Below are 461373 nucleotides of genomic sequence, written 5' to 3' on the forward strand. Positions count from 1 at the left end.
TATACAAAAAGCCCAAGAAACTCAAAACGAAAAAGACAGACTTAGCAAAGCAATGCAACTGCAACAGCAAACATATAGTGCATTGCACACACAAATTGTTGCTTTAGAAGAACAAGTTAAACATGCTAAAAAATCAATTTCAGCGCATAACGAAAAAGTTATTACCCAAACAAAACTTAGCAAAGAAATAGAAGAACGTTTAAAAATTTCTTTAGCCAAATATGCTTTAGAAATGCCTGCTATCGCTGCTATAAACCAATTTCTAAAAGATACAGAAAACAGCATCTTAACTTTTGATGCCAAAGAAAAGGAAATAGCCTCGTTTATATCTGAACAAAAGGTATTATCCGCTAAAATAGAAGCTATAGATAGTACTTTAAAGGTAAAACATCAAGATATGGAAACCTTGCAAAAAACCTTTAAAGAAAAAGATGCAATTGCGAATAAAATTCTAGCACAAAGAGTAGCCATATTACCAATAGAAACCTCTGTAGATTCTAAAAGAAAAACATTACAATCACTTATTGAAAAACAATCGAAAGAAGAACGAATTGGTAAAGAAGCACTGCAGCATTTACAAAATTTAAAAACCAAACAAGAAACGTCTTTAGCCAACACAACAATTGATTTAGAAAAGCTAAAAGATACCAAAATTAAACTAGAAAGCAACTTTAATAAAGAAGTTGAACTTAGTGAATTTTTAACCCGTACAGCTATAGAAATGGCTCTTTTATCTGACGAGCAAAGTGTAAATTATAAAAAGTTAAAAGAAAGAATACAAGAAAATTTAGTAAAGATTAAAACCTTAAAAGAAAATAATTTAAAGGAATTTAACGCTTTAAAGGCTGCGAAAAACTTTACAACTACCGAACAAGAAAGCAAACAGTTATTAGCCACTGAAAAAGCCAAAAAAGATGCTCTTTTAACTAAAAAAGGTAAAATTGAAGAAACTTTTAGAAAAGATTTAGAAATTAAAAACAGAAATAAAGAGGTTTATAAAAAAATAGATGCTCAATCCGAAATTTGCAACGTTTGGCGCGAGTTGTTTAAAATTATTGGTAACTCAAAAGATGCGTTTAATGTGTATGTACAACGTTTAACATTAAAACAATTGTTAGATTTAGCAAATGTGCATTTGTATAATTTGAACAAGCGTTATTCTTTAAAACTAGAAGACACTTATAAACCCAAAGAAGAACTGAACTTTAATTTAATAGACCATTATCAAACAGATAGAGCTAGATTGGTAGACACTTGTAGTGGAGGTGAAAAGTTTATTATAAGTTTGGCATTGGCATTGGGGCTGTCTGATTTGGCAAGTAAAAATGTAAAAATAGATTCTCTTTTTATAGATGAAGGTTTTGGTACTTTAGATGGCAATACTTTAGAGACGGTAATTGCTACATTAGAAACTTTACAATCTCAAGGGAAAACAATTGGTATTATTTCTCATGTAGAAAACTTAAAAGAGCGCATACCCACACAAATTCAAATTACCAAAAAAAGTAGCGGAGTAAGTACAGTAAAAATTGTGTAACGCAGTATGTGCCTTTATTAAAAACAAACAACGGCTTTAAAAAGATTAAAGCCGTTGATTGATTGAGAAAAAACTTCATTACGACCCTACTTATAATTTAGTAAAAACCCCCATTTCGACTAATCCATAGAAAAAAATTTCGTACGTGCAGGGTCAGTAATGCGTTTATTTATAAATTTTAGCTAATTATTTTCTTTAAAATGCTAAAACCTTTTTTTTCATGTTCATCTACAGTTCCATCTGCAAAAAACACTTGTTTTATATTCTTTAATAATTCTTCTTTTTCGATTTGAGTAAATTCATTATCTGAAACAAAAGATTGTATTTTATCTAAATTTTCTTCATCAGAATCTACAACAACCTCTGTATGCATTCTATGAAAAGTTACTTCATCTACTTTGGTTCGGATATAATCTTGCTCTGCAATATCTTCTACATGGTTACAATGAGCTGCATATAATAATACGTAGGCTTCAAAGTCTTTTTTAGTCCAATCTAAATTCATACTTCTTTTACAATTGGTAAATTACCATTACTAGCCCATTCCGTCCAAGAACCATCGTAAACAGCTGTATTTTTAATTTCTAAAACTGCTGCTGCTAAAGCTAAAATTGAAGCCGTTATACCTGATCCACAGGTAAATATGATTTCATTTTCGTTTTCAAATTTAGTAAAAATTTTAAATAAATCATCAAAAGATTTCATTTTTCTGCTTTCTAACACAAATTTGAATGGAATATTTATAGAATTAGGAATATGTCCACTAGATAATTCTGGTCTAGGTTCTGGCGCTGTTCCTAAAAATCTTTCTTCTGAACGAGCGTCTATAATAACACTGGTGTCGTTAGACATTGCTTTATAAACAGCTGCTGTATTTTTGAGTTTATTTGGCTTAAAATCGACTGTAAAGTTCCCTTTATCACTTTTAATAGAATAGTTAGCAACAGTTGGATAGTTGTTAGCATTCCATTCTGGCAAACCACCATCTAAAACCGCTATGTTTTTAAACCCCATTAGCTGAAACATCCACCAAACTCTTGGCGCACTATAAATGCCTAAATCATCATAACAAATTATTACAGAATTGTTATTTATACCTAATTCTTGAGCTTTCCTTTCAAATACTTCTGCCGTTAAAACTGTATTTGGTAACGTTGCATTTTGATCTGAAAAAGTCTTTTTTAAATCAAAAAACAGGGCACCTTTAATACATTTCTTTGCATTGTCTGTTGTAGCAACATCCGTCACTTTAGGGATTGTACAGTCTAAAACGACAAGATTTGTATCGTTTATATGCTTGTACAACCAATCTACAGTTACTAACGGTTTTGTTATTTTTAAAGACATTTTGTAGACGTATTATTTTACTTCGTCGTAATGATCGTCCCAGTTTTTTGGAGTTGGATTGTCGTGTAATTTACCAACAGATTTGGCAACTAAAGAGGCAACAGTTGCATCTCCGGTAACATTTATTACGGTTCTACACATATCTAAAGGCCTATCTACCGCAAAAATTAATGCCAAACCAATGGCTAATTTATCTGCCGGAAAATTAACCGATTCTAATACAATTACCAACATTACCATACCTGCACCAGGAACTGCAGCAGAACCAATAGAAGCTAATAAAGCTGTAATTATAATTGTTAATTGATCTACAAACGTTAAATCGAATCCAAGCGCTTGTGCAATAAAAACTGCTGCAACTGCTTGATATAAAGAGGTTCCATCCATATTAATGGTAGCACCAACCGGTAAAACAAAACTAGATACTTCTTTATCTACACCAATGTGCTCTTCTACACGCTCCATAGTTACAGGTAAAGTAGCTGCACTAGAACTTGTAGAAAACGCCAATAATTGCGCAGGACTTAATTGTTTTAAGAACCAAAAAGGATTCTTTTTTGTAAACACTTTTACCAAAATCATGTAAAAAACAACCAATAAAAATAAACCACCAACAACGGTTGCTGCATACTTTAAAAGTGCAATTAATAAATCTGGATCATTTGAAGAAACCACTACATTAGACAATAAAGCAAATACTGCAATTGGCGCAAATAACATAATTAAATCGACCATCTTTAAAACAACTTCATTCAAAGAATCGAAAAAGTCTTTTAAAGGCTTCGATCTTTTTTCACCTATTAAAAGCATAGAGATTCCTAAAAATATTGTGAAGAAAATTACTTGTAACATCGATTTGTTGTTACTCATAGCTTTCATGGCATTATCTGGCACCATGTCTACTAAAAACTGTAAAGGCCCGCTACTTTTTTGCTTTGAAGCTTCGGCAATTTTTGCTTGCACACCACCACTATTGGCATATGTTTCTGTTAATTTTGTAATAGTTTCTTCTGATATACCATCACCTGGCTTCACAACATTAACCAATAATAAACCAATGGTAATCGCTATAACTGTTGTAAAAATATAGATTCCGATTGTTTTTAAACCAATATTTTTAAACTTAGAAATGTCTTTTAAATCTGAAATACCCTTCACCAAAGAAGCTATAATTAAAGGAACCGCAATTAACTTTAATAATTTTACAAAAATGCTTCCAAAAGGATTTATCCAATTGGCAACAAAAGTAGAACCACCGTCTACTGTTGTCATTAACAATCCAAAAAGGATACCTACAACCATTCCTATTAAAATCTTCCAGTGTAATGCTAGTTTCTTCATCTATTTGTTTAAAATTATTTCAGTGGTGAAAGATAAAAAAATAATTAAAAATTTAAGTGACTTTATTTGTATATTGTGTCATATTTTTAGAAAACATTCATATTAATTATTAAAAACATAAAAATGTCAGGTATATTAGACTTATTAAACAGTGATTTAGGAAAACAAATTGTTTCTGGTGTAGCAAGTTCTACAGGTAACGATACAAGTAAAACAGGTAGTGCATTAACAATGGCTTTACCCGTTTTAATGAAAGCAATGGAAAGAAACGCTTCTTCTCCTGAGGGTGCAGCTGGTTTAATGGGAGCTTTAACAGGTAAACATGATGGTAGTATTTTAAATAACTTAGGTGGTTTATTTGAAGGTGGTGTTGATGAGTCTGTGAAACAAGATGGTGCTGGTATTTTAGGACATATTTTAGGTAGCAAACAACAAGGTGTAGAACAAGTAATTAGTCAGAAATCTGGTTTAGATGCTGGTTCTGTAGGAAATATCTTAAAAGTTGCTGCACCAATTTTAATGGGTGTTTTAGGTAAACAAAAACAAGAACAAAACATTAGCAATTCTGGAGATTTAACAGGTCTTTTAGGTGGTTTGTTAGGTGGTAGTTCTGCGAACAACGATCAAAGCTTTTTAGAGAAAATTTTAGATGCTGATGGTGACGGAAGTGTAATTGATGATGTTGCAGGAATGGTTTTAGGAGGAAATAAGAGTAAAGGTGGCCTTGGAGGAATGTTAGGTGGTCTTTTTGGAAAATAAGTTTTCTACATTTTTAGATATAAAAAAAGCTCAAACATATTGTTTGAGCTTTTTTTATAAAGTTTAAGTGTTACTTTTTATAACAAGACTTGTATATTTCTTCGTACACAGGTAAAATACTATCTAAAGAAAATTGTTTGGTATGTGCTTTTGCATTTTGTTTAAACTGCTCTAAAGTTGCATCGTCTTTAACAATTGAAATGGCGTTTTTAGCCATGTCTTCTACATCTCCTAAATTACTTAAGTATCCTGTTTGGCCGTGAATGTTTACTTCTGGCAATCCGCCTGTATTGGTAGAAATAACAGCTGTACCTGCTGCCATTGCTTCTAATGCTGCCAAACCAAAACTTTCTGTTTGTGATGGTAATAAAAACACATCTGTATAACATAAAATTTTAGCAACTTCTGTGCTATTTCCTAAAAAGAAGACATCATCAGTAATTTTTAAATCTTTTACTAATTTTTCTGCTTTTGCTCTTTCTGGCCCTTCACCAATCATCAATAATTTAGAAGGAATTTCCTTTCTTACTGCGGCAAAAACCTTAATTACATCTTCTACCCTTTTTACAGGTCTAAAATTACTAACATGCGTAAAGATTCTTTCGTTTGGTTGTGCCAAAGCAATTCTTTTACATTCTTCTTTATGTGCATTGTCGTACTTTTCTACATCAATAAAATTGTAAATTACTTTTATATCTTTTGTAATATTGAATAACTTATTGGTAGTATCTTTTAAATTGTTAGAAACAGAAGTAACTACATCAGAATTATTAATACTGAATTCTACGGCTGTTTTATAGGTTGGATGACTACCAACCAAAGTGATATCTGTACCATGTAATGTAGTAACTACACGCACATCTAAACCTTTTTCTTTTAACATTTGCTTTGCCATATATGCAGCGTAAGCATGCGGAATTGCATAATGTACATGTAAAACTTCTAAATCGTGTTTTCTTACGACTTCTACCATTTTACTTGACAACGCCAACTCATAAGGTTGATATTCGAAAAGAGGGTATTCTTCGATAACAACTTGATGAAAATGTAGATTGTGAGATAAAAAATCTAAACGAACTGGTTGATTATATGTTATAAAATGAACTTCATGTCCTTTATTAGCCAATGCCATACCTAATTCTGTAGCTACTACTCCACTTCCTCCGAAGGTTGGATAACAAACAATACCTATTTTCATGTAATTTCTAAAAAGGTTAAAAAATTAAATTCTTAGTTGTAAAGATACTTTTAATCTTACACTATTATTCTAAATAAAAATATAAAAGAGTTTTTCAAATGCATGAAAAACTCTTTTTGTGATTTATAGTAATAGTAAATGATTAGTAATCTCCTAAAGTTGCTGGATTTTGAGCTAATGCAGTTTCCAATTGCTCGTCACTTGGTGCTTTACCATGCCACGCATGAGTATGCATCATAAAGTCTACACCGTTCCCCATTTCTGTATGTAATAATATGCAAACTGGTTTTCCTTTACCGGTTAAAGCTTTTGCTTCTGCTAAACCTGCTAAAATTGCTTCGATATCATTACCTTCTTTAACATCTAACACGTCCCAACCAAAAGCTTCAAATTTAGCTCTAATACTTCCCATGTTTAAAACATCGTCTGTAGCACCATCAATTTGCTTTCCGTTTAAATCTATAGTTGCTATTAAATTGTCTACTTTTTTTGCTGATGCATACATAATTGCCTCCCAGTTCTGACCTTCTTGCAATTCACCATCACCGTGTAAAGTATATACAATTTTAGAATCGTTGTTTAGTTTTTTTGCTTCTGCAGCACCAATACCTACAGATAAACCTTGCCCTAAAGAACCAGATGCAATACGCACACCAGGTAAACCTTCGTGTGTTGTTGGATGCCCTTGTAATCTAGAATCTAGTAATCTAAAAGTATTTAACTCTTCTACAGGAAAGAAACCACTATGAGCCAAAACACTGTAAAATACAGGTGAAATATGACCGTTAGATAAAAAGAATAAATCTTCATTTTCACCGTCCATTTTAAAATCTGTAGAATAATCCATTACTTCTTGATATAAACAAGTAATAAACTCTGCACATCCTAAAGAACCTCCTGGATGACCAGAATTTACTTTGTGCACCATTCTTAATATATCTCTACGAACCTGTTGTGTAAAATCTTGTAATTGTTGTGTTGTTGGCATTCTGTTGTTTTTGTTTTAGCAAAAGTAATTTTTTTTAATACAATAGACAACTTAAAAGCGAAAGTAAAAGAAGGGTTCGAATATTTCTTTTTCACGTAAATTTTCCCTTTTAATTATCTAAGTTTGATAATAAACCCTTCTTCAATTACTCTTCGGTGTAAATGTATTTTTTTTTGAAAGGAAATTCTAATGAAGCTAGTCGGAATTCATGAATTACGGCATACTAGGTACAAATGGGAACTTTAATCACCTGATAGCTAACTGAATAAAATTTCATTAAAATTATGTGATAAATTAAGTATTTTTGCTAAAAAAAATTAAAATTGCACATTTCTAAGTTCGTATCACTTCTATTATTTGTTGTTAGCTTTAACACAATTTGCCAGAATTCTAAAAAAATTGAAAATTATACGTTTGATGAATTATCTGAAAAATACTATAAGTATAAATTTAAAGACTCTATAAAAGCTAAAAAGTTTGCCAATTTTTATTTTAATAAAGCTATCAAGGAAAAAGATACTGTAAACGCTATTGACGGGAAGTATTATTTAAGCGAAGTTTATAAGAACGATTCTATTTACCTTAATTATTTAGACTCTTTAATTAGTAAAACTAAGTTGAATCCAAATAAAATGTATCCTACTTATGCATTTTTAAAAAAAGGAAATTTATACTTTAATAATGAATTGTTCAATGTCTCTTTAAAAAATTATATTTTAGCATCATCTAATTTAAAAAAAAATAAAAATGATAGTTTAAATTATCTTCTTAAAATTAGAATAAGTACACTTAAAAACTTTGATCAAAAAAATTTAGAGTCTCTTAAAATCTTATTAGAGTGTAATCAATACTACATAAATAATAAAAATAAAGTTTCTGATAATAAACATAGTGCTGTATTAATGAATATATCCATATTATACGCTAAGTTAAAAAAAATTGATTCTAGTAATATTTTTATAAATAAAGCAATAGAGTTTGCTTATGAAAAAAATGACAATTTCTTAAAAGGTTATTGCTATTACCTAAAAGGAAGATGTTTTTTTGAAAATGGTGCTTACAAAAAAACAATTTTAAATATTAAAAAGTCAATTCCCTACTTAATAATTGATGAAAACTATAGGAATTTATCACTTTGTTATAGTTACATTGCGAAATCTTATGAAAAACTGAACAATGAGAAAAATGCTTTAAAATATCATTTTTTAGTAGACTCATTATATATTACAACTAAAATACCTTCTAAAAAGGTTAAAAATAGTTTTAACTATATTTCTCATCATTATAAGGATAAAGGAGATTTAAAAAACCAACTTAAATATATTGAAAAACAAATTTTTGTTGATAGTATTCAAGCGTCTGTTGGAAAAAACCTCTCTAAAACATTTACAGAAGAATACGATAGACCAAAATTAATTGCTGAAAAACAAAAAATTATTTCAGAATTAAATAATGAAGTTTCTTTTTACAAAAAATTACGAATTTATATTGCGATAATTTTAATTCTATCATTTATACTATTTCTATATCAATTTAGAAAACGAAAAAAACAAGAACAAAAATTTGATAACCTTACAATCAAATTAAAGAATAAAAAAGTAGTTGAAAATTCAGCAAACTCTAATACGAATGTTCAGAAAAACTTATCAGAAACTATTATTACAGAATTGCTTGCTAAGTTAGATTCTTTTGAACAACAGCCAGAAAACTTTACAAATAATAAGCTTACCCTGAGTATACTTGCTAAAGAATTAGAAACAAATTCTAATTATCTTTCTAAAGTTATCAATCAGAAAAAAGGTTGTAATTTTTCTACGTACTTACGAAAATTGAGAATTGATTATGCACTAGATTTATTAGAAAAAGATGCTACCATTCGTAAATTTAGTATTGATGCAATTGCGAAGGAGGTCGGTTTTAAAAATGCAGAAACATTTTCAAAAGCCTTCTTTAAAGAAACTGAATTGAATCCTTCTTTTTACATTAAACAACTAGAAAAAAAGAAGTAGTGTTTTTAAAATAAACTTAAAACTTAAGCACTTGTTTACGAAAATAAATAAAAATGTATTTTCGCATTGAAAAAAGAAAAAGCACTCCTTTGAAAATAGTTTTATACATAACATCATTCCTTTTGTTTCTTGGCAGTTTTAATACAATTGCACAGAATTCTAAAAAATTTGAAAATTATACGTTTGATGAATTAAGTGATAAATATTATGAATATAAATTTACAGACTCTATAAAGGCTAAAAAGTTTGCCAATTTTTATTTTAATAAAGCGGTCAAGGAAAAAGATATTGTAAATGCTATTAGTGGAAAATACTACTTAAGAGAGGTTCATAAAAATGATTCCATATATATTGATTATTTAGACTCCATAATTAATATTTCAAAAAGTAACCCTACAAAAATGTTTCCTGCGCTTGCTTATTATCAAAAGACTTTTTTTTATTATAACAATGAAAAAACCAATGAATGTTTAAAAAATTGTCTTTTAGGATTTAAATATTTAAAACAGAATAAGAATGATAGTTTAAAATATCTTTTTCAAATAAAACTGGCAAGTATTAAAACTCTAACACGTAAAATAAATGAGTCAAACAAAATATTATTAGAAATAATTGATGAAAATAATTTAAAGCATAATATTATTAATTCAGAGAACTATTTTATTACACTTTTTAATATATCTAGAAATTATCTAAAATTAAAAATCAATGATTCTAGTAGGTATTATAATAAAAAAGCTTTACAGTTTTCCAAATCAATAAAAGATAGTTTGTTAATTGGATATTCACTGAATAATCAAGGTTTAATTCACTACTACGAAAAAGAATATTTAAAATCTATAAAATATTATTCTAAATCTTTGCCATATTTAATAGAGGATGAAAATTATAGGGCAATTTTTGATGCTTATAATTTAATAGCAAAATCATACATAAAATTAAATAAAACTAAAAAAGCTTTAAAATATAATTTACTTATAGACTCACTGTATCAAAAACAAAAAATCACTTTTTATGCACAAAAAAATAGTTATTCTTTTCTAATTAAATACTATAAGAATAATCAAGACATAAAAAATCAACTCAAATACATTAATAAATATTTAAAAGTCGATAGTATATTAAATGTTAGAAATAAAAACCTCTCTAAAACATTTACAGAAGAATACGATAGACCAAAATTAATTGCTGAAAAACAAAAAATCATATCAGAATTAAACAACGAGGTTTCTTTTTACAAGAAATCACGAATTTATATTGCGATAGTTTTAATTCTATCATTTATATTGTTTCTGTATCAATTTAGAAAACGAAAAAAACAAGAACAAAAATTTGATAACCTTACAATCAAATTAAAAAATAAAAAAGTAGTTGAAAATTCAGTAAACTCTAATACAAATACTCAGAAAAACTTATCAGAAACTATTATTACAGAATTGCTTGCTAAGTTAGACTCTTTTGAACAACAGCCAGAAAACTTTACAAATAATAAGCTTACTCTGAGTATACTTGCTAAAGAATTAGAAACAAATTCTAATTATCTTTCTAAAGTTATCAATCAGAAAAAAGGTTGTAATTTTTCTACGTACTTAAGAAAATTGAGAATTGATTATGCCTTAGATTTATTAGAAAAAGATGCTACCATTCGTAAATTTAGTATTGATGCAATTGCGAAGGAAGTCGGTTTTAAAAATGCAGAAACATTTTCGAAAGCATTCTTTAAAGAAACTGAACTGAATCCTTCTTTTTATATCAAACAACTAGAAAAAAAAGGATAATTATGTTTTTTGCTTTTTCTTCTTGGCTGCCGGAAATAAAACATTGTTTAAAATTAATCGGTAACCAGGTGAAGTTGGGTGTAAATCTAATTCGGTTTTAGGGTCTCCTACTCTATGCGTGTAATCTTCAGGATCATGTCCGCCGTAGAAAGTAAACATTCCTTTACCTTTTGTTCCGTGAATATATCTTGCTTCTCTATTCACTTTATTTTCTCCTAAAACTAAGACATTACTTTTAATTGTATTTCTATCAAAAGAAGTAGTTTGTCCCATAAATCCTTTTACTAAAACTGTATGGTTTTGTGTTAACATCGTTGGCACAGGATCCCATTTTGCAGAAAACTCTACCAAAGAAAAATAATCTGAAGTTTTAGGTATTTTACGTTTTCTTGTCATATCAATAGAAGAAAACTCGTAAGTTGTTGGGTTTTTAATTAAATCGAAATTTTTAAATGCAAAAGTTTTGTTATAATTTATTTTCGATTGATAATTTGGCGTAGACGCATCTCCATCAAACATTGCTTCTGCAATATCAATTCCGTCTGCAGATAAAGCGATATCAAAGCTATCGGTAGCAGAACACATTGCAAACATAAATCCGCCACCAACTACATAATCTCTAATTTTCTTTGCTACAGCTAATTTTTCTTCAGAAACCTTATTAAAACCTAATTCGGTTGCTAGTTTTTCTGCTCTTTGCTTTCCTTCTATATACCATGGCGTCGTTCTAAAAGAACCATAAAATCGGCCATATTGCCCTGTAAAATCTTCGTGATGCAAATGCAACCATTCGTACAACAACAACTTATCGTTTAAAACTTCTTTGTCATAAATTACATCAAAAGGAATTTCTGCATAGGTTAAAACCATGGTTACAGCATCGTCCCAAGGCATTTTGTCTTTAGGAGAATATACCGCTATTTTTGGCGCTTTTTCTAAGGTAACAGCATCTTGATTTGAAGAAGGTGCAGCAATTTCCTGTAAAATTAATTGTGATTTTGCATCTGAAATTACTTGATAAGAAACACCTCTAATTTTGCATTCATTTTCTACAATCTTATTGTTTTCAATTAAAAATGCGCCACCATCATAATTTAAAAGCCATTTAGATTTTAAACCTGCCTCTAAAGAATAATAAACAATTCCGTATGCTTTTAAATGATTTTTTTGATTATCATCACTCATAGGAACATATATAAATGATGCCCAAATTGAGTTGGAAACGAATAGAAATATAAATATTGTTAGAAGTTTCTTCATATTAAAAACTAAAATACACAATTACTTTAGAAGCAATTGTGTATTTCTATAAATTTATAAATACTTTAATACTTAAAAAGGAACATCATCATCTCCAAAAGCATCTTTTGGATCTACACCACCTTCTCCGGCAAATGGATCTTCTGGGAAATCTGCATTCATAGAAGATTGAAATTCTGAACTAAATCCTTCTTCTAAATCTGAGAATTTTGCTAAATGACCTGTAAATTTTAAACGAATATTATCTAACCCACCATTTCTGTGTTTTGCTACAATAAATTCTCCTTGTCCTTCACACGGTGAATGGTCATCGTCATCCCATTCTGTCATTCCGTAATATTCTGGACGGAAAATAAAACTAACAATATCGGCATCTTGTTCAATTGCACCAGATTCACGTAAATCTGATAATAAAGGTCTTTTACTTCCACCACGAGTTTCTACCGCACGAGATAATTGAGAAAGAGCAATAACTGGTACAGAAAGTTCTTTTGCCAAAGCTTTTAAATTTCTTGAAATCATAGAGATTTCTTGTTCTCTATTTCCGCCTGCTTTTCCTCCTGCAGTCATCAATTGTAAATAATCAATTACTAAGATTCTAACATTGTGCTGCGACACCAAACGTCTTGCTTTTGCTCTTAAATCGAAAATAGATAAAGATGGCGTATCATCAATAAATATTGGGGCATCAGACAAACGTTTTACTTTTACATTTAACTGTTCCCACTCGTGTGGCTCTAAATTTCCTTTTCTTAATTTTTCTGAAGTCAATCCTGTTTCCGAAGAAATCATACGTGTAATTAACTGTACAGAAGACATCTCTAAAGAAAAAATAGCTACACCATGATTAAAATCTATCGCCATATTTTTAGCCATCGAAATTACAAATGCTGTTTTTCCCATACCGGGTCTTGCAGCAATAATAACTAAATCTGATGGTTGCCAACCAGAAGTTAACGCATCTAATTTTGTAAAACCTGTAGCCAAACCAGACATTCCTTCTTGGTTACCAATTTCTTGAATCTTTTTTAATGCTTGCTTAACAAGCGATCCTGCATCTTCTGAACTCTTTTTTAAATTTCCTTGTGTTACTTCAAATAACTTACCTTCGGCATCATCTAAAAGGTCAAAAACATCTGTACCTTCATCATAAGCATTTTCTATAATTTCACTTGATATAGAAATTAATTTTCTTTGGATGTATTTTTGAAGAATAATACGAGCATGGAACTCGATATGCGCAGAAGAAGCTACTTTTTGTGTTAAACGAATTAAATACAAATCTCCGCCAACAAAATCTAGTTTAGCATTCTTTCTAAGTAAGTTAGATACTGTTAATAAGTCGATTGGTTCTGAGTTTTGAAACAATTCGTAAATAGCAGCGTATACTTCTTGATGCTTTTGATCGTAAAATGCTTCTGCACTTAAAATATCAATTACATCATCAATTCCTTTTTTATCAATCATCATTGCACCAAGAACAGCTTCTTCTAATTCTACTGCCTGTGGCGGGATTTTCCCTTTTTCTAGACTAATAATTTTACTCTTGTCTATCTTTTTTCCTGCGATTGCACTCGTTTTTTCCATGATTGCAAATGTACTTTTTTACTTTGTTAGATGTTTGTAATATATAACATTTATTTGTTGACAAATATTGTAAACTAAATTGTTATTATCTTGTTAATAACCAGTCAACTTCTATTTTGAATTCTTATTTTTACACATATGAATTTTAATAAAAAACATTTATTTTTAGCCTTTTCTTTGCCAATAATGATTCTTTTAGTGCAGCTTTCGGCAAAGAATAATGCGTTTATAGAGCATTATTATTCAAACGGAATTTACCCTTACATTTCTAAATTTTTAAGAATATTTTTAGGTTGGATTCCTTTTTCTGTTGGCGATCTTTTAATTACCTTTTTACTTTTTATTTTCCTTCGTTTTTTATTTCGATTAATTAAAACTCGATTTAAAAATTTTATTCCGAAAATGATTCATTTTACTGCAATTATAGCAATAATTTACTTTTGTTTTTATCTTTTCTGGGGATTAAATTATTACAGAGAACCTTTGGCTAAAAACTTAAATTATCATCAAAATAAATATACAACTGCACAATTAATTTCTACCACAACATTAATTATTAATAAGTTAAATAAATATCAATTTGAGCTAACAAATAACGATTCTTTAAAAGTTAAAAATCCGTATAGTCAAAAAGAAATGTATAAAATGGCTATTAATGGGTACAAGAACTTAGAAACCGATTTTCCGCAATTAAAATATCAATATAAATCTGTAAAAAGTTCTTTAATGAGTTTGATACAAACCTACAACGGCACATCTGGTTATTTGAATCCGTTAACAGGTGAAGCGCAAGTAAATAGTAGAATTCCGAAAACAGGATACCCAACAACTATTTGTCATGAAATGGCGCATCAAATTGGTTTCGCAGCCGAAAATGAAGCGAATTTTATTGGTTTTTTAGCGGCAAATTATAATGACGATTTATACTTTAAATATGCCAGCTACAGAATGGCTTTTAGTTATTGTATATCAGAAATTAGAAAAAGAGATTTTAAACAATATAAGGAACTTTGGAAAACGGTTAACCCTGGAATTTCGAAAGATTTTAATGCGAGCTATCACTTTTGGCAAGAATACAAAAACCCATTTGAACCAATTATAAAAAAAGGCTATAACTCTTATTTAAAAGCAAATAATCAAACAAACGGAATTGAATCTTACAATTATGTTGTCGATTTATTAATCACCTATTTTGATGATATTGAGTAGATTTCATTTTCTTAAATTTATGTTAAATTAACCACATTTAACAGTTAACAAAATGCTACTAATTAAATTTAGGGCAATTAATTCAAATAACTATTTCAAACTCATGAGAAAATTACTCTTATTATTCTCGTGTATGTTGGCTTTTTCTATGCAAGCGCAAGATTATTTTCCAACAGACGCAGGAGTAAAAATTACAGACAACACATTAGTTGCATTTACCAATGCTACTATTTATGTGACACCAGAAAAGGTGATTAAAAAAGGAACTTTATTAATAGAAAATGGTAAAGTTACCAATGTTGGTAGATCTATTAATGTGCCAAAAGGTGCAAAAATTGTAGATTTATCTGGCAAAACAATTTATCCTTCTTTTATTGATTTATATTCAGATTTTGGTATTAAAAAACCAAATAGAGCATCTGGTAATTCTAGAGGAACGCAATATGCTGCTTCTAGAGAAGGTTATTATTGGAACGATCATATTAGACCAGATGTGAATCCTATTAAAGATTTTTCTTTCGATTCTAAAAAAGCCAAAGATTTAATTAACGCTGGTTTTGGTGTAGTTAATACGCACATGAATGATGGAATTATTCGTGGAAACGGTTTATTAATTGCTTTAAATCCTAATTCTTCTGATGCTTACAGAATTTTAGATACTAAATCTGCTCAATATTTATCTTTTAATAAAAGTGTAACTTCTAGACAAGCATATCCTGGTTCTAGAATGGGTGCAATGGCTTTGTTAAGACAAACTTATAATGATGCTAATTGGTACGCTAATGGTAACATGAAAAATAAAGATTTGGCTTTAGAAGCTTTAAATAGTAATAAAAATTTAGTACAAATTTTCGAAACTAGCAATTTACTAGATGCTTTAAGAGCAGACAAAGTTGGTGATGAGTTTGGGATACAATATACAATTGTAGGTTCTGGAGACGAATTTGAAAGAATAGCGGATATTAAGAATACAAATGCGAATTTTATAATTCCTATTAATTTTAGCAATGCATATGATGTTTCTAATCCTTTATTAGCGCAACAAATTTCTTTAAGAGATATGCGTAAATGGAATCAAGAACCTTCTAATTTAAAAGTATTATCAGAAAACGGAGTAAATTTTGCTTTAACAACGCGTTCTTTAAAATCTGTAAAATCTTTTCATAAGAACTTACAAAAAGCAATTAAATACGGTTTTGATTCTAAAAAAGCATTAGCTTCTTTAACTACAATTCCTGCAACTATCATTGGTAATAGCAATATTGGTAATTTAAATCAAGGTAGTTATGCAAACTTTATTATTACTTCTGGTGATATTTTTGATGCTAAAACAACAATTTACGAAAACTGGATTCAAGGAGATAAAAATGTAATAAACGATATCTCTATTAAAGATATAACAGGAAATTACATGCTTTCTGTTAATAATAAAAGTTACGATTTAACCATTTCTGGTAAAGGAGCGAAACAAACAGCAGTTATTAAATTAGGTGACAAAAAGATTAAATCTAAATTCTCATTTAAAGATAATTGGATTTCTATTACTTTAAATGAAGATAGCGGATATACAAGAATGATGGGTAAAATTATAAACCCAGCTAACGTAATGCAAGGTGCTGCTTTTGATACTTTAGGTAACGAAACAGCTTGGTCTGCAAGTAAAAAAGTAAAAAAAGATAGTAAAAAGAAAAGTAAAAAATCGAAAGAGCAACCTGTTGTTGTGCTTCCGGTAAGTTACCCAAACCTTGGTTTCGGAAATTATTCTTTACCAGAAACAAAAACGATTTTAATTAAAAATGTTACTGTTTGGACAAGTGAAGATGCTGGTATTTTAGAAAATACAGATGTATTATTAGAAAATGGAAAAATTGCAAAAATTGGTAAAAATTTAAAGGCAAGAAGAGCTACAGAAATTGATGGTACTGGTAAACATTTAACTGCAGGTATTGTAGATGAGCATTCTCATATTGCTGCATCTGCTGTAAATGAATGGGCACAAAATTCTTCTGCAGAAGTTACTATGGAAGATGTTATAGATCCTAATGATATTAATATTTACAGAAACCTTTCTGGAGGTACAACATCTTCTCAAATACTACATGGTTCTGCAAACCCAATTGGTGGTCGTTCGGCAATTATTAAATTGAAATGGGGAGAAAATGCAGAAAATATGATTTATGACAACTCGCCTAAATTTATAAAATTTGCTTTAGGTGAAAATGTAAAACAATCTAGAAGTCCTAACGGAACTCGTTTTCCTCAAACAAGAATGGGTGTAGAACAAATGTTTACAGATTATTTTACAAGAGCAAGAGAATATGAAGCTTTAAAGAAAACTGGTAAACCATACAGAAAAGATGACGAAATGGAAACATTAGTAGAAATCTTAAACGGAGAACGTTTTATTTCTTGTCACTCTTATGTTCAATCAGAAATTAATATGTTAATGAAGGTTGCAGAAAAATTCAACTTTAAAGTAAACACATTTACACATATTTTAGAAGGATATAAAGTAGCCGATAAAATGGCAGCGCATGGTGTAGGTGGTTCTACTTTTTCTGATTGGTGGGCTTACAAGTACGAAGTTAATGATGCTATACCATACAATGCGGCAATTATGCATAATGCTGGTGTAACTGTAGCAATTAATTCTGATGATAGAGAAATGTCTAGACGTTTAAATCAAGAAGCTGCAAAAACAATGAAGTATGGTGGAATGTCTGAATTAGAAGCTTGGAAAACCGTAACCATTAATCCTGCTAAATTATTACATATAGATGATAGAGTTGGTAGTATAAAAGAAGGTAAAGATGCTGATGTTGTTTTATGGAGCCATCACCCAATGTCTATTTACGCAAAAGCAGAAAAAACAATTGTAGATGGTAGAATTTTCTTTGATAGAAAAGAAGACATCAAAAAAAGAGCCGCTATAAAAGAAGAAAAAAGCAGATTAATTAATATGATGCTTAACGAAAAAATGAATGGTGGTAAGACAAAAGTACCAATGAAAAGAGCAGATAGAGATTTTCATTGTGATACTTTAGAAGAAATTTAAAACTAGAAAACATGAAAAAAATTATATATAGTTTACTATTCTTCTTTGTTATAGGAAATAGTATCGCACAACAAACACCCGCAGATAAGCAAACAAAAGCTTTTTCAATTGAAGGTGCAACGGCTCATATTGGTAACGGAAAAGTTATTGAAAATTCGTTAGTAATGTTTAACAATGGTAAAATTACTTTTGTTGGTAGTGCTAAAATGAAAATAGCTAGACAAGGAACTATCATAAACGCAACCGGAAAACATATTTACCCAGGTTTTATTGCTGCCAACGCAACTTTAGGTTTGGTTGAAATTGATGCTGTAAAAGCCAGTGATGACCAAAGAGAAATTGGTAGAATGAATCCGCATATTAGAAGTTTAATAGCCTACAATGCAGAAAGTAAAATTGTAGAATCTATGAGACCTAACGGAGTTTTAATGGCACAAATTACGCCAAGAGGCGGTACAATTTCTGGAACTTCTTCTATTGTACAATTGGATGCTTGGAATTGGGAAGACGCTTCTATTAAAACAGACGACGGAATTCACATGAACTGGCCTTCTAGTTTTACAACTGGTAGATGGTGGTTAGGCGAAGATCCTGCTTTAAAACCAGATTCTAGATATGCTGGTAAAGTAGATGAAATTAAATCTTATTTTAAAAATGCTAAAATCTATTTAGCTGGTAAAAAAGCTAAAACTCATTTGCCATATCAAGCTACAGAAGGTTTATTTAACGGTTCTAAAAAGCTTTTTATTCACGTAAACGGACAAAAAGAAATTACAGATGCAGTTACCATTGCTAAAAATTTAGGTATTAATAATATTACAATCGTAAATGCGGAACATGCAGATAAAGTAGCCGATTTGTTAGTAAAAAATAATGTGTCTGTAATTTTACAAAGACCACATAGAAACCCAGGTAACGAAGATGATTCTTACGATTCTACATACACTGTTGCAAAAACACTTTTAGATAAAGGTATTATTGTAAGTGTTGGTATGGAAGGACAAATGGAACGTATGAATACTAGAAACATACCGTTTTATGCAGGTACTTTTGCAGCTCATGGTTTAACTAAAGAAGAAGCTGTACAATTGATTACATTAAATACAGCTAAAATTTTAGGAATCGATTCTTTTGCAGGTTCTTTAGAAGTTGGTAAAGATGCTACTTTGTTTATTTCTGAAGGTGATGCTTTAGAAATGAGAGGAAACATTTTATCAAAAGCATTTATACAAGGTAGAGATATAAGTTTAGAAACGCACCAAACTAAACTTTGGAAACGTTATTCTAACAAATACAAAACCAAATAAAAATTTTCTACAAATAAAAAAAGGCTCGCAATTTGCGAGCCTTTTTAATCAAAAACAGTTAACAGTAATAAAACATACTTAAATTCTCCTTTTTCTTAGCAATCGGATCTTAAAACAATCTGTCTAACAATTTAAAGTAATTGTTTTATTACAACACAAATATTGTATAAAATCTTTATTACTACAATACCTATAAATAGGTATATTTGTATTGATGAAAGAAATTACAAGCATACAAAACACATACGTTAAAGACCTTTTAAAACTTCAAGAAAAGTCTAGAGAACGCAAAAAAAAAGGATTATTTATTATAGAAGGTAAAAGAGAAATTTCTTTAGCAATTGCTGCTAATTATAATTTTGACACTGTTTTGTTTGTAGAAGATATAATTACAGAAAAAGAAATCTTACATCTATTTAACGAAAACATTCACCGTATTAAAATCTCTACAGAAGTTTATCAAAAATTAGCTTACAGAGATAGTACAGAAGGCATTATTGCGGTTACAAAATCTAAAAACTTTTCTTTAGACGCTATTAAATTCTCTTCTAGTAATCCGTTAATTTTAGTAGCAGAAGGTGTAGAAAAACCTGGAAATATTGGTGCTATTTTAAGAACTGCGGATGCCGCAAATGCAGATGCCGTTTTTATCGCAAATCCTAAAAGCGATATGTACAATTCTAACATTATTCGTTCTAGTGTTGGTTGCGTATTTACAAATCAAATTGCTATAGGTTCATCCGAAGAAATTATTGCTTTTTTACTAGAGCATAACATTAAAATATTTGCGACTACTTTACAGAATTCTAATGAATATTATAAAGAAAATTATACAGAAGGAACTGCAATTGTTGTGGGTACAGAAGCTACAGGTTTAACCGAAGTTTTTAGAGAAAAAGCAACACAAAATATAAACATACCAATGCAAGGAAAAATAGATTCTATGAATGTTTCTGTAGCAGTTGCAATTGTTTTATTTGAAGCAAAAAGACAAAGAAATTTTAAATAAACTCATCAAATAACAATGCAACCTACAACTTTGTTTTACATATTAATTTCGATTCTAATTATTAGTTTTATAATCGATAAGGTTTTAGATTACTTAAACGCAAAACGTTTTGATGATACAATTCCGGTTGAATTAGCAGATGTTTACGAAGAAACTGCTTATAAAAAATCTCAAGCTTATAAAAAGACAAATTCAAAATTCTCTAATCTTACAAGTACATTTTCATTTGCTTTAACCTTACTTTTTTTTATTTTCGAAGGATTTAGCTATGTAGATAATTTTGCCCGTAGTTTTACAGATAATAACATTCTTGTAGCTCTAATTTTCTTTGGTGTAATTATGTTGGGTTCTGATATTTTAACTACGCCATTTTCTTACTATCAAACTTTTGTTATCGAAGAAAAATTTGGTTTTAATAAATCTTCTAAAAAAACTTTTTGGTTAGATAAATTAAAAGGTTGGCTAATGACAATTATTATTGGCGGACTTATTTTATCGATAATTATTTGGTTTTATCAGCAAACAAAAGAAAATTTTTGGCTGTATACTTGGCTCTTAGTTGCTGTCTTTTCTTTGTTTATGAATATGTTTTATGCAAAATTAATTGTGCCAATTTTTAATAAACAAACTCCGTTAGAAAACGGAGAATTAAAAACTGCTATCGAAAAATACGCAGAAAAAGTTGGCTTTAAACTCGATAATATTTTTGTTATTGATGGCTCTAAACGTTCTACAAAAGCAAATGCGTATTTTTCTGGTTTTGGTTCTCAAAAAAGAATTACACTTTTTGACACACTAATAAATGATTTAGAAACAGATGAAATTGTTGCCGTTTTAGCACACGAAGTTGGGCATTACAAGAAAAAACATATCATTTTTAATCTTGTTACGTCAATTTTAATAACAGGATTTACACTTTATTTATTATCGTTATTTATTAATTATCCGATATTTTCTGAAGCCTTAAGTGTTACAAAACCAAGTTTTCATATTGGTCTAATTGCTTTCGGAATTTTATATTCACCAATATCAGAAATAACTAATTTAATAATGAATTTTATCTCTAGAAAATTTGAATATCAAGCAGATGATTTCGCAAAAAAAACCTATGCAGCAAAACCATTAATAAGCTCTCTTAAAAAACTTTCTAAAAATAGTTTAAGTAATTTAACACCGCATCCTGCCTACGTTTTTATGCATTACTCGCATCCTACTCTATTAGAAAGGGTTTTAAATTTAAATAATAAAAGTTAGTTTTTCTTTAATACTGATTTTACAATATCCTTAATCATTTCTTTATCTGTTTTTAATGCATTTACAGGCAACATTGTGGTTAAGGATATACAGAAACTATCTTGCATACTAATAATATATTCTGATTTTACATACCGTTTATCAGATTTACTAATTTCGTAATTCGTAGTATATACTTTTTTACCATAAGCACTTTTTTCTGCCCAAACTTTATCGTTTTGTTTACTAGCTATTTTTAGCTTTTGATCTTCATAAGAATTCGGTAAATACAAAGCTATAACTACGGCATCTTTATTTTTAGATCCGTACATATTTGTTGCAAAATTTTCAAAAAGAGCTGTATCTATATCAATATTAATTTTCCTTTTTTGGATTTCGAAAATCGAATGCTTCTTATTATTTTCTTGCGCATAAAAATTAAAACTAAATAAAGTTAGTAAGGTTACGAGTAATAGATTTTTCATTTTTCAAAAATAATAAATAATACTGCTATTAATTTAGAAAACGAAATGCTTGTTTGTTAAAATTCTTATTCTTAAATTCACTTTAGAATAATTCATTATCTACAAAGTAATATATGCAGTACACAGCAACTATAGAAGAAGAAAATAAGGAAATTGCAAATAGATATAAAGATCTATTAAAAGGTACTTATGAAATTTTATCTGCAGATGATAAGAAGTTGATTAGAAAAGCTTTTGAGATTGCAGTAGATGCCCATTCGGAACAAAGAAGAAAAACAGGAGAGCCTTATATATTTCATCCTATTGCTGTAGCTAAAATTGTTGCTATGGAAATTGGTTTGGGTGCAACTTCTATCGCAGCTGCCTTATTACACGATGTTGTAGAAGATACTGACTATACTTTAGATGATATGGAGCAATTGTTCGGAGAAACAATTGCCAGAATTGTAAACGGTTTAACTAAAATTTCTCGATTGAATAAAGAGCAAGATGCTTCTATACAAGCAGAAAATTTTAGAAAAATGCTCTTAACTTTAAATGATGATGTTCGAGTTATTTTAATAAAAATTGCCGACAGATTGCACAATATGCAAACTATGGATGCAATGCCTGCACACAAACAGGTTAAAATAGCCTCTGAAACCTTATATATTTATGCGCCACTAGCACACAGATTAGGTTTGTATAACATTAAAACAGAACTAGAAGATTTAGGTTTAAAATATACCGAACCCGAAGTCTATACAGATATTGTTACTAAAATTAAAGAAAGTAAAGAAGAGCAACAAAAATACCTAGAAACATTTGCCGAAACGTTAAAAAAAGGTCTAGACAAAGAGAACTTTACGTATGAAATAAAAGGTAGGTTTAAATCCATTTATTCTATCCGTAGAAAAATGAGAAAGCAAAATGTTACTTTTGAAGAAGTTTACGACAAATATGCAATTCGTATTATTTATAAACCTACTTCTGATGATGATAAATTTGATGCTTGGAAAATTTACACAATTGTTACAGATTATTTTAAACCAAACCCAACAAGGCTAAGAGATTGGATTTCTCAGCCAAAATCTACAGGTTATGAAGCTTTACATATTACTGTAGTTGGGCCAGATGCACAATGGGTAGAAGTGCAAATTCGTTCTAACAGAATGAATGAAATTGCAGAAAAAGGTTATGCTGCACACTTTAAATACAAACAAGGTAATTCTAACGAAAGTGGTTTAGAAACTTGGTTAAATAGACTAAAAGAATCCTTAGAAAACCAAAGTTTAAATGCAGTAGATTTTGTAGAAGAGTTTAAACTGAATTTATATGCAAAAGAAATATACGTTTTTACACCAAAAGGAGAATTAAAATCGTTGCCAAAAGATGCGTCTGCTTTAGACTTTGCGTTTACAATACATACAGATGTTGGTTTAAAATGTAGAGGAGCAAAAGTAAATGGTAAATTGGTTCCTTTAAGTCATAAATTAAAAAGTGGCGATCAAATAGAAGTAATTACTTCTTCTAATAACAAACCAAATGCTAGATGGTTAGATTTTGTAATTACTGCAAGAGCAAAAACAAAAATTAGAGCGGCTTTAAAAGAAGAAGAAAAGAAAATTGCAGAAGAAGGTAAAGCAATTTTAACAAGAAAATTAAGACATTTAAAAATACCTTTTAACGAAAAAACAATAAACGAACTTGTAAACTTTTTTAAGATTAGAACTAGTTTCGATTTGTTTTTTAGAGTTGGTAATGGTGCTATAGACAATACTAGCTTAAAGGCATATGTTGCACAAAGAAACAGTACTATTTTAAACTTTTTCAAAACAAAGTTAAGAAGGTCTCCATCTAACAATAAAGAAACTGTAGACACAGAAGAAGTTACAAGCAAATACGATGCTTTAGTGTTTGGTAAAGAAGAAGAAAAATTAGATTATAAACTTTCTAAATGTTGTAACCCTATTCCTGGTGATAATGTTTTTGGCTTTTTAACAATTAACGAAGGTATAAAAGTCCACAAAAAGAATTGTCCTAATGCAATTTCTTTGCAATCTAATTATGCCTACAGAATTATGCTTGCCAAATGGATAGATTCTACAAAACAAGACTTTAAGGTTATTTTACACATTAGCGGTGTAGATAATAGAGGTATTATAAATGACCTAACAAAAATTATTTCTAGCAATATGGGTGTTTTTATTAACAGTATAAACATTGCGGGTAATGAAGGTATTTTTGATGGTAAAATTAGTTTAAGTGTTAAGAATAGCGGACAATTAAACAAACTAATTAACAGCATTCAGAAGGTAGAAGGTGTTAAAAAAGTAGACCGTGTTAATAGTTTATAAATATACTCTTCAAAAAAGAAGTTATTTATTCAGAAATAACTGTATTTTTGCTTTTTCGTAAAATTTTAAGATAATGAGTAATTCTCTTGAAAATCAAGAAGTAGTAAAAAAAGTATTTACAGCATATTTAGAAGAAAACAAGCACAGAAAAACACCTGAACGCTACGCTATTCTTCAAGAAATATATGACGCCGACGAACATTTTGATATAGAATCTCTCTATATTAAGATGAAAAACAAGAACTATAGAGTTAGTAGAGCCACACTTTACAACACTATAGAAATTCTGTTAAGTTGCGGTTTGGTAAGAAAACACCAATTCGATGGGCAATCTATGGCCCGTTATGAAAAAAGTTATTTCGACAAAAATCACGATCATGTTATTTTTACAGATACAGGTGATGTAAAAGAATTTTGTGATCCAAGAATTCAAATTATCAAAAAAACCATAGAAGATATTTTTGATATTGATATTCAAAATCACTCACTTTACTTTTACGGTACAAAAAAGAAAAAATCTTAATTAACAACAATACACAACACAAACAACAAATTACACAACTAATGGCTGTAGATTTATTACTAGGACTGCAATGGGGAGATGAAGGAAAAGGAAAAATCGTAGATGTTTTAACAACAAACTATGATATTATTGCTCGTTTTCAAGGAGGCCCAAACGCAGGACACACTTTAATTTTTGATGGACACAAACACGTTTTACATACAATTCCTTCAGGAATTTTTCATAAAACTGCATTAAATGTAGTTGGTAATGGTGTTGTAATAGATCCTGTAATTTTTAAAAAAGAACTAGAAAATTTAGATAAGCATAACATAGATTATACTTCTAAATTATTAATTTCTAGAAAAGCACACTTAATTTTACCAACACATAGATTGCTAGATGCTGCATCAGAAACATCTAAAGGTAAAGCTAAAATTGGTTCTACATTAAAAGGAATTGGCCCAACTTATATGGACAAGACTGGTAGAAACGGAATGCGTGTTGGTGATTTAGAATTAGACAACTGGAAAGAAAAATACGATGCTTTAACAGAAAAGCATATCAAAATGTTAGAATTCTTTGATGTTCAGATAGAATATGATTTAAAAGAATTAGAAGCAGAATTTATCAAAGGAATCGATAAATTAAAAACATTAGCTTTTATTGATAGCGAAGAGTTTTTAAACCAAGCTATTAAAGATAAAAAGACAATTTTAGCAGAAGGTGCTCAAGGATCTTTATTAGATATCGATTTTGGTACATATCCTTTTGTAACATCATCTAATACAACTGCCGCTGGTGCTTGTACAGGTTTAGGTGTTGCACCAAATAGAATTGGTGAAGTTTTCGGAATTTTTAAAGCCTACACTACTCGTGTTGGTTCAGGACCTTTCCCTACAGAACTTTTTGATAAAGATGGTGAAGAAATGGCTAGAGTTGGTCATGAATTTGGTGCTACAACTGGTAGACCAAGAAGATGTGGCTGGTTAGATTTAGTTGCTTTAAAATATGCTGTAGATGTAAACGGTGTTACGCAATTAATGATGATGAAAGGAGATGTTCTTTCTGGTTTTGATACTTTAAAAGTTTGTACATCTTACAATTATAAAGGTGAAGAAATTTCTCACTTACCATATAACATCGAACCAGAAAATGTTTCTGTAAATTATTCTGAATTTAAAGGTTGGGATGAAGATTTAACAAAAATGACTTCTGCAGATCAGTTACCAAAAAACTTAATGGATTATGTTGCTTTTATTGAAAAAGAAACCGGTGTACCTGTTAAGATTGTTTCTGTTGGTCCAGACAGAAAACAAACTATTATGAGATAGTTAATTTCTAAAACTATTTAATTTAAGCATCTTTTATTCATTTAAAAGATGCTTTTTTGATTTTTAAATCTGTTTAAATGCCTTAATTATTTTCACTTTTCTTTAGTAATCAACTACTATCTTTTCAGTATTTTTGCCTAAAACAGTAACTTTTGAAAAAAATACTATTATTTACTTTTCTTTTAATTAGTTTTTTAGGTTTCTCACAATCAAAAAAAATGATTTATTCTGCAGAACAACAATATGTAGATGAAAACAAATATCCTGGAGCAACCGTATTAATTGGTAATGTAAAAATGACGCATGAAGGCGCGATTCTTACATGTAAACAAGCTTTGTTTTATCAAAAAGAAAACTTTTTTAAAGCATTAGAAAATGTAACTATTAAACAAGGTGATACGATTACGCAAACTAGTGATTATCTAGATTATGATGCTAATTCTAAACAAGCTTTGTCTTGGGGAAATGTAGTTTTAAAAGATCCGGAAATGACTTTAACTACAGATACTTTGCAGTTTGATAGATTAAATCAGAAATTATATTACAGAAGTTATGCTACTATAAAAGACCAAACAAATACTTTAAATAGTAAAAACGGAAACTATTATTTAGAAACTAAAAAGTTTACAGCAACTACAAGAGTTACCGTTGTAAACCCAGAGCATAACCTAGAATCTAATCATTTAGATTATTATACAAACTCGGGTTTAACCTATTTATATGGTCCTTCAACAATTACAAATACTCAAAATGAAAATAAAATTTATTGTGAAAGAGGTTTTTACAATACAAAAACAGATATTTCTTATTTTGTAAAAAATGCAAAACTTTTTTTGAAAGAAAGAACTGTAGAAGGCGATAGTTTGTATTATGATAAAAAACAAGGTTTTGCCTCTGCTACAAACAATATTCAGGTAATAGATACAGTTAAAAACTTTGTTACTCGTGGTAATTATGCCGAAATTTTTGAAGAAAAAGATTCACTTTTTATCATTGAAAAAGCTGTGGCAATTTCTATTGTAGACAAAGATTCCACATTTATTCATGGTGATACACTTTTGATAACTGGTGCTCCAGAAAAAAGAATTGTAAGAACTTATCATGATGTCAAAATTTTCAAATCAGATTTGCAAGGTAAATGCGATTCTATACATACAGATCAAAAAACAGGTGTTACAAAAATGTTTAGAAACCCTGTGTTATGGTCTGATGGCAACCAAATAACAGGTGACACTATTCACTTAATATCTAATGTAGAAACTGAAAAATTAGATTCTTTAAAAGTATTAAATAACGCTTTTATAGTTTCTAAAGATTCTCTTTCTATAGATGAATATAACCAAATAAAAGGAAGAAATATGTTTGGTAAATTCAAAGAAAATAAACTTAAATTATTGTTGGTAAAAGGAAATGCCGAATCTGTGTATTATAACAGAAACGAAGAAACTGGTGTTATAGAAACAATTACCAAAGAAATATCTAGTAATATTGAGTTTACTCTAGAAAACGGACAAATTGCTACAATTAAATATTTAAAAAAATCAGAAGGAAAAACATATCCTCCTTCCCTATTTCCATCAGAAGATAAAAAATTACAAGGATTTATTTGGCGAGAAAGCGAGCAACCAAAAACAAAAGAAGATATTTTTAAAGATGATAAAAATCAAAAGTTACCTGTAAAAAGTGATAAAGATTTTATAAAACCTTTAATTATTGACGATCCTAAAAATAACACAAGAGAAAGTACTTCTAAAAATAAGTAAATGAAAGAAGATTTCTTTAAATATCAAGCGCAAACGTCTCCTCACCCATTTGCTTTAGAAATATCACATGCAAAAGGAAGTTATATTTTTGATACAGATCAAAAAAAATATTTAGATTTTGTTGCTGGTGTTTCTGCAAATAGCTTAGGCCATAATCATCCGAAGGTTACAAATGCTATTAAAAGTCAATTAGACGCTTATTCTCATGTTATGGTTTATGGTGAGTTTGTACAAAAACCGCAAGTAGACTTATGTAAAATCTTGGTAAAAAATTCTCCGGAAAAATTAAATTCAGTATATCTTACAAATTCTGGCACAGAAGCTACAGAAGGTGCTTTAAAATTGACAAAGAGAGTTACAAATAGATCTGAAATAATAGCAGCAAAGAAATCTTATCATGGCAATACTATGGGCGCAATGAGTGTTTCTGGAGTCGAAGAACAAATTCAGGCTTTTAGACCTTTAATTCCTGGTTCTAAATTTATTGAATTTAATAATGAACAAGATTTAGACAAAATTACAACCAAAACAGCTGCTGTAATTTTAGAAACAATACAAGGTGGCGCTGGTTTTATTGCACCAACAAACAATTATTTAGCTAAAGTAAAATCGAAATGTGAAAAAGTAGGTGCACTTTTAATTTTAGATGAAATACAAACAGGAATAGGTAGAACAGGAACCTTTTGGGGCTTCGAAAACTACAATATAATTCCAGATATTATTATCACGGGTAAAGGTTTGGGTGGCGGAATGCCAATAGGTGCTTTTATTGCTGACTTTAAAAATATGGTGCTTTTAAAAGAAAATCCAAAACTTGGTCATATTTCTACTTTTGCAGGAAACCCTGTTATAGCAGCTGCGGGTTATGCCACAGTGACAGAGATTTTAAATGAAAATTTACTTGAAGAAAGTTTACGTAAAGAAGATTTAATTAGAAAGCATTTAAAACATCCAACTATAAAAGAAATTAGAGGAAAAGGTTTAATGCTTGCTGTAATTTTAGAAAATCCTGATATTACAGCAAAAGTAGTTTTTGATTGTTTAGATAAAGGTCTTATTCTTTTCTTTTTACTTTTTGAAAATTGCGCACTTCGTGTTACTCCTCCTTTAAATATTTCTGATGAAGAAATTATTTTAGGTTGTAATATAATTTTAGATAGTTTAAATAATAACTCGAAATAACTTATTACCAATATTTATTTAATAAAAATAGTTATTTGAACTTTTAAAAACTTTAAAAAACCTCTTAATTTTCTTAAATTCAGTTAAATAGCGTTAATAAAATCATAAACTAGTACTTTGTGTGAAACCTTTTTAAGTTAGTGTAGTCTTTACAGTATAACATTAATCTCACACACACTTATTATGAAAAATTTTAAAACAATTATCGCAGTATTAGCAATTAGTTTATCAACAGTATTTACAGCCACTGCAACAGATCCAGTATTAAAAAAGACCAAAGAAAATTCTAACTTAAGAACAGAAATGTCTTCTTATTTAGGAAATAAGATTCCTGTTGTTTTAAAACAAACTACCTCTGCAGAAGTATCTTTTATAATTAATAATAAAAACGAAATAGTTGTTCTGTCTGTAGATTCTAAAGTATCAGAATTAAACACCTATTTAAAAAGTAAATTTAATTACAAGAAAGTTAATTTAAAAGGAATTAAAAAAGGTGAAATTTATTTGATGCCTTTAAAATTCGAAATAAAATAATACAACTTGGTTGGTTAGTTGGTGCTCATTTAAAATTTATTTTTACTTGAGCATTTTTTTTGATAAAAACTGAAAGAGCAACTCAAAAAAATTGAATTGCTCTTAATAATCTACCATTAACAAAATTAAATAGTAGATATATTTTTTCAGTTATCTAGTTACTGTTCCAGATAAATTTACAACAGGGCCTGCTCCCATTGTTAAAACTGTATGGTCTTTTGCGGTACTTGGCACTAAATGCGCTAATGGTTTTAATGTAAATGGAGCTGAACTATTATCTGGACTTGGCTCTACCGATATTACAATCGTTGCTCCTTTTAAATCTGTAGGAAAATCTACACCAGCTGCAGAACCCATTACATAATCTTCTCCAGGATATCCAGGACCATTATTTAAAGTTCCTTTAAAAGGAGATGTTGCAGCGTTATCATCGGCTCCTGAACCCGTTAAAAATGTTCCGGTACTAACAGGTGTGCCATTTATTACCACCCAACCTTCATATTTCCATCCATCTGTTAAAGCAGGTAAACCTAAACCAGCTGTAACTGTTGGAGCATCTGAATTGTCTAAAAACCAAACTCCGCTTGCTTCATTTGTATCATCGTCATCAGTTGGAGTAGCTAAAATATATTTTCCGTAAGATTCTCCTAAAGTTTTTAAATCTCCAGAAGCATCAACTACAATATTATCTGAATTTACACTTGCTGAATTTCCAGAAAAATCACCAGCTAAAATTTTAGTTGCTGCAGGTGCTGGGTCAGAATCTACTGCTGGCTCAATAGATAGCACAAACTTAGTAGCGTCTTGCAAATCTGCAAGGTCTACAGTGTAACTCTGCGGAAAATTAACACTAGTAAATGTACCAGTACTAACCGGAGATCCGTTTACAATTAACCAACCTTCATATACAAAATCTGCACCTAATTCTTCTAATCCTGATAAATTTACAGTTAAATTACCTGTGGTTGGTTCATTTTCATTGTCGCTACATGCAACAAATAGTGTTGTTAAAGCAAAAATAATTGCTAAGTTTAAAACTTTTTTCATCTTATTAAATGTTTATTGTTAATGTTGATGACAAAGTTAAAAGCTAAAGAAATATTTAAATGTTAGCTAGCGAACACTTAAGCCATTTTTTGTAAAATTCTAAGTTCTTTTCTATTAAAGTTTATAATATTTTCATCTTTAAGTTCGTTCATTAAAACATTTAAATTAGATCTAGATGTACCTATTAAAGATGCAATATCTTTTTGGGTATACGGATGAACTATTATTTTATCTCCAGTAGATTCGCAATCGTAGCCATATTCTTCACAAAGTTCTTTTGTAAATTCTAAAAAACGAGTTCTGGTATCCTTAAATAAAATTAATTGTAATCTTCTCTCTAACTTTTTAAATCTAAGTCCTAAGAATTTATAAATTTTTAAACTAAATGTTTTATTATCACGCATTAAATCATGCATTGTTTCTACACTTATTGGGCAAATAGACGTTTTCATATCTATAGATTGTGCAAATTCATTTCTTTTTTCTTCTCCCAAAATAGCCTTTTCGCCAAATAGCTCTCCTTTTGTTAAAATTGCATTGATAATTTCTTCACCAGCTCCTGTGTAATAACCTATTTTAACTTTTCCTTTTTCAATAAGAAAAACTTTATTTGCTGCATCTTCTGTAAAATAGATATAATCACTTTTTTGATAAGTATCAAAACTGTGGCATTTTTTGTAGTCTTTAAATTTATGTGGACATAAAAGATGAAACAAATTAACGTGATCAAAAAACCATATATTTTTCATAAGGGTAGTGTTTTAGACAATTATTATAAAAGTCTTAAAACAGCTTATATACTTACAAAAAGTATGAATTAATCGTTAATTTTTAATAATAAGTTAGGGTTTGGGCAGTTCTCTTTATAAAAATCTAAATCTTTACTAGAGGAAACACCTGGATAATCACCTTTATTACCTTGTAAATCTTTTATAATTTGAAAATGTAAATGTGGTGCATAATCTCCGTTTACTGTAGCATTTCCTAATTCTGCAATTACTTCTCCTTCATTAAATTTATCGCCAACTTTTAAATTTTGAATCGAATTTTCAGATAAATGTCCATATAAAGTATAAAAGTTATAATCTGCGATTTTATGTTCTAAAATAATTGTTGGTCCGTAATCACCGTGATTTTTATTAAAATTAAAACTATGTACTTTTCCTTTTAAAACGGCCAATACTTTGGTTTTTTCTTTACACCACAAATCAATACCTAAGTGTATATTTCTTTTATCTTCTTCACTTAAATTTTTAAAATACGCACTTCTGTCATATAAATTTCTTTTTTCTAAATAACCACCATAAGCTACATGCTTATTTTCTTTTTTTAAAAAAGCTTCAATATAATTTTCCCAATCTTTCGAAGAAGAAACATCAAAACTTAATAAGTCTTTATTTGTATTAGAAATGTTTATTGGTACATAACTAGATAGATGTATTTTTTTTTCTATAGCTAATAAAGGCGTTTCTGATATATTCTTTAAAAAAGATTCAAAAGGATTTAATTTCATAAATTAAAAGTAAAAAAAAACTCTCGAAATTCATCGAGAGTTTTATATTAAATTGACTTAAATATTAAGCATTTTCCTTTTTTATTAAGTTTAATGCAGAACCTTCATTATACCAATCTATTTGACTTTGGTTATAAGTATGATTTACAATAATAGTATCTTTAGATCCATCTGCATGTACTAATTCTATAGTTAAAGGTTTGTCTGGTGCAAACTCATTTAAATCTAAGAAATTAAATGTATCATCTTCTTGAATTAAATCATAATCAGCTTCGTTTGCAAAGGTTAAACCTAACATTCCTTGTTTTTTAAGGTTTGTTTCGTGAATTCTTGCAAAAGATTTTACAATTACAGCAACTACCCCCAAATGTCTAGGTTCCATTGCAGCGTGCTCTCTAGAAGAACCTTCACCATAGTTATGATCTCCTACAACCACTGTTTTTATTCCTGCTGCCTTATAAGCTCTGGCTGTATCTGGCACTCCACCAAATTCTCCTGTAATTTGATTTTTAACAAAATTTGTTTTTTTACCAAACGCATTTACTGCACCAATTAAACAATTGTTAGAAATATTGTCTAGATGCCCTCTAAAACGTAACCAAGGTCCTGCCATAGAAATATGGTCTGTTGTACATTTTCCGAAAGCTTTAATTAATAATTTTGCTCCAGAAATATCATTTCCAATTGGCGTAAATGGCTCTAATAATTGTAATCTTTCAGAATCTTCATTTACAGCAATTTTAACGTGACTTCCATCTTCTTCAGGCGCTAGATAACCATCATCTTTAACTTCAAAACCTTTTGGCGGCAATTCCCATCCTGTAGGTTCATCTAACATTACTTCTTCTCCGTTTTCGTTAATTAATTTATCTGTAATAGGATTAAAATCTAAACGACCAGCAATAGTTACAGCTGCAACCATCTCTGGCGAAGCAACAAATGCATGCGTATTAGGGTTACCATCTGCTCGTTTTGCAAAGTTTCTATTAAAGGAATGAATTATTGAGTTTTTAGGAGCATTTTTTGGATCTTCATAACGTGCCCATTGCCCTATACAAGGTCCACAAGCATTTGTAAAAATCTTAGCATCTAATTTTTCAAAGATTCCTAAAATACCATCTCTATCTGCAGTATATCTAACTTTTTCAGAACCAGGATTTATTCCAAAATCTGCTTTTGTCTTTAAACCTTTGTCTATAGCTTGTTGGGCTATTGAAGAAGCTCTTGATAAATCTTCGTAAGAAGAGTTTGTACAAGAACCAATCAATCCCCACTCTACTTTTAAAGGCCAATCGTTAGCATTGGCTGCTTCTGTCATATCTGCACCAGCTTTTGTAGATAAATCTGGAGTAAAAGGACCATTTAATAACGGACTTAGTTCTGATAAATTAATCTCTATTACTTGATCGAAATATTGCTCTGGATTCGCATATACTTCTTTATCTCCTGTTAGATAATCTTTAACTTCATTTGCAGCATCAGCTACATCACCTCTGTCTGTAGCACGTAAATAACGTTCCATAGATTCATCATAACCAAATGTAGAAGTTGTAGCTCCTATTTCTGCTCCCATGTTACAAATTGTACCTTTACCTGTACAAGACATAGAAGTAGCACCTTCTCCAAAATATTCTACAATAGCGCCAGTACCTCCTTTAGCAGAAACAATAGCAGCAACTTTTAAAATAACATCTTTTGGCGCTGTCCAACCAGATAATTTACCTGTTAATTTTACACCAATTAATTTCGGAAACTTTAACTCCCAAGGCATACCTGCCATAACATCTACTGCATCTGCACCACCAACTCCAATGGCAACCATACCTAATCCTCCAGCATTAACTGTGTGAGAATCTGTACCAATCATCATTCCTCCAGGAAATGCATAATTTTCTAAGACTACTTGGTGTATAATTCCTGCACCTGGCTTCCAAAAACCTAAACCATATTTATTAGAAACAGATTCTAAAAAATTAAATACTTCATTACTTGTATTTAATGCATTTTGCAAATCTGAACTTGCGCCATTTTTAGCTTGAATTAAGTGATCGCAATGGGTAGTGGTTGGTACCGCTACTTTAGATTTACCAGCTTGCATAAATTGTAACAATGCCATTTGTGCTGTTGCATCTTGCAAAGCAATTCTATCTGGAGCAAAATCTACATAGTCTATTCCTCTTACAAACGCCTTATCAGAATTACTATCCCATAAGTGAGAATATAAAATCTTTTCTGCTAAGGTTAGTGGTTTTCCTGTAAGTTCACGAGCAGCATCAACACGTTCAACAACGGTTGAATACACTTTTTTAATCATATCAATATCAAATGCCATAAGAATTATAAATAATTTAAAGGTTTTTGTTATAAGTTTTACTAATTCACAAGATACAAAATTTATAATTATTTGATAAATGATTTATTTATTAATAAAGATTTAAAACTTATACCTTAATAGAAAAATTTGATACACACTTTAGATGTAAACAAAAAAATCCTGAGTTTAAAAACTCAGGATTTTCTATTTATATAGATTTTTAATTATCTAACTAATTGTTTTTGTGAAGGCTTAAATTTAGTTAAAACAATACCATCAACAGCAGCTTCATATTCTGCCATAGTTGGTGTTCTTCCTAAAATTGTTGATAAAACAACTACGGGTGTAGATGATAATAAAGATTCTCCTTTTTTCTCTCCAGAATCTTTTACAACTCTTCCTTGAAACAAACGTGTAGATGTTGCCATTACAGTATCTCCTGGTTCTGCTTTTTCTTGGTTACCCATACATAGGTTACAACCTGGACGCTCTAGGTATAGCAGGTTTTCGTACTTTGTACGTGCTAATCCTTTTGGTGCGCTATCGTCAAATTCAAATCCTGAGTATTTTTGTAATACTTCCCAATCTCCTTCTTCTTTAAGCTCATCAACAATATTATATGTTGGTGGTGCTACAACCAAAGGTGCTTTAAATTCTACTTTCCCATTTTGAGCTTCGACATTTTTAAGCATTTGAGCTAAAATTTTCATGTCTCCTTTGTGAACCATACATGATCCTACGAAACCTAAATCTACTTTTTTAGTTCCTCCGTAATATGATAATGGTCTGATGTTATCGTGTGTGTAACGTTTTGAAACATCATCATTATTTACATCTGGATCTGCAATCATTGGTTCTGCAATTTCATCCAAATCAATAATAACTTCTGCATGATAAACAGCATCTGCATCTGGTCTTAAAGAAGGCTTAATACCTGTTTTAAGCTCAGTGATTCTAGTTTCGGCTTTTTCTACAAGACCTTTCAGCACTTGCTTATCATTATCCATTCCTTTATCAATCATAATCTGAATACGACCTTTAGCAATTTCTAATGACTCTATTAAAGTATCATCTTCTGAAATACAGATAGATGCTTTAGCTTTCATTTCTGCTGTCCAATCTGTAAATGTAAATGCTTCATCTGCCGTTAAAGTACCAATATGTACCTCAATTACACGACCTTGAAAAACGTTTTCACCTCCAAATTGTTTTAACATTTGTTGCTGTGTTGCGTGCACAACATCACGGAAATCCATATAAGATTTCATTTGTCCTTTAAAGGTTACTTTAACTGACTCTGGAATTGGCATTGATGCCTCACCTGTTGCCAATGCTAAAGCTACAGTACCTGAATCTGCTCCAAAAGCAACACCTTTAGACATACGTGTGTGCGAATCTCCACCAATAATGATGTCCCAATCACCTACAGTAATATCGTTCAATACTTTATGAATAACATCCGTCATTGGGAAATATTTTCCTTTAGGGTCACGACCAGTAATTAAACCAAAATCGTTCATAAAGCTCATTAATCTCGGTATGTTAGCTTTAGATTTATCATCCCAAACTGATGCTGTATGACAACCAGATTGGTAAGCACCGTCAACAATTGGAGAGATAACTGTTGCAGCCATCATTTCTAATTCTTGAGACGTCATTAAACCTGTAGTATCTTGCGAACCTACAATGTTTACCTCTGCACGAACATAAGAACCTGCGTGTAATGTAGCGCCTGATGTACCTACTGCATTTTTATTAAATATTTTCTCAACAGCTGTTAAACCTTGACCTTCTATAGATACTTCTTTTGAAGGTGCATATACTTGTGGCACTTCAATTCCTAAAGTTTTACAAGCAAATGTTTGTAATTTTTTACCGAAAACAACAGCGTAAGAACCACCTGCTTTCATAAACTCCATTTTTTGCGGAGTAAAGGCTGCAGAAATATCTTTTAATTCTGTTTTACCGTGGTATAATTTTTTTTCTTTTGTATTGATCGTTAAAACAGTACCTGTTTCTACAGAATACATTTGTTTTAAAACTGGTTCTCCATCTTCATCTACAATAGTATTACCTTTTTCATCTTTTTGAATTACCCAATTTTTAAGATCTAAACCGATACCTCCTGTTACTCCAACCGTTGTTAAAAAAATCGGAGCAATACCATTTGTACCAGCAATTACTGGTGCAATGTTTATAAAAGGTACATATGGACTTGAAGGAATACCTGTCCATAATGCAACGTTATTTACACCGGACATTCTAGAAGATCCAACTCCCATAGTTCCTTTTTCTGCAATTAACATTACACGTTTATCAGGATGCTGTTCCTTTAAAGCTAATAATTCATTTTGCATGTCTTTGTTATGTTCAAACATACATTGCCCATGTAACTCCCGATCAGAACGTGAATGTGCATCACCTCCCGGAGATAATAAATCTGTAGATATATCACCTACACCAGCTATGTAAGTAACTACCTCAATTTCTTCTTCTATTTCTGGCAGCTTTGTAAAGAATTCTGCTTGGGCATAACTTTCAATAATATCTTTAGCGATAGAACTTCCGTTATTGAAAGCTTCTTCTAAACGATCTGTGTCTGCTTCATATAAAAATACTTGAGTTTTTAAAACTTTTGCAGCTTTATTCGCTATTACTTCATCAGCTCCTAAAGCTAAATCAAGTAATACTTTAACCGATGGTCCACCTTTCATGTGCGATAATTGCTCGAAAGCGAAATCTGTAGAAATTTCTGGAACAATAGATTCACCTAAAATAATCTCTTTTAAAAACTTAGCTTTTACAACGGCTGCACTTGTTGTACCCGGTAAAACGTTATAGATAAAAAAGTTTAGAGATTGTTCTCTATACTCATTTTCTGTATCTTTAATTTGCTCAATAATTGCGCTTAATAAATCTGCACCATCAATTGGTTGTGGATGAAGTCCTTTCGTTTTTCGTTCTTCAATCTGTTTTAGGTAATCTTTATAAATACTCATGAAAGAAATCTTTTATTACTGTAAGTCTTTTGTTAAAAATTTTAAAAAATTAAGTTTTAAACTCTTTAAAATTTATTCTCGCAAACTTACATTTTTTATATTAATTTTAAAAGATAAATAACCGATTGCAATAATTAATAAATAAAAAAAGGCAAATTTCTAAATAGCTGAATATTATTCAATAAAAAAGAAGATAATCTGTTTTTTATTAAGGATATCGTAATCAATTAAAAAAAAGCAGGCTAATAAGCCGAATTCTGTTCCTTATAAATAAGGCTCTTATCATTTATCTAGTTCTAAAATTACTCTTAGAATCAATCTGTCTACCCTTTAGAATCGAGCGAGTAGCTCTCAAGTTCTAATATACATGACATTGCACCTCATAGAGTTTACCTGGTTTCACTACAGCCGAACTGTACTTGCTTTCTGTTGCACTTGTCCTCAACTTACGCTGGACGGATGTTATCCGCTATGATACTCTTTGGTGTCCGGACTTTCCTTCTTAATTAAATTAAGACGATAAGATAAGCCTGCTTTAAATTATATTGTACGATTTCTATTTGATAAAAAAAACCCACTCAATAAATTGAGTGGGAAAAATTGCTATGAAAAAGAAAAAGTGTTGTTGGCGAACCAACAACACTGCAAATATATATTAAATCTAGTAAAAAAAGTATCCTTTTTATTTAATATTCATTTTTTTACTGATTTTTTTAACATATGTCTACGAAAACATATCTTTAACTTTCTCAAAAAATGATTTATCAGATTTATTTGGCGCAGGAACAAAGTTATCATCGTTCATCATTTTATCGAAAAACTGCTTTTGTTCTTTGTTTAATTCTTGCGGTGTCCAAACATTAATATGGATTAAAAAATCTCCTGTGCCGTATCTTTCGATGCTAGGTAAACCTTTTCCTTTTAATCTTAAAATTTTTCCAGATTGTGTACCTGCATCAATTTTAATCTTTACTTTACCAGTTACAGTTTCTACCTCTTTACTAGTACCTAAGACTGCTTCAGAAAAGTTTACATACAAATCGTAATGAATATTTGTTCCTTCTCTTTTTAAAGAATCATGTTGTATTTCTTCGATTAAAACTAATAAATCTCCTGCGATAGAATTTTTACCAGGAGCTTCGTTTCCTTTACCTCCTACTTTTAATTGAACTCCTTCTGTAACACCTGCTGGTATATTTATAGAAACTGTTTCTTCTGCAACAATTAAACCTTGCGCGTCTGCTCCGTTTGGTTTGCTACTAATAATTTCTCCTGCACCAGAACAAGTACCACAAGTAGTTGCAGTTTGCATTCTACCTAATATTGTGTTCGTAACACGCATTTGTTGCCCAGAACCATTACAAGTTGTACAAGTTTTGTACTTAACACCGTCTGCTTGAACTTTACGTTTTACTTTTACTTTTTTCTCTACTCCTTTTGCAATTTCTTCTAAAGTTAGTTTTACACGAATTCTCATGTTACTTCCTTTAACTCTAGCTTGACGTTGACCACCGCCACCGCCAAAACCACCACCAAAGCCGCCGCCGAAACCGCCACCGCCAAAGATGTCTCCGAATTGACTAAATATGTCATCCATATTCATACCACCGCCACCAAAACCGCCTCCGCCTTGAGGACCATCAAAAGCAGCATGACCGTATTGATCGTATCTTGCTTTTTTGTTTTCGTCACTTAGAACTTCATAAGCTTCTGCAGCTTTTTTAAAATTTTCTTCTGCGGTTTTATCATCAGGGTTTTTATCTGGATGATATTTTATAGCCATTTTTCTATAAGCCTTCTTAATTTCTGCCTGAGTTGCAGATTTAGAAATACCTAATATTTCGTAAAAATCTTGTTTTGCCATTTTTATTTCAATTATCAATTAACAGTAATCAATGATCAATGGTAATTGTGCATTGTTAATTGTAATTATTTACTGTCCGATTACCACTTTTGGGTATCGAATAATTTTATCTCCTAATTTGTATCCTTTTTCTACACAATCAATTACTTTACCTTTTAAATCTTCTGATGGTGCAGGTATTTGAGTAATTGCTTCATGAATTTCAGCATCAAAAGTATCGCCAGCTTTTGTTTCTACTTTTGATAAACCTTTTTGCTCTAAAGTGTTGTAGAATTTTTGATAAATTAACAATACACCTTTTCTTAATTCTTCTGCTTCTTTATCTTCTTCAATATGTGTCAGTGCTCGCTCAAAATCATCAATAATTGGCAGTAAAGATGTCATTAATTCTTGTCCTGCAGTTTTAAATAACTCTATTCTTTCTCTCGATGTTCTTTTTTTGTAGTTTTCAAACTCTGCAAATAAGCGTAAAAACTTATCTTTTTCAGCTTGAATTAACTCTTCTGCTGTAGGCTCTTCTTTAGCAACATCTGCTTCAATCTCTTGATTTTCTTCAACTTGAGAAGTACTTTGTTCGTTTTTAAGTTCTTCTTCCTTTATATTTTCTTTCTTACTCATTTCTTTGTAATCATTTAATTGTCTATTAGTTAATGGCAAAAATGTTGCCAACAAAAAAAATAGTGTCAAACTGACACTATTTTCATTTTATATACTTAAAATTAATCTTCTATTCTTTCAATTTTCGCTCCAATAGATTTAAGTCTAGCTTCTATATTTTCATAACCTCGATCTATTTGTTCGATGTTATTAATTATTGATGTTCCTTTTGCAGAAAGTGCTGCAATTAATAAAGAAATACCTGCTCTAATATCTGGCGAAGTCATTTTTGTTGCTTTTAATTGACTCTCAAAATTGTGCCCAATTACTGTTGCTCTATGCGGATCACATAAAATAACTTTTGCGCCCATGTCTATCAATTTATCAACAAAAAACAAACGACTTTCGAACATCTTTTGATGTATTAAAACAGTTCCTTTTGCTTGTGTTGCAATAACTAAAACAATACTTAGTAAATCTGGCGTAAAACCAGGCCAAGGTGCATCTGCAACTGTTAACACAGAACCATCTATATAATTCTGAATTTCGTATGATTCTTGTTCTGGAATATAAATATCGTCTCCTTTTTTCTCTAGAGTGATTCCTAATTTTCTAAAAACGCTAGGTATTTGTCCTAAATCTTTCCAGCTAACATTTTTAATTGTTAATTCTGATCTTGTCATAACCGCAACACCAATCCAAGAACCAATTTCTATCATATCTGGTAAAACCGTATGCTCGCAACCTCCTAAAGACTCTACACCTTCAATTACTAACAAGTTAGAACCAACACCTGATATTTTTGCGCCCATCGCATTCAACATTTTAGATAATTGTTGAATATAAGGTTCACAAGCAGCGTTGTAAATTTTAGTTTCTCCTTTTGCTAATACTGCAGCCATCAAGATATTTGCTGTACCAGTTACAGAAGCTTCGTCTAACAACATTTCTGTTCCTTGAAGTTCATCGGCTTCTACTCCGTAAAAGTATTCTTCTTTATTATATCTAAATTTTGCGCCTAATCTAATAAAACCTTCAAAATGTGTATCTAATCTTCTTCTACCAATTTTATCGCCACCAGGTCTAGGAATATAACCTTTACCAAATCTAGCTAATAACGGTCCAACAATCATAATAGAACCTCTTAAAGAACTTCCGTCTCTTTTAAAGTCTGCCGATTCTAAATACTCTAAATTAATATCATCAGCTTGAAAAGCATAAGCATTACTACTTAACTTCTCTACCTTTACACCTAATTCTCCTAAAATAAAAATTAGTTTATTTACATCAATAATATCAGGAACGTTGTTTACTACTACTCTATCCGGAGTTAATAAAACAGCACAAAGTATTTGTAAAACTTCATTCTTTGCTCCTTGAGGTGTAATTGTTCCGTTTAATTTATGTCCGCCTTCAATTTTAAATGATGCCATAAACGTTTATCTTTTTCTATTTTTATGTTGATTATTGTGTTGCTTCTTGTAATTACTCTTCGAATTATTCTGACCTTGAGAGTTTCTTTTTCTAAGTAAGTTTTTACTTTCTGAAAGTGGTTCTGTTGTTTCTCTTAGATCTATTTTACCGTCTGATAAATCGAATAAATGTTTAAAAATAACTTTATCGTCTACCGTATCTTTGTTCCAGTTTAGATAACATTTTTTCATGTGATTGGCAATTGTATAAACTAATGCCTCCTTTTTTTCTCCTTCTTCCCAACTTAAAGCAACATCTATCATGGTTTGTATGTTATTACCATAATAACGATATCTAGATGCTGATTTTGGATATGCCAAACCTTCTGGTTTCTCTCTAAGTTCTTCTTTAGAAGGCTGCGGATAAGGAGATTCTACATCTAATTTAAAATCAGCCATAATATACAATTGATCCCAAAGTTTGTGCTTAAAATCTGGCACATCGCGTAAATGAGGTTGTAAATTACCCATTACATCTACAATTGCTTTGGCCATTTTGTCTCTTTCTTCTTTAGTTTCTAAAGCAACACAATGGTCTACTAATTTTTGTATATGTCTGCCGTATTCTGGTATAATCATTAACGGTCTTCCTGAATTGTACTCTAAATCGAATGTCATTTATATTTTTTTGAGAAGTGTTCTCGATACATTTTCCTTTATCATTTTATCAAAAGAAAACACTAGAACTGACAAGTTATATTTTGTAGTTTTTTAAAGTTGCAAAATAGCAATTTATTTTTAGTTATTTACCCAATCACTTTTAATTTAGCAAATTGTAATAGTAATTTCTTTTTACCTGCGGTAGCAAACTGAATTTCTGCTTTTTTATCGGGCCCTTTACCTTCTATACCTATAACTGTTCCTTTACCAAATCTATTGTGTTCTACAATATTTCCTTTTGATATTTCTCCATCAAAAAGATTCATTTTAGGAGAAACATTTGAAACTTTTTTTAAGTTTTTAGGTATTACTATTTCTTTTTTCTTCGCCAAATCTCGCTCCATTTTTTTTCTTTGAATTGGTTTCTGAAAACGAATTCCTTTTGGCGCATCATCAAAAATACTTTTGTCTAAAAAGTTATTTACTGCCGGACTCGGACTTTTTGGTGTTATGTAATTTAAATATTGATCGTCTATTTCTTCTAAAAACCTACTTGGTTCTGCATCTACTAACTTTCCCCATCTGTATCGAGTTTGAGCATACGTTAAGTACGCTACTTTTTCTGCTCTAGTTAATGCAACATAAAACAACCTGCGTTCTTCTTCTAACTCGCTTCTGGTATTCATGCTCATTGCAGACGGAAATAAATTTTCTTCTAATCCTACAACATAAACATACAAATATTCCAACCCTTTAGATTGGTGAATTGTCATTAAAGAAACGGTTGGTTTGTCATCATTCTTTTCTGAATCAAAATCTGTAGCCAACGCAACATCCTCTAAAAAAGTAGTTAAAGATGCATCTTGTCCTTCTTCAATTTTATCAGTAATAAAATCTTTAATTCCGTTTAAAAGTTCTTGTACATTTTCTACTTTACTTACAGCTTCTGGTGTACCATCTTTTTCTAAATCTTTAATTAATTGCGTCTGTTTTACAACAGTTTCTGCAATTTCAAAAGCATTTTTAGTTTTAGCTTCTATTTGAAAACGTAGCATCATGTTCATAAAATTCTGAAGCTTATTCTTTGTTCCAGAATTTATTTTAAGGTCTATTTTATCTATATATTTTATAATATCGAAAATAGATTTTTTATAATGATTTGCTGCGATTGTTAGTTTATCTATTGTTGTTGCACCAATACCTCTTGCAGGATAATTGATAATTCTTTTTAAGGCTTCTTCATCATTAGGGTTGATTAAAATACGTAAATAAGATAAAATATCTTTAATCTCTTTTCTTTGGTAAAAAGAGATTCCTCCGTAAATTTTATAATCAATATTTTTTTTACGTAAGGCGTCTTCTATTGCTCTCGATTGTGAGTTTGTTCTATATAAAACGCAAAAATCGCTAGGTTTAAGTTGATGATTCATTTGGTTTTCCCAAATAGATTGAGCTACAAACCTACCCTCTTCTCCGTCGGATATTGTACGCATTACGTTAATTGCGTCTCCGGCGTCGTTAGAGGTCCAAACTTCTTTATCTAACTTTGTTTTATTTTTTTCGATTACAGAATTTGCTGCATTTACAATATTGCTTGTAGAACGATAATTTTGCTCTAATTTAAATGTTTTAACTTCTGGATAATCTTTTTGAAAATTTAAGATATTCTGAATATTTGCTCCCCTAAAACTATAAATACTTTGCGAGTCGTCTCCTACCACACAAATATTACCGAATTTATCTGCCAAAGCACGAACAATAATGTATTGAGAATGGTTTGTATCTTGATACTCATCTACCATTATGTATCGAAATCTGTCTTGGTATTTTGCTAAAACTTCTGGAAAACGCGCTAACAACTCATTGGTTCTTAACAACAAATCATCAAAATCCATTGCGCCAGCTTTAAAACATCTATCTACATATGCTTTATAAATATCACCTACTTTTGGTCTGCTTGCATGCATATCTGCTTCTTGCAAATCAGAATTATTAAAATATGCTCTAACGGTTATTAAACTGTTTTTAAATGAAGAGATTCTTCCTAAAATCTGTTTCGCCTTATAACGCTCTTTGTCTAAGCCCATTTCTTTAATAATGGCACTTATTAACCTAACAGAATCTTGTGTATCGTAAATTGTAAAATTAGTTGGAAAACCAAGTTTATCTGCTTCGGAACGTAAAATTCTTGCAAAAACGGAGTGAAAAGTTCCCATCCAAAGGTTTTTTGCCTCACTTTGTCCTACTACAGAAGCAATTCTAGCTTTCATTTCTTTTGCAGCTTTATTGGTAAAGGTTAAAGACAAAATATTAAAAGAATCTACACCCTGCTTCATTAAATGAGCAATTCTATAGGTTAATACACGTGTTTTACCAGAACCGGCACCAGCAATAATTATCATTGGTCCATCCTTTTGTATAACAGCTTGCCTTTGCGGCTCATTTAAAGATTCTAAGTAATTATTCAAGAGATATTTTTTTGAAGTATTTAAGCGTTAAAATTAACGAAACTAATTGTGATTTTATGGAATGAACACTATTATTTATTCACAAATTATTCCACATTTATAATTTCTAATTTTTTATAATTTTAGCAAACAATTAAGTTTTATCAACTTTAATAACATGAAACAGATAAAGTAAAATATCTGTAAATAGACAGATAAAATACAATATCTGCTTTAAAACAGATAAAATTAATTTATTACTATTAAATTTTAGTATATTTACTTAAATTTATTTGCAAATATATGACTAGTATTTTAACCGGAGACATTATCAACTCTAGAAAAACAACCAATATCGATTGGCTAAAATCTCTAAAAGAAATTTTAGTCAATTTTGGCGAATCACCAAAATACTGGCAAATCTATAGAGGCGACAGTTTTCAAGTAGAAATTAAAAAACCCGAAGAAGCCTTTTTAGCTGCTTTAAAAATAAAATCGGCCCTAAAAAGTATAGCAAATATAGATGTTAGAATTGGTATAGGAATTGGTAAAAAGGAATACAATGCTGATAAGATTACAGAAGCAAACGGAGAAGCTTTTATAAATTCTGGTTTTGCTTTTGATAACTATTTAAAAAAACAAAGTTTAGCGATAAAAACACCATGGCAAGAAATAGATAAAACCTTTAATATTGCTTTTGATTTGGCATTATTAACTATAGATTCTTGGTCTGTAAATTCTGCTGAAGTATTTAAAATTGTTTTAGAAAACCCTGAAATAACTCAAAAAGAAATTGCAAAAATGCTTAGTATTACACAAGGCAGGGTTAGTGAAAGACAAAAAAGAGCTGGTTTAGAGCCTGTGTTAAAACTAAACAACCTTTTTAAGATTTTAATAGCACAAAAAATAAAGAATTAATATGCTTTTATTTTTAAAACTTTTATTGGCTCATATTTTAGGTGATTTTGTTTTGCAACCTAACAAATGGGTAAAAAACAAAGAAGAAAATAAATTAAAGTCTTCAAAGCTATATCTACATACTGGCATACACGCAATTTTACTATTAATTCTTCTTGAATTTAAATTGAATATATATTGGCTTGGTATTCTAGTAATTGTAACAACACATTTTTTAATTGATGTTATAAAACTATATTTTCAGAATGATAAAACTAAAAGAAATTGGTTTTTTATAGATCAATTACTGCATATAATTGTATTGATAATCACAACTTCTATCTACCAAGGTTTACATATAGAATTAGCAAATATATTTACACAACAAAATTTGCTATTAATAGTTGCATTACTGTTAGTCACAAATGTATCTGGCATCATTATTAAAGTTTTTATAACACAATGGAATCCAGAATCAAAAACAAATAATGATGATTCTTTGGCAAAAGCTGGTAGATATATTGGTATTTTAGAACGTCTTTTTGTTTTTACTTTTATTGTAACAAATCATTGGGAAGCTATTGGTTTTTTAGTAGCAGCTAAATCTGTTTTTAGATTTGGTGATCTAACCTCTTCTAAAGACAGAAAATTAACCGAATATATTTTAATTGGTACTTTATTAAGTTTTGGACTTGCTATTATAATAGGAATCTTATATTCGTACTTACTAAATACAACATAATTAATGGAAGATAAATTTATAGAAAGCGTTGCATATATATTGCCTGCAGTAGTTACAGGTTTTGTTGCTTATTATATGTTTAATGGCTTTATTGCAAATAGAATTTCTGAAAAAAAACTCGAACTTTTAGCGCAACAAAAAAAGGAGTCATTACCTATTAAACTACAAGCTTACGAACGTTTAATGCTGTTTTGCGATAGAATAAACCCTGTAAAAATGCTTATGAGGATTCCGCCAATATCTACAAACACAGAAGATTATTTACAATTATTGATAGCGAACATAGAGCAAGAATTTGACCATAATTTAGTGCAACAAATTTATGTGCAAAATGAAACTTGGACAGCTGTTTACGCTGCAAAAAATGCTGTAATAAACAAATATAAACAAGTTGCAGATCAAGCCAAATCTGCAAACGAACTTCGAGAAATTATTCTTACAGATTATAGCACTACTACTCCGCCAACAGAAACTGCCATCGAATTTATTAAGAAAGAAGTTAAAATTTTATTGTAAAAAAAAAACTCCGTTGATTACATGCGTAACAAACGGAGTTTTTACTTTTTCTTTTTTAGAAACCTTCTTCTTAGAATTGTAATCGAACTCCTAGTTTATAATTTCTTCCTCTGGTAGCATATCCAAATACATCATCATAATCTTCATTTAAAAGATTTGTTACTGCCGCAAAAAATGTAACTGTATCTCCTAAAACTTTATAATTTGTCATAAAATCTAATACTTGGTAGTTTTCTAATACAACATCTTTACCTGCTGTACCAAAAGAACCATATCTATCAAAAATTGTTCTTTCACCTACATTTCTATAAGTAAAGTTAAAAAATGCATTTTCAAACGGAGTAATATCTAAACCAGCAACCAACTTATTTTCTGGAATGTAATCATTAAAATCTTCGGTTACATCTCTATCTGTATACGTAAATGATGTATTTATTGCTAAAAATGAAGTTGGTACTACTTTAGCACTTACTTCAAATCCGTTTGCTTCAGAAGAACCATTACCATATTTAAACGTAGAAGCATCATAAATAATAGCATCTGTTTCTTTTCTATTAAAGTAAACTGTTTCTAATTGCAACCAATCTTTAAAGTTTAAATCGAAACCAGCTTCAAATGTTTTGTTAGACTCTGGGTTTAAATCAATATTACCAGAAAAACCATCGTATAATTGATACAAACTTGGTGCTATAAATGCAGTACTATAAGAAGTAAATAGCTTTAAAGCTGTATCATTAGTATTTAAAAGTGCGTAAGCTAAATTTGCGTCATAAACAAAATGGTTGCCATAAACATTATGTATATTTAAACGACCACCAACATTTACGCTTACACCAAAATCAGAAATATAAACTAAACTCGCATAAGGATCTACCGTATTAAAATTAGCCAATCCTTTTTCTATCTTACCAAAAGGAGTAATTGTATTGTTACTATGAATTTGATAATTTAAACCTGTAATTAATTGTAATTGCTCTGTAAACTCATATCTATTTACTAAATCTACATTTACACTTCTACCTACAAATTCATAATCTTGTAAAACACCCGCAAAAGAATTAAACTGGCTTAAATCTCTTTCTATCACATTTGCAGAAGCTAATAAATAAAGTTGTCCTTTATTATAAGTATATGTTGGCTTAAAACCAACTCTAAACTGCTCTTGACTACCAATATTAACTTTACTATCAGCAAAAGCACCAGCATCGAAATCATAATCAAATTCATCATAATTTAAAAAAGTCTCTAAAGTTAACTTCTCATTTACTTTATAACCTAACTTTACTAAAGCGTTTTTAGAATAAAATGCATCGGTTTCAAAAGCAGTATTTGTGTTACTTTTTGCTGATGAAATGCCGTTAACTCCTGTTAAACTAAAAGATCCTAAAAAATTAATTTTACCTAAAGTACCGTTAACATTTAGGTTTTGGTTTCTATCAGACAAACTTCCATTAGAAGAATTTGCAGTATTATTAGTACCTAAACTTGTTTCAAAAGAACCAGAAACTTTGTCTGTAGAAGCCTTTTTTAAGGTAATACTAATTACCGCCGTTGCAGCACCAGAACCATATAATGTAGATGATGCACCTTTTAAAACCTCGATACTTTCTATTTGATTAACCGCTAATAAACGTAAATCAAATTCTTGATTAATTGCAGATTGATCTGTAACTGGTACTCCGTCAATTAAAACTAAAACTTGTCTAGCTCTACCACCTCTAATATTAATACTTCTAGGTTCTGATGGATTTGTATTTACTCCCTTTACATCAATACCAGCTAGGTTATTTAAAATTTCTACAACCGTTTTTCCTGAATTCTGAAGCAACATTTCTTGGGTAATTTTATGAATTACCTTACCAGTATTTTCTTTTTTTAAATTAAATTTAGTTGCAGTAACTACAACCTCTTTTAAAGTTTCTACATTTTCTTTTTGTTTTTGAGCAAAAAGATTTGTGCTGACAAAACTACATGCCAACGCACCAACAATAATAAATTGTTTTTTCATTTCTAATAAATTTGATTTACAATAAATCAGGTAAATTTTGTGTACGAAAATAGATTAGTACATAAACTTTTATCCCGAAAGTTTTTTTAACTCGTGATAATGGCAGGTTTCCTGACTTGCGTCTTGTAACAAACCTTCCCAACAAAAAAATGTCAGTGGTAAAAGAATAGTTACAAGCTTTGTAGCTTACAGTTGCGGGAACAGTTCTAGATTTTAACTAGATTCCCTTTTAATTTGATGCAAACCAATTTTTACATCAAAACCAAAATCGGCACAAATGTAGACTATAAATTGATATTAGAAAACATTTTTGTAATCTTGTCTTAAAATTAATTTTCATGAATAATAATTTCTCAAAAATATTACTTGTCACTTTTTTATCAATAATTGTATCATGTCAAAAAAACAACAAAGAAGTTGATAAAAATTATAGCCTAAAAAGTAAGATTAAATACGCTAAAGGTTTTGACATTATTAATGAAAATGGGTCAAAAAAATTAATTATTAAAACAGCATATCAAAACTCTAATAACGTTTTTAAATATATTATAAGAAACAAGCAAAACAAAAAAACGATAACCACAAATGGAACTGTAATCTCTACACCAATTCGAAAAATTGTAGTTACCTCTACAACTCATATACCAATGGTTGAGTTATTAAATGAAGAAACATCTATTGTAGGCTTTCCTTATTCAAAATATATTTCTTCAAAAAAAACAAGAAAATTAATTGAAGAAAATAAAATTATAGAGATTGGAAAAGAAAGTTCTTTAAATACAGAAATACTCCTTAATCTTCAACCAGAACTAGTAGTTGGTTATAGTGTTTCTAGTGCTGATAAAAGCCTAACAACCATAAAAAAAGCAGGTATAAATGTTATTTACAATGGTGATTGGCTAGAAGAAACTCCGTTAGGAAGAGCAGAATGGATTAAATTTTTTGGGGTTTTATTTGATAAAGAAAAAGAGGCTGACAGTATTTTTAATAGCATCGAAAAAAATTATTTAAATGCAAAAAAAATTGCTTTATCAGCAAAAAGCAAACCTACTGTTTTGTCTGGTGCAATTATGAGTAAAGATATTTGGAATTTACCAGCTGGAGAAAGTTACGTTGCACAATTTTTAAGAGATGCAAATTTAAATTACTTATGGCAAGACACAAAAGGTAAAGGGAGTTTGTCCTTAAGTTTCGAGAGTGTTTTTGATAAAGGTCAAAGTGCAAATTATTGGATAGCTCCTGGTTATTTTACTTCGAAAGATCAACTTTTAAAAAGTAATAAACTTTATGCGAAGTTTAATGCTTATCAGCAAGGTAAAATTTTTACTCCAACAATAAAAAAAGGAAAAACAGGTGGTGTAATTTATTATGAACTTGCAGGTACAAGACCAGACTTGGTGTTAAAAGATCTTATAAAAATCTGTAATCCGGAATTGCTACCAGATTATAAATTAGCTTTTTTTGAAGAAATGCCATAAAAAATAAAGCCTTTAATTTAAAATTAAAGGCTTTATTAATAAAGACTGGGGGAATGCTTTTCTTATAGTTCAAATTTAGACAAAAAGTCAGTAATTATTAAAAAAAACAAGGGTGTTTTATGGGTAGTCGACGGGTAGTAAACGGGTAGTAAATCGATGTAAACCTTTGTTTTTACTGGTTTTTATCAATTGTCAGCACCTCTTTCCTACTTTTTATATTTAGTTTCCCGTAAATATTTTTTACATGAAACTTTACCGTATTAATAGATACATTTACCTCTAAAGCAATTTCTTTATTAGACTTACCAATTACAATTAAATCGAAAACCTCTCTTTCTCTAATACTTAAATTCTCTATATCTTTAATTTTAGATTCTTTGTCTATATTACTCGTTAATAAATCTATCTCTTTATTAAAATTAATTATTTCGTTCTTCATGTAAGAATTTCTTTTTCTTAATGTCTTTTCTCTATATACAACTGCAAAAGATAAAGTAACAACTTGCACAAGGCCTCCAATTTTCATATTGAAAGGGGCATTGTCAAAAAATGAAATTCCGAAATTCTTTAGGACTGTAAAATTAATTCCATTAAATAATATAATAACAAATGCAATTGTAAATAACTTAATGTGCGCACTCTTATTAATTAAAAGTACACTTACAATCCAATAGGTTAAAAACAAAAGAAAAGTTAATATATTTAAAATAACAAACAATTCTGATTTTCTAAAGAAATAGAATAGTACTACAAACAAAAATATATTGACTATAATAATATGTGAATATTTTTTTAACCCAGGATAATAATTATCAACTAATAAAAAGTTATGAGCAAACTTAAAAGAGAAAAAACCAAGAAAAAAATAATTGAATAAAATTAAATTATCAATAATAGTATTATTAAAATTAAAAAAGTTAAAAATACCATCTGATGCCAAAAAGGCAAATACTAAACTCATTAGTAAAAAACAGTGATGAATAAAAGAGTTATCTTTAAAGAAAAAATAATAAACAATACTAAAAACAATAATTAAAAAAGCAGCACCATAATAAAAACTGTTAATTAAAATTTGGACACTTTCATCAAAATGATACTCTTCTTCTAATTTTAACTCGACCGGATAATATGCACTATACTCTGAACTAACTTTTATAAAAACAGGATAATCTCTTTGTATTTTATATGAAGTAAATCTAGAATTTTTTATTTTTTCTAATGGCCTTCTATTTTGATATGCTATAGAGTTGTTAGCTCTGTAATTTTTTATTCTAAAAATATAATCCTCTTTAGAATTAGATGCTGGTATTTTAAACCAATAAATAGCGTCTGATTGTTTTTCTAAAATATTATACTCTAACAAATTAAAAGTTTTATCTTCTATATCTAAAACTTCTAAATTGGCTTCAAAATCTTTATAATAGTATATTTCTGACTGAGAAAGGGCAGTAAAAGTAAAAAAGATAAATACTAGTATAAGCTTATTTTTCATGGCTACTTTTCTAAATCTTTAAAAATTGAATGTAAAAGAAATTATTTTCCACAGAAAAACCTAAAAATGAATTTATTGAAATCTTTTACATTACCTAAGGTACAATTTTAAATTTATCTTAACATTATATAGTTAATATTTCATTTTTTTTAACTTAATATTAAGATATTGCCTTATTAAAATAATTTTGTTTGATTCTCATCATCTCTCTTCTTTTCTTCAGCCTTTTTTTTCGCTATCGATTTTTGCAAAGCTATTTTTGCTTTTTCTTCTGCAGAAAGTTCCTCTAAAATTGGCTTTTTTGTTTCAGGTACTGGTACATCAATTGGTAATTTGTCATCTACTGCCTCTTCATTTTCTTGATCTGAACCGCTACTTTCAACCTCTTCCTCTTCTACTTCATATGGTAAAGATTCTAAAAGATTTACATTTTTAATCTTATCTGTAGTTAACTGGTTTCCTTGCGCTTTGATTCCTTTTACAGCTATAAACTCTTCAAAATTAACTTCTTCATTATCTAAACTCCTTTTAGAAAACTGAATTTCTGCTACAGGTCTGTAATCTGTTGCTACAATTTCTAGTTGAGACTTTGCATGTTCTGAAATAAAAACCTCTTCCTTGTCAACTGATTCAATTAAAAATCGTTTTACATAATAACGTTCTTTTTCACCATCAAAATAAATAGCAGAAATTGGTTTTTTAGGTTGCCATTTTTCTAAAACGATCATATCGTCTTCAAAATGCATTGTTAAATCTGGCTTTACAGCTTTTGCTTTACCAGATTGTGTTATAATTAGCAATTTATCTTCTGCTCTAAACTCACCTAAAAGCTCTCCTCTTTCGTCGACATTTAAACGTTGCACTGTATCATCAAACCAAATTTTTCGTGGTTTTAGTGTAGAAACTCCTTCCGATTTAAAATCAATAGATTTAATTGAATACTTTGTAATTCTATTTCCTCTTACTGATCTACCTTTTACTGCTAAATCTGCAAAATCTATATCCCATTTTAATTTCTTAACACTTCCAACAGAACGCAAATTAACTGTTACAACTTCTGCTTCTCCGTTAGGATTTGCAGTAAAATAATGCACAATAGAACCTTTATTTCCGTTTGTTAAATCGTACTCTTTATCTCTTGTAACAGAAGTTACGTTAAAACGTTTCATGTAAGATGGTCCTCTTGCACCATCTCTGTACATAAAATTATAAACAGTTCTTTTATCTTTCTTTTTAAAGACAGCTACGTGTATAACATCTTTACCAACAAAGGTTTTAGAATCTACTTTTGTTACCATCATTTTACCATCTTTTCTAAAGATAATAATATCATCTATATCAGAACAATCTGTTACAAATTCGTCTCTTTTTAATGAAGTACCAATAAAACCTTCTGCTCTATTTACATAAAGTTTGGCATTATTCATTGCAACTTTAGAGGCCACAATATCATCAAATATTCTAATCTCTGTTTTTCGTTCTTTTCCTTTACCGTAAGTATCTTTTAAACGCTTAAAGTAAGTAACTGCAAACTCAATTAAATTATCTAAATGCCCTTTTACCTCTGCAATCTTTTCTTCTAAACTTTCTATAAATTGCTTCGCCTTGTCAATATCGAATTTTGATATTTTCTTAATACGAATTTCTGTTAAACGCGTAATATCTTCTACAGTAATTGCTCTTTTTAAATGTTTTATGTGTGGTTGTAAACCTTTATCAATTGCTTCTATTACACCGTCCCAAGTTTCTTCTTCTTCTATATCTCTATAAATTCTATTTTCAATAAAAATTCTTTCTAAAGATGAAAAATGCCACTGCTCTTCTAATTCGTTTAACTGAATTTCTAATTCTTTTTTAAGCAATTCTACCGTTAAATCTGTAGAGTGCTTTAACATTTCTGATACACCTGCAAATACTGGTTTATTATCTTGAATTGTACAAGCTAACGGAGAAATAGATGTTTCACAATTTGTAAAAGCGTACAACGCATCTATAGATTTATCTGGCGATACGTTGGGTGGTAAATGCACTAAAATTTCTACTTCTGCAGCTGTATTATCTTCTATCTTCTTTATCTTAATTTTACCTTTATCATTGGCTTTTAAAATACTATCAATTAAAGATGTTGTAGTTGTAGAAAAAGGTATTTCTGAAATTACCAAAGTCTTTTTATCTAACTGAGAAATTTTTGCTCTAACACGTACTTTTCCACCACGCTTACCATCATTATAATTGGTAAAATCTGCAATTCCGCCCGTTAAGAAATCTGGTACAATTTTAAAACTTCTTCCTTTTAAATATTTTATAGAAGCGTCTATTAACTCAATAAAATTATGTGGTAAAACTTTTGTTGATAATCCTACAGCAATTCCTTCTGCTCCTTGGGCTAGTAATAACGGAAATTTTACAGGTAAATCTATCGGTTCTTTTCTTCGTCCATCATAAGACAACTTCCATTCTGTTGTCTTCGGATTAAACACAACGTCTAACGCAAATTTAGATAAACGAGCTTCTATATAACGAGAAGCTGCTGCACGGTCGCCGGTTAAAATATTACCCCAGTTACCTTGCATATCGATTAGTAATTCTTTCTGACCAATTTGCACCATCGCATCTGCAATACTTGCGTCTCCATGCGGATGATACTGCATTGTATGACCAACAATATTTGCTACTTTATTGTAACGTCCATCGTCTAAATCTTTCATAGAATGCATAATTCTACGTTGCACTGGTTTTAAACCGTCTTCTAAAGAAGGTACGGCTCTTTCTAAAATTACATACGAAGCATAATCAAGAAACCATTCTTTGTACATTCCTGTAACCTTAGTTATGGTTTCTTCTTGAGGCGAATCTAATTGTTCTCCTTCATTTGTTAATTCTTCTTCGTGTTCGTTTTCGTTTATTTCTTCACTCATGTAAAAAACGTTTATTCGTTTAAGAGTCTATTTATTTATTCTTTGGACGTTTTAACAGGCTTTACGTTATATCTTTTTAGTTTTGTTCTCGATAAAAATTTGCTCATTCTTCACAAATTTACTCGAACTGACAACTAAAAAGGATGCCACTTCAATCCTTAACGCAAAAAATACATATTTACTAAATATCAGTTTTTTAAAAAAATAACATCTAATAAATTCTTTATTTCTTTTCTTTTACTCCTCTAATAATCAACTGCAACGCTAAAGACATCATAGCTGATGATAAAATTCCTAAATAGGCAGAAGCGTTTTCTTTGTAAGATAAATCATTATAATTAACCTGTGTTATCCAGAAAATTAAAATGATTAGAAAAATTATTGAAAATATATTAAAAACTGTCTTTACTTTTTTCATCTATGCTTCGTCTTCTACGTAATCTAATTCTACCTTTAAATTCTCAATAATAAATTTCTGTCTGTCTGGTGTATTTTTACCCATATAAAACTGCAACATTTGTTCTATAGACATTTCTTTATCTAACATCACAGGATCTAATCGAATATCATTACCAATAAAATGTACAAATTCGTTTGGTGAAATCTCACCCAAACCTTTAAATCGAGTTATTTCTGGTTTCCCTCTTAATTTTTCAATTGCCTCTCGTTTTTCTTCATCAGAATAACAATAAAAAGTTTGTTTTTTGTTTCTTACTCTAAATAACGGAGTTTCTAGAATGAACAAATGTCCTTCTTTTATCAATTCAGGAAAAAACTGCAAGAAAAAAGTGATCAATAATAAACGAATATGCATACCATCTACATCGGCATCGGTAGCAATTACAATATTATTATAACGCAAATCTTCTAAACCATCTTCTATATTTAAAGCTGCTTGTAACAGATTAAATTCTTCATTTTCGTACACAATCTTTTTACTTAATCCGTAAGAGTTTAAAGGTTTTCCTTTTAGACTAAATACGGCTTGAGTATTTACATTTCTAGATTTTGTGATAGAACCCGATGCAGAATCTCCCTCTGTAATAAATAGTGTTGTTTCTAGATAGTTCTCTTTTTTAACATCACCTAAATGTATTCTACAATCTCTTAATTTTTTATTATGTAAACTTGCCTTTTTAGCTCTATCTTTTGCTAATTTTCGAATACCAGATAATTCTTTACGCTCTTTTTCTGCCTGAATTATCTTTTTCTGCAGTGTTTCTGCTACATAGGCATTTTTGTGTAAAAAATTATCTAACTTGGTTTTTAGAAAATCATTAATATAAGTTCTAACGGTTGGTAAATCGCCTCCCATATCTGTAGAACCTAATTTGGTTTTTGTCTGACTTTCAAAAACAGGTTCCATTACTTTTATGGCAATCGCAGAGATAATAGATTTTCTAATATCAGAAGCTTCAAAACTTTTTCCGTAGAAGTCTCTAATAGTTTTTACAACTGCTTCTCTAAATGCCGCTTGGTGTGTACCACCTTGTGTTGTATGTTGACCGTTTACAAAAGAATGATATTCTTCTGAATATTGTGTTTTACTGTGTGTAATTGCAACCTCTATATCATCTCCTTTTAAATGAATTATTGGATACAACATGTCCTCTTTATTATTGTTGTCTTCTAATAAATCTTTCAATCCGTTTTTAGAAAAGAATTTTTCTCCATTAAAAATAATGGTTAAACCAGGATTTAGATATACGTAGTTCTTTAGCATTTTAGCTACATATTCATTTCTGAACTTGTAGTTTTTAAAGATCGTTTCATCGGGTACAAATGAAACTTTGGTACCTTTTCTACGCGAAGACTCTTCTAAAAACTCTTCATTTTCTAGATTACCTTGAGAAAATTCTGCTGAAGCAGATTTTCCTTCTCTAGAAGATTCTACTCTAAAATAAGAAGAAAGTGCATTTACAGCTTTTGTACCAACACCATTTAAACCTACAGATTTCTTAAAAGCTTTCGAATCGTATTTACCACCCGTATTCATTTTAGAAACTACATCGACTACTTTTCCTAAAGGAATACCTCTACCGTAATCTCTAACAGTAACTTTACTACCGTGAATAGAAATTTCAATGGTTTTTCCGGCACCCATTACATACTCGTCAATAGAGTTGTCTAACACTTCTTTTACAAGAATATAAATACCATCATCTGCAGAAGAACCGTCACCTAACTTACCAATGTACATTCCGGGACGCATTCTTATATGCTCTTTCCAGTCTAAAGATCTAATATTATCTTCTGTATATTTTGTTTCTTGACTCATATAATCTCTTGCTACTATTGGTTTGGCGTATCGTAAAAATAAGTTTTAAGCACTAAAAAATAAACATTTTTAGCAATTAGTTATCAACATCATTTTAACGAACTAAAACCTAAAAATAAGGGTAAAAATCACAATAAAAAACAATTTGTTGTATTTTTAAACAAAACATAATTTATTAAACAATTTATTTACTTTTGACACTCTAAAATTATTTAAAATTGGAAAGTACACAATTAACAGCGTTGGCAAATAAATACGGAAGTCCTTTATATGTTTACGATACAGACAAAATAGAATCTCAATACAACAGATTAATAAATGCTTTTAGCAGCGTAAAAAACTTAAAGTTAAATTATGCTGTAAAAGCACTATCTAACATTAATATTTTACAGTTTTTCAAAAACTTAGGTTCTGGGTTAGATACTGTTTCTTTTCAAGAAGTTCAGTTATGTTTAGCTACAGGTATAGATCCTAAAGATATTATTTACACACCAAACGGAGTTTCTTTATCTGAAATTGAAGAAGTAGCCAAATTAGGTGTTCAAATTAATATTGATAATCTTTCTATTTTAGAGCAATTTGGTCAAAAACATCCAAATATTCCGGTTTGTGTTCGTATAAATCCACATATTATGGCTGGTGGAAATTCTAAAATTTCGGTTGGTCATATCGATTCTAAATTCGGAATTTCAATACACCAAGTACCACACATTAAACGTGTTGTAGAAAATACCGGAATGAACATTAACGGAATTCACATGCACACAGGTTCTGATATTTTAGATATCGATACTTTTTTACGTGCTTCGGATATTTTATTTGATGTTGCAAGACAATTCGAAAATATAGATTTTATCGATTTTGGTAGCGGATTTAAAGTACCTTATAAAGAAGGTGATATTTCTACAGACATCGAGCAATTAGGTTTACAATTATCTGAAAGATTTAATGAGTTTTGTACAGAATACGGTAAAGATATTACTTTAATGTTCGAACCTGGTAAATTTTTAGTTTCAGAAGCTGGTGTATTTTTAGCAAAAGTTAACGTTGTAAAACAAACAACTTCTACCGTATTTGCACACGTAGATTCTGGTTTTAACCACTTAGTTAGACCAATGATGTACGATTCTTATCATCATATTACAAATATTTCGAATCCTACAGGTAGAGATCGTTATTATTCTGTGGTAGGTTATATTTGCGAAACAGATACTTTTGCATCTAATAGAAGAATTGCAGAAATTTCTGAAGAAGATATTTTATGTTTCCATAACGCTGGTGCTTATTGCTTTTCTATGGCTTCTAATTACAATTCTCGCTATTTACCTGCAGAAGTTATGGTGCATAAAGGGCAAGATTACCTTATCAGAAAAAGACAAACAATTAAAGACATTTTAAACAATCAAGAAACTATAGATTTCTCTAAAACAAAGGCTTCTAAAAAAGAAAAAGTAGAAGCTTAACAAAAATATAAACCATTAAAAATCCACCAAAGCAATTGTTTTTGGTGGATTTTTTTATATTTACTAATCCATAAACAAACAATAACCACAATGAAAATATTAGGAATAGGTAGTAATTATGTTACCGATTTAAAAGACATTGAAGAAAAGAAAAAAGGTAAAAAATTCATCTTTTCGAAACCAGAATCTAGTTTAGCTATAAATCGTGATGTAGCTTACCCAAGTGAAATTACAAACGAGTTAATTTACGAAGTAGAATTGGTTGTAAAAATTGGTAAAGAAGGTAAAAATATTACCAAAGAAGATGCAAACACTTACATTTCAGAAATTGCCGTTGGTATCGATTATACAGCTACGGATATCCTAAAAAACGCGAGAGAAACTAAGCATCCTTGGGAATTTGCAAAAGGTTTTGATGGTGCTGCTCCTATTTCTAGTTTTAAACCTGTTTCTAATTACAATTTAGCAGATATAGACTTCGATTTAAAAATTAACGGAGTAGAAAAACAAAAAAGTAATACAGCTTATATGATAAATGATTTTGCTGATATTATTGTGTTTATTTCTAAATATATGACCTTACAACCTGGTGATTTAATTTTTACTGGCACACCCTCTTTAGGTAAAGGAGAAATCTTTAAAGGAGATCATTTACAGTGTTCTGTAAACGGAGAATTACTATTAGATTTTAAAATGATTTAAGTAAATATTGATGAAGATTAGACTTTCTAAAATTGAAGACATTCCAGAAATTGCTATTATTATTGATGATGCAAAAGCGTATTTAAAATCACAAAAAATAGATCAATGGCAAAACGGATATCCAAATGCAGCACAAGTTGAAAACGATATCAAAAATAATGAAAGTTATGTGGTTGTAAATGATGAAAATAAAATTATGGCAACTTCTATGTTCACTTTAAGAAAAGAACCAACTTATAAGGACGTTATTGATGGTGAATGGATGGTTTCTGAAAATGAAAAATACGGTGTAATTCATAGAATGGCAATAAAAAAAGAATTTAGAAAATTTGGGCTAGCCACTTTTATGTTTCATGAGTTTCATTTACAATTATTAGAAAAAAAAGTTAGAAGTTTAAAAATTGATACACACGAAGATAACCTTAGCATGCAATCTTTATTAAAAAAACTAGGTTACAAATACTGCGGAATTATATACACCAATTACAATGCAAAAAGATTAGCTTTTGAAAAAGTAATTACTTAAAACACAAAATAAAACTATATTTACATCCTCATAAAATTTATTTTTATGAGGTTTTTTTTCGCTTAAACTCAATTTAAAAATGCAGTTACTTCAATATATAACACAACAAACACAATTTTCTTCTAAATCTGTAGAGAATACAATTTCTTTATTAAATGAAGATGCTACAATTCCTTTTATCAGTAGATATAGAAAGGAAATGACAGGTAATTTAGATGAAGTAGAAATAGGCGAAATTGTAAAATTTAAAGAAGCTTTCGAAACTTTAGAAAAACGTAAAAAAAGTATTTTAAAGGCGCTAGAAGAACAAGCTGTCTTAACACCAGCATTAACCGAAAAAGTAAATAATTCTACAGATTTAATTTCTTTGGAAGATTTGTATTTACCTTTTAAGAAAAAGCGAAAAACAAAAGCAGAAACTGCGAGATTACAAGGTTTAGAACCGTTGGCAAAAATGATAATGAGTCAACGTGTGAATGATTTAGAATTTACGGCTTCAAAATACATTAAAAATGATGTTGAAACTCTTGAAGCAGCTATAGAAGGCGCTCGTTATATTATTGCAGAATGGATTAATGAACGTACAGACATCAGAAATAATATTAGACTAGAATTAGAACGTTTTGCTACAATTTCATCCAAAGTAATAAAGTCTAAAAAAGACGATGAAAAAGCACAAAAGTTTAAAGATTATTTTGATTGGAATGAGTCTTTAAATAAAATTCCTTCTCACAGATTTTTAGCAATTTTAAGAGCCGAAAATGAAGGTTTTATCAGAATTAAAATTGAAGTTGATAGCGAAAGATTATTGCAAAGAATTGAAAATAGAATTATTAGAACGCAAAATGAATGTTCTGCACAAATAGAATTCGCTATTAAAGATGCCTTTAAACGATTACTATATCCTTCTTTATCTAACGAGAGACTTTCACTAGCAAAAGAAAGGGCAGATAATGATGCTATTTTAGTGTTTTCTAAAAACCTAAAACAATTACTTTTAGGAGCACCTTTAGGTGAAAAAAGAGTCTTAGCCATCGACCCGGGTTTTAGATCTGGATGTAAAATAGTATGCTTAAATGAATTAGGAGAATTAATGCATAACGAAACCGTTTTTCCGCATGAACCTCAAAATAAAAAAATTGAAGCCATTCAAAAAATTAGTTCGTTAGCAGAAGCATATAAAATTGATGCTATTGCTATTGGTAATGGTACTGCATCTCGTGAAACTGAACAATTGGTCAAGAAAATTCAATTTAAAAATACTGTTGATGTTTTTGTTGTTAGTGAAGCTGGTGCTTCTATTTATTCAGCATCAAAAATTGCAAGAGACGAATTTCCTAATTACGATGTAACCGTTCGTGGATCTGTTTCTATAGGTAGGCGTTTGCAAGATCCGTTGGCAGAATTGGTTAAAATTGATGCTAAATCGATTGGTGTTGGCCAATACCAACATGATGTCGATCAAACTAAATTAAAGAAATCTTTAGATGCAACTGTAGAAAGTTGTGTAAACACCATCGGAGTAAATATTAATACGGCAAGCGAATCTTTATTAAGTTATGTCTCTGGAATCGGGCCAAAGTTAGCTGAAAACATTGTAAATTACAGAAATAAAAATGGTTCTTTTTCTTCTAGAAACGACATAAAAAAAGTACCTCGTTTAGGAGGTAAAGCTTTTGAGCAAGCGGCAGGTTTTTTAAGAATTAAGAATGGTAAAAATCCGTTAGATGATTCTGCTGTGCATCCAGAAAGTTATGCTTTAGTAGATAAAATTGCAAAAGACAATAAGATAAAAGTTGCAGATCTTATTGGAAAATCTGATTTGATAAAGCAAATAAATCTAAAAAACTATATTACAGAAACCATTGGTTTGCCAACTTTAACAGATATTGTAAAAGAATTAGAAAAACCTGGTTTAGATCCAAGAGAAAAGGCCAAAGTTTTCTCTTTTGATGCAACTATTAAAACAATTTCAGATTTAAGAATCGGGCAATTATTACCCGGCATTGTAAATAACATTACCAATTTTGGTTGTTTTGTAGACATTGGTATTAAAGAAAGTGGTCTAATTCATGTTTCTAATCTATCGGATACTTTTGTAAAAGATGTAAATACTATTGTAAGTTTGCAACAACAAATTATAGCAAAAGTTTTAGAGGTTGATGTTGTGAGAAAACGAATTCAATTAGCTTTAATTAAATAACATTTTTATTCTTAAAATATGAGCAAAAAAGAAAAAACAGCGTTATGGGATGACTTAACGGATTCTCAAAAGAATGAAATACAACAAGAAGTTATTAATTCTAATAAAAAGAAAAAATCTACTTGGGAAGATCTTAAAAAAGAACTGTCTAAGCTGAAATAAAATTTAGATAATAGGTATGTAAAGTTTAAATTATATAAAACTTCAAATTTATTAACAATCGTAAAAAGAGCTTAATTAAATATATAATTATTTACTACTTTCGACCACACAAAAATAATTAATGAAAGTCTGCATCGCTGAAAAACCATCTGTAGCAAGAGAAATTGCTAACATTCTAGGAGCCAACACAAAACGTGACGGTTTTTATGAAGGAAATGGTTATGCGGTAACTTATACTTTCGGGCATTTGTGTACACTTTTAGAGCCTAAAGATTACAAACCACACTGGAAAAGTTGGGATTTGAACAACTTACCAATGTTACCAGATCGTTTTGATACAAAAGTTACTGGAGATTCCGGAATTAAAAAACAATTTAACATCGTAAAATCTTTATTCGAAAAAGCAGATGTTATTATAAATTGTGGGGATGCCGGTACAGAAGGAGAACTGATACAACGTTGGGTAATTAACCAATGTAATTATAAAGGTAAAGTAGAACGTTTATGGATCTCTTCTCTTACAGAAGAAGCTATAAAAGACGGATTTAAAAATTTAAAACCTGCAGAAGATTACGATAATTTATATTATGCAGGTTATTCTCGTGCTATCGGAGATTGGTTATTGGGTTTAAATGCAACTCGTTTATATACAGTAAAATTTGGCGGCTTTAAACAAGTTTTGTCAGTTGGTAGAGTGCAAACTCCTACGCTAGCCATGTTGGTAAACCGTTATTTCGAAATACAAAATTTTAAACCACAACCTTACTGGGAACTGCAAACTACCTACAGAAATACGCTGTTTAATTATGAAGATGGACGGTTTTTAAAGAAAGAAGATGGTGTAATTTTAGCAAATAAAGTTGCAGAATCAGATTTTGAAATTGTTTCTGTAACGAAGAAGAAAGGAAAAGAATATGCACCAAAATTATTCGATTTAACAGGTTTGCAAGTATATTGTAATAACAAGTTCGGTTTTTCTGCAGACGAAACTTTAAAAATCGTACAGAAATTATATGAAATGAAAGTAGTAACCTACCCAAGAGTAGATACTACTTTTTTACCAAACGATTTGTATCCAAAAATACACGGTATTTTATCTAAATTAACCAATTATAGCGAATTAACACAACCACTTTTAGGTCAGAAAATCAAAAAAACAAAGCGTGTTTTTGATGATAAAAAAGTTACAGATCACCATGCAATAATTCCTACAGGAATTCAAGGTAATTTGCAATACAACCAACAACAGGTTTACGATATTATTACAAGAAGATTTATTGCAGTATTTTATCCAGATTCTGATGTTTCTAACACATCTGTAATTGGTAAGGCAGCAGAAGTTCCTTTTAAAACAACCGGAAAAGAAATTTTAAATAAAGGTTGGCGTGTTGTTTTTGAAACTAAAGAAAGTAAGGTTAAAAAAGAAATGAATGAGAAAATGACGTTGCCTTCTTTTGTAAAAGGAGAAAAAGGAACTCATGAACCTTCTTTTTTAGAAAAAGAGACAAAACCACCAAGAAATTACACAGAAGCAAGTTTATTACGCGCCATGGAAACTGCAGGAAAGCAAGTTGATGATGACGAAATGCGCGAATTAATGAAAGAAAACGGAATTGGAAGACCGTCTACAAGAGCAAGTATTATAGAAACTTTATTTCGAAGAAAATATATTGAGCGTAAGAAAAAACTGGTATTACCAACACAAACTGGCATCGATTTAATTAATATTATTGACAACGAATTATTAAAATCTGCCGAATTAACCGGACTTTGGGAAAAACGTTTGAAAGAAATTGAACGAGGCGATTTTAACGCAGGAACGTTTATCAATAATATGAAAAAAATGGTTGATGAGTTGGTGTATGAAGTCCGTTCTAATAAATCTAAAAAAAGAATTTCTTCTGCAAACACAAATCAAGTAAAGCAAACAGAAGCTGCGAAACCAAAAGCTAAATCGAAAAAAGAAGTTACGGGTAAAACCTGCCCAAAATGTAAAAAAGGAAAGCTTTTAAAAGGTACTTCTGCTTATGGCTGTTCTGAATACAAAGCTGGTTGCGACTTAAAAATACCTTTTGAAATTTACGGTAAAAAAGTTTCTGAAAATCAAACTATTCGATTAATTGATAAAGGTTGTACAACAAACTTAAAAGGTTTTGTTTTAAATGATAATAAAGTTGATGGTTTAATAAGGTTTGATGAAAATTTCGCTTTAAAACTAGAACCTAAACAACAAGCTGTTAAAAAAGTTGCCACAAATTCTTCGGATACAATTAGCTGCCCGAAATGTAAAAAAGGAACAGTTTTAAAAGGAAAAACGGCTTACGGATGTTCTAATTACAAATCTGGTTGTGATTTTGTTTTTACATTCGAAAACATAAAAAAAATAGCCAATGGGCAACCTTTAACTAAAGAATTGGTTCTTAGTATTATTTCTAAGTAAAGTAAAATATCGTTTGCAGATATTTAATTTAATTACTTAAATGGTTAAAGTTCACAAATAATTCTAGCCCTGATTGTAGCATTTGTTTGAGCTCTTTTTTCTTTTTCTGAAAAAAAGCGAGTGCGAAAAGCAGGAAAAAGCTTCAAAAAAAAATTATAACATATTTCTTTCGTAAAACTTTTCTACTTTTTCTCTAGCCCAAGGTGTTGTTCTTAAAAACTTTAAAGAAGATTTATATGTTGGGTTATTTCTAAAAGCATTTATGTTTAATCGATCTCCTAATTCTTCCCAACCATATTCTTTAAACAATTGTTCTAAAATTGTTGCCAATTTTATACCGTGCATTGGGTTGTTTGGTTGTTCTTTACTCATTATTATTAGAATTTGCTATCGTTAAAATTAAGTCTGAATTTATAATTGATTTGTTATTAGAAGTATTTGCGACCGTTTTCATACAAGTTGCAATTTTATCTGGATGAATCATTTTGAACTTTTTTAAAGGCCCGATAAACAACGGATTTAAGAGTTTCATAATTCCTTTACCGATACTTTCTCCTAAACGAAACTCATCTCTTTTACCACCAATTAAAGAAGGTCTTAAAATATGTGTGTTTTTTATTTTTTGACCTAAAATATCTCTTTCCATTTCGCCTTTAATTCTGTTGTAAAATACAGAACTTTTTGCGTCTGCGCCCATAGAAGACATCACTACAAAAGTAGCAATATTGTTTGCTTTGGTTAATTTTGCGGCAGTAACAGGTATGCCATAATCTATAGATTTGTACTTTTCTTTGTCTTTTGTTTTTGCCGCTGTTGTGCCAATACAACAAAACACTTGATCTGCTGTAAAAAGTGTTTTTTGCGCTTCTAACGCAAACATATCTATTAAATGCTCTTCTATTTTACTTGATGATATATTTACAGCACTTCTAGAAAAAAGTTTGATTTTTGTATAAGAAGCATCTGCAATTAACTTTTGTAAAAGTAAATTACCCGTTAAACCTGTTGCACCTAATATGATTGCTGTTTTACTCATTTATTTATCTAAATCTGGTAAAACAAAATCGTCTAAGACAGACTTTTTAGCCATCATTTTTTCGATTTCTTCTACGGTTCTTGGTGCTTCGGCAGAAAGGTTTTTAGGCCCACTTTTAGTTATCAAAATATCATCTTCTATTCTAATACCAATTCCCCACCATTTTTTATCGCAGTTACTTCCTTCCGGAATGTATATTCCTGGTTCCATAGTAACCACCATATTTTCTTCAAAATTACCATAATTTCCTGGATCGTGCACGTCTAAACCAATATGATGTGAAGTTCCGTGAGGATAATATGGATGTTTTTCGTCAATAGATTTTATAATGCCCAATTTAAACAAACCTTCGTCTACAATTTTCTTAGAAATTAGATTTGGTTTCGCCATACTTTCTCCTATCTTATAAGCCGCAATACCTGCTTCTTGAGCCTTGTAAACTATTTCGTAAATGGCTTTTTGTTCTTCTGTAAACTTACCGTTTGCCGGAATTGTACGGGTTACATCTGCCGTATAACCTCGATACTCTGCGCCTAAATCCATTAAAACTAAATCGTTACCAACTTTTGTTTTATTATTTTCTATATAATGTAATATACAACCGTTATTTCCTGCACCAACAATAGAAGGATATCCTTCATATTCTGCACCATATTTTTTATAAACAAACTCGTGTATACCTTGTAATTCTGTTTCAGACATATGAGGTTTCATGGCTTTCATTACTTCTACTTGCCCAATTGCAGAGATTCTTACTGCCTTAGTTAATAAAACCAATTCTTCTTTTGTTTTAACCTCTCTTAAAGTTGCTAAATTTCTAGATAAAAAAGTTACATCAATATTTGTTTTAGCATTTAATTTTAAGGCTATCTTTTGCTGTAAATCTTTCTTTAAATTAACATCTGTAGCTTCTTTAAATTTCATTAAATCCTCATCATTTTTTAAAGATGCATCATAAGCAACTGCTCTACCAATTATCTGCGCAACATTTGCACTGTTTTCTATTGGTGTAGATTTTACCATTTCGTAAATCTGCTTTTTTAATGGTGACAAAAAGTTTTTTGGATTAAAATCTGCTTTTTCTTTAAAAGACAATACTAAATCATACACCTCTGCTTTTTCTCTGGCAGAATTTCTATAATCGTCATTAAATTTTTCGATAAAAACTCTATCAAATTTTTTAAAATCTAGTTTATCATTTATAAAATCTTCGCCATTTTTTGCTACTTTAAAACCTAATTCATTTATTGCTCCTTCGACTCCTAACCTTTTACCATTCCATTGTTCTGCTCTTTTATTTTTCTTTTGAACATATAAAACTTCGTTATAAACTAATCCGTTTTCATCGGTTTGATTTTCAGAAAACAAAACTAAAACTCCGTTTGGTTCTCTATAACCAGTTAAATAATAAAAGTTAGGATCTTGATGAAAAACATAATCAACATCATTAGCTCTGTTTCTTAAAGGGTTTGCAAATACTACGGCTACAGAATTTTTTGGCATTTTTGCACGTAAAGCATCTCTTTTACTTTTATGAAAATCTTTGGATAAAAAATCTGATGGTGTTTGTGAAAATCCGTTGCATGTAATTGCTAAAAAAGCAATTAAAATAAATTTGAATGGCTGCATTGTAGCTGATTTATAAGTTGTTTACCCAAATGTAACATTATTTATTTTTTAGTTAAAAATATTAACAAAATATTAGTGATTGATAATTGCGAATTTTTCAATAATTTAGCGCTAAATTTAAGAAATCTATACATGAAAAATATTGCATTACATTCAGTTCACGAAAAATTAGGCGCTAAAATGGTACCTTTTGCTGGTTACAATATGCCGGTTCAATACGAAGGCGTTACTGCAGAACATTTAACGGTAAGAGAATCTGTTGGTGTTTTTGACGTAAGCCATATGGGTGAGTTTTTAGTTTCTGGTGAAAATGCTTTGGCACTTATACAAAAAGTAACTTCTAATGATGCTTCTAAATTAGAAATTGGAGATGCACAATATAGCTGTTTACCGAATACTGAAAACGGTATTATAGATGATTTAATTTGTTACAGAATTAAAGAAAACGAATATCTTTTAGTGGTAAATGCATCTAACATAGAAAAAGACTGGAACTGGATTTCTTCTTACAATAAAGAATTTAATGCTGATTTAAGAGACTTATCAGAAGATTATTCTTTACTAGCTATTCAAGGTCCAAAGGCTGTTGATGCAATGCAATCTTTATCTTCTTTAGATTTATCTGAAATACCATTTTATAAATTTAAAATTGGTGATTTTGCAGGTATCGAAAATGTAATTATTTCTGCTACGGGTTATACCGGTTCTGGTGGTTTTGAAATCTATTGCAAAAATGAAGAAGTAGAACAAATTTGGAATAGAGTTTTCTTAGCTGGTGCAGAATTTGGTATAAAACCAATTGGTTTAGCTGCAAGAGATACTTTAAGAACAGAAATGGGTTATTGTTTATACGGTAATGATATAGACGATACTACTTCGCCAATAGAAGCAGGTTTAGGTTGGATTACAAAGTTTTCTAAAGATTTTGTAAATTCTGAAGCTTTGGCAAAACAAAAAGCAGAAAAACCAACAAAAAAATTAGTTGCTTTTGAATTAAATGAAAGAGGTATACCAAGACAAGGTTATGATATTGTTGATGTTGAAGGTAACGTAATTGGTAACGTAACTTCTGGTACCATGAGCCCTAGTTTAAATAAAGGTATTGGTTTAGGATATGTACCCACAAATATTGCAAAAAGTGGTACTCGAATTAATATTCAAATTCGAAAAAAAATAATACCAGCCACAATTGTAAAACTACCTTTTTATAAAGGATAAATATTTTAGAAAAACCTCACATATTTGTGAGGTTTTTTAGTTTAAAGAACTAATTTCACTTTTTAATTACTTCAAAAAAAAATTATATGAATTGTTTATTAACTGGCGGTACAGGAATTGTTGGTAGTCACATTATATTCGAATGGTTACGCAAAGCTATTGTAGATAAAACAGTTAATCATCTTTATGTAGTAATTCGAGCTCACGAAAAAACTGCAGAAGAAAGACTTTTAGCAATTCTTAAAGATAAATCTCGTCCTGAGTTTTTGAATAATTTTACAATAGAAGCTTGTTTAGAAAAAATCACCGTTATTTCTCATGATCTAGAATCTATAGATCAAACGGTTTTAAACAAATATAATTTCGATACTGTTATACATTGTGCAGGCTCTACAAGTTTATTACACACAACAGATTCTAAACAAATTGTTCATGCTCAAAATTATTTAGTAACTAAAAATCTTTTAGAAGAACTACCTAAAAATGTAAAACGATTTTTATACATAAGTACTGCATATTCATTTGGTATTCAAGATAAAAAAGTAAACGACACTATTGATAATTATAACGTCACAAATTTTAGAAATCCGTATGAGAAATCTAAATATGAAAGTGAATTTTATGTAAAAGAAACCTGCAAATTAAAAAATATAGACGCACAAATATTAAGACCAAGTATTATTTGCGGTAGATTATTAGATGCACCTTTTTTTGAAACTCCTAAATTTGATGTATTTTATTCTTGGGCAATCTTTTTAGACAAGTACGCTAAAAAATCTAAAAATAATTTTAGAATTTGGATTGATAAAGAAAGTGGTTTAAACATCGTTCCTGTAGATTTTGTTTCTAAAGCAATTTTACATGCTTTTTTAAATCCGACTATAAAAGAACTAAACATAGTAAACCCTAAACAAATTCTGCACAAAAATTATGTAGGTAGCGTTTTAGAATCTTTTAAAATAAATTCTTACGAATACGTTTCTGAAAAGCCAGAAAACCTTAATAGTTTTGAACAGCTTTACTACAAAAGTATTGGTAATCTTTTTGAAAAATATGTTTCTGTACCAGATTTGCAGTTTAAATCTACCTTAATTTTAAAGTTTATTGAAGAATTAAAATTAGACATAACACTTGGTGTGCATGAAAACTTTATGAACTTAATTGACTTTTCCGTCGAAAAAAAATTTAGAAAAAGTTATTACTAATTAAAACTCTAAACCTATGGATTCTTTAACTCAAATAGTCTTAGGCGCTGCTGTTGGTGAAGCCGTATTAGGCAAAAAAATTGGCAATAAAGCAATGTTGTATGGTGCTATTGCAGGCACAATACCAGATTTAGACGTAATTTCTAGCTTTTTTACAGATACCGTAACTGCTTTAGAAATCCATAGAGGTTTTACTCATTCTATTTTGTTCTCTGTAATATTTGCTCCAATTTTTGCTCTTGTAGTTTTAAAATTCGAGAAATATAAAAATTTTAAAGATTGGACTTTGCTCTTTTTTTGGGCCTTTATAACACATCCTATTTTAGATGCACAAACAACTTGGGGTACACAACTATTTTGGCCTTTAGATATAAGATTAGCATTTAAAAATGTTTTTGTTGTAGACCCACTATATACATTACCTTTTATCATTTTTGTGCTTTTAGCAATGTTTCAAAAAAGAACTTCTAAAAAGAGAAAAACTTATAATAATTTAGGGTTGATAATAAGTACTTCTTATTTAGCTATTACCTTAATTTTAAAAGGTCTTTCTTACAAGAAATTCACCAAAGAGCTAAATAATCAAAACATTATCTATTCTAAAATTGCAACCAAACCTGCGCCCTTAAATACCATATTATGGTCTGCAAACGTAGAAACTAAAAATACTTTTTTAATTGGGCATTCATCTTTTTTTGATAAAAACCCAATCAAATTTTCGCATTATCCCAAGAATCATCACTTATTAGGAAATTTAAAAAATAATAAAAAAGTAAAACGAATGATTTCAATTTCTAAAGGTTGGTACACTATTAACAAACAAAATTCTGATTTATATTTTAATGATTTAAGATTCGGAACTCTAAGCATGCGTCAAAATGCAGAAAATTTTGTTTTTAAGTATAAAATTAATGTTGATGAAAACGAGAACGTAACTTTTATAGAAGTAAAAAAAGATAAAAATGATGCTAAAAACCTAATGTCTGATCTTTGGATGAGAATTAAAGGAAATTAGTCTTAAAATTTTGTAAGGCTTTGAGCATAAAAACGATTAATCATTTTTAAATTAAATTTTCAATTAAACTAACATGAAGAAATTACTTTTTACAGCCATTATTGGTGCTGCAATTATTACAGGTTGCAAACAACAACCTAAAACCGAAAAAACAACAGAAATAGTTAAAAAAGAAACTGTTTCTAAAAATTTTGCTGAAGTTATAGAAACTGCACACAAAAAAGATATTTTCTTAGCAAAAGAAGCTATACAATACGATGCTGTTATAAATTTTGGAGGAAATGAAATTTTAAACGCTAACATTACCGTTTCTACTTCTTCTGATATTGCTAAAATAGCATATAAAAAAGGTGATGAAATCTATGTTAACAAACAAGATATTTTTGTTTCTGATGGATTAAAAGCAAATCCTGGAGTGCGTTTTCATGCCTATACTTGGAATTATTTTTTCCTATTTCCTTATAAGTTAAACGACAACGGTACAAAGTGGGATTTTAATCATAAAACAGAAGAAGCTAACAATAACTTAAAAACGGCTAAACTAAGTTTTGAGGCAAATACAGGTGATGCACCAGATGATTGGTATGTTGTTTATAAAAATAACGAAACTGATTTACTAGAACACGTTGCATATATTGTAACTGCTGGTAAAACTAAAGAAGCTGCAGAAGCAGATCCTCATGCTATAAAATATACAGATTATACAGAAATAGAAGGTATTTCTATTGCTACAAATTGGGATTTCTACGGATGGAATTCTAAAGATGGTTTAACAGATAAAATTGGAAATGCTAAAATTACAAACATAAAATTTGTTGAAGGTTTTAGAGATAGTTTTTCTATTCCAGAGAATTATATCAAGAAATAAATATCTATTTCCTATAATTTAAAAATCTCATTATCTATTTACAGATAATGAGATTTTTTATTTTTAATCTGTAAAATCATTTACTAATTATACCTTATTAATTTTAAATAGAAACTCCTTTATCAATCAACAAAATAAGTTTTTACATTAGATATTTATTTACAGATTAAAATGACTTAAATAGCGATTATTAAAATTCACGTATTTATACTCATTTTTATCTTTATTATAACCTCTATTTTCGAGTAGTAAATAATTTTAAGTATAAATTTATGGAGACTCAGAATAAAATTTTAGAAATAACTAAAGACAGAGTACAACTGCCTTTTAATTTTGATATTGAAAAACTATCGCAAGAAGCAAAAATTTTATGCCATGAAGATTTTGTTTATTATAATGTAATCCAATTACGAGGTCCTGCTCATATAGTAGATTCGTCTTTACCTTTTCCGCCACCTGCGAAAGATTATGCCGATGGTTCTTGGACAAAATGGCTAAATACAAAGTCTTTAGAAAAATCAGTATATCTAAAAAGTATTGTTGAAAAATTTCAAAAAAATACAACAGTAACTTTAGTTAGATTATTAAGGCTTGCACCATATTCTGAAGTAAAAGAACACACAGACCCAACTTTAGGACTAACGGTAGAAAAATCTGTAATTAGAATTACAATACCTATTTTAAATAATGATAAAATGGTTTTTAATCTAAACAAAACACCTGTAAATATGAAACCGGGCGAATGTTGGTATTTAGATTTAACAAAGCCTCATCAAATTACTAACAATTGTAATGAAGAACGCATAAACTTAACAATAGACATGATACCTAATGATTGGTTGAAAAACTTGATAAAAAAATCCCAATAATTTCTTATTGGGATTTTTAATAATTTTATTTAAAAAGTAATTATACGTTAAATCTAAAGTGCATTACATCACCATCTTTTACAATATAATCTTTACCTTCTACTCTCATTTTACCAGCTTCTTTCACTTTAGCTTCGCTACCAAAAGTAACATAATCTTCATAAGAAATTGTTTCTGCTCTAATAAAGCCTTTTTCAAAATCTGTATGAATTACTCCTGCTGCTTGTGGTGCAGTAGAACCAATAGGTATTGTCCAAGCTCTAACTTCTTTTACACCTGCTGTAAAGTACGTTTGTAAATTTAATAATTTATACGCAGAACGAACTAACCTAGAAACACCAGCTTCTTCTAAACCAATATCAGCTAAAAACATTTGTCTTTCTTCGTAATCGTCTAATTCTGTTATATCTGCCTCTGTACCAACAGCTAATACAATTACTTCTGCATCTTCTTCTTTTACAGCTTCTTTTACTTTTTCAACATATTCGTTACCAGAAACTGCAGAACCTTCATCTACATTACAAACATATAACACAGGTTTTGCCGTAATAAACTGCAAAGATTGTACAAATTCTATTTCTTTTTCAGAAAAATCTAAAGCTCTAACAGAAGTACCTTGTAATAAAGTTTCTTCAATTTTTAATAAAACAACCAATTCTGCTTGCGCTTCTTTATTACCAGTTTTAGCAGTTCTTTTTACTCTTTCTAGTCTTTTTTGAACTGTTTCTAAATCTTTTAATTGTAATTCGATGTCAATTGTTTCTTTATCTCTAACAGGATCAATAGAATTATCTACATGAATAATATTATCATTATCAAAACAACGCAAAACGTGTAAAATTGCATCTGTTTCTCTAATATTTGCTAAGAATTGATTTCCTAAACCCTCTCCTTTACTTGCTCCTTTTACCAAACCTGCAATATCTACTATTTCTACTGTAGCTGGTAAAACTCGCTCTGGATTCACAAGTTCTTCTAACTTTTCTATTCTTTTATCTGGCACATTTACTACACCTAAATTAGGTTCGATTGTACAAAAAGGAAAGTTGGCACTTTGCGCTTTTGCATTAGATAAACAATTAAATAAGGTTGATTTTCCTACGTTTGGTAATCCTACAATTCCGGCTTTCATGTGTAATAAATTTAATAAAAGAAAGATTTAACCTAATTTTTGTTAATCTTTCATAAATTTTTGAGAGTGCAAATATAATACTTTGTTAAACTTTTTAAGGTTTTATTTTACAATAATAAAAAATGATACTTTTAGAAATAAAAGCATCCTATGAAAATAAAATTACACCTATTTTTAACAGTTTTAATTGTTAATTTCTCTTTAAACGCCCAAAAAATTTCTGGTTACGTATTTTCGAAAACTTCTAATAAACCAATTGATCGTGTTGCAATTATAACAAACAATAAAACAGGTACAGTAAGCGATAAATTTGGCAATTATAATTTACAACTTAAAAATGCTACAAAAATCACTTTCTCTTCTTTGGGTTATCAATCTTTAACATTGACTATTAATGATTTAATCAACTAAAAATACAAAGTCTACTTATTAGAAAATATAAATCAATTAGCAGAGATAGAGCTAAAATTTGATAAAATATCCTTAGAAAATTTAATACAGAAAACTTTAGACAGTATGCGTAAAAATTATATTACTTTTAGTAATAAACAAGATATATATGTTTACGAAAATCAAAAAATAGATTTTAACAAACTAGAATTAGATTTAGAATCTAGCTCTCTACTTAATAAACAAAATAGAAAATTGGCACAAATAGACTTTGAAAATTTTTCTAAAAATTTAAAAAATATAAGCCCTGAGTTTTCTAAGGAATTTTATGCTAAGATTAATACACAAAGTATAAAACCAAAAAAGACTAATAAAAAAGTTTCTATTGTTAAGGTTGATAATGTCGAAGGATATCGAAAAAAAGAATTGTCTAATGGCATAACCTTAAATAATATTCAAAATAAAATTCAGAATATTGTTTTAACACATTTAGATAAAAATAAAACATATAAAGTAAAAACAGGATTGTTTAAAGTTGAAGACTCTTTATCTTTTAAAGAGGTTTCTAAAAAAACCGATTCTCTAAAAAACGACAATTCTTTTGGCAATTTTAGAATAACAAATAACAAAAGAACTATAGAAAATAAAGGTTCGTTTTTTTTAAATAATGACGAAAACAACTTTTTAAACCGCAAATTTTACAGTCAATATTTAGAAAAAAGCGAAATTATAAATGGTAGCAAAATGTACGTTATATCGTATAAACCTAAAAAATCTAAAGCAAAATATTCCGGAAAAATATATATTAATCCTGTTAATTTTAGCATACAAAAAATAATTTATCAATACGCAAAAGGAAAACGAGGTGAACATGTAAATTTAAAATGGCTTTTAGGTATTAAATATTCAGAAAACGAAGATGCCACTACTCTATTTTATGAAAAAGACAAAAATGGTAGCGTTTACGCTTCTTATCTAAAACAGGAAATAAAAAACTATGCGTACATAAATAGACCTATAAAATTTATTGAAAACTCAAAAAATAGAGAAAAAATAAAATTCAATATTAAAGTAGAAGTTAATCTAAATGATGTAACAGAAGTTTTATTAAACGAGCCGACAAAAACACTAAATAAAAATCTAATACCTTACACAAAAGAAGATTTCAAAAAAAAATCTACTTATATTTCTCATGAAAAACACAACGCATCGTCATGGAAAAACAGACAGCTAATAATAAATTATTTAGAAAAGAATTCATAAAAAAATCCTGAGTAAAAAACTCAGGATTTTAAAATTTTATACTTAAAAAAGATTAATCGTTGTGTAAAAACTTTTGTTTTGCTAACAATTCTTCTTCAGTTTCTACATTATCATCATCTGGTACACAACAATCTACAGGACAAACTGCTGCACATTGTGGCTCTTCATGAAAACCTTTACATTCTGTACATTTATCTGCTACAATATAGTAAACTTCATCAGAAATTGGTTCTTGATCTTCATCTGCATTTACTGTTTTACCATTTGGTAACACTGCGCTTCCCGATAAATCTGTTCCGTCAGAATATTTCCAATCGTCTGCGCCTTCATAAATTGCTGTGTTAGGACATTCTGGTTCACAAGCACCACAATTTATACATTCATCTGTTATTATAATTGCCATAATTTTCTTTTCTGTTTTGTACCTTTGCAATTGCAAAAATAACGCCAAAAATAGTTACAACCAAAATAAATGGATAGTATTCAAAATAGAATTACTGCTTTTGTAAAATTAGGAGCATTTTTAAGTCAGTTTTCTCAAGAAAAAATAGCAAAAAAAGAAAGTGTAGAATTTAACGATCTTTTTTTTGATGGATTTAAACATCAAATAAAATTAGCTCAAGAAAATAATACTTGGTTTACTAAAGATAATATTTTATTCTCTTTAGAAAGTTGGTCTAATGCATTAACAAAAAACAACTTAGAAGAATGGGTTTCTAAAAATTCGATAAACGATGCTACTGCTAAAACTGTGGCAATCGTAATGGCAGGTAATATTCCTTTGGTTGGTTTTCATGATTTTTTATCAGTATTAATATCAGGAAATGCAGTTTTGGTTAAACAATCTTCTAATGATAAACATTTGCTACCTTTTTTAGCCAAGTATTTAGAATATGTAAATTCTAGTTTTAAAGGAAACATCTCTTTTACAGAGCAGAAATTAGAAAATTTTGACGCAGTAATTGCTACTGGTAGCGACAACACGGCTCGTTACTTTGAATATTACTTTAAAAACAAACCAAATATCATCAGAAAAAGTAGAAATTCTGTAGCGGTTTTAACAGGTAAAGAAACTGAAGAAGATTTTGCGAAATTATCTAATGATGTTTTTCAATATTTTGGTTTAGGTTGTAGAAGTGTTTCTAAACTATATGTGCCAAAAGATTATAAATTTGATGCTTTTTTTACAGGAATGTATGCTAAAAAAGACATTATAGGCAATGCAAAATATGCCAATAATTACGATTATAACAAAGCTGTTTATTTAATGAGCGAGTTTGATTTATTAGAAAATGGTTTTTTAATGATTAAAGAAGATGAAAGCTACGCATCTCCTATTGCCACAATATTTTACGAATATTATGACAACGAAATAGATTTAAAAATTAAACTACATCAAGATAAAGAAAAAATTCAATGTATTGTTGCAAACAACTTTATAGAAAATGAAATTGCTTTTGGCGAAACTCAGAATCCTAAATTATGGGATTATGCAGACGGAATTAATACATTAGAATTCTTATCTAAAATATAAAACAACAACACAACCAACTATAAAAATGAAAAAGCATAATTTTAGCGCAGGACCTTGTATTTTACCAGATGAAGTTCTTAAAAAAGCATCTGAAGCAATTTTAAATTTTAATGATGATAATTTATCTTTAATCGAAATTTCTCACAGAAGCGAATCTTTTGTAAACGTTATAGAAAAAGCGAGATCTTTAGCTCTAGAATTATTAGGTTTAGAAAATAAAGGCTACAAAGCTTTGTTTTTACAAGGTGGCGCTAGTTTAGAGTTTTTAATGGTTGCTTATAATTTATTAAACAAAAAAGCTGCGTATTTAAATACGGGTACTTGGTCTAACAAAGCTATAACAGAAGCAAAAGCTTTTGGCGAGTTAATAGAAGTTGGTTCTTCTAAAGATAAAGGTTTTTCTTACATTCCTAAAGAATATAATATCCCAGAAGATGTAGATTATTTTCATTGCACAAGTAATAATACTGTTGCTGGTACACAAATGAAAACTTTTCCAGAAACAAATGTTCCTTTAGTTTGTGACATGAGCTCAGATATTTTTTCTAGGCAATTAGATTTCGAAAAGTTCGATTTAATTTATGCAGGTGCTCAAAAAAACATGGGTCCAGCGGGTGCAACTTTAGTTGTTATTAAAGAAGAAATTTTAGGAAAAGTAGAAAGACACATTCCTTCTATGTTAAATTATCAAGTACATATAGATAAAGATAGTATGTTTAATACACCTTCTGTATTTGCTGTTTATGTTTCTATGTTAACTTTGCAATGGCTTAAAGATTTAGGCGGAATTCCATTTATTGAAAAAGTAAATGCTAAAAAAGCCGATTTATTGTATTCAGAAATTGATAGAAATCCGTTTTTCGAAGGAATTGTAGCTAAAGAAGATAGAAGTATTATGAATGCAACTTTTAACATTACAGATGATTCTTTAAAAGAAGCTTTTGATAAAATGTGGAAAGAAGCTGGTATAAATGGCTTAAACGGACACAGAAGTGTTGGTGGTTATAGAGCAAGCATGTACAACGCATTACCTTTATATAGTGTACAGGTTTTGGTAGATGTAATGCAAGAATTTGAGAGAAATCAAAAATAAAATACAAACCGTTCTTATTTAATTACAAATTTGAACAGACTGAAATAAAAGAATGAAAATATTAGCAAATGACGGTATTTCTAACAGCGGAATAGACGCTTTAGAAAAAGGAGGTTTTGAAGTATTAACTACTAAAGTTGCACAAAATCAATTAGAAAACTTTATAAACGATAATAATATTGATGCAATATTGGTTAAAAATAATACGCAAGTAAGACAAGAGTTAATAGAAGCTTGCCCAAGTATTAAATTGATTGGTATTAGTGGTGTAAATACAGATAATGTAGATGTAGAATTTGCAGAAGATAATGGTTTACACGTTATAAATACACCAAACGCAACAGCAAATGCTGTAGCAGAATTGGTTTTTGCACATTTATTCGGAATGGCAAGGTTTTTACACTCTTCTAACAGAGAAATGCCTTTAGAAGGCGATACTCGCTTTAAAGATTTAAAGAAAGCTTATGCAAGCGGTTTAGAGTTGCGCGGAAAAACATTAGGTATTATCGGTTTTGAAAAAACAGGACAAGCTGTTGCTAAAATTGCATTAGCTTTGGGTATGAATGTAATTGCTTCGGATGATAGAATTACAGGAGCACCAATTTCTATAGATTTTTTTAACGGTCAAAAAGTTACTATTAATATAGAAACTATAGATAAAGATGATGTTCTAGAAGCATCTGATTTTATTACTTTACATGCACCAGCACAAGAAGAATACATTATTAGCGGTGTAGAAATTGAAAAAATGAAAGATGGTGTAGGAATCATCAATACTGCAAAAGGAGGTATTTTACACGAAGTAGATTTAGTAAAAGCTATAGAAAGTGGTAAAGTACAATTTGCTGGTTTAGATGTTTTTGAAACAGAGCCAACACCTGCGGTACAATTATTAATGAATCCGGAGATCTCTTTATCACCAAACATTGGTTCAGAAAGTATAGACGCACAAGAAAGAATTGGTGCAGAATTAGCATCTCAAATTATTGCACTTTTAAGATAAAATATGGCAATTGTTAAACCTTTTAAAGCGGTAAGAGCTAAAAGAGATAAAGCAGCTTTGGTTTCTTCTAAATCTTATGAAGTTTATACACCAGAAATGCTAAATTCTAAATTAGCTTTTAATCCGTATACATTTTTGCACGTTATAAATCCTGGTTATAAATATCACAAACAAGATATTACAGGAGAGTTACGCTTTAAATTGGTTCATAACAGATATTTAGAATTTAAAGAAGACGAAATTTTCTTTCAAGATGAATTACCTGGTTTTTACATTTATCAAAAAATTACTGCAACAAATTCTTTCTGCGGAATAATCTCTGCAACTTCTGTAGAAGATTATCATAACGATGTTATAAAAAAACACGAAGGTACTTTAAAAGAAAGAGAACTGTTGTTTGAAAATTATTTAAAAAACACTGGTTTTAATGCAGAACCAGTGCTTTTAACATATCCAGACAATGATGATATATCATCAATAATAAAAAAATACACTAAAGAAAGAGCAGAATACGAGTTTTCATCAACAGATAAAACTTCTCATCTTTTGTGGGTTGTTAATGATAAGACAGATGTTGCAAAGATAGAACAAGGTTTTAAAGAGGTTGATACGTTATATATTGCCGATGGTCATCATAGATCAACATCTTCTTGTTTGTTGGCAGATCGACTAGCAAAAGAAAACCCAAATCATACAGGTAAAGAAGCTTATAACTTTTTTATGAGTTATTTGTTACCAGAAAGTCAATTAAGTATTTACGAATTTAATCGATTTATCAAAGACTTAAACGGCCTTACTCCGCATGAATTTTTAATAGAATTAGACACTATTTTTAGAATAGAAAACAGAAAACAAGAGTTGTACAAACCAAAAGAGAAACACCATTTTAGCATGTATCTTAATGGAGAGTTTTATGCTTTATACTTGCGCAAATCTTTATATAATTTTACAGATTCTTTAAGTAAATTAGATGCCCAAATATTATATACAACGGTTTTAAAACCAATTTTGGGTATAGAAGACATCAGAAACGATTCTAAAATAGTATATTCACAAGATAAATCTGATAGTTTAGAATTGAAAACAAAAGTAGATTCTGGCGAGTTTAAAGTTTCTTTTGGCATGTTACCAACAACCATATCAGAATTAAAAGAAATAGTAGATGCTGGTTTGTTGATGCCTCCAAAAACTACCTATATAGAACCAAAATTAAGAAGTGCATTAACTATTTACGAATTTTAAAATGATTACAGAAAATCTAAATCAAATAAAAGAAAGTTTACCAAGTTCTGTAACTTTAGTTGCTGTTTCTAAAACAAAGCCAGTAGAAGACTTACAGGAAGCATATGATGCTGGTCAGCGTATTTTTGGTGAAAATAAAATTCAAGAAATGGTAAACAAATTCGAGGTTTTACCAAAAGACATTAAATGGCACATGATTGGCCATTTGCAAAGCAATAAAGTTAAATACATGGCTAGTTTTGTAGATTTAATTCATGGTGTAGATAAATTTAAGACACTTAAAGAAATAGATAAGCAAGCCAAAAAAAATAACAGAGTAATTAATTGTCTATTACAAGCCAAAATAGCAAAGGAAGAAACTAAATTTGGTTTATCTTTTGATGAAATTGAAAAAATATTAATTTCTGAAGAATTACAAAATTTAAAAAATATTAAAATTGTAGGTTTCATGGGAATGGCTACATTTACAGATAACAAGAAACAACTAGAAGAAGAGTTTTTATCATTAAAAGCCTTTTTTAACAAACATAAAACTGCTACAATTAAAGACAATTGCAAGTTAGAAACTCTTTCTATGGGAATGAGTGGCGATTATAACTTAGCTATCGATTGTGGTAGTACTATGATTAGAGTAGGAAGTTCTATCTTTGGTAATAGAAACTACAACTAATTAATTGCTTAAAAAGATATAGAATTTGTACGTTATACTAGACATTGAAACAACAGGAGGTAAATTTAATGAAGAAGGCATTACAGAAATTGCTATTTATAAATTTGACGGACACTCGGTTGTAGATCAATTTATTAGTCTTGTTAATCCTGAAAAAGAAATCCAAAAATTTGTTGTAAAACTTACCGGTATAAACAACAAAATGCTACAAAATGCACCTAAATTTTATGAGGTTGCTAAAAGGATTATAGAAATTACTACAGATTGTACTTTAGTTGCGCATAATGCTGCTTTTGATTATAGAATTTTAAGCACCGAGTTTGATAGATTAGGTTATGATTTTAATAGAAATACACTTTGTACTGTAGAATTAAGTCAGAAACTAATATTAGATCAACCTTCTTATAGCTTAGGTAAATTAACAAAAGCCTTAGGTATACCAATGACAGATAGACATAGAGCTTCTGGTGACGCATTGGCGACCGTGCAACTTTTTAAACTTCTGTTAGAGAAAGACATCGACAAATCTATTATTCAAAATTCTGTAAAATACCACGACAAAAGAGTTGAAAAAGAGAGGTTACAGAAACTTATCGATTCTGTACCAAAAGAACAAGGTTTATTTTACATTCATGATGCAAAAGGCAAAGTGATTTTTTTAGGTCGTGGCAAAAATGTAAAAGCAGAAGTAAATAAATTGTTTTTAAAACAAACACGTAGAGCGGTAAAAATTCAAGATAGAGCTGCTGCAATTTCTTTCGAAAAAACTGGCAACGATTTATTTACTAGACTTAAATATTATATAGAATTAGATATACTTTCACCAAAATTTAACTTCAGAAAAAAAAGAAAACCAAACTTACGCGAGTTTAACAACGAAGATTTTTTAATTTATGAAAAAGGAAGAGAAGTCGAAGAGCACGCTGTTATACTTGTAGAAAACAAAGAGGTTTTTGGTTATGGTTATACAAATTTAGCTTATCAAGAAAATCGTTTAGATATTTTAAAATCTGTATTAACACCAATAGAAGATAAAAACCTTGCAAAAACTATTGTTAAAAACTACTTAAATACAAGCTCTGTTAAAAAAATTGTTAGACTTTCAAATGAAAAAGATTAAAATTTTACTACTACTATTACTTACACACACATCTATTAACATTGCACAAGCAAAAAAATCTACTAAACTAGGTAAAACTACACTCAAAGAATTAAAAATGTCTATTTATGACAAAGATTCTACTGCCGCTGCTGTAGTTTTATATGAACATGCCAATGTTTATCTAGATCCAAATAACGATTATAATACTAGAACAGATTATTATTACAGAATTAAAATCTTTAATAAATCTGCCTTCGATTTAGCAAATATTAGCATCGATTTATACAAAAAAGAAAGATTAGTTGATTTAAAAGCAATTACATACAATATCAATGATGATTCTAGAATTGTAAAAAATAATCTTATGGATAAAGATGTTTTTACTATCGAAAATAGTGAAAGCTGGAAAACTAAAAAATTTACACTTTCTAAAATTAAAGAAGGTAGTGTTATCGAATATAAATACAGTGTTTTATCGCCATATTTAGGTTTAGACGATTGGACTTTTCAATCTGAAATACCAAAAATTAAAAGTGAATTTGACGCAGCTGTTTTGGGTAATTATAAATACCATGTTCGATTAATTGGCTATTTAAATTTAGACAAAGATAATCCATCTATAAAAAAGAAATGTGTTTATATAGATGGCGTTGGCGAAGGTGCATGTATTATATATTCTTATGGTATGAATAACGTACCGGCCTTTAAAAAAGAAGAATATATGCTAAGTAAGAAAAATTATTTGGCAAGAATTACTTTCGATTTAATCTCATACACAGATGTGAGAGGTGATAAAACAAGCTACACAACTACTTGGAAAAAAGCAGACAAAAAGTTAAAAGCTCAATTTTTTAACAATCAAACTTCAAAGAAGAGTTTTTTTAGAAAAAATTTACCAGAAAATTTATTCTCAATAGAAAATGAACTTAAAAAAGCAAAAGAAATTTACAAGTTTATTCAAAATCATTATACATGGAATGATAAAAATTGGACCAATGAAGACGCAAAAGTAAAAACAGCTTTTAATGAAAAATCTGGCAATGTTGGCGAAATAAACGTATCACTTTATAATAGTTTAACGGCTGCAAACATAAACACAAATTTAGTTGTATTATCAACAAGAAATAATGGTATCCCGACAAAACTACATCCTGTTATTTATGATTATAATTACGTAATCGTTAAAGTAAATATCGATGATAAAGATTATTATTTAGATGCTACTGATAAATTTTTACCCTTTGGCTTGGTTCCGATAAGAACTTTAAACGGAGAAGCAAGGGTTATAAATTATGAAAAAGAAGGAAACTGGACTTATTTAGAGCCAACGATAAATTCAAATAAAAATATAAATAGTAAACTTACTTTAAATGCAGAAGGTGTATTTACTGGAAACTTATTTATAAGAAAAACAGGATATTACGCACAAAAACAAAGAAAAAAACTAGCAAGTTTATCAAAAGATTCATACTTAGATGAAGTAGAATCTAAACATGTTGATCTAGAAGTAGAAGACTATAAAGTTGTTTCTAAAGATTTAATTGAGAAACCTATTACAGAAGTTTTTAAAGTTAAGATCTTTATGAATGAAGATTTAGGAAACACGGCTAGAATTAACCCTTTTATTTTTGAAAGAATAAATGTGAATCCTTTTAAATTAAAAGAAAGAAATTATCCGGTAGATTTCGCACACCCTTTTAAAAGTACTTTTTCATTAAGTTTAACAATTCCAAAAGAATATAAAGTATCTAAATTACCGAAAAACAAAGCAATTGCATTACCTAATAAAGGAGGTACGTTTATTATAAAGTCAGAACAAAAAGATAATACAATAAATTTATATGTTAGCTTTAGTATCAATAGAAAAACATATACGAGTGAAGAATATTTCGCTTTAAAAGAATATTTTAAACAAATAATTATTGCCGAAAACTCTTTTATTCTATTAGAAAAAAATAAAGTTTAACAGTTTAAGAAGATTAAAAATAAAAACTACTGACCCACAAACAGTTAAGCTTAAAAATTGATTTTAAAAATAGTAAACAGCTATTTTAAAAATGTTAATATTTGTTAAATTATCAATTATATTTAATAGATTAGCAATTAATAGAAATTATGAATTTAGATAAACTAGTTATAGATTTTCAACAAAAGGATGTAAAAGCCTATGAAAAACTTTACAATATGTATTGTAATAGTATTTCTGGTGTTGTTAATACTATCGTAAAAAATGACGATGTTGCCCAAGAAATAACACAAGATGTTTTTATAAAAGCTTGGAACAAATCTGATTCTTACTCCTCTAAAAAAGGTAGATTTTTTACTTGGATTTTAAATATAGCAAGAAATGCAGCTATAGATTACACTCGTTCTAAGAAGTTTAAGCAGTCGAAACAAAACCTTAACTCAGATTTTTTCGTAGATATATTAGAAACAAGTGATAATCTAAATAATTCTACAGATGCAATAGGCATTAAAGAGTTTGTAAAAAACCTTGGTGATAAATGTAAATCTGTAATAGAATTGTTATTCTTTAAAGGCTACACACAAAAAGAAGCATCAGAAGAATTAGACATACCACTTGGTACAGTAAAAACACGCAATAGAAATTGTATTGCAGAATTAAGAACAATGGTAGGCGTTTAATAATGGATATACAAAAATACATAGAATCAGGAATTTTAGAACTGTATGTAGCAGGCTCTCTCTCTGAAAAAGAGAATGAAGAAGTGTACAATGCAGTTAAAAAAAGCCCAGAACTTTTGGCCGAAGTTACCTCAATAGAAAATGCTATTGTAAAATTAACTGCTGCTGCAAAAAAAGATTCAACTTATTTATTTACAGATATTTTAAAGGGCATAAATAATAACGATACAAAAGTAATTAAAATTGCAGAACGCAAAACTAACTGGACTCAGTTTACTGGTTGGGCAGCTGCTGTACTTTTAGGAAGTACATTAATTTGGTCTATTTCTAAAAACAATAAATTACAAGAACAAGTTGCATCAGAAAAAGTACAACTTGAAGAACAAATAGAGAAAGCTTCTAATAGTTTAGCAGAAGCAGAAAAACTAATTACAGTTTTTAGAGATAAAGAAATTATATCAGTACCACTAGACGGACAGAAAGTTTCTCCGGATTCTTACGCTAAAGTTTATTGGGACAAGAAAACAAAAAGTATTTATTTAGATGCTAAAGGATTACCAGAACCACCAAAAGGTAAAGTTTACCAGGTTTGGTCTTTAAAAATGAGTCCTTTAACACCTACAAGTTTAGGTACAATCGATACTTTTACAGCAGATACTAATAAGATTTTCACTATTGAAAACGCAAATGAATCTGAAGCGTTTGGTATTACTTTAGAAGATGAAGGTGGTAGCGAGTCTCCAACTTTAGAGCAATTATATGCTTTAGGTGCTGTGGTAGCTTCTACTCCGTAAAAAATGAACTAAAAGTTTAACTTATATTTGACCAAATCTTAGATGATTTGGTCATTTTTATATATGCTTGTTTTATTGGTAAGTTTTCTTCTTTCGATAAATTACTATCATCTTGTAAAACAGAAATAGCTGTATTTCTAGCGGCAACCAAAATTTTAGAATCTTTGACTACATCTGCTATTTTAAGATTTAAAACACCACTTTGTTGCGTTCCCATAATATTTCCCGGACCTCTTAATTTTAAATCTACTTCAGCAATTTTAAATCCATCGGTGGTATCTACCATTGTTTTAAGACGTGTTTTAGCTTCTTCAGATAATTTATAACTAGATAGTAAAATACAATAACTTTGATCTGCACCTCTACCTACTCTTCCTCTTAGTTGATGCAATTGTGAAAGTCCAAATCTTTCGGAACTTTCAATAATCATTACACTCGCATTAGGCACATTAACCCCAACCTCTATAACAGTTGTGGCTACCATGATTTGTGTTTCGCCTTTTACAAAACGTTGCATTTCAAATTCTTTATCAGCAGGTTTCATTTTACCATGTACAATACTTATTTGGTATTTTGGTGATGGAAATTCTCTTGCAACACTTTCATAACCATCCATTAAATCTTTATAATCCATAGCTTCGGATTCTTCTATTAACGGATACACTAAATAAACCTGCCTGCCTTTATCTATTTCATCTTTCATAAATTTAAAAACAGACAATCTATTGCTATCAAACCTGTGTACAGTTTTAACTTCTTTTCTGCCAGGAGGCAACTCATCAATTACAGATATGTCTAAATCACCATAAACAGACATTGCTAAAGTTCTAGGAATTGGTGTAGCCGTCATTACTAAAATATGAGGTGGCAATGTATTTTTTGCCCATAATTTAGCTCTTTGCTTAACTCCGAATCTGTGTTGCTCATCAATAATTGCTATTCCTAAGTTTTTAAAAACAACTTTATCTTCTAACAAAGCATGTGTACCTACTAATATATGTAAAGTGCCATCTTCTAAATTTTGATGAATTTCTCTTCTTTTTTTTGTTTTTACAGAACCTGTTAATATATCTACCTTTACATTTAAGCCTTCTAATAATTCTGATACTGCTGTAAAATGTTGATTTGCTAAAATTTCTGTTGGCGCCATAATGGTTGCTTGATAGCCGTTATCGATAGCTAAAAGCATCGATAAAATTGCAACAATTGTTTTACCAGAACCAACATCGCCTTGTAAAAGTCTGTTCATGTGTGCTGCAGAGGCAACATCTTTTCTAATTTCTTTTAAAACTCTTTTTTGTGCATTTGTTAAGTCAAAAGGAAGTTTTTCTGAATAAAAATTATTAAAAATTGGTCCTACATTTTCAAATACAAAACCTTTAATTTTTGTTTTATTAATTAGCTTTTTTCTAACTAATTGTAATTGAATAAAAAATAATTCTTCAAATTTTAATCTGCTTTGTGCTTTGGCTAAACTTTCTTGATTTTTAGGGAAATGAGCATTTAAAAGTGCCTCTCTTTTGGGCATTAACTTGTATTCTTCTAAAATATCTTTAGATAAACTCTCTGTAATAATATCAAACGCCTGTTGAATTAGATTTTGCACATAACCTCGAATCATTTTATTAGAAACACCCGAATTTACTAATTTTTCTGTGGAATGATAAACAGGTTGCATTTTGCTTTGCAACTTTTTTTTATAATCTTTAACCAATTCTAAATCTGGGTGCGGAATACTAAAATTACCATTATAATGGTTTAATTTACCGTAAACCACGTATGGCTCGTTAATTTTTAAAGCATCTTTAATCCATTTTTGCCCTTTAAACCAAACTAGTTCCATGGTGCCAGTAGCGTCTTGAAATGTTGCCACTAACCTACTTCCTCTTTTTTGAGCCACAGATTTTACTCTAGTAATCTTACCAACAATTTGAACTTCTGCTGTACTTGGTTGTAAATCTTTTATTGCGTAAAAAGTAGTTTTATCTATGTATCTAAAAGGATAAAAATTAAGTAAATCATTACATGTTTTAATACCCAATTCTGTATACAAAAGAGCAGCTCTTTGCACACTTACACCTTTAATATATGTTATTGGATAATCTAAATTCAAAATTAATTTTTAGGAGTAACGAAAATACAGATTATCCTTTAAAACTAATATAGAATTTTTCGTATTATTTAATCATCAGAATTTGCAATGGAATCGAATTCATTTTGTGCATTGTTAAATGTAAAAACTTCTGTTTTATTTATCTTTAAAATACCTTTTTCTATAATGTTTGATGCTAATTTTAAGGTAAACGATTCGCCTTGTTTTATTTGAACCGTTCCAAAACTCCATAAGCCAGTTTCTGGATTGTATAATGTATTATTTGGAATAGAAGAAGAACTTTCATTATAGGTCAATCCTTCTGGTAAAACATCTTTTACAACAACATTATTCGCAATTAAACCTCCGTTATTTGTAATCGTAATATTAAAAATTACGGTCTCGCCAAGTTTAACAACAGGATTTTCTACAGTTTTAACAATAGATAAATCTATAAAACAAGAGTAATTATCTAAATTATCACGAACTGCTGGTGTTATTCTTTGAGAAGCCAAAACACCATTTAACAATGGAATGCCTAAACTTGTTCCTACAGATGTTTCTGCAATTGTTCCAAAATTATTATTTACCAAATCATCAAAAATAAAATTCCCTGCACCCTCAATAGCATCCGGACATCCATCACCATCGGCATCTGTATCATGTTGATCTATAATTCCGTCTAAATCTAAATCAAATCTATCATCTACTCCGTCTAAATTAGAATCTACAAAACCAGGAGTATCAGAATCTTTGTAATCTAAAATTGTGTCTCCGTCTGAATCTAAAATAGGATTTATACCTCCGTTTTCTTCAGCATCAATAATACCATCATTATCATCATCTAAATCATTAACATCAAGCACTGTATCTTTATCTGTGTCTAAACAAAACTCAAAACCAGCACCTGTTGCGCCTCGCGTGTCTACAAAAGCACCGTAAATATCTAAATCATTATTATCTGTTAGATCTAAATTTGTATTTACGTCTACCAATTTTGCAACAGTAATTTGAATTCCGTAATATTTCTGTGTGGTTTCAAAACCTAAATTATAAATTCCGTTAGGTGTTCCTCCTAAAAGATTAATTAAAACAGTTAAATCAATTAAGTCTGAACCAGAAGCAGATTCTAGTACATTACCATTTTGGTCTAAAGTTTCTATAGTTATACTATCAAACAAAGAAACTTCTACTATTGAAGAATTTGATTTAACTACAAAACCTGCAGTAGAATTTGCTGGATAAGCATTTGTAGCGTCTCTAACTGCCAAACTACCAGTTGCAGCAACACCTGCTGTAATATTTATTGATGCAAAATCTGAATTTGAAGCAGATAATATCGCGTCTGTATTAGAAACATTACAGCCTACACAAACTAAACCAGAAACGCCAGATTTTGAATAATCTACATAAGTAGAAAATTCTGGCGAATTCAAGTAATAGGTTTCGCTACAGGCTAATTCTTTAGTACACAATTTTTTTATCGTAGAATTATAAATTCTAAAAACACCTAAATTTGCACCTACCGTTGTATTAAACTCTAATCTTACTTCATCAAAAATATTAGAAGTAACCATACCAATTGTTTGCTTATTTAACCCCACTAAAAGTGGTGCACTTAAAAGTATATTAGCGCCGCTAACACTATCACCAGTTGCAACCCCATTTAAGTAGGTAGATAATGAAATGTTATTTAAAAGATTTACATCTAATAAAGTTGCTGTTTCAATTTCGAAACCTACAAATTGAGGCCCTGAATATTCTTGCAAAACATCATAAACACCAATTTCTAGACTAGAAATTACACCAACGCTTAAATCTATTTCGGCATAATCTGTAGTATCTGAATTTATAATATTATCGATATTATCTATGGTTCCGCCAGCAGCAACCAAACCATTGCTATTTACAGTAGAGATTTCTACCGGATGATTTGAATTAACCCAAGAAACTTGCTCATTACAGTTAAAAGGATTGCTAACGCAATATTTTTTTACAACAGGATAATTCACTTGAATTTCACCTAAATTTACACCAATTGGTTGTGAAACAGTTATTCTAATTTCATCATAAGGCTTTGTTGTAACAAAACCTACATTTTGAGTGTCTGAACTTAATAATGGTAGATTTACCAAAGCGTTGTAATTAGAATTATCTTCTTGAAAAACATTATCTAAATATGTAGAAATAGTGATGTTACCAATTACATCTGCGGTTAATAAATTAGCCGAAGTTATGTTAAAACCAGCATAAGTATTTGATGAGAAAGGAGTAACAACACCTGTTGAAAAATCTGCTTGTTTTGCTATTGAAATATATGAAGTTGCTAGAACACCTACCCCAACTAAACCTGCATTTAAAGTTGCATGATTTGTTAAATCTGAATCAATTAAAAATTCTTGATTTTGAATAACATCACCTAATAAAGACACATTAACACCTGTTACACCCACATCTACAACTTCTACTGGAAATTGTGGATTTGTAATTGTATTTACATCATTACAAGTTAAAGAAGTTGAATTTTCTTGATAGAGTTTTATAAATGGATAGAAAACATCTAAACTACCTGTTTTAAGCAAATCTCCGCCAAATACAATTTCTATTGTTCTAAAATTACCCGTAGTAACAAAACCTACATTAGTAGCATTACTAAAATCTAGTGCCGATATTAAACTGCCTTCTAAATTATAAGTATCTACAATATCTCCATTTACATCTCTTGTTCTAATAGCAGTATTATTACTTAACAAACTTAATAGTGAAGCATTTCTAATTCTAAAACCAGCATATGAACCTGCAGGAATATCTTCTGTAGGATATGTAATTGATAAAACCTCAGCATCACCACCTAATAAAATTGATGCTCTAGAAAAATTATCGGTATCGCCATCAATTACATTTGCTCCGTTTCCTGTCCAATCATCTATACAACTTCCAATGATTGGGCAAAATTCAGTGCCTGTAACGGTTAATGAAGTAAAATTTGTAGTATCATTTATTAAAGGTACAATCGTATTTTTAGGCAATAAACTAATATCGTTTACTGCAGGGTTTATTTTGTTGGTAGATATTTTTAAAGAAGCTAAATCTTTACTTAGTAAACTAGATTTTTCTGAAAAAGAAAAAAGAATCGTAGTTTTTAAAACTAAAAAAAATACCATCAAAATTTTAATAATCTCTTTTTTCATGTCGAGAGTTTTAGAATTAATTAGAATAATTTAAAGTAACAGGGAATTCATTTTATTGTTGGGGAAACAATAAGATGATCATATACAAGCCTTGAAAAAGCTAATATTTGGATCTAAAAAACTATTGAAGTACTAAATAAAATTTAGGAAGGAAACTCTTGTAAAGTTTTCGAAAACTCATTTATAACGATATTTTCGTTTTCTAAATTTAAAATCGAAGAATTCAACAAACTATATCTACAATTTGTTAAAATGTTACATGCTATGCTTTTCATCTATATGGAGGATTAAGAATTAAACAAATATAATACAAATTAAACAATAAACCAAGACTTCTTTATTATGTGTATTTTAATTTAAAATAATATTAATGTTAAAACTAGAATCTAGTAATAGATATTTGTAACTTTGCCCCTTGTACAAAATTATAAAATGAGATTACATAGAAATTTAACTTTTGCTGTAATAGACAGTATTAGAGATATATTTAACGAAGGTGTTTATGCTGATAAAGCTGTAGAAAAAGCCTTAAAAAGAGACAAACGTTGGGGCGCAAGAGACCGTAAATTTGTTGCAGAAACAATTTACGACATTGTAAGATGGAATAGACTTTATGCAGAAATTGCCGAAGTAAAAGTACCTTATGATAGAGATAATATTTGGAGACTCTTTTCTGTTTGGTGTATTCTAAGAGGAATTGCTTTACCAGACTGGAACCAAATTGGTGATGTACCAGAAAGAAGAATTAAAGGTCGTTTTGCAGAACTTTCTAAAACAAGAAAATTTAGAGAATCTATACCAGATTGGATGGATGAATTATGCGAAAAAGAATTAGGAAATGAAGTTTGGACCAAAGAAATTGCCGCTTTAAACGAGCAAGCAAAAGTTATTTTAAGAACTAATACTTTAAACATTTCTAAAGAATTACTTCAAAAAAAGTTACGAGCAGAAAACGTAATTACAGAATTTGTACCAAATCATCCAGATGCATTGGTATTACCAGAAAGAGCAAATGTGTTTAAAACAGAAGCTTTTCACAATGGTTTTTTTGAAGTTCAAGATGCTTCTTCTCAGTTGGTTGCTGCTTATTTAGATGTTAAACCCGGTATGAAAGTAGTAGATACTTGTGCAGGTGCTGGTGGTAAAACTTTACATTTATCTGCTTTAATGAAAAACAAAGGGCAAGTTATTGCTATGGATATTTACGAAAGCAAACTACGTAAACTAAAAGTAAGAGCAAAAAGAAACAAGGCCCACAATATAGATTTAAGAGTTATCGACTCTACAAAACCTATAAAAAAATTACACGGTAAAGCAGATAGAGTTTTAATAGATGCACCATGTTCTGGATTAGGTGTTATTAGAAGAAACCCAGATTCTAAATGGAAATTACAACCAGAATTTATAGATAATATTAAAAAAGTTCAACAAGACGTTTTACAACAATATTCTAAAATGGTTAAACCAGGCGGAAAAATGGTGTATGCTACTTGTTCTATACTTCCTTCAGAAAATCAAGATCAAGTTAATAATTTCTTAACATCAGAAGCAGGAAAAGACTTTACTTTTGTAAAAGATAAAAAAGTTTTAGCTCAAATTTCTGGTTTCGACGGATTTTATATGGCGCTTTTAGAAAAAAAACAAGCTTAATATATTGCTAGTATTAAGGTTTAATTGCAGAAAAAGAAATATCTATTTTTTAATTTTTAATAAATACATATGATGAAAAAATTACTTTTTAGTATTCTTACTTTAACCTCTTTAATTTCTTTCTGTCAAGAAGCTTATTATAGTGATGTTAATTTACAATTATCTGGTACAGATTTAAAAGATGCTTTAGCAACAAAAATTATTAGTACACACACAAATACATTAGATTATACTCCTGGGGTTTGGGAAGCGTCTAAAGTTACAGATGTTAATCCTACAAACTCTAGTGAAGTATTATTAATCTATGGATGGGAAAATGGGTCTGATAGCGGTATTACAAATGATCGTCAAAGAGGAATTAATAACAACGGTGGAGGAAGTACACAATGGAATAGAGAACATGTTTTTGCACGTTCTTTAGGAAACCCAAATTTAGGTTCAGTTGGTCCAGGTGCAGATGCACATCATTTAAGACCTGCTGATCCTTCAACAAATTCTTCTAGAAGCAATAGAAAATTTGGAAGAGGATCTGGAAATTCTGGATTTTCAACTGTAGATTTTCATCAAGGAAACGATGGACCAAACACAGCTGCTTGGTATCCTGGTGATGAATGGAAAGGAGATGTTGCAAGAATGATGATGTACATGTATGTTCGTTATGGCGATGTTTGTTTACCAACCGCAGTTGGTGTGGGTAGTACTGCTTCTACTCCAGATGATATGATTGATTTATTTTTAGTTTGGAATGTTGAAGATCCCGTATCAGATTTTGAAAAAGCTAGAAATACATTTCATGAAAATACAGCAAATACATATGCGCAAGGAAATAGAAATCCATTTATTGACAATCCATTTTTAGCTACAAGAATTTGGGGTGGAGATTCTGCTCAAGATTTATGGGGTATTTATACAACAAATGATACAGAAGCTCCCTCTATACCAACTAACGTAACAATTAGTAATGAAACTTTTACAACCCTAGATGTAAGCTGGAATGCTTCAACAGATAATGAAGCTGTAACAGGTTATAATATATATGTTAACGGAATTTTAACAAAGCAAACTACTTCTGCTACTTCTGTAACTTTAACAGATTTAGTTTCTAATACAACATATGCAATTACTGTATCTTCAAAAGATTTAGTAAATAATCATTCAGAACAAAGTGTCGCAGTAAACGGAACAACATTACAAGATACTGCAGCTCCTTCTGCTCCAACAAATATTTCTGCTAGTAATATTTCTGATAGTTCATTTGTGTTGACATGGAATGCTTCGACTGATAACAATGCAGTCGCTGAATATGATATTTATGTTGATGGAACATTAAATAGTACAGTTTCTGGACTAACAGAAACAATTACTGGTTTAACTTCTTCAACAGCTTACACTGTTTACGTTATTGCTGTTGATTCAGCTGGAAATGAATCTACTCAATCTAATACAGTAAATGTAACAACTACTGAAGCAGGAACTGGTACAGCAACTGAATTATTCTTTTCAGAATATGTAGAACCAAATGGCGGAAATAATAAAGCTTTAGAAATTGTTAACTTAACTGGTGGTACTGTTAATTTAGCAGGTTATTCAATAAAAAAACAATCTAATGGTGCTGGTGGTTGGATTGATGAATTTGATATCTCAACAGGAAATGTAAAAAGTATAATTCCTGGAGATGTATTTGTAATAATTCATGAAGGTTCTGATGATCCTACTTTGGTTGCCGAAGCAGATTTATTGCGAGTAAGTAATTCTTCTAGTAATAACGGATCTCCTATTAATTTTAATGGTAATGATCCTGTAGGTTTATTTAAAAATGGTGTATTAATTGACGTTATTGGTGAAAAAGGAAACGCTAGTAAACACATAGAAAATGTAACTTTAAGAAGAAACGGAGATATTACTGCACCTAACACTACTTTTGACAAAACAGGTGAATGGACTGCTTTTCCTGAAAACACATTTAACGGAATTGGAAGTCACACTGTAACTCTAAGTACAAATTCAGAGACTTTAAACGGTTTCAAAATGTATCCAAACCCTGTTACAGGTAACAAGTTATTTTTTAATATCAACGAAAAAGCAACTATAAATATTTATAATGTTTTAGGTAAATTGGTGCAATCAGAAACAATAGAAAACGCAAACAGTTCTATAAATGTTTCTAAGTTATCTAAAGGGATGTATTTATTAAAATTAAATACGCAAAACCAATCGATTACTAAAAAGTTTATCAAGCAATAAGAAATTACTTAATAGAATTTAAAAGACGACTATTTTTAGTCGTCTTTTTTTTTGTTAAAAACTATATAATTTCGCGTAAATAAATAGTTAAAATTAAGTTGAAAAAAAGTAAATTTGTCATTTACAACAAACGCTAACACAACACAATAATGATTCATTTCTTTGGAAACAAAAACAGTAAAGTATTCGCTGTTCAAACAACAAAAGAATTAACAACAGAAACAATTGCAAAATTGACTTGGCTTTTTGCCGATCAACCAAAAATAAATGAGGCATCAATAGATGCTTTTTTTGTTGGCCCTAGAGCTGCAATGATTACACCTTGGAGTACAAATGCAGTAGAAATCACTCAAAACATGGGTATTTCTGATATCATTAGAATTGAAGAATTTACAGCTATTTCAGAAGATTTTTCTGATTTTGATCCAATGATTTCAGAAAAATTTAAGAGCTTACATCAAGACTCATTTGCTATTGATATTCAACCAGAAGCAATTATAGAAATTGATGATATTGCTGCTTATAACAATCAAGAAGGTTTGTCTTTAAGCGAAGAAGAGGTTGAATACCTTGAAGGTGTAGCAAAAAAAATAGATAGAAAATTAACAGATTCTGAAGTATTTGGGTTTTCTCAAGTAAACTCGGAACACTGTCGTCATAAAATTTTTAACGGAACTTTTGTTATTGATGGAGAAGAAATGCCAACTTCTCTTTTTAAATTGATAAAAGAAACATCAAAGCAAAACCCTAATGACATTGTTTCTGCGTACAAAGACAATGTTGCTTTTATAAAAGGACCAAAAGTTGCACAGTTTGCTCCTAAAACAGCAGATAAACCCGATTTTTATCAAACACAGGATTTTGATTCTGTAATTTCATTAAAAGCAGAAACTCATAATTTCCCAACAACTGTAGAGCCTTTTAACGGTGCCGCTACTGGTTCTGGAGGAGAAATTAGAGATAGACTTGCCGGTGGTAAAGGTTCTTTACCTTTAGCAGGAACAGCAGTTTATATGACTTCTTACTCGCGATTGGAAGAAAAAAGACCTTGGGAGCAAAAATTTGAAGCCAGAGATTGGCTATACCAAACTCCGATGGATATTTTAATAAAAGCTTCTAACGGAGCTTCGGATTTTGGAAACAAATTTGGGCAACCATTAATTACAGGTTCTGTTTTAACTTTCGAACATAAAGAAAATGCAGCTTCTAGTGATGCTGAGGCAAGAAGATTAGGTTTCGATAAAGTAATTATGCAAGCTGGCGGAATTGGTTACGGTAAAGCAGAACAAGCTTTAAAAGATACACCAAAAGATGGTGATGAAATTGTTATTCTTGGTGGTGAAAACTACAGAATAGGTATGGGTGGTGCTGCAGTTTCGTCTGCAGATACTGGAGAATTTGCGTCAGGAATTGAATTAAATGCTGTACAAAGATCGAACCCAGAAATGCAAAAACGTGCTGCTAATGCAGTTAGAGGTATGGTAGAAAGTGATGAAAACTTTATTGTTTCAATTCACGATCATGGTGCTGGCGGACATTTAAATTGTTTATCAGAATTGGTAGAAGATACTGGTGGTAAAATCGATTTAGATAAATTACCTGTTGGTGACCCTACTTTATCTGCAAAAGAAATTATTGGTAACGAATCTCAAGAAAGAATGGGATTGGTAATTGCTAAAAAACATACAGAGACACTTCAAAAAATAGCAGAAAGAGAACGCTCGCCAATGTATACTGTTGGTGAAGTTACTGGTAATAATCGTTTTACTTTCGAATCTAAAACTACTGGCGAAAAACCAATGGATTTAGCTTTAGAAGATATGTTTGGTTCTTCGCCAAAAACCATAATGACAGACAAAACTGTTATCAGAAAATATAAAAATCCTCGCTATAAAACTAAGAATTTAAAAATCTATTTAGAGCAAGTTTTACAACTAGAAGCTGTTGCTTGTAAAGATTGGTTAACAAATAAAGTAGATAGATGTGTTGGAGGTAAAGTTGCCAAACAACAATGTGTTGGTCCGTTACAAATACCGTTAAACAACGTTGGTGTAATGGCTTTAGATTATAACGGTAAAGAAGGTGTAGCAACTTCTATTGGGCACGCTCCTATTTCTGCATTAATTAATCCTGAGGCAGGAAGTAGAAATGCAATAACAGAATCATTAACAAATATTATTTGGGCGCCTTTAAAAGATAATTTAAGTTCAATTTCTTTATCTGCAAATTGGATGTGGCCTTGCAAAAACGAAGGCGAAGATGCTCGTTTATATAAAGCAGTTAAAGCTGTTTCTGAGTTTTCTGTAGATTTAGGTATCAACGTGCCAACTGGTAAAGATTCTTTATCAATGAAACAAAAATATCCTGATGGGGATGTAATTTCTCCGGGAACTGTTATTATTTCTGCTGCCGGAAACTGTAATGAAATTTCTAAAGTTGTAGAGCCTGTTTTAAAAGTTGATGGTGGAAATATTTATTACATCAATATTTCTCAAGACGAATATAAATTAGGTGGAAGCTCTTTTAACCAAGCTTTAAATGCTATTGGTAACGAAACACCAGATGTTACAAATTCTTCTTATGTAAAAAAGACATTTAATGCAATTCAGAATTTAATTAAAGCTGATAAAATTAAGGCAGGACACGATATTGCTTCTGGCGGATTTATAACAACTTTATTAGAGATGTGTTTTGCTGATGTAAATTTAGGTGCAGACTTTGATATTTCTGTTTTAAACGAAGAAGATTCTATAAAAGTATTATTCTCTGAAAATGCCGGAATTGTATTTCAAGCAGATGTTTCAGTAGAAAAAGAATTAGAAGATAAAGGTATTGCGGTATTTAAAATTGGTACTGCAAATAACTCTGGTACTGTAAACATTAAAAATAATACAGATACATTTTCTTTTGATGTTGCAGAACTTAGAGATGTTTGGTACAAAACTTCTTTCTTATTAGATCAAAAACAAACTGCTAATAATTTAGCACAAGATAGATTTGATAATTATAAAAAACAGCCTTTAACATATAAATTTCCAAAAAACTTTACAGGTAAATTACCTAAAATTGAAACTGAGAAACCAAAAGCTGCAATTATTAGAGAAAAAGGATCTAACTCAGAACGTGAAATGGCGAATGCTATGTATTTAGCTGGTTTTGATGTAAAAGATGTACACATGACAGATTTAATTTCTGGTCGTGAAACTCTTGAAGACATTCAATTTATTGGTGCTGTTGGTGGTTTTTCTAATTCTGATGTTTTAGGATCTGCAAAAGGTTGGGCAGGTGCTTTTAAATATAACGAAAAAGCAAATACAGCTTTAAAAAACTTCTTTAAACGAGAAGATACTTTATCTGTTGGTATTTGTAATGGTGCACAATTATGGATGGAGTTAGACTTAATTAATCCAGAACATAAAGTTCATGGAAAATTGGTACACAACGATTCTAAAAAACACGAAAGCTCATTTACATCAGTAAAAGTTCAAGAAAACAATTCTGTAATGTTATCATCTTTAGCAGGTACAGAGTTAGGGGTTTGGATTTCTCATGGTGAAGGTAAATTTAGCTTACCAGAAACTGAAAATAATTATCATATTGTTGCTAAATATGGTTACGAGGGTTACCCAAATAACCCAAATGGTTCTGATTTTAATACAGCAATGATGTGTGATAAAACTGGTAGACATTTAGTAACAATGCCACATATAGAACGCTCTACTTTTCAATGGAATTGGGCAAATTATCCTGCGGATAGAAAAGATGAAGTTACACCTTGGCTACAAGCTTTTGTAAATGCAAAAGACTGGATAATCAATAAAAAATAAATTAAAAATAGCTTTATAGGATTTTTTTTTTATTTTTAAAATTATAATTAAAATTCTATGAAGCTAACTTATTTTGATGTTACAAAAACTTCTCATTTAATCCAGGAGTTTTTTTTAATTGATTATCAAAAAAAAGACGTACCGTTAGAAGCTATAATTCCGCCTTTAAACTTTTCTGGTTTAGCCTATTTTTATAGTAAAGGTCAAAGAATATCTCTTGCAAAAGAAGTTACAGATTTACATAAGCTTAGTGTTTATGGGCAATTTAGCAAATCTTATAAATTTAATTTATACAAAGAAGGTATTGTTTGCGGTATGAATTTTAAAGCAACATCTTTACACAAATTAACCAATATCGATGCTTCATCAATAACTAATAAATACAAGTGCTTTCATAAAATAAACCAAGTTATAACTTCAGAACTTGAAAACATTTTTTTAAAAGGAAAAGATGAATATCACCAAGTATTCGATAAACTAGAAGATTATATTCTAACCTTACCTTTAACAGAAAATAAAAATACTTTAATTATAGATGATCTTGTAAAAAAAATTCATCTTAAAGAAGGAATGATTTCTGTCAATGAAATTTTAGAAGACTTACCCTTTGGTCAAAAAACTTTAGAAACCAATTTTAAAAAAACAGTAGGCTTAACACCTTCTAAATATATTAGAATTCATAGATTTAAGAAATTAATGAAAGAATATGAAGGAAAAAAAATTGACCTGAAGGACCTAATTTATATGTATGATTATTACGATGAATCTCACTTTGCCAAAGATTTTAAATCGTTTACGTCAAAATCTTTAAAAGACTATTTTAAAGACGAATTCTTATTAATAAAAGAGATTTTTAGAAATACCAAGTACGATTATTTACATTAAATCCACAGTTACTCTTTGTATATTTATATTAGATTTTCATCAATGGATATTGGGGGGCTGATATTTATATATAATGATGTAAAATTTATTTTAGTATTTTAGTTTTAGGCAAAAGACCGAGATGTATTCTCGGTCTTTTAATTTTTAAAAAAGAAAGTGTCACAAATCAGGTTTTACAAAGTCATTATATAAAACACTAAAACTTTATAACATGAAAAAAATAATTACTCTATTAATCTTAACGATTTGTATAAACAATTCTATTTTTTCTCAAAAGAAAATAGAGGCATCAACTATTTTAAATGATATAAAAAATGGCAAAAATATCTCAATCGAAAATGCAACAATCATAGGAGTTCTAGATTTAACATTTATGGATGATGCTTTAAAAAATGTACCAAAAAAGAAAAAAAGCAGTTGGTTTAACTGGAGCTCTAATAACAACAGTAATACCAACGAAATCAAAAAACTAATTAGCGTAAAAATTTCTTTTAAAAACTGCACTTTTAAAAATGATGTTTTGGCTTACATACCTACAGAAGAATCTGGTTATACTTTTACAGCAAGTTTTGAAGAAGAAGTAATTTTTAAAAACTGTGAATTTACTAGAAAAGCAATGTTTAAATATTCTGATTTTTACAAAGATTCAGATTTTTCATACTCAACTTTTAATGATGATAACACTTTTAAATATGCTAAATTCCTTCAAAAAAGCAACTTTTATAAAACCAAGTTTAATGAAGTTGCAACATTTAAGTATGCTAAATTTAGTGAAAATGTAAGTTTTGCAAATGCAATATTTAAGGATACCGCTACATTTAAATATACACAATTTAAAAACGGAGTTTCATTTAGCAACACTCAATTTAAGGAGGATCTTAATATAAAATACATGAATGTTTCTGGTGGTTTTGATATTACAGGGATGGATGTTAATTATGAAATCGACTCTAAATACACCAAAATAAACGGTAAAAACTTCAATAAATATTTAATAAATAATAAATAGGTATTTATACGTATATGCAGTTTTTTAAATCTTTGTAAATTGCAGTATAATGGAAAAACGGTTAGATTAGGGGCTGACCAAAACCAATTAAACCTAGCTTTTTAATCAAAAAGCTAGGTTTTTCAATTTTAGAATAAATCATATATTTTAAGAATTTTTAATTTTATTAAAACGCAAACTTTTAAAAATTAAGCAGTTAAATGCAATAATAATTTAAACCTTAATTGTCAAAAAAAACGCATTAATTATATATTATCAAAAATAATAATAGACTAAAAATAAAGATTTAATAATTTATAATCTCTTAAAATAAGTATTTGCTAAATAGCTGTAATTTCCCTAATTTGCATTTTACAAAATAGAACTTATGCCGATAGAAATTACCAGGTTATTTGACATCCCTTATTATCAATTAGAAACGTATAATTTAAATAAATCGTTATCAACTAAATTGAATGATAAATGGGTAAGTACTTCGACCAAAGAATATGTAGAAAAAGCAAACCAATTAAGTAGAGGATTATTAAAATTAGGTGTTCAACCTAACGATAAAATTGCAGTTATATCATCAAACAATAGAACAGAATGGAATATTTGTGATATTGGTGTTTTACAAACTGGTGCACAAAATGTACCAATTTATCCAACAATTAGTAAAGAAGATTATGAATATGTTTTAAATCATTCTGAAGCTATTTATTGCTTTGTTTCTGATGAAGAAGTTTTAGAAAAGCTTAACCAGATTAAAGGAAATACAAAGTTAAAAGGTATTTTTACTTTTGATGATATTGCTTCAGAAAAATCTTGGAAAGATGTTTTAGAATTAGGAAAAGATACTGCAAATCAAGATGAAGTTGAACAAAGAAAAAAAGCTGTAAAACCAACAGATTTAGCAACACTTATTTATACATCTGGTACAACAGGTAGACCTAAAGGTGTAATGCTTTCTCATGACAATATTGTTTCTAATGTTTTGGCCGCTAAAGAGCGTGTTCCTTTAGACGATGGTAAAGATTTAGGGTTAAGCTTTTTACCTGTTTGTCATATTTTTGAAAGAATGATTTTGTATCTATACCAATATTGTGGTGTATCTATTTATTTTGCAGAATCAATAGAAAAATTATCTGAAAACGCTCAAGAAATTAAACCAAACGTAATGACTGCGGTGCCTCGTTTGTACGAGAAAATTTACGATAAAATTATTTTAAAAGGAGAAGCTCTTTCTGGAATTAAAAAAGGACTTTTCTTTTGGGCTGTTAACTTAGGGCTAAAGTTCGAGCCTAATGGTGCAAATGGCTGGTGGTACGAAAAACAACTAAGTTTAGCTAGAAAACTAATATTTTCTAAATGGCAAGAAGCTTTGGGTGGAAATTTAAAAATTATGGTTTCTGGTAGTGCAGCATTGCAACCAAGATTAACTAGAGTTTTTGCTGCTGCAGGCATGCCAATTATGGAGGGTTACGGGTTAACTGAAACTTCTCCTGTAATTTCTGTAAACGACCAAAAAAACGAAGGTTTTAAAATCGGCACTGTTGGTAAAACGATAAGTAAGGTTGAAGTTAAAATTGCTGAAAACGGAGAGATTTTAGTAAAAGGACCAAATGTAATGTTGGGTTATTACAAAGACCCTAAAAAAACATCTGAAGTTTTAAAAGATGGTTATTTTCATACAGGTGATAAAGGTGAATTTGATAAAGAAGGCTTCTTAAAAATTACCGGAAGAACTAAAGAAATGTTTAAAACCTCTGGTGGTAAATATGTAGTACCACCATTATTAGAAGGAGAATTAAAACAATCTTTATTTATAGAACAAATAATGGTTATTGGTGAAGGTGAGAAAATGCCGGCAGCAATTATTCAACCAAATTTTGAATTTATTAAAGATTGGATTGATAAAAAAGGTTTATCAATTGGAAAAACGAACGAAGAAATTATCAGTTCTGAAATAGTGATTAATAGAATTCAAAGAGAAGTAGATAAATGTAACGAACAATTTGGTAAATGGGAACGTATTAAACGTTTTGAACTTACTAAAGATGTTTGGTCTATTGATGGCGGTCATTTAACACCTACAATGAAAATGAAAAGAGCTATAATTAAAGATATTTACAAAGATTTATACGAAAAAATATATAGACCTTAAAAAAAGAAAACCGAGCTAATGCTCGGTTTTTTTATTTTAATTTTTTAAACTCCGAATTGAGTTAAATGATGATCTAAATGTTTGTAAAAGGAATTATTCCATTCTTGTGAAGTTAATGCACCAAAAGAATGAGATTCTTTACCCTCAAAATGTTTAGCGCCCAATTCTTGGGTTTGATTGATATAATTTATCAATCTTGTTTTTTCTAGCTCAAAATCTTTTTCTTCAACAATTATAAATTGAGGAGCTGTTTTTCCGTTTTTACTATAAGGTTTAGTAGAAACAACTGCATTTTTAACAAACAATTTCAGCATAAACTTCATAAAAGCATTTGGCTTAGGATGTTTATCGGTATACACCATTTCATAAGTAACATTGCAATGTGCCAACATTTGCGAAACAGACATTTTACCCCAATGTGGTTGGCTAGATGTTGTTAATTTATCGATTCTAGCAATAACCTGATTACTAACCTCTTTTTCAAAAATATTTTTCATTTTAATTTATATTTTAATGTAAAATTTTAAATAACAATTCTTTTAAAATATCATGACTTGGTTGATTTGCTCCTACTCCTTTACTTTTAACATCTGCCTCTCTTAACATAGCAATAACCTGTGCTACTTTTCGCATTGGATAATTTCTAGCTGCCAAAAAATACTCATCTACAAAATACGGATTAACGCCGATTGCTTTTGCCACAGAGTTTTTTGATTTATCTTTTAAACCATGAAAAGAAAGTAGTTGCGTAAAAAAACCGTTTAATAAAGATATAGTCATTATTAAAGGATTACTTTTTGGATTTTCTGCAAAATAATTAATAATTCGATTTGCTTTTACAATATTCTTCTCTCCTACTGCTTTCCTTAACTCAAAATTATTAAAGTCTTTAGAAATACCTATATTTTCTTCGATATGCTTATCGTTAATAATTGTTGCCTCTGGTAGTACAAGCATTAATTTTTCTAATTCATTAGAAATTTTACTTAAGTCAGTACCTAAAAACTCAACTAACATTAAAGCTGCTTTTGGTTCTATTTGGTATTTTTTACCGCTTAAAACTCTACGAATCCAATCTGAAACTTGATTTTCATACAATTTTTTACTCTCGAAAATAACACCTGTTTTGGCAATCGCTTTATGTAATTTTTTACGTTTATCTAACTTTTTATATTTATAATTTAAAACTAAAACTGTTGTTGGTTGCGGATTTTCGGCATAAGAAACTAACTTTTCTATATTTCTACTTAAGTCTTGTGCTTCTTTAACTATTAAAACCTGTCTTTCTGCCATCATTGGGTAACGTTTAGCTGCAGAAACAATATCTTCTATACTTGCATCTCTACCATACATTACTTGTTGATTAAAACCTTTTTCTGCTTCATCTAATACATGTTCTTCAATATAATCAGAAATCTTATCAATATAATATGGTTCTTCTCCCATTAAAAAATAAATGGGTTTTATAGTACCGCTTTTAATATCTGATACAATGGCTTTAACTTCGTTCATTTATTCTTTTATAATTATTGCATTTTGTAATTCCTCTTCTGTTGGCGTTTCAAACCAGTTTTCCATAAATTCAAAATTAGCCTCACTAACTTCAAATTCAAAAGTAAACCCTTTATTTAAGTTTCTTTTTAATACTCTTTCTTTTCTAATTTCTTTTGAAACATCTAAAAAATGAAGTTGAAGATTAATAGAATTATCGTTGGCGAATTTTCTATATTTTTCTCTGTGTAAAAACTTAGAAAGTCCTACATCTAAAATACTATCTACACCACTATTTTCTAACTGTAATATCAAATCTTCTATTATAATTTCTGCTCTGTCAATTCTTTCTAAAAACCAATCTAAACCATCTATATCTTTCTTATCAGGAAAAAATAAAACTTTATTCCATTTATCCAAAGTAAAAATAATACCAGAAGTTTCTTTTTTTAAATTACTTGCGTATGTAGATTTACCTGCGCCAGTATTACCAACTAATAAATGTATCATAACTGTTTTTTAATTACTTTTGACCGATGCAAAAACTGAACCTACCCAACTACAATTTCCGTCTCAAAAGTAACGAAAATAACATGCTTATTTTTGATATTTTAAGAAAAAAATTCTTGGTACTAACACCAGAAGAATGGGTAAGACAACATTTTGTTTTATATCTTTTAGAAGAAAAAAAATATCCAAAATCTCTTATTGCCTTAGAAAAACAATTAACGATAAACAATAGAAAAAAAAGGACAGATATTTTAATTTTTAATGCAAAAGGTGAACCAGATATTATTGTGGAATGTAAAGCGCCATCTATTAAAATTACGCAAGCTACTTTTGATCAAATTGCGAGATATAACTTAAAATTAAAAGCAAATTATTTAATTGTTACCAACGGTTTGCAACATTTTTATTGCAAAATGGACTTTGAAAATGAAACTTATATTTTCTTAAAAGACATACCAGATTATATTTAGTTATTATCTTATTAGAATTAACCATTTTCTAATAGTTTTAAATAAGATTTATAACGTAAATTTGCACCCTTGAAAACAGCAATCGTCATATTAAATTGGAATGGTCAAAAACTATTAGAACAGTTTTTACCATCGGTAGTTAATTTTAGCTTAAATGAAGCAGAAGTTTATGTAGCCGATAATGCTTCTACAGATAGTTCTATTTCTTATGTCAAAGAGAATTATCCGTCGGTAAAAATTATTGAAAACCCAACCAATGGCGGTTATGCAAAAGGTTATAACGATTCTTTACAAGCTATTGATGCAGATATTTATTGTTTATTAAATTCTGATGTTGAAGTAACTAAAAATTGGTTAAAACCGGTATTAGATGTTTTTAATAATGATGATAAAACAGCTATTATTCAACCTAAATTATTAGATTTTAAAAATAAAACTAAATTTGAGTATGCTGGTGCTGCTGGCGGATTTATAGATTTATACGGATACCCTTATTGTAGAGGAAGAATTTTTAATTCTCTAGAAATAGATCAAAATCAATTTGATGATACTTCAGAAATATTTTGGGCTTCTGGCGCTTGTTTGTTTATTCGAGCAAATGTTTATCACAAACTTGGTGGCTTTGATGAAGATTATTTTGCACATCAAGAAGAAATAGATTTATGTTGGCGAACTCAAAATATTGGTTATAAAGTAAAATATGTTGGCGAGTCTACTGTTTATCATGTTGGCGGAGCAACTTTACAAGAAACCAATCCGCATAAAACATTTTTAAACTTTAGAAATAGTTTACTAAATGTTGTAAAAAACGTGCCCAAAAAGTGGTTTTTATTTGTAATTTTTTCTAGATTAATTTTAGACGGAATTGCAGGATTAAAGTTTCTAATCGAATTAAGACCCGTACATACTTTTGCTGTTGTAAAAGCGCATTTTAGTTTCTATAAAAATTTTTATAAATATTTAAAGAAGAGAAAGTTATTACAAAAGAAACAACAATACAATTTACATACAAGTGTTGTTTGGCAACATTTTATTTTAGGTAGAAAAAAATTTGAAAACTTAAAATAAGAATTAAAGAATATCTAAACTTCCTTTTCCTTCTCTAATTACTTCTGGCTCTTCTGTTAAATCGATTACGGTAGACGCTTCATTACCGCCATAACCACCATCAATAACAACATCAACTAGATTTTGCCATTTTTCAAAAATTAACTCCGGATCTGTAGTATACTCTAACACATCATCATCATCTCTAATAGATGTAGATACAAGTGGGTTACCAAGTTCTTGCACTAAGGTTCTAATTATCGAATTATCAGGAATTCTAATACCAACCGTTTTTTTCTTTTTAAAGACTTTTGGTAAGTTTTTACTGCCTGGTAAAATAAAAGTATAAGGACCAGGCAAAGCTCTTTTAAGTATTTTAAAAGTAGCTGAATCTATTTGTTTAACGTAATCAGAAAGGTGGCTTAAATCGTTACAAATAAAAGACCAATTGGCTTTTTCTAACTTGATACCTTTTATTTGAGCAATTTTTTCTAAAGCTTTTGGTTTTGTGATATCGCAACCCAAACCATAAACCGTATCTGTAGGATAAATAACCAAACCACCAGCTTGTAAAACTTTTATAACCTTTGCAATTTCTTTTGGGTTTGGATTTTCGTTATAGATTCTTATAAATTCTGCCATAATATAAAAATACAAAAAACTCAGCTTGAAATACAAACTGAGTTATTTTATTTGGGAAGAATTTTAGAAATTAAGATTTATCTACTAATCTAAATCCTTCTCCGTGAATATTTAAAATTTCTACTTTTTCGTCTAATTTTAAGTACTTTCTTAGTTTAGCAATGTAAACATCCATACTTCTAGAAGTAAAATAGTTATCGTCTCTCCATATTTTAGTTAATGCTAACTCTCTAGGCATTAAATCGTTTTTATGAAGCGCTAACATACGCAACAATTTACTTTCTTTTGGCGATAATTTTACAGGCTCTCCATCTTTACCAATAGATAAATGACGTAATTTAGAATTGAAAAAGAAATTTCCAATTGTAAACTCAAACTGTTCGTTTTCTGTAGAATTATCTGTTTCTTTTCTTTGCAGAATAGCTTTAATTTTGTGTAATAAAACTTCTGAATCGAAAGGTTTATTTAAATAATCATCTGCACCAACTGCATAACCTTTTAAAACGTCTTCTTTAAGCGTTTTTGCAGTTAAGAAAATAATTGGTACTTCTTTATTTGTTACTCGAATATCTTGTGCTAAAGAAAAACCATCTTTACGAGGCATCATTACATCTAAAATACATAAATCGTAATCGCTGTTTTTAAACATAATTAAACCTTCTATTCCATCTTTTGCATGTGTAACGTTATAATCGTTTAATGCTAAATAATCTTTTAGAACTGTTCCAAAATTTGGATCATCTTCAACTAATAAAATCTTTTTACTTCCCATTATTATTTCTTTATTTTAAATTAAAGGTAATTTTACTGTAAATATGCTACCTTTTCCTTTCTCACTTTCCACAAAAACTGTTCCGTGGTGTTTTTCTACTATTTCTTTTACATAAGCCAAACCTAAACCATGGCCCTTAACATCGTGTATGTTTCCTTTTTGTTCTCTATAAAACTTTGTAAAAACCTGTTTCTGAACATTTTTACTCATCCCAATACCAGAATCTTTTATTTTAAACACAAAAAACTTACTTGTACTTTCTGTATAAACATCTATAATTGGTGCGCCTTCAGAATATTTAATTGCATTTTCTAACATGTTTACAACCACGTTGGTTAAATGAAATTGGTTTCCTGGTAATTCTGATACAATTGCTTTAAAATGAGTAGAAACTTTACCTTTTCTATCTTCTATTAACAAGCTAACATGTGTAATTGCGTCTTCTATAATGTCGTGTAAGTCTATGGTTTCCTTACTTAAATCTATCTGATTTTTTTCTAATCTAGATATTCTTAATACATTTTCTACTTGAGAATGCATTCTTTTATTTTCATCACGTATCATTTGCACATATCGCAAAACCTTAGAATCGTCACCCAAAATCTTAGGGTTTTTTATCGAATCTAATGCCAAATTTATTGTTGCTATTGGCGTTTTAAACTCATGCGTCATATTATTGATAAAATCAGTTTTAATCTCTGATATTTTTTTCTGACGAATTAATTGATATAATGAACTTGAAAAAGCAATAATTATAATGAATATAAAAAACAACGACAGCAATAATATATTTGAAATTCCTGCCAAAATATGATCATTTTTATCAGGAAAAGTAACATGTAAATTATAAGTTGTGTTTCCTAAAGGATCAAAAAACAACGGATATTTAAAACTATCTTTTGTATCGATTGTGTAATAACCAGATTTTAATTTTGTTGCCAAACCATCAGAACCATAAACACCATATTTAAAATCTAATACAATATTTCTTTTAACAAGTTCTTCTTTTATAATTGCATTTAAATCTTTGTTACTTAAACGCTGGTGAATTAATTTTCTATTATTAACAAAATTTAGAATCTCTATAGTCTGTAATCTATCAAACTCTGTGTATCTTCTTGTAAAAGAAAACCTTTGTTCGTCTAACTTCGGAAATAATTCATCTGGACTTTTAATTAAAGATAATTTAGAAAAATCTGTTCTACCTGTAACTCTCTTATAAATAATAGAATCGTGATTTAAAAAATCTGATGTTAACTTAAAATTTTCTTCTAAAAAAGTACCACCAACTGTAATTTTAGTGTTTGTTGATGTATCTATTTGCTGAATTAAATGTTGCTTCAATTCGGCTGTTCCAGCCAATCCTTCTTTAGAAATTATTTCGTTAATTTTTTTCTGAAAAGTAGAAATTTCTTTTTCGTTAATTCGCTCGGTTGCAGCACCCAAAGATTTTTGCACATCATTTTTAAATTGTGCTTGTTTACTTTCTAGCGCATTGTTAATCCAATAGAGTTGTACAGCAATAATTCCTATCAAGGAAATACTCATTAAAACAACAATAAGAATAAACATTTTTTTACGCATAAATCAAATTTACTACTTTCAAAAGTTGTAGTTATCGATTTTAACCTAAATTAACTGTTTTATTAGAACTTTAAGACTTATTTAACAGAACTGATAGGGTTCCTTAAATTGAGCATTGCTTTTTTGTTAAAATATTATGAATCTGTTTAACCAAAATCTCGGTGTTTTTAACACTATAATTATCAATAACATAGTTAGATAAAAGCATTTTTTTATTGTCTTTCCATTGACTATTTATTCTGTTTAATACTTCTTTTTTAGTAGTATTATCTCTTTTTATAATTCTATTGATTCTTTCTTCTAAATCAGTGTAAACAGTAATTATAAAATCGAATTGATTTTGAGTATTATTTTCGAATAAAATTGCACTTTCATACACAATGTAATCTTTATCAGAGTTATTTGCTACAAATTTTTTAAAATGATTTTTAACTTCTGGATGCACAATATTGTTAAGAACCTTTAACTTTTCTTTATCTTTAAATACAATATTTGCTAAAAATTCTCTATTTAAAACTGCATTTTTAAACACATCTTCACCAAAAGATTTAATAAGATTTTCTTTGATAACTTTTGATGTGTTCATTAACTGTTTTGCTTCTATATCTGCTATATATATTGCAACTGTAGAAAACTCATTAAACATTTTAGCCACTGTAGATTTTCCACTTCCTATACCTCCTGTTAAGCCAATTATCATCTTATTTCTGAATTAAAAAATCTATTTTATTTGGTGTTATCTTATAACCTTTAATTACTGATGGTTTATGCACTAATTTAGGAATTAGATATCCTAAATTACTTGCAGTTGTTTCGCTGTAGTCACATTCTATTTTAATTACGTTTTTATTAATTTTATTAAAACTAGAAAGACCAACGACATAAGTAAATTCTACTTCTTTAGAAAGCGTATTTATTACAACTCCTTCTGGTACATTTATAATTTTATATTCAATATTTAAAGACCCTTCAGTAAACTTTTCTACTTTTCCAGAAACAGTAATTTTATTGGTTTTAAATTTTAAATTTTTGTAATTTTCTTTGGGTTTTATTGATAGTTGTTTGGTGAAATCAACTTTTAAGTCTTGCAAAACTAAAGGTTCAAGTTCTACATTGTTCAATTTTGACAACAGCATTTCTGGACCAGAAACAGTAATACTATCTGGCGTAATTTTAACTTCTTCAGAAAGATCATATCCAACATGAAAATTTAATTTTAAATTGGGTTTTACGGCTATTTTCTTTGAAACTAAACTACCAACATCTAAAAACACTGTGTCTTTTACAATTTCTTGCAATTCTATACCAGAAGGTAATTGTTTCGCTATATTTTTTTGCTGCTTATTTAAAAGTAAAAAATGTTTGGTGCCTTGTTTTTTAATCAATGAGCTAGCATCAATAACAATTGTTTTTGCGTTAAACCTAGTTCTAAGAATCTTAAAACCATTTGCTTTTACTAAAACTTCTAACTCTTTGGTTGGTGTAGCTTGAAGTAATTTATTTTGAGAAATATTACTATAATCTACCGGAAAAATAATGGATGTATTGTACTCTTTAGAAAATGTAATTAAAAGCCAAATTAGTAAAGAAACTAAAAGGAAACTAATAAATGTTTTGGGTATTTTCTTTGTTGTTTTCAATAGAAATTTTTTGTTACTGCAATCTACACAAAAGCGTACAAACAAAAAAGTGAGTATTATCTAATTTAGACAATACTCACTTTAAATTATTTGTTAAGCAAAATTATTTTTTAGCAGGTGCTGCGTATTTTTTACTTAATTCCATAGAAATTGCAGAACGTTCGAATTTAATTTTTCCTGCTCCTGTTTCTATAGTTATTGTATTATCTGTATTATTTACATCTGTAATTTTACCGTGTATACCACTAGAAGTAATCACTTTTGTACCAGTTTTAATTTCTGCTTGAAAAGCTTTTTCTTTTTTCTGACGATTCATTTGTGGTCTTATCATAAAAAAATATAAGACTAAAATCATTGCAGCAAATGGCAACATACTTGCCAAACTACCAGAATCTAATTGTAATAAAATTGAGTTAAACATTATGATTATTTAGCTTTAGGTGTAACAGAACCTCTTAATGTTAAAACTTCTCTACCAGATTCTGTGTTTGTAGTTAAAGTTACAGTTTTCATTTGTCTGTTTGGTTTACCATTTGTGTTAAACTTAACAGCAACTTCACCAGTTTCTCCTGGCTTAATTGGTGCTTTTGGCCACACAGGAACCGTACAACCACAAGAACCAGTTGCGTTTGTAATAACTAAATCTGTTTTACCAGAGTTTGTTACTTTAAATACAGTTTCTACAATATCCCCTTCGTTTACAGTACCAAAATCGTACTCTTTTTTGTCTAAAGAAATTGTAGCTACTCCTTTTTTAATTTCTGCATCTCTAGATTTTGCATTATCTAAGTTAGCTTTGTTAATTTTTGTTGTTGCACTTCCGCTATCGCAAGAAACCATAAAAGTTGATGCTATTAAAAGTGCGAATAAGAATGATATTTTTTTCATTGTAAATCTATTTTTTGTAAAATTAATAAAATATTTTGTGTTTACATATTTTAAATAAGTCCTCTACCTATTTTAACAATTTTGTTATTTGCTATAAACTCTTTAGAAATCTTATCTAAAACTCCGTTTATAAAATAACTACTTTTAGTTGTAGAATAGTCTTTAGAAATTTCTATGTACTCGTTAATTGAAACTCTAGTTGGTATCGACGGAAAGTTAAAAAACTCTGCAATAGACATTTGTAAAAGAATCATATCTATTTCTGCAATTCTATCAGACTCCCAATTAGGTGTCTTATCCTCTATAATTTGCTTATACTCTGCTTGTTTTAAAACTGTTTTTCTAAAAAGCTTAGACACAAACTCTTCGTCATCTTTATCTTTATATAAAGAACCTAAAACAAACAATCCGTTTGCTTTTTGTTTGCTTAAAGTTTTAACAACCCAAGTATTTACAAAAGGAATATCATCTACCCAAGAAATCATTTCATCTTCGTAAAACTCTGCTAACTTCTCATTTGGTGCAATAATTTCTTTAAAGAAATCGATAACAAAAGCTTTGTCTATTTTAAAAGAATCTTCTTCTGTAGCAATGTATTTTTTATATAAATCGCTGTTTTGAAGTTCTTCGAAAATAATCTTTACATACTCATCGTTGTCTTCCCAATGTTTTAGGTTATTTAATTCTAAATATCCTTCTACACTTACACTTTCGGCAATAATATTAATTATCTTATTGTCTATAAATTTTGTGTTTGGTTTTAAATCTGCTTCTGTAGCAAGAATTTTCTTTTTAGAAAGTGCAATTTTCTTTGCAGCTAATTTTTGTACTTCTACTAATAGCTGCATGTTTAACACATATAAATCAAACATTTTTAAAACACTGTGTTTTAAGAATTTTTCTTCTCTAATAATGTCATCATTATGAGACTGCAACATTGCGTATACAGATTGCATTACTTTAACTCGAATATGTCTTCTGTTAATCATTTTTTCTAAAGAACTTTTATGAAATAAAACACGATGGTTTTGGTTTTTAACGAGCCACAAAAATAATATTATTTTACTTCTAAATACACATCTATTTTAATTTCTTTTTTCAATTTATTATATCAAGATTCCAAAGGCAAAAAAAGCAGTAAATTATTTATAAAAATGTATCTTCGTACTTCATTAAAAAGTACTTCTTATTTGTATTTCTTTTAACATTAATTAAATAAATACAATTGCAATAAGTAGTATTTTTATCTCTAAAACTTCAAATTAAAAATTGAAAGCTCTAAAATATATAAATAAGTACTTTATAAAGTATAAATGGCGTTTATTAATTGGTATTTTAATTACCATTTTATCTAAATTACTTGCACTTAAGGTTCCGCAAATTGTTGGTGATTCTTTAAATATTGTAGAAGATTATCAAAACGGAACAATTACCGATATCGAACTTGTAAAACATCAACTTTTAATTAATGTATTGATAATTATTGGTGTAGCAATTTTAGCTGGTTTTTTTACTTTTTTAATGAGACAAACCATTATTGTAACTTCTAGATTAATAGAGTTCGATTTAAAAAACGAAATCTATCAACAATACCAACGCTTATCTTTAAATTTTTACAAAAAAAATAGAACAGGAGATTTAATGAATAGAATTTCTGAAGATGTTTCTAAAGTAAGAATGTACGTTGGTCCTGCAGTAATGTATAGCATGAATATGATTGTTTTGCTTGTAGTTGGTTTTACTCAAATGATAAATATTGATGTAAAACTAACCATGTATACATTAATACCTTTCCCTGTTTTATCAATTTCTATTTTCGTTTTAAGTAAAGTAATTCACAAAAGAAGTAGTATCGTACAAGAATATTTATCAAAATTAACCACTTTTAATCAAGAGTTTTTCTCTGGAATTGGTGTGGTAAAATCTTACGGAATAGAAAAATCTATTATCAAAGATTTTGATGAAATTGCTGATAAAAGCAAAGAGAAAAACATTCATTTACAACAAGCAAATGCACTTTTTTTTCCTTTGATGGTACTTCTTATTGGTTTAAGCAATATTATTGTTATTTACATTGGTGGGCAACAATATATAAATGATGAAATTCAAATTGGTACAATTATAGAATTTATGCTCTATGTAAATATTTTAACTTGGCCTGTTGCAGTAATAGGTTGGGTAACTTCTATGATACAACAAGCAGAAGCTTCGCAAGTTCGAATTAACGAGTTTTTAGAACAAGTGCCAGATATTGAGAATAATAACACAAAACCAACAGTTTTAAACGGTAAAGTAGAATTTAAAGACGTAACCTTTACCTATGAAGACACAAATATTACGGCATTAAAAAATATTAATTTTACCGCAGAACCTGGTGAAACAATCGCTATTTTAGGTAAAACCGGTTCTGGAAAATCTACAATTATAGAGCTTATTGCAAGATTATACGACACAAAAGAAGGTTTAATTTTAATTGATAATAAACCAATTGAGCAAGCAAACCTAAATGATGTTAGAAATCAAATTGGTTTTGTGCCACAAGATCCGTTTTTGTTTTCTGAAAGTATTGGTAACAATATTAAATTCGGAAAAGAAGATGCAACAGAAGAACAAATTATACAAGCTGCAAAAGATGCGGATGTTCATAAAAATATTATCGATTTCCCGAACAAGTATGATACTGTTTTAGGAGAAAGAGGTGTAACATTATCCGGAGGACAAAAACAAAGAGTTTCAATTGCAAGAGCAATTATTAAGAATCCTAAAATTTTAATTTTTGATGATTGTTTGTCTGCAGTAGACACAGAAACTGAAGAAAAAATACTAACAAATTTAAAAAGAGTTTCTAAAAACAAAACCACTTTTATTATTAGTCATAGAGTTTCTTCTGCTAAAAATGCTGATAAAATAATTGTGTTAGACGATGGTAAAATTAGTCAACAAGGTACTCATAATCAATTAATAACAGAAAAAGGCTATTACAAAGATTTATATGAACAACAACTTTTAGAAAAAGAAAATTAATCTTTAACATTGCTAAGTAAAATATTTTATTAGATTTGTTACTAATAATAAACTACATAACTACTATTTAAAAGAACATGGCAGAGAGAGTTGAACAGGAAGAAATTTTTTCACAGGTATTAAGAGCAGGAAGAAGAACGTATTTTTTTGATGTAAGAGCAACAAAAGCAGACGATTATTATTTAACGGTAACAGAAAGTAAAAAGTTTACTCACGATGACGGAACTTTTCATTACCAAAAACATAAAATTTATTTATATAAAGAAGATTTTACAGATTTTCATGAAATGCTAAAAAAAGCAACAGATTATATAATAAATGAAAAAGGAGATGAAGTAATTAGTGAGCGTCATCAGAAAGATTTTAAGAAAGAAGAGCCTAAAACTACTACAGAAGAAACTGCTTCTACAGAAAGTTTTACAGACATTTCTTTCGATGATATATAAGTTTATTCAAAAAATTTGCTTAAATTTAACAACTCAAAAGAAATAGATAATAAATAAAGAGTAATTAATCTCTTATTACATTATATACAATTTCAATTCAAATTCAAATTTTACACAAAAATTAAAAAACCGCAAATTTACTATTTGCGGTTTTTTTATATTTATATTTTAGTTTAAAACACGTTTCATGGTTTTAGATTTCGAAACTGTTTCCTCCCACTCTTTTTCTGCGATACTATCTTTTGTAATTCCGCCACCAACATAAATATAAGCTGTATTTTCTTTAATTTTCATACATCTTAAGTTAACAAATAAAGCTGTTTCTCGAATTGCTGTTTTAGAAACATTAAAGTTTAACTCACCTAAAAAACCTGTATAAAATGTTCTGCTATAACCTTCATTAGAATCTATAAAATTACTAGCTAAATTTCGAGGTAAACCACAAACCGCAGGTGTTGGATGTAAAGCTCTAATCAATTCTTTTAAATTAGATTTTTCGCTTAGAATTCCAGATACTTTAGTTCTTAAATGCAAAAGACTTCCAGCGTTAATTGTTTCTGTTTTATCAATAATTAAATTATTAGAAATTGGTTGTAATTGTGTTTCTATAAAATTAGTTACCAATTGCTGCTCTTCTAATTCTTTAGACTTCCAAATTATGTCTTTTTTGTTGATATTTACTTGAGTGCCTGCTAAAGACATTGTTTTAAAATTAGTGCCTTTTAAGTTTAATAACGTTTCTGGTGTAGCACCGAACCACAAACCAATTTCTGGGTGAAACCAAACATAAACAAATGCATTTTTGTAGGTTGATAGCAATGTTTTGTAAATCTCTAAAATGTTTACAGGATTTAATTTCACAAGTTCTTCTCTAGAAATAACAACCTTTTGTAAATTACTAGTTTTTATAGTTTCTACAGCTTTATCTACAATATTTATGTGTTTGTCCCTAACAGAATCAACTAAACTAGTTGCTATATCATCTCTTAGAGATTTTTCTTGTGTATCTATGTTTTCAGAAATAATTAAAGCTTTTTTATCAGAAAATAAAATTGCCTTTTCTTCTTTTTTATAAGGCGCAAAAACAAAACCACTTTCTGTAAATTCTGATGTAAATTCTAAACTATTATCTTTTAGCAAAAAAGCAGTAACCAAACTTTTGTTCGGTTTTCTGTATGCAACAAAAGGCAAATTATTAGAAAAATGTTTAGCAATTGTATCGAGTAAATTATTCAAATTGAAATTATTTTTTACGAATATCTAGAACTATGTTTGTCATTTTAGCAACAGAAATTAAAGCATCGTTTTCATCAACAATTTTCACTTCCCAAAGATGTGTTGTTTTACCTTTGTGAATATTTTTAGCTGTTGCGTAAACCATACCTTCTCTTTTACTTTTTATATGATTTATAGACAATTGAATTCCGTTAATAAATTGAGTTTTATTATCAATAAAAAAGTTAGAAGCTGCACTACCAACACTTTCTGCTAACGCGGCAGTTGCACCACCATGAAGCTGCCCATAAGGTTGATGTACATTAGAATTTACTGGCATTTTGGCTGTTAAAAAATCGTCTCCAACAGCAACATATTCAATATCAAGAGTTTCCATTAACGTGTTTTTAGAACGCTCGTTAAATGATTTTAAAATACTTGTTTTATCCATAATCTATTATTAATTATGTAAAAATACGTATAAAAAATTGTATTTTTGCAACTGAAAAGTTAAACCATTCTATGTACAAAATACGCGTAATTTTAGACACTAAAGAAGACATTTTAAGAACAATAATTGTAAGTAATTCTTTTAATTTAGAAGATTTACATTTTACAATTGCAAAATCTTTTGGTTTTGAAGGGCAAGAAATGGCGTCTTTTTATAGAACGGATGACGAATGGAATCAAGGAGAAGAAATCCCGTTATTTAACATGGCAGAAGCCGGTGAAGGTATTTCGATGCAAACATGTGTTTTAAAAGAAACATTACCTAATGTTAATGACAAGCTTATTTATGTTTACGACTTTTTAAATATGTGGACTTTTTATGTTGATGTTGTAGATATTTCTTCGGATGAAAAACAAGATTTACCACAAACTATATTATCGGTAGGAGAAATTCCAAAAGAAGCACCAGAAAAAGAATTTGTGGCAGAAAAATTAGATTCAGAATTTGATGAAGATGAAGATGATTTTGATCCTTTTGATGATTTTGATTTCAACGAATATTAATATCCTATTATTCAAAAAAATCTCAAATCACTTAAAATAAGCAATTTAAATAAATACCTTTTTTTTAAGTAACAAAATTGTAAATTAGTCGTCTTACTATCATAACCGACTAAATTCAACTTTTTGGAAACTATCTTATCTTTAAAAAACCTCGATAAAAAATACGGAACCGTACATGCAGTAAACAATCTTTCTTTTGATATTAAAAAAGGAAATGTATACGGAATCTTAGGTCCCAACGGAAGTGGAAAATCTACCACTTTAGGAATTATTTTAAATGTAGTTAATAGAACTTCTGGAGAATTTTCTTGGTTCGACGGAAAATTATCTACGCACGAAGCCTTAAAAAAAGTTGGTGCAATTATAGAGAGACCTAATTTTTATCCTTACATGACGGCTGTACAAAACTTAAAATTGATTTGTACTATCAAAGGAATTTCAACAGATAAAATAGACGAAAAACTTAAAACTGTAAATCTTTTCGAGAGAAGAAATAGCAAGTTTAAAACATTTTCTTTAGGTATGAAACAACGTTTAGCAATTGCATCTGCTTTGCTAAATGATCCAGAAATTTTAATTTTAGACGAACCAACAAATGGTTTAGATCCACAAGGAATTCATGAAATTAGACAAATAATCAATAAAATTGCTAGTACAGGTACAACAATTTTATTAGCATCGCACTTACTTGACGAAGTAGAAAAAGTTTGCTCGCATGTTGTTGTAATAAGAAAAGGAGTAAAACTTTACAGCGGTAGAGTTGATGAAATGACCGCTTCTAACGGTTTATTTGAATTAAAAGTTGAAGAAGATGAAGCAAAATTACTTTTAGAATTAGAAAATCATCCTTCTATAAATAAGGTAACAAAAGAGCACGAAACTATTATCGCTACTTTAAACGATGCTATTTCTGCAACAACACTAAATACTTTTCTATTCGAAAAAGGAATAACTTTAAGTCATTTAGTGAAACGTAAGCCAAGTTTAGAACAGCAATTTTTAGATTTAACAAACAACAACTAATTCATTGTTTTAGCAGCGTTTTAAAACATTCATCAACTTTCAAAAAACACCAAACATCATGTTAAGATTATTAACTATAGAGTTTCATAAATTAAAACATAATAAAGCTAGTAAAGTACTTTCACTTATCTATTTTGGGCTTTTAACTTGTATTGCATTAATTGCTGCAATTAAGTTTGATATTGGCCCGATAAAATTTCATTTGGCAGAAATAGGAATTTTTAATTTCCCATACATTTGGCATTTTAACACCTACATTGCTGCAATTTTAAAGTTCTTTTTACTCTTAGTTATTGTATCTATGATGGCAAATGAGTACAGTTACAAAACTTTAAAACAAAACTTAATTGATGGTTTAAGTAAAAAAGAATTTATACTATCTAAATTTTATACAGTAATTGTTTTTGCATTTGTTTCAACAGTATTCGTATTCTTTGTCTCTTTAGTATTAGGTTTAATTTATTCTGATTATAATGAATTGGCAATTATAACTTCTGATTTACAATATTTATTAGCCTTTTTTATCAAGTTAGTAGCCTTCTTTTCTATGGGTTTATTCTTCGGAATTTTAGTAAAAAGATCTGCATTTGCAGTTGGAGCAATGGTTGTTTGGTTATTTGTAGAAAGCATGTTTAAAGGATATTTATTCTGGACTTTTAAAGATTCTGAAAACACAAGCGAAAAAGTAGATAGCGTAATGCAGTTTTTACCTTTCGAATCTATGGCAAATTTAATAAAAGAACCTTTTACTAGATTAGGTGCTGTTAGGTCTGTAGCAAACCAAATAGGAGAAACCTTTACAAAAAGTTACACAGTTGATTTTTCTGCAGTTGTAATTGCTTCTGTATGGACTTTTATTTTTATTTATTTATCTTTTACATTGTTAAAAAAGAGAGATTTGTAGTACATTTTAAATATATTTGATGAATTCATAGTAATTACATCAAATGAGGAATTTATTTACATTTTTTATATTAATCTTTGCTCTTAACTTTTACGCGCAAAAAGAAGCAAATTTTTGGTATTTTGGAGAAAATGCAGGTTTTAGATTTTAGTAGCGGAGAACCAAAAGCTCTCAACAATGGTAAATTAAGTACAGATGAAGGATGTTCATCAATTTCTAATTCAGACGGTGATTTATTATTTTATTCAGACGGAATAACTCTTTACAACTCGAAACATGAAATAATGACTTTTTCTGATGGCAGACTAGCTACTTCTTTAGAAGGAAATCCTTCTAGTACGCAATCTGCTTTATTTGTGCCAAACCCAACGAATAAAAACATTTATTATCTTTTTACAGTTGGTACTAATTTTGTTGGTAACACATCATATCCTGTTAATCCTGGTTTTAACTTTTACACCATAGACTTATCTTTAAACGGTGGTTTAGGTGAAGTTACATCTGGCCCCGTTAGTTTAGATACAAACCCATATACTGGTGAAGACTTATCTTATTCTTGGTCAGAAAAAGTTACTGCAGTTCAAGGAAGCTGCGGTTCTATCTGGGCTTTATCAGTAGTAGAAAATCATTTTTTTGCCTATGAAATTACCAGTTCAGGTGTCAATATTAATAATCCTGTAATTAGTCGCGTTTTTTACAACTTAACTGATAAAAGAGGTTACTTAAAAGTATCTCCAGATGGCTCTAAAATTGCAATGGCAGATTACAATGAAGGATTTGGTTCATTTGGAGGTGGTAGCTTAGTACTTTTAGATTTTGATATTAATACAGGGGTAGTAAGCAGAAATATAAAAAGACTAACAGAACCAAATACTGAAGGAGCTCCTTATGGAGTAGAATTCTCTAAACAATCTAATAAGTTATATGTATCTACATTTAATTCACAAAACAACATTTACCAATTTGATTTGACAAAAACAGATGTAGCTGATACTAAGGTGTTAATTAGCTCTCAAACGGGTTATAGAAGTGGTTTACAATTAGGTCCTAACGGAAAAATTTATAATTCAATACCGGGAACCCCTTTTCTTGGTGTTATCGAAAATCCAGATGCCGATGCTAGTGATGTTATTTATATTAATGATGCTGTCGACCTAGGCACAGGTAGAACTACCCAAGGCTTACCTCCTTTTATACAATCTTTTTTTAAACCTGTTGATATTGTAGATGTAAACGACCCTACTATTGTTTTAAGCAATAGTAAACAGAATGTTTGTGCTGATCAAAGTTTAAAATTAGAGCCAGAACTAGAAGAAGTTTCTTTAGGCACATACAAGTATCTTTGGACAAAAGAAGGAGATCCTTCAATTATAATAACCACTAGAGGCTTAGAAATTACAAATACTAATTTAGGCTCTGGAAAATATAATTTAGAAATTAAATCTACAGATAGTTGTGGTAATGACAAAACATACAATAGTTCTGTAGAAGTAGAATTTCAATCGATTCCTACAATAAACAACTCAATAATTTACACTCAATGTGATTATGACAATAATTCTTTAGACGGAAAAACATTTTTCAATTTAGAAACAAAAGAAATCGAATTATCAAATAACGCTACTGATGTATCTGTTGAGTTTTTTGAATTAGATGATACACCGATAATTAATAAAGTTGGCTACGTTAATAAAGAAGCTGCAATAACAAGCTCACATGTTTTAAAAGTAAAAGTTACTAATAATACAACTGGTTGTTCTGTATTTGGTCAAATAGAATTAAAAGTTACACCAACAACTTCTGGCTTTAATCAACTTAAAAACATTTACAAAGCAGAAATAAACGCATCTACAGATTTAACAAATTATAGTGAAGGGTCTAACGATGCCGCTTTTAATTTAGATGAGAAAATCGATAAGGTAATTTCTAATTCATCTGGTGTTTTTAATAGAAGTGAATATCAATTTAAATACTATTTAACTTCAGAAGATGCAGCAAAAGAAACTAACGAAATAACGGCACCTTACACTGCAAACAGATACGGAAATAACACAAAAATTTATTTAAGAATTTCTAAAGGAAATTCATGTGAAGGTATTGCAGAATTTAGCTTGTTTGTTAACAAGCTTCCAGAACCGTTAAATGTAATTAACCCTAATATTATATGTTTAAATTTCCCAGACAATTCTCCTGTTTTAGAAACTAAAAGTATTGTTTCAGAAACTGGTAACTCTATAGATAGTTACAAATGGTATTTAAACTCTGTAGAAATTCCTAATGAAACAAATTCGTCTTTAACCATTAATAAAGGTGGCGATTACAAAGTAATAATTAATAGGTTTTATGAAAACGAACCAGGAAATGAAGATAATATAGAAACTACTGGTTATAAAACATTTTCTGTTCTAGAATCTAGCATCGCAGAAAACATTTCAATAAAATACATTGATAATCAAGATGAAGGATTTAACAATAGTATTACTATAAATGTAGAGGGTTTAGGTGATTATGAATACGCCTTAAATAACAACTCTTTAACCGAATTTAAAAAAGGTGATACTAATTTATCGTATACTTTTACCAATGTACCAACCGGTCTTAATAAAATTTACATTAGAGATAGAAATGAATGCGGAATTGTAAATACAAATGAAATTTCATTTATTTATTTTCAGAGACATTTTACACCAAATGGAGATGGTGTTAATGATACTTGGAACATTTCTGGAATCGATAATAATTTTTATACTGATGTTGATTTACAAATATTTGATAGATTTGGTAAAGTTCTTAAAATTATAGACTTAAAAACAGAAAATGGTTGGAACGGAACTTACAATGGTAAGCTTTTACCCACAAATGATTATTGGTACAACGCCGTTCTAAAAGATGTAAACGGAAATATTAGAAAACAAACTGGTCACTTTTCGTTATTAAGAAAATAAATTCTCATTTAGTATCCGTATTTTTACAACATGGATTTTAAATTAGTTTCAAACTTTTCTCCTACCGGAGATCAACCACAAGCAATAAAAGAATTATCAGAAAGTGTTAATGCTGGCGAGAAATTTCAAACGCTATTAGGTGTAACAGGTTCTGGTAAAACATTTACAGTTGCAAATGTTGTAAAAGAGGTTAAAAAACCTACTTTGGTTTTGGCTCATAACAAAACTTTAGCAGCACAATTATACTCTGAGTTTAAACAATTTTTTCCTGACAATGCAGTAGAGTATTTTGTTTCTTACTATGATTATTATCAACCAGAAGCATATATTCCGGTAACCGGAACTTATATAGAAAAAGATTTATCTATAAATGAAGATATCGAACGGTTAAGATTAAGCACCACTTCTTCCCTACTTTCTGGCAGAAGAGATGTTTTGGTAGTAGCGTCAGTATCTTGCTTATATGGTATTGGTAATCCAACGGAATTTAAAAAGAATGTTATTCCTATTCAAGTAGGTCAACAAATTTCTAGAACAAAATTTTTACATCAATTAGTACAAAGTTTATATTCTAGAACAGAACACGAAATAAAAAGCGGAACATTTAAAGTTAAAGGAGACGTTGTAACTATATATCCGTCTTACGGTGATAATGGATATAGAATTCATTTTTTTGGTGATGAAATCGAAGAAATAGAACTTTTCGATTTAGAAAGCAATTCAGTCATTAACTCTTTTGAAGAATTAAGTATTTATCCTGCAAACTTATTTGTTACTTCTCCGGATGTTTTACAAAATGCAATTCATCAGATTCAAGAAGACATGATGAAACAGGTAGATTTTTTCAATGAAATTGGTAAACACTTAGAAGCTAAACGAATAAAAGAAAGAACAGAATTCGATTTAGAAATGATTCGAGAATTAGGATATTGTTCTGGAATTGAGAATTATTCGAGATATTTAGACGGACGAGAACCCGGTACAAGACCTTTCTGTCTTTTAGACTATTTTCCTAATGATTATTTAATGGTGATTGATGAAAGCCATGTTACCGTACCACAAACTCATGCAATGTATGGCGGAGATAGAAGTAGAAAAGAAAATTTAGTTGAATACGGGTTTAGATTACCTGCCGCGATGGACAATAGACCTTTAAAATTTGAAGAATTTGAAGCTATTCAAAATCAAACAATATTTGTATCTGCAACACCTGCAGATTACGAACTTCAAAAAACAGAAGGAGTTTTTGTTGAGCAAATTATTAGGCCAACCGGGTTATTGGATCCACCAATAGAAGTAAGACCAAGTTTAAATCAAATTGATGATTTAATCGAAGAAATTCAAATAAGAGTTGAAAAAGATGAACGTACTTTGGTTACTACTCTTACCAAAAGAATGGCTGAAGAATTAACAAAATACCTAACTAGAGTAAGTATTAGGTGTAGATATATTCATTCTGATGTTGATACTCTAGAACGTGTTGAAATAATGCAAGACCTGCGTAAAGGGTTATTTGATGTTCTTATTGGCGTAAACTTATTAAGAGAAGGACTAGATTTACCAGAAGTTTCTTTAGTTGCTATTTTAGATGCAGATAAAGAAGGATTTTTAAGAAATGTAAAATCGTTAACACAAACTGTTGGTAGAGCTGCAAGAAATGTAAATGGTTTAGCTATAATGTATGCTGATAAGGTTACTAAAAGTATGCAAAAAACTATTGATGAAACCAATAGAAGAAGAGAAAAACAAATAGCATACAATACCAAGAACAACATTACACCTACTCAAATAAATAAAAAAATAGACGATACTTTATCAAAATCTGCAGTATCAAGTTATCATTATGACAACGCAAAACAAGTTGCCGCAGAGCAAGATTTACAATATTTACCTAAAGAAGAAATAGAGAAAAGAATTCGAGATAAAAGAAAAGAAATGGAAGCTGCAGCTAAAAATTTAGATTTTATTGTTGCTGCAAAATTACGTGATGAAATTGCAGTTTTAAAGGAGAAAATTTAATTCATTAAAACTTTACTAATAAAATACTTTTCAACATCATAAAAATAACCCAAAGTTTTTTTTAAACCTTGGGTTATTTTAATTTTTAATTAGTTTTTTATTAAATCTAAATTTCTATTCCAACGAATATCTGCTGTTCCTCCTTTACACCTGTATCCACCAATTCGAATTCTTGTTTCTATTGGCTCTGCCTTTTTTTGAGTATAAGTTCCGCTAGTTCTGGTATTCTGTGTTGAAATTTCGTGTGTTTTAGTAACTCCATTTATCGTATATCTTACACGCTGTCTTTTTAATCCATTACTTGTATAAAATTCAGTTTTTATATCTACATTAAAATTTGTGTTACGTTTTACTGTAGTAATGTAAACCATCCTTCTACCATCTGCACCAGAACCGCCCCTCTTTTTAACTAGTTCTGCATAAATTTTAAAGTCTTTTACTTTTCCGTTTTGTAAAATTACACTTCCTTTTCCTGAATTATTTCTTTTTGGTTTTGCTATAAATAAGACAATAGCAGGATCTTGAGATTCATTACCGTAAGGATTAGTATGTTTACCTTTTACTTGTGCAAAATACGTTCCGTCACCATCTTTTACATCGTTATCACTTATATTATCTGTAACACTACCTGCGCTATTAATCCTAACCGTACCTTTAACTTGTAAGAATTTTCCATTAGAAAAGTTCTGTTTACTTGAACTGCGCTCCATTCTAACCTGCAAGGTACCAGGATTATCATTATCAGATGCTTTTAACTTGTAAACTCCAAAATTATTATATTGATAATAATCATAAGAACAACTTCTATCGTCAATTTGTGTATTAATATCATCATTATAATCAGTGCCAGAAATTGCATCGATAGGCATGTAGTTGTTGGTATCACAAGTACCTTTCGCTAAAACCTCTATATTTTTTTTTGTTGAAGAAACATTTTCTTCTAATAACAAGAAACTATTTTCTTGTTCGCAAGCAACTAAAGCTCCTAAAGTAGCACAAAAAGTTAGTGCTTTGATTTTTGTGTAATAATTTTTCATTCTAGGGTAAATTTTATATTATTTTATCTAAAAATAAAATTAAAATATACTACTCCTATCCTGTACTCTCTGATGTGATACTAAATTAACTATCAAAACAATTACAATGCTATATAAATTCGTATTTTTAAAAAAATTAATAAATCTTTAAAATTACTCAACACTTCTTCTTAACCTTAAAATACTATCAATTAATTTACCTGCTTTTCGTTTATAAATAGAATCGTCTTTTTGGGTGAATTTATTTTTAGCAACTCTATTAACTCTTGCATTATTTAAATACTTCAATTGTTTTTGGAGCTTAGAAACAATTTGCTCTACATTTAAAATTATTTCAGATTCTTCTCCTAACTTATTTAAACTTTTATTAAGCTTACTCAATTGTAAATTATATTTTTTCTCTTGAGAATTAGACCACTTTTTTAGTTCTTTTAGCTTATCTCTTTTTTTGCTTAAAGCATTAATTTTAGCTTTAATTTTTTTAATTAATACTGTATTATCCTGAAAAACTCTTGTAGAGTTAGAATGCCTCAAAAATAAATCATTGGCTTGTAATCGTGCTGTTTGTAAAAAAAACAGCAACATTACAATAGCAAAAAATCTTATTTTAAATGTCATAGTTTAAAAATACAATTTAAAATATGAAATAAAAAAAACGTCTCAATAAAATTGAGACGTTTTAACTAAATATATTTTTTTTAAGAATTAAGCTTCTAAAACTTCTTGAACCTTATCAGCTGCTTCTTGAAATTCTGTCGCAGAAATAATTTCCATACCAGAATTGTCAATTAATTCTTTTGCTTCTTTAGCATTTGTACCTTGTAATCTACAAATAATTGGCACAGTAATTTTATCTCCCATATTTTTGTAAGCATCAACAACACCTTGTGCTACTCTGTCACAACGTACAATACCACCAAAAATATTTACTAAAATTGCTTTTACGTTTTCATCTTTTAAGATGATACCAAATGCAGTTTCTACTCTTGCAGCATCTGCAGTACCACCAACATCTAAAAAGTTTGCAGGCTCACCTCCAGATTCTTTAATTAAATCCATAGTCCCCATTGCTAAACCAGCTCCGTTTACCATACAACCAACGTTTCCGTCTAAATCTACATAATTTAAACCAGCAGCTTTCGCTTCTACTTCTATTGGATTTTCTTCTCTTAAATCACGCATTGCTGCATAATCTTTATGTCTATATAATGCATTTTCATCTAAAGAAACTTTAGCATCTACTGCCATAATTTTAGAATCAGATGTTTTTAATACAGGATTGATTTCAAACATAGAAGAATCTGATTTGATGTAAGCAGTATATAAAGCTGTAACAAATTTTGTCATTTCTTTAAATGCAACACCAGATAATCCTAAATTAAAAGCAACTTTACGTGCTTGAAAAGGCATTAATCCTAATAATGGATCTACTTCTTCTGTAAAAATTAAGTGCGGAGTTTCTTCTGCAACAGTTTCTATATCCATTCCACCTTCTGTAGAATACATAATCATGTTTTTACCTGTTGCTCTGTTTAATAAAACAGACATATAATATTCATCCGGCTCTTCATCACCTGGATAATATACATCTTCTGCAACCAAAACTTGGTTAACTAATTTACCTTCTGCAGACGTTTGAGGCGTAATTAACATCATTCCTAAAATATCATCAGAAATACTTTTAACTTCGTCTAAGTTTTTTGCCAACTTAACACCACCACCTTTACCACGACCACCTGCGTGAACTTGTGCTTTAATTACGTGCCAACCTGTACCTGTGTCTTCAGTTAGTTTTTTTGCAGCTGCTACTGCTTCTGCTGGAGTGTTTGCAACAATTCCTCTTTGAATTCTAACTCCAAAACTATTTAATATTTCTTTACCTTGATATTCGTGTAAGTTCATTTTGTAAATGTTTTTAACAGAAACAAAAATACAAATTCATTGGTTATAACTGCAATCTTTTAAATAAAAAATATCTATATATTTCTTTAAGATTTTTTTAACACCTCTTATTTGTAACACTTCTAAAAAAGTAAAGTCTTTACTATAATTAACACAATTTTATGAACCGAGTCTCTAAAGGTTAGATACTTTCGCTTTGTATTTAAACGTAAATCAACCAAAATCAAATGTTTAAAAGAATTTTATTAGTTAAATTAGTACTGTTTTCTGTCTTAATTTCACAAGCTCAAAACAACAAAAACAGAAAGACAGTTACTACACAAAGAGTTACAAAAGCTCCAAAAATAGACGGATTATTAAATGATGAAGCTTGGCAAAATGCCGAAATATTATCAGATTTTGTAATTTTTAGACCAGACAATGGTAAATTAGTTTCTTCTGAATACCAAACATTTGTAAAAGTAGCTTATGATGATGATGCCGTTTATATTTCTGCAAAATTATTAGATCCAGATCCAGAAAATATTCCGCAAGAGTTTGCGGTTAGAGATAATTTTAGTCAAGCAGATTTTTTCTTAGTTACTATAAACCCAAATGACGACGGTCAAAACCCATTTGAATTCATAGTTCAAGTTACCGGTAATCAAGGAGATGCAAAAGTTTCTAACGGTAATGAAGATTTTAACTGGAGTGCCGTTTGGGAAAGCGCTACAAAAATAACAGACAAAGGCTGGAATGTAGAAATTAAACTACCATATAGGGCAATTAGATTTGCAAATAGACCTGTACAATCTTGGGGTTTTAATTTTCATAGAAGGCTAGAAAAATTAAACGAACAACATACTTGGACACATATTGATAATTCTGTTGGAAGATGGACACAATATGACGGTTTAATAGAAGGTTTTAAAAATATTACTCCCCCAACTAGATTAAATTTGTATCCATACGCTTCTGCAACTTCAATTAGTTTTGATGGAGAAACAGAGTATGATTACAGTGTTGGTATGGACCTAAAATATGGTTTAACAGACAATTTTACTTTAGATGCAACCTTAATTCCAGATTTTAGTCAGGTTGGTTTCGATAATGTTGAATTAAATTTAGGTCCATTCGAACAACAATTCACAGAACAAAGACAATTTTTTACAGAAGGAACAGAACTTTTTAATAAAGGAAATTTATTTTACTCTAGAAGAGTTGGTGGTAGACCAATAGATCAATTTAATGTAGCATCAAACTTAATAAAAGAAGAAAATTTTGATGCAAATGGAAGACGAATTAACGAAGAAATAATAGATTATCCTGGTAAAGTTACCATGTTAAATGCGATTAAAATTTCTGGACGAACTAAAAGCGGATTAGGAATTGGTTTTTTTAATGCGATTACAGAAACTACAGAAGCAACAATAAAAACAACCACAGAACAAATGTCTGGCGGAACCACAACAAATACTGTAACCACCAGAAAAGAAACTACAAATCCGTTTTCGAATTACAACATCATGGTTCTAGACCAACAATTTAACCAAAACTCTACGGTTACTTTAATTAACACAAATGTTACTAGAGATGGTCGGTTTAGAGATGCAAACGTTACCGCTTTAGATTGGCACATAGAAACCAAAGACAGCAAATACAATGCAGATGGATCTTTTAAAATGAGTAATATTTCTGATGATATAAACAACCCTAATACCGGTTATACTTTTGATAATAGCTTTGGATACAATTCCGGGCATTGGAACTGGGAAATTGGTTATAATTTTGAAAACAAAGATTTTAATCCAAATGATTTAGGTATTTTATTTTCTAATGACCAGCAAGCCATTTATGGTAGCGCAGGTTGGAGAACTTTACAACCAACCAAAAAATTTAACAATTATAGTTTTAACTTTTATAATCAGGTTAATTTTCAGCATTTTTCTGGCGCTTACACTGGTTACGAAGCTGGCTTTAACGCAAGTGCACAAACTAAAAAACGTTTTACGTTTGGTGGTAATCTAAACTACGGTTCTAAAAATCGAGATTATTTTGAGCCAAGACAAGGTACAACAAGCGGTATTTTCTTTCAAAGACCAGAAAGAATGAATGTAAATGGTTGGATTTCTACAAATTCTCAGAAAAAATTAGAACTTAATGCCAACGGATATTTTACAAATTTCACAAATCATCCGCAGCAATCTTACGGCGTAAGTATTAGTCCGCGTTACCGTTTTACAAATCAATTTTCGCTTCAATATCGATTAAATTATAATAAAACTAAAAATGACCAAGGTTATGTAGACGAAGTAAATAACAACATTGTATTTGGGCAAAGAGATCGAAAAAGCTACACAAATACTATTTCTGGTAAATATAGTTTTAGCACAAATTCTTCTTTATCTTTAAGTTTTAGACATTATTGGAGTGATGTTGCATACAATAGTTTTTACAATTTAAATAGCGATGGAAGTTTGGCTGAAAACAACAATTATACTACAAACGATTTAAATTTTAACAGCTGGAATTTAGATTTAAACTACTTCTGGCAATTTGCACCAGGAAGTCAACTAATAGTATTTTACAGAAATTCTATCTTTGATTCGAATAATAATTCTGGCTTAAAATTCTTCAAAAACTTAGATAATTTATTCGATCAACCACAACAACACACATTATCTGTAAGGTTTGTATATTTTATCGACTATAATCGTATAAAAAATATTTTTAGCTAATTAGTTACAATATTATTTAAGATTTGAATTTGAAATCAGAAACACCCATAAGTGTTTCTGATTTCTTTTTTATACATTCGTTTTAAATTTGAAGAAATATGATAATTGGAAAAAATATTCATAAGTACTATGATGATGTTGAAGTTTTAAAAGGAGTCGATTTACATGTAAAAAAAGGAGAAATTGTTGCAATTGTTGGTCCTTCTGGTGCTGGTAAAACCACTTTACTACAAATTTTAGGTACTTTAGACAAACCTTTAAAAGAGCAAGATTTCGAATTATCAATAAATAATATTTCCTTAAAAAACTTATCAGATAAAGACCTATCTTCATTTAGAAACAATCATATTGGTTTTATTTTTCAATTTCACCAACTTTTACCAGAATTTACAGCCTTAGAAAACATATGTATTCCTGCATTTATAGCAAATAAACCTAAAAAAGAAACCGAAACTAAAGCTCTAGAAATATTATCTTTTTTAGGCTTAGACCATAGAATTAACCATAAACCTAGCGAACTTTCTGGCGGAGAACAACAAAGAGTAGCCGTAGCAAGAGCTTTAATTAACAATCCATCAGTAATTTTGGCTGATGAACCAAGTGGAAATCTCGACAGTGAATCTGCAAAAAATTTGCACGAATTATTCTTTAAATTAAGAGATGAATACGGCCAGACTTTTGTTTTGATAACGCATAACGAAGATTTAGCAGAAATGGCAGACAGAAAATTAACAATGAAAGACGGTAAAATCATTTAATTTTGTAACATATAACTTTATCGAAACACTAATGTAGTAAACAATAATATGAAAGAAACTTTTTTAAACTTAATCGACTACATTAAAAACCCTGTTTTAGAGAAAGATTTAAATACCGATACAAAATATCGATTTAAGATATTTTTACATTTATTAGTTATTAGTATTGCTACAGGTTTAATAATATCGCCAATTTTTGTAATTTTAGATGAAATAGGATTTGTAAACATGGACAATCATAAGATTGATGAAATGTTTAAAAACTTAAGCTTATTTCAAATTTTATTAACTGGCGGAATTATAGCACCTGTAATAGAAGAATTAATATTTAGAGCACCCATAACATCTTTTAAAAAACCTGCTTCTTTTAAAATAGGTTTTTATGTTTTTGCCGTTTTATTCGGTTTGGTACATTTAACTAATTTTGATATTACACCCAATGTATTAATTGCGGCTCCTTTACTAGTTTTACCACAAATTATATTGGGAGCATATTTTGGATTTATCCGAGTTAAATTTGGCTTAATTTGGTCTATGTTATTACACGGTTGCTATAACAGTATTCTAATGATTATAGGATTTGGATTCGAATAACATGAATAAAAAAGAGTTAAAAGAATTTTTAGACGAAAAGGTTGTTCTATACAACAATCCTAATTTTATTGAGACAGACCCAATACAAATACCTCACTTATTTAGCAAAAAAGAAGATATTGAAATTGCAGGTTTTTTAACCGCAATTATTTCTTGGGGAAATAGAACCATGATTATTCGAAATGCGAATAAAATGATGGAAATGTTAGATAATGCGCCACACGACTTTATTTTAAATCACACAAGTAAAGATTTAAAAGTATTAGAAAATTTTGTTCACAGAACATTTAATCATATCGATTTAACACAATTTGTAAAATCTTTACAAAACATTTATATTAATCACGGTGGTTTAGAAAACATTTTAAATATTGATGACAATTCGAATACATATCAAAATTCTATTCATCAATTTAAAAAAGTTTTTTTTGAAATCGAACATCATAATAGAACCTTAAAACATATTTCTGATCCCTTAAAAAATTCTGCAGCAAAACGTATTAATATGTTTTTAAGATGGATGGTTAGAAACGATAAAACAGGTGTAGATTTCGGACTTTGGGCAACTCATAATCCTGCTAATTTATCTTGCCCTTTAGATGTACATTCTGGCAATGTTGCAAGAAAGTTAAAGCTACTTTTAAGAAAACAAAACGATTGGAAAGCGGTTGCAGAATTAGATAAAAATTTAAGAAAGTTAGATAAATTAGATCCTGTAAAATATGATTTTGCGTTGTTTGGTTTAGGCGTTTTCGAAAAGTTTTAATGAGTAATTAACAAGAGTTTTTTAATCGTAATTTTTGTAATAAATTTATATTTTTAAAAATGAATATTTACTGTATAGATGCAATTTAAAAATCCAGAAATTTTATATTTTTTAGCACTACTAATTATACCAATAATTGTACATCTTTTTCAGTTACAAAAATTCGTTAAAACACCATTTTCCAACGTTGCTTTTCTTCAAAAAATTCAGCAACAAACACGTAAGAGTTCTCGCATAAAAAAATGGCTAATATTAGCCACAAGAATGCTTTTATTTACCGCGATAGTTTTTGCTTTTTCACAACCATATTTTAGCAACAAAAATATTGATAAAAAACAGCATAATTTTATTTACTTAGACAATTCTTTAAGTACAAATACTAAAGGAGAGAAAGGAGATTTATTAAAAGTTGCAGCACAAGAAATTATTAAAAACTCTAGCTTAAAAAGCTCTTACAGTTTATTAACAAATTCTAATTTTTACGAAAACATTAGCAATAACGAGTTAAAAAATGTACTTTTAAAAGTAGAAAAAACCACAAAAAATTTAGATTTAGAGAGTATTTTATTAAAATTAAACCTAAACAATAAAAATAAAACAAACACTTTAAATAAAAACATATTAATTTCTGATTTTCAGAATACTTACATAAATAAGTTCACAAATGTAACACAAGAATTATCGCTAATTCAGCTACAATCTAGCAAAAAAAACAATATTTCTATAGACAGTGTTTTTATCAGCAATAAAAATAACAACAACTTTACAGTAAATGTTGTTATTAATAACATTGGCACCAAACAAAACAATGTACCAATTGCACTTTTTAACAAAGACATTTTAGTTAGTAAGCAAACCTTCCCTATTAAAGAAAACTCAAAGAAAACGATTACTTTCACAGTAAAAAAATCTTTAGATTTTTCCGGAAAAACAACCCTTACTTATAGCGATACTTTTGGTTTTGACAACACTTATTATTTCACATTAAACAATAACGAAAAAATCAATATTCTTTCGATAGGAAACAGCGCTAATTTTTTACAAAAAATTTACACTGAAAATGAATTTAATTTCTCAGAAAAATCATTACAAAATGTAAATTATAACGCGTTAAAAAATCAGCAATTAATTATTTTAAACGAGTTAAAAGAAATACCAGAAATTCTTAAAAACAGTTTAGAAGATTTTCTAAAAAACGGAGGGAATTTAGTAATTATTCCAAATCAAAAAACAAACATTTCTTCTTATAATTTATTTCTTGAAAATTTAAAAATTGGCTCGATTAAAAACATCAAAAAAGACACCCTTAAAATAACTTCAATTAATTTTAAACATCCAATATTTGAAAATGTTTTTTCAAAAAATATTTCAAATTTTCAATATCCTTCAGTAAACAACCACTACCCTATTACTGGAAATATTTCTTCGATAATTTCATTCGAAAATAACACACCGTTTATTTCTAAATTTATAAATAAAAACATCTATTTTGTATCAAGTTCACTCGATAAAAACAGCAGTAACTTTATAAATTCACCGTTAGTTGTTCCTGTATTTTACAACATTGCAAAAGCAAGCTTTACGTATCCAAAATTAGCTTACAATTTAAATGAAGAAAACAAAATTGAAGTAAAAGTAAAAGCAAGTAAAGATGAGATTCTATCAATTACAAGCAAAAAATCCTCTTTTATTCCTTTACAACGAGCTTATCAAAATAAAGTTGTCATCAACACAACAGAGGAACCACAAGAAGCTGGTTTTTATCAAATAAAAAAACAAGATTCTATACTTAAAGAACTTGCTTTTAACAATCCTAAAGAAGAAAGCTCTTTACAATTTTTAAATCTTAATGATTTAAAAGAACAAAAAAACATCATTACTTATAACTCTATAAAAGATGTTTTTACAGAAATTAATAAAAATAACGAAGTTCAGTGGCTTTGGAAATGGTTTTTAGCCTTGGCAATTGTATCTTTGTTATTAGAAATTTTTATTCTAAAATTCTATAAACCATGATTACGCTTATAAAATCGGCAACAATTATAGACGCTTCGAGTTCTTTTCATAACCAAAAAAAAGATGTTTTAATCGAAAACGGAGTTATCAAAAAAATAGAAGACACTATTGACCCTAAAGAAGATTACACCCTAGTAAATAAAGATAATTTGCATATTTCTTGCGGATGGTTTGATACAAGTGTTTCTTTTGGAGAACCGGGATTCGAAGAAAGAGAAACCATAGAAAACGGCTTAAAAGTTGCTGCGAAAAGCGGCTTTACTGCAGTTGCGGTAAACGCCAACTCAAATCCGGTTATAGATACCAAATCTTCAGTAGAGTTTTTAATAAATAAAGCAAACGGTTCTGCGACCAATTTATATCCTATTGCAGCTTTAACCGCAAAGAGTAAAGGAATTGAAATGGCTGAATTATTCGATATGCAACAATCTGGTGCTATTGCCTTTGGTGATTATAAAAAACCAATTGCTAATGATAACTTAATGAAAGTATCGTTATTATATGCTCAAAATTTTGGTGGTTTAATATTAAGTTTTCCTAAAAATTTAGCTATCGCTGGAGAAGGTATTGCAAATGAAGGCATAAACAGTACTAAGTTAGGATTGAAAGGAATACCAGCATTAGCAGAAGAATTACAAATTGCTAGAGATTTATTTTTATTAGAATATACTGGCGGTAAACTTCATATCCCTACAATTTCAACAGAGAAATCTTTACAATTAATAAAAGAAGCTAAAAAGAAAGGTTTACATGTTACATGTAGTGTTTCTGCACATCATTTAATACTTTCTGATGACGAATTACATGGTTTTGATAGTAATTTTAAAACAAATCCACCGTTAAGAACCAATCAAGATTGTAAAGCTTTGCAAAAAGGTGTAAAATCTGGAGTTATTGATATTATTACCTCAGATCACAACCCAATTGATATTGAACATAAAAAAGTAGAATTTAGCGAAGCAAAAGATGGTACAATTGGTTTAGAAAGTTTATTTGGCGCTTTAAATTCTGTTTTAAACTTAACAGATTTTATTGAAAACATCACTTCAAAACCAAGAGAAATTTTCGGAATTAAACCAACTTCTATTGCCGTAGGAGAAACAGCCGATATCTCATTTTTTAATCCGGAAGAGAAAAACGTATTTACTAAAGACGCAATTTTATCAACATCAAAAAACAGTGCTTTTTTAAATAAAAATCTAACAGGAAAAGTTTACGGAATCTTTTCTAACAACCAACTAATTTTAAATAAATAATGGAAAATCATACTGTAAAAGAAGGAAAAACAATGGCAATTATTAGCCATTTATGGATTATAGGATTGTTAATTGCCTTCTTTGTAAACAATAACAACAAAAATTTTTTTACAAGTTTTTACATTAGACAAAGTTTAGGTTTAAACTTAATTCAAGCTTTTAATGGATGGGTTGTTTATGAATTTATTGGAGCTACTGCTGGCGCAATACTTGGCTTTATCCTTTTTGTTTTTTGGATAATTTCTTTAATTGGCGCTATTAAAGGAGAAGAAAAACTTGTTCCTTTTATAGGCGAGAAGTTTCAAGAATGGTTTCAAAATATTTAAAAAATTTACCAAATGAGTAATTTACATTACGTTGTTAGAGAACCAAAAACTAACATAGAAAACCCTTCTCTTTTAATTTTACTTCATGGTTATGGCAGTAACGAGCAAGATTTATTTTCTTTTGCCAATGAATTACCAGATAATTTATTAATTGTAAGCGCACAAGCACCTTTGTCTATGGGATTTGGTGGTTACGCTTGGTATTCTATTAATTTTGATGATAAAAATGGTAAATTTTCTGATTTAAAAGAAGCCAAAGAATCTATTGATAAGATTGCCGTTTTTATCGATGAGATTAAATTAAAATACAATACTAATACAGATAAAACATTTCTATTAGGTTTTAGCCAAGGTGCTATATTAAGCTACTCTTTAAGTTTCTTTTTCCCTAATAAAGTTCAACATGTTATTGCTTTAAGCGGGTATATAAATACTGAATTATTACCTGAAAATATTTCATCTGAAATTAAAACGGATTATTATTGCTCGCACGGTTCTGTTGACCAAGTTTTACCCGTAGAATGGGCTAGAAAATCGAAACCTTTTTTAGATAATTTAGGTTTTAAAAATGATTATTCAGAATACAATATTGGTCATGGCGTTGCGCCTCAAAACTTTTTTAGTTTTAAAAAGTGGATTGAAGAACGCTTATAATCTTATTTTTAAAACAAAAATTTTATGCATAATTTCACCTTTAATCACATTGCTATTTCTATAAAAGATGTTACAAAATCTATAGATTTTTATCAAAAAGTATTAGGTTTAAAAGAAATTGAAAACACTGCTTCAAACTCTAAAACAAGATGGCTTTCTCTAAATGAAGACAGGCAATTACATTTAATTCCTAGACCAAATTTAGAAGTAAAAACTAATAAAGCAGTTCATTTTGCTTTGTCTACAGCACAATTTGATGCATTTATTTCACATTTAAACGATTTAAATATTGAATATTCTGATTGGAAAGATACACCTACAAAAGATTATTTAAGAAAAGATGGCATTAAACAAATTTATTTTCAAGATCCTGATGGTTATTGGATCGAAATAAATAATGATGTTTAAAAAAGTTGATATAACGTTGTAACTAAAACTCCTTTATTATCTGTAAGAGTAACAGACACTAATTCTTTTTCTGATTGCACCTTCAAATTAAAAGGTGGTGCTAATAAATTAATTCCGCTCTTTTTTTTCAATCGAATTCCTTGACCAGAAATAATATCTTTATTGGGTTCAAAATCACCTAAGGGTAAATGCTCAGTTAAAATTAAATATTTATAACTATTTAATTTTTGAACAATATCTTCTACTTCTTTATTAGACAAATGCTGTAATACTTGCCTAATAATTGCACAATCTGCATTAGGTAAATCATCTTTAGCAATATCCAAAGTAAAAAAACTTAAGTTTTTTAAACTAAATTTTTCTTTATTATAATTGATTAAATCCTCTACTATATCTACAGCAATATAGTTTGAAGTAAATTCTACAAAATGTTTACCAATATTAAAATCTCCACAACCTAAATCGCACACAGAAATAGGCGATTTAAATGATTTAAGAAAAAAACGAACATTTTGAACGTATGGTTTTACAATATATTCTAGATGAGAACCTTCACCAGAATAAAACAAGCCATCTCCTTTTCCCCAAAGATATTTATCATAAACTTGAGTCATAGCTGCTTTTGTAGGCCAAGGTTTTTTATTTTTTCTGTTCATTCTAAATTAATACAAGAATTAGAAATGCATATTTAAAATATTTAAATATAGTATTAAAGTAAAATCATAAAAATATATTTTCTTTTAAACTACCTTTGCACAAAAATATTACATGCAATTTTCTAAGTTTTCATTAAATAATTCAATTTTAAAAGCTGTTTCAGAAGAAAGGTTTCACACTGCAACCTTGGTTCAAGAAAAAGCAATTCCGTTAATTTTAGATAAAAAAAATGTAATCGTTTCTGCAAATACAGGTACGGGTAAAACAGCTGCTTTTGCTCTACCGATTTTAGAACTTATAACAAAAGACACAGAGAATTTAGAAACTAAAAAAAAGAAAATTAAATCTGTTATTCTAACTCCAACAAGAGAATTAGCGATTCAAATTTTAGAAAATTTTGAAAGTTTTGGTAAATACACAAATAGTACTGTAACGGCTGTATATGGTGGCGTTTCTTTAGAACCTCAAAAAGAAAAACTAGCTTCTGGTGTAGATATATTAATTGCAACTCCTGGTAGATTAATAGACTTGCAAATGCAAGGAAATATAGATTTAAGTAATGTAGAAATTTTTGTTTTAGACGAAGCAGATTTAATGTTAGACATGGGTTTTATAAACGATATTAAAAAAATCGAAAGCCTTAGCCCTAGAAAAAAACAAACACTATTATTTTCTGCAACTATGCCAGTAAAAATAGTTGAATTAGCTAATGCTACCTTAAAAAATGCAGTTAAAGTAGAAATACATCCAGAAGAAACAACTGCAAAAAACATTGGACAATTATTATATTATCTTCCAAAGAAAAACAAAACAGATCTCTGTTTAAACTTGTTGAGAAACACAATTAATGGAAGAATTATTATTTTTAGGCGTACAAAATTTGGAGTTGATAAATTAGAAAACTCACTTTTAAAAAACGAATATAAGGTTGCTAGTATTCATGGAGATAAAACGCAGGCAACAAGAAATAAAGCTATTGAAGATTTTAAAAATAAAAAAGCACACATTTTAATTGCCACAGATGTTGCTTCTAGAGGTATTGATATTACAAATGTTGACTGTATTATTAATTTTGATATGCCAAATGTACCAGAAACTTATGTACATCGAATAGGTAGAACAGGTAGAGCGGGTAAATCCGGAATAGCATTTTCATTTTGTTCGCCTGACGAAAATGGGTATATAAAATTAATAGAAAACCTAATCGAAAGACCTATTAAAGTTGTTACTGATCATCCGTATGTAATCAACAAACCAAAACACACAAAAAAACAACCTAATACCATAAGTAAAAATAAAAAAGGTAGAAAATCTGAAGCTTCTAAAAAGAAGAAAAAACGCTGGTATTAAATTTAATTTAAAGCTTTATAAACTTGCTCTTTAAGCTGTTTTGCAGTATAAGGCTTACCAATTACATCTTTAAAACCAATACTTTTATATCGTAAAACATCTTCTTCTGTAGTGTTTGCTGTTAATGCTAAAAAAGGAATTTTAGAGTTATCACTTGCAAATTCATTAGACATTTGAACTAACTGTTCGCCTGTAATATTTGGCATGTGTATATCTAAAAGAACGATATCAAAAATGTTATTTTTTAACAATTGTAAAGCTTCAAAACCATCTTTTACTAAAGTTAAAACTACATTTTCAGATTTTAAAATATGAGAAACAATTGATTGATTTAACACATCATCATCTGCTACTAATATTCTTTTGCCTACTAAATTTATGTCGGTAAATTTCTCTGGATTCTGATTCTGAGATTGCTGATTTTGCTTCGGTTTTGAAAAAGGAATTTTTACTTTAAACAAAGTACCAGAATTCAGTTTACTTTTCACAGAGATTTCTCCGTTCATTGCCAAAAGCAACTTCTTAACAATAGACAAACCAAGACCAGCGCCACCGTACACTCGATTATCATCTTTATTATTTTGCTGATATTCATTAAAAATTTTAGAAGCTTGTTCAGCAGTCATTCCTCTACCAGAATCTTCAATTAAAAAGTTTAAAAGAACCTGATTTTCTTCTTCTGAATCTATATTTAACTTTAAAGATATAACTCCTTTTTCAGTAAATTTTAAAGCGTTTGATAATAAATTAGATAAGATTTGATTTACTCGAACATCGTCACCAATTAAAACTTTAGGTATATTTTCATCAACCTCTAAAGCTAAAGTAATTTTGTTGTTTTTATTCTGGAATCTATAATTATCAATGGCATTTTTAGCAACTTCATGAACATTTAATTCGGAATTTACCAAATCTAATTTTCCGGCTTCTATTCTAGATAAATCTAAAATATCGTTTACAATTACTTTAAGGTTTTTACCAGATAAAGATAAAAGATTGGCATATTCTTTAACATTATCATTTATACTTTCATTAGAAATCATTTCAGAATATCCTAAAATAACATTTAAAGGATTTCTGATTTCATGACTCATCATTGCTAAAAATCGAGACTTTTCTTCGTTTGCTTTATCTGCAATTTTTCTTAATCGATCTAACTCAATATTTTTTTCTGCCAGTTCTCTTTTCACAAAGAAAATATCGTTTCGATTTTGATTTAATTGATCGACGTATTTATAAACATTTGTTCTGTTATGAATTAAAACTGTTACAACCTTGCTTGTATTAAACAACTCTAAATCAACATTAAATTCTTGATTATCTGCGTTAACAACCATGCCCTCTAACAGAAACGAAGTATTTTCTTCTAAAGCTTCTAATGTTCCTTCTAAAAAAGGACAGACATCAAAAATACTTTGATTTAAACGAAATTCTGAGATAGCAAATTTACCAGCATCGATATTTAAAATCACACCAGAAATATTGGTGGTAATTTGTATAAAAACATCTTCTATTTTTGCTGGTATCAAGTGAATTTTATTTTAATGAATTTGCTGCTAACTTTAAAAATGCATTCTCTACGTTTTCATTTTCTTTTGCACTTGTAATTAGATCTATATCTAAAGAAACTTTATTTTTAACTGCTAACAACTCATCTTCTGTAAGTAAATCTTTTTTGTTACCCACAATGGTTATTTCTTTTAAACCAGACAATTCTTTTACGTTACCAACGTATTCATCTAATTTTAAATACGTTTCTTCTCTGCTTAAATCGAAAACATACATGGCTGCTTTTGCTCCTAAAAAATAAGCTTTGGGTATTTTTTCATCTTCACTTGTACCTGCAACGTCCCAAATTAAAAGTTTAATTTCTTGATTTTCGTAGGATACAATTTTAGAACTAACCCTAACACCAATAGTGCTTATATAGTCTTCTGAGAATTGATTTAAAACAAATCTTCTAATTAAAGATGTTTTACCAACGCCAAAATTACCAACTAATAAAACTTTTTTAGCTATCATTATTATTAATCTATTAAATGTCTTTCTATTAAGACATTCAGTTTAACTTCATCTGATAAATAATCGCGATCTCTTAAGATAATTTCTGCTAAATTATTTACGTTATCAGACAAGTTCTCTCTAAATTCATTGTTAATTACTCCTGAAGTTGCAATTGCAATGTATATCGTTTTGAAGTTTTTTATGGTAAGCTGAAAGTTATCGAATCGAATATCTTCTAAATTTTGATCTTCTTTAGAAAACGCTTCTTCTGCAAATGATTTAATGGCTGTTAACATACCAGAAACCATATCTTTATCTGCAATATTACCTCTTGTAAAATTTCCCGATAATAAACCAGAGTCTTTTTCTATGATAAAAACCTCTTCTATTATTGGCTCAAAAACTTCTTGTAGTACATCTTCTGCATCACTCTTTTTTCCTTTAAAAAACCTTTTTAAGATTTCAGTAATCGAGAATTTTTCTGTGATGGTTTTATTAATACTGTCAGACAACTTTGTTATTTCACTAACAATTGCTTTCTTAATAAGTTTACCCATTATTGGGTATAAAGCTTCTACAACCTCATCTTGCGAGTCTCTAATTTGTACTTTTATTGTTTCTGTAATCGTGCTTCCAAAATAAGCTGGAAAATTTTTACGAAGATCTTCAATTTTTTCATCTACTACAGGCGTAACCTTCTCAGATAATCTTTCTTTTTCTAAAATTCTATTACTTAAATCAGAAAACTTATCTCTATCTTCTTCTAATAAAAGTTCTCTGAGCAACTCAAAACGATTGTCTTTTTTGTTATCTACAGTTTCCTTTTTCATCTATTCTTGCAACATCAATGCAATTTTTTCTAAAGCTTTTCCTAATTTTTTTCTATCTGCTTTTTCATCATCTAAATCTGCCAATTTCTTATCTAAATCTTCGTTTAAATCTTGAAATTTATGATCCATTAGACTTTCTAAATCTGCTAATTTATTTTCTAAATTTGCTACAGATTCTCCTAAGTTTTTTTGAGTTTCGTCTCGTAATGCTTTAATTCTGTTAAAAACATCTTCAAACTCAGAATTGTATTGCTGAATATTTTCACCAAAAATTAAATCTCTTACTGCTGCAATTCTACTATCTTCTACTTGATTAGCTTTGGTTGCTTTGCTATTCTCTGACTTGTTTTCCATCTATATTATTAATTGCGTTGATTTATTTGGCTTATTAAATAAAGCAATTTTTTTTGCTTTTATTACCTATAATAACAAATATACGTTAAAATATAATTATTTAAAATCTAACTTGTTATTTTTAAACCATCATAAGCCAAATAAACATTTGGCGGTAAGTTTTTAGAGACTTCTTTATGAAAACCTAATTTGTGACTAATATGCGTAAAATAAGTTTTTTTAGGCTTAATTTTTGCCACAAAATCTAAGGCTTCTTCTAAGTTAAAATGTGTAGGATGCGCCTCTAATCGTAAAGCATTTACTATTAAAACATCTAAGTTTTTTAGCTTATCAATTTCTGATGTTGCAATAGTTTTTACATCTGTTAAATAAGCAATATTTTCTATTTTGTAACCTAAAATAGGCAAATTACCATGCAAAACCTGTATTGGTGTTACATTTAAATTACCTAATTTAAAACTTTGATTATCAACAATAGTTGGTTGTACACTTGGTGCACCAGGATATCTATTTTCTTTAGAAAATATATACTGAAAACGTTGTTCTAAACTTTCTAACGTTCTCTTATTTAAATAAATAGGCATCTCTCCTATTTTATAACAATAAGGTCTTAAATCATCTAAACCTGCTGTATGATCTGCATGTTCGTGGGTAAATAAAACGCCTTCTACCAATTGCACATTCTCTCTAAGCATTTGTTGTCTAAAATCTGGACCACAATCGATAACATAAGACGCATCATCCGAAGAAATTAACACAGAAGATCGTAAGCGCTTATCTTTAAAATCTTTAGACAAACAAACAGGATCGTTACTTGCTATCATTGGTATACCTTGTGATGTACCAGTACCTAAAAAAGTAATATTTAACAGTTTTTTATCAGTTTTCATTGAAACAAAAATAAGATAAAAATTTACTGATTACACACTTATTTAGTACATTTGTTGCGATAATTAAAAACGAATTTATGGCAATTTCTTTAAAAGGAGATCAAGAAATAAGTAGTGTACCAACAACTAAAAGCAAAGCGCTTAGAATTAACTTAAACTCTGACATTTACGGTACTTTTGCCGAAATTGGAGCCGGACAAGAAACAGCGCGTAATTTTTTTAGATCTGGTGCTGCTTCTGGTACAATTGCAAAGGCAATGAGTGCATATGATAAAGATTTTTCTGACGCTATTTATGGTATCGAAGAAGATAAACGTTATGTTACTCAACCTCGTTTAAAGAAAATGTTACGTCATGAAATCGATTTAATGGAAGATCGATTAAGTAGATCTAAACATCCTGATAAATTATTTTTTAGTTATGCAAATACCGTAACAACTATAGATTTTGCAAAGAAATTTAAAGGTCATGGTTGGGTCGGAATCCGTTTTCAATTAGATCCTTTAGAAGGGTACAACGAAATTATTTTACACTTACGTTTTAAAGAAACAGATGCTCGTTTACAGCAAGAAACTTTAGGTATTTTAGGTGTAAACTTAATTTATGGTGCTTTTTACTTAAATGATAATCCGAAAGAATTGGTAAAATCTTTTTACCATAATTTAAGTAACGATCAATTAGAAATTGATATGATTAATTTCTCTGGACCTCGTTTTATGTATGTTGATAACCGTTTAATGAGTTTACAATTACTTAAAAACGGAATGACAAATGCGGTAATGTTTGGCCCAGACGGAAACAACTTATTACCAGCACAAGTATTATACAAAAAGAATATTTTGGCCTTAAGAGGTAGCTTTAGACCAGTTACTAAGGTAAATATGGATATGTTTGAGAAGTCGAAAAAACTTTTCTTCGAAGAAAATAAAGTTGAAGAAAGTAAAACACAAGTTATTTTCGAAATTACCTTAAGTAATTTAAGTGCAGAAGGTAAAATTAACGAAAGAGACTTTTTAGACAGAGCAGAACTACTTTGTTCACTGGGACAAAATGTAATGATTACTAGTTTTCAGCAATACTTTAAATTGGTAGAATACTTTAGTGAATTCACCAAAGAAAGAATGGGGTTAACTATGGGTGTTCAAAACTTAATTCAAATTTTTGATGAAAAGTACTACAGAAATTTAAGTGGTGGAATTTTAGAAGCATTTGGTAAACTTTTCTATAGAGATTTAAAAGTTTACATGTATCCTTATCACGATCAAGCATCAGGAGAATACATTACCAGCGAGAACTTAAAAGTGCACCCTAGAATGAAAGAATTATTTAAATTCTTTAAGCACAATGGTAAAGTTGTAGATATTGATGACTTTGATAAAGAAATTTTAGATATTTTTTCTCGTACAGTTTTAAAAATGATTTTAGACGGTAAAAAAGGTTGGGAAGAAATGTTACCAGAAGGAATTCCAGAAATAATTAAGCAAAAAAGATTGTTTGGTTACTCTAGATCTAGAATAGATAAATAATCTAGATTAAACCTTTTGTATAAAATTTTGTCTTACTAAAAAAACAACCCAATTGAAAGACGAAATTGTTTTAATAGAACAACTTAAAAATGTTGCCACTAGAGAAGCTGCTTTTAGAGAGTTAATAAGACTCTACAAAGAGCGCTTGTATTGGCATATACGTAAAATTGTAGTTTCTCATGATGATGCAGACGACGTTTTACAAAACACATTTATAAAGGTTTACAAAAACATCGATAAGTTTAACCAAGAAAGCAAGTTGTTTTCTTGGATGTACAGAATTGCAACAAACGAATCTATTACATTTATTAATAAACGTGCAAAAGACAGAAATGTAGATATTTCTGAAATGCACGAACAATTAGCATCTAGTTTAGAAAGTGATGTGTATTTTTCTGGTGATGAAATTCAGATTATACTTCAAAAAGCAATTGCTACCCTACCACAAAAGCAGCAACTTGTATTTAACATGAAATATTTTGATGAAATTAAGTATAACGAAATGTCAGAAATTTTAGAAACTTCTGTAGGAGCTCTTAAATCTTCTTATTTTCATGCAGTTAAAAAAATAGAAAGCTATATAAAAAATCAAACAGATTAAACCTTTTGTAAATAATTGTGTCTAAATAGTAATTATGGAAAACAATATTAAACATAGCGAAGACTTTTTAAAATCGGTAATTAAAAAAAATACTGGTTTATCTGCTCCCGAAAATTATTTTGAGAATGCAGAAGATAAATTCTCTGCCTTTCTTAAAGAAGAAAAATTTCCGAAAGAAAATGGTTTTTCTATACCAGATAATTACTTTGAAAAAGTAGAAGATTCAATAATAAACAAAGTAATTGTTTCTAAAAAAGGTAAAGTAATCTCTTTAAAAGATAAAATAATTAGGTTTATACCAATTGCAGCAGCCGCTTCTGTTGTGTTATTTTTAAGCATCAATTTTTATAACAATTTTAAAAGTGATGAAATAAATTTTGACACTTTAGCTGAAACAGATATAGAAAACTGGGTAATTGAAAATGCTAGTGATATTTCCGATGAAGATTTTGCAGCCTTAATTAATAATGAAGTATATAACGAAAATGACTTTGCTTTTGCAAGTTTAAACAATACAGATATAGAAGATTACATTATAGATTCTGAAAACACATCTTTATTAAACGAAAACTATTAATAATGAAAAAATACATCTTACTTTTAACAATAATACTTACTTCTTTTAGCAGTATAGCACAACATACTAAAGAAAGTAGAAAAAAAATTAAAGCTTTAAAAACAGCTTATTTAACAGAAGAATTACAGCTTACTTCTAGCGAGGCAGAAAAATTTTGGCCTTTATACAACAAACACGAAGAAAAGATAGATTTTCTTAGAAATAAAGGACGTATAGAATACAAGAAAAAAATTAAAGAAGCAGGCGATTTAAGCAAATTAGAAGAATCTGATGCAAAAAAACTAGTTTTATTAAGACTAGAGTTAGAAAACGAAATTGCCTCAGAAAAAGAAGATTTTAACACTAAAGTTTCTAAGTTTTTATCCTACAGAAAAATAATGAAACTTCATATTTCTGAAAGAGAATTCGCTAGAAAGTTAATGAGAAAATATGGTAAAGGAAGAAGTAAAAAAGAATAATAAAAACTTTATATAAATTAAAAAGAGGCTTTAAAGCCTCTTTTTTTTTATTTCTTAAGTAAATTCATACATATTAAAAGTTCTGGTTTATTTGCTGTAAAACCTCTTAACCAAATTACAAGTTCGTTAATTTCGTACGGCAATAGTCTGTCTAAACTTTTTTGTAATTCTTTGCAAAAAAGATCTGAATTAAAGCTAACTTTTTTTAAAACCGTTTTCGTATATTCAAACATTGCTCTAGCCATAATTTAATAATATTTAAAGTTTTAACGTTAATAATTCATTTTTAGTATAACTAACCAAATTTAATAAAAAAACCATCAACAGAAATGTTGATGGTTGTTAAAAAATATCTAAAAAAATTAAGATTAAATCTTATTAATTTTAGCGATTAAATCGTTGGCTCTTGTTTCTAACTCTGCACTTACTTGCTTGTAATGTGCTTTTTTGTTTTCTACACCTTTTGCGTTAATTTTCCCAATTAAATCGTCAAAAGTGTTTATAGTTTCATCTATAACTGCCTCTACTTCTTTATTCTCTCCTTTAAGATCAACTTTTTCAGAAGCGTATCCAATAATATCTCCTAAAGTATAGTTAATATCTTTTTTTAAGTTTTTTATGCTTGCCATAATTTATTTATTTTAAAGATGCAAAGTTAATTGTTTTTATCTAATTGACTCTGAAATTCTTCAAAAAATAAACCAATATGATAACCATCTACCAGAGCATGATTTACAGAAATAGCAACAGGCATTTTTATTTGATTATTTTCTGTAAATGTTTTACCAAATGCTAATTTAGGAATACTATCATTCTTAACGCCAGATACAGGTTCTTTTTGACTTGTAAAAGAAAACCACGGCAATGCAGAACAATAGATACAATCATCAGAATTTACCGGTGGAAACAATTCTTCTGAATTTAAAATTCTTTCCTTTTCCTTAAGAAAGTTATCGTTAAAATTTTTAAAAATTTCATCAAAATAAATATAAGAAAAACCAAATGTATGATCTTCTCTAGCTATTGTTGCAGATGCATTTATTACATCATGAATAGCAATTTTATCTTCTTGAATTCTATATTTAAAATTTTCAATAGAATTTAACGCGACTAAACATGCGTGCAAATACATTGCAAAAAAAGAAGCTTTTTTTTCTTTAGACAATTTTAAGGTATTTGTAACATCAACATTTACTGTAACCGAAAAAAAAGGATCTTCTAAACTTTTAAAATGTTGAAAATGCTGTTTTCTGTTCCAAGAATCTATATCTAAATACTTCATAAAAAATTTAGTATGTCTGTAATTTTAGAAATTGTTTTATAGCTTGCATCGTTTTTTTCTTCGGATGTAACTTCTTCATGCGCCCAAGTTGTATGAAAAGGAATATGAATTGCAGATGCACCTAAAGCAACTAAAGGCAAAACATCAGACTTTAAAGAATTACCAATCATTAACAATTCTGATGGTTCTACTTCAAGATGTTTCATCAATTTTAAATAATCTTTTTCTTTCTTATCGCTCATTACTTCGATATGATGAAAATATTTTAGAAGATTCGATTTTTCTAATTTTTTTTCTTGATCTAATAAATCGCCTTTTGTAGCAACTATCAATTTATACTTGCCTTGTAAATTACTTAACACCTCTTCTACTCCGTCTAATAACTCTATAGGTTGTGCCAACATTTCTTTACCAATATCTAGTATTTTTTCGATTGTTTTTTGTGGCAACTTGTAATTTGATAATTCTAATGCACATTCTACCATCGATAAAACAAAGCCTTTTATGCCGTAACCATATATTTCAAGATTTTTAATTTCAGTTTTAAAAAGCTCTTGATCTATTTTATTTTTAGTTTCGTATTTAGATATTAATTCAGCAAAAGTTTCTTCTGCTTCTCTAAAATAAGTTTCGTTTACCCACAGAGTATCATCAGCATCAAATGCGATTACTTTTATATTTTTAAACATATTATAAGTTTAAGTATTTTTTGGCTTTTTCTAAGTCTTCTGGTGTATCTATACCTACCGCTTCTACAGAAGTTTCTACCATTTTTATTTTTTTACCAATTTCTTGGTATCGAATTGCTTCAATTTTTTCTGAAGCTTCTAAAGGTGTCATTGGTGTTTTATAAAAATCTAATAAAGCTTGTTTTCTAAAAGCATAAACACCTTTGTGTTTATAGTATTTTACATTGACGTTTTTATCTCGATGAAATGGTATAACGCTTCTAGAAAAATAAATAGCCAAATTATTTACATCTGTAATTACTTTAACGTTATTTGGATTTTCGATATCCTCTTTATTAGTAATTTCTACTTTTAGCGAAGCTAAATCTATTTCTTTTTTTAAATCTTTCTTAAATACGTCTACTAATTTCTCTAACGATATTTTGTCTATAAATGGTTCGTCTCCTTGCACATTAATTACAATATCTGCGTCTAAAAACTCTACAGCTTCTGCAATTCTATCAGAGCCACATTCGTGCTCTTTTTTACTCATAATTACGTTACCGTTAGCATTAGAAATGTTTTCTTTAATTATATCTGAATCTGTGACTACATAAACCTCGTCAAATAAATCTGTATGTAAAGCAGCTTCGTATGTTCTTAAAATCACGGTTTTACCACCTAAATCTTTCATTAATTTACCCGGAAATCGAGAAGCACTATAGCGTGCAGGAATCATTGCAATTACTTTCATGAATAGCTTTTTGTATGCATCAAAGATAATATTTAAATGGATAGCGTTAAACTACACTTTACAATTTTTATAATTTTGAGTGAACAAAAAAATTAATTATCATGAGAAGTATTTTGTGGCTTGTAGCCGTAGTTTTTATTATTATTTGGGCATTAGGTGTTTTAGGTATTGTACCAGGAATTGCAACTAGCAGTTTAATACATACATTATTAGTAATTGCAGTTATTGTAATTCTTTATAATATTATTTCTGGTAGAAAACCATTGTAATGTCTCTTAATATGATATAAAAATTCGGTGAGAGTTTCAGAAGAAATTATGAATATAAAAAAAAGATAAGATGACAACAGATAAAATTATTATTAAAAACGCATTCCTAATTACATTTTTAATTGGTGGATTTTTTCTACTATGTAAATTAGTTGGCTTAGAAGAAAACCCATATTTAAGATTTTTAAATTTAGCTTTTGTACTATTTGGTATATACTTAGCCATTAAAGAAAGTGTATACAAAAACAACGAAACTAAATACACTACAAATTTAGGTATTGGTATTAGAACTTCTGTTATTGCAGTAATTCTTTCTATTATTGGTGTTGTAATTTATGTACAATTTATAAATCCTGATTTTCTAACTGTAATGAATAATTCTTTTTTAATTGGTGGTAATTTAACGTTGCCAGAAGTAGTAATTACTTTATTAATAGAAGGTATGGCATCTTCATTTATAGGTTCTTTTATTATCATGCAGTTTTATAAAAACCACGACAAAGAGAATTTAAACAAATAAAAAAAACTCCCAATTGGGAGCTTTTTTTTGGAATATATTATTTTAAATTTTTATTCTGCTAATGCTTCATCTGTAGCAATTAGTGCAAAAAACTTATCTAAATTTGGTAGAATTACGATTCTAGTTCTTCTATTTTTGGCTCTATTTTCTCGTGTATTATTTTCTACTAAAGGCATTGTAGAACCTCTACCTGATGCAATTAATCTGCTACCATCTACATTGTATTTGTTTTCTAATAATCTTACAATTGACGTAGATCTTTTAACACTCAAATCCCAATTATCTTGCACAGAAGCATTGTTGATAGTTCTTGAGTCTGTATGACCTTCTATCATCACATCCATACTTGGTTCAGAATTTATAACATTAGCCAACTTTTCTACTAAACTATAAGCTCCTTTTTTTACTCTATAACTAGCAGTATTAAATAACAATTTATCAGAAACAGAAATCATTACAACTGTTTGATCAATATCTATATTTATATCATCAGAATTATTAAGATCAGAAGTATTCATCTTATTCTTTAAATTATAAGATATCGCTAAGTTTAAAGAATCTTTTAGAGTCTTAGCCTCTGCTAAATCTGCTGCATCTACTTTTGCTAGCGTTTCTCTCATTCTTTCTCTAGTCTTATTAGATATTACGGCTGTATTACCAACCATATCTAATTTAATGTCATTTTCATTTTTCAAAGTAACGTTGTCACTTTTTAAAGAGTTAATTTTATCGTTATAATTAGCTACTCTTTTTTCAATTTTAGCAAATTTAACTTCTAAAGCTTCTTTTTCTATAGTAGTTTTTTGAAGATTTCCTTTAGTGTCTATATATTGACTTTCTAAAGCAGCATATTTCTTTTTAGACACACATGATGTTGCCAATAAAGACAATGCTACAAAGGGAATAATAAGTTTTTTCATAATTTTAAGTTTTATTAATAGTTATCTTTTAAAACCTACATTTTTTCGAATTAGTATAACCCTAACTGTATTTTATAACTTTTTAACTTAAAATGTTAAAAAAACCATAATAACTTAATATTATGGTTTTTTTAGAAAAATTAAAATGTATTTACGAGTTATTTAAGGGAACTTAAACTACTCTTTATTGTTTCTATTTTAGCAATAGTATCTGCTTCTTTTTTACGTTCTAAAGCAATTACTTGCTCTGGTGCATTTGCCACAAAACGTTCGTTAGAAAGCTTTTTGTTAATACCAAACAAGAAACCTTCTGCTCTTTTTAATTCTGTTTCTAACTTTTTAATTTCGGCTTCTACATCTATATTTTCTATAGAAATTGGTACAAAATATTCATTTGACTTTACTCTAAATGAAGCGCCATCTACTTTTTCTGAAACATAGTTTATTGCTGCTGTATTTGTTAATTTCTGAATAACAGCATCAAAATCTTTAGAACTTTTATCATTATCAATTACAAATAATTCGACCGCATCTTTAAATGAAACGTTCTTATCTTTTCTAATAGTTCTAATTCCTGAAACTACATCTGTAGCAAAATCGAAATTGGTAATTATTTGCGTATCAAACTTTTTAATTGTAGGATATTTGGCAATAACCAATGCTTCTTCTGATGATCTTTCTGTAATATGCTGCCAAATTTCTTCTGTTAAAAATGGCATAAACGGATGCAATACTTTTAAGTTATTTTCTAAAACTTCTATAATTGCATCAAACGTAGTTTTGTCTATTGGTTGCTGATATACTGGTTTTACAATTTCTAATAACCAAGAAGAAAAATCATCATTAATTAACTTGTAAATTGCCATTAAGGCATTAGACAAACGATATTTAGAAAAATGATCTTCTATTTCTGCCAAAGTTTTTTGAAACTTAGCTTCATACCATTCTAAACCAATTTTAGAAGTTTCTGGTTGTGGTAAACTTGCATCTACTTCCCAACCTTTTATCAAACGGAAAGCATTCCAAATTTTATTTGCAAACCCTTTTCCTTGTTGACATAAATCTTCATCAAACATTAAATCGTTACCTGCTGCAGAACTTAATAAAAGTCCAACTCTTACACCGTCTGCGCCATAATCATCAATTAATTTAAGTGCATCTGGAGAATTACCTAAAGATTTAGACATTTTACGTCTTTGTTTATCTCTAACTAACCCTGTTAAATATACGTTATTAAAAGGTTTTTGATCTTTATATTCATAACCTGCAACAATCATTCTTGCCACCCAGAAAAATAAAATATCCGGACCAGTAACTAAATCGTTTGTTGGGTAATAATATTTAATTTCTTCGTTCTCTGGGTTTCTAATTCCGTCGAAAACAGACATTGGCCACAACCAAGAAGAGAACCAAGTATCCAAAGCATCTTCATCTTGTTTTAAATCAGACGCAGACAAAGAAGCATTTCCTGTTTTTTCTTTTGCTAAAACTAAAGCATCTTCAATATTTTCTGCAACAACAAAATCTTCTTTTCCGTCTCCATAGAAAAAAGCAGGAATTTGTTGTCCCCACCAAAGTTGACGAGAAATATTCCAATCACGTACATTTTCCATCCAATGACGGTACGTATTTTCAAATTTCTTTGGATATAAGTTGATATCAGTATCATCACCTAAAACTGCTTTAATTGCAGGTTTAGCCAATTCTTCCATCTTTAAAAACCATTGGTCAGACAATCTAGGTTCAATAACCGCTTTTGTTCTTTCTGATGTACCAACTTTGTTTGTATGAACTTCAGTTTTTACTAAAATTCCTTTTTCTGATAATTCTTGAGCAATTTCTTTACGAACTACAAATCTATCTTTCCCTTGGTAATGTAATCCGAAGGAATTTAAAGAAGCATCATCATTAAAAATATCGATTACTTCTAGATTGTGTTTATCACCTAAATTCTTATCATTTTCATCGTGTGCAGGCGTAACTTTTAAACAACCTGTACCAAATTCTAAATCTACATATTCATCTTCTATAATCGGAATAATTCTTCCGCAAAGCGGCACAATTGCTTTTTTACCTTTTAAGTGTGTAAAACGCTCATCATTTGGGTTGATACAAATTGCAGTATCACCAAAAATAGTTTCTGGTCTTGTTGTTGCAATTGTTAATGTATCATCAGAACCTTCAATTTTGTATTCTAAATAATACAAATTTCCTTGTCTTTCTTCGTGAATTACTTCTTCATCAGAAAGTGTTGTTTTGGCTTCTGGATCCCAGTTTACCATTCTGTAGCCTCTGTATATTAAACCTTTGTTGTATAAATCAACAAAAACTTTAATCACAGATTCAGACATCTCTGGATCCATTGTAAACGCAGTTCTTTCCCAATCACAAGAAGCACCTAACTTCTTTAATTGTTCTAAAATAATTCCTCCATATTCATCTTTCCAATCAAAAGCATGTTGTAAGAATTCTTCACGAGTTAAGTCGCTTTTTTTAATTCCTTGCTCTTTTAATTTAGCAACAACTTTTGCTTCTGTGGCAATAGATGCATGATCTGTACCAGGTACCCAACAAGCATTTTTGCCTAATAAACGTGCACGTCTAATTAAAACATCTTGTATTGTATTATTTAGCATGTGCCCCATATGTAATACTCCGGTTACGTTTGGTGGCGGAATCACGATTGTGTAAGGCTCTCTTTCATCTGGCGTTGAATGAAAATAATTATTTTTCATCCAGTAATCGTACCATTTATCTTCTACTTGTTTTGCATCGTATTTAGATGGAATTGTCATACTTTGGTATCCTTTTTGATATATAATTCACAAAAATACAATTATCTATTTTGTAGAGAAAATTAGTAGTTGATTTTTTAAAACAAATTATAAAGCTTAATTTTACACTTTAAAATATTAAATATGAAACTTTTAACAGCCTTAATCTTATTTTTATTTGTCTCTTTTTCTATAAACTCACAAGAATTTAAGTTTGAAACAGAGTCTATTAACTATGGTAAAGTTAGTAAAGGCGCTAACGGAGAGCGAGTTTTTGTATTTACAAATATTGGCGATGCACCCTTAATTATTAAGAACATACAATCTTCTTGTGGTTGTACCGTGCCTAAAAAACCAGAAAAACCAATTATGCCAGGTGAAAAAGGAGAAATTAAAGTTTCTTATGATACAAAAAGAGTTGGTGGTTTTTCTAAACAAATTACAATTTTCTCTAATGCAAAAACTGCTAGAAAAACTTTAAAAATTAGAGGTTTTGTAGATAAAAAAGAGTTCTTAGAAAAAGAGAAAAGCATGCTTTCTGGCAGTTAGATTCTTTTTTCTAATCGAAATTGAAATGTTTTTTTAGAACCGTATCTTAGAACTGTAATTGTAATTTTTTTATTGGCTCTTTCTTGCATTTTACTTACAATTTCATTTAGTTTATATGAGTGAACGGGTTTTCTATTAATACTTGAGAGAATATCACCTAGTTGCAAACCTGCCCTATCTGCTGGCGAGTTTTTTACAACATTTTTAATAATATAAGAAGGCTTAAATTTATACGTGTAATTGGCTACAAAAGAAATTGTATTATTTGTTTGAATATCATTATTAAAAGAATCTGAAACAGGTTTAATAATTTCTTCTTTAACTAACTGCTTACCATTATAAACAATATCTAAACCACTCATATTATAATTAAAATCACTTTTAAAAGAAGCGTTTTTTCTAAGGGTAATTTTTTTATTTGGGTAATCTATCCAAACCATAAACCTCTTTAAAATATTACCACCAATACTGCCATTTCTTTCTTTTAACATACTTGCATTTTGTGTAGAAAGAGAATCTAGAAAAGATACCGTAGGGCTTTTAATTTCATATTTACCAATTATTAATTTTGGTATTCTACTTCTGTTACCATAAATAGACCCGCTTAAACCTTCACCTAACAAATCATTAAAGTATTTTAAAGGTGTTTTTATTTCGGCTTTAGAATTTTCGAAAAGCCATATTGCATCACTTCCTCCAGAATCTACCAACATTTTAACAGGAGTTTGAACATTGTTAACTGTATCTAATTGCACATCAACCTCAACAAATGGTTTTTTTCTATAAAATTGTATGGGCAAAACTTCGCACTTTTTACATCGTTTATATTTAAACGAGTCTGGGTTATAAAAGTCTATTTTTTTAGTTTTGTAATTTATTCTCACTACAAAATCTTTTAATAAATTATAGCCTATTATACCGTGTATTGTAGTTCCCATTTTACTAGATAAATCAAAAAAATCTTTTAAAATAACATAAACAGATTCATTATTACCAATCGCATTTTTAACTTGTAATTTATTATTTCTAGAAATAATAGCTTCTACAGATTCTCCGTCACCCAAACCTCTTAAAGATACTTTTTCTGGATTTAGAAGACCAATGCTATCATTTTCTGAAAGATTAAAAATTATGGTTTTATTTACACCAGTATCAAGAATAAAACTCATTTTCTTGTTATTGATGAATACCGGAATTACAACCAAATTATTTATTAATTCAAAAGAAAGACGTTGTTTTTTTTGAGACGTATTTTTAAACCGAAATCCGTTTTGAGAATGACAAGTAAAAGTCAAAAAAAACAAAATAAAAATTATTAAAAGCGAATTATTATTCAAGTTATTTTAGTTTAGGTATTTATAAAAATACAACATTTTTTTTGCTGATTATTCTTTTTTTAACTAAAAATTAGCCTTAAACTTTCAATAATATAATTCTTAATATAAAATATATTTTGCAAATTTGCATTGATAAAAATTACAACAATATATTATGCCTTCAATATCTAATAAAGGAATACAAATGCCAGAATCGCCAATTAGAAAATTGGTACCATACGCAGAAGATGCTAAGAAAAGAGGAGTTAAGGTTTTTCATTTAAATATAGGTCAACCAGATATTAAAACCCCTCAAGTAGCTTTAGATGCTGTTAAAAACAATACTATAGAAACACTTTCTTATGCAAGATCTGAAGGTTCTGAAGAATACAGAAATAAGTTAGCAAACTATTATGTAAAGAACAATATACCAGTTAACTCAAGCAATATAGTAGTTACAACAGGTGGTTCAGAAGCGTTATTATTTACAATTGGAAGTATTACAGATCCAGGAGACGAAATTATTATTCCGGAACCATTTTACGCAAACTATAATGGTTTTTCTACAGCTTCTGGTGTAAGTGTTGTACCCGTTATTTCTAGTATAGATGACAATTTTGCACTACCAAAAATAGAAGATTTCGAGAAGTTAATTACAGCTAAAACCAAAGCTATATTAATATGTAACCCAGGTAACCCAACCGGTTATTTATATTCTGAAGAAGAAATTAAAAAATTAAAAGAAATTGTTTTAAAACACGATTTATTTTTAATTGCTGATGAAGTTTATAGAGAATTTACTTACGATGGTTTAAATCACACATCTGTACTTTCTATCGATGGGTTAGAAAATAATGCAATTGTAATAGATTCTGTATCTAAAAGATATAGTATGTGTGGTGCAAGAATTGGTTGTATTGTATCAAAAAATGAAGAATTTATAAAAACTGCGGTAAAATTTGCACAAGCAAGATTAAGCCCGCCAACATATGCATTAATTGCAAGTGAAGCTGCATTAGACACACCACAGTCTTATTTTGATGATGTAAAAGAAGAATATGTATCTAGAAGAAATATTTTAATTTCTGAATTACAAAAAATTGATGGCGTAAAAGTTGCGAACCCAAAAGGTGCTTTTTATTGTGTTGCAGAATTACCCGTAAAAGATTCTGATCATTTTGCGCAATGGATTCTTGAAAGCTTTAATCATAATAACGAAACAGTTATGGTGGCACCAGCAAGCGGCTTTTATTCGACTGCAGGCGAAGGAAAAAATCAAGTAAGAATTGCTTATGTATTAAATGAAAAAGATTTAAAAAGATCTGTAGAAATTTTAGCAGAAGCATTAAAACAATACCAAAACTAGTTGAATATTCAACAAAACATACCCTTAAAAAAGTATAATACGTTTGGCATTTCTGTAAATGCCAAACGCTTTATATCTGTAGATTCTGTTTATTTATTGCAACAAATTTTAAAGCAAGAAAAAGATATTTTTTTAATTTCTGGTGGTAGCAATATGTTACTTACTAAAGATATTGAAAAACTAGTTGTTCATATAGATTTTAAAGGAATTTCTATTGATAGAGAAGATGAAAACAATGTTTATTTAACAGTTAATGCAGGAGAAAATTGGCACGAATTTGTCTTATGGACTATTCACAATGATTTTGGTGGCATAGAAAATTTATCTTTAATTCCTGGAAATGTTGGCACATGCCCAATTCAGAATATTGGTGCATACGGAGTTGAAGTTAAAGATGTAATTACTAAAGTTGAAGCCTTAGAAATTGAAACAGGAAAACTAGTTAGTTTTTCTAACGAAGTTTGTGATTTTGGCTACAGAAACTCAATATTTAAAAACGAAGAAAAAGGTAAGTACATTATTGTAGCAGTTAGCTTTAAGCTCACAAAAAACAAGCATACTTTAAATACTTCTTATGGTGCAATTGAAACTGAGCTTGAAGCAAAAAATATAGTTTCACCAAGTTTACAAGATGTTTCTAATGCAGTAATTGCCATAAGAAAATCTAAATTACCAGATCCTAAAGAAATTGGTAACAGTGGTAGCTTTTTTAAGAACCCTGTAATTTCTAAAGATCAATTCTTAGAACTTCAAAAAGAAAACCCAAACATACCTAATTACCCGGTTTCCGATACAGAAATTAAAGTTCCCGCAGGTTGGTTAGTAGAACAAAGTGGTTTTAAAGGAAAACGTTTTGGAGATGCTGGTATACATGAAAAACAAGCATTAGTTTTAGTAAATTACGGTAATGCTTCTGGTAAAGAAATTTATTTATTAGCTCAAAAAATTCAAGAAAAAGTATTTAAAAACTTCGGAATTTCATTGGAAATTGAAGTGAATGTTATTGCATAAAAAAAGCCTTAAATAATTAAGGCTCTCTTCAACAATATTCCCCAAAAAAACACCTACTTCTCTTTCTTTAAGGTTTTTATATCTTCAATTAACTGCAAAACAGAATTTTTATTTAAACCGTTATAAATACCTCTAATGTGTTTGTTTTTATCAATTAAGACAAAGTTTTCTGTGTGTAAAAAATCGTCTATTCCTTTAGGTTCACCTAAATTTTCTTCTACAAAATAGGCTTGTCTTCCTAAATCGTAAATTTCTTTTTTATTACCAGTTACTAAATGCCAATTTTTACCAATATTTTTGTCTAATGCGTATTTTTTTAATTGTGCAACCGAATCTATTGAAGGAGTAACAGAATGAGATAAAAATAATACAGTGGTATCGTTTTTAAATTTATCTGCAACTACACTCATATTTGTCGTCATTTTAGGACAAATACCAGGACAAGTTGTAAAGAAAAAATCTGCCACATAGATTTTATTTTTAAATGTATTGTGATTAACTACACGACCATCTTGATTGATAAAATTAAATTCTGGGATGCTATGAAAATCATCTAAATCTGTATCTAAAGATGATAACCATCTAGGAGTAAAAGATGCTTCATTATAAAAAGGCAATACATCTACCCTACTAGACATTTTTTCTTTATTGTTACTTTTACAGCCTATCATAATGATAAAACCAATTAATAAAAAAAATCTATTTAACATTTTCTATAATTTTTTCGTTAGATAATTGGTAGCATAAATTAGCTCTTTGCAAACCAAATGCTCTACCATTTTTAGCTTCGTAGTTAACATATATTTTTCCATTTTTTAACCAAGCTTGTTGTAAACCATTCTCTTTACCATCTTTTAAGTACTTTTTTTTTGACAATTGTCCATTTTCAAACCAAACTTGTTCTATCCCATGTTTTTTACCATTTAGATACTTAGATTCAGAAAAAACTTTACCCGAAGAATAGTACTTTATTTTTGTTCCTTCTAAAACATTTTCATTATAGAATGATTTAGTTTTTATGGTACCATCTTTAAAAAACTTATAAGCTAAACCTTCTTTTTTTCCGTTATAGTAGCCTATTTTTTCAGATAATGATGAATTACTATAATATTTTAAAGCAAATCCATTAAAAGGATTACCCATGTAAAACCACTGCCCTTTTTCTTTGATTAATTCTAATTCATTTTTATCAACTAGAAAATTTTTAATTTCTTTTTTAGATGTTGTTTTAACAGAAGTTTTATTACAGCTACTAAGAGCTAGAATAACGATAAGTAATATTCTAGTTAACTGCATTTGGGGTTCCTTGATATGGTCCTGCAAAAAGTATGTACCTACCTGTACTTGCATACAACTCATTGATAATATGATAATGATATTCTGCAATATCTGTATGTTGCGTAGTACTTATATGTCCGCCAGAACTATCTAAATCTGTTGGATATGTTCCTGTAGAGTTGCACTTTCTACCATAAATAAAAAAACCATCAGAAATAATACCATTTAATTTATCGTCATCATCAGAAAAAGCCAAAGGTTCTAAATGATAATGATAATCTGAAGGGCCAATATGTGCACCTGAGTAATCTAAACTTCCTGCTGCAGAATCTAAAGGTCCATTGCCTTCTTGATCATTGTATAAAAAAGCACCGCTAATTGCAATACCAATTGCGCCTAATTGGGTATTAGATGTTGAGTTGGCTTTACTAGGATTTGCTGGTACGGTTAAAGAAGCAGAATTATCTCGCCCAGATGTATCAATTCTGGTTGGAGTCATTTTATCTGTACTAGTTACAGTTGGTGCTACATATAATGGATGATTTTCACTCCAATATGGTGTTTTATGATTAGGCAAACCCGTGGTTTCGATTACAACGTTAGAACCTTGTAAATAAATATCTGTTTCTGTTGTATCAAACTCTGCAAATGCACTATGAAGTGTTACTTCAACTTCTTCAATTTCTTCTACTGATGTAGTACCTTCTGAAGAACTACACGCAAAACTGTAGGATATAATTACTGCTAAAAGAGCTATTTTTTTTACGATTTTAAATCTCATATTAATGTATTTTGAAAGTTATATATATTTTAGATGCAATTAATTAAAAAAACTTGTGCTTAAGTTTATATTTTTTTTAGAAAAAAGCCTCGTAATTGCTTACAAAGCCTTTAATCAACTAACCAAACTCAAATCAAATTTTATTTTTTTTATTTTCTTTTGTACATATTTTATTAATTTCTTGGTCTTTCTCTTCTTTCTGGTTTTGGTGCATTTTTTAACTCCTTTTTAGATAGAAAACCATCTTCATTAGTATCGATTTTCTTAAAATCTTTTTTCAACGGACCTTTAGCTTCCTTTAAAGAAATTTTACCATCTTCATTAGCATCTAAATCTTTTAAAATTTTAGCTATTGATGGTGACCCTTTTGGTTTCTCTCTTCTTTCTTCCTCTTGCGCATAACTTATAGATGTTGTTAAAACTATTACTGCTAAAGATGTTACTATTTTGTTTTCTAAATTCTTCATTTTTATAAGTTTTTACTTGTTTTGAATATTTAGATGCAGGTATTAAAAAAAACTTGTGCGCGTTAACTTTATTTTAACAAAAAGCCTTATTTCTAATTTAGAAATAAGGCTTTTGAATATAATTAAAAACAAAAATTATCTTGGTGGTGGTCGGTTTCCTCTATTTTGAGGTGGCATTCTACCGTCTCTTGGTGGTGGCATTTTATTATTGCCATGTATAGCTTTTCTAACAATATTTTCTAATTTATCTTTCTGTTCTTGTGAACACAAATCACGAACCTTATTAAAAAAAGAAAATACTTCTAACTCTTTTTCACTTTCTAAAGAGCCTATTTCTTTAGCTATTAATTCCACTTCTTGTTCTAATGTTTCAAAAGAATTGAATAGTTTATTTTTATTATTTTTTACCTGTTCATCTAAACTTCTCATCGTTTCTCTATGAGACATATCTATAACCAAAAAATCTTTTTCTTGATCTTTGGTAAAATTTAATTCTTCTATAAGAAAATCTCTACCACGTCTTTCCTTTTCTTGAATGTGCGGTTTATTGATTAGCATAAAAATAAGTACGCCGTTTAAAACTACCAACAGCAATAATATAATAGGAAGTAATTTTGATTTCATATTTTATTAATTTAAATAAGAATTACTTGTAGATTCTAAAGAATACTCTTGAGAAAACGTTTCTACAGAGTAATTTGTCGTTTTTTCTGATGAATTAAAAGCGTAAAAAATAGTTGCTGCATTTAAAAACAGAATTACCAAAACAGCAGCCAATTGAAATTGCGGAGTTAGCCAAGAGAAAACCTTTTCTTTTTCTTCTTTTTCTTCATTTATTTTTTGAAGAACTTTATGTTCAAAATAAGGACTTACTTTTACTTTTTCTATGGTTTCTATAGCCATAAAAGTATCTTCAACTTTCTTATCTATTTCTTTATTTTTCATTTTTAACACTTTATTAAAATAAACACGTACCTATTTAGATGCAAACTTTTGTAAAAACTTGCGCCTAAATATCATTTTTATAAAATTTTGTTAATTTTTCTTGCAAACTCTTTTTTGCCCTAAACATTAAAGACTCAACAGACGATAAACTTTTACCTGTAATCTCTACAATTTCCTGATAACTTTTATCATCAATTTTAGCTAATGTAAAAACTACTCTTTGCGCTTCTGGCAAGGTATTTATAGCTTTGTATATAGTTACTGATTTCTCTTTATTTTCTAATAAAACACCCGGATGGTTAAATTCTGTAAAATAGCTAGTTTTATCTAATGGCACTTCATTACCAAGAATGGTTTGCATAAAAGCAAAACGTTTTTTAGCATTCTTTTTTCTGATAAATTCTAAACACTTATTTGTAGCTATTTTAAAAATCCAGGTAGATAATTTAGAATCTCCTTTAAATTTGGCGATAGATTTAAAAACTTCTAAGAAAACTTCTTGCGCAACATCTTCTGCGTCTTCTTTATTTGGAATAAAAGAGATACAGGTACCAAAAACTTTCTGTTGATAATCATCTATAACTTGACTAAAAACTTTCTGATTTCCAGATTTTAATGCCGCTATTAATTTTTCTTCGGTCAATAGTTTTTAATTTCTAATAAGTAAACATACAAAAAAAGACTGCTTTACAAAGCAGTCTTTTTTATTTAATCTCTAAAGATCTTTTATTTAGTCATTGTAACTATTCTCTGTGGTAATGGTGCTTCGAAACCTGCTTTACCTAAAGCTTCTACTACAGCTTGTCTAGTATCCCAATAAACATCCCAATAATTTTCACAATTTACATAAGGCAATGCTAATAACTCAACACTATTTTGTCCTAAATTATTTACAGCAACTCTTGGTTTGCTTGCACCTTCTTGTAAAACGTTTTTATCTTTATTTAAAATATCTAAAACAATCTCTTTAGCTTTTGAAATATCAGCATCATATCTAATAGCAAAAGGCATATCGATACGTAAATTACCAATTTTAGTTAAATTAGTTATTTTGTTAGATGTTATAGCAGAGTTTGGTATAATTTCTGTTTCATTTTGAAAAGTTTCTATAACTGTTACAAACACAGAAATTTCTTTTACAAAACCAAAAGCACCGTTTGTCTTAATTAAATCACCAACCTTAAACGGCTTAAAAATAAGTAGCATTACACCAGATGCAATATGCCCCAAAGAACCATTAAATGCTGCACCTATAGCTAAACCAACTCCTGCCAATAACGCTGCAAAAGATGCCATTGGTAAACCTACTATACCTGCAATAGAAATAATTAATAATAATTTTAATAAAAAACCAATTGTTGTTAATAGAAATGGTTGTAAAGTTTCGTCTAAACTTGTTTTTTCAAATGCTTTAGACACACCTTTCATAATTATCCTAATAATCCATAGTCCAATTATTAAAGCTGCTATTGCACCAATTAACTGTAAACCCCAATTTCCTAATCCAGAAGAAATTGTGTTAAAAAAATTTTGTAAAGAATTTGTAATTGTATCCATTATATAGTTTTAGTTTGTTACAAATGTTTGACCCTTTATAATTTAAAAAGTCACGATACAAAATAAGTATAAGTGATTTTTTAGGTAACAATTAGAATACGTATCTTTGCATTAGAAATATTATTTATGAAACTATTACTTATTACTTTAGCTTTATTAGGACTTGGTGTTGCAGGAATTGCAATTAAAATTTGGGCAAAAAAAGACGGTAAATTTGCAGGTACTTGTGCAAGCCAAAACCCAATGTTAAACAAATCTGGTGAATCTTGTGGCTTTTGCGGAAAAACGCCAGAACAATATGCAGATTGTGCAGAGCCTCAACATAACTAATTTAATTCTTTAAATGATTATATCTGTACTATTCTACAGTTTTGTAGTTTTTGCAGTACTTCAAATTGTATATTATTTATTTTTTACTTCTTTTCTTTTTAAAGATAAAGAACAAACAAATACTTCTAAAGAAACACCAGTTTCTGTTATAATTTGTGCTAAAAACGAAGCAAAAAACCTTCAAAAATTTCTACCATCAATTTTAGAACAAACATATTCTAATTTTGAGGTTGTACTTATTAATGATGCATCTTCTGATGCTACATCAGAAATAATGGAAGATTTTCAAAAAAAGGATGAAAGAATTAAATGTATAGAAGTTGAAAACATTGAAGCTTTTTGGGGAAACAAAAAATATGCTTTAACCCTTGGTATTAAAGCGGCAAATTACGAGCATTTATTATTTATTGATGCAGATTGTAAACCGGTTTCTAAAAACTGGATAACAGAAATGTCTAAAAATTTTAGTGAAACAAAAACTATTATAATTGGATATGGTAAGTACAAAAAAGAAAAATCTCTTGTAAACTTATTTGTTCGTTTCGAGACACTTTTAACAGCAATACAATATTTTAGTTATGCCAAACTAAAAATGCCTTATATGGCAGTTGGTAGAAATTTAGCGTATGCAAAATCTGAGTTTTTTAATGTAAAAGGCTTTATAAAACACATGCATATTAATTCTGGTGATGACGACTTGTTTATACAAGATGCAGCAAATAAAAAAAATACAAAAATTTGTACAACTAAAGATAGTTTTACAGAATCTTTGGCTCCAACAAATTTTAAAAAATGGTTTCAACAAAAAAGAAGACATATTTCTACTGCAAATTATTATAAGAAAAAACATCAGTTTTTATTAGGTCTTTTTTATATATCTAAAGTCTTTTTATTTGTAACAGCAACCTTGTTATTTATTTTATTTCCTAATTGGATTCTTATTTTATCAATATTGCTTTCCTATTACTTTGTTCAATTTTTAGTAATTGGTTTATCAGCAAAAAAATTAGATGAACCACAATTAATTTATTTTCTTCCTTTTTTAGAAATTGGTTTATTATTCTTTCAATTTAGTATATTTATTGCTAACTTGTTATCAAAACCAAATCATTGGAAATAGATATTAAAAAATTAGAAGCAAATATTTTAAAAGCTAAAAACGGAGATCAATCTGCTTTTAGTTTTTTACTGAACCTGTATTGGTCTGATGTTTTTAATTTTTTATTAAAAAGAACAAAGAGCGAAAACGATGCAGAGGACATAGCAATACAAACGTTTTCTAAAGCTTTTGATAAAATAAAATCTTTTGATGAAACTTATGTTTTTAAAACTTGGTTAATTACTATTTCTAAAAACATACACATCGATTTACTTCGTAAAAAAAATAGTTCTATAATTACAGAAACTTCTAAAGAACAAGAAGATAAGGTTTATTTAGTTGTTGATGAAAACCCGACTCCGGAAGATAAAATCATTCGAGAACAAAACTTAGCAAATCTTTTACGAGACATAAAACAATTAAAACCTAAATACCAAGAAGTTATACAATTACGTTATTTTCAAGAATTAAGTTATAAAGAAATTTCTGTACAAATTAACGAACCAATGAATAACGTAAAAGTTAAACTTTTGCGTGCAAAAAAACTTTTAGCTGAAATTATTAAGAAATCTTAAGTGAAAAAAACTTTTTTACAAAGTCTTGGACCAGGTTTGTTATTTGCAGGAGCTGCAATTGGCGTTTCGCATTTAGTACAATCTACAAGAGCTGGTGCAGAATTTGGATTTGGGTTAATTTGGGCACTTTTTTTAGTACATATTTTTAAATATCCGTTCTTTCAATTCGGACCAAGATATGCTGCTGCAACCGGAGAAACACTTTTAGATGGTTATAAAAAATTAGGGAAAGGTATTTTAGTTACTTATTATATTATAAACTTTACAACCATGTTTACCATACAAGCTGCGGTAACTATTGTTACCGCTGGTTTAGCTTCTAAATTATTTGGTTTTACAGATAATTTGGTTTTATGGTCTACTTTTTTAATGTTTTTAAGTATCATTTTCTTACTTATTGGAAAGTATAAATTACTCGATAATGTGATGAAATACATTATAGTAATTCTTACTTTTAGTACAATTATTGCAGTTTGTGTAGCTCTTTATAACACAAAAGAAGCTTTTGATGTAACACAAATTATACCTTCTGGCGCTGTAGAACTTACCTTTTTAATTGCTTTTTTAGGATGGATGCCTGCACCTTTAGACGTATCTATTTGGCATTCGATTTGGTCTGTAGAAAAAGATGAAACTTCTTTCATAAAAACTAAGAAAAAAGATGCTGTTTTCGATTTTAATGTTGGCTATATCAGTGCGCTATTTTTAGGTATTTGTTTTGTACTATTAGGTGCTTTGGTTATGTATAAATCCGGAACAACTTTCTCTGATAAAGGAGGTGTATTTGCAACTCAACTAATTGAATTATACACCAAAAACCTCGGCGATTTTTCTTACATTTTTATAGCTATAGCAGCTTTTACAACAATGTTTAGCACAACCATAACAACTTTAGATGCATCACCAAGAGCAATGGATAGAACATCTAAACTTTTATTTAATAAACCGTTTAAATTTGGTTATTGGTTTTGGATTCTCTTCTTATTTATAGGTACATTTTTGATTTTACATTTTTTTATGGATAATATGGGTTTATTAGTTAAAATTGCTACCATACTTTCATTTTTAACAGCTCCTTTTTATGCTATTTTAAACTATAAATTAATAACTAGTAACCACACACCTAAAGAACACAGACCAGGTTTAATTTTAAAGATTTTAAGTTTTATTGGTTTTGCTTTTTTAATAGGTTTTACTATTTGGTTTTTAACAAGTATTTAATGAAGTTTAAGATTTTACTTTTTTTACTTTTCAATTTTCAATGTTTAAACTCTCAAGTAACAAATTGGGGTTTTTATGATTTAGATTCAATTATATCGGTTGAAATGCCAGATGCTGTTTATGAGTTTGATACAATTATTGAATCAAAAAAAATATATCAAATGTACTCTAAAATTAATGAAACAAATTTTATAGCCCAGAAATTTTTTTTGGATAACTCATTAGACTTAAAATTACCTACATCTAAGAAAGAATTAAATTCCTTTTATATGGATTTAGCAGAGATTTTAAACTTATTAATTAGTTCAAATGAAATAATAGAAAGTAAATTAATTCATGAAAACATTGAAGGATATAAGTTAAGTTTTTCTGATAAGAAAAATATTAACTATCAAGACATAATTCTGTATTTCGTAAATAACAATTTATATATTTTTATCTATAGAGATGCAAATGGCTTAAATAACTTTAATAAGTCTAAGTTTTTTAATTCCATTGAATTTAATCAAAAGACTGACATTAATCAGTATATAGAAAAAAAAGTTCCTTTAAAATTTAAATTATTTATTGCACTAATTGCAATTTTAATTCTTTCTTATATTGTTAGATTTACTTCAAAAAAGAATACTAAATACTAAATTTTACTATTTGGTTTTTAACAAGTATTTAAATCTTTTCTTCGTAAATTTGCATTTCAAATTCAATAGAAATGGCAATAGAATCTGTAATAGTACCAGAAAGACCAAAAAAACCAAAATGGCTTCGAGTAAAGTTGCCTGTTGGTAAAAAATACACAGAACTTAGAGGTTTAGTAGATAAATATAAATTAAACACAATTTGTACAAGTGGTAGCTGCCCAAACATGGGAGAATGTTGGGGAGAAGGAACTGCAACTTTTATGATTTTAGGTAATATTTGTACACGATCTTGCGGATTTTGTGGTGTAAAAACAGGAAGACCAGAAACAGTAGAATGGGATGAACCTGAAAAAGTTGCTCGCTCTATAAAAATAATGAGCATCAAACATGCAGTAATTACATCTGTAGATAGAGATGATTTGAAGGATGGAGGTTCTATTATTTGGGCAGAAACTGTAGATGCAATTAGAAGAGCAAATCCTAAAACTACTTTAGAAACTTTAATTCCAGATTTTCAAGGAAATACAAAACAAATAGATCGAATTATAGAGGTTGCACCAGAAGTTGTATCTCATAATATGGAAACCGTTAGAAGGTTAACTAGGGAAGTTAGAATTCAGGCTAAATATGATCGAAGTTTAGGTGTTTTAAAGTATTTAAAAGAAAACGGAATGAGAACTAAAACAGGTTTAATGCTTGGTTTAGGTGAAACTGAAGAAGAAGTAATACAAACAATGAAAGATTTACGTGAAGTAAATTGTGACATCATTACTATTGGACAGTATTTACAACCAACAAAAAAACATTTACCTGTTAAAGAATTTATTACGCCAGAACAGTTTAAAAAGTATGAAACTTTAGGTTTAGAAATGGGCTTTATGTTTGTAGAAAGTGGTGCATTGGTAAGGTCTTCTTACAAAGCACATAAACACGCTAATTAATTTAGTTGAATTTTAAACGAATAATTATTTATATCACAATAATAAGCGAAAAACTAAAACGATTCCCTAAAAAGAATCGTTTTTTTATTGCTGAAAATGTAAAAATCATATTTTATTAACATTTTTCAATACTAATTTAAAGTTTGGCACAGTAGTTGCAATTACAAAAATGAAAGCAACGTAGTAAACTGTTTTCATTGTGTAAATTATTTGAATTAGTTAGTTAAAAAAAACCATCTCTTAATTGAGATGGTTTTTTAATTTTAATAATATAAGTAACTATATTGTTTCTTTAGATTGAATTTCTTTTGCTACTTTTTCAACCTCATCTAAAACTCTTAATAAATTCCCGTTCCATAATTGTGCAATTTGCGCTTCCGTATAACCTCTTTTTACCAACTCTAAAGTTACATTTAAAGTTTCCGACGCATCATTCCAACCATCTACTCCTCCTCCACCGTCAAAATCTGAACTGATACCGACGTGATCAATTCCTATTTTACTTATTAAATAGTCTATATGATCTACAAAATCTGATACATTAACTGGTGAAACATCAGAAGACTTCATTTTCTCTTTCGCTTCTGCAGATAATTTTCTGTAAGTAGCAATAAAAGCATCTCTTTTTTCTGGACTTAACTTTCTTGCTTCTGCCCAAGTCATCATTTCTTCTCCTTGTGCTGCAGCTAATTCTTTTATTACTTTATTTAATTCTTCTTTATAAACTTTATCTTTTTCTGTATTTACATAAGAACTAAAAGCCACAGTTTGTACAACTCCTCCGTTCTCTTTCATCCATTGTAATTGTTCATCATCTAAATTTCTACTATGATTACATAATGCTCTTGCAGAAGAATGAGAGGCGATTATTGGCGCTTTAGACAAAGCAATCATATCTTGCATAGATTTTTTTGAAGGATGAGAAACATCAATCATAATTCCCCATTTGTTCATTTCTTTAATAACTTCTTTTCCTAGATCGCTAACACCGTTATGTAACCAAACATTATCTTTTTCTCCGGTATTAGAATCACACAGTTGGCTATGTCCATTGTGAGAAAGGCTCATATATCTTGCACCCAAATCGTAAAATTCTTTTACTCTAGAAACATCTGTACCCAAAGGATAAGCATTTTCTACACCAATCATAGCTACTTTTTTTCCTGATGCATAAATTTCTCTAGCTTCTTTAGAATTTACAGCCAAACCAATTCTTTCTGGAGCGATTTCTTTTGTTAATTTATGAATTGCGTTAAACTTACTCATTGCATTTTTATACGCTTTATCATAACCTTCTTCCGTTAAATCTCCTTGACCTGTGTACACTATAAAAAATGCAACATCTAAGCCACCTTCTTCCATATTTGGCAAGTTGACTTGGTTTTTTAATTTTTGAGTATAATTGATAGAGTCTGTAAAATTAGCAACATTAATATCTACATGCGTATCTAAAGTCATTACTTTTTTGTGAATTTCTTTAGCTTTAGACAACATATTATCTGCTTTAATGTCCTCTTTTTTATTCTCTTTACAAGCAACTATTAAAGTAAGAATAAATAGAATTTTTAGGTTTTTCATTTTTTTGAATTAAGTTAGTTAATGCCTAAAGATATATAATTCTTTAAAAAACTATGTGTTAATATTTTTACAATTAACTATTTTCATTTATTAATTATCAATAAAAATGAACTTTAAACTAAAAATATTCAATAAAAACGTTTAATGTATTTCTTTTTTAAACAATCATCAAAAAAAAAGAGCTTTCTGAATAGAAAGCTCTTTTTGTAATTTTATATTATAATTTTAAATAGCACTTATAATATCATACTTTGTAATTATATGATGATTGCCATTTTCTAAAGCCACTAATACAGCTTGATTGTCTTTATTTATCAATTTAGAAATCTCTTCTAATTTTGCAGATTTCTCAACAATAGGATATGATTTACCCATAATATCTTTAATAGGTTTATCTGCAATATCTTTATCAGAAATAAAATTGTGTAATAAAACAGATTCATCTATTGATCCAACAAAACCATTAACATCTTTTACAGGAATTTGAGAAATTTTATAATCTCGCATTCTTTCGATTGCATGGGAAACTAATTCTTCTGTTTGTGCTGTAACTAAAGGTTTATCAGAATGATTTTTAATTAAATCTGCTGCAGTTTTAATTTCATCTTCTAAAAAACCTCTTTCTCGCATCCAATCATCATTAAACATTTTACCAACATATCTACTACCGTGATCGTGAAACAGAACAACTACAACATCATCTTTAGTAAAATGTTCTTTTAATTGCAACATACCTTTAATAGCAGAACCTGCAGAGTTACCAACAAAAATACCTTCTTCTTTTGCAATTTTTCTTGTGTAAACTGCGGCATCTTTATCGGTTACTTTTGTAAAACCATCAATTAATGAGAAGTCTACATTTTTTGGCAAAATATCTTCACCAATACCTTCTGTGATATAAGGATAAATTTCATTCTCATCAAAAATACCCGTTTCATGATATTTTTTAAACACAGAACCGTAAGTGTCTATTCCCCAAATTTTAATATTTGGATTTTTCTCTTTTAAATATTTAGCTGTACCCGAAATAGTACCTCCGGTACCAACACCAACTACAAAATGAGTTATTTTACCAGCTGTTTGTTCCCAAATTTCTGGTCCAGTTTGCTCGTAATGTGCTGTTGCATTACTTGGGTTATCGTATTGATTTACATACCAAGAATTTGGTGTTTCTGCTCCTAATCGTTTGGAAACCGAATAATAAGATCTTGGATCTTCTGGCTCTACATTAGTTGGACAAACAATTACTTCTGCACCAACAGCACGTAAAATATCCATTTTCTCTTTAGATTGTTTATCAGAAATTACAAAAATACATTTGTAACCTTTTATAATTGCTGCTAAAGCTAATCCCATACCTGTGTTACCAGATGTACCTTCAATAATTGTTCCGCCCGGTTTTAAACGACCATCTGCTTCTGCATCTTCAATCATCTTTAAAGCCATTCTATCTTTAACAGAATTACCCGGATTAAAAGTTTCTACTTTTGCTAAAACTAAAGCATCTATTTCTTTTGTAACACTGTTTAATTGAACCAATGGTGTATTACCAATAGTTTCTAATATATTCTTTGCGTATTTCATGTCTTAAATTTCTGATGCAAAGATAAAATATTTTTATGCCTTAAATCATATTTTAAGAAACCTTAACCTAATTTTTAAGCGAACTTAATAGATTTTGAAGGGTTAATTTTTGTGATTATATAAGAAGGGATAATCAACATTAAAAAACATAAAATTAATGTCCCAATATTTAATGCTAAAATTGCACCAATACTTATATGTACAGGCATTACAGAAACGTAATATGTTTCTGGATTTAATGTAATTAGTTTGAAAAAGTGTTGTACACCAATAATTGATAAACCTATAATATTCCCCCAGAAAAGACCTTTTAAAATTAAATAAGAAGCGTTGTATAAAAAAATCTTTCTTATACTTGAATTACTACTTCCTAAAGCTTTTAAAATACCAATCATTTGCACACGTTCTAATATTAAAACAAGCAAAGCAGTAATCATATTTATACCTGCAATTAGAATCATTATTGCAATAATAAACCAAACATTATTGTCAAATAATTTAATCCAATCGAATACTGTTGGGTAAATATCTGTAATCGTTTTTGCATTGAGTGTTAAACTTACTTCGCTATAAATTTCTTCTCCTTTTGCTTCTATATCATCAAAACTATTTAAAACAACTTCAAAACCACCAACTTGGTTCTCTGTCCATTTATTTAATTTTTGAACTTCTCTAATATCTCCAATCATCATATTTTCATCAAACTGCATAAAACCAGAATTGTAAATACCAACAACTTGGTATTTTCTATTAGATGGAAGTTTATTTTGTACAGATTTTAAAAATGACGCAGAAATTGTGTCATTTAATTTTAATTGAAGTCTATTTACAATTGTTTGCGATAATAACACACCTTTTGTTCTTGGTAACGTAAAATCTGGCAACCTACCTTCAACTAAATACTCATTAAATATAGACCAATCATAATCAGAAGAAACTCCTTTAAAAACAACACCTTCAAAAGCTGTTTCTGTTCTTAAAAGACCGCCTTTACTAGCATAAACTTGCACGTTTTTAATGCCATCGATATTTTTAAACTCCGGATAAAAATCTTGCTCAATATCTATAGGCGTTGTAGAGACATCAGAATTGTTATTATCATAATTTACAATTTGAACATGGCCCTTAAAACCGGCCATTTTATCGCGAATTTTGGTTTGTAAACCTGCGGCTGTTGCTACAGCAATTAGCATAATAATCATACCTAAGGCAATTGCAGCAATTGCAATTTTTATTATTGGCGATGAAATGCTATTTTTATACTTTTTACCTGCAATAATGCGTTTGGCTATATATAACTCGTAATTCAAATTGATGACAGATTTTAAACCTTTCAAAAGTACATATTTATTCTTAGTTCTTTTACTGAATTTTAACCTGATTTCTTGTGCTCAGAAAACAAAAGTTAATCAGAATAACCATGTCAAAACTATTTCTGAAATTAAAACAGGTGCAGAAAGAACCGATTTATATTTAAATATTTTAAAAGGAAAAAACGTAGCCATTGTGGCAAATCAAACTTCTGTTTTAAACGTTTTACAAAGAGCCGAAGTTGCACCAAATGTAATGGGTTCTAAAAAAATAACACATCATTTAGTAGATTATCTTCACAACAATAATACAATAAATGTAAAAAAAGTTTTTGCACCAGAACACGGTTTTAGAGGAAAAGCTGATGCTGGAGAAATTGTAAAAGACGGTTTAGATACCAAAACAAATTTACCAATTGTATCTCTTTATGGTAAAAATAAAAAACCAACTCTAAAGCAATTAAAAAACATAGATATTGTTGTTTTTGATATACAAGATGTTGGCGCTCGTTTTTACACGTATATTTCTTCGTTACATTATGTTATGGAAGCTTGTGCAGAAGCCAATATTCCTGTTTTGTTATTAGACAGACCAAACCCCAATGCTCATTATATTGATGGCCCTGTTTTAGAAACAAGCCATAAATCTTTTGTTGGTATGCATAACGTTCCTGTGGTTTACGGAATGACAATTGGCGAATACGGACAAATGATTAATGGTGAAAAATGGTTAAATAACGGAATAGCATGTGATTTAAAAGTGATACCAGTTTTAAACTACAATCATCAAACACAATATAGTTTACCTATAAAACCTTCGCCAAATTTACCAAACGGTAAAAGCATAAACCTTTACCCTAGTTTATGTTTTTTTGAAGGTACAAATGTATCTGCTGGAAGAGGAACATCTATGCAGTTTCAAATTTATGGTTCTCCTTTTTTATCGAAGAATAGCTTTTCTTTTACTCCGAAAGAAAATGAAGGAGCAAAATATCCTAAACATAAGAACAAGCTATGTTTTGGCGAAGATTTAAGAGATTCTAAGAATTTAAATCAACTTGATTTGTCTTATTTGATTAGTGCTTATAAGCAAAATACTGCTAAAGATTTTTTTAATAATTTTTTCACAAAATTAGCTGGTACAAAAAAACTACAAGAACAAATAGAGAAAGGTTTATCTGCTGATGAAATAAAAAACACTTGGCAAAAAGATTTGAATGATTTTAAACTGATTCGAGAAAAATATTTAATTTATAAATAAAAAAAACTCGAAGATTTTCTTCGAGTTTTTTTTTATATTTTTCTAGACATAAGAAGAAAAACTTTTGACCCCTCATTTTCTTTTAATTTATCATACCAAATTTTGGCATTTTCTCGATCATTTAGTTTACTATAAGCAGTAAAGTATAAAAAATTATAAAGCCCTTTATTGGTTTCTATAATTTCATTTTCTTTAAAATCTTTGTTTAACTTTTTTAAAGTTTTATTATAATTACCTTGTATTAAATATCTATACACATCTGCATATAAATTTATCTTTTGTGAATTTTTATTTTTATCACCTTCTGATCGATATAACTTATTCGATATTTTTAAATACCTATTTGCAATACTTAAAAAATCTCTTTTCACATCGTCTTTTACATACACCGAATAATTAAAGTATTTCTCAGCAATTTTTAAAGAATTATCTCCAGATTTTAATTTCATAAAATCTAAATATTCATTTTGTAAAATTTTTGTTCCGTATGAATATTTTTTTAAGATCTTCATAACTTCAATCTTAGGCATATAACTTTTACTTTGCAAAACAACTTCACCATTTGGGTCTATGATATAAACTCTGGGGATAGAATTTACGGTAAACTTAGATGTTAATTTTTTTTCTACATCAATATCTATTTTTAAAGGAATATAATTAGACATTAATTCTTTAACATCAGTAGAACTCCAAGATTCGGAATCCATTCTTTTACAAGGGCCACACCAACTAGCCCAAAAATCTACTAATATAAATTTATTTGTAGCTACAGCAATTTTCTGTGCATCTTCAAAAGATGTCATCCATTGATCTGCTTTTAAGCTGTTTGTAAATAATAATAGAAAAGTGAATGGTAAAATAATTTTTTTCATAGCATTTATTTTTTTGGATAAATATAATGCTTTTCAGCAAAAAATTAAATATTTGTTGGTTTTCTATATCCTTGAAAAGGCTGTTTTAACAATTCTTTTAACGAAGAATTTTTTACTTCATCAGGAAAAGTATCTACACCATACACAATTTTATCTCTATCAAATTTCATGTAAGTACCAAAAATTCTATCCCAAATAGAAAAAATATTTCCATAATTAGAATCAGTATAAGGCAATTTATAATGATGATGTACTTTATGCATATCAGGAGAAACTATAAAATAACTTAAAAAAGTATCAAATTTTGAAGACATTTTAATATTTGCGTGTGTAAATTGAGTAAAAATTAAAGACATCGATTGATACATAAATACAATAGCTATTGGCGTACCAATAACAAAAACACCTAATAAAGTAAATGCAAAACGAATAATACTTTCTATTGGATGATGCCTATTTGCTGTGGTTGTATCTACATTATGATCGGAATGATGTACCAAATGAACCATCCATAAAACAGCAACTTTGTGTTCTACAAAATGAGCCAAATAAGCGCCAAAAAAATCTAAAAATAATATTCCTAAAGTAACATATAACCAAAGTGGCATTTCTGGCAACCAATTAATAAGTCCGAAATTATTTACATCTACCCAATCTGCAGTTTTAAGCAATAAAAATGCCAACGAAAAATTTATAATTATCGTTGTAAATGTAAAAAACAAGTTTGGTATCGCATGTTTCCATTTTTTGTAATTAAAATTAAATAAAGGTACTGCACCTTCTAAAAGCCAAAAAAATGTAATACCAGAAACAAGAATTAAACTTCGATGAGAAGATGGTATCGATTCGAAATAAGAAAAAATAGTTTGCATAAATTTATTTTCTACTAAAATAGTGAAATTAAATTATGCAAATTTTACTAGTAAAAGAGTTTAAGATCTTTTAATTTTCTTGTTACCTTCTAAAGGCAAACGCTTTTTTAAGTTTTCTACAATATTATAGGTAGCAGGACAAATTGCTGTATTAGCAATGGTTAAGTCTGTTATGCCAATAAACTTTTTACGATTTGTATGCGGATATTCTGCACATGCTTTTGGCCTTACACTGTAAATAAAACAAGTATTATCGCTTTCATCAAAAAAAGTACAAGGCGCAGATTTTAAAACCATAAAATCGTCTTCATCTCTCTCTAAATATTGCGATGTAAATGCTGCAACCTTCATTTTTAGATATTTCGCAATACGTTCTATATCAACATCAGTAAATATTGGGCTAGTTGTTTTGCAACAGTTTCCACAAGTTAAACAGTCTGTTTTTTCAAACTCTTTATCGTGCAATTCTTGCATTAAATAATCTAATCTTTTTGGCGTTCGTTTCTTAAGTCTCGCAAAATATTTTTCGTTTTCTTTTTTTGCTTCTTTAGCTAATTTTGGGAGTTGTTTCAGCATTTTTTCCATGATACAAAATTACAATTATTCTTCCGGAAAAATCACTCAGAAAAACAAATAAAAATCCTTAATTTTGTATTTCAATTTTATTAATAAATGAATATTCAAAACACCCTAGAAACTAAAGTTAAAGAAGGTTTCTTAGCATTATATAATATCGAAATTCCGTCTGTAGAGTTTCAAGCAACAAGAAAAGAATTTGAAGGAGACATTACTGTTGTTGTTTTTCCGTTGCTACGTTACAAAAAAGGTAATCCTGTACAAATAGGAGAAGATTTAGGTACATATTTAGTAGAAAACGTTACCGAAATCACCAATTTTAATGTTGTAAAAGGATTTTTAAATTTAGTTATAGACGATTCTTTTTACTCAAACTTTTTTAATGCGATTCTAGAGAATACTTCTTATGGTTTTGAAACACCAAAGGCTAATGAAAAAGCTATTATGGTAGAATATTCTTCTCCGAACACAAACAAACCTCTTCATTTAGGCCACGTTCGTAATAATTTATTAGGATATTCTGTTGCAGAAATTATAAAAGCGTCTGGTAAAAAAGTTTACAAAACTCAAATTATTAACGATAGAGGAATTCATATCTGTAAATCGATGTTGGCTTGGGAAAAATTCGGAAACGGAGAAACTCCTGAATCTACAGGCTTAAAAGGTGATAAATTGGTTGGTAATTATTACGTGAAATTTGACCAAGAATATAAAAAAGAAATAGCTCAATTAATTTCTGAAGGTAAAACTGAAGATGAGGCTAAAAAAGAAGCTCCTTTATTTGTAGAAGCACAACAAATGCTTTTAAAATGGGAAGCTGGTGATAAAGATGTAGTGGCTTTATGGGAAACTATGAATGCTTGGGTTTACGCTGGTTTTGACGTTACTTACAAAAACATGGGAGTTAACTTTGATAATCTTTACTATGAAAGTAACACCTATTTATTAGGAAAAGATGTTGTTGCGCAAGGTTTAGAAAAAGGTGTTTTCTTTAGAAAAGAAGACGGTTCTGTATGGTGCGATTTAACTGATGATGGTTTAGACGAAAAAATTGTTTTACGTTCTGACGGAACTGCAGTTTATATGACTCAAGATATTGGTACAGCCATTCAACGTGTAAAAGATTATGCAGATGTTGGCGGTATGGTTTATACAGTTGGTAACGAGCAAGATTACCATTTTCAAGTATTATTTTTAATCTTAAAGAAACTAGGTTTCGATTGGGCTAAACAATTACATCATTTAAGCTACGGAATGGTAGATTTACCTTCTGGAAAAATGAAATCTAGAGAAGGAACTGTTGTAGATGCTGATGAATTAATGATAGAAATGACAGATACTGCTAGAACTATTTCTGAAGAACTAGGCAAGTTAGAAGGGTATTCTGATGAAGAAAAAGAAGAGTTGTATAAAACGATTGGTTTAGGAGCTTTAAAGTATTTTATTTTAAAAGTAGATCCAAAAAAGAGAATTTTATTCGACCCGAAGTCTTCTGTAGATTTTCAAGGAAATACTGGTCCTTTTATACAATATACGTATGCTAGAATTCAATCTATAATTAGAAAAGCAAATTTTGATTATTCGAGATCTGTAAGTGTAGATTTACACGAAAAAGAAAAAGAATTATTAAAACAATTAGAATTATATCCTGAAACAATACAGCAAGCTGCTGCAAATTATTCGCCAGCAATTATTGCAAATTACACCTATGATTTGGTGAAAGAATTTAATTCTTTTTATCAAAATGTACACATTTTAGGAGAACAAGATTTAGATAAAAAAACATTTAGAGTTCAATTATCTAAAAAAGTTGCAGACACTATAAAATCGGCATTTTCTTTATTAGGAATTCAGGTTCCTGAAAGAATGTAAAAAAGTTAGTAAATTAGCACGCGTTAAGGATTGAAGTGGCATCCTTTTTTTGAGGTACGATAAAAAAAGATAGAACGTAAAGCCTGTTAAAACGCCCAAAATAAAACAAACAACTAGTAAATATTAAAAGAATGAAATACGACATCATAATTATTGGAAGTGGACCTGGAGGATATGTTACGGGAATTAGAGCTTCTCAATTAGGCTTTAAAGTTGCCATTGTAGAAAAAGAAAGTTTAGGTGGAATTTGTTTAAACTGGGGATGTATCCCAACAAAAGCATTACTAAAGTCTGCACAAGTTTATGATTATTTAAAACATGTTGATGAATATGGTTTAAAAGCAGAAGCAATTGATAAAGATTTTGATGCTGTTATTAAAAGAAGTCGTGGTGTTGCAGACGGAATGAGCAAAGGTGTTGCTTTTTTAATGAAGAAAAACAAAATCGATATTATAAATGGTTTTGGTAAAATAAAAACTGGTAAAAAAGTTGATGTTACTGCAGAAGATGGTACTGTAACAGAATATAGTGCAGACAATATTATTATTGCAACTGGTGCACGTTCTAGAGAATTACCAAACTTACCACAAGATGGTAAAAAAGTAATTGGTTATAGACAAGCAATGACGTTGCCATCGCAACCAAAATCTATGATTGTTGTAGGTTCTGGTGCAATTGGTGTTGAGTTTGCTCATTTCTATAACTCTATGGGAACAGAAGTTACTATTGTAGAATATATGCCAAATTTAGTACCTGTAGAAGATATTGATATTTCTAAACAATTTGAACGCTCTGTTAAAAAATCTGGAATTAAAGTTATGACAAACTCTTCTGTAGAGTCTGTTGATACTTCTGGTGATGGTGTTGTTGCTACTGTAAAAACTAAAAAAGGAGAAGAAACTTTAAAAGCTGATATTTTATTATCTGCAGTTGGTATTAAATCGAACATCGAAAACATTGGTTTAGAAGATGTAGGTATTATTGTTGATAGAGATAAAATCTTAGTAAACGATTTTTACCAAACTAACATACCTGGTTATTATGCAATTGGTGACGTTGTTCCTGGACAAGCTTTGGCACACGTTGCTTCTGCAGAAGGAATTACTTGTGTTGAAAAATTAGCTGGTTTACATACAGAAGCTATCGATTACGGTAACGTACCTGGTTGTACATATGCAACTCCAGAAATTGCGTCAGTTGGTATGACAGAAGCAAAAGCTAAAGAAGCAGGTTACGAACTTAAAGTTGGTAAATTTCCATTTTCAGCATCAGGAAAAGCAAAAGCAGCAGGAACGCCTGATGGTTTTGTAAAAGTAATTTTTGATGCAAAATATGGTGAATGGTTAGGTTGCCATATGATTGGTGCTGGTGTTACTGATATGATTGCAGAAGCTGTTCTTGGTAGAAAATTAGAAACTACTGGTCATGAAGTTTTAAAAGCAATTCACCCACACCCAACAATGAGTGAAGCTGTAATGGAAGCTGTTGCAGATGCTTATGACGAAGTAATTCATTTATAAGATTATTATTTAAAATTTATAACTGAAATATAATTATCATTTAACTATAAAATTTGTAGTTTAATCGAAAAACCAAGGCTAAAAGCTTTGGTTTTTTTGTACATTTAGACTATAATTAAAAATCAAAAAATTAAAATGAGAGCAAAATATCAAAGCGTATTAAATCTAGGAGAAGAATTAGCTATTAAAAATGGAGATGTAAAAGAAGAAAACGGCGTACTACATGTTGTAGGTACTGCCAAAAACCAATATGAAAAAAACTTACTTTGGGATGAAATAAAAAAAGTTGGTGGTGAAAACCCTACAGATATTATGGCGGATATTTCTGTAGAAGATACTTCTATCTTTGCAAACCATACTGTAAAAAGCGGAGATACTCTTGGTAAAATTGCAAAGCAATACTATGGTAAGTCATCTAAATATACTGCTATCTTTGAAGCAAATACTAATATCTTAAAAAGCCCAGACGTAATTTATCCTGGTCAAGAATTAGTTATTCCTAATTTATAGAATAGTATCATAAAATATATTGAAACCGAAGTTAATAGCTTCGGTTTTTTTACGAAATAAGTATATACAAATTAACAAATACTGTACATTTACATTTTATTATACAAATGGTTACAGACAAAAAAAAGTTTTTAATTGAGGTTATCAAAGGCATTCTAAAACTAATAGTTGCAGGTGTTTTTATTGGTTATTTAAAAGAATACGACTTAATAATTGCCTTAATTTTAGTTGCAAAACTTACACATAACGTTTACAAGGATATTATTAAACCCAAAAATAAAAATTGGTTGTTACTTATAGGAATGCTTTTAACTTGCTTTGGCGGAATTGTAGGTGAAACTTGGGGTGTTGCAAACGGTTATTGGCAATACCATGAAGTTAGCAGAGAATTACCGCTTTGGCTACCTTTTGCTTGGATGTATGCCTTCTATTTTTTATACAAATTAGAATTAAAATTAATTCCGTTATTAAAAAATAAAAGTCAAAAAAATAAAATTATACTTGCTTTAATTTTAGCATTAATATTACCTGCTTTCGGTGAAGTTATTACGATTCAGTTAGGTGTTTGGACGTATTATTGGCCTTATCAGCTTTTCGGAGTACCTTTATATGCTTTTATCTGTTTGGTTTTTGTACATATGTTAGTGTACACAATACTACACTACATTTGCAAAAAATACAATATTAAAGATCTAGTATACAATTAAAAAACTTTTAATTAAAACTGCCAACAAGCAATTCTAGTAACCTTATTACCTTGATTCATTGGAATTACTTTAAACTGAACTGCACCTAATTTTTTTGAAGATTTTTCTAAACTTTCTATATTTTCTTTCTTAGAAACTAAACTTGTAAACCATTTGCTTTTGGTTTTAAACAAAGAACTTTCGTATAAATAATTGTGTAGAAAAGCTTTTTCTCCGCCAACATACCAAAGCTCATTATTATTCCCAGAAAAATTTCTAACTGCATTATTTCCTAAATTCTTAGTCTTTCTTCGGTTTGCACCTTGTGCTTCTTCTGCAGATTTATAAAAAGGAGGATTACACATCGTTGCAGTAAAAGAATCTTCTTCTTCTATAATTCCTTTTAAAATATTTTGCTCGTTAAATTGCTGACGTAAAGTGATATTCTCTTCTAACTTATTATCATAAATAATATCTTGCGCATAATCTAAAGAATCTAAATCAATATCAGAACCAACAAATGTCCAATTATACTCTGCTACACCTAAAATAGGATAAATACAAGTTGCACCGGTTCCTATATCTAATATTTTAATATTTTCTTCGGATGAAAGCAAATCAGATAAATGATGAATGTAATCTAAACGACCAGGAATTGGCGGACACAAATTTTCATCAGGAAAATCCCAAACAGACAATTTATCATAAGAAAATAAAAGTGCTTTATTCAGTTCTTTTACAGCCTTAGGGTTCGAAAAATCGATACTTAAATTTCCGTAGTTATTTGTTGCTACAAACTCCTTTAAATTAGAATTATTAAGAACAAGTTCATCAAAATTATAACCTGTATTAAATTTATTTTTTGGATGTAAACCTTTTTCTTTACTCATAAATATCGATATTTTTAAAACAATTAATGGTTATAAACCATATTTTTAGAACTGTAAATTTTATACTAAATTAAAGTTCTAAAACAGTAAATTGAAGATTTAATGGTTTTAAAGATTTTTTAAGCGCTTTTATAAAATCACAACCATATTCTAAATAATATTCAGAGAAATTACGCTGTCTTTCTTCTAAACTTTGATTCGGTAAAATTTCATTTTGAAGAAAAGTAATTCGATCTACCAAATCTTTTTGCCTTCTTTTTTCTGCTCTAATTAATCTCTTCTGTAAATTCTGTAAACCTTTAATTTGTTTCTTTTCTTGAGCTTTTACTGCATTTATAAAAGTAACATCAGTTTTTTCTGCAACCGTTTTTAACTCTTCAAATTGTTGTTCTAAATAAGTAATTTTATTGTTAAAATTAACTTCTAAATCTGCGTTTTCAATTACTTTTTTAGATAACAACTCGTGTTGATTTAAAAACAACTCTTCTATAGAAATATCTAATTTATTTAGTTTTCGTTGTTGCTTCTCTGAGACAACTTGCACAGAATTTCTTAATAATAAAATAGGAAAAGGAACATTTACTTTATTAAAATATTGTTTCAACTCAAACCAATATGCCATTTCGCCTCCACCACCTAAATAACAAATATTTGGTAAAATAACTTCTTGATAAAGAGGCCTCATTATTACATTTGGCGAAAATGCTTTCGGATTTTTTTCTACTTCCTGTAGAATTTCTAATTTAGTAAATGTAATTTCCGTGTTGTTTATCTTATAAATTCCTTCTTCAAAAACGATACGTTCTCTAAAGTTATCGCCTAAATAAAATAAATTAATCTCTCTAGGCTTTACTTGAATTTTATAATTTTCTTCTAATTTTTCTATAGTTCTAGAAACTTCTTTAAACGAAGTACCACGCTCTAGTTCTTCATTAACAAAAGGAATAAAAAGTTCTTTTAATTGTTCATCATCTCCATCAACAATTACCAATCCAAATTCTTTAAACAATTCGTTTGCGATATATCGTGTTGCATCTGCTAAATTATTGTGCTTTAAATAACCATCAGAAAAAAGAGTTCGCAAATATGTAGCATTTTTAGAACCACCTAATTGATTTGCAAAAACATTTAAAACGTTATCTAAACCTTCAGTAGAAAATCGTCCTACTGCACCACCATCTTCTCTGTTCCAAACAACTTTTTTACCTTTAAAGTTAAAGTAGTTAATCTCATCAAAATCGTGATCTTCTGTTGCCATCCAATAAGTTGGCACAAAATTTTTCTCTGGAAATTTTTCTGACAATTCTTCTGCTAAATTAATGGCAGAAATAATTTTATATAAAAAATACAACGGTCCTGTAAATAAGTTTAATTGATGACCAGTTGTAATTGTAAAAGTATTTTTAAGTTTTAAAAGTTGTATGTTTTCTTCCGTTTTCGCTGAAACATCAAAATTTAAATATTGATTTTTTATCGCTTCTGCCAAAACCAAACGAGTTTGCAAACTAAAAGATGTTTCTTTTTCTTCTATTTGATTGTAAAACCCTGTAATATCTGGAAAATTATTGTAAAACGGTTTTAAAGTATCTTTTTGCTCTAAATAATCTATCATTGTATTAGAGAAAAAACCTGTTTTTTTAAACGGAATTTGAGTAACTTTCATTAGGCTACATGGTTTTTAATACAACAACATTCTCTATCTATCTTACTGCTCATTTTGACTTCTAAATTTTTTATAAAAATACAACTATTTTAAGCTTTGTAAATCACTACAAATCAATCTAACAAAGTTTTAACAAGTTCTATTTTCTGCAAATTAACAATTTTAAAAATATATTATTACTTTTGATTTTCTAATCAAACACTTACATGAAAATCAAATCTATTGTAGTTGTTCTTTTTTTATTAACAGGAACACTATTTTCTCAAAAAATTAAATCTCCAAAAGAATTTTTAGGTTACGAAATTGGCGCTCGTTTTACAAGACATCATAAAGTTGTAGACTATTTTAATTATGTTAGCAACACTTTATCTAATGTAAAGTTAGAGAAATACGGGGAAACAAATGAACACAGACCTTTGTATGTTAGTTACATTTCTTCTGCAGAAAATATTAAGAATTTAGAAAGCATAAGAAAAAATAATCTAAGTCAAACAGGGGTTATTTCTGGTAATTCTAAAAACGATATTGCCATTGTATGGCTAAGTTATAATGTACATGGTAATGAAGCTTCTAGTACAGAAGCAGCAATGTTAACATTATACGAACTGGTTACTGCAAAAAAAGCTTGGTTAGAAAACACGGTTGTTATTTTAGACCCTTGTATTAATCCTGATGGTAGAGATCGATATGTAAATTGGTACAACCAAGTAAAAAGTACACCTTATAATACAGATCAAAATGCTAAAGAACATGCAGAACCTTGGCCAGGTGGAAGACCAAATCACTATTTATTCGACCTAAATAGAGATTGGGCTTGGGCAACACAAGTAGAATCTCAGCAAAGAATTAAAGTTTACAATAAATGGATGCCTCACATTCATGTAGATTTTCATGAGCAAGGAATAAATAATCCGTATTACTTTGCTCCTGCTGCAGAACCTTTTCATGAAATTATTACTGATTGGCAAAGAGATTTTCAAACACAAATTGGTAAAAATCACGCAAAATATTTCGATAAAGAAGGTTGGTTATATTTTACAAAAGAAAGTTTCGATTTATTATACCCAAGTTATGGCGATACTTACCCAACATATATGGGCGCAATTGGTATGACCTATGAACAAGCTGGTCATGGTCGTGCAGGTTTAGGTATTCATACAGATGAAGGTGAAATTTTAACTTTAAAAGATAGAGCTGCACACCATTTAACTACAGGTTTATCTACTGTAGAGATTTCTTCAAAAAATGCTAAAAAACTAAACTCAGAATTCAGAAAATTCTTTAATAATTCTGGTTTGAACTTTAAAAGTTATGTTTTAAAGAACGAAAATGCAGACAAAATGAATCGTCTAAAAGAGTTATTAGACACTCATGAAATAAAATATGAAAGTGCTAAAAATGGTTCTGTAAAAGGATATAGTTATACAACACAAAAAGATGCCAAATTAGACGTAAGCAATAAAGATTTAGTTATTCATACAGATCAGCCAAAAGGTAAAATGGTAAAAGCTTTGTTTGAACCAAATGCTAAATTAGTAGATTCCTTAACTTATGATATTACAGCATGGTCTTTACCATATGCTCATGGTTTTAATGCTGTTGCATCTAAAAGTAAGGTAAACTCTACAACTAACAACTCTAAAAACACTGTTGTAAATTCTGAAGATAAAAGTGCTTATGCATATGTTTCTAAATGGAATAATCTTGCTGATGCAACTTTCTTAGCAGATTTATTAAAGAATAATATTGTACCAAGGTTTGCAGAAAAATCATTTTCAGCAAACAATACATCTTACGATAAAGGAACTTTAATAATACTTAGAAATGATAACAGAAACACAGATTTTGATTCAAAAATTGTAGCAATAGCAGACAAACATCAACGCAAATTAACATCTGTTGCCACTGGTTTTTCTCAGTCTGGTGTAGATTTTGGTTCATCAGCAATTAAACCAATTAACAAGCAAAAAATAGCAGTTGTTTCTGGTAAAGCAACTTCTTCTTTAAGTTTTGGTGAAGTTTGGCACTTTTTTGAAACTCAATTAGAATACCCAATTACTAACATAAACTCTAGTAATTTTGGTTATACAGATCTAAGTAAATATGATGTTATAATCTTACCTAGTGGTTATTACAATAGTATTTTAAGTGGTTCTACTTTATCTAACATAAAAAAATGGGTAAGATCTGGCGGAACATTAGTAGCAATAGGAAATGCATTAAATAGTTTTGCCAATAAAGAAGGATTCTCTTTAAAAACAAAAAAGAATGCAGAAATAAAAACTGACAATAATTTAGTTCCTTACCAAGATAGAGAACGTAAAAGTGTTGCTAATTTAATTACAGGAAGTATTTTTAAAAGTACGTTAGACAATTCGCATCCGTTAGCTTTTGGATATGATAAAGAATATTTTTCTTTAAAACTAAGCGGAACCTCTTACAGTTACTTAAAAAAAGGATATAATGTTGGTTATTTTGATAAAAACTCTAACAATATTTCTGGTTATGCAGGAAGTAAAGCTGTAAAAAATGTACATGAATCTTTACTGTTCGGAGAACAAACGATGGGAAGAGGAAGTATTGTTTATATGATAGATAATCCTTTATTTAGATCTTTTTGGGAAAACGGAAAACTATTTGTAGCCAATGCAGTATTTCTGTTAAACTCTAATCAATTAAAATAAAATCTAAAAAACCACTCAAACAGAGTGGTTTTTTTTTATAATCATGAAACATTTACCTTTGTAATCTTAATAATAATCATGCAAATAGAAGATTTAATTGGTGAATATCAAATAATAGGTAAAAACCAAGATAATACTGAAAACACTTATAAAGGTATTTTAAATTTAAGAGTACTAAACAACAACAAACTTAAAGCTGTTTGGCTAATTAATAAGAGTCAGCAACAATTTGGAGAAGGTTTTTTTAAAGATAATATCTTAGTTATTAATTTTGAATATCAAGGTGATGAAAACGATATTTACAAAGGAACAGTTGTTTATAGGTGCTTATCAAAAGATATTTTAGATGGTTTTTGGTCTGAAGAATTTGGTAACCCAAATTATTTAGGTGAAGAAAGATGTTTTAGAATTAAAGAAAATGAAATATTAAATTAAGTATGAAATGTCCTTGTAACCCAAATAAATTATATAAAAATTGCTGTAAGAAAGCTCATGATGACATATTCTCTGTTAAAACATCAGAAGAATTAATGCGCTCTAGATACAGTGCTTTTGTGTTGGGTAATACAGATTATTTACATAAAAGCCATCATAGTTCAACAAGATTGTCTAATAGAGAATACAAAGAATTAAAAAAGTGGACTAAATCTGTTGATTGGGTAAAACTTCAAATTCATAATTCTACGAATAATAGTGTAGAATTTACTGCCTTTTTTATTGAAAACGGAAATTTAGAAACCATTAAAGAATATGCTACATTTTGTAAAGAAAATAATCATTGGGTATATTTAAATGCAGTTTAATAGCTATTTTATTACTTTTGCATTACCTAACTACAACTTTTTATTTTAATGAAACAAATTATAATTTTTTTGTTGTTAATTATTGTTATTTTAATTGGCTACGGAAAGTACAATCAGTACAAAAGATACAACTCACCAGAGGTTAATTATACATCAACTAAAACCTTAGATTTAGAATACTACAATCAAGAAATTGTTTTAAAGTATTATGAAGCTGTTGAAGAACTTAATAGTTTTGTAATGTTACAATGGTCTGCAAACAATATAGATGTTAGAACACCAGAAGACGATGATAACGAAACAAAAATAGCGGTTGATACTTATGCTAAAAAATTAGCTACAGTAAAATACTATGAAGATATATTATCTAAATCTTCTGAATTAAAATCGAAAGGATTAACGAGTAAAGAAATTGAATTTTTAGTTAAAAATGGAGTCGATTTAATAACTTACAACAAAAATCTTTACACAAATAAGTTAATTACATTATTTAAGAATACTCCTCAGATTAAGTTTGGAAGCAAACATCCTATTGTTTTTGAAATTCAAAAGATTTTAATCAAAAAAGGATACAAACTAGAATTAGATGGCGTTTATAAAAAACAAACTTTTAATATAATTAAGAGTTTTGAAACTAAAAATAATCTTTTCTCAGACGGCGTTTTAGACCTTTTAACATTAGAAGCAATTCTAAAATAAAGATTTATAAAAAGAAAAAGGTCTAGAAACAATTAAGTATCTAGACCTTTTAATATAAATAACTAAACTCTAATTTTTCATAAACTTAGAACTCCCTACAGTATTATCAACTGTATATTTAATCATATAAACACCTTTACTCAAATTCGAAACATCAATATTTTTTGATTTTTCATTTATTTGAATATTTTTTACTTGTTTTCCTAAAATATTATAAATACTAACTTTAGAAATTATATTATCCGAAGAGATATTTAAGTAATTATTTGTTGGATTAGGATACATAGAAATGTTTAATAAAGAATTTCTTTCTACACTTGCAACTGCAGCATTAGAACTTAAAACAACACTACCTAAACTAGCTTCGTTAGACGGATTACCTAATGCACCTTTTACAGAAAAACCGTATTGAATAATAAAACCTGCTTGCAATTCTGCAGCTAATGCCGAAACTGAAAAAGAAGTCATGCTGCTTGTTAAAGTTACACTCTTATTTACAACTGTTGCGTAACCATTATTAGGATCTAATGCTTTTATAAATGCAACAACAGTGTAACCTGCATCGATTGTATAACTATCGATATTTGCAGAAAAAGTTAAATCCGAATCTGCTAATCCGTTATTTTCTACATAAGAACTTGCTTCTATATATTTGTTTGGTGTTGTAGGATTATCAAACCAAGAAGCATTTGTGTTTTCGGCTGTCCAAATAGCAAAATTAGGTTGTAATGTAATTGTTGATGCATTTACTGTTGTTTTTAAATTTGCTACATCATAAGAAAATCCAAAAGCGTAACTATCATCTGCAGTGTTAAATGCATTTACATAACCATTGTAAGTTTTAGAACCATCAATAGTAACACCATCATTGGTAGTATTTCCAGAATCATTGCTTGCGTTTTCAGTAACTACAACACTTCCTAATGATGTTTCATTTGCAGGGTCTCCTAAAGCACCTGTAACAGAAAAACCATACTGAATTATAAAACCAGATTGCAATTCTGCACCTGTTGCAGACACAGAAAAAGAACTCATTCCGTTTGTTAGCACGATGTTTTTATTAACCACAGTTGCATAACCATTATTGGGATCTAAGGCTTTTATAAAAGCGACAACTTTGTACGCTGAGTTTATAGTATGAGCATCTAAATTTGCAGAAAAAGTTAAATCCGAACCTGCTAATCCGTTATTTTCTACGTAAGAACTTGCCTCTATATACTTATTTGGCGTTGTTGTATTATCAAACCAAGATGGATTTGTATTTTCTGCTGACCAAATTGCAAAGTTAGGTTGTAATGTAACAGATGTAGAAGTAAGTGTAGTTTTTAAATTTGCCACATCATAACTAAATCCGAAAGCATAACTATCATCCGAAGTATTAAATGCGTTTACATAACCATTCCATGTTTGAGAACCGTCTACAGTAACAGAGTTTTGAGCAAACCCAAAAGCAGTTATTAAAAGTAAAAGTAAAGTAATTTTTTTCATGTGTTAATTGTTTTTTAGTTAATAAATCAATATTAAACAATATAATTAAACAATCCTTAAAAAACACCACAACAAAAAACATACATCATAAAAAAATGATTGATATATTATGAAATTACGATTAAACAAGCAATAGCCAAGGAAAAAGTATAAAAACAAAGAAACTTAAAATAAACAAACTTTAAAACAAAAGCAGTTTGTATGGGTAATGTATAGTTAGAAGATTCGATAAAAAGAAATAAAACCGAAAAGAAACATCAACAACACACTATAATTCAGATAATTGAAAAAAACCTTAATTATAACTTAGAGGTTTTAAATTAAACTTGTTGTGTTCTCGTTTTAGTTAAAAACTAAACTATTTAGCTATTTGTTATTGTTTCGCTTATCTAACTCAGCTCTAATTAAAAGCGTTTTTTCTTCAGTAACATCGTAGTTTCTCATTACGTACATTGCAGCTAAAGTTCCTAAGATTGGTAATCCTGAGAAGAAAATTCTTAAACCAAACATTGATTCTTCAGTTTGAATCGCTGCACCAGATTCAAAGTTTACAAAAGTTAAAATTAATCCACTTAACAAACCTGCAATTGCTAATCCAAATTTAACCATCCACCAATAAATCGCTCCAAAAATACCTTCTCTTCTTTTATTTGTATTTAACTCATCGATATCAATAACATCAGAAGTCATAGACATCATCAGGGTAAATAAACTTCCAATGCCAAAAGAAAAGAATGGCAATGCAAACAAAAACATATAGGGTTTTCCAGGAATAAATAAAAACCATAGTAAAATATACCCAACTACAGAAATTCCTTGAGAAATTAAAAAAGCTTTTTTCTTTCCCATTTTTTTAGACATTTTAGCAACAATAGGTATTACTAAAAAAGTAGTTACAATTGCACCAACACTTCCAAATAAAGTAGGCCAAAGACCAAAATTAGATTCGTTTCCGGCAAATAAGTAATATTTAATAATGTAGTAAGAAAAACCTGCAATCGTATTAAAAGCGTTAAATATTAAAAAAGTAGCAATGCATAATTTTTTAAAAGGTTCAATTTTTAAAGCAGCTTTAAAACCTTCTATTATTTCATTAAAACTACCACCTATGTTATCTAATGTTAAAGACGAGTAGTTTTCATTTAAGGTTGATTTACTTTTGATAAATATTGCAGGAACCGCTGCCAAAAAAGCACAAGCTATCGCTACATATATTGCTAAAGATCTTGTTGCAACATCACCAGATTCAAACAATGTTGTGTCTGCCATTAAAACCCAAAACCAAGGTGCAATTACCCAAGCCCATTGCCCAATTAATTGTGCAGTTGCCATTATATTTGTTCGTTCATGAAAATCGTCACTCATTTCATAACCCATTGCCACATAAGGAACACTAAAAATGGTTAATCCTAAATAAAAGACAAAAGACCAAAGTAAAAAATACGTAAAATTATAGTTTACAGAGTTTGATGTATACATTTGCCACATCAAAGCAAATGAAACGCCCATTATAATTGCACCTATTAAAACATATTGCCTTCTTCTACCCCATTTCGACTTCGTATTATCTGAAATAAACCCCATAATAGGATCTGTAATTGCATCGAAAATTCTAGGTAGAAAATATAAAACACCTAACATCCAACCAGGGAAACCTAAATTTTCTACTAAAACCACAGTAAAAATACCTAAAACTGCCGGAAACATTTGATTTGCCAACATCCCTAAGCCGAACGCTACTTTTTGCCCGAAAGAAACTTTTTTCTTTTTTGATAAATTAGCTGTTTCCATATTTCTTTTAGTTTGCAGGAATAATTATTGTTTGAATTGCTTGTGCATCAATTTTTACAGATACCGATTTCTCTAAAAAATTTAAAGTGAAACTTTTTTGATTTAAGCCTTCGTTAAAAACTACTACAGCAATAGAATCATCAGGATTTTTTGCCGCTGTTACTTGTAATTCTTTATCAGAATTTGTTACTTCAATTATTGAGGCTTCTGGTCTTATAAATTTGCTAAAATGTGATAAAGTGTAATATATTGGTGTAAAATACACTTCATCTTTCTCTGGATCTACTATTACAGGAGCAACACACCAATTCTTAAACCAATTTGGTCCGCCTTGTGTATCTAAAACCATATTCCAATCTACCCAACCATCAACATAATTATTTAAGCAACCAATAATATCTCTTGCATATCTATTTACAGGCGCGTATTTAGGGTGTAAATATCTATCCTTTTCAGAAGCCCAATCCCAACCCCAATCTGTTGCTTCTTTAGACCAATACCATAAATCATCTCTCCATTTTGGCACTTCAGAATCTACACAACCTTCTGTTTCTATTAAATATTTATCTGGAGATTTTTGATGTGCATACTGTAAAGCTTCCGGAAAAACCTCATACGTACTTTCATACCAATGAATTGCTGTACCATCAAAATACTTCGCACTTTCTTCTGTCTTATACATTTCATCCACCCATTCTTTTAAGCCAGCTCTATTTTGATCGTATCCTAAAATTTTAACATCCGATTTACCATCTTTTTCTAATTTTGGTCCTAAATGATTCTGAACAAAATCGGTCATTTCTTTTGGTGAATAATGCATGCTTTCCCAATTATTACCATTTCCATGCGGTTCATTTTCAACTGTAAATCCCCAAATATTTATTCCTTCATTTTTGTAAGCGTCTAAATACTTAGAAAAAAACAAGGCCCATGTATCATAATATTTTGGCAACAATTTACCACCAACCCAACTATTATTATCTTTCATCCAAGGTGCAGCAGACCAAGGAGAAGCAATTATTTTAAAACCATCTTTAGAAATTGCCATTGCATCTTTTATCATCGGTATAATATCATCTTTGTCTTCGGCAACAGAAAAATGTTTTAATTCTACATCGTCTGCAACTGGTGTATAAGAATAATTTGATAATGAAAAATCACATGAATTCATATGCGTTCTAGTAAGAGAATATTTAGCGCCAGACTCTCCAAAATATGCTTCTAAAATTTCATTTCTTTTTTCTTTACTCAATTTGTTTAACAAATACGCAGAAGACTCTGTAAAAGAACCTCCAAAACCTGTTATGGTTTGAAACTTCTTTTGATCGTTAATTTTTATTGTTGATGAGTTTTCATCTCCAGAAAAAGGCTTTATTTTAGACAGCTTATTTCCTTTGGCAGAAGTTTCATAAATTTCTACATCTAAAACTTCTTGTTTTTTTTCACAACTTAGTATCATCAAAATTGACATAAATAATAAGACGCTTTTTAGATCTATTTTCATAATATTTTTATTTTTTATCTAAAGATGAATACACTTTTTTCACGATAGAAAAAACCTCTTTTTTCTTTCTATTAATATCTACTATTCCCCAAAATTCTTCGTTGGGCGCGCCATCATATGGCACCCCAGAACTATTAGGAGCCCAACCACCAATATCTTGTTGATTGATATTACCTGCTTTCCATAAACCATCTGTAAAAGAAAACAATGTTATACCGTTACCCTTATCTTTATTGGCAACAATCTTGTTTAGAATTTTTGAAGTAGCTGCTGCTTGTGCCTTCTCATTAATTCCTTTTTCAAAGCTATCTTTAGCAATAGTCATATAGCTATCACTACCTGCTTCTGATAAATACATTGGTTTAGAACTGATTTGTTGCCATTGCGTAAAAATTTCTTCAGGATTGTCCCATCTATAAACATTCATTCCCCAAACATCAATATTTTTGCCTTTAGCATATGCAATTGCATTTGGCAATTCACCATGCGCTGTTGCTACCGGATGATTATTATCTATTTTATGAATTGCTACTGCAGCCTTATCCATAACATTGTACCAGTTTAAAATATCACCATCAAACCATTCTGGATGATAATTGTATTCATTACCCAACTCCCACATTAAAATTGCTTTGTGGTTTTTAAACTTTTCTATATAATCTAAATAAGAGCCAGAATACAAATCGTTTATACCATCTTGTTTGTACCCAAACCCAATAATTACTTTAATTTCTGCTTTTTCTAATTTATTTAAAACAGTAACATCTGCAATTGGTTCATAAACTCTTATGGTGTTTATGCCTGCTTCTTGCATCAATTTTAAATCTTGATCTATACTATTAAAACTTCTTTTATTACTTCCTTTAGGAACCGGATGGTAACAAATTCCTTTAATAAAATATGGTGTATTATTTACCAAGATTTTATTTTTCGAAACACTTACAACATCGGTTTTTGTCTCAGAATTACAAGAGATAAAAAGAAAGGTCAATAAAACTAACTGTATATAATTTTTCATTTTAAATATTATTCAAGAAGTAAAACCTCTTCCATTAATTTCTGTTTATTACCATTGTAAGACTTTTGGATTGGCAAATTATTTCGTGTTAATGATTTAAACATATTTTTATCTACCAAGTGCCAAAGCGCAAATTTCGCCTCACTTTTATTATTAATTAATCCGAAATGATTTTCTGATCCTTCAGGATTTTTAGCGTCTTTCCATTGCTCATCAAAAGCTTCAAAATAAAAACATGTAATTCCGTTGCTATTAGACCAATCTCTCATTGCTTTGTAATAAAATGCCTGCTTATATTGGTCTGTTGCTTTAGATCCTTTTGAACCATAAAAGCCATTAGATTTTGTTGCCCAACCAGTTTCTCCTATATGAATCGGTTTTTGAACACCAAGACTTTGAACATATTTTTTTACATTTTTATATTGATTTACTGCATATTTTGTAGCATTTTTCATCAAAGAATCTATTCTTACTTCCTTAGAAACATCAGCATCTTTAACATTATTAACTTTCCAAAAAACCGGATTATAATGTGTATCATGCATTGGATATGTGTGCATAGAAATAAAATCTACCGCCTTAATTAATCGTGTTAAATCTTCTGTATGGTAAGATTTATCTCCGCCACCCCAAGAAGCAAAATTATCTGAACTTGTAACCCAAAGGTCACTTGACAACTCGCCTTCTTTTTTTAATTTTTGAAGATAATTTACCCATTTTAGTATCACTTTTGGCTGAACATAATAACTTGTCGCCCATTTTACCATTGCCTCATTACCAACAGAAATAATTTTTACAATTTCTGGGTATTTTTTTGCCAATGTAACAGCTGTTTCTATTTCAATAGCATTCCTTTCGCTTTCTTCAAGGTGATTAGGTTCTTTACCATTATTATTAAAAGCATTTTTACAATCGATCCACGCACCTAACATTACGTACATTTCAAAACCACTTTCTTCTTGCTTAAGTTGATTAATAGCTTCTAATAAATTTGCTGCTTGTTTTAAATGAACATTATAAGTTCTTAGAACTTTAATTTTCATTGCAGACAAAATTTTTAAATCATCTTTTAATTCTTTGATTGTAGGTTGAATATCTCTTGATTTTTGTCGATATCCGCCATACGAAATAGCCAAATACTCTTTATTTCCTAGAATTTCTGATGCTGATAAATTTCTAACATCAACCTTGTTTTTAGTTGCATTACCTTTGCACGAAACGATAAAAAAGAGCATAATTATCCATATAACATAAAGGAAACCATTCATCTTTTTTATCATTTTCATCTTTATTATAGTTTATTAAAATGAAACTTTAATACTTGCCACCTCATTGGTTCTTTTGAATAATTTTGCACTAACTTCTGGAGTTAATTCTAATTTTTCAAAAACATCTTTATCACCATTTTCATAAAAAACAGCTACATTTTTAGTGTCTGATTTCTCATAAACTATCGGCACTTGGCAATACGTAAAACTCAATTGATTTTCTAAAACTTTAATTGTTTTTTCATCACCAGAAACTGCTACATAATTAAATAGTTTTTCTGCTGATAAAAATTCTGATGTTTTTAATAAACGAGGATTAAAAACAATTTTTCCTTCTTTCACAAAAACACCTAATTCACCGAATCGACTTAGTATATCTTCCTTTACTTGCCCAGTCATACCAGGTTGTTGCGCTCCTTTACCTGCAGGAGTATGAGAATAAGCATCCGTAGGAAAGGCACCATAAAGCTTTGGTGATTTGTGCACACCAACTCCTGCATGTATTTCGTAGTAATGATCTAAAAGTCTTCCAATAATAGCCTCATGTTCATTATTTCTTACCGCTAATAAGCAGTTTTCTTGCACAGCAACTAATAACTTAGAAACCATATGCCAATAAATTGAACCTAAACCTTCGTAACCAAAAAATGTTCCTGAGCGACCTGTGAATGATTTATGATCAAAAATATCTTCAAAAATTGCAAAAACTTTAGCTGAATCTTTCTCTATCAATTTTTGATATTTTTCTTTTGATAAATTATCTAAAGCTTCTTTTAAGCTATTTGCATTATTAAAATTACCGTTAAAATGATAATTTCCTAAAATATCTTTTTCAATAATTTCTTTGTTGTTTTCTTTTACTAAAGCTGATAATAATTGTGAATTTTCTACACTATTTTTAGCGATGTTATTCTTCTTTGTAAAGCTTGGTAATTCTTTATTAGGATATAAAATATAACTGTACTGATCCTCTCTAAAAAGTGCACTATTTTTTAAACCATCTAGTAAGCCTAGTGCTTCTTTTGGTGATAAATAGCCAGAGCTTAAAACAGCAACTTGCCCCTCTAACATTTCTGATAGATAAGAAATAGAAACCTCTTCTTTATTTTCTATTGTCATTAAATTATAGGCATGAAACATATTATCATTACGCTTGTTTGCTCTAATCGAATGCTCTAAATATGTATTTGTAACGTTTATAAATGCTAATAAATCTTCCTTAGATATAGTTTTTTTAGTTGTAGAAAATCCGTTTTTATAAATGTTTAACCTGTATTTACTTGCTGGTTTCCCTAAACTATCTAATACTGTTTTTCTTTCTTTATCTGTAAATTTTCTAGATAAAATAGATTGATGTTTATTTAAAGTAGCTAACACTTCATAGAAAAAAGTTTGTAATTCAGAAGAAATACTTACTTCTGTAATTGAAGAGTCATTTACTATATTCTCGTAAAAATTTAAAAATCTGCGTAAATAATATAGTGTAACCATAGAAACACCATTACCAACTAAAGCATTGTTGGCATCATTCCATTCTGGTCGTTGGGTGTTCAACCAAATACCTGCTTCTGGTATAAAATTAGAAACCTTTGCCAAAACAGTTGCTAATAGTTTTTCTATTAAATTAACTTTATAAATCTGACTGTTTTTAGCTTCTAAAAGTGCTCCATCAGCACCAATTTCACTTCTTTTTTTGTCGATTTCTGCATTTAATTGGTAATCGAAATCAATTGTATCTTTCGGGTTTTCTAATATTTCTTCGTAAGATTTAATTTTGTAAGGCACATTGGCATATACAAAAATATCTTCTGTGAATAATTTTGTCAATTCATTAGGATAATGTTTTTCGATAAACTCTAAAAACTTAAGCAAATAAATAATTTGATGATCGCCCCAATAACCAATATAAGACCAAGGATCATGCTCTTCGATAACTTCCCAATCGAAACCACCTTTTGTTACTCTATAAGGATTGTAACCATCAAAAGTAGTTGCATTTAAAAACTTATGAATCATACTCTCGATAAACTCTGGATAAGCATGCGCTAAAGCCTCCCAATTCTGAAAAATATCACGCCAGTTTCCTTCGTAATCTAAAACCTTGGAACCATCAACCTCGTTTTTAGTATTGATAGAAAACTTATTCCATGGTCTACTCGGGTCTCCGTGTCTTCTACTAAATTTTAAAGGCAAATACTCTAAACATAAACGTTTAAAATCTTTATCTGAGCTCGAATTCGCTATATTTTTTACTTCGGATAAGTTAAAAACTGCTGCTAATTTATTTAAGTCGTTTTTATTATCTTGAAACACATTTTTATTTGCTTTTTGCAAATAATTGATAAAATCTACTTTTTCGATAGAATAATTATCGTCAAAAATCCCACCTCTCATTATATTAAAAAGCGTATTAGAAAAATGTCTTGTATTTACTAAATTATCTTCTGTTAACTGTAAACCGTCTGCAGAGGCTGTTAATTTTATTAAATTTTTTGTCCCTAAATCAATATCATCTTGCAATAAATTTTCTACTGCAGTTTTAGATTTTATTATTTCAGAAATTTCTACAACATCACTTACCGATTGATTTACATTAGCAACTTGTAACCATTTTTTTTCTGAATTTGAGGGTAAATTGAACTCAAAAGCAGTTAAATACGCACCTTTTTCTGCTTTTACAGCTGTTTCTTGCTCTAAAGCAAAACCTCTTCTAAAGTTATTAATTTGCAATGATGATAATAAATAAGTAGGATTATTGATACCTAAAGACCATACAATATTTGCTTTTAACGCTTCACTAGGTTCTGCTTTATCTACAATAATTGCGCTTAAAGCATAAATACCTAGGCCAACATTTTCTTCTAATTCACATTTTTTATAAGCATCTGCCAAATTACTAACATTTGCTTGTAAATCTGACCCAATACCAAACGGAATTATATCTTGAAAACCATCTAAAGTTTCAACATTTACATTGGCATTAGCATTATTTACTAAGGTTGCTTTTCTAACAAAACCAAACTTATCACTAGAATTCCATTCATACTTAAAAGTTAATTCTAAATCGTTATTAATTTCTTCAAAAACAATTTTATTACCAAAAGTATTTTTATAAATATTTCTTGTTATATCATACAAACCAGCTTGTCTCTCAGAAAAAGGTTCCCAGAGTTTTGTGCTTTCTTGCGCTATAATTCTAAAAATAGTTTTACAACCTGTTGTTTCTGCTAAGGCTGTAATTTTATCGTCTGTATAATAAGGAAATAAAGCATATTGAGCATTTTTTCTACCAGCAGTTAAGCCACCATTACTCGACACAAACATCCAATGATTTGAATCTGACACAATAGTCATAAAAAAAGGACGCATTGTATGTGTGTTTTCAATCTTATAAAAAGACTCTTTTCCTATAGTTACTAATTTTCCGTTATTAGTTACTGTTGGTTTATCTTTAAAAACAGTGCTCATTTACTTCTTTTTTTGATTAATTAATTTTAAAATTTGATATAAAAATCTTGCATTCAAAATTTTAAGAATGTATTATTTTAGATCTAAATACCGATTGTTAACTTATTTAAAGCTACTTATAAAAGTTTTTATTTATTGAAATACTTTGATGTAATCTACCTCCATTACATCTTCTGTAAAAGCAGGATCTACGTCACCACCAAGTGTACCTCCCATGGCAACATTCATTATAAAAAAGAAATCTGCATTAAAAGGTAAAGAAGCATCATTCTCTAGTGTATGGTACGCTACATTGTCTATAGAAAATTTAATTTCATTTTCAGACCAATCTATCGTGTACACATGAAATTCTGTTGTCGATGTTGGTAAACTCGTAGACATAGATGGTCCGCCACCAGCAAAATTACCTGGATAATGTATGGTACTTAAAACAGTATTTTTGTCGTTTCCTTTTTGTTCCATGATATCCATTTCTCCTGCATTTGGCCAACCAACAGAATTAAAGTTAGCTCCTAACATCCAAATTGCAGGCCATGTACCTTGCGATGCAGGTAGTTTAGCTCTAATTTCAAATCTTCCGTAAGTAAACTCTTGTAATCCTTCCGATTTTAATCTAGCAGAAGTGTAACCCGTACCATTTTTCTTTGCTTTAATTTTTAAACTTCCGTTTTCTACAATTACATTTTCTGCATTGTTTGTATATGTTTGAAGCTCGTTATTTCCCCAGCCACCTGCACCTAAATCATAAGTCCAGTTTGCAGCATTTGGTGCTCCATCAGTATTAAAATCATCTTCCCAAACTAAATTTGTAAAAGCAGAAGTTGTTGCAGAACCTGGTTTTACTGTTGTAAATTTAAAATACCAAGCTAAATTAGGATCTACACCATCTAAAGTTCTAACATACATTTCTGTTTCAGAAATTTCTAAAATTTCGAAACTAGTAGAACTAACATAATATGCCATAAAACCGCCGTTAGAAAAATTCATTTGTGTACCTCTTGGTTGAAAAGCAGGATCTGCTACTAATGACCAATCTTCTGATGAAGGTGCTAATGAAACATTACTATCGAATGAAGTATCAAACGTAAAACATTCATCTCCGTTCGCGCCAGAACCACCAACAACTGTTTGGTGTGCTGCATTTCCGTTGAAAAAAGTTTCTCCTTTATTATCTAAAGCATACGTCATCGAGCCATCTTCATTAATTGTAAATGTTAACTCATCGTCTGAATAACAGTCGTTTGTTGTACCTGCAGCTGCTGCAAAAAATGCTGGATAATAGTATTGGCTTGGTCCGCCATTAATTTGAATATCAAACGCTAAAGAAGGGCCAACACCTAAAGCTCCATCAACAGTGTTGTCGATATACCAAGTTTTAGAAACTGGCGTTGTAACTTCTAAAATATCGTTACCAGCAGCATCTTTAGATAAAGGTGCACCAGATAAAAAAGATCTTGCTTGAATATCATCAAAGGCACTAAAAACCTCTAAAAGTACTGTAGAAGATGATGAAACACCACCTTTACCAGATGCAATAATTGTTACATTATATGTATTTACACCAGTTTTTGTAAATCTGTGCTCTACTTCTCCGCTAGAAGAAGCCACTTTATCAGATCCATCACCAAAATTGTAAATATAACTTACTGCATTGTTTGCAGTGGCTTTAAATTTTACAATTCCAGATCCATCACCATAAACATTGGTATCATCTTTTCCTATAATTTCATTTTGAATATTAATATTACTAGGAACTGTTATTTGACCAAATTCTTGATCTTCTTCTTGACAACTAAATAGTGTTATTGTCAATGAAAATAATAGTATATATTTTAATGTTTTCATTTTTATATTTTTATAAAGTTATCTTTTAGATTTAATTACTAGATAATGAAACATTATCAATATTTACTTGCCCTACAGCTGCACCTAAATCAAAAATTACTCTGGCATCTGTTGCACCAAAATCTGTTGCTGTTAAGGTTACACTATAAGTTGTTACTTCTGTTGTAATGTTTACAGTTTCTGATGTGTTAGACCAAGGTGCTGCACTTAAACCAATACCGGCAATAATTGGTCTATTTACATCAGACCAAGCATCAAAAGTTAATGTGTATGTGTTCCCTTGAACTATTTCTACCTTCTGACTTAAGTTTACATCATAAGGATTACCAGCAGCTGTTACATTAACAGAATAATACGTATTGCCATTATCTGTAACTACTGGTGCAGATGAGCTGTCATCTACTCCTATTAACCAAGATTCGCTTCCGTTTTCAAAATCTGAATTATTTAAAACGTTTCCTTTTCCCACTATTAATGATACGTTATCAATATTTACCAAACCAACTGCTGCACCAATATCAAAAATTACTCTCGCATCTATTGCCCCAAACTCTGTAGCCATAAGTGTAATTGAATATGTTGATCTTGTTGGCGTAATGTTAACCGTTTCTGTAGTATTAGACCAAGGTGAAGCACTTAAACCAATACCGGCAATTATTGGTCTATTTACGTCTGACCAAGCATCAAAAGTTAATGTGTAAGTATTACCTTGAATAATTTCTACTTTCTGACTTAAGTTTACGTCATAAGGATTTCCTGCAGCTGTTACATTTACAGAATAATATGTATTACCATTATCTGTTACTACTGGTGCAGAAGAGTTATCATCAACACCAACTAACCAAGCTTCACTTCCGTTTTCAAAATCTCCGTTTGTTAATAAACCGTCATTAAAAGTAGTTGAAGCATCTGGTTCTTTATAGAAATAGAAATTATCTATATAAACTACATTCGAAATGCCATCAGAATCAATTAAAATTTGAGTAATCTTATTTTTATTTGCCAGATCACCGCCGTCAAAACCTGTAATATCTAAATCTATACTTTGCCAAGAACCACCAACGGTTGTACCTAAAGATTCTTCATCTTCACCTCCGTCTACTGTGTTTACTATTTTAACCAACAACTCATTTGTAGCGTCATTTGGCACCCAATAATCTATGTGTAATTTTTCCATAGAAGATACATCAATACCGCTATCGTAATTGGTAACCATACCCACAAAATCTAAGTTTGTTAGTTTCCAAACATTGTTATTATCTATTGTAATTGCTTCGAAACCAGAAGAAGACCAAGTTGTAGGTAATTCGTTTAATGTTACATCGGTATAAGCATCACTAAAAATCGAAACAACGTCTTCTGCTTTTCTATTCTTCGGATTTGGTGCCGCTTCTAATGGCGCTAAAATTTCTGTTACTGTAAATTCTTCTGTATATTCTAAAGTTGCAATTGCCGCACCTTTTGCTACAATTTTAATTGAATAATCACCCGCTTCTTTATAAAGGTAAGAAATAGTTTCACCTATATTACCAGAAACTGGTTCTGTTGCATTTACTTCACCTGAATAAAAATCGAACATTGATGCAAAATCTGCATTTACCGTAATATTTACTTGTTTAGATATGGCTGCATCATTTTCTAAAACTACAACTATATTCTGAGGTGCTTTAAATGAAACTACTAATTGTTGTATGGCTTCAGTTTTATCTCCGTTTAAATTATAAGCAACAATTTTTACATCGTGCGTACCTTCTGTATAAACATTAGATGCACTTTCGCCTTGTTCTAAATTAACAGGCGTAGTAGTATCTGCATCAAAATAAACATCGTAATTAGTTGCTCCTTCTGCATTTGGCGTAATTGTAACTTCGCCAGTATTATCTTGCTTTATATTATAATTAGCTGTAACATTTGTTGGTGCTGATATATTATCTGCAAAAGAAAGGTCGTTTAAATTATCTGTACACGCTGTAAACAAGATCAACACGATAAAGAATCTATATATATTATTTATTTTTTTCATCTTTTAACTATTAATTGTATCCTTGATTTTGAGACCAACGATTACCTGTTAATTGAATTTCTATTGCCGGAATTGGAAACAGCTCATTTTTACCCGTTTGAAAACCAGAAATATTCGCTGCTGCTTCTCCCGTTCTTACTAAATCGAAAAATCGATGCCCTTCACCAGCTAATTCTAATCTTCTTTCATTAAAGATAATAGCTGTTAAATTTGCTCCTGTTTCTGAGATATTGTGTAACATATCTCCAAAAGCACGTTGCCTTACTAAATTTAAATACTCTAAAGCCTTAGCATCATTTGCCGATGGTTTTCTATTATGAGCTTCTGCAGCCATTAACAAAACATCTGCAAAACGAATTGCTCTGTAATTATTTGGATTTGTTAAATTTCTATCGGCTTGTGCATCTGTACCTCTTTTTCTTGGTAAATATTTTTTATTAAAATAACCAGTATGTTCGAAACCAGTATTAAATTCTGCTCCTGTTTGAGTTGCCCAAGCATTGATATCTAAAATTGTTATATCTTTTCGCATGTCACCGTCTTCAAAAGCATCTACTAAATCTTGCAGCGGCACGTTAAAACTAAAGCCAGAAGTAAACTCTGGTCCTTCATAACCTCTTACACCATTAAAACCAACAGCAACATTACCTTCACTACACTGTAAACAACCAAAACCTGCTCCTTGCGTTTCTGTATATTGAACCTCAAACACAGATTCTACACTATTTTCATTATCATTTTCAAACAAATCCATAAACGTTGCTGCATCTGTAACTAAACTATGCGGTCCGTTTAAAATTAAATTATCTAAAACATCGGCAGCTTCTGTAAATTTATTCTGATATAAATATGCTTTACCTAATAAAGCTTCTGCAGCTCCTTTTGTTACTCTACCAGTTTCTGACTGAACGTATGGTAAATTATTTGCAGCAAAAATTAAATCTTGTTCTATTTGTGCATAAACCTCTGCTTTTGGAGTTCTATCTACATTAAACTGATCTCCAAAAAGAATTCTTTGATCGACAACCAAAGGCACATCACCAAACCATTTTACCAACTCGAAATAATAATAAGCTCTTAAAAATCTTGCTTGTGCTATAACTTCTTCTTTACCAGAAAAATCTATTTTGTCTTTAAATTCTAGTATATAATTCGCTCTGTTTACTCCTGCAAACATCCAACCCCAGATATCTCTTAATTGCTGATTTTCGGATGTATGAATCATGTCATCAATTTCTTGAATAGCGACTACATCTGTTGCACTTTCTCCGCCAGCTAATGTATTATCTGATGCTATTTCACCTAACAAAACGTTTAAATATGAAGATTGCAACATATCATAAGCTCCTATTAGAGCATTTTGATAATCTTCTTCTGTATTAAAATAATCTTCTGAGTTTTCTGCTGTCGATTCTACATCAACAAAATCATCACTACAACTCGTAATTAAAATTGAAGAGAATAAAAAGAAAGCTAAATATTTTATATGTAATTTTTTCATGGTCTATTTTTTAAAAATTAACATTTAATCCTACTAAAAAAGTCTTTGGCGTTGGATAAAATCCTTGATCAATTCCGCCACCAATCGGCGCTCCGTTAGAAGTTGTTGGGTCGTAACCTCTATATTTTGTTAACGTAACTAAATTATTAGCTGATACATAAAAACGGAATTTACTTAAACCTACTTGTTCTAATATTTTTTGATCTAAAGAATATCCTAATTGTATATTTTGCAACCTTACAAAAGAACCATCTTCTACAAAAAAGTCAGAAAAAAGTGCGTTACTGTTTGCTCCTGTTGTAACTCTCGGAAAAGTATTTGATGTTCCAGCACCTGTCCATCTATCTAAATAATATCTTGGTCTGTTTGTTAATGGTAAATTTCTTTCGAAGTTTCTTACAATTTCATTTCCTAGAGATGCAAAAGCATACATGTTAAAATCGAAATTTTTATAATCAAAAGAGAAATTTAAACCCATAGTTACATCAGCAATAGGATCTCCGATATAGGTTTTATCTTCATTTGTAATTTCACCATCGTTATTGATGTCTCTAAACCTTAAATCTCCAGGATTTGCATTTGTTTGTGTTGCGTGTGCATCTACTTCTGCTTGTGTCTGAAAAATTCCGTCAGTTTGATATCCGTAGAAATAACCAATTGGCATGCCTGCTTCCATCCTAGAAGGAGGATCTTGACCTACGCCAAAAGAACCGCCAAATAAAACACCGCTTTCATTACCTACAAATAAAACTTCATTTTCTAAAGTTGTGAAATTGTACTTAATTCCGAAGTTAAAATCATCTGAGATAGTTTCTTTATAACCAATTGAGAATTCGAAACCTTTATTTTCTACAGTTCCTGCATTTACAATAGGACTTCCAGAACCTGGTGCAGAAGCTCCTAAGATTCCTGAAACTTCTGGATTTAGTAATAAATCTTCTGTTCTTTTGTTAAAATAATCTGCAGTAATATTTATCTTATTAAAAAGCTCTAAATCTACACCAATATCTAAAGGAATTTGTTTTTCCCATTTAATTTCTGGATTCGAAATTGCCCCAAGTGCAGTACCAAATTGTAATTGATTGTTAAAAACATATTCTCCTTCTCCTGATAATGTAGAAACAAAACCGAAGCTCGAAATTCTATCGTTACCAATTACACCATAACTAGCTCTCAATTTTAAGAAACTTAATACAGAACTATCTTCTAAAAACTTTTCTTTAGAAGCTACCCAACCTACAGATGCAGTGGGGAAATAACCAAATTTATTTTTAGGTCCGAAATTAGAAGATCCATCTCTTCTAATTACTGCCGACATTAAATATTTTCCGTCATAATTATACTGTAATCTTGCAAAATAAGATAATAACCTACTATCAAAAAAACGTCTTGGTTGATTACTTAATGCTAAATTATCTTGCGATGTATCTGAACCTGCAACACTAACACTTTCTAATGTATTACCATTGGCTCCAAAACCTAATAAATTAGATTCGTTAATTCCTTGAGATCTAAAAACCGATGTACCTAATAACACTTTTACATCATGAACATCATTAAATGTCTTTTCATATTTTAACAAAGCATCAAAAGTATAATCTTTATAAGTTTGTTCACTTTCAAAAACAGATGAAGTATTATTTGCATCTGTTAAATCTGCAAGAGCACTTACCGTATTAAAAACCTTACCAGAACCATAATAAACCTCTGGACTATAACTTTTAGTTTTTACTGATGCATGGTTAAACTGAATTCTAGATTCAGCAGAAAATCCGTCTAAAAAAGAATAATTTAAACCATAACTACCCGCAAATTTATTTACCCAAGTTCTATTGTAAGCATTCTCTGTTTGTGCTAAAGGATTTACAACTTCTATACCAACACCTGTATTTGGTGCAAAAGAATAATCGCCATTAGCATCTCTAACAGAAATATTAGAAGGCATATTTAAGGCGTTAAATAACACAGAACCCAAAGCATTTTCTGGCAAACCTCTTCTATTTGTATTTGTATAAATTGAAGAAGAAGTAAACTTTAATTTCTTTAAAATATCTGTACTAAAATTAAATTTAGCTGTAGTTCTATTAAAATTCGCTTTAGAACCACCTACAATACCATCTTGATCTAAATGAGAAGCCCCAAATGAATAGGTAGATTTTTCGGTACCTTTAGTAGCATTAAAATCTATACTAGAAATTGCTGCATCTTTAAAAACTTCGTCTTGCCAATCTGTACCAACACCCAAACCAGATATATTACTAAAAGGTAAAGACTCTGCGTTAGCGGCAAAAGCTTCATTCGCTAAAAGAGCATACTCTGTAGCGTTAAGTAAACTGATGCTTCTTGTAGTTCTTTGAAAACCTGCATATGCGTTTAAGTTATATTTAAACTCAGTATTTTTTCTACCAGATTTTGTTGTAATAATGATAACACCATTTGCACCACGAACACCGTAAATACCAGCAGAAGCATCTTTTAAAACATTCATAGATTCGATATCAGAAGGATTGATAACACTTAAATCTTCTATTACATTACCATCTACTAGGATTAAAGGATTATTGTTTCCGTTTGTAGAAATACCTCTAATTCGAATATTTAAAGCAGCACCTGGTGCACCAGAAGAAGATGTTATGTTAACACCAGCAACTTGCCCTTGTAAAGCTTGCTCTATTCTTGTTGGCTTTAAATTCTGAATTTCTTCACTAGAAACTACAGCAACTGCACCTGTAATTTCCTTTTTTCTTTGTGCGCCGTAACCAACTACAACAATTTCATCTAAAGATTCAGATTCTACTGTTAAGGATACATTTAAATTACTAGAAGTAACAGTAACCTCTTTTTCTGCATAACCTAAATATCTAAAAACTAAAATTGCTCCTTTATCTATATTGGTTAAAGAGTAATTTCCATCGAAATCTGTATTTGTTCCTTTAGATGTACCTTTTAATATAACACTAACTCCTGGTAGCGGATCGCCAGTAGCGGCATCTTTAACAACACCTTTTATATTTACAGTTTGTGCAGTTGCACAAAAACCTATAAATAATAGAAGTAAAAATGTGATTTGTTTTCTCATAAATAAAGAGTTTTATTTTTTTGATAAATTTAACATCAATAAATTATTAAATTAATAAAAAACACCTCAACAAAAAACATACATAGCAATTTTTATCAAAAAACACTTTATAATCCCTTGTTTTACATGGAAAGATAAAGCTTCAAAAACTTAAGTTAAATACCAATGTTGTGGTTATGTATAGGTCTTAATACCTATTGATGTGGTATTAGATATCCAAAATATAATTTGTTAAGTTGATATCGTGATCCAAATCCATCTTTTTACGCAATCGATACCTCTTTACTTCAACACTTCTTGGTGATATATTTAACAAAGGAGCAATCTCTTTAGAAGACAAATTCAATCTAAGGTAAGCGCACAACCTCAAATCATTAGGCGTTAAATTTTGATGCCTCTCTTTCATCTTATCTAAGAATTTTTGATCTGCATTATTAAATGCTTCTTGAAACATTTTCCAATCGTCTGTATTGTTTAAATTCTTATCTATAATTTTAACAACCTTCGAAATGTTTTGTTCCTTACCTTTAAGAAGTTCGGTTTTTAAATTACTTAAAAACTCATTTTTCTTAATAATACTCATTGTAGATGTTGCCAATTCTCTATTTTTACTAGCAATATCATTTCTTAATTTTTCATTATTAAGCTTGATAATTTTTTGAGAACTTTCTAATTCTTTTAGCTCTAACTCTTTTTGGGCTTTTAACAAAAGCTTTTGCTGTTTATCGTTGTAATATTTTTTAGATAAAACATACCAAATAAACACCATCAAAATAAAAATCAAAATATATACTACAATTGCAAATTCAGATAAAAACCATGGCTTCGCAATATTAAAATTAAAACTAGCTACATTACTACTAACTCTACCAGATGCTAAAGCCCTTACCTTAAAAGTATAATTACCATGTGGTAAGTTCTCAAAGAGTGTTTTATTTGATTCAGAAAAAGTACTCCATTTACTATTGTAACCTTCTAATTTATGCTGATATGTTAAGCTAGCTCCACTTTTAAAACTAGGAACACTGTAAGAAAACTCTACGCTATTTTCCTTAGTTTTAAAATTAGCTTCTCTGGTTAAGTTTACATTTTTAAATGGCTGATCTATTTCATAATTAATAACATTGGTTATATTAATAGTAAAACTCTTAGGAACATTTATCTTGTTTAAATCTACTATTAAGTATCCGTTTATTGTACCTATTAAATATTTTTCATTTTCTAAATGAATAATATTTTCGAAACCAGAAGCACCTTTATATAAAGTATTTTTAACTGGAATAATATTTAAATTTGGTTTATCACTTAAAGCTCCAGGACTTAAATATCGAAGTCCATCACTTGTAAAAGACCACAATTTATTCGTTGTATTATCTGCAATTAATTTTGCAGATATAAAATTTCTTTTTGGCAATAACTCACTATAAGTAGAATCAATTTTAAAAACATTATTAGTAAAATCATACTTAAAAACACCTTCTTTAGATGCGTATAAAGCCTCATCTTTATATTTAAGCAGACTAGAGTGTAAGCCTTTGCGAACAGACTCTTCTTTTTCTAAACTTATAACACTTCTTAAATCTGCATCAACCTTTAGTTTAAAAATTCCTTTATATTCATGATTTACAAAAATTTCAAAGTTGTCAAATATCAAAAAATATCTACTAGAGTTTTTAAAACCACTAATCTTATTTCTTACAACCCAATTGTCATTTTTTTTCTGTAAAACATATAAACCGTCGTAACTTCCTTGTAAAACAAAGTCTTTATCAAAAGATTTAAAATCCCAACTTCCTTGGGAATCAAAAATTAATTTTGCTTTTTTATCATCAATTATAAAAGTTCCTGAATCATGACCACAAAATAAAGTTCCCTTAATTGATTTTAAATTCCAAACTTGACCTTGCGTACCTTTAACAAAAGTAAAAGGTTCCTTTGTATTGTATTTTTTAACAAATAACCCTTGGTTTGTTCCTAAATACATATTTCCTTTATGTAATAAAGATGTATAAATCGTACCCAAAAACTCTTTTTGATTTGAAAACGTTTTAAAAGGAGAATTAAAATTCACAAGATTAATTCCGTTATCTAAGCCTAACCATAAATTTTTTTCAAAATCTTCAAAAATAGATAATACTGTGTTATTGCTTAAGCCTAAATTCTGATTGAGTTCATATTCAATTTCACCAAATTTATTTAAGTATAGTAATCCATTAGAAATTGTACCTAAAACAAAAGATTCGTTTGCCAATAATTGCGCACTATAAATAGTATTATCTTCTAATTTAGTAGCTGCTTCAATTTTCCATTTTTGCACTTTGTTATTCTCGAAGTAATAAAACCCTTTATTTTGTGTCAAAAAAAGAGGCTTTCCATTAAAGTGAAAAATGTTTGTTAATTTGTTATTTTTAAATATTTCATTTTCAGAAACCAAAAGAGACGCGCCATTTTCAATTCTAAACAATCCCTTTTCGAAATCTTGAAAATAGACTACATCTTTTACTTTAGCAATCTTTGTAATTTCATTAAAACTTTCTATAATTTTTATTTTCTGAGTTTCTAAGCTGTATAAATATATTCTCTGCAAAGACTTAAACAATACCCATCCATCCAACTCTATTATCTCCCAAATTTGCTCATCTTCTAGCATTTTTACCTTTTCAGTTTCAACCAAAGAAGAAAATTTAAGTAAACCAAACTCATCCTTTTCCCAGAAACCGAAATCCATAAAAAATCCTGTATAGATTCTGTTAGAAATACATTTTACAGAACGCATTATAGTTTCGTTTGGTGTAATGTACAACTGCCAATCTTCCCCATTATACTCTAACAACCCCTTGTTATTTGCTACATATATATATTTATTATCAGATTGTGAAATAGACCAATTTTGATTTTCACCACCATATTCTTCTGTTGTAAAAACATCGATTGGCGGCACTTCTTGAGAACATAAATCACCCACAACAAACAACAAAAAAACAACAACAATACTTGTAGATATATAATTTTTCATATTTTAAATATGTATGGTTTTATTAAATAACAATTGCTTAAAATTAAACATTTTATAAATATTAGTATAGTTATTTTTAATATATATTTTATCAAAAATTCATTTCACCTTAATTAAAAATATCTTTAATTAATTAAATTTAATCCAAAAAAAGAAAACACGTGTAAACACCTAGTTAACAAATCAAGTATTTATGACTTAAAAACCTAGTATTTAATTGATTGTTGTATTGTTAAAATTTTAACATTATATTTGCATTTGACACTAGTGTTTTTAAACAATAAATCTTATTAAATGACAAATGTTTTTCTTAGGATTCTTGAATTTGGGGAAGTTCAGAATCTAAAAAACAAAAGAAATAACTTTACATTATCTTTTTTGTTAATTGCATTTTTAACAATTACTAATAATTCTTACTCACAAACAATTCCTGGTACAGGTACAGTAACCTCAAATTGCGGTAACTGTACACCTACAAATTGGTTAGATACTGGTGGTACACCAGATATTTCTAATAGATTTAATACCGGTGGACAAGGAAGTGCTGGTGGTAATGCTACTTGGGTAAACCCTCTACCTCTGCCTCCAACAGGAGACTTAACATGGGTATCTATTAGAGATATTGGTGATGGTATAGGTTTAGCTGGTTCAGAAGAATCTGTAACTGCTATTATGGGAGAGTTAGTAGCAAACAAAATTTATATTTTAAAAATTTACACACTTACAGCTTTATCAAATGCAGACGGTACTGATCCAGCCAATTCTTATTATTCTGGAACTTATATGGATCAATTTGATTTTGAAATCGATAATAATGGAAGACAAACTATTTCATCTATAACTAGAGATAAATGGGGAACTAACAATATTGTTTTTATTGCACAACCTAATTCTGGTAACATGAATATCTCATTTTACCCAAGAACAGATGCAGACGAAGGTCCGTTTCCATATCAAGGTTTAGAAAGTTTACAAATAGCAATAGAATTAAATGCGATCGAAGAATTAGATACTGATAATGATGGCGTACCAGATATTGTAGATGTTGATGATGATAATGATGGTATTCTAGATACAGAAGAGTTAACAGTAGGTGCAACCACTTATGATCCTTTAGGTGATGAAGATGGTGATAAACTGCCAAATTATCTAGATACTAGAGATGATGGTACTGGTGATGGCTCTAACACAAGTTATATAGATTCAAACTCAGATGGTGTTCCTGATATTTTTGATTTTGATAATGACGGTATTCCTAATCACTTAGATTTAGATACCGATAATGACGGAATTCCCGATAACATCGAAGCTCAAACCACAAATGGATACATTGCCCCAAGTGGATCTGTTGGAAACGGATTTACCGACATTGATAATGATGGGTTAGACGATAATTATGATCCAGTAGTTGCTGGTGCAACAGCAGGTGTTGCAATTATTCCTGTAAATTCTGAAAATGACGGAGAGCCAGATTATAAAGACTTAGATTCTGATAATGATACTGTACCTGATACTGTAGAAGCTAATTTAATTTTAAGCGGCAACGTTGGCGAAAATGGTTTAGATAATATTTATGATAATGAAGATAATTATACAGACGTAAACGGATCTTTCGATAATACTCAAGTAGACAACTTTCCAGATCAAGACAATAATGCTAGTTTAGGATTGCCAAATGACGTAAATTGGAGAGATGTATCTGTTGCTGGTTTCATTGATACAGACGGTGACGGTATCGCTAATTCTGTAGATATCGACAATGATAATGATGGAATTATTGATACATTAGAAGGTTATGCTACCGAATGTGCTAAATATGATAATGGATTTATAGAATCTGAAGTTAGTATTGTAAACTCTAATAATATTATTGGAGAACCAGACGGTAATTTCGGGCAAGTTTATAACGGCACTAGTACCTTTGATTTTGATTTCGGACAAACCTATCCTGCAGGAACTCAATATCAAATTACCTGGAGAAGAAGAAATAATGTAACTACGGGCACAGCATATATAGATTTAAGCGAATCTTCTGATAACAGCACTTATTTATTACACCCCATACGTCCGCAAAGTACTAATAATGTTACTTTTCAAAATACAATTGTAACTTCAAACGTAAGTTTTAGATATCTTAGATTTGCAAAAGGTACTATAAACACAGTAGATTATGAAGTCGATGCCATCGGAATTATACAAAATACAAATTGTTCTTTAGATAGTGACAACGATGGTGTACCAAACTATTTAGATTTAGATAGTGACAACGATGGTATTCCAGATAACATTGAAGCGCAAGCTACAAACGCATACATAGCTCCTAGTGGTGCACCAAACGCCGGTTTTACAGATGCAAATAATAATGGTTTAGATGATAATTATGAAACTGCACAAGGTGGTACAGATATAACTCCTGTAAATACGGATAATTCTAATGACAGCATTCCAGATTATTTAGATTTAGATTCTGATAATGACGGAACATCTGATAGCGCAGAAGCTAATTTGTCTTTACACGGTAATTTCGGTTTAAATGGTTTAGATTCTAGTTATGAGAATTCTGACAATTATACAGACGTTAACGGTAATTTCGATGAAACTCCTTTTAACGACTTTCCAGACAATCCTACAGGTGGCGAAATAGATTGGAGAGATAATACAAGTACTTTTATTGATACTGATGGAGATGGAATTCCTAACAGTGTAGATTTAGATGATGATAATGACGGAATTTTAGATACTGTAGAAGGTTGTGATGCTGCCTCTATCATATCAGAAAACCTATCTTTTACAACCGTTTCTGGTTCTGGATTTAGCTATAATGGTAACAATTTAAACTTCACAAACGGAACCGCCAATTATGTAAACAGTACGCATTCACCTGATTTTTCTACCTATGGTGTAAATGGTGACTTCGAAATGAAATTTACCCTTAATGGTAACTATACAGACTTTACAGATAGAAGAGTTGTTATTGGTATTAATGAATCTGGTACAGATTCATCTAATAGTTGGCAAGATGTAGATTTTTCTTTTTATGTAAGAGGTACCAATGAAACGCTACAAATCTATGAAAATGGTAACTATATAGGGAATTTCGGAAACGGAGCAAGTGGAAATATACTAAGTATTAGAAAAACAGGTACAAATGTAAGCTATTTAGTGAATGGTAATGTTGTTTATACAAGTGCACAAACCGCAAATGGAAATGATTATTACATTGACAGTTCTTTTTTCGGACAAACTTCTAACTTCGATTTAAATAATTTCCAAGTAGAATATATTAATCCTGCAGATGATTTTGATGGCGATGGAATTCTAAACTGCTTAGATTTAGATTCTGACAATGATGGAATACCTGATAATATTGAAGCTCAAAGTACTTTAGGCTATACAGCTCCAGACGGCGTATATGATGCCAATGGTGTAGATACTGCTTATTCTGGTGGTTTAACTCCAGAAGATACAGATACAGATGGCGCTTTTGATTATTTAGATACAGATTCAGATAACGATGGTAAATTAGATAATTTTGAAGCAGGTTTAACTTTAACAGGTGTATACGGCGTAAATGGCTTAGACAATGCTTATGATAACGGAGATAATTATAACGATGTAAACGGTTCTTTTGACAATTCGCAAAGTAATAATTTTCCTGATGAAGATGGTGATGTATTTAATTCTGGAGATGTAGATTATAGAGATGATACTTTTACAAATGATTACGATGGAGACGGCATTAGTGATGAATTAGATTTAGATGATGATAATGATGGTATTGTAGACGCAATAGAACTGGGACCTGGAAGTTGTTTAATTTCAGATCCCACAGGAGGCATATTAAACTGGAATAATGAATTCACAAACGGAGATACTACTTTTATTTCTGGTGATGATCCTTTAGGAACATCTGCAAATTTATCTAATAACAACGTAAACATATTATTATCTAGAACCTCAAACGTACTTAGTGAAAGTGAATTTAGAGTAAACAATGCAACAACCACTAATAGTTCTTTTAATTTAAATCAGGGAGCCTCTTTTTCTGCTTTTTCTAGACATACTATTAATTTTGATGCTCCTGTTTTTGGAATCAATTTTACAATTTACGATGTAAATGTAGATGTGAATACAATTGCAATTGATAGAGTTAAAATAATCATTACTAAGCAAGATGGTACAACCTACAATCTTACGGCTGCAGATTATACAACTGGTGCTTCTAACTCTTTTACAGGTAATAATACTTTCTTAGGAACAAGTACAGCTTCATCAAGTATAACAATCAACTCAATATCAGAATGGATAACACAAGTTCAAATTGTTTATGAAAACGCAGGTTCTGGTAGTATTACTGCCACTCAAAATATTGCAATTGGCGATATCGGTTTTTGTACTCCAATAGATAGCGACGGAGATACTGTATTTGATTTTAGAGATTTAGATGCAGATAACGACGGTATTCCAGATAACATCGAAGCACAAACTACTTCAGGATACATAGCTCCAACAGGTAGTTACAGTCTTTTTGGTATAGATTTAGCATATGACACAGGTATAACGCCTGTAAATACAGACGAAACAGGTGAGCCAGATTATTTAGATTTAGACTCAGATGATGATGGTATCAACGATATTTTAGAATCTGGTTTAACTACTTTACCTAACAATGGTAGTACAACTACCAACCCAGTTGGTAAAAACGGTTTAGATAACACATTAGATAATGGTGATGATTATGTTGATGTAAACGGTTCTTTTGATAATACACCTGCAGATAATTTTACAGACGGTGATGCTGATGTTAATATTGGAGGAGATTTAGATTATAGAGATGACATTATTGGTGTAGATACAGACGGAGATGGAATTACAAATGATATTGATATTGATGATGATAATGATGGTATACCAGACATTATAGAGGATCAAGCAGATACTTCAATTTCACCAACTTTCGCAACAAATCCAGATGCGTATTGGCCATTAGACAATAATTCTAACGATGCTTCTGGTAATGGCAATAACGAAAGACCAGAAACAAATCAACCAGATTATTCTACAGATGCAATTCAGGGAACACATTCAGCTGAATTTAATGGAACTAATGACGTTTTAAGATATAGTCAAGATGGCGGTTTTATGGAAAGTACTTATACACATATAAGTTTTTCTGCATGGATAAAACCAGATGACGTTTCAGGGCAAAGAGTTATTTATGAAGAAGGTGGTGCTACTAATGGTATAACATTATGGATTAACAATGGTGTAATCACATTATCAACTCGAAACGGCGGTGCAGCTAGTCAAAGAGATTTAGCACACCCTGTTTCTATAGCAGTTGATAACGCATGGCATCACGTAGCCGCAACTTTTGTAAACGGTATTTTAACTTTGTATGTAGATGGTAACCCAGTAAGCTTAGATATTTCTGCAGACTACACAACAATTCCTAATCATACGAATGATGGTGGTCTTGGTGGTCCAATTGGTGGGGCAACAGGCGCAGGTGTTAATGGTTATTATTCTGGTTTAATTGATGCTGCCAGATATAGTAATACACCTGCAGGAGCGTTTTCTGCTGAAGACATTTCATCAGAAGTAGCTTTAGCTAGCGATTCAGATAACGACGGAATAATAAACAGCTTAGACATTGACGCCGATAACGACGGTATTCCAGACAACATAGAAGCACAACCAACAATTGGTTACATTTCTCCGAGTGGATCAGATACTGATAACGATGGTTTAGATGATGCTTACGACCCTGATTGTGCTTTAGCGGCAGATTGTGCAGGTATTATTGGTGTAGATTTAACTGCACAAGAAAATACAGATGCATCACTTACAAATCCAGATACAATTCCTGATTATCTTGATAGCGATTCTGATGGTGACGGACTATTAGATATTGAAGAAAATGGGTTTACAGATAATACTGTAAGCGGAACAGATTCTGATAACGATGGACTAGATGATAATTTTGAAGGAGCGAATACAAATGATAGATATGATGTTAATGATGAAATTAACACACCATCGCAAGATTTACCAGATAATGATTCAGATGTGAGTGCAACTGGAGACGTAGATTATAGAGATGATACAGAAGACCCTATAACTGCGGGTATTTTAAATAGTATTTTATGGTTAAGAGCAGATATTGACGTAACTGGTACTACAAATGTTACAAGTTGGGTAGATCAAACAACAAGTCCTTTCACAGCAACTGCAACAACAGGTCCATCAAAAATAGAAAATGGTTTAAACTTTAACCCTAGTTTAGATTTTGATGAATCCAATAATGAATTTATGCAAATTACAGGTGGTATTTTAGGTAATGGTGCTACCATAAATAATATTTGGGTATATGCAGTTAGTAAATCTAATGTAAATGCTTACGCTTATAATATATCACAGGGTTTTGATGCAACAAGGTTTTATCTATTAACACCTGATAATGATCCGGGGTCAAATGATTTTGCTTTTAAATTTGGTGCACAGACAGCACTTGAGATAGACTGGGGTGCAAACACAGGCGAATTTAACTTATGGAATGCAGGTTCCAGCACATCTACATCTACTCCATCAGGAACAAACAAAGCATTATATAGAAATGGTTTAAGACTTTTAACTGACAATTTAGGGTCCGCTGTTTTAAGTAATTCTAGTCAGAATTTATATATTGGTTCTTTTGATGGCACTCAAAGGTATATGAATGGTGAAATAGCAGAAATAATGGTTTTTGATGCTGTTCCATCAGCAACACAACAACAGCACATTCAATCTTATCTTGCTATTAAATATGGAATCACATTAGATGATACTGATAATAATGCTACAATTGTTGAAGGTGACTATCTTTTAAAAGACCTTAACACAAAAGTTTGGGACTATACAAATAACAATACTTTTCACAACGATGTAGCTGGTATTGGTAGAGATGATGCAATGGCTTTAAACCAAAAGCAATCTAAATCTATTAATTCAGATGCCATTATTACCATAGGTTTAGCCGCTATTACAGCTACAAATGCAACAAACCTAAACACGTTTACCTTAAACAAAGATTTCTTAGTTTGGGGTAATAATAATGGTAACATAAACTCAATTACAGAAACAGAATTAGTTTGTGCGCCAGAAAAAACAATTGGTAGAACCTGGAAAATAGTTGAAACAGGAAGCGTTGGTTCTACTCAAATTACAGCAAATAAAGCAATTTTAGACGCTGCATTAACAACACCTAATACAATTAAAGTATTAAAAGTAGCAGATGATGCAAACTTTACTTCTAATGTAAACTACGTGTTGTTAACTGATACTGTTATAAATTCAGAAAATGTATATGCTGCACAGTACGATTTTAACGGTGTAAAATATTTTACATATTCAGAGATTAACGGTATTTTCTGGAATGGAGACGCAAATGCTTGGACAGGTGGAAATAGTAGCCTAATTGCTGGCGGACCAAGTACAAATGCTGCAGATCGTGACAAAGTTATGGTTATCGACTCTCAAACATCTCTTACACATGCAGTTTTAACAGAAAATGTTGTAGTAGAATGTGTTTGGATAAAAGATGATTCTAAACTAATGGTATCAGACAATAGATATTTAGAGTTTGATGAAGATTTTATCTTAGACGGAGAAATGAAATTAATTGGCGACGGTCAATTGATACAAACACATGCTGGTTTTTCTAACGTAGAAGGAAACGGTAAATTATACAGAGATCAACAAGCTGTTGTGCCAAGTATTTACAGATATCATTATTGGTCTTCTCCTGTAAGAGAATTAAATCAAGATTCTTTTAGAGTTAAAGAAGTAATGAAAGATGGTAACGAACCTACTTCTGCGGCATCTACAATTACAGAAATAGATTGGTCTGGAAACGGTAACATTTATGATGGTGCACCTGGTGTTGCAGGCGTTACACCAATTAAAATTGCACCTTATTGGATCTATTCTTATTTTAATGGTACTACGCAAGCAGAGTATGTTCAAAGAAGAGAATCTAGCCCGATAAAAAGAGGACAAGGTTACACGATGAAAAGTACTGGTCAAAACCCGCAAAACTTTACATTTGTTGGTACACCTAATGATGGTTCTATAACTTTTGATGTAGATCCTGCCACAACAAGTTTGTTAGGTAATCCGTATCCAAGTGCTTTAGATGCAACAGATTTTATCAATACAAATATTAACGAAATCGACGGTACAATTTATTTCTGGGAACATACAGGAGAAGACAAAGCAAATCCTGCAAGTTCTGAAGGTCATAATTTAACAGGATATCAAGGTGGATACTCTCAACGAAATATTTCTATGGGAATTGCAGCCAACGGTGTGGGTAGCTTACCTGCATTAGTTTTTGACTGGACAGATGCAATTTTAAGTGGTAACACTGTAACTCAAACTGTATCCGGAATTACAACTACAGTTACAAAATCTGCAGGAAACATTGGTTTATTACCTAACATCTTAGGTGTTGGTGGTACTTTAGGAAACATTATTGGTGATATTGGTTTAACAACTAGTACTTATGATGTTACTTTTGATTTTAATGCGAAAGTAGATTTAAAATCTATTTATTTATTTAATAATGTAATTCTACCATTAACAAATCCAACAGTAACCTTAACTCCAAACGGAGGAGCATCACCGGTTACACAAGAATTATCAGGAATTACAGGACAAGAAATTACTTTAGATTGGGAAGATGTTACATCTTTTACGATTACAACAGACAGTCCTTATAATTTAATAATAGACGATTTAAAATTTACGAAAGGAAATTTACCAAGTTTAGGTGACGGTGTTTATCATGCGCCTAACAGATATATTGGTGTTGGTCAAGGATTCTTCGTTTCATCTTCATCTATTGGTGGTAGAATTAGATTCGAAAATTCACAAAGAAATTATAGAGATAATAATTATGCTGCTGGCGGAACTTTCTTCTTTAAATCAAATCAGAAAAAATCTGCACAAGATCAAGAAACTAGTTTATTACCTAAATTAAAATTAGGGTTTAATTATAATGTTACAGACGAAATTAAATCGCATAGACAAATTGGTATCTCTTTTAGAAGAAACAATACTTTTGGTTATGATAATGGTTATGATAGTGATATTTACGATTTAAACAGTACAGATTTTTACTGGCATTTTCAAGAATACTCTAACAGAAAGTTAATAATTGCGGGTGTACCTTCTCTTGAAAAAGATATGGAAATACCATTAAGCGTAATCATAGGATCTAACAACAGTTTTACTGTGCAAATTGATGAAGTTGAAAATATTGAAGACAATATCTATTTATTAGATAAGTTAACAAATACGTCTTACTTATTAAGTGATACAGCAACTGAATTAAACGTACCTGTTGGCACATATACCGATAGATTCTTTATTACATTTGCTAGTAAAAATGCTTTATCTGTAGAAAATGATACTATTTTAAGCGAGAATTTAGAAGTATTTATGGATAATGATAATCGTGAAATTGTAATTAGAAATAGCGATTTATTAAACATTAAAAAAGTAGAGTTATACAATTTACTAGGTCAGAAAGTAAATACCTTTCCAAATTTAGAAAACGGTATAGAAAACAGACTTAAAATTAACAAACTACCAACTGCCATTTATACAGTGAACTTGGTTACAGAAAAAGGAAAAATTTCTAAAAAATTACTCATAGAATAATTCTAAAATAAAAAACCGAAACTTAAAAGTTTCGGTTTTTTTTATCTTCATATTTACATGAACGGCAATTATTTTTTTTGAATATAAGAACCAGACGCTATATAGGTTTGTTTGTCTTCTTGATATTTGCTTACTCCAAAACCAGGATGAATGCAATAACTACCAAATTCTCCTTTTTTATTTAAAGCCACATAACCAACCTGAAAGTTTTTATAATTAAGATTAGAAGAAACAATTCTTTTTACACCTTCTTCGCAAGCCTCTTGTGGCGTTCTACCTTGTCGCATTAACTCTACAATTAAAAAACTACCAACCGTTTTTAAAACTTCTTCTCCCATACCAGTTGCAGTTGCGCCACCAATAGCATTGTCTATAAACAAACCAGAACCAATTACAGCAGAATCACCTACTCTACCTGCCATTTTATAAGCCAAACCACTTGTTGTGCATCCGCCAGAAATATCTCCATTTTTATCAATTGCCAACATACCAATCGTATCATGATTTTCGATATTGATAATTGGTTTGTATTCCGATTTTTCTTTCCATTTTTCCCAAGCTTTTTTTCGTGATGCAGTTAATAAATTTTCTCTAACAAAACCTTTAGAAACCGCAAACTCTTCTGCTCCTTTACCCGCTAATAAAACATGCGGCGTATCTTCCATTACTTTACGCGCCACAGAAATTGGATGTGCAATATTTTCCATACAAACCACGGCGCCATAATTTCCTTCTTTATTCATAATACACGCATCTAAAGTTACATGTCCGTCTCTATCTGGTGTACCACCGTTTCCTACCGTTGTGTTGTTTACATCTGCCTCTTCTACTCTACAACCTTGTTCTATTGCATCAATTGCAGTACCGCCATTTTTTAAAACTTCCCATGCAGCTTTTGTAGCATTATGAAAACGCCAAGTTGCTACAACAACAGGTAAAACCGCTTTTTCATCTTTTTTAGCAATTGCATATTCTTGTATAGTTTCTTTACATGCAATTAAAGATGAAGAAACCGTTGCAATACCCAAACCCGTTACAGATGCTTTCTTTATAAAATTTCTACGTTTCATTAAAATAGATTCTAAAATTTCTACCAAATATAACAGAAATTAAAATTTAGTGTTGTTTGCTGTTTCTTATTTTGATAATAATTAATAAAAACAAGTGCTTTTACCTATTGATTATGTAAATTAAAAAAGATAACTTCGCTAACTTCGATTATAAGTCATTAAAACGACGAGATAATCGTATCAAATTAGCTGCAACCAAAACCAACCAATGAACGTAGAATTGAAAAATATTAAAGTTTCATACCAAGAAAAAGCTTGGTCGAGTATTTCGAAAGAAATAACCTTGAGTGAAACTTTAAATATTATAAATTCTGAATTATTGAAAGGTAAAATTGAACGATTAAGAAAAGAGCTTGAAAACGGAAATAAAGATTACTACGATAATAATAAAAAATCATTACCTGCTGTAACCTTTTCGGCTACATTTCAAGAAAAAAGAAGAAAAGACAAACTAAAAGATTACAATCAAATTCTGGTCATTGATATTGACAAATTATCAATTGAAGAAATGAAAATAGTTGGAGACGCTTTGAAAAACGAACCTCTAGTTTTTTCTTTTTGGAAATCTCCTTCAAACAAAGGTTACAAAGGTTTAATAAAATTAAGTTTTATCGAAAAATTTGAAAAAATAAATACAGACTTCCAACATAAGTATGCTTTTAATTTAGTTTCAAGTTACTTCTTGGAAAATCACAAAATAGAATTAGATAAAAGTGGTAGCGATATAACAAGATTATGCTTTCTATCTTATGACCAAAAGATTATTATTAAAGAGAATATTCAAGAGTTCAAAGTTGAAAACTCAAATATTCCAATAGAAACTAAAAAAAAGAAAGAAAATAATACAACCTTAAAATTCAGTAGTAATAAAGATGCGTTACACAATTCACTAAACAGAAACGACCCATATGACAGACGCTTAATGAGTAATATAATCAGGTATTTAAATAACAAAAATCAGACTATAACTGAAACTTATGAAAGTTGGTGTAAAGTGGCAATGGCAATTGCCAACACTTTTACATTTGACGTTGGCAGAAACTATTTCGTTAAATTAAGCAAAAGAGATTCTAATAAATTCAACGAAATAAATTGTATAAACTTCCTTATAAACTGTTATGAAAACAGAAATGGAGAAGTATCATTTGCTAGCATTGTTTTTCTAGCTAATAACAAAGGGTATAAAACAAAATATCAAAAAGATAATGGAGTACCGAAGACGGAAGGCGAAAGCCTCGAGTGAATATCACTCTCGTAAACGATAAGGTTTCGTCAGAGAGCTTAAAAGAAACCGATGACTTATATGTCAGTATCTTTGTCAATATGTGCATTATGCACTTTACAGGTACTCCATTTATTTAAAAACCTATGAAAGAATTTAATCTTTATTTTAATGAAACAGATATAATAAGACAACTGTGTAAAATCAGAGTAAAAATTGCTAAAAATAGAAACAAGAAACATCTATTACATTTACTTACTTCAGATAAAGATTACAATTATCATATAGAAAACAACTCAAAAGAGACGAACGAATTTGAAATTTACCAAAAAAGTATAAATGATAAATTAAAAACATTATTACCACCAAGAAGACAATGGGTAAAAATAGGTTCAAAATCAAGAGTTAAGGATAAAGAAACAAATGAATTTCTGACTTCAAACGATAAAAATTTTTACGCACTTTTAAAGACAATTCGAAAACACAAAAAAAACAAATCAAAAGAACAATGGTTTATTAATTTAATGAAATTCGTTTCAGAAATTCAGAAAAAAGCATTGTCTAATTCTTATTCTGTTTCGAATCCTTTGATATTTCCAAAACTAAAAGAACCTATAAAAAAATCTCATAAAGAGAAAAACGATTGCAGACCAATTAGTATGTTTTCCATTGAAGACAGAGTAATTTTGAGTTTAACAAATAAATTTTTAACATCAATACTGGATAAATATTTTAAAGATTCTTCTTACGCTTTTCGTTCAAAAAAAATAGACAATAAGACTATATCACATCATAATTGTATTAGAGATATAATAAAATACAAAAAAAGTAATCCTGCTTCAGAATTATATGTTATCGAATGTGATATGAAAAAATTCTATGACACAGTAAATCATAAAATTGCATTTGATATTTTTAAAAAATTAATTGATAAAGTAAATCAAGAATTTCCTGAATTGAATTTGAACCAACCTGTTCATATTTTTAAAAGTTTCTTAAATTGTTATTCATTTAATAAAAATGTAAAAGAAGCAGATAATCCTGATTATTGGAAATCCTACGAAATACCAAATGGCTCTTTTCCTTGGGTGGACAAAGACCTTTCTAAATATTATAAGAAAGACCACAACCAAAGAATTGGAGTTCCACAAGGTGGAGCATTATCTGGATTAATTGCAAACATTTACTTAAACAAAGCTGACATTGCACTTGAAAAACTACCCGTACTTTATTTAAGATTTTGTGATGATATGGTTGTTATACACGATGACAAGGAACAATGTGAAAAAGCAAAAAATGTTTATTTAGATTGTTTAAGAGAATTAAAACTATTTCCCCACAAATTCAAATCGACAGATGAATTATATACTTGCAAAATAAAAGACAGAAAAACTGATTACACACCTTTTTGGAATGGTAAATCAAAAGGTCCTTACAAATGGACTAATTCATTTAAAAATGGAGATTTCCCTTGGAAAGCTTTTGTTGGCTATGAGATAAATTTTAATTGCGAAACTAGAGTAAGAAAAAAATCATTTAACAAAGAAGTTATTAAACAATCGAAAATCGTTAACGAAATACAAAAAGCAATTGAAAACGAGCAAAGGTGTAAAAAAGGAACAGCAATTGAATCAGCAATAAATAGACTAATCGGAATGTCTGTTGGCAGAATTGGTTTAGATAATTTTAGTGAAGTTTCTACAGATATGTGTTGGAAAAATGGCTTTCAAGAATTAGAACTAAACAAACATTCAGCAGTCCAGATTAAGGAATTAGATAGAAATAGAAGTAAATTATATTATGATCTTTTCAAGCAAATAAAGGAATTAGAAGAAGAAAATGATGAAAAAATAGAACGTGGAGAAGATAATAGACAACATAAAAAATACGATAAACCATTTAGTTATTATTATCAAATTCTCGAAAGAAAGAAAAATGGCAGCAGCTAACGCCGTATAAAATTAATTGCTGGTTTTAGCTTATTTACGAAAGTCCTCGCGGACTTTCTATCTGTGATTTATTTGCTAACTTTAGTGCTTAAAACACGCAACTAATCTTATACAACAACGTTAGCGAAACCTCTTAAAAAATTTAGATTTTAAAAACCCAGAGCCGTAACCATAAAATTGGGTTAAAGAAGTTACAATACTTAAAAATGCAACTTTTACACTTTTGTTTTGAAACAAAGAGTCTAGAAATAGTATGCACAAATAAAAGCAGTATAAGTAAAATAATTGTGGGTAACCAAAAAATGCCGCAATAATACCTATATCTAAACCTATTATAAAAATACTAGGAAACCAATAGGTAATTTTAGCAGTTTCTGGATACTTTTTATTTAAAATAGGTCTTGCGGTACCAAAACCAAAGGTTTGGTTAAAAAACTGGTTAATTGTGCTTCTGCGTTTATGATACACAAAGGCTTTTTCTATTAGTTGGGTTTCAAAACCATTTTCCCACAGTCTAAAAGTTAAATCGATATCTTCGCCGTTTTTCATTTTAGAAAAACCCTGTGTATTTTGAAAGGCTTTTTTAGAAAGCCCAAGATTAAAACTTCTGGGCTGAAATTTACCAACACTTTTTTTCTTTCCTCTAATTCCGCCAGTTGTTACCACAGACGTCATCGAGTAATTAATGGCTTTTTGTAAATCTGTAAAACTTTCATGCGCTGCATCTGGTCCGCCAAAAGCATCTGTAAAATTGGTTTCTAAAGCTTTTTTTACTGCAGTTAGATAGCTTTTAGGCACCAACACATCAGAATCTAAAATAATAAAATAGTTTCCGGTTGCTTTTTGCATTCCGAAATTTCTACTTGCTCCTGCACCACTATTTTCTTTAAAAAAGTATTTTAAATTTAGTTTGTTGTTATATTTTGCAACAATTTGTTCGCTTTTTTCTGTTGAACCATCTTCGATTATTAAAACTTCAAAATCGTTAAAAAAATCTTGTTGGGTAAGACTTTCTAACAATTCGTCTATTTCTTTAGGACGATTGTAAACGGGAACTATGATAGAAAAATTAAGGTTCAAAATGTGTTTGAAATATGTGTTTTGTAAATGTAGAAAAATTAAAAAAGCTGAAAGTTTTTATTTCTAAAAATTTCAGCTTTTAAATATGCATTTTGTTTTTCTGTTTCTAATTGCTAGCAAACAAGTTTAGCCCTGATTGAGCGGCATGTTTGAGCTCTTTTGAGGCACGAAAAAAGCGAGTAGCGAAAGCAGGAAATAGCTTCTAAAAAAATTACTCGAATTTTTCTATCACAGCATCGCTTACGCCCATATTAGAGAATCCGCCATCGTGAAACAAGTTTTGTAAAGTTACTTTTTTTGTTAAGTCTGAAAACAGAGAAATTGTATAATCTGCACATTCTAATGCGGTTGCGTTACCTAACGGCGACATTTGGTCTGCGTATTTTATAAAACCATCGAAACCTTTAACACCGCTACCTGCAGTTGTTGGCGTTGGCGATTGAGAAATGGTGTTTACTCTAACTTTATGATCTCTACCAAAGAAATATCCAAAACTACGTGCAATAGACTCTAAATAGGCTTTATTGTCTGCCATATCGTTGTAATCTGGAAAAACTCTTTGTGCAGCCATGTAGGTTAAGGCAACTATACTACCCCATTGGTTCATGGCGTTTTTGTTGTACAAAACATTCATAGTTTTATGAAAAGAAACTGCAGAAACATCCCATCCTTTTGTTGTAAAATCGTACTTAGGATCTGTGTAATGTTTACCTTTTCTTACGTTTACAGACATACCAATTGAGTGTAAAACGAAATCTATTTTTCCGCCTAAAATTTCCATAGATTTTTCTACAAGGTTTTCTAGATCGTCCATAGAAGTAGCATCTGCAGGTATAATTTGCGAGCCCGTTTTTTCTGCTAAAGCATCTAACTGCCCCATTCGCATTGCAATTGGCGCGTTTGTTAAAACAAACTCGGCCCCTTCTTCATGTGCTCTTTCTGCAACTTTCCAGGCAATTGAGTGTTCGTTTAAAGCTCCGAAAATAATACCTTTTTTCCCTTTAAGTAAATTGTACATATGTATAAAAATTTAATGCTTTTTTTAATTTAGTAGTTCTTTTGCATGTGTTAATGCCGATTCTGAGATGTCTTTACCACTTAACATTTCTGCAATTTCTTTAACACGCTCTTCGGCTGTTAATTGTTTTAAATTTGTGGTGGTTACACCATTAACTTCTGCTTTATACACTTTATAATGGCTGTTACCTTTTGCAGCAATTTGCGGTAAATGTGTAATTGCAATAACTTGCATATTCTTACTCATTTGTTGCATTATTGCCGCTATTTTATTAGAAACTTCACCAGAAACACCGGTATCGATTTCATCGAAAATAATGGTTGGTAATTGTGTGTTTTCTGATAAGATGGTTTTAACAGATAGCATAATTCTAGACAACTCACCACCAGATGCAACTTTTTTAAGCTCGCCAAAGTTACCACCTTTGTTTGCAGAGAATAAGAACGTTAGCTCGTCTTTACCATTTGAAAAATAGTTTTTGGTTGGCTTTATTTTTATTGAAAAACGGGCGTTTTCCATACCTAAATCTGCCAATAAAACTTCTAATTGTTTGTTTAATTTTGGTATTGATGCAGTTCTTGCTTTTGTGATTAAACCGGCTACTTTGTCTAATTTTTCTGATACAGAAGCTATCTCTTGTTGCTTTTTTTGTATAAACTCGTCTGCAGATTCTACGGCAACAACTTTTTCTGATATTTCTTCGAAAACTGCTAGCAATTCTTTGTTAGAATTAACCAAATGTTTTTTCTGTAAATTGTATAGCAGTTGTAATCTATCATTGATTTCTTCTGCTTCATTCGGATTAAAATCTACATTTTCGTTTGCGTCTTCTAATTCTGAAACAACATCATCAATTTCTATTTTTACGGATGTTATTCTTGCTGATAATTCTTGATATTCTTTAGAAAAAGATGCAATTTTAGTCAAACGATTGTCTAAAGTATTTAGCAAGTTTTGAATGCCTATTTCTTCGTTTATTGTTAGTTCTAAAGCTTCTGCTAAATTGTCTTTAATTTCTTCTATGTTGTTTAGCTTTTCTAGTTTTTCTTCTAAAACTTCTTGCTCATCAACTTTAATTTTAGCGTCTTCTAACTCTTTAAACAAATGCAAATTGTAATCGTACTGCTTATTTGCTTCTTGCTGTTTTTCTTCTAATTTTAAAAGTTCTCTTTTTAATTTATTTAACTGCGAAAAACCTCTTTTATATGACGCTATTCTTGGTGCATTTTTGGCTAAAGCATCTAATATCGAAAACTGAAAATTAGTATCAGACAATTGCATTGTTTGATGTTGCGAGTGTACATCGATTAATTTTACTCTTAATTGGTTTAAAACCGTTAAGGTTACAGGTGTATCGTTTATAAAAGCTCTAGATTTACCAGATGGTAAAATTTCTCTTCTAATAATGGTTTCTGCTTCGTAATCTAAGTCTACTTCTTCGAAAAAATCTTGTAAATTGTAGTTAGAAATGGCAACTTTGGCTTCTACAATACACTTTTTTGTAGTGTCTTTTAATGATGACAAATCTGCCCTATTACCTAAAACCAAGCCCAAGGCACCTAATAAAATAGATTTACCTGCACCAGTTTCTCCTGTAATTATAGACAAACCCGAAGAAAAATCGATACTTAATTGATTGATTAACGCGTAGTTATTTATGGATAATTGTGATAGCAAATTCTCTAGATTTTAAAAGATAAAATTAGTGAAAATTTGTTGAATACTAAACATCGAAAATTTAATTATAACACAAAGGATAAAATTAAAATCAGTAGATTTTAGTAGCTAAAAATTAAGTAATTTTTAGCTATCAAAAAGCCTAATCTAACTTTCTCCACTTAGAATTATTATTGGTAGAAATTTTTCGAACAGTTTGTATAAGACGTTGTTTATTTCTTGTTTTGGTATCTTCTGAATATAGATTTACAATTTCATCTGCTTTCGCATCAAAAAACAATCTAATTAAATAATTACCAACTGTTTTGTTGTAAATACTTTCTAACGCAATTACACTATCTTCTATACTTTGTTGTGCAGAAGCTTTTGCGCCTACAAGATTATCAAGTCCGTTTCTATGATAATTGTAAAGTATATTTCTGTAAGCTTTTAATTTAGGCGATATTAAATTATCTATTAATAAATATCTATTTTGTTTACCAACAACATTTTGCCATGACGATAAACCACTTTGTTGCGCTTGTAGCATTACATTTTGCGCTTCTTTTAATTCTTTATCACCAGCAAACTTGCCAAATGTATCTGCATCTACACCAATAATTATATTTGCATAAAATACAATGGTAGAAATTAAATTACTATCAAAAGCATTTTTATTATAAATTAAAGGATCAAACTCGTTGTATTTAAAATTGAATTCGTTGTCTTTAATATTTAAAACAGGCGATGGATAGCTAGAGTTATAAACGGGTCTAGATGATTGTACTTGCAATGTGGCAGTAAAATTATTGTTATCTCTAGAAGTAATAATGATTGTCATAGCACAATCGATACGTTCTTCTGGTTTTACAGTTCTATCTGTCCATTTTGTTTGATTGATATACTCGCTTAAAGCTCTTTGTAAAGTAGTAAATACTTGTTTGTTAGAACCCGCAATTTGATCTGAATTAACGGTTACCAAACAATTTAATTCTTGTGCAGTAAAAGTAATTACAGTAAAAAATATAAAAAGTAGTGATGTTATTTTGCGCATACTCAAATTTAGATTTTTTATTAAAAGAAAGCAACAGTTTGTAATACTATTAGAATCTTATTTAAGAATTCTTACTACAATTTCATTCATAATATCTTTTGCTACTTCTACTTTAGACTTTAATTGAAATGATTTTTCGTTTAAATCTTTATCAATTACCGTAACCTTATTGGTGTCTGTTGCAAACCCTGCTCCTTTGTCTTGTAAAGAATTTAATACAATTGCATCTAAATTCTTTCTTTTTAATTTGCCTTTTGCATTTTCTAGTTCGTTATTAGTTTCTAAAGCAAAACCAACTAAAAATTGCTGTTTTTTAATTGCACCTAAAGAAGCTAAAATATCTTTTGTTGGTGTTAACTCTATGTCTAACGTAGCATCTTTCTTTTTTATTTTCTGAGTAGCAATGTTTTTTGGTTTATAATCAGCAACTGCTGCAGATAAAATAGCAATATCTACATCAGCAAAATAAGAATGTGCAGCGTTGTACATGTCTTCTGCAGAAACAACGTCTATTCGTTTTACTAGAGAGTGTGAAATTTTTTGATGACTTGGGCCTGAAATTAAAAAAACTTCGGCACCTAAATTTGCAGCAGCTTTTGCTATTGCAAATCCCATTTTACCAGAAGAATGATTTCCGATAAAACGCACAGGATCTATTGCTTCATAAGTTGGACCTGCTGTTAGTAATACTTTTTTACCTTTTAAAGGTAAATTCGATAAAATATCATTTTCTATAAATGAAACAATATCTTGTGGTTCTGCCATTCTTCCTTCTCCTACCAAACCACTAGCCAATTCGCCAGAAGTTGCAGGAATTAAAATATTGCCAAAACTTTGTAATTTATCTAAACTTTGTTTCGTAGACGGATGTATGTACATATCCAAATCCATTGCAGGCGCAAAATAGACAGGACATTTAGCAGATAAATAAGTAGCTAGTAAAAGATTGTCGCAAGTACCGTTGGTCATTTTAGACAATGTATTTGCTGTTGCAGGTGCAATTAACATATAATCTGCCCACAAACCTAAATCTACGTGATTATTCCATAATTCATTTTCATCTTCTTTAGAATAAAAAGTTGAATGAACAGGATTTTTAGAAAGTGTAGAAAGTGTTAAAGGTGTTATAAAATCTTTAGACGCAGGAGTCATAATAACTTTAACTTCTGCGCCTAATTTTATAAATAAACGAACTAAACTAGCCGTTTTATATGCTGCAATACCTGCAGTAATCCCTAAAAGAACTTTCTTATCTTTTAAAACAGACATTACTCTGCTTCTGGGTTTCTATGGTATACTTTTTCGTTTAACCATTCTTCAACTGCCATTGCTGTTGGTTTTGGTAATCTTTCGTAAAACTTAGAAACTTCTATTTGTTCTTTATTTTCGAAAACTTCTTCTAAAGAATCGTTATATGTAGCAAATTCATCTAACTTATCTACTAATTCTCTTTTTAAATCAGAATTAATTTGATTTGCTCTTTTTGCTATGATAGATATTGCCTCATAAATATTTTCTGTAGGCGCTTCAATTTCATTTTTATCGTAAGTAATAGTACTTAACGGTGCTTTTGTATCTTTATAATCCATCTTAAATAATTATTTCTTTTGTATATTCTGTAATTCTTTCTGCTTTGCAATTAAAGCTTCTACTCTAATTTTTTCTGCTTCTAATGTAGCTACCATTTTATCAGAATCTTCCATAAATTGAGATTCAGGAAAACTCTTTTTTAATCTCTGATATGCTTTCATTGCAGCTTCAATTCTTTCAGGCTTTCTTCTATCTGTGCTTTTTAACACAAAATCATGCGCCGCTTTTAATCTATAATATAAAGCTTCTTCTTTAAATTTTGTTCCTAAAAAGTCTTCTAGTAAATTATCAAAAGCTTGTATAGATGCTTTGTAATTTCTTAAATCGTAATCTGCCGTTCTGTAATAAGTTTTCGCAATTTCGAAATATTTTCTTTCTAACTTAGTTCTAAGTTCAGAATAATATTTGTTTGCTTCTGCAATTTTATCAGAATCTGGATACGTGTTTATAAAACTTTGAAAAGATTCTAATGCTTTGTTTGTATCTGTAGGATCGATACTAAATCTTGGTGATGCCAATTTATAACTGTATGCAGATAAAAATGCAGCTTCTTCTTTTTTAGAACTCTTTGGATAACTTTTTGTAAAACGGTCGTAATAATATGCTGCTTGCGCGTAATTTTTTACATTAAAATTAGATTGCGCAACCATAAATTGTATACGCTCCATTTGAGGTTTACCTCTGTAGGTTGGTGTTACTTTTTCGAATAAACGTAAAGCCTTACTGTATTTCTGACTTTCGTACATCTTTACAGCCATCTTATACTGCTCTTCTGATGTACCTTTATTTAATACTTTTTGATATTCACCACAAGAAAACAGTAGTAAACTAAGAACAAATAAATACGCTAAATTTTTAATTTTTTGCATCGGGCAAAATTAGTGATTAATTATGGATAAATAAAACGATTTTTTACACAGTTGTTTATGCTATGTAATTTTCATTACAAAACAACAAAAAATAGCCATAAACCGCTACTAAAAGTTTGTTAATATTAAACTTCTTCTTCTGGCGCTGTGATTAATTGCTTGATGTCATTATCAAATAAATAAAAACCACTTTTATCGTCTCCTATTAAACTAATCTTATCTAAAATATTTCTAGCCAAAGCTTCTTCTTCTATTTGCTCTGAAACGTACCACTGTAAAAAGTTATGTGTTGCATAATCTTTTTCTTGTAAACAGATATCTACCAAATCGTTTATAGATTCTGATACTGCTACTTCGTGATTAAATAATTCTTGAAACATTTCTTTAAATGAACCAAAAGAAACTGGTGGCGCTGCTAAAGGAGAAATAATTGCATGCCCACCTCTTTCATTAATAAACTTTACCAATTTTAGCATGTGCATTCTCTCTTCGTCAGAATGTGCGTACATAAATTGAGAAACACCTTCAAAACCTTGTGTTTCTGCCCATGACGCCATTGCTAAATATACTTGAGAAGATTGTGCCTCTACCGTTACCTGTTTGTTTAATGCGTCTTGAATTTTTGGTTTTAACATGTTTTATCTTTTTTAGTAAAGTTAAAAGTTTTTTACAAAATTAGCAATTTTTGCTTGAAGTGTTGCACTTGCTTTTACCAAAGGCAATCGTACTTCATTTTTACAAATACCTAATTCTTGTAAAACTGTTTTTATTCCGGCCGGATTATTTTCTTCAAAAATCAAATCAATAATAGACATTAATCTAAAATGCATTGCAAAACCTTCTTTGTTATTGCCTTCTAAACCATCTTTTATTAATGTAGAAAATTCTTTAGGATATGCTTGCCCAATAACAGAAATTACACCAGAACCGCCTGCAAGCGCAATACTTAATGCCAAATCATCATCACCAGAAATAACTAAAAAGTCTTTTGGCTTGTTCTTTATCAACTCTAAATATTGTTGCATATTATTACCTGCTTCTTTTATACCTACAATGTTTTCAAAATCGTTTGCAAGTCTAATCGTCGTTTCAGCATCCATGTTTTTTGCTGTTCTACCAGGTACATTATATAAAATAATTGGCTTTTCTGTTGCTTCTGAAATTGCTTTAAAATGCTGATAAAAACCTTCTTGCGTTGGCTTGCTGTAATATGGCGCTACAGATAAAATACCATCTATATTCTCTAAATTGGTTGTTTTTATATCTTTAACAACCTCTAAAGTATTATTACCACCAATTCCTAAAACTAAAGGAACTCTACCCGCATTTGTAGTTACAATAACATCTATAATTTTTAGTTTTTCTTCTTTACTTATAGTTGCACTTTCTGCAGTTGTACCGTTTATTACTAAATAATTGGTACCATTTTCTATATTAAAATTAACTAATTTAATTAGTGCATCGAAATCTACACTTAAATCTTCATTAAAAGGTGTAACTAAAGCTACTCCTGTTCCTATAAACTTTTGCATTCTATAAATATTTTGATAGACAAAATTACAATTTTAAGATTAATATTTTACCGATTTTAATCTCTATTAGAAAGAATAAACAACTTTAAAAAGAAAGTTTAATTTTATAGCTTTTTTAAAATCTGTAAGTATTTTTTAACTTCTTCTGTAAAAGTTTTGTAATTTTTTATTTCAGATGTAATTTCTAAATGATAAAGCTTAGAATTCACATTAGAAAATCCTACTTTAAAATCTGCTTTACTTTGTAAAACGGCTGTTTCTAAATACATATTATTTTCATTAAAATAACCAACTAACAAGTCTAAAGGTTCGTCTAAAAAGCTTTTAAAGTTCGTTTGAAAATAATTTCCGCTCCAGTTTATGTCTTTCTCTGTAAAATGTTTGTAAGAAATTTCATCGTTTTTATTAAAATCTCTTTTGCTGTAAATTTTCACATTTTTGACTCCCAAAGTATTTTCAAAAACTTTTTGTAAGTCTGTCTCTGCTGATATTTCTTCTGAAGTAATGATACCAACAGATTGTATTTTTTTTAAAGTTGACGCACTCGTTTCTTCTTTTAACGAAACTAATTTATCTAGTTTCTTTTTTAAAACGCGCTCTTTTAATCCTTTAAAAATCATTTAGTATCTATTTGAAAAAAAATAAAAATAGTAATTATTATCTTAAGTTTCTTGATTAATTATGCATCATTTTAGTGTAACATTTACCTAATTATTTGCAATAACATAGAATCAATTTTGTTTTTGATGTTGTAAAATTATAAATACTGAAAAAACAGTAATTACATCGATTGCAAAAAAAGAACACCTAAAACACTATTAAACAATAAAATACACAATCAAAAACTTATAAAACCTTTAAATAAATTAAGAATTAATGATTTTTTTTATTTTTAATTTGTTTTTTTAACATATTTTTTACTATTATTGTAATGTTGTTTGATAATTCATTATCAAATAATATTTAACCCCTAACTGGTAAATAATTTTTATACGTTCTTTTTGCCCTAACAAAATCTACGTTATTATTATAAAAGCATTTACCCCTATCTAAAAAAGCAACTACCTAAAAGTAGTTGCTTTTTTTGTGCTCTAAATTAACCTGAAGAAGTTATAATTTCATCCTATTATCATCAGATTTTGTATCAATTAATTTATTGTACGGATCTACACCTACCTCTATAGGCTTTTTATCTACAATAATAGAAATTGTGTTACGAATTTGTGTAATCTTATGCTTTTCTAAATACAATTGCTTTTCTTTTTTTACACCGTCTTTTTCTTCTTCAGTAAAAATACCGATATCTATATAATCTTCTAATTTAACAGACAACAAAGGTTTGCTTAACTTCTCGTTTGTATAACTTAATGTATCACCTACTTTTTGGCCATAATATTTTTTCCCTTTTTCATCATTTCTGTATTTAGAAACCTCAAATTCAATATCAACTTTATATTTTCCGTTTTCTAAAGCTGTAGATTTTGCATCAACAATTCTGTTTTTGTACAACGTAACTGTTTCAAACATATCTTTAATAACATATTTTAAAGAATCTGGTGTTACCTCTTTAATATAATTTACCATTTCTAAAGAAGTTGTATAAGGTGCTTCTTGAAACTTTACTTTTTCTACATATTTTTTTAAAGCATTATTTAATTTTTCTTCACCTAAATAATCGCTTAATGCATAAAATACTAAAGATCCTTTTTGGTAACGAATATAACCTTGCCCATCATTGTACATTAATGGTTTTTCTCTTTTAGTTTCTAAAGTTCTTTGAATCAAATAACCGTCTAGTGCTTCTTTTAAAAACGTTCGCATTTTTGGCTTACCATTTTGATGTTCTAAAACTTTTAATGCTACATATTCCGATAAACTTTCTGATAACATTGTTGCGCCTAAAACATCTGCACCAATTACTTGATGTGCCCACCATTGATGCGCTACTTCATGAGCCGTTACCGCAAAAGGATAATCTACTCCGTCATCATTTGTATCATCTACAGCCGCAATAAAACCAAATCCTTCTGAAAACGGAATTGTGTTTGCAAATGATTGGGCAAATGTACCTTGTGTTCTCGGAAACTCTATAATTCTTAATTGTTTGTGTTGATACGGACTAAAGTTTTTCTCGTTATAATTAATAGACGCTTTCATACCTTTTAGCATTCTGTCTAAATTATAATCGTGTTGTTTATGATAATAAATTTCTAAACTTATTCCTTTCCAAATTTCTTTTTTAACTTCATATTTTGCTGAATTAAATGCATAGAAATTCAACATTTTACTATCCATTTTATAATGAAAATACTTTCGATTTCCTTCTGTCCATTCTTTTTGCAAATAACCAGGCGCAATCGCTATTTGATCTTCGGATGTTGATACGGTTGCTTCAAAATCTATCCAATCAGAATCTTTAGAAATATAAGTATTACCCAATTCTGTAGAGTCAGTTGGTAACGGACGTAAATTATTTGGTGGTAAATCGTATTTTTTTCTCGTTTTATCATCAATCAATTCTCCACCCGAAGAATATCCTAAAGAAGGAAACATCGAAAAATTATTGATAAATGTTCCGTTTGCTAAAACTGGCGATTTTCTTTGAAAAACAGTGTTTTCTTTACTTTTTACATGCACAGTAAGTTGTAATGAATCACCCGGTAAAATTTTATTTTCAAACTTGTAAATATCAAAATTAAAAACCGTGTCTTCTAAAACTAAATTGTTTGGTTTATTAAATTCGAACGTACTTTCTAACGAATTATGATTTAAGAAAATACTATCAATTGCTGTATCTGTTTTATTAATCATTGTAAAAACAGCGTTTGCTTTATAGGTTCTTTTCTTAGGAAAAATAGCAACATCTGCTTTTACAGCAACAATTCTTGGTTGCTTATAATTCTCGTATTTTTTATATGATTTTTCCCATTTTACAGCATTTAATTCTGCTTGTTTAGATGCAGAATTTTTCTCTTTAGATCTTGTTGCTGTATAAATAGTTGCACCCAAACTTATAAAAGCAACGGCAACAACCACCAAACTAAATATTTGCGGCATCTTAAATCTAGATACAGCTATGTTTAATCTTTCTGAAAAAGAATTTGGTATGCCTCTAACCCAAAATAAAATACTTAAAATCAATAAAATTGTTCCGCCTAAAATCCAATACAATTTGTACCATAAATATCTAGATAATGCAGATCCATAACCATTCATATCAGAATAACTAAAACCTGGCCCTTCGTTATATTTAAAAATTGCCAATTCAATTCCTATTAAATCTAAAAACGGAATTCCGATTGCTAATATTAGCAATACCAACAAACCTAAATACTGATTTTTAAATAGTGTTTGAATAAATATTGCTAAAAATGCCCAAACCACATAATTTAAAAATTTTAAACCAAATAATTCTTGAATATACAGCCCTATCTCAAAGTTATAATAGCCTTGATATACTTGAAACAACATACCAGAAACCATAATTACAGCCAATAAAACCAATTGCATTTTTAAAATAGCGATAAACTTAGAAAATAAAAGCGTCCAGTTTGGTACCGGTGTGCTATCTACCAAATGATTAATTTTTGCAATTCTTGCTCTTTGCACCAACATACCTGCATATAAAAAAGTACAAATATTAATTACAAACAGGCTAAAAATGTTTCCGCCACCTAACATTTGCCAAGTTACAGGCAATGTATCTGTTCCAAAAATTTCACTTGAAATAAATAAAGTACCAAACAGCATTAAAAGCCCTACAATTAATATTGATATAAATGGTAAACTTTTAAAAATGTATTTAAAATCGATGTTAGACAATTTCCACATCACTTTTAGGTTTTGTAAAAACGAATAATCATAAGTTACTTTAGGCAAAGTAATTTTTGTAACTCCGCTAAAGTTAGATTTTGTAACTCTTTCTGATTTTGATTTTTTTAACGAAAATGTTACTGCATTTTGGGTAAATTTAAAATACTTATAAACCAATCCAAAGATTAAACTAGATACTAATAACCATATCAAACGATTATAAATTACTAGTTTACCTATCGGAATTTGCAATTCATTCTGCTCAGAAACAGTCCAATATTTTGTATAATAAGAAGACGCAGAAGAGCCAAAAGGATCTAACAACGCTAATAAACTTGCTTGTTCTGGATCTGATAAAATGCTAGAAATTGCCCCTTCTATAAACATTAAAATAATTACTGTAATAAACCCAGCGGTTACATTTCTAGAAAAAGTAACCACAGCAAAAACTACGGCACCAAAAAATAAAACATTTGGTAAAATATAAACCAAATAGGTTTTTAAATAGGTAACAATATTAAAATTTGCAACAATGTCTTGATTGGTTCCTGGAAATCGAAAACCAATAATCATACCTAAAGCTATCACTAAAACAATCGCAGAAACCACCACGATTCCGCTAAAAAATTTAGCAAATAAATAATTAGCCTTCGTAAAAGGATACGAATATAAAATGGTATGCATTTCACTTTTAAAATCTCTATAAATTGAAACACCAATAATAGACGGAAATAAAAAGAAAATTAAAGTGGTAAACCCATTAAATAAACCTGTAATGCCTATTGGCGAGTTTACAATTCGAGAAGAACCCATGGTTCCTGTAATTCCGTCCCAGATACCTGCAGATGTTGCTGATAAGAAGAAAGAAATTATTAAAAATATTGAAATATAAATGTAAAAAACTGGCTTGTTAAACCAATATTTTAATTCTTGTTTAAAAATTGTAGAAAACATAATAAAATAGTTTTAAGCGATTCGTTTTAAATATTCTTTTTTTTGAGTTTTGTAACTAAAACTCTTCATCAAAAACTATTAATTGGTTAAAACTGGTTCATCTTGTTTTAAAGCTATAAAATACACATCATCTAATTGCGGTGTTGCCTTAACAAAGTCATCCGAGGGTTTTTCTAAAGCGTGTACTCTAATATTTAATGTATCATCAGCATTAAAATTTCTAGACAAAACGTTGAACAACTTCATATTTTCTTCTAAATCATCTTTTTGGATTACTTTGGTCCAAATAGTATTCTCTAATTCTTCTGTTGCTTTTTTAGGCGTGCTATGTTTTAAGATTTTACCACCATTTAAAATAGCCATCTCATTACACAATTCTTTTACGTCTTCTACAATATGTGTAGAAAAAATAACGGTACAATTGCTACCAACTTCACGTAAAACATTTAAAAAACGATGTCTTTCTGCCGGATCTAAACCTGCAGTTGGCTCATCAACAATAATTAATTTAGGATTATTTAAAAGTAGTTGTGCAATACCAAAACGCTGTTTCATTCCGCCAGAATAACCTGCAACATGTTTGTGTCTTACTTCGTATAAATTAGTAATTTCTAACACTTCTTTTACAATTGCTTTTCTTTCTGTTTTATTAGCAATTCCTTTTAAAGTGGCAAAATAATCTAACAATTCGTCTGCAGACATTTTAGGATACACACCAAAAGACTGCGGTAAATAACCCAAAACTTTACGCAAAGACATGTTGTCTTCTAAAACATTAATATCACCAAAAGTAATCGAACCAGCATCCGGACTTTGTAATGTTGCAATAGTTCTCATTAAAGAAGATTTACCTGCCCCATTTGGTCCTAACAACCCAAACATACCTGTGCCAATTTCTAAATTTAAATTATCAATAGCTTTTACACCATTTTTATATGTTTTGGTTAAATTTTTAATAACTAATTTCATATTACTTTTTTGTTGGTTAATGTTGTGTGATTAGTGTAAAAGTAAGCACTTTTGTTACACTATTTTGTGATTTTTTTAATGGAAATCCTAAAAAATGGTATTATTTTTACATCTATCAAGAAAAAATCAATTTTTATAAATTTATAAATAATGGCTAAAAAATCAATTTTAAATAAAGATTCACTTACATTTTTAGAAAAATATTTAAATAATGCGGCTCCTACTGGTTACGAATGGGAAGGTCAAAAAATTTGGATGGACTATCTAAAACCTTATGTAGATGAATTTATTACAGACACTTATGGTTCTGCTGTTGGTGTTATAAATCCGGATGCAAAATACAAAGTTGTAATCGAAGGACACGCAGATGAAATATCGTGGTATGTTAATTATATTTCTGACAACGGATTAATTTATGTAATTAGAAACGGTGGATCAGACCATCAAATTGCACCAAGTAAAATTGTAAATATTCATACTAATAACGGAATTGTAAAAGGTGTTTTTGGATGGCCTGCAATTCATACAAGAAACAAATCGAATGAAGAAGCACCAAAACCAGACAATATTTTTATTGATACAGGTTGTGCTACAAAAGAAGAAGTAGAAGCTTTGGGTGTGCATGTTGGTTGTGTAATTACTTATCCGGATGAGTTTCATATTTTAAACGGAGACAAATTTGTTTGTAGAGCTTTAGACAACAGAATGGGTGGTTTTATGATTGCTGAAGTTGCGCGTTTATTAAAAGAAAACAAAAAAGATTTACCGTTTGGATTGTACATTACAAACTCTGTACAAGAAGAAATTGGCTTGCGTGGTGCAGAAATGATTACACAAACCATTAAACCAAATGTTGCCATTGTTACCGATGTAACGCATGATACAACTACACCAATGATAGAACCTAAAAAAGCAGGTTTACTAGAAATTGGTAAAGGGCCTGTTGTTGCTTACGCGCCAGCGGTTCAACAAAAATTACGAGATTTAATTACAGAAACTGCCGAAGCTAAAAAAATCCCTTTTCAGCGTTCTGCACTTTCTAGAGCAACAGGTACAGATACAGATGCTTTTGCTTATAGCAACGGTGGTGTAGCATCAGCTTTAATTTCTTTACCACTAAGATATATGCACACAACTGTAGAAATGGTGCATAGAGAAGATGTAGAAAATGTAATTAGAATGATTTACGAAACACTTTTAAATATTAAAGACGGAGAAACTTTTTCTTACTTCGAATAAAAATACTTTAATTATGAATTACGAATTTTTACTTACAAATTCGTAATTCATAATTTTTTAAAAATGGACGAACTCATAGACATATTAACACCAGAAGGAAAATCAACAGGCAAAACTGCTTTAAAATCTGAAGCACATAAAAACGGTTGGTTTCATGCCACTGTACATATCTGGTTATTTACTTCGGATGACAAAATATTGCTTCAAAAAAGAGCAATGACTAAAAAAGTATTTCCGGGTTTATGGGATATTTCTGTTGCAGGACATATAGGCGCAGGAGAAACTATTTTAGTAGCTGCACAAAGAGAAGTTTTTGAAGAAATTGGTCTTAAATTACAAGAAAAAGACTTTATTAAAATTGGCACAAGAATTCATCAAGTTAAGCATCTAAACGGAATTATAGATAACGAGCATCATCATGTTTTTATAGCCGAATTAAAAACTCCTTTATCAACTTTAAAAATTCAAGAAGAAGAAGTTGATGACATCAAATTATTCAATTTAAAAGTTTTAAAAGACACAAAAAACCTTGAAAACGTATTGTTACCAAGGTTTCATGCGTATTACTGTATGGTTTATGATAAAATAATTGAATTTAAAAACAAAAAATAATTAACCTTTTGGTTTTTCAAAAAATGAATTTGCCATTTTTGTTTTACTAATTAATGGTAATGTAAATTTCACACTATTTCCAACAGGTTTTGTTGGCAATCCGTTTTTGTCTTGTGCATACCAAATAATTTCATTTGGTAAAAGAAACCCATTTACATTTTCCCATTTTTTATATTTTATCCAATTATAACGATTGCTTGATGTCTTAGAATTAAAAGTCACCGTGTAGGCTAACCATTCCATTTTATAAGTTTCAGGATTGTAGTATACAATATAATTATCATTAGAAGAATTACCAATATTTGCTTTGTAAGAAATTTTAAATCCAGGATATTTTACATTTTCAAAAACTAAATCTTCTGCTTTTTCATATACAATTCCGTTATCACCTAAAACAAAAGGCATTGCATAAAAATAGAAATATAAATTGTAATAAAACTTCGGATTACCTTTGTAATCACCATCATTTTCTTCATCTAACCAAAACTGATTGCCATCAAACCCTAAAGAATATTTTGGTGCATTAATTACGGTTTTTCTAGATTGAAGCGCTACCGTATGCGTTTCATCATTTATATTAAAAGACAATAAATGGTTTGATTTCCAATTTGAAATTCCGCCATGAAATTGAAAAACTTTATGCAATTCCGAAGGAAATTTAGACTCTTTTATCTCTACAACTTCTTTTTGCTTAACATCTTTTTTGGCTTCTTTTTTACAAGAAACAATTGTGAATACAAGTACGAATACAACTGCTAATTTTTTCATAATATATTTTTAATACTTTCTAAATTTTAGATTGATACGTATACAAATCGAAATATCTACCTTCTTTAGCAATCAACTCATCATGCGTTCCTCTTTCTGCAATTTCACCAGCCTCTATTACCAAAATTTGATCTGCTTTTTTAATAGTACTCAACCTGTGCGCAATAACAATTGTGGTTCTGTCTTTTACTAATTCTGATAAACTTTTCTGAATTAAAGCCTCACTTTCTGTATCTAAACTAGAAGTAGCTTCATCTAAAATAATCATTTTAGGATTTGCCAAAATAGCCCTTGCAATTGCCAATCGTTGTCTTTGTCCGCCAGATAATTTTACACCTCTTTCACCAATTAAGGTATCTAAACCATCATCAAAACGATCTGTAAATTCATTTACATAAGCTGCTTTTACAGCATTTTGCAACTCTTCTTTAGTAGCGTTTGGTCTAGGGAACAAAATATTATCTCTTATGGTTCCTTCAAATAAAAATTCATCTTGTAAAACAACACCTAAATATTTTCTAAAACTAGATAATTTAACCTCAGACATGTCTTTATTATCTATAGTGATTTTACCCGCTGCTGGATTTAAAAATGTTGCCGATAAACCTGCAATTGTAGATTTACCAGAACCAGAACTACCCACCAAAGCAGTAACAGAACCTGCAGGAACTTTAAAATTAATGTTATTTATTACTTGTTTACCTTCTTCATAAGAAAACGAAACATCTTCAAAAACAACATCACCTTTTACATCATCTAAAACAATAGTTCTATGCTCGTTATCTTCTTCCGCAGCCATATTCATTAGCTCTTCTGTTCTGTCTAAACCAGCCAATGCTTCGGTTAATTGGCTACCAATATTGCTCATTTGAACAATTGGTGCAACCATAAACGCTAACAGAAATGTAAACTGAATAAAGTCTCCAAAAGTTAAACTTCCTTCCATCATATAATATCCACCAATTCCCATAACACCTGTGGTTGCTAAACCTATTAAAAAAGTTGAAGAACTTGTCATTAAAGCAGTAACCGTCATGCTTTTCTTTACGTTTTCGTAGATATTTGCTACTCCTTTTTCAAAAATTTCACTTTCTTGTTGTTCTGCATTAAAGGCTTTTATAACTCTTATGCCTCCTAAAGTCTCTGTTAATCGACCTTTTACTTCTGCATTTATTTTACCTCTTGCTCTAAATATTGGTCTAATGTGTTTGAAAGATTTTAAAGCAATTAAACCAAAAATAGATAACGGAATAAACGTAAAAAGTGTCATCCAAACATTCATTCTTAATAAAATTACAAGTGTTACAATTGCTGTAAATGAACCACCAATAAGTTGCACCAAACCTGTACCAATAAGGTTTCTTACTCCTTCTACATCACTCATAATTCTAGAAACTAAAGCGCCAGATTTTGTGTTATCGAAAAAACTAATTGGTAAAGACAATACTTTCTTCTGCACTTGGGCTCTAAGTTCTGATATTAAATATTGTGCCTGAATACTTAATACTTTTGTCAATAAAAATGAAGTAATTGCTTGCACTAAAATTGCGCCGATTACTATTAAAACCAAATTGTAAAGTTGATTAAAGTCTTTATTTGGCACAACTTCGTCCATTAAAACTTTACTTTGCAATGGCAAAACAAAACCAGAAAGACTTCTTATTATTATCAATACCAAACCCAATAAAACCAAGTTTCTTCTTGGCCAAATAATTGTTTTAAAAGCTTGTTTTAAGGTTACTTTTGGTTTGTTTTTACTTTTTTTTGATTCTTTGAAATGTTGCATAAAAAATAGTTGTCAATTTATATGCCACAAGGAAAAAGCATGACAGATTTACAAAGTTACAATAAACAAAAAAACTTAAAGGTTTTAATACCGAAAGAACTTATTCTAAACGTAAATACATATAAATTAAAACTTTAACTTAAATAAAAACGTGAGTTTCATTTTTTTTTTACATTTGGATATCTTCCATCAAAAATATTTTGTGGAAGAGAAGAAAAAATTGCTTTCTTTAATTACAATTTAAAATTAAACTTTACGCCAAACATTGGCTTGTAATCTAGTACACATTATTTAAAAGTAATTTTAACACTTGCTTTTATAGCGGGTATTACAACAATGAATGCGAATACAAATATTGAAAACAATGATCCAGAGGATGATTGTATTGCATATGCATGTGAAGGACTTGATGAATTTCTAGATTTTGTTGATGGTGAATCAAATGAAGCTCTTAATGATTTCATCGTTGATACATTATACAATGATTGCATGGGATTATAATTAATTTATGGGGAAATTAAACAATTTCCCCTTTTTAAAAAAAAATGAATATGATGAAAAAAATAACAGTTTTGCTATTTGTTTTATATGTATCAAATATATTTTCTCAAACAGGAATTATTAAATATACAACTAAAGTAGTTGATAATAAATCTAATGTTAGTGAACGGATAAAGAGAATGATTATTGAGGCAAATAGAACAAAATACACACTAATTTATAATTTAGAAAAATCTTACTTTCAAAAAGATAAGAATATACCAATTTATCCACTAGAAGCTAAATTGGCTTCTGTATTAGTAAGGTCAAACAAAAATTCACATCAATTAAACAACTAAAAAAAAGAAAACTTTTTTAACACTTTTATTAAAAACACTAATTATATCGTAGATGATAGTGATAAAATGAGTAATTGGGTTTTTGTTAATGAAACTAAAATTATAGATGGATATATATGTTTTAAAGCAACAAAAGAAATATTTTATAAAAGAACTAATGTTAAGTCAAATAATATAGCTTGGTATACACCTGATATACCTGTACCTTATGGACCCGCAGGTTATGGTGGTTTACCAGGTTTAATATTACAATTAGAAATTGGAACTAAAGTTACTTATTTGGTAAGTAAGGTTATATTAAACCCTACAAAAAAAGTTGAAATACCAACTTTAAAAGAAGGTGAAAAAATAAACTTAGAAGAAATGGTTTTTTTAATGCAAGAAGCAAGAAAAGTTACAAAAGACTAACGTTATGAAATTAAAAAACATATTTTTTGCATTATTATTTTTAACAAATTTAACAGCACTACATAGTCAAAACGGAATTATTACATACAAAACAAAAAGAACAAAAATTCGTAAAACTTCAAACCCCGAAATGACTAGAAAAATTACGGAGGAAGTAAATAGAAGTTCATATGTTTTGTACTTTAATAAAGAAAAATCTTTTTTTAAAAAAGTAAAAAATATACCACTGTATCCATTCGAATCAAAATTTGCTGATATTTCTACAGGTGCCAACAAAAATTGGTATCAATTTAATGGTATTAATAAAGAAGCTATGTATAATACAGAAATTTTAAGTAAACAATATATTATTAATGATAGTTCTAGAATGAAAGAATGGGAATTATTTAATGAAATTAAAATTATTGATGGTTACACTTGCTATAAAGCAGTTAATAAAAATTAAATACTAGATCTGGTAATTACATTACTAATATTGCATGGTACACTACAGATATACCCTTGCCTTATGGCCCTATAGGTAATGGTGGTTTACCCGGATTAATTTTGAAATTAGAAATAGATAACTTTTATTATTTAGTTGATAAAATCATTTTAAATCCAAAAAAAGTAAAAAAAATTCCTAGCTTAAAAAAAGGTAAAAATATAAATGTAAACGAAAAAATAAGATTAATGAGAGATGCTAGAAAAGTTACTATAGACTAAAAATTATGAAAAAACCACATCTAATTTTATTTTTTATATTAAACTTTTCTCTTGCTATATCCTCACAAATAGTAATAAAAGGTAAAATTTTAGATGAAAATAATAAACCATTAACTGGCGCAAATATTTTAGCTTTCCCCACCAATAATGGTAAATTAGCCCATAACGTTAGTGATAATTTAGGCAATTATACTTTATCGCTTACAAAGAACACAACTTATAATACCTCTATAAGTTTTATGGGCTTTATAACTAGAAAAGAAATTTTAAACAATACTAAAAAAGATAGTATTATTAATTTTATTTTAAAGGAAGACCCCAATAAATTAGAAGAAATTGTAATTAAATATAAAATTCCGGTAAGAATTAGAAAAGACACTACCACATATAATACAGATGCTTTTACAAATGGTAAAGAACGTAAACTAAAACAAGTTTTAAAAAAATTACCTGGCGTAGAAGTAGATAGAAAAGGGAATGTTACTGTAAAAGGTAAAAAAGTAACGACACTTTTAGTAGATAATAAAAAGTTTTTTACGGGAGACACAAAATTGGCAGTAAACAACATACCTGCAGATGTAATTGACAAAATAGATGTTATAGAAGATTATCATGAAAATGCTTTTATGAAAGGTTTAGAAAAATCTGATGAAATTGCGATGAACATTAGCTTAAAAGAAGACAAAAAAAAGTTTGTGTTTGGAGATATAGAGGCAGGTTTAGGTATTAAAAACAGATATGTTTTACATCCTGCAATTTTTAAATACAGCCCAAAAACTAATTATAGTTTTATTGGAGATTTTAACAATACAAACAGAAAATCTTTTACTTTAAGAGATTATATAAATTTTGATGGTGGTTTAGACATGAATAACTTAAAAGAAGTTATTCAATCTCCGGTTGTAAAATTATTAAGAAATCAAAATTTTACAGCTAGTAAACACAAATTTGGTGGTTACAACATGCAACATGCTAAAAATGAAAAACTGAGTATTAGTTCTTTTTTAATTGCACTATCAGATAAAACAAATAGTCGTGTAGAAAACTTTAGAAATTATTTAATAGATAATATTACTGAAAGATTGCGCGAAGATGAAAGAAATAATCAGAATTTGTTCTTAGGAAAAATACAATTCTTATATAAACCAGAAGAAAATACAAGAATTAAATATTATACTAAATTTGAAAAGACTTCGATAAACCAAACCATCGAAAACAATAGAGATTTAGCTAATTCAATAATAAACTTTAATGAAAATAATTTAATTAATTCTGATAAAATAAATTCTTATTTAAAAGCAGAAAAAAAGTTTTCTACTTACCATACATCACAAGCAATTGTAAATTTTAATTTTAATAAAATTGATGATTCCACAAATTGGTTAACAAACACTAATATTTTCCCAAATAATATTCCCATCAATGAGAAAGAAAGTATAAATGTTCTAAAAAAATCTTCAACTGAAAAGTTTGAATATAATGTGGCTTTAAAGCACTTTTGGATATTAGATAATGTGAATCATCTTTATTTTAATGTTGGTAATAATTTCGAACAAAATAAATTTAAGAGTAATTTACAACAAGATAATACAACTATTAGTAATTTTTCTAATAATCTATATCACAACCAATTTACAATTTTTACAAGTATTTTATATAAAAAATTAATTGGTGATGCTATTTTTACGGCAGAATTAAAATATCAAAATTACTACAGAACAAGTTTAGACCTTAATAACAACAGCTCTTATCAATCTAATTTACTACTACCTAAAATTGAAATGGATTGGGATATTACTAATAGAAAGAAGCTTATCTTTAAATACAACCTTACAAATACATTTCCAAGCACAAGACAATTAATTTCTAATAATATTTTAAATAATTACAATAATATCTATACTGGTAACACGGATTTAAAAGAAACTTTTTATCACTTTGTTAGTTTAAGTTATAGAAATTACAAAACCTATGGTTGGAGTTTTTACCCAAGTATTTATTATAAGATAAGAAATAATCAAGTCCAGAATATTTTTAACACTTCAACTATTTTTAATATTATTAATCCTATTAACATTGATACTCCCAACAAATCTTTAACTACAAATTTTAGAGTTGTTTACAATTATAAATACTGGAAAGCTACTGTATTAACAGAATATACAAATTCCAATTACGCAACATTTATAAACAATAATAAAATTAAGTCTAATAATAATTCATTTTTAACCCGAGCCAGTTTTAGAACTGTATATGATAATAAACCAAATATAGATTTTTCATATTCTCAAACACATAAAGACAACACAAACTCTTTATTTAGTGCAATTTCTAATTTATCTAATTTAGATGTTGCTGTAGATTATGAGTACAAAAATTGGAAATTTAAAACTGAATATTTGTATAATTTTTATAAAAATAACGCTACTAAAAACACCAATTCGTTTAACGAATTAAATGCTTCCATTTTTTATCAAAAAGAAAATAGTCCTTGGGGCTTTGAACTATTAGGCACAAATATTGGTAACAATATTTCTAAATTAAATTCTACTTTGTCTTCAAATTTATTTTCTGAAAGAAGAACTCTTGTTTTCCCTAGAACATTTGTCGTAAAAGCAATCTACAAATTATAATTTTGTCAATCTGTAACTCAAAATCTTATTTCTATTAAAAGTTCTAAAATCTGTTTTACAATCGATTATCAATAATACTTTGCACAACTTCCGGGTTTAACAATGTACTTGTATCGCCTAAATTATCCATTTCATTAGCAGCAATTTTTCTTAAAATACGACGCATAATTTTTCCTGAACGTGTTTTTGGCAATCCTTCAGAAAATTGAATTTTATCTAATTTTGCAATTGGTCCAATTCTGTCTGCAATTAATTGATTGATTTCTTTTTTAAGATTATCATGATTTCTATATTCTCCTGCATCCTTTAATGTAATATAACCGTATAAAGCACTTCCTTTAATTTCGTGCGGAAAACCAACAATAGCAGATTCGGCAATTGCCGGATGCTCGTTTATAGCATCTTCTATTGGTGCAGTTCCTAAATTATGTCCAGAAACAATAATAACATCATCTACTCTACCAGTTATTCGATAATAACCAACTTCGTCTCTTAAGGCGCCATCGCCTGTAAAATAGTTATTTTCGAAAGCAGAAAAATAGGTTTCTTTATATCGTTGATGATTTCCCCAAATAGTTCTCGCAATACTTGGCCAAGGAAATTTTATACACAACCTTCCTTCTACTTGATTTCCTTTTAATTCTTGTCCGTTTTCATCCATCAAAGCTGGTTGAATACCTATAAAGGGTAATGTTGCATAGGTTGGTTTTGTAGGTGTAACATACGGAATTGGAGTAATCATGATTCCGCCAGTTTCTGTTTGCCACCAAGAATCTATAATCGGACTTTTCTTTTTACCAACATTATCATTATACCAATGCCATGCTTCTTCATTTATGGGTTCACCAACAGAACCCAAAACTTTTAACGAAGACAAATCATATTTATCCACCAATTCTGTACCTTGTTTTGCCAATGCTCTAATTGCTGTTGGCGCTGTATAAAACTGATTTACTTTGTGCTTTTCTACAATTTGCCAAAAACGACCAAAATCTGGATAACTTGGTACACCTTCAAACATAACAGTTGTTGCACCGTTTGCTAACGGACCATAAACAATATAAGAATGTCCGGTAATCCAACCAATATCTGCGGTACACCAATACACATCATTTTCTCTATATTGAAATGCATTTTTAAAAGTATAAGCAGCATAAACCATATATCCTGCAGTAGTATGCACCATTCCTTTTGGCGTTCCTGTAGAACCAGAAGTGTATAAAATAAATAACGGATCTTCGGCATTCATTATCTCTGCCTCACAAACATCAGAAGCGTTATCTAACAAAGGTTGTAACCATTTATCTCTATCAGATTTCATCGATATATTAGATTGAATTCTTTTTGCAACTAAAACAGTTTCTACACAACCACAATTTTCTAAAGCTTCATCTACAATTCCTTTTAAGTCTATGGTTTTTGAGCCTCTATAAGATCCATCAGCAGTAATTACCATTTTACAATCAGAATCATTTATTCTTGTTGCCAATGCTGTTGCAGAGAAGCCTGCAAAAACTACAGAATGTATTGCGCCAATTCTGGCACATGCTAAAGTTGCAATTGCCAACTCTGGTATCATCGGCACATAAATACAAACTCGATCTCCTTTTTGTATACCTTGCTCTTTTAACACATTTGCAAACTGATTTACTCTTTTGTACAATTGGTTATAAGTTATATGTTCTGCAGCCTCATCTGGATTATTTGGCTCAAATAAAATAGCAGTTTTATCTCCTCGAGTTGCCAAATGTCTATCAATACAATTTTCTGTAATATTTAATTTAGCACCTTGAAACCATTTTATTTCTGGTTTCGAGAAATCCCACTCTAGAACTTTATCCCATTTTTTTCGCCAAATAAAATGCTCTTCGGCTATTTCTTCCCAAAAACTTTCTGGCTCTCTAATAGACTTTCTGTATACTTGATAGTATTCTTCTAAATGTTTTATGTGGTAATTACTCATAATAAGTTTTGCTAAGTATAATTCTTTCTAAAAATAGAAAATTATATTTGCTTTATGGAATTTGATTTAATTTTAACAAACTTACCTGTAATAATTCTGTTTTTTTCAGTAGCAATATTATATGCAGCTGTTGGTTTTGGTGGCGGTTCTAGTTATTTAGCAATTTTAGCATTAACAAGCATTGCATTTACACAAATTAGAGCAACTGCTTTACTTTGCAACATTGTTGTTGTTACCAGTAATGTTTTATTATTTCATCAGCAGAACCAAATAGAATGGAAAAAAATAGTGCCTTTAATTCTCTTAAGTATTCCGTTTGCATTTCTCGGTGGAAAACTAAAAATAAGTCAGAATTTCTTTTTTATTCTTTTGGGTTTTACACTTCTTTTTGCAGCAATAACTATGTGGATTTCAAAAAAAATAATTTCTTCTGATGCTAAATTTAAAGAGTCTAATTTTCTAAAAAATGCAGGCTTTGGTGGTTTTATCGGTTTTATTTCTGGAATGGTTGGTATTGGCGGAGGCATTTTCTTAGCGCCACTTTTACATCTTACAAATTGGAATACGCCTAAAAAAATTGCTGCTACAGCTAGTGTATTTATTTTAGTAAACTCTATTGCTGGTTTAATTGGGCAATATTCTAATCCAGATTTTAATATCGATTGGCAATTAACTTCTATTTTATTAATTACGGTTTTTATTGGCGGACAAATAGGAAGCAGATTAAGCGCAACAATTCTTAAACCTATGCAACTTAAAAAGGCAACTGCTATTTTAATTGCTTTTGTAAGTATTAGAATTCTAGTTAAACATTTATTTACCTAAAACTATAATGTTAAAAGTAAATCGAATATTAATTGTGTATTTTCTACAATCCAAATATATTTGAACTTCATACTTATTAAACAATAAAAAACTATGTTAGAAGTAATTTTTACATTAATTATGCTTGTACTTTTACAAGCAGTTCTTGGTTTCGATAACCTACTTTATATTTCTTTAGAGTCTAAAAAAGCGCCGGTAGCAGATCAAAAAAAAGTTAGAAAAACAGGAATCTTAATAGCAATTGTTTTAAGAATTGTATTGCTTTTTGTTTTAGTGTCTATTATTGATTTTTTTCAAGAACCTTTTTCTTTTTTAACTGGTGAAATAAAAGATATTGTTCATTTTGAATTTAATGGTCACAGCATCATTGTTTTATTAGGTGGTGGTTTTATTATCTATACAGCTATTAAAGAAATTTGGCACATGATTGGTACTAACAATTTAGATGACGATATTGAAGGTGATTCTAAAAGAGCTAAATCTGCTAATGCAGTTATAACAAGTATTGTAATTATGAATCTTGTTTTTTCTTTCGATTCTATTTTAGCTGCAATTGGTTTAACTAGTGAAATCGAAAATTCTACAACCGCTTTTATTGTAATGGCTATTGCTATTGTAATTAGTGGTTTGCTAATGTTATTTTTAGCTGATAGAATTTCTAGCTTTTTAGCAAAAAACAGAATGTACGAAGTATTGGGTTTATTTATTCTTTTTATTGTAGGAATAATGTTAGTTACAGAAGGCGGACATTTAGCACATATTAAACTTTTTGGTAACGAAATTGTACCAATGAGTAAAACTACTTTTTACTTTGTATTAGCGGTATTGGTTATTGTTGATGTAGTGCAAGGAAAATATCAGAAAAAATTATTAGCAGCTCAAAAGAAGCAATAATTTTAAATTTATATTTTAAAAAAGGTGTTTGTAAAATTACAAACACCTTTTTTTTTAGATTTCATCTAAGCTATCTTGAATTCTTTGTGCAATTATCTGTAAAATTCTTCTATTTAATTCTGATGAATTTCCATCGTAAAACGCATATTCTTCGATCGAAAAATCTCCAATAATTAAACCTAGATTTAGGTTTTTAAAATTGATATCTTTTGTAAAAATAGCTTTTACTCTACTTCTTTTCTTTTGGGCTGTTAAAACAGAAAAATCAATTTTTCTTTTCTTTAAATAACTCTTAAAAAACACAATTAACAAATTGTGTTGCATTTTTATAATAGGTCGTAAAGTTTTATTTTGAAAAACTTCTGCTTCAGACATATTATCTGTTATTAAATTTTCTAATACAGGTCTTGTTCTACTCATTTTCTAATAATTCATTTAATTCTAATTGAAAATCGTATTGTAAATCTTCGTGTAGTTTTTCTAAAGCTTTTTTTATCATTCTTACCTGTGTATCAAAAACACTTTGTAAACGCGTACTTCTTTTTATAGAGGGTTTAAAAGCTTTTAATTTTTTACAAAAATACAGTAACAACTCTACTTCTGTTTCTTTTTTCTTTGAATAACGAATGTGCTTTTTGATTGACGTTAATATTTTTCGAACACTTTTTCTAATGTAAAAAAAACTCTTCGTATTGATTTCGCTAAACTGTAAATCTACTTCTTCTTTTATCGTTGCTATAAAAGATTCTTCATCATGAGATTCGAATAATAAATAGGTAAGTAATTCTTTGTTTTCTTTTTTAAATCGAGCCAAATGCAGGCATAAATCTTTTAAATCTGAGGCAGATTTATGCGACAATTCATCTTTAAGTTGCTTAATAGTAACTGCTTTCATAAGTTTTAAAAAATTTAACTACAAGATAAAAAAATAATACCTCACAAAATTAAATTGCAAGGTATTATTTGTAAAATTTAACCAATAAAATTGGTAATTATTATTTATTTAATACTTGGTATTTGTACCATTTCATTTACATCTGCGTCGTAATCTACTCCGTCTACTTTAAATCCGAATAAATTAAAAAACTCATCGCTGTAACCTTTTAAATCTCCAATTTCAGCTAAATTTTCTGATGTAGCATCTTTCCAAAGTTCTGCGATTGCAGCTTGTACTTCTTCTTTCATTTCTAAATCATCAATTCTAATTCTTCCTTTTTCATCCAAGTCTAAATCACCACCAAATAAACGTTCGCTATACAAACGCTGAATTTGTTCGATACAACCTTCGTGAGTTCCGTTTTCTTTCATTATTTTAAATAACAAAGAAATATACAAAGGTATTACAGGTATTGCAGAACTTGCTTGTGTAACCAATGCTTTGTTTACAGAAACATAAGCATTACCGTTAATTGCTTTTAAATCTTCTGCAATTGTAAAAGCTGTTGCTTCTAAATGATCTTTAGCAGCACCAATTGTTCCGTTTCTATATACTGGTTTTGTTACTTCTGGCCCAATGTAAGAATATGCAACTGTTGTAGCACCTTCTGCCAATAAATTTTCTTTACTTAAAGCATCCATCCACATTTTCCAATCTTCACCTCCCATTACGGTTACAGTATTTTCTACATCTTCACCTTCTGCCGGATTTATAGAAATTTCTGATACTTTACCTGTATGAAAATCTACAGTTTTGTTTGTAAAAACTTCTCCGATTGGTTTTAATACTGATTTAAATCTTTTACCAGTATTTGGGTGTTTTCTAACTGGTGATGCTAAACTGTAAATTACTAAATCTACTTGCCCTAAATCTTCTTTAATTAGATTTACAACTTCCTCTTTTATTTCGTTAGAAAATGCATCGCCATTAATACTTTTTGCATATAAACCTGCTTGGTGTGCATGTTTTTCAAATGCTGCTGTGTTGTAATATCCTGGTGAACCTGGTCTACCTTCTGTAGCTGGTTTATCAAAGAAAACGCCAATTGTTGCTGCATCAGAACCAAATGCACTGGTTATTCTAGATGCCAAACCAAAACCTGTAGAGGCACCAATTACCAATACTTTTTTTGCTCCGTCTATTTTTCCTTTAGACTTTATATATTCTATTTGATTGATTACGTTTTGCTCACAACCTGTTGGGTGAGATGTTAAACATATAAATCCTCTTGTTCTTGGTTCTATAATCATTTGTTGTTTGTTTGTTCTCTATGTAAAGTTAACTAAAAGAAATCACTCGAATTGACATAATTTCTGCCTAAACAAGTGATTTTGTTTGCTTTTACATCTAACTTAATTTGAGATGATTTATTTTGAAGCTAAAAACTTCAACACATTATTTTCTATTCTATTTAGAACATTATCTGTAGTAGCTTTTGTAAAAGCTTCTCCGGTAATTTGTTCATATAATTCTATATATCTATTAGAAATTTCGATGATTTTTTCATCATTCATTTCTGGTATTGCTTGTCCTTCTTTACCTTGAAAACCATTTTCTATTAACCATTGTCTTACAAATTCTTTAGACAATTGTTTTTGTGGTTCGTTATTATCTTGTCTTTCTTGGTATCCATCAGCATAAAAATAACGAGAAGAGTCTGGTGTATGAATTTCATCAATTAAAACAATTTTACCATCTTTCGTTTTACCAAATTCATATTTAGTATCTACTAAAATTAAGCCTCTTTTTGCCGCAATTTCAGTTCCTCTTTTAAATAAAGCTCTTGTGTAATTTTCTAAGACGATGTAATCTTCTTCAGAAACAATTCCTTTCGCTAAAATATCTTCTCTAGAAATATCTTCGTCATGCTCGCCATTATCTGCCTTTGTAGAAGGTGTAATTAAAGGTTCTGGAAATTTATCGTTTTCCTTTAAACCTTCTGGCATATTTACACCACAAAGCATTCTTTTACCTAATTTATATTCTCTTGCTGCGTGCCCAGAAACATAACCTCTTATAACCATTTCTACCTTAAAAGGATCACATAAATGACCAACGGCTACATTTTCATCTGGATTGGCAAATAACCAATTCGGAACAATATCTGCGGTATCATTCATCATTTTGGTCGCAATTTGATTTAAAATCTGACCTTTAAACGGAATTTGTCTTGGTAAAATAACATCAAATGCAGATAATCTATCTGTGGCTATCATTACCAAAAGTTCATTATCTATATTATAAACTTCTCTTACTTTTCCTTTGTAAACAGATTTCTGATTCGGAAACTGAAAATTAGTTTCGTTAATTGTATTCATTTTAGTTGTTGTGTTGTTAAGTGTGCAAAAATAGTAATTTAAAAAGTTATTTTTTCTTCTTTTTTAAACGTTTTATTTGCTTTAAATTATCACTAATTGGTGTTGCTGTAATTTCTGCTTCACCTGGAATAAAATAGAAAAAATAGGCCGAATTCTGCCCTATTTTTCTAACATCTAATTGTTGGTTGTCTTTAAAAACAAGCGTATAATTTGGAATAATTTCTTTAGATTGATATTTATGTTTCATACCGATGCCCATACCGGTTCTCATAGAAACAAAAAGTAAAAAAAACAAAAACATTAACGCAGGCAACAGGTTATTTTTGTCTCCCATTTTAGCATATCTCTTATCCCATTTTTCTATATTATATATCTTTTGATACCATTTTTTTACTCTAAAGTATTTATACAATTTGGGCATCCATCTAGTTAAATATAAATACAACAAACCAAACATAAATATTAGTACAAGAGATAAAACCCAATTATTTGCAAGCAAACTTATAGGAGATATTAAAGCATCTAAAATGGTTGTATAATTAAGATAAGTAACACCAAAAATTCCGTAAAAAATAGCATCACTAACAATTCCTAAGATTATTAAATATAAATATCCAATATAAAAATAGTCTTGTAAACCTAGTTTATCTTTTTCTATTTTTATCATTATCTATTCTGTTTCTATGCTTTTGTATGCAGAAATAATTCTCTTAACCAATCTATGTCTTACAACATCTTTATCGTCTAAATAAACTTGTGCAATACCTTCAATATCTTTTAAAGCTAATAAAGATTCTTTTAAACCAGAAACTTGTTTTCTTGGTAAATCTATTTGCCCAGGATCGCCGGTAATTATAAACTTTGCGTTTTTACCCATTCTGGTTAAAAACATTTTCATTTGATTATGAGTTGTATTTTGTGCCTCATCTAAAATTACAAAGGCATTGTCTAAGGTTCTACCTCTCATAAATGCTAAAGGCGCAATTTGAATAACTCCTTTTTCTAAATGAGATTCTAACCTTTCATGCGGAATCATATCTCTTAATGCATCATATAAAGGTTGCATATAAGGATCTAATTTTTCTTTTAAATCTCCTGGTAAAAAACCTAAATTCTCACCAGATTCTACAGCAGGTCTTGTTAAAATAATTCTACGTACTTCTTTTTCTTTTAAAGCTTTTACAGCCAAAGCAACTGCGGTATATGTTTTACCTGTTCCTGCAGGACCAACAGCAAATAACATATCATTTTTAGCCATTAAAGAAACCATTTTACGCTGGTTTTCTGTTTGTGCTTTAATTAATCTACCGCTAACACCATGCACCAAAACATCTTTTGCTTTTTTAGAAGCACTTGTTTTTTCTTCGTTTCCATTTGATGTTAAAATACGCTCGATACTATTTTCGTCTAATTTATTATAACGGTTATAGTATTTTATCAATCGATCTAATCGAATTTCAAACTCGTCTAAAAGTTCAGACTCGCCGTAAATTTTCATTTTAGATCCTCTTGCGACGATTTTTATCTTCGGAAAATACCTTTTTAATTGTTCTATGGTACTATTATGTGCCCCAAAAAAGTCTTTTGGGTTTATTTCTTCTAGCTCTATAATGCGTTCGTTCAAATGTTTATTTTTTATAGATTGATATCAATTTTATTTCAACTAAAAATAGCGAATAAAATTCCTAAAATGATTAGATTTGCGTTAAATAGTTAACAACTTTTACACAATTAATTAACAGCTAAAAAATTAATGTCTCTAATTACTTTAACCACAGATTTCGGAACGAAAGATCACTTTGTAGGTGCTGTAAAAGGGGCTATTTACTCTGAACTTCCAGATGCAAAAATTGTTGATATCACACATGAAATTTCGCCATTTAACATTACAGAAACTGCGTATATTCTAAAGAATTCCTACAAAAGTTTTCCTAAAGGAACTGTGCATGTAATTGGTGTAGATTCTGAATTGAGTGAAGAAAACAAGCACATTGCGTTAGAATTGGATGGTCATTATTTTGTGTGCCCAGACAACGGAATTATTTCGATGATTGTTGCAGAATTTAAGCCAACAAAAATTGTAGAAATCACAATTCATGATAGAATAGAAAGTAGTTTTCCAGTTTTAGAAGTTTTTGTACAAGTTGCTTGCTTTATTGCTCGTGGCGGAAATTTAACAGTAATAGGAAGAGAAATATCAGAATATAAAACAATTATAGAAATACAGCCAAAAGTAAATCAATTACAAGATCAAATTATTGGTGGCATTGTTTATATTGACAATTACGGAAATGTAATTACAAACATCAGTAAAAAAATGTTTCAAGAAATTGGTAAAGGAAGAAATTTCGAAATCAATGCTAAAAAACATAAGTTTACAAAAGTGTTTTCTAAATATAACGAAGTTGCGTCTAACAGCGCTTACAGTAATCAACAATACGAAGGTCATAAATTAGCCATTTTTAACTCTGCAAATTATATAGAAATTGCAATTTACAGAAGCAATTTAGATACTGTTGGTGGCGCTTGCTCTTTATTAGGTTTGGCATATCGAGATACTGTTACTATAAATTTTATTAACGAGCCAAAACAAGAATTTACCACTTTAAACTAAACTATGTTTGTAAGAATTGTAAAGATGAGTTTTCATCAGAAACACATACCTACTTTTTTATCAATTTTTGAAGAAAAAAAAGAATTTATAAGAGGTTCTAAAGGTTGCCAATTATTAGAATTATATCAAGATAAAAACAACCCAGATATCTTTTTTACATATTCTTATTGGAACGAAGAACAAGATTTAGAAAACTACAGAAACTCGGCACTTTTTAAGGATGTTTGGGCAAAAACAAAAGTTTTTTTTAACGATAAACCTGCTGCTTGGAGTGTCGACAAAAAAGTTAGCTTACAATAAATGAGTTTTAACTTCACTGAATATCCGATTTTAAAAACCGAAAGATTAATTTTAAGAAAAGCAACCGATTTAGATATTGCCGTTGTTTTAGAATTAAGATCTAGTGAAGAAATTAATAAGTTTGTAGGTACAAAAAGAATTCAGAATTTAGAAGAAGCATCTGCATTTATAAACTCTTGTAATTCTTTATATGATCAGCATAAAAGAATCTTTTGGTTAATTGAGTTTCAAAATCAAGTAATAGGCAGTATTGTGTTACATAACATTTCTAAAGTTGGTGCATACGCAGAAATCGGCTATAAACTAAAGCCAAACTTTCAGCAAAAAGGAATTATGACTGAAGCTTTGCAAAAAGTAATTACCTTTGGATTTGATAAATTAGCATTAACAACCATAGAAGCTTTTACGCATAAAAATAATATTGCTTCGATAGCGTTATTAGAAAAAAATGGTTTTGTTTTTTTACCAAAAAGAAAATGTATCACATTTAATTACAATAGAATCTTTAAAATTAGAAAGTAAATTATAGAATGATTGCAATACTAAAAAAAGAATTCAATTCGTTTTTTTCGAGTCCGATAGCATATTTGGTTATCGGCGTCTTTTTATTAATTAACGGCTTATTTTTGTGGGTTTTTAAAGACGATTTTAATATTTTAAATGCTGGTTTTGCAGATTTAAATCCGTTTTTTTATTTAGCTCCTTGGGTATTTTTATTTCTAATTCCTGCAATTACCATGAAAAGTTTTGCTGATGAATTTAGCAATGGCACCATAGAACTATTAAAAACGAAACCAATTTCTAATTGGCAAATAGTATTAGGTAAATTTTCTGCTTCTTTAATTTTAGTAATTATAGCTATTTTACCAACATTAACTTATGTATACACAGTGTACCAATTAGGCAGTTCTGTTGGCAATTTAGATGTTGGTGCAACCATTGGTTCTTACATCGGCTTGTTGCTTTTAGCAGCAACCTATACTGCAATTGGCCTGTTTACATCTACCATATCAAAAAACCAAATAGTTGCATTTATATTAGGTGTTTTAATCACTTTTTTACTTTTTTATGGTTTTGATGCCATTTCAGTTTCTTTAGACAACAATTATGTTATTAAGAAATTAGGTATTAACGAACACTATAAAAGTATATCTAGAGGCGTTATAGATACTAGAGATATTATTTACTTTTTAAGCATTACATTTTTCTTTTTATTCATTACAAAAACGCATTTAGAAAATGAATAAATCTATAAAAAACATATCGATTGTAATTGTTTTATTGATAAGCATCAACCTACTAAATCAGTCTTTTTATAAAAGATTTGATATTACAAAAGACAAAAGATACACTTTATCTGAAACCACTAAAAGCAGTATTGCTAAGGTTGATAAAAACTTATTTATAACGGTTTATCTAGAAGGAGATTTTCCATCAGAATTTAAACGATTACAAGTAGAAACTCAACAATATTTAGAAGAATTGTCTTCGGAAAATTCGAGAATTAAAATCAATTTCGAAAATCCAGACAATCAAAGAGAAGCCTTGATAAAAAAAGGTATGATGCCTAGTCAACTAACGGTAGAAGAAGATGGTAAAATGTCGGAAGCTATTATTTTTCCGTGGGCAGAAGTTAGTTTGGGCTCTAAGTCTACCGTTGTATCATTATTACCAAACGCCATTGTAGCATCACAAGAAGAACAATTGCAAAAAGCTATTGAAAATTTAGAATATAGTTTTACAAATGCCATACATACTATTCAATTAAAAACACAGAAAAAAGTAGGTATAATTACTGGTAACGGAGAATTAAAAGATATTTATCAGTATAGTTTTTTAAGTGAGGTTGCAAAAAAATACCGATTAGCAAAATTCACTTTAGATTCTGTAGAAAGTAATGCTAACAAAACTTTACAAGATTTAACTAATTTAGATTTGGCAATAATTGCAAAACCTACAATAAAATTTACAGATAAAGAAAAGTTTGTTTTAGATCAGTTTATTACCAACGGAGGTAAAACTTTATGGATGATTGATAATGTGCAAGCAGATCAAGATAGTTTGGTTAATTCGGGTAAAATACTAGCGTATCCAAGAGATTTAGGTCTTACAAACTTATTGTTTTCTTACGGAATTCGAATAAACACAAGTTTGATAAAAGATTTATACTCGGCAAAAATACCGGTTGCTACAGGGCAAGTTGCAAATCAACCACAGTTTAAAAATTTAGATTGGTTTTACCATCCATTAGTTAACGGAAATCCGAATCACACAATTACCAAAAACGTTTCTCCGGTTAGATTACAATTTGCTAACCAAATAGACACTCTTAAAAACAACATAAAAAAAACACCTTTATTGGTTAGTTCTTTATTAACACAAAAAGTAGGAACTCCTAAAATTATAGAATTGCAATCTATTGCTGATGAAGTTATAGAAACAGATTATAAAGGAGGTCATCAGTTATTTGCTGTTTTACTAGAAGGTTCTTTTAATTCGGCATACAAAAACAGAGTAAAACCTTTTAAAACATCACTCTTAAAAGAGAAATCTAAACCAAATAAAATGATTGTAATTTCTGATGGAGATATTGGTAAAAATCAAATTTTGAAAGGACAACCTTACGATTTGGCTAGAGATAAATGGACCAATCAGCAATTTGGCAACAAAGATTTCTTATTAAATACTGTAGATTATTTATTAGATGACGCAGGTTTGTTAAAATTAAGAAACAAAAGCTTAAAAATTAAAATGTTAGACAAACAAAAAGCTTATAAAGAAAGAACTTTTTGGCAATTTTTAAACCTAATATTACCTTTAATTTTATTGTTTGCTTTTGGTCTTACCTTTAATTTCCTAAGAAAAAGGAAATACAGTTAATAGATTTATATGGATAATAAATCGTCGTGAATAAAAGTATAATCTAAAGTTTTTTGTAGTTTTTCTGACGAAATAATTTTCCATTTATAGACATCATTATTTTCAAATTCTGGCGTTTCAAAATCTCTACTTAATTTGGCAATTGTATAAAATTCTCTTCTTGTAGGATGATGATTAGAGCACGCATTAAAAGTAGTATTCCAACAATTTTGAGCTACAATTTCATGCATAATTTCTATACAATCTTCTCTATGAATCATATTTACAAAACCTTTTGGCTGCGGAATTTTTTTATCGTTTTTAAACCAATTAGAAGGATGTCTTTCGCCACCAAATAAACCAGCAAAACGAATTATAGTTGTTTCGAAAAAATTATTTTCTCTAAATAAATTTTCGATAGCTGTTAGCGGTGTATTTAACACTGCATCTTCTTCTGTAACCACTTTATTTAAACTGTCATAAACAGAAGTAGAACTTATAAAAATCACTTTTTGAACACTAGAATTTTGAATCTGAGATATCAAATTTTCGAAACCATCAATATCTTTTGAGGTAATTGCAATAATTAAAATATCGGTATTTAAAAAAGTATCAAACTCTTCAAATTCAGAAATATTTACGATATAAGACTCTATATCTAAAGCCTCTAAATCTGTTATTTTTTCTTCGGATGTTGTAGATCCTTTTACAAAATATCCTTCCTCTAAAAAAGAAACTGCTAAAGGTTTCCCTAACCAACCACAACCAAGAATGCTAACATTTTTCATTATCTCTAGATTTATTATTCAGCAAAAATACAAATCCTTTTTAATGTTTCCTTAATGTTATTTAATTAGTAAATAAATAAAATAAGTTTAAAATTCACAATATTAATCGTAATATTGCAATATAACTAAACACTATAATATCAGTAACTTTTTACACGCTAACAAACTTTAAATTCGATTAAAAAATGAATAAAAAAAAACTTAGTTTTTTAGATAGAAACTTAACCTTATGGATTTTTATAGCAATGGCTATAGGTGTTGGTTTAGGGTACTTTATACCTACCTTTCCAAATTTTATAGACTCTTTTAGCAGTGGCACTACTAATATTCCAATTGCTATTGGTTTAATTTTAATGATGTATCCACCATTAGCAAAGGTAAATTATGCACTTTTACCTAAAGTATTTAGAAATATTAAAATACTATCTATTTCTTTAATTTTAAATTGGATAATTGGTCCGGTGTTAATGTTTATTTTGGCTATTGTATTCTTAAGCGATTATCCAGAATATATGGTCGGTATAATTCTAATAGGATTGGCAAGATGTATTGCAATGGTGTTAGTTTGGAATGATCTTGCCGAAGGTAGCAGCGAATATGGAGCAGGATTGGTTGCCTTAAATAGTATTTTTCAAGTTTTTGCTTATAGTTTTTATGCTTGGTTATTTATAACTGTATTGCCTCCTTATTTTGGTTTTGAAGGTGCAATCGTTGACATTTCTATTGGAACAATTGCAGAAAGTGTTGCCATTTATTTGGGAATTCCTTTTTTATTAGGAATTTTAAGTAGATTAATTTTAGTAAAGTTAAAAGGAGAAGAATGGTATACCAATAAATTTATTCCAACAATTTCTCCAATCACCTTAATTGCGCTATTATTTACAATTATTGTTATGTTTTCTTTAAAAGGAGAATTAATCGTTCAAATACCAATGGATGTTTTAATAATTGCTATTCCGTTACTTATTTATTTTAGTTTAATGTTTATTATTGGCTTCTTTTTTACAAAAGCTACAGGTGCAGATTATGACAAAACTACAGCAGTTGCTTTTACTGCAGCTGGTAATAATTTCGAATTAGCAATAGCAGTTGCTATTGCTGTTTTTGGTTTAAATTCCGGTCAAGCTTTTACAGGCGTTATTGGCCCTTTAGTTGAAGTTCCAGCTCTAATTCTATTAGTGCGTGTTTCTTTTTGGTTAAGAAACAAATATTTTACTAAGAGTAAAGCATAAAAAAATATGCTAAAAAGCGATTGAAATGTACTTTTTAATAGCATATTATTTTAAGTTTTTATTAACATTTTGCTTTTTTTGAAATTGTAATTTTGAAACTATAAAAACTAAATAATACTTATAAAATGAAAAAAATTATATTATCATTATTTGTAGCTGCTTTTGCTTTTTCTTCAAATGCACAAATAAAAACTCCAGCACCAAGTCCTTTTCAAAAAATTGAGCAAGCTGTTGGCTTAACAGATGTTACTATTGAGTATTCTAGACCAAGTATGAAAGGTAGAAAGATTTTTGGTGGTTTAGAAGACTACGGAAAAGTATGGAGAACCGGAGCTAATGAAAACACGAAAGTTACGTTTTCTACTGATTTTATGATTGATGGAAAAAAATTAAATAAAGGTACCTACGCTTTGTACACAATTCCTGGTCAAAAAAATTGGGATATCATTTTATATTCTGATGCAACAAATTGGGGAAATCCTGCAAAATGGGATGAAGCTAAAGTAGCTGCTAAAGTAACAGTTGCCGCACAAGATATACCAATGGTAATTGAAACATTTACAATTAGTTTTGATGATTTGACAAATAATTCTGCAGTAATTGGTATTATGTGGGAAAACACGTATGTTGGTTTAAAGTTTGAAACTCCAACTGACACTATGGTTTCTAAAAATATAGAAAAATTGATGAGCGGGCCATCTGCAAACGATATGTATGCAGCCGCATCTTATTACTTAGAAGCAGGTAAAGACATTAATAAAGCAAAAACTTGGATTGATAAAGCGGTTGCAATGTCTGCAAATGCTCCTAAATTCTGGTATTTACGTAAACAATCTTTAATTCATGCAAAAGCAGGAAACAAGAAAAGTGCAATTGCTGCTGCTAAACAATCTTTAAAATATGCAGAAATAGCAAAAAATGCAGGTTATATAAAAATGAATAAGGCTTCTTTAAAAGAATGGGGTGCAATTTAATACTGCTTTACATACTTTATAAAAAAATCTCGAACGTTTGTTTCGAGATTTTTTTTGGTTAATTTTTAAATTATAAACATCTAAAAATCAATAATTAAAACATTACATGTTGTATTCTTTTAAAAAAGTTTACTTTTATTTTCTAGAAAGTGTCACATTTTAAAAAGCTTTTTGTCTATAGAATAGAACCATTTTATTGGAAACTAATCAACCACATATAACCAAATTATTAGAGCGCTGCCAAAAGCAAGATAAAAATGCGCAGCTAGAATTGTACAAATGCTATTATAAAGCAATGTATAATGTAGCGTATCGTATTTTAAAAAATGAATTCGAAGCAGAAGATCTAATGCAAGAGGCTTTTTTAACTGCTTTTACAAAAATGAAAATGTATAAAGGTGAAGTTACTTTTGGCGCTTGGTTAAAACGAATAGTAATCAATAAAAGTTTAACACAATTAAAGAAAAACAACAGATATCAAGAGGTAAAAATGGAAGTTGTTACTGATGATGAAGTCGAAGAAGAAACAATAGATTACAGAGGATTTAAAGCTAGCACTGTGCTTAATTGTCTTCAAAATTTAAAAGAGAATTACAGAGTAGTTTTAAATTTACATTTAATAGAAGGTTACGATTATGAAGAAATTTCGCAAATATTAGAATACACAAATGAAAATGTAAGAACAACTGTTTCTAGAGCGAAGAAAAAGTTAAAGCAGGTTTTACTTGCAGAAAATTTACAAACACAAGTATATGGAAGATAAATTACATCAATTTTTTTCTGAAAATAATTTTGATTTAAATGAACCAAACGCTGGTCATTTAGAACGATTTGAAAGAAAATTAAACTATCCAAAACAAAAGAAAAATTCTTGGAAATGGTTAAGTGTTGCTGCTTCTGTTGTTTTAGTATTAGGTTTTTGGTTGGGTAGCTATCATCAAAAAAGACAATTAGATTTAGCAGATGTTTCTCCTAAAATGGAAGAAGTTCAAAATTATTTTGTCTCTACTATTAATCAAGAAATTAAAACTTTAGAAAGTAATAGAAATTTAGACACAGAAACTATTATAGAAAATGCGTTAGAAGAATTAGAAGAACTAGAAGATAATTACAAGGTTTTTATAAAAGATCTTAATAAAAATGGTAAACAAAGGCGTGTTATAAGTGCAATGATTAAAAACTACCAAAGACGTCTAGATATTTTAGAAAGAACTTTAGATCAAATAGATAAATTAAAAAACTTAAATAATATTCAGAATGAAATTTATATATAAAATAGCACTTTTTTTAATGTTTATACCATTAGTTGCCTCCGCTAATACTGATGATAAAAAACACGAAAGAACAAAAAAAATATCTAAAAGTTACACCGTAAACAAAAACGCTAAAGTTCTTATTAACAATAAATATGGCGATTTAAACATATCAACTTGGGATAAAAATTCAGTTGAAATTGAAGTTAAAATTACTGTAAAAGGTGATGATTTAGATGAAGTAGAATCTAAATTAAATTCAATAAAAATAGATTTTAACGCTTCAAAATCTATGGTAGAAGCAGAAACTGTATTCGGAGAAAAGAAAAGCAATTGGTCTTGGTGGGGTAAAAGTAAAAACACCAATTACAAAATAAATTATATTGTAAAAATGCCAAAAACAAATGCTGTAGATTTAGATAACGATTATGGTAGTATTTATTTAGGAAACTTATCTGGTAACGCAGTTATTAATTGCGATTACGGAAAAATTTCTGTCGGAGAATTATCAGCAAAAAATAACGACATCAACTTAGATTATTGTTCATCATCTACAATTGCTTACTTGCAAAATGGTAAAGTAAATGCAGATTATTCTAAACTATCTATAGATAAATCAGAAAACTTAAAAATAAATGCAGACTATTCTACAATTAAATTAGATAAATCTAAAAATGTAGATTTTAATTTAGATTATGGTTCGATTACTGTTAATGATGTAGAAAATATTGATGGTAATTCTGATTATGTTGCTTTGCGTTTCGGAACCGTAAGAAAACAACTTTCTGTAAACACAGATTATGGGTCTTTAACAATTAAGAACCTTAAAAAAGGTTTTGAAAAGATTGATATTACAGGACAATATACCGGGATAAAAATTACTGTAGAACCAAATATTTCTTTTTTATTTAATATAGACTTACAATATAGCGGTTTTAAAAGAAATGATGATAAAATAGAGTTTTACAAAAGCATCTCTAAAACTACAAGTAAATATTACGAGGGTAAATACGGAAAAGCAAACACCAACGCAAGCATACATATCAATTCTCAATACGGAAGTGTTAGAATTGAAGAAAAATAAAAAACAAATCAACCTATAAAAAACCAAAAATCATGACTAAAAAAATAGCTTTTGCTCTTTTATTCTTATCACTAACATTTTCTGCAAACGCACAAAACTGGTGGGGAACAAATAAAAAAATTAAAGGAAACGGAAATATTGTAACTGTTAAAAGAAGTACTGATGATTATAGAGGTATTGCTGCCGGTGGCTCTTTCGATGTAATTTTAGTAAAAGACACAGAAGGTAACATCACCATAGAAGGTGAAGAAAATATAATACCATATATAGAAACAGAAATTAACAACGGAATTTTAAAAATTAAATACAAAAAAAACACCAATATAAGAACCACAAAAAGATTAACTGTTACTGTACCTTTTACAGATATCGAAAGTGTTGCCTTAGGTGGTTCTGGTAATGTAACTAGTAACGATGTTATAAAATCTAATAATTTAAATGTTAGTTTAGGTGGATCTGGTAACATCAATTTAAAAATAAATTCTGATGATGTAAACACAAACATTGGTGGTTCTGGTAATATTGATTTAAAAGGAAATACCGAAGAATTAAAGTGTGCAATTGCAGGTTCTGGTAGTATTAGAGCTTATGATTTAAGTACAGATGAAGTTTCTGCAACAATTGCAGGTTCTGGTAGCATAAAAATTACTGTTAAAAACAAAATTAAAGCAAAATTAGTTGGTTCTGGTAGTATTTACTATAAAGGAAATCCAAAACATATCGATAGTAAATCTGTTGGTTCTGGTAGTATTGTCGATAGAAATTAATCACTATTTTTACATATAAAAAACGCCAAAATGAAAGTTCATTTTGGCGTTTTTATTAATCTATTTTTATACTTAATAATTTCTGTATTGTTTTGTTTCTTCAAAAATATGATCTAATATTTTCTGATCTTTTTCATCAAAAACTAAGCTTCTTCTTTTCATAACTGCAGTTACTACTTCATACACTTTTTTCATTTGAAATGTTGTAAAACCAGCAGCACCACCCCAACTAAAAGAAGGTACAAAATTTCTAGGGAAACCACTACCAAATATATTTGCGCTTACACCAACAACGGTTCCTGTATTAAACATTGTGTTAATTCCGCATTTAGAATGATCTCCCATCATTAATCCGCAGAATTGTAAACCTGTTTTGGCAAAACGATTTGTTTCATAGCTCCAAAGTTTAACTTCTGCATAATTATTTTTAAGGTTAGAGTTGTTGGTATCTGCACCTAAATTACACCATTCACCTAAAACAGAATTTCCTAAATATCCATCATGCCCTTTACTAGAATACCCAAATATAACAGAGTTACTAACCTCACCTCCTATTTTAGAAAAAGGACCAATTGTAGTGTCTTTATAAATTTTTGCGCACATTTTTACAACCGTATTATTACACATTGCAAAAGGACCTTTAATATTAGAACTTTCCATGACCAAAGCATCTTTACCAATATAAATTGGCCCTTCAGACGCATTTAAAGTAGCGAAAACAACTTTAGCTCCTTCTTCAATAAAAACATTTTCTTTATTTAAAACTTGCACGCCTTCTGGTATTGGCGCAGAAGTTTTCCCTTCTGTAATCAATTTAAAATCTTGCTTAATAGCTTCACCATTAAAGGTAAAAATATCCCAAGTGTTTTTAACCTGAATTACATCTTCATCAAAATCTATTTGAGTGTATTGCTCAAAATCTACCTCTTCTTGCGAATCTGTAGTGTAAAATGCAACTACATTATCACCCTTAAAAATTGCTTCGTTTTCAGAAAGATTTTTAATTTTTTCTACTAACGATTCCGTAGGACAAAAAGAAGCATTAATTAAAATGTTTTTTTCCATTTCTACCATCGGAAATTTTTCTTCTAAATATTCCTCTGTAATTGTTGTTGTAGTTAAACCTAAGTATTTTTCCCATTTTTCTCTAATGGTTAAAATTCCTATTCTTATGTCTGCAACAGGTCTTGTATATGTAAATGGCAATAATGATTGTCTTGCATCACTATCAAATAAAATATAGTTCATTTTGCTTTTTTTTGAAGTACACAAATTTACTGTAAATAGATTACAAAAAAAACTGATTCTTATAAATCACGACTATATAAAGCTTGTTTATCATAAAATCCTTTAAAAATTAATAATTACTAAAATTTAGATTTGTATTTTTGATTTATGAAAAAAATTTTAGGCGTTTTAATAACTAGTGCAATAATACTTACTGTATTATATTATGTTTTTATCTACTTTGTAACTTATAGTACAGGTGTAAGATCTGGCGAGCTGATAAAAATTAGTAGAAAAGGTGTTCTTGTAAAAACTTGGGAAGGAGAAATTAGTCAAGGAATTTCTGGAGCGCAAATTTTTGCTTTTTCTGTTGAAGATAAAAACAAAAAAGTTATTGAAGATTTACAAAAACATCAAGGAAAATATGTAAAACTATCTTACAAAGAACGTTATACATCTTTCTTTTGGTTGGGCGATACCAAATATTTTATTACCGAAGTAACAAGAGAAGATTCACCACATTTTAGAGGAAAAAATTAATAATAAGATGAAAAAATTTAAAAGTATAGAAGAATCGCAATTAACAATAACCGAGTTAATGTTGCCTTCGCACTCTAATTTTAGTGGAAAAATTCATGGTGGTCATATTCTAAACCTTATGGATCAAATTGCATTTGCTTGTGCTTCTAAACATTCTAGTAATTATTGTGTAACTGCATCTGTAAATAAAGTAGATTTTTTAAATCCTATAGAGGTTGGTGAGCTACTTACACTTAAAGCATCTGTAAATTATACTGGTAGAACTTCTATGGTTGTTGGTTTACGTGTAGAATCTGAAAACATTAGAACCGGAGAAAAAAAACATTGTAATTCTTCTTATTTTACAATGGTAGCAAAAGACGAAAACGGCAAAAGCACACCAGTTCCTGGTATTATTTTAACTTGTAAAGACGAAATTAGACGGTATGCAAGATCTATAATTCGTCAGAAAGAAGGTAGAAATAGAACTTCTAGATTTAGTACTAATTCTTTTAAAACAGAAGATTATTTAGAATTATTAGCACAAAGTAACTCTAAAATAGAATTGAAAGATTAGGTATTTAAACTTGTTTTTTAATCAACATTTTCTAAAAAAATAAAATCACTCTTTTTTAGGTTGGTAAATAACAATTATTTGAATAACAATTGCTAAAAAAATAAGAATATAGATTTCTAATTGAGTAAACAACTCTACAGTATCAATTGCCTTTTTACTTATAGACATTTGCCTGCCTCCTTCGATTAATTGAATTTTAGATAATTGGTATAAATTCTTTTTAACTTTTAAAAGTTCGTTTTCAAGACCTTTAACATTATCAAATTTAGATGCGATAAAATCTCTTTCAGCTACTTTAACTTTTTCAAAATTTTGCTTAAATTCATTAAATACTTTTACCTCTTTGGCAGTTAATTTTGTTTGTTCGTACTTTAAAATAAAATTCTGTAAATCTTCGTTTATTTTATTGTTTTCTGATAAGAAAAAAACCGTGTCTGCTTTTATTGCAGCCAATTCCTTTTCTTGCATAGCTATAGACATTTCAAAAATCAAATCATTTACAACAAGTCTGTCTTCATAAATCGTAACCACAGAATCTTTAACACGTAAAAAATTATTTCTATCTATTAGATTAGTTGCAACAATTAGCACAAAAACCATTAGAATACCCAAAACCCATTTTACTTTATTATAGAATGCCATAGCTTGTATTTTTTATAAACTGATTACTCAAATATAAAAAAACACCCTAAAATATCATAGATTTTTAACATGTTATTAACCCTAAACTAATAGATAATAAAAATATAATTATAAGAAAAGCCTCTCTAAAATAGAGAGGCTTTTTTTTACTAAACTAACTTTTTAGCATTACTTACTTTCTGTTTTGTAAGCGCTATTTCTATTACTTGTTTCATATCAGAAACATAATGAAATGTTAAGCCTTTTAGATAGCTTTCTTTTATTTCTAAGATATCTTTTCTGTTGTCTTCACACAAAATTATCTCTTTAATATTAGCTCTTTTTGCTGCTAATATTTTTTCTTTAATTCCGCCAACAGGCAACACTTTTCCTCTTAAAGTTATTTCACCAGTCATGGCTAACTTGTTTTTTACTTTGCGCTGTGTATAAGAAGAAATTAACGATGTTAACATTGTAATACCTGCACTTGGCCCATCTTTTGGCGTTGCACCTTCTGGTACATGCACGTGTACATTGTATTTCTCTAAAATTTCTGGTTTAATTCCAAATTCTTCTGCATTAGACTTTATATACTGCAAAGCAATTGTAGCAGACTCTTTCATTACATTTCCTAAATTACCGGTAATAGAAAGGTTTCCTTTTCCTTTAGATAAAATAGATTCTATAAATAAGATATCTCCACCAACTTGTGTCCAAGCTAAACCTGTAACAACACCTGCAACATCATTGTTTTCAAATTTATCGCGATTTCTTGGTGTACCTAAAATTTCTTCAATTTTTTCTGATGATAAAGCAATATCATATGTTTCTTCTAGAGCAATTGATTTTGCAGCAAAACGCACCACTTTAGCAACTTTTTTCTCTAGTCCTCTTACCCCAGATTCTCTTGTATAACCTTCTACAATTTGTTCTAATTGCTTTTTACCAAGTTTTAAATCTTTAGTAGTTAAACCGTGCTCTTTTAATTGCTTTGGTAGTAAATGTCTTTTTGCAATTTCTACTTTTTCTTCTATTGTATAACCAGTAACATTAATCAATTCCATTCTATCTCTTAGAGCCCACGGAATTTGACCAATATTATTTGCTGTAGCAATAAATAGAATTTTAGACAAATCATAACCTACTTCTAAATAATTATCATAAAAAGATTCATTTTGCTCTGGATCTAATACTTCTAACATTGCAGAAGAAGGATCTCCTTGATGACTTTGCCCTAGCTTATCAATTTCATCTAAAACAAATACCGGATTCGAAGTTCCTGATTTTTTTAAATTCTGAATCAAACGACCTGGCATTGCACCGATATAAGTTTTTCTATGACCTCTAATTTCGGCTTCATCTCTTAAACCACCTAAAGACATTCTAACATATTTTCTACCTAAAGCTTCTGCAATAGATTTTCCTAAAGAAGTTTTACCAACTCCTGGAGGTCCGTATAGACAGATAATTGGAGACTTCATATCTCCTCTTAACTTTAAAACGGCCAAATGCTCTATAATTCTTTCTTTAACTTTTTCTAAACCAAAATGATCTCTATCTAAAACTTTAGTTGCATGTTTTAAATCGAATTTATCTTCAGAATAAATTCCCCACGGCAATTCTAAAAGCAGTTCTAAATAACTTCTCTGAACGCCATATTCTGCCGCCTGCGGATTCATTCGTTTTAAACGATTGATTTCTTTCTCAAACGTATCTGCAACTTCTTTAGACCATTTTTTAGTTTTAGCTTGCTTACGCATTTCTTCTAATTCTTGATCATTAGAAGCACCACCTAATTCTTCTTGAATGGTTTTTAATTGCTGATGTAAATAATATTCTCTTTGTTGTTGGTCTAAATCTTCTCTTGTTTTAGACTGAATATCATTACGTAATTTTAATTTCTGAAGTTCTTTATTAAGGTTTTTTAACGCTAATAAAGCACGTTCTTTAAGATTATCCTTTTCTAAAATAACTTGTTTTTGTGCAACCGTTAAATCCATGTTAGAGGAAATAAAGTTTACCAAAAACGAATTAGATTTGATATTTTTTATTGCAAAAGATGCTTCTGATGGCAACATTGGGTTTTCTTTAATAACCTCTAATGCTTGCTCTTTAATACCGTCTATTATTGCGTTAAATTCCTTTACATCATCTACTTCCTTATCTTCAATCGCTTCTTTTACAGTTGCTTTTAAATATGGTTTTTCTTCTATTATTGTGTCAATTTCAAAACGTTTTTTACCTTGAATAATAACGGTTGTATTACCATCTGGCATTTTTAAAACGCGTAAAATTTGTGCAACAACACCTGTTGTATGAATATCTTTTAAACCTGGTTCTTCTACATCTTCATTACGTTGTGCAACAACACCAATAACTTTATCACCTTTATTTGCATCTTTAATTAACTGAATCGATTTATCTCTACCTGCTGTAATAGGAATTACAACTCCTGGAAATAAAACAGTGTTTCTTAAAGGTAATATTGGTAAAATTTCTGGAACACTCTCATTATTTATAATTTCTTCATCTTCTGGCGTCATTAAAGGAATCAATTCTGAGTCTTCATTTAACATGCTATTAAGCGACAAATTGTCTATTCTAACTACTTTTGGTTTGCTCATATTCTATATATCTGTCATACTGACATTTATTTTTATTTCACTAAAAACAAATATCAAATTTCTTGTTAATAATTCACTGAAAATCAATATTTTAAGAATAAAAACATTGCTATTTCAACTTATAAAAGTCAATTGTTGTGCCAAAGGATATTTGCACTTTAAAAACTACTACGATTTATAAGTTAAACCAATTGTATTTCGAACATTATCTAAGGTTTTAATTAAAGTTTTAGAAAAATCAAAAGTCATAATATCACTTTGCTTTTTCCCTTCTCTTAAAAGTTGATTAAAGTGTTCTATCTCGAAATTAAAACCAATGGTATTGTAATTAAAATCGATAACTTCTTCTTTATCATCTACAAAAACACTTACAGTTGTAGGCTCGTGAAAACGCGTGTTTATTTTAACAATGGCTTTGTCAAATGTAAAAATTGCTTCTGTTGGTGTTTCTTCTAAGAAAGTACTTTTTAAAGATGCCTTTGCATTTTTATAATTAAAAGTCATATAGCATTCCGCATCTGCTCCATTCTCAAAAAAAGTAGCATCCGCAGTAAAATTATCTGGCGTACCCAAACTAGATAATGCAGCAAATACAGGATAAATTCCTATATCCAACAAACTTCCTCCGCCAACTTCTTTTTTAAAAACCCTACTTTCTAAGTTGTACTTCGGATGAAAACCAAAATCTGCTTCTAAGTGAACCAATTTTCCGAATTTTTCAGTTTTAACAATATCTAAAACATATTTATAGTGGGGTAAAAAGCTAGTCCATAAGCCTTCCATTAGCAAAACATTATGCTCTTTAGCCACAGAAATCATAGTTTCTACTTCTTGCAAGTTCATGGCAAAAGGTTTTTCACATAAAACCGCCTTTTTATTTTGTAAACAAAGTATTGCATGCACTTTATGAAAACTATGCGGCGTTGCAATATAAACAGCATCTATGGCATCGTCTTGGGCTAATTCTAAATAAGAATTGTATGCTTTTTTAGCATTAAACTTCTTAGAAAACTCATTCGCTTTTTCTTGACTTCTAGATGCCACAGCTACTAATGCTGCGGCTTCAACCTTTGCTAAATCTGTTGCAAATTTGTTTGCTATTTTTCCAGGGCCAATAATTCCCCATTTAATAATTTTATTTTTCATCTAATGCAGTTTTATCAATATTAAAAAATCCTAAGAAAAAGAAGAGTACAATTAGCGTAACTACATGTGTAATACTTAACGACACATCGTTTAAAATATCATAAGAAATTTTAAAAATTGCTAAAGAAGTAATCAATAAAATTACTTTACTTTCTTTGTTTATTGCATTAAAAACAAAAAATAAAGAAAAGAACAACACCAAAATACAACCTATAAAATTTAACCATAAATAGCTAATAATAGGTTCTAAACCTGCAGCTTCTAATTTGTAAATTCCGAAATAATAAATAGAACAAATTAAAATTTGAGTAATTACAGCGGCCTTAAAAACTGCATTTCCGTTTACTTTTTTAAAGAAAAAAGCTAATAAGAAAATACCCAAAACATTTCCGTAAAAAATAGAACCAATAATATTTACTAACTGTATTAAATTATCGAATAAATTGGCAACACATGCAACGGATATTGCAATTAAACCCCAAGCTAGTGTAAACCATTTCGATGCTTTTACATAATGTTCTTCGCTCTTATTTTTACTTACATTTCTTTTGTATAAATCTATGGTGGTTGTACTTGCAAGTGCATTTAATTCTGATGCTGTAGAAGACATTGCAGCAGATAAAATTACAGCCAATAAAAGCCCAATTAAGCCTCTTGGTAAATTATTTAATATAAAATGGATAAATACATAATCTTTATCGTTGGTTTCAATTTGATCATTAATCTTTTTAATAACATCTTTTGATGATGCTTTTAATGCCAAATCTTTTGCATTTAAAGATTGAATTTCCTCTTTTTCATCTGCTTGAAAACCATCAGCAAAAATTATTTTTTTTGTATTTTCTATTGCTATATGTTCGTTTTCTAAAGCTTTGTATTCTTGTTGATACTTAGAATTTGTTACAGCGTCATTAACATTGGGATTAAAATTTAATGGCGATGGATTAAATTGGTAAAAAACAAAAACCATTACACCAATTAATAAGATAAAAAACTGCATTGGCACTTTTAACAAGCCGTTAAAAATTAAACCCAACTGACTTTCTCTAACCGATTTACCCGACAAATAACGTTGTACCTGACTTTGATCTGTACCAAAATAAGAAAGCATTAAAAATGTTCCACCTAAAATTCCTGTCCAAATTGTATAACGATTGCTTAAATCCGAAGAAAAATCTAGCACTTGCATTTTATTACTTGCACCCGCAATTTCTAAGGCATTTGTAAACGTAATATTAGCCGGCAACTGACTCATTATCATAAAAAATGCAATTAGCATTCCTATAAAAATAATTATCATTTGTTGCTTTTGCGTAACATTTACAGCTTTTGTACCACCAGAAACGGTATAAACTATCACTAAAAATCCTATAATAATGTTTAAGGTTAGTAAATTCCAACCTAAAACCGCACTTAAAATAATTGCCGGTGCAAAAATGGTAATTCCTGCAGCCAAACCACGCTGAATTAAAAATAGAACAGAAGCCAAACTTCTTGTTTTTAAATCGAATCTACCTTCTAAAAACTCGTATGCTGTATAAACTTTTAGTTTATGGTAAATTGGTATAAAAACCAAACAAATAATTATCATAGCAATTGGCAATCCAAAGTAAAATTGCACAAAACCCATTCCGCTATTAAAAGCTTGCCCCGGTGTAGATAAAAAAGTTATTGCGCTTGCTTGCGTTGCCATTACAGACAAACCTATTGTCCACCATTTAGTGTCATTTCCGCCTTTAATATAGTCGGTTACATTTGCATTTTTTCTTGTAACATATGTACCGTAAGCAACAATAGAAATTAAAGTTACAGATAAAACAATCCAATCTATGGCGTGTAATTTGCTATCAATATCCATAGACTAAACTGTAAAATAATTAGTGATAAAATAAAATGCAATTATGTAAATAACATTGGCAATTAACACCAACGAATATTCTTTTTTCCAGGTATGTTTTTGTTGTTTCATTCTTATTTTTTTTTGAAGCAATTTCCTGCTTTCGCTACTCGCTGTTTCGTACCTCAACGAGCTCAAACAAACCGCTCAATCAGGGCTAGATTTCTTTGCTAACTTATTTATTGCTTAATTTTATTTTTTACTTCTATATTACTTTTACCAACAGACAATAAATTTGCAAATAATTTATAAGCGCCAGAAACACCTGCAGGCAATTCTCTAAAGAAACTTAAACCTGTGTAAATGTAATTTCCTTTACCATACTTTGCTATTAACAAACTTCCTTTTTTTGCTATTTCACCCTTGTCTTGCATAGATAATATTGGTGTAAATTCTTTGCTCCAAGAGTTCGGAAAATACAAACCTCTTTCTTGTACCCAACCCTTAAAATCGTTTTGAGTAATTTTATTTGGAAAATTTAAAACCGGATGCTCTTTTTCTAAAACAGTAACTTTAGCAAATTCATCTGTAACTCTATCTCTAGATAAATTTAACTCAAAAGGTGCAGCAACATCAACATTTCTATTCGTGTTATACTGTACAATCATGTTACCACCTTTTTTTACATAATCTAATAAAAATTTTTGCTTAAATTTTAATTCTTTTACAACGTTGTAAGCTCTAATCCCTAGAACAATTGCATCATATTTATGTAAGTTTTTATCATTAATTTCTAAAGGATTTATCATTACAACATTGTAACCAATTTGGTTTAAACTTTCTGGCACAACATCACCAGCACCTTTAATATATCCTATATAATTACCAACTTTTTTAATATTTAATCTTACAATTTTTGCTTCAGAATTTAATAAAACACTTTGTTTTGGTATATGATTGTAATTAATTTCTACCAATTCTTTGTCAAAAACTTTTCCGTTAGAAGTTGCCATCACTTTTAATTTACCTTCTGCTTGGTTTTTTGGTGGTGTTACCTTAAAAGTATATGCATTCTTATCATTTTTTTGTTTGATTGCAAAATCAATATATTTTGGTGAAACTGCCCAATTTAAAGGCACTTCTAAACTAAGTTTTCCTTTAACATTATTAGCGCCAGCTCTAACCTCTACAACAACATCTTTAGCAATATCATCAGAAAAAATAAGCACCTTATCTTTTAGTTTTGTTGTAATTTTAGGTAGAATCTCAAAAGGCTCGTAAATTTCTCCTTTATCTCTTTCTGCATATCTTCTCACAACATTTTTAGTAAATGTTATTGGATTACCGTCAATCATTAAATTAAACAATACTTTTGTTTCTCTTGGTGTTTCTGGCTTACCAATTAAATTTTGATTCTCTACATAATACATACCTAAAGTTGCGTCTTTTCTTAACCAATAAGGATCTGAATATGTATTTGTTTTTAAAGTAATTGTCTCTTTAAAATTAAGTTTTTTATTAGTTACTAAATCTATCTCTTTTTTAACTTTTTTATTATCAATACTAGAAACAATTGATACTAACTCTATTGAAAAATTACTTCTATTTAATACTTCGAAATTTAAATTGATAATACTATTTGGTGTTGCAGAAGAACTTTCTGCAGAAGCTTCTAGATACAAACCTGCACAAGCTTCTATAATTTCTTTTATCTGTTTTTTCTTAATTTCTCTCCAGTGATTATCTGTTAATTTATCTATTAAACCATAAGCTTTCATTAATTTTGGCAAATGTTTTTCTGGATTCACGAAATCAAAATTCTCTTCAATTTCATATAAAATTTCACCAATTTCACCTCCTCTATTTAAACGGTTCCATGTTGTGTTAATTCCAGAAAAAATATCATTCTTATCCTTTAATTTATCACCTTTTAAAAATTCTACATATTCTTTTTGAGAACCTCTAGTTGTTAATCTACCAAAACCCTGACACAAATGTTGACTACTTGCTAAAGATGCTAATTCGTTGTTAGACATCCCTTTTAAAGGATAATAAGTACCCACATCAAAAGATGTTAACTTTCCTTCTGTTGCATTTTTAAAATCTGCTTCATTTTTATAAAACCAAGAAGATGTATTAAAAAACAAACGCTTTGGTTGCCAAGTTTCTGTATATTTTAGTTGATTTTTATAAACAGAATTATCTCCTGCCAAATCAAAAGCCTCTACACTTAACATTGCAGAAGTTGTGTGATGCCCGTGTGTTGTACCTGGCGTTCTGTGATTAAATCTATTGATTATTACATCTGGTTTAAAATTTCTAATTGCCCAAACAACATCACTTAAAACCAATTCTTTATTCCAAATTTCTAATGTTTCATCTGGATGTTTGGAGTAACCAAAATCGTTTGCTCTAGAAAACATTTGCTCGCCACCATCTACATTTCTTGCTGCTAATAATTCTTGTGTTCTAATTACACCTAACAATTCTCTTATTTCTGGGCCAATTAAATTTTGTCCGCCATCTCCTCTAGTTAAAGATAAATAACCTGTTCTTGCTTTTACATTGTTAGCTAAATAGGCAATTAAGCGTGTGTTTTCATCATCTGGATGCGCAGCAATATATAAAGCAGTTCCTAAGAAATTTAGTTTTTCAATCTTTTCAAAAATTTGATTTGATGTTAATTTTTGTGGTTTTTGAGAAAATACAGAAATTGAAATCAGTAAAAAAGCAACGGTTGTAAGTAAAAATTTATTCATATTTATAAATTAGTCAGTGTAACAAAAGTAGTTTTTTAAAAATCAAATTAAATCTTGTTAACATAATTATAACGTTTCAAAAATCATCAATAAAAATGCTAATAACCTGTTAATAAAATAATTTTTAAAGTCACATATTTAGAATATATTTGTAAATCAAATTAAGAAAACATATTACATGAAATTTATTGTATCTAGTTCGCAATTATTAAAACAATTGCAAGTTTTAGGAGGCGTTATAAATAGTAACAATACTTTACCAATTTTAGATAACTTTTTATTTGAATTATCTGAAAATGAACTAAAAGTTTCTGCATCAGATTTAGAAACAACAATGAGTTCTGTGGTAGAAGTAGAAAGTGAAAGTTCTGGTTCTATTGCTGTATCTGCTCGTTTGTTATTAGATACTTTAAAAACTTTTCCTAACCAACCGTTAACGTTTAAAACAGAAGGTGATAATACAATTGAAATAAGTTCTGATCAAGGTAAATATGATATGGCTTATTTTGGTGGAGATGAGTTTCCGAAAGCGGTTTCTTTACCGTCGCCAAATAAAACGGTTGTTCCTGCAAGTATTCTAGGAACGGCTATTTCTAAAACAATTTTTGCGGCAGGTAACGACGATTTAAGACCTGTAATGAGCGGAGTTTTCTTTCAGTTTAGCTCTCAAAGTTTAACTTTTGTTGCTACAGATGCTCATAAATTGGTAAAATATTCTAGAACAGATGTTACTGCAGATCAAACAGCAGAGTTTATCATGCCTAAAAAACCTTTAAATTTATTAAAAGGAATTTTAGGAGGATCGGAAAGTGATGTAACTATTGAATATAATGATGCAAACGCTAAATTTACCTTCGATAATGTGGTTTTAGTTTGTAGATTAATTGATGGTAAATACCCTAATTACGAAGCGGTAATTCCTAAAGAAAATCCGAATAAATTAACTGTAGACAGAGCTTCTTTTTTAAACTCTGTAAGACGTGTTTCTATTTTCTCTAGTAAAACTACACACCAAATTCGTTTAAAAATGGCAGGAACAGAATTAAATATTTCTGCAGAAGATTTAGATTTTGCAAACAAAGCCGATGAGCGTTTAAGTTGCGATTATCAAGGTGATGATATGCAAATTGGTTTTAACTCTCGTTTTTTAAGTGAAATGTTAAACAACTTAAGCTCTAACGAAGTTTTAATTGAAATGTCTTTACCTAACAGAGCTGGTATTTTAACACCTATTGATGGTACAGATGAAGGTGAACAAGTTACAATGTTGGTAATGCCAGTAATGCTAAATAGTTAGTAAAAATTACTTTATAATATATTAAAACCACAACTAAATAGTTGTGGTTTTTTTGTTTACTTTTAAAAAATGAATTTTCTAGCACACCTCTACTTATCTCAAAACAATAAAAATATTATGATCGGTAATTTTATTGCAGATCATATTCGTGGTAATAATTACAAAGAGTTTTCTAAAGAAATTCAACAAGGTATATTTTTACATCGCGAAATAGACACTTTTACAGATGCGCATGAAGTTGTTAGAAAAAGTAAGCGAAGATTACACCCAAGATACAGACATTATAGCGGTGTAATAATCGATATTTTTTATGATTATTTCTTAGCAAAAAACTGGAATGATTATTCTGAAATTCCGTTAGAAATCTACACAAAGTCTATTTATCAATTATTTAATGAAATTAAAGAAGAACTTCCTGTAAAATCTCAAAACTTCATAAAATATATGATTGAATATGACATTTTATTCAATTACAACAATAAAGCAGGTATTGCAAAGGTTTTAAACGGAATGAATACTAGAACCAAAGGAATATCTCAAATGAATTTGGCTATTGAAGATTTAGAAGTACTAGAAAATGAATTACAAGAAGACTTTACTGCATTTTTTCAAGATTTAATAGCATTTACAAATATCAAATTAAAAGAAATTAAAGCAATCTAATGAAAAAAAAATCCTTATTAATTATAGCAGTTTTTATCTTACTTTTTTGTGCTTGTAAAAAAGATAAAACTGTAGGTTTTATTGCAGAAAAAGCAATGGTTGTTTCTGCAAGAGAAGAAGCTTCTAAAATTGGTGCTGCAATTTTACAGAAAGGTGGTAACGCATACGACGCTATGATTGCTACACATTTGGCATTAGCAGTTGTTTATCCTGTTGCAGGTAATATAGGCGGTGGCGGCTTTATGGTTTATAGAAACAATGATGGCACAACTGGTGCGTTAGATTTTAGAGAAAAAGCACCAATTACAGCGCATCGAGATATGTATTTAGATTCTGTTGGCAATGTTATTAAAAACAAAAGTACTTTGGGCGCATTTGCTGTTGGAGTTCCGGGATCAATTGCCGGAGTTTTTGAGGTTTATAATAAATTCGGAAGCCTTCCTTTTAAAGACTTGATTCAACCAGCAATCGATTTAGCAATAAACGGAATAACGGTAACAGAAAAGCAAGCAAAATCTTTAAACAGCGCAACAGAAAGGTTTAAAAAGGTTAATAATTATATTACCGTTTTTGAAAAGGAATGGAAAAAAGGCGACATTTTAAAACAGGAAGAATTAGCACAAACTTTAGAACGTATTCGTGATTTAGGTAAAGATGGTTTTTACAAGGGTAAAACTGCATCTTTATTTGTAAATTATGTGAAAGAATTAGGCGGAATTATATCTCTTGAAGATTTAGAAAAGTACAAAGCAATTTGGCGTAAACCAATAACTTTTAATTACAAAGATTTTAAAATTACTTCTATGACTTTGCCTGCAAGTGGCGGTATTTGTTTAGCGCAAATTTTAAAAGCTGTAGAGCCTTATGACTTATCAAAAATAGAACACAATTCTACAAAATACATTCAGCTTTTAACCGAAGCAGAAAGACGTTCTTATGCAGACAGAGCTAATTTTTTAGGTGATATCGATTTTGTAAATGTACCTGTAGATAGTTTAACAAATGTAAAATATATCAATAATAGAATGAAAAGTTTTTCTTGGGATAAGGCTACACCTTCTTCAGAAGTTTCTCATGGTAAAATTATAGGTTATGAAAGTGATGAAACCACTCATTATTCTATTGTAGATCAATTCGGAAACGCTGTTTCTGTAACCACAACGCTAAATACTGGTTACGGTTCTAAAGTTGTGGTAAAAGGTGCTGGCTTTATTTTAAATAATGAAATGGATGATTTTAGCAGCAAACCTGGTGTACCCAACGTATATGGTTTATTAGGTTCTGAAGCCAACTCTATTGCACCAGAAAAAAGAATGCTAAGTTCTATGACACCAACTATTGTAGAAGAAAATGGTAAATTAAAAATGGTTGTTGGTACTCCTGGTGGTTCAACAATAATTACTTCTGTTTTGCAAAATATTTTAAATGTAACAGAGTATAAAATGGGTATGCAAGAATCTGTAGATCAACCAAGATTTCATCATCAATGGCTGCCAGATGTAGTTCGAATGGAACCAAACGGATTTAATGAAGAAACAAAGGCTAAATTAGAAACTTTAGGCTATAAAATTCTAGAAAGAAATTCGTTAATAATTGGTAGAGTTGACGCTATTTTAGTTTTACCAAACGGAAAACTAGAAGCAGGTGCAGATAAACGAGGTGATGATGCCGCAGCAGGATTTTAAATAATTAAGTATGCAGAAATTTTTATTACTTTTTATAATTGCTCTTTTTTTTACAAATTGTAAAAAAAATGAATTTTCCATAACAAATATTAAAGAGTCTAGCCCTAAATATCCAACACTTATTTATGAATTTCCACTTCTAAACGGATCAGAAGAAATTGCAAACAAAATTAATAGAGAAATTGCAAACGAACTTTTAGATATTAATTTAAACGATAAGTATAAAAGTATTTTTGAAAATATTTGGGCTACGGAAAATAAACCAATGTCTAGACTTTCTTTCTTAAACTATAAAATAAACACTTTAAACCAAAACCTCTATTCTGTAACTTTTTATTCCGAAGGTTGTGGTGCCTATTGCGAAGAGTTTAATATCTCTTATAACTACAACCTACAAAACGGTAACGAATTAACTTTGGATACAATTTTAACATCAAAAGGAAAAGACGATTTAATTAAAATTTTATCCGTTAAAAAAAGAAAGAAAATAGAAGATTATATTTTTCATTTAGAAAATGAAGAAGCAACCATCGAAGACAAAAAAATAATTAATGAATCAATAAGGCTTTATAAAGATTGTTTAACCCGACTACCTTATAAAACCCTAGATTATATCGACTTTAAAATTAAAAAAGATTCGATAATTTTAGAATCTGGCAGATGCTCTAATCATGCAATGAGAGCGTTAGATGACTTAGGTAATTATTCGTATGCACTCCATATATCAGACATAGAAACATATTTAAACGAATACGGTCTTAACACATTAACTAATCAAAATTAAAAAAATGATTCAACCATTCCATTTAGCAATTCCTGTTCAAAACTTAGAAAAATGCAGAACTTTTTATAGAGAAATTTTAAATTGTGAAGAAGGTCGAAGTACAGAAAATTGGGTAGATTTTAATTTCTTCGGACACCAGTTAGTCATTCATCAAAAAGATGGCTTTAACCCAGAAAGAATTTCTAATCCTGTAGATGGTCACGATGTTCCTGTTCCGCATTTCGGAGTCGTATTATCTTGGGAAGATTGGCAAAATTTATCAGAAAGATTAAAAAAACACAACACTAAATTTATTATTGAGCCTTGTATCCGTTTTAAAGGCGAAGTAGGTGAACAAGCAACAATGTTTTTTCAAGATCCAGAAAAAAATGCTTTAGAATTTAAAGCTTTTAAAGACATGAGCCAGTTATTTGCGAAGTAAGTCCGTTTTTTTTTATGATTTATTTAAGTTTGATTTTCTGTATCTTTAATGATTCAATCAAACTTTATTCTCATGAAAAAAATTACACTTCTTTTTTTTGTAATTCTCAGTTACACAAGTTTTTCACAAGGCACACGATTATTAAGGCAACCTACTTTAAGTAACAATCAAGTTGTTTTTGTACATGCTGCAGATTTATGGAAAGTTTCTATAAATGGCGGCAATGCTATTCGTCTTACCAGTGATGATGGTTATGAATCTAGTCCGAAATTTTCTAAAGACGGACAATGGGTTGCTTTTACGGCTCAATATGATGGTAATACTGATGTTTATGTTGTTTCTATTAACGGTGGCGAACCCAAAAGATTAACATATCATTCTGCTTCAGATAATGTGCAAGGATGGACGCCTGATGGAAAAATCTTATTTAGATCTAACAGAGAAAGTAGGCCAACGCAAACTAGTAAGTTTTATACAATTTCTATAGATGGTGGTTTGCCAGAAGCCTTCGATATTCCGAGAGCTGCTTATGGTGAAATATCAGAAGACAATAAATACATTGCCTACACACCAATTACAAGTTGGGATGCAGAATGGAGAAATTATAGAGGTGGACAAGCAATGCCAATTTGGATTGTAAATTTAAAAACTAAAGAATTAATAAAAACACCACAATTAGATAGCGAAAGACATGTAAATCCTGTTTGGTATAATGGTGATGTTTATTACATTTCAGAACGAGATTATACAGCAAACATTTGGTCTTACAATATTAAAACTAAACAAGAAACACAAGTTACATTTCATAAAAAATTTGACGTTAAAAACATTGATGCCAACCAAAATGGTATTGTTTATGAGCAGGCTGGTTTTTTACATTTGTTAAATCCAAAAACTAAAGAAACCAATCAAATTGTAATAAATGTTAAAGGAGATTTAAACTATTCTAGAACAAGGTGGATGAATGTTTCTGGCAGAAACTTAACCAATCCTAATGTTTCGCCAAAAGGTAAAAGAGCCATTTTTGAATATCGAGGAGAAATTTTTACAGTACCAAAAGAAAATGGTACTTGGCGAAATTTAACCAACTCTTCTGGTGTTGCAGACCGTTCTCCTATTTGGTCGCCAAAAGGAGATAAAGTTGCTTGGTTTTCTGATAAAAATGGTGAATATGAATTGGTATTAGCAGATCAAAACGGAAACAATCAAGAGTTTATAAAATTACCAAATCCTACTTTTTACTTTCAACCAGATTGGTCTCCAAATGGAAAATTTATAGCGTATACAGATACCAATTTTGTAATTTGGATTATCAATTTAGACACTAAGAAAATTGTAAAAGCAGATGCAGATGGTTTTGCGCATCCTAATAGAACCATGAATCCTAAGTTTTCTCCTGATAGCGATTGGATTGTGTATGCAAAACAAAATGATAACAGCTTTAAATCGATCTATGCTTATCAATTAAGTACTAAAAAAACGGTTCAAATTACAGATAAAATTGCAGATGCAGTTACACCTGTTTGGGATGCTTCTGGTAAATATATTTACACTTTGGCAAGTACAAATTACGGTTTACAAACGGGTTGGTTAGACATGTCTTCTTTCGACCCTAGCGTTACAAGAACGTTATACACAATTGTTTTAAATTCTTCGGATAAAGCTCCTAATCTTCCAAAAACAGATGAAGAAGAAGCGCCAAAATCAAAGCCTGATGATTCTAAGAAAGAAAACAAAAAAGATAATGTTCAGAAAACTATAATTGATGAAAATGGAATATTTGATAGAGCTGTCGCTTTAAATTTACCCGCTAGAAATTATGTTGGTTTATTAAAAGGGCCAAAAAATAAAGTTTTTGTTGCTGAATCTATCCCTAATTCTAGAGGTTTAACATTACATAGTTATGATGTTACCAAAGAAAAAGCAACAACTTTTGCTACTGGTGTTTCTTCTATGAAAGCATCAAGTAACGCAAATTCTATTTTATTATCCAAAGGAAGTAACTGGAGCATCAACAAAGCTAGTGCAGCAAAAGCTAGTAAAGAAAACTTAAATACCAATTTAAAAATAAAGGTAGATCCAAAAGCAGAAGCACATCAAATTTTTAAAGAAGGATGGCGTTACATGAGAGATTTTCTTTACGTAGATAATGTTCATGGAGCTCCTTGGGATGATATATACAAATGGTATTCTCCGTGGATAAATGATGTAAAACATAGATCTGATTTAAATTATGTTGTAGATATTATGAGCGGTGAAGTTGCTATTGGACATTCTTATGTTTCTGGTGGAGATTTCCCAAATATTAACAGAGTTGGTGTTGGTTTATTGGGTGCAGATTTAGAAAAGAATCGAGGTTTTTATCAATTTAAGAAAATTTATAAAGGCGAACGTTGGAATCCGAATATTTATGCTCCTTTAGGTTTACCTGGTATCAATGTAAATAAAGGTGATTATTTAGTTGCTATAAATGGTGTAGAATTAACTTCGGATATGAATCCTTATAAATTATTAGAACAAACTGCGGGCAGAGAAATTTATATCAAAGTAAATAACAAACCTTCTCTAAAAGATGCTAGATCAATTTTAATTACACCAACAGCAAGCGAAAGAGGTTTAAGAAATATAGATTGGGTAGAAAGTAATCGTAGAAAAGTTGATGAATTATCTAACGGAAAATTAGCTTACGTTTATGTACCAAACACAAGTAATCCTGGTTTTACATCCTTTAATAGATATTATTTTTCTCAGCAAGAAAAAAAAGGAGTTGTAATTGACGAAAGAAATAATGGTGGTGGTTCCGCTGCAGATTACATGATAGATATTATGTCTAGAGAAGTTGTTGGTTATTTTAATAGTAAAACAGAAAGTAGAAAACCATGGACAACTCCGATGGCAGGAATTTGGGGACCAAAAGTGATGATTATTAATGAAAGAGCGGGTTCTGGTGGAGATTTATTGCCATATATGTTTAAAGAGAAAAACCTAGGACCATTAGTTGGTACAAGAACTTGGGGTGGTTTGGTTGGTACTTGGGATACTCCGCAATTTATTGACGGCGGAAGAATGGTTGCACCAAGAGGTGGATTTTACGATGTTGATGGTAATTGGGCTGTAGAAGCAGAAGGTGTAGCGCCAGATATCGAAGTTCATCAAACTCCCAAAGAAGTTTTATCTGGTAAAGATCCTCAATTAGAAAGATCAGTAACAGAAGCTTTACGTTTATTAAAAGACAATGAGTTTATTTTAAAACCAGAGCCAAAAGCACCTATTCGCTCTAAAAGACCAAAAGGATATCAAAAAGACAATTAAAATGATTAAAATAATTCCCACTTTTGTGGGAATTATTATTTTATAAAAACTTTTATGTATTGAATTTACTAGAAACCCATTTTGTAAAAAAATTAGAGAAACCGATTCGTTTTCAAGAATACAGCGTCGGAATATTTAATGCTATACCAACAAAATCAGGAATTAAAAAAGCTATTAAAAAAGGACATATTTTTATTGATGATAAAATAGCTACAACTGGAATATATATTTTGGGAGGAGAAAAAATAGATCTTTATGAATCTGAAAACACTTCAACTTTTGAAAGATTAAAACTAGATTTAGAAGTTTTGTTTGAAGATAACTATTTAGCTATTATTTACAAACCTGCAGGTATTTTAGTTAGCGGTAACAAATTTGTAACTATTGCAAATGCTTTATCGCAAAACCTTATTAAGAGTTCGCTTGCAGATGCAGTAAAACCGCAACCAGTTCATAGATTAGATTACCCAACTAGTGGATTGTTATTAATTGGCAAAACAAGTTTATCTATTATTGAACTAAGTAAATTGTTTAAAGAAAAGAACATCAGAAAAACATATTTTGCAGTAACAATTGGTAAAATGAACGCTAAAGGTTATATAGACAAACCAATAGACAACAAAGAAGCTTTTACAAATTACGAAGTTTTAGAATCCGTAATTTCTAAACGTTTCAATTTTTTAAATTTAGTAAAACTTCAACCAGAAACAGGTAGAAAACACCAATTACGTAAGCATTTATTTTCTTTAAAAAATCCTATTTTAGGAGATAAAGAGTATTTTCTACAAGATAAAATACTAAATGGAAAAGGTTTGTTTCTACACGCAGCAACTTTAGATTTTACACATCCGTTTACGAAAGAAAAAATTACTATTTCGAAAGAATTACCCAAAAAGTTTAGAAAAATTTTCTGTCATTAAAAATCTATTTTAGATTATTCTAAAGAAAACAAATCATAACTTATTTAAAATTGATAAATTTACAGTCTAATTTATCTAATATTCATGAAGAAATTTTTCAAAATCCTAGGTTTTCTATTTTTAATTTTAATCCTATTTTTAGGTATTTATTACTTTGTTAATAACGAAAAATTACCAAACGGAGAAAAGGGTGAAAAAGCAGATGCTTTGGCAACTAAAATGTTAACAGCCTTAAATAAAGATGCTTTTGACACTACAGAAATTATAGAATGGAATTTTATAAACGAACATTTTTATGTTTGGCACAAACAAGAAAATTTAGTTGAAGTTTCTTGGGATGAAAATAAAGTTCTTTTAAAAACTAAAAATCCATCAGATTCTGAAGTTTATATAAATGATAAACTTACTAAAAATGACGACTTAATTAAGCAGGCAGAAAGCTACTTTAACAACGATTCTTTTTGGTTAATTGCACCTTACAAAGTTTTTGACAGCGGTACAGAAAGACGCCTTGTAAATTATAACGATAAAGATGCGCTTTTAATTACATACAAAACCGGCGGTTCTACCCCAGGAGATTCTTATTTATGGATTTTAGATGAGAATAATATACCTATTTCTTATAAAATGTGGACATCTATTATTCCTCTTGGCGGAGTATCGGCTACTTGGTCTGATTGGAAAAATACCAAATCTGGCATAAAGTTACCTACTAAACATAAACTTTCGCTTTTTGGCCTAGAAATATCAATGAACAACGTAAAAGCTTACAATAAAAAAGCAGATGACTTGGCTCACAAAATATTAAAAGCTATTAAGCATGAAAACTATAAAAACACACGTTTTATAGAATGGAGTTTTGGCGGAAGAAGGCATTTTAAATGGGACAAAGAAAATCATATTGCAGATGTTTCTTGGGATACAATCCGTGTAAACTTACATCCGCAAGCAAAAGAAAAAAGTACAGTTTTTTATAATGATGTTAAGCAAGATATTGCTGATGAGAAAATTGTAAAACGTGCTTGGGATATTTTTAATAACGATTCTTTTTGGTTGGTTGCACCTCACAAACTTTTTGATGATGGTACAATTAGAACGATTAAAAAAGTAAATGATAAAGATGCACTTTTAGTAAAACATACTTCTGGCGGAACAACACCCGGAGATTCTTATCTTTGGATATTGGATGAGAACTATGTACCAATTAGCTACAAAATGAATGTTGCTAGCATGAAAATGGTAGAAGTTCCAGCAACTTGGCAAAATTGGATTACAACAGAAAGTGGTACAATGCTGCCAACTAATCATACTTTTGCAAATGGTAATAATTTAAGTATGGGAACTGTAAAAGCTTATAATTAATGACTTCTAAAACAATTGCAAACGGTATTTTAAGAGCTTTAGCTATAATAATTGGTATAGTTTTACTTGGTTATTTCTTGTATGCTATTCAGTCTGTAATTGTATATATTATTATTGCAAGTGTACTTTCTTTAATTGCGAGACCACTTATAATTACATTACGAAGAAAATTAAAATTCCCCAATACGCTTGCCGTTGTTTTTACAATGTTATTAATGCTTGGTTTCTTAACAGGCTTAATAGTTATGTTTATACCTTTAGTTGCAGAACAAGGTAAAAGCCTATCGTTATTAGAAGTAAATGAATTGCAGAACAATATTCAAGAAATTTTTAATCAAACAACTTCGTACTTTGCATCTAAAGGTATTGATGTTTTAAGCGAATTAAAAAATGTAGATTTTTTATCTCAATTTAAAGAAATACCAAACCTTTTAAACTCTGTTTTAGGTGCTGTTGGTTCTTTAAGCGTTGGCTTATTTTCTGTATTATTTATTTCTTTCTTTTTTATGAAAGACAGTCAAATATTAAAAAAAGGAGTACTTGCAATTATACCTAACGGTACAGAAACAAGATTTTCTAAATCTTTAGAAACCATTAATAATTTACTTTCTAGATATTTTATTGGTTTGCTACTTCAAATCACAATTCTATTTATTTTATACACTTTAATTTTATTAATTTTTGGTATTACCAATGCTGTTGTTATTGCTTTTCTATGTGCATTATTAAACTTAATACCTTATGTTGGCCCAATGATTGGTGCTGTTTTAATGTTTATTTTATCGATGACAAGTAATATTGGTTTAAACTTTCAAGAAGAAATTTTACCAACTACAATTTATGTAATGATTGGGTATTTAATTGCACAATTAATAGACAATTTTGCAAGTCAACCATTAATTTTTTCGAAAACAACTAAATCTCATCCTTTAGAAATATTTTTAGTAATTATTATTGGAGGCATACTTTTTGGAGTTCTTGGTATGATAACTGCGGTACCTTGCTATACTGCTTTAAAAGTTATTTTAAAAGAGTTTTTATCTGATAATAAAATTGTAAAATCATTAACCAAAGACTTGTAATTTCTTTTGAATTTAGCCATTTTACGTACAGAAGTTCAGCAATTTATTTTAGATAATTTAAAGGCTGATATTACCAAATTGATTTTAAAAGGAAGCCCTTTTAAAGATATTACTGTACAAGAATTGGCAAACCAAATTGTAGCGAAACAAAAATCTGAAAAAAAACTACCTACTTGGTTTACTGCGGATAAGATTTATTATCCTGCAAAATTAAGTATCGAACAAACTTCTTCTGAAATTACAGGGAAATACAAGGCAAGTCTTGTAAAAGGAAATACTATTATCGATATTACCGGTGGTTTTGGTGTAGATTGTTACTATTTTTCTGAAAACTTTAAAGCAGTTACACATTGCGAAATTAATACTGATTTATCAGCAATTGTAAATCATAATTATCAGCAATTAGAAAAAAACAATATTGTAACTTTTTCTGGAAACGGATTGGATTTCTTAAAAAATACAGATGCAAAATTCGATTGTATTTATATAGATCCTTCTAGAAGAAACGATGCAAAAGGAAAAGTTTTTTTATTAAAAGATTGTTTACCAAATGTGCCAGAAAACATAGATTTTTTGTTTTCTAAATCGAGTATAATCTTAATTAAAAATTCACCAATTTTAGACATTACAAGTGCTATTAACGAGCTTAAATTTGTCAAAGAAATTCATGTAATAGCGGTTCATAACGAAGTTAAAGAGTTACTATTCATTTTAGAAAAAGAGTATAATAATTCTATCAAAATCATTACCGTAAATATTGGTAAACAAAAAACAGAAAATTTTAGTTTTATTTATAAACAAGAGTCTGTTTCTAATTATTCTGAACCACTTACCTATTTGTACGAGCCAAATGCTGCGATTCTAAAATCTGGCGGATTCCATCAAATTACAAATCAGTTAAACGTTTTTAAACTTCAGCAACACTCGCATTTATATACATCAGAAAATAAAATAGATTTTCCGGGTCGAACTTTTAAAATTGAACATATTTTAAATTACGATAAGAAGAAGATTAAAAAAATCTTGTTAGATAATAAAGCGAATATTACGACTCGAAATTTCCCTAAAACAGTAGCGCAAATTAGAAAAGAAACTAAAATTAAAGATGGTGGAAATACATATCTTTTTTTAACAACAGATTTTAAAAATAACTTAATTTGTATTGTTTGCTCCAAAGCATAATCACCTAGTTACCTCTTAAATTAACTACACTATTTTCTTTATTTTTTTACGTTTAAAGGTTAACTTTACGGCTTATGCAAACATTTATTTACCAAGGATTAAAAATTACAGACTCAAATCAATCTTCTATTGAAGATAATTTAGTTGTAGAAGCACCTTTACAGATAAATATTAATAATGATGCATATACTGTTGTAATGCGAACTCCTGATAACGATTTTGAACTTATTAGAGGTTTACTTTACGCCGAAGATATTTATAAAAAAAGTAGTGCTCTTGAGTTCGAAATCATAAAAACTACACAGAATATTCCTGCAATTATAAATGTAAACATCAGCAAAGAAAACTTAGGAAAAGGCTATTTAAACAAACGCACTTTATTGTCTGTTTCTTCTTGCGGAATTTGCGGAAAACAAGAATTAAAAGACTTAGAAATTTCTGGAAAAAAATTATCAAATAAAAATCTTCTTTCAGCAAACAAAATTCATAAAATGTTTGTTAAAATGAGTGCTTTACAAAACACTTTCAAAGATTCTGGAGGTAGTCATGCAGCTGCAATTTTTGATAAAAAAAATAATTTATTGTCTATTAAAGAAGATATTGGTAGGCACAATGCAGTAGATAAAATTGTTGGCGATTTATTAATCAATAATAATTTAAAAGCTGCAAATTATTTATTGGTAAGTGGTAGAGTTTCTTATGAAATCGTTTCGAAAGCATTTATCGCTAAAATACCTGTAATTATTGCCGTTTCTGCTTGTTCTTCTTTGGCCGTAGATTTTGCTAAAGAATTCGGTATCTGCTTAATAGGTTTTACGAGAGACAACAAAATGACAGTTTACGCAAATCCATCATACATTCAAAATAACGAAACTTATGTCTAAAAATACAAACGCACAACCACCAGAAAAACTTACCGGAATTAAGTTAAAAGACATTCCAGATTCTGCGGTTGGCTTTAAAGCAATTACTTCCGCATTAAAGCATGTTACAAAAGAAGTTGGTTTGGTAAAAGGTATTGGTTTATTAAAAAATTTAAATCAAAAAGATGGTTTTGATTGCCCTGGTTGCGCATGGCCAGATCCAGATGCTAAAAGAGCTTTTTTAGCAGAATATTGTGAAAACGGTGCAAAGGCTGTTGCCGAAGAAGCTACCAAAGATAAAGTTTCGCCGCTATTTTTTGCAACACATTCTGTTAACGAACTTTCTAAATTATCTGATTATGAAATTGGAAAAAGCGGACGAATTACACAACCCATGTATTTGCCAGAAGGAAAAGATAACTACGAAGAAATTTCTTGGGAAAACGCTTTTTCTATAATTGGACAAGAATTAAATGCTTTACAATCTCCAGACGAGGCAATTTTTTACACCTCTGGAAGAACAAGTAACGAGGCAGCATATTTATATCAATTGTTTGTTAGACATTACGGTACTAATAATTTACCAGATTGTTCTAATATGTGTCATGAATCTAGTGGTAGCGCACTTTCAGAAACGTTAGGAATTGGTAAAGGATCTGTTACTTTAGAGGATTTTAATCATGCTGATTTAGTTATAGTTATGGGGCAAAACCCAGGAACTAATCACCCAAGAATGTTAACCGCATTAGGAGAAACTAAAAATAATGGCGGAAAAATAATTACTGTAAATCCGTTACCAGAAGTAGGCTTACTAAATTATAAAGATCCACAGGATCCATTAAAATGGGTTGGTTCTGGTCAAGATTTAACCGATTTATTTTTACAAGTAAAAATAAACGGTGACGTTGCCTTACTTAAAATTATTTTAAAATTAATGAAAGAAAAAGAAGTAGCATCGCCTAATTCTGTTTTTAATCATGAATTTATAAATAGCAAAACCGAAGGTTTAGATGCTCTTTTAAATGATCTTGATACTTTTTCTATTGAAGAATTATTACCTCAAACAGGTTTAACCCTAGAAGAAATTGAAAAAGCTACCGAATTAATAATTAATAATGATAAAATAATTATTTGTTGGGCCATGGGCTTAACCCAGCATAAAAATGCAGTTGATAATATTAGAGAGTTAGTTAATATTCTTCTGTTAAAAGGAAGTATTGGTAAAAAAGGTGCCGGAACTTGCCCCGTTCGTGGTCATTCTAATGTTCAAGGAGATAGAACTATGGGTATTTGGGAAAAAATGCCGGATTCGTTTATCGATAATTTAGAAAAAGAGTTTTCATTTAAAGCACCCAGAAAACATGGTTATGATGTTGTAAACTCTATAGAAGCTATGCATAAAGGTAAAGCTAAGGTTTTTATTGGAATGGGTGGTAATTTTGTTTCTGCAACTCCAGATACAGAATACACAGCAGATGCATTAAGAAACTGTAATCTTACAGTTCATATTTCTACAAAACTAAATAGAAGTCATTTAATTCACGGTAAACAAGCATTAATTTTGCCGTGTTTAGGACGCTCAGAAAAAGATATTACTGCCAATGGAGAACAATTTATAACCGTAGAAAATTCTATGGGAGTTGTGCATCAATCTAAAGGTCATTTAAAACCTCACTCTCCTTTTTTATTAAGTGAAACTGCAATTGTTGCAGGTATGGCAACTGCTACTTTAGTTAATTCGAATGTGAATTGGACCAAACTTGCTTCTGATTATGATTTAATCAGAAATAAAATTGAAGCAACAATTCCTGGTTTTGATAACTATAATGAAAAAGCAAGAATTAAAGGCGGCTTTTATTTACCCAACAACGCTAGAGATAACAACTTCTCTCCTACTGCCACAGGAAAAGCAAATTTTACACTAAATCAACCATCTGATTTAAATTTAAATAAAAATGAATTTATAATGATGACAATTAGAACTCACGATCAATATAACACAACTATCTATGGCTTAAATGATCGATATAGAGGAGTTTTAAACGAAAGAAGAATTGTTTTTATGAATGAAGAAGACATGAAGGAAAACAATTTAAATCAATTAGATTTAGTAGATTTGGTGAGTCATTTTAACAATCAAAAAAGAATTGCAAAAGGATTCTTAGTTGTAAAATACGATATACCCAAGCAATGTACAGCAACTTACTTTCCAGAAGCAAATGTGCTTGTACCAATAAAAAGTGTGGCTAGAAAAAGTAACACACCAACATCAAAAACAGTTATTATTACAGTTGAAAAAAGATAAAAATTTTAAAATTACACTTGTGAAAAACTATTTATTAATTTTAGCTACCATTTTTTGCACTCAAATTCTTACTTCTCAAACGAATTTAGTTCCAGAAAAAAAAGTGCAAAACGGATTTTTAAAAGTAGATTTTTTATCTATTGAAATGCCACAACTAGAAATTCCTAATGAACCAAACATGGGATTTTCAGGAATACATTATAATTTATTTTTAAATGATGATTTGTATGCAGGTTTAGGTATTTATGGTGCTGTAACTGGTAGAAGAGGTGGTTTTTTTACACTTGGCGTTAATGCTGGATACAAGAAATTTTTAACCGAAAAATTATTTATAGATACCGGTTTTCATTTTGGTGGCGGCGGTGGAGCAGCTGCGGCAGATGGTGGTGGTGCCTTTATTTTACCCCACTTTAATCTAGGCTATAAATTTGATCATTTCAACTTAAATGCTGGTTACAGTTATGTGAACTTTTTTGATGATGGAAAAATTAACGGAAGTCAATTAAATTTTGCAGTAGAAATCCCGGTAAACTTTAATTATTCTGATTATAATGTTATTGATGAAAAATTTTCAATTCAAGATTTAGAAAATTCATCTTGGAATAATCCTACTAAAAAATCATCTCTAACAATACATTTTAATAATTTAAAAGCTTTTAAAGCCAAAAATTATGCAGGAGGAGTTATTGAAGGCAAAACAATTAGATTAGCAGGTTTTGAATTTGCAAATTACATTACAGAAAATTGGTTTGCTTTTTTAAAGCTAGATGGTGCTTACAGCGGAATTAGAGCTGGCTATATGGATGTTTTATTAGGAGCTGGTTACAATTTCTCTTTTAATAAATATAGAACAAACATATTAACCAAACTTGCAATTGGCGCCGGTGGTGGCGGTGGCGTTAATTCTGATGGTGGATTTATGATTTCACCAGATATTTCTATTGAACAGAAATTATTTGGTAATACTTACTTAGCATTAAATAAAGGATATTTATTTACACCAAACACAGAATTTTTTACAACTTCTACTTACGGATTTGGTCTAAAATATTATGTAGATAGAAATGGGATACAATCAAGTTATAAAAACTTTAAAGAAGGTAAATTTAAAGGAATACAACTTATTGTAAAGCAAGATTGGTATTTAGATGCAGAACGTATGGAATTAGATACAGAAGATATGCACCAAATATCCTTACAAGTTAACTTTGATCTTTCTAAAAATTTATATGTAGCAGGTCAAACTTCATTTGCTAACTTTGGTAATGCAGGTGCTTATGCAGAAGGAATTGTTGGATTAGGTCTTAAATCTGGTAATTTTTTTAATAAAAGTATCACGATTTTCACACAAATTTTAGCTGGTGCAGCCGGTGGCGGAAACATTAGCACAGGCGAAGGATTGATTATAAAACCAAGTTTAGGACTAAATTATCAACTAACTAATAAAGTAAGCTTAAGAAGTGCTTTTGGTTATGTAAAAGCTAAAGGAGGAGAATTGAGCAATCCGTTTTTAAATTTTGGATTAAATTTTGATTTTTCTTTTCTAAATATGAAATAATTTTTTGTACATTTACAATATCAATTCTAAGCAATTGAACTCCCTGAATTAAGCTTATAATTATTTTATAGATTTATGTATTTATTTACATCAATCGAAATTATAATACAAAATAAAGCACCCTAACTTTACACGTATTTTTGTTCTATTATTTTATAGTTCCAGAATAACTAAAGTATCAACCTCTAAAAATTAGTTTCTGATTGTAAATAATAGTTTTTATTCAATTTTATAAAAATTATTTTAAGATGAAAAAAGTTTTTTTAACAACATTATTTGCAAGTTTAATGCTTGCCAGTTGTCAACCAGCAAAGACAGAAATAGAACATTATGAGTCTAATAAAGCTGTAGTTGCAAAAGAATTCCCAAATTACCACATAACATCATTTAGACAGTATAGTTACATTTTTCAAGTATCTAACCCAGAACATGTAATTAAGTTAACTTTAGATAATGCTGTTATTGTAAAGAAAGATACTTTAAAAGTATTTGCTACAGTAACAAGAAGATAATTATACCCCCAAAAGTAAGTTTAAATACGTCTGTTAACGTAATTTGAGTAACCATAAAAAAATGGTTACTCATTTCTATGCACAATATTTAACTTGGCAACACCTCTATATTTAGGTGTTTTTTTAAGACACCAGAAGGCACATCTTTTGATTCATCAAATATTCTTGTATCACCAAATAATATAAAGCTATCTTTAGCTCGAGAAACTGCAACATTAAGCATGTTGGGTTTATTGTCTCTATCAAAAAATAACACACCTTCATCTTCTATACTGTAAACAGAACTAAATAAAACGATACTTCGCTCTGCACCTTGCAATGCATGCACTGTGCCTAATTTTATATCGTTTACTTTAAAACCAGAATCTATCAAAGCTTTAGATAATTCGGTTTTTTGACTAGCAAAAGGTGTAATAATTCCTAATACTTTTTCTATGGATTCTACATTATATGCTTTTTGAATATCAGCTTTATGTCTGTTTAGCCACATAATAATAGATTTTACTTCATTTTTATTATGACGACTACTAAATTTTCTTTCACTTAAACCTTCTATATGATATGCCATCATAGAAGGAAAAATTTGATCTTTACTTGCTTTTCCTTTCATTGGTTTAAGAATACCATCATAAGCTAATTCATTACAAAAACCAATAATTTCATCATTACATCTTCTATGTTCTAATAATAACAATCCGTTTTCTTTCTTTGTAATTAGCGGTGTTTCATATTCACATGCATTTTGAGCCATTTTCATGATACTACCATTAGATGCCAGAAAACCAATTTCTTTTAAATAATTATAATCATCTTGACTAGAGACAATATGCTGATTTAACAAATTACCAGAATCAATTTTTGGAGGTATAGACCAAATCGGTTCTATTTGTTTTAAATCTCCTACAACAATTGCTTTTTTTGCCAACGAAAAAATAGGAATACTTACCTCTGGAGTTACTTGTCCGGCTTCATCAATAATTAATAAATCTAGAAAATTAAACAATGGTAAATATTCAAAAACAGCTTTTCCGTTTTCGTTTTCACCTTGAAACTGACTAAATAAAAAGTGTGAAGGTGCCATATATAAAGTTGCAACAAAACAAGGAGTTAACATTGCTCTTCTTTTCCATTTTGCAGCTACTACTCTTTCTCCTGTTCCTTTTTCTGTTTCGTTAAGTAGAACATCTTCGGTTTCTAAAATCCATCTTGCTTCCCAGTAATGTGTTGCTAATAAAAAAGCTTTATGACGAATATTTAAATCAATTTCATCATAAAAAAAACGATGACTTTTATCCTCAGATTCCATTTTTTCATACTCAAACTCCCACATTTGTTCTTCAGAGACAAATGGGTAACCAGTAATACTATTTTTAAATTTCCAGTTTTTTAATTTTAAGTTGGATGATAAAGCTAGATTTATATCTGCAATACATTTTTTGATAAATATCAATGTAGCATCAGAATTATTTAAAACTTCTTTATCAATTTTAAAAATTTTATCTGAGTTTTCATTTTTAGAATCTACTTCAAAGTATTGTTCTACTTCCTCTAAAAAATTACGCTCATCCGAAGAAGATTTAAGTGTATTTAGTATCGTTCTCCATTTCTGTAAATTAGAAATTTGAATGGTATTTTTCTGAATATGATCTTTCTTATTAAGTAAAAGATTATTTACACTTTTAATGGATTTCAAATAATCTTGAGAAATACGAACTCCGTCAATTAAATTATCTTGTAAAATAGTTATTTCTTCTTGAAGTTGAAGGCAAGCATCTTCTAACGAATCTAATTCCACATTAAAGTACTCGGTATATTTACTAAAATAAAAATGTTTTGCATCCTCTAAATACTTTTCATTTTCTAAATCACACAGAGTACCTTCATTGCCAAACATATTGCCTTTAAGGTAATTTATATCTTTAAGTTTTTTTTCACTTTTAGAATTCGAAGGTAAATAAGTGGCATAGCCGTTAAAACCAGGAATCCATCTTTCTGCCAAATCACCTAAAGTACTCTTAGAATTAATAAAACTATCTATAATATTTGTAACCGCTTGGTTATTTGTTGAACATGCCAAAATAACTGGCGCATCATCTCCTTCAATAACTGCTCTAACAACTTCTGTAGCAACCAAACTTTGTAAAAGTGTTGTTTTTCCGGTACCAGGCGGACCATTTACAGCAGTAATTGCATTTTCTTCTGCTGTAAAATATGATAATAAAGTTTTTCTCTGACTTATAGAAAGCGGAAACTCATTAGACATTTGACCTAAATGTAAATGATTATAATTTAAAAAACCAGCACCTGTTATTGGTTCTCTTTTCTGCTTTAAATTAGGATCTATTAATTTAGAAATTAAAGGCAATTCTTCTGTTTCACTTAATAAGTTTTCATATAAAAATAAGATACTTTTTGCAGCAGAAATCTTAGAACTTCTTGCAAAATAAGTCGCTTTATGGTTTGTTGTAAATCCTTCTGCATGATAACTCGCAATTGCATTGTAAGTCACTTCAGAAAAAATCATATTTACATATTCCCAATAAACATCCCAAGGCAAAACCTCATCTTCAGCTTCTGGTTTTTCTATTTCTCTAGCTTCTGCAATTGTTTCTGTGGATGAAAAAATAAAATCGTTTCCAATATCTGCTTTAGGATCTAAATAATCACGAACAAATAGCGGAAAAATTTCTTTTGGTGATGATAATTGACCTGCTCTATTTACTCTTGCGGTTATCCAAAAAGGATAAATAGATTTTTGCTTAAAATTTTGGTCTGCTGAAATTACATCTAACTGAAAAGGTGCTATAATTATTTCTGTATCGAAAATTGTGTACCAATTTACATGCTCTTTATTGGTAATTCCTTTTAACCGATTGATTCTTTTTTCTTCAAAATCTAACATATCAGCTGCGTTATTAGGGTTGATTGTTCCTGCGCCTAAGTCACAATAATTTTGATGAAAAATATTTTTTATTCTAGAAATATCAACGGCTAAATTCTCGCTATCTATTAAACTATTTTTATAATAATGCAACCAGTTTTTAACGTTATTCATTTACCTAATATAGATTAGCTCTTTGGAGAAATTAGAGGGCGAATATATACTTTTTAAGAAGCAATTATCAATTATAAAAGTAGATTGTTAATAAATAAAATTACCTTAAAATATTATTTATTGATTTCTAAATAATTAGAAAAACTGAGATTATAAAAACTTTATATAAACAAAAAACCATCACATTTCTGTGATGGTTTAAGTGAGCCCTGAAGGATTCGAACCTTTTTTTGTTTTATTAGTGTTTATAGTACTTACCTTAACTCTATTATTTTAGTGTGCCTAAAAGTGTGCCTTATATTTTAATATTGTAAACTTTACTATCCCTAATGTAGGATACTAAAAAATAGCTTTTATAATTTAAATAGATGATTCATAGGGGAATTTCTTACTTTTAAAAGAAAAATATGATTAAAAGAACCCTTTTCTTTAGTAATAAATGCTCATTAACAACTAAATATGAACAGCTAGTAATAAAAAATGATACACAAATTGTAAAAACAGTACCTATAGAAGACATTGGTTTTATAGTTATAGAAAATCAAGAAACATATATTTCTGTTCCAGCACTATCTAAACTTACAAGTAATAATGTTAGTGTAATCTTTTGCGATAATAAACATATGCCTCAAAGTATGTTGTTAAATTTAGATAACCATCATATACAGCAAAGACATTTTGAAAATCAAATTAATGCGACTGAGCCCTTAAAAAAACAATTGTGGCAACAAATTGTTAAATTGAAGATTAGTAATCAAGCTCAAATTTTAAAGAAACTTGGAAAAAACAGTAGTCCTTTAGGTTATTATGCATCAAAAGTTTTAAGTGGAGATTCCGATAACAGGGAAGCTGTTTCAGCTTCTTACTATTGGAAAAATATTTTTGACTTCAATTTTAAAAGAGAACGCGTAGGTGTGTATCCAAATTTGTTTTTAAACTATGGGTATATTGTTTTAAGGTCTGCTGTTGCAAGAGCACTTTCTGGCAGTGGGTTGTTAAGTACTTTAGGAATTCATCATCATAATAAATACAATGCATTTTGTTTAGCAGACGATATTATGGAACCTTACAGACCATTAGTAGATGCAAAAGTTTTAGAAATAATGAAAAATTATAATGAACAAGACCTCATTACACCAATAAAACTAGAATTGTTAAGTATTCTTACACAAACTGTTTATTTTAAAGAGAAAGAAAGCCCTTTAATGGTGGCTTTGTCTACCACAACCAGTTCTTTGCAACAATGTTTTAGTGGTAAAACCAGAAAAATTGTATACCCAAAATTATGGAACTAAATAAATATAGGGTTATGTGGTTATTTGTATTTTTTGATTTACCAACAGAAACAAAAAAAGATAGAAGAAATGCGCAGCAATTTCGTAAAAACCTTTTAAAAGATGGTTTTACTATGATGCAGTATTCTGTATATATGCGGCATTGTGCAAGTAGTGAAAGTGCAGATGCACACGAAAAAAGAATAAAAGCACTTTTACCACCATTTGGTAAAGTAAGTATTCTAAGAATTACCGATAAACAATATGGAAATATAATAAATTTTTGGGGTAAAGTAATTGTGCCTAAAGAGCCTAGCCCTATGCAGTTAGAATTGTTTTAATAGAAAACAAAAAATGCTTCAAACAAAGCAATTATGTCTTTGCAAGAAGCATTTTTTGTATCCGATATTTTCACTTAAACATATGATAATTAGAAGCTAGTATAACAACTAATATCGTTTTTTCTAATCTTTAATCAAACCACAACACTTCATTAAAAGCGTAATCGAAACTAATTAATATCGTTTTTTCTAATCTTTAATCAAACCACAACACATTATGAGTTTGCTCTATAGTTTCTTTTAATATCGTTTTTTCTAATCTTTAATCAAACCACAACGGTGTTTAGGAATGAATGATAGCGATGCGGAATATCGTTTTTTCTAATCTTTAATCAAACCACAACTTATTTTGTAAAATTCAACACCTGCTGGTTAATATCGTTTTTTCTAATCTTTAATCAAACCACAACGTTGGACGATAAACATTTAGTTTTAAAATTAATATCGTTTTTTCTAATCTTTAATCAAACCACAACTGATAGTAAGAAACCGTATCTAACAATGCTAATATCGTTTTTTCTAATCTTTAATCAAACCACAACGTAACGCCTATTGATTACAGCGCAAAAGATAATATCGTTTTTTCTAATCTTTAATCAAACCACAACACTTCTACAATTGCTTTACATCTTGCATCCAATATCGTTTTTTCTAATCTTTAATCAAACCACAACGCGAGTCCGCAAGAAATGACAAGAGCTACAAATATCGTTTTTTCTAATCTTTAATCAAACCTTAAAAATATGTCAATGAACTTTTATTATAGTTATTAAAAACTACAATCTTTTTATTTTACCAATACTATTAACTTTTATTTTAATTGGTTTGTGAGTTAGCCAACCACCAATCCCTTCTCCATAACCAGTAATTCTTCTATATTGAGGGATTGATTTTTTATCAATCTTTGATTCTGAAATTAATCTAAATTCATAATACTTAGAGGATAATTTTTGTACTCTATATAAGTATTGATTTAACAATTGGTAATTAGAACTATTTAAATTAATTTCATTTTCAGAAAGACCCAATAAAAACATATCATTAATTTGTAATGTTGTCACAATTTCTTCTCCGTCTTTTGGTAATTGAATAACATCAATCCCTTGTCTTTTTCTTTCTATAGCAGTCCAAAATGTAACAACATCTTCTTTTAAATTACCCTCAATATCTTTATAAATAAGTACATGATGGTTACTTCTTGGGTTAACATATTGGTTTATATTCTCCTTTAGTTTTTCTGCCCCTCCTATATTTTCTTTTATCCTTACTTTTTTTATTGGCACAGGTAAACCATTTCTATTTGGTAAAAATATTTGGGGTTGCTTTATTCCGTTTTCATCAACTACAAAAAAAGTTTCTTTGGGTATTTTTCCTTTTATAAAGCCACCAATATTAAGTATTCTTTTATAAATTAATTGTTTAACACTATCATCAACAATTTTTTCTAAATGCTTTTCTGTTGTTAAACTTTCTAAAGGTTTTCTTATATGAAATGCTTCTTTAGAATTGGGTGCTTTTCTTAAACCATAAACAGATTCTTTATGCAATTGTCCTCTTGCAGCAACACCAATATTTTTATGTACAACTCCCTTCTTTTTAGTGCTATGGGTTCTAACTGTTAATAAGCTTTTATGGTTTTTATGAGATACTAAAATCTGTGCTACAGCATTTTCTGCATCTTGTCTGAAATTCAACCAAGGATCTGGAAAATCTTTTAAATCATGGTTTTTGTTATATCTGTTTCTTTTACTTAATTCTTGTAAATGGCTTCTAGTAGAGCATGCCATGACTAAAGCATCTATTGCGTGGTGTCTGTGGTCATCTCTAGTTTTAGTTTCATCTTCTTTGTTTAAAATACTATTTAAACCCCAATGATGCCTTAAAGTAGCTGTCATTTGCCCAGGAGCTACTAGTACATTAGAGCATATTTTAGAAAGATAATTTTTAGCTTCTTTACTTATGTATCTTGTATCATTTAACTGACGACTAATAAAATCTTCATCATGTTTTTTCTTCACAAAATGCTTGAATTTATTATAACAATTAGGATAATTGGCTTTGGTTTTAAAACAGCTTAAAGCTTGTATTTTAATAGCCTCCCATTTTTGACCTCCCTGTTCGCTATAAAATTCGTAGGGTGTCTTATTACCTTTTGCTCTATTTTCATCAGCAAAGCAAAGTGTTTTGTTATTAAAACTATCATTTAAAGACCTGCTCCAAGGAAAAATATGTTCTATTTGTACTTCTCCTGTAAAAAGCTGGCTTATCGTAATTACTTTGCCTGTAAAAGGGCAGGTGTGGTTACATTCTTCCCAGAGTTTATATTTTAATATATTAATGTGGTTGATTCGTTGATTTAAGTTTTCTAGTTCAACCTTTACTCTGTCGTTTTGTTTTTCTAATTCTTTTTGTTTTTTCCGAGTTTCTAAACGGTTAGATTTAGATGCTTTTAAATCTCTAGCTAATTCAACTTTTATTTGATTAGGTTTACCATAGGTATCAATTAACTCATTAACTAGTTTTCTAATTTCAAATAAAGCGCTTATTACAACAGGGTTTTTAATTTTTTGTATTTCTCTATCCGCATGTAAATTTACAGGAAGTCTCTCTAGAATTTTTTCTGTTTCAATCGCACTACTATGATGATATAGTTTTTCTAATTGCTTATCAGTACAATTAAATTCATTTTTCATCATACTTTTAAGAGGTTCTATATAACCACCTTTTAAATTTGAGCGTACTATGTCTGGTACATTGTCTAACACAAATTGTTTATGTTGTTCCCAGTTTATGGACAATGCATTTTTAACACCTGCTAAACCAACTGCAACATCGTACATGAATCCCTTTTGTAAAAAGGGTAAAATATTTAAAATTGCTTTTCTACTAAGATTAGAATAGCCATCTTTTAAATTAAATTTAGAAATTCTTATAGCTCGTTCTTCATCAAAACTCCAATGTTTTATGGCGTATTCTTTTAATTTTTCTCTATCATCAAAAAAAGAAAGCACATGCCAAATGTTTTCTTGTTCTTTTTCAGAAAATTCAAACCATTTATGACCAAAGAATTTTTTATTTGATAAATTACTAATAGTGTGAGAGCCAACTATTTTATCATTGTCTTTGTAATTAAATTGATAACTTCCATCTAATTTGCCAATTTTTTTTCTAATTTCTTTAAAGCTAGGTTTTTCTTTAGATAGTAATAGGTTAATGATTTTTTGTCTTTCTTCTAATGTGATTTTTTGTCTAACTCCATTAACATCATAAGAAAGCGTATTTATCCATTGGTAAATTCTAAATAATTCAAAAGGTATTGCACTTATTTTACATTTTGTTTTTTTAGGTTCAAAAGAACAATAGCCTACTAAATGCTTTTGAGAACGTAAAGGTCTTTGATGAAATAAAACACCATCTTCTTTATAACCATCTTTTTTTCTTCCGCCAAGTATTGTTTTTAGTATAGAGTTAAGTTCAGAATGAAATTGTTTTTGAAACTCCCAAATAGTTTCAAATTCATCAATATACATTTGTCTTGTGGTATATCTATTTCTAATACGTTCTAGTTCGCCAGAAAAAGGTTCACTTTCTTTGGGCTGTATACTATGTAAAAAAGAACCTAGAGTTTTATTTTGTTCAATACTTTTTAATGTATCACTAATTCCTATTTTTCCAATCTTTGAATCTCCTTTAAAAATGGTACTCGTTTCTTTAACATCAGCACCAGCACTTCTGCTATTACTTAAAAAGCCACGTCTTTGAATCATATGATAAAAGATTCTACCTAGCTCTATTAAAGTAATTTTTTCATGAATTGCTTTTGCTCTTAATTCGTAAGGATTTAATTGAAACCATTCTTTAATTATTTCATTATTGAAAATATCAGTTCCATTCCAATCTTTTACTAAAGTAGGTGAAATAGGGCATAAGTTGTGTTTTGCTAGTTCTTTTAATAAATAACGTTTACGAAGTCTTCTTCTAAAAATTTGTCGTCTAACTCCCCTAGCTTCTGTTCTGCTAGCATTTTTTGAGGTTTCTCTACCTTCGCCTTCACCTAAGTTAACAACACCTTCAGGGAAAATTCTACTTCCCATTCCTAAAATAGAATCATTTTCTGTATCTATTAAAGCCCAACCAATAGAGTTAGTTCCTAGATCTAATCCAAGTATTTTATTCATTTCTTTTTCGCAATTTTTGTAATAAGAACAATAAAATTAATAAAATTTTATGAATAATTAATAAAATCTTATTACTTTTACTTTAGATTAAAATTTCTAATCTTTAATCTTATCACAATAAGGCTATATGCCGTAGATGAAAATCTTTAGTCCTGCTTCGGTAGGACTTTTTTCATTAAAAAAAGGTAGCTTTTACACTACCTTTTTTTTAACTTAACTCTATAAATATTTCCAAATAAAACCTCCACAGGTTTTCCTTTCTTCCCTACAGACTTTCGCAATTGATGTTTTATTGCATCCAGAATATTTTGAAGCTTCTGCTACAGATTCAAATTCTCTGACAAATTCACCTTGCATATTATACTGACAAACTTTCTTCCTCCTTTTATCAATTTTAGGAATAAATTTATCAACATAATCATAAGTTCAATAGAAGCCTTTAGAGACTTTATTTACACTTAAACATACACTTGACAAGTCTTGCTTATTTAAGCCAATTGTAGCGCTTGCATCTGTTAAATTAGAGTACTTATTAACTAATACTCCTGTTAACATATCATATTGATAGACAGCTTTTTGGATTCCACCACCACTATCAGAATTATACCCTTGTTCTTTTGAATTATATTCTAAAATATATTCTTTCTCTTTTTTAGCTAATTCATTTGTTGTGATTGCTGTATCAATCTGCTCCCATTTAAAGGCATCTGCTCCGTAAGTTGCTATTGCATTTTGAAACGCATAGCTTTTTCCTTTTTTAGACTTCTTTAAATGGTCTTTTTTCCTATCATCAATAGATTTACTTGTTATACCTATGTAAACCTCTTCAGTTTCATTATTTGTTACTTTATAAACTACTTTCTTCATCATCCTTTTCTTTTTTAATCATTTTAAATAAATATTTACCTCCTGTAGATTTTAATTCCAAAGTTGCATCATTCTCGACAGAATATTCACTCAAAAATTTTTTGAATTGATGAGATGACGTCCTTTGATTAGGAAAAAAATCGTTAAACAACTCTTCAGTTACTCTCTTATCCATCCATTGGTTATATTCTATAAAACTATCAGCAAACTCGACAAAATCAGCTGATGTCTTTATTTCTAAACTCTTTTTTTTATAATTAATAGAAGGAGCTTTAACCAATCCATAATTCAAATAGTCATTTAAACATTCCATTAGAAAATGATAAAACTTTTGCCATTCATTTATACCCCAATCTTCATTAAAGAACCTATTCCCAAATTCAACTTCTGGTGTAAATTCTTCGTCGTAATAGTTAGCTACCTCAAACTCAAACCTCCTTCTCTTATCTGATGAACCACCAGGTCCTTTTACAGGATAATTTGAAGTAATAATAATTTTTGGGGATTCTTCTTTTTTAATAAAAAAAGCATCTTTCCTCTTCTTTTCAACTTCAATACCTGAAGTAATCATAGAATAAAACATCTCTAAACTGATATTTTTATTCAAATCATCATAAGTTATAATATCTGTTGTTAAGCCAATACGTTGATTTTTAAACCAACTATCTCCTTTAATAGATTTACCATCAAACAATTCTAGTTCTCGTACTTTTGACAACGCATCGGATAATAATGTTTTACCAGTACCTCCATTAGTTTTATCATTAAGTAGCATATTTTCATCATATAAAATAATCACTTTATCTTCTCCTCTTGATTTATTCCTATGAAGTAGATAACCTAATATAGTTTTTAAAGTTAAAAAACGTGAGTCTTCATTGTTTGTAATATTTTTACAAAACTGTTCAAATTGACCAATATTTGAGGTCTCTCTCTTACTGTAATCACAGTTTATTAATCTATTCTTCCAGATTACATAAGGTAATTCACTATAATCTTTTACCTCTACACCTTCTTTATATACCAAACAATAGCAGTTTTTAAAATAAAAAATACCTGTATCTTTAGAATCCCTATCATCAGGCAGTTCATTTACTTCTAAAAAGCTTAATTTTTTAGTTGATATATATTGACCAACACTTTTAACAAAAGCCTCATAAACTTTCTCCTGATTTTCCCTTATTAAATAATCTCCAACAAATGCTATCATCTCTTCTTCTGATGACAATCTAATTCTATTATCTTTTTTCTTTACTAATAAATAGTTTGTTGGTGACAATTTTAACCTTACAAAACCATTTGCTCCTAAGAAATTCAATAATTCTGAATTTGATATTTTTAGCTTTCCTTCTTCATTTTCCCAAAATGGGTTTTCCTTTTTATTCATGTTTTAATAATTTAATTCATATTAATTTTTAGCAGGGAATAACTACTTTTAACTTGCTGTTAAATTTTTATAGCAAGTGTTTAAATAGACAGTTTTATCCTGTGCTAATGCAAAAATATGTTTGAAAGGAAGGGTTTATAGGGGTCTAAATGATGTACCCCTGCTTAAACTAAGTGATATCAAAGAAATTATCTTCCAAAAAAATTTTCTTTAATCTCTCAATGGATTGATTTATTGGTCTAGTACCGTTCTTAAAATCAGAAAAAACACTTCTACCTACTTTGAAGTTTACATATTTTTTTTTCTGAAGGTCGTATGACATAAAGTTGTTTTCTAATATAACTTTGAGTTCTGAATTGCTGTGCCATTTTATATGTCCTTTTTCTCTCAATAGATAAAATAAAACAAGGACATCTTGTCTAATTACTTTAAAATTCAATTTATCTCCTAAAAACAACTCATCTTTTAAACTTATATCTTGAATTTTTTCTAAACACAAACTTAACTGAAACTCAATTGATTCTTTAATTACGATAGGTAAATAAGTGGAAGAATCAAGCGATTCAAAATAAGAAATTAATTCTTCTTTTTTCTGTCTATAATAAAGACTGATGTTTCCATTGGATAATTTTAATTTCTTATAATTACGATTAAAGTCTGATAAATATAAATCATAAATAGATTTCACTTTTTCAATAAGATAATCTTTGTAAAAAAACTCCTCTACTCTCACATTTTTTCCTGTTTCTGTATTGATTCCTCCGAATACAATATTAAAATCATCAATTTGTGGAGCTTTAAAATAATTATCAACTCTTCCACATTTATCATCATAAGATTTAAATGTATTTTGTAATTTTAAAAAGTTATTAGAATTTAATATATCTTCAAAAGTTAATATTTTTTTCATAGAGTAAAAAGTTGACAAGTTATCTCGTCAAGTATGACAAGTTTTTTTATAAAAATACACAACATATTAATAACATCATAAATATGTTGTGTATAATCTAGACTACTTTTTCAGTATTTCTTTAATTATAAAGGAGGAAAAGTCTCAAAAGTTTCAACATTCAAAATACAACATAGACTCCCATTATTTTTAAATTATTACAAAGTGATAGCAATAGTAAGATTGATTTCTAATTATATAAACTGAAATTAAATCTTTTGTAATTTTTACTTTATCCACTAAAACAATTTCATCTTTTACTAAAACCCCAATATTATACTTTACTTTAGCTTTAAAAGGGCACTTTACACACTCTAATTCATTTTCTCTATTAACTATATAAATTTCAAAAGGAGAAATATATTTTAAAAATTCCGCTAATTCTTTATCATTCATTTCATCAGTTTAGAATTACACTTTATTATTAAAAAAGCTATATAATTATATGGTTAAAGAAATTATTCTGTCCATTTTCTCTATAAAAACCTAGCATTTGGATAAACTCATACGCACTGACATTTCTTTCTAAATTAGTATCAATGTAAGATGACTTGTTTGCCTCTGTAAATAAATTATAAACCTGCCAAAGATTTATCATTTTATTATTCGTTCTTTTAAAATTCTTATCTGTAAAATAATTTTTAGTTATTATACCTATTTGAGAATCTGTAAGCTGTAAAGGAAACTTAGTTTTTCTTTCCTCTTTACTTAAAAAATGATACATCCTCATTTTTCCTAATAAATGAGCAAACTCCTGTTCACTTAACTGAAACTTACTCATTCTCTCCATAACACCTAAATGAGCTTCTTGGTCATAACCCTGAATTAAATTATAAATACATTCCTGTAACTCAGGAATACTACTTACTCTTATTTCTGATTGCAATCCATCAGTAGCGATGCACAAATTTGTACACACTGTGTTTTTGTAACCTATAAAAACTTTAAACTTCTCAATAGATTTTTTAGAAAATAAATTTTCTTGATTATATGCTCTAACTCCTCCAATTGTAAGGTTTAATATTTGGTCATTAACCACTACTTGCTTATTTGGTATTTCTATCATAAAAGCTATTCGCTCATAATAAATAGTTTTTTCATGCGCTAACAACTCCTTAACAGGTTTACCAATCGCACTAGGTATTCTACCTTTTATTTGATGTGAAGCTCTTATTGAAGGCGTTATTATATCAATATCAGAATAGACAGACTTAACAACTTCTTTAACTGAGTTTATAAATCCATAATGAGAAATAGTAACTTCGTTATCTTTTGCAAAAACAGGGACAATGCATTTATTCTGAATATGCTCTAAACTTACTTCTACTGTATTTGCTCCTATAAAATTACTTGCTGACTTTTGAACAACTTGAGATACTTCTTGTATCATTTCTATTGGGTTATAATTAGCTACGAGTTCCATTTTCTGATATTTTGTTATTATGAATAATTTCTTTTCGTTCTACAATCATTGATTTTACTGATTCAATCTCTTGCTTACGATTTAAGATAGTATCGTTTAGCTCTTTCTTGAGAGGTAAATATTTTTGATATAAATGTCTTAAACCTTCAACTGTTGTACATTCTGCTATTTCCTTTTTAGCATCTGCAATAGACACACCTTGGTTACACCAATCAATTAACATTCTACCAACTCCTTTTGTTATTAAAATCTCTGGCTTATCCATAAACAAACCTGTTCTATCTTTAGTTGCTTTAGCCATATGATTTTCATTAATAATTTCAAAATCAACGGTTAATTCATAAGAAAATCCTTCTCTTGTAATATCCTTTAAACCGTGCTTTACAACCCTTGTCTTCCCACTAGAATCTCTATCCATTGAATAGTCCATTTTCTTTCTAACAGTGGTTATAACGTGACAATTAGACTGTAGAATCGCATCTATAAAAGCTTGATGTCTTGGAGTTAATTTCGCCCAGTCTTGGAATCTACCGCCTAATTGCTCATGTATCTGTAAACAACCTCCTTTTCCATTCCACTCGTGCGTAATGCTATCAATAATGATTACATCCATTTGATTTTCTTCACAAAGCTTTATCGCTTCTATATATCGTTCTGGACTATAAGGCTGATTTAAAGAAACCACATTAAAATCTCCTAAATGAGAATATAATGAAGCACTATTATTTTCTGTATCTATAACAGCTATTTTAGTCCAATCTTCAGTAATTCCATAAGCAAGTAATAATGCTGAATAGCTCTTGCCAAAACCTGATGCCCCAGACAATCCTAATCTTAATTTTACTTGGTGTCTTTGTGCTTTTTGTAATTTCATAATTTTAAATATTATTGTTTATAATTTAATTTGTGAGTGTATCTCATTAAAAAAAAAGACATAAAAAAAGAGCTTACATTTCTGTAAACTCTCTAATTATATTTTAACTAAAAAATTAGCTATAACACTAATTCTTCTTCTACAACATTGTTTTTAACAACACTTTCTTCTTCACTTACATATTGATAGCTATGTGTAAGCGTAATCATTTCTCCTGTCTCTTCTATTGCATATTCATATGCTTCTACCTCAACTTTTTGAATGCTTCCTGGAAAATCTGAACCTATTAAACTTTCACACATTTCCTCGTCAAAAGTACAGCCAACATTTACTTTTCTTGCTGTAAAATAAGTTTTTCCTGTTTCTTTACTTTTAACAGCCTCAATTCCTCCTTGTACAATTAATGCACAAAACTCCGACCCATCTTTTCTTTCAAAGGTCTTAAATCCTACAATTTTTACCATAGTTTCTTAAATTTTAAAGATTATTCTTTACTTGGAGACTACCTCCAAAGCTAAAGAGGAGTGTGAGTGACCGCAATGAAGTGGCGGGTGGTAACCCAAAACGAAATGAAGGGAGGGGTGATGTATTGGGTTAGCTTGCCCTTTTAATAAAAAAAGTTTTGAAAAATTTTGAAAAAATTATTTTTTTTGATAAGTAACAACAATTATAAAGCTAAAAATAATTCTTATAATTTAGAAGTTTTCTAATGATTTTTTGAATTTTATAGAGTCTTTAGATATTTTTCTTTCTTTTAATTTTCTATTATTCTCAAAAAGATTAATGGAATCTTTCATCTTCTTACTTAACATATATTTTTTAGTCTCAATTTTATTATAAACTTTAATTTGTGTTTTTATATTTTTTAATTTGTAGCTTATATAATATGTATTTTCGCCTGAATCGTTTCGTTCAAATTCATTTTCAATAAATAATTTAAGCATATTTTTATTTCCATTATAACTATATAATTCTTTATTATTTCTATTATTATAATAGATTCGTGCTCCTGGGAGTGAAAATTTATTTTTTTTATAATTCTTATTCTTTTTACTTGTCTTGTATTTATTAATAACTAACTCAAAAGGACGCTTAATATATCTAGCACTAGAAAATTTTTTTTCAGTAATCTCTATTAAATCATAACCATCAGCTAATTTTAAAAAAAAATTATCATATCCTTTTTTTTCAGAATTACTCCTTTTGGGTTTGATTTTTCGTTCACTTATAACACCTTGCTCAATTTTAATTGACTGTCCAAAAACATTATCAAACAATTCCATTAATTTAGGTTTTATAAATGTATTTATTACTTCACTTTCTGAATACTTTTCATTAACTATACCTCTATTATCATTTAGACCTATATCAATCATTATTAGTTTATTAAAGTAAAATGTAAGGTAAATTTCACATTTAAAAGTATTATTATCTAGAAACAAATCAAGCTTTTTATCATAATAATTAATTTCTGATGAATAGTTGTTTAATTTCCAATCTTTTAAATATAAAGAGTCAATATTTACACCTAACTTCAACCCTCTAAAACCATTAACTACATCTATATTTTTAGCAGAACTTTCAGATAAATTTAATTCAAATACTCTTTTTTTTAATAATAACGTGGCTGAATTCTGAGGTAGTTCGTTCTTAAAACTTTCACTTTTACAAGAACATAATATTATGATTACTATTATAAGGTTAATTTTTTTCATAATTAAAATTTTGTTTAAATATCACAACGTATATAAGAATAATTAAATGTTTTTTGATTTTTACTTCCTAATAAAAGTCAAGAATAAAAATTTTATGAAAGCATTATTTTTTTACCAACTGTTTAATCAATCGGTTTCCTGTAACTTTATAAATATCTCCCTCTTCATTTACACTTACAACTTGGTCTGCCAACAATTTATTTTTAAAATCTAAAGCTCTAACACGTATATAATCCCATTCTTTGGGGTTTTCAAACTGATTTAATTCTATGTTAGATAAATAGTAACTATAATAACAACTACCTCCACACTCTCTACGAATTCTAAAATCTATTGTTCCATCTAAATTAAAGTCGTAAAAATCAATTATAAATTCTTGTAGCCCAACCTCATCTTCTATAGATTTAAAGTCATTTATCAATGTACCTTTTGAATATATTTTTAAAGATTTAATACCCCCTAAATATCCTAAATTAGGAGAATGACTTAATTTATCTGTCCACTCTATTTTAAATTCAAACTTATCAACTTTAAAAGAAGTATTTTTAGTTACTTCTTTTGTTAATAAATCAGCTTCTTTTAGAGGCTTTAGTTGAGCGTAACTTATCGTTGTTATTAAAATTACTATTGATAATAGGTGTTTTTTCATTTCTAATAATTCTTTTTTTATATATTATTTCTTTAATACTGTACCATCCTCAAAAGCTATAGCTAAAATTTCTGACTCAATTTTCACAGAGTTTTGATCTCTATACAAGCGAGCTTTCTCTAAAGATTCATATCTATAATTATTTTTATCATAATTCAGTTTAAACTTAGCTCGATTGTCATCAAAGGTGACTCCTGCAGGAATTTTATCATCAATTTTAATAGGTAATTCAAATGTTATCGGTGTCGTTACATGTAAAATTTCATTAAACTCATCTTTTATAAAAACCTTGAACCTTATACTCTTAATTGTTCTAAACTCATATTTATCTAGTTTAACCACATATCCTCCATCTAAGCTAAATTCTACAAGATTATTTCTTTTCACTTCCCAAGAAACATAAGGGTGGCTCAATTTTAGTAAGTTTTTAATTGTTTGGTTTTTAATTAATGTATCTTTCGTCTTCTTAATCTCTTGAAGATAATTTTTACTTCTTATAATAAGAGGTTCTTTATTTTTCAAAATAAAATCCTTCTCATCATATTCTAAATGAAAAACAGTATCTTTTCTTTTTTCAAAAAACAAATTCTCGTTTTTATTAATGACTGTATCTTTTATTCTTCCTAAATTTTCATTTATATGATATTTAAGTGCTATATACTTTGACTCTGAGACTGAATCTGAAAACCCTATGAAAGGGTCGCTATTATAATATATTTCAACATGTTTTAGAACATTAAAATCATATTTGTTAACGTTAAATTTTAGATAAACAGGAAGAATTGAACCTCTTATTTCTATAGAGGATTTGTATATTTTATTTTCTGAATAATCTTCACGAAAATAACTTATTCTTCCTTCTTTCATCATTTTTTCAACAAAAGGTTCAACTTTTTGCCCGTTAAAATCAATGATTTCAAAAATATTTTCTTGTTTAGTTTTACATGAAAATATTAATAAGCATATTAAAACAAATAACTTCTTCATACTTTTATTTTTTTTAAGTAAATATACTTACAAAAACGCATATATGCGTCTATTATTTATTGCAGGTTTATTGACTTTTACTATGTGATAAAAGTTAAGAATATTGAATTTATGAGGGCTTTTGGTTTAAACCTTAAGAGACTCCGCAATAATTGTAATCTTTCACAAGAAGATTTAGCAAATGATTGCGATATATCAATATCACAAATAGGTAGAATTGAAAGAGGAGAGATAAATACAACTATTTCAACTTTGTTTGTATTAGCTAAAGCACTAAATATTGAAGTCAGAGATTTATTTGATTTTAAATAACTATATTTGAATAGAAAGAAATTTCTTTTTTCTTTTTCATAGCAATTTACTCCACCTCACTATAGAAGTGGAGTTTTTATTTTAATAAAGTCTATTAACTTCATCACTGACTTTCTTTTGTACAATTTTCCCATAATGAGATTGTGTAACATTCATATTAGAATGACCCAATAATTCTGATACAATTTCCATAGGTACATTGTTAAATAATAATACTGTTGTCGCAAAAGTTTTTCTTGCAGTATGATGGGTTAATTTTTTATTAATACCAACTAACTCCGAAATCTCTTTTAAATATGAATTAAACTTTTGGTTACTTAAAGTTGGTAAGTTGTCATCATATTTATCTAAAATCTCTCTTGCTTTTGGTAGTATTGGAATAGATATTTTCCTATTCGTTTTTTTACGTATCATCTGAATCCATTCTTTACCATCAAATCCTATTTCTATGTTTTTAGTTGTCAAAGTTGACATTTCAGTGTATGCTAAACCAGTGTAACAGCAGAAAATAAATAAATCCTTTACTTGCTGTAATCTCACTTGACTAAAATTGTGTTTCTCTAACTTCTTTAACTCTACATCTGTCAAATAAATAATAACTGTTTTATGTTTCTTATTTTTATATAGATGAAATGGATCTTTCTTCAAATAGTTCTCTGAAATTGCAAACTGAATAATTTTCTTTACTCGCTGGATGCTTCTATAAACAGTAGCTTGTTTTAGTTTTAAATCTGTTTTAAAGAAATATTCTAAATCTTGAATAAATTTTAAATCTAAGTCATTTAATTTAACATCCTTTGTTTTGTAGAATTTAGTAATAAATAACGCAACTTTCCTTCTACTTTCCACATACCTACTCCAAGACAGTTTATTAAAGTCAATTCCTATCAACTTTTTTGTCTTATCATTATGTAAATCATAGGCACCTAAAATGGTGATTTCTTCTTTAGAATCCTTACCCTTATACTTCCTATAAATATCATCTACATCAAAGTCATTTGGTAAGATTTGAAGCATTAAAAAAGCCTTATCTATCTGTTGATGAATAAGGCTTAGTTTGTTGTTTAAAATGGTGTTTTCTCTATTGGGTGGTGATGCTATCTGCCTCTTACTTAACCAAAAATTAGGATTTATAAATATTCCTGTAGAAAATTGTTTTCTATTTTTTTTATATGTAATTCTACATTTCATAGGACATTGTCCTTTCTGGTTTATTTTAACTTTATCTATATAGAATAGAATATGTAATTTATATGATATCATAGTATTATCTTTTTGATTGTTAATGAATTGTGTAAAACTTTTGTGTGGGTATCAATAGAATTTTTCTACCTTTATTTTATTAATCTAAAAATTTATAAGAATGGGAAAATTTGTAATTTCTAAAAGAACCAATGGAGAGTATCAGTTTAACTTAAAAGCTGATAACGGTCAAGTAATTTTAACAAGTGAAGGATACTCTTCAAAAGCAGGTTGTGAAAATGGTATTTCATCAGTTAAAACCAACTCTCAAGATGATTCTAAATTTGAAAGAAAAACATCATCTAATGGTAAACCATATTTTAATTTAAAAGCTAGTAATGGTCAAATTATTGGTACGAGTGAAATGTATGAAAGTACAAGTGGTAGAGATAATGGTATTGCATCTGTTAAGAGTAATGCAGCATCTACAGAAGATTTATCTTAATTAATTAAATTTATTTAGAACTAATTGGGACTTAATTATAAACTCCTTTTTTTTAAAAAGTTCAATCATATAATATGGGGTACTTTAAGAAAAAGTGGGGTACTTTTAAAATACCTTATTTAATATTAATTTGATTATTTGGATAATCTACTAAAGAACATAAAAGTACTCTAAACCCTTACAAAACCTATAAAAAACAAAAAAGCCTCACATTTCTGTGAAGCTTTAAGTGAGCCCTGAAGGATTCGAACCTTCGACCGCCTCCTTAGAAGGGAGGTGCTCTATCCAGCTGAGCTAAGAGCCCGTAGTTTTTATGTTTCTACGAAAACAGTGTCGGGGTGGCAGGATTCGAACCTGCGACCTCCTCGTCCCAAACGAGGCGCGATGACCGGGCTACGCTACACCCCGAGAATTAAGCAAAAATTGCGGAGAGACAGGGACTCGAACCCTGGCGACAGTTACCCGTCGACAGATTAGCAATCTGCTCCATTACCACTCTGGCACCTCTCCTGTTTTAGAACTTATCCGCAGTTGTTTAAAATTGCGAGTGCAAATGTAATACTAGATTTACAATTTTACAAGTTGTTTGCTACTTTTTTTTATCTTTTTTTTTAATCAGGATACTCAACCCTTAAGTGATAGATGTTTAGCAATTTTTTCTTTATCACTTTTTTTATAATTTCAATTTCTTTAAAAGTAATGTCTGAATTTAAAAATTGATTGTCTGACATCTGTTTTTCGATGATTTTATCTATTAAATCACTGATAGATTGCGCTGTAGGCGTTTTTAAGCTTTTAGAAGCTGCTTCTGCTGCATCACACATCATTAATATTGCTGTTTCTTTTGAGAACGGATTTGGCCCCTGATATTGAAATTTTTTAACATCAACCTCACTATCCGGATTCAATTCTCTTTCTTTCATTAAGAAATAATAAGTAGTGCTTGTACCATGGTGTGTTCTTATAAAATCGATAATTCGATCTGGTAAATTGTATTTCTTTGCTATTTCAACTCCTTTAATAACATGATCTGTTATTATTTTTGCACTATCTCTTGGTGATAATTCATGATGAGGATTTACACCTGTAGTTTGATTTTCTATGAAATACATAGGATTTGCCATTTTACCTACATCATGATACAGCGCACCGGTTCTAACCAACATCGAGTTTGCACCAATTTCATTTGCTGCAGCTTCTGCTAAATTAGCAACTTGCATTGAGTGCTGAAAAGTTCCTGGAGCTTTTTCATTTAACTCTCTTAATAATTTAGAGTTTGTATTAGAAAGCTCTAAAAGAGTTACATCAGAAACCAAACCAAAAACTTTTTCATAAATATAAATTAAAATAATTGCTAAAAAAGATAACAATCCGTTTACGGCAAAAAGCATGAAATAATCTAGATTAATCTGCGATGCATTTCCTTCTTTTATAATTGAAAAAGCAAAGTAAGTAATCATATAAATTCCTGTTATTTGTGCAACCGAAATAAATAAATTTGCTCTTTTATAAAGTTCTGATACACTTAAAATAGTAACAATACCGGCAATTATATGTAGATAAATAAATTCGAAACTATTAGGTACAACATACCCCAATAAAAGTACGGTTAGTACATGTGTAAATAAACCCAATCTTGCATCAAAAAAAGCTTTTAAAATAATAGGTAAAACACTTAAAGGAACAACATATAAATAATCTGAATTATAATTTATTACCAATGTTTGTATAAATATCATTGAAAAAACATTGAAGAAAATAAATGTTACTTTATTGTTGTTGTTAAATATTTCAATTCTATTTCTTTGTAAAAAAAGCAATAGCATTAACAACGCTAAAGCAACTAAGATGGTGTATCCAAAAATAATCCAATTATAATTAGACTCTGTCCAAACATTAGATTCAGATTCACTTTTAAGAGAATTTAAAATTGCTAATTTCTTCCCTTCTACCAAATCACCTTTTAAAATAATTAACTCACCTGCAGAAACTTTTCCTTTTGTGTAAGAAATATTTTTAGTTTCGTTATCAATAACTTTATCTGTATAAATGGCGTCATAAGTTACATTTGGTTTTATAATTTCTGATAAAATTGTAAAAAATTGACTTCTTACAGATTCATTTAAATCAGTATCTAAACCATTTGTTATCGATTTTAAGACTTTATTTGAATTGTACAAATTTTTAAAAGGAACATCTTTTACTTCATTCTTATTTCTAAGAGCAACTAATTCATCTTTATTAGAAACTCTATCTTGGCTAACTACTTCTAAAAAGCCTGTTTTATAGATTTCATCTATAACCTTTAACCCTAAATTCTTTAAAAATTTTGTTTTTTCTGCTGATAAAGTATCAATAGTACTTAAACTATTTACTTTATTTTTAAAGGAAGATTTTACTTGATTCTCTATTGTTTTATCAACAATAAAATACAATTTAGCATTTGCGTCTATTTGCTTTTTTTCTATTTTAATTTCCTCTTCAGACTTCTGAATTGCAAAATCAAAAGGAGCATACAAATTATCATACCTCCATAATTGCCCGTTACTAAAATCATATTTAAACTGACCTCCTTTTGGAAACAAATACACAATAGCTATCGTGGTTATTAAAAACAATATTACCTTAAAAATTATGGTGTTGTTTTGATAAAGTTTATTTACAAAATTGCTCATGCTTATTTTCTTATAAATACAAACTTACAGTAAAAAAATTAAGGTTAGAAATTCAAGAGAAACAAACCTTTACAAATTGATTAAAAAAGATTAATTTAGCAGACAATCTTATATTAAAATAAACTCAAATTATCATATGAAAGAAGTAGTAATTGTATCTGTAGCCAGAACACCAATTGGTAGCTTTATGGGAAGTTTATCTTCTGTACCTGCAACAAAATTAGGTGCTGTTGCAATTAAAGGCGCTTTAAATAAAATAAACTTATCGCCAGAATTGGTAGAAGAAGTTTTTATGGGTAATGTTGTTTCTGCAGGCTTAGGACAAGCTCCTGCAAGACAAGCAGCCATTTACGCTGGTATACCAGAATCTGTACCTTGTACAACTGTTAATAAAGTTTGTGCTTCTGGTATGAAATCTATTATGTTAGCAGCTCAAACAATTGCTTTAGGAGATGCAGATGTTGTTGTTGCTGGTGGTATGGAAAACATGAGTTCTATTCCGCATTACCAACACGCCAGAAAAGGTTCTAAATTCGGGCCAATAACTATGGAAGACGGAATGCAAAAAGATGGTTTGGTAGATGCTTATGGCAAAGTAGCCATGGGAGTTTGTGCTGATGAATGTGCAACTGAATATGATTTCTCTAGAGAAGATCAAGATACATTTGCAATACAATCTTACGAGCGTTCTGCAAAAGCATGGAGCGAAGGTAAATTTTCTGATGAAATTGTGCCTGTTGAAATTCCTCAAAGACGCGGAGAACCTGTAATCTTTTCTGAAGACGAAGAATACAAGAACGTTAAAATGGAAAAAATTCCTGCTTTAAGACCTGCTTTTACAAAAGAAGGAACTGTAACTGCCGCAAATGCTTCTACTATTAATGACGGTGGAGCTGCATTGGTTTTAATGTCTGCTGAAAAAGCAAAAGAACTAAACATTACACCGCTTGCAAAAATAAAAAGTTATGCAGACGCTGCACATGAGCCAAAATGGTTTACAACTGCACCTGCAAAAGCGCTACCAAAAGCATTAGCTAAAGCAAACATTTCTATTGATGATGTGGATTATTTTGAATTAAACGAAGCTTTTTCTATTGTTGGTTTAGCTAACATGAAAATTTTAAATATTTCTGATAAAAATGTAAATGTTAACGGTGGTGCAGTTTCATTAGGACATCCGTTAGGTGTTTCTGGTGCAAGAATTGTAATTGCATTAACTTCTATTTTAAAGCAAAATGATGCAAAAATTGGTGCTGCAGCTATTTGTAATGGTGGTGGTGGTGCCAGTGCTATGGTAATTGAAAGATTATAATCTTAAATAAATAATAAGCAATTTATGCTATATGGCATCTGTAATTTAAGTATTGTACCCGTTAGGGCAGAAGAATCTGACAAATCTGAAATGATTAGTCAGATTCTTTTTGGTGAACATTTTCAAATTATTGAAAAGACTAAAAACTGGAGTAAAATTCGTATTAGTTTCGATAATTTTGAAGGTTACATTGATAATAAACAATACCTAGAAATTACAGAAGACTTTTATAATTCTATAGAGAATTCTACCTTAACTTTTTCTGGAGAAATTTTAGATTTTGTTACATCAGAAAACAACGATTTAACAACAATTGCAATAGGTTCTCAATTACCTAAATTTAGTATTGGAAACTTAAGATTAGGTTCTTATAATTATAAATATGAGAACACTGTTTTTGATAAAAAACTATCTAAGCCAGAAATCTTAAAGATTGCTTTTACCTATCTAAATAGTCCTTATTTGTGGGGAGGAAAAACTCCGTTTGGGATAGATTGTTCTGGTTTTACACAAATGGTTTATAAACTTTCTGGATATAAATTACCTAGAGATGCTAAAGAACAAGCTAAACAAGGTGAAGTATTAAGTTTTATAGAAGAAAGCGAACCTGGTGATTTAGCTTTTTTTGATAATGAAGAAGGCGAAATTATTCATGTTGGAATTGTTTTAAATGACTATAACATTATTCATGCTCATGGTAAGGTTCGAATAGATACTTTAGATCATAGCGGTATTTTTAATGCTGATTTACAAAAGCATACACACAAGCTAAGAGTTATTAAAAAAATGATATAAAAAAAATCCGAAACTTTAAAGTTTCGGATTTTTTTTATATCAATCTTAAAATCTATTACTGACCTCTCATTTCTTTATAAATTGGTCTTAAAGCATCTGCTTCAGTAGTCATTTCTAAAGTATCGTAGATATTCAATAAAGTTTTAACAGTACCTTCAGATCTTTCAATATTATCTGCTTTTACTAAATAAGGTAATGCTTTTCTATACAATTCTTTTTGCTTTTCTTGTAATTCATCGTACTTCTTAAAGTTAGATAAATTTTCATTCATTTCATCAACAATTGCTTTTTCTCCACTTAATATTGCTACAGCTAAATTCATGTAAGCATCTCCGTAATCTGGTTTTAACTCGATTGCTTTTTCATAATACTTAATTGCTTCTTCACTTTTGTTTTGATTAGCATTAACAACGCCTAAATTAAAAAATAACGTTGGGTTTGTTGGGTCTAACTTTACTGCTTCTTCCATTAAAGCACCAAACTTATCCATTTTTTCTAATTTAATATATAATTGTGCTTCGTTTAGAATTAAATTAACATCTTTCGGATTTGCTTTTCTAGCTTCTTGTAAAGCTACAATAGCTTCATCAGTCTTACCTTGATTCACTAAAATATATCCAATATTTTTAACAATCTCAGCTTGCTTAGAATCAGAAACTTTTACTGTAGGGTTAGAATATTGACCTAACTTAACCATAGTATCTCTATTAGTTTTAGTTCCTAAGTTTTCTACAGCACCTGTCTTTTTGTTTGTTGCTAAGTATTGAGTTGTGATACCTGTATAACCTATTTCTTTTAACTCTCTGTAATGCTTTAAAGAAACATCATAGTCTTTTGATAATGAAGCACTAATTGCTGCATTATATAAAAAACTTGTGTCTTTAGGACTTAAAAGATATGTTAAATAGAAGTTACCTGTTGCTTGCTTATAATCTTTACTATTATATTGTTTAATAGCTAAATTAGATGCTTTTTGAATTAATTCATTTAACATTGGTTGCGCTTCTTTTGTATATCTCTGCTTACCAATTTCTTTTTCATATTTAAATAAAGCATTAAATGCATCTGCGGCACCTTTATAATCACTTTTACCAGCCAATGCTTGACCATTTAAATAGTAATATTTTGCTTTATATTTAGCTTCCATTGTTGCTTCCATAGATGCTAAAGGAGCTATAGCTGACAAAGCTGTAGTATAATCTTGTTTCTTAATTGCTTTTTCAGCTGTTTTCAATTCGCTTTTTTGCGCAAAAGAAGCCATTGATAAGAAACCTACAGTTAACGCTAATATTTGTTTTTTCATTTTACTGATATTAAATTTATAATTATTCTTGATTTTCACTTGAATCATTTTCAATTTCCGTGCCATTTTTTATTTCTTCGGCATTTTCTTCTTCGTCTACTTCTTCATCATGAGCAACTTTAGCAACTGCTGCAATGCTATCAGAATCTTTAATATTAATTAAACGAACACCTTGCGTTGCACGTCCCATAACTCTTAAATCTTCTACAGCCATTCTTATGGTTAAACCAGATTTATTAATAATCATTAAATCGTTAGAATCGTCTACGTTTTTGATTGCAACTAAATCTCCTGTTTTTTCTGAAGTATTTAAAGTTTTAACACCTTTACCTCCTCTATTTGTAACTCTATAGTCATCTAATTTAGAACGCTTTCCGTATCCTTTTTCAGAAACAACTAGTATATTACTTTCCATATCGTTTACAGCAACCATACCTACTACTTCATCATTTTCATGTTGAAGTGTAATACCTCTTACACCAGAAGCTGTTCTTCCCATCGGACGAGTTTTAGCTTCTTCAAAACGGATTGACTTTCCAGATTTTAATGCTAACATAACTTGGCTATCTCCAGTAGTTAATTTAGCTTCTAATAGCTCATCACCTTCTTTAATAGTAATTGCATTAATACCATTAGTTCTTGGTCTAGAATATTGTTCCAATGAAGTTTTCTTAACCTGACCTTTTTTAGTTGCCATTATGACATAATGACTATTAATATACTCTTCGTCTTTTAAATCTTGAGTAACTAAGAATGCTTTAACCTTATCGTCTTGTTCGATATTAATAAGGTTTTGCATCGCTCTACCTTTTGTGTTTTTACCACCTTCTGGAATCTCATAAACACGCATCCAAAAGACTTTACCTTTTTGAGTAAAGAACATCATATATTGGTGGTTTGTACCTACAAATAAATGTTCTAAGAAATCTTCATTTCTTGTAGTTGCTCCTTTTTGACCTCTACCTCCTCTATTCTGAACTTTATATTCTTCTAAGTTTGTTCTTTTTAAATAACCAGCATTAGAAATTGTAACAACAACCTTTGTATTAGGTATCATGTCTTCAATTTTCATATCTCCACCAGCATATTCGATGATAGATCTACGCTCATCACCATATTTATCTTTTATTAAAAGAAGCTCGTCTTTAATTATCTGATAACGTCTTGGTTCGTTTGCAAGAATATCTTTTAAATCTGTAATAGTTAACATGATTTCATCGTACTCTGCACGTAACTTATCTTGTTCTAGACCTGTTAATTGACGTAATCGCATCTCTACAATTGCCTTGGCTTGAATCTCTGTCAATTCAAATCTTTCAATTAAACTTTCTCTAGCTTGATCTGCATTACTAGAAGCTCTAATAATTTTTATTACTTCGTCAATATTATCCGAAGCAATTATTAATCCTTCTAAAATATGTGCTCTAGCCTCTGCTTTTTTAAGTAAAAACTCTGTTCTACGTACAATTACTTCATGCCTGTGCTCTACAAAATAATGTATTAATTGCTTTAAATTTAGTTGCTCTGGTCTTCCTTTTACCAATGCAATATTGTTTACACTAAAAGAAGTTTGAAGCTGTGTGTATTTAAATAATTTATTTAAGACGATGTTAGGAATGGCATCACGTTTTAAAACATAAACAATTCGCATACCATTTCTATCTGATTCGTCACGAATATTAGCAATACCTTCTAATTTCTTTTCGTTTACTAAATCAGCAGTTTTCTTAATCATGTCTGCTTTGTTAACCTGATAAGGAATCTCGGTAACAATAATACATTCACGTCCTTTTACTTCTTCTATAACAGCTTTAGCACGCATTACTATACGACCTCTACCTGTATGAAAAGCATCTCTTACACCATCATAACCATAAATGATACCACCTGTAGGAAAATCTGGCGCAGTAATATGCTGCATTAACTCGTCTATCTCTATATTTCTATTATCAATATAAGCTACAGTACCGTTAATTACTTCTGTTAAGTTGTGTGGCGCCATATTTGTTGCCATACCTACAGCAATACCAGAAGCACCGTTTACTAATAAATTAGGAATTCGCGTTGGTAAAACAGTAGGTTCTTGTAAAGTATCATCAAAATTTAATTGATGATCTACAGTGTCCTTTTCAATATCAGCTAACATTTCTTCTGATATTTTTTGCATTCTAACCTCTGTATAACGCATTGCTGCCGGAGAATCTCCATCAACAGAACCAAAGTTACCTTGCCCATCTACCATCATATAACGCACACTCCAATCTTGCGCCATTCTCACCATAGAATCATATACAGATATATCACCGTGTGGGTGATATTTACCTAATACTTCTCCAACAATTCTTGCTGATTTCTTATAAGCCCCTGTTGCTTTAATTCCTAGTTCATGCATACCATACAAAACCCTTCTATGCACTGGTTTTAAACCATCTCTTACATCTGGTAATGCTCTTGAAACAATAACTGACATCGAGTAATCGATGTATGCAGATTTCATCTGCTCTTCAATGTTAATCGGAATTAACTTTTCTCCGTCTGCCATATATATTTTCTATTAATAATTATTCCTTTTTTTAAAACAAGGCAAGATACTATTTCTATTACTATTTACAAAGGTTTAAGACTTATGAATTCGACAGAGTTATCAACATTTATTAATAATTTATTAGCGCTTTTTACTTACTTGATTTTCAACTATTTTCTGCATTATTTTTAAAGTCAAACTGTCAGTTTTTAAGAGTTGGCATATTTTTTGTAATTTTTAAGAAAAAAAAGGACTAAATTTACATCAATAGACAATAATATATGGACGATAATTTTTCACCGAAGGTAAGAGATGTAATAGCATTCAGTAAACAAGAAGCGCTAAGATTAGGGCATGAATTTATTGGAACAGAACATTTGTTATTAGGTTTAATAAGAAAAGGAGAAGGAAAAGCAATGGAAATTTTAACTGCATTTGATGTAGATACTATTTTATTGCGTAAAAAGTTAGAACAACTAAACCCAGTTGATCCTACTTTTGCAGAAACTTCTGAGAAACAAAGTTTACATTTAACTAGACAAGCAGAAAAAGCTCTAAAAACAACTTTTTTAGAAGCAAAGCTATATCAAAGCGAATCTATAGATACTGCACATTTACTTTTATGTATTTTAAGAAACGAAAATGACCCAACTACTAAGTTGATTCAGAAATACCACGTTAATTACGATGAAGCGAAAGCTTTATATAAACAACTGCATGTAGATGATGAAGATCTACCTAACAATCCGATAGCAGAAACACCATCTGATGATGAATTTGCTTCTGAAAAACAAAATCCTTTTGATCAACCTCAAAAAGGAAAAAATGTTAAAAAATCAAAAACACCAGTTTTAGATAATTTTGGTAGAGATTTAACAGATTTAGCAGAAAAAGGAAAATTAGACCCTGTTGTTGGTAGACAAAAAGAAATTGAAAGAGTTTCTCAAATACTAAGTAGAAGAAAGAAAAACAACCCAATGCTTATTGGAGAACCTGGTGTTGGTAAATCTGCCATTGCAGAAGGTTTAGCTTTAAGAATTGTAGAAAGAAAAGTTTCTAGAATTTTATTTGACAAGCGTTTGGTTTCTTTAGATTTAGCAAGTTTGGTTGCGGGCACAAAATACCGTGGTCAGTTTGAAGAACGTATGAAAGCTCTAATGAACGAACTAGAAAAGAATGATGACATTATTCTTTTTATAGACGAAATTCATACAATAGTTGGCGCAGGTGGCGCTACAGGCTCTTTAGACGCTTCTAATATGTTAAAACCAGCCTTGGCTCGTGGAGAAATACAATGTATTGGTGCTACTACTTTAGATGAGTATAGAACAAATATCGAAAAAGATGGCGCATTAGAGCGTCGTTTTCAAAAGGTAATTGTAGACCCAACATCTGTAGAAGAAACAATACAGATTTTACACAACATAAAAACGAAGTACGAAGAACATCATCATGTAAATTATACAGATGAAGCTTTAGAGGCTTGTGTAAAATTAACTAACAGATATATGACTGATAGATATTTGCCAGATAAAGCTATTGATGCTTTAGATGAAGCTGGATCTAGAATTCACATCACAAACATTGTTGTTCCGCAACAAATTTTAGAGTTAGAAACCAAGTTAGAGCTTATTAGAGAAAGGAAAACTAAAGCTGTAAACGGGCAAAAATATGAAGAGGCTGCAAAATTAAGAGATGATGAAAAGAATATAGAGGCTGCTTTAGATTCTGCTCAAAAACAATGGGAAGATGACTCTAAGTTAAATAGAGAAATTGTAACCGAAGATAATGTTGCAGAAGTTGTTTCTATGATGACAGGCATACCTGTAAATAGAGTTGCAGAAGCAGAAACACATAAATTAAACGAATTACCTCAGCTTATAAAAGGCAAGGTAATTGGGCAAGATATTGCTGTATCTAAAGTTGTTAAAGCAATTCAAAGAAATAGAGTTGGATTAAAAGATCCTAACAAACCAATTGGTTCTTTTATTTTCTTAGGACAAACTGGTGTTGGTAAAACGCAATTAGCAAAAGTTTTAGCAAAAGAATTATTCGATTCTGATGATTCTTTAATTAGAATTGACATGAGTGAGTACATGGAAAAATTTGCTATTTCTCGTTTAATTGGTGCACCTCCGGGATATGTTGGTTATGAAGAGGGTGGTCAATTAACAGAAAAAGTTAGAAGAAAACCTTATTCTGTTGTTCTTTTAGATGAAATTGAAAAAGCGCATCCAGATGTGTTTAACATGTTGCTTCAAATTTTAGATGACGGTTATATTACTGATAGTTTAGGAAGAAAAATTGATTTTAGAAATACAATCATCATTATGACTTCTAACATTGGTGCTAGACAATTAAAAGATTTTGGTGGCGGAGTAGGTTTTGGTACCTCTTCTAAAAAAGAACAAGCAGATGCACATGCAAAATCTGTAATTGAGGGCGCTTTAAAGAAATCTTTTGCACCAGAATTTTTAAATAGAATAGATGATGTAATTGTATTTAACGCTCTAGAAAGAGAAGATATACACTCGATTATAGATATCGAATTAGATAAACTATTACGTAGAATATCAGATTTAGGTTATACATTACAATTAAGCGAAAAAGCAAAAGATTATATTGCTGACAAAGGTTTTGATAAGAAGTATGGTGCTAGACCACTTAAAAGAGCAATTCAGAAATACATTGAAGATGCTCTAGCTGAAGAAATTGTAAATTCTAAACTAAATGAAGGAGATACAATTTCTATGGATCTTGATGAAAAAGAAAATAAATTAAATATCAAGATACAAAAAGGAAAAATAGAACCAGAACAAGAATCTGAAACAGAATCATAAATTAAAAAATCTCAAACTAACGTTTGAGATTTTTTTTTACATTAAACTACAAAAACACAGTTGATTTCTATATTTTTAACAGAAAAGTTAAATATCGAAAGACACTATCCTCTGATTAAATTTATATATTTGTTTCAAATAAATATTTATAATAAATGAAAAAAATTAGCATCATAATCATCGCTGTTTTTGCACTTGCTTCTTGTACTAAAGAACATTCTAAAGATTATTTAACGCTTTCTGGAAAGTTAGAAAATAATAAAGATTCTATTTTAACAATTACAGGTCAACAAGGTCCCGTAAAAAGCATTACAATTAATAACGATGGTACTTTTAAAGATACTTTAAATATAGAAAACGCTGCAGTGTACACTCTTAGTACTAGTCCTGCAAAAAGAGCTCCTATTTATTTAAAAAACGGATTTGATATTAAGTTAAATGGAGACTCTGAAAATTTTATGTCTAGTTTTAAGTTCTCTGGACAAGGTGCTGATAATAGTAATTTTATTTTAGCTCAGATTACAGAAAGTCAAAAAATTGGAAATCCTACGTTACTATTAGAATTAAATGAAAATGATTTTAAAAACAAAATAGCTTCTATTAAATCTAATTACGATAGTATTTTAAACTCTTATAAAGACATAGATACTACATTGGTAAAAATGGTAGATAGTCAAACCAATCAAATGATTACTTATTTTAACCAAGCTTATGAAAAAAACAAAGCTATGGCTAAAGGAACTATTTCACCAAAATTTGTTGATTATGCAGATTACAAAGGCGGTAAAAAATCTTTAGACTCTTTTAAAGGGAAATTTGTTTATATAGATGTTTGGGCTACTTGGTGCGGACCTTGTATTCAACAAATTCCTTATCTAAAATCTTTAGAAAAAGAATATCACGGTAAAAATATAGAATTTATAAGTATTTCTACGGATGAATACAGAAGAAGTGGCGGATCTTGGGAAGCAGCAGAAAAGAAATGGAAAGATTTTGTAAAAGCAAAACAGTTATCTGGTGTGCAACTTTGGGCAGGTAAAGACATATCTTTTCAACAAGAATATCAGATAAATTCGATTCCTAGATTTATATTAATAGATCCTCAAGGTAAAATTGTAAATTCTGATGCACCTAGACCATCAGAACCAAGATTAAAAGAATTATTTACTTCTTTAGGTATTTAAAAAATAAAAAAAGCGAAATTCAAATTTGAATTTCGCTTTTTTTATTTTATTTAAATAGATATTTACTCTTTGTAAACCCCCATGTTTGCATATTTATCCATTCTTTTTTCGACTAAATCTTCATCAGATAAATCTTTCAATTCATCAAAAGCAGCTAGTATTTGACTTTGAACAGCAGCAAAAGCGCCTTCTCTATCAGAATGTGCACCACCAATTGGCTCTTTGATAATTCCGTCTATCAATTTCATTTTCTTCATGTCGTTACCGGTAAGTTTTAAAGCTTCTGCAGCTTGTTCTTTAAACTCCCAACTTCTCCATAAGATAGAAGAACAAGATTCCGGAGAAATTACCGTATACCAAGTGTTTTCCATCATATAAACTCTATCTCCAACACCAATTCCTAAAGCCCCACCAGAAGCTCCTTCACCAATAACAACTGTTATAATTGGTGTTTTAAGAATTGTCATTTCAAAAATATTTCTAGCAATAGCTTCCCCTTGTCCGCGTTCTTCCGCTTCTAAACCAGGGTATGCACCAGGAGTATCTAAAAGTGTTACTACAGGAATACCAAATTTCTCTGCCATTCTCATTAATCGTAAAGCTTTTCTATATCCTTCTGGATTAGCCATTCCAAAATTTCTATACTGACGTGTTTTTGTGTTGAAACCTTTTTGCTGACCAATAAACATAAAAGATTGATCTCCTATTTTACCCAATCCGCCAATCATCGCTTTATCATCACCTACACTTCTATCTCCATGAAGTTCCATAAAAGTATCACCACAAATAGCCTTGATATAATCTAAAGTATAAGGTCTGTTTGGATGTCTAGATAATTGTACTCGCTGCCAAGGCGTTAAGTTTTTGTATATATTTTTTCTAGCATCTGCTAGTTTCTTTTCAATTTTTTTACAAGTAGCAGTTACATCTACCTCACTTTCTTCACCAATAATCTGACATTTTTGCAGTTGATCTTGAAGTTCTTTTATTGGCATTTCAAATTCTAAATATTCCATTTCTAGTGATTTGATTTTAGTTATTTGTAAGAACAAACATACTATAAAATTTACTTTTTAAGGCTAAATTAAATTACTTTTTTCTTTTTCAGTTTTTGCTGAATCTTATCTTTTAATGTCTTTCTATTTTTTAAAATACCATTTAATAATACTACAAACAAGACTATAAAAGCTCCTAAATAAAAGGTGTTACTCATTTGCTCTTTATCACCAAAAATTATTAAAGCTAAAATAATTGCATAAATAGGTTCTAAATTTATTGTAAGCATTACGGTATAAGGAGAGAGATATTTCATTACTTCAACAGAAGCAATAAAAGCATAAGCAGTGCAAATACTACTTAAAATTAAAAGGTACAACCAGTCTGAAGTTTCAATTTGAAAAAAGGCAATAGAAAATCCGTTAGTTATTAATAAGTATACAGTAATAAAAGCAACGCCAAAAAATAATTGGTAGAACGAAATAACATCCGCAGTGTATTTTTTAATGTACAAACCGTTTAAAACAGCAAATAGTGCACTTAAAAAAGAGGCAATTAACGCGTAAATAATACCTAATTTATATTGACTTTCGAAATTGAATATAATATACAACCCACCTATGACTAATAATCCTAAAAAAATCTCTAAAGTATTTATTTTTCTCCTAAAAAATATAGGTTCTATTAATGATGCAAAAAATGCACCTGTACTCATGGTTACCAGTGCAACAGATACATTAGAAACTTTTATAGCTTTGAAAAAAAATACCCAGTGTAAGGCAATTACAATTCCTGTAAATAAAAATTTTAAAAGCCCTTTTTTATTGACTCTGAATGATTTTTTCTTCCAAAGAAAATAAATTGCAATAAAAATTACCGCCAATAACATTCTATACCAAACCAAAGGAATTGCATCAATAGTTATTAGCGCACCTAAAATTGCGGTAAACCCCCAAATAAAGACAATGAGGTGTAGTAATAAATAGTTTTTTAATTTACTTTCTTGCATTTAAGTATAAATAAACAGCAACTGCACCAAATAGTATATTAGGAATCCATACATAAGTAATAGAATTTACTCCGGCAACAGAGCCTAATACTTCACCAACTTTCATAAAAAACACATACAAAAACATAATACCAACTCCTATTGCTAGGTTAACGCCTGTACCACCTCTTCTTTTTCTAAAAGCCAAAGCAACTGCTATGATGGTTAAAATATAGGAGGCAACAGGTAAACTAGTTCTTTTATAAAGTTCTACTAAATAGGCATTAAGGTTTTTAACACCTCTTTTTTTAGAAATATCTATAAATTTCATCAATTCGTTAGATGGCATTTCTTGTGCAAAAGCAGATTTATAGATTAAATCTCTTGGTGTAAAACTAAAAACTGTATCTATCTTATTACCAGAAAAAATACTATCTCTATCTTTATAAATCAATCTTTTTTTCCAGGTACTAATTGTAAAGGTTGAATCTTTTACATTATATTTTAATCTGTTTGCAGATAATTTTGACTTTAATTTTAACCCATCATAAGTTTCTGAGTTAAAATCGTAACCTATATTATTTTCTGTATTAAACGTTCTTATAAATATATACGTGCTATCTGTTAATTGTAAACTAAAATCTGACACATATTTTAACTCGTTAATTTGTTTTGAGTTATTGATATATTTCTTTTCGAAAGCTTTTCTTGTTTTACTACTTGTTGGCACCACATAATGATTCATAGCCAATGATAAAATAGTAATTAAAGTGGCTCCTATAAAATATGGATATAAAAAACGAGTAAAAGAAACTTTAGCATTTGTAATTGCTATAATTTCTGTGTTATTAGATAATTTTGATGTAAATAAAATTACAGCAATAAACAATGCCAGAGGCATAAAAGTATTGGTATAATATATTGTAAAATTTAAGTAATAATCATTTAAAATCTCATTGAATCCTAAATCTGGATGTTCTAAAAAATTGTCTATTTTCTCAGAAACATCAATAGCTATTGCTATCGGAATTAAGATTAATAATGTAAACAAAAATGTTACTAAAAACCTTTTTAATATGTACCAATCTATTATTTTCAAAAGAATAAATAATTAATTTTTTAGATTTAAGTTCTTCATAAGAACTTGTAATTTTACAATCTATTGTCCATTTGTTTTACCATTTTATCTTTCCACTCTCTAAAATCTCCTGCTAAAATATGTTTTCTTGCCTCTCTAGTTAACCAAACATAAAATCCTAAATTATGTATAGAAGCAATTTGTTTACCTAACATTTCTTTTGCAGCAAATAAATGACGTAAATATGCTTTAGAGTACATTGTATCTACCCAAGTAATTCCCATTTCATCTATCGGAGAAAAATCGTCTTCCCACTTTTTATTCTTAATATTTATAGAACCATAAGCAGTAAATAGCATACCATTTCTAGCATTTCTAGTAGGCATAACACAATCGAACATATCGATACCTAAAGCTATATTTTCTAAAATATTAATTGGCGTACCAACACCCATTAAATAACGTGGCTTGTCTTCTGGTAAAATTTCTGTTACAACTTCTGTCATCGCATACATTTCTTCGGCAGGTTCACCTACAGATAAACCACCAATTGCATTTGCTTGCTGACCTGCATTTGCAATATACTCTGCAGATTGTTTTCTTAAATCTTTATACGTACTACCTTGTACAATTGGCATAAAAGTTTGTTCGAAACCATATTTATATGGTAATTTATCTAAGTGATTTATACATCTGTTTAACCACCTATGCGTCATGTGCATCGATCTTTTTGCATAATTATAATCACAAGGATAAGGTGTACACTCATCAAAAGCCATTATAATATCTGCACCAATAGTTCGTTGTGTTTCCATAACGTTTTCTGGTGTAAAATGATGCATAGAACCATCTATATGACTCTTAAACTTTACACCTTCTTCGTTAATTTTTCTTCTACCAGACAAAGAATACACTTGGTAACCACCAGAATCTGTTAAGATATTTCTATCCCAGTTCATAAACTTGTGCAAACCACCTGCTTTTTCTAAAATATCTAAACCAGGTCTTAAATATAAATGATATGTGTTACCTAATATAATATCAGGATTTATTTCGTTTTTTAATTCTGTTTGATGAACTCCTTTTACGGTTCCAACAGTTCCCACAGGCATAAAAATAGGCGTTTCTATTTCTCCGTGATCAGTAGTTATTACTCCTGCTCTTGCCTTGCTTTTTGGGTCGGTAATTTTTAAGTCAAATTTCATTATCGGCAAAGATACTATTATTTAAGAATTGTAAGTTTCTTAATTAAAATTTATATTCTATTTTGCTATTAGTTCGCAAAAATATGGGTTAAGGATTGCAGTGGAAATCCTTTTTTGAGGAACGAAAAAAAGATTGTAGCGTAAAGCCTGACTTTAGTTCTAAATGCTTTTAGAACAAAGTAACGCCCAAAAAATTATCTTCTTTTTCTTTTGGATGAAAAACTTGTATTCTTCCTTTTATTTTTTGGTGATGATTTTCTAAATGATGCGCTTTTTTTATTAAAACTGTTTTTGGTTGGTGCTTCTTTTCTTTTTGCTTTTTTAGCTTTTGGCGCTTCTTTTACAACTGATGCTTCTTCTGTTTTAGAAGATGTTGCAATCATTTTATTTATTTGTTGCATTTCTTCTTGGGTAAGCTCTCGCCAATCTCCTGTTTGTAAAAAACCCAATTCTACATTCATAATTCGGGTTCTTTTTAACTTGGTAACTTCGTAATCTAAATACTCGCACATTCTACGAATTTGTCTATTTAAACCTTGTGTTAGTATTATTTTAAAGACTTTTTCGCTTACTTTTTCTACTTTACATTTTTTGGTAACTGTGCCTAAAATTGGTATTCCGTTACTCATTTTATCTACAAACTCTGGTGTAACAGATTTGTTAACGGTTACAAAATACTCTTTTTCGTGATTGTTACCTGCGCGTAAAATTTTATTTACAATATCGCCATCGTTAGTTAAAAAAATTAATCCTTCGGATGGTTTGTCTAAACGACCAATAGGAAATAATCTTTCTGGATGATTTATATGTTTTACAATATTTGCTTTTTCTCTACCATCTGTTGTAGAAACTATACCTACAGGTTTATTTAAAGCTATGTAAAGTGTTGTTTTTTTAGGTTTAACTAATCTACCATCTAACTTTACAACATCTTTTTTACCAACTCTGTTACCTAGTTGTGTTGGTTTACCATTAATGGTAACTCTGCCTTCGTTTATAAATCTTTCTGCTTCTCTTCTAGAACAAATACCAGATGAGCTTATATATTTATTAAGATTTATAGTTTGCTGCTTGTTAGTTTCCAATGAATAATTTTTTTTGCAAAAGTAAAGATAAGATTACAATTCTATTGTTCTAAAGGTTAAATTAATTCGAGGTGTTTTTACTTTTTTTGTTGGTGGCAATCTATGTAACCAGTTTGTTTGTGTACCAGATTTCATAACTAATAAACTTCCGTTCTCTAAAACAATGTCTATTCTTTGTTTATTTTCTTTATGTTTAAAAGAAAATTTTCTTGTAGCACCTAAAGATAATGATGCTATTGCTCCGTTTTTTTTGAGCATTTTTTCTCCGTCGGAATGGTATGCCATACCTTCTTCACCAGAATGATATAAATTTAATAAACAAGAATTATATGTTTCTTGTGTTTCTTTTTCTACTACTGATTTTAATTCTAGTAACTCTTTTGTAAAAATATTGGCTGTTTTTGTAACACCAGAATATTTATAAGAAAATTCTGATTCGCCATACCAAGCAACTTTTCTTTTGGTTATTATTTTTTTACCAAAAATAATAGCTTCATCATTTTTCCAGTTTATAGAATTCATCAACTTTTCATAATAAAAACTACAATCGTTTAAATTTAAAACTACTCCGTGATAATTTGTGATACCGTCAAATGGCAAAATATTTTTTATTTTTTCTGAAGAAAACAAATCCATAGTGTAAAAATACAATTTATATTACGTCTTGGTTTTATCAAACAAAAAAGTCTAACCTTTTACAGTTAGACTTTTTAATCTATTAATTATTTTGAATTTAAAATTTTAGAATAAAAAACCCGAAACGTAATGTTTCGGGTTTTGCGGAGAAAGAGGGATTCGAACCCCCGGACCTGTTACAGTCAACAGTTTTCAAGACTGCCGCATTCGACCACTCTGCCATTTCTCCAAGTGTCTCATCAGGTATTCCCTGAATGCGGATGCAAATATAGAAAGGTTTTTTAATTCTGAAAAACAAAAATGAACTTTTTTTTAAAAAAATTTGAAAATAATATTTTTAATTCTCTATAACACTAATATTCAGACTATCACCAAAAAATAAAAATTATAGGTATCATTTAAAATATTACAAAAGATAATATCATCGAGAACACTTTATTATATTTGTAAATAAATACAAAAAAAATGGCATTTAATTCTTTTGGAAAATTATTAAAAGTAACCACTTACGGTGAATCTCACGGAACCGCTATTGGTGGTGTCATTGATGGTTTTCCTGCTGGGTTAAAAATTGATTTAGAAGCTATTCAAAATGAATTGAATAGACGTAAACCTGGTCAATCCAAAATTGTAACACAACGTAAAGAACCAGATACAGTAGAGTTTTTATCTGGTATATTCGAAGAAAAAACTACAGGTACTTCTATTGGTTTTATTATTAGAAATACCAATCAGAAATCTAAAGACTACAATCATAACACCAATGTTTATAGACCTTCACATGCAGATTACACGTATGATAAAAAATTTGGAGGTAGAGATTATAGAGGTGGTGGTAGAAGTTCTGCTAGAGAAACTGCCAATTGGGTTGTTGCTGGCGCTTTAGCAAAACAATTAATAGCATCTATGGAAATTAATGCTTTTACTTCTTCTGTAGGCGATATTTTTATTGATAAGCCTTATCAAGATTTAGATTTTTCTAAGACAGAAAACAATATTGTAAGATGTCCGGATGAAAGTTCTGCAGATAAAATGATTGCTAAAATTCAAGAAATAAGAAAAGCAGGAGATACTATTGGCGGTACTATTACATGTGTTGCACAAAATATACCTGTTGGCTTAGGTGAACCTATATTTAATAAATTACATGCAGAATTAGGCAAAGCAATGTTATCTATTAATGCTGTTAAAGGTTTTGAGTTTGGAAGTGGTTTTTGTGGTGCAAAAATGAAAGGATCTGAGCATAATGACATTTTTAATGCTGATGGATCTACTGAATCTAATCTTTCTGGAGGAATTCAAGGAGGTATTAGTAACGGAATGGATATTTACTTTAGAGTAGCTTTTAAACCTGTTGCTACGATAATGACAAATCAACAAACTATAAATTCTGATTATGAAGTAAGAGAGATAACTGGTAAAGGACGTCATGATCCTTGCGTAGTACCAAGAGCTGTACCTATTGTTGAGGCTATGACTGCTCTAGTATTAGCAGATTTTTGGTTATTAAACAAAACAAGAAAAATATAATAAAAAAAGCGAAACTTTAAAAAGTTTCGCTTTTTTTATGCTTCACCAGTTGGCCCAAAATTCATTGGAATTGGTGGTTGTTCATAATCTTTAATTTCACCGTTTTGTTGTTCAAACTTTCTAACATTTTCTGCCAATGCTTTAGAAAGTCTTTTTGCATGTTGCGGAGTTAAAATAATTCTAGACTTTACTTTGGCCTTTGGTACACCAGGCATTATATTAATAAAATCTACTATAAACTCTGAAACAGAATGATTAATTATAGCTAAATTAGAATATGTACCTTCAGCAATTTCTTGATCTAATTCTATATTTAATTGTCCGTCTTTATTTTGATTTTCTTCCATAATCTTGTTTATATATCAATTAATTTATAATAAAAAAAGTTGAATTGAATAATGTAAATAAGTTACAGTAAACAATTCAACTTTTAAAATATATTACTAATAAAAGCTATTATTAGAAACTTTGTTCTATTTCGTCTTTAGGACCAACTAGAATGTTTTCATAAGCTCTCATACCTGTACCTGCTGGTATTCTCTTACCTACAATTACGTTTTCTTTTAATCCTTCTAAAGTATCTACTTTACCGCTTACAGCCGCTTCATTTAATACTTTTGTAGTTTCCTGGAAAGAAGCTGCAGAAATAAATGATTTCGTCTGTAAAGATGCTCTTGTAATACCTTGTAAAACTTGTTCTGCTGTTGCTGGTCTCGCATCTCTAGCTTCAACTAAGTTCTGATCGTTTCTTCTTAATAAAGAATTCTCATCTCTTAATTGACGTGCAGAAATAATCTGTCCCGCTCTTAAATTTTCAGAATCTCCAGCATTTTCAACAACTTTCATTCCGTAAATTGCATCATTATCTTTGATAAAGTCAATTTTGTGAATTAATTGATTCTCTAAAAATAAAGTATCTCCAGAATCAATAATCTTAACTTTACGCATCATTTGACGTACAACTACTTCGAAATGCTTATCATTAATTTTTACACCTTGTAAACGATATACTTCTTGAATTTCGTTTACTAAGTATTCTTGAACTGCAGATGGTCCTTTAATTCTTAATATATCTGAAGGAGTTGTAGCTCCGTCTGATAATGGCATACCAGCTTTAATAAAGTCATTTTCTTGAACTAAAATTTGGTTAGAAAGTTTAACTAAATACTTACTAATATCTCCAGTTTTAGATTCAACAATAATTTCTCTATTACCACGCTTAATTTTACCGAAAGAAACAACACCGTCTATCTCTGATACTACTGATGGATTAGAAGGATTACGTGCTTCAAACAATTCTGTTACACGAGGTAAACCTCCTGTAATATCACCTGCTTTACCAGATTTTCTTGGTATTTTAACTAACGTATGTCCAGATTCTACCATCTGTCCATCATCAATCATTAAATGTGCACCTACTGGTAAACTATAAGAACGTAAAGCATTACCATCTTCATCTTCAATAATCAATGAAGCGATAATTTTCTTGTTCTTAGAATCGATCATTACCTTTTCTTGGAAACCAGTTTGCTCATCAACTTCAACAGAGTAATTAATACCTTGTTCTAAGTTATCAAACTTAACTCGTCCACTAAATTCAGAAACAATTACACCGTTAAATGGATCCCATTGTACAATTACATCACCTTTCTTAATAGTCTTTCTCTCTTTATCAAAGATGATAGATCCATAAGGTATAATGTTTGTACTTTGAGTAATTCCTGTTTTCTTATCTATAATTTTAATTTCTGCTGTTCTAGAAATTACAATGTCAACATCGTTACCTTCACTATCTTTACCAACAACAGTTCTTAAATCTTCAATAGTTACATTACCATCAAATTTAGCTATTAACTTATTGTCTTCAGAAATGTTACCTGCTACCCCACCAACGTGGAATGTACGTAACGTTAACTGTGTACCTGGTTCTCCAATAGATTGCGCTGCAATTACACCAACTGCTTCACCAATTTGAACTTTGTTAAGAGTAGATAAACTTTGACCATAACATTTTGCACAAATACCTTTTGTAGATTCACAAGATAAAGGAGATCTAACTTCTACACTATCTACACCAGACTCTTCAACTGCTTTTGCTAATTGATAAGTAATAGGTTGGTTAGCTTCTAAAAGTAAGTCTTCTGTTATTGGATGATAAACGTTGTTTAAAGAAATACGTCCTTCAATTCTATCTGATAAAGATTCTACAATCTCATCATTCTTCTTTAATGGAGCAACTTCTAAACCTCTTAATGTACCACAATCTTCTTCGTTGATAATAACATCTTGAGAAACATCTACCAATCTACGTGTTAAATAACCCGCATCGGCTGTTTTTAATGCTGTATCGGCAAGACCTTTACGCGCACCGTGAGTAGAAATGAAGTATTCTAAAATTGATAAACCTTCCTTAAAGTTAGAAAGAATTGGATTTTCAATAATTTCTCCACCTCCTGCAGTAGATTTTTTAGGTTTTGCCATTAATCCACGCATACCTGTTAACTGACGAATCTGTTCTTTAGAACCCCTTGCCCCAGAATCAAGCATCATGTATACCGAGTTGAAACCTTGTTGATCTTCACGTAAACGTTTCATAGATAACTCAGTTAAATCGTTATTTGTTCTTCCCCAAATATCAATTACCTGGTTGTAACGCTCTTTCTGCGTTAACATACCCATATTATAGTTACCTACAATTGCTTCTACTTCTTTGTTTGCTGCATCAATCATTCCTTGCTTTTCTGCAGGAATAATGATATCTCCTAATGAGAATGATAAACCACCTTGGAAAGCAAATTTATATCCCATATTTTTAATATTATCTAAGAATTCTCCAGTAGTAGGAATATTAGTAGCTTTTAAAATACCACCAATAATTCCACGTAAATTTTTCTTAGTTAATACTTCATTAATATAACCTGCAGCCGGAGGAACAACTTCATTAAATAAAACTCTACCAACAGTAGTTTTAATAATTCTAGTTACTTGTTCTCCATTTTCATCTATATCTTGAGTTCTTACTTTAATACCAGCATTTAAATCAACTTTTTCTTCGTTAAAAGCAATAGTTACTTCTTCTGGAGAATAAAAAGTTAATCCTTCACCTTTAATAGGTACTTCTGGAGTAGAAACTCTTTCTTTTGTCATATAATATAAACCAAGAACCATATCCTGAGAAGGTACAGTTACTGGCGCACCATTTGCAGGGTTTAAGATATTATGAGAAGCCAACATTAATAATTGTGCTTCTAAAATAGCTTCTGGTCCTAATGGTAAGTGAACAGCCATTTGATCCCCATCAAAATCGGCATTAAATGCAGAACATGCTAAAGGATGTAATTGTATTGCTTTTCCTTCAATTAATTTTGGTTGAAAAGCTTGAATACCTAATCTGTGTAGCGTTGGAGCCCTGTTTAATAATACTGGATGCCCTTTAATTACATTTTCTAAAATATCCCAAACAACTGGTTCTTTTCTATCTATAATTTTCTTTGCAGATTTTACAGTCTTAACAATACCTCTTTCAATTAATTTTCTAATTACAAAAGGCTTGTAAAGTTCTGCTGCCATATCTTTTGGCAATCCACATTCAGATAATTTCATTTCTGGTCCAACAACAATTACAGAACGTGCAGAATAATCAACACGCTTTCCTAATAAATTCTGACGGAAACGTCCTTGTTTACCTTTTAATGAATCTGATAAAGATTTTAAAGGTCTGTTAGATTCTGTTTTTACTGCAGAAGATTTACGTGTGTTATCAAATAAAGAATCTACAGATTCTTGTAACATACGTTTTTCATTACGTAAAATAACTTCAGGAGCTTTTATCTCAACTAACCTTTTTAAACGGTTGTTTCTAATAATAACTCTTCTATATAAATCATTTAAATCTGAAGTAGCAAAACGACCTCCATCTAATGGAACTAAAGGTCTTAATTCTGGTGGAATTACCGGAACCGCCTTCATAATCATCCACTCAGGATTATTTTCTCTATTTTTTTGAGAATCTCTAAATGCCTCAACAACATTTAAACGCTTTAATGCTTCTGTTTTACGTTGTTTAGAAGTTTCTGTGTTTGCTTTATGTCTTAAATCGAAAGATAATTGCTCTAAATCGATTCTTGCCAATAAGTCAATTAAACACTCAGCACCCATTTTAGCAATAAACTTGTTTGGGTCTGAATCTTCTAAATATTGATTATCTTGAGGTAATTCATCAGCAATATCTAAGTATTCTTCTTCTGTTAAGAAATCCATTTTTTGTAATGGTTCTCCTTCTACATTTTTAGCAATACCTGGCTGAATTACTACGTATCTCTCGTAGTAAATAATCATATCTAACTTTTTAGAAGGTAAACCTAAAAGGTAACCCATTTTGTTAGGTAATGATCTAAAGTACCAAATATGAGCAACAGGAACCACCAAATTAATGTGTCCTACTCTATCTCTACGTACCTTCTTTTCTGTTACTTCTACACCACATCTATCACAAACGATACCTTTGTAGCGAATTCTTTTGTACTTTCCACAAGCACATTCATAATCCTTTACAGGACCAAAAATACGCTCACAAAATAAACCATCTCTTTCTGGTTTGTGCGTACGGTAATTTATTGTTTCTGGTTTTAAAACTTCACCTTTAGAAATTTCTAAAATAGCTTCTGGTGATGATAAACCAATTGAGATTTTATTAAACTTTTTTACAGTGTACTTCTCTTGTTTTCTTGCCATGTTGATGGATTCGAATTAAAATTGTAAAAATGGCCTCAATGAGACTTATAAATAAATGATTATAAGAAGTAGATTAAAAAACCTACTTCTTACATCAATTTTTGTTATTCTTCTAATCTAACGTCTAAACCTAAACCTTTAAGTTCGTGCATTAATACGTTAAATGATTCTGGTAAACCAGGTTCTGGCATAGTTTCACCTTTCACAATACTTTCGTATGTTTTAGCTCTACCCATAACATCATCAGATTTTACTGTTAAGATTTCTCTTAAGATACTTGATGCACCATATGCTTCAAGGGCCCAAACTTCCATCTCTCCAAAACGTTGACCACCAAACTGAGCTTTACCTCCTAATGGCTGTTGTGTAATTAATGAGTATGGTCCTATAGAACGAGCATGCATTTTATCTTCAATCATATGACCTAATTTAATCATATAAATGATACCAACCGTTGCTGGTTGATCAAAACGTTTACCTGTTCCTCCATCATATAAATATGTGTGCCCAAATCTTGGTACGCCAGCTTCATCTGTAATACCGTTAATTTGCTCTAAAGATGCTCCATCAAAAATAGGTGTTGCATATTTAGTGTTTAATTTTTGACCTGCCCAACCAAGAACAGTTTCATAAATTTGACCAATATTCATACGAGATGGTACACCTAATGGATTTAATACGATATCTACTGGAGTTCCGTCTTCTAAGAAAGGCATATCTTCTGCTCTAACTATACGTGCAACAATACCTTTGTTACCGTGACGTCCTGCCATTTTATCACCAACTTTAAGCTTACGTTTCTTAGCAATGTAAACCTTAGCTAATTTTAAAATACCTGCTGGTAATTCATCTCCAACTGAAATTGTAAACTTTTGACGACGTAATGATCCTTGTAAATCATTTACTTTAATCTTGTAGTTGTGAACTAGTTCACCTACTAATTTATTTAAGTCGCTATCTGTTGTCCAAGAACCAGTTAAATGCACATAATCATCAACAGAGTTTAACATTTTAAGAGTATATTTTTTACCTTTTGGTAAAACTTCTTCTCCTAAATCATTAAATACTCCTTGAGAAGTTTTACCACTAATTAAAGTAAATAATTTCTCGATTAATTCGTCTTTTAAACCTTCAAATTTAGAAACAAAAGATTGCTCTAAAGTAGCTACCGCTTCTTTATCTCTAATTCTCTTATTTTTATCTTTTAAGGCTCTTCTAAATAATTTTTTATCAATTACTACACCTCTTAGTGATGGAGAAGCTTTTAATGATGCATCTTTAACATCACCAGCTTTATCACCAAAAATAGCACGTAATAATTTTTCTTCTGGAGTAGGATCAGATTCTCCTTTTGGTGTAATCTTACCAATTAAGATATCACCAGGATTAACTTCTGCACCTATTCTAATCATTCCGTTTTCATCTAAATCTTTTGTAGCTTCTTCAGAAACGTTAGGAATATCATTAGTTAACTCTTCGGTACCTAATTTTGTATCTCTAACATCTAAAGAATACTCATCAATATGAATAGATGTAAATATATCTTCTCGAACAACTTTTTCTGAAATTACAATTGCATCCTCAAAGTTATACCCTTTCCAAGGCATAAAGGCTACTTTCATATTTCTACCTAAAGCTAATTCTCCTTTTTGAGTTGCATAACCTTCACAAAGAACTTGTCCTTCTTCAACTCTATCACCTCTTTCTACAATTGGTTTTAGGTTAATGTTAGTTCCTTGATTCGTTTTTCTAAACTTAATTAAGTTGTAAGAAACTTCATCAGAATCAAAACTAACAAGTTTTTCTTCTTCTGTTCTATCATACTTAATTGTAATTTTATTAGCATCAACATAAATTACTTCACCTGCTCCTTCCGCATTAATTAAAATACGAGAATCTTTTGCAACTCTGCGCTCTAAACCAGTACCAACAATTGGAGATTCTGGTCTTAACAACGGTACAGCTTGACGCATCATGTTAGATCCCATTAAGGCTCTGTTCGCATCATCATGTTCTAAGAATGGTATTAAAGATGCAGATATCGATGCAATTTGATTAGGAGCAACATCCATATAGTCAATTACATCTGGTGTAACAACAGGGAAATCTCCTTCTTCACGAGCAATAACTCTATCTAAAACAATACTACCATCTTCTTTAAGTTCTAAATTAGATTGAGCAATTTTCTTACCTTCTTCTTCTTCGGCACTTAAATAAGTTGGCTCTTCTTTAGCAACAACACCATTATCTACTTTTCTATAAGGCGTTTCGATAAAACCTAAATTATTCACTTTTGCAAATACAGAAAGTGAAGAAATTAAACCAATGTTTGGCCCTTCTGGTGTTTCAATAGGACATAGACGTCCATAATGTGTATAATGAACATCACGAACCTCAAAACCTGCTCTTTCTCTTGATAAACCACCTGGCCCAAGTGCAGATAATCTACGCTTATGAGTGATCTCTGCTAACGGATTCGTTTGATCCATAAATTGAGATAATTGGTTTGTACCGAAGAAAGAATTAATTACAGATGATAAAGTCTTAGCATTAATTAAATCGATTGGTGTAAACACCTCGTTATCACGCACATTCATACGCTCACGAATTGTTCTTGCCATACGAGCTAAACCAACACCAAATTGACCAGCTAATTGCTCTCCTACGGTTCTTACACGTCTGTTAGATAAGTGATCAATATCATCTACTTCTGCCTTAGAATTGATTAATTCAATTAAATATTTTATTATAGTAATAATATCTAATTTAGTTAATACTTTTTGATCTATAGGCTCATTTAACTGAAGTTTGGTGTTCATTCTAAAACGACCTACTTCACCTAAATTATATCTTTGTTCAGAAAAGAATAATTTATCTATAATACCTCTTGCAGTCTCCTCATCTGGCGGTTCTGCATTACGTAATTGTCTATAAATATGTTCTACTGCTTCTTTTTCAGAATTTGTAGGATCTTTCTGTAACGTATTATGTATAATTGCATAATCTGCCATGTCGTTATCTTCTTTATGAAGTAAAACGGTTTTAGCACCTGCATCTATAATTTCGTCTATATGTTCTTTATCTAAAATTGTATCACGATCAAAAATAATTTCGTTTCTTTCGATAGATACTACTTCACCAGTATCTTCATCTACGAAATCTTCATGCCAAGTTTTTAAAACTCTAGCAGCCAATTTACGACCTAATACTTTTTTTAATCCAGCTTTAGAAACTTTTACTTCTTCTGCAAGGTCAAAAATTTCTAATATATCTTTATCTCTTTCAAAACCTATGGCTCTGAATAATGTTGTTACTGGTAATTTTTTCTTTCTATCAATGTAAGCATACATTACTTGATTGATATCGGTAGCAAATTCTATCCAAGATCCCTTAAAAGGAATAACTCTTGCAGAATATAATTTTGTACCATTTGCGTGGAAAGATTGTCCAAAGAACACACCTGGTGATCTATGTAACTGAGAAACTACCACACGCTCTGCTCCATTTATTACAAAGGTACCAGAGTTTGTCATATAAGGTATTGTACCAAGATAAACATCTTGTACAATTGTTTCGAAATCTTCGTGTTCTGGATCTGTACAGTAAAGTTTTAAACGTGCTTTTAAAGGCACACTGTGCGTAAGACCTCTTTCGATACATTCTTGAATAGAATATCTTGGTGGATCTACGAAGTAGTCTAGAAATTCTAATACGAATTGATTTCTTGTATCTGTTATTGGAAAGTTATCCATGAAGGTTTTGTACAAACCTTCTTCACCTCTTTCTTCTGCTTTCGTTTGAAGTTGGAAAAAATCTTGGAAAGATTTTACCTGAATATCCAAGAAATCTGGATATTCTTTAATCATTTGAGAAGTTGCGAAGTTGATTCTTTCAGTAGTGTTTTTCGTTGCCAAAAGAGTATATTTTTTTGATTAAAATCTGAATTAAAATAAAGAACGAATATATACACAAAATGGTTTAGGTCTAGAGACAAGTGTCCCTAGTACCTAAACCTAAATTTGTTTTCCCGTTACGTTTACACGTCGGGAGTAATAGCTTACTTAAGCTCTACCTCAGCTCCAGCTTCTTCTAAAGATGCTTTAAGACCTTCAGCCTCATCTTTAGATACACCTTCTTTTACTGCTGCTGGTGCGCTATCTACGATACCTTTAGCTTCTTTTAATCCTAAACCAGTTAATTCTTTAACTAATTTAACAACTGCTAATTTAGAACCTCCTGCTGCTGTTAAAATAACATCAAATTCAGTTTGCTCATCAGCTGCTTCTGCTCCACCTGCTGCTGGACCTGCTACTGCTACTGCTGCTGCTGCTGGCTCGATACCATACTCATCTTTTAAAATAGTAGCTAATTCATTAACTTCTTTTACTGTTAAGTTAACTAATTGCTCTGCGAAATCTTTTAATTCTGCCATTTTAATTGTTTTTAAAAATTTTGTTTATTATAGTTTATTTGTGCGCGTAATTATTTTTCAGATAATGTCTTAATAATACCTGAAAGTGTTTGTCCACCTGACTGTAATGCTGAAACAACATTCTTAGCAGGAGACTGTAATAATCCAATGATTTCTCCAATTAATTCTTCTCTAGATTTAATATCTACTAAAGCATCTAATTGATCATCTCCAATATAAATAGATTCTTCTGCAAATGCACCTTTTAATAAAGGTCTATCTTTAGATTTCTTTCTAAATTCTTTGATTAATTTCGCAGGTGCATTTGCAGCCTCAGAAATCATCATTGAAGTATTTCCTTTTAATACTGTTGGTAAGTCTCCAAAATCTTTATCTGAAGCTTCCATTGCTTTTGCAAGTAATGTATTTTTAACAACCGATAACTGAACTCCTGCTTTAAAACAAGCTCTTCTTAAATTAGATGTTGTTTGTGCATCTAATCCAGATATATCTGCTAAATATAAAGTGTTTGTATCTGCTAATACTGCTGTTAAATCTTGTATTACTTGTGATTTCTCTTCTCTAGTCATAATTATAAGTTTTAACGTATTAAACAGTTTTAACTTCAACAGCTATACTAGGACTCATCGTACTAGACATGAAAACGCTTTTTACATACGTTCCTTTTGCTGTTGTAGGTTTCAATTTAATAATTGTTTGTATTAACTCGTTTGCATTCTCTTCAATCTTCTTAGCATCAAAAGATACTTTTCCAATTGCAGCATGTACAATACCAGTTTTATCTACTTTAAAGTCTATTTTACCAGCTTTAACATCTTGAACGGCTTTTGCAACATCCATAGTAACAGTACCAGTCTTTGGGTTCGGCATTAATCCTCTTGGACCTAATACTCTACCTAAAGGACCTAATTTCCCCATTACACTTGGCATCGTGATGATAACATCAACGTCTGTCCAACCACCTTTAATCTTTTGAAGATATTCATCTAACCCTACATAATCTGCACCTGCTGCTGTAGCTTCTGCTTCTTTATCTGGAGTTACTAATGCTAAAACTTTAACATCTTTTCCTGTTCCGTGAGGTAATGTAACAACACCACGAACCATTTGATTAGCTTTACGTGGATCTACTCCTAAACGAATTGCTAAATCTACTGATGCATCAAACTTTACATTAGTAATGTCTTTGACTAGAGCTGAAGCTGCTGCTAAATCATAAGATTTAGAGCTATCTACTTTTGCGTAAGCTTCTTTTTGCTTTTTTGTTAATTTTGCCATTTTACTACTTTTTATAAAGTTTATGCTGGTGCATCACCTTTTACTGTTAATCCCATAGAACGTGCTGTACCTGCAATCATACGCATTGCTGAAGAAACTTCAAAGGCATTTAAATCTACCATCTTATCTTCTGCAATTGTTTTAATTTGATCCCAAGTAACTGATGCTACTTTCTTTCTGTTTGGTTCACCTGAACCCTTTTTAATTTTGGCCGCTTCTAGTAACTGAACTGCTGCAGGAGGAGTTTTTACAACAAAATCAAACGATTTGTCTTTGAAAACAGTAATAACAACAGGTAACACTTTACCTTGTTTGTCTTGCGTTCTTGCATTAAACTGTTTACAGAACTCCATAATGTTAACACCAGCAGCACCTAAAGCGGGTCCGACCGGCGGCGATGGATTCGCTGCGCCTCCCCTTACTTGTAACTTAACTACTTTACTAACTTCTTTTGCCATTTTAAAAATGTTTAATGATTTATTTTAAGTTGGAAGCCAAAAAACAAATCGATATATATTTGTGTAACAATTATATCTTTTCTACTTGCATATAACTTAATTCTAATGGTGTTTTCCTTCCGAATATTTTCACCATTACCTCAAGCTTACGCTTTTCTTCGTTTACTTTTTCAATAGTACCATCAAAACCATTAAATGGCCCGTCAACTACTTTTATTGTTTCTCCGACATTAAATGGAATTGCAACATTCTCATCTCTTACAGATAATTCATCTACTTTACCTAACATTCTGTTCACTTCAGATTTACGCATAGGTACAGGTTCACCTCCTTTTGTTTCACCTAAAAAACCAATTACACCTGTAATTGCTTTAATAACGTGAGGGACTTCACCAGATAAATTAGCTTCTACCATAATGTAACCAGGAAAATAAACTCTTTCTCTATTTATTTTCTTACCATTACGTACTTGTACAACTTTCTCTGTAGGCACTATTACTTGGCTTACATAATCAGATAAGCCTACCCTAGAGATTTCTGTCTCTATGTAAGCTTTTACCTTATTCTCTTGTCCACCAATGGCTCTAACAACATACCATTTCATTACTGAATCAGTCGCCATCTCTAATTAGATTTAAACATTGTGAAAAAGTTATCCAAACCTGTTTGAAAAACATAGTCTATACCTGCTACAGCTAAAGCGAACAAAATAGTGAACACCGCTACTGTTACTGTTGTCTTTTGAGCATCTTCTTTAGAGATCCAAGTCATGTGATTACTTAGTTCATCAAAAGAATCTTTAATATATTGTATAAACTTCATTCTAATTGTATGTTTTTGCACGGATTGAGAGACTCGAACTCCCGACACCTGGTTTTGGAGACCAGTGCTCTACCAACTGAGCTAAACCCGTTTATTATTTCATTTATAAAGGCATCCCGATAAAACCGGGACACCCTTTTAAATTTATACTTAATAAATCAATATATAAAATATTAATCTAATAATTCAGTTACCTGACCTGCACCTACAGTTCTACCACCTTCACGGATAGCGAAACGTAAACCAACATTTAATGCGATTGGCTGAATTAAATCTACAGTAATTGTTAAGTTATCTCCTGGCATTACCATTTCAACACCATCAGGTAAGTTAATTGTACCTGTAACATCCGTAGTTCTTACATAGAATTGTGGACGGTAATTGTTATGAAATGGAGTATGACGACCACCTTCTTCCTTCTTTAAAACATAAACTTCTGCTTTAAATTTAGCGTGTGGTGTTACAGAACCTGGCTTACAGATTACCATACCTCTTTTAATATCTTCTTTAGCAATACCTCTTAATAAGATACCTGCATTATCTCCAGCCTCACCTCTATCTAAGATTTGACGGAACATTTCAATACCAGTAATAGTAGAAGTCATTTTTTCAGCTCCCATACCGATAATATCTACAACATCTCCAGTGTTAGCAATACCAGTCTCAATACGACCAGTTGCAACTGTACCACGACCTGTAATAGAGAATACATCTTCAACAGGCATTAAGAAATCTTTATCAACCTCTCTTAATGGCTCTTCAATCCAAGCATCAACTTCTCTCATCAATTCAAGAACAGTATCAACCCATTTTTGCTCACCATTTAAAGCTCCTAAAGCTGAACCTGAAACTACAGGACCATTATCTCCATCATATTCATAGAAAGATAATAATTCTCTAACTTCCATATCAACTAATTCTAAAAGCTCTTCATCATCAACCATATCAACTTTGTTTAAGAAAACAACGATACGAGGAATCCCTACCTGACGACCTAATAAGATATGCTCTCTAGTCTGTGGCATTGGTCCATCTGTTGCAGCAACAACTAAAATAGCTCCATCCATTTGAGCAGCACCCGTTACCATGTTCTTAACATAATCGGCGTGACCTGGACAATCTACGTGTGCATAGTGACGCTTTTCAGTTTGGTACTCTACGTGAGAAGTGTTAATTGTAATACCTCTTTCTTTTTCTTCCGGAGCATTATCAATCTGATCAAAAGATCTAGCCTCAGAGAATCCTGCATCAGCTAATACTTTAGTAATAGCCGCAGTTAAAGTTGTTTTACCGTGATCTACGTGTCCGATAGTACCAATGTTTAAGTGTGGTTTCGAACGGTCAAAAGTTCCTTTTGCCATAATTATTAATTTTAATTCTTAGTTTAAATATATTTAGTGTCTAATAATACATAAAAAATGAGCCAGCGATGGGATTTGAACCCACGACCTCATCCCTACCAAGGATGCGCTCTACCAACTGAGCTACACCGGCTTGTTGATATTTTAGAGCGAAAGACCGGGTTCGAACCGGCGACATTCAGCTTGGAAGGCTGACGCTCTACCAACTGAGCTACTTTCGCAAATTGTAAATTGTGGGGAGAGCAGGATTCGAACCTGCGAAGACATAGTCAACGGAGTTACAGTCCGTCCTCGTTGGCCGCTTGAGTATCTCCCCGATAATTTACTATTTTAATGAACTTTTAAATTACAAATGCAATTTAATTTACTGAGCCAATGGAGGGACTCGAACCCACGACCTGCTGATTACAAATCAGCTGCTCTAGCCAGCTGAGCTACATCGGCTTTCGTTGTTTAAAAACAACACGCTATTTCTAACGGTTTGCAAATGTATAAAGTTTTTTCAATTTCCAAAACTTTTTTTTAAGTTTTTTTGTTTTTTTTTCGTTTTACGAAATCATAGAATCTCTTAACTTCTCTTTTGATCTTTTTAATTGTCTCTTTAAATTATCAACTGCAGCATTCACTCCTTCTTCAAAAGTTTTCGTTTCTCTTTTTACAATCAACTCGCTACCAGGTATATTAATTTTTATTTCTGTTATTTTATTTTCTTTATCACTTGTGTTTTGAACTTTTAAAAACACTTCTGCATCAACTATCTTATCATGAAATTTTGACAATGTTAAAACCTTAGTTTCTACAAACATTATTAATTGACTATCTGCATTAAAATTTACTGATTGCGTGAATACTTTCATACCTTATCATTTTTTGTTGCTTCTAGGGTGAGCATTGTTATACACTTTTTTTATTGCTTCTAAACTATTACTAGCATAGATTTGAGTAGAGGCTAAAGATGTATGCCCTAGCAATTCTTTAACCGAATTTAAGTCTGCCCCTTCATTTAAAAGATGTGTTGCAAAAGAATGCCTTAATATATGCGGACTCTTTTTTACCTTTGATGAGACTTCACTAAAGTAAGAATTTATAATTCTGTAAACAAGTGTTTCATATAATTTATTTCCTTTTGAAGTAATTAACAAATATTCTGAAACAAAACCTTCTTTATTTCTCTCTTGTAAATACTTTTTTATTGAAATTAGCACAGAGGGAAGTATTGGCACATAACGTTCTTTATTCCTTTTACCCAAGACTTTTATAGTATTGTTTATAGAATTTATATCTTGTAATTTTATGTTGATTAACTCCGCTCTTCTAATTCCCGTAGAGTACAATAGCTCTACCAACAACTTGTTTCGAAGAGTTTCAAAACTATCATCACTTTCAAGAGAACTTATAACAGCATTCACTTCTTTTACAGTAAAAGGAACCTGAACTTTCTTTTTGATTTTTAAAGCTCTATGTATTGCTAACGGATTACTATCTAACTGACCTGTTTTCTGTAAAAATTTATAAAATGATTTTAATGAACTAATTTTTCTGTTTATAGAATTATTTGATACATCAGAATTAACTAAACTTACAATCCAACTTCTAATTAAAGGATATTTCACCTCTAACAAATCATCTAATTCAAATTCTGATAAACAAAATTCATTGAAAGCAGTTAAATCTGTTTTGTATGCAATTATAGTATGCTTAGAATATTTTTTTTCTAAGGATAAATAATCTAAAAAAGAATTGATTAACATTATTGATTTTTAATAATCAAATTTAGTGTTTTTAAAGCAAAAAAAATCTCGCACTAAAATTAGTACGAGATTTATTATTTTAAGAATACGTTAGATTTATCCAACTTCTTCTTGTGTTCTTAATCTTTGAACGTAAGAAGCTTTTATTCTTTGAGCTCTTTTCGCTACAGATGGCTTTGTAAAGTTTTTTCTGTTACGTAAGTTCTTCATCGTCTTTGTACGATCGAATTTTCTTTTATAACGCTTTAACGCTCTATCTATATTTTCTCCTTCTTTAATAGGTATAATTAACATAAGTTAGCACCTCCCTTCATAGTATCTTTATATTTTGAATAGCACAATGGCTATTTGGTTTATTTTTTGGTTTGCAAATGTAGTTACAAATTATGAAATAACAATTACTAAATTAAATTTATTTTAAATAGTCTATTTACTCTAATTTTCAATAGTTTAAAACAGGTTTTTAAATAATCATTATACAGTCAAAAAATAATAAAATATAAAAATGTACTAGGTAGCTGGTTTATATTCTTTATTATCGATTACCATTTTTGCTATAATCTCTTTTAGTATTTCTGAAGTTCCTCCTCCTATCGGTCCTAATCTACTATCTCTTAACAACCTTGCCATAGGATATTCTTCCATATAACCATAACCTCCTAAAAGTTGTAAAGCATCATAAATTACCTCATCTGCTATCTTTGTAGATAATAATTTAGACATACTTGCTTCTTTAACAACATAAGCTCCTAAATCTAATCTTTTAGTTATCGAGTAATTATACTCTCTACACATATCTACTTTACTAGACATTTCTGCTATTTTATGTCTTAAAGCTTGAAATTTATCTAAAGACTTGCCAAAAGCAACTCTTTCTTGCATGTAATTAATTGCATAATCTACTGCGAATTCTGCTCTTGCGTGTGCATTTACACCCATTATCAATCTTTCTAAAGCAAAATGTTGCATGATATAAGGAAAGCCTTTTCCTTCTTCTCCCATTAAGTTTTCAACAGGAATTTCTACATTATCAAAAGCAATTTCTCCGGTATCTGAAGCTCTCCAACCAAGTTTATCTAATTTCGTTGCAGAAATACCTTTTGCTTCTCTATCGACAACAAAAATGCTAATCCCTTTATATTTATCCGAAGGATCTGTTTTAGCCGCAACTATTAAATAATCTGAATAAACTCCGTTAGTTATAAAAGTTTTAGATCCGTTTAAAATATACTTATCACCTTTTTTAATAGCTGTAGATCTCATACCCGCAACATCACTTCCGCCAAAAGGCTCTGTAATACAAAGACAACCAATTTTATCCCCTTCTACACTCGGCACAAGATATTTTTGTTTGATAAATTCTGTACCTTCCTTATTAAGGTGTGTCATTGCTAAAAATTCATGCGCCCACATTGCTGCTGCAAAACCACCTGAATTAACCTTTTGCAATTCTTCTAAAAAAATTACGGTGTAGAATAAATCTAAATCTAAACCTCCGTACTCTTCTGGTGTACACAAGCCGAAATATCCCATTTCGCCAAATTTTTTCCAAATAAATCTGTCTATGGTTCCTGTTTTTTCCCATTTATCAATATGAGGAACTACTTCCTTCTGTAAAAAATCTTTAAAACTTGCACGAAAAGCGTCGTGTTCTTCAGTAAAGTACATACTGTTCATCTGGTAAGAATTTTGAGTTGTTTATTTAGCTACCAAATATAAGACTATTCTGTCATACAAATCTAACGGAAAACCACTGATATTTTTTAATTGTGAAATATTTTGCAATTCAGCCACCTCATCTCTGTACTCAAATATCTTTTTACATAATTCATAATCTACGTACGGAGTTTTAAGAATTTCCTTAAAAGAAGCTGTATTTACATTGATTTTTTGAATATATGGTAATTCTATAAGTTTAAAGGTTTGTTTAATTTTAACCAAAACTTCTGGCTTAACACCCCATATTTCGTCTAGTTGACTAAACATAGAAAATCCTTGTAATTTAGAACGATACTTAATAATTCTGGCTGAAATTTTATCTCCAACTCCTTCAATTGTTTTAAAATCTTCTAAAGTTGCTTTATTAATATCTGTTGTCGATGGAGTTTTATTCTTTTTTTTAGAATATTTAACAATAATAGAATTAGATGTACTTGTTTTTTGTTGAGTAACCCAGTCAGGGAACTTAAAATACGGAGCAATTCTATTTAAAAGTGAATCTGAAACATTTGTAACTTTCTGAAACTCTTCTTTAGAATTCACAAATTGATTTCGCTTTCTGTAAGCAAGTAATTTGTCTATTTCATTTATAGACATTCCTAATTGAGCACCTTTATAATCCGTGATATAGTTCGGATTAAAAGGATATAACTTAGGCTTTCTTGATTCTAAAGCAATTAATTTTAAACTATCTATCTTCTTATAAAAGGCTAAAGTTCGAGCATTATCAATTATTGATACATCTTTACTTGAGTCTTTATAAAAGAAAATTAAACCTTGGAATAAAGCTATAATTATAACCAATAAAAAAATCCCATTTCTTTGGTTTTTATTATACCAGAAATGGGATTTGAATATGTTCATTTGTACTTTTTATGCTTTGTTTGTTTTAATAGCACTCATATACTTCTTTAATTCTACTTTAACCTTAGGCGCTAAAAGAATTAAACCTATCATGTTTGGAACCATCATTGCAAATACCATTGCATCAGAGAAACCAATTACAGAACCTAAACTAGCTGCCGCACCTATTACAACAAAAATACAGAAAATAACTTTGTAAGTATATTCCATCTTTTTTGATCTTCCGAATAAATAAGACCAACCTTGAAAACCATAATAAGACCAAGAAATCATAGAACTAAATGCAAATAAAACTACTGCAACTGTTAACACGTATGGAAACCAAGAAATAGCTGACTCAAAAGCTCCTGAAGTTAATAAAATTGCTTGCGCATCATTTAAAGATGCATTTTCTGCAGTTACATTACCTGTAATAATTAATACTAAAGCTGTCATTGTACAAACTACCACAGTATCAATAAATGGCTCTAATAAAGCAACCATTCCTTCACTTGCTGCATATTTAGTTTTTACTGCTGAATGCGCAATAGAAGCAGAACCAATACCTGCTTCATTAGAAAATGCTGCCCTTCTAAAACCTTGAATCATTACACCAATTGCACCACCAGCAATTCCTTCTGGACTAAAAGCTCCATTAAAAATTTGTAAGAAAGCATCACCAATCATATCATAATTTGCAAAAATCACAAACAATGCTGCACCCACATAAATTGCAACCATAAAAGGAACAATTTTATCTGTAACCTTAGCAATTTTCTTAATTCCACCGATAATTACAATACCAACTAAGATAGCCATAACCAAACCGAACAACCAACCTTTACCTGCTAAAACAGACTCTGAACCACCTGTAATATTTTGAACTAATTGAAAAGCTTGATTTACCTGAAACATGTTTCCTCCTCCAAAAGAACCACCAATAACAAAAATTGCAAATAAAGCTGCTAAAATCTTACCTAGCGTTTTATTTTTTAATCCTTTTGTTAAGTAATACATTGGCCCTCCGTAAACAGTACCATCTGCTTCGATATCTCTATATTTTACACCTAAAGTACATTCTACGAATTTAGACGCCATTCCTAAGAAACCAGCAACTATCATCCAGAATGTTGCACCTGCACCACCAATTGAAACAGCAATTGCAACACCTGCAATATTTCCTAAACCTACAGTTGCAGAAAGCGCTGCTGTTAATGCTTGAAAATGCGAAACCTCACCTTCATGCCCCTCTACTCTAATTGTATCTGGATTATCACCTTCTTCTGTTGTTGAAACAGTATTTGAAACTTCAATAGCTTTATTTTCGCCTTTACCTTCTAAACCGTCATATTTTCCTCTAACAATATTTATTGAAGTAAAGAAACCTCTAAAATTGATGAAGTTAAAATAAACTGTAAAATATAAAGCCCCTAATATTAAAGGGAACAAAACCCAATAAATACTAATAGTATCTGTAAAAGGAATTTGATAAAAAATAAAATCTACAAACCATCCTGTTGCATTACCAAATGCTTCATCAATTTGTTGATCTAAACCTTTTTCTTGAGCAAATGTAAAAAAGGGTGTTGCTAACATTAGCAACGAAAGAAGTTTTTTATTCATAATAGAAATTTGATTAATTTAAATTTAGTGACCCGCAATATCATAAAAAAATGCTCTTTTAACAAGTTTTAAGCGTTAAAAGTAACTTTATGACAACGTTTCTTTAAACTTTTGTAAATCTACTTTAAAAGAATTTGTTTTAAAGCCTAACTCTTTATTCGTTTTAGTTAAGTCGAAACCTGTTTTTGCAGGTCTTAAAGCTTTTTGATTTAAAGTTTTGGTGGAAATTGGTTTTATTAAATCTTTACTTAAGTTAAAAACCTCTGCAATTTCTTGTGCGATTTCAAAAACACTAAGCAGTTTATCCGAAGAAATATTAAAAATTCCTTTTGCTTTTTTATCAATAACAACCTTGCAAGCTAATGCTAATTCTTCTACATAAGTTGGCATTCTATATTGATCATCAACAATTGTAATTTCTTTGTTATTTTCTAACATTTCTTTTACCCAAAGTACAATATTACTTCTACTCATGTCAAAAACTTTTCCATATACTAAAATTGTTCTTAAGATTGTAAAATCTATTTCTGAATTCAGTAAAACTTGTTCAGATTTTAATTTTGACTCACCATAATAACTTAAAGGATTCGGAATATCAGACTCTTTATAGTATCCTTTTTTGCCATCAAAAATAAAATCCGTAGAAATATGAATTAGATGAATTTTAAGTTTTTTTGAAACATCTTTTAACGATTCTACCGCTAAAACATTTAACTCGTTACATGTTTCTTTGGCATCTTCACAAGCATCTACGTTTGTCATAGCTGCTGTATTTACAATAAAATCTGGTTTAATTTTTAGAATAGCATCAGTTAATAAAATTTTATTAGTGATATCTATTGACGAGTACTTAAAATCTTCTCTTCCGCTTCTGTTTTTTCCTTTAGAAAAACCATAAACATCATACACATCTTTATTTTTGAGTAATAAGTTTAGTAGAGATTGACCTAACAAACCATTACTACCTGTAATAATTACTTTTTTCATTTAAAAGATTTGTCTTAGTTTAATTATTTGCTCTGGCCTACCCAAAACAATTAGTTGAGAATTTTCTACTAATTTGATATTTGCCTCTGGATTGATTACATAATCTTTATCTGGATTTCTAAATCCTATTACGGTACAACCAGTTTGTTTTCTTAAGTCTAAATCTAAAATAGTTTTATTTATAAATTTAGATGGCAGATCGTTTACAGCTATTTCTTCTAGATTTGCAGTTGTTTCACCTTCTATAGTTAATCTATCTACAAATTCTATAACATCTGGCGTTGTAACCAAAGACGCCATATGATTTCCACCAAGTTTATCTGGCATTATTACATTATTTGCACCGGCAAACTTTAATTTCTTGTACGAAGATTCGTTAGATGCTCTACTAATAATTGTGCACTTATTATTTAATTGACTTGCTGTTAATACAACAAACAAATTATTCGCATCCGAAGGTAAAGCTGTTATCAAAAAAGAGGCTTTTTCGATTCCGGCTTTTAATAATGTTTCATCTAAAGTTGCATCACCTTCAATATTTAAAATCCCTTCAGAATCTAGAAAAGAAATCATTTCTTTATCTTTTTCTACAACAACAAATTCTTTATTGTAGTTTCTTAATTTTAATATTGCTTGCTTACCATTTCTACCGTAACCACAAACAATAGTGTGGTTTTTTAAATGATTTATTTGTTTTTCCACTTTTCTGTGTTTAAAATGTTGAAATAATTTACCGCTAACCAAATATTCTGAAAACGAAGAAACCGCATAACCAAAAATGGTAATACTTGTTAAAATTAAAAAAATTGTAAATACTTTTTCTTCAGGTGAAAAAGGCTGCAACTCACCAAAACCTACCGTTGTTACAGTAATTACTGTCATATAAAGTGCATCTACAAAATTATAGCCAGAAAGCGACATATAACCAATTGTACCAACACCAATTATTAACATAACTAGTAAAGCAATTTTATTTATTTTCGATTTTAGAAACTTCATATTTTACAAATCAAAAACCGAGCTTCTTTTGGTGTAAATCATATCTTTTAATTTTAAAATAAAAGCCATTGTTAAATACAAGCCAAAAGACAAACCTGCAGTAAAAAATGTAGCATAAATAAAGAATAAACGAACGTTTAATGCTCTCATCCCTAATCTATCTGCCAATCTAGAAAAGACTCCAAATCCATTTCTTTCAAAAAAATGACGAATACTGTCTATCATTATTTACCAAATTAAATATATCGCAAGATACTATTTTACATTTTTAAAAGGAAGATTTTTTATTTCTTAAACATCTTAAAACTAGTTAAAAAACATTTATAAAGGTTTTTAGATTGATTCTTAAATTAAATTTCTAATGATTAACTTTGCTTTTTTTGAAAAATAAGGCACATTTGAAAGACCAAGAATATATAGAAGTTTACGGAGCAAGGGCTCATAATTTAAAGAATATTGATGTAAAAATTCCTCGCGAAAAACTAGTAGTTATAACTGGTTTAAGTGGTAGCGGAAAATCTTCTTTAGCTTTTGATACTATTTATGCTGAAGGACAAAGGCGTTATATAGAGACTTTTTCTGCATATGCCAGACAATTTTTAGGAGGATTAGAAAGACCCGATGTTGACAAAATTGATGGTTTATCGCCCGTAATATCTATCGAACAAAAAACAACAAATAAAAGTCCGAGATCTACTGTTGGTACCATAACAGAAATTTATGATTTTTTAAGATTACTTTTTGCAAGAGCTGGTGAAGCATACTCATATAACACGGGCCAAAAAATGGTAAGTTATTCTGATGAGCAAATTAAAGATCTTATTTTAAAAGATTTTGATAACAAAAAAATTGCCGTTTTAGCACCTTTAATTAAATCTAGAAAAGGGCATTATAGAGAATTATTCGAACAAATTTCTAAACAAGGTTTTTTAAGAGTTCGTGTAGATGGTAAAATTCAAGAAATTGAAAAAGGAATGAAGCTAGACAGATACAAAACTCATGATATTGAGGTTGTAATCGATCGTTTAGCCGTAAACAAATCCGTAGAAAAACGTCTAGATGAAACTATAAAAACAGCTTTATATTCTGGTAACAATATAATGATGGTTATTGATGTTGAAGATAATAACCCAAGATATTTTAGTAGAGAACTTATGTGTCCCACAACTGGTATCGCATACCCAAATCCAGAACCAAACACTTTTTCTTTTAATTCACCTAAAGGCGCTTGTAATTCTTGTAACGGATTAGGATTGACTAATGAAATTAATCTATCTAAAGTGATTCCGGATGATTCTATTTCTATAAAAAATGGAGGAATTGCTCCGCTTGGAGAACAAAAAAACAGTTGGATTTTTAAACAAATTCAAAACATTGCGGAACGTTATAAATTTAAATTAACAGACGCTATTAAAGACATTCCTAAAGAAGCATTAGATATTATTTTAAATGGTGGTAACGAATCTTTTGAAATAGAATCTAAAACTGTTGGTGTAAGAAGAAATTACAAAATCGATTTTGAAGGTATTGTCGCATTTATTGAAAACCAGTACAAGAGTGCAGAAAGTACTTCTATAAAAAGATGGGCAAAAGGTTTTATGGACGAAGTTACATGTTCTACTTGCCATGGTAAAAGATTAAAAAAAGAAGCTTTACATTTTAAAATTTTAGATAAAAACATTAGCGATTTAGCGCAATTAGATGTTACAGAACTTGCTAAATGGTTTAAAACCATAGAAAAAGATTTAACTATAAAACAGCTAAAAATAGCCTCTGAAATCTTAAAAGAAATAAGAACTAGAATTCAGTTTTTATTAGACGTTGGTTTAGACTATTTAACCTTAGACAGAACTTCTAAATCTTTATCTGGTGGAGAAGCGCAAAGAATTCGATTAGCAACTCAAATTGGCTCTCAGCTTGTTGGTGTTTTATATATTTTAGATGAACCAAGTATTGGTTTACACCAGAGAGATAATGAAAAATTAATAGACTCTTTAGTTAAACTTAGAGATATTGGTAATTCTGTTTTAGTTGTAGAACATGACCAAGATATGATTGAAAAAGCAGATTTTGTTTTTGATATTGGTCCAGGAGCCGGAAAACATGGTGGCGAAATCGTATCCGCAGGAACATTTAGTCAATTAAAAAAACAAAAAACACTTACAGCAGATTATATCACAGGAAGAAAAAAGATTGAAGTTCCTAAGAAAAGAAGAGAAGGTAACGGAAAAAAGATCAAGTTAAAAGGAGCAACAGGTAACAATTTAAAAAATGTATCTGTAGAATTTCCTTTAGGTAAAATGATTTGTGTTACCGGAGTTTCTGGAAGTGGAAAATCGACTTTAATCAACGAAACTTTATACCCAATTTTAAACGCTCATATTTACAGAGGTGTTAAAAAACCAATGCCTTATAAAAAAATTGAAGGTTTAGAACATATTGATAAAGTTATTGATATCGATCAATCTCCTATTGGTAGAACTCCTAGATCTAATCCAGCAACGTACACCAAAACTTTTGATGAAATTAGAAGTTTATTTGCAAAAACCGCTGAAGCTTCTATTAGAGGTTACAAACCTGGACGATTTTCTTTTAACGTTAAAGGTGGTAGATGCGAAACTTGCCAAGGTGGCGGAGTTAGAGTTATTGAGATGAACTTTTTACCAGACGTACAAGTAGAATGTGAAACTTGCCAAGGAAAACGTTTTAATAGAGAAACTTTAGAAATTAGATACAAAGGAAAATCTATTTCTGATGTTTTAGAAATGACTATTGAAGACGCAACAGAGTTTTTTATCAAAATTCCTAAAATCCATAGAAAACTTAAAACCATCAAAGATGTTGGCTTAGGGTACATAACACTTGGGCAACAATCCACTACGCTTTCTGGTGGAGAAGCGCAGAGAATTAAACTAGCATCAGAATTATCTAAAAGAGACACTGGTAATACTTTTTATATTTTAGACGAACCCACAACCGGACTTCATTTTGAAGACATTAGAGTGCTAATGGAAGTTTTAAATAAACTAGCAGATAAAGGTAATACCGTTTTAATTATAGAACATAATTTAGATGTTGTAAAATTAGCAGATTACATTATTGATGTTGGTATGGAAGGCGGTAAAAAAGGTGGTGAAATTTTAACTACTGGTACACCAGAAGAAATTGCAAAACATAAAACTAGTTACACCGCAAAATTCTTAAAAAAATTACTAATTTAGCAGGCTTTTCTTTTTTAAAAGCATGATACAATAAATAAAATATACTTAAAATGACAAATGACGATAGAAAAATAAAAGAAAAACTACAAACTAAAACTTGGAACGAAATTAAAACAAACGATTCTTGGGCTATATTTAAAATTATGGCAGAGTTTGTAGAAGGATACGAAAAATTAAGTAAAATTGGTCCTTGTGTTTCTATTTTTGGTTCTGCAAGAACAAAACCAGATCATCCATATTACAAATTAGCAGAAGAAATTGGTTTTCAATTAACACAAGCAGGTTTTGGTGTTATTACTGGTGGTGGGCCAGGAATTATGGAAGCTGGTAATAAAGGAGCAAACAGAGGTAAAGGACTGTCTGTTGGCCTAAATATCGAATTACCTTTCGAACAACATGACAATCCTTGGATTGATCCAGGAAAAAGTTTAGACTTCGATTATTTCTTTGTGCGTAAAGTTATGTTTGTTAAGTATTCGCAAGGTTTTGTAGTGATGCCTGGTGGATTCGGAACTTTAGATGAACTTTTTGAAGCAATTACACTTATACAAACTAAAAAAATAGGCCGTTTTCCAATTGTACTTGTTGGTTCTAAATTTTGGGGCGGATTATTAGACTGGATAAAAGACACGCTAATTACAGAAAAAAATATTGGTTTAGAAGATTTAAGCCTATTTAGAGTGGTAGACACTGCAGAAGAAGCTGTTGAACACTTTAATAAATTTTACGCAAAATACCAGCTTAAACCAAACTTCTAAAATTAATTAAAGATTTATTAGTTTACCTTTATTGAAAAAACAAGTTTACATACTATTTTTCATACTACTTTATAGTGGCTTTAACTTAGCACAACAAAATGCAATTAATATTAAAGCCACTTTAAATGTAGATGAAGATAAATTAATGATTCAACAAGAAATTGTTTACACAAACACTTCTAAACAAGAATTAAATCACATATTTCTTCACAATTGGGGTAACGCATTTAAAGATCGAAAAACTCCACTTTCAAAACGTTTCATTCAAGATTTTAGAAAAGACTTATATTTTGCAAATCAAAAAGATTTAGGTTTTTCAGACATCAAAAACATTACAATAAATTTTAATAATATTGTTTATAAAGAGCTAGAAAACAAAGAAGATATCTTACAGCTATTTCTTGACAAACCATTAAAACCGAAAGAAAGTACAAGAATTAATGTTACTTATATTTTAAAAATCCCGAATTCTAAATTTACAGGTTACGGTAAATATAATAACGGATACAGATTAAGATACTGGTATTTAACACCTGCAATTTATAAAAATGGCTGGCAGTTAATGAGCAACTTAAATCTTAACGATTTATTTGAAGATTACACCACTTTTAACATTCAGTTTAAATTACCAAATTACCTTAACTTAACAAGTAGTTTAAAACAACAAAAACCAAATATCGACGGCGTTTTTACTACCTACAACCTTTATGGTAAAAACCAAAAAGATGTTATTTTAGACATCCAAAGAAAAAATACTTTTAAAAAATTTCATACAGATAGTCATGAAATTCAAACTGATATTATACAGGAAGATTTCAACGAAAATATCACAAAAGTAATCTTAAATAGAGAGCTAAGTTTTTTAACATCATATTTAGGAGTTTTACCTACTGATAAAATTTTTATTGATGAAGTAATGCGTAAACAAAATCCTATTTACGGATTGACGCAATTACCTAGTTTTATCAGACCTTTTTCTGATGTTTTTAAACAAGATTTAACCCTATTTAAAGTTTTATCAAAAAAATATTTACAACAAACTCTGCTAATTAATGAAAGAAAAGATTATTGGTTAATAGATGGCTTGCAAAATTATTTGATGATTGAGTATGTAAATAAATTTTATCCAGAAATTAAACTTTTAGGAAAAGCATCTAACTCTTGGTTTTTAAAAAGATTTAATATTTCTAAACTTCAGTTTAACGAAAAATATCCATTTGTATATCAATTTACTGCCAGACGATTTTTAGATCAAGCCTTAAATACTCCTGCAGATTCTTTATCGAACTTTAACAGAAGAATAGTAAGCAAATATAAAGCTGGTTTAGGTTTTACCTATTTAAAAGGTTTTTTAAGTGAAGCTATTTTAAATAAAAGTATCAAAGAATTTTATCAAAAAAATAAACTCAAAGTTACTAACGATTCTGACTTTAAAAATATTCTAACTAAGAATACTTCAAAAGACATTTCTTGGTTTTTTAAAGACTTTATAAAAACTAACAAAAAGATAGATTATACTATCGATAAAGTTAAAGAAACTAATGACAGCTTAAAAGTTACAATTAAAAATAAGAGAAATATTACGGCTCCTATTGCTTTATACGGAATAAAAAATAAAGAAATAAAATATAAAGAATGGTTTACTAACGTTTCCGACACACTTACCACTACCCTCCCGAAAGGTAAATTTGACCAAATTGCTTTAAACTACGAAAATATTTATCCGGAATACAATACGTTAGATAATTATTACAACGTAAAGCGAAAATTATTTAACAAACCTTTAAAATTTTCTTTGATTAAAGATGTCAAAGCACCAAATTACAATCAAATTTTTTATCAACCTAGTTTTGAATACAATTTTTACGATGGATTAATTTTAGGCGTAAAACTACATAATAAGCCTATTATTAAAAGAAATTTAGAATTTAAAATTTCGCCAGGTTATGCTACTAGAAGTAAAATGATAAATGGTTCTTTTTCTGTAGCTTTTAATCAGTTTTTTGAAGAAACTAACATTTATAAAATTGCATATGGTATTGCCGGAAACACATTACAATATGCACCAGAATTATCTTACAGCTCTTTAATACCATATGTAGATATTCAATTTAAAAGAAAATCTTTAAGAGATGCAAGTACAGAAAATTTAAGAGCGAAAATTGTTCATATTAATAAAGAAATTTCTCCGCTAGAAACAAAAACAGATCAAGATAATTACAATGTATTTAGTTTAAGCTATAATTATATCAATCCTGACATAATTGATGAAACTAGGTATAGTTTTACAGGAGAAGTTGCAAAAAATTTCTCTAAAATTTCTGCAGATTATAGGTTTAGAAAGCTAACAACATCAGACACTCAGTTAGATTTTAGAGTTTTTGCGGGCGTATTTCTTCATAATAAATCTGAAGGAGATTATTTTAGTTTTGGTTTAGATAGAGCTAACGACTATTTATTTGAGTTAAATTACTATGGTCGATCAGAAAGTTCTGGTATTTTTAGCCAACAATATATTATTACAGAAGGTGGTTTTAAGTCTGTTTTACCGACAAGATTTGCTAATCAATATATGTTATCTCTAAACTCTAGCATTGGTTTATGGAGGTGGGTCGAGTTTTACAATGATGTTGCTTTCCTTAAAAATAAAAACCAATATTTATTTTTTGGTTATGAAAACGGAATCCGTTTAAACTTTATTCATAATATTTTTGAAATCTATTTACCGCTATACTCTAATAACGGCTGGGAGGTTTCACAAGAAGCATATCCTCAAAAAATTAGATTTACTTTTACAGGTGATTTAGGTTCTATTTACAATTTCTTTAGACGAGGATTTTTGTAAAAACCAATTCTAACTTCCTCTAATTTTAAAACAACTTTAACACACATTTTTCTTTACTTAAGCATTTAAGAATGTTTAATTAAATTTTAGGTTATTCTATAATAATCTTCATTTACTTCTATTTCGTACAGATTTTTAAAATAAATCTACAAAATTTAATTATTCGTAAAATTTTAAACTAAAAACATTAATTTGTTGATAAATTACTAAATAAATAAGAAATTTTTAAATATCAACTAAAATGACTACTTTTGCAAAAGTATAATTCAAGAAAAATATGGCTCAGAAAACACTTACTCAAGATACAAAAGAACTTTCTTTTAAAGATTTTAAAGCAGAAGTTTTAAACGACTATAAAATTGCTAAAATTAGTAGAGAATGTAGTTTACTTGGTCGAAGAGAAGTTTTAACTGGTAAAGCTAAATTCGGAATTTTTGGTGACGGTAAAGAAGTGCCTCAATTAGCCTTAGCAAAAGCCTTTAAAAAAGGAGATTTTAGATCTGGTTATTATAGAGATCAAACTTTTATGATGGCAATTGGCGAGTTAACTGCACAACAGTTTTTTGCTGGCTTATATGCTCATACAGATATCGATATAGAACCAATGTCTGCTGGTAGACAAATGGGTGGGCATTTTGCCACACATAGTTTAAATGAAGATGGTAGCTGGAAAAACCTAACAGAACAATACAACTCTAGTTCAGATATTTCTCCTACTGCAGGTCAAATGCCTCGTTTATTAGGTTTAGCGCAAGCTTCTAAAATCTATAGAAACGAAAAAAGTGTACAACACAAAACCAACTTTTCTAAAAATGGTAATGAAATTGCTTGGGGTACAATAGGTAACGCAAGTACAAGTGAAGGTTTATTTTTCGAAACAATTAATGCCGCAGGTGTTTTACAAGTACCAATGGTTATGAGTGTTTGGGATGATGAATACGGAATTTCTGTTCACGCAAAACATCAAACTACAAAAGAAAGTATTTCTGAAATCTTAAAAGGTTTTCAAAGAGATAACGATGCCAATGGTTATGAAATCTTTGTAGTAAATGGTTGGGATTATGTAAAATTAATAGACACTTACAATAAAGCAGCTAAAATTTCTAGAGAAGAACATGTACCTGTTTTAATTCATGTTAAAGAATTAACACAACCTCAAGGGCACTCTACATCTGGTTCTCACGAGAGATATAAAGGAAAAGAAAGGTTACAGTGGGAAAAAGAACACGACTGTATCGCTAAAATGAGAAAATGGATTTTAGATTTTGAATTAGAAACAGAAAACGGGGAAACTTTACGTTTTGTAGATTCTGAAGCCGATTTAATCATTTTAGAAAAAGAAGCTAAAAAAACAGTTACTACTGCAAAAAGAAATGCTTGGAACGCTTATAACAACGAATTAATTGCTGAAGTAAAAATTGCAGCAAATTTACTGGACAGAGTTGCTAAAAAAAGCAAAAACAGCGCGTTTATTACAAAATATAAAAACGATTTAGAAAAACTAGTAGAACCAATTAGAAAAGATATTTTAATTGCAACTAGAAAAACACTTCGTTATTTAAAGGATGAAGAATTTTCTGAGAAAATAGAACTTCAAAACTTTATTAAAAAAACGATTGAGGCAGCAGCTTATAAATATTCTTCTTATTTGTATAGCGAAAGTAATTACAGTGCTTTAAATGTAAGCGCAAAAAAACCTGTTTATGCTCAAAAACAAAACTTGGTAGATGCAAGAATTGTAATGAGAGATAATTTTGATGCAATTTTAAAGAAGCATCCAGAAGTTGTAATTTTTGGTGAAGACGCCGGTTTTATTGGTGATGTAAATCAAGGTTTAGAAGGTTTACAAGAAAAATACGGCGATATTAGAATTTCTGATACAGGAATTAGAGAAGCTACAATTATAGGACAAGGTATTGGATTAGCAATGCGTGGTTTAAGACCGATTGCAGAAATACAATATTTAGATTACTTACTGTATGCTTTACAAATTATGAGTGATGATTTAGCAACCTTACATTATAGAAGTTTTGGTAAACAAAAAGCACCATTAATTATTAGAACTCGTGGTCATAGATTAGAAGGTATATGGCACGCAGGTTCACCAATGGGTGGTATTATTAACAACGTTAGAGGAATGCATGTTTTAGTTCCTAGAAACATGACTAAAGCTGCCGGTTTTTACAACACTTTACTAGAAGGAGACGAACCTGCTTTAGTGGTAGAATGTTTAAATGGTTATAGATTAAAAGAAGAATTACCAATTAATTTAGCAGAATTTAAAACACCTATTGGTTATGTAGAAACTGTTAAAGAAGGTACAGATATTACAGTTGTTTCTTACGGATCTACTTTAAGAATTGTGCAAGAAACTGCTATCGAATTACAACAAGTAGGTATTAACATAGAAATTATAGATGCCCAAAGCTTGTTACCTTTTGATTTAAATTCTGATTGTGTTAAAAGTCTTGCTAAAACTAACAAATTATTAGTTGTTGACGAAGATGTACCAGGTGGAGCATCTGCTTATATATTGCAAGAAATTTTAGAAAAACAAAACGGATATCAATATTTAGACAGCAAACCAGCTACATTAGCATCTAAACCACATAGACCTGCTTATGGTACAGACGGAGATTATTTCTCTAAACCATCTGCAGAAGATATTTTTGAAAAGATTTATGATATTATGCACGAATCGAATCCAAACAAATATAAAAGTTTGTATTAAAAATATTTTCTTTTAATATTTATGAAAACCTCAAAAAACTACTGTTTTTTGAGGTTCTTTTTTAACAGAAATATAAGAATCTGCTTCAGCTAATTTTAATAATTTAGTAGATTAAATAATTAACCAATCTATTATGAAAAAAATAATTTTATTTTCATTAGTTACTTCACTCCTTTTCACATCCGACTTATTTAGTCAAAGTGGTCGAATTAAATTAAAGAAAAAAAATAAAACTGAAAAAAAAACAGAAACCAAAGCTCCTAAAAAAAGTAAAACTCCTAAATATTCAGACTTTGTAAAAAAAAGTACAAAGACTGACGATGGTTTGTTTAAAGTACATGAAAATAAAGATAAATTTCTTTATGAAATTCCTAATTCATATTTAGGTAAAGAAATGTTATTAGTTACTAGAATTAAAGAAATTCCTGCTAATTTAGGTGGTGGTTATGTAAATGCTGGCTCTAAAATTAACACACAAGTTATTGTTTGGGAAAAATATAAAAACAAAATCTTATTAAAAGTAAAATCTTACAATGCTATTGCAGAAGATAATTTACCTATTTACAAATCTGTAAAAGCAAATAATTTAGAACCAGTAATTTATGCTTTTGATGTAAAATCTCAAAACATCGACTCTACTGCAGTTTTAGTAGACGTTACTAAGTTTTTCTCTACAGATGTTAAAGCAATTTCTGGCTTACCATCATATTACAGAAAAAACTACAAAGTAAGAAGATTAGATGCTTCTAGAAGCTTTATCAGTAGTATTAAAAGCTACCCAAAAAACATAGAGGTAATTCAAGATTTTACATTTGATGCTGATGCACCGCCAAGTAATAGAAATACAAATACGATTTCTATGCGAATTAATCAATCGATGATTTTATTACCAGAAGAACCAATGATGTCGAGAGTTTACGACAAAAGAGTTGGTTATTTTACAATTGGTAATGTAGATTATAGTTCTGAAGCCTTAAAAGCGGACAGCAAAAGATACATAAGAAGATGGAGGTTAGAACCAAAAGATGAAGCTGCTTATAACAGAGGAGAATTAGTAGAACCAATTAAACCGATTGTTTATTATTTAGACCCTGCAACACCAGAAAAACTAAGAAAATATATAAAACAAGGTGTAGATGATTGGCAAAAAGTTTTTGAAACTGCTGGTTTTAAAAATGCAATTATGGCAAAAATGCCTCCAACAAAAGAAGAAGACCCAGAATTTAGTATGGAAGATATTCGTTATTCTTCTATTAGATACGTGGCAAGTACAACACGAAATGCAACGGGACCAAGTGTTTCTGACCCAAGATCTGGTGAAATTTTAGAAAGTGATATTATTTGGTACCACAATCATTTACGTTCTTACAGAAACAGATACTTACTAGAAACTGGTGCTGCGAATCCTTCTGCGAGAACTTTAGACACACCAGATGAAGAAATTGGCGACATGATGCGCATGGTAATTGCTCATGAAGTTGGTCATGCTTTAGGTTTACCTCACAACATGGCTGCTAGTTATGCATACCCAACAGATTCTTTAAGATCTGGTGATTTTACTCAAAAAAACGGAATTGCAGCAACAATTATGGATTACGCAAGATATAATTACGTTGCACAACCAGGTGATAAAAACATACGTTTTATTAGACAACTTGGTCCTTACGACCATTATGCAATTAACTGGGGTTACAGAAAAATACCAAATGTTACATCACCCGAACAAGAAGTTAAAACTTTAGACAAATGGATTGAAGAAAAAGGAAATGACCCAATTTATCGATTTGGTGGCCAGCGTTTTGATCCATCTGCACAAACCGAAGGAATTGGTAACGATCAAGTTAAATCTAGTACATATGGTGTAAAAAACTTAAAAATTGTTGCTAAAAACCTACCTAATTGGACTTCTAATCAAACAAATAATTACGAAGATTTAAATGAATTATACGGTGAATTATTAAGTGTTTGGGGACGTTATGTTGGTCATGTTACTGGTAATATTGGTGGAGTATACGAATTCAACAAAAAACCATCTCAACAAGGTGCTATTTATGTACCAGTTTCTAAAAACGTTCAAAAAGAATCTTTAAACTGGTTATTAAATAACGTGTTTAAAACTCAGAATTGGTTACTTGATAAAAATATTCTTAATAAGATAGATGAAACAGGCTATACAGAAAAGTTAGGTCGTTATCAAGACAGGAATCTAGCAACATTATTAAATTATAGAACTTTAGAAAGAATGATTGAAGCAGAAGTTATTCAAGATGATTTCTATCCTGCATCAGACATGATAAGCGATTTACGTATAGGAATATTTTCTGAAGCTAGAAGTACTAAAAACGTAGACTTACAAAGAAGAAAACTTCAAAAATCTTTTATCAAAAGATTAGGTTCGTTAATGAGTGATAAAGCTGCAACAAGTACAGATATTTCTTCAATTGTTAGAGGAGAATTAACAACATTAAAATACCAGTTAAACACTGCAAGTAAAAGAGCTATAAATAAAATATCTAAGTATCATTACAAAGATTTAATTGTAAATATTAACAACATTTTAGATCCAAAGTAATTTAACTTTTACTTAAAACATTTTTACCTATTGCGCATTCTAAACATCGTTTAAGTGCGCAATAGTTGTTTTTAAGCTCTAATAAAGCTTGAGAGTCGAATGCACTTTCAGAAGAAACCTTTAACTCTGTAAACTTAGAAATAACACTATTTTTTTCTGATTTAATTTCCCTTAAAATTTCTAAATAAGTTTCTTCATTTACTTCTCCTCTGCTCTTATGATACATAAATTTTAAAGGTATTATTGTATTGATAATCAATAAATCTATAAATGATTTGGTAAGTCGTTTAGAAGATTTTTTAGAAATTGATTCAAAATTATAATGTGTTTGCCAAAAATCAATCATTTCAATTTTAAATAAATCATAAAAGTCTGCAAGCGTATTTGATTCAATAATCTTAGAAAATAAATTTTTCTCTTTGGTTAATAATGCAACTAACTGCGCAATTCTTATGGTAGGAAAATTATTAGGACGCATTCTAAAAAAGGAAAACTGATTGTTTGACAAAGGTTTTAGATTGAATTTATGTTTTAAAAAAACATATTCTTCTTTTAAAAGCAAATAATAATTATGCTGAATGTCTTCTTCTAAAAAACCTGCTTGTCCAAAAAGTAACGCAGAAAACTGTGTAGAATTTGCACTTACTTTTTTTACAATCGAATAATCAACTGATTTTGCTAGAGTCAAAAACGCATCTCCATTTATTTTTAATCCGAAATTTTTAGCTAATAATTGAAATAAAACCCCTTCAAAGTTATTTTGCTCTACTTCTAAAAGAATTTTAATTTCTGATGATTTTCTTTCTAACCGTTCAAAAAATAAACGCTCTTTCCAATTATTGAAAGTAAACAAATCTATTTGTGATAGGTTTTTCTCACAAGGAATCCAATTTTTACGAGACAATAGTAAACTCCTATAATTATTTAAAAGATCTTTATCTACAAAAGGTTTAAGAACCAAAGTGGGTATTGCTTTATTATTTTTCATATAAATCAAAGCATCGTTTTCCCAAACAACATGTAAAATTACAGCTTCATAATTTCTATCTAATTCATGATTATGCAAATACCAATCCGATGATTTTAAGTGAATCTCTACATTACCTATCCAAGTTTGATCATCAATCTTTAAATGCGCATTTAAAAAATCGGGTCCTGCATTTTGATTATGCAAACCTGTTTTAAGAATCGAGAGCGTTTCGTTATTTACTGTGCACAATTTTACGCTAGAAAACATTTTATATTTCCAGACATAATGAAGAAAATCTTCATTCATAGTTTTTATTTTAAAAGTACAAAAAAATTGATACTTCTATAAATTTATATAATTAAGCAATTTTAAGAAAGCAAGATTAATGTCATATTTTTGTAAAATAAAATAAGCTTAAAACATGACTATTATAGATAATTTAAAATGGCGTTATGCAGTAAAAAAGTTTGATGCTAATAAAAAGCTAACAGAAGAACAAGTAAACACACTAAAAGAAGCTTTTAATTTAACAGCTACTTGTTATGGTTTACAACCTATAAAATTAATTGTAATTAATAATAAAGAAGTTCAAGAACAACTGCTTCCGTTTTCTTTTAATCAACAGCAAATTGTACAAGCCTCTCACCTATTTGTAATTTGCATACAAGATAATTACACTACAAAAGAAGTTACAGAATATTTCAACTTAGTAAAAAAAATCAGAAATACACCCGATGAAATTTTAAATCCGTTTAAAGATTTTTTAACGGCAGAAATTCAGAAAAAAACACAAGAAGAATTAGCTATTGCAAATAAAAATCAAGCTTACATTGCTTTAGGTAATTTACTAACAGTTTGCGCAAGTTTAAATATAGATTCTTGCCCTATGGAAGGTTTTATTCCTTCTAAATACGATGAAGTTTTAGGATTGGAAAAGCATAATTTAAAATCTGTTTTAGTGCTACCTGTTGGTTTTAGAGCAGAAGACGATTACATGAAAGATTTATTAAAAGTTAGGAAAAATCTAACAGAAAGTGTTATCGAAATCTCTTAAATTTACACTTTAAATTAAAACATTTTTATGAGCACAGAAGTTAGAAATTTAGAACCAAAAGAAGTTTGGAATATGTTTGCAGACCTTAACGCTGTTCCGCGTCCTTCAAAAAAAGAAGAACGTGTTATACAGTTTATGGTAGATTTTGGTAAAAAACTAAATTTAGAAACATTTGTAGATAAAGTTGGTAATGTAATTATCAATAAAAAAGCTACCAAAGGTTTAGAAGATAGAAAAACAGTGGTTTTACAAAGTCATTTAGATATGGTGCATCAAAAAAATGCAGCAACTAATTTCGATTTTGATTCTGAAGGAATTAAAATGATTGTTGATGGAGATTGGGTAAAAGCAGATGGCACAACACTTGGCGCAGATAATGGTTTAGGTGTTGCAGCAATAATGGCTGTTTTAGCTTCTACAGAAATTGAACACCCAAATATTGAAGCACTTTTTACAATTGATGAAGAAACCGGAATGACTGGTGCCATGGGTTTAGAAGGAAATATTTTAAAAGGTGATATTTTACTAAATTTAGATACAGAAGAAGATGATGAAATAGGAATGGGTTGTGCTGGTGGCGTAGATATTACCGCAACAAGAACATATAAAGAAGAAGAAGTTCCAGAAAATTCAAATGCCTTTTCTATCACTGTAAATGGTTTAAATGGTGGGCATTCTGGTATGGATATTATCAAAGGTTTAGGTAATGCCAACAAAATAATGAACCGTTTATTATTTGACGGATTTACTAATTATGGTTTAAGAATATCAGAAATTAACGGTGGTAGTTTAAGAAATGCTATACCAAGAGAAAGTTTTGCTTTGGTTACTGTTGATGCAATTTCTAAAGAAGCTTTTTTGTTTGAAAGCAACTTACTAATTAACAACATTAAAAAAGAATTTGCAACTTTAGAACCAAATCTAAATATTGAAATCTCTGACACAAACTTACCTGAAAAGGTAATGGAATTGGGTGTGCAAGAAGGTTTTATAAAATCTATTTACACAGCTTTAAACGGAGTTTATAGAATGAGTCCGGATATTGAAGGCCTGGTAGAAACTTCTAATAATATTGCTAAAATTGTAGCAAAAGATGGCAATATTAAAATTAGTTGTTTAACAAGATCATCATCAGAAACTAATAAATTAGATTTAGCAAATTCTTTAAAATCTGCTTTTGAATTGTCTGGATTTTCAGTTGATTTTTCAGGAGAATATCCTGGATGGCAACCAAATGTAAATTCAGAAATTTTAGATATCGTTTCTAATTTATATGAAAAATTACATCAAGAAAAAGCAAATGTTGCTGCTTGTCATGCAGGTTTAGAATGCGGAATTTTAGGGCAAAATTATCCGGAAATGGATATGGTTTCTTTCGGACCAACAATTAGAGGCGCACATTCGCCAGACGAACGCGCAAGTATATCATCAACACAAAAATTCTGGAACTTTTTAATTGAAATATTAAAAAATACACCAAAAAAATAGCAGTTGTTTTCTGGTAAAAAACCGAAGGATTCCTTCGGTTTTTTATTACATCAATTTGTGTAAAAAGAAAATAAAAATAAATTTAATTAACTGATTATCAGTTTTTTAAAATTTTATTCATTTGTTAACATCTTTCACTTCTAAAAATCATAAAAAAATGTAATTTTACATTTAGATAAATCTATTTATTTTCATGGGTAAAATTATTGCAATAGCAAATCAAAAAGGTGGTGTTGGTAAAACAACTACCAGTGTAAATTTAGCAGCCTCTTTAGGTGTTTTAGAGAAAAAAGTTTTGTTGATAGATGCAGATCCGCAAGCAAATGCTTCTTCTGGTTTAGGTATAGATGTAGAAACTGTAGAAGGCGGAACATATCATGTTTTAGAGCACACTTTATCAGCTAAAGATGCGATTATTAAAACCGATTCGCCAAATGTAGATATTATACCTGCACATATAGATTTAGTAGCTATTGAAATAGAACTTGTAGATAAGCAAGAAAGAGAATACATGTTAAAAAAATCGTTAGAAGAAATTAAAGACGATTATGACTATATTTTAATAGATTGTGCACCATCTTTAGGGTTAATTACCTTAAACTCTTTAGTTGCTGCAAATTCTGTAATTATACCAATTCAATGTGAATATTTCGCATTAGAAGGTTTGGGTAAATTACTAAATACTGTAAAAAGTGTTCAGAATATACACAACCCAAGTTTAGATATAGAAGGTTTATTATTAACAATGTTCGATGCTCGTTTAAGGTTATCGAATCAAGTAGTAGATGAAGTAAGAAAACATTTTTCTTCTATGGTTTTTGATACAATTATTAGAAGAAATACACGTTTAGGTGAAGCACCAAGTTATGGTGAAAGCATTATTGCTTATGATGCAACAAGTAAAGGAGCAGTAAATTACTTAAATTTAGCTCAAGAATTATTAAAAAAGAATTCGTAAGATGGCAAAAGCGACTAAGAAACAAGCGTTAGGAAGAGGATTATCTGCTTTATTACAACAAGACACACCAAATGTAAATTCTGCATCAGATAAAAATGCCGACAAATTAGTTGGTAGTATTATCGAAATAGAATTAGATAAAATTGATGTTAACCCTTATCAACCTAGAACATATTTCGACGAAGAAGCTTTAAGAGAGCTTGCTAGCTCTATTAAAGAATTAGGTGTTATACAGCCTATTACTGTTAGAAAATTAGAAAGTAATAAATTTCAATTAGTTTCTGGTGAAAGAAGATTTAGAGCTTCTAAGTTAATAGGAAATAAAACTGTACCCGCTTATATTAGATTAGCAAATGACCAAGAAATGCTAGAAATGGCATTGGTAGAAAATATTCAGCGTAAAAACTTAGATCCAATAGAAGTTGCACTTTCTTACCAACGTTTAATTGACGAAATTCAATTAACACAAGAAGAATTAAGTACAAGAGTTGGTAAAAAAAGATCTACGGTAACTAACTATTTACGTTTGTTAAAATTAGATCCAATATTACAAACAGGTATGAGAGATGGTTTTATTTCTATGGGACATGGTCGTGCAATGATTAATGTTGACAACACAGAAGATCAATTAGCCATTTATGAAAAAATTTTAAGAGAAAAACTTTCTGTAAGACAAACAGAAGATTTAGTAAAAAGCTTAAAATCTGGATCTATTGCTAAGCCTAAGAAAAAAACGGTACCAACTTTTGTAAAAAATAGCCTAAAGGATATTAGCGAATATTTTGGTCATAAAGTTGATGTTTCTGTTAGTGCAAACGGAAAAGGTAAAATTTCAATACCATTTCATTCTGAAGAAGATTTTAACCGAATAAAAAACTTATTAAAATAAGTGATTTCAAAAAAAATTATAATAACCATTTCTGTTTTGTTTTTTTCTTTTCATCTTTTTTCGCAAAAAGATTCAACAAAAGTTAAGACAAAACAGAACCTTATTATACAAGAAGGTGTTTATAAACCTTTGGCGCCAGCTAAAGCTGCTTTTTATTCTGCTATTTTTCCTGGTTTAGGTCAAATTTATAATAAAAAATATTGGAAAGCACCCTTGGTTTGGGGCGCCATAGCAACACCTACTTACTTTTATTTAAATAACAACAGCGAATATAAACGCTATAGAACCGCTTATAAACTTAGAAAATCTGGTTTTCAGGATGAGTTTACAAACGACTTAGGAGAAGTTACAGTATCTCTAGAAACCTTAGAAAGAGCGCAAGAACAATTAAGAGAAAATAGAGATTTATCTTTAATGTGGGGTGTAATTATTTATGTATTACAGATTGTAGAAGCTAGTGTAAATGCACATTTAATACAATTTAATACAGACGATAATTTATCATTAAAACCATCATTTGTTCAAGATCCTATTTTATTTGATGCTCCTAAAATTGGTTTTACACTAAAATATACTTTTTAAAAAATGAAAATTGCATTATTAGGCTACGGAAGAATGGGTAAGGAAATTGAAAAAATTGCAATTTCTAGAGGACATGAAATTGTCATTAAAAAAGATGTCGATACAGAAATAGATATCACTTTAGCAGATGTAGCAATAGATTTTAGCATACCTAACTCTGCTTTTAATAATATTTCTAATTGTATCGAAAATAAAGTACCTGTAATCTCTGGGACTACTGGTTGGTTAGACAAATACAACGATGCCGTTAAGTTATGTGAAGAAAAAAAAGGCGCTTTTATTTACGCTTCTAACTTTAGTTTAGGTGTAAATATCTTTTTTGAATTAAACAAACAACTGGCTAAAATGATGAGTAATTTAGAAGATTACAATATTTCTATGGAAGAAATTCATCATACAAAAAAATTAGACGCACCAAGTGGTACTGCAATTACTTTAGCAGAAGGAATTATAGAAAATTCTACTAAAAAAGACTGGGAATTAGACAAAACTACATCCGAAGAAAACATACCTATTGTTGCTAAAAGAATACCAGAAGTTCCGGGAACACATACCGTTTGGTACAATTCTGAAGTAGATTCTATCGAAATTAAGCACACTGCACACAGTAGACAAGGCTTTGCTTTAGGTGCCGTAGTAGCCGCAGAATGGATTCTTGGTAAAACAGGTGTTTTTAGTATGAAAGACGTGTTAAACATCAGTTAAAACCTGTAACAAAATTGATTTTTATCGCCTAATAAAAAAATTGAAATACAATCCTTTATCAATAAGGATTTTAAAATATAATTATTATGACTTTTACCCAATGGTTTATCTTTTTTCTTGTTGTACAAGTAATTCATTTTTTAGGAACTTGGAAATTATATGTAAAAGCAGGAAGAAAAGCTTGGGAAGCAGCAGTGCCTGTTTATAACGGAATTGTATTAATGCAAATAATAAATAGACCAAAATGGTGGGTTATTTTACTTTTTATTCCAATTGTAAATTTATTAATGTTTCCGGTTATATGGATTGAAACAATTCGTTCTTTTGGTTTTTTCAAAAAAATTGATTCGTTTTTAGTAATTATTACTTTAGGTCTTTATATATTCTATATAAATTACGCTACAGATGCAACTTATAATGAAGATAGAAGCCTAAAACCTAGATCTGAATTAGGTGAATGGGTAAGTTCTATTACTTTTGCCATTATTGCAGCTACACTTGTGCATACGTATTTTATGCAACCATTTACAATACCAACGTCTTCGCTAGAGAAATCTTTATTAGTTGGAGATTATTTGTTTGTAAGTAAATTTCATTACGGCGCAAGAGTTCCATCAACAGTTATTGCGGCACCAATGGTACACGATTCTTTACCTTTGGTTGGTACAGCTTCGTATTTAAAAAAACCTCAGCTTCCTTACACAAGATTGCCTGGTTTACAAAACATTAAAAATAACGACATTGTTTGTTTTAATTGGCCTACAGATTCATTAGCTACAATGTGGGGTGATACTTCTGGTAAATTCACCTATAAACCGGTAGATAAAAAAACAAATTATGTAAAACGAGCAGTAGGTATTGCTGGTGATTCTCTAGAACTAAGAGATGGTTATGTATACATAAATGGTAAGAAAAATATACTTCCGTATAGAGCCAAAATACAATTTTACTATACGTATGAAGCAAAAACAGCTATAGACGCAAATAGTTTTCCTAAGTTTTTAATCAAAAAAGAAAAGACAGGTGTTTATAGAATTTTATCGGAATATTGGAATAATTCTAAAATACAAAAAGCAATTAAAGAAAACGGAAACTTAACTAAAATAAGCTCTGATTCTTTATATACAGAAGTTGCAGGAGGCATCAATCCTGATTTTGCTAGAAGACTTAAAATGGAATCTGTTGCAAATAAAATAAATATTAATTTAACAGAAGATGAAGTTGAAAGGTTAAGAAAGCAACCTCAAACTGTAGCTGTTACAAAAATTAATTATGGAGCAGATAATGCAATTTTTCCGCATGTAGAAAGCAATAATTGGAGTCAAGATAACTTCGGACCAATTTACATTCCTAAAGCTGGTGCTACCGTAAAGTTAGATGCAAAATCTTTACCTTATTACGAGCAAATTATAAAAAATTACGAAAATAACGACTTGTCTTTTGTTGGGGACGATATTTTTATCAATGGTGAAAAAGCAGATTCGTACACATTTAAACAAGATTACTATTGGCTAATGGGAGATAATAGACATAATTCTTTAGATGCTCGTTATTGGGGTTATGTTCCGTTTGATCATGTTTTAGGTAAACCTGTAATGATTTGGTGGAGTTGGGATGCAAATGCTGCAAGTTTTGGAGAAAAAATTAAATCGATTAGATGGAACAGGTTATTTACTACTGTTGGCGGTGACGGTGAGCCTGTATCGTATAGATATTTAGTTTTTGCATTAATTGCAATTTACATTAGCTACAGTTATTTTAAAGGGAAGAAAAAAGCTGCTAAAAAATAAAATGGCTGTATTTATACCAACATACTTTTCTCCGATATCACAATATCGAGCTATTGTTAATGCAGAAATTGTTTTATTTGAAATTGAAGACAATTTTCAGAAACAAAGCTACAGAAACAGGTGTTACATTTTTAATACAAATGGTAAGCAACTTTTAAATATACCTGTAAAACATCCTGTAACATCTGGTAGAAAAAAAACAAAAGATACTATTATTGAAAATGCTACAAATTGGCAAGATCAACACTTTAAATCTTTAAAAACTGCTTATAGGAATTCGCCTTTTTTTGAATTTTACATTGATGATTTAACTCCGATATTTGAAAAAAAATATAAATTTTTACAGGATTTAAATTTTGATACATTCGATTTTATTACAGATGCTTTGCAACTAGAAATTGATTACAAAAAAAGTGAATCTTACATAGAATTAGAAGAAAAATTTGATTTCAGAAATTTAGCTGACGCAAAATTTACACCCAACATTCTTACAAACAACTACATACAAATGTTTGATGATAAGCATGGTTTTATACCAAATTTATCAATTTTAGACTTATTATTTATGGAAGGCCCTAATACAATTAGTTTTTTAGAAAATTAGTTGTATCTTTGCAGACTCTAAAATAGCAAATTTACTTAAGCTATTTAGTGCCTCAAATTAATGAATAATTTAAAAAAAATACTGGATAAATTTTGTGTAATTTCTGAAGAATCACAAAATCTTATATTTTCTTTAGCCAAAAATATTGAGCTTCGCAAAGGAGATTCCATATCTAAAGCTGGAGAAATATCAAAAAGTATTTATATTCTAGAAGAGGGTATTGCTAGATCTTTTTATGTAGATGAAAAAGGTAAAGAATATATAAGAAACCTATTTGTGCCGATTAGAGCAATTGGGCCTTTAGGTGCTTTAATTCTAAGAAAAAAATCTAAGTTTTCTTATGATTGTTTATCTCATTGTAAATTACAAGTTATTAATTACGATGATTTTATAGAATTAACTAAGCAAAATCTAGAAATTGGGAAATTATATTCTAAAATTCTTGAGAAAGTATTTCTAGAATTAGAAGCTAAAGTGTACGATTTATCTGTTTTAAATGCTACAGAAAGATATCTAAAAGTAAAAGCACAAATACCAAATATAGAGAACTTAATTCCACAATATCATATAGCTTCTTACTTAAATATAACACCTGTTCAATTAAGTAGAATTAGAAAAGGTTTGTATTCTAAAAAATAATTTTAATGATAAGCATTAAATTTATAGTTCATTACAGCTTACATTTTATTGTTCCGTTTTTATTTGCTATTATTTTCTTTAGAAAAAAATGGAAAACGGTTTACATTATTTTTTTACTATCTATGCTTGTAGATTTAGATCATTTATTAGCAAATCCTATATTTCAAGAAAATAGATGTAGTATCAATTTTCATCCACTTCATACATTTTGGGCAATGGCTTTTTATGTTGTTGGGCTATTTTTTAAGAAAACAAGAATCCTTTGTATTGCCTTGCTTTTTCATATGTTTACAGACTACTTAGACTGTTTATTGTAATATTTACCAAGTAAAATATCTAATTCCGGAGAAATATTAAATTTGAAAATTAATAATATATACATCGGTACAATTAAAATACTTTTCAAAATGATGTTAATAATTGGGTGAATAGGAAAATCCCATATATAAATATTATCAACCGGAAAATCCCAAAAATTAAAAGCAAAATACAAAACAGCTATTATTACCAACATTTTTGCGGTTTTATTGGTAAAAGGAGTTATAGAGAATTTCTTTTTTACAAAGTATAGTTTAAATGTATTAGCGCAAAAAATTACTATTAAGGTAGAAAGTGCCAAACCATTTGTACCCATTTCAAACTCATAATAAAATAACTTATTTAAAGCGTAAACAGAAAGAGCCATAGCAATACCTACAGGTAGCGTAATTTTATAAAACTTAGAATTATTTATAATTGCACCATTATTACCTAAAAAGCCATTGTACATTTTTAAAAATGAAATCATAAGCACTACGAGTCCGCCACCGGCATATTCTTTTGGTAATAAATTGAATAACTGTTGCACATTTGTATTGATTAAAACGAAGAAGAATCCGCTAATTAAAAGTAAATTTATAGAACTTTTTTTATACAAAGAGCCAACCTCTTTTTGGTTATCTTCATTTAATGTTTTAGATGTTAATGGCTGTAAAATATTTAACATTGCTCTACTTGGGGCTTCTATAAAAGATCCTATAAAAACAGCAACAGAATAATAAGCTGCGATTGCCAAAGTTTCTTTACCCGGAATCATAAATTTATCAATATCTAAAATAATTGCACCAGCACTTCCCGCTAAAATTATGTACCCAGAAAATCGTAAAACTTCAATAAAATTTGCAGGTTTTGCAAATGTAAACTTTGGTACGTAAAGTTTTAATGCATAAAACATCATTATAAACATCCTTAAAAAATACGCTGCCGTTAGGTAATAAATAAATTCTGGTTTGCTAATAAATTCAAAATAAACAGCAAAAAGTAACAACATTACTACTACTCTATTCCATAATTCTTTTAAAATATTACCAAAAACAGTTTGAAACTGAACTTTTGCCCAAGAATAAAAAATCTCGAAATAAGCACAAGCCACTGCTATTAAATAAATTACAATTGTATAATCTTTTATAATAGGATTCTCTTCTGATAAATAATCTCCTATTTCTTGATAAAAAATATTACCAAAATAAGCTATTGGTATTGCAATTAACAACGGTAAAAAAACAACAGAAGATAGAAATTTATCTTTTTCTACTTTTGTGAAATAACTAGAGAAAAACTTAACAATTGTATGATGAATTCCTAATGCTATTAATGGCATTAAAAGGTTGGATGTAGATAATAGAAACGTAACTAAACCATAATACTCGTCTTCTAAAAACCTTGTGTACAAAAAAAGAGTATTAATACCACCAAAGGCAAAACCTAAGTATATAAAAAAAGTGTTTTTTAATGATTGTTTTAATACAATTCCCATTCTACGAAGTTATGTTTTTTAGAATAGAGGCTAGATTTTTCGTCAACTCTTTTCTATGATATTTTTTTATGTCGCTAGATGTAACCAACAATTTATTATTTTTAAAATCGTTATATAACGATTTAATTTCTTCTGATAATTTTATTTCATTATCAAAATTTACAATCTTACCAGCGTTTGTTTCCTCTAAAATTGTGGCCAAATCTCCTTTTTCTGGTCCGATGGCTAAAATAGGTCTTTTAGCTGTTAAATACTCAAATAACTTTCCTGTTAAAACACCTTCATTATTTAATACATTCGGAATTAATAATAATAAAACCTGAGATTTTTTTTGATACTCGATCGCTTTATGATGTGGTAAATACCCTAAGAATGTAGTGTTTTCTGATAAATTAAATCGTTGTATATCTTGCTTTACATCATTTACAATATCTCCAATAAAATTAATTTGTAAGTCGTTTTTAAAACTTGAATCTTGTAAACAAAGTTTTTCTAAAACTTTAAACAATACTGTTGGATTGCTTTGTTTGGGTAACAAACCAATATATGAAATTGTAAATTTTTTATCTAATCTTATGATATTTTTAGTCACAACTTCATCATCGAAACCATTGGTAATAACCTCTACTCTTTTTGCTGTTTTTAAAAACTCCCTTTTTAAAGTGTTACTAACAGTTAGTATACAATCAGCATTTTTTAAAACTGATTTTTCTAATTTAATATTTTTATTTTTTGCAAAAGATAACTGATTAAAGTCTTTATTATAATATAAGTTTGACCAAGGATCACGAAAATCTGCAACCCATTTTAGATTATTCTTTTGATGCAATTTTTGCGCAATTAAATGCATACTATGTGGCGGCCCTGTGGAAATTATTACATCAATTTCAGAAGAATCGATAATTTTCTGCAAATATTTAACCGATGAATTCACCCAAAAGATTTTAGGATCTGGAATAAAGAAATTTCCTCTAATAAAAGACAAAAATCCGCCATTACTAACATTAGAAACACCTTTTTTTTGTTTACTATTTTTTTTCCAAAATAATAAATCTGTTGGTTCCCAAATTGGTTGTTTTAAAATCTTAATATTTTTAGGAACTTCATTAAGTAATGTTTTATCTTCTTTTGGATAGTTTGCATTATCAACGGTATACACTATTGGTTCAATATCAAAATTCTGTAAATATTTTACAAATTTTAACCAACGCTGAACGCCAGAACCACCTGCAGGAGGCCAATAATATGTGATTATTAGAACTTTCAATCGATTAAATTGTTATACAGGTTCAGTAACTTTTTAGACGTTTCTTCCCAACAAAATTCGTTTATAATAAAATTCTTACCGTTTTTACCTAAGTTATTTCTTAGCGAAGCATCTTTATATAAAATTTGAATTTTAGCTGTAAAATCTTGGCTATCTTTTTGTTCGTGCACCAAACCAGCATTTGCTTTTTCTACCAGTTTTTTCTGAGCAATAGCATTACTAACCAAAAGAGGTTTTGCAAAACTCATGTATTGAAAAATCTTATTTGCATAAGCAACATCGTGCTGTAAATTTCTGTGCAAAGGCGATATACAAACGGCACTTGCCAAAATATAAGATTGAAAAAGAGAAACATCTTGCCAACCTTCAAAATCTACCAATTTTTCTAGATTTAAATCTTTAACTTGTTTCTTTAAAATTGCATCGGTAGTATTTCTACCAACGATAACCAACTTTATTTCTGGTATAGATTTTTTCAATTGGTTTACAGCAGTAATCGCTGTTTGTAATCCTCTTCTAAGATGCGTATCACCTAAATAAAGAATTACAAAATTGTTTTTATATTTTTCTAAAATAGTTTCTTTTACAGTAAAATTTTCGAAGAAAGATTTTCTAATCGTATTTGGTACAAGTACCAATTTATCCTTTTGTTTTGGTAATCTTTGTGCTAAAGTTTCTAAAAATTCTGGCGATACAGAAATTACTTTATCTGCTTTTGCTATAAACTCTTCCTCTTTGATTTTCCATTTTTTTGGAGAAATAATATACTTTCCAGGAAATTTCTGTAAATGAGGATACAATTTCATCACCTCTGGCATATTATCATGCAAATCTAAAACTACAGGTAGTTTTTTATTCTTGTTCGATTTAAAAACAGCTTCTGCTATTCTCATATCATGAATGTGAATTGCTTCTATATCATTCTCTGCTATAAATTTCGATATTTTCTTTTTCATTAAAAAAGAATATAACGGAATGGTATAAGCCAATGCAGATAGTTTATATTCTAACTTATTAGATGTAAATCGTTTTACTTTTATACCGTTTATTACCTCTGATGGCTTTTGATCACCATAATTTAGACAAAATAAAAAAACTTCATGTCCATCGTTTACCAAAGAAATAGCTTCATTTTCTACTCTTGGATCTGGAGGAAAAGAAGCATCTAGAATCATTCCTATTTTCATGCTCCTTTACGTTTCTTCTTCTCGTCATAAAAAAACCATCCGGCAGAAACAACAATTAATAATGCGTAAGAAATCAACGAAAATATTTTTCCTTCTTTAATTACTTTTGGTTCAAATTTAAATGTAATTTCATGATTTCCTGCAGGAATCTCCATTCCTCTTAAAACATAATTTACGTTGTAATACGGCACTAATTTTCCGTCTAAATAAGCATTCCAGCCATCTTCATAATAGATTTCAGAAAAAACAGCGAATTGTGCTTTCGTAGAACTTGATTGATATTTTAAATTCGTAACATCATTACTAATCAATTTAATTGTTGCTGTAGAATCTTTTTCAACAAATAAATTTTCTTTTAATTTACTAAAATTCTCTTTTAAAATTACAGCAGTATTTTTAGTATTTAAAGAATCTAAAGCTTGTATTTCTTCATTTGCATTGTTTACAGAAATTAACTTTTCTACAAACCAAACATTACCGTTTGCTTCGATATTTTGTTGTGCTTGAACGTTCCCTTTATTATCTGGCACAATAAAATACTTGGTATTTAGCATGTTTAAAACTTGCATATTATTCTTTGCAATTTGATAATCAAATAGCTCTTGATAACGACCAAGTTTAGCAGCATGATAACCACCAATAGAATTATGAAAGTAAGATGTACTTCCATCATTCATAGGATCAACAGAAAAATTTGCTACTCTAAAATAAGATGTATCTTTTAAAATTGCTTTATCAGCACTTGAAGCTACAAATGGTTTTTCTATTTTTCTTGATGATTTAAAATCGTCTGCATTTACATAATTAAGATTTACAGATAACAAATCGAAAAGAATTAAAACAGTTATTGCTATAATGGCTAAGGGTATTTTGATTTTCTTTTTTAAAGTAAACCATAACACAGCACCAGAAATAAGAACCATTACTAGAGATTTAACTGTATCTGAAAATAACATTGCTTTTCTGTCTGCAATTACTGCGTCTAAAAACCCAGGAACTTCACTATACTGTTGCGCATCTCTTAATCCTTCAAAAGTTCCGAAAATATGAGCAAAACCAAAACCTACTATTATTAAACCACCAAATACGATAACTGCCTTTTTTAGAGCTGCTTGTTTCTCGTTTAACTCTAGAGAACTAGAAAACAGTTCTTTTAAACCTAAAACACCTAAAATTGGCACACACAATTCTGCAATTACCTGTATTGATGAAACTGCTCTAAATTTATTGTAAAGTGGTACATAATCAATAAAAAAGTTAGTAATCACCTCAAAATTTCTACCCCAACTTAAAATAATAGAAAAGATTGTTGCAGCAACTAACCATTCTTTTATTCTTCCTTTTACTAAAAATAACCCTAAAAAAAACAGAAAAAATACAACAACACCAATATACGCAGGTGCTTCTACAATTGGTTGATCTCCCCAATACGTTAAAACTTGTTTCGAATATTCTTTGGCTGTTTTTTTATCTGTTTTTTCTTCAATAAACTCATAAAAGTTAGAATTCTCTCCTAATTCTTCTACAGTTCCACCGCCCATAAAACGCGGAATAAATAAATTAAAAGTTTCTAATTTAGAGTAACTGTATTGAGTTATGTAAGATTTATCTAAACCTTCTGTAGCCTTTTTTGTAGAACCGTCTAGATTAATTGTTAATTCTGATTTTCCTCTTGTACTGTGTTCAGAATATTCTTTCATTGCCATTAATCTTGGCGCATTTGCTCCTATACCTAAAACTACAGCTGCAATAATTACTGCTGCTTGTTTTATAAATAATTGCACCTTACGTTCTTTAATCGCATTAATTAATTCTACCAAACCAAGAATTAATAAACAGAAACCTAAATAGTAGGTCATTTGAATATGGTTAGCATAAATTTCTAAAGCCATTGCCAAACCTGTAACAATAAAACCTAAAACAAACTTTCTATTAAAAATCCAAATAACACCCGCTAAAACTAAAGGCATATATGCAATTGCATGGGCCTTTGCATTGTGACCTGCACCAAATATTATAATTAGATAAGTAGAAAACCCAAAGGATAAAGCACCTAAAATTGCCAATCTCCATTTAACTTTTAACGCCATCATCAACACAAAAAAGCTTAAAAAATACAAAAATGTATAATCTGCAGGTCTTGGTAAAAATCTAAGTAATTTATCTACACTTCTTACAATATCGTTTGGATAATAAGCACTTAAAGGATAAGCTGGCATTCCGCTAAAAGAAGCATCTGTCCAATAAGGTTCTTCGTTATTATCTGCTCTATAATCATTAATATCTTTCACCATTCCTCTAAATTGAGTAATGTCTGATTGATTTAATTTTTGACCTTTTAAAACAGGATGAAAGTAAATTAAAGAAGCTATTATAAATACAAGAATTGCTACTAAATAAGGAAAAAGTTTGTTAAGTTTCAATTTTAAAATTGTTTTAGGTTGCTATTTATTTTGAAGCGACTTTAGTCTAATCGATTTCTTCAAAATCTACATACTCACCAACAGACTTTTTACTTTCTTTTTGGTTTCCTGGTTTTTTATCTATAATTGTTTCACCTTCTTTTACAGAAGGGTTTTGTGCTTGTCTTTGCTGCCCTCCAAATTGTTGTTCTGCTTTCTTTTGAATAGTTTCTGCTGCTTTTTTCATTAAAAAAGGCGCAAAAAGTCTTGCTAAAAATTTAAACGCATAATAAAATAAGAAAATAAAAAAGAGTGTTTTAAGTAAACCCATTTATAAATTTAATTTAAAAATATATCAAAAATAACAATTTGAGTACAATTGAGACGTTATGAATCTATAAAAGTTTCTTAAACCTAAAAAAGTAGTGTTTGCCTTTATAAAACAGCTTTTTTGTTCTATGTTTGTGAAGCATGTTAGATTTAAAATGTAAACTCTATTCTTTTTCTATGAATGTAAATAAATTTCAGCTATTTATTGTTGTTTTTTTTAGTTGTGTTGCTTCTAATTTTGCGCAATATACAGATGTTATAAACTCTAATAAACCTGGTTTTTCTGAAAGCCCGTATAGTGTTGGGACAGGAGTTTACCAGTTTGAAAGCAATGTTTTTTATAGAAACACAAGTATAGAACCTACGTTTTCTAGACCAGAATCTTTAGGTTTAGATCTTTTATTTAGAACCAGTTTCCTTTTTGAAAAACTAGAATTAAATACACAATTAACCTATCAAAGAGATAAAGTAGCTTTTAAAAATATTTTTACATCGAGTTACGACGTATCTGGTTTTAGCCGAGTTACTGTTGGCGCTAAATATTTGGTTTATCAACAAGAATACGAAGACAAATCTAAAGAAGTAAGAAGCTGGAAAAGAAGACACGCATTCGATACAAAAAGATTAATACCTTCTGTTGCCGTTTACCTTGGTATGAATACTGATTTTGTAAGTGAAATTCATAAAACGGGTAGCATTACGCCAAAAGTAGGAATCCTTTTACAACATAATCTTACACAAGATTTTAATGTAATTACCAATGTTTTTTATGATAATATTGGTTCAGATTTTTCTGAGTTTTCTTACATCATAACGGCTACACAAAATTTTAGCGACCAATGGTCTGCATTTATAGAAAATCAAACTATTTTTCAAGAATACCAAAATAACACCAACTTAGGCTTGGGGTTAGCCTATTTATATGATACAAATTTACAATTTAACACTTCTGCAAGGTTACTTTTTGAAGGCCAATCTAAAGGTTATTACGCTAGTTTAGGAATTTCGTATAGAATAAACAGACATAGAGATTCTTTTATAGAATTAGATGATAATGGTCAAGAAATTAAAGACACACCAATATCTCGCTACAACAAAAAACAAAGTAGCTTTTTTAATAGGTTTTTTAATATCTTTAAAAAGAAAGATAAAAATACTAGATCTAGACCAACCAGAACAAGAAAAGCAACTTCAAAGAAAAAAACTGGTGGTTTTTTAGGTATCTTCGGAAAGAAAAAAAAGAAAGCCACAAAGAAAGAAACAGAAATTGAAAAATTAGAAAGAGAAATTAAAGAGCTAGAAAAAGAGATGAAGAAAGAAGATCAGAAAAAGAAAAAAAACGATAATAATTAGACGCTACTTTTTACAATGATTACCTTAAAAAAAATAAATACTAAAAAGGAAATGAAACAGTTTGTAACATTTCCTTTTTCATTATATAAAGACAATAAATATTGGGTACCACCAATAATTAAAGATGAAGTAGATAATTTCGACCCAAATAAAAATCCTGTTTTTGAAAATGCTGATGCTCAATTTTTTGTAGCGATTAGAGATGGTAAAATTGTAGGTAGAATTGTAGCGATTATCAATTGGTTTGAAATTGAAAAACAACAAATAAAAAAAATGCGTTTTGGTTGGTTTGATGTAATTGATGACATCGAAGTAACAAAAGTTCTTTTAGCCAAAGTTAAAGAAATTGGTTTAGCAAATAATTTAGAATATATAGAAGGACCTGTTGGTTTTAACAATTTAGATAAAACTGGCGTTTTAGTTGATGGTTTCGATCATATAGGCACCATGATTACTTGGTACAATCACCCATATTATAAAGATCATTTAGAAGAACTTGGCTTTGTAAAAGAAAAAGAATACTTAGAAAATAAATTTAAATTCGATAAAGTAGACAAAGTATATTTTGATAGAATTAGTAAGATTATTAAAAGGCGATTTAAGTTAAAAGCACTAGACTTTACAAAGACAAAAGACATTATGCCATATGTTGATGAAATGTTTGATGTTTTTGATAAATCGTACTCTAAACTTTCTTCTTTTGTACCAATTTCTGATGCTCAAATAGCTTTTTTTAAGAAAAAATACATTTCTTTTATCAACCCAGAATATATAAAGTTTGTTGTTGATGAGAATAATAAAGTTGTTGCTTTTGCAATTGTAATGCCCTCTTTTTCTGAAGCGCTTCAAAAAGCAAAAGGCAAACTATTTCCGTTTGGTATATTTCATCTTTTAAAAGCAAGAAAACATGCTAAAGATGTTACTTTTTATTTAATTGGTGTACATCCAGAGTATCAAAACAAAGGTGTCCATGCAATTATTTTCGATCAATACACAAAAACATTTGGTCCTTTAGGAATAGACAATTGTATTAGAACGCCAGAGTTAGAAGACAATGAAGCAATTAAAAAATTATGGGAAAACTTTGATCCTGTAACTCATAAACGAAGACGAACTTACAAAAAGAGTATTGTTTAATAATTCTGATAAAATCTAACAAATGCAATTATTTTATAATTCAGAAATTTCTACAGAAACACAAGAAATTACTTTCGATAAAATTGAAAGCAAACATATTGTACGTGTTTTAAGAAAAAAAGAAGGAGATATTCTTAAAATAACAAATGGTAAAGGCTTTTTATTTGATGTAGAAATTATTTTAGCAAGCGATAAAAAGTGTTTAGCTAAGGTTACTTCTTTTACTGAAAAACAAAAACCTTGGCAATATTATTTACATGTTGCAATTGCGCCTACAAAAAATAACGATAGAATAGAATGGTTTTTAGAAAAAGCAACAGAAATTGGTATCGATGAAATTACACCAATTATTTGTTCTAATTCAGAAAGAAGGATTGTAAAATTAGAACGATTTGAAAAAATTATTCAGTCTGCCATGAAACAATCGTTAAAATTTACGTTGCCAAAATTAAACGAACCTGTAAAATTTAATGATTTTATCAATCAAGATTTTGATGGCAAAACATGTATTGCACATTGTGAAGAGCAAGATAAAAATCTATTAAAGTCTGTAATAAATCCTGCTGAAAAAACAACTATACTTATAGGACCCGAAGGAGATTTTTCTATAGAAGAAATAAAAAAAGCATTAGAAAAGAAGTTTACACCTATTTCTTTAGGTGAAAGTAGATTACGAACAGAAACAGCAGCTTTAGTTGCTGTTAATACTATTTCGTTTATCAATCAATAAGTTTTTTCTTATATTGCTTTAAAATTTCCTAAATATTTTATGAAGCAACTTCTAACAATTACGTTTACCTTTTTACTAAGCATAATTTACGCACAAGATGTTGCTATTTTAAAGTATAATGGTGGCGGAGATTGGTACTCGAACCCTACAGCGGTTCCTAATTTAGTTGCTTTTGCTAACGCTAACATTAACACCAAAATTTCTAAAAACCCACAATCTGTTGCGGTAAGTAGCGAAGATATTTTTAATTTTCCCATTCTATTTATGACGGGTCATGGTAATGTTTTCTTTTCTGAAGATGATGCCGAAAACTTAAGAAACTATCTAATTTCTGGTGGCTTTTTACATATATCCGACAATTATGGTTTAGACAAATTCATTCGTAAAGAAATCAAAAAAGTTTTTCCAAAATTAGAATTTAAAGAAATACCAAGCTCACATAAAATTTACAATCAGACCTTTAAATTTCCAAACGGAATCCCAAAAATTCATGAACACGACAAAAAATCCGCACAAGGTTTTGGTATTTTTTTCGAAGGAAGACTTCTTGTTTTTTACGATTATGAAACAGATTTAAGTGATGGTTGGGAAGATCAAATAATACACAACAATCCGCAAAGTGTAAGAGAAAAAGCATTAAAAATGGGCGCTAACATAATTGAGTTCGCATTTAGTAATTAAGTTTTTTTTCTAAAATTAATCAATAAATATTCTTAAAATGAACGATCAAATAGATATCGATGCTATCAAAATAAATTTTGATTCTAGTGGTTTATGGGTTTTAAACATCGCTATTGGTATTATAATGTTTGGTGTTGCATTAGGTATTTCTATTGATGATTTTAAGCGTTTACTAAAAAACCCTAAAATACTTTTTGTTGGTGTACTATCTCAGTTTATCTTATTACCGGCTTTTACTTTTTTAATTATACTACTTTTAAAACCGCATCCTAGTTTTGCTCTCGGAATGATGATGATTGCAGCTTGCCCTGGCGGAAACGTTTCTAATTTTTTTAGTAAAATGGCTGGCGGTAATGCTGCTTTATCAGTTAGTTTAACAGCTTTTGCTACATTGATCTGTATTTTTATGACGCCTTTAAACCTTCAGTTTTGGGGAAGTTTATACGAACCTACAAACAGTATTTTAGAAACAGTTGCTTTAGATTGGGTCGATTTATTAAAACTAGTTTCTTTAATTTTAGGAATTCCTTTATTTTTTGGAATGTTGATCAAACATTACCATTCCGAAATGGCACAAAAAATAGAAAATGTTTTAAAACCATTATCGATGCTTGTATTTATCGCTTTGATTTTTATTGCATTTTCTCAGAATTTAGAAATCTTTGTAAACCATATTCATCACGTTTTATTTTTAGTAATTTTTCACAATATATTCGCTTATTTTTTAGGTTTTTACACTGCTAAAAGTTTTAAATTAAATAAAAAAGATACCAAAACTATTGCCATGGAAACTGGAATTCAAAATGGCGGATTGGGTTTATTATTAATTTTTGGTTTTTTTGACGGTTTAGGCGGAATGGCACTTTTGGCAGCTTTTTGGGGAATTTGGGACGTGTTTTCTGGAATTATATTGGCTACTTATTGGGGAAGAAATTCTAAAAAAGACACTTTAATCGAATAATTTATGCTTCAAAAAATTTGGTTTGCACTTGTATGGACTTATGTAAAACTTGGTTTATTTTTTTACAGTAAGAAGATTATAATTAAAGGCACAGAAAATATTCCAAAAAAAGGAGCAGTATTATTTGCTGTAAATCACCCTAACGGATTGGTAGATCCTTTATACGTTACTACAACTCACAATAGAAGAAACCATTACTTGGTTAGAGCCGCAACATTTAAAAACCCGATAGTTAAGAAAATTTTAGAATCTTTATACTTAATGCCCATTTATAGAATTCGAGATGGCATTAAGCAATTAGCAAACAATCAGCAAATTTTTGATAAATGCCACAGAATCTTTGAAAAAGGAGAAACTTTAATGATTTTTCCAGAAGGTAGTCATGATAAAAAAAGAACCATTAGACCTTTAAGTAAAGGGTTTACAAGAATTGTTTTTGGTGCGTTAGAAAAGCATGAAGATATAGATATAACTGTAATTCCGATTGGTTTAACGTATCAACATCCGTCAGATTATCCTGCTAAAATTATTATTAATTATGGCAAACCTATAAAAACAAGAGCTATTTATGATCATAATATACCTGCAAAAGCTATTAATATTTTAAAAGCAAGTGTTACCAAACAATTACAAAAACTGGCTGTTCATATTCCGGATGATGATAATTATGAAACCGTTTTACAAAAACTAAATAATGCACAAGTAGATTTTACTGAAGTAGATAAAGTAAATTCTATGATTCTAAAAAATAGTTTTCCAGAAGCAAAATCTCCTAAAAAAAATTATGTAAAACCGCTTTATTATGTAATAGTTTTAAATAGTTTGATTCCGGTTTTAATTTGGAAAAAAGTTTTTAAATTGATTAAAGAAGTTGAGTTTATAGATACTTTTCGATTTAGTGTTAATCTTTTAACGTTTACAATATTCTATTCTCTACAGGCATTAATAATCGCTTTAATTTACGGAAATAACGTGGCTTTATTTTATTTCACCTTTTCTTTATTCCTTGTTTTTATTTACACAAAACTGGCGCCAACCAACGCAAAAAAGTTTTTAAATCTGTAAAAAGTTGGCTTATAAGTTTAGCCCTGATTGCAGCAATTGTTTGAGCTCTTTTTTAGAGAAGTTTCGATTGTAAATTTTGAAGAATGAAAAATTGCAATTCGAACAAACTAAAAAAAGCGAGTGCGGAAAGCAGGAAATAGCTTCTAATTAATAATTGCGTCTTGAATTACTTGCTGAATTTTGGTTCTCATATTACTTCTAATCAAACCTCGATTATCCATGTTTGGATATACTCTGTTTGATAAAAACACATAAACCAATCCGCTTTTTGGATCTGCCCAAGTGTAGGTTCCTGTAAAACCAGAATGCCCAAAACTCTCTTCGGATACGCAACCACAAGTTGCTTTAACTCTAGGATTAAGTTGTGGTTTATCGAAACCTAGACCTCTTCTAACCTTTTCTTTAGAAAAATATCTATGATTAAATTTATCTATAGTTTCTGGTTTTAAATAACGTTTACCGCCATAAAAACCTTTTTGTAAATACATTTGCATTATTTTACCAACATCGTTTGCATTGGCAAATAAACCCGCATGACCACCAACACCACCTAACATTGCTGCGCCCATATCGTGCACATAGCCTTGCAGTAATTGATTTCTGTAATATGTATCTATTTCTGTAGGAACAATTTCATTTCTATGAAACTTTTTTAATGGTAAATATGTGGTTCTATCTGCACCCAAAGATTGATAAAAATTTTGATCTACTAGTTTATCTAAAGGTTTGTCGTATTGTAATTCTAAGGCTTCTTTAAAAATATAATATCCTAAATCGCTGTATTTGTAACCAACTCGTTCTCTTTGGTCTGCTTCTTTAATATATTTGTAAATGCTATCTTTATAATTATGATTGATAAATAAATTTTCTGCTACTTTAATATCAAATTTATTCGACTTTTTACTGCTATAAAACGTAGCCAAATTCTTACCTGTTATGCTGTCTTGCGTATCTTTATAAAACGGAATCCAAGCTTTTAATCTACCAAAATGAGATAAAACTTCTTTTACAGTAACTTTTTCTTTATTTGAGTTCGAAAAACTTGGTAAAATATCTCTTAAGCTAGCTGACAAAGGTATCCTTTGTTCTTCCTCTGCTTTCATTATTAAAGGCAACGATGCTAATATTTTAGTTAACGATGCTAAATCATATATATCAGAATTTTTAACTGGTATTTTTTTATCGTGTGTATGGTAACCATAACTTTTTTCTAAAACAACCTTACCATTTCTTGCTACAAATATTTGTAAACCTGGTGCCATTTTTTGGTTGATAATTGTATCGGCCATTTTATCGATAGCTGCCAATTTTATAGAAGACATTCCTACTGCTTCTGGTATTGTATATTCGAATCTACTAAGATTTGTGCTTGTTAACCCAAAACCTTCTTTAAATTCTGAACCAATAGAAACAGGCAATTTACCTTTTGCTGTAATTGCACCAAACAATATTTGTGCAGATACTTCTTGAGAAATTTTACTATTTTGATACGAAACAATTAAACCTTCGATATTAGCAAAACTTTTAACTTGTAATAAACTATACGGACTCGCAAAAACATCTAATATCACCGATTTTTCTCTCGCAATTTCTTGCAACCAAACCAATTCTTTATTCGTAAACTTATAGCTTTTCCAAGGATGCTGGTTTGATTTATGAAATCCAATAATTACATAATTATACGGTTTCAATTTTGTTATCAATCCGTCTAAATTTTTATCAGCAACAACATCTACTTTTGTATAATTTTTTAGCATGTCTACATAGGCTGTATTGTCTGCATCACCCAATTGTACATACGCTATTTTTTGCTTTTCTAAATCTCTAATTGGTAAATTACCATTTATATTTTTTAATAAAGTAATCGAGTTTTTTACCAATTCTCTGTGTAATAACTTATCTTCTACTCTATTTAAATCTTGTTCAATATTTTCTACTAAAACAGGTTTGTAGTTGTGTAAACCTGCCCAATATTTAGATTTTAATATTTTTCTTACAGAAAAATTTAATCGCTCTTCTGTTAACGTTTTTGTTTCCAAAGCCTTTTTAATTAAAGCTACAGAACCTGGTACATCTTGCGGAATCAACAACAAATCGTTACCAGCTTGTATCGCTGCTAAATCTATTTGTGCAGAAGTAGCATAATTGGTAGCACCTTTCATGTTTAAACCATCAGTAATTATTAAACCTTGAAAGCCTAATTTTTCTTGTAATAAATTTGTTACAACATTTTTAGAAAGTGATGTTGGCAACGTTGCATTTGGTTCTAAACTTGGTATGTTTAAATGCGCTGTCATTACACTTGCCAAACCAACGTCAAATGTTTTTTTGTACGGATACAATTCTATAGAATCTAAACGTGCTGCATCAAAATTTAAAACTGGTAAAGTATGATGAGAATCTGCTGCCGTGTCACCATGACCAGGAAAATGTTTACCATTTGCTAAAACACCTTCACTTTGCATACCTTTAATAAAAGCAATTGCTTTTGCAGTTACATTTTCTTTACTTTCACCAAAAGATCTATTTCCAATAATAGGATTTTCTGGATTTACGTTCACATCAATAACTGGTGCAAAATTTACATGAATTCCTATTCGTTTTGCATGTTGGCCTAAATGTTTACCAAATTTTGTAATTAAAGAATCGTTTCTAATGGCACCTAAAGTCATATTCCAAGGAAATCGATATGTGTTTTTTAAACGCATATCTAAACCCCATTCACCATCAAAACCAATTAACAAAGGTACTTTTGCAGAATCTTGATATCTATTATTTAAAATCGCCTGTTTTTCTGGCGTACCTTGCATAAAAATTAAACTACCAACATGATATTTTGTAATCATCTTGTTTATAAATCGCTCATGCTTTTCATCTAAATTAGAATACGCTTGCACCATAAAAAGCTGTCCAATTTTTTCATCAATAGACATACTATTCATTATACTATCTACCCAAATTTCTTGTGCAACAAAATCTTTAGTTCTTAACGGATCTAATCTTTGTGCACTTAAACTTAACGTAAAAGCAATTGCTAAAAAGGCTAATATATTCTTCTTCATTCTAATTCTTTCGATATTTTTTTTGCGTTTTAACAGGCTTTCGCTACTCGCTTTTTTTAGGTTTGTTCATCATACATTTTTTCTTCTTTCGTCAAAAAAATTACTCGAACTTTCACCTAAAAAAGAGCTCAAACAGACCGCTCTATCCTTAACGCAACTTCTTGCCAACAGGCTTTATTATACTAAAACAATAGTTATACCAAAAAGCGTTTATGCCAACTATCTTTTGCAGTAATTTCCCAATTATTTTCAAAATCTTCTTTGGTATTTACCATGTTGTTAAAAACAATTGTGTCTGCAGTAATTTTCTTCTCTTTTGCAAATCTTTGAAAATCAGATAATTTAACAAGGTTTATATTTTCGTTATCTTTAAAAGTAACGTTCATTTTATTCATTAAATCTAATTGTAATTCTTTTTCTAAAGCTTGTACAAAACGCACAGAACTATCTATAGAACAACCAGAAACATTGTTAAAACTTTCGTCTACTGCCAACACTAAAAACTGATTGTATTTGATAGTAAAAGAGCCTTTTAAATCATCTCCGTGACGTGTCCATTGGTTTATAAACTCTTCTGCTTTATCAGAAATAAACTGTATTTCATTTTCTGTAAATTCTCTATCTGCTTGGTAAATCCAAACGCGAGAGTTATTTGGTAAATTGTTATATGCTGTAAACATTATTTTTATTTTATTTTACAATTGTTATTCGTCAAAAAAAGTAATTCTATCTTAAATTAAACTTTTGTTGCAACGCTTGTAACTTTTCTGCATCCGTCATTTTCTTTTTTGGCGGATTCATTCTTTCTTTTATTTGTCTTAAAACCTTTTTTGTGTACAACGGAAAATCTGCATTTTGCATCCAGTTATTGTACCCAGGATTTTCTTTAAAAACTTCTTCTACCGTTCTGCCTTTATACTTTCCGAAAGAAAAAATCTCTTGCTTTTTATCGTTCATCAAAATAAAACCTGCAAAATCTGCTCTTTCGCCATGTGTAGAATATTCACTTAAAGCATCAACGCTGTTTTCTATATCGTCGTATTTATCTAACTGAGCTAACAAAATTTCGTACGTTGCATTTGTATCTGCTTCTGCACCATGAGCGCCTTCTAACTCTCTACCGCAATAAAACTGGTATCCTGCGCTTAATGTTCTTTGCTCTTTTTTATGAAAAATCACTTGTACATCAATTGCTTTTCTATCTTGCATATCAAAATCGATTCCGGCACGCATTAATTCTTCTGCTAAAAGTGGTATATCGAATCTATTAGAATTAAAACCTGCCAAATCACAACCTTCAATCATAGCGCTTACCTCTGTTGCCAACTCTTTAAAAGTTGGCTCATTTGCAATTTTTTCGTTTGTTATTCCATGAACATCTATAGAACTTTGTGGAATTTCAATCTCAGGATTTACCAACCACGTTTTACTTTCTTTATTTCCGTTAGGAAAAACTTTTAAAATTGCAATTTCTACAATTCTATCTGTGGCAATATTAACTCCTGTAGTTTCTAAATCGAAAAATACAATTGGTTTTGTTAAGTTTAAATTCATTTTTATATTTTCTAAAAGCAAAAAACTAAAACACAATATTTTAGTTTACCACTTATTTATTCGTTGTTTAATTGATTTTTAAATTCTTCGATTCTTGCGGCATCTTTAGCTGGCAATTCTGGTGCTCTAAAATCGTATTTATCTAATTCTTTTTTTAATATTTCTGCTAAAATATATCTAGCAGAAGGTTTATCATCTGCCGGAATTATAAACCAAGGTGCATTTTCTTTTGATGTTCTGTTTAATAAATCTTCATAACAAAACTGGTATTTATCCCACAATTTGCGCTCTTTTAAATCTCCTGCAGAAAATTTCCAATTCTTTTCTGGTATATTCAATCTTCTTAACAATCTATTTTTTTGTTCTTCTTTAGATAGATTTAAAAAGAATTTAAGAACTATCGTTCCGTTTTTTGCTAAATGACTTTCAAACTCATTAATTCTATCCATTCTATCATGATAAAAAGCATCGTCTAAATCGTCTAAACTTTTTACGGTTGGTATATTTTCGCCGAAAACATATTCTGGATGCACTCTTGTAACCAAAACATTTTCATAATGAGTTCTATTAAAAACACCTATTTTACCTTTTGCAGGCAAAGCTATATAATGCCTCCACATAAAGTCGTGTTTTAACTCTAATTCTGTAGGTACTTTAAAACTATGCACTTCTACACCTCTTGCATTTACGTCTTTAAATACCTCTCTAATTAAGCTATCTTTACCAGAAGTATCCATACCTTGTAAGCAAATTAACACACTATATTTACCTTCGGCATACATAGCGTCTTGCATTTTACTTATTTTTTTACGCAATTTTTTTAATGATTTTTCTGCGTCTTCTAGAACTTCTTTTGTATTAAAATCTTGTAATTTAATAGCACTAGAAACTCTATATTTTTCTGTTTTCATCTGATAAATATTAATTTTTAAAGATAAAAAAAATCTCTTTTTTATCGCGGTTTTTAAAAGATATTTAACAAAACATTAAAAAAGGTTTCAGAATTAAAAAAAGCTTAACAGAAAAGGAAATTTAAAGTTCTTATCTTTGATAAAATCATAAAAAAATACTCAATAATGAAACTTAAAATAACATACTTATTAATTGTAGCTTTTTCTATTTTTTCTTGTAAAAAAGAAGAAACTAAAAAACAAAGCGAAGAAACAGTTACATCAACAGAAAAAACAACCAATACTTCTGATTTAAAGATTACACCAATTTCGCATGCAACTGCTGTATTAACTTTTAAAGACGAAATTATTTATTTAGACCCAACTTTAGGTCAAGAGGCTTTTTCTGGTTTTAAAAAACCTACTTATGTTTTAATTACTGATATTCATGGTGATCACATGGATTTAAAAACACTAAAAGCTCTAGACCTATCATCAACAAAAATAATAGCACCAAAAGCGGTAGCAGAAAAAATTAAAGACATTAATGCAAAAGAAATTATTGTAATTAATAATAGTGAAACTAAAAGTTTTACAAATTTTAATGTAGAAGCAATTCCAATGTATAATTTAAGAGAAGAAGCTTTAAAATTTCACTCTAAAGGAAGAGGAAACGGCTATATTTTAACCATTAATAACGAAAGAATTTACTTTTCTGGAGACACAGAAGATATACCAGAAATGCGCAATCTAAAGAATATTGACAAAGCATTTATTTGCATGAATTTACCTTATACTATGACGGTAGAAAGTGCTGCAGATGCTGTTTTAGCTTTTAAACCAAAACAAATTTACCCATATCATTACAGAGGTACAGAAGGTTTAAGCGATGTTGCTAAATTTAAAGAAATCGTAAATAAAAACGATAATTCTATCGAAGTTGTGCAGCTAGATTGGTATCCGAATAGAAAATAATTAAAAAATATATTATATGAAGTATTTTAAAAAAACATCATTATTTCTTTTAACAATTATAATTTTAAGCGCCTGTAGTTCAAATCCAAAAAAAGCAGTTGCTGTTATTAGCCCAAAAAGCGGTAGCGATATTTCCGGAACTGTAACTTTTATAGAACAAGATGGTATAGTTACCATGAAAGCAGAAGTAAAAGGCCTTTCTAAAGGAAATCATGCAATTCATATTCATAAAATTGCTGATTGTTCTTCGGATGATGGAAAATCTGCTGGCGGACATTGGAATCCGACCGAAAAAAATCATGGAAAATGGTTACAAGATCCTTTTCATATTGGTGATATAGGAAATTTAGTTGTTGATGAAACCGGAAAAGGTTCTATTGAAAGAAAAACAGATTTGTGGGCAGTTGGCGGCGAAAATGATTTAAAAAATGTGGTTGGTCATGCGATTATAATTCATCAAGGACCCGACGATTTTAGCTCTCAACCTTCTGGCGCAGCAGGTGCAAGAATTGGTTGTGGAGAAATTACTAGAAAATAATATCTAAAATTATTGCCAAATCTTTTTACCAATGAATGGTAAAAATTAAAAAAACATCTATCATCAAAATAGTACTACTATTTTGATGATAGATGTTTTTATTATCAATCTTCTTTTTTCTAGTTTTTTTAAGTTAACAAATTGTTTGTTTTTATAAAATCCATAGAAAAGTTTTAGAAAAAATAATAATAATAATTAAAGAATTTGCAGAATCAAATAAATGGAAAGAAGTTTTAAAAAAATAGCCAATTAAAAAAAGTTATTTTATAATTCTTTAAAAAACTTACATTTGCAAAATGCGAATAGATATTATTTCAGTTGCTCCAGCCTTATTAGAAAGTCCGTTTAATCATTCTATAGTTAAACGCGCTAAAGAAAAAGGATTGGCAGAAATTATAATTCACAATTTACGCGAATACGGTTTAGGAAACTATAAACAAATAGACGACACACAATTTGGTGGTGGTGCAGGTATGGTTATGATGATAGAACCGATTGCAAACTGTATTAGAAAGCTACAATCTGAAAGAAAATATGATGAAATAATTTATATGACTCCGGATGCCAAAACATTAAACCAAAGTACTGCAAACACACTTTCTTTAAAAGAAAACATCTTAATCTTAACAGGACATTATAAAGGTGTAGATCAAAGAATTCGAGATTTATTTATAACTAAAGAAATTTCTATTGGAGATTACGTGTTAACTGGAGGCGAATTAGCTGCTGCTGTATTAGTTGATGCTGTGGTTCGATTAATTCCGGGAGTTATTGGTGATGAACAATCTGCACTTACAGACTCTTTTCAAGACAACTTATTATCTCCGCCAGTTTATACCAGACCTTCAGATTTTGAAGGAAATAAGGTTCCTGAAATTTTATTATCTGGTAATTTTCCAAAAATTGATGATTGGAGAACTGACAAAGCTTATGAAAGAACGCAAGAAATAAGACCAGATTTACTAGACGAAAATTCGTAAAAAAACATTTTAAATTTTATTTATTTGGAAACATTACTAAATTACATTAAGCAAAACAAAGCAATTTCTTGGGTTTTAGGTTTTCAATTATTTAGAATTTTACTTTTACCATTTATGGGCTTAATGCCTCAAGATGCGTATTATTATTTATACGGACAAAATTTATCTTTATCTTATTTTGATCATCCAGGAATGATTGGATATATTTTAAGATTATTTACAGATATTTTTGGCACCTCTATTTTTGCAGTAAAATTTGCCGATTTTTTTATTACCTCTTTAACTATTCTTAGTTTTTATAAATTAGCTTCTTATTTTTTATCCAAACAAAAATTACAACGAGCTTTTGTATTATTAGCTTCTACCATATTTATTTCGATTTTATCGTTTAACTCAACACCAGATGTACCTTTATTATTATTTTGGTCACTAAGTTTAATTAGCCTTTACAAAGCAATTTTCGAGAGTAAAAAATGGTATTGGGTTTTTGCTGGTTTGGCAATGGGACTTGCATTTAACAGTAAATACACTGCTATTTTATTGCAATTTGGTTTGTTAGCATTTTTAATTTTTTCTAATAAATATAGAAAATTGTTACTATCACCGTGGTTGTGGTTTTCTTTAATAATTTCTGTTGCAGTTACTTTTCCTGTTTGGTATTGGAATTATCAAAACGATTTCGCTTCGTTTGCTTTTCAATCATCAGAAAGAACAAGCTCTATAACAGAATTTAAAATTTCACCAAACTATTTCTTTGGCGCAATTGGCCATCAAATGTTTTTATTGCTGCCTGTTTTATTTCTAATTTTTATAACTTTTACTTTTAAATATGTAAAAAGAGCTGTTACAAAATTTAAAATTCCGCAAACTAAAACATTGTTTTTATTAGCTTTTTTTATTCCAACTTTTTTAGGTTTCTTTTTATTGACACCTATATATTGGGTAAAATTAAATTGGATGATGCCATCGTACATCACCGGAGTAATTATTGCAGGAATGTTTATCAGTAAAAAATTACTAAAAATTCAGCTTATATTTTCTATTGTATTTCATTTGTTAGTTAGTTTACAAATTATCTTTTATCTAGTTCCTATTAAGAGTGATGACACTTGGGTTGGATGGAAAGAATTAGCAACAGAAACAGAAAAATTAAAAGAACAATATACAGACGCTTTTATTTTTTCTAATGATAACTATAAAACTTCGGCAGCACTAAACTTTTTTATGGAAGATAAAGTGTACGCCCAAAACATTATTGGTTTACCAGCTTTACATTTTGATTATTTAGACGACAATTTAAATGATTTAAAAGGTAAAAGCGCAATTTTTATAGATTCTGATAAGCGTTTTAAAGACAAAAATAAATTAGGTGAAATTGATAGTTTATTAACTAATAAATTTAAAAAAGTAACTGAATTAGAACCAATTATCATCAAAATAAACAATAAACAGAGTAGAAAATTCTGGATTTTCTATTGTACTGACTATCAACCTTAAAAATAGTTCGCATTTAGTTTTTAGAACTAAAAAAAAGTACTACTTTTGCAACCGCTAAATTAACCTCTGACGAAAAAATCGTGAATGTTGTTTTACAAAACCAATTAAATTAAAAGATATGGAATCTTTAGTAAAATTTGTACAAGACGAATTTGTAACAAAAAAAGAATTTGCAGAATTTGCAGCAGGTGATACAATCACTGTTTATTATGAAATTAAAGAAGGTGAAAAAGTACGTACTCAGTTTTTTAGAGGTGTAGTTATTCAAAGAAGAGGTGTAGGAGCTTCTGAAACTTTTACTATCAGAAAAATGTCTGGTACTGTAGGTGTAGAAAGAATCTTTCCTGTAAACTTACCTTCTATTCAAAAAATTGAAGTTAATAAAAGAGGTAAAGTTCGTAGAGCTAGAATCTTTTACTTTAGAAGTCTTACTGGTAAAAAAGCTAGAATTACAGAAAAAAGAAGATAATTCTTCAATTTATAAAAACACTAAAAAGCGCTGTTTTATTACAGTGCTTTTTTTTGTTTTAAACTTATTTAAAACCGTCTATATTAAAAGGCTGTCACCCAAAAATTAAACTCAATAAAGATGAACAAATAGTTAAATTTTGTTTAACTTTTCGAATAAAAACATATTCACACCAATACATGCTTTTTATTATCAATCCCCTATAAAAACAAGGTAATTAATAACAATTAAACAATTAGAATTTCACATTAAATTCATAAATTTGTTCCACTTTTTTTACGAAATCCATTTCGTATAAAGTTTAATTTCTAAAAAACAATTAAAAATGAGCAAAATAGCCAAAATTGTATATACAAAAACTGATGAAGCTCCTGCTTTAGCAACACGTTCTTTTTTACCAATAGTAAAAGCATTTACAAAATCTTCTAATATAGAAATTGAAGTAAAAGATATTTCTTTAGCTTCTAGAATTCTTGCTAACTTTTCTGATTATTTATCAGAAGAACACAAAGTAGAAGACGCTTTAGCATATTTAGGTAATTTGGCTAAAAAGCCAGAAGCTAATATTATTAAATTACCAAATATTAGTGCCTCTGTACCACAGTTAAAAGCTGCAATATCAGAATTACAAGATTTAGGCTATAGTTTACCAGATTATCCAGAAGAAGTTACTACAGATGAAGATAAAGCTGTATTAGCTCTTTATAATAAGGTAAAAGGATCTGCAGTAAACCCTGTTTTAAGAGAAGGTAATTCTGACAGAAGAGCGCCAAAAGCTATTAAAAATTATGCACGTAAAAACCCACATTCTATGGGTGCTTGGGGTGCAGATTCTAAAACACATGTAGCTACAATGAGCGAAGGTGACTTTGCACATAACGAAAAATCTGTTACAATAAATAATGCTACAAACGTAACAATTACACACGTTGCAGATAATGGAACTAAGACTGTCTTAAAAGAAAATTTATCTTTAATTGATGGTGAAATTATTGATGCAACTGTAATGAGCAAAAAAGCATTGCTTTCTTTCTTAGATAAAGAATTTGCAGATGCTACAGCACAAGGCGTTTTACTTTCTTTACATATGAAAGCGACTATGATGAAGGTTTCTGACCCAATTATTTTTGGTCATGCTGTTAGAACTTATTTTAAAGAATTATTTGAAAAACATGCTGCTACTTTTGAAGAAATTGGAGTTGATGTTAACAATGGTTTCGGTAACTTATTAAGCAACTTAGATGAAGTATCTGCAGAAAAGAAAACAGAAATTCTAGCTGATATCGATGCTATTCTTGCTAAAAATGCAGATTTAGCAATGGTAAATTCTGATAAAGGAATTACTAATTTACACGTTCCTTCTGATGTAATTATTGACGCTTCTATGCCAGCAATGATTAGAACATCTGGAAGAATGTGGAATTCTAAAGGAGAATTACAAGATACAAAAGCAGTAATACCAGATAGTTCTTATGCAGGTATTTATGCTGCAACTATAGATTTCTGTAAAAAGAATGGTGCTTTCGATCCTACAACAATGGGTACAGTTCCTAACGTTGGTTTAATGGCTCAAAAAGCAGAAGAATATGGTTCTCATGATAAAACTTTTCAAATGTCTGCTGCTGGTAAAGTTATAGTTACAGATGCTGATAACAACACTTTATTAGAGCACAATGTAGAAGAAGGAGATATCTGGAGAATGTGTCAAACTAAAGATTTACCAATTCAAGATTGGGTAAAATTAGCAGTTACTAGAGCAAGAGCCTCTAAAACACCTGCTGTTTTTTGGTTAGATGCTAACAGAGCTCACGATGCAGAAATCATTAAAAAAGTAAATACATATTTACCAAATCATGATACTTCTGGCTTAGACATTAGAATCTTATCACCTATAGAAGCTACAGAATTCACTTTAGAAAGAATTGTAAAAGGAGAAGACACAATTTCTGTTTCTGGTAACGTATTAAGAGATTATTTAACAGATTTATTTCCTATTTTAGAAGTTGGTACATCAGCAAAAATGCTTTCTATAGTTCCGTTAATGAATGGTGGTGGATTGTTTGAAACTGGTGCCGGAGGTTCTGCCCCAAAACATGTACAACAATTTATAGAAGAAAACCATTTACGTTGGGATTCTTTAGGGGAATTTTTAGCATTAGCAGTTTCTTTAGAGCATTTAGGTACTGTTAACAACAATGCAAAAGCAATTGTATTATCAGAAACTTTAGATGATGCAACAGATAAGTTTTTAGATAACGATAAATCTCCATCAAGAAAAGTTGGCGAATTAGACAACAGAGGTAGTCATTTTTATTTAGCAATGTATTGGGCTGAAGGATTGGCTAATCAAGATAAAGATGCAGACTTAAAAGCTACGTTTACCAAAATCGCAAACGATTTAAAAGAAAATGAAGCTAAAATTGTATCAGAATTAAATGAAATTCAAGGTAGCGCTAACAATATTGGTGGTTATTATCAACCAACAGATAGTTTAGCAGATGCTGCTATGAGACCAAATACTTTACTAAATTCTATTTTAGCAAGTATTTAATCTTTAAAATTATAGTATTATAAAATCCGGTGTTTTACACCGGATTTTATTTTTTATATAAATACGATTCTTATTCTAAATTTTTAACGTTCTATTAAAATTAAGAATTGTACTTTTGTTTAATTAATTATTACTGCAATTAAACAAAACAAAAAATGCTACGTAAAAAACAACTATTTGTTTTCTTTCTCTTTCTTGGTTTGTCAATTTTAGGACAAGAAAAAATTACACTTAGCGGTACTGTTTATGACAATACTAATAACGAAACCTTGATTGGAGTTTCAATTTATTTCCCTGAATTAAACGCTGGTACAACAACCAACGAATACGGATTTTATTCAATTACAATTCCACAAGGAAACTACAAAATTCAATTAAGTTACTTAGGTTACGCTACACTTTTAGAAACCATTAATTTATCAGAAAAAACTACAAAAAACTTTAAACTTTTTGAAGCTACAGAAAGTCTTAATGAAATAGTAATTGAAAGTAATATTGAAAAACTTAATTTAAAAACACCACAAATGAGTGTTAATAAATTAACTTCTTCTACCATAAAACAAATTCCGGTTGTTTTAGGTGAAGCAGATATTATTAAATCTCTAATTCTTTTGCCAGGTGTTACAAGTGCTGGTGAAGGTGCTTCTGGATTTAATGTAAGAGGTGGTGCTGCAGATCAAAATTTAATTTTATTAGACGAAGCAATTGTTTTTAATTCGTCTCATTTATTTGGTTTTTTCTCGGTTTTTAATCCTGATGTAATTAAAGATGTTCGATTATATAAAGGTGGTATTCCTGCAAAATATGGCGGAAGACTTTCATCTGTTTTAGATATTTATCAGAAAGAAGGAAATAGTAAAGATTTTAAAGTTACTGGTGGAGTTGGTTTGGTTTCTTCGAGATTACTTATCGAAGGTCCTTTAGAAAAAGAAAAAAGTTCTTTTTTAATTGGTGGTAGATCTTCTTATGCTCATATTTTTTTACCTCTTTTTGATAATGACAACAAAGCCTACTTTTACGATGTAAACACAAAAATAAACTACCGATTTAACGACAAAAACAATTTATTTTTATCTACTTATTTTGGTAAAGATGTCTTCGGATTAAGTGATAATTTTGTAAACGATTACGGTAATACTGTGGTAAACTTACGCTGGAATCATTTATTTACAGACAAATTATTTTCTAACTTATCTTTAATTTATTCTGATTATTTCTACGGATTGATTCTTGACTTTGTCGGTTTCGAGTGGGATTCTGGCATTACAAACTTCAACCTTAAATATGACTTTAATCATTATGTGAGTGAAAAAGTAAAATTAAGTTACGGAATTAATAATATCTACATCAAATTTAATCCCGGAGAAATAATTCCGAATAGAGAAGATTCTGGTATTGTTGCAGAAAAATTAATTGACAAATATGCAAATGAATTTGCAGCTTATATTGATGCTGAACATAAAATTAGTGACAATTTTAGACTACAATATGGTGTTAGATTTAGCAATTTTACTCGATTAGGGCAAGATGAATTAAACAACTATGCAAATGACCAAGCAGTTGTATATAATTCTGAATTTAAAAAATACGAATCTGCAGAAGCAACTGGCGTAGAAAACTATAAAAGAAGCGATGTACTTGCAAGTTTTAACAATTTAGAACCAAGAGTTTCGATGTCTTACATTTTAGATGATAATTCTTCTATAAAAGCGAGTTACAATAGAATGGTACAATATCTACACTTGCTTTCCAATACCTCTTCTCCTACTCCGTTAGATGTTTGGACGCCAAGTGGAACCTTTGTAAAACCTCAGCAATTAAATCAATATGCTGTTGGTTATTTTAAATCTTTTAATGAAGGGAGATACACATTAGAAACAGAAACTTTTTACAAAGATATTAGCAATAGAATCGATTATATAAATGGCGCAAATTTAATTGCGAATAACGAAATTGAAACCATTATTTTAAATGGTAAAGCTAGAGCTTACGGATTAGAAATGTTGTTCAAAAAAAATGAAGGAAAATTTCAAGGATGGCTTTCTTACACACTTTCTAAATCAGAACAATTAACTGCAGGTAGAACTGCTGAAGAGCCAGGAATTAACAACGGAGAATGGTACAGCACACCATATGACAAAACACATGATTTTTCTGTAAATGCTAGCTACAAATTAAATGATAAGTGGAAATTCAATTCTAATTTTGTATTTCAAACAGGTCAACCAACAAATTATCCGGTTGGGCAATACGAATACCAAGGTTTAAACGTGCCAATTTATGATGATAATAGACGAAACTCAGACAGATTGCCAAACTACCATCGTTTAGATATTTCTGCAACTTTAAATCCAAAAAAAAATAAAAACAGAAAATGGCAAGGAGAATGGGTTTTTGGTATTTATAATGTTTACGGAAGACAAAATGCAGCTTCTTTAGCTTTTACACAAAACCAAGAAACTTTTAGAAACGAAGCTGTACAAACATCAATTTTTGGTTTAGTGCCATCTGTAACTTACAATTTTAAATTTTAATAAGATGAAAAAGATATTTTTTTACGTAACGTTAATTGTCTTACTATTTTCTAATTGTGAAAAAGTTATAGACGTAGATGTACCAACCATAAATCCTAAATTAATAATAGACGCATCTTTCGAAGTCTATTTTGATGAAAGCCCGGTTACCGCAAAAACTATTGTAAAACTTAGAGAATCTGCAGATTATTTTGAAGAAACTATTCCTACAGTTACAAATGCAACTGTTTTTCTAACAAATTTATCAGATAATTCTGTTATTAATTTTTCTGATATAAATGCCACTGGAAATTACGAACCGATAACCGATTTTTTACCAGAAGATAATATCGAGTATGAGTTAACGGTTATTTACAACAATGAGACTTTTAAAGGAAAAGCTACTAAAGTAAAATCTACACCATTTATTAGTGTAGAGCAAGGTGATGAAACTTTATTTACTGGGAACGAAACTGAATTAAAAGTTTCTTTTGAAGACGACGGAAATACCGAAAATTTTTATGTTTTAGATTATACAAACAATATATTTTTAACACTAGATGACAGATTTTTTAACGGAGCGGTTTATAATTTTTCTTCTTTTTATCAAGAAGATGAAATAGAATTACCCTCAACTGTTACCATCAAATTATCTGGTATTTCAAAAAGTTATTATACATATTTCGAAATTTTAACAAGTCAAGCAGGTGGTAATGATGGTGGCCCTTTTCAAACAGCACCAACAGCTTTATTAGGCAATATTATCAATACTACTAATGATGATAATTATCCTTTAGGTTATTTTCATATTTCTGAAACTGATACTTTTGAAATTAGTTTGGTAGAAAAAAACTAAAACTTCAATTAAATCATCATTCAAGAATACAAAAAATCTGTATTTTTGAATGATGACATTTATAAAAACTACAGAACAAGACTCTAATTACAATCATCTAGAAAAGATGTCTGTAAAAGAAGTATTAAAAAATATCAATAAAGAAGATAAAACAGTACCATTAGCTGTAGAAAAATCTTTACCTCAAATAGAGAAATTAACAAACAGTATTGTTAGTAGTTTAAAAAAAGGTGGAAGACTATTTTATTTGGGAGCTGGTACTTCTGGTAGATTGGGTGTTGTAGATGCCTCTGAATGTCCGCCAACTTTTGGTGTTTCTTATGATTTAGTGGTTGGCATTATAGCTGGCGGAGATGTTGCCATTAGAAAAGCTGTTGAATTTGCAGAAGATTCTAAATTACAAGGTTGGCAAGATTTACAAGAACATAAAATAACTAATAAAGATATTGTTGTGGGTATTGCTGCATCTGGCACAACACCTTATGTTATTGCTGCTTTAGAAAAATGTAACGAGAATAATATTGCTACAGGTTGTATAACATGTAATAAAAATAGTCCGTTAGCGAAGGTTTCAAACTTTCCTGTAGAAGTTGTTGTAGGTTCTGAGTTTGTAACCGGAAGTTCTAGAATGAAAGCTGGAACTGCACAAAAATTAGTTTTAAATATGCTATCTACAACTACCATGATTCAGTTAGGAAAAGTCAAGGGAAATAAAATGGTAGACATGCAACTTTCTAATAACAAATTGGTAGAAAGAGGTCAAAAAATGTTAGCATCAGAATTAAATATCGACTTACAAAAAGCAGCTGCATTATTAGAAGAATTTGGTAATGTTAGAAATGCAATAAAAAATTATACGAAATGAGCACAGATGTAAACTTATTAGGCAAGGGTTTAAAACATATCGGAATCTTAATTTTACTTTTTATTGTTTCTCCTATTGTCTTAACAATGGCTTTTAAAGCTTTAAAAAAGTTTGAAGATACTTCGCAAGAATATCTTTCGTATATCTTAATTGTTGTTGCAGTTATTTTAATAGTTTTTACATTGTACTTTGCTTTTAAAACGTTTCAAATATTATTAAAAGCAATATTTAATAATTCTTAACAATGCAACATTCAGACGGAATAATCATTATTCTTTCGTATCCAGATACGGTTGTTAGACCTGCTTATTGGGAAACTTTAAGTAATTTTTGGCCTAAAATTGGTATTGGTAGCAAACACGCTGTACAAGCTGGTCATGCGGCTTTATTGTTATTAGAAAAAGGAAATAAAACCATAAAATATTTCGATTTTGGCAGATACATTACAACGTATGGTAATGGTCGTGTTCGATCTGAAGAAACAGATCCGGAGTTAAAAGTTACAATAAGTGCTGAGTTTCAAAATGACAAATTAACAAACTTAGAAGAAATTTTACTTTGGATAGAAAATAATCCTGAAAAAACCCATGGAGATGGCAGATTGGTGGCTAGCGTTCATGATGAAATAGATTTTTATAAAGCAGACAGCTTTATAAAAAGTTTACTTAATGCTAGAGAAATTCCTTACGGTGCTTTTTTAAAAAACGGTACAAATTGCGCAAGGTTTGTAACCGATACTATTATAGCTTCTACAAATAATAAAAAGATTGGTAAGCAGTTAAAAAAATCTAATTTACTTACTCCTAGCCCAATAGGCAATGTTATTAAAGCCAATACAAACAATACTATTTATTGTATCTATAAACAAGAAATTAAAACTTATTTAAATAGATCTATTTTAAAAGAATACAAAGCTTCTTTTTTTAAAAAATTTAACGGTGAACCTAATTTAAAAGGAACTGAAAAACCAAATTTAGAGATTTTTAACCTACAAAACGGAACTTGGTTAGGCGGAATAGGAAGTGGTGCTTGGTTTAGAATTGAAGAAAAAAAAGATGATCAAACTTATAAAATAGCCAGGTATGATGCTAAAGGAAACAAAGATTTTGAAAACTTCTTTTTATTAAATGAGCCTAATTTTAATCATCTAGAAAATTATACCTTTATTCACCCAACAAATTGTAAAGAAGTTTATATTCAACAAAATAACATCAAATTCACTTTCAAAAAGACTGTTTTAAAAGCAAATTAAACGATTTTTAACTCAATCAATTTTTTTGTTACTCTATTCAAGTTTTAAGATATTTTATTACATTTTAAAAATCTAGATTTGTTATATCAAACAACAAATCATGAAAACAAAACTACTACTCTCTTTTGCTTTTGCATTATTATTTGGAACTACAAATTATGCAAAACAAAAATCTAATAATGATATAAAAAAACTAATATCTTCTTACAAAAAGGATATTCGCGGACCTTATTACCGCATAAAATGGTATTGTAAAGATGGTTCTGTTAGAGATTCTAAAGATCCTTGTCCAGACTCTATTGGTGGTGGTATTCAGCATGCGTCTTTTAAAGAATCTGCATTAGATTTAAGAAAAACAAATCACTTATTCTTTGGAGAAATCTTAGCTAGCTTAAACAATCAAGATTTTTTAGATTCAGAAAATAATTATAGTAGATTAAAACAATATCAATTAGGTAAATATCTTGCAAGTATAGATGATGGTTGGGTTCTTAAAAAAGGACAATACTACAGAGGTTCTGTACAATCTGAGGATGAAGAAGCTTGGGGAAAACAGTTTTTTGAAACTGTTTTAAAAGACGATAGTTTTGTTAACAATAATTACTATTTGGTAAGACAAGCTTTAAAAGATATACCACACAATGGAGATTCTAATATTGCACAACAAATGCGCAGCGAATCTAAAGTTCTGGCAGAAGAAATACCAGAATTTATGGATATCAGAATTAAAATTCATGGCAATCCAGAAAAAACAGATATTTATTTGGTTGAAAGTTTTATCAAAAAAAATGCTTCTAAAATAGATTCAAAAGAGAAGAAAATTTTTGACAAACTTTTACAAACAATGCAAGAGTTTTATGCTCCTTTAAATTATAAAACTATTGCTAATGAAATTTCTAAAATAAAGGATAAAAATAACGTTTTAAGTAGTTTAAATGATTTTTTAAATGAAGACAAATCTAATTTAAGTGCAAAAGATATTGTTATAAAAATTACAGAAAATTTAGACTTTTTAAGATATAATATTACGCTATTTAATAATAGTAAAGATCGTTTGGCTCTTTTAGATTTAACTAATCAATTAGAAAAAATTTTATTAATCGAAACTCAAAAGTGGCAACCCGCTACTTTAGAAGAAACCATCTTAAAAACACAAACTTTAACATGCGCTTCTTACGCTACAGGTTTAGTTGAAGCCTGGGAATTCGATTTGATAAAACCAATATATGCAACAACACTACTAAATGATAAGATAACACTAAAAGACTTAAATTCTTTGGTAACTAGTGCGAGAAGAGTTGTAGAATGGAGTACATCTTTAGTAAAAGCAAATTATCAAGAAACGGTAAATAAATATGCCGATTTTGAATCTTTTGCTTACGGTTTTATTGATGATAGAATTCGAAATTCGGTTACTCTTAACCTAGGGGAAACGGTAAGCAAACTAAATACTTTTGCTTCAGATATTTCTAATGTTAACAATAACGTTATGAATATTAGCAACCAAGGTGCAATTAGAGGTTTAAATCCTGGTTATGCGTTTGGTAAGTTAATTGTTGTTGATGGTAATCCAGAAAATATCGAAGTGAACACTAACAATATTTATATTTTTCAAAAACCACCTTCAGATTTAAAACCTGTAGCTGGAATTATGACGGTTTCTGAAGGGAACTTAGTTTCTCACGTACAATTATTAGCAAGAAATTTAGGGATACCAAATGCCGCTTTGTCTAGTGATAATTTAAAATCATTAGAAAAATATGCGAATAAAAATGTTTTTTACGCTGTTTCTAATAAAGGGAATGTTATTCTAAAATTAGAGAATGACATGTCGGATGAAGAGCAAAAATTATTCAACAAAAAAGAAAGAACTAAAAATATGATTACGGTACCAACCGATAAATTAAGGTTAGATGTATCTAAAATTATAAACATGAAAGATGTTAAAGCATCTGATTCTGGTATTCTTTGCGGTCCGAAAGCTGCAAATTTGGGTGAATTAAAAAACCTATTTCCAAATAAAGTGGTTGACGGAATTATTATTCCTTTCGGAGTTTTTAAATCGCATATGAATAAAGAAATGCCATCAAAAAATAAAACTTACTGGCAATTTTTAAATGAAACTTTTAATAAGGCTACTCAATTAAAAAAAGGAAATGTTACTGAAGATGAAATCGAAAAAATTGTAATAGCATCTTTAAAAGAATTACATACAGCTATTTTAAATATAGATTTAGACGCTTCTTTTATAAAAGATTTAAAAAGTAATTTTTCATCAGTTTTTGGAGATAATTTAGGTAATGTTCCTGTTTTTTTAAGAAGTGATACTAATATGGAAGATTTAAAAGAATTTACAGGAGCTGGTTTAAACCTAACGTTGTTCAATATTTTAAAGGAAGAGAAAATTATAAATGGAATAAAGCAAGTTTGGGCTTCTGCATATTCTGAAAGAAGTTTTAAATGGCGTCAGAAATACTTATTAAATCCAGAAAATGTGTATCCATCAATATTAATCATACCAAGCGTAGATGTAGATTATTCTGGTGTAATGATTACCAAAGGGATAAATGAAGGTGCTGAAAATGATTTAACGGTTGCTTTTAGCAGAGGCGCTGGTGGTGCTGTAGATGGGCAATCTGCAGAAACAAGATTAATTACAGATAATAGCAGTTTTTTATTAAGTCCGGCAAGACAACCAGATTATATTAGACTTCCTGCAACCGGAAACACTAAAAAGTATTATACCACTTTTAACAAACCTATTTTAAATTACAATAACATTAACGAAATAAGAGAATTAGCATCAGAAATAAGAGAGAAAATAGGGAAGCAAAATGACGATAATCATGCTTACGATGTAGAATTTGGTTTTAAAGATGATAAACTTTGGTTGTTTCAAATAAGACCATTTGTAGAAAATAAACAGGCAAAAAGTTCTGAATATTTAAACGCAATTTCACCAAAAACTGACAGTAACAAGGAAATTAAATTAAAAGAAAAAATATAATGATTAAAGGGAAACATTTATTAATAGCCATTTTAGTTTTGGCATCATTTGGTTTTATCAAATACCCGATTGATGGTTATGAAAGCACAGGAATTGCAAGATTATATCAACTTAGAAAATTTCAATCAGATAGCGTAAGATATACAAGAATACCTGCAGGAGCTTATAAAAAATTAGCAGATATAAAACTAAATTTAACCAAAAGAAAAAAAGATAGTGTAAATGATTTATTAATTTCTGATAAAGATTTTGAAAGAAAATTAAAGAGAATTATTCCTTCTGGCGCTTACTCTATGACTGCTTTAGACATGAGTAATCCTGATAATTTAAAATATGCAGAACATAGAGAAAATGTAGGTTATCAACCAGGTAGTGTAGGTAAAATTGCTGTTTTATTGGCTGTTTTTGATCAACTGCAAAAACTGTGTCCAGATTCTTTTAAAGAAAGAGCAAATTACTTAAAAAACATAAAAGTTACTGCTAGATATTGGGGAACAGGAGATCATCATACCATACCAATTTATGATATCGAAAAAGATAAATTAACAAAAAGACGGGTAATTGCTAGTGATGAGTTTTCTCTTTATGAATGGTTAGATCATATGGTTTCTGTAAGTAATAATGGTGCAGCAAGTGTTATGTATAGAGAGGCAATGTTAATGGCTGCATTTGGTCAAGATTATTTCTTTTTAGATGCTGAAAAAGCAGAAAACTATTTTAAAGAAACACCTAGAGATTCTTTAACAAACTTGGCGCATTCAGTAGTAAATCAACCTTTAAGAAAATTAGGAATTACCGAAAATGAATGGAAATTAGGCGGAATGTTTACAAGACCTGCCGGAAAATATGTTGGTCGAAAAGGCGGAAGTATTGGTACACCAAAAGGATTAATGAAATTTTTATTACAATTAGAACAAGGTAATGTTGTTGATGAGGCTTCTAGTTTAGAAATGAAAAGACTTTTATACTTAACGGATAGAAGAATTAGATACGCAAAATCACCACGATTAGATAGTGCTGCTGTGTATTTTAAATCTGGTAGTTATTATAAATGCGACAGAGAAAAAAATCCTGATTGTAAAAGTTATGCCGGTAATGTTTTTAATTATATGAACTCTGTGATTATTGTTGAGCATCCTAACGGAATAAAATACATTGTTTGTTTGATGTCTAATGTTTTAAACAAAAACTCTGCCGGAGCACACATGTATCTTGCTAGTAAAATTGACGATATTATAGATGAAGCAAACCCAACGGTAAAACCAATTATTAAAGAAGAAGAGTATAAAACTGATTCTGAAGAAGAAGAAAATAATTAATTGTTATTTGAGATAAAAAGATGATATGTTTTAGTTGCCAAAGCTTTAACATCTACATTTTTAAATTGTTTTAAGGGAAGCAAAACAGAAATTAAGTTCTTGTTGTTAGATATTTGAACATATTTAATAACAAGAATTTTTAATTTAAAATTCCCCATTCTAATAATTCTTCTAAGAGCTTTTCTTTCTTTTATCGGGTTTAAATTTATAATAGTAGCTTTGTAATTAGCATCATCAACTACATAATACTCTATAATTGGCAAGACCATCGTTTTAATTTTACTTTGTAAAATATTGTCTAAAAACTCTAACGAATTAATTTTGGCTTCTTTTATTTCACTCTGAATTCCGACATAAGTCATCTTTATATCTTCGGCATTATACAACAAACTTAAAAGATTAAATATTGCTTTTAAGTTGTTATCTAATAGTATTTCTAATTCTGAAATTAAATTATTTCTAACTACATTTAATTCTGTTATTCCTTCTTCGGATAAAGAGCTCTCTAAGTTTATTAAATTTTCTATTGAAGTAATAATTTCTAATGTATTTTTATAATAATTACTTTCTCTTAAAATTTGATTTTTAACAACACGGTTGCTTACAGATAAGTTTTTATTTTTCTTTAGAATTTTAATCAAAGAATTAGAGGCGTATAATCTTGTTACTGCATTTCGACTTCTTAGTAAACGCAATAAGATTTTTACAGATTTTTCATTTTTAAAAGACTCTACAATTCTAGGTAAATGTTTTTTTATAGAGGGTTTTAAAATTCCTTTTTTATCGAGTTTAAAAAGGTAATCGATAATTTTAGGTCCGTAGTTTTTAAGCGCTTTTACAGCCCTTTTACGATATTTCTTTTTTAGTAAAAGATTTAATAAATCGTCAATAAAAATTTCATCCGAAGTTATACCTGCAGAAATGGTTGCAAACTTAGCAATATAAGGATTACTGTTTTTTAAGTGCTTGCTAATTAAATGATAATTACTCGTCATTCTTACATACGCAATGCTCATTAATAAACCAGCTAAAACTTCTTGTCTATCAGATAAATTACCATTATTTAAAGCAACTACTTTTTCATCTAACCTACCTAAAACATTGTATTTTAAGCCTAGTTTTGCATTATTATAGCTTTGTTTTGCTAAAGAATGTAATGCTCCGTTTGCGATATACTCATTAGAATGATTTAAATATTTATTAAAAAATGACGTATCAGAAATTGGCGAATGAGCTAAAATATAATCCAAAGCAATGTAAACTAATAAATCATCTTTTTCATAAACAAGAACTTCTACTTTATCTAGAATATTAACACTCTCAAAAGCATCTAAATATTCTATCGCTTTTGTTTTTATTTTATTTGAAGGATGTTCTAAAAGCCTAATTATTGCCTGATTAAAATTGGTTTGCTTATAATCTTTTAATCGATTTAAAGCACTTAAAATAGCTTCTTCATTTCCGCTAGAAAGAATTTGCTTAAAATCGGCAATTGTATTTGTACGCTTTTTACTTTTTACATTTTCTAATGTAAGCGTTTTCTGAATATTCTCTTTAAAAGACGTAAAATAAGCTTCTCTTAGCTTGTAGATAAACAAGATCCACACAAACGTAAAAAAGAGAATAATTACAGTGATGTATGTTGTATCTAAGTTTAATCTTTTAATTAGAAAAATTAATAAAAACCCAGCAAAACCAGTTGCTATACTATCGATTACAACATCGATATAAGACTTTGCTTGATTTTTAATTTGAATAGGAATTGGCATAATAGACAATTCTACTGCAGCTTTATTAACAGATTGTTTCGCGCTACCATCAATACCTTTTATGATGATTAAAACCCATAATTCTGGAAAGGTTAAAAACAATAAACTACCAAATGCAATAGTTAATGGTAAAATTAACAAGGTTGTAGAAACCCCCAATCTTGTTAAGACTTTATTGGTTAAAAATAACTGAATTACCAATGCAATTACATTAAATGTTGAAAACCAAAAACCAAAAAATGCAGCCAAATCATCAGAATCTGGTAATGCTTTTTGAGCAAAATCACTAAATTGAAAATCTACTAATTTTGCTACTACTACTCCAATTCCTGTAATTAAAGCAATATATGTTAAGTGCTTTGAATTTTTAATCAGCTTTAAAGAAGAACTTTCTAAGTTTTCTTGATCTGCAATTACTTGTTTTCTTTTAAACGTATTTAGAAACTTAATTTTTAAATTGTAAACTTTCTTTAAAATAGGAATGCACAATAAAATTAAAGCCGCCGCCATAAAAATAGCGACTTCATTACCAAAACTAGTTGCAATAATACTTGTTAAATATCCGCCGAATATACCTCCAGAAATTGCACCTGCCCCTATAAACCCAAAGTTTCTTTTTGCTTCTCTTGCATTAAAAACCATGTTTGCAAATAACCAAAACTGAGAAGTAGCAACTACAGCAAACAAAGAAATAAATGTATAATAAAAGTATAATAACCAATTGCTAATAACTGTAAACTTAATTATTAAAGCTAAAGCTATAAAGGCAATACTAAATATTATTAATGAGATTACGGTTACTTTTACCAAAGAAAAATATCTAATGGCTCTGTTGTAAAAATAGGAAGTTAAAACTGCCACACTTGCCACTAAAAGATATCCTAAAGGCAAACTATCTGCACCTAATTTAGAAACAAAAAGTGCATTTACAGTTGGTTTAACTATTAATAAAGTAGTTATTATGATAAAAATATATAAGAACATAAAAAAAGAGATGCTTATTTCGTCATCTCTTAATCCAAATGTTTTTGATATAATTTTTTTCACGATTTAATTGCCTTTTAATAGACTATAAAGAACGTGTTTTTTTTAATACTTTTTCTAATGGTCTTACTAAGTTTCTAATTATTTGTTCACCATAATCGTTATCAATTAAAGCAACAATAATATATTTTCTTTCTGGACCCCAAACTAAGGCAGAATCAGAATGGTAATTTCTCCAAGAACCCGATTTTCTATAAATAGTTGCTTGTGGTGCAATTTTATCTAAAGTGTTTACAAATTTATGATGCAACTTTGGGTCTTTCATAATTTCTAACATTTCTGTAGAACGTTCTGTACTAATTAAATTACCTAAAGCTAATTGATAATAAAAGCTACAAACTTGTCTTGTAGTTGCTGCATGACTTAAACCTTTTAAAGGATCTGGATTTCTTTTACCAGAAGCTGCATATCTTTTTCCTACCCATAAACCTCCACCAACTTTTTCGTCGTATAATTTATTTTTAGGAGCTCTTAATACCTGTTCAATTTTTTTATAACCAAGTCTATCAATCATTCTTGTAGAAGCCTGATTATTCGATTTACTAATCATTAATCGTAAATCTTTTTTAATTTCATCAGTATACTCTAATTCTTTATTTTCAATGGCATCCATAGCCGCCAAAAGAATGGCTATTTTAGGTAAACTTGCGGCATACATCATAAAATTATCATTCATACCAGCATATCTATAATTTGTTGCATCACTTAGATCTACAATACCAATAGACATTTGCTTACCTGCAATTAATCGTTTCCATTTTTTATTGGAATTAATCTCATTAACCAAAATTGTTTTTAACTGCGGATCTTCTATTTGAGCAATAGGATCGATTTCTGCAACATGGCTTATCGGTAAGCTTTGTCCGTAAACAATAGTAGATAATAATATTGTAAGTGTTAATAAATGATTCTTAATTTTCTGTAAATACATATTTTAATTATTTTATTAATAACTATCTATATAATACAACATATATACCATCTTACAAGCTATAGATGTTAATGTTATCTAAAAATACAAAATTAACGCTTTACTGTACTTGGATTAAAACCAAAATCTGCAACAGGTAATTCGATACCTAATTGATAAATAAGATAACCTATACTTGCATAATGGTGTGTGGTATGACTTTGTGCTTGCATTAACGCAGCTGCAACTGTATAATTAGCCGTTTCATTTCCTAAACCTACATTATCACAAATTTTAACGCTTTTATTAAAATCTTCTGTAGAAATCTCATTCAATCTTTTTATAACAGTATTAAAATACTCTAGCCCAACGCTAGTTTCATTCTCTGCACACTCATTTCTTTCTCTTACAGAAAGGTCTATATAACCATCTTCTAAGCCATTAAAAATACAAGAGTAAACGTCTAAAATATGTCTCATATGACAACCAATACTTGAGTGATACGGTCCTACGGACTTATTTCTGTATTGATCATCAGAAATATTTTTTAATAATTGTACTCCTCTTTGTAAATTCTGCTCGATGGCTTCAATCATAAATAATTTTTGTTAACAGTCGTAAAAAGTTTTTCTAATTTACAAGATATTTACGACTTTTTAAAATTCATAATAAACTACAAAACAACATATTAGATAAATTATTTTATACAAAATAACCATTTTACAATCATATCTATAATTTTTTGGCACGCTCTTTGAAAATAACTAAACCAAATGCGGATGTCGAAAAGCAATTAGAGTAGACAAAACCCTTAAAACCATATATTATGAAAAAAGGTGTACTTATTTTATTAGGATTGTTCATGATGGTTTCTACTGTTGAAGCCAAAAACGGCAACTATTTACCAAACAACATTAGGGTTAATTACTCTTATAATGACGCTGTAAACTTTACAGAAAGAGGAATTGATTTTTTTATTTTCACAAACGGAGATTTCGATTTTGACACAAATTATAACAACACATATTACGATTATAATGGCGTTAGAACAAGAACTACAGGCGTTACAATTAAAAGAGATTTTAGAGGACGAATTAGACGTGTTGGTAATGTTTTTATTAATTATGATTATAGAGGAAACGTATCTAGAGTTGGTAATGTCTTTATGAGGTATTATAGAAACAGACTTACCAATGTTGGTAACCTTACTGTAAAGTATAATAGATTCGGAGAACCAATTTTTTACGGTGATGTAAAAGACAACTATTATTTTGATAACGGAGTTCGAATAAATCTAAATATAGGAAGCATTTATAATTATAATGATGCCTATTTCTTTAAGAGAGACTTTAGAAGAAACTTTACAAAGTTTAGAGAAGATAGTAGATATTATTACTATAGATCTAACAAAAATAGTAAAGGAAAAAGAAACAATATTATAAGACGTAGAAAACCTGTTACTAAAAAAGCGACAAATACCAATAGACGTCATATAACTTATAGAAAGGCAAATACTACTAGAAACAATAACAATTCTAGAAATAGCAATACTAATAGAAATGAAAATACTAGAACAACTAGAAATACAAAATCTAATAGAAACAATTCTATAACAACTCGTAGAAATAATACAGTTGATACAAGAAGAAAAGTTGAAACTAAAAAAGACAATTCTAAAAGAACTGTTACCAGAACAAAAAAAGTAGTTACTAAAAAACCAGTTGTAAGAAAAAGAACAACTAAAAATAAAAAGGAAAATAAAGTAACTTCTAGAAGAAGAAATAATTAAAAACAGGTGTTTATACCTGTTTACAAAAACAGAGATTATTTTACATTTGTAAAATCAATTTATGATTTCAAAAATGCTTAATGATTGATGAATTGTGATAGGAGAAGTAGAAGTTAAAAGTCCCATTTTTTTAATAAAAAATGGGACTTTTTAATTGTATTTATATTATTTATGATGTTAAGGTTTTGTTTCTAAAAACCAAAACCACTATCAAAACAGGTACCTGGTACAGGCTCATCTATACACGTTTGCCCTCCGTTACCATCACTATAACATTTTTCTCGAGTCTCACAATCACTTTCTTCTTCACAAGAATAAAAAGATACCAATAACAATAATACAGTTATTTTAAAGATATATTTTTTCATAACTTATTATCGTATTAACTTTTTGTATTTAATACGTTTTGGCATTAAATCTCCACCTAAACGCTTCTTCTTATTCTCTTCGTAATCAGAGAAAGAACCTTCAAAGAAATATACTTCACTGTTACCTTCAAAAGCTAAAATATGTGTACAAATTCTATCTAAAAACCATCTATCGTGACTAATTACAACCGCACAACCAGCAAAGTTTTCTAAACCTTCTTCTAAAGCTCTTAAAGTATTTACATCTAAATCGTTTGTTGGCTCATCTAAAAGTAAAACATTTCCTTCTTCTTTAAGTGTCATGGCCAAATGCAATCTGTTTCTTTCTCCACCAGAAAGTGTAGAAACTTTTTTGTTTTGCTCGCTTCCAGAGAAATTAAAACGACTTAAATAAGCACGAGAATTCACTTGCTTACCACCCATCATAACTAAATCTTGTCCATCAGAAAAGTTTTCCCAAATTGTTTTATCAGGATTAATATCTGAATGTGCTTGATCTACATATGCAATTTTAGCTGTTTCACCTACTTTAAAACTACCGTTATCTGGGTTTTCTTCTCCCATAATCATTTTAAAGATAGTTGTTTTACCAGCTCCATTTGGCCCAATAATACCAACAATACCTGCTTGCGGAAGGTTAAATTCTAGGTTTTCATATAAAATTTTATCATCAAAAGCTTTAGAAACTCCAGTAGCTTCAATAACATTGGTACCTAATCTTGGTCCGTTTGGTATAAAAATCTCAAGTTTTTCATCAACTTGTTTTTGATCTTGACTCATTAACTTGTCGTAATTTTTCAAACGAGCTTTCTGCTTTGTTTGTCTACCTTTAGCACCTTGTTTTACCCATTCTAACTCTCGTTCTAATGTTTTTTGACGTTTAGAAGCTGTTTTGCTTTCTTGTGCCATTCTATTAGATTTTTGATCTAACCAAGAAGAGTAATTTCCTTTCCAAGGAATTCCTTCTCCTCTATCCAATTCTAAAATCCAACCGGCAACATTATCTAAGAAATATCTATCGTGTGTTACAGCAATTACCGTTCCTTTATATTGTGCTAAATGATGCTCTAACCAATGTACAGATTCTGCATCTAAATGGTTTGTTGGCTCATCTAATAATAAAATTTCTGGTTCTTGTAATAAAAGTCTACATAAAGCAACTCTTCTTTTTTCTCCACCAGAAAGTACACCTATTTTCTTATCAGAATCTGGCGTTCTTAATGCATCCATAGCAATTTCTAACTTGGTATCTAATTCCCAAGCATTGGCAGCATCAATTTTATCTTGTAACTCGGCTTGTTGCGCCATTAACTTTTCCATCTTATCGGCATCAGAATATACTTCTTCTAAGCCAAACATGTCGTTAATTTTGTTGTACTCATCTAAAATGGCAACAGTTTCTGCAACACCTTCTTTTACAACTTCTAAAACAGTTTTTTCTGGATCTAATTGTGGTTCTTGCTCTAAATAACCTACTTTATAACCTGGCGAAAAAGTAACATCACCTTGAAAGTTTTTTTCTACACCTGCAATAATTTTTAACAAAGTAGATTTACCAGAACCGTTTAAACCAAGAATACCAATTTTGGCACCATAGAAAAAACTTAAATATATATCTTTTAAAACTTGCTTTCCTGTAGATTGATAGGTTTTAGAAACCTTATTCATCGAAAAGATAACTTTCTTATCGTCGCTCATTTTTATTATTTTATAAAATTTATTTTTGAAAAATTTGCTACTAAACTTAGTAGACTTAAAAACTATACTCTTCCTTTTAGGGCATTAAAAACCCAAGCAATCGCAAAAAAACCTACACCTACAGAGGCAAAACCATAACCTGCAACATCATCATATCTAAAAGCACCTAATGCAATTAAACCCAAGCCTACAAGTATCATTATAAATGTTGCCCACGCAAGCACTGTATTCTTATTCATTCCCATAATTTGTAAATCGTTATTTATGGCGCAAATATCGTTAATTTATTTCGTTTCTAAAACTTGTTAAAAATGTATAAATTAAGACAAATTGTATTAATAGAAGTAATTAATATCTTCTGCCTCCCATTCCTGGACCATTTCTTCTGCCCATCATACCTTGCGAACCATTATTATTTTGGTTTTTTGGTGCTTTTGGAAGTAATTCTCTTTTTTGTGCCTTTTGGTATTTAGTCCATTTTTTAAATTGTTTTTTATTTAAAAAACTTTTTAACGCATCGTTTAACACTTTTTCATGCACATCTATACTATCTCTTATTGGTCTTATGGTTTCTCTAACTTGTTTACCAACTTTCTCTGCCAAATCTCTGTTAGAATACAATTGTTTACCAAGAGAATTTATAGTAAGTTCTAATTGTTGAAGCTTTGCAGAATTTAAAAAAGATATTTTTTTAATTTTATCATTATACTGTCTAAGAACTTTTATTGTTTTATTCTTAGTTTCATCATCTTTCACTTTGATTTTTGGAGGAACTTCAGCAAAATTATAGTAAAATATATTTGCAGAATTTTTTGCATTGTATTTAGGAAATTCCATCTCTTGTTGTGCAAAAGAAAAATAGGCTGTAAATAATGCTAAAAATAATAACGCTTTCTTCATGTTTTTTAATTTATTAGCAAAAATATAAAAAGAATTATAATTTTGCGGCTAATCTACTACCTTGATTTATGGCTCTTTTGGCATCTAATTCTGATGCAAAATCTGCACCACCAATTACATGTACATTTTTATTGGCATCTAATAAAGGTTGATATAATTCTTTAAACGGAGTTTGACCCGCACAAACTACAATATTATCTACTTCTAAGACCTTGTTTTCGTTATTTTGCCTGTAATGCAAACCTACATCATCTATTTTAGTGTAATTTACTTCACCTATAAATTGTACTTTTTTCTTTTTAAGTGTAGATCTATGAATCCAACCAGTAGTTTTACCCAAATTACCACCAAATTTACCTTTACTTCTCTTAAACATAAAGATTTCTCTTGGCGAAGGATGATATTCTGCCTTAACACCTTCTATACCAGAACGTGCTTCTAAAGTTTTATCTATTCCCCACTCTTTTAACCAAGCATCAATATTTTGAGATGTAGCTTCACCTTCGTGCGATAAGTACTCAGACACATCAAAACCTATTCCTCCTGCTCCTATAACTGCCACTCTTTTTCCTACAGGTTTCTTGTACTTTAAAACATCTAAATAACTTAATACTTTTTTATTGTCTGCTCCTTCTATCTTAAGTTCTCTAGGTTTTATACCTGTTGCTAATACAATTTCATCATAATTAGAAGTCTTTAAATCTTCTAAAGAAACTTTGGTGTTTAATTTTAAAGTAACATTATGCAATTCTATTTGTTTCCCAAAGTAACGCAACGTTTCGTAAAACTCTTCTTTACCAGGTATTTGTTTAGCAACGTTAAATTGGCCACCAATTTCAGTTGCTGCATCAAATAAAGTTACATCGTGTCCTCTTTGCGCTGCGACAGTTGCTGCAGCTAAACCTGCAGGACCTGCACCTACAACAACTATTTTTTTAGCGACTGCTACTTTTAAGTAATTTAATTCTGTTTCGTGACAAGCTCTTGGATTCACCAAACAACTTGCAACCTTTTGTTGAAAAACATGATCTAAACATGCTTGATTACAACCAATACATGTATTAATTTCATCATCTTTTTCTGCTTTCGCCTTATTTACCCATTCCGGATCTGCTAAAAATGGTCTAGCCATAGAAATCATATCTGCATCTCCTTCTGCTAATACTTTTTCTGCAGTTTCGGGCATGTTAATTCGGTTCGAAGTAATTAACGGAATCGATAATTCTTCTTTCATTTTTTTTGTCACCCAAGTAAATGCTGCTCTTGGTACTGAAGTAGCAATTGTAGGAATTCTAGCTTCGTGCCAACCAATACCTGTATTTATAATTGTTGCACCAGCTTTTTCAATTTCTTTACCTAACTGTACAACTTCTTCCCATGTAGATCCATTTTCTACTAAATCTAACATCGAAAGTCTATAAATTATTATAAAATTTTCTCCAACAGCTTCTCTTGTTTGCTTAACCAATTCTATTGGTAAACGCATTCTATTTTCATAATCTCCACCCCAAGAATCTGTTCTTTTATTTGTTCTTTTTGCTATAAACTGATTGATTAAATAACCTTCTGAACCCATTATTTCTACACCATCATAACCGGCTACTTTAGATAATTTTGCAGAGTTTACAAAATCTCTAATTGTTCTTTTAATACCAGATTGCGTTAGTTTAAAAGGCGTAAAAGGTGTTATTGGCGATTTAATTTTAGACGGTGCTACATTAAAAGGATGGTAACCATAACGACCAGCGTGTAAAATTTGCATACAAATCTTACCTCCTTCTTTGTGTACTGCTTCTGTTATCTTTTTATGATGTTTGGCATGTTTTTTTGTTGACATTCTAGAAGAGAAAGGTCCTGTCCAACCTTGTATATTTGGCGAAATTCCACCAGTAACAATTAATCCGACTCCTCCTTTTGCTCTTTCTGCATAATAAGCAGCTATTCTTTCTAAACCATTTTTTTCTTCTTCTAAACCAGTGTGCATAGAACCCATTAAAATTCTATTTTTTAAAGTTGTAAATCCTAAATCTAAGGGTTCAAAAATGTGCTTATATTTCATAATTGTCTTTTTAAATTTACTATGCATGCATAATACTTTGCAAGATATGTTTATTTTTTCAACTTAAAAAGTAAAAGAGCTAAATACAAATTTAAATGAACTAAAATGAACCTTACCTTCTAAGTAGTTTTGTAGAAATAGTAAAACTTAAAGATATGAAACTTAATAATAAAGTAATAATAGTAACAGGTGCATCTAGTGGAATTGGTAAAGCAACTGCCATTAAACTCGCTAAAAACGGAGCATCTGTAGTGTTAACTTCTAGAAGCGAAGAAAAATTAGAAGAAATAAAAGAAACAATCGAAAAAAATAATGGTAAAGCACTTGTAGTAACTTGTGATGTTACTAGTAAAGATGATTTTTCGAAATTAGTAGAAAAAACAATCCAAGAATTTGGTACCGTAAATGCAATTATTAATAATGCAGGATTAATGCCTTTGTCTTACATCGAAAAATTTAAAACTGATGAATGGGAAACAATGGTAGATGTAAATATTAAAGGTGTTTTAAACGGAATTACAGCTGTTTTACCAACTTTAATAAAAAACAAAGGTGGTAACATTATCAACATATCTTCTACTGCTGCCTATAATTATTTTCCTGGTGGTGCTGTTTATTGTGCTACCAAATCTGCGGTAAAAATGTTTTCTGAAGGTTTAAGAAAAGAAATTACGCCTAAATACGGAATTAATGTTACCTCAATAGAGCCAGGTGCTGTAAACACAGATCTTTTAAGCACTATTACAGATGAAGATATTAAAGAAGAATTGAAACAAATGAAAGAAATGACAAGTTTAGAAGCAGAAGATATTGCTGATGCCATTTTTTACACGTTAACGCAACCAGAAAGAGTTAACGTAAACGATGTTCACATTTTACCAAGTGAACAAAAATAATTATTAATCAAAAAAGAATATACTCATTATGAGCAAAGAACACATAGTAACAATAAACCCAGCAACAGAAGAAAAGTTAAACGAATATAAATATTTAACTGACAAAGAGTTAAAAGATAATATAGAAGCCTGTAATACTGCTTTTTTAGATTGGAAATTAAAACCTGTAGAAGAAAGAGCTAAAATTATTGAAGCAATCGGAAAAGAATTGACTAAAAATAAAACGGAATTAGCAAAACTAATGACTAATGAAATGGGAAAAATTATTAGTCAAAGTAAGCATGAAATAGATTTATGTGCAGGTATTTGTAGTTATACAGCTAAAAATGGTCCAGAAAATTTAGCAACAGAAAAAAGAACTTTAAGCAATGGTAAAGATGGTTTGGTAGCGTATTCTCCTATCGGAATTGTTTACGGTATTCAACCATGGAACTACCCATCTTACCAAGTAATTAGATACGCAATTGTTAATTTAATGGCTGGTAACGGAGTTTTATTAAAACACGCATCTAACGTAACAGGAACAGGACAATTTTTAGAAAAAGTGTTTGTTGATGCAGGTTTACCTAAAGGATTATTTCAGGCTTTAAAAATATCTCATGACCAGTCGGATACAATCATCAAAAATAAACACGTTAGAGGTGTTACTTTAACAGGTAGTTCTGATGCTGGTAGAAATATCGGAGAAAAAGCAACTGCTGAACTAAAAAAGGTTGTTTTAGAACTTGGTAGTAACGATGCTTATTTAGTCTTAGAAGATGCCGATTTAGAAACTGCAATAGAAGAATGTGTAAAAGGTAGAATTTATAATAACGGAGAAACTTGTATTGCTGCAAAAAGGTTTATTGTTGTAGAAAAAGTGTACGAAGACTTTAAAAAGGGATTTGTAAAAGCAATGGAAAACATTAAAGTTGGTAATCCTTTAGAAGACGGTGTAGATATGGGACCAATTGCACGAGAAGATTTAAGAGAAACTTTACATAACCAAGTTGAAAAAAGTGTTAAAAATGGTGCCGAAATTTTATGTGGTGGTAAAATACCAAATGGTAAAGGTTACTTTTATCCGGTTACTGTTTTAGGAAATGTAAAACCAGGACAACCTGCTTATAGCGATGAACTTTTTGGCCCGGTTGCTTCTTTAATTAAAGTTAAAGACGAGCAAGAAGCTATCAAAATTGCTAACGATAGTAGGTTTGGTTTAGGTGGTGGAATTTTCACAAAAGACATTGAAAAAGCCAAAGAAATTGCAACCAATCATTTTGATACTGGTATGGTATTTATAAATACTTTTGGTATCGCAGATCCTTCTATGCCATTTGGTGGTGTAAAAGATTCTGGTTTTGGTAGAGAACATGGTGGTTTTGGTATTAAAGAATTTGTAAACATAAAATCTATTGTTTTAGGATAATAGATTTCAAATTATAAAAAAACCCTATTCTTAATTGAATAGGGTTTTGTTTTTTCTACATTTTAAAAATGCATCGGAACATCTATAATTAATAACTTACTATCTTCTTTAGCTTTAATTTTAACCAAATTAGTTTCGTAAATACCTACCGCATCTCTTTTATTTAAAACAATATCTTCTATTTCAATCGCGCCGTCAATCAAGAAAAAATAAGCTCCGTTTTTTAAATGATATTCAGTTTTAAAATCTTTATCTAAATCTATCATAAACAAATATCCTTGCTGATTTATAGGCAAAGAACCATCAACTAATTTATCTTTTGGTGAAACTAATGTTTGAAATTTATTTTTTCTACCTTCTTTTTCAAAATACTTTTGGTCATAATAAGGTGTTACATTTTCTGATTCTGGAAATATCCAAAGCTGAAGAAAATTAACTTCTTCGGATGAACTATCATTAAATTCCGAATGCGTTACACCAGTTCCGGCACTCATAACCTGTACCTCTCCGACTTCTATCGCACGTTTATTTTGCATGCTATCTTTATGTGATAAAGAACCAGATATTGGTATCGAAATTATTTCCATATTTTTATGAGGATGCGTACCAAAGCCCATTTTAGGCTGAACCATATCATCATTTAAAACTCTTAAAGCACCAAAATTCATTCTTTCTAAATTTTGATAGTTTGCAAAACTAAAAGTATGATATGATTTTAACCAACCGTGATTGGCTAAACCTCTTGTTTCTGATTTGTGAATTATTTTTTTCATTTATAAACTTGTATAATTTCTTTTAAAAGTGCGGATGCGTTAGTGATTGCAACGGCATCCTTTTTGCTTTTTCTGCAAAAAGATATAGTGGAAAGCACGACCCTTTTCGGGGAACGCCCTAATACAAATACCCCATTTTACCTTGCTGATAATCTCTCATTGCTTCTAAAATTTCTGTTTGAGTATTCATAACATAAGGTCCGTATTGGGTTACTTTTTCTTTAATTGGTACACCAGAAAGAATTAATAAATTACTTTCTTTTTTCGCTGAAAAATTAATTAAAGAACCGTCTTGATTAAAGGTTACCATTTGATTTTTACCTTTAGATAACACTTGTGAGTTATTTACCAAAATCTCGCCATCTAACAGGTAAATTAAAGATTGATGCGTTTTGGGAATTTCAATTTCTGTACAGCCATTTTCTTTGGCATTTACTGTATAAACATTTACCTCTGTTTGTGTTTGAATTAACCCAAAAGTTTCTTCTAAATTGCCGGCAACAACATTAATTGCTACTTTTTTATCTTTTGATGTAATTTGTGGTATTTGCTCTTTTTTTAAATGTTGATAATTTGGAGTTATCATTTTAGATTTTGCGGGTAAATTTAACCATAACTGAATTCCTTCTAGATCGCCACCATTTTTAACAAATGCTTTGGTTGGTGCTTCTGCATGAATAATACCGCGACCAGCAGTTGTCCATTGCACTCCACCAGCTTTCACAATCATTTCGTTTCCCAAAGAGTCTCTGTGCAATTGTTCGCCTTTAAAAAGTAATGTTATCGGCTCAAAACCTCTGTGAGGATGCGGACCTAAATCAAACGGATTGTTGAATTCTGAAATAGCATAAGGACCATAGTGATGTAATAATAAAAAAGGATCTACATTTTCTAAACCTTTTGATGGTAAAGGTTGACGAAGCTTTATAGGGCCCATGTTAACCAATGGACTCTCTACAACTGTTTGAATACTTTTATATTTTTTCATGCTGTATTGCTATTTATCATGTATTTTCCAAGGAAAATATATTTGCAAATTTTTTTATCTAATTTTATCTAAAAGGTTACTTAATGTTAATGCTTCTTCTTCTGAGAGTTTATCTAAAAAAGATACATTTTTAAAATCGTCTATATTAGATAATAAATGCAAACCTTGCTGGGTAATCTGTACATAAACTACTCTTCTGTCATGCTCGCAACGCTCTCTTTCAATTAAGTTTTTGTCACACAACTTATCCATTAAACGAGTTGCATTTGGTGCTCTTTCTATCATTCTATCTTTTACAATTTGCACCTTAATTTTAGCTTTTGCACCTCGTAATATCCTTAATATGTTGTATTGTTGCGGCGAGATTCCGTGTGGCTTAAAAAACTCGTTTTCTTTACTGCTTAACCAGTTAGAAGTATATTTTATGTTTATTAAAGCTTTTACTTTATTGCTTGTAAACTTAGAATTGATATCTTTCGAAATGTCACCCATCTGCTACTTTTTTTTATTTTAAGTTAGAGTTTAAGCTCTTAACTTTAAATCTTGCATTATCTTATTAAATTCTTCTGTAGTTGGTGTTAAATACACTTTATCGTCTACAAATAAAGTCGGAAATTTAGCAACACCGTTGTACAATTCTTTACTGTGTTCTCTAGCCTCTACATCTTTAGAGATATCTTTGTATGTATAAGGCACATCTGTAGAATTTAAAAAGTTTTTAAACGCTACAGTATACGCATGCCCTTGTTTACCGTATAAAACGATGTTTAATTTATTGCTCATTAACTAATTTTTCAAAAGTGTTTACTTGTTCTTTTAATGCGATTAGAAGATCTTCTCCTGTAATTTTACCATCTTTAAAATTATCGTAAAAACTTGGTAAAGAAAAAGTAACAATATCACTAGCACCGTGTCTAGAAAATCTTTGTTCACCGGCACTTAACACAAATTGACCGCCCATTCCGCCTGGTGACGTTGCCATTAATAATAATGGTTTATCTCTAAATACTTTTACATTTATTCTAGAACTCCAATCGAAAATATTTTTAAAAGCAGCGGCGTAAGAACCATTATGCTCTGCTAAAGAAACTATAAATCCATCATAACTATCTAAGCTAGTTGTAAAGCTTTTAATATCTTCTGGAAAACCATTTTTTTCTTCGTCTTCACTATAAACAGGTACTTTAAAAGTTGCTAAATCGATTACATCAAAAGTAGAGTTTTCTAAATTTTCTGCTGCAAAAGTAACTAACTGTTTATTTATTGATGTAGAACTTGTACTACCTGCAAATGCTAATATTTTTTTCATACTTATTTTTTAAATAATTTTTGAATCTATTCTTGTTTCTCCTTTAACCATTTTTGCTACCGGACATTTTCCTGCAATTACTAGTAATCTCTTTTGTTGATCATCTGTAATTTCTTTTTCAAAAGAGATTTCTTCTGTTAAAAATTTCTCATTATTTTCTATTACCTGCGTAACTTTTACATCAATCTCACCTACATCCCAACCTTTTCTTTCAGAATACATTCTTAAAGTCATGGCTACACAACCACCAATTGCAGTTAGTAAATATTCTACGGGTGTTGGTCCGTTATCATCTCCTCCATCAACAACAGGTTCATCTAGAGTTAAAAAATGATTTCTAGCTTTTGCTTCTGCTAAATAATTTTTATTTGATAAAGTAACTTTAGAGTTTGTCATGATTTATTTTTTTTGAAGTGATGTAAGAAGTAATTAATAGAATTATAGCTACAATTGCACCCGTTTGCTCGCCATCATTAATCATTACATGTGCAAAAAAGGCTAAAATAAAAGCAAAGAAAAAACTAGAATATGCCCACTCTTTAATTACACTTTTTGTAAAAAACCATATTGCAATTAAACCTAAAATTTTAGCAATAGCATACGGATAAATAATATAAGTTGGATATCCGAAGTTGGTAAACATGTTGGCTACTTCTTCATGATTAAAAAAGTACATTCCTGCAGAAAAAAGCATTAATAATGTTAACAATCCTGTAGAAATATAATATAAAATTTTTGCTGTTTTCATACTTTAATGAATGAATTAGAGTACAAATTTACAAAATAAAATTTTATTTACCAAGGAAAATAAATACATGGAAATATTTACCTTTCAATAATTTAAGAACTTACAAGATTGTATTTTTTATTTTTTTTAAAAGTTTTATTAAAAAAATAGAAGCTATAATAACTAATGAAGTTAAAATTAATGCTTGTTTGTAATCGCCATAAATCCAAAAACCCGTTGCAAACAAACAACTATAAATTAACACGCAACTGAGTAACATTGCTAATATTGCATTAGGCAAACTCCAGTTTTTTTCTTTTTGATCAAAATTAATTCCTGCCAAATTTGCTTTTGCAACAACTTTACGCCAACCGGCGCCACTAGGTAGAATATTCTTATAAAATAATTGAAGTGTTTCATCTTTTTCTGGCGGAGTTAAAAAAGTAACTACCAACCAAATTATAGTTGTTACTAACACCACAAACGGAAATTGAAACCAACTAGGAAAAAGACCATCTTCTACACCGAATAAAATAGTTTTTAAAGACGTAAAATTTAAAAGTATCGAAATTATTCCTGATGAAAACATAGCAGAAATTTCGCTCCAAGCATTTATTCTCCACCAAAACCATCTCAAAATAAATATTAAACCAGTACCTGCACCAAACATTATAATAATATCAAATACTTGTTTCACATTTGTTAAAGTTAAAGCTAATAAACCGCTTATAACCATCATTAATATTGTACTTATTCTACCTACATTTACCAATTGTTTTTCTGTAGCTTCTTTTTTAATAAAACGTTTATAAAAGTCATTTACTACATAAGAAGAACCCCAATTTAAATGTGTAGAAATTGTACTCATATATGCTGCAATTAAAGATGCTAAAACAATTCCTAAAATCCCTTTTGGTAAAAAGTTTAACATTGCTGGATATGCCAAATCATTCCCTAATTTATCCGCAGGAATATTAGGAAAAGCACTTTGCAAACTTGCAATATCTGGATATATCACCAAAGACGCCAAGGCTACTAAAATCCAAGGCCAAGGTCTTAAAGCATAATGTACAAAATTAAAAAAAAACGTTGCACCTATTGCGTGATTTTCATCTTTAGCTGCTAACATTCTTTGTGCAATATAACCTCCACCTCCTGGTTCTGCACCAGGATACCAAGAACTCCACCATTGTAATGCTAACGGAATAATTAAAATTGTAATTACCGTATTTGTATCATTAAAATCTGGCAACATATTAGTTTTGGTTGCCACGAGTTTATTTTGAAACAAACTTTCCAAACCACCAACTTCTGGTAAATTTACAGCATAATAAGCTGCTGCTATTGCCCCAAACATGGCAATTATAAAAAGTAAAAAGTCGGTATAAACAACACCTCTAAAACCACCGAAAGCAGAAAAAATTACTGTAACAGAACCAGCATACAAAACAACTTCCCAAGGTTGAATCCCCAACATTATTCCGCCAATTTTAATAGCTGCCAATGTTACTACAGACATTACCAAAATATTAAAAATAACACCTAAATAAATAGACCTAAAACCTCTTAAAAAACTTGCTGCTTTACCACTGTATCTTAATTCGTAGAACTCTAAATCTGTAGTTACACCAGATTTTCGCCAAAGTTTTGCATAGACAAAAACGGTTAGCAAACCTGTAATTAAAAACGTCCACCAAACCCAATTACCTGCAACACCATCTCCTCTAACAATATCTGTTACTAATAACGGTGTATCTGCAGCAAATGTAGTTGCAACCATAGAAAAACCAAGTAACCACCAAGGCATAGTTCTGCCAGAAAGAAAAAATTCTGAAGAACTTTTTCCTGATTTTTTTGATACTATAAAACCAATTAATAAAATAACTGAAAAGAAAAGAACGATTATAAAATAATCTAATGCAGATAGTGCTATCATTTATTTAATTTACTTTTTAATAAAATAATTTATTCAAAAATAGGTAAATAAATTTTATGCTAGTTTTAGCAAAAAGGCAATCCTAAAAAGCTATAAATATTAATTCATTTTTATTGAATCTATCTTCTTTTGTAGTGCTTTAATTCTTTTAGAATCTAATTCTTTTTTTGAAATTAGCTTTATCGAGTCTAAAATAGATTTATTTTTCTCTAAAATTGTTTGTTCTTTTTCGAAGTAAATATTTCCGTTTTCACTAGCTCTCCAAGCTTCGTTTAATTGAATATAAACCTCTTCATTCCATGTACTTGGTTTTTTTGCATCAATCCAAATAACATCTCTATATTCACTATCAATTAATGCTAAATCGGGTGTTGCCGAACCATCAAACTGTGCATTTTCTTTTTTAATCGCCGAAATGGTACTTAGAAAAAACATTCTCTTTTTGCCAGCAATATTTTTAATATAAGGTCTAAATTCTACTGGTTTATTTGCAGACCAATCATATTCTTTTCTAGATTCTATTACTTTTAAAGGCATTGCAGAAACACCTGCATAACCTTGTTTTTTTGAAGCATGATCGTAATAATATAATTTATCGGTTCCATCCGCAGGAATAAAAACACTAAATGTTAAACTTGTTCTTTCGTCTCCAACAGGTTCTAGCCCAAACCAATGATATAAACCACTAAAAGCACCCGTTTTTGTATCAGAAAAATCGAAATCTGTTACAAATGGTTGCTGATTTTGATCGTCTGGTAAGTCTGGAATTTTAACTGCCGTTTTCATATTCCACGGCAAAGGATCTCTAAATCCTCCTAAAAACTTTAAACTTTCTGCTTGTAAACGAGATACTTTTTCTGACAGCGTATTTTGCTTTGTTAAGTATTCGTAATTTTTCATTTCATCTGGCGAAATAAAAATTCCTTTACCAATTGTAATTCTTTCTAGATAATCATTAAAATCGTGTTCACCATTTTCTACAACCATTACGCCACCAAATGTAGGATACGGAAAGAAAAAACCTTTCCACTTAATTAAACTTACAACTTGTACCCATGCGCCTTTGTCATTTTTCATGTAATAAGTATCGCTTGGTTCGTAATTAAAAAGCATCCACGGATTTAATCTTTGCACAACAGCATTGTAAGTATTTCTACTAAATTTTAAAGATTCGCCAATTGAAAAAGTTACAGGAATTCTATTTTCTGATGAAAAGCGAGGAAAAGGTGTTGTACTCGAAACAGAAAAAACCTCTTCTGTATTGTCTTTAATTCCTTGCCAAACATACTTTTCGGTTGGTTGGATTGCCATTGTCCATTGGTTATGACCATCAACTCTAACCAAATGTGGTAAAGAAACATCTTTGGTTTCTCCTACGGATTCATTTGCCATCGAAAATATATTTCTTAAAGGCTGAATTCTTTCATTTTGGGTTAAAGGAAGCTCTACAATTTCGATTCTTTGTAAACTATTATAAACATTATATGTTTTCATATAATCGTAGAATTTTAAATTCCAACCTACATAATAAACAACTGCGAAAAAAACAGTTAAAAAAACTAAAATACCAATTCTTTTACCTGTACTAGCAGATTTTCTAAATGTTCTAAGACTAAAAAATAAGATTGTAAAACACAACAATATGATAAAAATAAACTTTCTAACAAACAATAATGCTGGCTGATAATCATCTCTTAAAAAAAACAACAAAGCAAGAGTTATGATACTTAAAATCACAACTATTTTTTTTTGCCTTGGACCTTTACTCCAATAATTCTTAATCATTTTTTAAATTTTTATTTTATGAATTTTTACAAAACCTATAACAAACCTTTGTCTTTCAATCTTTCTCTAGCACTTTTTTCTTCTACTTTACTATCTTTAACTTCTTCTTGTGCTTTTTTAATAGCAACAGGTTCTTCTGTTTTTAAATCTTTCACAAAACCTTTTCCTTTTTCTAAAACATCATTAAAAGTATCTCCTAAATTTTCTGATTGTTCTTCTATAATTGCAGAAGATTTAAAAATAAACCCAGCAATATAAGTTCCTAATAACGTACCAAAAATCATCGAAGTAAATAACGAAACGGTTGTAATATCTATCGGAATTATAAAACGTGCAATTAAAACTAAAACTAAGAAAAACGTGCTTATATATACAAGTCTTAAAAGAAAGTTTTGTTGATAGATAAAGCCTTTTTTGTTCGTAATAGACATCTGTAGTTCTTTAGAATTCATCATTTTATTAAAAAAACGATACAACTTATTTCCTTGAGATTCTCTCCAAAATAAAATAATACCAAATAAAATAGCTGCAATAAATATTAAAAGTTCTAGTGTCATATTATTTGTGTAAGATGTTTTGTTTAAAAATTATTTAAAATAGTTTCTATTACCCAATCTTGAGTTGAGCTTTCTAATGTTTTGAATGTGCTATAAAATTGTTCTTTGTCATACCAATATAAAAATAACACATCTTTTGGCGCAATATTTACCAATAAATACCAAATTAAATCTTGGTGATTTGGTTTTAACGAAGAATGCGGTTTGTGCAACGAAACAAACAAATCTTTGTCTAAAAAATCTTTTGCTTTTATGGTTTTAGAAGTTTTCTTTTTTTCTAAAAACAACTCTAAACCCATTACTTTTTTTCTCGCAGAAATATCAATTTTATTTAAATAACTCTTAAAAAGAATGTCGTTTTGTAAAATATCTTTTACCAAATGTGTTGGCGACATCAAATGTTTCGAAAGCGTATATTTCTTAATTCTTTCGTATTTCTTTTGATGCAATTCTTCTTCTAGATTTGCTTCTATAACGTCATAACTTAAAAGCTTATCGATTAACTCATCATGAGAAATATGATACATTAAAATATCATGCACAGTATCGTTTATCGCTTGGTTGTATGTTTCTTTTTCTTGAAAAATTAAAATTGGTTTTACAAAATCTTTCAACACAAAAATTCCGCCAAATGCTTTCGTATAAAAAGAATCTGTAGTGTATTTAATTTCTTCTAAAATAAGATTTCTTTCACGTAAATCGCCATATTTTTTAGCAGATGCTAATAACTGTTTATGAATATTTTCGTCTATAAAATTATTGTCTAAATTAAAAGTATGAATTAATTTTAATTGGTTCTCTTTAGCTTTATTTAAGTTATTTATTAAATGAAATTTTATTACAATGTCTTTATATTTTAAAACGTCTAAAGGTTCGTAAAAAACATCTATTTTTTGATCAAAATCTAAGCATATAGCTGAATCTCTAGTAATATCTTTTATAAAATCGCCATGTTTTTTAAAAACAACCTTCATTAATTCTTTGTCAAAAGAATGAAAAGGATTGTAAATTGGTAAACTTTTTTGCAAAGGCGAAATAATAATTGCGTGCGTATTTGCCTCTTCATTATTTAAATAAAATTGCTCTTTCTTTTCTTCTGCAATCTCTGGACTCCAACCTAAACCATCAATAGAAAAAGAGGTTAACGTTGTTTTAGAAAAACCTAATTTTTCTAAACATTTATTGTAGCGCTCTACTAATTTTCCGTTAACAGAAATTAGTTCGTTTCTAAATAATTTTGCGTCTTTTAGTTTTTCCATTTTAATTTAACAAATTATGAATTTGAGCATATTGTAGCAATACAATTGTTCTTGTATCTTCTATTTTACCGCTGTTTAGCATATCAATAGCTTCTGTAAACGGTATTTCTAAAACTTCTATATCTTCGTTTTCTGATGCTATGCCGCCACCTTCGCTTACTTTCATATCATCAGAATATTCTGCCACAAAAAAGTGCATTTTCTCTGTTAAAACCCCTGGAGATGAATACCCTTCGTAAACTTTTTTAACAGACTTTAATCGAATACCAACTTCTTCTTCGGTTTCTCGTATAATACATTGTTCAGGATTATCTTGATCTAATAATCCTGCCGGAATTTCAACTAAAAAACCATCTTTATTATCATGTACAAACGTTGGAAAACGAAATTGTTTGATTAAAATTACGGTCTGTTTTTTTGTGTTATACAATAAAATTCCTGCACCATGACCACGTTCATAAACTTCTCTCATTGGTTTTACCCAACTACCATCAGATTTTTGATAATCAAAATTAAATTTAAAAAGCGTGTAATAATTGTCTGATAAAACAGTTTTTTTTATATTTTTTACTCTTAAACTACTCATTACTAAAAGATTTTCTTGCTTGTAAATCTATGTTTAATTGATTCACACGAGCATCAACTTTTCGTTTAAAATCGGTGTCTGCAATCGTTGCCACATTGTCTAAATACCTTACAACTTCTTGTCTTCTAATTTCAGAAAAATCTAAACCTTTCATATTGCTTTTCATCAATTCTTGCAACATGCCAAATTTGGTTTCGTAATTCTTTTTGAAATAAATTTCTGGATTTTCGAACCAATCTTCTTCCAAATCAAAATCTGTTAAACGTAAAGAAATTGCAGATTGAATGTTTCTAACATCTCTAGAGGAGAAAAATGGAAATATTTGCTGAATTTCTTTATACAAACTTGCAAAAAACAAATGCTGATTAGTACTATGCTTTTGCACAGCTTTGTCATAAGCTTCTAAAACTCTTTCTTCGGATGGTTTTTCTACAGAACTAAGAATTTCGCCCATATTTTTTGTAAGACCTTGATCTTTTAAATATTGATAATTTTCTGGATTTTGCATATTCACAAAATCCGGAATTGTTTTTTCAAATTTTTTCCACCAAATATAATCTTGATCTAAAAAGTCATTTTCTGTTCTTGCACCATCAATTTTAAACCTACCTTGTACTCTAGAAATTACTGCTTTGTCTAACATTTCTGGTAAATTGGTAAAAAGTCCGATAGACGAATTCCCATAATTTACAGCATAAGCACCTTCTGTATAACGTAAGAAAACACCAATTACTTCTTTAACACCAGCAGAAACTCCTTGTGCAGTTCTTTCTTGCAAGTTATTTTCGGCGTCATCAATTGGCGCAAAAATTAATTTAGTTGGGTCTTGCATAGGTTTCATCCATTCTACCATTTTTTCTGCAGAACCACCTTGAAATGTACTAATTAAAGTATCTGGCATGGGATGAAATAAAAACGGAATATCTAAATTGTCTGCATGCTCTTTTAATCGAGTTGCAATGGCAGCAATTAACATACTTTTACCTGTTCCTGGTATTCCGTAACCCATAAAAACAGGCATAAAACCACCCAATTCTTGAAACGGATTTTTCTTTGCATCAAAATCGTAACTTAACATTCTTTCTGTTAACCTACGTGCAAAATGCTTTGCATCTTTATTACCAACAATTTGTTCGAATTTAATTTTATTAAACTCAACACTTTTTGCCGTTCCAGAAAAAAAATTCTCCCAACCAGAAACGGCAAAATCTGTTTTTTCTAATTTATAAGTTCTATCTACAATTGTTTCTGTGTACTCTAAAGTACTTTTTCTTAACTGAATTTCATCAATTAGAGCTTCAAAATAAACAACCGTAAAATCGATAACATCTTTGTCTGACTTTATAATATCTGGATGTGCTAAATATTTATCAAAATAAAACAAACTACACGCAATTCCTTTTAAAGGTGACATCAAAGAAACCTCTGGAATACCAGCAAATTTCTGTTTCATAACCGATAAATCGTCCGAAGAAAATGGTTTTAAATCGTGTAATATTTTATACGAAGTTCCAAATAATTGAAATGCTGTTGCTGTTTGCATTTTACTTTCGAACTCTCGTTTACCATTGTTATCTAAAGCTGATTTACGTTCTGCTAAACTAGATAAACCCGAAGCGTCATTGTAACTATCTTTAATCCAAATTCCTAACGTTAATCCTTCTTGAACAGCGTACAAGGTTTTGTTTAAGTTGATTGGAATTGCTAAAGAATCTGGTAATAAACGTTTTTTTAACGCTAAAATTGTTTTAGAAACTGACGTAACTGAAGTGCTACTTCCGTTATTGGCTCTAGATAAATACAGTAAAATAGATTCGTCTTTGGCATCTTTATCTTTATTTTTTGCTCTAGCTCCTTGTTCCCATTGAACAGATTTTAAATATCCACTCGCTTCATCTCGAAGCATATTGAGTTCATTTTGCTTTATTGGAAAAGTAGAATTGTGTTCCATGTTTTTTTAGTTTTCAGTATACAGTTTCAGTAAGCAGTTCTGATTACTGCTACTGTTACTGCCAACTTTATCTTTTATCAATTTTTAAATTTGAAACTTGAATTGGCTGTTTTGCCAACTTATTCAATATTCCTGGTGTTTTATTGTGCAATAATTGTATAATTCTATGTGGTGCAAAAACGTATTTTTTTTGCGCTACTTCGTTCCATTTTTGCATGGTTTGTTTCGAGAAAAATCCGCCTTCTTTAAAAGTATCTCCAGAAAAAACCTCATCTATTTTAAGAGACAATGCATAACTTTCTAAAGGAATTTCCTTTTTAGCAATTGCCTCTAAAATTGCATGTGTAATTTCGTTTTCGTCTTTTGCAAATACATTATGCAACGGACCTAAATCGATTCTTTTTATATGCTTAGGATGAATATCTGGTAATTTTCTATCAATATTATACGCCATTGTATCTAACGGCATTTCTCTATCAGCACTTTCTTTTAAAACTCTATATAATTCTGATTTTTCTTTACTAATATTCTTTCCATCAAAATCGAAATACATAAAACATATAAATGGTCTGTTATGTGAAACATCGTAAAAACTCCAGCTTGTCATGTATTTTGAAGAAATACTGTCTGGTGAGTTTAAAATTTTTCCTTGCACAAATCTGTTGTAAATATATTGCTGATTTACAGATGAATAATACACTATTGATGCTGCTTGAAAAAGACGATTCCTTTTAACCGGCTGTTTTTTTCTTAATAAAGTGTCTAAAAATTCGTCTTTTATAGAGTACGATTCGTTTAGTTTTGATAAAAACTCTTTTTTTAGACCTAAGTCATTATATAAATATCTAAATTCGAGATAATTAGGAAACCCAGATTCAGTTAAATCTACCTTCATATTATCTTCCTCATCATACATATATTTTACGCGCATTGCCTCTATTGAATACAATAACAAGTCGGAATATTGCTTAAAAAATGTAAGTTCTTGCAGGTTACACAAATCTTGTCTTTGTACATTAACTAGCAATTCCTTCAACGCAAAGTCTACCATTTTATGATAGAAAACATATTGCTCTTTGGAATCTAGAATTGCAGAATCTAACGGTGTAGTTATCATGCTTAAAATTTAAGAATATCGTTTAAGGTTTTTTTAATTACCTCAACATCTTTCAACGGAATTTTACCTATTTTTTTATCGAGCCTTGTTTTAGAAACCGAACGAACATGAAAAGTTAACACTTCCGAAGTTTTAGACAATCCGTTTATTTCGCTAGGTTCTAGCACAAGGTTTCCTTTATAGTTTTTAACACTTGTTGTTAATGGACAAACAATTACAACTTGTAAATGTTTATTTAACATATTACCACTTATAATTACCGCAGGTCTTCTACCACTTTGCTCGCTTCCTTTTGTGGGATTTAAATACAATTCCCAAATTTCGCCTTGCTTCATTTAGTGAGTTTCTTCATTATTGATTGAAGTAAAATATTCTTGCATACCTTCTTCTGCAACCAATAAAATATCTTGGTCTGTACCAGCTTGCTTATAAGACTTTATGTAACTAGCCTTTTCTATTTGCTCTAAATATAACTCTAAAGCATTTTCTATTAACCTATTTTTAGGAAGCTTTAATTCTTTAGCTAAAACAGATAATTTTTCTAAAAGACTATCTGGTAATGAAGATGTAAATGTTGCCATTTTATATTTATTTTTTACAAATATAAATAATATTTATAAATTATACTTGTATTTAATAGTTAAAACTAAATTTAAAGGCTTTATTTCCAACATTATAAACACTAACCAACTTAATAAGTAAGCAATAAGCTAGTAAATAAGCCCGCGTTAAGGATTGAAATGACATCCTTTTTCTCTTTCAGAAAAAGATATAATGTAAAGCCTGACCTTCTTTTGTTTTTCTCAAAAGAAGGGAACGCCCTACTTATTTTAACCTAACAAATCGTCGTTGTTAGACTCTGGTTTTGGATCGTTTGCTGGTTCTCCACCTTCTGAAGATGCTTCTCCATCTGCCTTATAATAATCTTCGAAAATTTCTTTCATATCGATACCATAACGCTCTGCAAAGTTTGCCTGAATCTTAGAATCTTTTGCACGAATTTCATGCAAAGCCTCTGCGTAGGTGCTATAAACACCTTGCATAACTTTTTCGTGAACCGGAATGTTGTCCATCATTTCTTGACGTGCTTTGGCACTTGCCGTATGCATAGATGCTAAGGTTTCACCAATATGCTCATCGGTTTTTACACCTAAATGCTCTAAAATTGCCGCAAATTCTTGATCTGTTCTTGCTTTTAACGCAACAACATAACCGTCGTAATACTTCAAACGTTCATCTGTATCACTTTTTAATTTTGCTCTGTGTGTTTGTAAATTAGAACGTAAAGAAGTTAACACTTTAATAGTTAAATTGTGCTTGTGCACAAAACTATCTTTAGACGCCGCCAAAGTTGTGTAGGCATTTTTAAGACCTTCTAACTCTTCTACTTTTTGCTCTATAGTTGTAACTTTAGACAAAGCTTCTGAATATTCAGCAGATTGTTTGTCTGCAACTTCTTCTAATGCTTGACGCGCTTGCTTAAGCAAAGCATACTGTTCTTCTAATTTTGTTTCTGTTTCTGCTTTTTTCTCTAAAGCTTTTGTATGATTTTTAGAAGCTTCTACAATTGCATCTTTTAGCTTTTCTTCTACTTCTTTAATTTCTACTTCACGGTTTTTTAAACGCGTAACCGCTGCTTGAGATTTGTAAGAAAGCTCACTTAATAATGTTTGTACATCTGCACTTTCTATACGTTGTTGAAACTTTGCTTTTGCTTTATTATCTGCGCCAGCACGTATTTTTTCTGCTTCTTTAAATTCCGCTTGCTCCTTTTTAATTTTAGATTTACGCCCCCAAAGATTATTCCACCAAGTATCTGGTTTGTTCTCTGCGTCTTCTAATTCTATTCTTGCTCTTTCTAATGCTTTTTGCGCATCGTCTATTATTTTTTGCTCTTCTGGATTTAATGATGAGAATTTTTCAAAAATAATTCCAACCTCATCTTGATAATCAGTTAAGTCTTTAATTGCATCTAAAAGCGTTGTTCTGTCTTTTTCTGCCATGTGCACAACATCATCTAATGTTGCATTTAATATTTTTTGACGTCTTTGTGGGTCCTCTTCTTGAGATAGTTTGGATTTCATCGTATCGATGGCTTTCCCCCAGTTTACATCAACTTTTTCGGTTTTCTCGTTAGAATTCGTTTCTAATAAATCAAAATCATCAGACATAATTTGCGTAGTGTTTTTTAATTGAACAATTTTAAGACAAGCAATTTCGTTAAAAAATTTAATTTATAACAACATTTCTATAGATATATGTAGTTTTTTTATATGAATTGTTACAAACATTGTAGAAAAAATAAAAACACCACTAAAAAATAGTGGTGTTTTCGCTTCAAATAAAATTTACAAACAGCTAAATTTATGTAAACTTATTTTAAAAAAATTCCCGCATCGTTTTAAACAAACAACTAAAAAAAACAACGGCGGGAATTGTATCCTATCGAAATAGAATAAAAATTATTAAACTATAGCTTCTGCTACTTTATTTTCTTTTGCTTCAAACTGATTAGAAGTATTATTCGCTCCACCAGCCTTTAAAGCTTTATCTCCAGCAAAGAAGGTTTTGTGATCGTCTCCTAAATCTGAACCAGCCATTCTTTGGTGTTTTACACAAGAAACTCCTTTTCTAATTTCTTGTCTTTGCACACCTTTTACATAAGCTAACATTCCTTCTTCACCGAAATAACCTTCTGTTAAATCGTTCATATGCAACGCTGTTGTATGATAGGTTGGTAATGTAATTAGATGATGAAATATTCCAGCTTCTCTTGCTCCATCAACCTGAAAAGTTTTAATTTTTTGATCTGCAAGATGACATAATTCTGAACCATCATATGCTTTATCCATTAAGTTATTTCTATCATATTCCGACATATTTTCTCCCTCTGCTAACATTTCATCATACACTTGGTTACGGAAATTTAAGGTCCAGTTAAAAGAAGGCGAATTATTATACACCAACTTTGCATTTGGCACTACCTCTTTTACTCTATTAACCATATGTGCAATTTGCTTAACATTTGGTGTTGGAGTTTCAATCCACAATAAATCTGCTCCGTTCTGTAAACTTGTAACACAATCTAAAACAACTCTATCAATATTAGAACCGTCTTTAAATTTATACAATCCATTTGGTAATCTTACCGGACGCACTAATTTACCTTCTCTTTTTAATAAAACATCGTCTTCTTTGGCGTCTTCAATTGCAATTTCTTCTGCCTCTACAAAAGCTAAATATTGAGAAGCTAAATCTCCAGGCTCTTGACTTACTGGTAATTTCTGTGTTAAACCAGCTCCTTCAGAATCGGTTCTTGCTACAATTACTCCATCATCTACACCTAATTCTAAAAATGCATAACGAATTGCATTTAATTTAGCTATAAAATCTTCATGTGGCACGGTTACTTTTCCATCTTGATGACCACATTGTTTTGCGTCTGAAACCTGATTTTCTATCTGAATTGCACAAGCTCCAGCTTCAATCATCTTTTTAGTTAATAAATAAGTAGCTTCTTCATTACCAAAACCTGCATCTATATCTGCTATAATTGGAACGATATGCGTTTCAAAATTATCTATTTGATCTTGTACGTCTTCTCCGTTTTCTTTTCTTCGGAATAAATCATTTAATTCAATTGCGTCTGCTTGACGTAAGAAATCATAAATTTCTGCAATTAAACTTGGTACTGCTGTTTTTTCGTGCATTGATTGATCTGGCAATGGTCCAAATTCCGAACGTAAAGCAGCAACCATCCAACCTGACAAATACAAATAACTTTTATTTGTTGTTTTATGATGTTTTTTTACAGCAATCATTTTTTGTTGCGCCACAAAACCATGCCAGCAACCTAAAGATTGTGTATAATTTGACGAATCTGCATCATATTCCGCCATATCTTTTCTCATGATTGCAGCTGTATATTTAGCAATATCTAAACCTGTTTTAAAACGGTTTTGAGTTGCCATTCTTGCAGCACTTTCAGAATTTATAGCATTCCAAGAGTTGCCATATTTTGCTTTTAAATTTCTTACTGTTTCTAATACTGAACTATAATTTGTTTGTGCTAAATTTTTCATAATTTTGTGTTGTTAAATAAGTTATTGTTAATAGCTTTCCCCTTAAAATGTTGCCGCATTTTTTGGGGCTTTTTTTTATATATATGTGTATGCTGAAAGCGTTAAAAACTCTTTATAATCTTTTGATAAAACTAATTGATCAAACAACTCTATTGCAAGTTTAAACTTACCATTTGTAAAATTCTCTTCGCCAACTAATTTTTTTAATTTCTCTACTTCTTCCCTTTTTAATAACTGATACATTGCCATATTAAAAGTTCTTCCGTCTTCAATTTTAACGTTATTGTGCAACCATAGCCAAACTTGCGTTCTCGATATTTCGGCAGTTGCAGCATCTTCCATTAAGTTATATAATGCTGCTGCACCATTTCCTCTTAACCAAGATTCTATGTATAAAATTCCAACGTTTATGTTTTTCCTAATTCCGTCTTCGGTAATTGTTCCTTTTGGCATTTCAACCAAATCTTTTTCTGAAACTTTTACATCACTTCTTTTAATATGAATTTGATTTTTAGTTGGCATATTTTTATTAAAAACATCCATGGCTACTTTTACCAATCCTGGATGCGCAACCCAAGTTCCATCATGACCGTTTTTTACTTCTTGCTCTTTATCATTAAACACTTTTGCAAAAGCAGCATCGTTTGCTTTTTCATCGTTTTTAATTGGAATTTGAGCTGCCATTCCTCCCATTGCATGCACATTTCTTTTATGACATTTTTGAATAACCAATAAAGAATAAGCTTTCATAAATGGAGAATTCATTGTTACCTGATCTCTATTTGGAACCATAAACCCCTTATGATTTCTAAACTTCTTGATGTATGAAAAAATATAATCCCAACGACCACAATTTAAACCTGCCATGTGATTTCTTAATTCATATATAATTTCGTCTAACTGAAAACTAGCTGTAATTGCTTCTACTAAAACTGTAGCTTTTATTGTTTTTTGCGGAATTGACAAATAGTCTTGTGCAAATACAAAAACATCGTTCCAAAAACGAGCTTCTAAATAATGCTCTAATTTTGGCAAATAAAAGTAGGTTGCAGAACCTTGTTCTTGTAATGTTTTTATATTATGAAAAAAGAACAATCCAAAATCAACTAAAGAACCCGACATCTCTTCACCAGCAATCAATAAATGCTTTTCATTTAAATGCAAACCTCTTGGGCGCACCAATAAAGTTGCAGTTTCTTCATTTAAAGAATATGTTTTATCTTTTTTCTCATTATAATATGAAATGGTTTTATTTATAGCATCACGTAAATTAATTTGCCCTCCTAAATTGTTTTCAATATTTGGAGAATTACTATCCTCAAAATCTGCCATAAATGTTTTTGCACCAGAATTTAATGCGTTAATCACCATTTTTCTATCAACAGGCCCCGTAATTTCCACTCTTCTATCTAATAAATCTTCAGGTAAAGGAGCACAAACCCAATCAGATTCTCTTACCTCTTTTGTTTCCTCTAAAAAAGAAGGGAAATTTCCTGCGTTAAAATATGCCTGCGAAACCTCTCTTTCTTTTAACAACTCCAATCTTCTAGAATTAAATTTGTTATGCAATTCAACCAAAAAAATCTTTGCCTCTAACGTTAAAACACTTTGATACTCTTCCTGAGAAAATCCTACAAATTTTATCTCTTTTAATGCTGTAGCTTGTTCCATATTTATATTTTTTTTGATTTTTATACTGCAATGATATAAAATATTTTTGAACGCCACAAGCGAACGTTCGCTAAATTTAAAAAAAAGATAAAATTTTAATATTCGCTAATAATGATTATCTTTGAAATATGATTATAGAAGACGAGTACATTAGACTGATTTTTGGCTTAAAACTTAAACAAATAAGGACAGATAAGAATTTATCTTTATTCGGTTTATCAAAATTATCGGGCTTATCAAAATCGTATTTAAACGAAATTGAAAAAGGAAAAAAATATCCAAAAACAGATAAAATTATCATTCTTTCTGAAAAACTAGATGTTCCTTATGATAATTTAGTTTCGCTAAAACTAGATAAAAACCTTGCTCCTATTGGAGAAATTTTACAATCTAAAATTTTAAAGGAAATTCCACTAGACTTATTCGGCATAAAAGAGAATAACTTAATTGATATTGTAGCAAATGCTCCTGCAAAAGTAAATGCCTTTATAAGTACAATAATTAAGATTGCTCAAAACTACAACCTAACTAGAGAAAGTTTCTTTTTAGCATCCTTACGCTCTTACCAAGAAGCACACAGTAATTATTTTGAAGATATAGAAAATGATGTAGAAAAATTTGCAGAGTCTTATCATTTAAACCTAAATAAAAGAATAACCTCTATTGATCTAGAAGACATTTTAACAGAAGAATACGGTTACACCATAAATGATAAAGAATTAAGAAAACATGAAAATTTAGGAGAATTAAGAAATATATTTATTCCACAAAAGAAAATACTTTTAATAGACAGCACTATTTCTGAAGCACAAAAAACTTTTATTTATGCAAAGGAATTAGCCTACAACTATTTAAATATTAATGACAGATTATTTACCTTCCCTTGGATAAAATTTGAAAACTTCGATCAAGTTTTAAATAATTTTATAGCTTCCTATTTTGCTGGAGCTTTAATTATTCCAAGAAAATCTTTAACTGAAAAACTAACACAATTCTTCTCTCTAAAAGAATGGAAACCACTTGAACTACATAAAATTATTAAACATTTTAATTGTTCTCACGAAACTTTCTACCAACGATTAACAAACATATTACCAAAGTACTACAATATAAAAAACCTGTTTTTTTTACGTTTTACTCATAAATTAAACTCACCAGAATTTAGATTAAATAAAGAACTACACATAACTCAGCAACAAGCGCCTCACGCTAACAGAAACAATGATCATTATTGTAGAAGATGGATTTCTATAAAAACAATAAAAGACTTAGAAAAATCTTCTAAAGAAAGACCAACATTTGGAGTACAAATATCTTCTTATGTTAATCAGAAAAACGAATACCTAGTTTTATCATCCGCAACAACTGACCCTTTTAAAGAAGACATAAACAGAAGTGTAAGTATCGGAATGTTATTATCTGCAAACCTTAAAAAGAAACTAAATTTCTTTAAAGAAGATACCTTTGAAAAAAAACTGGTAGGTGTTACTTGTGAAACTTGCGCTGTAGAAAATTGTACAGAAAGAACAGCAGAACCTTCAAGATTAGAAAAACAAGAAAAGTATAAAAAAATTGCAATTACAGTAGCCGAAATTATTAGTTCTTACAGTTAAAAAATTTCTTATTTTAGCACTCGCAAACAAAACAACTTTATGGATTTAAACTTCAATAAAAACGAAGATCACAATAAACTTTTAGCATCAGATTTACGACAACGTTTTGCCAAAGTAAAACTTGGTGGAGGTCAAAAACGTATTGACAAACACCATAGTAAAGGTAAAATGACTGCGCGTGAACGTGTTGAGTATTTATTAGATGATGATAAAAAGTCAATAGAAATTGGTGCTTTTGCTGGAGAAGGAATGTACGAAGAACACGGCGGATGTCCTTCTGGTGGTGTTGTTGTGAAAATTGGCTACATTAAAGGAAGACAATGCATTGTTGTAGCAAATGACGCAACTGTAAAAGCTGGAGCCTGGTTTCCGATAACTGGAAAAAAGAATTTGCGTGCTCAAGAAATATCTATTGAAAATAGACTACCAATTATATATTTAGTAGACTCTGCGGGTGTTTATTTACCAATGCAAGATGAAATTTTTCCAGACAAAGAACATTTTGGACGTATTTTTAGAAATAACGCCGTAATGAGCAGTATGGGAATTACACAAATTTCTGCCGTTATGGGAAGTTGTGTTGCTGGCGGCGCTTATTTACCAATTATGAGTGACGAAGCTTTAATTGTAGATAAAACAGCGAGTATCTTTTTAGCCGGAAGCTACTTAGTTAAAGCTGCAATTGGAGAATCTATAGACAACGAAACTTTAGGTGGTGCAACAACTCATTGTGAAATTTCTGGAGTTACAGACTATAAAGCTAAAGACGATAAAGACGCGTTAGATAAAATAAAATTTATTGTTGATAAAATTGGCGATTCAGACAAAGCTGGTTTTAGCAAGAAAGAAGCTTTTCCTCCAAAAGAAAATGAAGATGATATTTTCGGAATTCTTCCAAAGGAAAGAAATGCACAATATGATATGTTAGAAATTATCAAACGTTTGGTAGATAATTCTGAATTTGAACAATATAAAGAAGGTTACGGAAAAACAATTTTAACGGGTTACGCCAGAATAGATGGTTGGGCAGTTGGTATTGTTGCCAATCAACGTAAATTAGTAAAAACCAAAAAAGGAGAAATGCAGTTTGGTGGCGTAATTTATAATGATTCTGCAGATAAAGCTACTCGTTTTATTGCCAATTGTAATCAGAAGAAAATACCATTGGTTTTCTTACAAGATGTAACAGGTTTTATGGTAGGTTCTAAATCTGAACATGGCGGAATCATAAAAGATGGAGCAAAAATGGTAAATGCTGTTAGTAATTCTGTGGTACCAAAATTTACCATTGTTATTGGTAACTCTTACGGCGCTGGTAATTACGCAATGTGCGGTAAAGCCTACGACCCAAGATTAATTGCTGCGTGGCCTAGTGCTGAGTTAGCTGTTATGAGTGGTAATTCTGCAGCAAAAGTTTTATTACAAATAGAAACTGCCTCTTTAAAGAAACGAGGTGAAGAAATTACTCCAGAAAAAGAAGCCGAATTATTTGACAAGATAAAATCTCGTTACGATAAACAAATTTCACCATATTATGCAGCCGCAAGAATTTGGACAGATGCGGTAATTAATCCGTTAGATACTAGAACTTGGATTTCTATGGGAATTGAAGCAGCAAACCACGCTCCTATTGAAAAACAATTTAATATGGGAGTTTTACAGGTTTAATAACTTGTAATTATATCTAAATAAATAATAAATGACTAATATCACAATTAGTCATTTTTTTATGCCTTATTTTTGCAAAACAATACAATAAAAACATGAGTAAAGCTATATACATTGCTACTGTAGAGTCTGATAGTGGTAAATCTTTAATTTCTTTAGGTTTATTAAGAATGATGTTAACCAAATCTGCTAAGGTCGGTTACTTTAGACCTATTATAAATGAAATTGATGAAAATGGTTATGACGAACACACAAATACAGCGATAAATTTTTTCAACTTAGAAATAGATTATAAAGATTGTTTTGCCTACACGCAAAGTGAAGTTGTAGAACTTTTAAGTGAAGGAAAAGAAGATGAAGTTATACATCATGTTATAAAAAAATATAAAAAGCTAGAAGCTAATTATGATTATGTATTGGTAGAAGGTACCGATTTTTCTGGCGATGGAGGTTTTACAGAATTAGACGTAAACTTAATGATAGCCAAAAACCTTAACATTCCTGCGCTTATTGTGGGCTCTGGTAACGGTAAAAAGAAAAAAGACTTTATTAACACCATGCAATTATCTTACAATTCTTTTATAAATAAAGAAGTAGATGTTATTGGTATTGTTGCAAATAAAATTGAAGTAGATGAAGTTGATTATATTAGAACAGAACTAACAAATAGTTTTCCTAAAAAACTACAAATAGATATTATTCCTAAGATAGATTTTCTTTCTTTTCCAACTGTAAAAGAAGTTTTAAAGGCTTTAAATGGTCGTGTACTTTTTGGTGAACAATTTTTAGAAAATGCAATTGGCAGTTATAGTACTGGCGCAATGCAACTAAGAAATTATTTAACAAGAATTAAAGAAAACGCTTTGGTTATAACACCAGGCGATAGAGCAGATATTATTTTAGGCGCTTTACAAGCAAATGCTTCTAAGAATTATCCTAAAATTGCAGGAATTATCTTAACAGGAACATTAATTCCGGAAGAATCTATTATAAAATTGATAGAAGGTGTGCAATCTACTGTGCCTATTATTTCTGTTGATGGAGGTACTTTTGGTATTTCTAATAAAATTGGAAGTGTAAAGTCTAAAATATACGCAACACATAATAAAAAGATTCTTTTATCATTAGATACCTTTGATAAGTATGTAAATGCAGAGGGTTTAACAAATATCTTAACTTCACATAAATCTGACAAGTTAACACCTAGCATGTTTCAATATAACTTATTACAAAAAGCTAGAGTAGAAAAAAAACATATCGTTTTACCAGAAGGTGATGACGAGCGTATTTTGGCCGCTGCAGCTAGATTACAGTTGTTAAATATTGTAGACTTAACTTTACTTGGAGATAGAAATACTATTCAGTTAAAATGTGATCAAATAGGATTACAAATTAATTTAGATGAAATCAATATTTTAAATCCAGAAGATTCAATTCATAATAAAAGTTTTGCCAACACTTTATATCAATCAAGAAAACATAAAGGTATGACAGAAACTACTGCACTAGATTTAACTAGAGACGTTTCTTATTATGGTACTTTAATGATTATGGAAGGTTTAGCAGATGGTATGGTTTCTGGTGCAGTACATACAACAATGCACACCATAAAACCTGCATTGCAATTAATAAAAACAAAACCCGGAGTTTCTGTTGTTTCTTCTGTATTTTTTATGTGTTTATCAGATAGAGTTTCTGTGATGGGAGATTGCGCTGTAAACCCAAATCCAAATGCAGAACAATTGTCTGAAATTGCAATTTCTTCTGCTCAATCTGCAGAAGCTTTTGGTATAAAAGCTAAAATAGCAATGCTTTCTTATTCTTCTGGTAGCTCTGGTAAAGGTGAAGAAGTCGAAAAAGTTAGAAAAGCTACAGAACTTGTTAAGACAAAAAATCCTAAATTAAAAATTGAAGGACCAATACAGTATGATGCAGCGGTAGATATTTCTGTGGCAAGAACTAAAATGCCAAATTCTGAGGTTGCAGGACAAGCATCTGTTTTAATTTTTCCTGATTTAAATACCGGAAACAACACCTACAAAGCAATACAAAGAGAAACTGGCGCATTGGCAATTGGCCCAATGTTACAAGGCTTAAATAAACCTGTAAACGATTTAAGTAGAGGTTGCACTATTGATGATATTTTTAACACGGTTTTATTAACAGCAATTCAAGCAAATCAAAATTAATTATGAATATTTTAGTTTTAAATGCAGGTTCTTCTTCTTTAAAATATCAAGTTATTGAAATGCCAAACGAAACCGTTAAATGTGTTGGTTTGGTAGAAAGAATTGGTATGGAAGATGCTATTTTTACACACGAAAACAATCATCAAAAAACTACAGAAACTTTACCAATTTTAAATCATAAAGAGGGTTTACATAAAGTTGCAAATACCTTGTTAGATTCTAAAATAGGTGTAATTAATAATGTTTCTGAAATTAATGCAGTTGGTCATCGAGTTGTTCATGGTGGTAATAAATTTAACAAAACAACAATTGTTAACCAAGAAGTTAAAAACAGTATTAGAGATTTATATGACCTGGCTCCATTGCACAATCCTGCAAATTTAACCGGAATAGAAATTGCAGAAACTATTTTTACTTCTGCAAAACAAATTGCAATTTTTGATACCGCTTTCCATCAAACAATGCCAAAAGAGGCGTATCAATATGCTATTAAAAATTCTTTTTTAGAAGAAAATCATGTTAGAGCATATGGTTTTCATGGTACTAGTCATAAATACGTTTCAGAGAAAGCAATAGAATATTTAGGAAAAGAACATTCTAAAAATATTATAAGTATTCATCTTGGTAATGGTTGTAGTATGACGGCAATAAAAAATGGTAAATGTATTGATACTTCAATGGGTTTTGCACCATCTAATGGATTGATTATGGGCACTCGCTCTGGAGACATCGATCATTCTGTACTATTCTTTCTGATGAAAAAATTAAATCTGTCTTTAAAGGAAACATCAAATTTATTAAACAAAAATTCTGGTATGAAAGGGCTTACAGGTTTTTCTGATTTAAGAGAAATTTCTGAAAAAGCGATGAACGGAAATCAAGATTGTGAAAACGCTTTAAACCTAGCTGCTTATAGAATAAAAAAATATATAGGCTCTTATAATGCTGCTTTAAACGGATTAGATGCTATTATTTTTACAGCTGGTATTGGAGAAAATTCTGCTTTAATGAGAAAATTAGCATGCGACAATTTAGAAGCTCTAAGTATACAATTAGATCATGATAAAAATAGTATTCGATCTAAAGAAATTAGAGAAATACAAGCTAAAAAATCTAAAGTTAAAGTATTAATTATACCTACAAACGAAGAATTAGAAATCGCAAAGCAATCGTATCAATTATTAATTCAATAAAAGCCACGATTTTTTCAATAGAAAAAATCGTGGTAATATTAATATTTTTATTTTTTTACAATTTTTGTAGTTCCTATTTTTCCTTTTTCTGTTTCTATTTTTAAAACATAAACTCCTTTATTTAGGTTTTTAAAATCCAACTGATTTTGTGTAGTAGAAAGAACTCTTTTTCCTAAAATATTATACACGTTTAAATTCTTAATTCTAAAATTAGAATTATCAATAGTTAAAATATCTTTTACAGGATTTGGATATGTTTTAAAATCTGCAAGTAAAACATCTTTTACGCTTGCTGTAGCGCCATTATAAAGATATGTAGTTCTATAATTATCACTTGTTCTTGATAATATTTTATTAACGACACCATTAGAATTAGCTAGAAAATCTAGACCAGATTTATCTTTAAAAGGATGTGCATATGCAGACATTTGTTCGTTTAAGTCAAAAGCAATTGCTTCATTAGAAGCTACTACAAAAGCTCCATTTTCTAAGTATGATTCTTTTTCAACAACTATATTACCGTTAGCATCAAAAGTATTTTCTAATTTATAATCAGAAGCCCAAACAGAACCGTCCCAAGTTTGTGAATCTTCTAAAATAACTCTTTTATTAGCATCGTAAGTATATAAAGTTCTACTATCGTCTACCCAAGCACTACCATTCCAAGCTTTGTTTATAAAAGCACTAATAGTTCCATCAGAATTATAATTAATTGTAGTTTCAGAAGAGTCTTCATCAAAAACCCAAGCAGTTCCATTCCATTCATAACTTAGACCACCTGTAACTTTTCCGTTAGAATAGGTTAAATCAATTTTATAATCGTTAACCCAAGAATTGTTATCATATTCTTCATCTAGAATTTGTATAACATTTCCATCATTATTATAAGTGTATTTCGTTCTATATTGATAAGAAATTTGTGTTGTACCTGTTGTGTATGAAACGTATAAATAATTTGTTGCCTTATTATTAGCATTGTAGCTATAAGACTCTTCATAACTTTTTTCCCACTCTTGTGAAGTTGAATTCCAATAAAAACCAGTTTCTAAAATAAGGTTATTGTTTGAATCGTAACTAAATATGCTTTTATTATTATTTGCCCAAGCAGTTCCGTTATAAGATTCACTTAAACTAGAAGTTAATTTGTTTTGAGCAGACATTATTAATCCACAGAAAACAAAAAGTATAAGAGTAATTTTTTTCATAATTGATGGTGTTTTAGAATAGACATAAAGCTATCTTAAAAAGTTCACCAAAACAATACCTAATTATAGGTATATTTTAATCGTAATTGAAGTTTAAAATAATTGTAAAACAGACTTCAAATTTTTACATTTGTAGCTATAATTTTAAAGAAACAAAGAAATGGGTAGAGCATTTGAGTTTAGGAAAGCAAGGAAGATGAAACGTTGGTCTGCAATGGCAAAAACATTTACCAGAATTGGTAAAGACATTGTAATGGCTGTTAAAGAAGGTGGCCCAAACCCAGAAACAAATTCTCGTTTACGTGCAGTTATTCAAAACGCCAAAGCGGCGAATATGCCAAAAGATAATGTAGAACGTGCCATTAAAAAAGCAACAGATAAAGATACTGCAAATTATAAAGAAGTTTTATTTGAAGGCTATGCACCACACGGTATTGCAGTTCTTTTAGAAACGGCAACAGATAACAATAATAGAACTGTTGCAAATGTTAGAGCAGCATTTAATAAATGTGATGGAAACTTAGGTACTTCTGGTTCTGTTGTTTTTATGTTTGACCATACCTGTAACTTCACTTTGAAAAAAGAAGATATTACAATGGATATGGAAGAATTAGAATTAGAATTGATAGATTTTGAAGTTGAAGAAGTTTTTGATGATGAAGAAGGTGTTATTATCTACGCTCCTTTTGAGCAGTTTGGAGCAATACAATCTTTCTTTGAAGAAAATAATGTAGAAATTTTATCTTCTGGTTTTGAAAGAATACCAACTACAACAACTAAATTAACAGAAGATCAGCAAGCTGATGTAGAAAAGCTACTTGAAAAGTTAGAAGAAGATGATGATGTTCAAAATGTTTACCACTCAATGGAAATCTAAAATTTCGGCATAAGACAAAATAATAAAAGTCGTGATAATTAAATCACGACTTTTATTATTTTGTCTTATGCAATAAGTTCAATCCCCCAATCTTATTATTACATAGCTTATTCACTATTAGCACAAATATAATATACTTTTTTTAAAATGTTAAATTTTAACACAAACTTATCTACTACAAAATTAAAATAATAGCAATTTAACTACTATATTTGCATTACAACAAAATCTAAACCGCTTTAAATGAATGCATTAAGATGTAGGAAGAAATTAACTGTATTTTTATTATTATTTAATATTATTCTAATATTCTCTCAAGAGACTTTAATAAAAGATCAAGATTATTGGTTTTATTATGATAAAGGTTACCTAGAAAGTGATTGGACAAATCTAAAAAATCTAACTAATTGGCAGAAAGGGCTGACACCAATAGGTTACGGAGATAAAAAATTAACTACTACAATTAGCTACGGAGGTGATAAAGAAAAAAAACATATCACTAAATATTTTAAAAAAAATATAGTTATTGATGATGACTATATTGCTTATGAATTTAAGTTAAAAAGAGATGATGGTGCAGTAGTATATGTAAATGGCAAAGAACTCTTTAGAGATAATATGCCAAACATTACTATTGGAAAAACTACTTTAGCTAGCAGTACCACCAAAGGTGCAGAAGAAAAGAAATATTATCAACATTTTTTTGAAAACAATATTTTTGTAAAAGGTAAAAATACAATAAGCATCTCTATACATCAAGCTTATGAATATTCTAGCGATTGTATTTTCAGTTTAGAGTTAATTGGGCATAAAAACCCAGAAATTCTGTCTTTTGTACTTGAAAACAAAGATAGAACCAACAATGAATTATCAAATAAAATTGAGATTCTAAATTCTAAATTAGAACATGATAAAATTGCCATTCAAAAAGAGAGTTTAGAAAGCACCAATTATAACCTTAAAATTATAGTACTCTTAATAATAGTAATTTTTATTCTAGGAATTTTTGGTTATTATTTTACCCTATTAAGTTTTAAGAAAACAAATAAAGAGAAAAATAAAAAAATAGCCTCTCTAAAGAATAAAAACAATAATAGGGATAAAAAAATTATGATGTTAACCACAAATTTACTTCATAATAAGCAATACTTTAAAGAGATAAAAGCTGACATAAAAGGTCTTAAAACCGAAGATAAAAAAACAGTAAAAACAATTATCAATCAAATAGATAGTGTTTTAGAAAGAGATGAAGATTGGAAAACATTAACAGAACATTTTAATGCATTACACAACAATTTTTATGATAAATTAATTGAAAAGCATCCTAATATTACAGAGACAGAACTAAGGCACTGCATGTTTATAAAACTTCATATGCAAACAAAAGAAATTGCAAGAATTTTTATGATAGACCCTAGATCTGTGCAAACTGCTCGTTACAGAATAAAAAAGAAATTAAACTTAGAAGAAAGTGAGAATTTAAGAGACTATCTTTTAAATTTAGATTAGAGTTTTAATAAATTTAACGTTTTATTTCTTTGAATTTTACTAGATTCTGTATACATAAATTCTGGTAGGAAATAAATTTCTTTTGGTATTTCAAATTTGGTAAATAGATTTAAAGATTTTATTTTATTGACTATACCTTCTTTTTTTTCTGAAGTATTATCATCAGTATCTTCAATAATCAAAATTAATTTACTACCCAATAAATCATCTAAAATTCCTGCCACAAAAAAAGGTTTTTGTAATACTTTAACTAGCTTACTTTCTATTACTTCTGGCTGTAATTTCACTCCGCCAGAATTAATTACGTTATCAAATCTACCTAACCATTCAAATTGAGTATCAGAAATTAAACGAACCACATCATTTGTAAATAATACTTTTTCGCTAACTTTTACTGCATTAATTACCAAACAGTTTCTTTCATCAACATAAATAGTAACATTTGGCAAGGTTTTGTAAAAGTTTGATTGATTAAAATTGGTTTTTAATGTCGAAAAATTATTTAACTTTTTAACAGCAATATGTGTTATCGTTTCCGTCATTCCGTAGGTAGCAAAAACATCCGTAGAAACATTTTGCAGTTTTGCTAATAATGGGTTTGAAACTACACCACCACCAACAATAAGTTTACGTATCTTATCTAAATAATTGATAGAATTTTCTACTTGTAAAGGAACCATGGCAGAAAAATCGTAAATTTTAGAAACATTTTCTAAAGGATTTGAATTTGGTGTAACAATGTCTAAAGACCAACCTAAAGTAAGTGCTCTAATTAACATCATCTTACCAGCTACATAACTTGCGGGCAAACATAACAAAGCAGTTGTTTCTGCTTTTAAATTAAAATAATTACCTGTAGCTATAGCAGAATTAAACATTCTCTCTTTTTGAAGCTCTATGTTTTTGGGCTTTCCTGTAGAACCAGAGGTTTGTATGATTACTGAATTACTATCGGAAAACCATTCTTCTAGAAATAGAAAAACATCTTTAGAAATTTTAGACGTATAATTTAATAACTCTGCAGAATTGCTAAATGAGTATCCGTTTAATTGAAAGCTATTATGAATGTAATTCTTACTATAATTCATCTAAAACCCTATAATTTTCTTTTAAATTAACTGGTTTTGTTATTCGACCAGTCAACTTTTCTTTCCAATTAGACCAACCATATTTTTTTGAAAATAATAAAAGCATTAAAGGATATAAAACAAAAACAGGTAGAAACATCTCCCAAGTTACAGATGGTTCTGAGGTATCAATATACAAAGCATCTGTTTGAAAAACAGTCCAATCTGTAGTTATAAAAAAAGCAGCAGTTATGTTGTTGATTGCATGTAAACCTAATGCAATTTCAGTTCCATCATCCATTAAAGTTACAATACCATAAAACAAACCTGTACCAATGTAAAACACCATAGATATTTGCCCAAGTTTAGCAACTTCTGGATTTGCGCCATGTAAAAGACCAAAAACAACCGAGGTAAAAAGTAATGGTAACCATCTATTTTTTGCTAAAATACCCAAACCTTGCATTAAATAACCTCTAAACAACAACTCTTCTAAAGTAGTTTGAAAAGGCAGAAACAAAAAAGAAATTGCCAATAATATAAAAAATGGTTTCGGATTAAAATTCCAAGTAAAATTTTCTGGAGCTAATAAAATACCGATATAAGAAAGTACAATTGCTAAAATTCCCCAAACAAAAAATCCGTAGAAAAAACGTTTCCAATCGACTTTATCTCTACTTGTAATTAATGATTTAATTGTTCTTTTATGAATAAATTTAATACTGATAAACAAAAACATCAACCCTATAAAAAAGGTTAAAATCATTAAAAACAATAGTAAATTCTTGTCTAAGCCAGAAGTCATAAAATTGCTTTCTGCAAATTCTACAAATTCATTTATATCTTTTGATTGTGCCGCAACGGCCATGGCTAAAGGAATTATACCTAATATTTGCCATCCTAAGAAAACTAAAATAATTGTAAAAACCCAATGATACCATTCATTTTTACCTTTATATGCTTGTTGTATAAAATTCATTATTTATAATTTAAAATTCCATTTTACAGAATTATTATACCTTAAAGATCCATTGACAACCTCTAACGGACTTTCAAAATTATTAGTAAACAAACCACCAGTTCCTAAACCTTGCGGTAAATTATTTTGCAAACTAAACGTGTATTGCGCAATTGCATTTAAACCAATATTACTTTCTAAAGCCGATGTAATCCACCAATTTATATCTTTTTTTTCTGCTAATTCAATCCAAGTATCACTTCCCTTAAATCCGCCAATTAAACTTGGTTTTAAAATAATATACTGCGGATTCACTATATCTAGAACTTTTTTCTTTTCTTCTGTTGAAAAAACACCAATTAACTCTTCATCTAAAGCGATAGGTAATGGTGTTACATCACATAATTTAGCCATTTCTTCTAGTTGGCCTTGTTTTATTGGTTGCTCTATCGAGTGTAAATCTAATTCTGATAATTGCTTTAGCTTTTCTAAAGCTTCACCAGAACTAAAAGCCCCATTTGCATCAACTCTTAATTCTATTTCTTTAGAAGAGAACTCTTTTCTGATAGATTTTAAGAGATTCAATTCGGTTTTAAAATCTATCGCACCAATTTTCATTTTAATACAAGTAAAACCTGTTTTAAGTTTCTCTTCTATTTGAGTTTTCATAAAGGCTTTATCGCCCATCCAAACCAAACCATTAATCGATATCGATTTACTTCCTTTTGTAAATTCTGACGGAAACAAATTAAAACCATTACTACTTTCTAAGGATAAAAAAGCTTGTTCTAAACCAAATTGAATTGATGGATAAGTTGATAATTTGGTCAATAAAACCTCTAATCCTAAATGAATATTTTTACAAACCCAGTTAAGTCTTTCTTCGTAATCTGCAACATCATCTATACTCAACCCTCTAAACAATCCTGTTTCACCGAATCCTTTTTTACCATCTTTACTAAGAATAATAAACCAAGTTTCTTTAGTTCTTAAAACTCCACGCGATGTTCCGCTAGGGTTTTTAAAATTTAAAATATATTTTTTATAATCTGCTTTTATCAACTTAAAACTTATTTATTTTCAATAAAATCTTTAAAATTATTAAGATACGTTTGGTCTTGTTCTCTAAAAGTACTTTTAAAATAAGGGAACATGCATGCCATTATAAAAGAATCACTTTGGCAATTTGCATTTAACGTAATGGTTGTTTTTCCGTTATTTTCTGTAAAAAGGTAATCATCCTTTTTCAACATATTTTCTGCATCGTAAAACAAAGTTAGTTTTTCATTCGGAACATATGCTACAATTTTTTCTGTTAAATTGATTTCTTGTTCTTGATTGATAACTACAACATTATAAATACTACCTGTAATTCCTGGATTGTTTTTTACAACCTCTACAGATTGTACTTCTGGTATCCAGTTTTTTATGCTATCGATTTTAGAGAAATTATTAAAAACCTCTGTAATAGGCTTGTCAATTTCTACTTTAGCACTGTATTTGGTTTCTTTAACAATAAGACCTGTAGCTAAAAAGGCCAAGAATAAAACCGAAATAATGATTAGAATAATTTTTATTGTTTTCATTTTAATATTTTAAAAAAGTTGACCAACAGAAAATAATATAGCAAACAAAAAAGTACTTAAAGCAACTTTTTTTAATTCTCCATCTAATTCTGAAGGTATTTTATTTTTAGAAACTGTATTGATATTTTTAATTAGAGGTAAAAATGCCATCAAAAAAACTAGTTGATATATAGAAGTAAAATCTATAAAAATATATATCAATGCAAAAACCAGTGCAGAAATAATTAAAAAGTAATGATATTTCTTAGCTTTTTTAGATCCTAGTTTTACAACCAATGTGTTCTTATTATTTACTTTATCTTCTTCTCTATCTCTTAAATTGTTTAAGTTAAGAACAGCTGTACTTAGCAAACCAACAGAAATAGCAGGTAAAAAAATAGTTAAATTCAGTTGATTTATAAACAGAAAGTAACTACCAACTACACTTAGTAAACCAAAAAACAAAAACACAAACAAATCGCCAAATCCGCTGTAACCATAAGCAGAATTACCAACTGTATATTTTATTGCTGCAACAATAGAAGCAATTCCTAAACCAAAAAATAAGATTGAATACACGAAATTTTCGCTACCAAAAGCAACATAAATTAATGCCAATGCAATTAAAATCGTAATTATTGCAGTAACAATCATTGCGTTTTTCATTTGTTTCGGAGTAATCGCTCCAGAAGAAACCATTCTTGCTTCGCCTGTTCTGTTTTTATCACTTCCTTTTACACCATCGCCATAATCGTTTGCAAAATTAGACAATACTTGAAACCCGATTGTTGTTAAAATAGCCAACCAAAAAATAGGCGATTTTAAAACTGAACCTTCTGTATTTAATTCATTAAATCCTAAAGCACTACCAATAATAATTCCAGAAATAGATAAAGGAAGTGTTCTTAAGCGTGCCGCTTTTATATAACTTTTTACATCCATGATTTTGTACTACTTTCTACTTTAAACAAGGTATAATTATAAATATGTAATGCTTTATCAAAATCTACACATGGTAGTTTTACTTTACCAGAAGCTGTTTGAAAAACCAAATCTGCCACGTTTTTTCTTTCTTGAAAAATGGTTTGCTTCATCTTAATATTTTGTACTTTAAAAAAAGGCAAATATGTTTTATGAGTTTCTAAAATACCTGTACCAATTAATAGAACATCCTTAGAAAATTTAAAAATTCTTTTTCTGTAAAAAAAATGAACAGCAACTAGATAAATAGGAATAATTATTAAATTTATCCAAAAAGCATTGTATTCCTCCATGCCAAAAAAGAACAATAGATTTAAAGGAATAAAGAAAAATAAAGATCTGATATAATTTCTGTATTTTAAGTAAATATTAGAATTTTGAAAGCTAATATCTAGTAGTTCTTTATCAAAAGACAACAAGCTTTTAACCTCGGTTACTTGTTTTTCTTTACAGCCAACAATTCTTATAATTTTATCTTTTTGCTTTTTATTTACCTTGCCACTTATTGCTTGTTTAAAAGTAATAAAAGAGATTCCTAACTTTCTTTTAATGGGATTGGTAGAAATAGTTATGTGCTGAATTTTACTTTTCTTTAAAATTACCGATTTTTTAGTAGTTAAACCTTGATAAACTTCTAATGCATCATTTTTTATAAAAACAGTTAAGTTAAAATGTTTAAAAACAATACGTACAATAGAACTTAAAACAGCAACAATAGATAAAAACACTAACAAACCTACAATTAAAAACACACTTGTTTTTAGTGCTGAAGCATTGTTTGATATAAAATTACTTAATTCTTCTTTTTTTCCTAAACCTTTAAATAAATCGTCTACTTGTTGAAAAAAACCAACTAAAAGGGCAAACAACAACAATAAACTTTGCAAATGATTCTCTGTAAGACTGACTTTTAACAACGATAAGAAACCTATTTTTAAAAGTGGTTTATCTTGTTCTTTTTCTACCTGTTCTACTTTTAAACTTTCCTTATCACTAACTACCGTAACAATATTTTTTAAGTCTTTTGCATCTTTAAAAGAAAGTGCTTTTATAGAAATTTCTGCTTTACTAGACCCTGCAGTTTCTACATTAACTTCATGTACATTTATAATTTGCTGAATAATATTCTGCTTGAAATTTATATTCTGAATTCTATCAAAAGGAATAGAGGTATTTGTTTTTTTTATAATTCCTTTTTGTAGAACAAAATGTTTGTTTTCTACTTTAAACTTAAAGTTTTTAAAAATTAAATAAGCACGAACTAACAAGAAGATCAATAGAACTGCAACGCCTAAATAAATATATAAAAGCGTTTCTTGAGTAATTTTAGAAAACTTTTGAATAAATAAAAAAAGTAAAATCCAAAAAGCTTTTAAAAACTTGTAAATTAAGTTGAGATAAATTACAATAATTCCTTTTTTAGATTGTCTTCTAAATTGGCTAAAATCGTTTGTTTTATCCATCTATTTTATTAGTGATGAATTCTTTAATTTGTAAAGATTGTTCTTTTAAAAGGCCTTTAATTTTTAAATCGTCGCTACTATCACCTGCTGTAAAAACACTTAAAGTTGCTAATCCGAAAAAACGAGAAATTGGCCCTTGATCTATTTCTACATGCTGTATTCTGTTGAAAGGAACCGTAGTTAAACTCTTGTACAAAAGTCCATTTTTGTAAGAGATATCTTTTTCTCTTACTGCATATTTTCTTTTTTTAAAACCTAAAATTTCGAAAATAACTGTAAAAATTAAAAGTAATATAAGCGCAGAAAATATCCATATATAATGTTGTCCTAATTCTAACCAATCTTTATAAACTACAAAAGATGCACCAATAAACAAGATTAAGAATAGTATAAGAACGTTAATTAATATAACTTTAAAATAATTCTTTTCTATCTTCTTAAAATCTATACTTTCTATTTCTGGAAAAGAAAAAACCTCAGTATTTTGAAAAGAATCTGTCATTAAATTAATTTTGTAATGCTTCTGAAATCGCTATGGCCTTATCATTTAACAAAGCTTGTACAAAAGCATCTTGATACTTTTTTCTTAAAGCTCTGCAAGATTCTATTGCTTCTTGATACGTACTAAATGAACCTAATCTATATTTTGTTAATGAATTTTCATAGTATAGCGAGACTCCTTCTAAGTTCTCTAAATATTCATTTGTATTTTTTAATGCTGCAATCTGTACAGTAAATATTAAAGTATCTTCTTGTACTTCTACTTCTGAAACAGGAGCTACCGTATCAATTTGCTGAATTACTTCAACAGGAGATTCTTGTTTCTTTTCTGTTTTAGTACAAAAAAGAAAAAGGAAAGTAAAACATAAAAAAAATACTTTTTTCATCTTTATAAATTATTGGCTTCAGCAATTAACTCTGCAATATCTTTTACAACAACTTCGGCTTCTTTTTCTTTAAATTTTATACCATCTGTCATCATAGTGTTACAGTAAGGACATCCTGTTGCTATAATATCTGGTTTTGTTTCTAAAGCATCTTCTGTTCTTAGAATATTAATTTCTTTATCTCCTTTTTCGGCATCTTTAAACATTTGCGCACCACCAGCACCACAACATAAAGCTGTAGATTTGTTACGTTTCATTTCTGTTAAATTAACACCTAATCTTCTAATTAAATCTCTTGGAGATTCATAAACCTCGTTTGCTCTACCTAAATAGCAAGGGTCATGAAAAGTTACTTTTTTTCCTTGTAAAGTGGTTTCATCAATATTTAAACGCCCCTCTGATATAAGGTTTTGTATGAATTGTGTATGATGAAGTACCTCATATTTACCACCTAAATTAGGATATTCGTTTTTTAGTGTATTGAATGAATGCGGATCGCAAGTAACAATTTTCTTTACTTCATATCCGTTTAAAACTTCAATATTCATCATTGCTTGCATTTGAAAAAGAAACTCGTTTCCTGCTCTTTTTGCTGCATCTCCTGTAGAAGATTCTTCAGTTCCTAAAACTGCAAAATCTACATTTGCTTTGTGTAAAATTTTTACAAAAGCTCTAGATATTTTTTTAGCTCTATCATCATAACTTCCTGCTGCTCCAACCCAAAACAACACTTCTGGTTGTTTTCCTTGAGCCATCATATCTGCCATTGTTGGTACGTTCATCTTTTAAGATTTTAGTGTTTCATTTTAATTTCTATACTAGAAAATTAAAATCAAAAAAATTAATTCTATTCTTCGTTAGCCCAATTTAATCTATCTTGTTGGTTGTATGGCCAAGGCGCACCGTTGTTTTCTATGTTTGTCATCATAGAATTTAATTCTTGTGGCGCAGCACTTTCTTCCATAACTAAATATCTTCTCATATCCATAATAATAGAAAGCGGATCGATATTTACAGGACATTCTTCTACACAAGCATTACAACTTGT

Annotated in this window: 387 protein-coding genes, 9 tRNA genes, 1 other RNA gene, 1 pseudogene, 1 CRISPR repeat array and 1 riboswitch (2 of these 400 only partly in view); of the genes and pseudogenes, 182 read left to right on the top strand and 216 right to left on the bottom strand. The window is 29.5% G+C overall.

The features are described from left to right. On the top strand, nucleotides 1-1537 hold the final stretch of the coding sequence (locus WG950_RS03140) for an AAA family ATPase (RefSeq protein ID WP_340934111.1). 2117 nt of this gene lie to the left of the window's left edge; the window shows 1537 of its 3654 coding nt (coding positions 2118-3654); its start codon lies beyond the left edge, outside the window; the stop codon is at nucleotides 1535-1537. Between the two features lie 178 nt (nucleotides 1538-1715). Here WG950_RS03140 and WG950_RS03145 read toward each other — a convergent pair whose 3' ends face one another. Genes WG950_RS03145 through WG950_RS03155 form a run of 3 tightly spaced genes read right to left on the bottom strand, consistent with a single transcriptional unit; the run spans nucleotide 1716 to nucleotide 4225 of the window. Beyond that, a complete protein-coding gene (locus WG950_RS03145; RefSeq protein ID WP_340934112.1) occupies nucleotides 1716-2042 on the bottom strand; it encodes a hypothetical protein in 327 nt (108 codons plus the stop codon). After that, nucleotides 2039-2884 carry a sulfurtransferase gene (locus tag WG950_RS03150; RefSeq protein ID WP_340934113.1) on the bottom strand — a complete coding sequence of 282 codons (846 nt, stop codon included), beginning with the start codon at nucleotides 2882-2884 and terminating at the stop codon, nucleotides 2039-2041. Before WG950_RS03150 ends, WG950_RS03145 begins: the two co-directional genes overlap by 4 nt. A 12-nt stretch (nucleotides 2885-2896) precedes the next feature. Continuing rightward, entirely contained in the window at nucleotides 2897-4225 is a 1329-nt protein-coding gene (locus tag WG950_RS03155; RefSeq protein WP_079738667.1) for a dicarboxylate/amino acid:cation symporter, read from the bottom strand. Between the two features lie 123 nt (nucleotides 4226-4348). Between WG950_RS03155 and WG950_RS03160 the strand changes: the two genes are divergently transcribed. Continuing rightward, a complete protein-coding gene (locus WG950_RS03160; RefSeq protein WP_340934114.1) occupies nucleotides 4349-4984 on the top strand; it encodes a DUF937 domain-containing protein in 636 nt (211 codons plus the stop codon). 70 nt (nucleotides 4985-5054) lie between these two features. Here the strand turns inward: WG950_RS03160 and bshA are convergent, their stop codons facing one another. Next, on the bottom strand, nucleotides 5055-6182 hold the full coding sequence (bshA, locus tag WG950_RS03165; RefSeq protein WP_340934116.1) for an N-acetyl-alpha-D-glucosaminyl L-malate synthase BshA: 1128 nt from the start codon (nucleotides 6180-6182) through the stop codon (nucleotides 5055-5057). A gap of 142 nt (nucleotides 6183-6324) precedes the next feature. Continuing rightward, on the bottom strand, nucleotides 6325-7170 hold the full coding sequence (locus WG950_RS03170; RefSeq protein ID WP_079738664.1) for a transketolase: 846 nt from the start codon (nucleotides 7168-7170) through the stop codon (nucleotides 6325-6327). Nucleotides 7171-7493: 323 nt separating this feature from the next. On the opposite strand from WG950_RS03170, the gene WG950_RS03175 reads away from it, so the two are divergent. Both WG950_RS03175 and WG950_RS03180 read left to right on the top strand, forming a co-directional pair. Continuing rightward, entirely contained in the window at nucleotides 7494-9179 is a 1686-nt protein-coding gene (locus tag WG950_RS03175; RefSeq protein ID WP_340934118.1) for a helix-turn-helix domain-containing protein, read from the top strand. Between the two features lie 89 nt (nucleotides 9180-9268). Then, complete coding sequence (locus WG950_RS03180; RefSeq protein WP_340934119.1) at nucleotides 9269-10957, top strand: helix-turn-helix domain-containing protein; 1689 nt, start codon at nucleotides 9269-9271, stop codon at nucleotides 10955-10957. Here the strand turns inward: WG950_RS03180 and WG950_RS03185 are convergent, their stop codons facing one another. Together WG950_RS03185 and dnaB are read right to left on the bottom strand one after the other, a co-directional pair. Beyond that, complete coding sequence (locus WG950_RS03185) at nucleotides 10958-12142, bottom strand: asparagine synthetase B (RefSeq protein ID WP_340935224.1); 1185 nt, start codon at nucleotides 12140-12142, stop codon at nucleotides 10958-10960. It lies immediately after the preceding gene. Between the two features lie 147 nt (nucleotides 12143-12289). Continuing rightward, entirely contained in the window at nucleotides 12290-13804 is a 1515-nt protein-coding gene (gene dnaB, locus WG950_RS03190) for a replicative DNA helicase (protein WP_340934120.1), read from the bottom strand. Between the two features lie 138 nt (nucleotides 13805-13942). Here dnaB and WG950_RS03195 point away from each other — a divergent pair, with 138 nt between their 5' ends. The 5 genes from WG950_RS03195 (at nucleotide 13943) to WG950_RS03215 (ending at nucleotide 21638) form a co-directional block, all read left to right on the top strand. Then, the gene (locus WG950_RS03195) at nucleotides 13943-15013 is read left to right on the top strand and encodes a DUF3810 domain-containing protein (RefSeq protein WP_340934121.1); all 1071 of its coding nucleotides are present in this window, start codon (nucleotides 13943-13945) and stop codon (nucleotides 15011-15013) included. Nucleotides 15014-15116: 103 nt separating this feature from the next. Further along, complete coding sequence (locus WG950_RS03200) at nucleotides 15117-18068, top strand: amidohydrolase family protein (RefSeq protein WP_340934122.1); 2952 nt, start codon at nucleotides 15117-15119, stop codon at nucleotides 18066-18068. An 11-nt stretch (nucleotides 18069-18079) separates the two neighbouring features. Continuing rightward, nucleotides 18080-19375, top strand: coding sequence for an amidohydrolase family protein (locus WG950_RS03205; RefSeq protein ID WP_340934123.1), 1296 nt, complete (start codon nucleotides 18080-18082; stop codon nucleotides 19373-19375). 214 nt (nucleotides 19376-19589) lie between these two features. Continuing rightward, nucleotides 19590-20384 carry an RNA methyltransferase gene (locus WG950_RS03210; protein ID WP_340934124.1) on the top strand — a complete coding sequence of 265 codons (795 nt, stop codon included), beginning with the start codon at nucleotides 19590-19592 and terminating at the stop codon, nucleotides 20382-20384. 15 nt (nucleotides 20385-20399) lie between these two features. Then, a complete protein-coding gene (locus WG950_RS03215) occupies nucleotides 20400-21638 on the top strand; it encodes a M48 family metallopeptidase (RefSeq protein WP_340934125.1) in 1239 nt (412 codons plus the stop codon). Here WG950_RS03215 and WG950_RS03220 read toward each other — a convergent pair. Further along, on the bottom strand, nucleotides 21635-22102 hold the full coding sequence (locus WG950_RS03220) for a hypothetical protein (RefSeq protein WP_340934126.1): 468 nt from the start codon (nucleotides 22100-22102) through the stop codon (nucleotides 21635-21637). The two genes, WG950_RS03215 and WG950_RS03220, sit on opposite strands and share 4 nt — an antisense overlap. 113 nt (nucleotides 22103-22215) lie before the next feature. On the opposite strand from WG950_RS03220, the gene WG950_RS03225 reads away from it, so the two are divergent. The 6 genes from WG950_RS03225 to WG950_RS03250 all read left to right on the top strand — a co-directional run bounded on the left by WG950_RS03225 (nucleotide 22216) and on the right by WG950_RS03250 (nucleotide 29753). Beyond that, complete coding sequence (locus tag WG950_RS03225; protein ID WP_340934127.1) at nucleotides 22216-24438, top strand: RelA/SpoT family protein; 2223 nt, start codon at nucleotides 22216-22218, stop codon at nucleotides 24436-24438. Nucleotides 24439-24511: 73 nt separating this feature from the next. Then, nucleotides 24512-24961, top strand: a complete 450-nt coding sequence (locus WG950_RS03230; protein ID WP_077809077.1) for a Fur family transcriptional regulator — start codon at nucleotides 24512-24514, stop codon at nucleotides 24959-24961. Between the two features lie 41 nt (nucleotides 24962-25002). Then, nucleotides 25003-26274, top strand: coding sequence for an adenylosuccinate synthase (locus WG950_RS03235; protein WP_079738653.1), 1272 nt, complete (start codon nucleotides 25003-25005; stop codon nucleotides 26272-26274). Nucleotides 26275-26492: 218 nt separating this feature from the next. Continuing rightward, nucleotides 26493-28037: an OstA-like protein gene (locus tag WG950_RS03240; protein WP_340934128.1), complete on the top strand. Its 1545-nt coding sequence runs from the start codon at nucleotides 26493-26495 to the stop codon at nucleotides 28035-28037. Then, complete coding sequence (locus WG950_RS03245; protein WP_340934129.1) at nucleotides 28038-29219, top strand: aspartate aminotransferase family protein; 1182 nt, start codon at nucleotides 28038-28040, stop codon at nucleotides 29217-29219. A gap of 183 nt (nucleotides 29220-29402) precedes the next feature. After that, a complete protein-coding gene (locus WG950_RS03250; protein WP_077809074.1) occupies nucleotides 29403-29753 on the top strand; it encodes a hypothetical protein in 351 nt (116 codons plus the stop codon). A gap of 150 nt (nucleotides 29754-29903) precedes the next feature. On the opposite strand, the gene WG950_RS03255 is transcribed toward WG950_RS03250, so the two are convergent. The 11 genes from WG950_RS03255 to WG950_RS03305 all read right to left on the bottom strand — a co-directional run bounded on the left by WG950_RS03255 (nucleotide 29904) and on the right by WG950_RS03305 (nucleotide 44627). Further along, nucleotides 29904-30800, bottom strand: coding sequence for an anti-sigma factor (locus WG950_RS03255; RefSeq protein ID WP_340934130.1), 897 nt, complete (start codon nucleotides 30798-30800; stop codon nucleotides 29904-29906). Between the two features lie 77 nt (nucleotides 30801-30877). After that, nucleotides 30878-31549 carry a Crp/Fnr family transcriptional regulator gene (locus WG950_RS03260; RefSeq protein ID WP_340934131.1) on the bottom strand — a complete coding sequence of 224 codons (672 nt, stop codon included), beginning with the start codon at nucleotides 31547-31549 and terminating at the stop codon, nucleotides 30878-30880. Between the two features lie 68 nt (nucleotides 31550-31617). Continuing rightward, a complete protein-coding gene (locus tag WG950_RS03265) occupies nucleotides 31618-32313 on the bottom strand; it encodes a peptidoglycan DD-metalloendopeptidase family protein (protein ID WP_340934132.1) in 696 nt (231 codons plus the stop codon). Nucleotides 32314-32377: 64 nt separating this feature from the next. Further along, nucleotides 32378-34645 (bottom strand): aconitate hydratase, encoded by a 2268-nt coding sequence (locus WG950_RS03270; protein ID WP_340934133.1) that lies wholly within the window; start codon nucleotides 34643-34645, stop codon nucleotides 32378-32380. Nucleotides 34646-34851: 206 nt separating this feature from the next. Next, on the bottom strand, nucleotides 34852-37626 hold the full coding sequence (locus WG950_RS03275; RefSeq protein ID WP_340934134.1) for a bifunctional aconitate hydratase 2/2-methylisocitrate dehydratase: 2775 nt from the start codon (nucleotides 37624-37626) through the stop codon (nucleotides 34852-34854). Nucleotides 37627-37856: 230 nt separating this feature from the next. After that, nucleotides 37857-38163, bottom strand: an RNA gene (gene rnpB / locus WG950_RS03280) — RNase P RNA component class A. A gap of 187 nt (nucleotides 38164-38350) precedes the next feature. Continuing rightward, on the bottom strand, nucleotides 38351-39490 hold the full coding sequence (dnaJ, locus tag WG950_RS03285) for a molecular chaperone DnaJ (RefSeq protein WP_079738646.1): 1140 nt from the start codon (nucleotides 39488-39490) through the stop codon (nucleotides 38351-38353). Nucleotides 39491-39559: 69 nt separating this feature from the next. Beyond that, the gene (locus WG950_RS03290; RefSeq protein ID WP_077811333.1) at nucleotides 39560-40108 is read right to left on the bottom strand and encodes a nucleotide exchange factor GrpE; all 549 of its coding nucleotides are present in this window, start codon (nucleotides 40106-40108) and stop codon (nucleotides 39560-39562) included. 101 nt (nucleotides 40109-40209) lie between these two features. Then, nucleotides 40210-41520, bottom strand: a complete 1311-nt coding sequence (gene murA, locus WG950_RS03295; RefSeq protein ID WP_340934135.1) for a UDP-N-acetylglucosamine 1-carboxyvinyltransferase — start codon at nucleotides 41518-41520, stop codon at nucleotides 40210-40212. 6 nt (nucleotides 41521-41526) lie between these two features. Then, nucleotides 41527-42177: a DUF4290 domain-containing protein gene (locus WG950_RS03300; RefSeq protein ID WP_077809066.1), complete on the bottom strand. Its 651-nt coding sequence runs from the start codon at nucleotides 42175-42177 to the stop codon at nucleotides 41527-41529. 128 nt (nucleotides 42178-42305) lie between these two features. After that, nucleotides 42306-44627: an ATP-dependent helicase gene (locus tag WG950_RS03305; RefSeq protein WP_340934136.1), complete on the bottom strand. Its 2322-nt coding sequence runs from the start codon at nucleotides 44625-44627 to the stop codon at nucleotides 42306-42308. Between the two features lie 282 nt (nucleotides 44628-44909). Between WG950_RS03305 and WG950_RS03310 the strand changes: the two genes are divergently transcribed. From WG950_RS03310 to WG950_RS03320, 3 genes are read left to right on the top strand one after another with little or no spacing between them, the layout of a single operon-like run. Further along, complete coding sequence (locus WG950_RS03310; RefSeq protein WP_340934137.1) at nucleotides 44910-45524, top strand: SatD family protein; 615 nt, start codon at nucleotides 44910-44912, stop codon at nucleotides 45522-45524. A gap of 1 nt (nucleotide 45525) precedes the next feature. Next, entirely contained in the window at nucleotides 45526-46245 is a 720-nt protein-coding gene (locus WG950_RS03315; protein WP_340934138.1) for a DUF3307 domain-containing protein, read from the top strand. 3 nt (nucleotides 46246-46248) lie between these two features. Next, entirely contained in the window at nucleotides 46249-46761 is a 513-nt protein-coding gene (locus WG950_RS03320) for a hypothetical protein (RefSeq protein ID WP_340934139.1), read from the top strand. 70 nt (nucleotides 46762-46831) lie between these two features. Here WG950_RS03320 and WG950_RS03325 read toward each other — a convergent pair whose 3' ends face one another. Then, a complete protein-coding gene (locus WG950_RS03325) occupies nucleotides 46832-48769 on the bottom strand; it encodes a TonB-dependent receptor plug domain-containing protein (RefSeq protein ID WP_340934141.1) in 1938 nt (645 codons plus the stop codon). 84 nt (nucleotides 48770-48853) lie between these two features. Next, a riboswitch (cobalamin riboswitch) is annotated at nucleotides 48854-49051 on the bottom strand. A 56-nt stretch (nucleotides 49052-49107) separates the two neighbouring features. Here WG950_RS03325 and WG950_RS03330 point away from each other — a divergent pair. Then, complete coding sequence (locus WG950_RS03330) at nucleotides 49108-50247, top strand: ABC transporter substrate-binding protein (protein WP_340934142.1); 1140 nt, start codon at nucleotides 49108-49110, stop codon at nucleotides 50245-50247. Nucleotides 50248-50419: 172 nt separating this feature from the next. Here the strand turns inward: WG950_RS03330 and WG950_RS03335 are convergent, their stop codons facing one another. The 4 genes from WG950_RS03335 to WG950_RS03350 form a co-directional block, all read right to left on the bottom strand. Then, nucleotides 50420-51739, bottom strand: a complete 1320-nt coding sequence (locus tag WG950_RS03335) for a LuxR C-terminal-related transcriptional regulator (RefSeq protein ID WP_340934143.1) — start codon at nucleotides 51737-51739, stop codon at nucleotides 50420-50422. 176 nt (nucleotides 51740-51915) lie between these two features. Continuing rightward, a complete protein-coding gene (locus WG950_RS03340) occupies nucleotides 51916-54657 on the bottom strand; it encodes a DNA gyrase/topoisomerase IV subunit A (protein ID WP_340934144.1) in 2742 nt (913 codons plus the stop codon). 223 nt (nucleotides 54658-54880) lie between these two features. Then, nucleotides 54881-55075: a hypothetical protein gene (locus WG950_RS03345; RefSeq protein WP_340934145.1), complete on the bottom strand. Its 195-nt coding sequence runs from the start codon at nucleotides 55073-55075 to the stop codon at nucleotides 54881-54883. Continuing rightward, nucleotides 55076-56935: a DNA topoisomerase IV subunit B gene (locus WG950_RS03350; protein WP_340934146.1), complete on the bottom strand. Its 1860-nt coding sequence runs from the start codon at nucleotides 56933-56935 to the stop codon at nucleotides 55076-55078. Between the two features lie 218 nt (nucleotides 56936-57153). Here WG950_RS03350 and lysA point away from each other — a divergent pair, with 218 nt between their 5' ends. From lysA to WG950_RS03380, 6 genes are all read left to right on the top strand, one after another. Further along, the gene (gene lysA / locus WG950_RS03355; RefSeq protein ID WP_340934147.1) at nucleotides 57154-58398 is read left to right on the top strand and encodes a diaminopimelate decarboxylase; all 1245 of its coding nucleotides are present in this window, start codon (nucleotides 57154-57156) and stop codon (nucleotides 58396-58398) included. A gap of 90 nt (nucleotides 58399-58488) precedes the next feature. After that, a complete protein-coding gene (locus tag WG950_RS03360) occupies nucleotides 58489-59100 on the top strand; it encodes a fumarylacetoacetate hydrolase family protein (protein WP_340934148.1) in 612 nt (203 codons plus the stop codon). A 10-nt stretch (nucleotides 59101-59110) separates the two neighbouring features. Beyond that, a complete protein-coding gene (locus WG950_RS03365) occupies nucleotides 59111-59626 on the top strand; it encodes a GNAT family N-acetyltransferase (protein WP_340934149.1) in 516 nt (171 codons plus the stop codon). Between the two features lie 79 nt (nucleotides 59627-59705). Beyond that, nucleotides 59706-61829, top strand: coding sequence for a Tex family protein (locus WG950_RS03370; protein WP_340934150.1), 2124 nt, complete (start codon nucleotides 59706-59708; stop codon nucleotides 61827-61829). 18 nt (nucleotides 61830-61847) lie between these two features. Further along, the gene (locus WG950_RS03375; protein WP_154066972.1) at nucleotides 61848-61991 is read left to right on the top strand and encodes a hypothetical protein; all 144 of its coding nucleotides are present in this window, start codon (nucleotides 61848-61850) and stop codon (nucleotides 61989-61991) included. A 121-nt stretch (nucleotides 61992-62112) separates the two neighbouring features. Then, the gene (locus WG950_RS03380) at nucleotides 62113-64431 is read left to right on the top strand and encodes a DNA topoisomerase 3 (RefSeq protein WP_340934152.1); all 2319 of its coding nucleotides are present in this window, start codon (nucleotides 62113-62115) and stop codon (nucleotides 64429-64431) included. 153 nt (nucleotides 64432-64584) lie between these two features. On the opposite strand, the gene WG950_RS03385 is transcribed toward WG950_RS03380, so the two are convergent. Genes WG950_RS03385 through WG950_RS03395 form a run of 3 tightly spaced genes read right to left on the bottom strand, consistent with a single transcriptional unit; the run spans nucleotide 64585 to nucleotide 67096 of the window. Then, nucleotides 64585-64803 (bottom strand): VF530 family DNA-binding protein, encoded by a 219-nt coding sequence (locus WG950_RS03385; RefSeq protein WP_077809049.1) that lies wholly within the window; start codon nucleotides 64801-64803, stop codon nucleotides 64585-64587. Beyond that, a complete protein-coding gene (locus tag WG950_RS03390; RefSeq protein WP_340934153.1) occupies nucleotides 64796-65467 on the bottom strand; it encodes an NAD(P)H-binding protein in 672 nt (223 codons plus the stop codon). The genes WG950_RS03385 and WG950_RS03390 overlap by 8 nt, the downstream gene beginning before the upstream one ends. Continuing rightward, nucleotides 65468-67096 (bottom strand): aminopeptidase P N-terminal domain-containing protein, encoded by a 1629-nt coding sequence (locus WG950_RS03395; RefSeq protein ID WP_340934154.1) that lies wholly within the window; start codon nucleotides 67094-67096, stop codon nucleotides 65468-65470. 132 nt (nucleotides 67097-67228) lie between these two features. On the opposite strand from WG950_RS03395, the gene gcvT reads away from it, so the two are divergent. The 5 genes from gcvT (at nucleotide 67229) to WG950_RS03420 (ending at nucleotide 72271) form a co-directional block, all read left to right on the top strand. After that, nucleotides 67229-68314, top strand: coding sequence for a glycine cleavage system aminomethyltransferase GcvT (gcvT, locus tag WG950_RS03400; RefSeq protein ID WP_340934155.1), 1086 nt, complete (start codon nucleotides 67229-67231; stop codon nucleotides 68312-68314). Nucleotides 68315-68400: 86 nt separating this feature from the next. Further along, nucleotides 68401-69519, top strand: a complete 1119-nt coding sequence (locus tag WG950_RS03405; protein ID WP_340934156.1) for an SDR family oxidoreductase — start codon at nucleotides 68401-68403, stop codon at nucleotides 69517-69519. A 16-nt stretch (nucleotides 69520-69535) separates the two neighbouring features. After that, complete coding sequence (locus WG950_RS03410) at nucleotides 69536-70534, top strand: metal-dependent hydrolase (RefSeq protein WP_340934158.1); 999 nt, start codon at nucleotides 69536-69538, stop codon at nucleotides 70532-70534. 73 nt (nucleotides 70535-70607) lie between these two features. Further along, nucleotides 70608-71402 (top strand): hypothetical protein, encoded by a 795-nt coding sequence (locus WG950_RS03415; RefSeq protein ID WP_340934159.1) that lies wholly within the window; start codon nucleotides 70608-70610, stop codon nucleotides 71400-71402. Between the two features lie 272 nt (nucleotides 71403-71674). After that, nucleotides 71675-72271: an aspartyl/asparaginyl beta-hydroxylase domain-containing protein gene (locus tag WG950_RS03420; protein WP_340934160.1), complete on the top strand. Its 597-nt coding sequence runs from the start codon at nucleotides 71675-71677 to the stop codon at nucleotides 72269-72271. A gap of 40 nt (nucleotides 72272-72311) precedes the next feature. Here the strand turns inward: WG950_RS03420 and ychF are convergent, their stop codons facing one another. Then, nucleotides 72312-73403 carry a redox-regulated ATPase YchF gene (ychF, locus tag WG950_RS03425; RefSeq protein WP_077809040.1) on the bottom strand — a complete coding sequence of 364 codons (1092 nt, stop codon included), beginning with the start codon at nucleotides 73401-73403 and terminating at the stop codon, nucleotides 72312-72314. A gap of 150 nt (nucleotides 73404-73553) precedes the next feature. Here ychF and WG950_RS03430 point away from each other — a divergent pair, with 150 nt between their 5' ends. Together WG950_RS03430 and WG950_RS03435 are read left to right on the top strand one after the other, a co-directional pair. Beyond that, the gene (locus tag WG950_RS03430) at nucleotides 73554-73814 is read left to right on the top strand and encodes a carboxypeptidase-like regulatory domain-containing protein (protein ID WP_340934161.1); all 261 of its coding nucleotides are present in this window, start codon (nucleotides 73554-73556) and stop codon (nucleotides 73812-73814) included. A gap of 105 nt (nucleotides 73815-73919) precedes the next feature. After that, entirely contained in the window at nucleotides 73920-75056 is a 1137-nt protein-coding gene (locus tag WG950_RS03435; RefSeq protein WP_340934162.1) for a hypothetical protein, read from the top strand. Between the two features lie 52 nt (nucleotides 75057-75108). On the opposite strand, the gene WG950_RS03440 is transcribed toward WG950_RS03435, so the two are convergent. Beyond that, nucleotides 75109-75459, bottom strand: coding sequence for a 4Fe-4S dicluster domain-containing protein (locus WG950_RS03440; protein WP_340934163.1), 351 nt, complete (start codon nucleotides 75457-75459; stop codon nucleotides 75109-75111). A 69-nt stretch (nucleotides 75460-75528) separates the two neighbouring features. Here WG950_RS03440 and WG950_RS03445 point away from each other — a divergent pair, with 69 nt between their 5' ends. The 9 genes from WG950_RS03445 to WG950_RS03485 all read left to right on the top strand — a co-directional run bounded on the left by WG950_RS03445 (nucleotide 75529) and on the right by WG950_RS03485 (nucleotide 85140). Then, nucleotides 75529-76590, top strand: a complete 1062-nt coding sequence (locus WG950_RS03445; protein WP_340934164.1) for an acyl-CoA reductase — start codon at nucleotides 75529-75531, stop codon at nucleotides 76588-76590. A gap of 25 nt (nucleotides 76591-76615) precedes the next feature. Continuing rightward, nucleotides 76616-77683, top strand: a complete 1068-nt coding sequence (gene serC / locus WG950_RS03450) for a 3-phosphoserine/phosphohydroxythreonine transaminase (RefSeq protein WP_340934165.1) — start codon at nucleotides 76616-76618, stop codon at nucleotides 77681-77683. Nucleotides 77684-77735: 52 nt separating this feature from the next. Then, nucleotides 77736-78686 carry a D-2-hydroxyacid dehydrogenase gene (locus WG950_RS03455; protein WP_340934166.1) on the top strand — a complete coding sequence of 317 codons (951 nt, stop codon included), beginning with the start codon at nucleotides 77736-77738 and terminating at the stop codon, nucleotides 78684-78686. 3 nt (nucleotides 78687-78689) lie between these two features. Then, nucleotides 78690-79928 (top strand): DUF1015 domain-containing protein, encoded by a 1239-nt coding sequence (locus tag WG950_RS03460; protein ID WP_340934167.1) that lies wholly within the window; start codon nucleotides 78690-78692, stop codon nucleotides 79926-79928. Nucleotide 79929: 1 nt separating this feature from the next. Next, on the top strand, nucleotides 79930-80598 hold the full coding sequence (locus WG950_RS03465) for a YggS family pyridoxal phosphate-dependent enzyme (protein WP_077809033.1): 669 nt from the start codon (nucleotides 79930-79932) through the stop codon (nucleotides 80596-80598). 25 nt (nucleotides 80599-80623) lie between these two features. Further along, complete coding sequence (locus WG950_RS03470) at nucleotides 80624-81718, top strand: 3'-5' exonuclease (protein ID WP_077809032.1); 1095 nt, start codon at nucleotides 80624-80626, stop codon at nucleotides 81716-81718. Continuing rightward, a complete protein-coding gene (locus tag WG950_RS03475; RefSeq protein ID WP_340934168.1) occupies nucleotides 81705-83666 on the top strand; it encodes a hypothetical protein in 1962 nt (653 codons plus the stop codon). Before WG950_RS03470 ends, WG950_RS03475 begins: the two co-directional genes overlap by 14 nt. 149 nt (nucleotides 83667-83815) lie before the next feature. Beyond that, nucleotides 83816-84346: an RNA polymerase sigma factor gene (locus WG950_RS03480; protein WP_340934169.1), complete on the top strand. Its 531-nt coding sequence runs from the start codon at nucleotides 83816-83818 to the stop codon at nucleotides 84344-84346. Between the two features lie 2 nt (nucleotides 84347-84348). Then, nucleotides 84349-85140 carry an anti-sigma factor gene (locus WG950_RS03485; RefSeq protein WP_340934170.1) on the top strand — a complete coding sequence of 264 codons (792 nt, stop codon included), beginning with the start codon at nucleotides 84349-84351 and terminating at the stop codon, nucleotides 85138-85140. A gap of 16 nt (nucleotides 85141-85156) precedes the next feature. Here WG950_RS03485 and recG read toward each other — a convergent pair whose 3' ends face one another. Together recG and WG950_RS03495 are read right to left on the bottom strand one after the other, a co-directional pair. Then, a complete protein-coding gene (gene recG / locus WG950_RS03490; protein WP_340934171.1) occupies nucleotides 85157-87253 on the bottom strand; it encodes an ATP-dependent DNA helicase RecG in 2097 nt (698 codons plus the stop codon). A gap of 68 nt (nucleotides 87254-87321) precedes the next feature. Further along, a complete protein-coding gene (locus WG950_RS03495) occupies nucleotides 87322-90423 on the bottom strand; it encodes a DUF11 domain-containing protein (protein ID WP_340934172.1) in 3102 nt (1033 codons plus the stop codon). A gap of 432 nt (nucleotides 90424-90855) precedes the next feature. Between WG950_RS03495 and WG950_RS03500 the strand changes: the two genes are divergently transcribed. From WG950_RS03500 to WG950_RS03525, 6 genes are all read left to right on the top strand, one after another. Then, on the top strand, nucleotides 90856-92073 hold the full coding sequence (locus tag WG950_RS03500; RefSeq protein ID WP_340934173.1) for an RsmB/NOP family class I SAM-dependent RNA methyltransferase: 1218 nt from the start codon (nucleotides 90856-90858) through the stop codon (nucleotides 92071-92073). A 69-nt stretch (nucleotides 92074-92142) separates the two neighbouring features. Continuing rightward, the gene (locus WG950_RS03505) at nucleotides 92143-94317 is read left to right on the top strand and encodes an endonuclease (protein WP_340934174.1); all 2175 of its coding nucleotides are present in this window, start codon (nucleotides 92143-92145) and stop codon (nucleotides 94315-94317) included. Between the two features lie 149 nt (nucleotides 94318-94466). Further along, nucleotides 94467-98144, top strand: a complete 3678-nt coding sequence (gene purL, locus WG950_RS03510) for a phosphoribosylformylglycinamidine synthase (RefSeq protein ID WP_340934175.1) — start codon at nucleotides 94467-94469, stop codon at nucleotides 98142-98144. A gap of 57 nt (nucleotides 98145-98201) precedes the next feature. Then, the gene (locus tag WG950_RS03515) at nucleotides 98202-99029 is read left to right on the top strand and encodes a helix-turn-helix domain-containing protein (RefSeq protein WP_340934176.1); all 828 of its coding nucleotides are present in this window, start codon (nucleotides 98202-98204) and stop codon (nucleotides 99027-99029) included. A 211-nt stretch (nucleotides 99030-99240) separates the two neighbouring features. Beyond that, entirely contained in the window at nucleotides 99241-100038 is a 798-nt protein-coding gene (locus WG950_RS03520; protein ID WP_340934177.1) for a pentapeptide repeat-containing protein, read from the top strand. Nucleotides 100039-100405: 367 nt separating this feature from the next. Beyond that, nucleotides 100406-102181 carry an AMP-dependent synthetase/ligase gene (locus WG950_RS03525; RefSeq protein ID WP_340934178.1) on the top strand — a complete coding sequence of 592 codons (1776 nt, stop codon included), beginning with the start codon at nucleotides 100406-100408 and terminating at the stop codon, nucleotides 102179-102181. A gap of 44 nt (nucleotides 102182-102225) precedes the next feature. Here the strand turns inward: WG950_RS03525 and WG950_RS03530 are convergent, their stop codons facing one another. The 3 genes from WG950_RS03530 to WG950_RS03540 are packed head-to-tail and all read right to left on the bottom strand — an operon-like array spanning nucleotide 102226 to nucleotide 104182. Next, nucleotides 102226-102678 carry a DUF1569 domain-containing protein gene (locus tag WG950_RS03530; protein WP_340934179.1) on the bottom strand — a complete coding sequence of 151 codons (453 nt, stop codon included), beginning with the start codon at nucleotides 102676-102678 and terminating at the stop codon, nucleotides 102226-102228. Between the two features lie 13 nt (nucleotides 102679-102691). Beyond that, complete coding sequence (gene holA, locus WG950_RS03535; protein WP_340934180.1) at nucleotides 102692-103693, bottom strand: DNA polymerase III subunit delta; 1002 nt, start codon at nucleotides 103691-103693, stop codon at nucleotides 102692-102694. Further along, nucleotides 103694-104182 (bottom strand): ATP-binding protein, encoded by a 489-nt coding sequence (locus tag WG950_RS03540; protein ID WP_340934181.1) that lies wholly within the window; start codon nucleotides 104180-104182, stop codon nucleotides 103694-103696. Between the two features lie 26 nt (nucleotides 104183-104208). Between WG950_RS03540 and WG950_RS03545 the strand changes: the two genes are divergently transcribed. After that, nucleotides 104209-104652, top strand: a complete 444-nt coding sequence (locus WG950_RS03545) for a type I restriction enzyme HsdR N-terminal domain-containing protein (RefSeq protein ID WP_340934182.1) — start codon at nucleotides 104209-104211, stop codon at nucleotides 104650-104652. A gap of 69 nt (nucleotides 104653-104721) precedes the next feature. Continuing rightward, on the top strand, nucleotides 104722-105720 hold the full coding sequence (locus WG950_RS03550) for a glycosyltransferase family 2 protein (RefSeq protein WP_340934183.1): 999 nt from the start codon (nucleotides 104722-104724) through the stop codon (nucleotides 105718-105720). A gap of 3 nt (nucleotides 105721-105723) precedes the next feature. On the opposite strand, the gene WG950_RS03555 is transcribed toward WG950_RS03550, so the two are convergent. The 8 genes from WG950_RS03555 to nusB form a co-directional block, all read right to left on the bottom strand. Then, nucleotides 105724-106341 (bottom strand): L-threonylcarbamoyladenylate synthase, encoded by a 618-nt coding sequence (locus WG950_RS03555; protein ID WP_340934184.1) that lies wholly within the window; start codon nucleotides 106339-106341, stop codon nucleotides 105724-105726. A 70-nt stretch (nucleotides 106342-106411) separates the two neighbouring features. After that, the gene (locus WG950_RS03560; protein WP_079738598.1) at nucleotides 106412-107113 is read right to left on the bottom strand and encodes a response regulator transcription factor; all 702 of its coding nucleotides are present in this window, start codon (nucleotides 107111-107113) and stop codon (nucleotides 106412-106414) included. Between the two features lie 15 nt (nucleotides 107114-107128). Beyond that, entirely contained in the window at nucleotides 107129-108697 is a 1569-nt protein-coding gene (locus WG950_RS03565; RefSeq protein ID WP_079738597.1) for a sensor histidine kinase, read from the bottom strand. Nucleotides 108698-108800: 103 nt separating this feature from the next. Then, nucleotides 108801-109397, bottom strand: a complete 597-nt coding sequence (coaE, locus tag WG950_RS03570; protein WP_340934186.1) for a dephospho-CoA kinase — start codon at nucleotides 109395-109397, stop codon at nucleotides 108801-108803. Between the two features lies 1 nt (nucleotide 109398). Further along, the gene (locus WG950_RS03575; protein WP_340934187.1) at nucleotides 109399-110337 is read right to left on the bottom strand and encodes a CdaR family protein; all 939 of its coding nucleotides are present in this window, start codon (nucleotides 110335-110337) and stop codon (nucleotides 109399-109401) included. Nucleotides 110338-110440: 103 nt separating this feature from the next. Further along, nucleotides 110441-110758, bottom strand: a complete 318-nt coding sequence (gene yajC, locus WG950_RS03580; protein WP_077809010.1) for a preprotein translocase subunit YajC — start codon at nucleotides 110756-110758, stop codon at nucleotides 110441-110443. A gap of 5 nt (nucleotides 110759-110763) precedes the next feature. Next, entirely contained in the window at nucleotides 110764-111225 is a 462-nt protein-coding gene (locus WG950_RS03585; RefSeq protein WP_340934188.1) for a DUF1573 domain-containing protein, read from the bottom strand. Between the two features lie 50 nt (nucleotides 111226-111275). Continuing rightward, nucleotides 111276-112214, bottom strand: coding sequence for a transcription antitermination factor NusB (nusB, locus tag WG950_RS03590; RefSeq protein ID WP_340934189.1), 939 nt, complete (start codon nucleotides 112212-112214; stop codon nucleotides 111276-111278). A 280-nt stretch (nucleotides 112215-112494) separates the two neighbouring features. On the opposite strand from nusB, the gene WG950_RS03595 reads away from it, so the two are divergent. After that, a complete protein-coding gene (locus tag WG950_RS03595) occupies nucleotides 112495-114249 on the top strand; it encodes an ABC transporter ATP-binding protein (protein WP_340934191.1) in 1755 nt (584 codons plus the stop codon). Between the two features lie 77 nt (nucleotides 114250-114326). After that, nucleotides 114327-114695, top strand: a complete 369-nt coding sequence (locus WG950_RS03600) for a PUR family DNA/RNA-binding protein (RefSeq protein ID WP_079738592.1) — start codon at nucleotides 114327-114329, stop codon at nucleotides 114693-114695. 168 nt (nucleotides 114696-114863) lie between these two features. Here WG950_RS03600 and WG950_RS03605 read toward each other — a convergent pair whose 3' ends face one another. Both WG950_RS03605 and WG950_RS03610 read right to left on the bottom strand, forming a co-directional pair. Next, nucleotides 114864-115931: a chorismate-binding protein gene (locus WG950_RS03605; RefSeq protein WP_340934192.1), complete on the bottom strand. Its 1068-nt coding sequence runs from the start codon at nucleotides 115929-115931 to the stop codon at nucleotides 114864-114866. Between the two features lie 7 nt (nucleotides 115932-115938). Beyond that, nucleotides 115939-116361 carry a PaaI family thioesterase gene (locus tag WG950_RS03610; RefSeq protein ID WP_077809006.1) on the bottom strand — a complete coding sequence of 141 codons (423 nt, stop codon included), beginning with the start codon at nucleotides 116359-116361 and terminating at the stop codon, nucleotides 115939-115941. 71 nt (nucleotides 116362-116432) lie between these two features. Here WG950_RS03610 and WG950_RS03615 point away from each other — a divergent pair, with 71 nt between their 5' ends. The 5 genes from WG950_RS03615 (at nucleotide 116433) to uvrB (ending at nucleotide 123815) form a co-directional block, all read left to right on the top strand. After that, nucleotides 116433-116924, top strand: a complete 492-nt coding sequence (locus WG950_RS03615) for an IS1096 element passenger TnpR family protein (RefSeq protein WP_079738590.1) — start codon at nucleotides 116433-116435, stop codon at nucleotides 116922-116924. Nucleotides 116925-117047: 123 nt separating this feature from the next. Then, the gene (locus tag WG950_RS03620) at nucleotides 117048-117947 is read left to right on the top strand and encodes an ABC transporter ATP-binding protein (RefSeq protein WP_340934193.1); all 900 of its coding nucleotides are present in this window, start codon (nucleotides 117048-117050) and stop codon (nucleotides 117945-117947) included. Between the two features lie 58 nt (nucleotides 117948-118005). Then, nucleotides 118006-118851, top strand: coding sequence for an ABC transporter permease (locus WG950_RS03625; protein ID WP_077809003.1), 846 nt, complete (start codon nucleotides 118006-118008; stop codon nucleotides 118849-118851). Between the two features lie 131 nt (nucleotides 118852-118982). Then, entirely contained in the window at nucleotides 118983-121796 is a 2814-nt protein-coding gene (locus WG950_RS03630) for a T9SS type B sorting domain-containing protein (RefSeq protein WP_340935227.1), read from the top strand. 30 nt (nucleotides 121797-121826) lie between these two features. Beyond that, nucleotides 121827-123815, top strand: coding sequence for an excinuclease ABC subunit UvrB (gene uvrB, locus WG950_RS03635; RefSeq protein ID WP_340934194.1), 1989 nt, complete (start codon nucleotides 121827-121829; stop codon nucleotides 123813-123815). An 89-nt stretch (nucleotides 123816-123904) separates the two neighbouring features. On the opposite strand, the gene WG950_RS03640 is transcribed toward uvrB, so the two are convergent. From WG950_RS03640 to sucC, 3 genes are all read right to left on the bottom strand, one after another. Beyond that, nucleotides 123905-124852 carry a hypothetical protein gene (locus tag WG950_RS03640; RefSeq protein WP_340934195.1) on the bottom strand — a complete coding sequence of 316 codons (948 nt, stop codon included), beginning with the start codon at nucleotides 124850-124852 and terminating at the stop codon, nucleotides 123905-123907. Nucleotides 124853-125005: 153 nt separating this feature from the next. After that, on the bottom strand, nucleotides 125006-125470 hold the full coding sequence (locus WG950_RS03645) for a hypothetical protein (protein ID WP_340934196.1): 465 nt from the start codon (nucleotides 125468-125470) through the stop codon (nucleotides 125006-125008). A gap of 87 nt (nucleotides 125471-125557) precedes the next feature. After that, a complete protein-coding gene (gene sucC, locus WG950_RS03650) occupies nucleotides 125558-126754 on the bottom strand; it encodes an ADP-forming succinate--CoA ligase subunit beta (protein ID WP_077808997.1) in 1197 nt (398 codons plus the stop codon). Nucleotides 126755-126981: 227 nt separating this feature from the next. Between sucC and WG950_RS03655 the strand changes: the two genes are divergently transcribed. The 9 genes from WG950_RS03655 (at nucleotide 126982) to WG950_RS03695 (ending at nucleotide 136249) form a co-directional block, all read left to right on the top strand. Continuing rightward, nucleotides 126982-129471, top strand: a complete 2490-nt coding sequence (locus WG950_RS03655; RefSeq protein WP_079738584.1) for a DUF5916 domain-containing protein — start codon at nucleotides 126982-126984, stop codon at nucleotides 129469-129471. A 98-nt stretch (nucleotides 129472-129569) separates the two neighbouring features. Next, complete coding sequence (locus tag WG950_RS03660) at nucleotides 129570-130229, top strand: ABC transporter ATP-binding protein (RefSeq protein WP_340934197.1); 660 nt, start codon at nucleotides 129570-129572, stop codon at nucleotides 130227-130229. A 48-nt stretch (nucleotides 130230-130277) separates the two neighbouring features. Next, a complete protein-coding gene (locus WG950_RS03665) occupies nucleotides 130278-130823 on the top strand; it encodes a CPBP family intramembrane glutamic endopeptidase (protein ID WP_340934198.1) in 546 nt (181 codons plus the stop codon). 1 nt (nucleotide 130824) lies between these two features. After that, nucleotides 130825-131589 carry a TIGR02757 family protein gene (locus tag WG950_RS03670; RefSeq protein ID WP_340934199.1) on the top strand — a complete coding sequence of 255 codons (765 nt, stop codon included), beginning with the start codon at nucleotides 130825-130827 and terminating at the stop codon, nucleotides 131587-131589. A 78-nt stretch (nucleotides 131590-131667) separates the two neighbouring features. Continuing rightward, nucleotides 131668-133605 (top strand): BatA domain-containing protein, encoded by a 1938-nt coding sequence (locus WG950_RS03675; RefSeq protein WP_340934200.1) that lies wholly within the window; start codon nucleotides 131668-131670, stop codon nucleotides 133603-133605. Next, on the top strand, nucleotides 133602-134861 hold the full coding sequence (locus WG950_RS03680; RefSeq protein ID WP_340934201.1) for a dihydroorotase: 1260 nt from the start codon (nucleotides 133602-133604) through the stop codon (nucleotides 134859-134861). The genes WG950_RS03675 and WG950_RS03680 overlap by 4 nt, the downstream gene beginning before the upstream one ends. Continuing rightward, on the top strand, nucleotides 134861-135187 hold the full coding sequence (locus WG950_RS03685) for a hypothetical protein (protein ID WP_077808990.1): 327 nt from the start codon (nucleotides 134861-134863) through the stop codon (nucleotides 135185-135187). The genes WG950_RS03680 and WG950_RS03685 overlap by 1 nt, the downstream gene beginning before the upstream one ends. A gap of 12 nt (nucleotides 135188-135199) precedes the next feature. Then, complete coding sequence (locus WG950_RS03690; RefSeq protein WP_340934202.1) at nucleotides 135200-135841, top strand: phospholipase; 642 nt, start codon at nucleotides 135200-135202, stop codon at nucleotides 135839-135841. Between the two features lie 24 nt (nucleotides 135842-135865). Further along, complete coding sequence (locus tag WG950_RS03695) at nucleotides 135866-136249, top strand: VOC family protein (RefSeq protein WP_340934203.1); 384 nt, start codon at nucleotides 135866-135868, stop codon at nucleotides 136247-136249. On the opposite strand, the gene WG950_RS03700 is transcribed toward WG950_RS03695, so the two are convergent. Next, the gene (locus WG950_RS03700; protein ID WP_340934204.1) at nucleotides 136246-136905 is read right to left on the bottom strand and encodes a class I SAM-dependent methyltransferase; all 660 of its coding nucleotides are present in this window, start codon (nucleotides 136903-136905) and stop codon (nucleotides 136246-136248) included. The two genes, WG950_RS03695 and WG950_RS03700, sit on opposite strands and share 4 nt — an antisense overlap. Nucleotides 136906-137017: 112 nt before the next feature. Between WG950_RS03700 and WG950_RS03705 the strand changes: the two genes are divergently transcribed. Next, complete coding sequence (locus WG950_RS03705) at nucleotides 137018-138256, top strand: DEAD/DEAH box helicase (protein WP_340934205.1); 1239 nt, start codon at nucleotides 137018-137020, stop codon at nucleotides 138254-138256. Between the two features lie 2 nt (nucleotides 138257-138258). Here WG950_RS03705 and WG950_RS03710 read toward each other — a convergent pair whose 3' ends face one another. From WG950_RS03710 to WG950_RS03730, 5 genes are all read right to left on the bottom strand, one after another. Then, entirely contained in the window at nucleotides 138259-139785 is a 1527-nt protein-coding gene (locus WG950_RS03710; RefSeq protein WP_340934206.1) for an ATP-binding response regulator, read from the bottom strand. A 7-nt stretch (nucleotides 139786-139792) separates the two neighbouring features. Then, a complete protein-coding gene (locus WG950_RS03715; protein ID WP_340934207.1) occupies nucleotides 139793-140278 on the bottom strand; it encodes a Rab family GTPase in 486 nt (161 codons plus the stop codon). A 5-nt stretch (nucleotides 140279-140283) separates the two neighbouring features. Continuing rightward, a complete protein-coding gene (locus tag WG950_RS03720) occupies nucleotides 140284-141090 on the bottom strand; it encodes a cell envelope biogenesis protein OmpA (protein ID WP_340934208.1) in 807 nt (268 codons plus the stop codon). Then, nucleotides 141091-141444 carry a hypothetical protein gene (locus WG950_RS03725; protein WP_077808982.1) on the bottom strand — a complete coding sequence of 118 codons (354 nt, stop codon included), beginning with the start codon at nucleotides 141442-141444 and terminating at the stop codon, nucleotides 141091-141093. A 107-nt stretch (nucleotides 141445-141551) separates the two neighbouring features. Next, entirely contained in the window at nucleotides 141552-142334 is a 783-nt protein-coding gene (locus WG950_RS03730) for an MBL fold metallo-hydrolase (RefSeq protein WP_340934209.1), read from the bottom strand. A gap of 77 nt (nucleotides 142335-142411) precedes the next feature. Between WG950_RS03730 and WG950_RS03735 the strand changes: the two genes are divergently transcribed. From WG950_RS03735 to WG950_RS03750, 4 genes are read left to right on the top strand one after another with little or no spacing between them, the layout of a single operon-like run. Further along, nucleotides 142412-143860, top strand: a complete 1449-nt coding sequence (locus tag WG950_RS03735; RefSeq protein ID WP_077808980.1) for a nicotinate-nucleotide adenylyltransferase — start codon at nucleotides 142412-142414, stop codon at nucleotides 143858-143860. Between the two features lie 52 nt (nucleotides 143861-143912). Next, the gene (locus WG950_RS03740) at nucleotides 143913-144461 is read left to right on the top strand and encodes an RNA polymerase sigma factor (protein WP_340934210.1); all 549 of its coding nucleotides are present in this window, start codon (nucleotides 143913-143915) and stop codon (nucleotides 144459-144461) included. Between the two features lie 34 nt (nucleotides 144462-144495). Continuing rightward, the gene (locus WG950_RS03745; RefSeq protein ID WP_340934211.1) at nucleotides 144496-145038 is read left to right on the top strand and encodes a hypothetical protein; all 543 of its coding nucleotides are present in this window, start codon (nucleotides 144496-144498) and stop codon (nucleotides 145036-145038) included. A 2-nt stretch (nucleotides 145039-145040) separates the two neighbouring features. Beyond that, nucleotides 145041-145496 carry a sensor of ECF-type sigma factor gene (locus tag WG950_RS03750; protein ID WP_340934212.1) on the top strand — a complete coding sequence of 152 codons (456 nt, stop codon included), beginning with the start codon at nucleotides 145041-145043 and terminating at the stop codon, nucleotides 145494-145496. Between the two features lie 47 nt (nucleotides 145497-145543). Here the strand turns inward: WG950_RS03750 and WG950_RS03755 are convergent, their stop codons facing one another. From WG950_RS03755 to kdsB, 5 genes are all read right to left on the bottom strand, one after another. Then, nucleotides 145544-145741, bottom strand: a complete 198-nt coding sequence (locus WG950_RS03755; protein ID WP_077808976.1) for a hypothetical protein — start codon at nucleotides 145739-145741, stop codon at nucleotides 145544-145546. 123 nt (nucleotides 145742-145864) lie between these two features. Continuing rightward, entirely contained in the window at nucleotides 145865-146125 is a 261-nt protein-coding gene (locus tag WG950_RS03760) for a hypothetical protein (protein ID WP_079738567.1), read from the bottom strand. 26 nt (nucleotides 146126-146151) lie between these two features. Beyond that, nucleotides 146152-146778 (bottom strand): chloramphenicol acetyltransferase, encoded by a 627-nt coding sequence (locus WG950_RS03765; protein WP_340934213.1) that lies wholly within the window; start codon nucleotides 146776-146778, stop codon nucleotides 146152-146154. Beyond that, entirely contained in the window at nucleotides 146775-147467 is a 693-nt protein-coding gene (locus tag WG950_RS03770) for an HAD family hydrolase (protein WP_340934214.1), read from the bottom strand. Before WG950_RS03770 ends, WG950_RS03765 begins: the two co-directional genes overlap by 4 nt. Nucleotide 147468: 1 nt before the next feature. Continuing rightward, entirely contained in the window at nucleotides 147469-148200 is a 732-nt protein-coding gene (kdsB, locus tag WG950_RS03775; protein WP_340934215.1) for a 3-deoxy-manno-octulosonate cytidylyltransferase, read from the bottom strand. A 101-nt stretch (nucleotides 148201-148301) separates the two neighbouring features. Between kdsB and WG950_RS03780 the strand changes: the two genes are divergently transcribed. Then, nucleotides 148302-148469, top strand: coding sequence for a lmo0937 family membrane protein (locus WG950_RS03780; RefSeq protein WP_149025846.1), 168 nt, complete (start codon nucleotides 148302-148304; stop codon nucleotides 148467-148469). A gap of 70 nt (nucleotides 148470-148539) precedes the next feature. After that, nucleotides 148540-148989: a DUF4199 domain-containing protein gene (locus tag WG950_RS03785; RefSeq protein WP_340934216.1), complete on the top strand. Its 450-nt coding sequence runs from the start codon at nucleotides 148540-148542 to the stop codon at nucleotides 148987-148989. Nucleotides 148990-149039: 50 nt separating this feature from the next. Here WG950_RS03785 and WG950_RS03790 read toward each other — a convergent pair whose 3' ends face one another. Both WG950_RS03790 and WG950_RS03795 read right to left on the bottom strand, forming a co-directional pair. Beyond that, nucleotides 149040-149909, bottom strand: coding sequence for an OmpA family protein (locus WG950_RS03790; protein ID WP_340934217.1), 870 nt, complete (start codon nucleotides 149907-149909; stop codon nucleotides 149040-149042). A 158-nt stretch (nucleotides 149910-150067) separates the two neighbouring features. Continuing rightward, nucleotides 150068-152704, bottom strand: coding sequence for a valine--tRNA ligase (locus WG950_RS03795; protein ID WP_340934218.1), 2637 nt, complete (start codon nucleotides 152702-152704; stop codon nucleotides 150068-150070). 123 nt (nucleotides 152705-152827) lie between these two features. Here WG950_RS03795 and WG950_RS03800 point away from each other — a divergent pair, with 123 nt between their 5' ends. After that, complete coding sequence (locus WG950_RS03800) at nucleotides 152828-153232, top strand: DUF1573 domain-containing protein (protein WP_340934219.1); 405 nt, start codon at nucleotides 152828-152830, stop codon at nucleotides 153230-153232. Here WG950_RS03800 and WG950_RS03805 read toward each other — a convergent pair. Then, nucleotides 153229-154569 (bottom strand): aspartyl protease family protein, encoded by a 1341-nt coding sequence (locus tag WG950_RS03805; protein ID WP_340934220.1) that lies wholly within the window; start codon nucleotides 154567-154569, stop codon nucleotides 153229-153231. The two genes, WG950_RS03800 and WG950_RS03805, sit on opposite strands and share 4 nt — an antisense overlap. Before the next feature lie 154 nt (nucleotides 154570-154723). Here WG950_RS03805 and WG950_RS03810 point away from each other — a divergent pair, with 154 nt between their 5' ends. Both WG950_RS03810 and murB read left to right on the top strand, forming a co-directional pair. Further along, on the top strand, nucleotides 154724-155914 hold the full coding sequence (locus tag WG950_RS03810; protein WP_340934221.1) for a pyridoxal phosphate-dependent aminotransferase: 1191 nt from the start codon (nucleotides 154724-154726) through the stop codon (nucleotides 155912-155914). Beyond that, nucleotides 155915-156925 carry a UDP-N-acetylmuramate dehydrogenase gene (murB, locus tag WG950_RS03815; RefSeq protein WP_340934222.1) on the top strand — a complete coding sequence of 337 codons (1011 nt, stop codon included), beginning with the start codon at nucleotides 155915-155917 and terminating at the stop codon, nucleotides 156923-156925. Between the two features lie 53 nt (nucleotides 156926-156978). On the opposite strand, the gene WG950_RS03820 is transcribed toward murB, so the two are convergent. The 8 genes from WG950_RS03820 to WG950_RS03855 all read right to left on the bottom strand — a co-directional run bounded on the left by WG950_RS03820 (nucleotide 156979) and on the right by WG950_RS03855 (nucleotide 161953). Further along, the gene (locus WG950_RS03820; RefSeq protein ID WP_340934223.1) at nucleotides 156979-157635 is read right to left on the bottom strand and encodes an SCO family protein; all 657 of its coding nucleotides are present in this window, start codon (nucleotides 157633-157635) and stop codon (nucleotides 156979-156981) included. Further along, the gene (locus tag WG950_RS03825; RefSeq protein WP_340934224.1) at nucleotides 157625-158221 is read right to left on the bottom strand and encodes a hypothetical protein; all 597 of its coding nucleotides are present in this window, start codon (nucleotides 158219-158221) and stop codon (nucleotides 157625-157627) included. Before WG950_RS03825 ends, WG950_RS03820 begins: the two co-directional genes overlap by 11 nt. Next, nucleotides 158208-158984, bottom strand: a complete 777-nt coding sequence (locus WG950_RS03830) for a YHYH protein (RefSeq protein ID WP_340934225.1) — start codon at nucleotides 158982-158984, stop codon at nucleotides 158208-158210. The genes WG950_RS03825 and WG950_RS03830 overlap by 14 nt, the downstream gene beginning before the upstream one ends. Before the next feature lie 173 nt (nucleotides 158985-159157). After that, complete coding sequence (locus WG950_RS03835) at nucleotides 159158-159451, bottom strand: EF-hand domain-containing protein (protein WP_340934226.1); 294 nt, start codon at nucleotides 159449-159451, stop codon at nucleotides 159158-159160. 135 nt (nucleotides 159452-159586) lie between these two features. Further along, nucleotides 159587-160075 carry a hypothetical protein gene (locus WG950_RS03840; protein WP_340934227.1) on the bottom strand — a complete coding sequence of 163 codons (489 nt, stop codon included), beginning with the start codon at nucleotides 160073-160075 and terminating at the stop codon, nucleotides 159587-159589. Between the two features lie 6 nt (nucleotides 160076-160081). Continuing rightward, entirely contained in the window at nucleotides 160082-160396 is a 315-nt protein-coding gene (locus tag WG950_RS03845) for a hypothetical protein (protein ID WP_340934228.1), read from the bottom strand. 64 nt (nucleotides 160397-160460) lie between these two features. Continuing rightward, nucleotides 160461-161039, bottom strand: a complete 579-nt coding sequence (locus WG950_RS03850) for an RNA polymerase sigma factor (RefSeq protein ID WP_079738550.1) — start codon at nucleotides 161037-161039, stop codon at nucleotides 160461-160463. Between the two features lie 83 nt (nucleotides 161040-161122). Beyond that, nucleotides 161123-161953 carry a mechanosensitive ion channel family protein gene (locus tag WG950_RS03855; RefSeq protein ID WP_340934229.1) on the bottom strand — a complete coding sequence of 277 codons (831 nt, stop codon included), beginning with the start codon at nucleotides 161951-161953 and terminating at the stop codon, nucleotides 161123-161125. 126 nt (nucleotides 161954-162079) lie between these two features. Here WG950_RS03855 and WG950_RS03860 point away from each other — a divergent pair, with 126 nt between their 5' ends. From WG950_RS03860 to lipA, 6 genes are all read left to right on the top strand, one after another. Continuing rightward, nucleotides 162080-162283 carry a membrane or secreted protein gene (locus WG950_RS03860; protein ID WP_077808957.1) on the top strand — a complete coding sequence of 68 codons (204 nt, stop codon included), beginning with the start codon at nucleotides 162080-162082 and terminating at the stop codon, nucleotides 162281-162283. 13 nt (nucleotides 162284-162296) lie between these two features. Continuing rightward, nucleotides 162297-163403, top strand: coding sequence for a glycosyltransferase (locus WG950_RS03865; protein WP_340934230.1), 1107 nt, complete (start codon nucleotides 162297-162299; stop codon nucleotides 163401-163403). After that, nucleotides 163394-163957, top strand: coding sequence for an RNA polymerase sigma factor (locus WG950_RS03870; RefSeq protein WP_340934232.1), 564 nt, complete (start codon nucleotides 163394-163396; stop codon nucleotides 163955-163957). The genes WG950_RS03865 and WG950_RS03870 overlap by 10 nt, the downstream gene beginning before the upstream one ends. Next, a complete protein-coding gene (locus tag WG950_RS03875; RefSeq protein ID WP_340934233.1) occupies nucleotides 163958-165178 on the top strand; it encodes an Nramp family divalent metal transporter in 1221 nt (406 codons plus the stop codon). Then, nucleotides 165178-165816, top strand: a complete 639-nt coding sequence (locus WG950_RS03880; protein WP_340934235.1) for a hypothetical protein — start codon at nucleotides 165178-165180, stop codon at nucleotides 165814-165816. Before WG950_RS03875 ends, WG950_RS03880 begins: the two co-directional genes overlap by 1 nt. A 71-nt stretch (nucleotides 165817-165887) precedes the next feature. Next, nucleotides 165888-166757, top strand: coding sequence for a lipoyl synthase (lipA, locus tag WG950_RS03885; protein ID WP_079738544.1), 870 nt, complete (start codon nucleotides 165888-165890; stop codon nucleotides 166755-166757). Nucleotides 166758-167036: 279 nt separating this feature from the next. Here lipA and WG950_RS03890 read toward each other — a convergent pair whose 3' ends face one another. The 3 genes from WG950_RS03890 to WG950_RS03900 form a co-directional block, all read right to left on the bottom strand. Then, entirely contained in the window at nucleotides 167037-168335 is a 1299-nt protein-coding gene (locus WG950_RS03890; protein ID WP_340934236.1) for a dipeptidase, read from the bottom strand. Between the two features lie 225 nt (nucleotides 168336-168560). Continuing rightward, nucleotides 168561-169919 carry a pyridoxal-phosphate dependent enzyme gene (locus tag WG950_RS03895; protein WP_340934237.1) on the bottom strand — a complete coding sequence of 453 codons (1359 nt, stop codon included), beginning with the start codon at nucleotides 169917-169919 and terminating at the stop codon, nucleotides 168561-168563. A 74-nt stretch (nucleotides 169920-169993) separates the two neighbouring features. Beyond that, nucleotides 169994-171229, bottom strand: coding sequence for an ABC transporter permease (locus tag WG950_RS03900; RefSeq protein ID WP_340935228.1), 1236 nt, complete (start codon nucleotides 171227-171229; stop codon nucleotides 169994-169996). 4 nt (nucleotides 171230-171233) lie between these two features. Between WG950_RS03900 and WG950_RS03905 the strand changes: the two genes are divergently transcribed. Then, on the top strand, nucleotides 171234-172490 hold the full coding sequence (locus WG950_RS03905; RefSeq protein WP_340934238.1) for a DUF1343 domain-containing protein: 1257 nt from the start codon (nucleotides 171234-171236) through the stop codon (nucleotides 172488-172490). Nucleotides 172491-172522: 32 nt separating this feature from the next. Here the strand turns inward: WG950_RS03905 and WG950_RS03910 are convergent, their stop codons facing one another. The 3 genes from WG950_RS03910 to WG950_RS03920 are packed head-to-tail and all read right to left on the bottom strand — an operon-like array spanning nucleotide 172523 to nucleotide 174819. Next, a complete protein-coding gene (locus WG950_RS03910) occupies nucleotides 172523-173362 on the bottom strand; it encodes a thioredoxin family protein (protein WP_340934239.1) in 840 nt (279 codons plus the stop codon). Nucleotides 173363-173406: 44 nt separating this feature from the next. Then, nucleotides 173407-174234: a sterol desaturase family protein gene (locus tag WG950_RS03915; RefSeq protein WP_340934240.1), complete on the bottom strand. Its 828-nt coding sequence runs from the start codon at nucleotides 174232-174234 to the stop codon at nucleotides 173407-173409. A gap of 60 nt (nucleotides 174235-174294) precedes the next feature. Then, nucleotides 174295-174819, bottom strand: coding sequence for a YkgJ family cysteine cluster protein (locus WG950_RS03920; protein ID WP_079738533.1), 525 nt, complete (start codon nucleotides 174817-174819; stop codon nucleotides 174295-174297). Nucleotides 174820-174906: 87 nt separating this feature from the next. Between WG950_RS03920 and argS the strand changes: the two genes are divergently transcribed. From argS to WG950_RS03940, 4 genes are all read left to right on the top strand, one after another. After that, nucleotides 174907-176682, top strand: a complete 1776-nt coding sequence (argS, locus tag WG950_RS03925) for an arginine--tRNA ligase (protein WP_340934241.1) — start codon at nucleotides 174907-174909, stop codon at nucleotides 176680-176682. A gap of 131 nt (nucleotides 176683-176813) precedes the next feature. Further along, nucleotides 176814-178202, top strand: coding sequence for a dihydrolipoyl dehydrogenase (lpdA, locus tag WG950_RS03930; RefSeq protein WP_340934242.1), 1389 nt, complete (start codon nucleotides 176814-176816; stop codon nucleotides 178200-178202). A gap of 135 nt (nucleotides 178203-178337) precedes the next feature. Beyond that, entirely contained in the window at nucleotides 178338-178712 is a 375-nt protein-coding gene (locus WG950_RS03935) for a LysM peptidoglycan-binding domain-containing protein (RefSeq protein WP_340934243.1), read from the top strand. 107 nt (nucleotides 178713-178819) lie between these two features. Then, on the top strand, nucleotides 178820-179419 hold the full coding sequence (locus WG950_RS03940; protein WP_340934244.1) for a hypothetical protein: 600 nt from the start codon (nucleotides 178820-178822) through the stop codon (nucleotides 179417-179419). Between the two features lie 11 nt (nucleotides 179420-179430). Here WG950_RS03940 and rlmF read toward each other — a convergent pair whose 3' ends face one another. After that, nucleotides 179431-180288, bottom strand: a complete 858-nt coding sequence (gene rlmF / locus WG950_RS03945; RefSeq protein ID WP_340934245.1) for a 23S rRNA (adenine(1618)-N(6))-methyltransferase RlmF — start codon at nucleotides 180286-180288, stop codon at nucleotides 179431-179433. A gap of 70 nt (nucleotides 180289-180358) precedes the next feature. Then, entirely contained in the window at nucleotides 180359-181951 is a 1593-nt protein-coding gene (bshC, locus tag WG950_RS03950; RefSeq protein ID WP_340934246.1) for a bacillithiol biosynthesis cysteine-adding enzyme BshC, read from the bottom strand. Nucleotides 181952-182157: 206 nt separating this feature from the next. Here bshC and WG950_RS03955 point away from each other — a divergent pair, with 206 nt between their 5' ends. The 4 genes from WG950_RS03955 to WG950_RS03970 all read left to right on the top strand — a co-directional run bounded on the left by WG950_RS03955 (nucleotide 182158) and on the right by WG950_RS03970 (nucleotide 186137). Continuing rightward, nucleotides 182158-184635, top strand: a complete 2478-nt coding sequence (locus WG950_RS03955) for a M14 family metallopeptidase (RefSeq protein WP_340934248.1) — start codon at nucleotides 182158-182160, stop codon at nucleotides 184633-184635. Nucleotides 184636-184713: 78 nt separating this feature from the next. Then, on the top strand, nucleotides 184714-185070 hold the full coding sequence (locus WG950_RS03960) for a hypothetical protein (RefSeq protein ID WP_340934249.1): 357 nt from the start codon (nucleotides 184714-184716) through the stop codon (nucleotides 185068-185070). A 2-nt stretch (nucleotides 185071-185072) separates the two neighbouring features. Then, on the top strand, nucleotides 185073-185438 hold the full coding sequence (locus tag WG950_RS03965) for a YchJ family protein (RefSeq protein WP_340934250.1): 366 nt from the start codon (nucleotides 185073-185075) through the stop codon (nucleotides 185436-185438). A gap of 48 nt (nucleotides 185439-185486) precedes the next feature. After that, a complete protein-coding gene (locus WG950_RS03970; protein WP_340934251.1) occupies nucleotides 185487-186137 on the top strand; it encodes a peptidoglycan-binding domain-containing protein in 651 nt (216 codons plus the stop codon). Nucleotides 186138-186206: 69 nt separating this feature from the next. Here WG950_RS03970 and WG950_RS03975 read toward each other — a convergent pair whose 3' ends face one another. From WG950_RS03975 to WG950_RS04025, 11 genes are all read right to left on the bottom strand, one after another. Continuing rightward, complete coding sequence (locus tag WG950_RS03975; protein WP_340934252.1) at nucleotides 186207-187625, bottom strand: T9SS type A sorting domain-containing protein; 1419 nt, start codon at nucleotides 187623-187625, stop codon at nucleotides 186207-186209. 366 nt (nucleotides 187626-187991) lie between these two features. After that, nucleotides 187992-189416 carry an MFS transporter gene (locus WG950_RS03980; protein WP_340934253.1) on the bottom strand — a complete coding sequence of 475 codons (1425 nt, stop codon included), beginning with the start codon at nucleotides 189414-189416 and terminating at the stop codon, nucleotides 187992-187994. 7 nt (nucleotides 189417-189423) lie between these two features. After that, nucleotides 189424-190920, bottom strand: a complete 1497-nt coding sequence (locus tag WG950_RS03985) for a glycoside hydrolase family 30 protein (protein ID WP_340934254.1) — start codon at nucleotides 190918-190920, stop codon at nucleotides 189424-189426. A 7-nt stretch (nucleotides 190921-190927) separates the two neighbouring features. Continuing rightward, entirely contained in the window at nucleotides 190928-191938 is a 1011-nt protein-coding gene (locus WG950_RS03990; RefSeq protein WP_340934255.1) for a glycoside hydrolase family 2 TIM barrel-domain containing protein, read from the bottom strand. Nucleotides 191939-191946: 8 nt separating this feature from the next. Then, entirely contained in the window at nucleotides 191947-193224 is a 1278-nt protein-coding gene (locus WG950_RS03995; RefSeq protein WP_377499541.1) for a glycosyl hydrolase family 17, read from the bottom strand. Nucleotides 193225-193239: 15 nt separating this feature from the next. Then, entirely contained in the window at nucleotides 193240-196674 is a 3435-nt protein-coding gene (locus WG950_RS04000) for a hypothetical protein (protein ID WP_340934256.1), read from the bottom strand. Between the two features lie 132 nt (nucleotides 196675-196806). Then, complete coding sequence (locus tag WG950_RS04005) at nucleotides 196807-198519, bottom strand: glycoside hydrolase family 16 protein (RefSeq protein WP_340934257.1); 1713 nt, start codon at nucleotides 198517-198519, stop codon at nucleotides 196807-196809. A 31-nt stretch (nucleotides 198520-198550) separates the two neighbouring features. After that, nucleotides 198551-200542 (bottom strand): carbohydrate binding domain-containing protein, encoded by a 1992-nt coding sequence (locus WG950_RS04010; protein WP_340934258.1) that lies wholly within the window; start codon nucleotides 200540-200542, stop codon nucleotides 198551-198553. A 10-nt stretch (nucleotides 200543-200552) separates the two neighbouring features. Further along, nucleotides 200553-202043 (bottom strand): RagB/SusD family nutrient uptake outer membrane protein, encoded by a 1491-nt coding sequence (locus WG950_RS04015; RefSeq protein ID WP_340934259.1) that lies wholly within the window; start codon nucleotides 202041-202043, stop codon nucleotides 200553-200555. A gap of 10 nt (nucleotides 202044-202053) precedes the next feature. Then, nucleotides 202054-205122 carry a TonB-dependent receptor gene (locus WG950_RS04020; protein WP_340934260.1) on the bottom strand — a complete coding sequence of 1023 codons (3069 nt, stop codon included), beginning with the start codon at nucleotides 205120-205122 and terminating at the stop codon, nucleotides 202054-202056. Between the two features lie 208 nt (nucleotides 205123-205330). Further along, complete coding sequence (locus WG950_RS04025; protein WP_340934261.1) at nucleotides 205331-208138, bottom strand: helix-turn-helix and ligand-binding sensor domain-containing protein; 2808 nt, start codon at nucleotides 208136-208138, stop codon at nucleotides 205331-205333. A 294-nt stretch (nucleotides 208139-208432) separates the two neighbouring features. Here WG950_RS04025 and WG950_RS04030 point away from each other — a divergent pair, with 294 nt between their 5' ends. Continuing rightward, the gene (locus WG950_RS04030; protein ID WP_340934262.1) at nucleotides 208433-217840 is read left to right on the top strand and encodes a LamG-like jellyroll fold domain-containing protein; all 9408 of its coding nucleotides are present in this window, start codon (nucleotides 208433-208435) and stop codon (nucleotides 217838-217840) included. A gap of 68 nt (nucleotides 217841-217908) precedes the next feature. On the opposite strand, the gene WG950_RS04035 is transcribed toward WG950_RS04030, so the two are convergent. Beyond that, complete coding sequence (locus WG950_RS04035; RefSeq protein WP_340934263.1) at nucleotides 217909-218910, bottom strand: N(4)-(beta-N-acetylglucosaminyl)-L-asparaginase; 1002 nt, start codon at nucleotides 218908-218910, stop codon at nucleotides 217909-217911. Between the two features lie 208 nt (nucleotides 218911-219118). Between WG950_RS04035 and WG950_RS04040 the strand changes: the two genes are divergently transcribed. Both WG950_RS04040 and WG950_RS04045 read left to right on the top strand, forming a co-directional pair. Further along, nucleotides 219119-220153 (top strand): BT4734/BF3469 family protein, encoded by a 1035-nt coding sequence (locus WG950_RS04040; RefSeq protein ID WP_340934264.1) that lies wholly within the window; start codon nucleotides 219119-219121, stop codon nucleotides 220151-220153. Between the two features lie 125 nt (nucleotides 220154-220278). Then, entirely contained in the window at nucleotides 220279-222081 is a 1803-nt protein-coding gene (locus WG950_RS04045; RefSeq protein WP_340934265.1) for a reverse transcriptase/maturase family protein, read from the top strand. Between the two features lie 120 nt (nucleotides 222082-222201). Here the strand turns inward: WG950_RS04045 and WG950_RS04050 are convergent, their stop codons facing one another. From WG950_RS04050 to WG950_RS04105, 12 genes are all read right to left on the bottom strand, one after another. Further along, nucleotides 222202-223161 carry a glycosyltransferase gene (locus WG950_RS04050; protein ID WP_340934266.1) on the bottom strand — a complete coding sequence of 320 codons (960 nt, stop codon included), beginning with the start codon at nucleotides 223159-223161 and terminating at the stop codon, nucleotides 222202-222204. Between the two features lie 211 nt (nucleotides 223162-223372). Next, complete coding sequence (locus WG950_RS04055) at nucleotides 223373-224179, bottom strand: enoyl-ACP reductase FabI (RefSeq protein ID WP_077808918.1); 807 nt, start codon at nucleotides 224177-224179, stop codon at nucleotides 223373-223375. Nucleotides 224180-224203: 24 nt separating this feature from the next. Beyond that, nucleotides 224204-225856, bottom strand: coding sequence for a DNA repair protein RecN (recN, locus tag WG950_RS04060; RefSeq protein ID WP_340934268.1), 1653 nt, complete (start codon nucleotides 225854-225856; stop codon nucleotides 224204-224206). A gap of 142 nt (nucleotides 225857-225998) precedes the next feature. Then, nucleotides 225999-226889 (bottom strand): DUF4835 family protein, encoded by an 891-nt coding sequence (locus tag WG950_RS04065; RefSeq protein ID WP_340934269.1) that lies wholly within the window; start codon nucleotides 226887-226889, stop codon nucleotides 225999-226001. A 57-nt stretch (nucleotides 226890-226946) separates the two neighbouring features. Beyond that, on the bottom strand, nucleotides 226947-228158 hold the full coding sequence (gene coaBC / locus WG950_RS04070; protein WP_340934270.1) for a bifunctional phosphopantothenoylcysteine decarboxylase/phosphopantothenate--cysteine ligase CoaBC: 1212 nt from the start codon (nucleotides 228156-228158) through the stop codon (nucleotides 226947-226949). Then, on the bottom strand, nucleotides 228158-228478 hold the full coding sequence (locus WG950_RS04075; RefSeq protein ID WP_077808914.1) for a DNA-directed RNA polymerase subunit omega: 321 nt from the start codon (nucleotides 228476-228478) through the stop codon (nucleotides 228158-228160). The genes coaBC and WG950_RS04075 overlap by 1 nt, the downstream gene beginning before the upstream one ends. 9 nt (nucleotides 228479-228487) lie before the next feature. Continuing rightward, on the bottom strand, nucleotides 228488-229348 hold the full coding sequence (locus WG950_RS04080) for an outer membrane protein assembly factor BamD (RefSeq protein WP_079738506.1): 861 nt from the start codon (nucleotides 229346-229348) through the stop codon (nucleotides 228488-228490). Between the two features lie 125 nt (nucleotides 229349-229473). Next, nucleotides 229474-229983 (bottom strand): ferritin, encoded by a 510-nt coding sequence (locus WG950_RS04085; protein WP_077808912.1) that lies wholly within the window; start codon nucleotides 229981-229983, stop codon nucleotides 229474-229476. 21 nt (nucleotides 229984-230004) lie between these two features. Next, nucleotides 230005-230880: a 4-hydroxy-tetrahydrodipicolinate synthase gene (gene dapA / locus WG950_RS04090; protein WP_340934271.1), complete on the bottom strand. Its 876-nt coding sequence runs from the start codon at nucleotides 230878-230880 to the stop codon at nucleotides 230005-230007. A 104-nt stretch (nucleotides 230881-230984) separates the two neighbouring features. Next, the gene (locus tag WG950_RS04095) at nucleotides 230985-231500 is read right to left on the bottom strand and encodes a DUF6913 domain-containing protein (RefSeq protein ID WP_340934272.1); all 516 of its coding nucleotides are present in this window, start codon (nucleotides 231498-231500) and stop codon (nucleotides 230985-230987) included. Between the two features lie 490 nt (nucleotides 231501-231990). Beyond that, nucleotides 231991-235647, bottom strand: coding sequence for an ABC transporter permease/M1 family aminopeptidase (locus WG950_RS04100; protein ID WP_340934273.1), 3657 nt, complete (start codon nucleotides 235645-235647; stop codon nucleotides 231991-231993). A 78-nt stretch (nucleotides 235648-235725) separates the two neighbouring features. Then, on the bottom strand, nucleotides 235726-236616 hold the full coding sequence (locus WG950_RS04105) for an ABC transporter ATP-binding protein (protein WP_340934274.1): 891 nt from the start codon (nucleotides 236614-236616) through the stop codon (nucleotides 235726-235728). Nucleotides 236617-236766: 150 nt separating this feature from the next. On the opposite strand from WG950_RS04105, the gene WG950_RS04110 reads away from it, so the two are divergent. Further along, nucleotides 236767-237855 carry a M42 family metallopeptidase gene (locus WG950_RS04110; protein ID WP_340934275.1) on the top strand — a complete coding sequence of 363 codons (1089 nt, stop codon included), beginning with the start codon at nucleotides 236767-236769 and terminating at the stop codon, nucleotides 237853-237855. A 63-nt stretch (nucleotides 237856-237918) separates the two neighbouring features. Further along, on the top strand, nucleotides 237919-238467 hold the full coding sequence (locus WG950_RS04115) for an NUDIX hydrolase (RefSeq protein WP_340934276.1): 549 nt from the start codon (nucleotides 237919-237921) through the stop codon (nucleotides 238465-238467). Here the strand turns inward: WG950_RS04115 and WG950_RS04120 are convergent, their stop codons facing one another. Together WG950_RS04120 and WG950_RS04125 are read right to left on the bottom strand one after the other, a co-directional pair. After that, a complete protein-coding gene (locus WG950_RS04120; protein WP_340934277.1) occupies nucleotides 238468-239235 on the bottom strand; it encodes a DUF6503 family protein in 768 nt (255 codons plus the stop codon). It abuts the gene before it with no gap. Between the two features lie 19 nt (nucleotides 239236-239254). After that, nucleotides 239255-241021, bottom strand: a complete 1767-nt coding sequence (locus WG950_RS04125; protein WP_340934278.1) for an ABC transporter ATP-binding protein — start codon at nucleotides 241019-241021, stop codon at nucleotides 239255-239257. A gap of 336 nt (nucleotides 241022-241357) precedes the next feature. Here WG950_RS04125 and WG950_RS04130 point away from each other — a divergent pair, with 336 nt between their 5' ends. The 6 genes and pseudogenes from WG950_RS04130 to WG950_RS04155 all read left to right on the top strand — a co-directional run bounded on the left by WG950_RS04130 (nucleotide 241358) and on the right by WG950_RS04155 (nucleotide 245606). Beyond that, complete coding sequence (locus WG950_RS04130) at nucleotides 241358-241522, top strand: hypothetical protein (protein WP_340934279.1); 165 nt, start codon at nucleotides 241358-241360, stop codon at nucleotides 241520-241522. A 50-nt stretch (nucleotides 241523-241572) separates the two neighbouring features. Then, nucleotides 241573-241860: a hypothetical protein gene (locus WG950_RS04135; RefSeq protein WP_340934281.1), complete on the top strand. Its 288-nt coding sequence runs from the start codon at nucleotides 241573-241575 to the stop codon at nucleotides 241858-241860. 24 nt (nucleotides 241861-241884) lie between these two features. Next, nucleotides 241885-242268: pseudogene (locus tag WG950_RS04140) on the top strand (GLPGLI family protein); the annotation flags it as partial. A gap of 4 nt (nucleotides 242269-242272) precedes the next feature. Then, nucleotides 242273-242713: a GLPGLI family protein gene (locus WG950_RS04145; RefSeq protein WP_340934283.1), complete on the top strand. Its 441-nt coding sequence runs from the start codon at nucleotides 242273-242275 to the stop codon at nucleotides 242711-242713. Nucleotides 242714-242742: 29 nt separating this feature from the next. Further along, complete coding sequence (locus WG950_RS04150) at nucleotides 242743-242973, top strand: GLPGLI family protein (protein ID WP_340935230.1); 231 nt, start codon at nucleotides 242743-242745, stop codon at nucleotides 242971-242973. 5 nt (nucleotides 242974-242978) lie between these two features. Further along, nucleotides 242979-245606, top strand: a complete 2628-nt coding sequence (locus WG950_RS04155; protein ID WP_340934284.1) for a carboxypeptidase-like regulatory domain-containing protein — start codon at nucleotides 242979-242981, stop codon at nucleotides 245604-245606. Between the two features lie 55 nt (nucleotides 245607-245661). On the opposite strand, the gene acs is transcribed toward WG950_RS04155, so the two are convergent. Further along, the gene (gene acs / locus WG950_RS04160; RefSeq protein WP_340934285.1) at nucleotides 245662-247569 is read right to left on the bottom strand and encodes an acetate--CoA ligase; all 1908 of its coding nucleotides are present in this window, start codon (nucleotides 247567-247569) and stop codon (nucleotides 245662-245664) included. A 54-nt stretch (nucleotides 247570-247623) separates the two neighbouring features. Here acs and WG950_RS04165 point away from each other — a divergent pair, with 54 nt between their 5' ends. Then, a complete protein-coding gene (locus tag WG950_RS04165; RefSeq protein WP_340934287.1) occupies nucleotides 247624-248394 on the top strand; it encodes a sulfite exporter TauE/SafE family protein in 771 nt (256 codons plus the stop codon). A gap of 93 nt (nucleotides 248395-248487) precedes the next feature. After that, nucleotides 248488-249288, top strand: coding sequence for a TerC family protein (locus WG950_RS04170; RefSeq protein WP_340934288.1), 801 nt, complete (start codon nucleotides 248488-248490; stop codon nucleotides 249286-249288). Between the two features lie 54 nt (nucleotides 249289-249342). Here WG950_RS04170 and WG950_RS04175 read toward each other — a convergent pair whose 3' ends face one another. The 6 genes from WG950_RS04175 to WG950_RS04200 all read right to left on the bottom strand — a co-directional run bounded on the left by WG950_RS04175 (nucleotide 249343) and on the right by WG950_RS04200 (nucleotide 254167). After that, complete coding sequence (locus tag WG950_RS04175; protein WP_340934289.1) at nucleotides 249343-249708, bottom strand: glyoxalase; 366 nt, start codon at nucleotides 249706-249708, stop codon at nucleotides 249343-249345. Next, nucleotides 249701-250183, bottom strand: coding sequence for a hypothetical protein (locus WG950_RS04180; RefSeq protein WP_077808895.1), 483 nt, complete (start codon nucleotides 250181-250183; stop codon nucleotides 249701-249703). Before WG950_RS04180 ends, WG950_RS04175 begins: the two co-directional genes overlap by 8 nt. 104 nt (nucleotides 250184-250287) lie before the next feature. After that, the gene (gene fabV, locus WG950_RS04185) at nucleotides 250288-251475 is read right to left on the bottom strand and encodes an enoyl-ACP reductase FabV (RefSeq protein WP_077808894.1); all 1188 of its coding nucleotides are present in this window, start codon (nucleotides 251473-251475) and stop codon (nucleotides 250288-250290) included. A 117-nt stretch (nucleotides 251476-251592) separates the two neighbouring features. After that, nucleotides 251593-252543, bottom strand: coding sequence for a phosphoribosylaminoimidazolesuccinocarboxamide synthase (locus WG950_RS04190; protein WP_340934293.1), 951 nt, complete (start codon nucleotides 252541-252543; stop codon nucleotides 251593-251595). A 46-nt stretch (nucleotides 252544-252589) separates the two neighbouring features. Then, a complete protein-coding gene (locus tag WG950_RS04195) occupies nucleotides 252590-253210 on the bottom strand; it encodes a hypothetical protein (RefSeq protein WP_340934295.1) in 621 nt (206 codons plus the stop codon). A 3-nt stretch (nucleotides 253211-253213) separates the two neighbouring features. Continuing rightward, nucleotides 253214-254167 (bottom strand): PhoH family protein, encoded by a 954-nt coding sequence (locus WG950_RS04200; RefSeq protein ID WP_077808891.1) that lies wholly within the window; start codon nucleotides 254165-254167, stop codon nucleotides 253214-253216. A gap of 129 nt (nucleotides 254168-254296) precedes the next feature. Between WG950_RS04200 and WG950_RS04205 the strand changes: the two genes are divergently transcribed. The 5 genes from WG950_RS04205 to gldG are packed head-to-tail and all read left to right on the top strand — an operon-like array spanning nucleotide 254297 to nucleotide 258337. Continuing rightward, complete coding sequence (locus tag WG950_RS04205) at nucleotides 254297-255157, top strand: SAM hydrolase/SAM-dependent halogenase family protein (protein ID WP_077808890.1); 861 nt, start codon at nucleotides 254297-254299, stop codon at nucleotides 255155-255157. A 3-nt stretch (nucleotides 255158-255160) separates the two neighbouring features. Then, entirely contained in the window at nucleotides 255161-255457 is a 297-nt protein-coding gene (locus tag WG950_RS04210; RefSeq protein WP_299061568.1) for a putative quinol monooxygenase, read from the top strand. After that, on the top strand, nucleotides 255458-255979 hold the full coding sequence (locus WG950_RS04215; protein ID WP_340934299.1) for a GNAT family N-acetyltransferase: 522 nt from the start codon (nucleotides 255458-255460) through the stop codon (nucleotides 255977-255979). It begins immediately after the preceding gene. An 8-nt stretch (nucleotides 255980-255987) separates the two neighbouring features. Continuing rightward, a complete protein-coding gene (gene gldF, locus WG950_RS04220; RefSeq protein ID WP_340934300.1) occupies nucleotides 255988-256704 on the top strand; it encodes a gliding motility-associated ABC transporter permease subunit GldF in 717 nt (238 codons plus the stop codon). After that, a complete protein-coding gene (gene gldG / locus WG950_RS04225) occupies nucleotides 256697-258337 on the top strand; it encodes a gliding motility-associated ABC transporter substrate-binding protein GldG (protein ID WP_340934302.1) in 1641 nt (546 codons plus the stop codon). The genes gldF and gldG overlap by 8 nt, the downstream gene beginning before the upstream one ends. Before the next feature lie 5 nt (nucleotides 258338-258342). On the opposite strand, the gene WG950_RS04230 is transcribed toward gldG, so the two are convergent. Then, complete coding sequence (locus WG950_RS04230; protein ID WP_340934304.1) at nucleotides 258343-259104, bottom strand: NAD(P)H-binding protein; 762 nt, start codon at nucleotides 259102-259104, stop codon at nucleotides 258343-258345. A 185-nt stretch (nucleotides 259105-259289) separates the two neighbouring features. Between WG950_RS04230 and arsB the strand changes: the two genes are divergently transcribed. The 6 genes from arsB to WG950_RS04260 all read left to right on the top strand — a co-directional run bounded on the left by arsB (nucleotide 259290) and on the right by WG950_RS04260 (nucleotide 264414). Next, entirely contained in the window at nucleotides 259290-260336 is a 1047-nt protein-coding gene (arsB, locus tag WG950_RS04235) for an ACR3 family arsenite efflux transporter (protein WP_340934306.1), read from the top strand. A gap of 125 nt (nucleotides 260337-260461) precedes the next feature. Further along, a complete protein-coding gene (locus WG950_RS04240) occupies nucleotides 260462-261310 on the top strand; it encodes a DUF2911 domain-containing protein (protein ID WP_340934308.1) in 849 nt (282 codons plus the stop codon). Between the two features lie 196 nt (nucleotides 261311-261506). Beyond that, the gene (locus tag WG950_RS04245) at nucleotides 261507-262073 is read left to right on the top strand and encodes an RNA polymerase sigma factor (RefSeq protein WP_154066965.1); all 567 of its coding nucleotides are present in this window, start codon (nucleotides 261507-261509) and stop codon (nucleotides 262071-262073) included. After that, nucleotides 262063-262584, top strand: coding sequence for a hypothetical protein (locus tag WG950_RS04250; protein WP_340934312.1), 522 nt, complete (start codon nucleotides 262063-262065; stop codon nucleotides 262582-262584). The genes WG950_RS04245 and WG950_RS04250 overlap by 11 nt, the downstream gene beginning before the upstream one ends. Further along, nucleotides 262568-263647, top strand: coding sequence for a hypothetical protein (locus tag WG950_RS04255; RefSeq protein ID WP_340934315.1), 1080 nt, complete (start codon nucleotides 262568-262570; stop codon nucleotides 263645-263647). Before WG950_RS04250 ends, WG950_RS04255 begins: the two co-directional genes overlap by 17 nt. A 32-nt stretch (nucleotides 263648-263679) precedes the next feature. Then, nucleotides 263680-264414: a head GIN domain-containing protein gene (locus tag WG950_RS04260; protein WP_340934316.1), complete on the top strand. Its 735-nt coding sequence runs from the start codon at nucleotides 263680-263682 to the stop codon at nucleotides 264412-264414. A gap of 72 nt (nucleotides 264415-264486) precedes the next feature. Here WG950_RS04260 and WG950_RS04265 read toward each other — a convergent pair whose 3' ends face one another. Continuing rightward, nucleotides 264487-265662, bottom strand: a complete 1176-nt coding sequence (locus WG950_RS04265; protein WP_340934318.1) for a GlmU family protein — start codon at nucleotides 265660-265662, stop codon at nucleotides 264487-264489. 147 nt (nucleotides 265663-265809) lie between these two features. Here WG950_RS04265 and WG950_RS04270 point away from each other — a divergent pair, with 147 nt between their 5' ends. After that, on the top strand, nucleotides 265810-266181 hold the full coding sequence (locus tag WG950_RS04270) for a 6-phosphogluconate dehydrogenase (protein WP_077808877.1): 372 nt from the start codon (nucleotides 265810-265812) through the stop codon (nucleotides 266179-266181). A gap of 7 nt (nucleotides 266182-266188) precedes the next feature. Beyond that, on the top strand, nucleotides 266189-266737 hold the full coding sequence (locus WG950_RS04275) for an acyl-CoA thioesterase (protein ID WP_077808876.1): 549 nt from the start codon (nucleotides 266189-266191) through the stop codon (nucleotides 266735-266737). A 45-nt stretch (nucleotides 266738-266782) separates the two neighbouring features. Here WG950_RS04275 and WG950_RS04280 read toward each other — a convergent pair whose 3' ends face one another. The 5 genes from WG950_RS04280 to WG950_RS04300 form a co-directional block, all read right to left on the bottom strand. Continuing rightward, the gene (locus WG950_RS04280) at nucleotides 266783-267379 is read right to left on the bottom strand and encodes an MCP four helix bundle domain-containing protein (RefSeq protein WP_340934319.1); all 597 of its coding nucleotides are present in this window, start codon (nucleotides 267377-267379) and stop codon (nucleotides 266783-266785) included. A gap of 149 nt (nucleotides 267380-267528) precedes the next feature. Next, nucleotides 267529-269982, bottom strand: coding sequence for an endopeptidase La (lon, locus tag WG950_RS04285; protein WP_079738476.1), 2454 nt, complete (start codon nucleotides 269980-269982; stop codon nucleotides 267529-267531). A gap of 168 nt (nucleotides 269983-270150) precedes the next feature. Next, nucleotides 270151-271128, bottom strand: a complete 978-nt coding sequence (locus tag WG950_RS04290; RefSeq protein ID WP_340934321.1) for a Gfo/Idh/MocA family oxidoreductase — start codon at nucleotides 271126-271128, stop codon at nucleotides 270151-270153. Further along, nucleotides 271118-272986, bottom strand: a complete 1869-nt coding sequence (locus tag WG950_RS04295; protein WP_340934323.1) for a sodium:solute symporter — start codon at nucleotides 272984-272986, stop codon at nucleotides 271118-271120. The genes WG950_RS04290 and WG950_RS04295 overlap by 11 nt, the downstream gene beginning before the upstream one ends. A 218-nt stretch (nucleotides 272987-273204) precedes the next feature. Then, the gene (locus WG950_RS04300) at nucleotides 273205-275724 is read right to left on the bottom strand and encodes a PIG-L family deacetylase (protein WP_340934325.1); all 2520 of its coding nucleotides are present in this window, start codon (nucleotides 275722-275724) and stop codon (nucleotides 273205-273207) included. A 178-nt stretch (nucleotides 275725-275902) separates the two neighbouring features. On the opposite strand from WG950_RS04300, the gene dnaN reads away from it, so the two are divergent. The 14 genes from dnaN to WG950_RS04370 all read left to right on the top strand — a co-directional run bounded on the left by dnaN (nucleotide 275903) and on the right by WG950_RS04370 (nucleotide 293670). Continuing rightward, the gene (gene dnaN, locus WG950_RS04305; protein WP_340934326.1) at nucleotides 275903-277021 is read left to right on the top strand and encodes a DNA polymerase III subunit beta; all 1119 of its coding nucleotides are present in this window, start codon (nucleotides 275903-275905) and stop codon (nucleotides 277019-277021) included. Between the two features lie 69 nt (nucleotides 277022-277090). After that, the gene (locus WG950_RS04310) at nucleotides 277091-277684 is read left to right on the top strand and encodes an ACP phosphodiesterase (RefSeq protein WP_422894381.1); all 594 of its coding nucleotides are present in this window, start codon (nucleotides 277091-277093) and stop codon (nucleotides 277682-277684) included. Continuing rightward, nucleotides 277684-279369, top strand: coding sequence for a gamma-glutamyltransferase (gene ggt, locus WG950_RS04315; protein ID WP_340934327.1), 1686 nt, complete (start codon nucleotides 277684-277686; stop codon nucleotides 279367-279369). The genes WG950_RS04310 and ggt overlap by 1 nt, the downstream gene beginning before the upstream one ends. A gap of 10 nt (nucleotides 279370-279379) precedes the next feature. Continuing rightward, a complete protein-coding gene (locus tag WG950_RS04320) occupies nucleotides 279380-280153 on the top strand; it encodes a hypothetical protein (protein WP_340934328.1) in 774 nt (257 codons plus the stop codon). 4 nt (nucleotides 280154-280157) lie between these two features. Further along, on the top strand, nucleotides 280158-280574 hold the full coding sequence (locus tag WG950_RS04325; protein ID WP_340934330.1) for a VOC family protein: 417 nt from the start codon (nucleotides 280158-280160) through the stop codon (nucleotides 280572-280574). 72 nt (nucleotides 280575-280646) lie between these two features. Next, nucleotides 280647-283886 carry a S41 family peptidase gene (locus tag WG950_RS04330; RefSeq protein WP_340934332.1) on the top strand — a complete coding sequence of 1080 codons (3240 nt, stop codon included), beginning with the start codon at nucleotides 280647-280649 and terminating at the stop codon, nucleotides 283884-283886. Nucleotides 283887-283945: 59 nt separating this feature from the next. Further along, a complete protein-coding gene (locus tag WG950_RS04335; RefSeq protein ID WP_340934335.1) occupies nucleotides 283946-284806 on the top strand; it encodes an RluA family pseudouridine synthase in 861 nt (286 codons plus the stop codon). 84 nt (nucleotides 284807-284890) lie between these two features. Further along, nucleotides 284891-286168 carry a hypothetical protein gene (locus WG950_RS04340; RefSeq protein ID WP_340934336.1) on the top strand — a complete coding sequence of 426 codons (1278 nt, stop codon included), beginning with the start codon at nucleotides 284891-284893 and terminating at the stop codon, nucleotides 286166-286168. Beyond that, the gene (locus WG950_RS04345; protein WP_340934338.1) at nucleotides 286168-287250 is read left to right on the top strand and encodes an AI-2E family transporter; all 1083 of its coding nucleotides are present in this window, start codon (nucleotides 286168-286170) and stop codon (nucleotides 287248-287250) included. The genes WG950_RS04340 and WG950_RS04345 overlap by 1 nt, the downstream gene beginning before the upstream one ends. Before the next feature lie 6 nt (nucleotides 287251-287256). Next, entirely contained in the window at nucleotides 287257-288432 is a 1176-nt protein-coding gene (locus tag WG950_RS04350) for a class I SAM-dependent methyltransferase (protein ID WP_340934342.1), read from the top strand. A gap of 74 nt (nucleotides 288433-288506) precedes the next feature. After that, nucleotides 288507-289316: a formate dehydrogenase accessory sulfurtransferase FdhD gene (gene fdhD, locus WG950_RS04355; RefSeq protein WP_340934344.1), complete on the top strand. Its 810-nt coding sequence runs from the start codon at nucleotides 288507-288509 to the stop codon at nucleotides 289314-289316. Next, nucleotides 289309-291600, top strand: coding sequence for an FdhF/YdeP family oxidoreductase (locus WG950_RS04360; RefSeq protein ID WP_340934346.1), 2292 nt, complete (start codon nucleotides 289309-289311; stop codon nucleotides 291598-291600). Before fdhD ends, WG950_RS04360 begins: the two co-directional genes overlap by 8 nt. 19 nt (nucleotides 291601-291619) lie before the next feature. After that, nucleotides 291620-293158, top strand: a complete 1539-nt coding sequence (locus tag WG950_RS04365; protein WP_340934348.1) for a hypothetical protein — start codon at nucleotides 291620-291622, stop codon at nucleotides 293156-293158. 248 nt (nucleotides 293159-293406) lie between these two features. Then, on the top strand, nucleotides 293407-293670 hold the full coding sequence (locus tag WG950_RS04370) for a hypothetical protein (protein ID WP_077808860.1): 264 nt from the start codon (nucleotides 293407-293409) through the stop codon (nucleotides 293668-293670). Between the two features lie 88 nt (nucleotides 293671-293758). Here the strand turns inward: WG950_RS04370 and WG950_RS04375 are convergent, their stop codons facing one another. Beyond that, nucleotides 293759-296725 (bottom strand): DEAD/DEAH box helicase, encoded by a 2967-nt coding sequence (locus WG950_RS04375; protein WP_340934352.1) that lies wholly within the window; start codon nucleotides 296723-296725, stop codon nucleotides 293759-293761. A 407-nt stretch (nucleotides 296726-297132) separates the two neighbouring features. Between WG950_RS04375 and cas1 the strand changes: the two genes are divergently transcribed. Together cas1 and cas2 are read left to right on the top strand one after the other, a co-directional pair. Further along, on the top strand, nucleotides 297133-298020 hold the full coding sequence (gene cas1 / locus WG950_RS04380; RefSeq protein ID WP_340934354.1) for a type II CRISPR-associated endonuclease Cas1: 888 nt from the start codon (nucleotides 297133-297135) through the stop codon (nucleotides 298018-298020). Continuing rightward, nucleotides 298011-298340 carry a CRISPR-associated endonuclease Cas2 gene (cas2, locus tag WG950_RS04385; RefSeq protein ID WP_340934357.1) on the top strand — a complete coding sequence of 110 codons (330 nt, stop codon included), beginning with the start codon at nucleotides 298011-298013 and terminating at the stop codon, nucleotides 298338-298340. The genes cas1 and cas2 overlap by 10 nt, the downstream gene beginning before the upstream one ends. A 110-nt stretch (nucleotides 298341-298450) precedes the next feature. Next, a CRISPR array of direct repeats spans nucleotides 298451-299080; the repeat unit is 36 nt; unit sequence AATATCGTTTTTTCTAATCTTTAATCAAACCACAAC. 36 nt (nucleotides 299081-299116) lie between these two features. Here cas2 and cas9 read toward each other — a convergent pair. The 12 genes from cas9 to WG950_RS04440 all read right to left on the bottom strand — a co-directional run bounded on the left by cas9 (nucleotide 299117) and on the right by WG950_RS04440 (nucleotide 311369). Continuing rightward, nucleotides 299117-302518: a type II CRISPR RNA-guided endonuclease Cas9 gene (gene cas9 / locus WG950_RS04390; RefSeq protein ID WP_340934360.1), complete on the bottom strand. Its 3402-nt coding sequence runs from the start codon at nucleotides 302516-302518 to the stop codon at nucleotides 299117-299119. A gap of 219 nt (nucleotides 302519-302737) precedes the next feature. Continuing rightward, on the bottom strand, nucleotides 302738-302920 hold the full coding sequence (locus tag WG950_RS14125) for an NUMOD1 domain-containing DNA-binding protein (RefSeq protein ID WP_377499848.1): 183 nt from the start codon (nucleotides 302918-302920) through the stop codon (nucleotides 302738-302740). Nucleotides 302921-302944: 24 nt separating this feature from the next. After that, nucleotides 302945-303388, bottom strand: coding sequence for a GIY-YIG nuclease family protein (locus WG950_RS04395; RefSeq protein WP_340934362.1), 444 nt, complete (start codon nucleotides 303386-303388; stop codon nucleotides 302945-302947). Next, nucleotides 303366-304772, bottom strand: coding sequence for a primase-helicase family protein (locus tag WG950_RS04400; RefSeq protein ID WP_340934364.1), 1407 nt, complete (start codon nucleotides 304770-304772; stop codon nucleotides 303366-303368). The genes WG950_RS04395 and WG950_RS04400 overlap by 23 nt, the downstream gene beginning before the upstream one ends. 169 nt (nucleotides 304773-304941) lie before the next feature. After that, nucleotides 304942-305682: a hypothetical protein gene (locus WG950_RS04405; protein WP_340934367.1), complete on the bottom strand. Its 741-nt coding sequence runs from the start codon at nucleotides 305680-305682 to the stop codon at nucleotides 304942-304944. 189 nt (nucleotides 305683-305871) lie between these two features. Beyond that, the gene (locus WG950_RS04410; RefSeq protein ID WP_340934370.1) at nucleotides 305872-306117 is read right to left on the bottom strand and encodes a hypothetical protein; all 246 of its coding nucleotides are present in this window, start codon (nucleotides 306115-306117) and stop codon (nucleotides 305872-305874) included. A gap of 37 nt (nucleotides 306118-306154) precedes the next feature. Then, nucleotides 306155-307144, bottom strand: coding sequence for a DUF3871 family protein (locus WG950_RS04415; protein ID WP_340934373.1), 990 nt, complete (start codon nucleotides 307142-307144; stop codon nucleotides 306155-306157). Beyond that, entirely contained in the window at nucleotides 307128-308018 is an 891-nt protein-coding gene (locus WG950_RS04420; protein ID WP_340934374.1) for an AAA family ATPase, read from the bottom strand. Before WG950_RS04420 ends, WG950_RS04415 begins: the two co-directional genes overlap by 17 nt. Nucleotides 308019-308137: 119 nt before the next feature. Further along, complete coding sequence (locus WG950_RS04425; RefSeq protein ID WP_340934376.1) at nucleotides 308138-308482, bottom strand: hypothetical protein; 345 nt, start codon at nucleotides 308480-308482, stop codon at nucleotides 308138-308140. A gap of 231 nt (nucleotides 308483-308713) precedes the next feature. Next, nucleotides 308714-309733 (bottom strand): hypothetical protein, encoded by a 1020-nt coding sequence (locus WG950_RS04430; RefSeq protein ID WP_340934378.1) that lies wholly within the window; start codon nucleotides 309731-309733, stop codon nucleotides 308714-308716. A gap of 103 nt (nucleotides 309734-309836) precedes the next feature. After that, nucleotides 309837-310382 (bottom strand): XAC2610-related protein, encoded by a 546-nt coding sequence (locus tag WG950_RS04435; RefSeq protein ID WP_340934381.1) that lies wholly within the window; start codon nucleotides 310380-310382, stop codon nucleotides 309837-309839. A gap of 24 nt (nucleotides 310383-310406) precedes the next feature. Next, nucleotides 310407-311369 carry a hypothetical protein gene (locus WG950_RS04440; protein WP_340934384.1) on the bottom strand — a complete coding sequence of 321 codons (963 nt, stop codon included), beginning with the start codon at nucleotides 311367-311369 and terminating at the stop codon, nucleotides 310407-310409. A 111-nt stretch (nucleotides 311370-311480) separates the two neighbouring features. On the opposite strand from WG950_RS04440, the gene WG950_RS04445 reads away from it, so the two are divergent. Next, nucleotides 311481-311681: a helix-turn-helix transcriptional regulator gene (locus WG950_RS04445; protein WP_340935234.1), complete on the top strand. Its 201-nt coding sequence runs from the start codon at nucleotides 311481-311483 to the stop codon at nucleotides 311679-311681. Nucleotides 311682-311762: 81 nt separating this feature from the next. Here the strand turns inward: WG950_RS04445 and WG950_RS04450 are convergent, their stop codons facing one another. Beyond that, entirely contained in the window at nucleotides 311763-312944 is a 1182-nt protein-coding gene (locus tag WG950_RS04450) for a site-specific integrase (protein ID WP_340934385.1), read from the bottom strand. 100 nt (nucleotides 312945-313044) lie between these two features. Between WG950_RS04450 and WG950_RS04455 the strand changes: the two genes are divergently transcribed. Then, the gene (locus WG950_RS04455) at nucleotides 313045-313368 is read left to right on the top strand and encodes a YegP family protein (RefSeq protein WP_340934388.1); all 324 of its coding nucleotides are present in this window, start codon (nucleotides 313045-313047) and stop codon (nucleotides 313366-313368) included. 230 nt (nucleotides 313369-313598) lie between these two features. On the opposite strand, the gene WG950_RS04460 is transcribed toward WG950_RS04455, so the two are convergent. The 4 genes from WG950_RS04460 to WG950_RS04475 all read right to left on the bottom strand — a co-directional run bounded on the left by WG950_RS04460 (nucleotide 313599) and on the right by WG950_RS04475 (nucleotide 316043). Further along, nucleotides 313599-313672, bottom strand: a tRNA-Arg gene (locus WG950_RS04460). Between the two features lie 29 nt (nucleotides 313673-313701). Further along, nucleotides 313702-313776: transfer RNA gene (locus WG950_RS04465), tRNA-Pro, on the bottom strand. An 18-nt stretch (nucleotides 313777-313794) separates the two neighbouring features. Then, a tRNA-Ser gene (locus WG950_RS04470) sits at nucleotides 313795-313878 on the bottom strand. 101 nt (nucleotides 313879-313979) lie between these two features. After that, nucleotides 313980-316043: an HD family phosphohydrolase gene (locus WG950_RS04475; protein ID WP_340934390.1), complete on the bottom strand. Its 2064-nt coding sequence runs from the start codon at nucleotides 316041-316043 to the stop codon at nucleotides 313980-313982. Between the two features lie 136 nt (nucleotides 316044-316179). Between WG950_RS04475 and WG950_RS04480 the strand changes: the two genes are divergently transcribed. Both WG950_RS04480 and WG950_RS04485 read left to right on the top strand, forming a co-directional pair. Then, nucleotides 316180-317355, top strand: coding sequence for an acetyl-CoA C-acyltransferase (locus tag WG950_RS04480; protein ID WP_077808857.1), 1176 nt, complete (start codon nucleotides 316180-316182; stop codon nucleotides 317353-317355). A gap of 24 nt (nucleotides 317356-317379) precedes the next feature. Beyond that, on the top strand, nucleotides 317380-318150 hold the full coding sequence (locus tag WG950_RS04485) for a C40 family peptidase (protein WP_340934393.1): 771 nt from the start codon (nucleotides 317380-317382) through the stop codon (nucleotides 318148-318150). Nucleotides 318151-318205: 55 nt separating this feature from the next. Here the strand turns inward: WG950_RS04485 and WG950_RS04490 are convergent, their stop codons facing one another. Next, complete coding sequence (locus WG950_RS04490) at nucleotides 318206-319453, bottom strand: tetratricopeptide repeat protein (RefSeq protein WP_340934396.1); 1248 nt, start codon at nucleotides 319451-319453, stop codon at nucleotides 318206-318208. 22 nt (nucleotides 319454-319475) lie between these two features. Further along, nucleotides 319476-321995 (bottom strand): DNA gyrase subunit A, encoded by a 2520-nt coding sequence (gene gyrA / locus WG950_RS04495; protein ID WP_340934400.1) that lies wholly within the window; start codon nucleotides 321993-321995, stop codon nucleotides 319476-319478. A gap of 263 nt (nucleotides 321996-322258) precedes the next feature. Between gyrA and WG950_RS04500 the strand changes: the two genes are divergently transcribed. Beyond that, nucleotides 322259-324817, top strand: a complete 2559-nt coding sequence (locus WG950_RS04500) for an ATP-dependent Clp protease ATP-binding subunit (RefSeq protein WP_079738458.1) — start codon at nucleotides 322259-322261, stop codon at nucleotides 324815-324817. A 155-nt stretch (nucleotides 324818-324972) separates the two neighbouring features. Further along, nucleotides 324973-326001 carry a TlpA family protein disulfide reductase gene (locus WG950_RS04505; RefSeq protein WP_340934402.1) on the top strand — a complete coding sequence of 343 codons (1029 nt, stop codon included), beginning with the start codon at nucleotides 324973-324975 and terminating at the stop codon, nucleotides 325999-326001. Nucleotides 326002-326063: 62 nt separating this feature from the next. Here the strand turns inward: WG950_RS04505 and WG950_RS04510 are convergent, their stop codons facing one another. From WG950_RS04510 to WG950_RS04540, 7 genes are all read right to left on the bottom strand, one after another. Next, nucleotides 326064-327017: an acetyl-CoA carboxylase carboxyltransferase subunit alpha gene (locus WG950_RS04510; RefSeq protein ID WP_079738456.1), complete on the bottom strand. Its 954-nt coding sequence runs from the start codon at nucleotides 327015-327017 to the stop codon at nucleotides 326064-326066. A gap of 68 nt (nucleotides 327018-327085) precedes the next feature. Then, on the bottom strand, nucleotides 327086-328006 hold the full coding sequence (locus WG950_RS04515; protein WP_340934406.1) for a DMT family transporter: 921 nt from the start codon (nucleotides 328004-328006) through the stop codon (nucleotides 327086-327088). After that, nucleotides 327993-329084, bottom strand: coding sequence for an LptF/LptG family permease (locus WG950_RS04520; RefSeq protein ID WP_172830880.1), 1092 nt, complete (start codon nucleotides 329082-329084; stop codon nucleotides 327993-327995). Before WG950_RS04520 ends, WG950_RS04515 begins: the two co-directional genes overlap by 14 nt. A 53-nt stretch (nucleotides 329085-329137) precedes the next feature. Continuing rightward, on the bottom strand, nucleotides 329138-330268 hold the full coding sequence (gene tgt / locus WG950_RS04525) for a tRNA guanosine(34) transglycosylase Tgt (RefSeq protein ID WP_077808850.1): 1131 nt from the start codon (nucleotides 330266-330268) through the stop codon (nucleotides 329138-329140). A 194-nt stretch (nucleotides 330269-330462) separates the two neighbouring features. Next, a complete protein-coding gene (gene rluF / locus WG950_RS04530) occupies nucleotides 330463-331353 on the bottom strand; it encodes a 23S rRNA pseudouridine(2604) synthase RluF (RefSeq protein WP_340934412.1) in 891 nt (296 codons plus the stop codon). Nucleotides 331354-331386: 33 nt separating this feature from the next. Next, entirely contained in the window at nucleotides 331387-331989 is a 603-nt protein-coding gene (locus WG950_RS04535; protein ID WP_340934414.1) for an alpha-ketoglutarate-dependent dioxygenase AlkB family protein, read from the bottom strand. 144 nt (nucleotides 331990-332133) lie between these two features. Further along, nucleotides 332134-332218 (bottom strand) — tRNA-Ser (locus tag WG950_RS04540). 236 nt (nucleotides 332219-332454) lie between these two features. Here WG950_RS04540 and aroC point away from each other — a divergent pair. Continuing rightward, nucleotides 332455-333519: a chorismate synthase gene (gene aroC, locus WG950_RS04545; RefSeq protein WP_340934416.1), complete on the top strand. Its 1065-nt coding sequence runs from the start codon at nucleotides 332455-332457 to the stop codon at nucleotides 333517-333519. A gap of 35 nt (nucleotides 333520-333554) precedes the next feature. Here aroC and WG950_RS04550 read toward each other — a convergent pair whose 3' ends face one another. The 24 genes from WG950_RS04550 to WG950_RS04665 form a co-directional block, all read right to left on the bottom strand. Continuing rightward, on the bottom strand, nucleotides 333555-333866 hold the full coding sequence (locus tag WG950_RS04550; protein WP_077808831.1) for a DUF3467 domain-containing protein: 312 nt from the start codon (nucleotides 333864-333866) through the stop codon (nucleotides 333555-333557). Nucleotides 333867-333978: 112 nt separating this feature from the next. After that, nucleotides 333979-338253 (bottom strand): DNA-directed RNA polymerase subunit beta', encoded by a 4275-nt coding sequence (rpoC, locus tag WG950_RS04555; RefSeq protein WP_340934419.1) that lies wholly within the window; start codon nucleotides 338251-338253, stop codon nucleotides 333979-333981. Between the two features lie 104 nt (nucleotides 338254-338357). After that, nucleotides 338358-342167 (bottom strand): DNA-directed RNA polymerase subunit beta, encoded by a 3810-nt coding sequence (rpoB, locus tag WG950_RS04560; protein ID WP_079738433.1) that lies wholly within the window; start codon nucleotides 342165-342167, stop codon nucleotides 338358-338360. Between the two features lie 143 nt (nucleotides 342168-342310). Then, nucleotides 342311-342685, bottom strand: a complete 375-nt coding sequence (rplL, locus tag WG950_RS04565) for a 50S ribosomal protein L7/L12 (RefSeq protein ID WP_079738432.1) — start codon at nucleotides 342683-342685, stop codon at nucleotides 342311-342313. Between the two features lie 50 nt (nucleotides 342686-342735). Continuing rightward, nucleotides 342736-343254, bottom strand: coding sequence for a 50S ribosomal protein L10 (gene rplJ / locus WG950_RS04570; protein ID WP_077811321.1), 519 nt, complete (start codon nucleotides 343252-343254; stop codon nucleotides 342736-342738). 19 nt (nucleotides 343255-343273) lie between these two features. Further along, nucleotides 343274-343963 (bottom strand): 50S ribosomal protein L1, encoded by a 690-nt coding sequence (gene rplA, locus WG950_RS04575; RefSeq protein ID WP_077808827.1) that lies wholly within the window; start codon nucleotides 343961-343963, stop codon nucleotides 343274-343276. 20 nt (nucleotides 343964-343983) lie between these two features. Beyond that, entirely contained in the window at nucleotides 343984-344421 is a 438-nt protein-coding gene (rplK, locus tag WG950_RS04580) for a 50S ribosomal protein L11 (RefSeq protein ID WP_077808826.1), read from the bottom strand. A gap of 70 nt (nucleotides 344422-344491) precedes the next feature. After that, nucleotides 344492-345043: a transcription termination/antitermination protein NusG gene (nusG, locus tag WG950_RS04585; protein WP_340934425.1), complete on the bottom strand. Its 552-nt coding sequence runs from the start codon at nucleotides 345041-345043 to the stop codon at nucleotides 344492-344494. Nucleotides 345044-345045: 2 nt separating this feature from the next. After that, on the bottom strand, nucleotides 345046-345243 hold the full coding sequence (gene secE, locus WG950_RS04590; RefSeq protein ID WP_077808824.1) for a preprotein translocase subunit SecE: 198 nt from the start codon (nucleotides 345241-345243) through the stop codon (nucleotides 345046-345048). Between the two features lie 18 nt (nucleotides 345244-345261). Beyond that, nucleotides 345262-345334, bottom strand: a tRNA-Trp gene (locus WG950_RS04595). Between the two features lie 82 nt (nucleotides 345335-345416). Further along, a complete protein-coding gene (gene tuf, locus WG950_RS04600) occupies nucleotides 345417-346604 on the bottom strand; it encodes an elongation factor Tu (RefSeq protein ID WP_340934429.1) in 1188 nt (395 codons plus the stop codon). A 60-nt stretch (nucleotides 346605-346664) separates the two neighbouring features. Then, nucleotides 346665-346737 (bottom strand) — tRNA-Thr (locus tag WG950_RS04605). A 15-nt stretch (nucleotides 346738-346752) separates the two neighbouring features. After that, nucleotides 346753-346825: transfer RNA gene (locus WG950_RS04610), tRNA-Gly, on the bottom strand. A 13-nt stretch (nucleotides 346826-346838) separates the two neighbouring features. Then, a tRNA-Tyr gene (locus tag WG950_RS04615) sits at nucleotides 346839-346920 on the bottom strand. A 54-nt stretch (nucleotides 346921-346974) separates the two neighbouring features. Then, a tRNA-Thr gene (locus WG950_RS04620) sits at nucleotides 346975-347048 on the bottom strand. Nucleotides 347049-347152: 104 nt separating this feature from the next. Continuing rightward, nucleotides 347153-347461: a ribosome hibernation-promoting factor, HPF/YfiA family gene (hpf, locus tag WG950_RS04625; RefSeq protein WP_340934431.1), complete on the bottom strand. Its 309-nt coding sequence runs from the start codon at nucleotides 347459-347461 to the stop codon at nucleotides 347153-347155. 6 nt (nucleotides 347462-347467) lie between these two features. Further along, nucleotides 347468-348355, bottom strand: a complete 888-nt coding sequence (locus WG950_RS04630) for a tyrosine-type recombinase/integrase (RefSeq protein WP_340934434.1) — start codon at nucleotides 348353-348355, stop codon at nucleotides 347468-347470. Nucleotides 348356-348451: 96 nt separating this feature from the next. Beyond that, nucleotides 348452-348649 carry a 30S ribosomal protein S21 gene (gene rpsU, locus WG950_RS04635; protein WP_026777225.1) on the bottom strand — a complete coding sequence of 66 codons (198 nt, stop codon included), beginning with the start codon at nucleotides 348647-348649 and terminating at the stop codon, nucleotides 348452-348454. 216 nt (nucleotides 348650-348865) lie between these two features. Beyond that, nucleotides 348866-350032 (bottom strand): acyl-CoA dehydrogenase family protein, encoded by a 1167-nt coding sequence (locus WG950_RS04640; protein ID WP_340934437.1) that lies wholly within the window; start codon nucleotides 350030-350032, stop codon nucleotides 348866-348868. A gap of 21 nt (nucleotides 350033-350053) precedes the next feature. Then, nucleotides 350054-350938, bottom strand: a complete 885-nt coding sequence (locus WG950_RS04645) for a ComEA family DNA-binding protein (RefSeq protein WP_340934439.1) — start codon at nucleotides 350936-350938, stop codon at nucleotides 350054-350056. A 9-nt stretch (nucleotides 350939-350947) separates the two neighbouring features. Next, nucleotides 350948-352540 carry an alanine/glycine:cation symporter family protein gene (locus WG950_RS04650; RefSeq protein WP_340934441.1) on the bottom strand — a complete coding sequence of 531 codons (1593 nt, stop codon included), beginning with the start codon at nucleotides 352538-352540 and terminating at the stop codon, nucleotides 350948-350950. An 87-nt stretch (nucleotides 352541-352627) separates the two neighbouring features. Then, entirely contained in the window at nucleotides 352628-353527 is a 900-nt protein-coding gene (locus WG950_RS04655) for an SDR family oxidoreductase (RefSeq protein ID WP_340934444.1), read from the bottom strand. Further along, complete coding sequence (locus WG950_RS04660) at nucleotides 353528-354526, bottom strand: potassium channel family protein (protein ID WP_340934447.1); 999 nt, start codon at nucleotides 354524-354526, stop codon at nucleotides 353528-353530. Nucleotides 354527-354529: 3 nt separating this feature from the next. After that, complete coding sequence (locus WG950_RS04665; protein ID WP_077808815.1) at nucleotides 354530-354751, bottom strand: PspC domain-containing protein; 222 nt, start codon at nucleotides 354749-354751, stop codon at nucleotides 354530-354532. A gap of 173 nt (nucleotides 354752-354924) precedes the next feature. On the opposite strand from WG950_RS04665, the gene uvrA reads away from it, so the two are divergent. The 5 genes from uvrA (at nucleotide 354925) to WG950_RS04690 (ending at nucleotide 366653) form a co-directional block, all read left to right on the top strand. Then, a complete protein-coding gene (uvrA, locus tag WG950_RS04670; RefSeq protein ID WP_340935236.1) occupies nucleotides 354925-357747 on the top strand; it encodes an excinuclease ABC subunit UvrA in 2823 nt (940 codons plus the stop codon). Nucleotides 357748-357797: 50 nt separating this feature from the next. After that, nucleotides 357798-358505: a TIGR00730 family Rossman fold protein gene (locus WG950_RS04675; protein ID WP_340934450.1), complete on the top strand. Its 708-nt coding sequence runs from the start codon at nucleotides 357798-357800 to the stop codon at nucleotides 358503-358505. 31 nt (nucleotides 358506-358536) lie between these two features. Further along, entirely contained in the window at nucleotides 358537-361350 is a 2814-nt protein-coding gene (locus WG950_RS04680) for an aminopeptidase (protein WP_340934451.1), read from the top strand. Between the two features lie 277 nt (nucleotides 361351-361627). After that, nucleotides 361628-364081: an alpha-ketoacid dehydrogenase subunit alpha/beta gene (locus WG950_RS04685; RefSeq protein WP_340934455.1), complete on the top strand. Its 2454-nt coding sequence runs from the start codon at nucleotides 361628-361630 to the stop codon at nucleotides 364079-364081. Nucleotides 364082-364214: 133 nt separating this feature from the next. Next, nucleotides 364215-366653: a zinc-dependent metalloprotease gene (locus WG950_RS04690; RefSeq protein WP_340934456.1), complete on the top strand. Its 2439-nt coding sequence runs from the start codon at nucleotides 364215-364217 to the stop codon at nucleotides 366651-366653. A 1-nt stretch (nucleotide 366654) separates the two neighbouring features. Here the strand turns inward: WG950_RS04690 and WG950_RS04695 are convergent, their stop codons facing one another. Further along, entirely contained in the window at nucleotides 366655-367929 is a 1275-nt protein-coding gene (locus WG950_RS04695) for a DUF2851 family protein (RefSeq protein ID WP_340934457.1), read from the bottom strand. 115 nt (nucleotides 367930-368044) lie between these two features. Between WG950_RS04695 and WG950_RS04700 the strand changes: the two genes are divergently transcribed. The 10 genes from WG950_RS04700 to WG950_RS04745 all read left to right on the top strand — a co-directional run bounded on the left by WG950_RS04700 (nucleotide 368045) and on the right by WG950_RS04745 (nucleotide 376649). Continuing rightward, nucleotides 368045-368677, top strand: a complete 633-nt coding sequence (locus WG950_RS04700) for an NAD(P)H-dependent oxidoreductase (RefSeq protein ID WP_340934458.1) — start codon at nucleotides 368045-368047, stop codon at nucleotides 368675-368677. Nucleotides 368678-368704: 27 nt separating this feature from the next. Beyond that, the gene (locus tag WG950_RS04705) at nucleotides 368705-370165 is read left to right on the top strand and encodes an aminoacyl-histidine dipeptidase (protein ID WP_340934460.1); all 1461 of its coding nucleotides are present in this window, start codon (nucleotides 368705-368707) and stop codon (nucleotides 370163-370165) included. Between the two features lie 193 nt (nucleotides 370166-370358). Then, a complete protein-coding gene (locus WG950_RS04710; RefSeq protein WP_077808806.1) occupies nucleotides 370359-371123 on the top strand; it encodes a ParA family protein in 765 nt (254 codons plus the stop codon). Nucleotide 371124: 1 nt separating this feature from the next. Next, nucleotides 371125-372012: a ParB/RepB/Spo0J family partition protein gene (locus WG950_RS04715; RefSeq protein WP_340934461.1), complete on the top strand. Its 888-nt coding sequence runs from the start codon at nucleotides 371125-371127 to the stop codon at nucleotides 372010-372012. Then, entirely contained in the window at nucleotides 372013-372594 is a 582-nt protein-coding gene (locus WG950_RS04720; RefSeq protein ID WP_340934462.1) for a DUF5683 domain-containing protein, read from the top strand. A gap of 3 nt (nucleotides 372595-372597) precedes the next feature. Further along, nucleotides 372598-373299, top strand: coding sequence for a 4-hydroxy-tetrahydrodipicolinate reductase (gene dapB / locus WG950_RS04725; RefSeq protein ID WP_340934465.1), 702 nt, complete (start codon nucleotides 372598-372600; stop codon nucleotides 373297-373299). An 86-nt stretch (nucleotides 373300-373385) separates the two neighbouring features. Next, a complete protein-coding gene (gene lepB / locus WG950_RS04730) occupies nucleotides 373386-375089 on the top strand; it encodes a signal peptidase I (RefSeq protein ID WP_340934467.1) in 1704 nt (567 codons plus the stop codon). A gap of 1 nt (nucleotide 375090) precedes the next feature. Further along, complete coding sequence (locus tag WG950_RS04735; protein ID WP_340934469.1) at nucleotides 375091-375693, top strand: WbqC family protein; 603 nt, start codon at nucleotides 375091-375093, stop codon at nucleotides 375691-375693. 60 nt (nucleotides 375694-375753) lie between these two features. Continuing rightward, nucleotides 375754-376332 carry a Crp/Fnr family transcriptional regulator gene (locus WG950_RS04740; protein WP_340934470.1) on the top strand — a complete coding sequence of 193 codons (579 nt, stop codon included), beginning with the start codon at nucleotides 375754-375756 and terminating at the stop codon, nucleotides 376330-376332. Between the two features lie 5 nt (nucleotides 376333-376337). After that, complete coding sequence (locus WG950_RS04745; protein ID WP_340934471.1) at nucleotides 376338-376649, top strand: DUF6122 family protein; 312 nt, start codon at nucleotides 376338-376340, stop codon at nucleotides 376647-376649. Here WG950_RS04745 and WG950_RS04750 read toward each other — a convergent pair. Genes WG950_RS04750 through WG950_RS04770 form a run of 5 tightly spaced genes read right to left on the bottom strand, consistent with a single transcriptional unit; the run spans nucleotide 376628 to nucleotide 383314 of the window. After that, complete coding sequence (locus WG950_RS04750) at nucleotides 376628-378127, bottom strand: lipopolysaccharide biosynthesis protein (RefSeq protein WP_340934474.1); 1500 nt, start codon at nucleotides 378125-378127, stop codon at nucleotides 376628-376630. The genes WG950_RS04745 and WG950_RS04750 overlap by 22 nt on opposite strands. Before the next feature lies 1 nt (nucleotide 378128). Next, nucleotides 378129-379394, bottom strand: a complete 1266-nt coding sequence (locus WG950_RS04755; protein ID WP_340934475.1) for a glycosyltransferase family 4 protein — start codon at nucleotides 379392-379394, stop codon at nucleotides 378129-378131. Next, nucleotides 379391-380581: a glycosyltransferase family 4 protein gene (locus tag WG950_RS04760; RefSeq protein WP_340934477.1), complete on the bottom strand. Its 1191-nt coding sequence runs from the start codon at nucleotides 380579-380581 to the stop codon at nucleotides 379391-379393. Before WG950_RS04760 ends, WG950_RS04755 begins: the two co-directional genes overlap by 4 nt. Next, complete coding sequence (locus WG950_RS04765) at nucleotides 380578-383013, bottom strand: YfhO family protein (RefSeq protein WP_340935238.1); 2436 nt, start codon at nucleotides 383011-383013, stop codon at nucleotides 380578-380580. The genes WG950_RS04760 and WG950_RS04765 overlap by 4 nt, the downstream gene beginning before the upstream one ends. A gap of 37 nt (nucleotides 383014-383050) precedes the next feature. Continuing rightward, nucleotides 383051-383314 carry a DUF4834 family protein gene (locus tag WG950_RS04770; RefSeq protein ID WP_340934478.1) on the bottom strand — a complete coding sequence of 88 codons (264 nt, stop codon included), beginning with the start codon at nucleotides 383312-383314 and terminating at the stop codon, nucleotides 383051-383053. 140 nt (nucleotides 383315-383454) lie between these two features. Between WG950_RS04770 and WG950_RS04775 the strand changes: the two genes are divergently transcribed. Genes WG950_RS04775 through WG950_RS04800 form a run of 6 tightly spaced genes read left to right on the top strand, consistent with a single transcriptional unit; the run spans nucleotide 383455 to nucleotide 389240 of the window. Further along, the gene (locus WG950_RS04775) at nucleotides 383455-384666 is read left to right on the top strand and encodes a transporter (protein WP_340934479.1); all 1212 of its coding nucleotides are present in this window, start codon (nucleotides 383455-383457) and stop codon (nucleotides 384664-384666) included. Nucleotides 384667-384681: 15 nt separating this feature from the next. Beyond that, nucleotides 384682-385803, top strand: a complete 1122-nt coding sequence (locus WG950_RS04780; protein ID WP_340934482.1) for a GTP cyclohydrolase — start codon at nucleotides 384682-384684, stop codon at nucleotides 385801-385803. 22 nt (nucleotides 385804-385825) lie between these two features. Then, the gene (locus WG950_RS04785) at nucleotides 385826-386533 is read left to right on the top strand and encodes a 16S rRNA (uracil(1498)-N(3))-methyltransferase (protein WP_340934483.1); all 708 of its coding nucleotides are present in this window, start codon (nucleotides 385826-385828) and stop codon (nucleotides 386531-386533) included. A 39-nt stretch (nucleotides 386534-386572) separates the two neighbouring features. Further along, a complete protein-coding gene (locus WG950_RS04790; RefSeq protein WP_340934485.1) occupies nucleotides 386573-387214 on the top strand; it encodes a DUF4159 domain-containing protein in 642 nt (213 codons plus the stop codon). A gap of 37 nt (nucleotides 387215-387251) precedes the next feature. Beyond that, the gene (locus WG950_RS04795) at nucleotides 387252-388175 is read left to right on the top strand and encodes a bile acid:sodium symporter family protein (RefSeq protein ID WP_340934487.1); all 924 of its coding nucleotides are present in this window, start codon (nucleotides 387252-387254) and stop codon (nucleotides 388173-388175) included. A gap of 3 nt (nucleotides 388176-388178) precedes the next feature. Beyond that, the gene (locus WG950_RS04800) at nucleotides 388179-389240 is read left to right on the top strand and encodes a 1-acyl-sn-glycerol-3-phosphate acyltransferase (protein WP_340934488.1); all 1062 of its coding nucleotides are present in this window, start codon (nucleotides 388179-388181) and stop codon (nucleotides 389238-389240) included. A gap of 143 nt (nucleotides 389241-389383) precedes the next feature. On the opposite strand, the gene WG950_RS04805 is transcribed toward WG950_RS04800, so the two are convergent. From WG950_RS04805 to WG950_RS04820, 4 genes are all read right to left on the bottom strand, one after another. Next, entirely contained in the window at nucleotides 389384-392302 is a 2919-nt protein-coding gene (locus WG950_RS04805) for a glycoside hydrolase family 3 N-terminal domain-containing protein (protein ID WP_340934489.1), read from the bottom strand. A 194-nt stretch (nucleotides 392303-392496) separates the two neighbouring features. Then, the gene (locus WG950_RS04810; RefSeq protein WP_077808777.1) at nucleotides 392497-392982 is read right to left on the bottom strand and encodes an ABC transporter ATPase; all 486 of its coding nucleotides are present in this window, start codon (nucleotides 392980-392982) and stop codon (nucleotides 392497-392499) included. Nucleotides 392983-393028: 46 nt separating this feature from the next. Further along, the gene (locus WG950_RS04815) at nucleotides 393029-393856 is read right to left on the bottom strand and encodes an exonuclease domain-containing protein (RefSeq protein ID WP_340934492.1); all 828 of its coding nucleotides are present in this window, start codon (nucleotides 393854-393856) and stop codon (nucleotides 393029-393031) included. Between the two features lie 56 nt (nucleotides 393857-393912). Beyond that, a complete protein-coding gene (locus tag WG950_RS04820; RefSeq protein WP_340934493.1) occupies nucleotides 393913-394767 on the bottom strand; it encodes a PPK2 family polyphosphate kinase in 855 nt (284 codons plus the stop codon). A gap of 165 nt (nucleotides 394768-394932) precedes the next feature. Between WG950_RS04820 and WG950_RS04825 the strand changes: the two genes are divergently transcribed. The 13 genes from WG950_RS04825 (at nucleotide 394933) to WG950_RS04885 (ending at nucleotide 411568) form a co-directional block, all read left to right on the top strand. Then, nucleotides 394933-395721 carry an MBL fold metallo-hydrolase gene (locus tag WG950_RS04825; RefSeq protein ID WP_340934494.1) on the top strand — a complete coding sequence of 263 codons (789 nt, stop codon included), beginning with the start codon at nucleotides 394933-394935 and terminating at the stop codon, nucleotides 395719-395721. A 16-nt stretch (nucleotides 395722-395737) separates the two neighbouring features. After that, a complete protein-coding gene (locus WG950_RS04830) occupies nucleotides 395738-396259 on the top strand; it encodes a superoxide dismutase family protein (protein WP_340934495.1) in 522 nt (173 codons plus the stop codon). A 296-nt stretch (nucleotides 396260-396555) separates the two neighbouring features. Then, nucleotides 396556-397239, top strand: a complete 684-nt coding sequence (gene trmD / locus WG950_RS04835) for a tRNA (guanosine(37)-N1)-methyltransferase TrmD (protein WP_340934497.1) — start codon at nucleotides 396556-396558, stop codon at nucleotides 397237-397239. 24 nt (nucleotides 397240-397263) lie between these two features. Continuing rightward, the gene (locus tag WG950_RS04840; RefSeq protein WP_340934498.1) at nucleotides 397264-398736 is read left to right on the top strand and encodes a glycosyltransferase family 39 protein; all 1473 of its coding nucleotides are present in this window, start codon (nucleotides 397264-397266) and stop codon (nucleotides 398734-398736) included. Between the two features lie 118 nt (nucleotides 398737-398854). Further along, a complete protein-coding gene (rplS, locus tag WG950_RS04845) occupies nucleotides 398855-399205 on the top strand; it encodes a 50S ribosomal protein L19 (protein ID WP_077808769.1) in 351 nt (116 codons plus the stop codon). A 325-nt stretch (nucleotides 399206-399530) separates the two neighbouring features. Then, nucleotides 399531-401756 (top strand): NADP-dependent isocitrate dehydrogenase, encoded by a 2226-nt coding sequence (locus WG950_RS04850; RefSeq protein ID WP_340934501.1) that lies wholly within the window; start codon nucleotides 399531-399533, stop codon nucleotides 401754-401756. A gap of 155 nt (nucleotides 401757-401911) precedes the next feature. Beyond that, a complete protein-coding gene (locus tag WG950_RS04855; RefSeq protein WP_340934504.1) occupies nucleotides 401912-404290 on the top strand; it encodes a TonB-dependent receptor in 2379 nt (792 codons plus the stop codon). Between the two features lie 4 nt (nucleotides 404291-404294). Next, entirely contained in the window at nucleotides 404295-405125 is an 831-nt protein-coding gene (locus tag WG950_RS04860; RefSeq protein ID WP_340934506.1) for a DUF4249 family protein, read from the top strand. A gap of 52 nt (nucleotides 405126-405177) precedes the next feature. Continuing rightward, nucleotides 405178-405990: an N-acetylmuramic acid 6-phosphate etherase gene (gene murQ / locus WG950_RS04865; protein WP_340935239.1), complete on the top strand. Its 813-nt coding sequence runs from the start codon at nucleotides 405178-405180 to the stop codon at nucleotides 405988-405990. Next, nucleotides 405987-406232: a DUF6095 family protein gene (locus WG950_RS04870; protein ID WP_077808764.1), complete on the top strand. Its 246-nt coding sequence runs from the start codon at nucleotides 405987-405989 to the stop codon at nucleotides 406230-406232. The genes murQ and WG950_RS04870 overlap by 4 nt, the downstream gene beginning before the upstream one ends. A 2-nt stretch (nucleotides 406233-406234) precedes the next feature. Beyond that, entirely contained in the window at nucleotides 406235-407242 is a 1008-nt protein-coding gene (locus tag WG950_RS04875) for a DUF6695 family protein (protein ID WP_340934507.1), read from the top strand. Between the two features lie 100 nt (nucleotides 407243-407342). Further along, a complete protein-coding gene (locus WG950_RS04880) occupies nucleotides 407343-410249 on the top strand; it encodes a PEP/pyruvate-binding domain-containing protein (protein ID WP_340934510.1) in 2907 nt (968 codons plus the stop codon). Continuing rightward, nucleotides 410249-411568 carry a hypothetical protein gene (locus tag WG950_RS04885; RefSeq protein ID WP_340934511.1) on the top strand — a complete coding sequence of 440 codons (1320 nt, stop codon included), beginning with the start codon at nucleotides 410249-410251 and terminating at the stop codon, nucleotides 411566-411568. Before WG950_RS04880 ends, WG950_RS04885 begins: the two co-directional genes overlap by 1 nt. Here the strand turns inward: WG950_RS04885 and WG950_RS04890 are convergent. The 3 genes from WG950_RS04890 to WG950_RS04900 all read right to left on the bottom strand — a co-directional run bounded on the left by WG950_RS04890 (nucleotide 411565) and on the right by WG950_RS04900 (nucleotide 415887). Beyond that, nucleotides 411565-414384: an Npt1/Npt2 family nucleotide transporter gene (locus WG950_RS04890; RefSeq protein ID WP_340934513.1), complete on the bottom strand. Its 2820-nt coding sequence runs from the start codon at nucleotides 414382-414384 to the stop codon at nucleotides 411565-411567. The genes WG950_RS04885 and WG950_RS04890 overlap by 4 nt on opposite strands. Nucleotides 414385-414406: 22 nt before the next feature. Next, nucleotides 414407-415312, bottom strand: coding sequence for a serine hydrolase (locus WG950_RS04895; protein ID WP_079738386.1), 906 nt, complete (start codon nucleotides 415310-415312; stop codon nucleotides 414407-414409). Nucleotides 415313-415404: 92 nt separating this feature from the next. Beyond that, a complete protein-coding gene (locus WG950_RS04900) occupies nucleotides 415405-415887 on the bottom strand; it encodes a DinB family protein (RefSeq protein WP_077808758.1) in 483 nt (160 codons plus the stop codon). Nucleotides 415888-416117: 230 nt separating this feature from the next. Between WG950_RS04900 and WG950_RS04905 the strand changes: the two genes are divergently transcribed. Continuing rightward, nucleotides 416118-417080: a hypothetical protein gene (locus WG950_RS04905; RefSeq protein WP_340934516.1), complete on the top strand. Its 963-nt coding sequence runs from the start codon at nucleotides 416118-416120 to the stop codon at nucleotides 417078-417080. 191 nt (nucleotides 417081-417271) lie between these two features. Here the strand turns inward: WG950_RS04905 and WG950_RS04910 are convergent, their stop codons facing one another. The 5 genes from WG950_RS04910 to WG950_RS04930 form a co-directional block, all read right to left on the bottom strand. Then, entirely contained in the window at nucleotides 417272-417448 is a 177-nt protein-coding gene (locus WG950_RS04910; RefSeq protein WP_340934518.1) for a hypothetical protein, read from the bottom strand. Nucleotides 417449-417454: 6 nt separating this feature from the next. Then, the gene (gene ettA, locus WG950_RS04915) at nucleotides 417455-419146 is read right to left on the bottom strand and encodes an energy-dependent translational throttle protein EttA (RefSeq protein ID WP_079738383.1); all 1692 of its coding nucleotides are present in this window, start codon (nucleotides 419144-419146) and stop codon (nucleotides 417455-417457) included. Nucleotides 419147-419208: 62 nt separating this feature from the next. Then, nucleotides 419209-419391: a CAL67264 family membrane protein gene (locus WG950_RS04920; protein ID WP_077808755.1), complete on the bottom strand. Its 183-nt coding sequence runs from the start codon at nucleotides 419389-419391 to the stop codon at nucleotides 419209-419211. A 103-nt stretch (nucleotides 419392-419494) separates the two neighbouring features. Continuing rightward, complete coding sequence (locus WG950_RS04925; RefSeq protein ID WP_079738382.1) at nucleotides 419495-420046, bottom strand: hypothetical protein; 552 nt, start codon at nucleotides 420044-420046, stop codon at nucleotides 419495-419497. 34 nt (nucleotides 420047-420080) lie between these two features. Continuing rightward, nucleotides 420081-422105 carry an NADPH-dependent 2,4-dienoyl-CoA reductase gene (locus WG950_RS04930; protein WP_340934522.1) on the bottom strand — a complete coding sequence of 675 codons (2025 nt, stop codon included), beginning with the start codon at nucleotides 422103-422105 and terminating at the stop codon, nucleotides 420081-420083. Between the two features lie 155 nt (nucleotides 422106-422260). Here WG950_RS04930 and WG950_RS04935 point away from each other — a divergent pair, with 155 nt between their 5' ends. Then, nucleotides 422261-423001, top strand: coding sequence for an SDR family oxidoreductase (locus WG950_RS04935; protein WP_340934523.1), 741 nt, complete (start codon nucleotides 422261-422263; stop codon nucleotides 422999-423001). A 28-nt stretch (nucleotides 423002-423029) separates the two neighbouring features. Beyond that, entirely contained in the window at nucleotides 423030-424409 is a 1380-nt protein-coding gene (locus tag WG950_RS04940; protein WP_340934524.1) for an NAD-dependent succinate-semialdehyde dehydrogenase, read from the top strand. Nucleotides 424410-424471: 62 nt separating this feature from the next. On the opposite strand, the gene WG950_RS04945 is transcribed toward WG950_RS04940, so the two are convergent. The 19 genes from WG950_RS04945 to aceB all read right to left on the bottom strand — a co-directional run bounded on the left by WG950_RS04945 (nucleotide 424472) and on the right by aceB (nucleotide 443150). Further along, nucleotides 424472-425182: a pirin family protein gene (locus WG950_RS04945; protein WP_340934525.1), complete on the bottom strand. Its 711-nt coding sequence runs from the start codon at nucleotides 425180-425182 to the stop codon at nucleotides 424472-424474. Between the two features lie 118 nt (nucleotides 425183-425300). Then, the gene (locus WG950_RS04950) at nucleotides 425301-426170 is read right to left on the bottom strand and encodes a pirin family protein (RefSeq protein ID WP_340934526.1); all 870 of its coding nucleotides are present in this window, start codon (nucleotides 426168-426170) and stop codon (nucleotides 425301-425303) included. A 54-nt stretch (nucleotides 426171-426224) separates the two neighbouring features. Next, on the bottom strand, nucleotides 426225-426662 hold the full coding sequence (locus WG950_RS04955; RefSeq protein WP_079738377.1) for a MarR family winged helix-turn-helix transcriptional regulator: 438 nt from the start codon (nucleotides 426660-426662) through the stop codon (nucleotides 426225-426227). A 30-nt stretch (nucleotides 426663-426692) separates the two neighbouring features. Continuing rightward, nucleotides 426693-426953 carry a glutaredoxin family protein gene (locus WG950_RS04960; RefSeq protein WP_077808748.1) on the bottom strand — a complete coding sequence of 87 codons (261 nt, stop codon included), beginning with the start codon at nucleotides 426951-426953 and terminating at the stop codon, nucleotides 426693-426695. Beyond that, complete coding sequence (locus WG950_RS04965) at nucleotides 426943-427479, bottom strand: NADPH-dependent FMN reductase (RefSeq protein ID WP_340934531.1); 537 nt, start codon at nucleotides 427477-427479, stop codon at nucleotides 426943-426945. Before WG950_RS04965 ends, WG950_RS04960 begins: the two co-directional genes overlap by 11 nt. Before the next feature lie 9 nt (nucleotides 427480-427488). Beyond that, nucleotides 427489-427875 (bottom strand): OsmC family protein, encoded by a 387-nt coding sequence (locus WG950_RS04970; RefSeq protein WP_340934532.1) that lies wholly within the window; start codon nucleotides 427873-427875, stop codon nucleotides 427489-427491. Then, nucleotides 427862-428227: a DoxX family protein gene (locus WG950_RS04975; protein ID WP_340934534.1), complete on the bottom strand. Its 366-nt coding sequence runs from the start codon at nucleotides 428225-428227 to the stop codon at nucleotides 427862-427864. The genes WG950_RS04970 and WG950_RS04975 overlap by 14 nt, the downstream gene beginning before the upstream one ends. Before the next feature lie 100 nt (nucleotides 428228-428327). Further along, nucleotides 428328-430142 (bottom strand): sodium:solute symporter family protein, encoded by a 1815-nt coding sequence (locus WG950_RS04980; protein WP_340934536.1) that lies wholly within the window; start codon nucleotides 430140-430142, stop codon nucleotides 428328-428330. Nucleotides 430143-430241: 99 nt separating this feature from the next. After that, nucleotides 430242-431927 (bottom strand): hypothetical protein, encoded by a 1686-nt coding sequence (locus WG950_RS04985; RefSeq protein WP_340934538.1) that lies wholly within the window; start codon nucleotides 431925-431927, stop codon nucleotides 430242-430244. 35 nt (nucleotides 431928-431962) lie between these two features. Next, complete coding sequence (locus WG950_RS04990; RefSeq protein ID WP_340934540.1) at nucleotides 431963-432484, bottom strand: hypothetical protein; 522 nt, start codon at nucleotides 432482-432484, stop codon at nucleotides 431963-431965. A gap of 23 nt (nucleotides 432485-432507) precedes the next feature. Beyond that, entirely contained in the window at nucleotides 432508-433743 is a 1236-nt protein-coding gene (locus WG950_RS04995) for a DUF6638 family protein (protein ID WP_340934542.1), read from the bottom strand. Nucleotide 433744: 1 nt separating this feature from the next. Then, a complete protein-coding gene (locus WG950_RS05000; protein ID WP_340934544.1) occupies nucleotides 433745-434329 on the bottom strand; it encodes an NUDIX domain-containing protein in 585 nt (194 codons plus the stop codon). Beyond that, nucleotides 434322-436280, bottom strand: a complete 1959-nt coding sequence (locus tag WG950_RS05005; protein WP_340934545.1) for an AAA family ATPase — start codon at nucleotides 436278-436280, stop codon at nucleotides 434322-434324. Before WG950_RS05005 ends, WG950_RS05000 begins: the two co-directional genes overlap by 8 nt. 67 nt (nucleotides 436281-436347) lie before the next feature. Then, a complete protein-coding gene (locus WG950_RS05010) occupies nucleotides 436348-437397 on the bottom strand; it encodes a hypothetical protein (RefSeq protein WP_340934546.1) in 1050 nt (349 codons plus the stop codon). A gap of 2 nt (nucleotides 437398-437399) precedes the next feature. Next, a complete protein-coding gene (locus tag WG950_RS05015) occupies nucleotides 437400-437732 on the bottom strand; it encodes a type II toxin-antitoxin system PemK/MazF family toxin (RefSeq protein WP_340934547.1) in 333 nt (110 codons plus the stop codon). Further along, nucleotides 437733-437978 (bottom strand): ribbon-helix-helix domain-containing protein, encoded by a 246-nt coding sequence (locus WG950_RS05020; protein WP_340934549.1) that lies wholly within the window; start codon nucleotides 437976-437978, stop codon nucleotides 437733-437735. It lies immediately after the preceding gene. A gap of 249 nt (nucleotides 437979-438227) precedes the next feature. Beyond that, nucleotides 438228-439568, bottom strand: coding sequence for a microtubule-binding protein (locus WG950_RS05025; RefSeq protein WP_340934551.1), 1341 nt, complete (start codon nucleotides 439566-439568; stop codon nucleotides 438228-438230). 294 nt (nucleotides 439569-439862) lie between these two features. After that, nucleotides 439863-441479 (bottom strand): isocitrate lyase, encoded by a 1617-nt coding sequence (locus WG950_RS05030; protein ID WP_340934553.1) that lies wholly within the window; start codon nucleotides 441477-441479, stop codon nucleotides 439863-439865. A gap of 75 nt (nucleotides 441480-441554) precedes the next feature. Further along, nucleotides 441555-443150, bottom strand: coding sequence for a malate synthase A (aceB, locus tag WG950_RS05035; protein ID WP_340934555.1), 1596 nt, complete (start codon nucleotides 443148-443150; stop codon nucleotides 441555-441557). Between the two features lie 128 nt (nucleotides 443151-443278). Here aceB and WG950_RS05040 point away from each other — a divergent pair, with 128 nt between their 5' ends. The 4 genes from WG950_RS05040 (at nucleotide 443279) to WG950_RS05055 (ending at nucleotide 449813) form a co-directional block, all read left to right on the top strand. After that, nucleotides 443279-444763: a helix-turn-helix domain-containing protein gene (locus WG950_RS05040; protein WP_340934556.1), complete on the top strand. Its 1485-nt coding sequence runs from the start codon at nucleotides 443279-443281 to the stop codon at nucleotides 444761-444763. A 39-nt stretch (nucleotides 444764-444802) separates the two neighbouring features. Beyond that, nucleotides 444803-446431 (top strand): acyl-CoA carboxylase subunit beta, encoded by a 1629-nt coding sequence (locus WG950_RS05045; protein ID WP_340934559.1) that lies wholly within the window; start codon nucleotides 444803-444805, stop codon nucleotides 446429-446431. A gap of 95 nt (nucleotides 446432-446526) precedes the next feature. Beyond that, the gene (gene pta / locus WG950_RS05050; RefSeq protein ID WP_340934562.1) at nucleotides 446527-448620 is read left to right on the top strand and encodes a phosphate acetyltransferase; all 2094 of its coding nucleotides are present in this window, start codon (nucleotides 446527-446529) and stop codon (nucleotides 448618-448620) included. A 2-nt stretch (nucleotides 448621-448622) separates the two neighbouring features. After that, the gene (locus WG950_RS05055; RefSeq protein WP_340934564.1) at nucleotides 448623-449813 is read left to right on the top strand and encodes an acetate kinase; all 1191 of its coding nucleotides are present in this window, start codon (nucleotides 448623-448625) and stop codon (nucleotides 449811-449813) included. Between the two features lie 47 nt (nucleotides 449814-449860). Here the strand turns inward: WG950_RS05055 and WG950_RS05060 are convergent, their stop codons facing one another. Continuing rightward, complete coding sequence (locus WG950_RS05060; protein WP_340934566.1) at nucleotides 449861-451018, bottom strand: T9SS type A sorting domain-containing protein; 1158 nt, start codon at nucleotides 451016-451018, stop codon at nucleotides 449861-449863. Between the two features lie 160 nt (nucleotides 451019-451178). Here WG950_RS05060 and WG950_RS05065 point away from each other — a divergent pair, with 160 nt between their 5' ends. Together WG950_RS05065 and WG950_RS05070 are read left to right on the top strand one after the other, a co-directional pair. Continuing rightward, nucleotides 451179-451895 (top strand): YebC/PmpR family DNA-binding transcriptional regulator, encoded by a 717-nt coding sequence (locus tag WG950_RS05065; RefSeq protein WP_077808730.1) that lies wholly within the window; start codon nucleotides 451179-451181, stop codon nucleotides 451893-451895. Nucleotides 451896-452138: 243 nt separating this feature from the next. Continuing rightward, nucleotides 452139-453404 carry a hypothetical protein gene (locus tag WG950_RS05070; RefSeq protein WP_340934569.1) on the top strand — a complete coding sequence of 422 codons (1266 nt, stop codon included), beginning with the start codon at nucleotides 452139-452141 and terminating at the stop codon, nucleotides 453402-453404. On the opposite strand, the gene WG950_RS05075 is transcribed toward WG950_RS05070, so the two are convergent. The 10 genes from WG950_RS05075 to WG950_RS05120 form a co-directional block, all read right to left on the bottom strand. Beyond that, the gene (locus tag WG950_RS05075) at nucleotides 453401-454492 is read right to left on the bottom strand and encodes an AMP-binding protein (RefSeq protein ID WP_340934570.1); all 1092 of its coding nucleotides are present in this window, start codon (nucleotides 454490-454492) and stop codon (nucleotides 453401-453403) included. The two genes, WG950_RS05070 and WG950_RS05075, sit on opposite strands and share 4 nt — an antisense overlap. Continuing rightward, on the bottom strand, nucleotides 454482-455450 hold the full coding sequence (locus WG950_RS05080) for a CPBP family intramembrane glutamic endopeptidase (RefSeq protein ID WP_340934572.1): 969 nt from the start codon (nucleotides 455448-455450) through the stop codon (nucleotides 454482-454484). Before WG950_RS05080 ends, WG950_RS05075 begins: the two co-directional genes overlap by 11 nt. Nucleotides 455451-455453: 3 nt before the next feature. Then, the gene (locus tag WG950_RS05085) at nucleotides 455454-456491 is read right to left on the bottom strand and encodes an o-succinylbenzoate synthase (protein ID WP_340934573.1); all 1038 of its coding nucleotides are present in this window, start codon (nucleotides 456489-456491) and stop codon (nucleotides 455454-455456) included. An 8-nt stretch (nucleotides 456492-456499) separates the two neighbouring features. Then, entirely contained in the window at nucleotides 456500-457015 is a 516-nt protein-coding gene (locus WG950_RS05090; protein WP_077808725.1) for an SRPBCC family protein, read from the bottom strand. Nucleotides 457016-457024: 9 nt separating this feature from the next. Further along, a complete protein-coding gene (menA, locus tag WG950_RS05095; RefSeq protein WP_340934575.1) occupies nucleotides 457025-457936 on the bottom strand; it encodes a 1,4-dihydroxy-2-naphthoate octaprenyltransferase in 912 nt (303 codons plus the stop codon). After that, nucleotides 457927-459438, bottom strand: coding sequence for a PH domain-containing protein (locus tag WG950_RS05100; protein ID WP_340934576.1), 1512 nt, complete (start codon nucleotides 459436-459438; stop codon nucleotides 457927-457929). The genes menA and WG950_RS05100 overlap by 10 nt, the downstream gene beginning before the upstream one ends. Beyond that, nucleotides 459431-459940, bottom strand: coding sequence for a PH domain-containing protein (locus tag WG950_RS05105; protein ID WP_340934578.1), 510 nt, complete (start codon nucleotides 459938-459940; stop codon nucleotides 459431-459433). Before WG950_RS05105 ends, WG950_RS05100 begins: the two co-directional genes overlap by 8 nt. A 4-nt stretch (nucleotides 459941-459944) precedes the next feature. Then, complete coding sequence (locus WG950_RS05110) at nucleotides 459945-460325, bottom strand: SPOR domain-containing protein (RefSeq protein ID WP_340934580.1); 381 nt, start codon at nucleotides 460323-460325, stop codon at nucleotides 459945-459947. A gap of 2 nt (nucleotides 460326-460327) precedes the next feature. Continuing rightward, the gene (locus WG950_RS05115; protein ID WP_077808720.1) at nucleotides 460328-461107 is read right to left on the bottom strand and encodes a (Fe-S)-binding protein; all 780 of its coding nucleotides are present in this window, start codon (nucleotides 461105-461107) and stop codon (nucleotides 460328-460330) included. A 65-nt stretch (nucleotides 461108-461172) separates the two neighbouring features. Continuing rightward, nucleotides 461173-461373, bottom strand: the 3' portion of a protein-coding gene (locus WG950_RS05120; RefSeq protein ID WP_340934583.1) for a (Fe-S)-binding protein. 1116 nt of this gene lie beyond the right edge of the window; 201 of the gene's 1317 nt are visible here — the last part of the coding sequence; the start codon falls outside the window, past its right edge; the stop codon is at nucleotides 461173-461175.

This window comes from Polaribacter marinaquae (genome assembly GCF_038019025.1).
GTDB classification, from domain to species: domain Bacteria; phylum Bacteroidota; class Bacteroidia; order Flavobacteriales; family Flavobacteriaceae; genus Polaribacter; species Polaribacter marinaquae.

Excerpts from the sequence above, each read along its gene's own strand:
- WG950_RS04170 (WP_340934288.1), top strand. The coding sequence starts at position 248,488 with ATGTTAGAAGTAATTTTTACATTAATTATGCTTGTACTTTTACAAGCA.
- WG950_RS04000 (WP_340934256.1), bottom strand. The coding sequence starts at position 196,674 with ATGAGCACTGTTTTTAAAGATAAACCAACAGTAACTAATAACGGAAAA.
- WG950_RS05005 (WP_340934545.1), bottom strand. The coding sequence starts at position 436,280 with ATGGAACACAATTCTACTTTTCCAATAAAGCAAAATGAACTCAATATG.
- WG950_RS04455 (WP_340934388.1), top strand. The coding sequence starts at position 313,045 with ATGGGAAAATTTGTAATTTCTAAAAGAACCAATGGAGAGTATCAGTTT.
- WG950_RS04870 (WP_077808764.1), top strand. The coding sequence starts at position 405,987 with ATGAGCACAGATGTAAACTTATTAGGCAAGGGTTTAAAACATATCGGA.
- WG950_RS04950 (WP_340934526.1), bottom strand. The coding sequence starts at position 426,170 with ATGAAAAAATATAAAAGTATTCAAACAGTTGTAGAGAGTCCATTGGTT.
- WG950_RS04440 (WP_340934384.1), bottom strand. The coding sequence starts at position 311,369 with ATGAAGAAGTTATTTGTTTTAATATGCTTATTAATATTTTCATGTAAA.
- WG950_RS04450 (WP_340934385.1), bottom strand. The coding sequence starts at position 312,944 with ATGATATCATATAAATTACATATTCTATTCTATATAGATAAAGTTAAA.
- WG950_RS03205 (WP_340934123.1), top strand. The coding sequence starts at position 18,080 with ATGAAAAAAATTATATATAGTTTACTATTCTTCTTTGTTATAGGAAAT.
- WG950_RS04780 (WP_340934482.1), top strand. The coding sequence starts at position 384,682 with ATGATTACCTTAAAAAAAATAAATACTAAAAAGGAAATGAAACAGTTT.
- WG950_RS04415 (WP_340934373.1), bottom strand. The coding sequence starts at position 307,144 with ATGGAACTCGTAGCTAATTATAACCCAATAGAAATGATACAAGAAGTA.
- WG950_RS04660 (WP_340934447.1), bottom strand. The coding sequence starts at position 354,526 with ATGAAGTTTCTAAAATCGAAAATAAATAAAATTGCTTTACTAGTTATG.
- WG950_RS03895 (WP_340934237.1), bottom strand. The coding sequence starts at position 169,919 with ATGAAATACGCAAAGAATATATTAGAAACTATTGGTAATACACCATTG.
- WG950_RS03585 (WP_340934188.1), bottom strand. The coding sequence starts at position 111,225 with ATGAAAAAAATATCATTCTTATTCGCACTTTTAATAGCATCAACTTTT.
- WG950_RS04910 (WP_340934518.1), bottom strand. The coding sequence starts at position 417,448 with ATGAAAAAATATATCTTTAAAATAACTGTATTATTGTTATTGGTATCT.
- WG950_RS04985 (WP_340934538.1), bottom strand. The coding sequence starts at position 431,927 with ATGATTAAGAATTATTGGAGTAAAGGTCCAAGGCAAAAAAAAATAGTT.
- cas1 (WP_340934354.1), top strand. The coding sequence starts at position 297,133 with ATGATTAAAAGAACCCTTTTCTTTAGTAATAAATGCTCATTAACAACT.
- WG950_RS03665 (WP_340934198.1), top strand. The coding sequence starts at position 130,278 with ATGAAAGAAACTTTTTTAAACTTAATCGACTACATTAAAAACCCTGTT.
- WG950_RS03960 (WP_340934249.1), top strand. The coding sequence starts at position 184,714 with ATGCAAATAGAAGATTTAATTGGTGAATATCAAATAATAGGTAAAAAC.
- WG950_RS04885 (WP_340934511.1), top strand. The coding sequence starts at position 410,249 with ATGATTAAAGGGAAACATTTATTAATAGCCATTTTAGTTTTGGCATCA.
- WG950_RS03995 (WP_377499541.1), bottom strand. The coding sequence starts at position 193,224 with ATGAAAATGATAAAAAAGATGAATGGTTTCCTTTATGTTATATGGATA.
- hpf (WP_340934431.1), bottom strand. The coding sequence starts at position 347,461 with ATGAAAGTATTCACGCAATCAGTAAATTTTAATGCAGATAGTCAATTA.
- WG950_RS04475 (WP_340934390.1), bottom strand. The coding sequence starts at position 316,043 with ATGAGCAATTTTGTAAATAAACTTTATCAAAACAACACCATAATTTTT.
- cas2 (WP_340934357.1), top strand. The coding sequence starts at position 298,011 with ATGGAACTAAATAAATATAGGGTTATGTGGTTATTTGTATTTTTTGAT.
- holA (WP_340934180.1), bottom strand. The coding sequence starts at position 103,693 with ATGAACGAAGTTAAAGCCATTGTATCAGATATTAAAAGCGGTACTATA.
- WG950_RS03835 (WP_340934226.1), bottom strand. The coding sequence starts at position 159,451 with ATGAAGAATTTAGAAAACAAAATAGTAACATCTTTAGCAGTAATAGTT.
- WG950_RS04500 (WP_079738458.1), top strand. The coding sequence starts at position 322,259 with ATGGACGATAATTTTTCACCGAAGGTAAGAGATGTAATAGCATTCAGT.
- WG950_RS04230 (WP_340934304.1), bottom strand. The coding sequence starts at position 259,104 with ATGAAAAATGTTAGCATTCTTGGTTGTGGTTGGTTAGGGAAACCTTTA.
- WG950_RS03655 (WP_079738584.1), top strand. The coding sequence starts at position 126,982 with ATGTTTAAAAGAATTTTATTAGTTAAATTAGTACTGTTTTCTGTCTTA.
- WG950_RS03385 (WP_077809049.1), bottom strand. The coding sequence starts at position 64,803 with ATGAGTAAAGAACAACCAAACAACCCAATGCACGGTATAAAATTGGCA.
- WG950_RS03185 (WP_340935224.1), bottom strand. The coding sequence starts at position 12,142 with ATGAGTGATGATAATCAAAAAAATCATTTAAAAGCATACGGAATTGTT.
- WG950_RS03765 (WP_340934213.1), bottom strand. The coding sequence starts at position 146,778 with ATGAAGTATTTAGATATAGATTCTTGGAACAGAAAACAGCATTTTCAA.
- WG950_RS04785 (WP_340934483.1), top strand. The coding sequence starts at position 385,826 with ATGCAATTATTTTATAATTCAGAAATTTCTACAGAAACACAAGAAATT.
- WG950_RS04940 (WP_340934524.1), top strand. The coding sequence starts at position 423,030 with ATGAGCAAAGAACACATAGTAACAATAAACCCAGCAACAGAAGAAAAG.
- WG950_RS04025 (WP_340934261.1), bottom strand. The coding sequence starts at position 208,138 with ATGAAAAATTATATATCTACAAGTATTGTTGTTGTTTTTTTGTTGTTT.
- WG950_RS04535 (WP_340934414.1), bottom strand. The coding sequence starts at position 331,989 with ATGGATTTGTTTTCTTCAGAAAAAATAAAAAATATTTTGCCATTTGAC.
- WG950_RS03505 (WP_340934174.1), top strand. The coding sequence starts at position 92,143 with ATGATGAAAAAATTACTTTTTAGTATTCTTACTTTAACCTCTTTAATT.
- WG950_RS03730 (WP_340934209.1), bottom strand. The coding sequence starts at position 142,334 with ATGAAAACTGATAAAAAACTGTTAAATATTACTTTTTTAGGTACTGGT.
- WG950_RS03375 (WP_154066972.1), top strand. The coding sequence starts at position 61,848 with ATGAGCAAAAAAGAAAAAACAGCGTTATGGGATGACTTAACGGATTCT.
- WG950_RS03660 (WP_340934197.1), top strand. The coding sequence starts at position 129,570 with ATGATAATTGGAAAAAATATTCATAAGTACTATGATGATGTTGAAGTT.
- WG950_RS05105 (WP_340934578.1), bottom strand. The coding sequence starts at position 459,940 with ATGACAGATTCTTTTCAAAATACTGAGGTTTTTTCTTTTCCAGAAATA.
- murA (WP_340934135.1), bottom strand. The coding sequence starts at position 41,520 with ATGGCATCATTTAAAATTGAAGGCGGACATAAATTAAACGGAACAATT.
- WG950_RS03905 (WP_340934238.1), top strand. The coding sequence starts at position 171,234 with ATGACAGATTTTAAACCTTTCAAAAGTACATATTTATTCTTAGTTCTT.
- arsB (WP_340934306.1), top strand. The coding sequence starts at position 259,290 with ATGAATAAAAAAAAACTTAGTTTTTTAGATAGAAACTTAACCTTATGG.
- WG950_RS05030 (WP_340934553.1), bottom strand. The coding sequence starts at position 441,479 with ATGAAAAATTTAGCACAAACAAATTATAGTTCAGTATTAGAAACAGTA.
- WG950_RS03200 (WP_340934122.1), top strand. The coding sequence starts at position 15,117 with ATGAGAAAATTACTCTTATTATTCTCGTGTATGTTGGCTTTTTCTATG.
- WG950_RS03940 (WP_340934244.1), top strand. The coding sequence starts at position 178,820 with ATGGTTACAGACAAAAAAAAGTTTTTAATTGAGGTTATCAAAGGCATT.
- WG950_RS03340 (WP_340934144.1), bottom strand. The coding sequence starts at position 54,657 with ATGAGTGAAGAAATAAACGAAAACGAACACGAAGAAGAATTAACAAAT.
- WG950_RS04425 (WP_340934376.1), bottom strand. The coding sequence starts at position 308,482 with ATGGTAAAAATTGTAGGATTTAAGACCTTTGAAAGAAAAGATGGGTCG.
- lipA (WP_079738544.1), top strand. The coding sequence starts at position 165,888 with ATGGCAATAGAATCTGTAATAGTACCAGAAAGACCAAAAAAACCAAAA.
- WG950_RS03630 (WP_340935227.1), top strand. The coding sequence starts at position 118,983 with ATGCAGGTTTTAGATTTTAGTAGCGGAGAACCAAAAGCTCTCAACAAT.
- WG950_RS03840 (WP_340934227.1), bottom strand. The coding sequence starts at position 160,075 with ATGAAATCAAAATTACTTCCTATTATATTATTGCTGTTGGTAGTTTTA.
- WG950_RS04035 (WP_340934263.1), bottom strand. The coding sequence starts at position 218,910 with ATGAAACGTAGAAATTTTATAAAGAAAGCATCTGTAACGGGTTTGGGT.
- WG950_RS04010 (WP_340934258.1), bottom strand. The coding sequence starts at position 200,542 with ATGAAAAAAATAAATAATATATATAGATTCTTTATCGTGTTGATCTTG.
- WG950_RS03380 (WP_340934152.1), top strand. The coding sequence starts at position 62,113 with ATGAAAGTCTGCATCGCTGAAAAACCATCTGTAGCAAGAGAAATTGCT.
- WG950_RS03990 (WP_340934255.1), bottom strand. The coding sequence starts at position 191,938 with ATGAAAAATTATATACAGTTAGTTTTATTGACCTTTCTTTTTATCTCT.
- WG950_RS04515 (WP_340934406.1), bottom strand. The coding sequence starts at position 328,006 with ATGCAAGAAAGTAAATTAAAAAACTATTTATTACTACACCTCATTGTC.
- WG950_RS04745 (WP_340934471.1), top strand. The coding sequence starts at position 376,338 with ATGATAAGCATTAAATTTATAGTTCATTACAGCTTACATTTTATTGTT.
- WG950_RS04340 (WP_340934336.1), top strand. The coding sequence starts at position 284,891 with ATGAAGAAATTTTTCAAAATCCTAGGTTTTCTATTTTTAATTTTAATC.
- WG950_RS03770 (WP_340934214.1), bottom strand. The coding sequence starts at position 147,467 with ATGTTTAAAAATATAAAAGTAATCGCATTTGATGCTGATGATACTCTG.
- WG950_RS03700 (WP_340934204.1), bottom strand. The coding sequence starts at position 136,905 with ATGAACAGAAAAAATAAAAAACCTTGGCCTACAAAAGCAGCTATGACT.
- WG950_RS04705 (WP_340934460.1), top strand. The coding sequence starts at position 368,705 with ATGAGCACAGAAGTTAGAAATTTAGAACCAAAAGAAGTTTGGAATATG.
- WG950_RS03365 (WP_340934149.1), top strand. The coding sequence starts at position 59,111 with ATGAAGATTAGACTTTCTAAAATTGAAGACATTCCAGAAATTGCTATT.
- kdsB (WP_340934215.1), bottom strand. The coding sequence starts at position 148,200 with ATGAAAGTAATTGCAATGATTCCTGCACGCTATAGTGCTTCTCGATTT.
- WG950_RS03545 (WP_340934182.1), top strand. The coding sequence starts at position 104,209 with ATGCAAAAACTGAACCTACCCAACTACAATTTCCGTCTCAAAAGTAAC.
- WG950_RS03330 (WP_340934142.1), top strand. The coding sequence starts at position 49,108 with ATGAATAATAATTTCTCAAAAATATTACTTGTCACTTTTTTATCAATA.
- WG950_RS03455 (WP_340934166.1), top strand. The coding sequence starts at position 77,736 with ATGAAAATATTAGCAAATGACGGTATTTCTAACAGCGGAATAGACGCT.
- WG950_RS03760 (WP_079738567.1), bottom strand. The coding sequence starts at position 146,125 with ATGGCAAGCATAAAAAACTTAAAAAAAGATATTAACTATACTTTAGGA.
- WG950_RS03965 (WP_340934250.1), top strand. The coding sequence starts at position 185,073 with ATGAAATGTCCTTGTAACCCAAATAAATTATATAAAAATTGCTGTAAG.
- WG950_RS03610 (WP_077809006.1), bottom strand. The coding sequence starts at position 116,361 with ATGGATAAAACAAGTATTTTAAAATCATTTAACGAGCGTTCTAAAAAC.
- WG950_RS03320 (WP_340934139.1), top strand. The coding sequence starts at position 46,249 with ATGGAAGATAAATTTATAGAAAGCGTTGCATATATATTGCCTGCAGTA.
- WG950_RS04815 (WP_340934492.1), bottom strand. The coding sequence starts at position 393,856 with ATGAATTTAAACTTAACAAAACCAATTGTATTTTTCGATTTAGAAACT.
- WG950_RS04280 (WP_340934319.1), bottom strand. The coding sequence starts at position 267,379 with ATGGCATTCTATAATAAAGTAAAATGGGTTTTGGGTATTCTAATGGTT.
- WG950_RS04550 (WP_077808831.1), bottom strand. The coding sequence starts at position 333,866 with ATGGAAGAAAATCAAAATAAAGACGGACAATTAAATATAGAATTAGAT.
- rlmF (WP_340934245.1), bottom strand. The coding sequence starts at position 180,288 with ATGAGTAAAGAAAAAGGTTTACATCCAAAAAATAAATTTAATACAGGT.
- WG950_RS03170 (WP_079738664.1), bottom strand. The coding sequence starts at position 7,170 with ATGCCAACAACACAACAATTACAAGATTTTACACAACAGGTTCGTAGA.
- WG950_RS04040 (WP_340934264.1), top strand. The coding sequence starts at position 219,119 with ATGAACGTAGAATTGAAAAATATTAAAGTTTCATACCAAGAAAAAGCT.
- WG950_RS04880 (WP_340934510.1), top strand. The coding sequence starts at position 407,343 with ATGAAAACAAAACTACTACTCTCTTTTGCTTTTGCATTATTATTTGGA.
- WG950_RS03310 (WP_340934137.1), top strand. The coding sequence starts at position 44,910 with ATGACTAGTATTTTAACCGGAGACATTATCAACTCTAGAAAAACAACC.
- WG950_RS03695 (WP_340934203.1), top strand. The coding sequence starts at position 135,866 with ATGCATAATTTCACCTTTAATCACATTGCTATTTCTATAAAAGATGTT.
- WG950_RS04110 (WP_340934275.1), top strand. The coding sequence starts at position 236,767 with ATGGCTAAAAAATCAATTTTAAATAAAGATTCACTTACATTTTTAGAA.
- WG950_RS03615 (WP_079738590.1), top strand. The coding sequence starts at position 116,433 with ATGTACAAAATACGCGTAATTTTAGACACTAAAGAAGACATTTTAAGA.
- WG950_RS03225 (WP_340934127.1), top strand. The coding sequence starts at position 22,216 with ATGCAGTACACAGCAACTATAGAAGAAGAAAATAAGGAAATTGCAAAT.
- WG950_RS05110 (WP_340934580.1), bottom strand. The coding sequence starts at position 460,325 with ATGAAAAAAGTATTTTTTTTATGTTTTACTTTCCTTTTTCTTTTTTGT.
- WG950_RS03800 (WP_340934219.1), top strand. The coding sequence starts at position 152,828 with ATGAAACTTTTAACAGCCTTAATCTTATTTTTATTTGTCTCTTTTTCT.
- WG950_RS03415 (WP_340934159.1), top strand. The coding sequence starts at position 70,608 with ATGAAGAAATTACTTTTTACAGCCATTATTGGTGCTGCAATTATTACA.
- WG950_RS03500 (WP_340934173.1), top strand. The coding sequence starts at position 90,856 with ATGAGATTACATAGAAATTTAACTTTTGCTGTAATAGACAGTATTAGA.
- WG950_RS04960 (WP_077808748.1), bottom strand. The coding sequence starts at position 426,953 with ATGAGCAATAAATTAAACATCGTTTTATACGGTAAACAAGGGCATGCG.
- WG950_RS03150 (WP_340934113.1), bottom strand. The coding sequence starts at position 2,884 with ATGTCTTTAAAAATAACAAAACCGTTAGTAACTGTAGATTGGTTGTAC.
- coaBC (WP_340934270.1), bottom strand. The coding sequence starts at position 228,158 with ATGTCTGTTTTAAAAGATAAGAAAGTTCTTTTAGGGATTACTGCAGGT.
- WG950_RS03600 (WP_079738592.1), top strand. The coding sequence starts at position 114,327 with ATGGCAGAGAGAGTTGAACAGGAAGAAATTTTTTCACAGGTATTAAGA.
- WG950_RS03155 (WP_079738667.1), bottom strand. The coding sequence starts at position 4,225 with ATGAAGAAACTAGCATTACACTGGAAGATTTTAATAGGAATGGTTGTA.
- WG950_RS03465 (WP_077809033.1), top strand. The coding sequence starts at position 79,930 with ATGATTACAGAAAATCTAAATCAAATAAAAGAAAGTTTACCAAGTTCT.
- rpoC (WP_340934419.1), bottom strand. The coding sequence starts at position 338,253 with ATGGCAAGAAAACAAGAGAAGTACACTGTAAAAAAGTTTAATAAAATC.
- WG950_RS03315 (WP_340934138.1), top strand. The coding sequence starts at position 45,526 with ATGCTTTTATTTTTAAAACTTTTATTGGCTCATATTTTAGGTGATTTT.
- WG950_RS04955 (WP_079738377.1), bottom strand. The coding sequence starts at position 426,662 with ATGGGTGACATTTCGAAAGATATCAATTCTAAGTTTACAAGCAATAAA.
- WG950_RS03565 (WP_079738597.1), bottom strand. The coding sequence starts at position 108,697 with ATGCGTAAAAAAATGTTTATTCTTATTGTTGTTTTAATGAGTATTTCC.
- WG950_RS05025 (WP_340934551.1), bottom strand. The coding sequence starts at position 439,568 with ATGTCTGATGATTTTGATTTATTAGAAACGAATTCTAACGAGAAAACC.
- menA (WP_340934575.1), bottom strand. The coding sequence starts at position 457,936 with ATGGATGTAAAAAGTTATATAAAAGCGGCACGCTTAAGAACACTTCCT.
- aroC (WP_340934416.1), top strand. The coding sequence starts at position 332,455 with ATGGCATTTAATTCTTTTGGAAAATTATTAAAAGTAACCACTTACGGT.
- WG950_RS03625 (WP_077809003.1), top strand. The coding sequence starts at position 118,006 with ATGTTAAGATTATTAACTATAGAGTTTCATAAATTAAAACATAATAAA.
- WG950_RS05075 (WP_340934570.1), bottom strand. The coding sequence starts at position 454,492 with ATGAATTATAGTAAGAATTACATTCATAATAGCTTTCAATTAAACGGA.
- acs (WP_340934285.1), bottom strand. The coding sequence starts at position 247,569 with ATGAGTAATTACCACATAAAACATTTAGAAGAATACTATCAAGTATAC.
- WG950_RS04445 (WP_340935234.1), top strand. The coding sequence starts at position 311,481 with ATGAGGGCTTTTGGTTTAAACCTTAAGAGACTCCGCAATAATTGTAAT.
- WG950_RS04805 (WP_340934489.1), bottom strand. The coding sequence starts at position 392,302 with ATGAAGAAGAATATATTAGCCTTTTTAGCAATTGCTTTTACGTTAAGT.
- WG950_RS04855 (WP_340934504.1), top strand. The coding sequence starts at position 401,912 with ATGCTACGTAAAAAACAACTATTTGTTTTCTTTCTCTTTCTTGGTTTG.
- WG950_RS03780 (WP_149025846.1), top strand. The coding sequence starts at position 148,302 with ATGAGAAGTATTTTGTGGCTTGTAGCCGTAGTTTTTATTATTATTTGG.
- WG950_RS03325 (WP_340934141.1), bottom strand. The coding sequence starts at position 48,769 with ATGAAAAAACAATTTATTATTGTTGGTGCGTTGGCATGTAGTTTTGTC.
- WG950_RS04975 (WP_340934534.1), bottom strand. The coding sequence starts at position 428,227 with ATGAAAACAGCAAAAATTTTATATTATATTTCTACAGGATTGTTAACA.
- WG950_RS03485 (WP_340934170.1), top strand. The coding sequence starts at position 84,349 with ATGGATATACAAAAATACATAGAATCAGGAATTTTAGAACTGTATGTA.
- WG950_RS03680 (WP_340934201.1), top strand. The coding sequence starts at position 133,602 with ATGATTACGCTTATAAAATCGGCAACAATTATAGACGCTTCGAGTTCT.
- WG950_RS04055 (WP_077808918.1), bottom strand. The coding sequence starts at position 224,179 with ATGTACAATTTACTTAAAGGGAAAAAAGGTATTATTTTCGGAGCTTTA.
- WG950_RS05115 (WP_077808720.1), bottom strand. The coding sequence starts at position 461,107 with ATGAACGTACCAACAATGGCAGATATGATGGCTCAAGGAAAACAACCA.
- WG950_RS04490 (WP_340934396.1), bottom strand. The coding sequence starts at position 319,453 with ATGAAAAAACAAATATTAGCGTTAACTGTAGGTTTCTTATCAATGGCT.
- WG950_RS04900 (WP_077808758.1), bottom strand. The coding sequence starts at position 415,887 with ATGATTGAAGCCATCGAGCAGAATTTACAAAGAGGAGTACAATTATTA.
- WG950_RS03395 (WP_340934154.1), bottom strand. The coding sequence starts at position 67,096 with ATGCAGCCATTCAAATTTATTTTAATTGCTTTTTTAGCAATTACATGC.
- uvrB (WP_340934194.1), top strand. The coding sequence starts at position 121,827 with ATGGATTTTAAATTAGTTTCAAACTTTTCTCCTACCGGAGATCAACCA.
- gcvT (WP_340934155.1), top strand. The coding sequence starts at position 67,229 with ATGAAAAATATTGCATTACATTCAGTTCACGAAAAATTAGGCGCTAAA.
- WG950_RS03275 (WP_340934134.1), bottom strand. The coding sequence starts at position 37,626 with ATGAGTATTTATAAAGATTACCTAAAACAGATTGAAGAACGAAAAACG.
- WG950_RS04980 (WP_340934536.1), bottom strand. The coding sequence starts at position 430,142 with ATGATAGCACTATCTGCATTAGATTATTTTATAATCGTTCTTTTCTTT.
- WG950_RS04215 (WP_340934299.1), top strand. The coding sequence starts at position 255,458 with ATGAGTTTTAACTTCACTGAATATCCGATTTTAAAAACCGAAAGATTA.
- WG950_RS04300 (WP_340934325.1), bottom strand. The coding sequence starts at position 275,724 with ATGAATAAATTTTTACTTACAACCGTTGCTTTTTTACTGATTTCAATT.
- WG950_RS03290 (WP_077811333.1), bottom strand. The coding sequence starts at position 40,108 with ATGAGTAAGAAAGAAAATATAAAGGAAGAAGAACTTAAAAACGAACAA.
- WG950_RS04690 (WP_340934456.1), top strand. The coding sequence starts at position 364,215 with ATGAAAAAAATAATTTTATTTTCATTAGTTACTTCACTCCTTTTCACA.
- WG950_RS04030 (WP_340934262.1), top strand. The coding sequence starts at position 208,433 with ATGACAAATGTTTTTCTTAGGATTCTTGAATTTGGGGAAGTTCAGAAT.
- WG950_RS03735 (WP_077808980.1), top strand. The coding sequence starts at position 142,412 with ATGGCAATTTCTTTAAAAGGAGATCAAGAAATAAGTAGTGTACCAACA.
- WG950_RS03820 (WP_340934223.1), bottom strand. The coding sequence starts at position 157,635 with ATGTTAAATAGATTTTTTTTATTAATTGGTTTTATCATTATGATAGGC.
- purL (WP_340934175.1), top strand. The coding sequence starts at position 94,467 with ATGATTCATTTCTTTGGAAACAAAAACAGTAAAGTATTCGCTGTTCAA.
- WG950_RS05015 (WP_340934547.1), bottom strand. The coding sequence starts at position 437,732 with ATGAAGCAAGGCGAAATTTGGGAATTGTATTTAAATCCCACAAAAGGA.
- WG950_RS04695 (WP_340934457.1), bottom strand. The coding sequence starts at position 367,929 with ATGAATGAAGATTTTCTTCATTATGTCTGGAAATATAAAATGTTTTCT.
- WG950_RS04210 (WP_299061568.1), top strand. The coding sequence starts at position 255,161 with ATGTTTGTAAGAATTGTAAAGATGAGTTTTCATCAGAAACACATACCT.
- WG950_RS05045 (WP_340934559.1), top strand. The coding sequence starts at position 444,803 with ATGGATTTAAACTTCAATAAAAACGAAGATCACAATAAACTTTTAGCA.
- bshA (WP_340934116.1), bottom strand. The coding sequence starts at position 6,182 with ATGAAAATAGGTATTGTTTGTTATCCAACCTTCGGAGGAAGTGGAGTA.
- WG950_RS04810 (WP_077808777.1), bottom strand. The coding sequence starts at position 392,982 with ATGTTTACAGCATATAACAATTTACCAAATAACTCTCGCGTTTGGATT.
- WG950_RS04850 (WP_340934501.1), top strand. The coding sequence starts at position 399,531 with ATGAGCAAAATAGCCAAAATTGTATATACAAAAACTGATGAAGCTCCT.
- WG950_RS03530 (WP_340934179.1), bottom strand. The coding sequence starts at position 102,678 with ATGAAAAATATTTTTGAAAAAGAGGTTAGTAATCAGGTTATTGCTAGA.
- WG950_RS04935 (WP_340934523.1), top strand. The coding sequence starts at position 422,261 with ATGAAACTTAATAATAAAGTAATAATAGTAACAGGTGCATCTAGTGGA.
- WG950_RS03955 (WP_340934248.1), top strand. The coding sequence starts at position 182,158 with ATGAAAATCAAATCTATTGTAGTTGTTCTTTTTTTATTAACAGGAACA.
- rplA (WP_077808827.1), bottom strand. The coding sequence starts at position 343,963 with ATGGCAAAATTAACAAAAAAGCAAAAAGAAGCTTACGCAAAAGTAGAT.
- WG950_RS03645 (WP_340934196.1), bottom strand. The coding sequence starts at position 125,470 with ATGACATTTAAAATAAGATTTTTTGCTATTGTAATGTTGCTGTTTTTT.
- WG950_RS03440 (WP_340934163.1), bottom strand. The coding sequence starts at position 75,459 with ATGGCAATTATAATAACAGATGAATGTATAAATTGTGGTGCTTGTGAA.
- WG950_RS04700 (WP_340934458.1), top strand. The coding sequence starts at position 368,045 with ATGACTATTATAGATAATTTAAAATGGCGTTATGCAGTAAAAAAGTTT.
- WG950_RS04190 (WP_340934293.1), bottom strand. The coding sequence starts at position 252,543 with ATGAATACAATTAACGAAACTAATTTTCAGTTTCCGAATCAGAAATCT.
- WG950_RS04485 (WP_340934393.1), top strand. The coding sequence starts at position 317,380 with ATGCTATATGGCATCTGTAATTTAAGTATTGTACCCGTTAGGGCAGAA.
- WG950_RS04795 (WP_340934487.1), top strand. The coding sequence starts at position 387,252 with ATGAACGATCAAATAGATATCGATGCTATCAAAATAAATTTTGATTCT.
- WG950_RS04715 (WP_340934461.1), top strand. The coding sequence starts at position 371,125 with ATGGCAAAAGCGACTAAGAAACAAGCGTTAGGAAGAGGATTATCTGCT.
- WG950_RS03335 (WP_340934143.1), bottom strand. The coding sequence starts at position 51,739 with ATGAAAAATAAGCTTATACTAGTATTTATCTTTTTTACTTTTACTGCC.
- WG950_RS04015 (WP_340934259.1), bottom strand. The coding sequence starts at position 202,043 with ATGAAAAAATTACATATAAAATATTTAGCTTTCTTTTTATTCTCTTCA.
- WG950_RS05040 (WP_340934556.1), top strand. The coding sequence starts at position 443,279 with ATGATTATAGAAGACGAGTACATTAGACTGATTTTTGGCTTAAAACTT.
- WG950_RS04065 (WP_340934269.1), bottom strand. The coding sequence starts at position 226,889 with ATGCGCAAAATAACATCACTACTTTTTATATTTTTTACTGTAATTACT.
- WG950_RS03785 (WP_340934216.1), top strand. The coding sequence starts at position 148,540 with ATGACAACAGATAAAATTATTATTAAAAACGCATTCCTAATTACATTT.
- rpsU (WP_026777225.1), bottom strand. The coding sequence starts at position 348,649 with ATGTTAATTATACCTATTAAAGAAGGAGAAAATATAGATAGAGCGTTA.
- WG950_RS04360 (WP_340934346.1), top strand. The coding sequence starts at position 289,309 with ATGTCTAAAAATACAAACGCACAACCACCAGAAAAACTTACCGGAATT.
- WG950_RS04760 (WP_340934477.1), bottom strand. The coding sequence starts at position 380,581 with ATGAAAATAGGAATGATTCTAGATGCTTCTTTTCCTCCAGATCCAAGA.
- WG950_RS03685 (WP_077808990.1), top strand. The coding sequence starts at position 134,861 with ATGGAAAATCATACTGTAAAAGAAGGAAAAACAATGGCAATTATTAGC.
- WG950_RS04665 (WP_077808815.1), bottom strand. The coding sequence starts at position 354,751 with ATGATAGACAGTATTCGTCATTTTTTTGAAAGAAATGGATTTGGAGTC.
- WG950_RS03725 (WP_077808982.1), bottom strand. The coding sequence starts at position 141,444 with ATGGAAAACAAGTCAGAGAATAGCAAAGCAACCAAAGCTAATCAAGTA.
- WG950_RS04250 (WP_340934312.1), top strand. The coding sequence starts at position 262,063 with ATGGAAGATAAATTACATCAATTTTTTTCTGAAAATAATTTTGATTTA.
- WG950_RS04395 (WP_340934362.1), bottom strand. The coding sequence starts at position 303,388 with ATGATGAAGAAAGTAGTTTATAAAGTAACAAATAATGAAACTGAAGAG.
- WG950_RS04075 (WP_077808914.1), bottom strand. The coding sequence starts at position 228,478 with ATGGATTATAAAGATACAAAAGCACCGTTAAGTACTATTACTTACGAT.
- WG950_RS04165 (WP_340934287.1), top strand. The coding sequence starts at position 247,624 with ATGGAATTTGATTTAATTTTAACAAACTTACCTGTAATAATTCTGTTT.
- dnaN (WP_340934326.1), top strand. The coding sequence starts at position 275,903 with ATGAAATTTATTGTATCTAGTTCGCAATTATTAAAACAATTGCAAGTT.
- WG950_RS04995 (WP_340934542.1), bottom strand. The coding sequence starts at position 433,743 with ATGGAAAAACTAAAAGACGCAAAATTATTTAGAAACGAACTAATTTCT.
- WG950_RS03705 (WP_340934205.1), top strand. The coding sequence starts at position 137,018 with ATGCAATTTTCTAAGTTTTCATTAAATAATTCAATTTTAAAAGCTGTT.
- WG950_RS04920 (WP_077808755.1), bottom strand. The coding sequence starts at position 419,391 with ATGGGAATGAATAAGAATACAGTGCTTGCGTGGGCAACATTTATAATG.
- WG950_RS03270 (WP_340934133.1), bottom strand. The coding sequence starts at position 34,645 with ATGGCATTTGATATTGATATGATTAAAAAAGTGTATTCAACCGTTGTT.
- WG950_RS03245 (WP_340934129.1), top strand. The coding sequence starts at position 28,038 with ATGAAAGAAGATTTCTTTAAATATCAAGCGCAAACGTCTCCTCACCCA.
- WG950_RS04255 (WP_340934315.1), top strand. The coding sequence starts at position 262,568 with ATGAAATTTATATATAAAATAGCACTTTTTTTAATGTTTATACCATTA.
- WG950_RS03985 (WP_340934254.1), bottom strand. The coding sequence starts at position 190,920 with ATGAAAATAGATCTAAAAAGCGTCTTATTATTTATGTCAATTTTGATG.
- WG950_RS04645 (WP_340934439.1), bottom strand. The coding sequence starts at position 350,938 with ATGAACATATTCAAATCCCATTTCTGGTATAATAAAAACCAAAGAAAT.
- WG950_RS03445 (WP_340934164.1), top strand. The coding sequence starts at position 75,529 with ATGGATAGTATTCAAAATAGAATTACTGCTTTTGTAAAATTAGGAGCA.
- fdhD (WP_340934344.1), top strand. The coding sequence starts at position 288,507 with ATGCAAACATTTATTTACCAAGGATTAAAAATTACAGACTCAAATCAA.
- WG950_RS04020 (WP_340934260.1), bottom strand. The coding sequence starts at position 205,122 with ATGAGAAAACAAATCACATTTTTACTTCTATTATTTATAGGTTTTTGT.
- WG950_RS03890 (WP_340934236.1), bottom strand. The coding sequence starts at position 168,335 with ATGAAAAACCTAAAAATTCTATTTATTCTTACTTTAATAGTTGCTTGT.
- WG950_RS03430 (WP_340934161.1), top strand. The coding sequence starts at position 73,554 with ATGAAAATAAAATTACACCTATTTTTAACAGTTTTAATTGTTAATTTC.
- WG950_RS03825 (WP_340934224.1), bottom strand. The coding sequence starts at position 158,221 with ATGCAGTTAACTAGAATATTACTTATCGTTATTCTAGCTCTTAGTAGC.
- WG950_RS03540 (WP_340934181.1), bottom strand. The coding sequence starts at position 104,182 with ATGATACATTTATTAGTTGGTAATACTGGCGCAGGTAAATCTACATAC.
- WG950_RS03410 (WP_340934158.1), top strand. The coding sequence starts at position 69,536 with ATGGATTCTTTAACTCAAATAGTCTTAGGCGCTGCTGTTGGTGAAGCC.
- murQ (WP_340935239.1), top strand. The coding sequence starts at position 405,178 with ATGACATTTATAAAAACTACAGAACAAGACTCTAATTACAATCATCTA.
- WG950_RS03715 (WP_340934207.1), bottom strand. The coding sequence starts at position 140,278 with ATGATAGCTAAAAAAGTTTTATTAGTTGGTAATTTTGGCGTTGGTAAA.
- lpdA (WP_340934242.1), top strand. The coding sequence starts at position 176,814 with ATGAAATACGACATCATAATTATTGGAAGTGGACCTGGAGGATATGTT.
- WG950_RS04320 (WP_340934328.1), top strand. The coding sequence starts at position 279,380 with ATGCAGAAATTTTTATTACTTTTTATAATTGCTCTTTTTTTTACAAAT.
- WG950_RS03480 (WP_340934169.1), top strand. The coding sequence starts at position 83,816 with ATGAATTTAGATAAACTAGTTATAGATTTTCAACAAAAGGATGTAAAA.
- WG950_RS04630 (WP_340934434.1), bottom strand. The coding sequence starts at position 348,355 with ATGTTAATCAATTCTTTTTTAGATTATTTATCCTTAGAAAAAAAATAT.
- WG950_RS04130 (WP_340934279.1), top strand. The coding sequence starts at position 241,358 with ATGAATGCGAATACAAATATTGAAAACAATGATCCAGAGGATGATTGT.
- WG950_RS03880 (WP_340934235.1), top strand. The coding sequence starts at position 165,178 with ATGAAGTTTAAGATTTTACTTTTTTTACTTTTCAATTTTCAATGTTTA.
- rplL (WP_079738432.1), bottom strand. The coding sequence starts at position 342,685 with ATGGCAGAATTAAAAGATTTCGCAGAGCAATTAGTTAACTTAACAGTA.
- bshC (WP_340934246.1), bottom strand. The coding sequence starts at position 181,951 with ATGAAAGTTACTCAAATTCCGTTTAAAAAAACAGGTTTTTTCTCTAAT.
- WG950_RS04825 (WP_340934494.1), top strand. The coding sequence starts at position 394,933 with ATGAAACTTAAAATAACATACTTATTAATTGTAGCTTTTTCTATTTTT.
- WG950_RS03420 (WP_340934160.1), top strand. The coding sequence starts at position 71,675 with ATGGAGACTCAGAATAAAATTTTAGAAATAACTAAAGACAGAGTACAA.
- WG950_RS04480 (WP_077808857.1), top strand. The coding sequence starts at position 316,180 with ATGAAAGAAGTAGTAATTGTATCTGTAGCCAGAACACCAATTGGTAGC.
- WG950_RS04345 (WP_340934338.1), top strand. The coding sequence starts at position 286,168 with ATGACTTCTAAAACAATTGCAAACGGTATTTTAAGAGCTTTAGCTATA.
- WG950_RS04965 (WP_340934531.1), bottom strand. The coding sequence starts at position 427,479 with ATGAAAAAAATATTAGCATTTGCAGGTAGTACAAGTTCTACATCAATA.
- rplS (WP_077808769.1), top strand. The coding sequence starts at position 398,855 with ATGGAATCTTTAGTAAAATTTGTACAAGACGAATTTGTAACAAAAAAA.
- WG950_RS04325 (WP_340934330.1), top strand. The coding sequence starts at position 280,158 with ATGATTCAACCATTCCATTTAGCAATTCCTGTTCAAAACTTAGAAAAA.
- WG950_RS03160 (WP_340934114.1), top strand. The coding sequence starts at position 4,349 with ATGTCAGGTATATTAGACTTATTAAACAGTGATTTAGGAAAACAAATT.
- WG950_RS04275 (WP_077808876.1), top strand. The coding sequence starts at position 266,189 with ATGAAAAAATTTAAAAGTATAGAAGAATCGCAATTAACAATAACCGAG.
- WG950_RS03755 (WP_077808976.1), bottom strand. The coding sequence starts at position 145,741 with ATGGCTAGAGCAATGTTTGAATATACGAAAACGGTTTTAAAAAAAGTT.
- WG950_RS03830 (WP_340934225.1), bottom strand. The coding sequence starts at position 158,984 with ATGAGATTTAAAATCGTAAAAAAAATAGCTCTTTTAGCAGTAATTATA.
- WG950_RS03975 (WP_340934252.1), bottom strand. The coding sequence starts at position 187,625 with ATGAAAAAAATTACTTTACTTTTACTTTTAATAACTGCTTTTGGGTTT.
- WG950_RS04775 (WP_340934479.1), top strand. The coding sequence starts at position 383,455 with ATGTTAGATTTAAAATGTAAACTCTATTCTTTTTCTATGAATGTAAAT.
- WG950_RS03360 (WP_340934148.1), top strand. The coding sequence starts at position 58,489 with ATGAAAATATTAGGAATAGGTAGTAATTATGTTACCGATTTAAAAGAC.
- WG950_RS03390 (WP_340934153.1), bottom strand. The coding sequence starts at position 65,467 with ATGAGTAAAACAGCAATCATATTAGGTGCAACAGGTTTAACGGGTAAT.
- WG950_RS05060 (WP_340934566.1), bottom strand. The coding sequence starts at position 451,018 with ATGAAAAAAATTACTCTTATACTTTTTGTTTTCTGTGGATTAATAATG.
- WG950_RS03230 (WP_077809077.1), top strand. The coding sequence starts at position 24,512 with ATGAGTAATTCTCTTGAAAATCAAGAAGTAGTAAAAAAAGTATTTACA.
- sucC (WP_077808997.1), bottom strand. The coding sequence starts at position 126,754 with ATGAACTTACACGAATATCAAGGTAAAGAAATATTAAATAGTTTTGGA.
- WG950_RS03795 (WP_340934218.1), bottom strand. The coding sequence starts at position 152,704 with ATGACAATTCCATCTAAATACGATGCAAAACAAGTAGAAGATAAATGG.
- WG950_RS04405 (WP_340934367.1), bottom strand. The coding sequence starts at position 305,682 with ATGAAAAAAATATTAACTTTTGAAGATATATTAAATTCTAATAACTTT.
- dapA (WP_340934271.1), bottom strand. The coding sequence starts at position 230,880 with ATGCAAAAGTTTATAGGAACAGGAGTAGCTTTAGTTACACCTTTTAAT.
- WG950_RS04750 (WP_340934474.1), bottom strand. The coding sequence starts at position 378,127 with ATGGGAATTGTATTAAAACAATCATTAAAAAACACTTTTTTTATATAC.
- WG950_RS04860 (WP_340934506.1), top strand. The coding sequence starts at position 404,295 with ATGAAAAAGATATTTTTTTACGTAACGTTAATTGTCTTACTATTTTCT.
- WG950_RS04240 (WP_340934308.1), top strand. The coding sequence starts at position 260,462 with ATGAAAAAAATTATATTATCATTATTTGTAGCTGCTTTTGCTTTTTCT.
- secE (WP_077808824.1), bottom strand. The coding sequence starts at position 345,243 with ATGAAGTTTATACAATATATTAAAGATTCTTTTGATGAACTAAGTAAT.
- WG950_RS04085 (WP_077808912.1), bottom strand. The coding sequence starts at position 229,983 with ATGTTAAAACCAAAAATTCAAGACGCATTAAACAAACAGGTAACGGTA.
- WG950_RS03675 (WP_340934200.1), top strand. The coding sequence starts at position 131,668 with ATGCAATTTAAAAATCCAGAAATTTTATATTTTTTAGCACTACTAATT.
- serC (WP_340934165.1), top strand. The coding sequence starts at position 76,616 with ATGAAAAAGCATAATTTTAGCGCAGGACCTTGTATTTTACCAGATGAA.
- WG950_RS04310 (WP_422894381.1), top strand. The coding sequence starts at position 277,091 with ATGAATTTTCTAGCACACCTCTACTTATCTCAAAACAATAAAAATATT.
- WG950_RS04125 (WP_340934278.1), bottom strand. The coding sequence starts at position 241,021 with ATGCAACATTTCAAAGAATCAAAAAAAAGTAAAAACAAACCAAAAGTA.
- WG950_RS03300 (WP_077809066.1), bottom strand. The coding sequence starts at position 42,177 with ATGACATTCGATTTAGAGTACAATTCAGGAAGACCGTTAATGATTATA.
- WG950_RS03845 (WP_340934228.1), bottom strand. The coding sequence starts at position 160,396 with ATGAAAAATAAAGAAATAGATAAGAAAGTTGAAGATACTTTTATGGCT.
- WG950_RS03980 (WP_340934253.1), bottom strand. The coding sequence starts at position 189,416 with ATGGAAACAGCTAATTTATCAAAAAAGAAAAAAGTTTCTTTCGGGCAA.
- WG950_RS04100 (WP_340934273.1), bottom strand. The coding sequence starts at position 235,647 with ATGTTTTCTACAATTTTTAAACAAGAATTAAAATATTGGTTTAACAAG.
- WG950_RS04260 (WP_340934316.1), top strand. The coding sequence starts at position 263,680 with ATGACTAAAAAAATAGCTTTTGCTCTTTTATTCTTATCACTAACATTT.
- yajC (WP_077809010.1), bottom strand. The coding sequence starts at position 110,758 with ATGTTTAACTCAATTTTATTACAATTAGATTCTGGTAGTTTGGCAAGT.
- WG950_RS03525 (WP_340934178.1), top strand. The coding sequence starts at position 100,406 with ATGCCGATAGAAATTACCAGGTTATTTGACATCCCTTATTATCAATTA.
- WG950_RS04930 (WP_340934522.1), bottom strand. The coding sequence starts at position 422,105 with ATGAAATATAAGCACATTTTTGAACCCTTAGATTTAGGATTTACAACT.
- WG950_RS05000 (WP_340934544.1), bottom strand. The coding sequence starts at position 434,329 with ATGAGTAGTTTAAGAGTAAAAAATATAAAAAAAACTGTTTTATCAGAC.
- WG950_RS03560 (WP_079738598.1), bottom strand. The coding sequence starts at position 107,113 with ATGGGAAGTAAAAAGATTTTATTAGTTGAAGATGATCCAAATTTTGGA.
- aceB (WP_340934555.1), bottom strand. The coding sequence starts at position 443,150 with ATGGAACAAGCTACAGCATTAAAAGAGATAAAATTTGTAGGATTTTCT.
- WG950_RS03935 (WP_340934243.1), top strand. The coding sequence starts at position 178,338 with ATGAGAGCAAAATATCAAAGCGTATTAAATCTAGGAGAAGAATTAGCT.
- WG950_RS04770 (WP_340934478.1), bottom strand. The coding sequence starts at position 383,314 with ATGGGTTTACTTAAAACACTCTTTTTTATTTTCTTATTTTATTATGCG.
- WG950_RS03220 (WP_340934126.1), bottom strand. The coding sequence starts at position 22,102 with ATGAAAAATCTATTACTCGTAACCTTACTAACTTTATTTAGTTTTAAT.
- nusB (WP_340934189.1), bottom strand. The coding sequence starts at position 112,214 with ATGATTAACAGAAGACATATTCGAGTTAAAGTAATGCAATCTGTATAC.
- WG950_RS04115 (WP_340934276.1), top strand. The coding sequence starts at position 237,919 with ATGGACGAACTCATAGACATATTAACACCAGAAGGAAAATCAACAGGC.
- WG950_RS04735 (WP_340934469.1), top strand. The coding sequence starts at position 375,091 with ATGGCTGTATTTATACCAACATACTTTTCTCCGATATCACAATATCGA.
- WG950_RS03745 (WP_340934211.1), top strand. The coding sequence starts at position 144,496 with ATGGAAAACAATATTAAACATAGCGAAGACTTTTTAAAATCGGTAATT.
- WG950_RS04105 (WP_340934274.1), bottom strand. The coding sequence starts at position 236,616 with ATGAAATTAGTTATTAAAAATTTAACCAAAACATATAAAAATGGTGTA.
- ettA (WP_079738383.1), bottom strand. The coding sequence starts at position 419,146 with ATGAGCGACGATAAGAAAGTTATCTTTTCGATGAATAAGGTTTCTAAA.
- WG950_RS03145 (WP_340934112.1), bottom strand. The coding sequence starts at position 2,042 with ATGAATTTAGATTGGACTAAAAAAGACTTTGAAGCCTACGTATTATTA.
- WG950_RS04400 (WP_340934364.1), bottom strand. The coding sequence starts at position 304,772 with ATGAATAAAAAGGAAAACCCATTTTGGGAAAATGAAGAAGGAAAGCTA.
- WG950_RS04790 (WP_340934485.1), top strand. The coding sequence starts at position 386,573 with ATGAAGCAACTTCTAACAATTACGTTTACCTTTTTACTAAGCATAATT.
- WG950_RS03670 (WP_340934199.1), top strand. The coding sequence starts at position 130,825 with ATGAATAAAAAAGAGTTAAAAGAATTTTTAGACGAAAAGGTTGTTCTA.
- WG950_RS03405 (WP_340934156.1), top strand. The coding sequence starts at position 68,401 with ATGAATTGTTTATTAACTGGCGGTACAGGAATTGTTGGTAGTCACATT.
- WG950_RS04875 (WP_340934507.1), top strand. The coding sequence starts at position 406,235 with ATGCAACATTCAGACGGAATAATCATTATTCTTTCGTATCCAGATACG.
- WG950_RS03435 (WP_340934162.1), top strand. The coding sequence starts at position 73,920 with ATGCGTAAAAATTATATTACTTTTAGTAATAAACAAGATATATATGTT.
- WG950_RS03555 (WP_340934184.1), bottom strand. The coding sequence starts at position 106,341 with ATGGCAGAATTTATAAGAATCTATAACGAAAATCCAAACCCAAAAGAA.
- WG950_RS04330 (WP_340934332.1), top strand. The coding sequence starts at position 280,647 with ATGAAAAAAATTACACTTCTTTTTTTTGTAATTCTCAGTTACACAAGT.
- WG950_RS04655 (WP_340934444.1), bottom strand. The coding sequence starts at position 353,527 with ATGAAAAAAGTAATTATTACAGGTAGTAATGGTTTGTTAGGTCAATCT.
- WG950_RS04290 (WP_340934321.1), bottom strand. The coding sequence starts at position 271,128 with ATGAAAAATAAAATTATTAAATGGGGAATTATTGGCCCTGGAAAAATA.
- WG950_RS05020 (WP_340934549.1), bottom strand. The coding sequence starts at position 437,978 with ATGGCAACATTTACATCTTCATTACCAGATAGTCTTTTAGAAAAATTA.
- WG950_RS04120 (WP_340934277.1), bottom strand. The coding sequence starts at position 239,235 with ATGAAAAAATTAGCAGTTGTATTCGTACTTGTATTCACAATTGTTTCT.
- WG950_RS03920 (WP_079738533.1), bottom strand. The coding sequence starts at position 174,819 with ATGGAAAAAATGCTGAAACAACTCCCAAAATTAGCTAAAGAAGCAAAA.
- WG950_RS03690 (WP_340934202.1), top strand. The coding sequence starts at position 135,200 with ATGAGTAATTTACATTACGTTGTTAGAGAACCAAAAACTAACATAGAA.
- WG950_RS04095 (WP_340934272.1), bottom strand. The coding sequence starts at position 231,500 with ATGATTTTTAAAGGATTAAAAGAGCGCGTTTTAAAAAAGAAACTAGAT.
- WG950_RS04265 (WP_340934318.1), bottom strand. The coding sequence starts at position 265,662 with ATGAACTATATTTTATTTGATAGTGATGCAAGACAATCATTATTGCCA.
- WG950_RS04435 (WP_340934381.1), bottom strand. The coding sequence starts at position 310,382 with ATGAAAAAACACCTATTATCAATAGTAATTTTAATAACAACGATAAGT.
- WG950_RS03370 (WP_340934150.1), top strand. The coding sequence starts at position 59,706 with ATGCAGTTACTTCAATATATAACACAACAAACACAATTTTCTTCTAAA.
- WG950_RS03865 (WP_340934230.1), top strand. The coding sequence starts at position 162,297 with ATGATTATATCTGTACTATTCTACAGTTTTGTAGTTTTTGCAGTACTT.
- lon (WP_079738476.1), bottom strand. The coding sequence starts at position 269,982 with ATGAGCAAACCAAAAGTAGTTAGAATAGACAATTTGTCGCTTAATAGC.
- WG950_RS04510 (WP_079738456.1), bottom strand. The coding sequence starts at position 327,017 with ATGGAATATTTAGAATTTGAAATGCCAATAAAAGAACTTCAAGATCAA.
- WG950_RS03860 (WP_077808957.1), top strand. The coding sequence starts at position 162,080 with ATGAAACTATTACTTATTACTTTAGCTTTATTAGGACTTGGTGTTGCA.
- WG950_RS03250 (WP_077809074.1), top strand. The coding sequence starts at position 29,403 with ATGAAAAATTTTAAAACAATTATCGCAGTATTAGCAATTAGTTTATCA.
- WG950_RS03265 (WP_340934132.1), bottom strand. The coding sequence starts at position 32,313 with ATGAAATTAAATCCTTTTGAATCTTTTTTAAAGAATATATCAGAAACG.
- WG950_RS05055 (WP_340934564.1), top strand. The coding sequence starts at position 448,623 with ATGAATATTTTAGTTTTAAATGCAGGTTCTTCTTCTTTAAAATATCAA.
- WG950_RS04640 (WP_340934437.1), bottom strand. The coding sequence starts at position 350,032 with ATGAACAGTATGTACTTTACTGAAGAACACGACGCTTTTCGTGCAAGT.
- gyrA (WP_340934400.1), bottom strand. The coding sequence starts at position 321,995 with ATGGCAGACGGAGAAAAGTTAATTCCGATTAACATTGAAGAGCAGATG.
- WG950_RS04180 (WP_077808895.1), bottom strand. The coding sequence starts at position 250,183 with ATGAAAGCAGTTACTATTAAGCAACTTAAAGATGAATTGTCGCATAAA.
- fabV (WP_077808894.1), bottom strand. The coding sequence starts at position 251,475 with ATGATTATAGAACCAAGAACAAGAGGATTTATATGTTTAACATCTCAC.
- dnaB (WP_340934120.1), bottom strand. The coding sequence starts at position 13,804 with ATGGAAAAAACGAGTGCAATCGCAGGAAAAAAGATAGACAAGAGTAAA.
- WG950_RS03640 (WP_340934195.1), bottom strand. The coding sequence starts at position 124,852 with ATGAAAAATTATTACACAAAAATCAAAGCACTAACTTTTTGTGCTACT.
- WG950_RS04005 (WP_340934257.1), bottom strand. The coding sequence starts at position 198,519 with ATGAAAACATTAAAATATATACTATTATTTTCATTGACAATAACACTA.
- WG950_RS04295 (WP_340934323.1), bottom strand. The coding sequence starts at position 272,986 with ATGGATATTGATAGCAAATTACACGCCATAGATTGGATTGTTTTATCT.
- WG950_RS04685 (WP_340934455.1), top strand. The coding sequence starts at position 361,628 with ATGGCTCAGAAAACACTTACTCAAGATACAAAAGAACTTTCTTTTAAA.
- WG950_RS05080 (WP_340934572.1), bottom strand. The coding sequence starts at position 455,450 with ATGAATTTTATACAACAAGCATATAAAGGTAAAAATGAATGGTATCAT.
- WG950_RS03520 (WP_340934177.1), top strand. The coding sequence starts at position 99,241 with ATGAAAAAAATAATTACTCTATTAATCTTAACGATTTGTATAAACAAT.
- rplK (WP_077808826.1), bottom strand. The coding sequence starts at position 344,421 with ATGGCAAAAGAAGTTAGTAAAGTAGTTAAGTTACAAGTAAGGGGAGGC.
- WG950_RS04080 (WP_079738506.1), bottom strand. The coding sequence starts at position 229,348 with ATGCAAAAAATTAAAAATTTAGCGTATTTATTTGTTCTTAGTTTACTA.
- WG950_RS03720 (WP_340934208.1), bottom strand. The coding sequence starts at position 141,090 with ATGAAAAAGGAAACTGTAGATAACAAAAAAGACAATCGTTTTGAGTTG.
- WG950_RS03350 (WP_340934146.1), bottom strand. The coding sequence starts at position 56,935 with ATGAGTCAAGAAACAAAATATACAGAAGATAATATTAGATCTTTAGAC.
- WG950_RS04970 (WP_340934532.1), bottom strand. The coding sequence starts at position 427,875 with ATGACAAACTCTAAAGTTACTTTATCAAATAAAAATTATTTAGCAGAA.
- WG950_RS05100 (WP_340934576.1), bottom strand. The coding sequence starts at position 459,438 with ATGGATAAAACAAACGATTTTAGCCAATTTAGAAGACAATCTAAAAAA.
- cas9 (WP_340934360.1), bottom strand. The coding sequence starts at position 302,518 with ATGAATAAAATACTTGGATTAGATCTAGGAACTAACTCTATTGGTTGG.
- WG950_RS04145 (WP_340934283.1), top strand. The coding sequence starts at position 242,273 with ATGAAATTAAAAAACATATTTTTTGCATTATTATTTTTAACAAATTTA.
- WG950_RS03515 (WP_340934176.1), top strand. The coding sequence starts at position 98,202 with ATGAAGCTAACTTATTTTGATGTTACAAAAACTTCTCATTTAATCCAG.
- WG950_RS04175 (WP_340934289.1), bottom strand. The coding sequence starts at position 249,708 with ATGAGTAGAACAAGACCTGTATTAGAAAATTTAATAACAGATAATATG.
- WG950_RS04420 (WP_340934374.1), bottom strand. The coding sequence starts at position 308,018 with ATGAAATTACAAAAAGCACAAAGACACCAAGTAAAATTAAGATTAGGA.
- WG950_RS03475 (WP_340934168.1), top strand. The coding sequence starts at position 81,705 with ATGAAAAAGATTAAAATTTTACTACTACTATTACTTACACACACATCT.
- WG950_RS03460 (WP_340934167.1), top strand. The coding sequence starts at position 78,690 with ATGGCAATTGTTAAACCTTTTAAAGCGGTAAGAGCTAAAAGAGATAAA.
- WG950_RS04650 (WP_340934441.1), bottom strand. The coding sequence starts at position 352,540 with ATGAATAAAAAACTTCTTTCGTTGCTAATGTTAGCAACACCCTTTTTT.
- rplJ (WP_077811321.1), bottom strand. The coding sequence starts at position 343,254 with ATGACTAGAGAAGAGAAATCACAAGTAATACAAGATTTAACAGCAGTA.
- WG950_RS04800 (WP_340934488.1), top strand. The coding sequence starts at position 388,179 with ATGCTTCAAAAAATTTGGTTTGCACTTGTATGGACTTATGTAAAACTT.
- WG950_RS04205 (WP_077808890.1), top strand. The coding sequence starts at position 254,297 with ATGTCTCTAATTACTTTAACCACAGATTTCGGAACGAAAGATCACTTT.
- gldG (WP_340934302.1), top strand. The coding sequence starts at position 256,697 with ATGAATAAATCTATAAAAAACATATCGATTGTAATTGTTTTATTGATA.
- WG950_RS03235 (WP_079738653.1), top strand. The coding sequence starts at position 25,003 with ATGGCTGTAGATTTATTACTAGGACTGCAATGGGGAGATGAAGGAAAA.
- WG950_RS04135 (WP_340934281.1), top strand. The coding sequence starts at position 241,573 with ATGATGAAAAAAATAACAGTTTTGCTATTTGTTTTATATGTATCAAAT.
- WG950_RS05070 (WP_340934569.1), top strand. The coding sequence starts at position 452,139 with ATGAATGCATTAAGATGTAGGAAGAAATTAACTGTATTTTTATTATTA.
- WG950_RS04945 (WP_340934525.1), bottom strand. The coding sequence starts at position 425,182 with ATGAAAAAAATAATTCACAAATCAGAAACAAGAGGTTTAGCCAATCAC.
- WG950_RS04045 (WP_340934265.1), top strand. The coding sequence starts at position 220,279 with ATGAAAGAATTTAATCTTTATTTTAATGAAACAGATATAATAAGACAA.
- trmD (WP_340934497.1), top strand. The coding sequence starts at position 396,556 with ATGCGAATAGATATTATTTCAGTTGCTCCAGCCTTATTAGAAAGTCCG.
- WG950_RS04155 (WP_340934284.1), top strand. The coding sequence starts at position 242,979 with ATGAAAAAACCACATCTAATTTTATTTTTTATATTAAACTTTTCTCTT.
- WG950_RS04370 (WP_077808860.1), top strand. The coding sequence starts at position 293,407 with ATGAAAAAAGTTTTTTTAACAACATTATTTGCAAGTTTAATGCTTGCC.
- WG950_RS04905 (WP_340934516.1), top strand. The coding sequence starts at position 416,118 with ATGAAAAAAGGTGTACTTATTTTATTAGGATTGTTCATGATGGTTTCT.
- WG950_RS04270 (WP_077808877.1), top strand. The coding sequence starts at position 265,810 with ATGAAAAAAATTTTAGGCGTTTTAATAACTAGTGCAATAATACTTACT.
- WG950_RS04430 (WP_340934378.1), bottom strand. The coding sequence starts at position 309,733 with ATGAAAAAAATTAACCTTATAATAGTAATCATAATATTATGTTCTTGT.
- WG950_RS03915 (WP_340934240.1), bottom strand. The coding sequence starts at position 174,234 with ATGCAAACTATTTTTTCTTATTTCGAATCGATACCATCTTCTCATCGA.
- WG950_RS04195 (WP_340934295.1), bottom strand. The coding sequence starts at position 253,210 with ATGATAAAAATAGAAAAAGATAAACTAGGTTTACAAGACTATTTTTAT.
- WG950_RS03790 (WP_340934217.1), bottom strand. The coding sequence starts at position 149,909 with ATGAAAAAACTTATTATTCCCTTTGTAGCATTGTCTTTATTGGCAACA.
- WG950_RS03255 (WP_340934130.1), bottom strand. The coding sequence starts at position 30,800 with ATGAAAAAAGTTTTAAACTTAGCAATTATTTTTGCTTTAACAACACTA.
- WG950_RS04740 (WP_340934470.1), top strand. The coding sequence starts at position 375,754 with ATGAATAATTTAAAAAAAATACTGGATAAATTTTGTGTAATTTCTGAA.
- dapB (WP_340934465.1), top strand. The coding sequence starts at position 372,598 with ATGAAAATTGCATTATTAGGCTACGGAAGAATGGGTAAGGAAATTGAA.
- WG950_RS03260 (WP_340934131.1), bottom strand. The coding sequence starts at position 31,549 with ATGAAAAATATATGGTTTTTTGATCACGTTAATTTGTTTCATCTTTTA.
- tuf (WP_340934429.1), bottom strand. The coding sequence starts at position 346,604 with ATGGCAAAAGGAACTTTTGACCGTTCGAAACCACACTTAAACATTGGT.
- WG950_RS04675 (WP_340934450.1), top strand. The coding sequence starts at position 357,798 with ATGACAAATGACGATAGAAAAATAAAAGAAAAACTACAAACTAAAACT.
- ggt (WP_340934327.1), top strand. The coding sequence starts at position 277,684 with ATGAAAAAAAAATCCTTATTAATTATAGCAGTTTTTATCTTACTTTTT.
- WG950_RS03810 (WP_340934221.1), top strand. The coding sequence starts at position 154,724 with ATGCCTTCAATATCTAATAAAGGAATACAAATGCCAGAATCGCCAATT.
- WG950_RS04830 (WP_340934495.1), top strand. The coding sequence starts at position 395,738 with ATGAAGTATTTTAAAAAAACATCATTATTTCTTTTAACAATTATAATT.
- WG950_RS03215 (WP_340934125.1), top strand. The coding sequence starts at position 20,400 with ATGCAACCTACAACTTTGTTTTACATATTAATTTCGATTCTAATTATT.
- WG950_RS03495 (WP_340934172.1), bottom strand. The coding sequence starts at position 90,423 with ATGAAAAAAGAGATTATTAAAATTTTGATGGTATTTTTTTTAGTTTTA.
- gldF (WP_340934300.1), top strand. The coding sequence starts at position 255,988 with ATGATTGCAATACTAAAAAAAGAATTCAATTCGTTTTTTTCGAGTCCG.
- WG950_RS03195 (WP_340934121.1), top strand. The coding sequence starts at position 13,943 with ATGAATTTTAATAAAAAACATTTATTTTTAGCCTTTTCTTTGCCAATA.
- WG950_RS03240 (WP_340934128.1), top strand. The coding sequence starts at position 26,493 with ATGATTTATTCTGCAGAACAACAATATGTAGATGAAAACAAATATCCT.
- WG950_RS03970 (WP_340934251.1), top strand. The coding sequence starts at position 185,487 with ATGAAACAAATTATAATTTTTTTGTTGTTAATTATTGTTATTTTAATT.
- WG950_RS04820 (WP_340934493.1), bottom strand. The coding sequence starts at position 394,767 with ATGAAAACAGAAAAATATAGAGTTTCTAGTGCTATTAAATTACAAGAT.
- WG950_RS04925 (WP_079738382.1), bottom strand. The coding sequence starts at position 420,046 with ATGAAGAAAGCGTTATTATTTTTAGCATTATTTACAGCCTATTTTTCT.
- WG950_RS04710 (WP_077808806.1), top strand. The coding sequence starts at position 370,359 with ATGGGTAAAATTATTGCAATAGCAAATCAAAAAGGTGGTGTTGGTAAA.
- WG950_RS04895 (WP_079738386.1), bottom strand. The coding sequence starts at position 415,312 with ATGTATTTACAGAAAATTAAGAATCATTTATTAACACTTACAATATTA.
- WG950_RS05065 (WP_077808730.1), top strand. The coding sequence starts at position 451,179 with ATGGGTAGAGCATTTGAGTTTAGGAAAGCAAGGAAGATGAAACGTTGG.
- WG950_RS05090 (WP_077808725.1), bottom strand. The coding sequence starts at position 457,015 with ATGAAAACAATAAAAATTATTCTAATCATTATTTCGGTTTTATTCTTG.
- WG950_RS04990 (WP_340934540.1), bottom strand. The coding sequence starts at position 432,484 with ATGACACTAGAACTTTTAATATTTATTGCAGCTATTTTATTTGGTATT.
- nusG (WP_340934425.1), bottom strand. The coding sequence starts at position 345,043 with ATGGCGACTGATTCAGTAATGAAATGGTATGTTGTTAGAGCCATTGGT.
- coaE (WP_340934186.1), bottom strand. The coding sequence starts at position 109,397 with ATGATAATTGGCTTAACAGGAGGTATAGGAAGTGGAAAATCTACAGTG.
- argS (WP_340934241.1), top strand. The coding sequence starts at position 174,907 with ATGAATATTCAAAACACCCTAGAAACTAAAGTTAAAGAAGGTTTCTTA.
- ychF (WP_077809040.1), bottom strand. The coding sequence starts at position 73,403 with ATGAAAGCCGGAATTGTAGGATTACCAAACGTAGGAAAATCAACCTTA.
- WG950_RS05010 (WP_340934546.1), bottom strand. The coding sequence starts at position 437,397 with ATGATAACTACACCGTTAGATTCTGCAATTCTAGATTCCAAAGAGCAA.
- WG950_RS03210 (WP_340934124.1), top strand. The coding sequence starts at position 19,590 with ATGAAAGAAATTACAAGCATACAAAACACATACGTTAAAGACCTTTTA.
- WG950_RS03750 (WP_340934212.1), top strand. The coding sequence starts at position 145,041 with ATGAAAAAATACATCTTACTTTTAACAATAATACTTACTTCTTTTAGC.
- WG950_RS04375 (WP_340934352.1), bottom strand. The coding sequence starts at position 296,725 with ATGAATAACGTTAAAAACTGGTTGCATTATTATAAAAATAGTTTAATA.
- tgt (WP_077808850.1), bottom strand. The coding sequence starts at position 330,268 with ATGAAATTTGACTTAAAAATTACCGACCCAAAAAGCAAGGCAAGAGCA.
- WG950_RS03910 (WP_340934239.1), bottom strand. The coding sequence starts at position 173,362 with ATGAAAAAAATTATTTTACCATTCACTTTTCTATTATTATTTACAAAC.
- dnaJ (WP_079738646.1), bottom strand. The coding sequence starts at position 39,490 with ATGGCAAAACAAGATTTTTACGAAATATTAGGTATTTCTAAATCTGCA.
- WG950_RS03345 (WP_340934145.1), bottom strand. The coding sequence starts at position 55,075 with ATGAAAAAAGTAAAGACAGTTTTTAATATATTTTCAATAATTTTTCTA.
- pta (WP_340934562.1), top strand. The coding sequence starts at position 446,527 with ATGAGTAAAGCTATATACATTGCTACTGTAGAGTCTGATAGTGGTAAA.
- WG950_RS03855 (WP_340934229.1), bottom strand. The coding sequence starts at position 161,953 with ATGGATACAATTACAAATTCTTTACAAAATTTTTTTAACACAATTTCT.
- WG950_RS04505 (WP_340934402.1), top strand. The coding sequence starts at position 324,973 with ATGAAAAAAATTAGCATCATAATCATCGCTGTTTTTGCACTTGCTTCT.
- lepB (WP_340934467.1), top strand. The coding sequence starts at position 373,386 with ATGACTTTTACCCAATGGTTTATCTTTTTTCTTGTTGTACAAGTAATT.
- WG950_RS04410 (WP_340934370.1), bottom strand. The coding sequence starts at position 306,117 with ATGAATGATAAAGAATTAGCGGAATTTTTAAAATATATTTCTCCTTTT.